General features: G+C 70.8%; 329 protein-coding genes, 5 tRNA genes and 1 riboswitch (1 of these 335 only partly in view). Of the genes, 227 read left to right on the plus strand and 107 right to left on the minus strand.

What is annotated here, in order from left to right:
* A protein-coding gene (gene ypfJ, locus ABIC29_RS11010; protein ID WP_354245319.1) for a KPN_02809 family neutral zinc metallopeptidase crosses the window boundary here: on the plus strand, window positions 1-828 show its 3' portion. 51 nt of this gene lie to the left of the window's left edge; the window shows 828 of its 879 coding nt (coding positions 52-879); its start codon lies beyond the left edge, outside the window; it ends in the stop codon at window positions 826-828.
* A 326-nt stretch (window positions 829-1,154) separates the two neighbouring features.
* Here ypfJ and ABIC29_RS11015 read toward each other — a convergent pair whose 3' ends face one another.
* Together ABIC29_RS11015 and ABIC29_RS11020 are read right to left on the minus strand one after the other, a co-directional pair.
* Window positions 1,155-1,850, minus strand: coding sequence for an alpha/beta fold hydrolase (locus ABIC29_RS11015; RefSeq protein ID WP_354245322.1), 696 nt, complete (start codon window positions 1,848-1,850; stop codon window positions 1,155-1,157).
* Window positions 1,751-2,788 carry an EamA family transporter gene (locus tag ABIC29_RS11020; RefSeq protein ID WP_116083977.1) on the minus strand — a complete coding sequence of 346 codons (1,038 nt, stop codon included), beginning with the start codon at window positions 2,786-2,788 and terminating at the stop codon, window positions 1,751-1,753. The genes ABIC29_RS11015 and ABIC29_RS11020 overlap by 100 nt, the downstream gene beginning before the upstream one ends.
* A gap of 295 nt (window positions 2,789-3,083) precedes the next feature.
* On the opposite strand from ABIC29_RS11020, the gene ABIC29_RS11025 reads away from it, so the two are divergent.
* Window positions 3,084-4,127 (plus strand): zinc-dependent alcohol dehydrogenase family protein, encoded by a 1,044-nt coding sequence (locus tag ABIC29_RS11025; RefSeq protein WP_354245325.1) that lies wholly within the window; start codon window positions 3,084-3,086, stop codon window positions 4,125-4,127.
* Window positions 4,128-4,159: 32 nt separating this feature from the next.
* Entirely contained in the window at window positions 4,160-5,173 is a 1,014-nt protein-coding gene (locus ABIC29_RS11030) for a PHP domain-containing protein (RefSeq protein ID WP_354245328.1), read from the plus strand.
* A gap of 27 nt (window positions 5,174-5,200) precedes the next feature.
* Here the strand turns inward: ABIC29_RS11030 and lhgD are convergent, their stop codons facing one another.
* The 4 genes from lhgD to ABIC29_RS11050 all read right to left on the minus strand — a co-directional run bounded on the left by lhgD (window position 5,201) and on the right by ABIC29_RS11050 (window position 8,136).
* Window positions 5,201-6,403, minus strand: a complete 1,203-nt coding sequence (gene lhgD / locus ABIC29_RS11035; RefSeq protein ID WP_354245330.1) for an L-2-hydroxyglutarate dehydrogenase — start codon at window positions 6,401-6,403, stop codon at window positions 5,201-5,203.
* Window positions 6,404-6,517: 114 nt separating this feature from the next.
* Entirely contained in the window at window positions 6,518-6,775 is a 258-nt protein-coding gene (locus ABIC29_RS11040) for a hypothetical protein (RefSeq protein WP_116083968.1), read from the minus strand.
* Window positions 6,776-6,865: 90 nt separating this feature from the next.
* Complete coding sequence (locus tag ABIC29_RS11045; protein WP_116083966.1) at window positions 6,866-7,699, minus strand: alpha/beta fold hydrolase; 834 nt, start codon at window positions 7,697-7,699, stop codon at window positions 6,866-6,868.
* A 101-nt stretch (window positions 7,700-7,800) separates the two neighbouring features.
* Window positions 7,801-8,136 (minus strand): DUF3467 domain-containing protein, encoded by a 336-nt coding sequence (locus ABIC29_RS11050; protein WP_354245333.1) that lies wholly within the window; start codon window positions 8,134-8,136, stop codon window positions 7,801-7,803.
* A 213-nt stretch (window positions 8,137-8,349) separates the two neighbouring features.
* On the opposite strand from ABIC29_RS11050, the gene ABIC29_RS11055 reads away from it, so the two are divergent.
* Window positions 8,350-9,201 (plus strand): CPBP family intramembrane glutamic endopeptidase, encoded by an 852-nt coding sequence (locus ABIC29_RS11055; protein ID WP_354245336.1) that lies wholly within the window; start codon window positions 8,350-8,352, stop codon window positions 9,199-9,201.
* Between the two features lie 5 nt (window positions 9,202-9,206).
* On the opposite strand, the gene ABIC29_RS11060 is transcribed toward ABIC29_RS11055, so the two are convergent.
* Together ABIC29_RS11060 and nhaA are read right to left on the minus strand one after the other, a co-directional pair.
* The gene (locus ABIC29_RS11060; protein ID WP_354245339.1) at window positions 9,207-9,674 is read right to left on the minus strand and encodes a hypothetical protein; all 468 of its coding nucleotides are present in this window, start codon (window positions 9,672-9,674) and stop codon (window positions 9,207-9,209) included.
* Between the two features lie 342 nt (window positions 9,675-10,016).
* Window positions 10,017-11,900 carry a Na+/H+ antiporter NhaA gene (nhaA, locus tag ABIC29_RS11065; RefSeq protein WP_354245342.1) on the minus strand — a complete coding sequence of 628 codons (1,884 nt, stop codon included), beginning with the start codon at window positions 11,898-11,900 and terminating at the stop codon, window positions 10,017-10,019.
* 104 nt (window positions 11,901-12,004) lie between these two features.
* Here nhaA and ABIC29_RS11070 point away from each other — a divergent pair, with 104 nt between their 5' ends.
* Together ABIC29_RS11070 and ABIC29_RS11075 are read left to right on the plus strand one after the other, a co-directional pair.
* The gene (locus ABIC29_RS11070) at window positions 12,005-12,451 is read left to right on the plus strand and encodes a MarR family winged helix-turn-helix transcriptional regulator (protein WP_354245344.1); all 447 of its coding nucleotides are present in this window, start codon (window positions 12,005-12,007) and stop codon (window positions 12,449-12,451) included.
* A 103-nt stretch (window positions 12,452-12,554) separates the two neighbouring features.
* A complete protein-coding gene (locus tag ABIC29_RS11075; RefSeq protein WP_354245347.1) occupies window positions 12,555-14,027 on the plus strand; it encodes an MATE family efflux transporter in 1,473 nt (490 codons plus the stop codon).
* Window positions 14,028-14,143: 116 nt separating this feature from the next.
* On the opposite strand, the gene ABIC29_RS11080 is transcribed toward ABIC29_RS11075, so the two are convergent.
* The 6 genes from ABIC29_RS11080 to ABIC29_RS11105 form a co-directional block, all read right to left on the minus strand.
* The gene (locus tag ABIC29_RS11080) at window positions 14,144-15,250 is read right to left on the minus strand and encodes an LLM class flavin-dependent oxidoreductase (protein ID WP_116083944.1); all 1,107 of its coding nucleotides are present in this window, start codon (window positions 15,248-15,250) and stop codon (window positions 14,144-14,146) included.
* The gene (locus ABIC29_RS11085; protein WP_116083941.1) at window positions 15,247-16,584 is read right to left on the minus strand and encodes an NtaA/DmoA family FMN-dependent monooxygenase; all 1,338 of its coding nucleotides are present in this window, start codon (window positions 16,582-16,584) and stop codon (window positions 15,247-15,249) included. Before ABIC29_RS11085 ends, ABIC29_RS11080 begins: the two co-directional genes overlap by 4 nt.
* A 14-nt stretch (window positions 16,585-16,598) precedes the next feature.
* Window positions 16,599-17,771, minus strand: coding sequence for an LLM class flavin-dependent oxidoreductase (locus ABIC29_RS11090; protein ID WP_354245351.1), 1,173 nt, complete (start codon window positions 17,769-17,771; stop codon window positions 16,599-16,601).
* Between the two features lie 260 nt (window positions 17,772-18,031).
* Window positions 18,032-18,107 (minus strand) — tRNA-Phe (locus ABIC29_RS11095).
* Window positions 18,108-18,179: 72 nt separating this feature from the next.
* Window positions 18,180-18,253 (minus strand) — tRNA-Asp (locus tag ABIC29_RS11100).
* 83 nt (window positions 18,254-18,336) lie between these two features.
* Window positions 18,337-18,409, minus strand: a tRNA-Glu gene (locus ABIC29_RS11105).
* A 230-nt stretch (window positions 18,410-18,639) separates the two neighbouring features.
* Between ABIC29_RS11105 and ABIC29_RS11110 the strand changes: the two genes are divergently transcribed.
* Both ABIC29_RS11110 and ABIC29_RS11115 read left to right on the plus strand, forming a co-directional pair.
* The gene (locus ABIC29_RS11110) at window positions 18,640-19,932 is read left to right on the plus strand and encodes a peptidoglycan DD-metalloendopeptidase family protein (protein WP_116083935.1); all 1,293 of its coding nucleotides are present in this window, start codon (window positions 18,640-18,642) and stop codon (window positions 19,930-19,932) included.
* Entirely contained in the window at window positions 19,925-21,238 is a 1,314-nt protein-coding gene (locus ABIC29_RS11115) for a C40 family peptidase (protein ID WP_354245354.1), read from the plus strand. The genes ABIC29_RS11110 and ABIC29_RS11115 overlap by 8 nt, the downstream gene beginning before the upstream one ends.
* A 92-nt stretch (window positions 21,239-21,330) precedes the next feature.
* On the opposite strand, the gene ppa is transcribed toward ABIC29_RS11115, so the two are convergent.
* A complete protein-coding gene (ppa, locus tag ABIC29_RS11120; RefSeq protein WP_116083930.1) occupies window positions 21,331-21,816 on the minus strand; it encodes an inorganic diphosphatase in 486 nt (161 codons plus the stop codon).
* Window positions 21,817-21,907: 91 nt separating this feature from the next.
* Between ppa and tilS the strand changes: the two genes are divergently transcribed.
* Window positions 21,908-22,957 carry a tRNA lysidine(34) synthetase TilS gene (gene tilS / locus ABIC29_RS11125; RefSeq protein WP_354245357.1) on the plus strand — a complete coding sequence of 350 codons (1,050 nt, stop codon included), beginning with the start codon at window positions 21,908-21,910 and terminating at the stop codon, window positions 22,955-22,957.
* A 61-nt stretch (window positions 22,958-23,018) separates the two neighbouring features.
* On the opposite strand, the gene ABIC29_RS11130 is transcribed toward tilS, so the two are convergent.
* Window positions 23,019-23,438 carry a hypothetical protein gene (locus ABIC29_RS11130; RefSeq protein ID WP_354245360.1) on the minus strand — a complete coding sequence of 140 codons (420 nt, stop codon included), beginning with the start codon at window positions 23,436-23,438 and terminating at the stop codon, window positions 23,019-23,021.
* 236 nt (window positions 23,439-23,674) lie between these two features.
* Here ABIC29_RS11130 and hpt point away from each other — a divergent pair, with 236 nt between their 5' ends.
* From hpt to ABIC29_RS11220, 18 genes are all read left to right on the plus strand, one after another.
* On the plus strand, window positions 23,675-24,226 hold the full coding sequence (gene hpt / locus ABIC29_RS11135) for a hypoxanthine phosphoribosyltransferase (protein WP_116083923.1): 552 nt from the start codon (window positions 23,675-23,677) through the stop codon (window positions 24,224-24,226).
* A gap of 41 nt (window positions 24,227-24,267) precedes the next feature.
* Window positions 24,268-25,941, plus strand: a complete 1,674-nt coding sequence (locus tag ABIC29_RS11140) for an MFS transporter (protein ID WP_354245363.1) — start codon at window positions 24,268-24,270, stop codon at window positions 25,939-25,941.
* A gap of 68 nt (window positions 25,942-26,009) precedes the next feature.
* Window positions 26,010-26,729 carry a DUF2652 domain-containing protein gene (locus ABIC29_RS11145; protein ID WP_354245366.1) on the plus strand — a complete coding sequence of 240 codons (720 nt, stop codon included), beginning with the start codon at window positions 26,010-26,012 and terminating at the stop codon, window positions 26,727-26,729.
* 60 nt (window positions 26,730-26,789) lie between these two features.
* Window positions 26,790-28,808 carry an ATP-dependent zinc metalloprotease FtsH gene (gene ftsH, locus ABIC29_RS11150; protein ID WP_116083915.1) on the plus strand — a complete coding sequence of 673 codons (2,019 nt, stop codon included), beginning with the start codon at window positions 26,790-26,792 and terminating at the stop codon, window positions 28,806-28,808.
* A gap of 40 nt (window positions 28,809-28,848) precedes the next feature.
* Window positions 28,849-29,442, plus strand: coding sequence for a GTP cyclohydrolase I (gene folE / locus ABIC29_RS11155; RefSeq protein WP_116083912.1), 594 nt, complete (start codon window positions 28,849-28,851; stop codon window positions 29,440-29,442).
* A 23-nt stretch (window positions 29,443-29,465) separates the two neighbouring features.
* A complete protein-coding gene (folP, locus tag ABIC29_RS11160) occupies window positions 29,466-30,257 on the plus strand; it encodes a dihydropteroate synthase (RefSeq protein WP_354245828.1) in 792 nt (263 codons plus the stop codon).
* Window positions 30,250-30,621 carry a dihydroneopterin aldolase gene (folB, locus tag ABIC29_RS11165; protein ID WP_354245370.1) on the plus strand — a complete coding sequence of 124 codons (372 nt, stop codon included), beginning with the start codon at window positions 30,250-30,252 and terminating at the stop codon, window positions 30,619-30,621. Before folP ends, folB begins: the two co-directional genes overlap by 8 nt.
* Window positions 30,618-31,103, plus strand: coding sequence for a 2-amino-4-hydroxy-6-hydroxymethyldihydropteridine diphosphokinase (folK, locus tag ABIC29_RS11170; protein WP_116083909.1), 486 nt, complete (start codon window positions 30,618-30,620; stop codon window positions 31,101-31,103). The genes folB and folK overlap by 4 nt, the downstream gene beginning before the upstream one ends.
* Window positions 31,100-31,573 carry a DUF3180 domain-containing protein gene (locus ABIC29_RS11175; protein ID WP_116083907.1) on the plus strand — a complete coding sequence of 158 codons (474 nt, stop codon included), beginning with the start codon at window positions 31,100-31,102 and terminating at the stop codon, window positions 31,571-31,573. Before folK ends, ABIC29_RS11175 begins: the two co-directional genes overlap by 4 nt.
* 220 nt (window positions 31,574-31,793) lie before the next feature.
* Entirely contained in the window at window positions 31,794-32,264 is a 471-nt protein-coding gene (locus ABIC29_RS11180; protein WP_502915487.1) for a PH domain-containing protein, read from the plus strand.
* On the plus strand, window positions 32,261-33,931 hold the full coding sequence (locus ABIC29_RS11185) for a PH domain-containing protein (RefSeq protein ID WP_354245378.1): 1,671 nt from the start codon (window positions 32,261-32,263) through the stop codon (window positions 33,929-33,931). Before ABIC29_RS11180 ends, ABIC29_RS11185 begins: the two co-directional genes overlap by 4 nt.
* Window positions 33,928-34,689 carry a Rossmann-like and DUF2520 domain-containing protein gene (locus ABIC29_RS11190; RefSeq protein WP_116083901.1) on the plus strand — a complete coding sequence of 254 codons (762 nt, stop codon included), beginning with the start codon at window positions 33,928-33,930 and terminating at the stop codon, window positions 34,687-34,689. Before ABIC29_RS11185 ends, ABIC29_RS11190 begins: the two co-directional genes overlap by 4 nt.
* Before the next feature lie 5 nt (window positions 34,690-34,694).
* Complete coding sequence (gene panC / locus ABIC29_RS11195; RefSeq protein ID WP_116084819.1) at window positions 34,695-35,567, plus strand: pantoate--beta-alanine ligase; 873 nt, start codon at window positions 34,695-34,697, stop codon at window positions 35,565-35,567.
* A 67-nt stretch (window positions 35,568-35,634) separates the two neighbouring features.
* Entirely contained in the window at window positions 35,635-37,161 is a 1,527-nt protein-coding gene (gene lysS / locus ABIC29_RS11200; RefSeq protein ID WP_354245381.1) for a lysine--tRNA ligase, read from the plus strand.
* A 34-nt stretch (window positions 37,162-37,195) separates the two neighbouring features.
* Window positions 37,196-37,345 carry a hypothetical protein gene (locus ABIC29_RS11205; RefSeq protein WP_157421737.1) on the plus strand — a complete coding sequence of 50 codons (150 nt, stop codon included), beginning with the start codon at window positions 37,196-37,198 and terminating at the stop codon, window positions 37,343-37,345.
* Between the two features lie 53 nt (window positions 37,346-37,398).
* Window positions 37,399-37,599 (plus strand): hypothetical protein, encoded by a 201-nt coding sequence (locus tag ABIC29_RS11210; RefSeq protein WP_116083896.1) that lies wholly within the window; start codon window positions 37,399-37,401, stop codon window positions 37,597-37,599.
* Window positions 37,600-37,603: 4 nt separating this feature from the next.
* Complete coding sequence (cls, locus tag ABIC29_RS11215; protein ID WP_116083893.1) at window positions 37,604-39,079, plus strand: cardiolipin synthase; 1,476 nt, start codon at window positions 37,604-37,606, stop codon at window positions 39,077-39,079.
* 383 nt (window positions 39,080-39,462) lie between these two features.
* Window positions 39,463-42,555, plus strand: coding sequence for a M14 family zinc carboxypeptidase (locus ABIC29_RS11220; protein ID WP_354245385.1), 3,093 nt, complete (start codon window positions 39,463-39,465; stop codon window positions 42,553-42,555).
* 101 nt (window positions 42,556-42,656) lie between these two features.
* On the opposite strand, the gene ABIC29_RS11225 is transcribed toward ABIC29_RS11220, so the two are convergent.
* Window positions 42,657-43,712: a pirin family protein gene (locus ABIC29_RS11225; RefSeq protein WP_116083888.1), complete on the minus strand. Its 1,056-nt coding sequence runs from the start codon at window positions 43,710-43,712 to the stop codon at window positions 42,657-42,659.
* Window positions 43,713-43,743: 31 nt separating this feature from the next.
* Here ABIC29_RS11225 and ABIC29_RS11230 point away from each other — a divergent pair, with 31 nt between their 5' ends.
* Window positions 43,744-44,214 carry a hypothetical protein gene (locus ABIC29_RS11230; protein WP_116083885.1) on the plus strand — a complete coding sequence of 157 codons (471 nt, stop codon included), beginning with the start codon at window positions 43,744-43,746 and terminating at the stop codon, window positions 44,212-44,214.
* Here the strand turns inward: ABIC29_RS11230 and ABIC29_RS11235 are convergent.
* Both ABIC29_RS11235 and ABIC29_RS11240 read right to left on the minus strand, forming a co-directional pair.
* The gene (locus tag ABIC29_RS11235) at window positions 44,207-44,449 is read right to left on the minus strand and encodes a helix-turn-helix domain-containing protein (RefSeq protein ID WP_116083883.1); all 243 of its coding nucleotides are present in this window, start codon (window positions 44,447-44,449) and stop codon (window positions 44,207-44,209) included. The two genes, ABIC29_RS11230 and ABIC29_RS11235, sit on opposite strands and share 8 nt — an antisense overlap.
* Entirely contained in the window at window positions 44,449-45,069 is a 621-nt protein-coding gene (locus ABIC29_RS11240) for a hypothetical protein (RefSeq protein WP_147309191.1), read from the minus strand. Before ABIC29_RS11240 ends, ABIC29_RS11235 begins: the two co-directional genes overlap by 1 nt.
* Window positions 45,070-45,313: 244 nt before the next feature.
* Between ABIC29_RS11240 and ABIC29_RS11245 the strand changes: the two genes are divergently transcribed.
* The 4 genes from ABIC29_RS11245 (at window position 45,314) to ABIC29_RS11260 (ending at window position 49,546) form a co-directional block, all read left to right on the plus strand.
* Window positions 45,314-47,839: an ATP-dependent Clp protease ATP-binding subunit gene (locus ABIC29_RS11245; RefSeq protein ID WP_116083877.1), complete on the plus strand. Its 2,526-nt coding sequence runs from the start codon at window positions 45,314-45,316 to the stop codon at window positions 47,837-47,839.
* 163 nt (window positions 47,840-48,002) lie between these two features.
* On the plus strand, window positions 48,003-48,212 hold the full coding sequence (locus ABIC29_RS11250; protein ID WP_116083875.1) for a three-helix bundle dimerization domain-containing protein: 210 nt from the start codon (window positions 48,003-48,005) through the stop codon (window positions 48,210-48,212).
* A gap of 119 nt (window positions 48,213-48,331) precedes the next feature.
* The gene (locus ABIC29_RS11255; RefSeq protein WP_116083873.1) at window positions 48,332-48,838 is read left to right on the plus strand and encodes an amino-acid N-acetyltransferase; all 507 of its coding nucleotides are present in this window, start codon (window positions 48,332-48,334) and stop codon (window positions 48,836-48,838) included.
* Window positions 48,839-48,913: 75 nt separating this feature from the next.
* A complete protein-coding gene (locus tag ABIC29_RS11260; RefSeq protein ID WP_116083870.1) occupies window positions 48,914-49,546 on the plus strand; it encodes a hypothetical protein in 633 nt (210 codons plus the stop codon).
* 9 nt (window positions 49,547-49,555) lie between these two features.
* On the opposite strand, the gene ABIC29_RS11265 is transcribed toward ABIC29_RS11260, so the two are convergent.
* The gene (locus tag ABIC29_RS11265) at window positions 49,556-50,692 is read right to left on the minus strand and encodes a fatty acid desaturase family protein (RefSeq protein WP_502915478.1); all 1,137 of its coding nucleotides are present in this window, start codon (window positions 50,690-50,692) and stop codon (window positions 49,556-49,558) included.
* A 49-nt stretch (window positions 50,693-50,741) separates the two neighbouring features.
* The gene (locus ABIC29_RS11270; protein ID WP_199471651.1) at window positions 50,742-50,903 is read right to left on the minus strand and encodes a hypothetical protein; all 162 of its coding nucleotides are present in this window, start codon (window positions 50,901-50,903) and stop codon (window positions 50,742-50,744) included.
* 157 nt (window positions 50,904-51,060) lie between these two features.
* Here ABIC29_RS11270 and ABIC29_RS11275 point away from each other — a divergent pair, with 157 nt between their 5' ends.
* Window positions 51,061-51,480 carry a dehydrogenase gene (locus ABIC29_RS11275; protein ID WP_354245392.1) on the plus strand — a complete coding sequence of 140 codons (420 nt, stop codon included), beginning with the start codon at window positions 51,061-51,063 and terminating at the stop codon, window positions 51,478-51,480.
* Window positions 51,481-51,614: 134 nt separating this feature from the next.
* On the opposite strand, the gene radA is transcribed toward ABIC29_RS11275, so the two are convergent.
* Window positions 51,615-52,976, minus strand: a complete 1,362-nt coding sequence (gene radA / locus ABIC29_RS11280) for a DNA repair protein RadA (protein ID WP_354245394.1) — start codon at window positions 52,974-52,976, stop codon at window positions 51,615-51,617.
* 162 nt (window positions 52,977-53,138) lie between these two features.
* Between radA and ABIC29_RS11285 the strand changes: the two genes are divergently transcribed.
* Window positions 53,139-53,228 (plus strand) — tRNA-Ser (locus tag ABIC29_RS11285).
* Between the two features lie 58 nt (window positions 53,229-53,286).
* Here ABIC29_RS11285 and ABIC29_RS11290 read toward each other — a convergent pair.
* Window positions 53,287-54,126, minus strand: coding sequence for an alpha/beta fold hydrolase (locus ABIC29_RS11290; RefSeq protein WP_116083860.1), 840 nt, complete (start codon window positions 54,124-54,126; stop codon window positions 53,287-53,289).
* Between the two features lie 128 nt (window positions 54,127-54,254).
* Complete coding sequence (locus tag ABIC29_RS11295) at window positions 54,255-55,685, minus strand: DUF2252 domain-containing protein (RefSeq protein ID WP_116083858.1); 1,431 nt, start codon at window positions 55,683-55,685, stop codon at window positions 54,255-54,257.
* Between the two features lie 187 nt (window positions 55,686-55,872).
* On the opposite strand from ABIC29_RS11295, the gene ABIC29_RS11300 reads away from it, so the two are divergent.
* Window positions 55,873-56,976 carry a DUF998 domain-containing protein gene (locus tag ABIC29_RS11300; RefSeq protein WP_354245398.1) on the plus strand — a complete coding sequence of 368 codons (1,104 nt, stop codon included), beginning with the start codon at window positions 55,873-55,875 and terminating at the stop codon, window positions 56,974-56,976.
* Window positions 56,977-57,019: 43 nt separating this feature from the next.
* On the opposite strand, the gene ABIC29_RS11305 is transcribed toward ABIC29_RS11300, so the two are convergent.
* Window positions 57,020-57,385, minus strand: coding sequence for a DUF2255 family protein (locus ABIC29_RS11305; protein WP_158551834.1), 366 nt, complete (start codon window positions 57,383-57,385; stop codon window positions 57,020-57,022).
* Window positions 57,386-57,508: 123 nt separating this feature from the next.
* Here ABIC29_RS11305 and ABIC29_RS11310 point away from each other — a divergent pair, with 123 nt between their 5' ends.
* The 3 genes from ABIC29_RS11310 to ABIC29_RS11320 are packed head-to-tail and all read left to right on the plus strand — an operon-like array spanning window position 57,509 to window position 60,040.
* Window positions 57,509-58,555, plus strand: coding sequence for a zinc-binding dehydrogenase (locus ABIC29_RS11310; protein ID WP_199471649.1), 1,047 nt, complete (start codon window positions 57,509-57,511; stop codon window positions 58,553-58,555).
* Between the two features lie 43 nt (window positions 58,556-58,598).
* Entirely contained in the window at window positions 58,599-59,585 is a 987-nt protein-coding gene (locus ABIC29_RS11315) for an aldo/keto reductase (RefSeq protein WP_116084816.1), read from the plus strand.
* A gap of 50 nt (window positions 59,586-59,635) precedes the next feature.
* The gene (locus ABIC29_RS11320; protein WP_116083847.1) at window positions 59,636-60,040 is read left to right on the plus strand and encodes a (R)-mandelonitrile lyase; all 405 of its coding nucleotides are present in this window, start codon (window positions 59,636-59,638) and stop codon (window positions 60,038-60,040) included.
* A 54-nt stretch (window positions 60,041-60,094) separates the two neighbouring features.
* On the opposite strand, the gene ABIC29_RS11325 is transcribed toward ABIC29_RS11320, so the two are convergent.
* Window positions 60,095-60,985: a helix-turn-helix transcriptional regulator gene (locus ABIC29_RS11325; RefSeq protein ID WP_116083845.1), complete on the minus strand. Its 891-nt coding sequence runs from the start codon at window positions 60,983-60,985 to the stop codon at window positions 60,095-60,097.
* 142 nt (window positions 60,986-61,127) lie between these two features.
* On the opposite strand from ABIC29_RS11325, the gene ABIC29_RS11330 reads away from it, so the two are divergent.
* From ABIC29_RS11330 to ABIC29_RS11420, 19 genes are all read left to right on the plus strand, one after another.
* Entirely contained in the window at window positions 61,128-61,667 is a 540-nt protein-coding gene (locus tag ABIC29_RS11330) for a GNAT family N-acetyltransferase (RefSeq protein WP_116083842.1), read from the plus strand.
* 209 nt (window positions 61,668-61,876) lie between these two features.
* Window positions 61,877-63,853: a glycoside hydrolase family 127 protein gene (locus ABIC29_RS11335; protein WP_354245404.1), complete on the plus strand. Its 1,977-nt coding sequence runs from the start codon at window positions 61,877-61,879 to the stop codon at window positions 63,851-63,853.
* A gap of 109 nt (window positions 63,854-63,962) precedes the next feature.
* Window positions 63,963-65,654 carry an ABC transporter substrate-binding protein gene (locus ABIC29_RS11340; RefSeq protein WP_116083837.1) on the plus strand — a complete coding sequence of 564 codons (1,692 nt, stop codon included), beginning with the start codon at window positions 63,963-63,965 and terminating at the stop codon, window positions 65,652-65,654.
* 5 nt (window positions 65,655-65,659) lie between these two features.
* The gene (locus ABIC29_RS11345; protein ID WP_116083834.1) at window positions 65,660-66,619 is read left to right on the plus strand and encodes an ABC transporter permease; all 960 of its coding nucleotides are present in this window, start codon (window positions 65,660-65,662) and stop codon (window positions 66,617-66,619) included.
* The gene (locus ABIC29_RS11350; protein ID WP_354245408.1) at window positions 66,616-67,611 is read left to right on the plus strand and encodes an ABC transporter permease; all 996 of its coding nucleotides are present in this window, start codon (window positions 66,616-66,618) and stop codon (window positions 67,609-67,611) included. The genes ABIC29_RS11345 and ABIC29_RS11350 overlap by 4 nt, the downstream gene beginning before the upstream one ends.
* Entirely contained in the window at window positions 67,608-68,468 is an 861-nt protein-coding gene (locus tag ABIC29_RS11355; protein WP_354245411.1) for an ABC transporter ATP-binding protein, read from the plus strand. The genes ABIC29_RS11350 and ABIC29_RS11355 overlap by 4 nt, the downstream gene beginning before the upstream one ends.
* Window positions 68,465-69,313: an ABC transporter ATP-binding protein gene (locus ABIC29_RS11360; RefSeq protein ID WP_116083827.1), complete on the plus strand. Its 849-nt coding sequence runs from the start codon at window positions 68,465-68,467 to the stop codon at window positions 69,311-69,313. The genes ABIC29_RS11355 and ABIC29_RS11360 overlap by 4 nt, the downstream gene beginning before the upstream one ends.
* Entirely contained in the window at window positions 69,310-70,626 is a 1,317-nt protein-coding gene (locus ABIC29_RS11365; protein ID WP_502915479.1) for an alpha/beta fold hydrolase, read from the plus strand. Before ABIC29_RS11360 ends, ABIC29_RS11365 begins: the two co-directional genes overlap by 4 nt.
* On the plus strand, window positions 70,623-72,119 hold the full coding sequence (locus tag ABIC29_RS11370) for an aminopeptidase P family protein (RefSeq protein WP_354245414.1): 1,497 nt from the start codon (window positions 70,623-70,625) through the stop codon (window positions 72,117-72,119). Before ABIC29_RS11365 ends, ABIC29_RS11370 begins: the two co-directional genes overlap by 4 nt.
* A gap of 40 nt (window positions 72,120-72,159) precedes the next feature.
* A complete protein-coding gene (locus ABIC29_RS11375) occupies window positions 72,160-72,831 on the plus strand; it encodes a GntR family transcriptional regulator (RefSeq protein ID WP_354245416.1) in 672 nt (223 codons plus the stop codon).
* 205 nt (window positions 72,832-73,036) lie between these two features.
* Entirely contained in the window at window positions 73,037-74,218 is a 1,182-nt protein-coding gene (locus ABIC29_RS11380; protein ID WP_116083820.1) for an NAD(P)/FAD-dependent oxidoreductase, read from the plus strand.
* Window positions 74,218-74,541 (plus strand): (2Fe-2S)-binding protein, encoded by a 324-nt coding sequence (locus ABIC29_RS11385; protein ID WP_116083817.1) that lies wholly within the window; start codon window positions 74,218-74,220, stop codon window positions 74,539-74,541. The genes ABIC29_RS11380 and ABIC29_RS11385 overlap by 1 nt, the downstream gene beginning before the upstream one ends.
* Window positions 74,538-76,094, plus strand: coding sequence for an FAD-dependent oxidoreductase (locus ABIC29_RS11390; RefSeq protein WP_116083809.1), 1,557 nt, complete (start codon window positions 74,538-74,540; stop codon window positions 76,092-76,094). The genes ABIC29_RS11385 and ABIC29_RS11390 overlap by 4 nt, the downstream gene beginning before the upstream one ends.
* Complete coding sequence (locus ABIC29_RS11395) at window positions 76,091-77,008, plus strand: dihydrodipicolinate synthase family protein (protein WP_354245421.1); 918 nt, start codon at window positions 76,091-76,093, stop codon at window positions 77,006-77,008. The genes ABIC29_RS11390 and ABIC29_RS11395 overlap by 4 nt, the downstream gene beginning before the upstream one ends.
* 41 nt (window positions 77,009-77,049) lie before the next feature.
* A complete protein-coding gene (locus ABIC29_RS11400) occupies window positions 77,050-78,051 on the plus strand; it encodes a proline racemase family protein (protein WP_116083804.1) in 1,002 nt (333 codons plus the stop codon).
* Between the two features lie 72 nt (window positions 78,052-78,123).
* Window positions 78,124-79,608 (plus strand): aldehyde dehydrogenase (NADP(+)), encoded by a 1,485-nt coding sequence (locus ABIC29_RS11405; protein ID WP_354245424.1) that lies wholly within the window; start codon window positions 78,124-78,126, stop codon window positions 79,606-79,608.
* 75 nt (window positions 79,609-79,683) lie between these two features.
* Window positions 79,684-79,953, plus strand: a complete 270-nt coding sequence (locus tag ABIC29_RS11410; protein ID WP_116083799.1) for a GlsB/YeaQ/YmgE family stress response membrane protein — start codon at window positions 79,684-79,686, stop codon at window positions 79,951-79,953.
* A gap of 173 nt (window positions 79,954-80,126) precedes the next feature.
* Window positions 80,127-80,417 (plus strand): DUF6412 domain-containing protein, encoded by a 291-nt coding sequence (locus tag ABIC29_RS11415; protein WP_147309190.1) that lies wholly within the window; start codon window positions 80,127-80,129, stop codon window positions 80,415-80,417.
* 100 nt (window positions 80,418-80,517) lie between these two features.
* Window positions 80,518-81,330 carry a YidC/Oxa1 family membrane protein insertase gene (locus ABIC29_RS11420; protein ID WP_354245429.1) on the plus strand — a complete coding sequence of 271 codons (813 nt, stop codon included), beginning with the start codon at window positions 80,518-80,520 and terminating at the stop codon, window positions 81,328-81,330.
* Here ABIC29_RS11420 and ABIC29_RS11425 read toward each other — a convergent pair.
* Both ABIC29_RS11425 and tatA read right to left on the minus strand, forming a co-directional pair.
* Window positions 81,285-81,689 carry a twin-arginine translocase TatA/TatE family subunit gene (locus ABIC29_RS11425; protein WP_354245432.1) on the minus strand — a complete coding sequence of 135 codons (405 nt, stop codon included), beginning with the start codon at window positions 81,687-81,689 and terminating at the stop codon, window positions 81,285-81,287. The genes ABIC29_RS11420 and ABIC29_RS11425 overlap by 46 nt on opposite strands.
* Window positions 81,686-81,970, minus strand: a complete 285-nt coding sequence (gene tatA, locus ABIC29_RS11430) for a Sec-independent protein translocase subunit TatA (protein WP_116083793.1) — start codon at window positions 81,968-81,970, stop codon at window positions 81,686-81,688. Before tatA ends, ABIC29_RS11425 begins: the two co-directional genes overlap by 4 nt.
* Window positions 81,971-82,438: 468 nt before the next feature.
* Between tatA and ABIC29_RS11435 the strand changes: the two genes are divergently transcribed.
* The 4 genes from ABIC29_RS11435 to ABIC29_RS11450 all read left to right on the plus strand — a co-directional run bounded on the left by ABIC29_RS11435 (window position 82,439) and on the right by ABIC29_RS11450 (window position 89,695).
* Window positions 82,439-85,912, plus strand: coding sequence for a PQQ-dependent sugar dehydrogenase (locus ABIC29_RS11435; protein WP_116083791.1), 3,474 nt, complete (start codon window positions 82,439-82,441; stop codon window positions 85,910-85,912).
* Window positions 85,913-85,997: 85 nt separating this feature from the next.
* Window positions 85,998-87,032, plus strand: a complete 1,035-nt coding sequence (locus tag ABIC29_RS11440) for a sugar phosphate isomerase/epimerase family protein (RefSeq protein ID WP_354245436.1) — start codon at window positions 85,998-86,000, stop codon at window positions 87,030-87,032.
* A gap of 30 nt (window positions 87,033-87,062) precedes the next feature.
* The gene (locus ABIC29_RS11445) at window positions 87,063-88,334 is read left to right on the plus strand and encodes a hypothetical protein (RefSeq protein ID WP_354245439.1); all 1,272 of its coding nucleotides are present in this window, start codon (window positions 87,063-87,065) and stop codon (window positions 88,332-88,334) included.
* A 74-nt stretch (window positions 88,335-88,408) separates the two neighbouring features.
* Window positions 88,409-89,695 carry a COG1361 family protein gene (locus tag ABIC29_RS11450; RefSeq protein WP_354245441.1) on the plus strand — a complete coding sequence of 429 codons (1,287 nt, stop codon included), beginning with the start codon at window positions 88,409-88,411 and terminating at the stop codon, window positions 89,693-89,695.
* Between the two features lie 412 nt (window positions 89,696-90,107).
* Here the strand turns inward: ABIC29_RS11450 and ABIC29_RS11455 are convergent, their stop codons facing one another.
* The 3 genes from ABIC29_RS11455 to ABIC29_RS11465 form a co-directional block, all read right to left on the minus strand.
* On the minus strand, window positions 90,108-91,289 hold the full coding sequence (locus ABIC29_RS11455) for an ROK family transcriptional regulator (RefSeq protein ID WP_116083787.1): 1,182 nt from the start codon (window positions 91,287-91,289) through the stop codon (window positions 90,108-90,110).
* A 99-nt stretch (window positions 91,290-91,388) separates the two neighbouring features.
* A complete protein-coding gene (locus tag ABIC29_RS11460; RefSeq protein ID WP_354245444.1) occupies window positions 91,389-92,450 on the minus strand; it encodes an ABC transporter permease in 1,062 nt (353 codons plus the stop codon).
* Window positions 92,447-93,922, minus strand: coding sequence for a sugar ABC transporter ATP-binding protein (locus ABIC29_RS11465; protein ID WP_354245447.1), 1,476 nt, complete (start codon window positions 93,920-93,922; stop codon window positions 92,447-92,449). Before ABIC29_RS11465 ends, ABIC29_RS11460 begins: the two co-directional genes overlap by 4 nt.
* A gap of 318 nt (window positions 93,923-94,240) precedes the next feature.
* Here ABIC29_RS11465 and ABIC29_RS11470 point away from each other — a divergent pair, with 318 nt between their 5' ends.
* From ABIC29_RS11470 to ABIC29_RS11480, 3 genes are all read left to right on the plus strand, one after another.
* Window positions 94,241-95,287, plus strand: coding sequence for a substrate-binding domain-containing protein (locus tag ABIC29_RS11470; RefSeq protein WP_116083779.1), 1,047 nt, complete (start codon window positions 94,241-94,243; stop codon window positions 95,285-95,287).
* A gap of 89 nt (window positions 95,288-95,376) precedes the next feature.
* Window positions 95,377-96,522 carry a Gfo/Idh/MocA family protein gene (locus ABIC29_RS11475; protein ID WP_116083777.1) on the plus strand — a complete coding sequence of 382 codons (1,146 nt, stop codon included), beginning with the start codon at window positions 95,377-95,379 and terminating at the stop codon, window positions 96,520-96,522.
* Between the two features lie 36 nt (window positions 96,523-96,558).
* Entirely contained in the window at window positions 96,559-97,563 is a 1,005-nt protein-coding gene (locus ABIC29_RS11480; protein ID WP_116083775.1) for a sugar phosphate isomerase/epimerase family protein, read from the plus strand.
* 128 nt (window positions 97,564-97,691) lie between these two features.
* Here the strand turns inward: ABIC29_RS11480 and ABIC29_RS11485 are convergent, their stop codons facing one another.
* Both ABIC29_RS11485 and ABIC29_RS11490 read right to left on the minus strand, forming a co-directional pair.
* On the minus strand, window positions 97,692-98,438 hold the full coding sequence (locus ABIC29_RS11485; RefSeq protein ID WP_116083772.1) for a glutamine amidotransferase: 747 nt from the start codon (window positions 98,436-98,438) through the stop codon (window positions 97,692-97,694).
* Complete coding sequence (locus tag ABIC29_RS11490; RefSeq protein ID WP_354245452.1) at window positions 98,435-99,181, minus strand: LysR family transcriptional regulator substrate-binding protein; 747 nt, start codon at window positions 99,179-99,181, stop codon at window positions 98,435-98,437. The genes ABIC29_RS11485 and ABIC29_RS11490 overlap by 4 nt, the downstream gene beginning before the upstream one ends.
* Before the next feature lie 143 nt (window positions 99,182-99,324).
* On the opposite strand from ABIC29_RS11490, the gene ABIC29_RS11495 reads away from it, so the two are divergent.
* Window positions 99,325-99,735 carry a DUF5997 family protein gene (locus tag ABIC29_RS11495; protein ID WP_116084808.1) on the plus strand — a complete coding sequence of 137 codons (411 nt, stop codon included), beginning with the start codon at window positions 99,325-99,327 and terminating at the stop codon, window positions 99,733-99,735.
* An 81-nt stretch (window positions 99,736-99,816) separates the two neighbouring features.
* Here ABIC29_RS11495 and ABIC29_RS11500 read toward each other — a convergent pair whose 3' ends face one another.
* Complete coding sequence (locus ABIC29_RS11500; protein ID WP_116083768.1) at window positions 99,817-100,479, minus strand: alpha/beta hydrolase; 663 nt, start codon at window positions 100,477-100,479, stop codon at window positions 99,817-99,819.
* 144 nt (window positions 100,480-100,623) lie between these two features.
* Here ABIC29_RS11500 and ABIC29_RS11505 point away from each other — a divergent pair, with 144 nt between their 5' ends.
* Window positions 100,624-101,211 carry an NUDIX hydrolase family protein gene (locus ABIC29_RS11505; RefSeq protein WP_116083766.1) on the plus strand — a complete coding sequence of 196 codons (588 nt, stop codon included), beginning with the start codon at window positions 100,624-100,626 and terminating at the stop codon, window positions 101,209-101,211.
* 19 nt (window positions 101,212-101,230) lie between these two features.
* Here ABIC29_RS11505 and ABIC29_RS11510 read toward each other — a convergent pair whose 3' ends face one another.
* From ABIC29_RS11510 to ABIC29_RS11535, 6 genes are all read right to left on the minus strand, one after another.
* Entirely contained in the window at window positions 101,231-101,716 is a 486-nt protein-coding gene (locus ABIC29_RS11510) for a nitroreductase/quinone reductase family protein (RefSeq protein ID WP_116083763.1), read from the minus strand.
* A 159-nt stretch (window positions 101,717-101,875) separates the two neighbouring features.
* Window positions 101,876-102,832 carry a nucleoside hydrolase gene (locus ABIC29_RS11515; protein ID WP_354245456.1) on the minus strand — a complete coding sequence of 319 codons (957 nt, stop codon included), beginning with the start codon at window positions 102,830-102,832 and terminating at the stop codon, window positions 101,876-101,878.
* Between the two features lie 136 nt (window positions 102,833-102,968).
* Window positions 102,969-103,475 carry a GNAT family N-acetyltransferase gene (locus tag ABIC29_RS11520; RefSeq protein WP_116083759.1) on the minus strand — a complete coding sequence of 169 codons (507 nt, stop codon included), beginning with the start codon at window positions 103,473-103,475 and terminating at the stop codon, window positions 102,969-102,971.
* Between the two features lie 191 nt (window positions 103,476-103,666).
* Window positions 103,667-105,235: a DEAD/DEAH box helicase gene (locus tag ABIC29_RS11525; protein ID WP_354245459.1), complete on the minus strand. Its 1,569-nt coding sequence runs from the start codon at window positions 105,233-105,235 to the stop codon at window positions 103,667-103,669.
* 330 nt (window positions 105,236-105,565) lie between these two features.
* The gene (locus ABIC29_RS11530) at window positions 105,566-106,195 is read right to left on the minus strand and encodes a DUF1684 domain-containing protein (protein WP_116083754.1); all 630 of its coding nucleotides are present in this window, start codon (window positions 106,193-106,195) and stop codon (window positions 105,566-105,568) included.
* On the minus strand, window positions 106,192-106,773 hold the full coding sequence (locus tag ABIC29_RS11535) for a hypothetical protein (RefSeq protein ID WP_354245462.1): 582 nt from the start codon (window positions 106,771-106,773) through the stop codon (window positions 106,192-106,194). Before ABIC29_RS11535 ends, ABIC29_RS11530 begins: the two co-directional genes overlap by 4 nt.
* A 120-nt stretch (window positions 106,774-106,893) precedes the next feature.
* Here ABIC29_RS11535 and ABIC29_RS11540 point away from each other — a divergent pair, with 120 nt between their 5' ends.
* A complete protein-coding gene (locus ABIC29_RS11540) occupies window positions 106,894-108,153 on the plus strand; it encodes a hypothetical protein (protein WP_354245465.1) in 1,260 nt (419 codons plus the stop codon).
* Window positions 108,154-108,309: 156 nt separating this feature from the next.
* The gene (locus tag ABIC29_RS11545) at window positions 108,310-108,984 is read left to right on the plus strand and encodes a 2-phosphosulfolactate phosphatase (RefSeq protein WP_116083749.1); all 675 of its coding nucleotides are present in this window, start codon (window positions 108,310-108,312) and stop codon (window positions 108,982-108,984) included.
* Between the two features lie 107 nt (window positions 108,985-109,091).
* Here the strand turns inward: ABIC29_RS11545 and ABIC29_RS11550 are convergent, their stop codons facing one another.
* From ABIC29_RS11550 to ABIC29_RS11560, 3 genes are all read right to left on the minus strand, one after another.
* Window positions 109,092-109,754 (minus strand): CGNR zinc finger domain-containing protein, encoded by a 663-nt coding sequence (locus ABIC29_RS11550; RefSeq protein WP_354245468.1) that lies wholly within the window; start codon window positions 109,752-109,754, stop codon window positions 109,092-109,094.
* A gap of 105 nt (window positions 109,755-109,859) precedes the next feature.
* Complete coding sequence (locus ABIC29_RS11555; protein ID WP_116083746.1) at window positions 109,860-110,357, minus strand: SprT-like domain-containing protein; 498 nt, start codon at window positions 110,355-110,357, stop codon at window positions 109,860-109,862.
* 74 nt (window positions 110,358-110,431) lie between these two features.
* The gene (locus ABIC29_RS11560; RefSeq protein WP_354245471.1) at window positions 110,432-111,670 is read right to left on the minus strand and encodes a PQQ-dependent sugar dehydrogenase; all 1,239 of its coding nucleotides are present in this window, start codon (window positions 111,668-111,670) and stop codon (window positions 110,432-110,434) included.
* 38 nt (window positions 111,671-111,708) lie between these two features.
* Here ABIC29_RS11560 and ABIC29_RS11565 point away from each other — a divergent pair, with 38 nt between their 5' ends.
* The 4 genes from ABIC29_RS11565 (at window position 111,709) to ABIC29_RS11580 (ending at window position 115,738) form a co-directional block, all read left to right on the plus strand.
* A complete protein-coding gene (locus ABIC29_RS11565; RefSeq protein WP_116083744.1) occupies window positions 111,709-112,470 on the plus strand; it encodes a LamB/YcsF family protein in 762 nt (253 codons plus the stop codon).
* A complete protein-coding gene (locus tag ABIC29_RS11570) occupies window positions 112,467-113,090 on the plus strand; it encodes a 5-oxoprolinase subunit B family protein (RefSeq protein WP_354245474.1) in 624 nt (207 codons plus the stop codon). Before ABIC29_RS11565 ends, ABIC29_RS11570 begins: the two co-directional genes overlap by 4 nt.
* Window positions 113,090-113,956, plus strand: coding sequence for a 5-oxoprolinase subunit C family protein (locus ABIC29_RS11575; RefSeq protein WP_354245477.1), 867 nt, complete (start codon window positions 113,090-113,092; stop codon window positions 113,954-113,956). Before ABIC29_RS11570 ends, ABIC29_RS11575 begins: the two co-directional genes overlap by 1 nt.
* 78 nt (window positions 113,957-114,034) lie before the next feature.
* Window positions 114,035-115,738, plus strand: coding sequence for a glycoside hydrolase family 10-like protein (locus tag ABIC29_RS11580; protein ID WP_354245480.1), 1,704 nt, complete (start codon window positions 114,035-114,037; stop codon window positions 115,736-115,738).
* A gap of 96 nt (window positions 115,739-115,834) precedes the next feature.
* Here the strand turns inward: ABIC29_RS11580 and ABIC29_RS11585 are convergent, their stop codons facing one another.
* The 3 genes from ABIC29_RS11585 to ABIC29_RS11595 form a co-directional block, all read right to left on the minus strand.
* A complete protein-coding gene (locus ABIC29_RS11585; RefSeq protein WP_116084797.1) occupies window positions 115,835-116,695 on the minus strand; it encodes a spermidine synthase in 861 nt (286 codons plus the stop codon).
* Window positions 116,696-116,982: 287 nt separating this feature from the next.
* Window positions 116,983-117,738 carry a spermidine synthase gene (locus ABIC29_RS11590; RefSeq protein ID WP_354245483.1) on the minus strand — a complete coding sequence of 252 codons (756 nt, stop codon included), beginning with the start codon at window positions 117,736-117,738 and terminating at the stop codon, window positions 116,983-116,985.
* A 94-nt stretch (window positions 117,739-117,832) separates the two neighbouring features.
* Entirely contained in the window at window positions 117,833-118,735 is a 903-nt protein-coding gene (locus ABIC29_RS11595) for a hypothetical protein (RefSeq protein WP_354245485.1), read from the minus strand.
* Between the two features lie 323 nt (window positions 118,736-119,058).
* Here ABIC29_RS11595 and rpoB point away from each other — a divergent pair, with 323 nt between their 5' ends.
* From rpoB to ABIC29_RS11740, 29 genes are all read left to right on the plus strand, one after another.
* A complete protein-coding gene (rpoB, locus tag ABIC29_RS11600; protein ID WP_116083734.1) occupies window positions 119,059-122,547 on the plus strand; it encodes a DNA-directed RNA polymerase subunit beta in 3,489 nt (1,162 codons plus the stop codon).
* A 43-nt stretch (window positions 122,548-122,590) separates the two neighbouring features.
* Window positions 122,591-126,487 carry a DNA-directed RNA polymerase subunit beta' gene (rpoC, locus tag ABIC29_RS11605; RefSeq protein WP_116083731.1) on the plus strand — a complete coding sequence of 1,299 codons (3,897 nt, stop codon included), beginning with the start codon at window positions 122,591-122,593 and terminating at the stop codon, window positions 126,485-126,487.
* A 289-nt stretch (window positions 126,488-126,776) separates the two neighbouring features.
* Window positions 126,777-128,447, plus strand: a complete 1,671-nt coding sequence (locus ABIC29_RS11610) for a GspE/PulE family protein (protein WP_116083729.1) — start codon at window positions 126,777-126,779, stop codon at window positions 128,445-128,447.
* 40 nt (window positions 128,448-128,487) lie between these two features.
* Window positions 128,488-129,933 carry a type IV pilus twitching motility protein PilT gene (locus ABIC29_RS11615; RefSeq protein WP_354245489.1) on the plus strand — a complete coding sequence of 482 codons (1,446 nt, stop codon included), beginning with the start codon at window positions 128,488-128,490 and terminating at the stop codon, window positions 129,931-129,933.
* Window positions 129,933-131,171 (plus strand): type II secretion system F family protein, encoded by a 1,239-nt coding sequence (locus ABIC29_RS11620; protein ID WP_354245492.1) that lies wholly within the window; start codon window positions 129,933-129,935, stop codon window positions 131,169-131,171. Before ABIC29_RS11615 ends, ABIC29_RS11620 begins: the two co-directional genes overlap by 1 nt.
* A gap of 213 nt (window positions 131,172-131,384) precedes the next feature.
* Entirely contained in the window at window positions 131,385-131,825 is a 441-nt protein-coding gene (locus ABIC29_RS11625; protein ID WP_354245495.1) for a prepilin-type N-terminal cleavage/methylation domain-containing protein, read from the plus strand.
* 95 nt (window positions 131,826-131,920) lie between these two features.
* A complete protein-coding gene (locus ABIC29_RS11630; RefSeq protein WP_354245498.1) occupies window positions 131,921-133,420 on the plus strand; it encodes a type IV pilus modification PilV family protein in 1,500 nt (499 codons plus the stop codon).
* On the plus strand, window positions 133,417-134,139 hold the full coding sequence (locus tag ABIC29_RS11635) for a PilW family protein (RefSeq protein ID WP_354245499.1): 723 nt from the start codon (window positions 133,417-133,419) through the stop codon (window positions 134,137-134,139). Before ABIC29_RS11630 ends, ABIC29_RS11635 begins: the two co-directional genes overlap by 4 nt.
* Window positions 134,136-136,040, plus strand: coding sequence for a hypothetical protein (locus tag ABIC29_RS11640; protein ID WP_354245501.1), 1,905 nt, complete (start codon window positions 134,136-134,138; stop codon window positions 136,038-136,040). The genes ABIC29_RS11635 and ABIC29_RS11640 overlap by 4 nt, the downstream gene beginning before the upstream one ends.
* A complete protein-coding gene (locus tag ABIC29_RS11645; RefSeq protein ID WP_354245504.1) occupies window positions 136,040-136,912 on the plus strand; it encodes a prepilin peptidase in 873 nt (290 codons plus the stop codon). Before ABIC29_RS11640 ends, ABIC29_RS11645 begins: the two co-directional genes overlap by 1 nt.
* Before the next feature lie 173 nt (window positions 136,913-137,085).
* Window positions 137,086-138,141 carry a type IV pilus assembly protein PilM gene (gene pilM / locus ABIC29_RS11650; protein WP_354245506.1) on the plus strand — a complete coding sequence of 352 codons (1,056 nt, stop codon included), beginning with the start codon at window positions 137,086-137,088 and terminating at the stop codon, window positions 138,139-138,141.
* Entirely contained in the window at window positions 138,138-138,845 is a 708-nt protein-coding gene (locus ABIC29_RS11655) for a PilN family protein (protein WP_116083708.1), read from the plus strand. Before pilM ends, ABIC29_RS11655 begins: the two co-directional genes overlap by 4 nt.
* A complete protein-coding gene (locus tag ABIC29_RS11660) occupies window positions 138,842-139,636 on the plus strand; it encodes a hypothetical protein (RefSeq protein ID WP_354245509.1) in 795 nt (264 codons plus the stop codon). Before ABIC29_RS11655 ends, ABIC29_RS11660 begins: the two co-directional genes overlap by 4 nt.
* Before the next feature lie 105 nt (window positions 139,637-139,741).
* A complete protein-coding gene (locus tag ABIC29_RS11665; RefSeq protein ID WP_354245512.1) occupies window positions 139,742-141,040 on the plus strand; it encodes a hypothetical protein in 1,299 nt (432 codons plus the stop codon).
* A 201-nt stretch (window positions 141,041-141,241) separates the two neighbouring features.
* Window positions 141,242-142,573, plus strand: coding sequence for an RDD family protein (locus tag ABIC29_RS11670; protein WP_354245515.1), 1,332 nt, complete (start codon window positions 141,242-141,244; stop codon window positions 142,571-142,573).
* Window positions 142,574-142,576: 3 nt separating this feature from the next.
* A complete protein-coding gene (locus ABIC29_RS11675) occupies window positions 142,577-147,088 on the plus strand; it encodes a type VII secretion EssC family protein (protein ID WP_354245517.1) in 4,512 nt (1,503 codons plus the stop codon).
* Between the two features lie 93 nt (window positions 147,089-147,181).
* A complete protein-coding gene (locus ABIC29_RS11680; RefSeq protein WP_055860250.1) occupies window positions 147,182-147,469 on the plus strand; it encodes a WXG100 family type VII secretion target in 288 nt (95 codons plus the stop codon).
* Window positions 147,470-147,575: 106 nt separating this feature from the next.
* Window positions 147,576-147,911, plus strand: coding sequence for a hypothetical protein (locus ABIC29_RS11685; RefSeq protein ID WP_116083697.1), 336 nt, complete (start codon window positions 147,576-147,578; stop codon window positions 147,909-147,911).
* 34 nt (window positions 147,912-147,945) lie between these two features.
* Window positions 147,946-149,337, plus strand: coding sequence for a hypothetical protein (locus tag ABIC29_RS11690; RefSeq protein WP_116083695.1), 1,392 nt, complete (start codon window positions 147,946-147,948; stop codon window positions 149,335-149,337).
* 34 nt (window positions 149,338-149,371) lie between these two features.
* The gene (locus ABIC29_RS11695; RefSeq protein ID WP_116083693.1) at window positions 149,372-149,980 is read left to right on the plus strand and encodes a hypothetical protein; all 609 of its coding nucleotides are present in this window, start codon (window positions 149,372-149,374) and stop codon (window positions 149,978-149,980) included.
* Window positions 149,962-150,576, plus strand: coding sequence for a hypothetical protein (locus ABIC29_RS11700; RefSeq protein ID WP_354245522.1), 615 nt, complete (start codon window positions 149,962-149,964; stop codon window positions 150,574-150,576). Before ABIC29_RS11695 ends, ABIC29_RS11700 begins: the two co-directional genes overlap by 19 nt.
* Complete coding sequence (locus ABIC29_RS11705) at window positions 150,573-151,460, plus strand: hypothetical protein (RefSeq protein WP_354245525.1); 888 nt, start codon at window positions 150,573-150,575, stop codon at window positions 151,458-151,460. Before ABIC29_RS11700 ends, ABIC29_RS11705 begins: the two co-directional genes overlap by 4 nt.
* A 123-nt stretch (window positions 151,461-151,583) precedes the next feature.
* Window positions 151,584-152,429, plus strand: a complete 846-nt coding sequence (locus ABIC29_RS11710; protein WP_354245528.1) for a hypothetical protein — start codon at window positions 151,584-151,586, stop codon at window positions 152,427-152,429.
* A gap of 161 nt (window positions 152,430-152,590) precedes the next feature.
* On the plus strand, window positions 152,591-152,875 hold the full coding sequence (locus ABIC29_RS11715) for a hypothetical protein (protein WP_116083683.1): 285 nt from the start codon (window positions 152,591-152,593) through the stop codon (window positions 152,873-152,875).
* The gene (locus tag ABIC29_RS11720) at window positions 152,875-154,686 is read left to right on the plus strand and encodes an alpha/beta hydrolase (protein ID WP_354245531.1); all 1,812 of its coding nucleotides are present in this window, start codon (window positions 152,875-152,877) and stop codon (window positions 154,684-154,686) included. The genes ABIC29_RS11715 and ABIC29_RS11720 overlap by 1 nt, the downstream gene beginning before the upstream one ends.
* Window positions 154,687-154,696: 10 nt before the next feature.
* Window positions 154,697-155,137 (plus strand): hypothetical protein, encoded by a 441-nt coding sequence (locus tag ABIC29_RS11725; protein ID WP_354245533.1) that lies wholly within the window; start codon window positions 154,697-154,699, stop codon window positions 155,135-155,137.
* A gap of 67 nt (window positions 155,138-155,204) precedes the next feature.
* Complete coding sequence (locus ABIC29_RS11730; RefSeq protein ID WP_116083675.1) at window positions 155,205-155,657, plus strand: hypothetical protein; 453 nt, start codon at window positions 155,205-155,207, stop codon at window positions 155,655-155,657.
* Complete coding sequence (locus tag ABIC29_RS11735; protein ID WP_354245536.1) at window positions 155,657-156,427, plus strand: hypothetical protein; 771 nt, start codon at window positions 155,657-155,659, stop codon at window positions 156,425-156,427. Before ABIC29_RS11730 ends, ABIC29_RS11735 begins: the two co-directional genes overlap by 1 nt.
* Window positions 156,428-156,512: 85 nt before the next feature.
* A complete protein-coding gene (locus tag ABIC29_RS11740; protein ID WP_116083671.1) occupies window positions 156,513-156,989 on the plus strand; it encodes a DUF6121 family protein in 477 nt (158 codons plus the stop codon).
* A gap of 11 nt (window positions 156,990-157,000) precedes the next feature.
* On the opposite strand, the gene ABIC29_RS11745 is transcribed toward ABIC29_RS11740, so the two are convergent.
* Entirely contained in the window at window positions 157,001-157,642 is a 642-nt protein-coding gene (locus ABIC29_RS11745) for a YigZ family protein (RefSeq protein ID WP_354245539.1), read from the minus strand.
* Between the two features lie 119 nt (window positions 157,643-157,761).
* Here ABIC29_RS11745 and ABIC29_RS11750 point away from each other — a divergent pair, with 119 nt between their 5' ends.
* The 6 genes from ABIC29_RS11750 to ABIC29_RS11775 all read left to right on the plus strand — a co-directional run bounded on the left by ABIC29_RS11750 (window position 157,762) and on the right by ABIC29_RS11775 (window position 164,404).
* Window positions 157,762-158,418, plus strand: a complete 657-nt coding sequence (locus tag ABIC29_RS11750) for a spermidine/putrescine ABC transporter substrate-binding protein (protein WP_354245542.1) — start codon at window positions 157,762-157,764, stop codon at window positions 158,416-158,418.
* 233 nt (window positions 158,419-158,651) lie between these two features.
* Complete coding sequence (rpsL, locus tag ABIC29_RS11755) at window positions 158,652-159,026, plus strand: 30S ribosomal protein S12 (protein ID WP_022889720.1); 375 nt, start codon at window positions 158,652-158,654, stop codon at window positions 159,024-159,026.
* Entirely contained in the window at window positions 159,026-159,496 is a 471-nt protein-coding gene (gene rpsG / locus ABIC29_RS11760) for a 30S ribosomal protein S7 (protein WP_055860217.1), read from the plus strand. The genes rpsL and rpsG overlap by 1 nt, the downstream gene beginning before the upstream one ends.
* An 83-nt stretch (window positions 159,497-159,579) precedes the next feature.
* Window positions 159,580-161,694, plus strand: coding sequence for an elongation factor G (gene fusA, locus ABIC29_RS11765; RefSeq protein WP_116083666.1), 2,115 nt, complete (start codon window positions 159,580-159,582; stop codon window positions 161,692-161,694).
* Between the two features lie 135 nt (window positions 161,695-161,829).
* Window positions 161,830-163,023 (plus strand): elongation factor Tu, encoded by a 1,194-nt coding sequence (gene tuf, locus ABIC29_RS11770; RefSeq protein ID WP_055860212.1) that lies wholly within the window; start codon window positions 161,830-161,832, stop codon window positions 163,021-163,023.
* 148 nt (window positions 163,024-163,171) lie between these two features.
* A complete protein-coding gene (locus ABIC29_RS11775) occupies window positions 163,172-164,404 on the plus strand; it encodes an acyltransferase family protein (protein ID WP_354245549.1) in 1,233 nt (410 codons plus the stop codon).
* 85 nt (window positions 164,405-164,489) lie between these two features.
* Here ABIC29_RS11775 and ABIC29_RS11780 read toward each other — a convergent pair whose 3' ends face one another.
* Window positions 164,490-164,954, minus strand: coding sequence for an OsmC family protein (locus ABIC29_RS11780; protein ID WP_354245552.1), 465 nt, complete (start codon window positions 164,952-164,954; stop codon window positions 164,490-164,492).
* A gap of 604 nt (window positions 164,955-165,558) precedes the next feature.
* On the opposite strand from ABIC29_RS11780, the gene rpsJ reads away from it, so the two are divergent.
* The 35 genes from rpsJ (at window position 165,559) to glmM (ending at window position 188,173) form a co-directional block, all read left to right on the plus strand.
* The gene (rpsJ, locus tag ABIC29_RS11785) at window positions 165,559-165,867 is read left to right on the plus strand and encodes a 30S ribosomal protein S10 (protein WP_017201594.1); all 309 of its coding nucleotides are present in this window, start codon (window positions 165,559-165,561) and stop codon (window positions 165,865-165,867) included.
* Window positions 165,868-165,875: 8 nt separating this feature from the next.
* Window positions 165,876-166,532, plus strand: a complete 657-nt coding sequence (rplC, locus tag ABIC29_RS11790) for a 50S ribosomal protein L3 (RefSeq protein WP_055860203.1) — start codon at window positions 165,876-165,878, stop codon at window positions 166,530-166,532.
* Between the two features lie 3 nt (window positions 166,533-166,535).
* Entirely contained in the window at window positions 166,536-167,198 is a 663-nt protein-coding gene (rplD, locus tag ABIC29_RS11795) for a 50S ribosomal protein L4 (protein WP_354245561.1), read from the plus strand.
* Window positions 167,195-167,497, plus strand: a complete 303-nt coding sequence (rplW, locus tag ABIC29_RS11800) for a 50S ribosomal protein L23 (RefSeq protein ID WP_022889726.1) — start codon at window positions 167,195-167,197, stop codon at window positions 167,495-167,497. The genes rplD and rplW overlap by 4 nt, the downstream gene beginning before the upstream one ends.
* A gap of 16 nt (window positions 167,498-167,513) precedes the next feature.
* A complete protein-coding gene (gene rplB, locus ABIC29_RS11805; RefSeq protein WP_116083656.1) occupies window positions 167,514-168,353 on the plus strand; it encodes a 50S ribosomal protein L2 in 840 nt (279 codons plus the stop codon).
* Window positions 168,354-168,365: 12 nt separating this feature from the next.
* The gene (gene rpsS, locus ABIC29_RS11810) at window positions 168,366-168,647 is read left to right on the plus strand and encodes a 30S ribosomal protein S19 (protein ID WP_022889728.1); all 282 of its coding nucleotides are present in this window, start codon (window positions 168,366-168,368) and stop codon (window positions 168,645-168,647) included.
* 25 nt (window positions 168,648-168,672) lie between these two features.
* Window positions 168,673-169,038 carry a 50S ribosomal protein L22 gene (gene rplV, locus ABIC29_RS11815; RefSeq protein ID WP_055860181.1) on the plus strand — a complete coding sequence of 122 codons (366 nt, stop codon included), beginning with the start codon at window positions 168,673-168,675 and terminating at the stop codon, window positions 169,036-169,038.
* Window positions 169,038-169,790, plus strand: a complete 753-nt coding sequence (gene rpsC, locus ABIC29_RS11820; RefSeq protein WP_055860178.1) for a 30S ribosomal protein S3 — start codon at window positions 169,038-169,040, stop codon at window positions 169,788-169,790. The genes rplV and rpsC overlap by 1 nt, the downstream gene beginning before the upstream one ends.
* A 2-nt stretch (window positions 169,791-169,792) precedes the next feature.
* Window positions 169,793-170,212, plus strand: a complete 420-nt coding sequence (gene rplP / locus ABIC29_RS11825) for a 50S ribosomal protein L16 (RefSeq protein WP_092967730.1) — start codon at window positions 169,793-169,795, stop codon at window positions 170,210-170,212.
* On the plus strand, window positions 170,212-170,535 hold the full coding sequence (rpmC, locus tag ABIC29_RS11830; protein WP_055860172.1) for a 50S ribosomal protein L29: 324 nt from the start codon (window positions 170,212-170,214) through the stop codon (window positions 170,533-170,535). Before rplP ends, rpmC begins: the two co-directional genes overlap by 1 nt.
* A gap of 2 nt (window positions 170,536-170,537) precedes the next feature.
* The gene (rpsQ, locus tag ABIC29_RS11835) at window positions 170,538-170,843 is read left to right on the plus strand and encodes a 30S ribosomal protein S17 (RefSeq protein ID WP_055860169.1); all 306 of its coding nucleotides are present in this window, start codon (window positions 170,538-170,540) and stop codon (window positions 170,841-170,843) included.
* Window positions 170,844-170,875: 32 nt separating this feature from the next.
* Window positions 170,876-171,244 carry a 50S ribosomal protein L14 gene (rplN, locus tag ABIC29_RS11840; protein ID WP_116083653.1) on the plus strand — a complete coding sequence of 123 codons (369 nt, stop codon included), beginning with the start codon at window positions 170,876-170,878 and terminating at the stop codon, window positions 171,242-171,244.
* A gap of 2 nt (window positions 171,245-171,246) precedes the next feature.
* Window positions 171,247-171,606, plus strand: a complete 360-nt coding sequence (gene rplX / locus ABIC29_RS11845; RefSeq protein ID WP_055860164.1) for a 50S ribosomal protein L24 — start codon at window positions 171,247-171,249, stop codon at window positions 171,604-171,606.
* The gene (gene rplE, locus ABIC29_RS11850; RefSeq protein WP_116083651.1) at window positions 171,606-172,193 is read left to right on the plus strand and encodes a 50S ribosomal protein L5; all 588 of its coding nucleotides are present in this window, start codon (window positions 171,606-171,608) and stop codon (window positions 172,191-172,193) included. The genes rplX and rplE overlap by 1 nt, the downstream gene beginning before the upstream one ends.
* Window positions 172,194-172,323: 130 nt before the next feature.
* Window positions 172,324-172,722, plus strand: coding sequence for a 30S ribosomal protein S8 (gene rpsH / locus ABIC29_RS11855; protein ID WP_116083649.1), 399 nt, complete (start codon window positions 172,324-172,326; stop codon window positions 172,720-172,722).
* Between the two features lie 4 nt (window positions 172,723-172,726).
* The gene (rplF, locus tag ABIC29_RS11860) at window positions 172,727-173,263 is read left to right on the plus strand and encodes a 50S ribosomal protein L6 (RefSeq protein WP_116083646.1); all 537 of its coding nucleotides are present in this window, start codon (window positions 172,727-172,729) and stop codon (window positions 173,261-173,263) included.
* A 2-nt stretch (window positions 173,264-173,265) separates the two neighbouring features.
* Entirely contained in the window at window positions 173,266-173,625 is a 360-nt protein-coding gene (gene rplR, locus ABIC29_RS11865; protein ID WP_055860153.1) for a 50S ribosomal protein L18, read from the plus strand.
* 26 nt (window positions 173,626-173,651) lie between these two features.
* Window positions 173,652-174,323: a 30S ribosomal protein S5 gene (gene rpsE / locus ABIC29_RS11870; RefSeq protein WP_255353513.1), complete on the plus strand. Its 672-nt coding sequence runs from the start codon at window positions 173,652-173,654 to the stop codon at window positions 174,321-174,323.
* A complete protein-coding gene (gene rpmD / locus ABIC29_RS11875) occupies window positions 174,323-174,508 on the plus strand; it encodes a 50S ribosomal protein L30 (protein WP_055860148.1) in 186 nt (61 codons plus the stop codon). Before rpsE ends, rpmD begins: the two co-directional genes overlap by 1 nt.
* Complete coding sequence (rplO, locus tag ABIC29_RS11880) at window positions 174,508-175,176, plus strand: 50S ribosomal protein L15 (protein ID WP_116083644.1); 669 nt, start codon at window positions 174,508-174,510, stop codon at window positions 175,174-175,176. The genes rpmD and rplO overlap by 1 nt, the downstream gene beginning before the upstream one ends.
* A 116-nt stretch (window positions 175,177-175,292) precedes the next feature.
* Window positions 175,293-176,612, plus strand: coding sequence for a preprotein translocase subunit SecY (gene secY / locus ABIC29_RS11885; protein ID WP_116083642.1), 1,320 nt, complete (start codon window positions 175,293-175,295; stop codon window positions 176,610-176,612).
* Window positions 176,609-177,241: an adenylate kinase gene (locus ABIC29_RS11890; protein WP_116083639.1), complete on the plus strand. Its 633-nt coding sequence runs from the start codon at window positions 176,609-176,611 to the stop codon at window positions 177,239-177,241. Before secY ends, ABIC29_RS11890 begins: the two co-directional genes overlap by 4 nt.
* Window positions 177,242-177,247: 6 nt before the next feature.
* On the plus strand, window positions 177,248-178,075 hold the full coding sequence (gene map / locus ABIC29_RS11895; protein ID WP_116083637.1) for a type I methionyl aminopeptidase: 828 nt from the start codon (window positions 177,248-177,250) through the stop codon (window positions 178,073-178,075).
* Window positions 178,076-178,181: 106 nt separating this feature from the next.
* Window positions 178,182-179,876 (plus strand): phosphoenolpyruvate--protein phosphotransferase, encoded by a 1,695-nt coding sequence (gene ptsP / locus ABIC29_RS11900; RefSeq protein WP_354245575.1) that lies wholly within the window; start codon window positions 178,182-178,184, stop codon window positions 179,874-179,876.
* Between the two features lie 126 nt (window positions 179,877-180,002).
* Window positions 180,003-180,224 carry a translation initiation factor IF-1 gene (gene infA / locus ABIC29_RS11905; protein ID WP_011186713.1) on the plus strand — a complete coding sequence of 74 codons (222 nt, stop codon included), beginning with the start codon at window positions 180,003-180,005 and terminating at the stop codon, window positions 180,222-180,224.
* A gap of 67 nt (window positions 180,225-180,291) precedes the next feature.
* Window positions 180,292-180,405: a 50S ribosomal protein L36 gene (rpmJ, locus tag ABIC29_RS11910; protein WP_047561540.1), complete on the plus strand. Its 114-nt coding sequence runs from the start codon at window positions 180,292-180,294 to the stop codon at window positions 180,403-180,405.
* Window positions 180,406-180,577: 172 nt separating this feature from the next.
* Window positions 180,578-180,958 (plus strand): 30S ribosomal protein S13, encoded by a 381-nt coding sequence (gene rpsM / locus ABIC29_RS11915; protein WP_055860129.1) that lies wholly within the window; start codon window positions 180,578-180,580, stop codon window positions 180,956-180,958.
* Window positions 180,959-180,990: 32 nt separating this feature from the next.
* Window positions 180,991-181,389: a 30S ribosomal protein S11 gene (gene rpsK, locus ABIC29_RS11920; RefSeq protein WP_067878870.1), complete on the plus strand. Its 399-nt coding sequence runs from the start codon at window positions 180,991-180,993 to the stop codon at window positions 181,387-181,389.
* Between the two features lie 175 nt (window positions 181,390-181,564).
* Window positions 181,565-182,551 carry a DNA-directed RNA polymerase subunit alpha gene (locus ABIC29_RS11925; RefSeq protein WP_116083631.1) on the plus strand — a complete coding sequence of 329 codons (987 nt, stop codon included), beginning with the start codon at window positions 181,565-181,567 and terminating at the stop codon, window positions 182,549-182,551.
* Window positions 182,552-182,600: 49 nt separating this feature from the next.
* A complete protein-coding gene (rplQ, locus tag ABIC29_RS11930) occupies window positions 182,601-183,122 on the plus strand; it encodes a 50S ribosomal protein L17 (protein WP_354245584.1) in 522 nt (173 codons plus the stop codon).
* A gap of 164 nt (window positions 183,123-183,286) precedes the next feature.
* Window positions 183,287-184,588 carry an acyltransferase family protein gene (locus ABIC29_RS11935; RefSeq protein WP_354245587.1) on the plus strand — a complete coding sequence of 434 codons (1,302 nt, stop codon included), beginning with the start codon at window positions 183,287-183,289 and terminating at the stop codon, window positions 184,586-184,588.
* 76 nt (window positions 184,589-184,664) lie between these two features.
* Complete coding sequence (gene truA, locus ABIC29_RS11940; protein ID WP_354245590.1) at window positions 184,665-185,675, plus strand: tRNA pseudouridine(38-40) synthase TruA; 1,011 nt, start codon at window positions 184,665-184,667, stop codon at window positions 185,673-185,675.
* Window positions 185,676-185,810: 135 nt separating this feature from the next.
* On the plus strand, window positions 185,811-186,257 hold the full coding sequence (gene rplM / locus ABIC29_RS11945) for a 50S ribosomal protein L13 (protein ID WP_055860108.1): 447 nt from the start codon (window positions 185,811-185,813) through the stop codon (window positions 186,255-186,257).
* A gap of 41 nt (window positions 186,258-186,298) precedes the next feature.
* On the plus strand, window positions 186,299-186,784 hold the full coding sequence (rpsI, locus tag ABIC29_RS11950) for a 30S ribosomal protein S9 (RefSeq protein WP_116083621.1): 486 nt from the start codon (window positions 186,299-186,301) through the stop codon (window positions 186,782-186,784).
* Window positions 186,785-186,805: 21 nt separating this feature from the next.
* The gene (gene glmM / locus ABIC29_RS11955) at window positions 186,806-188,173 is read left to right on the plus strand and encodes a phosphoglucosamine mutase (RefSeq protein WP_116083618.1); all 1,368 of its coding nucleotides are present in this window, start codon (window positions 186,806-186,808) and stop codon (window positions 188,171-188,173) included.
* A 96-nt stretch (window positions 188,174-188,269) separates the two neighbouring features.
* Here glmM and coaA read toward each other — a convergent pair whose 3' ends face one another.
* Window positions 188,270-189,175 carry a type I pantothenate kinase gene (gene coaA, locus ABIC29_RS11960; RefSeq protein WP_354245840.1) on the minus strand — a complete coding sequence of 302 codons (906 nt, stop codon included), beginning with the start codon at window positions 189,173-189,175 and terminating at the stop codon, window positions 188,270-188,272.
* A 179-nt stretch (window positions 189,176-189,354) separates the two neighbouring features.
* Here coaA and glmS point away from each other — a divergent pair, with 179 nt between their 5' ends.
* From glmS to ABIC29_RS12010, 10 genes are all read left to right on the plus strand, one after another.
* The gene (glmS, locus tag ABIC29_RS11965; RefSeq protein WP_354245594.1) at window positions 189,355-191,205 is read left to right on the plus strand and encodes a glutamine--fructose-6-phosphate transaminase (isomerizing); all 1,851 of its coding nucleotides are present in this window, start codon (window positions 189,355-189,357) and stop codon (window positions 191,203-191,205) included.
* Between the two features lie 19 nt (window positions 191,206-191,224).
* Window positions 191,225-191,590 carry a holo-ACP synthase gene (locus tag ABIC29_RS11970; protein WP_116083611.1) on the plus strand — a complete coding sequence of 122 codons (366 nt, stop codon included), beginning with the start codon at window positions 191,225-191,227 and terminating at the stop codon, window positions 191,588-191,590.
* Window positions 191,591-191,592: 2 nt separating this feature from the next.
* A complete protein-coding gene (gene alr, locus ABIC29_RS11975; protein WP_354245843.1) occupies window positions 191,593-192,819 on the plus strand; it encodes an alanine racemase in 1,227 nt (408 codons plus the stop codon).
* Window positions 192,816-193,328: a tRNA (adenosine(37)-N6)-threonylcarbamoyltransferase complex ATPase subunit type 1 TsaE gene (tsaE, locus tag ABIC29_RS11980; RefSeq protein WP_116083607.1), complete on the plus strand. Its 513-nt coding sequence runs from the start codon at window positions 192,816-192,818 to the stop codon at window positions 193,326-193,328. Before alr ends, tsaE begins: the two co-directional genes overlap by 4 nt.
* Before the next feature lie 9 nt (window positions 193,329-193,337).
* Window positions 193,338-193,958: a tRNA (adenosine(37)-N6)-threonylcarbamoyltransferase complex dimerization subunit type 1 TsaB gene (gene tsaB, locus ABIC29_RS11985; RefSeq protein ID WP_354245598.1), complete on the plus strand. Its 621-nt coding sequence runs from the start codon at window positions 193,338-193,340 to the stop codon at window positions 193,956-193,958.
* Window positions 193,955-194,506, plus strand: coding sequence for a ribosomal protein S18-alanine N-acetyltransferase (gene rimI / locus ABIC29_RS11990; RefSeq protein ID WP_116083602.1), 552 nt, complete (start codon window positions 193,955-193,957; stop codon window positions 194,504-194,506). The genes tsaB and rimI overlap by 4 nt, the downstream gene beginning before the upstream one ends.
* A complete protein-coding gene (tsaD, locus tag ABIC29_RS11995; protein ID WP_116083599.1) occupies window positions 194,503-195,558 on the plus strand; it encodes a tRNA (adenosine(37)-N6)-threonylcarbamoyltransferase complex transferase subunit TsaD in 1,056 nt (351 codons plus the stop codon). The genes rimI and tsaD overlap by 4 nt, the downstream gene beginning before the upstream one ends.
* A gap of 181 nt (window positions 195,559-195,739) precedes the next feature.
* Window positions 195,740-196,216 carry a DUF4190 domain-containing protein gene (locus ABIC29_RS12000; protein WP_354245602.1) on the plus strand — a complete coding sequence of 159 codons (477 nt, stop codon included), beginning with the start codon at window positions 195,740-195,742 and terminating at the stop codon, window positions 196,214-196,216.
* 28 nt (window positions 196,217-196,244) lie between these two features.
* Window positions 196,245-196,898: a DUF4190 domain-containing protein gene (locus ABIC29_RS12005; RefSeq protein WP_116083594.1), complete on the plus strand. Its 654-nt coding sequence runs from the start codon at window positions 196,245-196,247 to the stop codon at window positions 196,896-196,898.
* 4 nt (window positions 196,899-196,902) lie between these two features.
* On the plus strand, window positions 196,903-197,433 hold the full coding sequence (locus ABIC29_RS12010) for a DUF4190 domain-containing protein (protein ID WP_116083592.1): 531 nt from the start codon (window positions 196,903-196,905) through the stop codon (window positions 197,431-197,433).
* Here ABIC29_RS12010 and ABIC29_RS12015 read toward each other — a convergent pair.
* Window positions 197,424-198,632, minus strand: a complete 1,209-nt coding sequence (locus ABIC29_RS12015) for a class I SAM-dependent methyltransferase (protein ID WP_354245606.1) — start codon at window positions 198,630-198,632, stop codon at window positions 197,424-197,426. The two genes, ABIC29_RS12010 and ABIC29_RS12015, sit on opposite strands and share 10 nt — an antisense overlap.
* Window positions 198,633-198,779: 147 nt before the next feature.
* On the opposite strand from ABIC29_RS12015, the gene groES reads away from it, so the two are divergent.
* The 3 genes from groES (at window position 198,780) to ABIC29_RS12030 (ending at window position 201,813) form a co-directional block, all read left to right on the plus strand.
* The gene (gene groES, locus ABIC29_RS12020) at window positions 198,780-199,076 is read left to right on the plus strand and encodes a co-chaperone GroES (protein ID WP_022889766.1); all 297 of its coding nucleotides are present in this window, start codon (window positions 198,780-198,782) and stop codon (window positions 199,074-199,076) included.
* 233 nt (window positions 199,077-199,309) lie between these two features.
* A complete protein-coding gene (rarD, locus tag ABIC29_RS12025; RefSeq protein WP_354245847.1) occupies window positions 199,310-200,242 on the plus strand; it encodes an EamA family transporter RarD in 933 nt (310 codons plus the stop codon).
* Between the two features lie 284 nt (window positions 200,243-200,526).
* Window positions 200,527-201,813: an ABC transporter substrate-binding protein gene (locus ABIC29_RS12030; RefSeq protein ID WP_116083584.1), complete on the plus strand. Its 1,287-nt coding sequence runs from the start codon at window positions 200,527-200,529 to the stop codon at window positions 201,811-201,813.
* 698 nt (window positions 201,814-202,511) lie between these two features.
* On the opposite strand, the gene ABIC29_RS12035 is transcribed toward ABIC29_RS12030, so the two are convergent.
* From ABIC29_RS12035 to ABIC29_RS12050, 4 genes are all read right to left on the minus strand, one after another.
* Complete coding sequence (locus ABIC29_RS12035) at window positions 202,512-203,252, minus strand: ABC transporter ATP-binding protein (RefSeq protein ID WP_116083581.1); 741 nt, start codon at window positions 203,250-203,252, stop codon at window positions 202,512-202,514.
* Window positions 203,249-204,208, minus strand: a complete 960-nt coding sequence (locus ABIC29_RS12040; protein ID WP_354245850.1) for an ABC transporter ATP-binding protein — start codon at window positions 204,206-204,208, stop codon at window positions 203,249-203,251. Before ABIC29_RS12040 ends, ABIC29_RS12035 begins: the two co-directional genes overlap by 4 nt.
* A gap of 88 nt (window positions 204,209-204,296) precedes the next feature.
* Window positions 204,297-205,277: a branched-chain amino acid ABC transporter permease gene (locus tag ABIC29_RS12045; RefSeq protein WP_116083579.1), complete on the minus strand. Its 981-nt coding sequence runs from the start codon at window positions 205,275-205,277 to the stop codon at window positions 204,297-204,299.
* Window positions 205,278-205,286: 9 nt separating this feature from the next.
* Window positions 205,287-206,570 (minus strand): branched-chain amino acid ABC transporter permease, encoded by a 1,284-nt coding sequence (locus ABIC29_RS12050; RefSeq protein ID WP_116083577.1) that lies wholly within the window; start codon window positions 206,568-206,570, stop codon window positions 205,287-205,289.
* Window positions 206,571-206,898: 328 nt separating this feature from the next.
* Between ABIC29_RS12050 and guaB the strand changes: the two genes are divergently transcribed.
* Window positions 206,899-208,401 carry an IMP dehydrogenase gene (gene guaB / locus ABIC29_RS12055; RefSeq protein ID WP_354245612.1) on the plus strand — a complete coding sequence of 501 codons (1,503 nt, stop codon included), beginning with the start codon at window positions 206,899-206,901 and terminating at the stop codon, window positions 208,399-208,401.
* A 6-nt stretch (window positions 208,402-208,407) separates the two neighbouring features.
* Here guaB and ABIC29_RS12060 read toward each other — a convergent pair whose 3' ends face one another.
* On the minus strand, window positions 208,408-209,559 hold the full coding sequence (locus ABIC29_RS12060) for a MalY/PatB family protein (RefSeq protein WP_354245614.1): 1,152 nt from the start codon (window positions 209,557-209,559) through the stop codon (window positions 208,408-208,410).
* A gap of 201 nt (window positions 209,560-209,760) precedes the next feature.
* Between ABIC29_RS12060 and ABIC29_RS12065 the strand changes: the two genes are divergently transcribed.
* From ABIC29_RS12065 to ABIC29_RS12100, 8 genes are all read left to right on the plus strand, one after another.
* Complete coding sequence (locus ABIC29_RS12065) at window positions 209,761-211,500, plus strand: ABC-F family ATP-binding cassette domain-containing protein (RefSeq protein ID WP_354245617.1); 1,740 nt, start codon at window positions 209,761-209,763, stop codon at window positions 211,498-211,500.
* A 116-nt stretch (window positions 211,501-211,616) separates the two neighbouring features.
* Entirely contained in the window at window positions 211,617-212,744 is a 1,128-nt protein-coding gene (locus ABIC29_RS12070) for a GuaB3 family IMP dehydrogenase-related protein (protein WP_116083567.1), read from the plus strand.
* Between the two features lie 131 nt (window positions 212,745-212,875).
* A complete protein-coding gene (locus ABIC29_RS12075; protein ID WP_502915480.1) occupies window positions 212,876-214,687 on the plus strand; it encodes a glycerol-3-phosphate dehydrogenase/oxidase in 1,812 nt (603 codons plus the stop codon).
* Window positions 214,688-214,902: 215 nt separating this feature from the next.
* Window positions 214,903-216,219, plus strand: coding sequence for a hypothetical protein (locus tag ABIC29_RS12080; protein WP_354245621.1), 1,317 nt, complete (start codon window positions 214,903-214,905; stop codon window positions 216,217-216,219).
* A 258-nt stretch (window positions 216,220-216,477) separates the two neighbouring features.
* Window positions 216,478-217,272, plus strand: a complete 795-nt coding sequence (locus tag ABIC29_RS12085; RefSeq protein WP_354245624.1) for an SURF1 family protein — start codon at window positions 216,478-216,480, stop codon at window positions 217,270-217,272.
* Between the two features lie 9 nt (window positions 217,273-217,281).
* Window positions 217,282-217,776 (plus strand): DUF3817 domain-containing protein, encoded by a 495-nt coding sequence (locus ABIC29_RS12090; RefSeq protein ID WP_116083561.1) that lies wholly within the window; start codon window positions 217,282-217,284, stop codon window positions 217,774-217,776.
* Window positions 217,773-219,356, plus strand: coding sequence for a glutamine-hydrolyzing GMP synthase (gene guaA / locus ABIC29_RS12095; protein WP_116083559.1), 1,584 nt, complete (start codon window positions 217,773-217,775; stop codon window positions 219,354-219,356). Before ABIC29_RS12090 ends, guaA begins: the two co-directional genes overlap by 4 nt.
* A gap of 111 nt (window positions 219,357-219,467) precedes the next feature.
* Window positions 219,468-220,412: an L-lactate dehydrogenase gene (locus tag ABIC29_RS12100; RefSeq protein WP_116083556.1), complete on the plus strand. Its 945-nt coding sequence runs from the start codon at window positions 219,468-219,470 to the stop codon at window positions 220,410-220,412.
* A gap of 133 nt (window positions 220,413-220,545) precedes the next feature.
* Here the strand turns inward: ABIC29_RS12100 and ABIC29_RS12105 are convergent, their stop codons facing one another.
* Window positions 220,546-221,349: a Bax inhibitor-1/YccA family protein gene (locus ABIC29_RS12105; RefSeq protein WP_354245629.1), complete on the minus strand. Its 804-nt coding sequence runs from the start codon at window positions 221,347-221,349 to the stop codon at window positions 220,546-220,548.
* Window positions 221,350-221,506: 157 nt separating this feature from the next.
* Here ABIC29_RS12105 and ABIC29_RS12110 point away from each other — a divergent pair, with 157 nt between their 5' ends.
* Window positions 221,507-222,583, plus strand: coding sequence for a glycerophosphodiester phosphodiesterase family protein (locus ABIC29_RS12110; protein ID WP_116083551.1), 1,077 nt, complete (start codon window positions 221,507-221,509; stop codon window positions 222,581-222,583).
* Window positions 222,584-222,642: 59 nt separating this feature from the next.
* Here ABIC29_RS12110 and acs read toward each other — a convergent pair whose 3' ends face one another.
* Window positions 222,643-224,598 (minus strand): acetate--CoA ligase, encoded by a 1,956-nt coding sequence (acs, locus tag ABIC29_RS12115; RefSeq protein WP_116083549.1) that lies wholly within the window; start codon window positions 224,596-224,598, stop codon window positions 222,643-222,645.
* Window positions 224,599-225,062: 464 nt separating this feature from the next.
* On the opposite strand from acs, the gene ABIC29_RS12120 reads away from it, so the two are divergent.
* From ABIC29_RS12120 to ABIC29_RS12140, 5 genes are read left to right on the plus strand one after another with little or no spacing between them, the layout of a single operon-like run.
* Window positions 225,063-226,337: a TadA family conjugal transfer-associated ATPase gene (locus ABIC29_RS12120; RefSeq protein WP_354245632.1), complete on the plus strand. Its 1,275-nt coding sequence runs from the start codon at window positions 225,063-225,065 to the stop codon at window positions 226,335-226,337.
* Window positions 226,334-227,374 (plus strand): type II secretion system F family protein, encoded by a 1,041-nt coding sequence (locus ABIC29_RS12125; RefSeq protein ID WP_354245635.1) that lies wholly within the window; start codon window positions 226,334-226,336, stop codon window positions 227,372-227,374. Before ABIC29_RS12120 ends, ABIC29_RS12125 begins: the two co-directional genes overlap by 4 nt.
* Before the next feature lie 58 nt (window positions 227,375-227,432).
* Window positions 227,433-227,723: a DUF4244 domain-containing protein gene (locus tag ABIC29_RS19025; protein WP_116083547.1), complete on the plus strand. Its 291-nt coding sequence runs from the start codon at window positions 227,433-227,435 to the stop codon at window positions 227,721-227,723.
* 1 nt (window position 227,724) lies between these two features.
* The gene (locus tag ABIC29_RS12135; RefSeq protein WP_116083544.1) at window positions 227,725-228,048 is read left to right on the plus strand and encodes a TadE family type IV pilus minor pilin; all 324 of its coding nucleotides are present in this window, start codon (window positions 227,725-227,727) and stop codon (window positions 228,046-228,048) included.
* Complete coding sequence (locus ABIC29_RS12140; protein WP_116083542.1) at window positions 228,048-228,434, plus strand: Rv3654c family TadE-like protein; 387 nt, start codon at window positions 228,048-228,050, stop codon at window positions 228,432-228,434. Before ABIC29_RS12135 ends, ABIC29_RS12140 begins: the two co-directional genes overlap by 1 nt.
* A gap of 112 nt (window positions 228,435-228,546) precedes the next feature.
* On the opposite strand, the gene ABIC29_RS12145 is transcribed toward ABIC29_RS12140, so the two are convergent.
* Window positions 228,547-228,783: a hypothetical protein gene (locus ABIC29_RS12145; protein ID WP_116083539.1), complete on the minus strand. Its 237-nt coding sequence runs from the start codon at window positions 228,781-228,783 to the stop codon at window positions 228,547-228,549.
* Between the two features lie 206 nt (window positions 228,784-228,989).
* On the opposite strand from ABIC29_RS12145, the gene topA reads away from it, so the two are divergent.
* The 11 genes from topA to ABIC29_RS12200 all read left to right on the plus strand — a co-directional run bounded on the left by topA (window position 228,990) and on the right by ABIC29_RS12200 (window position 240,286).
* A complete protein-coding gene (gene topA / locus ABIC29_RS12150) occupies window positions 228,990-231,893 on the plus strand; it encodes a type I DNA topoisomerase (RefSeq protein ID WP_354245639.1) in 2,904 nt (967 codons plus the stop codon).
* On the plus strand, window positions 231,890-232,510 hold the full coding sequence (tmk, locus tag ABIC29_RS12155) for a dTMP kinase (RefSeq protein ID WP_116083533.1): 621 nt from the start codon (window positions 231,890-231,892) through the stop codon (window positions 232,508-232,510). The genes topA and tmk overlap by 4 nt, the downstream gene beginning before the upstream one ends.
* Before the next feature lie 117 nt (window positions 232,511-232,627).
* Complete coding sequence (locus ABIC29_RS12160; RefSeq protein WP_116083530.1) at window positions 232,628-233,797, plus strand: DNA polymerase III subunit delta'; 1,170 nt, start codon at window positions 232,628-232,630, stop codon at window positions 233,795-233,797.
* 2 nt (window positions 233,798-233,799) lie between these two features.
* A complete protein-coding gene (locus ABIC29_RS12165) occupies window positions 233,800-235,362 on the plus strand; it encodes an alpha/beta hydrolase (RefSeq protein ID WP_502915488.1) in 1,563 nt (520 codons plus the stop codon).
* Between the two features lie 77 nt (window positions 235,363-235,439).
* Window positions 235,440-235,515: transfer RNA gene (locus tag ABIC29_RS12170), tRNA-Thr, on the plus strand.
* A 53-nt stretch (window positions 235,516-235,568) separates the two neighbouring features.
* Entirely contained in the window at window positions 235,569-235,958 is a 390-nt protein-coding gene (locus ABIC29_RS12175) for a PPOX class F420-dependent oxidoreductase (protein ID WP_354245646.1), read from the plus strand.
* 81 nt (window positions 235,959-236,039) lie between these two features.
* The gene (locus tag ABIC29_RS12180) at window positions 236,040-236,462 is read left to right on the plus strand and encodes a DMT family transporter (RefSeq protein WP_354245649.1); all 423 of its coding nucleotides are present in this window, start codon (window positions 236,040-236,042) and stop codon (window positions 236,460-236,462) included.
* Window positions 236,459-236,791, plus strand: coding sequence for a DMT family transporter (locus ABIC29_RS12185; RefSeq protein ID WP_116083520.1), 333 nt, complete (start codon window positions 236,459-236,461; stop codon window positions 236,789-236,791). The genes ABIC29_RS12180 and ABIC29_RS12185 overlap by 4 nt, the downstream gene beginning before the upstream one ends.
* Window positions 236,792-236,884: 93 nt before the next feature.
* Window positions 236,885-237,868 (plus strand): Gfo/Idh/MocA family protein, encoded by a 984-nt coding sequence (locus ABIC29_RS12190; protein WP_354245652.1) that lies wholly within the window; start codon window positions 236,885-236,887, stop codon window positions 237,866-237,868.
* Between the two features lie 101 nt (window positions 237,869-237,969).
* Window positions 237,970-239,604, plus strand: coding sequence for a D-alanyl-D-alanine carboxypeptidase/D-alanyl-D-alanine-endopeptidase (locus ABIC29_RS12195; RefSeq protein WP_354245655.1), 1,635 nt, complete (start codon window positions 237,970-237,972; stop codon window positions 239,602-239,604).
* Between the two features lie 85 nt (window positions 239,605-239,689).
* On the plus strand, window positions 239,690-240,286 hold the full coding sequence (locus tag ABIC29_RS12200; RefSeq protein WP_116083515.1) for an isochorismatase family protein: 597 nt from the start codon (window positions 239,690-239,692) through the stop codon (window positions 240,284-240,286).
* A 121-nt stretch (window positions 240,287-240,407) separates the two neighbouring features.
* On the opposite strand, the gene hpaD is transcribed toward ABIC29_RS12200, so the two are convergent.
* The 7 genes from hpaD to ABIC29_RS12235 form a co-directional block, all read right to left on the minus strand.
* Entirely contained in the window at window positions 240,408-241,523 is a 1,116-nt protein-coding gene (gene hpaD / locus ABIC29_RS12205) for a 3,4-dihydroxyphenylacetate 2,3-dioxygenase (protein WP_354245658.1), read from the minus strand.
* A gap of 49 nt (window positions 241,524-241,572) precedes the next feature.
* The gene (gene hpaE, locus ABIC29_RS12210) at window positions 241,573-243,084 is read right to left on the minus strand and encodes a 5-carboxymethyl-2-hydroxymuconate semialdehyde dehydrogenase (protein WP_116083510.1); all 1,512 of its coding nucleotides are present in this window, start codon (window positions 243,082-243,084) and stop codon (window positions 241,573-241,575) included.
* A 98-nt stretch (window positions 243,085-243,182) separates the two neighbouring features.
* The gene (locus tag ABIC29_RS12215) at window positions 243,183-243,857 is read right to left on the minus strand and encodes a GntR family transcriptional regulator (RefSeq protein WP_116083507.1); all 675 of its coding nucleotides are present in this window, start codon (window positions 243,855-243,857) and stop codon (window positions 243,183-243,185) included.
* Window positions 243,854-245,368, minus strand: coding sequence for a fumarylacetoacetate hydrolase family protein (locus ABIC29_RS12220; protein ID WP_116083505.1), 1,515 nt, complete (start codon window positions 245,366-245,368; stop codon window positions 243,854-243,856). Before ABIC29_RS12220 ends, ABIC29_RS12215 begins: the two co-directional genes overlap by 4 nt.
* Window positions 245,369-245,441: 73 nt before the next feature.
* Window positions 245,442-246,263 (minus strand): aldolase/citrate lyase family protein, encoded by an 822-nt coding sequence (locus tag ABIC29_RS12225; protein ID WP_116083502.1) that lies wholly within the window; start codon window positions 246,261-246,263, stop codon window positions 245,442-245,444.
* Entirely contained in the window at window positions 246,248-247,033 is a 786-nt protein-coding gene (gene hpaH, locus ABIC29_RS12230) for a 2-oxo-hept-4-ene-1,7-dioate hydratase (protein ID WP_354245665.1), read from the minus strand. Before hpaH ends, ABIC29_RS12225 begins: the two co-directional genes overlap by 16 nt.
* A gap of 140 nt (window positions 247,034-247,173) precedes the next feature.
* Entirely contained in the window at window positions 247,174-248,844 is a 1,671-nt protein-coding gene (locus ABIC29_RS12235; protein WP_116083499.1) for a thiamine pyrophosphate-binding protein, read from the minus strand.
* A gap of 209 nt (window positions 248,845-249,053) precedes the next feature.
* Here ABIC29_RS12235 and ABIC29_RS12240 point away from each other — a divergent pair, with 209 nt between their 5' ends.
* From ABIC29_RS12240 to ABIC29_RS12250, 3 genes are all read left to right on the plus strand, one after another.
* Window positions 249,054-249,359, plus strand: a complete 306-nt coding sequence (locus tag ABIC29_RS12240) for a hypothetical protein (protein ID WP_116083497.1) — start codon at window positions 249,054-249,056, stop codon at window positions 249,357-249,359.
* Window positions 249,360-249,583: 224 nt separating this feature from the next.
* Window positions 249,584-251,167: a glyceraldehyde-3-phosphate dehydrogenase gene (locus ABIC29_RS12245; RefSeq protein WP_502915481.1), complete on the plus strand. Its 1,584-nt coding sequence runs from the start codon at window positions 249,584-249,586 to the stop codon at window positions 251,165-251,167.
* 350 nt (window positions 251,168-251,517) lie between these two features.
* The gene (locus ABIC29_RS12250) at window positions 251,518-252,012 is read left to right on the plus strand and encodes a P-loop nucleotide/nucleoside kinase family protein (protein ID WP_354245672.1); all 495 of its coding nucleotides are present in this window, start codon (window positions 251,518-251,520) and stop codon (window positions 252,010-252,012) included.
* Window positions 252,013-252,097: 85 nt separating this feature from the next.
* Here ABIC29_RS12250 and ABIC29_RS12255 read toward each other — a convergent pair whose 3' ends face one another.
* Both ABIC29_RS12255 and ABIC29_RS12260 read right to left on the minus strand, forming a co-directional pair.
* Window positions 252,098-253,078, minus strand: a complete 981-nt coding sequence (locus ABIC29_RS12255; RefSeq protein WP_354245674.1) for an aldo/keto reductase — start codon at window positions 253,076-253,078, stop codon at window positions 252,098-252,100.
* 27 nt (window positions 253,079-253,105) lie between these two features.
* The gene (locus tag ABIC29_RS12260) at window positions 253,106-253,942 is read right to left on the minus strand and encodes an SDR family oxidoreductase (RefSeq protein WP_354245677.1); all 837 of its coding nucleotides are present in this window, start codon (window positions 253,940-253,942) and stop codon (window positions 253,106-253,108) included.
* A 147-nt stretch (window positions 253,943-254,089) separates the two neighbouring features.
* Here ABIC29_RS12260 and ABIC29_RS12265 point away from each other — a divergent pair, with 147 nt between their 5' ends.
* The 3 genes from ABIC29_RS12265 (at window position 254,090) to ABIC29_RS12275 (ending at window position 256,378) form a co-directional block, all read left to right on the plus strand.
* The gene (locus ABIC29_RS12265; protein WP_354245680.1) at window positions 254,090-254,986 is read left to right on the plus strand and encodes a helix-turn-helix transcriptional regulator; all 897 of its coding nucleotides are present in this window, start codon (window positions 254,090-254,092) and stop codon (window positions 254,984-254,986) included.
* Window positions 254,987-255,157: 171 nt separating this feature from the next.
* On the plus strand, window positions 255,158-255,895 hold the full coding sequence (locus tag ABIC29_RS12270; protein WP_354245682.1) for an aspartate/glutamate racemase family protein: 738 nt from the start codon (window positions 255,158-255,160) through the stop codon (window positions 255,893-255,895).
* A gap of 210 nt (window positions 255,896-256,105) precedes the next feature.
* Window positions 256,106-256,378 carry a hypothetical protein gene (locus ABIC29_RS12275; RefSeq protein ID WP_354245684.1) on the plus strand — a complete coding sequence of 91 codons (273 nt, stop codon included), beginning with the start codon at window positions 256,106-256,108 and terminating at the stop codon, window positions 256,376-256,378.
* 93 nt (window positions 256,379-256,471) lie between these two features.
* Here the strand turns inward: ABIC29_RS12275 and ABIC29_RS12280 are convergent, their stop codons facing one another.
* Window positions 256,472-258,535: a zinc metalloprotease gene (locus ABIC29_RS12280; RefSeq protein ID WP_354245687.1), complete on the minus strand. Its 2,064-nt coding sequence runs from the start codon at window positions 258,533-258,535 to the stop codon at window positions 256,472-256,474.
* A 92-nt stretch (window positions 258,536-258,627) separates the two neighbouring features.
* Here ABIC29_RS12280 and ABIC29_RS12285 point away from each other — a divergent pair, with 92 nt between their 5' ends.
* Together ABIC29_RS12285 and ABIC29_RS12290 are read left to right on the plus strand one after the other, a co-directional pair.
* Window positions 258,628-259,803, plus strand: coding sequence for a thiolase family protein (locus ABIC29_RS12285; RefSeq protein WP_354245690.1), 1,176 nt, complete (start codon window positions 258,628-258,630; stop codon window positions 259,801-259,803).
* 60 nt (window positions 259,804-259,863) lie between these two features.
* Entirely contained in the window at window positions 259,864-260,655 is a 792-nt protein-coding gene (locus tag ABIC29_RS12290; protein WP_116083480.1) for an SDR family NAD(P)-dependent oxidoreductase, read from the plus strand.
* A 98-nt stretch (window positions 260,656-260,753) separates the two neighbouring features.
* On the opposite strand, the gene ABIC29_RS12295 is transcribed toward ABIC29_RS12290, so the two are convergent.
* The 3 genes from ABIC29_RS12295 to ABIC29_RS12305 all read right to left on the minus strand — a co-directional run bounded on the left by ABIC29_RS12295 (window position 260,754) and on the right by ABIC29_RS12305 (window position 263,713).
* Complete coding sequence (locus ABIC29_RS12295) at window positions 260,754-261,770, minus strand: permease prefix domain 1-containing protein (RefSeq protein WP_354245693.1); 1,017 nt, start codon at window positions 261,768-261,770, stop codon at window positions 260,754-260,756.
* Window positions 261,767-262,108 (minus strand): PadR family transcriptional regulator, encoded by a 342-nt coding sequence (locus ABIC29_RS12300; protein ID WP_116083475.1) that lies wholly within the window; start codon window positions 262,106-262,108, stop codon window positions 261,767-261,769. The genes ABIC29_RS12295 and ABIC29_RS12300 overlap by 4 nt, the downstream gene beginning before the upstream one ends.
* A gap of 162 nt (window positions 262,109-262,270) precedes the next feature.
* Entirely contained in the window at window positions 262,271-263,713 is a 1,443-nt protein-coding gene (locus tag ABIC29_RS12305; RefSeq protein ID WP_116083472.1) for a helix-turn-helix domain-containing protein, read from the minus strand.
* Window positions 263,714-263,850: 137 nt separating this feature from the next.
* Between ABIC29_RS12305 and ABIC29_RS12310 the strand changes: the two genes are divergently transcribed.
* Window positions 263,851-265,755, plus strand: a complete 1,905-nt coding sequence (locus tag ABIC29_RS12310) for a phosphoenolpyruvate carboxykinase (GTP) (RefSeq protein ID WP_354245697.1) — start codon at window positions 263,851-263,853, stop codon at window positions 265,753-265,755.
* A gap of 251 nt (window positions 265,756-266,006) precedes the next feature.
* Window positions 266,007-266,426, plus strand: coding sequence for a DUF1622 domain-containing protein (locus ABIC29_RS12315; RefSeq protein ID WP_354245700.1), 420 nt, complete (start codon window positions 266,007-266,009; stop codon window positions 266,424-266,426).
* Between the two features lie 138 nt (window positions 266,427-266,564).
* Here ABIC29_RS12315 and ABIC29_RS12320 read toward each other — a convergent pair whose 3' ends face one another.
* The 6 genes from ABIC29_RS12320 to ABIC29_RS12345 form a co-directional block, all read right to left on the minus strand.
* On the minus strand, window positions 266,565-267,494 hold the full coding sequence (locus ABIC29_RS12320) for a putative endonuclease domain-containing protein (RefSeq protein WP_354245703.1): 930 nt from the start codon (window positions 267,492-267,494) through the stop codon (window positions 266,565-266,567).
* A 409-nt stretch (window positions 267,495-267,903) separates the two neighbouring features.
* A complete protein-coding gene (locus ABIC29_RS12325) occupies window positions 267,904-268,737 on the minus strand; it encodes a hypothetical protein (RefSeq protein ID WP_354245706.1) in 834 nt (277 codons plus the stop codon).
* Window positions 268,738-268,920: 183 nt separating this feature from the next.
* Window positions 268,921-270,810, minus strand: a complete 1,890-nt coding sequence (locus tag ABIC29_RS12330; protein WP_116083460.1) for an ABC transporter ATP-binding protein — start codon at window positions 270,808-270,810, stop codon at window positions 268,921-268,923.
* Window positions 270,811-270,883: 73 nt separating this feature from the next.
* A complete protein-coding gene (locus ABIC29_RS12335) occupies window positions 270,884-271,111 on the minus strand; it encodes a hypothetical protein (RefSeq protein ID WP_116083458.1) in 228 nt (75 codons plus the stop codon).
* A gap of 37 nt (window positions 271,112-271,148) precedes the next feature.
* Window positions 271,149-272,117 (minus strand): PfkB family carbohydrate kinase, encoded by a 969-nt coding sequence (locus ABIC29_RS12340; protein ID WP_354245709.1) that lies wholly within the window; start codon window positions 272,115-272,117, stop codon window positions 271,149-271,151.
* Window positions 272,101-273,018, minus strand: coding sequence for a pseudouridine-5'-phosphate glycosidase (locus ABIC29_RS12345; protein WP_354245711.1), 918 nt, complete (start codon window positions 273,016-273,018; stop codon window positions 272,101-272,103). Before ABIC29_RS12345 ends, ABIC29_RS12340 begins: the two co-directional genes overlap by 17 nt.
* A gap of 137 nt (window positions 273,019-273,155) precedes the next feature.
* On the opposite strand from ABIC29_RS12345, the gene ABIC29_RS12350 reads away from it, so the two are divergent.
* Window positions 273,156-273,506 (plus strand): hypothetical protein, encoded by a 351-nt coding sequence (locus tag ABIC29_RS12350; RefSeq protein ID WP_116083451.1) that lies wholly within the window; start codon window positions 273,156-273,158, stop codon window positions 273,504-273,506.
* Window positions 273,507-273,590: 84 nt separating this feature from the next.
* Here the strand turns inward: ABIC29_RS12350 and ABIC29_RS12355 are convergent, their stop codons facing one another.
* From ABIC29_RS12355 to ABIC29_RS12390, 8 genes are all read right to left on the minus strand, one after another.
* Window positions 273,591-273,968, minus strand: a complete 378-nt coding sequence (locus tag ABIC29_RS12355) for a four-helix bundle copper-binding protein (protein WP_354245714.1) — start codon at window positions 273,966-273,968, stop codon at window positions 273,591-273,593.
* A gap of 311 nt (window positions 273,969-274,279) precedes the next feature.
* Window positions 274,280-275,650, minus strand: coding sequence for an MFS transporter (locus ABIC29_RS12360; protein WP_354245717.1), 1,371 nt, complete (start codon window positions 275,648-275,650; stop codon window positions 274,280-274,282).
* A 196-nt stretch (window positions 275,651-275,846) separates the two neighbouring features.
* A complete protein-coding gene (locus ABIC29_RS12365) occupies window positions 275,847-276,200 on the minus strand; it encodes a Fe-S protein (RefSeq protein ID WP_116083445.1) in 354 nt (117 codons plus the stop codon).
* 50 nt (window positions 276,201-276,250) lie between these two features.
* A complete protein-coding gene (gene ribH, locus ABIC29_RS12370) occupies window positions 276,251-276,721 on the minus strand; it encodes a 6,7-dimethyl-8-ribityllumazine synthase (RefSeq protein ID WP_354245720.1) in 471 nt (156 codons plus the stop codon).
* Window positions 276,718-278,019 (minus strand): GTP cyclohydrolase II, encoded by a 1,302-nt coding sequence (ribA, locus tag ABIC29_RS12375; RefSeq protein WP_116083440.1) that lies wholly within the window; start codon window positions 278,017-278,019, stop codon window positions 276,718-276,720. The genes ribH and ribA overlap by 4 nt, the downstream gene beginning before the upstream one ends.
* Window positions 278,016-278,705, minus strand: coding sequence for a riboflavin synthase (locus ABIC29_RS12380; protein ID WP_116083437.1), 690 nt, complete (start codon window positions 278,703-278,705; stop codon window positions 278,016-278,018). Before ABIC29_RS12380 ends, ribA begins: the two co-directional genes overlap by 4 nt.
* 1 nt (window position 278,706) lies before the next feature.
* On the minus strand, window positions 278,707-279,786 hold the full coding sequence (gene ribD, locus ABIC29_RS12385; RefSeq protein WP_502915482.1) for a bifunctional diaminohydroxyphosphoribosylaminopyrimidine deaminase/5-amino-6-(5-phosphoribosylamino)uracil reductase RibD: 1,080 nt from the start codon (window positions 279,784-279,786) through the stop codon (window positions 278,707-278,709).
* A 71-nt stretch (window positions 279,787-279,857) separates the two neighbouring features.
* Window positions 279,858-280,002, minus strand: a riboswitch (FMN riboswitch).
* 86 nt (window positions 280,003-280,088) lie between these two features.
* The gene (locus tag ABIC29_RS12390; protein ID WP_116083434.1) at window positions 280,089-281,081 is read right to left on the minus strand and encodes a sugar-binding transcriptional regulator; all 993 of its coding nucleotides are present in this window, start codon (window positions 281,079-281,081) and stop codon (window positions 280,089-280,091) included.
* A gap of 131 nt (window positions 281,082-281,212) precedes the next feature.
* Between ABIC29_RS12390 and ABIC29_RS12395 the strand changes: the two genes are divergently transcribed.
* The 3 genes from ABIC29_RS12395 (at window position 281,213) to glpK (ending at window position 285,489) form a co-directional block, all read left to right on the plus strand.
* The gene (locus tag ABIC29_RS12395) at window positions 281,213-282,988 is read left to right on the plus strand and encodes a glycerol-3-phosphate dehydrogenase/oxidase (RefSeq protein ID WP_116083432.1); all 1,776 of its coding nucleotides are present in this window, start codon (window positions 281,213-281,215) and stop codon (window positions 282,986-282,988) included.
* A 234-nt stretch (window positions 282,989-283,222) separates the two neighbouring features.
* Window positions 283,223-283,924: an MIP/aquaporin family protein gene (locus ABIC29_RS12400; RefSeq protein WP_502915489.1), complete on the plus strand. Its 702-nt coding sequence runs from the start codon at window positions 283,223-283,225 to the stop codon at window positions 283,922-283,924.
* Between the two features lie 50 nt (window positions 283,925-283,974).
* Window positions 283,975-285,489: a glycerol kinase GlpK gene (gene glpK, locus ABIC29_RS12405; RefSeq protein ID WP_116083427.1), complete on the plus strand. Its 1,515-nt coding sequence runs from the start codon at window positions 283,975-283,977 to the stop codon at window positions 285,487-285,489.
* Between the two features lie 85 nt (window positions 285,490-285,574).
* Here the strand turns inward: glpK and ABIC29_RS12410 are convergent, their stop codons facing one another.
* The 5 genes from ABIC29_RS12410 to ABIC29_RS12430 form a co-directional block, all read right to left on the minus strand.
* Window positions 285,575-286,354 (minus strand): HAD family hydrolase, encoded by a 780-nt coding sequence (locus ABIC29_RS12410; RefSeq protein ID WP_354245726.1) that lies wholly within the window; start codon window positions 286,352-286,354, stop codon window positions 285,575-285,577.
* Window positions 286,351-286,932: a GNAT family N-acetyltransferase gene (locus tag ABIC29_RS12415; protein WP_158551828.1), complete on the minus strand. Its 582-nt coding sequence runs from the start codon at window positions 286,930-286,932 to the stop codon at window positions 286,351-286,353. Before ABIC29_RS12415 ends, ABIC29_RS12410 begins: the two co-directional genes overlap by 4 nt.
* Before the next feature lie 11 nt (window positions 286,933-286,943).
* Entirely contained in the window at window positions 286,944-287,954 is a 1,011-nt protein-coding gene (gene trpS, locus ABIC29_RS12420) for a tryptophan--tRNA ligase (protein ID WP_116083424.1), read from the minus strand.
* A 78-nt stretch (window positions 287,955-288,032) separates the two neighbouring features.
* Complete coding sequence (locus ABIC29_RS12425; protein ID WP_116083422.1) at window positions 288,033-288,860, minus strand: exodeoxyribonuclease III; 828 nt, start codon at window positions 288,858-288,860, stop codon at window positions 288,033-288,035.
* 89 nt (window positions 288,861-288,949) lie between these two features.
* Window positions 288,950-290,266, minus strand: a complete 1,317-nt coding sequence (locus tag ABIC29_RS12430; protein ID WP_158551827.1) for a YihY/virulence factor BrkB family protein — start codon at window positions 290,264-290,266, stop codon at window positions 288,950-288,952.
* A gap of 403 nt (window positions 290,267-290,669) precedes the next feature.
* Here ABIC29_RS12430 and ABIC29_RS12435 point away from each other — a divergent pair, with 403 nt between their 5' ends.
* Complete coding sequence (locus ABIC29_RS12435; RefSeq protein WP_354245731.1) at window positions 290,670-300,164, plus strand: hypothetical protein; 9,495 nt, start codon at window positions 290,670-290,672, stop codon at window positions 300,162-300,164.
* 148 nt (window positions 300,165-300,312) lie between these two features.
* Here the strand turns inward: ABIC29_RS12435 and ABIC29_RS12440 are convergent, their stop codons facing one another.
* From ABIC29_RS12440 to sdhC, 4 genes are read right to left on the minus strand one after another with little or no spacing between them, the layout of a single operon-like run.
* Window positions 300,313-301,074, minus strand: coding sequence for a succinate dehydrogenase iron-sulfur subunit (locus ABIC29_RS12440; RefSeq protein ID WP_116083414.1), 762 nt, complete (start codon window positions 301,072-301,074; stop codon window positions 300,313-300,315).
* A 2-nt stretch (window positions 301,075-301,076) separates the two neighbouring features.
* Window positions 301,077-302,888 carry a succinate dehydrogenase flavoprotein subunit gene (sdhA, locus tag ABIC29_RS12445; protein ID WP_116083412.1) on the minus strand — a complete coding sequence of 604 codons (1,812 nt, stop codon included), beginning with the start codon at window positions 302,886-302,888 and terminating at the stop codon, window positions 301,077-301,079.
* A 7-nt stretch (window positions 302,889-302,895) separates the two neighbouring features.
* Window positions 302,896-303,342 (minus strand): succinate dehydrogenase hydrophobic membrane anchor subunit, encoded by a 447-nt coding sequence (locus ABIC29_RS12450; protein ID WP_116083409.1) that lies wholly within the window; start codon window positions 303,340-303,342, stop codon window positions 302,896-302,898.
* A gap of 11 nt (window positions 303,343-303,353) precedes the next feature.
* Complete coding sequence (gene sdhC, locus ABIC29_RS12455; protein ID WP_082462379.1) at window positions 303,354-303,776, minus strand: succinate dehydrogenase, cytochrome b556 subunit; 423 nt, start codon at window positions 303,774-303,776, stop codon at window positions 303,354-303,356.
* A 204-nt stretch (window positions 303,777-303,980) separates the two neighbouring features.
* Between sdhC and ABIC29_RS12460 the strand changes: the two genes are divergently transcribed.
* The 11 genes from ABIC29_RS12460 (at window position 303,981) to ABIC29_RS12510 (ending at window position 315,771) form a co-directional block, all read left to right on the plus strand.
* The gene (locus ABIC29_RS12460) at window positions 303,981-305,105 is read left to right on the plus strand and encodes a mannose-1-phosphate guanylyltransferase (protein WP_116083406.1); all 1,125 of its coding nucleotides are present in this window, start codon (window positions 303,981-303,983) and stop codon (window positions 305,103-305,105) included.
* A gap of 50 nt (window positions 305,106-305,155) precedes the next feature.
* Window positions 305,156-306,211, plus strand: coding sequence for a BMP family lipoprotein (locus ABIC29_RS12465; RefSeq protein ID WP_116083404.1), 1,056 nt, complete (start codon window positions 305,156-305,158; stop codon window positions 306,209-306,211).
* Between the two features lie 212 nt (window positions 306,212-306,423).
* Entirely contained in the window at window positions 306,424-307,518 is a 1,095-nt protein-coding gene (locus tag ABIC29_RS12470; protein ID WP_158551826.1) for a BMP family lipoprotein, read from the plus strand.
* Window positions 307,519-307,693: 175 nt separating this feature from the next.
* Window positions 307,694-309,211 (plus strand): ABC transporter ATP-binding protein, encoded by a 1,518-nt coding sequence (locus ABIC29_RS12475; protein ID WP_116083401.1) that lies wholly within the window; start codon window positions 307,694-307,696, stop codon window positions 309,209-309,211.
* Window positions 309,208-310,644, plus strand: coding sequence for an ABC transporter permease (locus ABIC29_RS12480; protein WP_354245738.1), 1,437 nt, complete (start codon window positions 309,208-309,210; stop codon window positions 310,642-310,644). Before ABIC29_RS12475 ends, ABIC29_RS12480 begins: the two co-directional genes overlap by 4 nt.
* Window positions 310,641-311,927, plus strand: coding sequence for an ABC transporter permease (locus ABIC29_RS12485; protein ID WP_116083399.1), 1,287 nt, complete (start codon window positions 310,641-310,643; stop codon window positions 311,925-311,927). Before ABIC29_RS12480 ends, ABIC29_RS12485 begins: the two co-directional genes overlap by 4 nt.
* 67 nt (window positions 311,928-311,994) lie before the next feature.
* The gene (locus tag ABIC29_RS12490; RefSeq protein ID WP_116083397.1) at window positions 311,995-312,414 is read left to right on the plus strand and encodes a cytidine deaminase; all 420 of its coding nucleotides are present in this window, start codon (window positions 311,995-311,997) and stop codon (window positions 312,412-312,414) included.
* Window positions 312,411-313,712 carry a thymidine phosphorylase gene (locus tag ABIC29_RS12495; RefSeq protein WP_354245743.1) on the plus strand — a complete coding sequence of 434 codons (1,302 nt, stop codon included), beginning with the start codon at window positions 312,411-312,413 and terminating at the stop codon, window positions 313,710-313,712. The genes ABIC29_RS12490 and ABIC29_RS12495 overlap by 4 nt, the downstream gene beginning before the upstream one ends.
* An 84-nt stretch (window positions 313,713-313,796) precedes the next feature.
* Entirely contained in the window at window positions 313,797-314,909 is a 1,113-nt protein-coding gene (locus tag ABIC29_RS12500) for an adenosine deaminase (RefSeq protein WP_116084756.1), read from the plus strand.
* A gap of 98 nt (window positions 314,910-315,007) precedes the next feature.
* On the plus strand, window positions 315,008-315,490 hold the full coding sequence (locus ABIC29_RS12505) for a PTS sugar transporter subunit IIA (RefSeq protein WP_354245749.1): 483 nt from the start codon (window positions 315,008-315,010) through the stop codon (window positions 315,488-315,490).
* Window positions 315,487-315,771, plus strand: a complete 285-nt coding sequence (locus ABIC29_RS12510) for a PTS sugar transporter subunit IIB (protein WP_116083391.1) — start codon at window positions 315,487-315,489, stop codon at window positions 315,769-315,771. Before ABIC29_RS12505 ends, ABIC29_RS12510 begins: the two co-directional genes overlap by 4 nt.
* Window positions 315,772-315,845: 74 nt before the next feature.
* Here ABIC29_RS12510 and ABIC29_RS12515 read toward each other — a convergent pair whose 3' ends face one another.
* Window positions 315,846-317,579, minus strand: coding sequence for a phospho-sugar mutase (locus tag ABIC29_RS12515; protein ID WP_116083388.1), 1,734 nt, complete (start codon window positions 317,577-317,579; stop codon window positions 315,846-315,848).
* Window positions 317,580-317,588: 9 nt separating this feature from the next.
* A complete protein-coding gene (locus ABIC29_RS12520) occupies window positions 317,589-318,416 on the minus strand; it encodes a purine-nucleoside phosphorylase (RefSeq protein ID WP_116083386.1) in 828 nt (275 codons plus the stop codon).
* Window positions 318,417-318,501: 85 nt separating this feature from the next.
* Between ABIC29_RS12520 and ABIC29_RS12525 the strand changes: the two genes are divergently transcribed.
* The 3 genes from ABIC29_RS12525 to ABIC29_RS12535 all read left to right on the plus strand — a co-directional run bounded on the left by ABIC29_RS12525 (window position 318,502) and on the right by ABIC29_RS12535 (window position 323,116).
* Window positions 318,502-319,932, plus strand: a complete 1,431-nt coding sequence (locus tag ABIC29_RS12525) for an NAD(P)H-quinone dehydrogenase (protein ID WP_354245754.1) — start codon at window positions 318,502-318,504, stop codon at window positions 319,930-319,932.
* 43 nt (window positions 319,933-319,975) lie between these two features.
* On the plus strand, window positions 319,976-321,493 hold the full coding sequence (locus ABIC29_RS12530) for an APC family permease (protein ID WP_116083381.1): 1,518 nt from the start codon (window positions 319,976-319,978) through the stop codon (window positions 321,491-321,493).
* A 198-nt stretch (window positions 321,494-321,691) separates the two neighbouring features.
* Window positions 321,692-323,116 (plus strand): flavin monoamine oxidase family protein, encoded by a 1,425-nt coding sequence (locus ABIC29_RS12535; protein WP_354245757.1) that lies wholly within the window; start codon window positions 321,692-321,694, stop codon window positions 323,114-323,116.
* 85 nt (window positions 323,117-323,201) lie between these two features.
* On the opposite strand, the gene ABIC29_RS12540 is transcribed toward ABIC29_RS12535, so the two are convergent.
* A complete protein-coding gene (locus ABIC29_RS12540; RefSeq protein WP_116083376.1) occupies window positions 323,202-324,980 on the minus strand; it encodes an acetyl/propionyl/methylcrotonyl-CoA carboxylase subunit alpha in 1,779 nt (592 codons plus the stop codon).
* Window positions 324,981-325,076: 96 nt separating this feature from the next.
* Window positions 325,077-325,718 (minus strand): Maf family protein, encoded by a 642-nt coding sequence (locus ABIC29_RS12545; protein WP_116083373.1) that lies wholly within the window; start codon window positions 325,716-325,718, stop codon window positions 325,077-325,079.
* 45 nt (window positions 325,719-325,763) lie between these two features.
* Here ABIC29_RS12545 and ABIC29_RS12550 point away from each other — a divergent pair, with 45 nt between their 5' ends.
* The 4 genes from ABIC29_RS12550 to ABIC29_RS12565 are packed head-to-tail and all read left to right on the plus strand — an operon-like array spanning window position 325,764 to window position 330,155.
* Window positions 325,764-327,203, plus strand: coding sequence for a class I SAM-dependent RNA methyltransferase (locus ABIC29_RS12550; protein ID WP_354245761.1), 1,440 nt, complete (start codon window positions 325,764-325,766; stop codon window positions 327,201-327,203).
* 24 nt (window positions 327,204-327,227) lie between these two features.
* The gene (locus ABIC29_RS12555; RefSeq protein WP_354245763.1) at window positions 327,228-327,920 is read left to right on the plus strand and encodes a response regulator transcription factor; all 693 of its coding nucleotides are present in this window, start codon (window positions 327,228-327,230) and stop codon (window positions 327,918-327,920) included.
* Window positions 327,921-327,942: 22 nt separating this feature from the next.
* Window positions 327,943-329,142, plus strand: coding sequence for a sensor histidine kinase (locus ABIC29_RS12560; RefSeq protein WP_147309183.1), 1,200 nt, complete (start codon window positions 327,943-327,945; stop codon window positions 329,140-329,142).
* Window positions 329,139-330,155: a DUF8320 family protein gene (locus tag ABIC29_RS12565; protein ID WP_116083363.1), complete on the plus strand. Its 1,017-nt coding sequence runs from the start codon at window positions 329,139-329,141 to the stop codon at window positions 330,153-330,155. The genes ABIC29_RS12560 and ABIC29_RS12565 overlap by 4 nt, the downstream gene beginning before the upstream one ends.
* A 400-nt stretch (window positions 330,156-330,555) precedes the next feature.
* On the opposite strand, the gene ABIC29_RS12570 is transcribed toward ABIC29_RS12565, so the two are convergent.
* Both ABIC29_RS12570 and ABIC29_RS12575 read right to left on the minus strand, forming a co-directional pair.
* Window positions 330,556-330,804, minus strand: coding sequence for an acyl-CoA carboxylase epsilon subunit (locus ABIC29_RS12570; RefSeq protein ID WP_116083360.1), 249 nt, complete (start codon window positions 330,802-330,804; stop codon window positions 330,556-330,558).
* An 11-nt stretch (window positions 330,805-330,815) separates the two neighbouring features.
* Window positions 330,816-332,414 carry an acyl-CoA carboxylase subunit beta gene (locus ABIC29_RS12575; RefSeq protein ID WP_354245765.1) on the minus strand — a complete coding sequence of 533 codons (1,599 nt, stop codon included), beginning with the start codon at window positions 332,412-332,414 and terminating at the stop codon, window positions 330,816-330,818.
* A gap of 108 nt (window positions 332,415-332,522) precedes the next feature.
* Here ABIC29_RS12575 and ABIC29_RS12580 point away from each other — a divergent pair, with 108 nt between their 5' ends.
* The 3 genes from ABIC29_RS12580 (at window position 332,523) to ABIC29_RS12590 (ending at window position 335,105) form a co-directional block, all read left to right on the plus strand.
* On the plus strand, window positions 332,523-333,374 hold the full coding sequence (locus ABIC29_RS12580; RefSeq protein ID WP_354245766.1) for a biotin--[acetyl-CoA-carboxylase] ligase: 852 nt from the start codon (window positions 332,523-332,525) through the stop codon (window positions 333,372-333,374).
* A 34-nt stretch (window positions 333,375-333,408) separates the two neighbouring features.
* Window positions 333,409-334,098 (plus strand): PH domain-containing protein, encoded by a 690-nt coding sequence (locus ABIC29_RS12585; RefSeq protein WP_354245769.1) that lies wholly within the window; start codon window positions 333,409-333,411, stop codon window positions 334,096-334,098.
* Window positions 334,099-334,286: 188 nt separating this feature from the next.
* Entirely contained in the window at window positions 334,287-335,105 is an 819-nt protein-coding gene (locus ABIC29_RS12590) for a DarT ssDNA thymidine ADP-ribosyltransferase family protein (protein WP_116083353.1), read from the plus strand.
* 25 nt (window positions 335,106-335,130) lie between these two features.
* Here ABIC29_RS12590 and ABIC29_RS12595 read toward each other — a convergent pair whose 3' ends face one another.
* Window positions 335,131-335,733, minus strand: coding sequence for a GtrA family protein (locus tag ABIC29_RS12595; RefSeq protein WP_354245772.1), 603 nt, complete (start codon window positions 335,731-335,733; stop codon window positions 335,131-335,133).
* A gap of 123 nt (window positions 335,734-335,856) precedes the next feature.
* Here ABIC29_RS12595 and ABIC29_RS12600 point away from each other — a divergent pair, with 123 nt between their 5' ends.
* From ABIC29_RS12600 to ABIC29_RS12610, 3 genes are all read left to right on the plus strand, one after another.
* Complete coding sequence (locus ABIC29_RS12600) at window positions 335,857-336,987, plus strand: 5-(carboxyamino)imidazole ribonucleotide synthase (protein ID WP_354245774.1); 1,131 nt, start codon at window positions 335,857-335,859, stop codon at window positions 336,985-336,987.
* Window positions 336,988-337,105: 118 nt separating this feature from the next.
* Complete coding sequence (gene purE / locus ABIC29_RS12605) at window positions 337,106-337,573, plus strand: 5-(carboxyamino)imidazole ribonucleotide mutase (RefSeq protein ID WP_116084751.1); 468 nt, start codon at window positions 337,106-337,108, stop codon at window positions 337,571-337,573.
* Entirely contained in the window at window positions 337,570-338,937 is a 1,368-nt protein-coding gene (locus ABIC29_RS12610) for an LCP family protein (RefSeq protein WP_116083348.1), read from the plus strand. The genes purE and ABIC29_RS12610 overlap by 4 nt, the downstream gene beginning before the upstream one ends.
* Window positions 338,938-339,093: 156 nt before the next feature.
* On the opposite strand, the gene ABIC29_RS12615 is transcribed toward ABIC29_RS12610, so the two are convergent.
* The 3 genes from ABIC29_RS12615 to ABIC29_RS12625 form a co-directional block, all read right to left on the minus strand.
* On the minus strand, window positions 339,094-340,236 hold the full coding sequence (locus ABIC29_RS12615; protein WP_354245777.1) for a glycosyltransferase: 1,143 nt from the start codon (window positions 340,234-340,236) through the stop codon (window positions 339,094-339,096).
* A gap of 53 nt (window positions 340,237-340,289) precedes the next feature.
* Window positions 340,290-341,288 (minus strand): dTDP-glucose 4,6-dehydratase, encoded by a 999-nt coding sequence (gene rfbB / locus ABIC29_RS12620; protein WP_116083341.1) that lies wholly within the window; start codon window positions 341,286-341,288, stop codon window positions 340,290-340,292.
* A 72-nt stretch (window positions 341,289-341,360) separates the two neighbouring features.
* Window positions 341,361-342,305, minus strand: a complete 945-nt coding sequence (locus ABIC29_RS12625) for a glycosyltransferase (RefSeq protein WP_116083338.1) — start codon at window positions 342,303-342,305, stop codon at window positions 341,361-341,363.
* Window positions 342,306-342,364: 59 nt separating this feature from the next.
* On the opposite strand from ABIC29_RS12625, the gene ABIC29_RS12630 reads away from it, so the two are divergent.
* The 6 genes from ABIC29_RS12630 (at window position 342,365) to ABIC29_RS12655 (ending at window position 348,380) form a co-directional block, all read left to right on the plus strand.
* A complete protein-coding gene (locus ABIC29_RS12630) occupies window positions 342,365-342,631 on the plus strand; it encodes a hypothetical protein (protein ID WP_116083335.1) in 267 nt (88 codons plus the stop codon).
* Window positions 342,632-342,717: 86 nt separating this feature from the next.
* Window positions 342,718-344,070 (plus strand): glycosyltransferase family 2 protein, encoded by a 1,353-nt coding sequence (locus ABIC29_RS12635; RefSeq protein ID WP_354245782.1) that lies wholly within the window; start codon window positions 342,718-342,720, stop codon window positions 344,068-344,070.
* A 33-nt stretch (window positions 344,071-344,103) separates the two neighbouring features.
* Entirely contained in the window at window positions 344,104-344,712 is a 609-nt protein-coding gene (locus tag ABIC29_RS12640; protein WP_116083328.1) for a dTDP-4-dehydrorhamnose 3,5-epimerase family protein, read from the plus strand.
* 2 nt (window positions 344,713-344,714) lie between these two features.
* Window positions 344,715-345,578: a glucose-1-phosphate thymidylyltransferase RfbA gene (gene rfbA / locus ABIC29_RS12645; RefSeq protein WP_116083325.1), complete on the plus strand. Its 864-nt coding sequence runs from the start codon at window positions 344,715-344,717 to the stop codon at window positions 345,576-345,578.
* Window positions 345,579-345,653: 75 nt separating this feature from the next.
* Complete coding sequence (locus tag ABIC29_RS12650) at window positions 345,654-347,345, plus strand: DUF2142 domain-containing protein (protein ID WP_354245785.1); 1,692 nt, start codon at window positions 345,654-345,656, stop codon at window positions 347,343-347,345.
* A gap of 39 nt (window positions 347,346-347,384) precedes the next feature.
* Window positions 347,385-348,380: a glycosyltransferase family 2 protein gene (locus ABIC29_RS12655; protein WP_116083318.1), complete on the plus strand. Its 996-nt coding sequence runs from the start codon at window positions 347,385-347,387 to the stop codon at window positions 348,378-348,380.
* Between the two features lie 332 nt (window positions 348,381-348,712).
* On the opposite strand, the gene ABIC29_RS12660 is transcribed toward ABIC29_RS12655, so the two are convergent.
* Together ABIC29_RS12660 and ABIC29_RS12665 are read right to left on the minus strand one after the other, a co-directional pair.
* Window positions 348,713-349,222, minus strand: a complete 510-nt coding sequence (locus ABIC29_RS12660) for a GtrA family protein (protein WP_199471615.1) — start codon at window positions 349,220-349,222, stop codon at window positions 348,713-348,715.
* A 45-nt stretch (window positions 349,223-349,267) separates the two neighbouring features.
* Complete coding sequence (locus tag ABIC29_RS12665) at window positions 349,268-350,140, minus strand: glycosyltransferase family 2 protein (RefSeq protein ID WP_116083314.1); 873 nt, start codon at window positions 350,138-350,140, stop codon at window positions 349,268-349,270.
* Window positions 350,141-350,243: 103 nt separating this feature from the next.
* Here ABIC29_RS12665 and ABIC29_RS12670 point away from each other — a divergent pair, with 103 nt between their 5' ends.
* Complete coding sequence (locus tag ABIC29_RS12670) at window positions 350,244-351,089, plus strand: NAD-dependent epimerase/dehydratase family protein (protein ID WP_116083311.1); 846 nt, start codon at window positions 350,244-350,246, stop codon at window positions 351,087-351,089.
* Between the two features lie 37 nt (window positions 351,090-351,126).
* Here the strand turns inward: ABIC29_RS12670 and ABIC29_RS12675 are convergent.
* Window positions 351,127-351,497, minus strand: a 371-nt coding sequence (locus ABIC29_RS12675; RefSeq protein ID WP_354245790.1) for a hypothetical protein, incomplete at its 5' end; no start/stop codon positions are given.

A 351,497-nucleotide genomic window follows, 5' to 3' on the forward strand; every position in this document is an offset into this window, starting at 1 on the left:
GGACGCAACACCGGCATCGCCGTCGGCGGCGGTCTCGGCGTGATCGCGCTCGTCATCGTCTCGCAGCTGCTGGGCGTGGACCTCACCGGTCTCCTCGGCGGAGGCGGCCAGGAGGCGGCTCCCGATTCGAGCATCGAGGAGTGCCAGACCGGCCAGCAGGCGAACGAGCGCGTCGACTGCCGCATGAAGGGCGCCTCGGCGTCGCTCGAGGCGTACTGGGAGCAGGCCGCGCCGCAGGAACTGGGGCTCGCGTACACCGCCCCGCAGGGCTTCGTGCTGTTCGACCAGGCGACGAGCACGGGCTGCGGCTCGGCGACGAGCGCGACAGGCCCGTTCTACTGCCCGCCCGACCAGACGATCTACGTCGACGTCACGTTCTTCGACGAGCTCGAGAACCGCTTCGGATCGAGCGGCGGCCCCCTGGCCCAGATGTACGTCGTAGCGCACGAATGGGGTCATCACGTGCAGAACCTGGCCGGCACCCTCGAGGCCGCGCAGGACGGCCAGACGGGGCCGACGTCGAACAGCGTGCGCACCGAACTGCAGGCCGACTGCTTCGCGGGCGCGTGGGTCGCGAACGCGGCGAACACGACCGACGACCAGGGCGTCTCGTTCCTGCTGCCGCCGACCGCGGCCGAGGTCGCCGACGCGCTGAGCGCGGCATCCGCCGTGGGCGACGACCGCATCCAGCAGGCCGCGCAGGGGCAGGTCACGCCGCACACGTTCACGCACGGCACGAGCGAGCAGCGCCAGCGCTGGTTCACGACCGGGTACGAGCAGGGCGCCGCCGCCTGCGACACGTTCGCCATCGACGGCGCGCGGCTCTGAGGCTTCGCGGCTCCGAGGTTCCCGGCTCCGAGGTTCTCGCCGCTGGACAGGGCGTCGCCGATATCGACGGCGGATTCCTCGCCGCATCCGCGTCATGATCGCGACGCTCGCGCGTCTCTCAGATGAGGGCACGCAGCGGGCGTGCCGTGAGCGACGGGACATCCTGATGCATCACCCGAGCACCCCTACCGTGCCGCACCGCGAACTCTTCCAGGCAGCAGGTCTCCAGGAGACCGTCGAACTGGCCTGCACCTGCACCCGGGGCGTGGACCACTGGTACTCGCGGCCGGGCGGCCCGATCACGCCGGGCGCACCGACCGGGAGGCTCAGTGGATCGCCGAGGCGATCGCCTGCCCCAACTGCACGGGCTTCGTGAACTGGGGCCAGTGGCCGGTGGGCACGTCGAGGTAGTCGACGTCGCGCACCCGCGCGAGCTCGCGCGTGAACGGCGCGTCGGCGGCGAGGTACTCGCGAAGGGCGGCGCTCGGGAACTCCGACGCGATGATCGTGACAGGCACGTCGAAGCGGCGCTCGTCGACGAGGGCGATCGGGTCGGAGGCCACGCCGGCGGGCTGCGGCACGGCGCGCGCGCGGAACATCGTGCGCAGGGCGTCGTCGAGGTCGACGAGGTCGGCGTCGTCGAATTCATCCCACGCGGGCAGCGGGATCTCGCCGTCGACCACGGGCAGGGCGTCGTTGATGGCCTGCCCGTCGGCGAGGGGGCCCGCGTCGACGTAGACCACCCTGGCGATGCGGTCTGGGCGCCGATCGGCGACGCCGTGCGCGATCGGCCCGCCGCCCGAGTGCCCGACGAGCACCACCGGCTCGTCGAAGGTGTCGACGAACCGCACGACGGCGTCGATGTGCTCGCGCAGGCCGATGCCCGAGCGATCGGCGTCGACCGAGTCGAGCCCCGGCAGGGTCACCGGGTGGGTTCGGTGCCCCTGCTCCTCGATGAGGGGGACGACGTCGTTCCACGATGAGGCGTCGAGCCAGAAGCCGGGGATGAGGATGATGTCCATGTGCTCGACGCTACGGCCCGCCTCCGACACCCGCCGGCGGCGAGCACGACGATGCCGAGCGCGAGGATCGCGAGTCCGAGCACCGATCCCGGCGCCAGCGTCTCACCGAGCACGACGACGCCGAGGATCCCCGCGGTCAGCGGCTCGGCGAGGGTCAGGGTCGAGACCACCGCGGGCGCGAGACCCGAGAGTCCGACCCCGAAGAGCACGTAGGCGAGCGTCGTCGCGACGAGCCCGAGCCACAGCGCCATCGCGAGCCCGGGGCCGGTGGCGAGCCACGCGGCATCCGTCATCAGGAGCACCGGCAGGCTGACGAACGCGGCGGTGCCGAAGAGCGCCCCCATGCTGCCGGTCGGCGTGAACCCCTGGTCGAGGAGCCATTTCGCGGCGAGCGTGTAGACCGCGTACGAGGCCCCCGCCGTGACCGAGGCGAGCAGTCCGAGCGGGTTCGCCGCAGCGTGCGAGGGGTCGGACGCCGCGGCGAGCACGGTGACGCCGACCGTCGCGATCGCGGTCGCCAGCAGCCAGCGCCGGCCGGGGAAGCGACGGCGCAGCGCCCAGTCGAGCGCGCCGGTGAGCACGGGCGCCGACCCCAGGGCGACGACGGTGCCGACGGCCACGCCGTTGGCCGCCGTGCCGGCGAAGAACGCCGGCTGGTAGGCGAGCACGCCGGCGGCACCGATGGCGACGACCAGGGCGACGGCGAGCGGATGCCGCGACGAGGGCGCGGTCGTCGAGGCCTGCGCCGCGGCATCCGCTCGCCGACGTCGCCGCCGCACGATGGCCGTCACGGACGCGACGAGGGCGAGCGCCCCGCCGCCGATGAGGATGCGCGCCGCGCCGATCGAGAGGGGGTCGGCGTCGGGCCCGAGCGCCTGCGCGGCGCCCGTGGTGCCGAAGCACACGGACGCGAGGAGCACGGCGACGACGAATGGCATGCGAAGATTGTTCCACAATCTCGCAGGCGCCGCAGTGCCGCATCCGAATCCGCCGGGAGGACGCGATCCGGCGGTCGCGATCGGGTCCCACCCTCGGAGCCCGTCCTCTCGGTGCGTGCGGCGCGAGCGGCGGAGCAGCCGCGGGGCCCGCGGAGCGACGCCGCGGGGCCGCTCGGGCCGGTAGGCTCGCATCCTGTCGCCGGTGATCCCGCGTGGCGGACGCGTGCCCCCAAACGCCCCGCCGACCCGACGCGCCCCTCGAGCCGCGACATCCGTCGACCCAACGGAGGACCCCGTGCGTGCCGTGCTCTTCACCGGATTCGGCGAGCGACCAGAGCTCACCGACGTGCCCGAACCCGACTGCCCCCCGCGCGGCGCGGTGATCCGGGTGCGGGCCACCGGCGTCTGCCGCAGCGACTGGCACGGCTGGATGGGCCACGACGAGACCATCGCGCTGCCGCACGTGCCGGGCCACGAGTTCGCCGGCGAGATCGCCGAGCTCGGCTCCGAGATCGATCCGTCCTCCGGCTGGGCCGTCGGCGACCGCGTCACGGCGCCCTTCATCTGCGCGTGCGGTCGCTGCGCCGAATGCCGCTCGGGCAACGAGCAGGTCTGCGACGCGCAATCCCAGCCCGGCTTCACCAGGTGGGGCTCGTTCGCCGAGTACGTCGTCGTCGACGAGGCCGAGCTCAACCTGATCCGCCTGCCCGACGGGCTCGGCTTCGTCGAGGCGGCCTCGCTCGGCTGCCGGTTCGCGACCGCCTACCGCGCGATCGTCTCGCGCAGCAGGCTCGCCCCCGGCGAGAAGATCGCGGTGCACGGATGCGGCGGGGTCGGCCTCTCGGCCATCATGATCGCCGTCGCCGCGGGCGTCACGGTCTACGGCGTCGACGTGTCGGATGCCGCACTCGAGGCCGCCGAGAAGCTCGGCGCCGTTCCCGTGCGCGGCGGCGAGGGGGCCGCAGAACGGATCCTCGCGGCATCCGGCGGCGGCGTCGACGTCTCGGTCGACGCGTTCGGCAGCAGCGAGACGGCGTTCGCCTCGGTGCAGAGCCTGAAGAAGCGCGGCCGCCATGTGCAGATCGGCCTCATGGTCGGCACCAGTGCGCTCGCCGCGATGCCCATGGACGCCGTGATCGCCGGCGAGCTCGAGATCCTCGGCAGCCACGGCATGGCCGCGCACGAGTACCCGTCGATGCTCGGCGCCGTCGCCGAGGAGTTCTTCCGCCCGATCGAGCTCGTCGGCCGGCGCATCGGCCTCGACGAGGTGCCCGACGCGCTCGCCGCGATGGGCACCGCCGGCGCCGCCGGCTCGGGCATGACGGTCGTCGAGCTCTAGCCCGACCGAGCCGCCCGCGCAAGAATGGGCGGATGGACCCGATCGCAGCCCTCGAGGAGATCGCGTTCCTGCTCGAGCGCGACCGAGCCTCGGCGTTCAAGTCGAAGGCGTTCCGCAAGGCCGCCGGCATCATCGCCGACTACCCTGCGGCCGAGCTCGCCGAGCGCGTGCGCGACGGCCGCCTGAAGCGCACCGCGGGCATCGGCGACACCACGTTCGCGGTCATCGCCGAGGCCGTCGGGGGCGAGGTGCCCGGCTACCTCGTCGCGTTGCGCGAGAAGAACGGGCCCGCCGCCGGTGCGGCGCCCACGGGGCTCAGGGCGAAGCTCCGCGGCGACCTGCACAGCCACACCGACTGGTCCGACGGCACGACGCCGATCTCGACGATGGCGCGCGCGGCCGAGCTCGTCGGCCTCGAGTACCTCGTCGTCAGCGACCACTCGCCGAACCTCACGATCGCGAACGGGCTCAGCGTCGAGCGCCTGCTCGACCAGCTCGACGTGCTCACCAGGCTCAACGCCGACGCCGGCATCCGCCTGCTGTCGGGCATCGAGGTCGACATCCTGGTCGACGGCAGGCTCGACCAGACGCCCGAGACGCTCGAACGCCTCGACGTGGTCGTCGCGAGCATCCACTCGAAGCTCCGCACCGAGTCGAAGGAGCTGACCGAGCGGATGCTGCGCGCGGTGCGCAACCCGCGCACGAACGTGCTCGGCCACTGCACCGGCCGACTCGTCGAGGGGTCGCGCGGCACGCGCCCGCAGTCCACGTTCGATGCGAAGGCCGTGTTCGACGCGTGCGCGGAGCACGACGTCGCCGTCGAGATCAACTCACGGCCGGAACGCCGGGACCCGCCCGACGACCTCATCCAGCTGGCACTCGAGGCCGGATGCCGCTTCTCGATCGACAGCGACGCGCACGCTCCAGGCCACTTCGCGTTCCTCGAGCTCGGAGCCGCCCGTGCCGAGGCCAACGGCGTGCCGGCCGAGCGGATCGTGAACACCTGGCCGGCGGAGCAGCTGCTCGACTGGGCTGCGGCGCGCTGAGGCATCCGCCCGCCGCACGGCGCCACCTCAACCGGTGGACTCGGCGAGGTGATGTTCGAGGAGGTACTCGGCGATGGCCATCGAGCTCGTCGCCGCGGGCGAGGGCGCGTTGCGCACGAGCGTGACGGGCCCGACCTGGTCGACCGCGAAGTCGTCGAGCAGTTCGCCGCCGCGGCCCCAGGCCTGCGCCCGCACCCCGGCCGGGCTCCTCCGCGCGAGGTCGGACATCCTCAGCTCGGGGATGAACCGGCGTGCCTTGCCGAAGTAGAGCGGCTTGACGAGCGATCCGCCGATCTCGCCGACGCCCATGCGCCAGTGCTGCTTCGCCAGCGAGCCCGCGCCAGGCCAGGTGAGCGACTGCCACGTGTCCTTGGGCGAGAACCTGAGCCAGCCGTAGCCCTCGCGTGCCAGCGCCGGGACCGCGTTCGGCCCGACGTGCACGGTGTCGCGGACGCTGCGCGTGAAGTGCACCCCGAGGAACGGGAACCGTGGGTCGGGCACGGGGTAGATCATGCCCCGCACGAGGTCGGTGCGCTCGGGCGCGAGCTCCCAGTACTCGCCGCGGAACGGCAGGATCCTCGGCGACGGGTCGGCGCCCACGAGCTTCGCGACCACGTCGGACTGCAGGCCGGCGCACACGATGAGCCGATCGAACACGTCGTCGGAGACGGGGGTCGTCACCCGCACGCGACCGCGTTCGAGCCTGATGCCGGTGACCTCGTGCCCGAGGCGGATGTCCCCGCCTGCGGCGCGGACGTCCTGGGCCATGGCCTCGGTGATGCCCGCGTAGTCGACCACGGCGGTGTGCGGGGAATGCACGGCGGCGATGCCCGCGGCGTGCGGTTCGATCTCGCGAAGGCGCTCGACATCGTCGATGCGCGCGAGATCGGGGACCCCGTTCTCGATCGAGCGTCGCTCGATGTCGGCGAGGGCGTCGAGCTCGGACTCGTCGACGGCGACGACGAGCTTGCCGACCTCGCGGTACGGCAGCCCCTTCTCGGCGCAGAAGTCGCGGATGAGCACCCGGCCGGCCGCGCAGAGCTCGGCCTTGAGGGACCCGGGGGTGTAGTAGAGGCCGGCATGCACGACACCCGAGTTGTGCCCGGTCTGGTGCGCCGCGAGCCCGGCCTCCTTCTCGAGCACGGTGACGCGGTGGCCGCGGTCGGACAGGGCGCGGGCGAGGGCGATGCCGACGATGCCGCCGCCGACGACGCCGATGTCCTCCGCCACCGTCGACTCCTCACTGCCGGTCCTGATGCGAGTGTAGGAGTCGAGCGCGACGGCCGCGCGCCGCCGACGCCGATCGGTCGACGACCTCCGGCATCGGCGGTACGGGGCGCGCGGCTACGGCGTGGACTGCACCGCCGAGAGCACGGCGTCGACGTCGTTCTGCGAGGCGGGCAGTGCCGCCTGCTCGAGGCGGTCGCGCACCATCTGCGGCAGGTCGTCGACGTGGCCGAGCAACGCGTCGGCGCGCACCTGCTCGACCACGCCCTCGAGGCGCTCGCCGTCTCCGGCGTCGGTGAGGCTGCCCTCCTGCACGGGCGCATCCTGCGTGTCGGCGGTCGGGGTTGGGCGGTCGTCGTTCTGGTTGTCGCTCATGCTTCGATGTTCGCAAGCCGGCGCACCGCGCCCAACCCCTTGACGAACCCGGTCTCCTCGCCTATCCGCGGCCGCCGTCCCGCGCGATCGTCACGCGTCGCCGAGGAACTCCAGCAGCGCCGCGTTGACCTCGTCGGCGTGGGTCCAGAGCAGGCCGTGCGGCGCGCCCTCGATCTCGACGACCGTCGCGCCCGGCAGCCGCTTGGCGAACTCGCGAGCCGTCGCGTCGATCGGCAGGATGCGGTCGGCCGTGCCGTGCAGGATCAGCGCGGGCACGTCGATGCGCTCGATGTCGCCGCGGAAGTCGGTCAGCCAGGTGTCCACGCAGGCGGATGCCGCGTACCACGACGCTCCTGCGGCGACCTGCCAGCTGCCGCGCACCGCGTCTTCGGAGATGCGCGAGCCGAGGTTCTCGTCGAGGTTGTAGAAGTTCTCGAAGAAGCCGGTGAACCAGGCGAACCGGTCGCCGGTCGCGGCGGCCTTCAGGTCGTCGAAGTCGGGCGCGGCACCGGCCGGGTTCTCGTCGGTCTTGCGCAGGTACGGTTCGAGGCTGCCGAGGAACGCCGCCTTCGCGACGCGTCCGCTGCCGTACGTGCCGAGGTAACGGCCGACCTCGCCCGTGCCCATCGAGAACCCGACGAGTGTCACGTCGTGCAGGTCGAGGGTCTCGAGCAGGGTGTTCAGGTCGCCGGCGAACGTGTCGTAGTCGTACCCGGTGGTCGGCTTGCTCGACGCCCCGAATCCGCGGCGGTCGTACGTGATCACGCGGTGGCCCGCGTCGAGCAGCGCGCGCGCCTGCTTCTCCCACGATGCGCCGTCGAGCGGATACCCGTGGATCAGCACGACCGGCGAGCCGGCTCCGTGGTCTTCGTAGTACAGCTCGATCGGTGCCGAGTTCTCGGTTCCGACGGATACGAACGGCATGAGGCCCCCTGGTTCTCGTGACGGATGCCGCGGCCGAGGTGCGGCGGCGACAGGCGCCAGTCCACCACCCTGCCGACCGGTGCACAAGTGGGCTGCGCCGGCTACTCCGCGGGGTGCGTGCCGCCGAAGAGCGGCCGCTCCGGCGGCTTGCGCCCGGTCTCCTGCTCCCACGCCTCGAGCTGCTGCGTGAGCGCCTTCGCGAGCTCGAACACCTGCTCGGGTGGGATCCGGATGCGGCTCACGACCTGCCCCGGCACGGCGACCGCGCGCGTGCCGTCGGCGTCCTCGACGGTCGACGGCGGCTGCGTGAGCGCGACGTAGTCGATCACGAACACGTTCGGCGTGTGCCAGACGCGCGCGAAGTCGGCGAACACGCCCTGCGCGCGGTCGGCCGGCAGGTCGATCTGGAATCGACGCGGAAGATGGTCGTCGCTCACGGGTGCTCCCTCGCTGGCGGCCCCGGGTTCGGGATGCCGGATCTCACCGGATGCCGTCTGGCGCCGGTCCTCTCGAAGCTACACGCGGGTCGCGGCCGCCTCACGGGCGTTCGCCCCCAGCGCACGGCGACGGCTACGCTCGGATCGAGGCGGCATCGTCGCGGCCGTGCAGTTCGAGAACACAGATGAGGGGTTGGAAACATGGGCTAAGTCGTGGCGAAGTCGGGATGGAAGCGGTTCTGGGATCGTGGCGGCTGGTGGAAGGCGCTGCTCTTCGTCGCCGTCTACTACGGCGTCTACCTCGCGCTCGGCAACTTCATCGTCGCGCCGCTGTTCAGCGACTTCTTCGGTGAGGAGGGCACCGCCTCGTACATCCTGCTCACGACCGCGCTGCCGATCGTCCTCGCCTGCGTCGTGCTCGTGGTCTTCGCCATCTCGATCGGATGGCTGAAGGAGCTCTTCGGCCGCCAGCCGATCCGCGGATCGTGGTGGATGTGGATCCCCGTCGCCGTGGTCCTGGTGTTCAACGTGATCCACCTGTTCACGATCGACTACGCCGAGGCCGGCATCGACGTCGTCGGCTCCTGGCTGCTGGCCGGGCTGTTCATCGGCTTCGCCGAGGAGGTCGTGACGCGGGGGTACGTCGTGAACCTCATGCGTCGTGCAGGCCACCGCGAGATCCTCGTGGCGCTGGCCTCGGCCGGCCTCTTCGCGGCGATGCACCTCGGCAACGTCTTCACGACGACGCAGGGGTTGCCGGCCACCCTCTTCCAGGTGGGCTACACGTTCTTCTTCGGCATCTGCATGTACCTGGCGCTGCGGGTCACGGGCACGCTGATCGCACCGATCCTGCTGCACGCCTCGACCGACCCGACGATCTTCCTCTCGACCGAGTACTCGACCGGCGGCGCGCTCGCGGCGTTCGGCGGGGTCGGCAACATCGTGGTGATCTTCACCGGCCTCGTGCTGCTCTTCTTCATCCGCGGCCGCGTCGCGAAGGACGCCTACGGACTGCCGGAGGGCACGTTCGCGGCGGCGGGCATTCCCGCGAGCACCGAGAAGTGACCCCCTCAGTCGGTCGGCTCGGATGGTGAGTCGGTGAGCCACGGCGAGTACCTCGGGTCCGTGGCGTCGCCGGGTTCGCAGCCCGAGCCGCCGGTGAGGATGCTCGCGTCGTCGGTCGTCGTGAAGACGATGCTCGACCGGCGCGGGTTCTCGGCGGCGACCTCGAAGCCGAAGGCGCCGGCATCGCCGGTGCGCAGGATCTCGTAGCCGTTCGCCTTCCAGAGGTCGGCGACTCGGGCGGCGGCGTCGGCGTCGTCGGTACCCGGCCCGGTGCGGTGCAGCTCGAACTGGACCCCGTCGACGCCCTCGCGCGTGGTGCAGCTCAGCGGCACGACCTGATCCTCGTTCGTCCAGTCGCCGTCGATGAGGTCCTGGGTCTCGTCGAAGAGCGCCGAGAGCTCATCGCGTGCGGTCAGCGGGTCCGTCGTCGATCCTTCTCCTGCCGTGCAGCCGCAGAGCGCGACGACGAGCATCGTCGCAGCCGTGGCGCACCCGGCCCTGGCGAGCCGGGAGTTCCGCGAATGAGGTGGTCGGGTCATAGAACGGGCCGTTCGTTCGGGGCGGACGTCGGTGCGCCGGGAGCGATGACGAGTCGGCTGCGTCTCGGATGCGACGCGCGAGCTGTTCGAGCATCGCGCGGTCGAGTTCGAGGTCGGGCATCGATCCATTCCGGGTGGGTCGGAGACGGCGGCCGCCGTCCGATGATCCTAACGATCTTCGAGTGCACGTCGGAGGTTTCGGACGCGGCGGCGTTCGCCATCCAGCGAGCATCGGGGCGTGCAGCGGGCCCGTGCGATCCCGCGTCGCGTGGACCGCTACGGTGCGGGCGCCTCGACCTGATCCGTGGCGGCGAGCGCGCGGATCAACGACTGGGCGTCGTACGGCCCGGTGTGCCGGCGCCCGTTGATGAAGAGCGTCGGCACCGAGCTGATGCCCATGGCCTCGGCGTCGAGCATGTCGTCGCGCACGCGGCCTGTGACCTTCGACGAGGTGAGGTCGCGCTCGAACTTCTCGACATCGAGTCCGAGCTCGCCGGCCAGCCGGATGATGTCCGTGGGCCGCTGATTGTCCTGGTCGGCGAAGAGCCCGCGCTCGAACTCGAAGAACTTGCCCTGCAGCGAGGCCGCCTCGGCCGCCTCGGCACCCGCCAGGGCGTTGGGGTGCACCTGCTCGAGCGGAGCATGCCGCCACACGTACCGGAGTCGGTCGCCGAGCTCCTCCTTGACCTCCTGGATCGATCCCGACGCCTTGAGGCAGAACGGGCACTGGAAGTCGCCGTACTCGACGATCGTGTAGGGCGCGTCGGCCGAACCGAAGACGTGGTCGCGCGCGGGGTCGATGGGGCGGGCGAGCGTCTGACCGCTGTCCTCGTCGGGCCGCGAGGCATCCGAGATCCTGAAGATGACGGTCGCCAGCACGAAGGCGATGACGGATGCCGCGAGCACGCCGACCCTGGCCTCGTTCTGCGCGGCCTCGTCGGTGATCGCGAGGTCGACGATGAAGAGCGAGATCGTGAAGCCGATGCCGCAGAGTGCTGCGCCGCCGAGGATGCGATCGAGGGTGAGGCCCGGGCCGAACTCGCCGAGCTTGAACACTCGGAGCAGCGCCGTCGACCCGAACACGCCGATGAGCTTGCCGAGCACGAGGCCGACGACGATGCCCCACGTGATCGAGGAGCCGAGGGCGTCCGTCAGGATCGCGGGGGAGAGCTGCACGCCCGCGTTGGCGAGCGCGAAGAGCGGCAGGATCACGTACGCGACGTACGGCGCATACGCGGACTGGAGTCGTTCGTTGATCGAGATCGACTCGCGCAGGCTGTTCGCGGCGGCACGCGCGTACTCGGTGTTCGGCGACTGCCGGAACGTGCGCGCCAGGTCGAGCGCGTGCTCGACGTCGCGACGGTTCGGGCGGTACACGGGTACGAGCAGGGCGATCGCGACGCCGGCGAGCGTCGGGTGCACGCCCGACGCGAGGAACGCCATCCAGACGATGATCGACAGCGTCGCATAGACGGGGCCACGCCCGCCGCGGAGATAGCGCGTGAAGTAGACCCCGGCGAGGCCGATCGCCGCGATGATGAGCGGCATCGGGTTGAAGTCCTCGGTGTACACGAGCGCGATGATGCTGAGGGCGCCGATGTCGTCGACCACCGCGAGCGCGAGGAGGAACACGCGCAGGCGGCCGGGCACGCGCGGCCCGATGAGTGCGAGCGCGCCGACGAGGAACGCCGTGTCGGTCGAGATCACGACACCCCACGCGTGCTCCTCGCCCGAGCCCCGGGCGATGAGGACGAACAGCACCGCGGGAACGACGAGTCCGGCGATGGCGGCGACGACGGGAACAACGGCGCGCGACCAGCTCGTGAGCTCGCCGATCGCGAACTCCCGGCGCACCTCGAGCCCGACCGTGAAGAAGAAGATCGCCATGAGCGCGTCGTTCACGAGCGCGTGCAGGGTGAAGTCGAGGGTCAGGTCACCGACGCCGACCGAGAGGTGCGTCTCCCAGAAGCTCTCGTACGAAGGGAACGACACGTTGGCCCAGACGATGGCCGCGACGGTGGCGAGCAGCAGGAGCAGCGCGCCGATGCGGTTCTGCCCGACGGCGTGCACCTTTTCGGCGATCGACCTCCGTGATCGCTGACCCCGGCCTCGCGTGGCGCGGGCGGGCTCGGTCGAGCGGCCGATCGTGACGTTGGTCATCGTCGAATTCTCGCGGACGTGCGCCGGGGCGACAAGCGATCATATGGCTCGCATTCGGAGTTCGAGACTTGACAGTTAGATATCTAACAATTAGTCTTCTGAGTATGGATGCTCAGGGACCTCGGCTCGTCAGTGCGCTCGAACTCGTCCGTTGGATCGGGTGGGCGCAGATGAAGGCGGGCGAAGACTGGACCCGCGAACGCGAGCTCAGCCACGCGCAGAGCTTCGTCCTCGGGTACCTGGTGCAGAACCCCGGCGCCATCCAGCGGGACATCGCACAGATCACCCGAACGAGTGCGGCGAGTGTCACGAGCCTCCTGCAGGGACTCGAGCGCCGGGGCCTCGTCGAGCGTCGCACCGATGCCGGCAACGAACGCAGCAAGCGCGTGTACGCGACGGATGCCGGGGCCGAGCTCATCTCGGGCTTCGAATCCGCCATGGCGGCCGCCGACGAGACGATCCTCGCCCCGTTGAACCCCACCGAGCGGGCAGAACTGCTCGCACTCCTCCAGAAGATCACCGCGGAACTCCCGCAGCCCACCCGGTCGTAGACCGGGACGCCGCCGAGCCCGACTCGGCCACGCACCCACCATTCCCCCTCGCCGTGCCGGCGCTCGTCGGCGCGCGCTCGAACCTGCCCGGAAGGGAGCAGTCATGAGCACCACGAACCTCGAAACGCCGGTCGAACCGGCTCCCACCACCGACGCGACGGAGGCCGGCGTCGCCGGCACCGACCGCTGGTACCTCGCATCCGCCCCGATCGTGCGCGCCCTCGTGCACCTCTGCGTGCCCATGGCCGCCGCGATGATCGTCGGCGCGATCTACAACGTCATCAATGCGGGCTTCATCGGCTCGCTGCACGACGCGACCCTGCTCGCGGCGATCACGTTCGCCGCGCCGCTGCTGGGTCTCGTCATGGGCGTCGGCGGCGTGTTCGGCGTCGGCGGCGGCGCGCTCATCTCCCGACTGCTCGGCGCCTCGGAGCACGACCCGGCCAAGGCCGACGAGATCAAGCACGTCTCCTCGTTCGCGCTCTGGGGCTCGGTGATCACGGGCGCCGTGCTCGGCGGCATCGGGCTGCTCCTGCTGCATCCGCTCGTCTCACTGCTCGGTGCGGATGCCGCCGCGGTGCCCGCGACCAGCTCGTTCGTCGGCGTCATGCTCGCGTTCGTTCCCGTGCTCGCCGCCGCGTTCTGCCTCGAGCAGCTCGTGCGGGCCGAGGGGGCCGCACGTCAGGTCATGATCGCGCTCATCGCCTCGACGATCGCGAACGTCGTGTTCGACATCCTGTTCATCCTCGTGCTGCCGTGGGGCGTCGCGGGCGCCGCCCTCGCGATGGGGCTGTCGAACCTCGGCGTCGTCGCCTACTTCGCCATCTGGCTGCACCGCCGCAGCGAGCACCTGAGCCTCGCTCCGCGGTGGTTCACGCTCTCGCCGGCCGTGCTGAAGCCGGTCTTCGGCGTGGGCGTCGGCGAACTGCTGCAGTCGGGCTTCCTCATCGTGACCGCGCTCGTACTGAACAACCTCGCAGTCGCCTACGGCGACACCGCACTCGCGGCCATGGGCGTCGCCGTGCGCATCGCGCAGGTGCCCGAGTTCCTCGTGATGGGGGTCACGCTCGGCGTGCTGCCGCTGCTCGCCTACGCGTACGGCAAGGGCGACCGCGCTCGCCTCAGGTCGGCGCTGCGGGTCTCGGCGATCACCGTCGGCGCCATCGTGCTCGTCTCGGCGACGACGTTGATCGTGTTCAGCGAGCAGGTGTTCTCGGTGTTCGTCGCCGACCGCTCGGTGCTCGCGATCGGCGCCACGATCCTCACGGCGCAGCTCGTGGCGATGATCGCGAACGGCTTCGCCGGCCTCATCACATCGTTCTTCCAGGCGACCGGGCGGGCGAGTGCGGCGATCGTCATGGGCCTGGCGCAGGGCGTGCTCTTCGTCCCCATCGTGATCCTCGGCAACCTCTGGTTCGGGCTGGCCGGCATCATCTGGTCGCTGACGATCTCCGAGGGCATCGTGCTCGTGGTCGGCATCGTCATGTGGCTCGGCTCGCGCCGGGCGATCGAGCGCGGACTCGCCGACGCGGTGGATGTCCGCAACGACACCGCGCTCGAGCCGGCCGTCGCCTGAACGAGCGGGGGTCCTCGTCGCCGGAGCGCCGAGGACCCCCGCTCCGCGTCACGCGTCGGCCAGGCCGGACCTCGCGACGCTCCGAACCGGTCGTCGAGGTTCCAGGTCGTCGACGCTCAGCTGCCCCACTCCTGCGCGATCGACTCGAAGCTCGCGATGCGGTCGTCCGGGTCATGGGTGATCGTCGTGAGCACCAGCTCGTCGGCGCCGGTGGCCCGTTGCAGCGTGTCCAGCCGGGCGGCGACCTCGGCCGGCGTGCCCACGAACTGGGTTCGCACGCGGTCGTCGACGAGCCGCCGGTCGTCGTCGGTCCACGCCAGTGCAGCCGCCTGCTCGGCCGTCGGGTAGGGGATGGCGCCGAGCCCGTTGCGGATGCTCCGCACCCACGCGGGATAGCCGGAGGCGAGGTCGCGGGCCCGCTCGGAGGTCGTCGCCGCGACGACGTCCGCCGACACGATCACGTGCGGCCGGTCGAGGCGGTCGGAGGGCACGAAGCTGCTCCGGTACTCCTCGATCGAGACGAGCACGCCCGACGGGGCGCTGTGGTAGTTCGCGGCGAACGGCAGCCCGAGTCGTCCGGCGAGCCTCGCCGTCACCGTGCCGCTGCCGAAGAGGCGCAGCTCAGGGCCGGAGATGCCCGGTGCGGTGCCCAGATCGACGCGCCCGTCGCCATCGCCGATGCCGTCGCTCAGCAGGGCGAGGATCGTCTCGACCTGGTCGGCGAACTCCGAGCCGCCCTCGCCTCGCACGAGCAGGGCGGCCAGGGTGCGGAACTTGGGTGCGTCGAACGTCCGCTCGAAGTGGAACGGCTCGGGAATGAGCAGCCCGTCGGGCGTCACGGTCTCGGGTGCATCGGCGGGACCGATGGGGCCGCCGCCGCCGAGCGCCGACCGGCCGATGCCCAGATCGATGCGTCCGGGGAACGCGGTGGCGAGCAGCGCGAACTCCTCGGCCACCACGGCCTCGGTATGCCGCGGACTCAGCTGCACTGCGGCCGATCCGAGCCGGATGCGTTCGGTCGCCGCTCCCGCGAGGGCGATGAGCACGGCGGGGGAGGAGCCGATCACCCCGGGGTTGAAGTGGTGCTCGGCGAACCAGTAGCGCCCGTATCCGGCGGCCTCCGCGCTGCGAACGATCCGCAGCGTCGCAGAGAGCGCTTCGGATGGCGTCGCTCCGCTCGGGACGGGCACGAGGTCCAGGATGCCGAGGGGTGCGCGGGTCACGACGCGACCCCCTCGAGCTCCACTCGGCGTTCGTTCGCCCGTGGGCGGTCGCCGAGGCCGAGGTTCTCGCGCAGCGTGGGGTGCTCGTACGACGTACGCAGCACGCCGCGTTCCTGCAGCAGCGGCACGACCCGGTCGACGAACTCGTCGATCCCGTGCGGCACGACGGAGCCCGACAGGATGTATCCGTCGGCGGCGCCGGTCTGCACGGCGTCGTCGAGTTGCTCGGCGATCTGCGACGGCGTGCCGATGAACTCGTGACGCGTCGTCTTAGCCACGACCAGTTCGCGGATGCTCCAGTCGTGCTCCACGGCTTCGGCGTGCCATGCACGTGCTGCGGCGGAGGGGTCGTCGACGCGGCGGGCCTGCCCCTGCGTGAACTCCTCGCGGGTGCTCGTCGGCGGAACGGGAACCGGACCCTCGGGGTCGTGCGCGGACAGGTCGGCGCCCCAGACCTGCTCGAGCAGGTGGATGGCCGTCTGCGGGGTGACCTGCTGGAACTGGATGTCGCGAGCCCGCTCCTGCGCCTCCGCCTCGGTGTCGCCGAGCACGACGCTGACGCCGGGGAGCACCAGGATGCTGTCGGGGTCGCGGCCGGCAGCGACCGCCCGCGCGCGGATGTCGGTGCGGAACGCGCGTCCGGCTTCGGGCTCGCCATGACGGCTGAAGACGACGTCCGCCGTCTCGACGGCGAAGTCGCGTCCGTCGCCGGAGTCGCCGGCCTGCACGAGCACGGGGTCGCCCTGCGGGCCGGGTGCCACGGGGAACCATCCCTCCGTGTCGAAGAACTCGCCGGCGTAGCGGTACTGCGCTGGGCCGTCGTCGCTCCAGCTGTCCCAGAGCGTGCGCGAGAGTTCGACGAACTCGGCGGCGCGCCGGTACCGATCCTCATAGGGGAGGAACCCCCCGCGGCGGAAGTTCTCACCGGTGAACGCGTCCGACGAGGTGACGATGTTCCAGCCGGCCCTCCCCCCGGAGAGGTGGTCGAGCGACGCGATCCGCCTGGCGAGGTCGTACGGCTCGTTGAAGGTCGCGCTGGCCGTTCCGACGAGCCCGATGTGCCGGGTCACGGCCGCGACCGCGGCGAGCACGGAGAAGTTGTCGGGCCGACCTGCGACGTCGAGCTCGTGCAGGCGACCCTTGTGCTCGCGCACCCGGAGCCCCTCGGCGAGGAAGAAATAGTCGAAGAAGCCGCGTTCGGCGGTGCGGGCGACGTGCTCGAAGGTCGAGAAGTCGATCTGGCTCCCGGCGCCGGGAGCGCCCCAGACGGTCCAGTGGTTGACGCCGGGCACGCCGGCGGCCAGGTGAAGGCGGCGCTTGGTGGGGTGTGACATCGGTCTTCCTGCTTTCAGGCGGCGTAGCGGTTGGCGGGGCGGTCGAGTCCGAGTCGACCGCGGAGGGTTCCGGCTGCGGGGGCGGTGCCGAGGGCGCGGCGTCGGTGCAGTTCCGGCACGAGCTGCTCCGCGATCGCGGGCAGGTCGAGATGAACGGATGCCGGGCGCAGGCGCACACCCTCGATGCCGGCCGCCTGGAGCGACTGGATGCGGTCCGCGAGCTCGTGCGCCGTGCCCGCGACGATGGCCGCGTCGCTCTGGTACACCTCGCCGTCAGCGGCATCCCATGCGTCGAGCCGATCGCGAGCGGTGCGTGCGGAGGGGCCGAGTGCCACGACGAGGTCGGCGATGATGCGCAGCGGCGTCGGCTCGAAGCGGTCCGCCTCCTCGATCGCGCGAACGGATCCGACGATGCGCGCGGCGTCGGCGTCGTCGTTCGGCGTGACGAACACGACGTCGGCCGTGCGGGCGGCGAGCCGGTACGGGATCTCCGAGTGCGCGAGTGCCGTGACCACCGGCTGCCCCTGCGGCGACCTCGGGGTGATCGACGGGCCGGCGATATGGAACGCGTCTCCCTCGAAGCGCACGTGGTGCAGCTTGTCGCGGTCGAGGAACCGCCCGGTCGTGACATCCCGGATCACCGCGTCGTCCTCCCAGCTGTCCCAGAGCTGCCGGACCACCGTGACGAACTCGGTCGCCTCGTCGAAGAGTCGCGCGACCTCCGCTCGACCCGCGGGAGTCGACAGGAATTCGGAGTCGAACGCGAGCGAGTCGCGGCGGCCGAAGTTGGCGCTCTCGCCCGGCCTGGTCGCCTGGACCTTCCAGCCCGCACGGCCCTCGCTGGTGAAATCGAGCGTGGCGAGCTGGGTCGACGCGTGGAACGGCTCGGTCTCGAGCACGCTCGTCGTCGGCACGAGTCCGATGCGGGACGTGCGTCGCGCGACGAAGTTCGCGATCTGAACCGCGTCGAGCCGGCCGTGCAGACGGCCCGCGCGCTCCGGCGCGGCGACGCTCAGGGCGTCCTCGAACGTGACGAAGTCGATGCCGGCCTCTTCGGCCAGGAGCACCTGGTCGACCCAGTACGACGACTGGAACACGGCCGATCGTGAAATATCCGCATCGCGCCATGCAGCCGGATGCCAGCCCGCGCCGTCGAGTGCGACCGCGAGGATGAGGTTCTCGCCCATGGTCTGTTCTCCTCTCCTGTCACGCCGCAGCGCGGCGCGAGGTGTGTGATGCGAGGCAGACTCGCAGACCGCATTCGCTCGGAGAAGGCCGGCCGTCATGAAGGCGTCAGATCGGCAACGCGGCGTAACGCGGCCGGCGTCGAGGAGAACGACAGCGTCGAGGAGAACGACGTCGAGGAGAACGACGTCGAGGAGAACGACGTCGAGGGGAGCCGAGGGGAACGAAAAAGCCCCGCGCGACCTGAGTCGGGCGGGGCTGGTGGTGGCTCCGACGGGCGTCGATCCCGTGACCTCACGATTTTCAGTCGTGCGCTCTACCAACTGAGCTACAGAGCCTCGAGAGGACGTATCACCTCGAGTAAGGAGAAAAGCCCCTTCTCTCGTAAGGGAAAGGGCTTGTCGCCTGAGCGACCCTGACGGGACTTGAACCCGCGACCTCCGCCGTGACAGGGCGGCACGCTAACCAACTGCGCTACAGGGCCTCGATGTGCTTTCGCACGTGAAGCTATTCAATTGTACGTGATGTTCTGAGTGCTTTTGACCTTCAGAACGTGACCTTCGCGAGTGACCCCAACGGGATTCGAACCCGTGCTGCCGCCGTGAAAGGGCGGTGTCCTAGGCCACTAAACGATGGGGCCGGAGGTCTTGCCTGGGGCATGACCGCCGAGAAGCAAGCATACGGGTCGATTCGCAGAATGGCAAAACGAGGTCGGCGGATGCCGCGGCGCCCCGTCAGTGCCGGTGGTCGAGGCATCCGCCACACGCGCTGCGAAATGCCCGAATCGCGCGTGAGGCGTGCCTAGGGTGAGGCTGCCACCCTGCACCGAGAGCGAGGAGCGACAGGCGCTGCGCGCCTGCACGACACCTGATGACACGTACCGCCTCACGCACGTCGACCGCCCGCACCCGCCGCTTCGTCGCGGGCCTCGCGGTCGCCGCCGCAGCGCTCGTGGGAGCGGTGCAGCCGATCTCGACGCCGCAGGCCGCCTGGGCGGCCGACTACCCCACCTGGGACGAACTCCAGGCGGCGAAGGCGAACACCCAGGCCGGCGCTGCGGCCGTCTCCGAGATCACGGGGCTCATCGCCCAGCTCGAGGACAACGTGGCCACGACGCGCGCCGAGGCCGAGCGGCGCACGGACGAGCTCATCGTCGCGCAGCAGGCCTACGACAACGCGGTGCTTCGGGCCGACCAGATCCAGGCGCAGGCGGATGCCGCGGCGCAGGAGGCGGCGAAGGCCGAGGCGAATGCGGGGCAGGTCGCCGCACAGCTCTACCGGGCGGGCACGACGGATGTCGGGGTCAGCCTGTTCCTCGATGCCGGCGACTCGGTCGCGACCGAGACCCTGCTCGGCAAGCTCGGCAGCATGGAGAAGATGGTCGAGCGCACCTCGGCCATCTACGACGGCGCGAACGAGGCGGCGAACACGGCGACCGCGCTCGCCGGCCAGGCCGACGTGGCGAGGGCCGAGCGCGAGAAGCTCCGCCTCGCGGCGGAGGCGGCCCTGGTCGCGGCGCAGGAGGCGCAGGCGGCGGCCGAGGCTGCGCTCGCAGAGTCCGAGGCGAAGAAGGTCGAGCTCGAGCAGCAGCTGAAGTTCCTGCAGGACACCGAGGCGAAGACGTCGGCCGCCTACGAGGAGGGCGAGCGCATCCGCAAGGAGGAGGAGCGCAAGCGCCGCGAGGAGGAGGAGCGACGTCGGCAGGAGGCCCTGTCGAGCGGCTCGCCCGGTGCGGTCGCGAGCTCCGGCTGGGCGCTGCCGGCGTGGGGCTCCATCACGGGCAGCTACGGGCCGCGTTCGTCGATCTGCACGTCGGGCGGCTGCTCGAACAGCTTCCACTACGCGACGGACCTCGGCACCGGATGCGACGCACCGATCTTCGCGGCGAACAGCGGCGTCGTCCGCTTCGCGGGCTGGTCGGGCACGTACGGCAACTACATCCAGATCGACCACGGCGGCGGCGTGTGGACCGGCTACGCGCACATCCGCCCCGGCGGCACCTTCGTGGGCGCCGGCCAATGGGTCGAGGCGGGGCAGAACATCGCGGCCAGCGGCACCACCGGCGCGTCGACCGGCTGCCACCTGCACTTCGAGGTCTACGTCAACGGCTCCCGCATCAATCCCGTTCCGTTCATGGCCGATCGAGGCATCGGCCTTGGTTGAGAACCGGACCCGCCCCGTGTCGCGGGTGAAGCCGGCGACGGTGTTCTCCACCGTCGCGATCGGCGCGGTCGCGGCGTCCGTCGCGGCGGCCGGAGGCCCGGCGATGGCCGACCCCGACTATCCGTCGTGGAGCGACATCGAGCAGGCGAAGGCGAACGAGCACACCAAGCAGGCCGAGATCGACCGGGTCGGCGAACTGCTCGCCGGGCTGCAGACGGCAGCGGATGCCGCGGCCCAGGCGTCGATGCGCGCCGACGAGGCATGGCGGGTCGCCGTCGGCGAACGCGATCGGGCCGCCGACCGCGAGCAGAAGCTCGCCACGCAGGCCGACGAGGCCGACGCCGTCGCCGAGATCTCGAAGATGCGCGCGGGCCTGCTCGCCGCGCACCTCGCGAAGTCCGCGGGCAGCGACCTGTCGGCTGAGCTGGTGCTGTCCGGCGACGACGCGAGCACGCTCCTGCGGCAGCTGGGCATGGCCTCGAAGATCGGCGAGCAGGCCAACGACCTCTACGAGCAGGCGACCGCCGACCGCAACACCGCCGATGCGCTCCGCGCACAGGCAGCGGATGCCGCGGCCGAACGCGAGCGCCTCGCGGCCCTCGCCGAGTCCCGGGCCGACGAGGCCGCGGCCGCCGCGGATGCCGCGAACGCGGCCGTCGCCGAGCAGCAGCAGCGATCGCAGGAGCTGTACGCGCAGCTCGCGAGCCTGCAGGGCACGACCGCCGAGCTCGAACGCGAGCGGGCCGAGGGCCAGGCGCGCGAGGCGGCTGAGGCCGCAGCTGCGGCGCGGGCCGCGGCCGAGGCGGCTGCTGCTGCGGCTGCCGCCGCGGCGGCCGAGGAGGCTGCGAACGGCGGCGGCGGTGGCGGGGGAGGCTCCGGCGGCGGCGACACGGGCGGCGGCGGCTCGGTCGACCCGGCGCCGGGCCCGCCGAATGCGAGCGCCGTCGAGACCGCGATCTGGTTCGCGAGCCAGCAGTTGGGCGAGCGTTACGTGCTCGGCGGCGCCGGACCCGACGTGTGGGACTGCTCGGGCCTCACCCGCGCGGCGTACGGCGCCGCGGGCATCGGCATCGGCACCCATTCGGCGACGAACCAGTACTTCACGCTCGCCGCCCGCGGTCGGGCCGTGCCGCTCTCGCAGATCCAGCGCGGCGACCTGCTGTTCTGGGGCGGAGGCGGCGACTACTACCACGTGGCCATCTACCTCGGCGGCGGTCGCATCCTCGAGGCGCCCCGCGAGGGCGTGCCCGTGCGCGAGTACTTCATCTGGGGCTCGCCCGCCGCGGCCGCCCGCCCTGCCGGCTGATCGGAGACCGTCGGCGGGGACACGGAAGGGCGAGCCGTGAGGCCCGCCCTTCGCATGACGGATGCCGCGGCATCCGCTCGTTCATGCCCTGATCAGTGACCGGGGAACGCCTCGATGCCGGCCTGGATGATCGCCTCGGCCTCTGCGGCGTCGCCCCAGCCCTCGGTCTTGACCCACTTGCCGGGCTCGAGGTCCTTGTAGTGCTCGAAGAAGTGCTCGATCTCCTTGCGCGTGAACTCCGGGATCGAGTCGACGTCCTGGATGTGGTTCCAGCGCGGGTCGCCCGCGGGCACCGCGATGACCTTGGCGTCGCTGCCGCCGTCGTCGGTCATGTTGAAGACGCCGACGGGGCGCACCTTGACGCCCACGCCGGGGAACAGCGGGTAGTCGAGCAGCACGAGCACGTCGACGGGGTCGCCGTCGAGGCCGAGCGTGTTCTCGAAGTAGCCGTAGTCGGTGGGGTACACGAAGGTCGTGTAGAGCACGCGGTCGAGGAACACCCGGCCGGTCTCGTGGTCGACCTCGAACTTGTTGCGGCTCCCCTTGGGGATCTCGATGACGGCGGCGTACTCGCCCATGTGGGTTCTCCTTGGTTGTGGAAGCACGGTCTGGAAGCGTGCGCCGTGGCCGGCCCGGGGCCGGTCGCCATCGGCGGAATAAGGTTACTTGATGCCTCCTGCCACCGAACCGGGCGAGTCGACGGATGCCGCGGCTCCCCGCCGTCCGCGCCTGACCCCGCCGATCGCCGACGTCCGACGGGCGGTTCGCGCCGTGCTTCCGCGCGAGGGCCTCGTGCTCGTGGCGCTGTCGGGCGGACCCGATTCGCTCGCGCTCGCCGCGGCCGCCGCGTTCGAGGCGCCGCGTGCCGGCCTCCGGGCGGGCGCCGTCGTCGTCGACCACGGGCTCCAGCCGGGTTCGGCCGAGATCGCCGAGCGCGCCGCGGCGCAGGCGCGCGCACTCGGTCTCGACCCGGTGCTCGTGCGGCGCGTCGAGGTCACGGGGGAGGGCGGGCCCGAGGCCTCCGCTCGCCATGCCCGCTACGTCGCACTCGACGAGGCCGCCGCATCGATGGATGCCGCGTGCGTGCTGCTCGGGCACACGCTCGACGACCAGGCCGAGACCGTGCTGCTCGGACTCGCCCGCGGATCGGGCGCCGCGAGCCTCGCGGGCATGCCGGCGCGTGCCGGGCGCTACGTGCGGCCGCTGCTCGGCATCCGTCGCGCGACGACCCACGAGGCCTGCCTCGACGCCGGACTCGAGCCGTGGAGCGACCCGCACAACGCGGACCCCTCCTATGCGCGCGTGCGCGTGCGCGAACGCGTGCTGCCCGTGCTCGAGGCGGAGCTGGGGCCCGGCATCGCCGAGGCGCTCGTGCGCACCGCAGAGCAGCTGCGCGAAGACGACGACGCGTTCGAGGCGCAGATCGAGGAGCTCATCGAGGAGATCTGCGAACCGGCCGAGGCCGGCATCGCCGTGTCGGTCGGCGTGCTCGCCGCGAACCCCGCGGCGCTCCGCCAGCGCATCATCCGCCACGTGATCGGCAGCGAGTTCGGCGTCTCGCTCTCGCGCGCGCAGACGCTCGAGGTCGCGAGGCTCGTCACCGACTGGCACGGCCAGGGCCCGCTCGACCTGCCGGGCGGCGTGCGCGCCACCCGCGCCGGCCGGTACGTCGTGTTCTCGACGACGGGCTCGACCGAGGTGCTGCCGCACGACCACTGAACGCGGACGCCGACCGGCGCGGTCGCGTCCCCCACCGATTCCGCGGGCGCCGCGCCGATGGTCAGAAGAAGGCCGACGTGCTCACGCCGACGCGGCCCGCGGTCTCGCGGAGCACGGTCTTCACGCCCTCGAGCTCCGTGCGGAGCGCCGTCAGCTCGTCGCGCAGCGCGGCGATGTCCGAGTGCAGGCCGGAGATCTCGGCCCCGGCCTCGCCGGTGATCGACACCGCACTGACCGAGCCATCGACGATGACCGCGCCGTCGACCACGACGGACCCGCGGGTGCGGATGGCGATGCCCCGGACGGCGGGATCGGTGGAGTTCCTCGCCGTGAGGGCGGCCACGTTGCGGGCGTCGCTCTGCAGCATCAGCGGCTCTCCGACGAGGGCGTCGGCGAGGTCGGGGAGTTGCGCGACGATGTCGGGATCGAGTGCGATCGGGGGCACATCGCGGAACTTGCCGAGGTCGATTTGGGTGGCCATCTCTATCTCTCCGTTCATCAGTGCGGCCGACCGCCGGCCGCACCAGCAGTCTGCGCGTGGGTGCCGCGCACGGACATCGGTGCCAGCACCGACCCTGGCTCCGGGGACACCCTCGGCGTCTCCGCCGGGGAACCCACTCAGCGTCCGCGGCGCGGGGGCGATTAGGCTCGTGGCATCCGTTCGCCGCGCACCCACGGCCGACGTGCCGACGACCGCCCCGCACAGGAGGAGCAGCAATGTACGCGAACGAGATCGAGGCCGACCTGACCGAGGTGCTCGTCACCGAGGCCGAGATCCACGCGAAGCTCGCCGAGCTCGCTCGCCGCATCGAGGTCGACTACGAGGGCAAGGACCTGCTGCTCGTCGGCGTGCTGAAGGGCGCGGTCATGGTGATGGCCGACCTCGCGCGCGAGCTGCGCACGCACCTCAGCATGGACTGGATGGCCGTCTCGAGCTACGGAGCGGGCACGAAGTCCTCCGGCGTCGTGAAGATCCAGAAGGACCTCGACACCGACCTCACCGGACGCCACGTGCTCATCGCCGAGGACATCATCGACTCGGGCCTGACCCTCTCGTGGCTGCTCGAGAACCTCGCGTCCCGCGGCGCTGCGTCGGTCGAGATCTGCGCACTGCTCCGCAAGCCCGATGCCGCCAAGGTCGAGGTCGACGTCAAGTACCTCGGCTTCGACATCCCGAACCAGTTCGTCGTCGGCTACGGCCTCGACTACGCCGAGCGCTACCGCAACCTGCGCGACGTGGCGATCCTCGCGCCGCACGTCTACTCCTGACCGACCTTCCCGCGCGCGGGGGCGCGCCCTAGAGTCGTCGCATGGGCGAAGGTCGGCGCCACGGCAGGCTGCACGACGCTGCGGCGGCGTTCACGAGCAACTGGCGCAACCCGAACCTCCGCCGCGCCCAGCTGAGCTTCCTCGGCGCCTGGACCGCCGAGTGGGCGTTCACCGTGGCCCTCGGCATCGTCGCGTACCGCGACGGCGGGGCGGCGGCCGTCGGTCTCGTGGGGCTGCTGCGCATGGTGCCGTCGGCGGTCCTCGCCCCGCTGCTCAGCCCGATCGCCGACCGCGGCCGCCGCGAGCGGGTCCTCATCCTGGTCTCGATCGTGCGCGGGGTCGCGACGGCGGGCGCGGCCCTGGTCGTCGCCGTGACCGGTCCGACGGCCGTCGTGTACGTGCTGGCCGTGCTCTCCACGATCGCGGCGACGCTCTACCGGCCCGCGCACTCCGCGCTGCTGCCGTCGCTCTGCAGCACGGGACACGAGCTCGCGAGCGCGAACATGGTGCGCGGGCTCCTCGATTCGGCGGCCACCCTCGTCGGGCCGTTGCTCGCGGCCGTGCTGCTCGGGTTCACCGGTGTCGACGTCGTGTTCGCGGTCGCCGCTGGCGCCTCGTTCCTGGCGGCGGGGCTCCTCGTCGGCATGCGCTACGACGCGCCCCCGCGCCCCGCGGCGGAGCGCAGCACGGGCCTCGTCGCCGAGGCCGTCGACGGCCTGCGCGCGGTCGTGCGGAACCGCGACCTGGTCCTGATCCTCGGGCTCGCGGCGGCGCAGGCGCTCACGCGCGGCGCGCTGACGGTGCTCTCGGTGGTGGTCGCGATCGAGCTGCTCGGCACGGGCGAACCCGGCGTCGGCGCCCTCATGACCGCGGTCGGGGTCGGCGCGGTGCTCGGATCCCTCGCAGCCTCGTTCCTCGTCGGCACGGGCCGGCTCGGCGCGTGGTTCGCCATCGGCGTCGGCCTGTGGGGGCTGCCGCTCACGCTCGTCGGGCTCGTGCCGCAGCAGTCTGCGGCGCTCGGCCTCCTCGCCTTCATCGGCGTCGGCAACGCCCTGATCGACCTCGCCGGGTTCACGCTCATCGCGAGGATGGCCCCCGACGAGGTGCTCGCACGTGTCTTCGGCGTGCTCGAGAGCCTCGTCGCGGTCTCCATCGGCATCGGCGCGGTCGTCGCCGCGGGGATGATCGCGTGGCTCGGCGTTCAGGGTGCGCTCGTGGCCATCGGGCTGGTGTGCCCGGTGCTCGCCGTGGTCTGCTGGCGGCGGCTGCGCCTGCTCGACCGCTCGGTGGACGCGCTCGATGCGGATGTCGGCCTGCTGCGGCAGGTGCCGATGTTCCGCGCCCTGCCGCTGCCGTCGATCGAGCAGCTGGCGCGCGGCCTCGAGCCCGTCGCCGTCGACGCGGGCGCGGTGGTGTTCAGTCAGGGCGATGCCGGAGACCGCTACTACGTGGTCGAATCGGGCGAGGCCGAGGTGCTCGGCGACGGGCGGGTCGTGGCGACGCTGGGGCCGGGCGAGGGATTCGGCGAGATCGCCCTGCTCCGCAGCACGCGGCGAACGGCCACCGTCACCGCGAAGACGGCGCTCGAGCTGCGGGCGCTGCGCCCCGACCGGTTCCTCGCCGTCGTGCTCGGGTACACCGCCAGCGCGCGCGAGGCCACTGAGGCCGTCGACGACCGGCTCGGCCGGTTCGCGCCCGAGGAGCCGACCGAGTGACGGCTCCGGCCCGAATGCACCCCCGAACTGAGTATTGAGGAGACCTCGACTTGGTGCCATGGTGAGGCATGACCTCCGGCCGAGCCGTCCTGCTGATCGCCGACATCGGTGGCTACACCGACTACATGAGCTCGCATCGCATGAGCCTCGCGCACGCCGAGGTCAACACGGCGAGCATGCTCGAGCGCATGATCGACGCCGCCCCCGGATTCGACCTCATCGAGATCGAGGGCGACGCCGCCTTCCTCTCCCGGGCTGCCGGGGCAGGTGACGCCGGGGACGCGGAGATGGCCGGCATCCTGCAGGCCGCGGCCGCGATGCACCGGGCCTTCCACCTCGAACGGGAGTACGTCGCGGCCAACCTGTGCCCGTGCAGCGGCTGCAAGGGGCCCGCCGGCCTGAAGCTCAAGTTCGTCGCGCACGTCGGCGACGTGGCGACCCAGCGGATCCGCGACCGCACGAAGCTCGTCGGCATCGACGTGATCCTCGTGCACCGCCTGCTCAAGAACCCGGTCGACATCCCCGAGTACGTGCTGCTCTCCGAGGACCTCTACCGGGCGGGGGAGCAGTCGGTGCCGGGCACCGTGCACGAGATCTCGCCCGAGCTCGAGGGGTTCGGACCCGTCCGCGCGTACTTCGTCGACGTCGGAGACCTCGACTACCCGTCGGAGCCCGGGCCGCAACCGACCTGGCGCGGTCGCCTCGGCCGGACCTTCTCGGCCGTGGGCCGCGGCCTGCCCTACATGGTCGGCGCGCGAAGGCCTCAGCACGTCGTCCCGGCGGCCTGATCCAGCCCACAGCGAACATTCGGCTGACGGTCGGCGACGCCGGGGTAGCCTTGCAAGACCATGAACATGAAGAAGATCCTGCGCGGGCCGGTCATCTACATCCTGCTGGCGATCGCGGCCGTCTGGATCGGGACGAGCCTCATCAGCGCCTCCGGTTTCAAAGAGGTGTCGACGCAGCAGGGGCTCGAGTTCCTGCAGAACGACAAGGTCGCGTCGGCGAAGATGGTCGACGGCGAGAATCGCGTCGACCTCACGCTCGCGAAGGCCGACGAGGAGTTCGGCAAGCAGGTGCAGTTCTACTACGTCACCCCCCGCGGCGCCGACGTGGTCGCGGCGATCGACGAGGCGAACCCGAAGGACGGCTTCAACGACGAGGTCCCGCAGCCGAACTGGTTCCTCTCGATGCTCGGCATCCTCCTGCCGCTCGTGCTCATCGGCCTCTTCTTCTGGATCATGCTCTCGGGCATGCAGGGCGGCGGCAACAAGGTCATGCAGTTCGGCAAGTCGAAGGCGAAGCTCGTCTCGAAGGAGAGCCCCAAGGTCACCTTCGACGACGTCGCCGGCAGCGACGAGGCCATCGAGGAGCTCGAGGAGATCAAGGACTTCCTGAAGGAGCCCGCGAAGTTCCAGGCCGTCGGCGCCCGCATCCCAAAGGGCGTGCTGCTGTACGGCCCTCCCGGCACCGGCAAGACGCTGCTCGCCCGCGCCGTCGCGGGTGAGGCGGGCGTGCCGTTCTACTCGATCTCGGGTTCGGACTTCGTCGAGATGTTCGTGGGCGTCGGCGCGAGCCGCGTGCGCGACCTGTTCGACCAGGCCAAGCAGAACGCGCCGGCCATCATCTTCGTCGACGAGATCGACGCCGTCGGACGCCACCGCGGCGCCGGCATGGGCGGCGGCCACGACGAGCGCGAGCAGACGCTGAACCAGCTGCTCGTCGAGATGGACGGCTTCGACCCCAAGACCAACGTCATCCTCATCGCGGCGACGAACCGCCCCGACATCCTCGACCCCGCGCTGCTGCGCCCCGGCCGCTTCGACCGCCAGATCGGCGTCGATGCACCCGACCTCAAGGGCCGCCAGCGCATCCTCGAGGTGCACTCCAAGGGCAAGCCGCTCGCCAAGGGCGTCGACCTCGAGGTGCTCGCCCGCAAGACGCCCGGCTTCACGGGCGCCGACCTGGCCAACGTGCTCAACGAGGCCGCGCTGCTCACCGCCCGGTCGAACGCGCAGCTCATCGACAACCGCGCGCTCGACGAGGCCGTCGACCGCGTCATCGCGGGTCCGCAGCGACGCAGCCGCGTCATGAAGGACAAGGAGAAGCTCATCACGGCCTACCACGAGGGCGGACACGCGCTCGCGGCGGCGGCGATGAACTACACCGACCCCGTGACCAAGATCACGATCCTCCCGCGCGGTCGCGCGCTCGGCTACACGATGGTGCTGCCGCTCGAGGACAAGTACTCGATCAGCCGCAACGAGCTGCTCGACCAGCTGACCTACGCGATGGGCGGCAGGGTGGCCGAGGAGATCGTGTTCCACGACCCCTCGACCGGCGCCTCGAACGACATCGAGAAGGCCACGTCGACGGCTCGCAAGATGGTCACCGAGTACGGCATGAGCTCGAACGTCGGCGCGGTCAAGCTCGGACAGGCGCAGGGCGAGGTCTTCCTCGGCCGCGACATGGGTCACCAGCGCGACTACTCCGAGGAGATCGCCATGCAGGTCGACGCCGAGGTGCGCACGCTCATCGAGCAGGCGCACGACGAGGCCTGGCAGGTGCTGAACGACAACCGCGACATCCTCGACCGCCTCGCCGCCGAGCTGCTCGAGCACGAGACGCTCGACCACAACCAGATCGCCGAGATCTTCAAGGACGTGCGTCGCCTGCCCGAGCGTCCGCTCTGGCTCTCGAGCGACAAGCGCCCCGTCTCCGACGTCCCGCCGATCGCGTTCCCGACCGACAAGGCGCCGATCGACCCGGGTGCGGTCGACGGCGGCATCGACTCGAGCGACGAGCCGTTCGAGGAGCCCGCTCCCAAGCGCTCGCCCCGACAGAACCCGCGCCCCGCGACGGCGTAACGCGCCGTCGGCGCCCACCGCCGACCTGAGAGGGCCCGCCATGGCCGGTGTCGACACCGAACGCATCGAACGCGCCGTGCACGAGATCCTGCTCGCGATCGGCGAGGATCCCGAGCGAGCCGGCCTCCGCCGCACGCCGCAGCGCGTGGCGGAGGCCTACGCCGACTTCTTCGGCGGCCTCGAGGTCGATCCGCTGAGCCACCTGGCCGACGCCGTGCCCGTCGGCACGTCCGAGTCCGGCGCGCCCGCGACATCCGACGCCGTCGTGCTTCGCGACCTCGCGTTCAGGTCGGTGTGCGAGCACCACCTGCTGCCGTTCGTCGGCACCGCGCACGTCGCCTACCTGCCGGGCGACACGGTGGTCGGCCTCGGTCGAATTCCCGCCGTCGTCGACACGCTCGCCGCACGCCCGCAGCTGCAGGAGCGGCTCGCCGAGGAGATCGCCGACACCCTCGAGGCCGGCCTCCGGCCGAAGGGCGTGCTCGTCGTGCTCGACGCGCAGCACCGCTGCGTGACCACGCGAGGCTCCCGGCAGGAACGCAGCTCGACCATCACGATCGTCGCTCGCGGCGAGCTCTCCGAGGCCGCGGCCCGCGCCGAGATCATCGCCCTCATCGGGGCCGGCACAGCGTGAACGGCGCCGTCGGCACGCTCGTCATGGGTGTCGTCAACGTGACCCCCGACTCGTTCAGCGACGGCGGAGACTGGTTCGACGCCGACAACGCGATCGCGCACGGCCTCGACCTCGTCGCCGACGGCGCCGACATCCTCGACGTCGGCGGCGAGTCGACCAGGCCGGGGGCGGCGCGGGTCGAGCCCGACGAGGAACTCCGGCGCGTGGTCCCGGTCGTGCGCGAGTTCGCGCGCCGCGGCATCCGGGTCAGCGTCGACACGATGCGCGCCGCCACCGCGCTCGCGGCGGTCGAGGCGGGCGCCGAGATCATCAACGACGTCTCCGCCGGGCTGGCCGACCCGGCGATGGTGCCGGCCGTTGCCGACACGGGCGCGCTCTACGTGGCGATGCACTGGCGTGGCCACTCCGACCGCATGGACGTGCTGAACACGTACGCCGACATCGCCGTCGAGGTTCGCGACGAGCTCGCGCGACGCGTCGACGTGCTGCACGCGGCCGGCGTCGCGGCCGACCGCATCATCCTCGACCCCGGGCTCGGGTTCTCCAAGACGGGCGCGCAGAACTGGCAGGTGCTCGGCCGCCTCGACGTGCTCGCCGGACTCGGCCTGCCCGTGCTCGTCGGCGCCTCGCGAAAGCGGTTCATCGGCTCGCTCCTGCCCGGCGATGCCACGATGGCCGAGCGCGACCTCCCGACCGCGGTCGTGAGCGCCCTCTCGGCCCAGGCGGGTGCCTGGGCGGTGCGCGTGCACGACGTGCGCGCCACGCGTCGCGCCCTCGACGTCGTCGCGGCGTGGCAGAGTGGAAGCCGTGGCTGACACACGCGATCGCATCACCCTGACCGGCCTGCGGGTCATGGCCCATCACGGGGTCTTCGACTTCGAGCGCGAGCAGGGCCAGGAGTTCGTCATCGACGTCTCGGTCGTGGTCGACCTGCGCGCCGCGGCATCCGGCGACGACCTCTCACGCACCGTGCACTACGGCGAACTCGCCGAGGCCGTCGTGGCCGCGGTCGAACGCGATCCGGTCGACCTCATCGAGACCCTCGCCGAGCGCGTCGCGGCCGTCGCGCTCTCGTACGCGGCGGTCGAGCAGGCCGAGGTCACCGTGCACAAGCCGCAGGCGCCCATCACGGTTCCGTTCGCGGATGTCTCGGTCTCGATCGTGCGGGCGCGCGCATGAGCCGCGCGGTCGTCGCGTTCGGCGCGAACCTCGGAGATCGCGAGACCACGATCGCAGCCGCCGTTCGCGAGTTGGCCGAGGTGCCCGGCGTCGAGCTCGTGGCGGTCTCGCCGGTGTACGAGACCCCGGCGATCACCGATGAGGGCGTCGACCTCCGCGCCCCCGGGTATCTCAACGGCGTGGTCATCGTCGAGACCGCGATCACGCCGCACGCCCTGCTCGCCGCGCTGCACGAGATCGAGGCCGCCCACGGCCGCCAGCGGCTGAAGCACTGGGGCGATCGCACCCTCGACCTCGACCTCATCGACGTCGACGGACTCGTGATCGACGACACCGGGCTGCGACTGCCGCACCCTCGGGCCTGGCAGCGCGCGTTCGTGCTGCAGCCGTGGCTCGACCTCGAACCCGACGCCGTCATCCCGGGGCGGGGCCGCGTCGCCGACCTGCGCGCCGACGCCGCCGACGAGGTGACCAGGCGATGAAGCGCACGCACCCGAGCGCGGTCGTCGCGGCCGTGGTCGCGGGTGTCGTCATCGGCTACCTCGTCGACCTCGCGATCGTGTCGGCCGGCGGCAAGGCGATCGTGCCGCCCATCTCGCTCGCGATCACCCTCGTGGGCATCGCCGCGATCGTCGTCGCGCTCGCCTGGCCGATCCGCAGGGCGGTCAAGGAGCGCAGCACCAAGCACCTCGACCCGTTCCGTGCGGTCCGCACGGCCGTGCTCGCGAAGGCCGCCGGCCTGAGCGGGGCGGTCCTGCTCGGCCTCGGCATGGGCGTCGGGCTGTTCCTGCTGACCCGCAGCGTCGTGCCGCCGGCGTCGACCGTGTGGCAGGCGTTCGCCACGGCCATCGGCGGGGCGGTGCTGCTCGTCGGCGGCCTCGTCGCCGAGCACTTCTGCACCCTGCCCCCCGACGACACCGACCCCGAGCACGAGGAGCGCGCGCATGCCTGATCGACCGGAGGCCGCGGAGGTTCCCGAGGCGGCGCCGGGTTCCGAGGTGCCCGCGACTCCCGAGACCGTCGCGGTGCCCGACGGCGGGCCCGCTCCCGACGACGTGCCCGCGCTCGAGACGCTTCCGGATGCCGGGCCGGCGCCGGCATCCGATGGTCTCGAGAGCTTCGACCCCGCGTCCTCGGCCAGCACGCCCTCGGCCAACGCACCCGAGCACCCCGTGCCGATCGACGAGGACTGGCGCCGCGTCTCTCCGAAGTACGTGGTCGTCGAGGTCGTCGGGTCCCTCATCGGCATGGTGGTCTTCGTGGCCGCGTTCCTCGTCGCGTACTTCTGGTTCGAGTGGTGGTGGGCGCTGTGGGCGGCCGTCGCGATCGGCGTCGTGTCCCTCGTCGGCATCGCCTTCGAACCGCGTCGCGTGCGCTCGATCGGGTACCGACTGCGCGCCGACGACCTGCTCTTCCGCCGCGGCATCATGTACCAGCGGCAGGTCGCCGTGCCGTACGGGCGCATGCAGCTCGTCGACGTGACGCGGGGGCCGGTCGCACGCGCGCTCGGCCTCGCAGACCTGAAGTTCGTCACGGCCGCCGCAGCGACCGCGGTCACCGTGCCGGGGCTGCCGCTCGACGACGCCGAGCGCCTGCGCGACGAGCTCGTCGCGCTCGCCGAGACCCGACGGGCGGGGCTGTGACCGCTCCGGTCGCTCCGGTCACGGCACTCGCCGACGGCGAGTGGCACCGGTTGCACCCCGCGAGCCCCCTGCTGCGCGGCGGGCTGGTGTTCATCGCCGTGCTCGGCTTCGTGCTCGCGAACATGCGCGAGCGGCTCCTCGACATGTTCATCATCGTGTTCGTGCCGGACACGGGCGACGAGTTCGGCGAACGATACGACGGATGGCAGAACGACTGGGCGAACGATCCGGTCGGCGCGATCGTGACGAACGGCCAGATCGGCTGGGCGCTGCTCGCGGTGGCGGTCGTCGTCGTCGGGGTCATCGTCGGCTTCTGGATGTCGTGGCGCATGCACACGTTCCGCATCACGCGCGAGTCGGTCGAGGTCCGCAGCGGCATCCTGTTCCGCTCCCACCGGTCGGCCAGGCTCGACCGCGTGCAGGGCGTCAACATCAACCGGCCCGTGTTCGCCCGCCTCTTCGGCACGGCCAAGCTCGACGTGTCCGTCGCCGGCGAGTCGGGCAACGTGCAGCTCGCCTACCTCGGCTCGGCCCTCGCCGACGGCCTGCGCGCCGACATCCTGCGCCTCGCGTCGGGTGCGCGCGCCGAGAAGTCCCGTGCGGCGGCACCGGCGGAGCGGGCGATGCCGGATGCCGCGGGCGCGCCGCTCGCCGAGCAGGCACCGGGTGTCGCGGTCGGCCCGACACCGGCATCCGCTCGCGTGACGGCCGTCGTCGGCCGCCGGGTCGACGAGTTCCTCGCGCCCGAGCTGGATCCGAGCCTCGCGGCGCCCGAGTCGGTCGTGCACCTGTCGGTGGCCCGCGTGGTGGGGTCGACGCTGCTGGGCGGCACGACGATCGCGATCGTCGTGTTCGTGGCGATCATCGTCGCCGGCGTCGCGGCGGGGCAGGAGTGGGTGATCATCTCGTTCATCCCCGCGGTGATCGGCCTCGTCGGCTACCTGTGGTCGCGCATCACGAAGTCGCTGCGCTACTCGATCGCGGGCACCCCAGACGGCGTGCGCATCGGCCACGGACTGCTCTCGACGGCGAACCAGACGATCCCGCCCGGCCGCGTGCACGCCGTCGAGGCGACGCAGTGGATCCTGTGGCGGCCGTTCGGCTGGTGGTCGGTGCGCGTGAACCTCGCGGGTCAGTCGGCGAGCGCCTCGAGCGACGCCGTGCAGCGCACGATCGTGCTGCCGGTGGGGCGCGTCGACGACGTGCGGCGCGTCCTGGCGCTGCTGCTGCCCGACGCGCAGTCCGTGCTCGACCCGGTGCTCGGCGCGGGCCTGACCGGGCGGGGCGCCGCGGGCGGGTTCTCGACGACACCCCGCCGGGCGGCGTGGCTGCGACCGTTCTCGTGGCGGCGCATCGGCTGGATCTCGAGCGGCGGCGTCGTGCTCTTCCGGCGCGGGGCGCTCACGCGGTCGCTCGCGGTCATGCCGCTCGCGCGCGTGCAGTCCGTCGCGCTCGCGCGAGGGCCGGTGCGGCGGATGCTCCGGCTCGCGTCCGTTCGCGTGCACACGCTCGCCGGGCCGGTCACGGTCGAGCTCCCGGTCGCCGATGCCGACGAGGCCGCCGGGCTGTACGAGCGTCTTGCCGCCGACGCGGTGGTGTGGGCGGGCGCCGACGAATCCCATCGCTGGGGCGCGGCGCGCGAGCAGCAGGCCGAGGTCGTCTCATGAGCGATCGCGCAGGGCGGCTCGGCGTCGGGACGATCGGCGCCGGACGGGTCGGGGCGGTGCTCGCGTCGGCGCTGGCGGGCGTCGGGCACGCGCTCACCGGCATCTCCGCGGTCTCCGAGTCGAGCCGCGAACGCGCCGCCGCGATGCTGCCGCAGGTGCCCGTGCTGACGGTGCCCGAGATCATCGAGCGCAGCGAGCTCGTGCTGCTCGCCGTTCCCGAGTCCGAGCTCGCACCGCTCGTGGCGGGTCTCGCGGAGGCGGGCGTGTGGCAGCCCGGACAGCTCGTGCTGCACACCAACGCGCGTCTCGGCACCGCGGTGCTCGACCCGGCCAGGCGCGCGGGCGCGATCCCGCTCGCGGTGCATCCGGCGATGACGTTCACCGGCACGAGCATCGACCTCGCCCGACTGCCCGGAACCTGGTTCGCCGTCACCGCACCCGCCCCGGTGCTTCCGATCGGGCAGGCGCTCGTCGTCGAGATGGGCGGTGAGCCGTTCATCGTCGCCGAGGCCGACCGCGCCGCGTACGGCGAGGCGATCGACACGGCCGTCTCGTTCTCGAGCGCGATCGTCGAGCAGGCCAGCGGCATCCTCGCCGGCATCGGACTGCCGAGGCCAGGGGCGGTGCTCGCGCCGCTCGTGCGCAGCGCCGTCGAGAACGCCCTCTCCCGCAACGACCCGGGGCCGCGACCCGATCACGACGGTGCGAGTACGATCGACGGGGCCGCAGACGAGCGGCCGCTTGGAGGTGCCACGTGACCGAGGTGGCGACGAGCACCCGCACGGCGAACACCATCGCCGAGGTGCGGGGCGTGCTCGACGAACGACGCCGCGCCGGGGCATCCGTCGCGCTCGTGCCCACGATGGGCGCCCTGCACGACGGCCATCTCGCGCTCGTGCGCCGGGCCCGCGAACTCGCCGACGTCGTCGTCGTGTCGATCTTCGTGAACCCGCTGCAGTTCGGGCCGACCGAGGACCTCGACCGCTACCCGCGCACCCTCGAGGCCGATCTCGCGGCCCTCGCCGGTCTCGGCGTCGACGTCGTGTTCGCGCCCGACGTGACCGAGATGTACCCGAACGGGTCGGCCGAGGGCACCACGGTGAGCGCCGGTCCCGTCGGCGCCCGATACGAGGGTGCCCACCGCCCCGGGCACTTCGACGGCATGCTCACGGTCGTCGCCAAGCTCTTCTCGATCGCCCAGCCCGACGTCGCCGTGTTCGGCCAGAAGGACGCCCAGCAGGTGTTCCTGGTGACCCGCATGGTCGCCGACCTCGACCTGCGCGTGCGCATCGAGGTCGTGCCGACGGTGCGCGAGTCCGACGGGCTCGCGCTCTCGAGTCGCAACCGGTTCCTCGAGGGGCACGACCGCACCGCGGCGCTCGTGCTCGCGGAATCGCTCGACGCGGCCCGCACCTCGGCAGCCGACGGGGCCTCCGAACTGCTCGCCGAGGGCGTGGCCGCGTTCGGCGACCACGACGGCGTCGACCTCGACTACTTCGTGGTCATCGACCCCGAGACGTTCCTGCCCGTCGACGAGGCGTTCCGCGGCCGTGCGCTCGTGCTCGTCGCCGCGCGCGTCGGCGCGACCCGGCTCATCGACAACGACTTCGTCGACGTCGGCGCCTCCGGGCGGTAGCGCGGAGCGTCCGCCCAGATCCGCTGAGTAGGCTTGACGGGCACGTGCCCTGCGATGAGAGAGAACGATGGCCGAGACCCAGACGGATTCCGCCCTGCCCGCCGATGAGCCCACCGCGGCCGAGATCTCCGAGCAGAAGGCGGTACGCCTCGCGAAGCGCGAGCGCCTGATCGCGGCATCCGACGACCTCGGTGGCGGCGCCTACCCGGTGCGACTGCCGATCACGACGTCGATCCCGCAGGTGCGCGCGCAGTTCACCGACCTCGAGGCCGATGTCGCGACGGGCGAGCAGGTCGGCCTCGCGGGCCGCGTCGTGTTCTCGCGCAACACGGGCAAGCTGTGCTTCGCGACCCTCCAGTCGGGCGACGGCAGCCGCATCCAGGCCATGGTCTCGCTCGCCGAGGTCGGCGAGGAGTCGCTCGCCGCCTGGAAGGAGCTCGTCGACCTGGGCGACCACGTGTTCGTGGCCGGCGAGGTCATCACGAGCCGCCGCGGCGAGCTCTCGATCATGGTGAGCTCGTGGCAGATCGCGGCGAAGGCGATCCTGCCGCTGCCGAACCTGCACAACGACCTCAACGAGGAGACCCGCGTCCGCAGCCGGTACCTCGACCTCATCGCGCGCGAGCAGGCGCGCAAGAACGTGCTCGACCGTGCGAAGACGAACGCGAGCCTTCGCCGCACCTTCGAGGGCCTCGGATTCGTCGAGGTCGAGACCCCGATGCTGCAGGTCATGCACGGCGGTGCATCCGCTCGTCCGTTCGTGACGCACTCGAACGCGTTCGACACCGAGCTGTACCTGCGCATCGCCCCCGAGCTCTACCTCAAGCGCGCCGTGGTCGGCGGCATCGAGCGCGTGTTCGAGATCAACCGCAACTTCCGCAACGAGGGCGCCGACTCGACGCACAGCCCCGAGTTCGCGATGCTCGAGGCCTACGAGGCCTATGGCGACTACACCACGATGGCCGACCTCACGCAGCGCCTGATCCAGGATGCCGCGCTCGCGACGAGCGGCTCGCACGTCGTGACCTGGGCCGACGGCACCGAGTTCGACCTCGGCGGCGAGTGGGACCGCATCTCGATGTACGCCACCCTCTCCGAGGCGGTCCGCGAGCAGATCACGGCCGAGACCCCGATCGAGCGGCTGAAGCAGCTCGCCGACGAGGCCGGCATCGTGATCGAGCACCCGCTGCCCGGCAAGTACGTCGAGGAGCTCTGGGAGCACCACATCAAGGGCGGACTCGTGCGGCCGACCTTCGTCATGGACTTCCCCCTCGACACCTCGCCCCTGGTGCGCGCGCACCGCAGCACGGCGGGCGTGGTCGAGAAGTGGGACCTCTACGTGCGCGGCTTCGAGCTGGCCACGGGCTACTCCGAGCTCGTCGACCCGGTCGTGCAGCGCGAGCGCTTCGTCGAGCAGGCGAAGCTCGCCGCCGGCGGCGACCCGGAGGCCATGCGCCTCGACGAGGAGTTCCTGCGCGCGCTCGAGTTCGGCATGCCCCCCTCGGGCGGCATGGGCATGGGCATCGACCGCCTCCTGATGGCGCTCACGGGGCTCGGCATCCGCGAGACCATCCTCTTCCCGCTCGTCAAGTGACGAGCCTCCTCCACCGATCGAGCGGATGCCGCAGATGAACGACTACCTCCCCAAGAGCGAACTCGAGCCCGACCCCGACCCGAAGCGCCCGTCGAACGCCCGTGTCGCGATCTGGATCATCGTGGGCGCGGTCGGCGCCTACCTGCTCGGCTCGGGCATCTGGGGCATCATCACCGCCGGCTGACGAACACGACGCCGAATCCGGATTCCCAGCGGAACCACGTATCCTGAGGCCCTATGGACGATTTCTGGGCCAATGCGATCTGGTCGCTCGCGCCGACCGTGCTGATCGGACTCATCTTCTGGTTCGTGATGCGCGCGATCCTGCGCGCCGACCGCACCGAGCGTGCGGCGTACGCCCAGATCGAGGCCGAGGAGCGCGCGAAGCTCGGCCTTCCGCGGCGCCCCGATCGCAGCGCCGAGCGTTCCGCCGACTGACTCGATGAACTCCGAGGAGACCGCGACGGTCGCGGCTATCGTGACCTTCACGCTGCTCGCGATCGACCTCGTCATCCGCGTGATCGCGATCATCGTGGTTCCGCGCAACCGCCGCCCGACCGCGGGCATGGCGTGGCTGCTCGCCATCTTCTTCATCCCGTACCTCGGCGTGCTGTTCTTCCTGCTCATCGGAAACCCGAAGCTGCCGAAGAAGCGGCGCGAGAAGCAGGCCGAGGTCGACGAGTTCATCCGCGAGTCGACGCACGGCGTCGAGCGGGTCAGCGACTCGAGCGGCTGGCCTGCGTGGTTCGAGGGCGTCGTGCGGCTGAACCGCAACCTCGGGTCGATGCCGCTCATCGGCTCGAACAGCGCGAGCCTCATCGGCGGATACCAGGACTCGCTCGACGCGATGACGGCCGCGGTGGCCGGCGCCGAGCGGTACGTGCACGTCGAGTTCTACATCCTCGCGCTCGACAAGACGACCGAGCCGTTCTTCGCCGCGCTCGGCGAGGCGGTCGAGCGCGGCGTGCAGGTACGGGTGCTGTTGGACCACATCGCCTCGCTGCGGTCGAAGGGCTATCGGCGCACGTTGCGGCGCCTCGACGCGATCGGCGCGAAATGGCAGCTCATGCTCCCGGTGCAGCCGCTCAAGGGCCGGTACCAGCGGCCCGACCTGCGTAACCACCGCAAGATCCTCGTCGTCGACGGCGAGCTCGCGTTCATGGGTTCGCAGAACCTCATCGACCGCAGCTACAACAAGCGCGGCAACATCCGTCGCGGGCTCAAGTGGAAGGAGCTCGTGACGCGCCTCGAAGGGCCGATCGTCTCGGGGCTCGACGCGATCTTCCGCACCGACTGGTACCTCGAGACGGGCGAGGAGCTCACGCGCGACATCCCCGACGCCTTCGACCAGCCGAGCGAGGCGCAGGACCTCGACTGCCAGGTCGTGCCGAGCGGTCCGGGGTTCCCGAACCAGAACAACCTCAAGCTCTTCCTCGCACTGCTCTACGCGGCACGCGAGAAGCTCATCATCACGAGCCCGTACTTCGTGCCCGACGAGGCGATGCTCTACGCGATCAGCGGGGCCACGCAGCGCGGTATCCACGTCGAGCTCTTCGTCTCCGAGATCGGCGACCAGGCGCTCGTCTACCACGCCCAGCGCTCGTACTACGAGGCGCTGCTCCGCGCCGGCGTGAAGATCTACATGTACAAGGCGCCGTACATCCTGCACGCCAAGCACTTCACGATCGACGACGACGTCGCGGTCATCGGCTCGAGCAACATGGACATCCGCTCGTTCGAGCTGAACATGGAGGTCTCACTCCTCGTGCGCGGCCGCTCGTTCGTCGACGAGATGCGGGCCGTCGAAGACGGATACCGCGCCGACAGCCGCGAGCTCACGCTCGAGGAGTGGATGCGCCAGCCGATCCGGTCGACCGTGCTCGACAACCTCGCGCGACTCACCTCGGCGCTGCAGTAGCGGGGTCTCGATACCCCCGCTGCGCTCGCACTCGACCGGCGGGGCGGATGCCGCGGGTGACGCCCCGACGTCGGGCAACCGTATTCCGCGTGTCATCGTCCCGAAACACGGCCTCCGTAGCGTGCTGAACGCGCGGTCGTCGAAAACGCTCCACCCGTCGACGATCCCATCGGCGTGCCCGCGTGCTACAAGGTGTGCAACAATTCGCATGAGAACGGCGCAGATTCACAGGATTTCTGCGCTTCATGAAGAATGTCGCGCTATTCCTGCGTGAAAGACTCGGTATCACGCACGATCGTTGCCACCCTGACGGCGTGCGGGTTCCACGGTGCGCCTGCGACCCAGCGCCGACCCTCTCGACCTCGCACTCGAACTGGAGCACCATGACGTTCAGACACGTCCTCTCCGGTGTCGGGGTGGCCGCCATCATCGGCGCGACCCTCGTCACCACAACCGCACCGGCCGTCGCCGCGACGCCGTCACCGGATGCCCTTCCGATCTCGTACCCCATCTCCTCGCTCGTGGCGGCGCCGTCGTCGTACCCGAGCCAGACGACCCTCGCGGTCCCCGCCGACAACTCCGACGACGCGTCGATCGCGCGAGGGGCCGTGCCCTACGACGAGATCGCCCCCCGATTGAACGCCCTCATGGAGCAGAGCGATCGCATCTCCGCCCAGGTCGTCGGCCAGTCGGTGCTCGGACGTGACATCCACCTCGTCACGATCACCGCGCCCGAGACGCCGGAGCAGACCGCACAGCAGGCGGCATGGCGCGACGAGATCAAGCACGACGCGGCCGGAGCCGCCGCCGACGCCGAGCTCATGGCGGGCTACAAGGTGCCGATCTGGTTCAACGCGAACATCCACGGCAACGAGTGGGAGGGCACCGACGGCGTCCTGCCGTACATCGAGCACCTCGCGACGGCGCCGGCCGAGGAGGTCGCCGACGTCCTCGACGGCTACCGCCTCTACTTCACCGTCACGAACAACCCCGACGGCCGCGCGCTCGGTCAGCGCGCGAACGGCGACGGCTTCGACGCCAACCGCGACATGATCACGGGCGTGACCCCCGAGGCCCGCATCATTCGCGATCTCTCCGGCGTCATCCAGCCCACGTTCTACGTCGACCTGCACGGGTACACGAACGTGCTCCAGATCGAACCGTGCGGTCCTCCCCACGGCGAGAACTACGAGTACGACCTGTTCCTGCCGCACGCCTACGAGGCCGCACTCGCGATCGAGGATGCCGTCGTCGAGGCGAACATCCCCGGCAACACGTACCTGGCCGAGAACGGCGGTGCGACCACCACGAACACCGGCAAGGTGAAGATCCCCTACCGCGACATCCGCTCGGGCTGGGACGACTGGCCCCCGATCTTCACGCCCCAGTTCATCGCCTACCAGGGCGCGATCACGAACACCGTCGAGCTCCCGCTCGGCCGCACGAACAACGCCGCGCAGAACCAGGCGAACACCCTGGTCAACGTCGAGGTCGCCGAGCTCGTGATCGAGACCTCGGTCGACTACGTCGTCGACAACGCCGAGGCGCTGCTCGAGAACCAGATCGAGATCTTCCGACGCGGTGACGCGGGCGAGGAACTGCGCACGATCGAGGTCGGCGCCGACCCCGCGACGGTCCCCGGCCCCGACCAGTGGGCCGAGATCTGGGACGAGACCGACGTCTACCGCGCCGAGTTCCCCCGCGGGTACGTGGTCCCCATGGGCGACGTCCAGCGCTCGACCACCGATGCGGCGCGACTCGTCGACCAGCTCATCGCGAACGGCGTCGAGGTGTCGCGTGCCACCGCCGCGTTCACGATCGACGGTGTCGAGTACCCGGCGGGCAGCTACGTCGTCGACATGCACCAGCCGTTGCGCGGCATGGCGAACGTGCTGCTCGACGAGGGAACCGACATCTCCGAGCGCGTGCCCGACATGTACGACATCTCGGCATGGAGCCTCGCACTGCTCTGGGGTGCCGACGTGATCGACTTCGGCACCACGACGGATGCCGACCTGCCGATGCCGGTCGAGGCCGTCGAGGAGTCGGCACCCACCGGTGCGGTCCCCGCCGAGGGCGACTTCCTCGAGCTCGCGACGCCCGGTGCCGCCGAGTACCAGGCGATCAACGCACTGCTCGACGCCGGGGTGCCGGTCTCGCAGTTCGAGGACGGCAGCGTCATCGTCGCCGGTTCGTCTCGGGATGCCGCACAGGTGGTCGCCGATGCCTACGGCGTGGTGTTCACGGCGTCCGACGGCCTCCGTCTGCGTCAGGAGCCGAGCGTCGGCCTGGACGACCTCACCGTCGCCTACTCGGGCACGCAGGACGACCGCGTCACGCTGCAGCGGCTGGGGTTCACCGACATCGTGCCGGTCACGGCGGCGACCATCACGTCCGGCGCCGTCGACCTGTCAACGACCGATGTGCTCTGGGTCGGCGGCAACCTCGCCTTCACGGGCGCGAACGCCGCCGGGGCCGCGAAGGTCCAGGAGTTCGTCGCAGCGGGCAAGGGCGTGGCCGGCAAGGGCACCGCGATCGCCGCGTTCGCGAACACCTTCGGGCTCACCAGCGTCACCGCGACGAGCGGCACGAGCGGCTCGAACGGCATCGTGCACGTGACCGACACCGAGTCCGGGCTGCTCTCGACGTACGCGCAGGACACGGCCTTCGTCTACCCGGCCGTCTGGTACGGCGGGCTCGGCGAGAACGCCGAGGTCGAGCAGACCTACGCCGCCACCGACACGTTCGTCTCCGGTCACTGGGCCGCCAGCGACGGTCGTTCGACGACGGATGCCGCGGGTCAGGCCTCGATCGTGACCGCGACGGCCGACAGCGGCTCGCGTCTGGCCATGCTCGGGACCTCGGTGAACTTCCGCACCCACCCCGTCGGGTCCTACCCGTCGATCGCCCGCAGCCTGTACTGGGTCGCGGATGCCGGAGAGGCGGTCGTCGGGCCCGTCATCGAGGAGGACCTCACCGACGAGACGCGCGGCGGGGTGTCGCTGCCCGATTCCGTCGAGGCCGGCACGACGGCGCGCGTCACGCTCGAGGGCGACCACGAGGGTGCTGCGTTCCGGACCGTGCTGTTCTCGACTCCGGTCCAGCTCGGGACGAAGACCGTCGAGGGCGGCGGCTTCGAGGTGACCATCCCGGCGGACACCGAGCCGGGTACGCACCGCCTTGCGCTCGTCACCGAGTCGGGTGCGCTCTTCGGCTGGGATGACTTCACGGTGACCGCGGTCGTCGAGCCCGAGGTGCCCGGCGGCACGGAGACGCCGGTGGACCCCGGCTCGGGCGCTCCGGGTGACGGCTCGGGCGGCGATTCCGGGACGGCGAGTGCCGGCTCCGTCGGCGACCTGGCCGACACCGGCATGTCGATCGCCCTGCCGATCGGCATCGGCGCAGGCGCGCTCCTGCTCGGCGCGGCAGTCCTGCTGATCGCGCGCCGTCGTCGAGGTGGTTCCGTCCCCGAGTAGCGGGTCGGGATCGACGGGCGCCGCGGGCGCGATGCGCGAGCATCGTCGCCCGCGGCGTTCGGCGTTCGTTCGAGCCGGCAGCGCGCGGCCGTCACGAGACGCTACGCGCGCGGCTTCAGCCGCACGGTCGGCAGCTCGGGCGCCGGCAGCGCGTCGCCGTCGTAGCCGTCGACGCGGCCGAAACGGCCGTCGGCGTCGCCGCGCGCGATGACGTCGGCCTGCCACTCGCGCCGGAACTCGGCGATCTCGTCGTGGGTGCGCCCGATGAAGTTCCACCACATGACGAGCTCCTCGCCGAACGGCACGCCGCCGATGAGGATCACGCGCGCGGGTTCGTGCTCGCCCGCGCGGAGGCGCACGCCCTCGTGGCCGAGCGCCACGTACCCGAGCTCGTTGGCCGCGAGGTGCGTGGTGTGGCCGGCGACCGCGAGGGGATCGACGTCGGCGGGCGCGGCGTCCGGCTCGCTCTCGAGCGCCGCGATCGTCGCGGTCACGGGACCCCGGTCGACGAGCAGGCCGTGCTCGAACGCGGGGTCGAGCTCGATCCAGGCCTCGCCGCCGGCCGGCAGCTCGATCTGCGCGCCGACGAGCGGCGTGAAGACCGTGACGGATGCCTCGGCGTCGATGCCGGGGAGCGACCCGGCGAACACGCGCACGACGGCGTCGTCGACCTCGACGGGCGTGGTCTCGGAATGCTCGAAGAAGGGCGCGACGTCGCGCGCGGCATCCGGAAGCGCGACCCAGAGCTGCACGCCGTGCAGGCGCGTCGTCTCGGCCGTCGAGACCTCGGAGTGGGCGATGCCGCGCCCAGCGGTCATCAGGTTCACGGCGCCGGGGCGCACGAGCTCGGCGCTGCCGGTGCTGTCACGGTGCTCGATCTCGCCCTCGAAGAGCCAGCTCACGGTCTGCAGGCCGGTGTGCGGGTGCGGGGGCACGACCATGCCGCCGGAGGATGCGACCTCGTCGGGACCGTAGTGGTCGGCGAAGCACCAGGCCCCGATGGTCGTGCGGCCGCGCTGGGGCAGCGTGCGGCGGACGTTCATCGCCCGTGGCCCGCCGAGCGGGACGTCGCGTGGCTGGAGCACCGTGATCTGCGCGGGGCCCGGCGCCTCAGGCGGGCACACGAGCTCGACGGGATCACGCTCGAGATTGCTCATGCCCGCATGCTAGACCCGATACCATTACGGCATGCACTCCTCCCTCACCCTTCGTCGTGCAGGCCTTGCGGCCGTGGCCGTGGCATCCGTGTTCCTGCTCTCCGCGTGCAACCCCAGCCCTCGTGCGATCGAGAGCTTCTCCGGCATGCCCGTGAGCGACCATGCAGGCGAAGAGGGCACCGGCGACGACGAGGTCGTCGCCGACGAGGAGTCGGCCACCGAGGGACTGTCGGCCGAGTGGGTCGGACAGGGCGGCCAGCTCGCCGTCACGATCTCGGGCAGCTCGACCTGCCCGCCCGTCGGCACGCGCATCAACGTCGTCGAGCCCGCCGGTGAGGGCAACACCGTCTCGGTCGACGTCGCCGAGATCCCGGCCGACCAGGTCTGCACGATGGACTTCGTGCCGCACACCACCGTCTTCTGGACCCCGGTGTTCGTGACCACGACCGAGCCCCTCGTGGTCGAGGTCGGCGACCAGTCGGTCACGGTCCCGGTCAAGTAGTCCGACGCGGGCGGCGCACCAGCAGGTCGCCGATCTCGCAGTCGAGTGCCTCGCAGATCGCCTGGAGCGTCGAGAAGCGGATGGCTCGCGCCCGGTCGTTCTTCAGCACGCTGAGGTTGACGACCGAGACGCCCACGAGCTCGCTGAGCCTCGCGAGCGTCAGCCCCCGCGCCTCGAGCAGCTCGTCGAGCCGGCAGTGCACATCGGACGCCTCGTCGGGTTCGGCGGGCGTCATCAGACGAGCCCCTCGGTGTCGCGGCGCATCCGGTCGCCGATCGAGAACACCACGGCGGCGAGGGCGGCGATGAACCCGAGCAGCATCAGCGGCGCCAGGTCGACGGACATGACGACGTTGTCGAACGTGTGCTCGCTGATGCGGGCGAAGGCGCCGTTGGCGGCCATGTTCGCGAAGAACGGCACGGCGGCGTAGCCGAGGAGCCCCGTGAAGCCAGCGATCGTCACGAGCGTCGTGTTGCGACGGCTGAAGACGCGGCCCCGCATGACCGACCAGCTGAGCATCACGAGGCAGGCGACGACCACGACGACCGTGGCGGCCGCGACGACCTGCTCGATGACGAGCGAGGCGAGCGAGAGCGCCGGCAGCGTCTCGGCGGTGATGGTCGCCCGGTCGAGCGCCACGGGCACGGACGCGCCGTCGGGGCCGATCGGAGCCTCGGCGACGGTTCCGGCGAACTCGGCGGGAACCTGCACGTCGTGGTTCGGCAGCACCTCGATGATGCGCAGCACGGATCCGGCGACGGCCCACAGGGCGATGATCGCCCCCGCGACGAGGAACATCCACATGCCCGCGAGGTCGCTGCGGCTGGGTCGGTACTGCTCGGTCCTGGCGGTCATCGCGTGCTCCATATCGATTATCGATAACAACGAATATCGATACGGTAGGCAGGGTCCGGTGCAGCTGTCAACCCGCGGCCGCGATTCCCACGGCATCGGCCACACGGCATCCGCCCGCTCGAGCTCGGCGACATCGGAGGTCGCGGCGATGCGCCCACGGCGAACACCGGCCCACGCGGCATCCGGAGTGTTTACGCTCGATGTATCGGCGCCCCCTGCCCTGAGGGGTCGAGAGGAGTAGAGCATGTTCGAGAGATTCACCGACCGAGCCCGTCGTGTCGTCGTCCTGGCCCAAGAAGAGGCCAAGATGCTCAACCACAACTACATCGGCACCGAGCACATCCTGCTCGGGCTCATCCACGAGGGTGAAGGCGTCGCCGCCAAGGCGCTCGAATCGCTCGGCATCTCGCTCGACGCGGTGCGCGAGCAGGTGCAGGACATCATTGGCCAGGGCCAGCAGCAGCCGACGGGGCACATCCCGTTCACGCCGCGCGCCAAGAAGGTGCTCGAGCTCTCGCTCCGCGAGGCGCTGCAGCTCGGCCACAACTACATCGGCACCGAGCACATCCTCCTCGGCCTGATCCGCGAGGGCGAGGGCGTCGCAGCCCAGGTGCTCGTCAAGCTCGGCGCCGACCTCAACCGCGTGCGCCAGCAGGTCATCCAGCTGCTCTCGGGTTACCAGGGCAAGGAGCAGGTGCAGGTCGGGGCGAACGACCAGCAGCAGCCCCAGGGCGGCTCGCAGATCCTCGACCAGTTCGGCCGCAACCTCACGCAGGCCGCTCGCGAGTCCAAGCTCGACCCCGTGATCGGCCGCGAGAAGGAGATCGAGCGGGTCATGCAGATCCTCTCGCGCCGCTCCAAGAACAACCCCGTGCTGATCGGCGAGCCCGGCGTCGGCAAGACCGCCGTCGTCGAGGGACTCGCGCAGGCCATCGTCAAGAACGAGGTCCCCGAGACGCTGAAGGACAAGCAGCTCTACTCGCTCGACCTCGGTTCGCTCATCGCCGGCAGCCGCTACCGCGGCGACTTCGAGGAGCGCCTGAAGAAGGTCACGAAGGAGATCCGCACGCGCGGCGACATCATCGTCTTCATCGACGAGATCCACACGCTCGTGGGTGCCGGTGCCGCCGAGGGCGCGATCGACGCCGCCTCGATCCTGAAGCCGCTCCTCGCGCGCGGCGAGCTGCAGACCATCGGCGCCACCACGCTCGACGAGTACCGCAAGCACTTCGAGAAGGATGCCGCGCTCGAGCGTCGCTTCCAGCCGATCCAGGTGCAGGAGCCGTCGCTGCCCCACGCGATCAACATCCTCAAGGGGCTGCGCGACCGCTACGAGGCGCACCACAAGGTGTCCATCACCGACGGCGCCATCGTGGCTGCGGCGAACCTCGCCGACCGCTACATCAGCGACCGCTTCCTGCCGGACAAGGCGATCGACCTGATCGACGAGGCCGGCGCCCGCCTGCGCCTGTCGATCCTCTCGTCGCCGCCCGAGCTGCGCGAGTTCGACGAGAAGATCGCCGTCGTGCGCGCCGCCAAGGAGACCGCGATCGAGGAGCAGGACTTCGAGAAGGCCGCCTCGCTCCGCGACGAGGAGAAGAACCTCCTCGGTGAGCGTCTGCGCCTCGAGAAGCAGTGGAAGGCCGGCGACGTCAAGACCACCGCGGTCGTCGACGAGGGCCTGATCGCCGAGGTGCTCGCGCAGGCCACCGGCATCCCCGTCTTCAAGCTCACCGAAGAGGAGTCCTCGCGCCTCGTCTTCATGGAGAAGGCGCTGCACGAGCGCGTCATCGGCCAGGAGGAGGCGATCTCCGCCCTGTCGAAGACGATCCGTCGCACCCGCGCCGGCCTGAAGGACCCGCATCGCCCCTCCGGCTCGTTCATCTTCGCCGGCCCCACGGGCGTCGGCAAGACCGAGCTCGCGAAGGCGCTCGCGGAGTTCCTCTTCGACGACGAGGCCGCCATGATCTCGCTCGACATGTCGGAGTACGGCGAGAAGCACACCGTGTCCCGCCTGTTCGGCGCCCCTCCCGGGTTCGTCGGCTTCGAAGAGGGCGGCCAGCTCACCGAGAAGGTGCGTCGCAAGCCGTTCTCGGTCGTGCTCTTCGACGAGATCGAGAAGGCCCACCCCGACATCTTCAACTCGCTCCTGCAGATCCTCGAAGAGGGTCGCCTGACCGACGGCCAGGGTCGCGTGGTCGACTTCAAGAACACCGTCATCATCATGACGACGAACCTCGGCACGAAGGACATCTCGAGCGGCCCCGTGGGCTTCGCGCTCGAGGGCGACACGCGCACGGGCTACGACCTCATGCGCGGCAAGGTGAAGGAGGAGCTGAAGAAGCACTTCAAGCCCGAGTTCCTGAACCGCGTCGACGAGATCATCGTGTTCCCGCAGCTCTCCAAGCCCGAACTGCTGCAGATCGTCGACCTGTTCGTCAAGCGCCTCAGCGACCGCATGCTCGACCGCGACATGACGGTCGAGCTGACGACGCCCGCCAAGGAGCGGCTCATCGAGCTCGGCTACGACCCGGCACTGGGCGCCCGCCCGCTGCGCCGCGCCGTCCAGCGCGAGGTCGAAGACGCACTGTCGGAGCGCATCCTGCACGGCGAGCTCAACGCGGGCGACCACGTGCACGTCGACTTCCTCGACGGCAAGTTCGTCTTCACGACGACGCAGCGCGCGCTGCCGGTCGGCATCGGCGTCAACACCGGAGCCGCCATCGGCACCGGGCCGGCGACGCCCGACCTCGCGGTCACGTCGGAGTAGTCGCACCGGCCGCGATGCGGCATCCGCTCCGCGCAGGGGTCGGACCTTCGGGTCCGGCCCCTGCGTCGTCTCCGGGATCATGCACGACAACGTTTTCCGGCTGTTCGGCAGCGAGGTTCGATTCACCCAGCCTCGTGACGCCTCGCCGTCGTATCATCCCCTCATGGAGAAGAAGCAGGTGTCCGAGGAGCACGCCGTCGCCGAGGTGGTCGATCGTCTCGCCGAGAAGTATCCATCGGTCGAGCGGGCCGAGATCGAGCGCATCGTCGCCGATGAGTACGGCCAGCTCGACGGCCGGCCGGTGCGCGACTTCGTGCCCGTGCTCATCGAGAAGAGCGCCAAGAAGCGGGTGAAGCGACTCGTCGTCGCCTGACGCGATCGACGAGGGACCCGGCCGCCTGCGCCATCCGTCCGTGGTGCCGACCGCCGTGCCGCCTCGGATGCCGGTGGCCTGCGGCGGGCCCGGCCCTGTCAGCGGAATACGATGAACGGATGACCCAGTTCAGGGTGCGCCCGGCGCGCACCAGCGACGTGCCGCACATCATCGCGCTCGTCGAGCCGCTCGTGGCCCGACGCATCCTGCTCGGCAAGGAGCGCGTCGACCTGTACGGCGCGATCCAGGAGTTCCGCGTGGCCGAACTCACCGAGACCGGCCAGGTCGTCGGGGCGGGCGCGCTGCACGCCATGTGGGAGGACCTCGGCGAGGTGCGCACCCTCGTGGTCGCCGACGCCTGGCTCGGACACGGAGTGGGCCACGCGATCGTCGACCGGCTCGTCGCCGATGCTCGCGAACTCGGGCTCAGCCGGCTGTTCTGCCTCACGTTCGAGGTCGACTTCTTCGCCCGCCACGGCTTCGTCGACATGGGAGCCGAGACCGTCGCACCCGAGGTCTACGCCGAGCTCGTGCGCTCCCACGACGACGGCGTCGCCGAGTTCCTCGACCTCGCGCGGGTGAAGCAGAACACCCTCGGCAACACGCGCATGCTGAAGACCCTCTGAACGGCGCGTGATCGGGCATTTCGGCACGCCGGGCGCGCGCCACCGGCATCCGTCGCCCGGTCGTACCCTGTGAGCATGTCGACGAACCAGACACCGGCACGACGGCAATCGCCGCAGGTGTACCGTCGGCGACGGCTGGTGGTGCTGCTCGGGCTCATCGCCGTGGTCGTCGCCGTCGTGCTCATCATCGTGCGCCCGGGCGGGGCCCAGGGCGAACCCGACACGTCGGGCGCACCCGAGAGTTCGACGCCGACGCCGCCGGCCACGACGATCCCGACCGAAGCCGTCGCGGCCGACGGAGACCCCTGCTCGCCCGAGCAGATCACCGTCGAACCGGTCACCGACAAGACGGTGTACGAGGCGGGGGAGCAGCCGCAGTTCACGGTCTCCATCACGAACACCGGTCGCAACGTCTGCGTGCTGAACGCCGGAACCGCCGCGCAGGTGTTCACCGTGACCAGCGGCGAGGAGCAGTACTGGATCTCGACCGACTGCCAGACCGACCCGGTCGACGCCGAGGTCTCGCTGACGCCCGGCACGCCGGTGAGCTCGGCGGCCCCGATCCTGTGGGACCGCACGCGCTCGACGCCAGACACGTGCGAGGGCGGGCGCGAGACGGTGCCGGCGGGCGGCGCGTCGTACCACCTCTCGGTCTCGGTCGACGGGTTCGAGAACGACGACCTGACGAAGCAGTTCCAGCTGTACTGACCTGAGCCGTCAGGCGATCCGACCGCCCGTCGCGGGCTGCTCGATGCCGGGGCTCTGCCGTTGGGCGAGGAGCGGGCACTCGAAGGGATCCCGCTCGCCGAGGCCGACCCGGTTGATGTACCGGAACACGATGGCGTACGACTGCCAGAGCGTGGTCTGCGTGTACGGCACCTCGCGCTCGCGCAGGTACTGCGCGATCATCGGCGCGGCGCGCCGCAGGTGCGGTCGGGGCATCGATGGGAAGAGGTGGTGTTCGATCTGGTAGTTGAGCCCGCCCATCGCGAAGTCGAGCACTCGATTGCCGCGGATGTTCCGGCTCATGAGCGCCTGACGACGGAGGAAGTCGAGCTTCATGCCGGCCGGCACGATCGGCATCCCCTTGTGGTTCGGCGCGAACGACACTCCCATGTAGAACCCGAACAGTCCGAGCTGGACGGTCAGGAAGACGGCGGCGACACCGGGGGAGAGCACGAGGAACACGAGCGCGAGGTACCCGACGATGCGGATCGCGAGGAAGGCGATCTCGACCGGCCGCCGCGCGACGTGCTCCCGCTGCAGCACCCGGTGCACGCTCGACGCGTGCAACGAGAGGCCCTCGAGCAGCAGGATCGGGTAGAAGAACGCGCCCTGGTGCGCGATGGTCCACCGCAGGACGGCCGGCCGGTGTCGCTGCGCCTGCGTGGGCGTGAACGCGATCACGGGCAGGTCGATGTCGGGGTCCGAGCCGATCCGGTTCGGGTTCGCATGGTGCCGGGTGTGCTTGTGCTGCCACCATCCGTAGCTCATGCCCACGAAGAGATCCCCGAGGATGAGGCTGATCCAGTCGTTCCACCGGCCGGAGCGGAAGATCTGCCGGTGCGCGGCGTCATGTCCGAGGAAGGCGACCTGCGTGAAGAGGAACGCGAAGGCGGCCGCCGTGAACAGCTGCCACCACGTGTCGCCGATCCAGATGAACACGGCGACGGCACCGCCGATCAGCAGCGGCACCGCGGAGAGCTTCGTCCAGTAGTAGCCGTAGCGTCGGCGCATCAGCCCCGCCGACCTCACGAGCTTCGCGAGATCGGTGAAATCGCTGTTCGCACCCGGATCCCGCCCTGCGGGCCGTCTGCCATGGGTCGTGATCACGCGTCCTGCGTCGAGGGACACGACGCACCTCCTCTGATGCCCGTCTCCGGGCACTCGTGGAGACCAGGACCTACACCGATCGTCGGACGCGTTGTCTCAGGATGCCGACGACGAGCGTGCCGATGAAGAGGACGATCCCGATCACTGCGAGCCAGAGGAGGCCTTCGAAGACGAATCCGACGATCGCCAGCACCGCCCATGCGACGAGGAGAATGACGATCACGGTCCACATGGTCTCAGGCTACGCCGTGAGTGAGCTATCCTCATGAACTGGCAGCAAGCTCACATGCGGCGCATGGGTGGTGGTGTGCTCCCTCCGACGGAGGCGGGCATGCCCTTCGGAGGCGGCCACGCGGCATCCGCTCGGCATCGCTGGGTACGCTGGGGGGATGGCGCAGCGCAAGAGGTCGGGCAAGTCGGGCACGGGCGCGGGACCGGTGGAGTTCCGCTCGGAAGCGCTCGCGACGGCGCTCGAGAAGCAGGACATCGCGGCCGTCGCGCTCGCGCTGCGGCACGGCAACACCGTGGTGCCGCTCATCAAGCCCGGGCCGCGCGACGCGCCGCTCGACGGCGGCGAGGTGTGGACCTACCGCGACCCGAACACGGGCGACCTCGCGCTGCTGCTCTTCAGCGACGCGGCGAACAAGCCCGAGAACCTGCCGCCGGCCGTTGGCCTGCAGAGCCCGGCATGGCTGCGCACGTTCCTGAAGCGCCACGGGTCGACCATCACGACCGTCTTCCTCGACATCGCCGGGCCGCACCCGATGCAGGCGCCGCCCGCCGAACTGCTGAAGGCGCTCGAGGCGTGACCGCGCGGCGCTGATCGGCGCCTGCGGAGGTGAACGCCTCGAGCGGAGGACGTTCGCGGCCGAAGGCCCTCGGGAGACAGCGATCTCCTCCCCCGGCGTTGCTCGTCGTCGCAGGGGCGGCGGGTGCGCGAGGGTCAGAACGCGGCGTCGAGCTCGCGTTCGCGCTCGGTGGTCGCGGCGGCCAGCGCCCGGCCGACGGCGGCCTGCACGCTGCCGGCCTCGACGTCGAGGATCGTCGTGTAGCCGAGTCGGCGCGCCTCGCTGCCGCGCTGCTTGGCCGAGCTCACGGGGCGCACCTCGCCGGCGAGGCTGATCTCGCCGAAGGCGGCGAGGTCGTGCGGCACGGCGCGGTCTCGCATGGCCGACGCGATGGCGATGGCGATGGCGAGGTCGGCCCCGGGCTCGATGAGGCGCACGCCGCCGACGGTGGAGACGTAGACGTCGTGCTCGCCGATCTGGCGGAGGCCGGCCCGGCGCTCGAGCACGGCGAGGATCATCGCGACCCGGGAGGGGTCGACCCCGTTGACCACGCGACGCGGCTGCGGGGCCTTGGTCGCCACGACGAGCGCCTGCACCTCGACCGGCAGCGCGCGGCGCCCCTCGAGCGCGACGGTGACGCAGGTGCCGCTGACGGCCGCGCCACGGCTGAGGAACAGCCCGCTCGGGTCGGGCACCTCGCTGATGCCGTCGCCGGTCATCTCGAAGCAGCCGACCTCGTCGGTCGGGCCGAACCGGTTCTTGAGTGCCCGCACGAAGCGCAGCGCCGTCTGCCGGTCGCCCTCGAACTGGCAGACGACGTCGACGAGATGCTCGAGCAGGCGCGGACCCGCGATCGTGCCGTCTTTCGTGACGTGCCCGACGAGCAGCACGGGCAGCTCTCGCTCCTTCGCGAGGCGAATGAGCGTGGAGGCCACCTCGCGCACCTGGCCGGGCTGGCCGGCGATGCCGTCGTTCAGCGAGCTCGTGACGGTCTGCACGGAGTCGACGATGAGCAGCTCGGGCTGCACCGCGTCGACCTGGCCGATGACGGTCGCGAGGTCGGTCTCGGCGGCGAGGAAGAGCTCGGGCTGCATCGCGCCCGTTCGGCCGGCCCGAAGGCGCACCTGGGCGACCGACTCTTCGGCGCTGACGTAGAGCACGCGTCGACCGGATGCCGCGACGCGTGCCGCGACATCCAGCAGCAGCGTGGACTTGCCGACGCCGGGCTCGCCGCTCAGCAGGATCGCCGCGCCGGGCACGATGCCGCCGCCGAGCACGCGGTCGAACTCGCCGACCCCGCTCGGCCAGTGGCCGCGCTCTTCTGTGATGACCTCGGTGATCGAGCGCGCGACCTGCGAGGCGCCGATCGCGACGGGCTTCAGCGTGCGCGTGATGCCCGTCTGCCCGCCCGCCTCGACGACGGTGCCCCACTGCTGGCACTCGGCGCAGCGGCCGACCCACTTGACGGTGCTCCACCCGCATTCGGTGCAACGGAACGCGGAGACGGGTTTGGCCATGGTGCGAGGGTACGTGGGGCCGCCGACATCGGGCGGCACGCCACCGCGCGACGCGAATCTCCGAGGGCCGTCGGGGTCGGGGGAGACACCGCGATCGAGGTCGATCGGCTCGCCCGACCGCTCGTTTTGGTCGATTCGAGAGTGTCGTCTAGCATTGACCTCGGTACCGTGTCCGAGCGGCCGAAGGTGCAACTCTCGAAAAGTTGTGTGCGTGAAAGCGCACCGTGGGTTCAAATCCCACCGGTACCGCCACAGAACGCCCCGCCTCCTCTCCGGGAGGCGGGGCGTTCGCCGTTGCAGCGCGACCCGGCTACTCCGCGGCGTCGAGGATGACGTCGGCGACCTCGCCCGGGTGGCTCATCATGACCACGTGCGAGCTGCGGATCTCGGTCGTCGTCGACCCGGCCCGCGCGGCCATCGCGCGCTCGGCCTCCGGCGGGATGGTGTTGTCCTGCGAAGCGACGACGTACCAGCTCGGGATCGTCTTCCAAGCGGGCTCGCCCGACGGCGTGAACAGGGCCTGCAGGGCAGCCGGCCGTTGCGATGCCGCCATCACGGCCGTGTCCTTCTTCGGCAGGTCGGCGGCGAAGAGCTCGCGGAAGAACGCGGGATCGATGTACCCGTCGGCGTCGCCCTCCGGCGCACCGGGGTACGGGCGGATCACGAGGTGGTCGCCGAGCGCGGAGTGACCGCCGCCGAGCTCGTTCGCGTCGATGAGGCGCTCGCCCGCATCCAAGGCGTACGCGGCCACGTAGACGAGCGAGACGACGTTCGGGTTGCCCGTCGCGGCGTTCGTGATGACCGCGCCGCCGTACGAGTGGCCGACGAGCACGATGGGCCCTTGGATGGTCGCGAGGATGGACTTCACGTACTCGGCGTCCGCGGCGAGCCCGCGCAGCGGGTTCGAGGCGGCGAGCACGGTGTAGCCGCGCTTCTGCAGGCGCTCGGTCACCTGGTTCCAGCCGGATGAATCGGCGAAGGCGCCGTGCACGAGCACGACGGTCGGCTTCGTGGCCGGCGCGGGGCGGTGCGCGCCCTCGACGGCCGAAGCCGGGAGCGCGACCGATACGGCGGTCAGGGCGGCGGCGCCGGCGAGCGCGAGCGCGATGCGCAGCGGGCGCCTGCGACCGCCGGCGGGTGTGGTGGGCATGGTGGTCTCCTCGCATCGGTGGGCGACGGCGATGGACGCCCGCGAACGGGCTCCGCCGTCACGCACATGCTCCCGCCGCCCGGCCCGGTCGCGAACCACGTACGTCGCGTAGTCGTGGCTGGGACCGCTCAGTCGATCTGCGCCGCCTCCAGGCGACCGGATGCCACGGCATCCGTGAAGGCGGCGTAGTCGCGATCGTTCTGGTCGGCGTACGCGACCGCGAACGAGGCGAGGGCGCGGTCGAAGCGGTCGGAGTCGCCGAGGTACGCGGCGATCGCGACGCGGTCGCCCGAACGGGCGTGCGCGCGCGCCAGGGTCTCGCCGCACACCGCGGCGTAGATCTCGGCGCCCTTGGGGATCATCTCCTCGACCGTGAAGTCGCCCTTCCAGTCGTGCAGCTGGCGCAGGTAGTAGTCGCGCACGACCCCGTCGTCGCCGTCGGCGCGCTGCCAGCCCAGGAACATGTCGCTCGCGGCCTGCATGAGCCGCTGCCCGCGGACGACGCGCTCGCCGTGGTGCGCGTACTCGCTCGGCGGCAGGAAGCGCTCGAGCACCGACGCCTCGGCCTGCTTGGCCTGGAGCAGCAGCGGGTCGTCGTCGTCGCGCCCGCGGAGCAGGAGCACCCACGCCCGAGTGCCGACGCTGCCGACCCCGACCACCTTGCGGGCCATGTGCACGTAGTCGTACTCGTCGATCGGATGCCGGTCGCCGACGAGCGTGGTCCGGTAGCCGCGCAGCAGCGCTCGGACGGTCTCCTCGCTCTCGGCCTCGGTGCGGTCGGCCGGGCGCACATCCTCGAGGGGCACGATGAGCGGGGGGAGGGCCTCGATGCGCATGCGGCCGTCGACCTTGGTGACGAGTTTTCTCGCCCCGCGCAGGCTGTCGTGCGTGCGGGCCTTCGCGAGCAGGCGGTCCATGCGCTTGGACACGTCCTTCTCGAGCTGTCGCGGCAGCTGCTGCGCCTTCACCCGCGCCGACAGGTCGTCGGCGTCGATGCGGCCGTACCACGTCTCGAGCACCCTCGACTCGGCGGCCACCGCCATCCGCTCGCGATAGCCCTGCACGACGGACCGGTTGATCCGGTCGCGTTCGCCGTCGCTGAACCCACGGTGCCGCCCGGCGATCTCGAAGCTCGCGACGAGGCGCTTGACGTCCCACTCCCACGGGCCGGGCAGGGTCTCGTCGAAGTCGTTGATGTCGAAGATCAGCCGGCGTTCCGGGGTGCCGAACACGCCGAAGTTCGAGAGGTGCGCGTCGCCGCAGAGCTGCGCGATCAACCCGGTGTTCGGCATGGTCGCGAGATCGGAGGCCATGAGCAGGGCGGCCCCGCGGTAGAAGCTCAGCGCCGAGGCCATCATGCGCGCGTGGCGGATCGGGACGAGCTCCGGCACGCGGGTCTCGGCCTGCAGCTCGAGCAGCGAGACCGGGTCGGTGCGATCTGCTGGCGGATCCCAGGTCGCATGCGCCGATCTCGGCAGGCGCTCCCTGGCTGCGCGGCCGTAGGCGGCGCGTGCCGCGAAATCGTTCTGCGACGGCTCGGCCGATGCGTCCTTGCCCATGGCTGCTCCCCCCGGGAGGTCCGGGCTGGCGCTCGGAACTGAGGCTCATGCTACTCAGCCCCGGATGCGCACGACAGGATGATCGCAGGGGAATTCCGTGTCGGCATGGGATCCGCGTCGGCTCAGCGGTACGCTCCGATCGTGGGCACGCGGTCGGGCCGTGTGCACGAGCTCAATGGAGGCTGCCATGGCGCAATCGACATCCCTCTCACGCATCATCCGCCGCCCGATCGGCGACCCGGAGGCGCGCGAGTCCACGGCGCTGCTCGTCGGCACGGCCGCGTTCGTGATCGGCACGGTGCCGGCGATCCTGCTCTTCTGGGGGCGCGACCTCCCGATCTCCGGACGCGGCTCCCTCGGCGACGCCGCAGCGGTCGGTGCGGCGATCGCCGCCCTCCTCGCCTTCGTCCTCGGCTGCCTGCTGCGCAGGGCGCAACGGCTCGGTCCAGACCGGACGCAGCAGTCCGAGCCGACCTGGCGCCGACTGCACTGGTACGACGTCGCGGCCCTGTGCCTCGCCCACGCCGTCATCGCGCTGCTCGGCTGGGTGGGCCTCGCCGCGGTGTTCGGCGCGGGGTTCCAGGGGGCGCTGGTCTACTCGGTCACGGCGGCGATCCTCGTCGGCGTGGTCATGGCGATCACCGCGTACGCCGCGTTCCTCTCAGCCGTGAACCTGACGCCGATGCTGCTCTCGATCGTGCTGGCCATGTTCCTCGTCGTCGGAACGCTCGCGAGCACGCTGAGCGCCAGCGACCCGCTCTGGTGGCAGAAGAACCTGAGCACGCTCGGCATCAGCGACGACATCTCCTCGTTGACGTTCAACCTCACGCTCATCATCGCCGGGGTGATGGTGACGACCATCTCGCACTACGCGACCGCGTGGCTGCCGGTCGCCACGCCGGCCGAGGCCAGGGGGCGAGCCCTGGTGCGGCTCGCGCTGATCGTCATCGGCATCCTGCTCGCGTGCGTCGGCCTCTTCCCGGTCGACGAGCACCTCGAGGTGCACAACCTGTCGGCGACCGGCATGGCGATCGTCTACGTCGTGCTCGTCATCGCCCTGCGCTCGCTCGTGCCGTCGATGCCGAGGGTGTTCATCATGCTCGGCTACCTGTTCGTCGGGGTGATCGTGGTGCTCGCGGCGTTCTTCATCTCGGGCTACTACAACCTGACCGCGGTCGAACTGGTCGCGTTCGCCCTGATCTTCGCGTGGCTCATCGTGTTCCTCCGCACGGCCGGGGCGATCGCGCCGGTCGCGGTGGCGGAGGAGCCGACGGCGGTCGCGCACTCCTGAGCCGCACGAGAGCGTCGGCTCCGGTGCGGCCGATCGGGCGGCCCTACTTCGGGTCGATGCGCAGCGTGGTCGCCTTCACGGCCGGGCTCATGAGCGACCGGGTCGCCGAGCCGTGCCCGTACTTCGCGAAGTACGCGTCGTCGAGCTCGCGCTCGTGCGCGTCGTCACGGGTGTAGGTCACGTCGCGGGTCTGCCCGTTCCAGCTGACGGTGCCCTCGGAGTTGCGGGTCACCCCGCGGTACCATCCGCCCTCCGGTCCGCGCACCGACCGCGCGTAGAGCGCGCCGTCGACGACGGCGTGCCAGATGATGACGGGCGTGCGCAGGGATCCGTCGTCGCGGCGGCCGGCGACGCGGATCTCGCCGGCGCGGTCGAGGGCGGCGAGGTCATCGGGGGTCCAGGTGCTCATGAGGGTCCTTTCGAGGCATCCGCTCTTCATGATGCGCCCCTCGAGTCGCCGGAGACAGGCCCTGGCAGTACCGGTCTCGACGGAGACTCCCGCGCGCTCGGCCGCGAGCGTTGGATGGATCGCATGAAAGCCACCCTCATGTACGGCGCGGGCGATGTTCGCGTCGAGACCGTTCCCGACCCCGTCATCCGCCACGACACCGATGCGATCGTGCGCGCCGTGCGCGCCTGCGTGTGCGGCAGCGACCTGCACCCGTACCACTCGATGCCCGGCAGCGAGCACGGCACGGCGATGGGCCACGAGCTCATCGCCATCGTGGAGCAGGTCGGCTCGGCCGTCACGACCGTGCGGCGCGGCGACTTCGTGATCGTGCCCTTCGCCTTCCAGGACGACACGTGCGTGTTCTGCCGCGAGGGGTTCCAGACCTCGTGCGTGCACGGCGGCTGGTACGGCGGGGAGAACGGCGGACTGCAGGCCGAGCTCGCCCGCATCCCCCAGGCCGACGGCAGCCTCGTCGTCGTGCCGGGCGTCGACCCCGCGACCGCGGACGAGCGCCTGCTCGCGTCGCTCCTCGCGCTGTCGGACGTCTACCTCACGGGCCACCACGCCGCCCACATGGGCCGGGTGGAACCGGGCAAGACGGTCACGGTGATCGGCGACGGCGCGGTCGGCCTCTCGGCCGTGCTCGCGTCGCGACAGCTGGGCGCCGAGCGCGTCATCCTCATGGGCCGCCACACCGCCCGTACCGACCTCGGCGTCGAGTGGGGCGCGACCGACGTCGTCGCCGAGCGCGGCGAGGAGGGCGTCGCGCGGGTCATGGAGCTCACGGGCGGCGAGGGCAGCCACGTCGTGCTCGAGGCCGTCGGCCACATGCCCGCCTACGAGCAGGCGTACGGCATCGTGCGGCCGGGCGGCGTGATCTCCCGGGTCGGCGTGCCGCAGTACGAGGCCGCGCCCATCGGGTTCGGCTCGCTGTTCGGGAAGAACGCGACCCTCACGGGCGGGCCCGCCCCCGTGCGCGCCTACCTCGAGCCCGCGATCGGGCAGGTGCTGCGCGGCGAGATCGACCCCGGCCGCGTGTTCGACCGCACCGTCGCCATCGACGACGTGCCGGCCGCCTATGCGGCGATGGACGCCCGCGAGGCGCTGAAGGTCATGGTCGCGTTCTGACCCGCACCGGGTCATGATCGAACACAGAACGAAGGAGCAGCAGATGCACACGCGAACACTCGGCCAGGGCCTCGAGGTCTCGGCCGTCGGGCTCGGCGCCATGGGCATGTCCATGAGCTACGGGCCGAATCCCGGCGATCGCGACGACATGATCGGCGTGCTGAGATACGCCGTCGAGCAGGGCGTCACCTTCATCGACACGGCCGAGGTCTACGGCCCGTGGGTCAACGAGGAACTCGTCGGCGAGGCGATCGCCCCGATCCGCGACCGGGTCGTGGTCGCGACGAAGTTCGGCTTCGACCTCGTCGACGGGCAGATGCGGGGCACCGACTCGCGCCCCGAGCACATCCGAGCGGTGGCGGATGCCTCGCTCCGCCGCCTCGGCGTCGACGTGCTCGATCTCTTCTACCAGCACCGGGTCGACCCCGACGTGCCGATCGAGGACGTCGCCGGCACCGTCGGCGAGCTCGTCGCCGAGGGCAAGGTGCGCCACTTCGGGCTCTCGGAGGCCGGAGCGGGCACCATCCGCCGAGCGCACGCCGTGCACCCCGTGACCGCCGTCCAGAGCGAGTACTCGCTCTGGACCCGCGACCCCGAGGCCGAGGTGCTGCCGACGGTCGCCGAACTCGGCATCGGCTTCGTGCCGTTCAGCCCGCTCGGCAAGGGGTTCCTGACCGGAGCCGTGTCGGCCGACGCGACCTTCGCCGAGGGCGAGATCCGCGCCAGGGTGCCGCGCTTCGAGCGCGAGAACCTCCTGGCCAACCAAGCCCTCGTCGACCACGTTCGCGCGCTCGCCGAGCGGCGCGGCGCCACGCCCGGCCAGGTCGCGCTCGCGTGGCTGCTGGCGCAGCATCCGTTCATCGTGCCGATCCCGGGCACTCGCCGCCGCGAGCGCATCGACGAGAACGCGGGCGCGACGACCGTCGCCCTCTCGGCCGACGACATCGCCGACCTCGACGCGCTCGTCGACCGCATCGGGGTGGCCGGCAACCGCTACGACGACGCGGGCATGGCCGCCGTCGGCCTGTGACGCACGACCGCGTCGCGAATGAGCACCCACCACGAAGGAGCACCACGAGGATGAGCACCCAGATGCAACCGAAGACCGCGACCGTGAAGGGCCCTGAAGCCCGGTTCACGGGCGATGTGTACTTCAACGCCTACTACGCCGGGGAGGAACCCTCGCGCACCCGCCTGAACCTCGTGCGGTTCACGCCCGGCGCGCACACGGCATGGCACCGGCACGCCGTCGGCCAGACGCTGCACGTGACCGAGGGGCTCGGCTACGTGCAGAGTCGGGATGAGGAACTCATCGTGCTGCACCCCGGCGACACGGTCTACACCCCGCCGGGCGAGTGGCACTGGCACGGCGCGACGGCCGAGAACTTCATGTGCCACCTCGCGCTCTGGGAGTCGCCAGGCACGGGCGAGCCCGAGACCGAGTGGGGCGACCTGCTCACCGACGACGAGTACCCCGCGAATTGAGCGTCACGGCGAGAGGATGTCGCGCCGTGGCATCCGCTCGTCGGTTCACGCTCGTCAGCCCGCGTTCGTCGCCGTCGACTCGTCGGCCGTGAGGGCCGCGGCGTTCGTCGCCGCCCACGAGGCCAGCACCTTCAGGGCATCGGCCGACGGGGAGCCCGCCGGCGCCGTGTAGACGTTCAGCACCAGGCCGGGTTCGCTCGGCAGGTCCATCGACTCGTAGTTCAGGTCGAGGTCGCCGACCACGGGGTGGTGCAGGCGCTTGAGTCCGCTGCGGTGGAACTTCACGTCGCGCGACGCCCACCGCTCGCGGAACAGCTCGCTCTGGGTGGACAGCTCGCCGACGAGCCGGATCAGGCCGGGATCGTGCGGGGTGCGACCGGCCTCGAGTCGCAGCATCGCGGCGGCGTCGTGGGTGATCTGGTCGTAGTCGCGCCAGAACTCGCGGGCGGCGGGGTTCAGGTACGCGAATCGCGTGGTGTTGACCGGGCGGCGCGGGTCGTCGAACACGGGGGAGTAGAGGGCGCGCGCGAGCAGGTTCGCCGCGAGGATGTCGTGCCGGCCGTTGCGCACCCAGGCCGGGGCATCGCCGATCGCGTCGAGCACCTGCCGCACCGCGGGCCGCACCGTGGTCTTCGTCCTCGGCGCCCGTTGGCGACCGGGGCCTGCGGCGCGGGCGAGGTCGAAGAGGTACTCGCGCTCGGCCTCGTCGAGCTGCAGAGTGCGAGCGAGGGCATCGAGGACGCTCTCGGACGCCCCGGCCAGGTCGCCGCGTTCGAGGCGCACGTAGTAGTCGACCGAGACGCCCGCGAGCATCGCGACCTCTTCACGGCGAAGGCCGGGCACCCGACGGTTGCCGCCGTACGCGGGGAGTCCCGCCTGGTCGGGCGTGATGCGGGCGCGCCTGGAGCTCAGGAACTCCCTGATGTCTGCTCGCACGTCTCCCATGTCCTCAACGGTACGTCGGCGGATGCTCCGGTGGGAGGCCCCGCGGGTACCTCGCTCGGAGCCCCTCGGCCCAGCGACGGCTGCTAGCGTGGTTCGCTGCCGCGCGGCATCCGCTGCGCCCTGGGCGACGGAAGGCGGGGGCATGCTCGAACCGGTCGAGCTCGACGGTGGCGTGATCGTGCGCTCGCTCGCCGCCGGCGACGGGCCCGCGCTCGCAGCGGCCTACGTGCGCAATCGTGCGCACTTGGCGCCATGGGAGCCCGAGCGCACCGAGTCGTTCTTCAAGGTCGCCACGCATGAGCGCGAGGTGGTCGCGCTGCTCGCGCGGGTCGACGCGGGCACGGCGATCCCGCTGGTGCTGGTCGACGGCGACGAGATCATCGGTCGCGTCAACCTCTCGGACATCGTGCGCGGGGCCTTCCAGAACGCGCACCTCGGCTACTGGATCGACCACCGCCTCACCGGCAGGGGCCTTGCGACGACGGCGACCGGCGTGGCCCTGCACGCGGCGCGCGCGGCCGGGCTGCACCGGGTGCAGGCCGGCACGCTCGTGCACAACGTCGCCTCGCAGTCGGTGCTCGAGCGCAACGGGTTCGAGCGCATCGGGGTCGCGCGTCGCTACCTGCGCATCGCCGGCCGCTGGCAGGACCACGTGCTCTTCGAGCGGCTCATCGAGGACTGAACCGGGTCCGGCGGCCGCGCCGAGCTGGTCGGTCCCGCGCGCGGCGAGCGACGTCGGCGATCGGGCCGGAGCACGTTTCCATCGCGTTAAGGCTGGTCCGAACGTCCGTCAGGGGGTTGACCTCCGCACCCTCCGCGTGAGTAATATGTCACCCACTACAAAGTGCCGTAGTGTGATGTGTCACACGGTACAGAAGGGTCTGAATCGTCATGACAGACAACGCCGTCGCCTCCGTCGCGAACACCGCACGCGTTCGCCGGCCGGCCGTCGCCCCCCTCGCCGGCCGTCGTGCGCCGCTCGGGTCCGACGCCGTGACGATCACCGGCGGCGTGCTCGCGACGTGGCAGCGACGCAACCGCGACGAGACGATCCCGCACACGCTCGGCGAGCTTCGCGCGGCCGGCAACCTCGAGAACCTCCGGCGCATCGCCCGGCCCGAGATGCTCGCCGACACCGCCTACCGCGGCCGCTATCCGTTCCTCGACACCGACGTCTTCAAGACGCTCGAGGGCCTCGCCTACGAACTCGCCCGGCCCGGCGACGCCCGGGCGGATGCCGCGACCGAGGCCTTCTACGACGAGGCCGTCGCGCTCATCGAGGCCGCGCAGCGCGCCGACGGCTACCTGAACTCCTACTACCAAGCGCCCGACGTGCCCAAGGAGCCGTGGGAGGACATGGCCTGGGGACACGAGCTGTACAACCTCGGCCACCTGATCCAAGCGGCCGTCGCGGCATCCCGACAGCTCGGCGACGACCGCCTCCTCACGGTCGCGCGCCGCTTCGCGGACCTCGCGGTCGAGCGCTTCGGCCCAATGGGCGAGGACGCCGTGTGCGGACACCCCGAGATCGAGATGGCCCTCGTCGAGCTCACGCGCGAGACCGGCGACCCCCGCTACCTCGAACTGTCGCGGCTGCTCATCGACCGCCGCGGCCGCGGCACCGTCGAGCTGCGCGTGTTCCCGGCCGAGTACTTCCAGGACAGCGCGCCGCTCCGCGAGCTCGACTCGGTGACCGGTCACGCCGTGCGCATGACCTACCTGACCGCGGGAGCGGCCGATGTGGCGCTCGAGCAGGGCGACGACTCGCTCGCCGTGGCCCTCCGGCGCCTCTGGGGCGACATGCTCGACTCGAAGCTCTACCTCACGGGCGGCCTCGGCTCCCGTCACTCCGACGAGGCCGTCGGCGACCGCTTCGAGCTGCCGTCGGAGCGTTCGTACAGCGAGACCTGCGCGGCGATCGCGACCATGCAGTGGGCGTGGCGCATGCACCTCGGCTCGGGCGACGCGGCCTACCTCGACACGTTCGAGACCGTGCTCTACAACGCCTACGCGGCCGGCCTCAGCGACGACGGCCGGGCATTCTTCTACGACAACCCGTTGCAGCGGCGCCCGGACCACCAGCAGCGCACGGGCGCGGAGCCCGACGGCGAGCTGCTGCGCCGCGGCTGGTTCGTCTGCCCGTGCTGCCCGCCGAACATCATCCGCTGGACCGCCGAGCTGCAGGACCACCTCGCCGTGCGCGACGGCGACACGCTGCACCTCGCCCAGTACGCGACCTCCGACCTCGAGGCCGACGGGCTCGCCCTCTCGGTCACGACCGACTACCCCTGGGACGAGCGCATCGTCATCGACGTGCGCGAGGCCGACGGGAGCACCCGCCTGGCCCTGCGGATCCCCGCCTGGTGCCGGGGCGCGAGCCTGACGATCGACGGCGAGCAGGTCGAAGCGGATGCCGCGGCCGGCTGGCTGCACGTCGACCGGCCGCCCGCGGCGGGCGACCGCCTCGAGCTCGTGCTCCCGATGCCGGTGCGCGCGCACGGAGCCGACCCCCGCGTCGACGGCCTGCGCGCCGCCGTCGCCGTCGCCCGCGGCCCGATCGTCTACTGCGCCGAGCAGGGCGACAACGACGCCGACCTCGACCTCGTGGTGCTCTCGCCGGCCGACGTGCGCGCCGCGCGCACCGAGGTCCGCCGCGTCACCCCGAACAGCGAGGCGGTGACCCGCGTCGTGACCGTCGACGCCGGCGTCGACCCCGTGCCGGCCGCCGGGCTCTACCCCGAGCTCACGGCCGACGACCGGGAGACGGATGCCGCGGCATCCGGAACCACCACCGTCACGCTCGTGCCCTACCACCTCTGGGGCAACCGAGGGGCGGCGGCCATGCGCGTGTGGCTGCGCCGGGCCTGAACCGAAGAAGCACCGGCACGACCGAAGCATCCGAACACCGAAGCATCCGAACACCGAGCTCTTTCCGAGCATCCCCTACAGAAGCACCCGAACGAAGAGAGAGAACAGAATGAAGAGACGCACAGCGTTCCTCGGGCTCGCCATCGCGACGTCCCTCGCCCTGGTGGGCTGCACCGCCTCGAACGCCGGGTCGGGGTCGACCGGGGGAGTCTCGGGCGAGCCGGTCGAGGGCGGCACCCTGCACGTGCTGCAGAACACGGACTTCTCGCACCTCGACCCCGCACAGGGCTTCGACGGCGGCGTGAACAACTTCTACCGCCTCATCTACCGCACGCTCACGACGCAGGGCGTCGGCGAGGGCGCGAAGGGCACCGAGATCGTGCCCGACCTCGCGACCGACACCGGCACCCCCAACGAGGACGCCACGGTCTGGACCTTCACGCTGAAGGACGACATCTTCTTCGAGGACGGCACGCCCATCACGAGCGCCGACGTGAAGTTCGGCGTCGAGCGCTCGCTCGACCCGTCGATCTCGATCGGCTCGCCCTACGCGAAGATCGTGCTCGACCTGCCCGAGGACTACCAGGGCTACTACATCTCGGGCCCGCTCGACACGATCGAGACGCCGGACGAGAAGACGATCGTCTTCCACCTCAACCAGCCCTACGCCGACTTCGCCGCGGTCGTCGGGCAGGCGCCCTTCACCCCGTTCCCGGCCGATGAGGGCGTGACGACGACCTCGATCGACCAGCAGCCGATCGCCTCGGGCCCCTACCGGGTCACCGAGTACCAGCGCGGCAGCACCCTCGTGCTCGAGCGCAACGAGTACTGGGATGCCGAGACCGACGACGTGCGCACGGCCGCGCCCGACTCGTTCGAGTGGACCTTCGGCCTCGACGCCGCCACGATCGACGAGCGCATGATCGCCGACCAGGGCGCCGACCAGGACGCGATCGCCGGATCCGTGCAGGCCGCCTCGATCTCGCGCATCCAGACGCCCGCGATCCAGGAGCGCACGATCCAGGGCCTGCAGGGCTGCACCACCTACATGCCGCTGAACACGACGAAGCCGGGCATGGACAACCCGCTCGTGCGCCAGGCGATCAACCTCGCGGTCGACAAGCAGGCCGTCAAGGACGGCACCGGCGGCAGCCAGCTCGCCGACATCGCCACCACGATGATGCCGCCGACCGTCGCGGGCTTCACCGAGTTCGACCTCTACCCGAGCGAGGACTCGAAGGGCGACCCCGAGGCCGCGAAGGCGCTGCTCGCCGAGGCGGGCTACCCCGACGGGTTCGAGTTCACCCTCGACATCCGGAACAACCCGAAGATGCAGGCGCAGGCCGAGGCGATCCAGCAGGCGCTCGCGAAGGCCGACATCACGGTCGACTTCAACCTCATCGACTCGGCGACCTTCTACGAGGTCATCGGCACGACGTCGCAGCAGCACGACGCGGCCATCACGGGCTGGTGCCCGGACTGGGCCTCGGGCGCGACCTTCCTGCCGCCCATCTTCGAGGGCACGCAGATCTTCGAGAAGGGCAACTCGAACGTCGCCCAGCTGAACGACCCCGCCGTCAACCAGCGCATGACCGAGATCCGCGCGATGACCGACGTCGACGAGGCCAACGCGGCATGGGGTGCGCTCGACGAGCAGATCATGGAGCTCGCCCCCGCGGTGCCGCTCCTCTTCGAGAAGGCCGTCATGGTCGTCGGCTCCAACATCGCGGGCGCCTACGCGCACGCGGGCTTCTCGGGCGGCATCGACTACGTGTCGGTCGGCCTGGCCAGCACCGACTGAGCCCGATGTCGACGGTTCCCAGCGAGCTGGCCGTCGAGACGGAGCCGAAGGGGGTGCTGCCCACGGGCAGCGCCCCCACCCCCGCTCGACGCGTGATCGCCACGCTCAGAAAGTCCCCCGCCGTCGTCGTCAGCGTCGGCATCATCGTGTTCATCGTGCTGCTCGCGGTGCTCGCGCCCGTGATCTCGGCGATCACCGGCTGGGGCCCGTACGAATACGACCCGTCCGCGATCGACTCCGATCTCGGCGGCATCCCCATCGGCCCGCTCGGCGGCATCAGCGCCGAGCACTGGCTCGGCGTCGAACCCGGCAACGGGCGCGACATCCTCGTGCGCGTCGCCTACGGCGCCCGCGTCTCGCTCATGATCGCCGTCTCGGCGACGCTCATCACGACCACCTTCGGCGTGGTCATGGGCATGATCTCCGGGTTCTTCGGCGGCCTGGCCGACCAGATCATCTCGCGCGTCATGGACTTCCTCATGGCGTTCCCCTCGCTCATCTTCATGATCGCGCTGCTCTCGGCGCTGCCCGCCGGCAACCGGCCCGTGCTGCTCGTGCTCGTGCTCAGCATCTTCGGGTGGCCGTACACGGCGCGCGTCATCCGGGGCCAGACGATGTCCCTGCGCAACTCGGAGTTCGTCGAGGCGGCCAGGGCGTCGGGTGCGAGGCCCCTGAGGATCGCCTTCCGCGAGGTGCTCCCGAACCTGAGAGGCACCATCATCGTGCTCGCGACGCTCGCCGTGCCGAGCTACATCGGCACCGAGGCCGGGCTCTCGTTCCTCGGCGTCGGCGTCATGCCGCCCACGCCGTCATGGGGCCAGATGATCTCGACCGCCGTCGGCTGGTACGCCGTCGACCCGATGTTCTTCCTCATCCCGGGCACGTTCCTGTTCCTCACGGTGTTCTCGTTCACCGTGCTCGGCGACAACCTGCGCCGCGTGCTCGATGCGGGGGATGCCGCATGACCCTCGTCATCCTCCGCCGCGTGCTCGCCGCGGCCGGCGTGCTGCTGCTCATCTCCCTGTTCACGTTCATGATCTTCTTCTGGCTGTCGCCGGATCCCGCCGTGCAGATCTGCGGCAAGACCTGCACGCCAGAGCGCATCGACCAGATCCGCGAGCAGCTCGGCGTCAACCTGCCGTTCTGGCAGCAGTACTGGCAGTTCCTCTCGGGCATCTTCACCGGCCGCACCTACGGCGAGGGCGCTGCCGCGATCGAGTGCGCGGCGCCGTGCCTCGGGTTCAGCTTCCAGACGAACGAGTCGGTCACCGACATGATCGTCGCGCGGATGCCGGTCTCGGTCACGCTCGCGATCGGCGCCGCGGTGCTCTGGCTCCTCGCCGGCATCGGCGGCGGCCTGCTCAGTGCGGTCAAGCAGGGGACCGGGTGGGACAAGGCGGTCATGATTTCCGCCCTCGCCGGCATCAGCCTGCCGAACTACTTCGTCGCGCTGCTGCTGCAGTACCTGCTCGTCGTGCAGCTGCGCTGGCTTCCGTTCCCGCAGTCGGTGACCTTCGCCGAGGACCCCCTTCTGTGGTTCCAGTCGTACCTGATGCCGTGGCTCGTCCTCGCCTTCGGGTACGCGGCGATGTACTCGCGCATCGTGCGCACGAACGTCATCGACACGCTCGGGCAGAACTTCATGCGGACGGCGAAGGCGAAGGGCCTCGATGCGCCGGTCGTGCTGCGCCGCCACGCGCTGCGGCCGTCGCTGACGCCCGTCGTCACGCTCTTCGGCATGGACTTCGCGGGCCTCCTCGGCGGCGCGCTCATCACCGAGACGGTCTTCGGCCTGAACGGCGTCGGCAAGCTCACCGCCGACTCGATCGCGAAGAACGACCAGCCCGTCATCATGGGCGTGACGCTGCTCGCCGCCGCGCTCGTGGTGGTCGCGAACATGGTCGTCGACGTCGCCTACACGTACCTCGACCCGAGAGTGAGGGTGAAGTCCGCATGAGCCTCGCATCACCGCGAACCATCTCGATCCCCGTCCCGGGGGCGACCCTCCTCGAGGTCGAGCACCTCACCGTGACGTTCCCGACCTCCGCGGGTCCTGTCGACGTCGTCAAGGACGCCTCGTTCCGCGTCGAGTCGGGCGATACGCTCGGCATCGTCGGCGAGTCGGGCTCCGGCAAGTCGATGACCTCGCTCGCCATCATGGGCCTGCTGCCGCGGGGCGGCACGGCGACCGGCAGCATCCGCCTCAACGGGCACGAGCTGCTCGGCCGCAGCGACCGCGAGATGCGGCGCGTGCGCGGCGACAAGGTCGCGATGGTCTTCCAGGACCCGCTCTCGTCGCTGAACCCGTACTACACGGTCGGCCTGCAGATCGAGGAGGCGTACCGGGCGCACAACGGCGGAAGCCGGAAGAACGCCCGCAACGTCACGATCGAGGCGCTCGAGCGCGTGCGCATCGCGGACGCCGCGCGGCGCGTCGACCACTACCCGCACCAGTTCTCGGGCGGCATGCGCCAGCGCATCATGATCGCGATGGCGCTCTGCCTCGAACCCGACCTGCTCATCGCCGACGAGCCGACGACCGCGCTGGACGTCACCGTGCAGGCGCAGATCCTCGAGCTCCTCGCCGACCTGCAGCGCGAGACCGGCACGGGCATGATCTTCATCACGCACGACCTCGCGGTCGTGAGCCAGGTCGCGCAGGACGTGCTCGTCATGAAGGACGGCGCGCACGTCGAGAGCGGCACGGCCGAGCAGATCTTCTCGAACCCCCGCGCGCCCTACACGCGCGCCCTGCTCGAGGCCCTGCCCCGCATCGTCGACCCGTTCGACGAGTTGAAGGGACTGAGCCGATGACCGAGGCCATCCTCACCGCGAGCCACCTCACCAAGCAGTTCGTCACGCGCGGCGACGGCGCGTTCATCGCCGGCACGACGACGTTCACCGCGGTCGACGACGTGAGCTTCGAGGTGCCGCGCGGCGGAACGCTCGGCATCGTCGGCGAGTCGGGCTCCGGCAAGTCGACGACGGCCCGCATCGTCGCCAAGCTCATCGACCCGACGAGCGGCACGCTCGAGTTCGACGGCGTCGACGTCACCAGGGCGGGCGCCAAGGCGCTCGCCGCGTTCCGCTCGAATGTGCAGGTCGTGTTCCAGGACCCGTTCTCGTCGCTGAACCCGCGGCACACGGTCGAGAAGATCATCACCGCACCGCTCGACTACCAGCGCATCGCGCCGAAGGGCGGAACGCGCGCCCTCGTGCGCGAGCTCCTCGAGCGCGTCGGGCTGAACCCCGATCATGCGCAGCGCTACCCCGCCCAGTTCTCGGGCGGTCAGGCCCAGCGCATCGGCATCGCGAGGGCGCTCGCCGTGAGCCCGAAGCTCGTGATCTGCGACGAGGCGGTCTCGGCGCTGGACGTCTCGGTGCAGGCGAAGGTCATCACCCTGTTGACCTCCCTGCAGGCCGAACTCGGCCTCAGCTACGTCTTCATCGCGCACGACCTCGCCGTCGTGCGCCAGATCGCGGACACCGTGGCGGTGATGAGTCGCGGGCGTATCGTCGAACAGGGCGACCGGGACGCGGTCTTCGAGCGCCCGCAGCACGAGTACACGAAGGCGCTGCTCGCCGCGGTGCCGAAGATCGACCCCGAATGGGAGCTCCGACGTGCTCGGATGCTCGCCGAGGAAGGAGCCGGCGCGTGATCACCGCCGAGTACACGATTCCGGGCATGCACGTGCGCGACCACGTCGTCGAGGTGCCGCTGGACTGGTTCGACGATGCCGACACCCGCACGATCACGGTCTTCGCCCGCGAGCTCGTCGACCCCGTCAGGCGGCGGGACGACCTGCCGGTGCTCGTCTACCTGCAGGGCGGCCCCGGCGGCAAGGGGCCTCGACCGACCGGCCCGGACGGGTGGGTCGGCGAAGCACTGAAGGAGCACCGGGTGGTGCTCCTCGACCAGCGCGGCACGGGACGAAGCTCGCGCGTCGACGGGCGCGCCATCGCAGGCATGGGGGATGCCGCGGCGCAGGCCGAGCACCTCGCGCACTTCCGGGCGGACTCGATCGTCGCCGACGCCGAGCACCTGCGCAGGACCGTCTTCGGCGGCCGTCGCTGGTCGACCCTCGGCCAGAGCTACGGCGGGTTCCTCACGCTCAGCTACCTCTCCCACGCCCCCGAGGGCCTCGCCGCGTGCTACGTCACGGGCGGCCTCGCGAGCGTCCACCCCGATGCCGCCGAGGTGTACCGCCGCACGTATCCGCGCGTGGCGGCGAAGAACCGCGAGTTCCACGCGAGGTACCCGCACCACGTCGACACGCTCGCCCGCATCGCCGATCGGCTCGCCGCCGGCGACGTCGTGCTGCCCGGCGGCGACCTGCTCACCGTGCGCCGGTTCCAGAGCCTCGGCATCGACTTCGGCATGAAGCCCGGGTACGAGCGCATGCACTTCCTGGTCGACGAGGCGTTCGACGCGGCATCCGACGAGCTCACCGGCACCTTCCTCGCGCAGGTCGAGGCCCGCACCTCGTACCGCGACAACCCACTGTTCGCGGTCATGCAGGAGTCGATCTACGCATCGGATGCCACGGGCGCGACCGGGTGGGCCGCGCAGGCCGAGCGCGACCGGCTGCCGCAGTTCGCCGAGGACGCGCGACCGCTGCTGATGACCGGCGAGATGATGTACCCCTGGATGTTCCGGGAGATCCGGGCCCTCCAGCCCTTCGAGGCGGCCGTCGAGCTGCTGGCCGCCCGCACGGAATGGAGCGCGCTCTACGACCTCGACCGGCTCGCCGCCAACGAGGTGCCGCTCGCCGCGGCCGTGTACTACGACGACATGTACGTCGACGCCGACCTGCAACTGGCCACCGCCGAGCACGTGGGCAACGCCCGCGCCTGGGTGACGAACGAATACGAGCACGACGGCATCGGAGCCGAGCGGGTGGTCCCCCGGCTGTTCCGGCTCGTCGACGAACTGGGCGGGCCCATCCGGGACCGCGAGGAGGGCGCAGCATGACCGACACCACGACCCACGAGGCCCATGGCGCGCACGCCGGCCACGACCACGCGAGCGCGGCGACCACGACCGCCGCCTCGATGCCGGCGCCCGCCACGCGCGACCCGCGCCTGCCACGGCTCCGCGAGGTGCCCGCGTTCCTCGAGTACATGGCCACCGGCTGGGATGCGCCCGACCGGACGCCGCCCGTCGAAGCCGGGGTGGCCGCGGCATCCGCAGCGCATCGCGCCCGCCTGAGCGCCGCGTTCCCGAACCGCACGATCGTGGTCGCCGCCGGCCGCGCACCCGTGCGGGCGAACGACACGAACTACGACTTCCGGCCGGACAGCGACTTCTTCTGGCTCAGCGGATGCTCCGCCGAGGACGCCGTCGTCGTTCTGACGCCTGCGGGCGCGGGCCACGACGCCACGCTGTTCGTGCCGGCACCGGCCTATCCGGGCAACCCCGACTTCTTCGCCAACGCCGCGCACGGCGAGCTCTGGGTCGGATCCGCGCCCGACGTGTCCGACTGGGCGGCCGCCCTCGAGATCGACGTGAAGCCGCTCGACCGGCTCGCCGAGGTCGTCGGGCGGGCGCGCGACGTGCTGCTGACCGGGACGCCGAACTCCGAGCACGCCGCCCTCGCCGGCATCCGCCGCTCGGCCGAGCTCGGACGGGTGCTCGCCGAGCTGCGCATGCTCAAGGACGAGTGGGAGGTCGCCGAGCTCCGCAGGGCGGTCGACTCGACGGTCGACGGGTTCCGCAGCGTCATCCGCGAGCTCCCGAACGCGATCGGGTTCGGTGGCGAGCGCTGGCTGCAGGGCACCTTCGACCGGCATGCGCGCACCTACGGCAACGGCCCCGGGTACTCGACCATCGTCGGCTCGGCCGAGCACGCGCCGACCCTGCACTGGGTGCGCTGCGACGGCCCGGTGAAGCCCGAGGAGCTGCTGCTGCTCGACATGGGCGTCGAGAACCGCACCTACTACACGGCGGATGTCACGCGCACGTTCCCGGCATCCGGCACGTTCAGCGCGGCGCAGCGCGAGGTGCACGACCTCGTCGAGCGCTCGCACCGCGCAGGGCTCGCGGCCGTGACGCCCGGCCGCGCCTTCACGGACTTCCACACCGCGGCCATGGAGGTCATCGCGAACGGCCTCTCGGACTGGGGCCTGCTGCCCGTCTCGGTCGACGAGGCGCTCTCGCCGGAGGGACAGCACCACCGTCGGTACCTCGTCTGCGGCATCGGCCACCACCTCGGCCTCGACGTGCACGACTGCGCGCAGTCGAGCTACGAGGCCTACCAGGGTTCCGTGATGACGCCCGGCATGGTGCTCACGGTCGAGCCCGGGCTCTACTTCCACGCGTTCGACACGACCGTGCCTCCGGAGCTGCGTGGTGTCGGAGTCCGCCTCGAAGACGATATTTTGGTCACGACCGGCGGCTCCGAGGTGCTGTCGGCGGCACTGCCGATCGACGCGGTCGGCATCGAGCAGTGGATGCGGGCGCAGTGATCGGCGACGCGTCGACACCTCCGATCGAGAGGACAACGCGATGGCCGTCACGGCGATCCGCCCCGTCGAGCAGCAGCTGAGCCTTCGCGCGCGCGTCGAGCAGGCGCTGTCGGCGGCGATCATCTCCGGGGAGCTCGCGCCGGGCGAGCTGCTCACCGTGCCGACGCTCGCGGCGCAGTTCGACGTGTCGGCGACGCCGGTGCGCGAGGCCATGCTCGACCTCGAGGGTCGCGGATTCGTCGAGCCCGTGCGCAACAAGGGCTTCCGGGTCACCACCGTGAGCCCCGAGGTGCTGCGCGAGATCGTCGAGGTGCGCCAGCTCCTCGAACCGCCGGCCATGGAGGAGCTCGCCCGTCGCTTCCCGGCCGATCGGCTGTCCGAGTTCCGCACGCTCGCCGAGCAGATCGTGCTCGGCGCGAGCACCGGCGACCTGCGCGCCTACCTCGAGGCCGACCTCGAGTTCCACCTCGCGCTCATGCGCCTGCTCGGCAATCGCCTGCTCGTCGAGACCGTGGCCGACCTGCGCTCGCGCACCCGACTCGTCGGCCTCTCGGACATGCTCGAGACGAAGGCGCTCGACGAGTCCGCCCGCGAGCACCTCGAGCTGCTGAAGTACCTGGCCGACGGCGATGCCACGGCGGCACGCGAGCTCATGCGTCGCCACATCCACCACGCCCTCGGTTGGTGGGCGGGCAACCCCGAGGGGGAGTAGCCGCGCGGTCTGGCGGCGACCGCGTCACCGCTGATCGGCGTGCAGTCCCGGTCCTTGCGGGCCGCGTGGATCGCCACGACACTGAACCCATCGACGGGCGTCCGAGGGGCTGGGCGGACCCGTTGTGCGCGCGACCGATATGTGACATATTACTGTTACGGCGGCGATCCGCCGACGCGAACGCGAACGAGCGAGAGGAGCGCCCATGATCACCGACGTCGTCATCGTGGGCGCCGGCATCGTCGGCGCGGCGTGCGCCCGGGCGCTCGCCGTCGCCGGCGTGCGCGTCACCGTACTCGAACGGGGCGCCGCGGCATCCGGCACGAGCGCGAAGGGCGAGGGCAACCTCCTCGTCTCCGACAAGGGTCCGGGCGCCGAGCTCGACCTCGCCGTCTCCGCGTCCTCGCTCTGGCCGGGCCTCGTCGCCGAGCTCGCCGACGAGCTCGGGCCGGCGTTCCCCTCCCTCGAGTACGAGCGCAAGGGCGGCCTCGTCGTGGCCACGACCGACGCCGGCGCCGACCCGCTCCTCGCGTTCGCCGAGAGCCAGCGCCGGGCGGGCATCGACGCAAGGGCCGTCACCATCGGCACGGCGCTCGAACTCGAGCCCTGGCTGAACCAGGGCATCACCGCTGCCGTGCACTACCCGGACGACGCGCAGGTGCAGCCGGTGATCGCGACCGAGGCCCTGCTCGCGTCGGCGCGCAACCACGGTGCCGTCGTGCGCACCGGCGTCGAGGTCACGGGCGCGAAGCGCGACGCATCCGGCCGCATCGTCGGCGTCACCACGACCGACGGCGACGTCGCCGCCGGCGCCGTGATCATCGCGGCAGGACCGTGGTCGGGCGAGGTGGCCGGCGCGTTCGGCGTGAGCCTGCCGGTGCGCCCCCGCCGGGGCATGGTGCTCGTCACCACGCGCATGCCCCACCGCGTCTTCCACAAGGTCTACGACGGCGACTACTTCGGCGCGACCCAGTCATCGGATGCCGCGCTGCAGACCTCGAGCGTCGTCGAGTCGACCGCCGCCGGCACCGTGCTGCTCGGGTCGAGCCGCGAGCAGGTCGGCTTCGACGAGCGACTCCGCGTCGACGTCATCCGCGAGGTCGCGACCAAGGCCCTGCGGCTCTTCCCCTTCCTCGCCGGCGCGTCGATCATGCGCACCTACGGCGGGTTCCGGCCGTTCATGCCCGACCACCTGCCGGTCATCGGCGAGGACCACCGGGCCCCCGGGCTCTGGCACGCGAGCGGCCACGAGGGCGCCGGCATCGGACTCTCGCTCGCCACGGCCGAGATGCTCGTCGCCGGCATGCTCGGCTCGGAGACGCCCATCGACGCCGCGCCGTTCGCCCTCGACCGGGCGAGCCTCGCCGCCCACCTGGAGGTCTCCTGATGGCCGCACGCATGGTGCCGGCGAAGCGCGATCCGATCCGCCCCGCGCCGGCGAACCCGATCGTCATCTCGATCGACGGCGATCCCGTCGCCGGGGTCGAGGGCCAGACCATCGCGGGCGTCGTGCTCGCCGGCGGCCGGCTCGCCTGGCGGCGGACCTCGGTCGACGGTCGCCCTCGCGGCCTGTTCTGCGGCATCGGCGTCTGCTTCGACTGCATCGTGACCGTCAACGGCGAGCGCGACGTGCGCGCCTGCCAGCGGCGCGCGGGTGACGGCGACGTCGTCAGCAGTCAGCACGACGAGCTCCCGGAGGCCGCGCGATGACCTCCCAGACGACGCCCCCCGGTTCGGCCCCCGTGTCCGCTCCCGCCACCGGCGCGCGGAGCGTGCTCGTCGTCGGAGCCGGCCCCGCCGGACTCGCCGCCGCCCGCGCCGCCCGTGAGCGCGGGGCATCCGTGGTCCTGCTCGACGCGGCGGACGCCACCGGAGGGCAGTACTGGCGGCATCTGCCGCCCGCCCGCCCGTCGGCGAAGGAGCGCGTGCTCCATCACGGCTGGTCGACCTACCGGTCGCTGCACGAGGAGCTCGAGCGCGACTCCGGCTGCGAGATCGTGCTCGGTGCCCAGGTCTGGGCGATCGAGCGAACGGATGCCGCGGACTCGACCGCGCCCGTCGCCGTGCACGTGCTCGTCGGCCCGCCCGACGGCACCGACCGGCGGGGTCGCACGTTCCGCCCCGACGCCCTCGTGCTCGCCACGGGAGCGCACGACCGCACCCTGCCGTTCCCCGGATGGGACCTGCCCGGCGTGTTCACGGCCGGTGCGGCGCAGGCGTTCGCGAAGGGCGAGCGCGTGGCGCTCGGCGAGCGGGTCGTCATCTCCGGTGCCGGACCGTTCCTGCTGCCCGTCGCGGCCTCCGTCGCCGCGACCGGCGCGAAGGTGCTCGGCGTCTACGAGGCGAGCCGCGTGCCCGCGCTCGTGAAGGGCTGGCTGCCGAGGCCATGGCAGCTCGTCGGCGCCGCGAAGAAGGGCGGCGAGCTCGCGGGCTACGTCGGCACGCACCTGCGCCACCGCATCCCGTACGTCACCGGGCGCGCCGTCGTCGCGGCCCACGGCACCGACCGCGTCGAGGCCGTCACGGTCGCCGAGGTCGATGCCGCGTGGTCGCCGATCGCGGGAACCGAGCGTCGCATCGAGGTCGACGCCGTGTGCGTCAGCCACGGCTTCACGCCGCGCCTCGAGCTGCCGATCGCCGCGGGCTGCGAGCTCACGCCCGAGCGGTTCGTGCGCGTCGACGACGGCCAGGCCACGAGCGTTCCCGGCGTCTACGCCGCCGGCGAGATCACGGGCATCGGCGGCGTCGACGCGGCGCTCGCCGAGGGCGAGATCGCCGGGCACGTCGCGGCGGGCGGCAGCCGCCGCGACGCGGACCTCGCCGCCGCCGTCGGCGCCCGCCGCACCTTCACGGGCTTCGCAACCCGCATCGAGGCCGCGCACGGCATCCGCCCAGGCTGGACCTCGTGGCTCGAGGACGAGACGATCGTCTGCCGCTGCGAGGAGGTGCCCTACGGACGCCTGCGCGAGACCCGCGAGGCCACCTGCGCCAGCGGCCTCCGCTCGATGAAGCTCACGACCCGCGCCGGCCTCGGCATCTGCCAGGGGCGCGTCTGCGGGCGGACGGTCGAGGAGCTCATCGGCGGCGGCGCGGCATCCGCTGGTCTCGAGACGGCCGCGGGCGGCCGACTCGACCGGCCGACGCCCGCGGCATCCGTCACCACCGACCGCCGACCCATCGCCTCGCCGCTCCGCATCGGCGAACTGGCCGGCCGAGACCCCGACACCACCACGCACCGAGCGTCCGAGAAAGGACACCCATGACCACCCAGAAGTTCGACCTCGGCGGCGTCGTCGTCGCGACGACCCTCGCCTTCAAGGAGGACGCCTCCGCACCCGCCGGCCTCGCGGTCGACTACGACCGGTTCGCCGAGCACTGCGACTTCCTCATCTCGAACGGATGCCGCGGCGTCGGCCCGAACGGCTCGCTCGGCGAGTACTCGTCGCTGACCGACGAGGAGCGCCGCAAGGTGATCCAGGTCGCCGTCGAAGCGGTCGACGGACGCGGACTCGTCGTCGCGGGCGTGCACGGGGTCGGCTGGCACCAGGCCGTGAAATGGGCCGAGTACGCCAAGGAGGACGGCGCCGACGGCGTGCTGCTGCTGCCGCCCACGATCTACCGCGCGAACCGCGCCGAGGTCGTCGAGCACTACACGCGCGTGAACGAGGTCGGCCTGCCGATCATGCTCTACAACAACCCCTTCGACACCAAGGTCGACCTCACGCCCGACCTCGTCGCCGAGCTCGCGCAGCTCTCGAACGTCGTCGCGATCAAGGAGTTCACGGCCGACATCCGTCGCGTGCTCGAGATCAGGGAACTCTGCGACATCGACGTCATCGCCGGCGCCGACGACCTGCTGTTCGAGTCGCTCGTCGTGGGCGCGACCGGGTGGTTCGCGGGCTACCCGAACGCGTTCCCGAAGGAGGCCGTCGAGATCTACGACCTCGTGAAGGCCGGCCGCATCGACGAGGCCCGCGCGCTCTACACGCAGCTCGTCGCGGTCTTCCGCTGGGACTCGAAGACCGAGTTCGTGCAGGCCATCAAGCTGTCGATCGACATCGCCGGGCAGAGTTACGGTGGACCGACGCGTCCGCCGCGCGGCCCGCTGTCGGCCGAGCACGAGGCGCAGGTGCGCCGCGACACCCAGAAGGCGCTCGACTACATCGCGAGCCGCTGAGCTCGCGCACCGAAGCGGACCGAAGGGCTGGAGGAGGACGAATGCGCTCGAACCGGGTGATCTCGGCGGTCGACTCGCACACCGAGGGCATGCCGACCCGTGTCGTGACCGGAGGCGTCGGGGTCATCCCCGGCGCGACCATGAACGAGAAGCGGCTCCACTTCATGGAGCATCTCGACGACCTGAGGCTGTTCCTCATGAACGAGCCGCGCGGGCACGCCGCGATGAGCGGCGCCATCCTCCAGCCCCCGACCCGCCCCGACTGCGACTGGGGCGTCGTCTACATCGAGGTCAGTGGATGCCTCCCGATGTGCGGCCACGGCACGATCGGCGTGGCCACGGTGCTCGTCGAGACGGGCATGGTCGAGGTCGTCGAGCCGGTCACCGAGATCCGGCTCGACACCCCGGCCGGGCTCGTGATCGCACGCGTCGCGGTGAGCGACGGCCACGCCGACTCGGTCACGATCGAGAACGTGCCGAGCTACGTCGACGTGCTCGACACGACCGTCGAGGTGCCGGGGTACGGCACCATCCCGTACTCGATGGCGTTCGGCGGCAACTTCTACGCCATGGTCGACCTCGACGCGGTCCACCTGCCCTACGACCGCTCGCGCCAACAGGACATCATCGCCGCCGGCCTCGCGATCATGGAGGCCATCAACGAGACCGCCCCGCCGCGGCATCCGTCGATCGAGGGCCTCGACCACTGCCACCACGTGGAGTTCATCGCCCCGGGGTCGGATGCCGCGCTGTCGCGCCACGCCATGGCCATCCACCCCGGCTGGTTCGACCGGTCGCCGTGCGGCACCGGCACGTCGGCGCGCATGGCGGAGCTCTGGGCGCGCGGCGAGCTGGCCCTCGACACCGACTTCGTCAACGAGTCGTTCATCGGCAGCCGGTTCGTCGGCCGCCTCATCGCCGAGACCGAGGTCGACGGCCGCCCCGCCGTGATCCCGACCATCACGGGTCGGGCGTGGGTCACGGGCACGGCGCAGTACCTGCTCGACCCGAGCGATCCGTTCCCCACCGGCTTCCAGTTCTGATCGCGGCATGCCGGCCCGACCGCGGGCCGCATCCGCACGCCGAGCATTCCGCCGCCGCACACAGGAGAGACCATGACCCCCGAACTCGAGACCATCGCGGCGACCGCGGCCGCGGCCGCCCAGCCGTTCGCCGACACGAACCCGCGCGACCGCGCCAGGGCGCTCGTGGCCGTCGCCGACGCGCTCGAGGCGAACGCCGACGAACTCGTCCCGGTCGGCATGGAGGAGACCGGGCTCGCCGAGGCCCGCCTCCGCGGCGAGCTGCGCCGCACGGCCGTGCAGCTGCGGCTCTTCGCCGAGACCATCGCCTCCGGCGCGTACCTCGACGTGCGCATCGACGCCGCCGACCCCGGATTCGCGCTCGGCCCCCGGCCCGACGTGCGTCGGTACCTCGTGCCGCTCGGACCGGTCGTGAACTTCGCGGCGTCGAACTTCCCGTTCGCGTTCTCGGTCGCGGGCGGCGACACCGCCTCGGCGCTCGCCGCCGGCTGCCCCGTGATCCTCAAGGGGCATCCGGGGCATCCCGAACTGACGGTCCGCACCGCCGCCGTCGTGACCGGGGCGCTGGCCGCCGCCGGCATGCCCGACGGCGTGTTCCAGGTCGTCATGGGTCAAGACGAGGGCGTCGAGATCCTGAAGGACCCGCGCGTGAAGGCGGGCTCGTTCACCGGATCGATCCCGGCCGGCCAGGTCCTCGCCGGCGTCGCCGCCTCACGCGACGTGCCCATCCCGTTCTTCGGCGAGCTCGGCAGCCTCAATCCCGTGTTCGTCACGCGGGCCGCGCTCGACGAGCGCGCCGACGAGATCGTCTCCGGGTTCGTCGCGAGCGTCAGCGGTTCGGCCGGCCAGCTCTGCACCAAGCCCGGGTTCGTCTTCGTGCCCGCCGGCCACGGGCTCGAGCAGGGCATCGCGGATGCCGCGGCATCCGTCGCCCCGCACCGGCTGCTGAACCCCCGCATCGCCGAGGGCTACGCCGGCCGCCGCGAGGCCGTGCTGGCCGCGGCGGGCGTGCGTGCGATCGCCGAGGGCCGCGTCGAGCTCGACGGAGCCGGGCAGGGCTGGGTCACGCCGACCGTCGTCGCCGTGTCGCTCGACGATCTGGTCGCCGGGCGCGAGCAGTTGCTCGAGGAGTCGTTCGGCCCGCTCTCGGTGCTCATCGAGGTCGAGCCCGACACCGACCTCGCGGCCCTGGTGCCGTCCCTGCTCGACGGCAACCTCACGGCCACCGTGCACGCGGCCGACGGCGAGGACGCCCCCGAACTCCGCGCCCTCGTGCGCGTGCTCACCGAGCACGCGGGCCGCGTGCTCTTCGGCGGCTGGCCGACGGGCGTCGCGGTGACGCCCGCGATGCAGCACGGCGGACCGTGGCCCGCGACCACGAACGACTCCTCGACCTCGGTCGGCACGGCCGCGATCACCCGGTTCCTGCGACCCGTCGCCTATCAGGGCGCGCCAGAGTCGCTGCTGCCCGAGCCGCTGCAGACCGCCAACCCGTGGGGCGTGCCGCAGGCGATCGCGGCCGCGGGGGAGTCGACCTCGTGGGGCGAGAACCTCTGACGCGCCGAACATGCCCTTGCGCGCGGTCGCGCCGAGTGGTTGGTTGAGGAACAACGCCAGAGTAAGGAGCACATCATGGGTTTCTTCGCATTTCTGATCCTCGGCCTCATCGCCGGGGCGATCGCCAAGCTGATCCTGCCGGGAAAGCAGGGAGGCGGCTGGTTCATCACGCTGCTGCTCGGCGTCGTCGGCGCATTCCTCGGAGGCTGGATCGGCAGCCTCCTCTTCGGGGTCGGCCTCAACGAGTTCTGGTCGTGGAGCACGTGGCTCCTCGCCATCCTCGGCTCGATCATCGTGCTGCTCATCTACGGCCTCCTCACGCGCAACAGCCGCAAGGCGGCCTGACCACCACCGCGCGGCCACGTCCGCGCACACGAACGAGCGGATGACGGTTCGACCGTCGTCCGCTCGTTCGCGTTCGGCGTCATGTCGGGTCGTCGTCGGGCGGCCCGGTGCTAGCGTGAGATCGCGATCGCATCGCACGCGCATCGCACGTCATCGCTCGGGAGGAGGCCGTCGTGGACCACGTCGTCGCCCTCCTGCGCCTGATCCAGGGCGTGCTCGAGCCGCAGCTCGCGGGCGATGCCCACCTCACGGCGATCGTCATCGGCGCGCTCTCCATCGCCGCCGTCGCCGTCATCGTGACCTCCTACCGCGCCGTTCCCGCACTCGTGGGCGCCGATCCGAGCAGCGCCTCGCTGCGGCACCGGCAGACGGTCGATCCCGGTCGCCTCATCGCGCAGAGCGACCCCGACGCGGCTGGGCGCCCGCGCCCCAGGGCGCCGGGGCGCGGCATCCAGGCCGCGTAGCGACATCCGCCCACCTCCCCGCACTCGCGGGTGCGTGAGCGAACCCTGCCCCGACGCGGCCAGACGGATCCCACCCCGCTCCGACCGCTAGGACGCATCCATGGACCTCTACGCCCTTCCACCCGTCGCCGCCGTGCTCGACGTCGCCTACTCGCTGCTCATGTCGCTCTCGAACCTGCTCGAACCGATCGCGGGGGCCTCGAGCGCGGCGCTCGCGATCGTGCTCGTGACCCTGCTCGTGCGCGCCGCCCTGATCCCCGTCGGCATCTCGCAGGCCAAGGCCGAGCGCACCCGCGCACGGCTCGCGCCTCGCCTCGCCGAACTGCAGCGCACGCACAAGGCGAATCCCGATCGCCTGCAGCGCGAGATGATGGCGCTCTACGCAGAGGAGGGCACGTCGCCGTTCGCCGGCTGCCTGCCGATGCTCGTGCAGATCCCCGTCGTCGGGGTGATCTACGCGCTCTTCATCCTGCCGGTCATCGCCGGGCACCCCAACGAGCTGCTCGCGCACACGCTCTTCGGCGTGCCGCTCGGATCGAGCCTCGCCGGATCCCTCGCGGCCGGCACGGCGTCACCGGCCACGATCGCCGTCTTCGCCGTCATCGTGCTGCTCATCGCGCTCGTCGGCGAGGTCACGCGGCGGGCGTTCCGGCCGGTCGCGGCGGCGGGCGCGGCATCCGCCCGGCGAGCTCCGGAGGCCGCGGCGGCGGGTGCGCAGGTGCCAGGGTTGGCCGGCATGCAGGGCGTGCTCGGCCTGCTGCAGTTCGTGACCGCGGTCGTGGCGATGTTCGTGCCGCTCGCCGCGGCGATCTACCTGCTGGTGACGGTCACGTGGACGCTCGGTCAGCGCGTCGTGCTGCGACGGCTCTACCCCGCCGTGCCGCCTTCGGTTCCGCCAGCACTGCCGGCCTGAGCTGTGGGCTCTGGCTCTGGCTCTGGCTCCGGCTCTGGCTCCGGCGCGGGTCGCGGTTCCAGCGCGGGTCGTGAGGCCGAGACGGCGGGCCTGCCCGGCTCGGCATCGTCGATCAAGGCCGCGCGCATGATGCTGCGCGGGTCGTAGAGCCGCGGGTCCAGCGCCCGCCAGTCCTCGTCGGTGAACTCCGGCCCGAGCTCCTCGCGCACCTGGGCCGTGGTCGTCGTCGCGAACGCGCGGACCTTGGCCACGAAGCGGGCGAGCGAGGCCGCGTACACGGGAAGACGGGTCGGGCCCACCAGCACGGCCGCGATGATGCCGATGAGGAGGAGCTTCTCGAAGGTGAGCCCGAAGGTCATCGACCGGGGGTCGGCTGCGGGGCGGGCGGCGGCGTCGCGTGCGCGGTCGTCGAGTCGACGGACGGTGCGGCGGCGGATGCGGCCGTGCTCGCGGTGCCGGCCGGCGCGGTGGCCGCGGCATCCGCCTCGTCGTCTTCGCGCATCGCCTTCATCTCGCCCTTGAAGGCACGCGCCGATTGGCCGAGGCTTCGGGCGAGGGCGGGCAGCTTCGTGCTGCCGAAGAGCAGCAGGATCACCACGACGACGATCACGAGGTGCCAACCGGTCAGTCCTTGGAGCATCGGGGGCCCTCCTCGGGGCTCTGATGCGGTGGCATCGCGCCCCCGCTTCGATGGATCGGATCGGACGCGCGCTTCGACGAAGACCACGACGTCCTGTTGCGGAGGATCCTATAGGTGCGCGCTCACTCTCGACAAGACTGCGGGCGCAGATGACTAACTTGGACTTTGTCCCGACATCTTTTGATTGACCCACGACGAAACTTCCGACAGGATGACGCCTGAGCGATGCCGGATGAGGGTGCGACCGGCAGCCGCGAGACGGGAGCCCAGGGGCACCGTGACGAGACGACGAAGTCCGGAACGAAACCGCGACTCGACGACGAGCGAAGGGGGAGCGAGCACGCACCCGTGGCTGTGAAACGGCCACCTGACCTGTGACCGGGCCACCACCTGAAACCGATCGAAGCGGCGGTGATGACCCGGCGAGACAACCCTGACTGGCAACGAACCGACAGGAGCTGTTCAACGATGAATCCTACCCGCAGGCGTTCGCGCACACGGAGACTTCTGGTCCCCGTCATCGCGCTCACCGCCGGAGCGCTCATCATCACCGGTACGCCGGCGATGGCGCATGATGGCGTCGACCATGAAGCAGAAGAGGCCGCCGCGGCGGCGCTCGACTGGACCAACTACGAGAAGATCCTCCTCACGAAGAACGTGGGCGAGCCGATCGACCTGGCGGTGCTGCCCGACAGCACCGTGCTGCACACCGCACGGAACGGCGACGTCCGCCTGACCGACCCCGCGGCCGGCACCACGACGGTGACGAACACCCTCCCCGTCTACGCCAATTCCGAGGACGGACTGCAGACGGTCGCGATCGACCCGGAGTTCGACGACAACGGCTGGGTGTACCTCGTGTACGCCCCGCGCGACGCGAACGGCGACGGCGTGGCCGACACCCCGACGGGATCGGCGCCCAACTCGCTGCCCGCCGGAGCCGACCAGAGCTACTGGAAGCAGTGGGAGGGCGTCAACCGCCTCTCGCGCTTCCAGTGGACCGGCGAAGGCCTCGACCTCGCGACCGAGCAGGTCATCCTCGACGTCCCCGTCCAGCGTGGGCAGTGCTGCCACGTCGGCGCGGACATCGACTTCGACGGCGACGGCAACCTCTACCTGAGCACCGGCGACAACACGCCCGCCAGCGCCCCGGGGGCCAACGGCTTCGCACCGAACAACGACGCGCCGGGCATGAACCCGGGCTTCGACTCCCGACGCGGCGCCGGCAACACGAACGACCTCCGCGGCAAGATCCTGCGCATCCACGTGGAGGACGACGGCACCTACACGATCCCCGAGGGCAACCTCTTCGCCCCGGGGACCGAGAAGACGAAGCCCGAGATCTTCATCATGGGCGTGCGCAACCCGTTCCGCATCGAGGTCGACCCCGAGACGAACTCGATCTCGTGGGGCGACTACGGGCCCGACGCCACGAAGGCCGTCGCCTCGACCGCCGGCCGCGGCCCGATGGGCCTCGTCGAGTGGAACGTCGCGAGCCTGGACGACCCGCACAACTCGGGATGGCCCTACGTGACGGGCGACAACTTCGCCTACAACGACTGGGACTTCGCGACCGCGACCGCCGGTGCGTTCTTCGACCCGCAGAACCTGGTCAACGACTCGCTCTGGAACACCGGTCTCACCGAACTGCCCGATGCGCGACCCGCGACGCTCTACTACGGCGACGCCGTCGGCGACCAGCCGTGGGATGAACTCGTGAACTTCGGCACCAGCAACGGCCAGGCTCCGATGGGCGGCCCGGTCTACCACTACGACGCCGACAACGCCTCGACGGCGAAGTTCCCCGAGTACTGGGACAGCAAGGCCTTCATGGGCGAGTTCTCGCAGGACTACATCGCGGCCCTCACGGTGGACTACGACGCCGACGAGGTGACGCACATCGAGGACTTCCTCCCGAACAGCGCGCTCACCGCGGCCGCGCAGCCGATCCACGACAACCCGATGGACATCGAGTTCGGCCCCGACGGGTCGATGTACGTGCTCGACTACGGTGACGGCTTCTTCCGGGCCAACCCCGACGCCGGCCTGTACCGGATCGACTACGCCGAGGGCAACAAGTCCCCGCAGGCGCGCTTCACCGCAACGCCGGGCTCGTCCTCGGCCGCGCCGGTGCAGGTCGCGCTCGACGCCTCGACCAGCAGCGACCCCGAGGGCGGAGCGCTCACGTACGCGTGGGACATCGACGGCGACGGCACGTTCGAGTACGAGGGCGCCACGGCGAGCCACACGTACACCGAGCTCGGCGCCTACACGGTGCGACTCCGGGCGACCGACGCGGGCGGCAAGTACAGCCTCACCAGCAAGGTCATCTCGGTCGGCAACCAGGCCCCCGCGGTCACGGTGCCGTACCCCGAGAACGGCGGCTTCTTCGACTGGGGCCAGGCGGTGCCCTACAAGGTCACCACGGCTGACGCCGAGGACGGCAACGAGACCGTGTCCAGCCGCGTGGCATGGACCTACGGCCTCGGCCACGACGAGCACGCCCACCCCGAGGTCTCCGGCACCGGTGCGACCGGCGCGTGGAAGACCGACCCCAACTCGCCCGAGCACGGCGCAGGCGCCAACCTCTACGGTGCCGTCGTCGTGACCTACGCCGACAACGGGGCGAACGGCCTCCCGGCCGCGACGGGCGAGGCCGCGCTGCGACTGAACCCGAAGACGCAGGAGGCCGAGTACGCCATCCAGCGTCGCGGTGTGGTCGTCTACGAGGACGAGACCGCCTCCGGCGGCAACGCGATCCGCGGGCTCGGCACCGACGGCGGCGTCGTCGACTTCCTCCGCTACGACCCCGTGAGCTTCTCGGGGATCACCGGAGCGGTCGTCCGCGCCAACGGCGCCGGCAAGGTCGACTTCCGCTGGAACGACGTCGCGGCGGCTCCGTTCGCCTCGGCGACGATCCCCGGCGGATCCGGCTGGAAGGACGTCTCGATCACCTTCAACGCGCCCAGCGGCACGGGTCAGCTGTACGTGACCTCCACCGCCGAGCTCGCGGTCGACTCGATCAAGATGGTCGGCGCCGGCGTGGCCGACGTGACCGCCCCGACGGTGGCGCACACGCTCACGCCGAGCACCCCGAAGGGCGTCGGCGGCGTGTTCAACGAGCCGGTGCGGTTCGCCGTGCAGCCCGCCGACAACGGCGCGCTCGCCAGCGTGCAGTACTCGCGTGACGGCGGAGCGACGTGGACGACCCTCGCCGCGAACCAGCAGTACGGCGTGACCTTCCAGGCGAAGGGCACGTACGACCTGCAGTACCGCGCGACCGACACGGGCGGCAACGTCTCGGCGGTCAAGACGGTCAAGTTCTCGGTCGACCTCGACGCGCCGAACGAGCCCACGGTGGACAGCCGCACGCTCGTGACGCTCGGCTCCCCGCGGGCCGCGTACGGCGACGAGACCCCGGTGGTCGTGCAGGTGACCGGCGAGGGCGGCGTGCCGTCCGGCGAGGTCGCACTCACCATCGGCGAGGCCGAGGTCGGTCGTGGCACCCTCGACGCGGAAGGCCGGGCGACCATCACCCTCCCGGCGGACCTCGCCGTCGGCACCCACACGATCCGGGCGAGCTACCTCGCCGACGAGGTCTTCAAGACCTCGGCCGGCACGGCGCGACTCACGGTCTCGCAGACGAAGTCGATCACCGACGTCTCCGTCTCGCCCGACCCGGTCAAGCCCGCGGTCGCCGCCAAGGCGGAGATCCAGGTCGACTCGACGACGGGCATCGTCCCCGTCGGCGGTGTCACGGTCACGGTGCGCAAGGGCACTGCGACGGTCGCGACCGCGACCGGAACGCTCGACGCGTCCGGTCACGTCGTGGTCACCCTGCCGAAGCTCGCAGTCGGCTCCTACCAGATCGTGGCGGCCTACGACGGATCCTCCGGCGTGGCCAAGAGCTCGGACACGGCCAGCCTGACCGTGCGCCAGTAGTCCTGTGGGGCCCGCGCAACCTGCGCGGGCCCCACACCCCCCGACCGACCCGGCACCCGGTTCGGTCTCACCTCGAAGGAGAGAGATGAGTCACCACACTCACGGCCACCCGACGGTGTCGGCCAAGCCGATGAGCCGCCGGAACCTGCTGCAGGCACTGGCCGCATCATCCGTCGCCGTCGGACTCGGGGCGTTCGCCGCCCCGACCGCGGCGTCCGCGCTCGCCGCACCCGCGGCGCTGCCCGGAGCGCTGTCCACCGCGAGCGGCGGCGCCCGCCTCGTGCCCGTCAACCGCATCGGCATCCAGCTGTTCACGATCCGCGACAAGGTCAGCTCGCTGGGCTTCCGCGCCGTGTTCGAGGAGCTCGCGCGCATCGGCTACTCGGAGGTCGAGTTCGCCGGCTACACGCAGGGCCAGGTCGGCGCCATCACGCCCGCCCAGATCCGCCAGCTGCTCGACGACAACGGACTGCGCGCCGTCGGCTCGCACGCCACGCTCAACCCGGGCAACATCGACGCCCAGATCGAGACGGCGAAGATCCTCGGCATGCCGTTCCTCGGTCAGGGCGGCGCGATCGCATCCGGCCGCATGGATTCGGCGTGGGTCACCGCGGCGCAGACCTGGAACGCGATGGGCGTGAAGGCCAAGGCCGCAGGCCTGAAGCTCTACACCCACACGCACGACGGCGAGTGGAACTGGACGACGAACGCCGACGGAAGCCCGACCACGCGTCGTCCGTACGACGTGATGTGGGACGAGTTCGACCCCGAGCTGGTGGCGTTCGAGATGGACATCTACTGGGCCTACGTCGGTCGGCACAAGTTCCCGGGCTTCGAACCGATCGACTACCTCAAGCGCGACCCCCGCCGGTTCCCGCTCGTGCACCTGAAGGACGGCAAGCTCAACCCGAACATCGCCAACGGCTACGACATCATCGAGTTCGGCGCCGGCGACATCCCGTATCAGCAGATCCTCGCGGAGCTGCAGCGCAACCGCGGCCAGCGCTTCGGCATGTACGAGCAGGACAACGCCTCGAGCACCGCGGCCGGCGGCAACCCGCTCAACTCGCTCGGCAACGCCGACCGCAGCTACGCGCAGATCGCCGCGCTGCGCGGCTGACCAACGAAACCCGAAAGGAGACATACCCAGATGAGAACCACATTCAAGGTCTCGGCCATCGCGTTGCTCGTGGCAGGCGGAAGCCTCGTCGCGGTCCCCGCGTACGCGGCCGACCTGTCCTGCGCCGGAGACATCGGCGACCAGGTCGTCGCCGGCAACCTCGTGGTCGGCGGCGGCGCCGACTGCGTGGTCGGGGGGGCGACCGTGCAGGGCGACATCATCGTCGAGGCCGGCGGCTGGCTCGACGCGACGTCGGTCGTCGTCGAGGGCGACGTGATCGCCACCGACGCGTACGGCGTGCTGCTCGACGGCACGAGCGTCGCCGGCGACATCAGTGCGTACTCGGCCGGAACCGAGCTCGGCTTCCTCTACGTGAACGACCTCGAGGTCGGCGGCTCCGTCGCCGCAGGCGGGATCGACGTCGAGGTGACCGACAGCACGATCGGCGGCTCGCTCACCACGCAGGACGGCAACTACGTCGACGTCGTGCGCACCTCGGTCGTCGGCGACGTCTCGATCGACGGCTCCCCGTGGGGCGTGTCGATCGCGGGCGCCATCGTGCAGGGCGGCGTGACCGTCAGCGGCAGCGCTCGCGACGTGCTCATCGGCGCGGATGTCGCCGGCGGGCCCGATGCGTTCGCCAACACGATCGGCGGCGACCTCGTGCTGAGCGACAACTCGGCCAACCTCCGCGTCGCGGCGACGACCGTGCACGGCGCGATCGAGCTGTCGGGCAACGACCCGCTGGCCGCGCTCGGCACGGGCGTGACGGCCGGCTCGGTCGACGGCGAGTACACCGGCACCGCGCCGGGCGCTCCGGTCGCCGGCGACCAGGCGATCGCCGTGACGGTGCCGAACCAGGCACCGGGCGAGCTGATCTGGGCGCTCGAGGGCTCCTCGGCGCTCGTCGACCTCGGCGTGGCGGACGAGCAGCTCGACCACTTCGCCGCGAGCGGCGAGATCGTCCCGATCCGCGTGCAGGACACGCGCGCCGGCAACCCCGAGTGGTCGCTCACCGCACAGGTGTCGAACTTCTCGGCCGGCGGCGACCCCGTGTCGAGCAAGTACCTCGGCTGGACCCCGGAGGTGACGGATGCCGCAGGCGGCGCCGTCGCCGGTGCTCCGGTGCAGTCCGGGTTCGACGGTGGGGACGGCCTGTCCGCCGCCCGCACCCTCGCCAGCGCCCCCGACGGCCACGCGCGAAGCGCATCCGTCGTCGGCGCCGACCTCGAGCTGAAGCTTCCGCTCGAGACTCCCCGCGGCACGTACACCGCGACGATCACGCTGACCGCGCTCAGCTGATCACCCCGTCCGGGCCCCGGTTCGCCGGGGCCCGGACACCACTCTCCGAACCGCACGAAAGCGAGCGCGCGCCCATGTCCCAGGCCGTCACCTCCCAGTCCAACGCCGCCGGCGCACGTCGCGCGCGGCACCTCGCAGCATCTCGTCGGCCGCAGCCGGGTCGCATCAGGCCGGACACGCTCCGCCTGCTGCTCGGCGCCGCCGTCGCACTCGTCCTCGCGCTCTCCGCCTGGCTGGGCTCCGTCGCCGGAGCCGGCGCCGCGAACGCCGCGGAGGGCGACCCGAGCGACACGACCGTGTCCTGGAGCGTCCGCCCCGCGGACACCATGCAGGGCAGCGGTCGCCCCAACTTCGCGTACGAGGCGCTTCCCGGGCAGTCGGTCTCCGACGCCCTCCTCGTGACCAACCGCAGCACCACGGGCATCGAGCTCGACGTATACGCCGCCGACGGGTTCCTCACGCCGGACGGTTCGCTCGACATCCTGCCGAAGGACCAGGAGTCGACCGAACTCGGCAGCTGGGTCGAGGTCGCATCGCCGCGCATCTCGGTCGCGAGCGGCGAGACCGTCGAGATCCCGTTCGAGGTGACCGTTCCCGAGAACGCGCCGCCCGGCGACTACGCGGCCGGAGTGGTCGCATCGATGAGCGTCGACGCCGACGGGGTCGTCACCGAGCGACGGCTCGGCTCCCGGGTGCACCTGCGCGTGACGGGCGACCTCGCGCCGGCCCTGACGGTGTCGGATGTCTCGGTCGCCTACACCGGCACCCCGGTCCCGTTCGCGCCGGGCGACGGCAGCGTGACCTTCACCCTCACGAACACGGGCAACGCGAGGCTCGCGCCCGACGCCGTCGTGCAGCTGTCCGGCCCGTTCGGGCTCGCTCCGGTGTCGGTGCGCGGTTCGGACCTTCCCGGACTGCTGCCCGGCAGCTCGATCGAGCACACCGTGCAGCTCGCCGGCGTCGCCCCGCTCGGCCTCGTGACGGCCGACGTCGTCGCGGACGCCGAGGTCGTGTCGCGGCCAGGGGACTCCGAGACGCCGCCGGAGGTGGCCGGAGCCTCGGCCTCCGCCTCGGGCTGGGCCGTGCCGTGGACCTCGCTCGCCCTCGTGCTCCTCGTCGCGGGCCTCGTGACCTGGTGGCTCGTCGCCCGCCGCCGGGCGAAGGCCGCCAAGGCGAAGGCCATCGACGACGCGGTGGCCGCGGCGCTCGCCGCGCGCGACGCCGCCGAGGCCGAGGCGCACGGCGCCGGTGCGGAGGCACCCTCGGAGGGCTCCGCGTCGGGAACCCCGTCGGACGACCCGTCCGACGACGCACCAGGCAGCGATGACGACCCCGCGCGCGAGCGCGTCGTCACCGGCTGACCGCAAGACCGCCGGCGGCGCGAGGAGGGACACCACGCGCCGTCGGCGTGCCACGTGCCGGGGAGCGGCCGCTTCGGAAGCGGCCGCTCCTGCATGCCATCACTCGTCAGCGCCGCGCCGGCCCGCGGCGCGCCGGCTCGCGTCACTCCCGCCCGCGCCGTCCGCGTCGGGGAGGGCTGCCGCTCGCGTGAGACGGCGACGTCGTGCGCGTCGTGCCCTGAGGCGTTCGCAGCGCCCGTCGTGGCATCCTGGCTCTCCCGCTGACGCCTGAGGCCTGAGGCCTGACGCCTGAGGCCTCAGGCCTGAAGCCCGAGGCAACGGACTGAGACACGTGCCCGGGCCCGGGAACGAGAACGCCCGGACCCGCACTGCGGGTCCGGGCGTCCGGCGTTCGGGGGGAGTTCGCCTCCGATCAGGCGCGGATGAATCCCGCGCTCAGCGACTCGGGCGAGAGCGCGTGCTCGACGGCCAGCATGCTCGCGCCGATGATCGCGGCCTTGTCGGCCGCCTGCGACTGCACGATCGAGAGGTTCTCGGTGGCCAGCGGCGTCGACCGGGTGTAGACGACCTCCCGGACGCCGGCGATGAGCTGCTCGCCGACGCGGGCCATGCCGCCGCCGATCGCGATGACCGACGGGTTCATCAGGCTGACGCACGCCGTCAGCACCTCGCCGATGTCGCGCCCGGCCTGGCGCACGGCCAGGATCGCGTCGATGTTGCCGCGCTTGACGAGGTCGACGACGTCGGAGCCCGTCTGCGCCTCGACGCCCTGCTCGCGGAGCGCTCGGGCGATCGCCGGGCCGGACGCGAGCGCCTCGATGCAGCCGCGGTTGCCGCACTGGCACGGCACGTTCGCGCCGCGCGCGATCTGCACGTGTCCGATGTCGCCCGCGATGCCCTGGGCTCCGCGCTGGAGCGCGCCGCCCGAGATGAGGCCCGCGCCGATGCCGGTCGCGATCTTCACGAACATCAGGTGCTGCACGTTCGGCCAGGCGACGGCGCGCTCGCCGAGCGCCATGATGTTCACGTCGTTGTCGACGAGCACCGGAACGGGCAGGTGCTGCTGCACCCACCCCGGGATGTCGAAGCGATCCCAGCCGGGCATGATCGGCGGGTTCACGGGCTGGCCCGTCGAGTGCTCGACCGGGCCGGGCACGCCGATGCCGACGGCGGCGACGTGCGATCGGTCGCGGTCGGTGCGCTCGAGGAGGAGCGCGGCGCTCTGCACGAGCCAGGTCAGCACGGGCTCAGGGCCGAGCGAGACGTCGACCGGCTCGCTGTGCTCGGCGAGCACGCTGCCGGTGAGGTCGGTGATCGCGACCGTCGCGTGGGAGGCGCCGATGTCGGCGGCCACGACGACCTTCGCAGCCGGATTGAGGGCGAACTGCGACGGAGGGCGGCCGCCGGTCGAGACGGCGTCGGCGACCGGCGTGATCAGGCCCATGCGCATGAGCTCGTCGACCCGCGCGGCGATGGTCGATCGCGCGAGACCGGTGGACTTCGCCAGCTCGGCACGGGTGCGGGGCACGCCGTCGCGGAGGAGCTGGAACAGCTGGCTCACGCCGGTCACGGACTGCGGGGAATCGGTCGTCATTGGTGTCACGCTCTCGGTATACCACTACTTTCGTCGAGTTCCGGGTGACTTCTGCGCCGCCGACCCCCGAAAACGGGGGTCGGCGGCGCAGATGTCGGGTCAGGAGCTCGACCGGCCGCCCTGCTTGGCGAAGCGCTGCTGCAGCAGCACCGCGACGATGATGATGACGCCCTTCGCGACGGCCTGCACCGACGACGAGAGGTTGTTCTGCACGAACACGTTCGTCAGCGTCGCGAAGATGAGCACGCCGAGCACGGTGCCGGTGATGGTGCCCCGGCCGCCGACGAGCAGGGTGCCGCCGACGACGACCGCGGCGATCGCGTCGAGCTCGTAGAGCTGGCCGTGCGTCGACGTGCCGGCCGTGGTGCGGCCGAGGATCATGACGGCGGCGATGCCGGCGGTCAGGCCGGCGAGGGCGTACAGCCACACGGTGTGTCGCTTGACGTTGATGCCGGCGAGCCTGGAGGCCTCGCTGTTGCCGCCGATGGCGACCGTGCGGCGGCCGAACGTGGTGCGGTTGAGGAGGACCCACCCGCCGACCGCGACGAGCGCGAAGATCCAGATCAGGATGTCGACGCCCAGGAAGTCCTCGTTGAAGAAGTTGATGAAGTCGCGCGAGCCGATCGTGAGGGTGCGGCGCTCGGCGAGGATCTCCGCGAGGCCGCGCGCGGCGACGAGCATCGCGAGGGTCGCCATGAACGCCACGACGTTGCCGTAGGCGATCACGATGCCGTTGATCAGGCCGGCGGCGAGGCCGGTGGCGAGCGCGAAGATCACCATGACGATCCAGTGGAAGTTCTCGGCCAGGTCCTGCGTCACGGCGAGCGTGGCGACGATCGAGGCGAGGCCCATCACGGATCCGACCGAGAGGTCGATGCCGCCCGCGATGATGACGAAGGTCATGCCGACGCTGATGACGCCGATGATCGAGGCCTGGCGAAGGATCGTGAGCGCGTTGCTCGTCGTGGTGAACGTGTCTGGCGCGGTGATGGCGCCGACCACGACGATGAGCACCAGCGCGAGCACGAGCCCGAGATTGCGGCCGGCCGAACCCGACAGAAGCCGGCGCACGGGGGACGCGGGCGGCTCGACGGTCGTCGCGGACGTGGTGGGGTTCGGCTCGGCGGCGGCTTCGCTGCCGGGCGTGATCTGCTCGCTCACGCGGCAGCTCCTTTCATGACGAGGTCGAGCACGCCGTGCTCGTCGATCTCTGATGCGGGAACGGTGGTCAGGATGCGGCCGTCGGCGACGACGAGGACGGTGTCGGCGAGGCCGAGCACCTCCTCGATCTCGCTCGACACGACGACGATCGCGTTGCCCTCGGCGGCGAGTCGCCGGATGAGGGCGTAGATCTCGGTGCGGGCGCCGACGTCGACGCCGCGGGTGGGCTCGTCGAGCAGGAGCACGCGGGTGCCGTGCACGAGCCAGCGGGCGAGCAGGATCTTCTGCTGGTTGCCGCCGGAGAGGGTGATGGCGGCGCGGTCGGGATCGGCTGGGCGAAGCTCGAGCGCCTCGATCTGCTCGCGGGCCACGGACCGCGCCGAGCGCTCGTCGAGGAACCCGCCCTTGGCGAACCGCGCCATCGACGCGAGCGTGACGTTGACGTAGATGGGCTCGTCGAGGACGAGGCCCTGGCTCTTGCGCTCCTCGGGCGAGAGGCCGACGCCGGCGGCGACCGCGGCCACGACCGAGCCGCGCCGGAGCGTCGTGCCGGCGACCGAGACGGTGCCCGCGGTCGCGCGGCGCGCGCCGTAGATCGTCTCGAGGATCTCGGATCGACCCGAGCCGACGAGCCCGGCGAGGCCGACGACCTCGCCCGCGCGCACCGAGAACGAGACTTCTTCGAACGCGCCGGTGAGTCCGAGGCCGGCGACGTCGAGCACGGTGGGCGCATCGGCGGCGATCGGCGTGGCCGGGGGAAAGACGTTCTCGACCGTGCGCCCGGTCATGAGTCGGATCAGGTCGGCGGTCGGCGTCTCGGCGACCGAGAGGCCGTTCGCCATGCTGCGGCCGTCCTTCAGCACCGTGATGCGGTCGCCGATCTGGCGGATCTCCTCGAGGCGGTGCGTGATGTACACCACTGCGATGCCTTCGGAGGTGAGCTCGTTGACGACGTGGAAGAGGTTCTTGACCTCTTCGGAGTCGAGCACGGCGCTCGGCTCGTCCATGATGATGAGCTTGATGTCGTGCGAGAGCGCGCGCGCCATGCTCACGATCTGCTTGTTGGCCGCGCTCAGCGACCCGACCTCGGTGTGCGGCGAGAGGCGCGCGTGGCCGAGGCGTGCGAGCAGTTCACGCGTGCGCTTGGCGGCCTCGCTCCGACGGCTGAATCCGCCGCGGGCGAGTTCGTGTCCGAGGAAGACGTTCTCGGCGACGGTGAGGCCGTCGACGACGTCGAGCTCCTGGTACATCGTGGCGATGCCGAGGTCGATCGCGGCCTGGGGGTCGTGGATCTCGACGGGCTCGCCGAGCCAGGCGATCTCGCCGTCGTCTGGACGGTGGACACCCGCGAGCATCTTGATGAGCGTCGACTTGCCGGCGCCGTTCTGGCCGAGGATGCAGTGCACCTCGCCGGGGAGGATGTCGAGGTCGACGCCTTTCAGGGCGCGGACGCCGGCGAACGACTTGGTCACCCCCCGGACGGTGAGTAATGACGATGAATGGTCAACTTTGATCACGGGGCGAACATAACACGGTGGTGCGATGGCACGCGACCCCCAAACGAGCGTGCGCTGCAAGCCCTCGAATGGGGTGCACAGCCCAGATCGCCCGTGTTCCTGCCCCGATTGGGGGCATTTCGATACTTTTGCCACGATAAAAACAAAAGTTGCCGATTTGTGTACTACTTCTGCTACGGTGATCGAAGTCGGCGTGGACCCCGCACGTGGTTGCACCACCTTGGGTCGAATTCGCGCCGTTTCGAGCTGCATCACATTCAAGGAGGAAACGAAATGCGCTCACTTCGGAAAGCGCGGATGCGCACCATCCTCACGGGGACTGCGCTCCTGGCTGCCGCGGGTCTGCTCGCGGGCTGCACCAGCAGTGGCGAGACCGAGGACGTGGTCGATCAGGGCACGTCCAGCGACGAGAACGCCGCCAGCGGCGACACCGTCGTCATCGGCTTCTCGGGCCCTGCCGCCGACCACGGCTGGCTCGGCGCCATCAACTCGGGCGCTCAGGCGGCCGCCTCGAGCTTCAACGACGTCGAACTGAAGGTCGCCGAGGGCACGAACGACGCCAATGCGCAGATCGCCGCCGTCGAGACCTTCATCAACGAGGGCGTCGACGCCATCGTGCTGCTCCCGACCGACGGTGCGGCACTGACCGAGGTCGCGATCAAGGCGATGGAGGCCGGAATCCCGGTCATCAACGTCGACCGCGAGTTCTCGAGCCCGTTCGCCGCACGCACCACGGTGCTCGGCGACAACTACGGCATGGGCGTCTCCGCCGGTGCCTACATCTGCGAGCAGCTCGACGGCAACGAAGACGCCGTCGTCGCCGAGATCGCCGGCATCGACTCGCTGCCGCTCACGCAGGACCGTTCGCAGGGCTTCGCCGACGCACTGGCCGACTGCGGCCTCGAGGTCTCGGCCCGTGTGGCCGCCGACTTCACGGTCGCCGGCGGCGAGGCGGCCGCATCGCAGCTGCTCTCGGCCAACCCCAAGATCGACGCACTGTGGAACCACGACGACGACCAGGGCGTCGGCGTGCTCGCCGCGATCAACTCGGCCGGCCGTGACGAGTTCTTCATGGTCGGCGGCGCCGGCTCGAAGAACGCGATGGAGGCCATCGAGGCCGACGACAGCGTGCTCAAGGCCACGGTCATCTACCCGTCGACGCAGGCCGCCGACGGTGTGGCGCTGGCTCGTCTCATCGCGCAGGGCAAGACCATGAGCGACCTGATCACGCCCAGCGTGCCCACCCGCATCGTGCTCGATGCCCCGGTGGTCACCAAGGACAACGTCGACCAGTTCATCGATCTCGCCTTCGAGTCCTGAGGGCTCTCGGGGCGCCCGGCCGAGCGGCCGGGCGCCCCGTCCCATCTCCTGAGAGGAGCATCCCGTTGACACAGGAACTTCGCGTCGCCATGATCGGCCACGGCTTCATGGGCGCCGCGCACTCCCAGGGCTGGCGGGTCGCCCCGCGGTTCTTCGACCTCCCGCTCGCACCCGCGATGCAGGTCGTCGTCGGACGAGATGCCGGATCGACCGCCGCGGCGGCCGAGCGGTGGGGTTGGGCCGAGTCCGCGACCGACTGGCGCGAGGTGATCGCCCGTGACGACATCGACCTGGTCGACATCGTCACTCCCGGTGACACGCACGCCGAGATCGCGATCGCGGCCCTCGAGGCGGGCAAGCACGTCCTGTGCGAGAAGCCGCTCGCCAACACGGTGGCCGAGGCGAAGGCGATGTCCGAGGTCGCGGCCCGCGCCGCCGAGCGCGGCGTCGCCTCGATGGTGGGCTTCACCTACCGACGGGTTCCGGCGGTCGTGCACGCGCGCCGCCTGATCGCCGACGGGCGGCTCGGCGACATCCGGCAGGTGCGCGCGGAGTACCTGCAGGACTGGCTCATGGATGCCGAGGCGCCGCTCACCTGGCGCATGAAGAAGGAGCTGGCCGGGTCGGGTGCACTGGGCGACATCGGCGCCCACGCGATCGACCTGACCGAGTTCATCACCGGGCAGCGGGTCGAGCGGGTGAGCGGCATCATCGAGACGATCGTGGCCGAGCGGCCGCTGCTCGAGCACGGCTCGGGGCTCAGCGGCAGCGCATCCTCCGAGCGCGGGGCGGTCACGGTCGACGACCTCGCGCTGTTCACCGGTCGCCTGTCGTCCGGGGCACTCGCGTCGTTCGAGGCCACCAGGTTCCGCACCGGACGCAAGAACGCCCTCCGCATCGAGGTCTCAGGGTCGAAGGGGGCCCTCGCATTCGACCTTGAGCGGCTGAACGAACTCGAGTACTACGACGCGACCCAGCCCGACACCGAGCAGGGGTTCCGTCGCATCCTCGTCACCGAGCCAGGCCACCCGTACGTGGGGTCGTGGTGGCCGACCGGTCATATGCTCGGGTACGAGCACGGCTTCTCCCACCAGGTGCGCGACCTCGTCGTCGCCATCGCCGCGGGAGACCGACCCGAACCGTCGTTCGACGACGGACTGCACGTGCAGCGCGTCCTCGACGCGGTCGAGCAGAGCTCGGCGGCCGAGGGCCTCTGGGTCACCGCCGCGGACTGATCCGCGGCCACGTTCACGACACGAAAGGGAATCGCGATGGCGCGACCGATCACGTTGTTCACCGGCCAGTGGGCCGACCTGCCGTTCGAGGAGGTGGCGAGGCTCGCCGGCGAATGGGGGTACGACGGCCTGGAGATCGCCTGCTGGGGGGATCACCTCGACGTGTCCAGATGGGATGACGCGGCCTACGTGCAGGGCAGGCTCGACATCCTCGAGCGCAACGGGCTCGGGGTCTGGACGATCTCGAACCACCTCGGCGGACAGGCGGTGTGCGACGATCCGATCGATCAGCGGCACCGCGACATCCTGAACGATCGCATCTGGGGGGACGGCGATCCCGAAGGCGTGCGGCAGCGTGCGGCCGAGGAACTGAAACTCACGGCGCGCATGGCGGCGAAGCTCGGCGTGAAGACCGTCACCGGGTTCACCGGCTCGTCGATCTGGAAGTACGTGGCGATGTTCCCGCCCGCGACGGCCGAGATGGTCGACGCGGGGTACGAGGACTTCGCGGCGCGCTGGAACCCGATCCTCGACGTCTTCGACGAGGTGGGCGTCCGGTTCGCGCACGAGGTGCACCCGTCGGAGATCGCGTACGACTACTGGACGACCGTGCGCACGCTCGAGGCGATCGGGCACCGTGAGGCGTTCGGCCTGAACTGGGATCCGAGCCACATGGTCTGGCAGGACATCGACCCCGTCGGGTTCCTGTGGGACTTCAAGGACCGCATCTACCACGTGCACTGCAAGGACACGAAGAAGCGCCTCGACAACGGCCGCAACGGTCGCCTGTCGTCGCACCTGCCGTGGGCCGACCCGCGGCGCGGCTGGGACTTCATCTCCACCGGTCACGGCGACGTGCCGTGGGAGAACGCGTTCCGCATGCTGAACGCGATCGGCTACGACGGGCCGACCTCGGTCGAGTGGGAGGACGCCGGCATGGACCGCCTCGTCGGCGCGCCCGAGGCGCTCGGCTTCGTGCGCCGACTCGCGTCGTACGTGCCGTCCGACGCGGCGTTCGACGCGGCGTTCAGTTCGCACTAGCCCGCACACGACGAGGCGCGACGGTCGCACGGCTCGCCGTGCGGCCGTCGTCGTCTGTCGGGGGCGGCAGCGACCGCGCGACGGCCCGGGCCCGCTCGGTGCGTCGCCCAGGGGTGTCAGCGCGTTCGTCAGTCGTCGACGCCCGAGAACTCCGCGAAGCGTCGCAGCAGCCGCTGCGGTTCGGTGACGGATGCCGCGCCGAGCCGCTCGGTCACGGCGCGCAGTTCGCTCGCCGGGAAGTAGCCGTGGTGGCGGTACACGTTGGCACGGGCGACGAAGTCGTGCGCGGTGACCTCGGGGTGGAACTGCGTCGCGTAGACGCGGGCGCCCGCGCGATAGACCTGCACGGGGCAGGCCGCGGACGAGGCGAGCAGCACGGCGCCGTCCGGCAGGCGGTCGGTGGCCTCCTTGTGGCCGACGAGGGCGTCGAAGCTGCGGGGGAGCACGCCCGTGAGCGGGTCGTCGACGCCGGCATCGGTCAGGGTGATCTCGACGGCGGCCGCGTCCTCGCCGTGCTGCGTGCCGACCTCGCCGCCGAGCAGGCGGGTGAGCACGCCGATGCCGTAGCAGGTGAAGAGCAGCGGATGCCCGCCGTCGAGCGCGGCCTCGGCCACGCGTGCGAGGTCGTCCTCGACGCGGCGCTGCACGGCGTGCTTGTGCTCGTCGGGGGTGGTCACGTTGTACGGGCTGCCGCCGACGACGATGCCCGCGTACGCCGTGAGGTCGGTCGCGGGCAGCGCCTCGACGTCGAGCCGGACGTGCTCGAGCCGGTCGGCGTCGAGCGCCATGGCACGCCGGATCGACTCGTACTCGGGTCCGACGGCCTCGACCTCGGGGCGCGCCGAGAGGAACAGGAACGGGCGGGGCTCGCTCATCGGCCCCTCCGGCGGCTGCGCTGCTTCGCGCCGGCGCCGGTGCGCGGTGCGGGGCGAGCGGCCTTGCCGCCCTTGCCGCCGGACTTCGCTCCCTTGCCGCCCTTGCCGCCCTTGCCGCCCTTGCCGGCCTTGGCCGCCTCGGCGGCGCGGCGCTCGGCCGCGGCCTTCTTGGCCGCCTTCGCCGGCGAGAGCGCGGGCTCGTCCTCGGCCTGTCCGCGCGAGCTCTGGGCGCGACGCCCGCGCACGACGCCCACGAACTCCTGGATGTTCTCGTCGTCGCGCTCGAGGGTCCAGACGAGCGCGATGCGCGTGGGCTCGGCATCGGTCACGGGGATCGCGACGACGTCCTTGCGGGCGTGCAGGCGCGCGATGCCGTGCGGCACGAGTGCGATGCCGGTGCCCGCGGCGACGAGTTCGACGGTCATCGCTGCGTCGTCCTGCACGGGCGCGAGCGGCTCGTCGGCCAGGTCGGCGAGGGTCAGGGACGCCTCGTCGGCGTACGCGTGGTCCTTCGCGATCACGACGACGGGCTGCTCCTCCCAGAGCGGGATGACATGCAGGCCGTCGGCCTCGATCGGCAGGCGCACGAACGCGAGGTCGGTCGCGCCGTCGCGGAGCCCGGCGAGCTGCGCCGATTCGTCGACGCGATGCGCCTCGAGCGGCAGGTCGGGCCGCCGCTCGTTCCAGGCCCGCAGCCACTTGGCCGGGCTCACCCCGGCGACGTAGCGCAGTTGCAGGGTCATCTCGCCCCCTCCTGTGCCACGGAAACGCCCATGACAGGCTATCGCGCCACGATGTGCGGCTGCTCGACGCCGGTCTCCAGATGACGTCGGATGCCGCACACAGGCGAACCGGCTAACGTGTGAGGGTGAACGCCTCCCAGTCGATGAAACCCGAGACCGCCGCCAAGAAGCTCGGGATCCTCCTCGACGCGACCCCCGAGGAGTTCCGCGAGGGCACCATCACGCGTGACGAGGTCACGAAGCTGCAGGCCGACCCGCCCGAGTGGCTCGAGACGCTGCGCCGCGAGGGCCCGCACCCGCGCACCGTCGTGGCATCCAAGCTCGGCATCTCGAACTCCGGCCTCGCCCGCGGCGGCGTGACCGAACCCCTGACGAGCGCCGAGATCAAGGCGCTGCTCGAGGCCCCGCCCCAGTGGCTCGTGCAGGAGCGTGCGACGCAGGCCGCCGTGCGCGCCGAGAAGATCCGGGTCGCCGAGCGCGACAAGGAGCGCTCCGCGCGCTGGGCGGCCGAGGGCCGCACCGCGGGCGGCGGCGGAGCCGGCTCGGGCGTCTGACCCCTCCCGTCGGACGCGTCGGGAGCTGAGCGACCCGATCGAGACCCGCCGTCCGCAGGCGCGAGGTCTCGACGCCCCGCGCTAGTCGACCGCCGCTGCGGGCGCGACCTGCGCACGCACGAACGCCGCGACATCCGCGAGCTCGCGCTCCGAGACGGAGTGCCCGACTCCCTCGTAGATGCGCTCGTCGAGCGTCGAACGCGATGGCAGCCATGCCCGCGTGCGCTCGATCGAGGCATCCGGAATCACGGCGTCGGCGGTGCCGCGGCCCCAGAACACGGGCGGCAGGGCCTCGGCCAGGCGCTCGTCGCCGTCGCCCTCGCGTTCGCCGGGCAGCACGAAGCCGGCGAGGTTGACCACGTAGGCGAAGCGCTCGGGCGCGCGCCGCAGCAGCTCGAGCGAGATCGCGCCGCCCTGCGAGAAGCCCAGCAGTCCGACCGAGGTCACGCCGGGCGCCGCACGGTCGAGCCATGCGAGCAGGGCGTCGACCGCGGCGTCGGCTCCGTCGACGGCCTCGTCGACCCCCTGGGCGAGCAACGGGAACCAGGCGAAGCCGAGGCCCGCGTGGATCGGCGCGCGCACCGACGCGATGACGGGCTCCAGCGGCAGGTACGGGGAGAGGCCGAACAGGTCGCCCTCGTTCGAGTTGAAGCCGTGCAGGAGCACGAGCAGCGGGCGCCCCTCGCGGTCGGCGGTGGACGCCGACCAGATCACCGCGTCGTCGTCGATGCGCACCTGGGACATGGCTCCTCCGCTCCGGGCGGCGGATGCCTCGGGTTGCCGGATGCCTCGATCCGGCGGATGTGCCGCACGCCCGGGTTCGAGCGTACCGGCCCCCGCCGCGGCCCGGTCGTGGGCGCCGGGCGGCGGGTGAGGCAGAATCGAGGCATGAGCGTGCGCACCCCTGACCCCGACTGGAACGGCGACGACGAGCCGACGGGCACGCCCGCCCCGAATGCGAACCCTGGTTGGCTCACCGATCTCGAGCTCGCCGAGATCCGCGGGCGGCTGCCGCTGCTCTACGTCGAGGCCGTGCCGGTGCGCGTCGACGGGCTCGGCCAGGTCACCGAGGTGGGGGTGCTGCTCCGTGCCAACGCGGTCGGCGAGATGACGCGCACGCTCGTCTCGGGTCGCGTCATGTACGGCGAGACGGTGCGCGACGCGCTGTTCCGCCACCTCGAGAAGGACCTCGGGCCGATGGCGTTCCCGCTGCTGCCGACGAGCCCCGTGCCGTTCACGGTCGCCGAGTACTTCCCGATGCCCGGCATCTCGCCCTTCACCGACGATCGCCAGCATGCCGTCTCGCTCGCGTTCGTCGTCCCGGTCACCGGCACGTGCGAGCCGCGCCAGGACGCGCTCGAGGTCACGTGGATGACGCCGGCCGAGGCGGCCTCCGATTCCATCTCCGATGAACTCGAGGGCGGCCGCGGGCTCCTCGTGCGCCAGGCGCTCGCCTCGGTGGGCGCCCTGCGCTGATCGCGCCCGGCAGACCGGCTCAGCGGGGTTCGAGAACGACCACCGCGGTCTCGCGGCTGCGCCGGGCCGACAGCGCATCGACATCGTCGCCGAAGGCCTGCCATGCGGCCCACAGGCGTGCGCGTTCGGCGCCCGCCGCAGCGTGGGCCCGCACCTCAAACCGTCCATCCGGCAGCACGACGGTCGCGTCGGGGGTCGCCAGCAGGTTGAGCCACCACGCCGGTTCGGGTTCGGCCCAGCCGTTCATCGCGAGCGTGACGAGGTTCGGTCCGTCCTCGAAGTACGCGACGATGACGGCGCGCTCGCGACCCGTCCGGCGCCCCGTCGTCGTGAGCTGCATGGTGCCCCAGCGCTCGGGGCGCGGCGGCCAGAGGCCCTTGCGCCCGCGGGTGACCCGGTAGAGGCCCCGGTGCACGACCCACGCGCTGCGCACGAACCAGCGGGGTGGGAGCCGGGGTGTCCGGCCCTTCGGAACGCTCCGGGTCCCGTCGGCTGCGTCGTCCACCGTGCACCGCCCTCCACGCCCGTGGTCCGCGGGCGCCTCCCACGGTTCCGCAGCGTCTCGACGGCGTCAATCGGCCGATCGGCCGATTCCCGTGGCGGTGCTCGGCCCGCCGGGCGACCGCGACCGCGCCGCCGGGGCGCATGAGCCCGGCCCGGACCTCTACGCCGTCGGCAGCCCGAGCGTCTCGAGGAACACGCGCGCGAGGCGCGGCGCATCGACCGTCAGCGCGACCTCGACCCGCTCCCACTCGATGCCGTCGCCGTGCACGCGGTCCTCGCCGGGGCGGGTGCGCAGGTCGACGAGCGTCTGGCCCCTCGCATATCCCGACAGCTCGACCCGCACGGGCAGCCGACGCGTGCCGAGGGCGCCGGGATCGACGAGGGAGCACACCGCACCCGCGTCGCCGATGAGGCCGCTGTACTCGAACGAGCCGTCGGCCGAGCCCGCGACGCGATGGCCGAGCAGCGCGCCGACGACGCGGCCGAGCGGGTCCTCACCCCTCTCGAGCCGCACGGCGAGCTCCTGCGGCACCGCGACCGCGTTGAAGACGTCGAGCCCGTACATGTAGGTCGGAACGCCGGAGTCGAGCACGATCGCGGCCGCCTCCGGGTCGTGCCAGACGTTGAACTCCGCGACGGCGGTCGCGTTGCCGACCGACGCCGAACCGCCCATGAACACGATGCGTTCCAGGTGCTGCACGACCTCGGGGTGCGTTCGCAGCAGCAACGCGAGGTTGGTCTGCGGCGCGAGCGCGACGAGCGTCACGGGTCGTGGCGAGGCGAGGATCGTGCGGCGCAGGAACTCGACGGCGTGCGCGGGTTCGACCGCGCGCGGGGACGCCGGGAGCTCGACGCCGCCGAGTCCGTCGGCGCCGTGCACCGTCGCGGCCCTGGCCGCCTCGATGAGCGGGCGGTGAGCGCCCGCGGCGACCGGGACGTCATCGCGACCCGCTGCGGCGAGCACTCGGAGCGTGTTCTCCACGACCTGCCCGAGCGCCACGTTGCCGGCGACGCAGCTCACGCCGAGCAGCTCGAGCCCCGGGTGGCGCGCGGCGAACACGAGGGCGAGGGCATCGTCGACACCCGTGTCGACGTCGAGGATGACGGGAATGGGCATCGGGCCAGACTAACGCCGGTTCGAACGCGCCGCCGAGGCTGCGCATGCGCGAGGATGCACCGTCGCGGGCTCCGAACACGAGAGGAGCGGATGCCGCGGCATCCGCTCCTCTCGGTCGAATCTCGAATGCGCCCGCTCAGCGCACCATGCGGATCTCGTGGATGACCTCGCCGAGGAACGGCTCGTCGTGCGAGGCGCCGTCGGCCGTGAAGCCGTTGCGCTCGTAGAAGCCGATCGCGTGCTCGTTGGCCGAGGGCACCCACAGGGTGACGGCCTCGTCGCCGACGGTGGCGTCGAAGAGCTTCTGCCCGATGCCGTGGCCGTGGTGCGAGTCGAGCAGGTGGATGAAGAACAGCTCGCGCTCGCGGGGCGCGTCGTCGTCGCGGGCCGGACCGGCGCCCGCGAAGCCGACGATCTCGCCGTCGACGAGTGCGGCGAAGTAGGTGTGCGCATCGCCCTGACCCAGGCGGTGGGCCCAGAGCTCGGCCATGCGGCGGGGGGAGAGGTTCGCCAGGGTGGCCTGGTCGACCAACTGGTCGTAGTCTTCGTGCCAGCACTGGGCGTGGACACGCCCGAGTGCTTCGGCGTCGGAATCGCGGACCGGACGGATCACAAGGGCTTCGGCAACGACTTCGGTGCTCATACCCAGAGGCTAAGCCAGGGTGCGGCGCACGACAAATCGAGGCGGCTCGCCCGCCGGATCGTTGTCCATCGGTGACAATCGAGCGGATGCCCCGTGCCGGCCGGCTTCGGCACGCCGACCCGCCGCCGAACGCCGACGGCCCCGACGAGCGGGTGCTCGTCGGGGCCGTCAGGTGCGTTGCTCGGGCGGGATCAGCCCTGGGCGCGACGGTTCGTGCGCTGGCTGCTCTGGCCGACGAGGCTGCCGACGCGGAGCGGCTGCTTCGCGGGCCGACCGGAGGCTCCGCGCTGCGCGCCGGTGGTCTGCGCACCGCGGCTGTGGCCGGAGCCCTGCTTGGGGGCGTTGGACTTCGCCTCGGCGGGACGGCCGGACCGGTCGCGACGGGGAGCGCCGGGCGCGACGTCCGACGATGCCGCGCCGCCGTTGCCGCGTCCGCCGCGACGGCGTCCGCCGCCCTCGGCACGGGCCTCGCGGATCACGGGCGCGCCGTCGCGTGCCGCGCGCTTGCGCTGCGCGTTCGCGCCCTGCGAGCGTCCGCCGCCGCCCTGCTGCTGCACGGCAGCACGGGGTGCGGGCTTCACGTACGGGGCGACGTCGCCGACGAGCTTCACGACCGACGGGGACGTCGCCGTCACGCGCTCGGGCACGACCTGGATCGCGGCCTTGCGGAGCAGGGTCTTGAGGTCCTGCTTCTGCGAGGGGAGGCAGAGGGTGACGACATCGCCCTCGCTGCCGGCGCGAGCCGTGCGGCCCGAGCGGTGCAGGTACGCCTTGTGCTCCATGGGCGGGTCGACGTGGATCACGAGCTCGACGTTGTCGACGTGCACGCCGCGGGCCGCGACATCCGTGGCCACGAGCACCTTGACCGAGCCGTCGCCGAACGCGGCGAGGTTGCGGTCGCGCTGCGGCTGCGACAGGTTGCCGTGCAGGTCGACGGCGGGGATGCCCTGCTCGGTGAGCTTCTTCGCGAGCTTCTTGGCGTGGTGCTTCGTGCGCATGAAGAGGATGCGACGGCCGGTGCCCGAGGCGAGGGCCGTGATGAGGTCGTTCTTCGCGTCGACGTCGTCGACCTCGAACACGTGGTGGGTCATCGCGGCGACGTGCGAGGTGGCCTCGTCGACCGAGTGCAGCACCTCGTTGTGGAGGAAGCGCTTGACGAGCTTGTCCACGCCGTTGTCGAGCGTCGCCGAGAAGAGCAGGCGCTGGCCGGACTGGGGGGTCTTGTCCATGATGCGCGTGACGACGGGCAGGAAGCCGAGGTCGGCCATGTGGTCGGCCTCGTCGAGCACGGTGATCTCGATCGCGTCGAGGGTCACGTGGCCCTGCTTCATGAGGTCCTCGAGGCGGCCGGGGCAGGCCACGATGATGTCGACGCCGGCGCGGAGGGCGTCGACCTGGCGCTTCTGGCTGATGCCGCCGAAGATGGTGGTCGTCGTCATGCCGTACGCCTTGGCGAGCGGGGCGAGCACGGCGTCGATCTGGGTCGCGAGCTCGCGCGTGGGGGCGAGCACGAGGCCGAGCGGGCGGCCGGGGCGGCGCTTGCCGCCCGAGAGCTCGCCGCCGAGGCGCGCGGCCATCGGGATCGAGAACGCGAGGGTCTTGCCCGAGCCGGTCTTGCCGCGGCCGAGGACGTCGCGTCCGGCGAGCGTGTCGGGCAGGGTGTCGACCTGGATCGGGAACGCGCTGGTCTTGCCGTCGGCCGCGAGGGTCGAGACGATCGGCGCGGGAACGCCGAGCATGCTGAAGGTGGTGTCGGTCATGGGTGCCTTTCGGGGCGCACCGCACGGTGATGCCGGCGCAGGCGCGGTTGCATGGTGCAGCGGCGCGGTGCGGCGGATCGGCCCGGCGATGGGAGTGGCGAAGGCGCCGGTCGGCGCATCCGTTCGCCGTATGAGAGTCAACGGGCGCCCTCGTGATGAGGCCCTGCCCGGAAAGCGTTTCTACGACGCAGGCGGCGCGGTCATCGCGCACACCACCGACGAGCATAGCGGATGTCCCGGGGCCGACGCTGTGAATCCCTCCCGGCGGTGCGCGACTCGGCCGGCCCAGCGGGCCCGGCGGGGCTCATCGGGTGCCTCCGCTCGTCGGGCTCATCGGGCGATCCGCTCGCCGACGGGCACCTCCTCGCGCAGCGTGTTGCCCGGCTGCGCGAGCGGGCACGACCACGACGGGTCGTACGCGCACGACGGGTTGTAGGCGAAGTTGAAGTCGACGATGAGCGTGTCGAGGCCCGCACCCTCGCCGAGGTCGGCACCCTTCGCGGTGTCGAGCAGGTAGCGTCCGCCGCCGTAGGTGCCGCCTGGCGCACCGGCGAGCTTGTCCTTCACGGGCAGGAAGAGTCCGCCCGCGTACTGCGTGAGTCGCCAGACGTCGAGCGTGCCGAGGTAGGGCACGCGCACGGTGCCGACGAGCGCGAAGCGGATCCTGCCGTCGGTCGCGCTCTCGACGACGAGCTTCTGCGGCTCCTCGGGCCGTCGCACCTCGAGTTCGAAGCGCCAGTCGGGGTCGTAGCGGGACACGTTCAGTCCCGTGAAGGAGGCCCGATCGTCGGGGAGCAGCGGTGACTGCGGGTGGCCGGCGAAGAGCTCGTCGCGCCCGGACTTCCAGAGCTCGTGGCCCGCGGCCGGGTCGTGCGCGCTGAGCTGGCGAACGCCCGCGTACAGCCCGAACACGCGCCGCCGCCAGTCGGCGAGCTGCAGGGACGGGTTCGAGGTGGTCATGCGGTGCCCCTTCCGGATCCGTCGGGCGCGTCGGGTGCGGTGTGCGTGCCGGGCGGTGACTCCCCGTCGGGGCGCGCGGCCGCGGCATCCGCCGTGCCGGGGGGATCGAACGCCCACGTCGGCGCGAGCTGGCGGAGCCGCCGGCCGCGCCACTGCCAGAACGCCCACGTCGGATACCAGGCGACGGCGTCGAGCGCGCCGGCGTGCGCCACGAGCCGGTCGCGGTAGAGCGTGCGCCCATCGGGCAGCGCCGAGACGGCCATGCGGTGATCCCACCGGTCGAACAGCGCGAACGGGCCGGTGAGCGCCCCGCCGCCGTCGCGCAGCATGCGCACGCCGGGCGGAAGACCGCCTGGGTGGCTGAGGTCGACGACCTCCTCGCCGATCGGCACGCGACCGAACGCGCGCGGCTGCAGGCGGTGGCGTCCCTCGGCCCACGAGGTGGGCAGCCCGCCGGGTTCGAGCGAGGTGAAGTCGAGCCACGGCGCGACGACCTCGCGCAGCACCGCGGGGCTGTGCAGCGCCCGCCACGCGGCATCCGGCCGGCAGTCGAGCTCGAGCTTCAACATGACCCGCATGAGCCGACCCTAGGACCGACGGATGCCGCAGCCAAGCACCTGCGGCGGATTCACGGGGGCGTGGCGGGCGGTCGGGTGCCGGCGGGTCTGCCCGCAGGCCGACCGCCTAGACTCCAGCGCATGGCCGACGGACTCTGGTGGGTGCCCTCGCTCGTGGTGGCCGGCGTCGCGATCGCGGCGTTCGCGGTCGCCGTGCTGGGGTTCCGCCGACTGGGGTCGCGGCGCGAGCAGTCCGCGCTCGCGGCGGCGCGCCCCGCCGAGGTGCAGGCCAAGTCGCTCATCGTGCACGCCGACACGGCGGTGCGCGAGGCGCTCGCCGAGGTCGCGTTCGCCGAGGCCCAGTTCGACGAGGCGACCGCGCGAAGCGCCCGCCTCGCGGTCGACGATGCGCAGCGGTGGTTGCGCGAGGCGTTCCTGCTGCAGCAGCGCCTCGACGACGCCGAGCCCGACACGGCCGCCGAGCGCCGAACGTGGAGCGCGCGCATCATCGAGCTCTGCGGACAGGCGCTGCGCACGCTCGACCGGTCCGACGCCGAGCTGACCGCCAGGCGTCGTGCCGAGCACGGTGCGTTCGCCGAGGAACCCGCTCTCCGCTCACGCGCCCGCGACGTGGCGATCCGGCGCAGGGAGGCGGCCGCGTCGCTCGAGCGCCTCGCCCGCAGGTTCGCCGCCTCCGCCCTCGGGGGAGCGCAGGAGTCGCTGGCCCGCGCCGACGTCGCCCTCGCCGCGGCCGACGAACGACTGGCGGATGCCGCGAGCGGCCTCGCACGCGCGCACCCCGTCGCCGAGGCGACCGTTGCCGCCGCCGAGTCGCTCGATCGTGCTGCGCGGGCGCTCGCCGAGGTCGAGGGCGTCGAGGCGGAACTCGCGGCGGCCGCGACCGACGAGGCCGAGCTGGCCGACCTGCTCGCCGCCGATGTGGCGGCCGCGCGAGTCGAGCGCGACGCGACCGACGACGCCGAGGCGGCGGCCGCCCTCGCCGCCGCGATCGCCGAGACGACCGAGGCGCTCGGCCGGCGTGGCGAGCGGGCATCCGACCCGTTCGCGGCGCGGGATCGCTTGCGCGTGGCGCGCGACCGGCTCGACGCGGCACGCGCTGCGACGCGGGCCGCGCAGTCCCGTCTCGACGGGGCGCGCGGCGCACTCGGGGGAGCGCTCGCGATCGCCGAGAGCCAACTGCGCGCCGCGAACGCCGCCATCGCGCACGGCGGACGCCGGGTCGGCGCCGACGCCCGCACGCGCCTCGCCGAGGCGGAGCGGCAACTGCTCATCGCCCGGCAGGAGCCGGACCCCGTCGCCGCCCTCGACGCGGCCCGACGGGCGACCTCGCGCGCGAGCGACGCCGAGGCGCTCGCCGCCTACGACGCGATGACGCGCTGATGCGCCGACCTGCCGACCGCCCCGGTCGCCGCACCGCCCCGGTCGCCGCACCGCTGCGGTCGTGGCCGCCGCCCGCAGCGCGCGGCGGCCGCCGCATCGCGTCATGAACGCGGCCCCGGTTCCGACGGCGGGGCGAGGCGGCGTTAGCCTGTCGCGGTGAGCGATTCGACGAACGCCCTCGGGCAGGCGAAGTACCAGGTCAGGTTCGACTGGGGGGTCGACGGTGCCCGGCGCATCCTGCCGGGGGCGCACGTGGTCGTGCTCGTCGACGCGGTGCTCGTCACGACGCAGGCCGTGCTCGCCGCCGAGCGGGGCGAGACGCTCGCGCTCGCCGAGGGTGCGGCACCGGATGTCGGGGCGACCGAGACCGCCGAGATCGCCCGGGCGCTGGCCGGCCGAGACGTCGTCGTGCTCGCCGCCTCGCTCCGCAACCGCGAGGCGGTCGCCCGGCGCATCCTCGCGCTCCAGGAGGCGCGCGGCGAACGCCTGTTCGTGGCCGTGGTCGCCGCGGGCGAGCGAGCCGCGGAGACGCCCGAGTCGACCGAGCAGGCGCCGGCCGGCGGCATCCGCTTCGCCATCGAGGACCAGCTCACGGGCGGCGCGGTCGTCGACGCGCTCGTGCGACTCGGCATCGACCACACGTCGCCGGAGGCGGCCGTGGCCTGCGCGGCCTTCGAGGGGCTGCAGCACGCGGCCGTGCATCTCATCGGGGCGGCGGGCAGCGGAGCCGGCCTCACGGCCGCGGGCCGCAAGGACGAGGTGCGCCTGGCGACCCGGCGCGACGTCACCGACCTGGTGCCGGTGCTGCGCGACGGGGTGTTCGGGGCGTAGCCGCCGGCGGGCGGTCGACGTCAGCGCCGACGCCGAGCACCGACGCCGAGCACCGGCGCCGAGCACCGGCGCCGAGCACCGGCGCCGAACGTCCCGAGCCCGAACCGTCAGGCGGCGGTCTGGTCGAGCGTGACGCGCCCGCTCGCGCTCGCCTTGCGGGCGCGATGCGCGCGCACCTTGGCGCGGTTGCCGCAGCGCTGCATCGAGCACCAGCGGCGGGTGGCCGCGCGCGACGTGTCGAGGTAGATCATGCTGCAGTCGGGGCCGTCGCATTCGCGCAGGCGACCGGCGTTCTCGGGCGAGAAGACGTCGACGGCGTCGCGCGCGATCGTGGCGAGCGCCTGCGGCACGGTGTGCACCGAGCGTCCGGCCTGCCGGGTGCCGCCGCCGAGCGACGGCGGGATGTCGGGGGTGGCCGCGTAGAGGTTCACCACGTCGACATCGCTGCCGCGCAGCGCCTCGCCGTGCGCGGCGGCGCGAGCCATGCGCACGATCGCGTCGCGCAGCGAGACCGCGTCGAACAGGTCGCGCGAGCGGGCCGAGCCGACGGGCACCGGGAACCGCTCGCGGAGCCACTCGGTGAGGTCGTCTGGGGCGTGCAGCCGCTCGGGCGCCGACGCGGCCGAGGTGGGATGCGGTGCCGCCGGCTCGCCGAGCGCCCCGGTGACGGCGAAGTCGAGGGCGAAGGAGCCGGAGTCGAACCACCAGCGCACTCCCTCGGTGGAGACGAGCCATTGTCCGACGGGGATCGACACGGTGGAGACGGGCACCCGGCAATGCTAGCGGGCCGACGAGCCCTCGAAGGTCGCGATCCGCTCACGATCCGGAGGGAGTCCCGGCCGGCGGCCCGACCGTATGCCGATCGGCGTATGCGGTCAGCCCGCGGTCGCGCTCGCGGCGCGTCGGCGCACGGCCGCGGTGATCTCGCGGCGGTGCCAGACGATGAGGTTCGCACGGTCGAAGCCCCGGTGGCAGACACCGCAGCTCAGCGGTCTCGTGGGCTCGCGGTAGCGGAAGTGCTCGTGCCCGGCCGGGCAGCGGCCCACCCACGGCGCGAGCTCGTGAGCGACCTCGCCGTCGTGCGTGCGGCGCCCCACGTAGCCGATCTCGGCGGCCGTGCGGCGCCACTTCGGCCCGTGCCCGGCGCGCGGCCCCGCCATGGCGTGGGCGACCTCGTGCAGCAGGATCTGGTGGATCTCGTCGTCGTCGTAGCGTGCGGCGAGGTACCGCGAGACCGAGATGCGCTTCGAGGTGTAGTTGCAGAGGCCCGCGCGCTTCTTCGCGTTGTCGTAGCCGAAGCTCCAGACCGTCTCGTCGAGGTGCAGCACGATGAGGGCCTCGGCCCAGCGCCGCACCCGCTCGAGATCCGCCATGAACTGAGAATAGTCCCGGATGTCGCGTGTGCGGGAGGCCCCGAACGCGGCGCGTCCGGCGAGGCGGGAGCGCCTCAGCCTGCGGGCGCGAGGCGCACGCGCAGCATCCGGTCGTCTCCCTCGGCGGGCGAGCCGCGCCCGTCGGTGTTGTTCGTGAGCACCCAGAGCTCGCCGTCGGGCCCTGGTGCGACGTCGCGGAGGCGGCCGAACGCCTCGGTGAACCACTCCGTCGGCGGGGCGACCCCGGTCGAGGCGGGGGCGGCCGCCAGCAGCCGCTCGCCGCCGAGGGCCGCGAGGAACAGCGTGTCGCCCACGACCGCGAGGCCGCTCGGGCTGGCCTCGGAGGTCGGCCACTGCAGCACGGGGTCGAGGTAGCCGCCGACCCCGCCGACGCCCTCGACCACGGGCCAGCCGTAGTTCGCCCCCGGCTCGATGCGGTTCAGCTCGTCCCACGTGTTCTGGCCGAACTCCGCGGCCCACATGGCGCCCGTGGCATCCCACGCGAGGCCCTGCGGATTCCGGTGGCCGATCGAGTAGACGAGCGAGCCGAACGGATTGCCGGGCGCGGGCTGCCCGTCGGGCGTCATCCGCAGGATCTTGCCCGCGAGCGATGCCGGGTCCTGCGCCGGGTCGCGCAGGCCGCCGTCGCCGACGGTGGCGTAGAGGAATCCGTCGGGTCCGAAGGCGAGGCGCCCGCCCTGGTGGTTCGATGCGCCGCGCGGGATGCCGCCGAGCACGGTCTCCGCGGCGCCGAGGGCGAGGGAGCCGGGGGCGCCCGTCAGCGGCATCCGCACGATGCGATTCTCGGATGCCGCGGTGAAGTACGCGTAGACGTAGGCGGGCGAACCCGCTTCGGCCGGCAGGTGCGCGAGGCCGAGGAGGCCGCCCTCTGCACCGGTCACGACGTCGGGCACGGTGGTCGCGACGCGGAGCGAGCCGTCGGCGTTCACCTCGACGATGCGTGCGGTGTCGCGTTCGCTCACGAGCGTGCCGCCGCCCGGCAGGCGGAGGATCGACCACGGCGCTCGCAGGCCCTGGGCGATCGTCTCGACGACGCCCGTCGGCACCATCACGACGGGCGGGGCGGACGGGGTCGGCGTGGGCGTCGCCGTCGCCGTCGCCGAGGCCGAGGCGTTCGGGGTTCCGGGCGGGGTCGACGGCGGCGCGGTGCGCTCGGCGGGTGCCGAGCACCCGGCGAGTCCGAGCCCCAGCCCGAGCGCGGCCGCGAGCGCGAGCGCGGCCGCGGGCCTGCTCGAGGTCATGCTCGAGGTCGCGGTCGCCGGGACCGCGGGGCGGGTCGACTCGATGCGCACACCCCCAGTCTGTGCCGCACCCCGGCAGAATGGAACGCATGCAGCCGACGATCGACCTGAACAGCGACCTCGGCGAGAGCTTCGGGGCGTGGCGAGTCGGCGACGACGACGCGATGTTCCGCGTCGTCTCGAGCGCGAACGTCGCGTGCGGATTCCATGCGGGCGACGCGCTCACGATGGCGCGCAGCGCCGCGTCGGCCGCCCGGGAGGGCGTCGTGCTCGGCGCGCATCCGGGGTATCGCGACCTCGCCGGCTTCGGCCGACGGGCGCTCGACACCAGTCCGGCCGAGATCGCGGCCGAGTTGCTCGTGCAGCTCGGTGCGCTCGACGGCGTCGCCAGGGCGTCGGGCGTCCGGGTGCGGTACGTGAAGGCGCACGGCGCGCTGTACCACCGGCTCGCCTCCGACGCGGCGGCGGCGCGGGCCTTCGTCGAGGCGATCGCGGCGTACGACCCGACCCTGCCCGTGCTCGGACCCCCGACGAGCGAGATCGAACGGGCGACGGATGCCGCGGGCCTGCGGTTCGCGCGCGAGGCCTTCGTCGATCGGGGCTACGCGGCCGACGGCTCGCTCGTGCCGCGCGGCGAACCCGGAGCCGTCGTCGACGACCCGGCGGCCGCCGCGGACCGGGCGCTCGAGCTCGCCGAGACGGGCGGCATCACGGCCGACGACGGCAGCAGGGTCGAGTTGCGGCCCGACTCTCTGTGCCTGCACGGCGACACCCCCGGCGCGGTCGCGATCGCGCGCGCAGTGCGCACCGCGCTCGAGGGCACCGGCGTCGGCATCGAGGCCTTCGCGTGACCCGGCGCATGCTGCCGAGCGGCGAGGCGGCCCTGCTCGTCGAATGCGATTCGCTCGACGAGGTGCTGGCCCTGCACGACGCACTCGAGGCCGGTCGGCCCGACGGCGTCGTCGAGCTCGTTCCGGCCGCGCGCACGCTGCTCGTCGCGGTCGACCCCGAGCGGATGCCGCTCGAATCCGCCGCGACCTGGGTGCGCCGCATCCCGGCCGAGGCGGGGTCGCGGCTCGCCGGGGCGCACGCGGATGCCGTGCACATCCCGGTCGCCTACGACGGCGACGACCTCGCGACGACCGCTGCGCTGCTGGGCGTCTCGGTCGAGGCGCTCGTCGCCCAGCACTCCGGCATCGAGTGGCGGGTCGCGTTCGGCGGCTTCGCGCCCGGCTTCGGCTACCTCGTGAGCGAGGCGTGGCCGTTCGAGGTCCCGAGGCTCGAGGCACCCCGTGCGAGGGTTCCGGCCGGTTCGGTCGCCGTCGCCGGCGCGTTCGGCGGCGTCTACCCGAGGCAGAGCCCCGGCGGCTGGCGGCTGCTCGGCCGCACCGCCGCGACCCTGTGGGATCCGGCCTCCGACGATCCGGCGGCGCTCGCCCCCGGGCGCCGCGTCAGGTTCGAGCGGGCCTGATGGGCGCGCGCACGCTCACCGTCGAGCAGCCAGGAGCGCTGGCCCTCGTCGAGGACCTCGGTCGTCCTGGACTCGCGCACCTCGGGGTCTCGTCGTCGGGCGCCCTCGATCGCGGCGCGCTCGCGCTGGCGAACCGGCTCGTCGGCAACCCGACGTCCGCCGCCGGCCTCGAGGTCGTCATGGGCGGCTTCCGTGCGCGCTTCGACGTCGAGACCTGGTTCGCCGTCGCCGGCGCATGGGGCGACCTCAGGCTCGACGGGCGACGCATCGCGCCCTACACGGCTGCCCGCGCCCGGCCCGGCTCGGTGCTCGAGCTCGGCATCGCCACCCGCGGCGTGCGCTACCTGGTCGCCGTCCGCGGGGGACTCGACGTGCCGCCCGTGCTCGGCTCCCGCTCGCGCGACACGCTCGCCGGGCTCGGGCCGGCACCCGTGCAGGCGGGCGACGTGCTGCCCGTCGGCCTCGAGCCCGCGGCATCCGTGCCCCTCCTCGACCACGAGGCCGCCTTCCCGCCACCTGAGGGCGTGGTCGCGCTCGCCCTGCTGCCGGGGCCGCGCACCGACTGGTTCACGGATGCCGGGCACGCCGCGCTCTTCGACGGCGGATGGCGTCTCTCGGAGCAGGCCGACCGCATCGGCGCGCGGCTCGTGGGCGCGCCGCTCGAACGCCTCGTGACCGGCGAGTTGCCGAGCGAGGCGACCGTGCCGGGATCGGTGCAGGTCGCGGGCAACGGCCTGCCGACGATCCTGCTCGCCGATCGCCCGGTCACCGGCGGCTATCCGGTGATCGCGGTCGTCGCGTCGGCCTCGCTCGACGCGCTCGCGCAGGTGCGACCGGGGCAGGCGGTTCGGTTCCGGCACGCGTGACGCATGCTGGAAATTACTCTTCACATCTGGTCGAGAAGCTGGAAGTATCTTCCACACGGACCAATGGAGGACCCAGCGATGCATCTCGAACCTGCCGATCCGACCGACTCCGCGGCAACCACGGACGCGGCCGCGATGACGGACACCACGCCCGCGGAGCGCTCGCCGCATGGCCTCGCCCGCCGAGGGTTCCTGACCCTCGCCGTCGCCGGCGCCGCGGCATCCGCCTTCACCGTGACCATCGGCACGCTGGCACCCTCGCCCGCGCACGCCGCGGCGACCGGCGGTTCGGCCGGCGAGCCGATCGCGCCGATCGCGCCCCGCAAGCGCGAGCTGCGCGCCATGTGGATCTCGTCGGTCGTGAACATCGACTGGCCGTCCGCGGCCGGGCTCGACGCCGACGCGCAGAAGGCGGAGTTCCTGCACTGGCTCGACGTGGCCGAGCAGTTCCGGCTGAACGCGGTCTTCGTGCAGGTGCGCCCGACGGCCGACGCGTTCTGGCCGAGCCCGCTCGAGCCGTGGTCGCAGTACCTGACCGGCGTGCAGGGGCGGGACCCCGGCTACGACCCGCTCGCGTTCATCGTCGAGGAGGCGCACCGCCGCAACCTCGAGCTGCACGCCTGGTACAACCCCTACCGCGTCTCGATGCAGGCCGATCCCGCGCAGCTCGTGGCGGAGCACCCGGCGCGCGTGCACCCCGACTGGGTCTGGCCCTACGGCGGCAAGCTCTACTTCGATCCCGGGCTGCCCGAGGTGCAGGAGCACATCCAGCAGGCGATCATGCACTCCGTCGAGCACTACGACCTCGACGGCGTGCACTTCGACGACTACTTCTACCCGTACCCGGTCGCCGGGGCCGTGGTTCCGGATGCCGCGGCCTTCGCCGCGCACGGTGCGGGCTTCGACGACGTCGCCGCCTGGCGGCGGCACAACGTCGACACGTTCGTGCAGTCGATCTCCGAGCGCATCAAGGCGGCCAAGCCGTGGGTGAAGTTCGGCATCAGCCCGTTCGGCATCTGGCGGAACGCGGCCACGGATCCGGCCGGCTCTGCGACGGGAGGATCGCAGTCGTACGATCTGCAGTTCGCCGACACCCGCAAGTGGGTGCTCGAGGGCTGGCTCGACTACATCAACCCGCAGATCTACTGGCAGTTCGGGCTCGCGGTCGCCGACTACGCCGCCCTCGTGCCCTGGTGGGCCGACGTGGCGGCGACCTCCGGAACCCACCTCCACATCGGCGAGGCCCTCTACAAGGTGACCTCCGGCGTGTTCACCGACCCCGCCGAGCTCTCGAACCACCTCGACTTCGACCGCGAGGTGGACGCCGGGGGTGCACCCGTGCACGGCAACGTCTACTTCTCGGCGAAGCACGTGCCCGCAGACCCGCAGGGATCCATGACCCTGCTTCGCGACCGTCACTACACCGCGCCCGCGATCGTGCCGGCGATGCCCTGGCTGCCCGCGACGCCCGTCGGCGCTCCGGTGCTCGCCCTCGCCCACCGGGCACACGACGGAGCGCGCCTCGTCTGGCTCGACGCGGCAAGGCCGAACCGGCGCGCCACCTCGTTCGCGATCTACCGGGTCGAGGGGCGGGTGCGGTCCATCGACGTCGAGGACGCCGCGAACCTCGTCGCGACCGTGCGCGCGCAGGACGGCGTCCGCCAGGAGTGGGCGGATGCCGCGGCCGACCCCGATCGCGCGTACACGTACGTCGTCACGGCCCTCGACCGGGTCTGGAACGAGTCCGCGCCGAGCCGGCCGGGCTGGGTGCGGGCGGGGTAGCGCCCGGGCGGCCCGTCGCTCGTGCGCTCTGCGGTTCGTGCGCTCTGCGGCTCGGGGCTCTGCGGCTCGGGGCCTGGAGCTCGATGCTCGTGCGGCTCAGCGCTTGAGGAAGATCGACCGCGCCGGCGGCGGTGAGGGCACCGCCGTGGCATCCGTCACCGCCGGCGCGCCGGCGATGAAGTTGCGCAGCTCAGCGCCGTCGATCATGCGGGCCGGCGCCGGGTCGCTCGCCAGTCGCCGGGGCAGGCCCGCGAAGGGCAGCTCGGCGTGCGAGGCGTACATGACCACGTTGCCGAAGCGGCGGCCCTTGAGCATCGAGGCGTCGGCGGCGATCGCGACATGCTCGAAGACCTGCGAGAGGGTGGCCGCCTGCGACCGGGCGAACGCGAGCCCCGCGCCGTCGGCGACGTTCGCGGTCGCGATGCCGCGCGGGGCGAGGCGGCGTTCGAGCAGCTCGTAGAACTCGACGCTCGTGACGTGCGCCGGCGTGCGCGCGCCGGAGAAGATGTCGACGACGGCGAGGTCGACGGCGCCGTCGAGTCCGGCGGGCAGCTTCGCGAGCACCTCGCGGGCGTCGCCGTGGCGCACGCGCACCTGCGCGCCGCGCGGCAACGGAAGGTGCTCGCGCACGAGGTCGACGAGGTCGGACTCGAGCTCGACGACCTGCTGCCGGGATCCGGGCCTCGTCGCGGCGACGTAGCGCGGCAGGGTGAGGGCGCCGCCGCCGAGGTGCACCGCCGTGATGGCCTCGCCCTCGGGGCGCACGAGATCGATGGCGTGGCCGATGCGCCGCACGTACTCGAACCCGAGCCAGTCGGGGCGGTCGAGCTCGACGTGCGACTGCGGCGTGCCGTCGACCGTGAGGGTCCACGAGCCCGGCACCTGGCGCGACTCCTCGAGCCGTGCGAGGTGCCCGCTCACCGAGAGGCGGCGTTCGAGCGAGGGGTCTTCTGGCACGGAGGCCACGCTACCGCGACTCCGCCCTCGGTCCCCGTTCCGCCCGGATCCCCGTTCCGCCCGGATCCCCGTTCCATCCTGGCCTGACGCCCGCCCACCCAGTCCCCTGCCCGGTGAGTCCCCGCCCGCTGAGTCCCCGCCCGCTCAGCCGGTCTCCCGCTCGACCTTTTCAGTACCACATCGGTCATGGCTGCAATATGCGGCCATGGCCGCTGTGGTCCTGAAAAGGTGAGGGGTTGGGAGAGATGGCGGAGATGGGGAGACGGCGGGGTGGGGGAGACGCGGCCTCAGCAGGCGCCCCAGAGCACGAAGTCGAGCGTCGCTCCGGCCAGCACCGTGACGGGGAACGGCCCGCCGGCCTCGAGCCGCAGCCCGATCGCCGCAGGCAGGGTTCCGGGGGTCGCGACGAGCACGGTGTTGCCCTCGTCGCCGCCGTCGATGACGTGGGTGTCGCCCACCGCGAGCAGCTCGGCGTCGGGGTCGGCCCTCGCGAACGCGCGCGCCGAGGTGCGCAGCCGCGCGAGCCCCGCGGCATCCGCGATGTTGACGACGACCACGCCGCCCTCGCGCAGCAGCCCGAGGCACGCGGCGAGGAAGTCGGGGTCGTCGACGAAGGCGGGGGCGTCGAGGTGGGTGTACACGTCGATCACGACGACGTCGAAGCGCTCGCCGAGTGCGGCCGACGCCCGAACGGCCTCAGCGGCGTCGACGATGCGCACCTCGATGCCGGATGCCGGCCACGGCGCCCTGGCCCGCACCACCTCGATGAGCTCGGCGTCGTGATCGACGACCATCTGGATCGACCCCGGCCGCGTCGCCGCGACGAACCGGGGGAGCGTCAGCGCGCCGCCGCCGAGGTGCAGCACCGCGATCGGCGCGCCGGGCATGGCGATCGCGTCGACGACGTGGCCGATCCGCCGCAGGTACTCGAAGAAGAGCCGGGTCGGGTCGTCGAGGTCGACATGCGACTGCGCCGACCCGTCGACGAGGAGGGTCAGCCCGCGCGGGCTGAAGACGTCGGCCTCGAACTCGATGCGGGTCATGCAGGCATCGTCGCACGGGGAGGGGCCGTCGGTCTCGGGATGCTCCGCCGTTCACGGGGCCGGGCGGGCCCGTTCGCGAGACGCGCCGTCGTCGCTACTCGATCGGCGACTCGGGTTCGGCGCCCGCGCGGTGCGCCTCGAAGTCGTCGAGGGCCGCCTCGAGCAGCGCCCTGCGATCCAGTCCGGTGCGCTCGGTCAGCCTGGCGATGCGCTGCTCGAGGGCGTCGGGGGCGGATGCCTCGGCCGGGCCGTCATCGAGGCGCGGCGCGTCCGAGCCCTCCGTCGCTCCCGTGGCGGGCGTCGCCGCGCTCGCCGCAGGCTCCTCTCGAACGAGCAGCGCGACCACGGGGAGCACGACGGTGCCGAGCGCATCCACGATCGCGATCACGCCGAACCACCGCCAGTACTCGCCGCCGTCGTCACCGGGGATCGCCCATTCGCTGATGAGCGGGAGGACGAGCATCACCGCGACGACGGCGATGGCCGCGAGCGTGATCGCGAGCGCGATGCGCACGGCGCGGCGCCGCCGGCCGGAGAGCTGCAGCAGCAGGTTCGCGTGCGCGAGGCTCGCCGCGACGATCGACGTGATGCCGAACCACCGCCAGAGATCGTCGGGCCAGCCTCCTCCGTTGTCGTACCACGGGGTCCAGATCAGCAGCAGGCCGATGACGAGGGCGACGGCGCTCGCGCCGAGGCCGACGAAGCCGACCACGCGAACGGGGCGCCCGACGACGCTGAGATGGCAGAGCGCGAGGATGCTCGCGCCCGCGATGAGAAGTGTCGTGCCGAGCACTCGGCCCTGCACCTCGCCGAAGTCGCCGCTCAGGAGCGTCACGATCCCGACCACGGCGGTGATCGACAGCGACGCCACGAGCGCGACGATGGCGAGGCGGCGGTAGCCCCGCAGCGCCTTCGCAGCGGGGGCGGGCACCGGCGTCGGTGCGCCGGCTGCCGGCTCGGCCTGCGCGTGTCGCTCTCGGGGTGCGTCCTCGGCCACACGGACCTCCTCGTCGTCACGGCCGGCGGAGTGCCGCGCAGTGTCGGAATCGTACGCGGATCGGCGGTTCTCGCGGCGCATCACGCGCCGACGCGACATCCGAAACTGGGTTATACCTGAGACCGGCGAACAAATCAAGAATCGGCTGGACATGGCGAGTCGCAAAGTATATGGTTAACCTTTGCGCTCCCAGACCCACTATGCCTTCATATTGCGGTCGGCTTCGCATGTCGGGTTCAAACCGGCATCGGCACGCGTCTCGGGGCAATTCTCTCCGCTACCGACAGTGAACCGGCCCGACGGGGCCGATGGAGGTTATTCACTTGGCTGCTGCGCGCAACGCGACCACGCCCACTCCCAAGAACGGACGCGGTGCAAGCCGTCTCTCGTTCGCCAAGGTCACCGACACCCTCACCGTACCCGACCTGCTCGCCCTGCAGACCGAGTCCTTCGACTGGCTCGTCGGCAACGACGCGTGGAAGGCACGCGTCGAGGCTGCGGTCGAGGCCGGCCGCAAGGACCTGCCAGAGGCCACCGGTCTTGAAGAGATCTTCGAGGAGATCTCCCCGATCGAGGACCTCGGCGAGACCATGCAGCTCTCGTTCACGAACCCCGAGCTCGAGCCGCCGAAGTACACGATCGACGAGTGCAAGGAGAAGGGCAAGACCTACTCCGCACCGCTCTACGTGAACGCCGAGTTCATGAACCACCTCACGGGTGAGATCAAGACGCAGACGGTCTTCATGGGCGACTTCCCGCTCATGACCCTCCGCGGCACCTTCGTCATCAACGGCACCGAGCGTGTCGTCGTGTCGCAGCTCGTGCGTTCGCCCGGTGTCTACTTCGAGCGCACGCCCGAGAAGACCTCCGACAAGGACATCTACTCGGCTCGCGTCATCCCGAGCCGTGGTGCATGGCTCGAGTTCGAGATCGACAAGCGCGACCAGGTCGGCGTGCGCATCGACCGCAAGCGCAAGCAGTCGGTCACCGTCTTCCTCAAGGCCCTCGGCCTCACGAGCGAAGAGATCCTCGAGCAGTTCGCCGGCTACGAGTCCATCGCCCTCACCCTCGAGAAGGACAACATCCTCACGAAGGAAGAGGCGCTCAAGGACATCTACCGCAAGCTGCGTCCGGGCGAGCAGGTCGCCGCCGAGGCCGCGCGTGCGCTCCTCGACAACTTCTACTTCAACCCGAAGCGCTACGACCTCGCCAAGGTCGGCCGCTACAAGATCAACACCAAGCTCGGCCTCGAGGCTCCCCTCACCGACTCGGTGCTGACCGTTGAAGACATCGTCGCGACGATCAAGTACCTCGTCGCCCTGCACGACGAGCGCACTACGCTGCCCGGCCGTCGCAACGGCAAGGACGTCGAGCTCCGCCTCGACGTCGACGACATCGACAACTTCGGCAACCGTCGCATCCGTGCGGTCGGCGAGCTGATCCAGAACCAGGTTCGCACCGGCCTGTCCCGCATGGAGCGCGTCGTCCGCGAGCGCATGACCACGCAGGACATCGAGGCGATCACCCCGCAGACCCTGATCAACGTGCGACCCGTCGTCGCCGCGATCAAGGAGTTCTTCGGCACGTCGCAGCTCTCGCAGTTCATGGACCAGAACAACCCGCTCGCGGGCCTGACCCACAAGCGTCGCCTCTCGGCGCTCGGCCCCGGCGGTCTCTCGCGAGACCGCGCCGGCGTCGAGGTCCGTGACGTCCACCCCTCGCACTACGGCCGCATGTGCCCGATCGAGACCCCTGAAGGCCCGAACATCGGCCTCATCGGCTCGCTCGCCTCGTTCGCGCGCATCAACTCGTTCGGTTTCATCGAGACGCCGTACCGCAAGGTCGTCGCGGGCAAGGTCACCGACGAGATCGAGTACCTGACCGCCATGGAGGAGACCGGCGAGATCATCGCCCAGGCGAACGCGCCGCTCAAGTCCGACGGGCACTTCCAGGAGGACCGCGTCCTCGCCCGCAAGACCGGCGGCGAGGTCGACCTGATCCCCGCCGACGAGATCGGCTACATGGATGTCTCGCCGCGCCAGATGGTGTCGGTCGGTACCTCCCTCATCCCGTTCCTCGAGCACGACGATGCGAACCGCGCCCTCATGGGTGCGAACATGCAGCGTCAGGCCGTTCCGCTGCTCCGCAGCGACTCGCCGTTCGTCGGCACCGGCATGGAGGGCTACGCGGCCATCGACGCCGGCGACGTCGTCACCGCCGAGAAGCCCGGTGTCGTCACCGAGGTCTCGGCCGACTCCGTCACCGTGCAGCTCGACGAGGGCGGCACGCAGACCTACTGGCTGCGCAAGTTCGACCGCTCCAACCAGGGCACGTCGTACAACAACCGCGTCATCGTGACCGCGGGTGAGCGCATCGAGGCCGGCGAGGTCATCGCCGACGGTCCCGCGACCGACAACGGCGAGCTCGCGCTCGGCAAGAACCTCCTCGTGGCGTTCATGCCGTGGGAGGGCCACAACTTCGAAGACGCGATCATCCTCAGCCAGAACCTGGTGAAGGACGACGTGCTCTCCTCGATCCACATCGAGGAGTACGAGGTCGACGCCCGCGACACGAAGCTCGGCAAGGAGGAGATCACCCGTGACCTCCCCAACGTCAGCCCCGACCTGCTCTCCGACCTCGACGAGCGCGGCATCATCCGCATCGGCGCCGAGGTCCGCCCCGGCGACATCCTCGTCGGCAAGGTCACGCCGAAGGGCGAGACCGAGCTGTCGGCCGAGGAGCGCCTGCTCCGTGCGATCTTCAACGAGAAGAGCCGCGAGGTCCGCGACACGTCGCTGAAGGTCCCCCACGGCGAGCAGGGCACGATCATCGCCGTCAAGGAGTTCTCGGCAGAGAACGACGACGAGCTCGGCTCGGGCGTCAACCAGCGCGTCATCGTCTACATCGCCCAGAAGCGCAAGATCACCGAGGGCGACAAGCTCGCCGGCCGCCACGGCAACAAGGGCGTCATCTCGAAGATCCTGCCGGTCGAGGACATGCCGTTCCTCGCCGACGGCACCCCCGTCGACGTCATCCTGAACCCGCTCGGCATCCCCGGTCGAATGAACTTCGGCCAGGTCCTCGAGACCCACCTCGGTTGGGTCGCGAAGCAGGGCTGGAAGGTCGAGGGCAACCCGTCGTGGGCCAAGAAGCTCCCGAAGGCGGCGCACGAGGCCGCTCCGGGAACCAAGGTCGCCACTCCGGTGTTCGACGGCGCCTTCGAGGAGGAGATCGCGGGTCTGCTCGACTCGACGCTCCCCAACCGCGACGGCGAGCGACTGATCGACTCGAGCGGCAAGACGCAGCTCTTCGACGGCCGCTCCGGCGAGCCCTTCCCGTACCCGGTCTCGGTCGGCTACATGTACATCCTGAAGCTGCACCACCTCGTCGACGACAAGATCCACGCTCGTTCGACGGGTCCGTACTCGATGATCACCCAGCAGCCGCTCGGTGGTAAGGCGCAGTTCGGTGGACAGCGATTCGGTGAGATGGAGGTGTGGGCCCTCGAGGCCTACGGCGCCGCATACGCGCTCCAGGAGCTCCTCACGATCAAGTCCGACGACATCCTCGGCCGCGTCAAGGTCTACGAGGCGATCGTCAAGGGCGAGAACATCCAGGAGCCCGGCATCCCCGAGTCCTTCAAGGTGCTCATGAAGGAGATGCAGTCGCTCTGCCTGAACGTCGAGGTCCTCTCGGCCGACGGCACCGCGGTCTCCCTCCGCGACACCGATGACGAGGCCTTCCGTGCTGCGGAAGAGCTCGGCATCAACATCTCCGCGCGCTTCGAGTCGTCGAACATCGACGAGATCTAAGCCTGGCCAGTAGACGACTACAGAGACTTTCCAAGGAGAGAAATTGCTCGACGCAACCACATTTGACGAGCTTCGCATTGGCCTGGCAACCGCCGACGACATCCGCAAGTGGTCTTACGGTGAGGTCAAGAAGCCCGAGACCATCAACTACCGCACCCTGAAGCCCGAGAAGGACGGTCTGTTCGGTGAGCAGATCTTCGGACCGAGCCGTGACTGGGAGTGCGCGTGCGGCAAGTACAAGCGCGTTCGCTTCAAGGGCATCGTGTGCGAGCGCTGCGGCGTGGAGGTCACCAAGTCCTCCGTCCGTCGTGAGCGCATGGGCCACATCGAGCTCGCCGCTCCCGTGACCCACATCTGGTACTTCAAGGGTGTTCCCTCGCGCCTCGGCTACCTGCTCGACATGGCGCCGAAGGACCTCGAGAAGGTCATCTACTTCGCGGCCTACATGGTCATCGACGTCGATGAAGAGGGCCGTCACGCCGACATGCCCGGCCTCGAGAACGAGATCCGTCTCGAGATCAAGACGATCGGCGACCAGCGCGATGCCCGCATCGCGACGCTGATGGTCCGCAAGGAGGAGGAGCTCGCGGCACTCGAGGCCGAGGGCGCCAAGTCCGACCAGAAGAAGCGCGCCGAGGCAGCCGCCGACAAGGAGATGACCGGCGTCCGCAAGTCGGCCGACGAGCAGATCGCGCACCTCGAGCGCGTGTGGGAGGACTTCCGCACCCTCAAGGTCGGCGACCTGAAGCCCGAAGACGCCGTCTTCCACGAGCTCCAGGACCGCTTCAGCATGTACTTCACCGCCTTCATGGGCGCTGAGGCCATCAAGAAGCGCCTGCTCGCGTTCGACCTGGCCGCCGAGGCAGAAGACCTGCGCCTGCAGATCGCCGAGGGCAAGGGTCAGAAGAAGATCCGCGCCATCAAGCGACTCCGCGTCGTGAGCTCCTTCCTCGCCACGGGCAACTCGCCCGCCGCGATGGTGCTCGACGTCGTTCCGGTGATCCCGCCGGAGCTTCGCCCGATGGTGCAGCTCGACGGTGGCCGCTTCGCGACCTCCGACCTCAACGACCTCTACCGTCGTGTGATCAACCGCAACAACCGCCTTCGTCGCCTGCTCGACCTCGGTGCCCCCGAGATCATCGTCAACAACGAGAAGCGGATGCTGCAGGAGGCCGTCGACGCGCTGTTCGACAACGGTCGTCGTGGTCGCCCGGTCACGGGTACCGGCAACCGCGCCCTCAAGTCCCTGAGCGACATGCTCAAGGGCAAGCAGGGTCGCTTCCGCCAGAACCTGCTCGGCAAGCGCGTCGACTACTCCGGCCGTTCGGTGATCGTCGTCGGCCCGCAGCTGAAGCTGCACCAGTGCGGTCTGCCCAAGCAGATGGCCCTGGAGCTCTTCAAGCCGTTCGTCATCAAGCGCCTGATCGACCTGAGCCACGCTCAGAACATCAAGGCCGCGAAGCGCATGGTCGAGCGCTCGAACCCGCACGTGTGGGACGTCCTCGAGGAGATCATCCGCGAGCGCCCCGTGCTGCTGAACCGTGCACCCACCCTGCACCGTCTCGGCATCCAGGCGTTCGAGCCGCAGCTCGTCGAGGGCAAGGCCATCCAGCTCCACCCGCTCGTGTGCGCCGCGTTCAACGCGGACTTCGACGGTGACCAGATGGCCGTGCACCTGCCGCTGTCGGTCGAGGCCCAGGCCGAGGCCCGCATCCTGATGCTCGCGTCGAACAACATCCTGAAGCCGTCCGACGGTCGTCCGGTGACCCTGCCCTCGCAGGACATGATCATCGGTCTGCACCACCTGACGACCGAGAAGCCCGGCGCAGCCGGCGAGGGCCGCGCGTTCTCGTCGATCTCCGAGGCGATCCTCGCGTTCGACCAGAACCGTCCGGGCGAGATCGCACTCGACCTCAACGCGAAGGTGCGCATCCGTCTCGACGGCGTGCACTTCGCCGAGGGCGAGGCCCCCGAGAAGTTCGTCGAGGGCAAGCCGTACCTCATGGAGACCACGCTCGGTCGTGCGCTCTTCAACGAGGCGCTTCCGGTGGACTACCCGTTCTTCAACGAGCAGGCCGGCAAGGGCCAGATCTCGGCGATCGTCAACGACCTCGCCGAGCGCTACCCGAAGACCGAGGTCGCCGCGACCCTCGACCGGATCAAGGACGCCGGCTTCCGCTGGGCGACCCGTTCGGGCGTCACCGTCGCGCTGTCCGACATCATCACGCCCCCCACCAAGGGCGAGATCGTCGGTCGCTACGAGAAGCTGGCCGCCAAGGTCACGTCGCAGTTCGAGAAGGGTCTCACGACCGACCTCGAGCGTCGTCAGGAGCTCATCCAGATCTGGACCAAGGCGACCGACGAGGTCGCCAAGGCCATGCAGGAGAACTTCCCGACCGACAACACCATCAACCGCATGGTCACGTCGGGCGCCCGTGGTAACTGGCTCCAGGTTCGCAACATCGCCGGTATGCGCGGTCTCGTGAACAACCCGAAGGGTGAGATCATCCCCCGCCCGATCATCTCCTCGTACCGCGAGGGTCTGTCGGTGGCGGAGTACTTCATCGCGACGCACGGTGCCCGCAAGGGTCTGGCCGACACGGCCCTCCGTACCGCCGACTCGGGCTACCTCACGCGTCGACTCGTCGACGTCTCGCAGGATGTCATCATCCGCGAAGAGGACTGCGGCACCGGCAAGGGCCTCGAGCTCCCCATCGCGACGACGGATGCCGCGGGTGAACTCGTCCGCGACCCCAACGTCGAGAACTCGGTGTTCGCCCGTTCGCTCGCGGCAGACGCCGTGAACGACAAGGGCGAGGTCGTCGCCGAGGCCGGCGAGGACGTGGGCGACGTGCTCATCGACAAGCTCATCACGGCAGGCGTCGGATCCATCAAGGTCCGCTCCGTCCTGACCTGCGAGTCGGCCGTCGGTGTCTGCGCGAAGTGCTACGGCCGTTCGCTCGCGACCGGCAAGCTCGTCGACATCGGCGAGGCCGTCGGCATCATCGCGGCCCAGTCGATCGGCGAGCCCGGCACGCAGCTCACGATGCGTACCTTCCACACCGGTGGTTCTGCTTCGGCCGATGACATCACGCAGGGTCTTCCCCGCGTGCAGGAGCTCTTCGAGGCCCGTACCCCCAAGGGTGCGTCGCCCATCGTCGAGGCCGCCGGTCGCATCACGATCGACGAGAGCGAGCGTCAGCGCAAGGTCATCCTCACGCCCGACAACGGCGACGAGCCGATCGCGTACAACGTGCTCAAGCGTTCGACCCTCCTGGTCGAAGACGGACAGCACGTCGAGCTCGGCCAGCAGCTGATCGTCGGCGCCGTCGACCCCAAGGAGGTCCTCCGGGTCAAGGGCGTGCGCGAGGTGCAGAAGCACCTCGTCGACGGTGTGCAGGGCGTCTACCGCTCGCAGGGCGTGCCGATCCACGACAAGCACATCGAGGTCATCGTGCGCCAGATGCTGCGCAAGGTCACCGTCGTCGACCACGGCGACACCGACCTGCTTCCGGGTGAGCTGGTCGACCGGTCGAAGTACCAGGAGATCAACCGCGCGACGATGACCGAGGGCAAGAAGACCGCCTCGGCTCGTCAGGAGGTCATGGGTATCACCAAGGCCTCGCTCGCGACCGAGTCGTGGCTGTCGGCCGCGTCCTTCCAGGAGACGACCCGCGTGCTCACGCAGGCCGCCATGGAGGGCAAGTCCGACCCGCTCGTCGGCCTCAAGGAGAACGTCATCATCGGAAAGCTGATCCCCGCGGGCACCGGTCTCAACCGGTACCGGAACGTGGCGGTCGAGGCGACCGAGGAGGCGAAGGCGGAGCGGTACCCGAACCGCATCTTCACCGACGACGCGGCGTTCACCGAGGGCGACCTGAGCTTCGTCGACTTCGACGCGTTCTCGAACGACGACTTCACGCCCGGCAACTACAGCTAGGCGCGATTCGCTCCACGAACGGCCCCCGATCCACTGCGGATCGGGGGCCGTTCGGCGTTTCACGGGTCGGGCGACGGGGTGACGGATGCCGCGGCATCCGCTCGTCTCAGTGCACCTCGTTCGGCGGCCCCCGCCCGGGAGACCCCCGCCCGGGCGGCCCCCGCTCTGGGGGCCGCGGCGGCGGGATCGCGAACCTAGGGTGTTCCCACACGCGGAACCCGATCCGCGTGCTTCACACCCGGTGCGGTGGTCGGCCCGACGACCGCTCCGACCGATCGTGCGGAGCGACATGGCTGTCCTCGGAGAGATCCTGATCCTGCAGGGCGACGTCCCGTACGAGCACCTGCACGAGGTCACGTCGGTCGATGAGACCGACGAGCGGGCGGTGCAGTCGCTGGTCACGCGGGGGCTCATCACCGAACGGCAGTTGCAGCGTGCCCGGGCTGCCCAGGCCGGCGTGCCGTTCATCGACGACCTGCTCGACTACCCGGTCGAGCAGGAGGCCGTCGACCTGGTGGGCCCCTCGACGTGCCGGCGGCATTCGGTGCTGCCGATCGCAGTGACGATCGACACGATCATCCTCGCGATGGCGACGCCGGGCGATGTCTTCGCGCTCGACGACGTGCGCGTCGAATCCGGGTTGACCGTGAGCCCGGTGGTGGCCGACCGGGAGCAGCTGCTCAGCATGATCGACCGGTACCACCGTGCCGATGAGGAGCTGCTCGACCTCGCGACGACGCTCGAGGGCGAGGCGGAGGCATCCCTCACCGAGACGTTCCAGGTGGCCGACGCCGACGACGACGCGCCCATCGTGCGCCTGGTGAACGTGCTCGTGTCGCAGGCGATCGCCGACGCGGCCTCCGACATCCACATCGAGCCGCAGGAGCACTCGCTGCGCGTGCGGTACCGCATCGACGGCGTGCTGCACGAGATGCAGAGTGCACCGAAGTCGATCCAGAGCGGCGTCATCTCGCGCCTGAAGATCATGGCCGACATCGACATCGCCGAGCGTCGCAAGCCGCAGGACGGCCGCATGTCGGCCGTCGTCGGCGGGCGCAAGGTCGACGTGCGCGTCGCGACGCTGCCGACGGTGTGGGGCGAGAAGGTCGTCATGCGAATCCTCGACAACTCGCATGCGAGCCTCGACCTGCGCGATCTCGGGTTGAGCCCCTCGAACCAGGCGGTGTTCGAGCGGTCGTACCGCAAGCCGCACGGCATGATCCTCGTCACGGGTCCGACGGGGTCGGGCAAGTCGACGACGCTGTACGCGACGCTGAACGCGGTGGCACGTTCGGAGGTCAACGTGATCACGGTCGAGGACCCGGTCGAGTACCGCATGAACGGCATCAACCAGGTACAGGTCAACGCGAAGGCGGGCCTGACGTTCGCGAGCGCGTTGCGCAGCATCCTGCGGTCCGACCCCGACATCGTGCTCGTGGGCGAGATCCGCGACCGTGAGACGGCGCAGATCGCGATCGAGGCGTCGCTCACCGGCCACCTCGTGCTCTCGACGCTGCACACGAACGACGCGGCGAGCGCCGTCGTGCGCCTCACCGAGATGGGCGTCGAGCCGTTCCTCGTGGGGTCGGCGGTCGACTGCGTGGTCGCGCAGCGGCTCGCGCGCCGGCTGTGCGACCGGTGCAAGGCGCCGCTCGAGGTCACGCGCGAGGAGCTCCAGGTGCTGCGCTTCGAGCTCGACCCGGGCGAGACGGTACCCGAGATCTTCGGGGCCGTCGGCTGCCAGGCGTGCGCGAAGACGGGCTACAAGGGCCGCATCGCCCTGCACGAGGTCATGGAGGTCGACGAGCAGCTCGAGCGGCTGGCCGTGGCGAGGGCCGCGGCGAGCGAGATCGGCGCGATGGCGCGTCGCAACGGCATGAGCTCGCTCCGCCAGGACGGCTGGGCGAAGGTGCGCGACGGCGTCACCTCGATCGAAGAGGTGCTGCGCGTCGCGATCTAGCGCGCGCAGGGCGAGGCACGAGAGTCACGAGAGGCATGCGATGAATGCAGGGGAGCAGCGCTGGGCGGCCGATGAGCCGCTCGACGCGGGGGTCGACACCTGGCCGACGGACGCCTCGGGCGGCCGGTTCGGCGACGATGCGCGCACGAGCGTGCTCGACGCGGTGCAGCCGGGGCAGGCCGGTGTCGAGCCGAAGCACGTGTGGCCCGAGGGCCTCGAGCCGGTGGCGGAGCCGGGCGTGCCGATCATCCCCGAGGGGCGTCGGGCCGTGCCGACGTGGGATTCGAGCGGGCAGACGGCCTCGGTCGTGCCGCTGACCCCGGCGGAGGAGCAGGCTCTCGCAGCGGCCGACCCGTCGCTCGTCGCGGCGCTCCGCCAGGTGCAGCTGCCGGCGGTGTCCGACCTGCACATCGCGGTGGGCGCGGCGCCGACGTTCCGCATCGACGGCGGGCTGCGGCAGGCGACGGGTCCGGCGTGGGATGCCGAGCGCGTGCACGCGGCCCTGCGGAGCCTGCTGACACCCGAGCAGGCGGCGGCGTTCGAGCGCGACCTCGAGCTGGACTTCTCGTTCGCGGTGTCGCCCGAGCAGCGGTTCCGCGTGAACTACTCGATGCACCGCGGGTCGATGGGGGCGGCGTTCCGCCTCATCCCCGCCGACATCAAGGACCTCGCGGCCCTCGGCGTGCCGAAGACGGTCGAGCAGTTCGCGACGCTCCCGCGCGGGCTCGTGCTCGTCACCGGCCCGACGGGCTCGGGCAAGTCGACGACGCTCGCGGCGCTCATCGACCTCATCAACCGCACGCGGGCCGACCACATCATCACGGTCGAGGACCCGATCGAGTTCCTGCACGAGCACAAGCGCTCGATCGTGCACCAGCGCGAGGTCGGGCCCGACACGCACAGCTTCGCGGCAGCGCTGAAGTTCGCGCTGCGGCAGGACCCCGACGTGATCCTCATCGGCGAGCTCCGCGACCTCGAGACGATCTCGGCGGCGCTCACCGCGGCTGAGACCGGCCACCTCGTGTTCGCGACCCTGCACACGCAGGACGCCCCGCAGACGATCGACCGCATCATCGACGTGTTCCCGCCATACCAGCAGGGGCAGGTTCGCCAGCAGCTCGCGGCGACGCTCCAGGGCATCGTCTGCCAGACCCTCGTACGGCGAGCGACCGGCGAGGGGCGCACGATCGCGACCGAGGTGCTCGTGATGACGCCGGCCATCGCGAACCTGATCCGCGAGGGCAAGACCTACCAGGTGGCATCCGCGATGCTCGGCGGTCGCGACCTCGGCATGCAGACGATGGACCAGTCGCTCGCCGGCCTGGTCGACTCGGCGGTCATCACCCGCCGGGTCGCGCTCGAGAAGGCGCACGACCCCGACGCGTTCGAGCAGCTCGTGCGCCGCAGCGGCGACGTGACCCGCTCGAACGCCCAGGGTCTCGGCGAGATCGACTTCGGCGACGAGTTCTCGAAGGGGGTCCGCTGATGGCGACCGCGCAGTACACCTACGTCGGCCGCGACACGGCCGGCAAGATCGTCAAGGGGCGGATGGATGCCTCGAGCGAGTCGTCCGTCGTCGGCCGCATGGCCGTCATGGGGCTCGCGCCCGTGTCGGTCGAGGAGGCGCCGCCCGGCACGGGCCTGCAGCGCGAGATCTCGTTCGGCGGATCCGGCGGCTCCGACTCGGTGCCGCTGAAGGACCTCGCGATCATGGCCCGCCAGATGGCGACGATGATCGGCGCGGGCCTGTCGATCCTGCGCACGCTCTCGGTGCTCGAGTCGCAGACCTCGTCGAAGAACCTGCAGCGCATGCTCACGAAGGTGCGCGACGAGGTCGAGCGCGGCGGGTCGGTCTCGGAGTCGTTCGCGGCGTTCGACCACACGTTCCCGCCCGTCATGATCAGCATGATGCGCGCGGGCGAGACGGGCGGGTTCCTCGACCGGGCCCTCGCCTCGGTCGCGGAGACCTTCGAGAAGGAGGTCAAGCTCCGCGCGGCGATCCGATCGGCGCTGACCTACCCCGTGATCGTGCTCATCATGGCCGTGCTCGCGGTGATCGGCATGCTCGTGTTCATCGTGCCGATCTTCAAGGACATGTTCGACGGGCTCGGCAGCGAGCTGCCGTGGCCGACGCAGGTGCTCGTGACCATCTCGGAGCAGATGGTGTGGATCCTGCCGGTGTTGCTCGTCATCGGCCTCGCGACGTGGATCTGGTGGGCCCGCAATCGGCACACCGCGAGGGTGCGCCGCGCCCTCGACCCGTGGAAGCTGCGCGCCCCCGTGTTCGGCAAGCTCGCCCGCAAGGTCGCCATCGCACGGTTCGCGCGCAACCTCTCGAACATGACCGGCGCCGGTGTGCCGATTCTGCAGTCGCTGAAGATCGTGGGCGAGACCTCGGGCAACTGGGTCATCGAGCAGGCGCTCGACCGCGTCGGCGACCAGGTGCGCAAGGGCAGCTCGCTCGCCGCGCCGCTCGCGGCCGAGCAGGTCTTTCCGCCCATGGTCACCCAGATGGTGTCGGTCGGCGAGGACTCGGGCTCGCTCGAGCCCATGCTCGACAAGGTCGCCGAATTCTACGAGCTCGAGGTCGAGACGGCCTCCGAGCAGCTCACCGCGACGATCGAGCCGCTCATGATCGCCCTCCTGGGCGTCGTGATCGGCGGCATGGTCATTGCGCTCTACCTGCCCATCTTCACGATCGCCACGGCGGTGCAGGGGGGTTGACCGGCCGCCCCTGCGGCGGTGAAGCAGCCTTCCGAACCCGGCGTCGCCGGGCACTTCGCCATGTGATCCATTCGAATGCATTGACCCTCGGAAAGGGGGTCTGATCTGGGATAAATGTCACCCGACAGGGGACTTACGGGCGGTGAAATCACCTTCTTAGACTCGCCTGACAGCCGGCCCCCGCCGGAAGCAACCCGACAGAATGGAACCACCGTGATCAAGCGGATCCTGGCGTCGCTCGAGGAGCGCCGTCGCAACCTCAAGGATGAGGACAAGGGCTTCACGCTCATCGAGCTCCTCGTCGTCGTCATCATCATCGGCATCCTCGTCGCGATCGCCATCCCGGTGTACATCGGGCTCCAGAACGGCGCGAAGGACTCAGCCGCCAAGTCGGACCTCGCGAACGACAAGATCGCGGTTGTGGCCTACTACACGGAATTGGGAACTGCTGCGGCTGCTCCGACATCGGCGACTCTTGCTGACTACGGCTACGCGCGGAGCACCGTGGCGGCACCGTCGATCAACGCGACGTCGGCCAGCACATTCTGTGTCTCAGTGAAGAGCGACGCAGGCGACTTCTACGCGGTGAGCGCGACGACAGCACCTGCGAAGGGTACGTGCACTGGTACGGCGTTCACGCCGCCGACTCCCTAGAACCGATCTGGCGTGGCGGGGTGTCGAGTCCCAACGGCGCCCCGCCACCGTCCGCTCCACCCACTGACGGCATACCCGAAGCCCGAAGGAATCACGTGCCCACACGCACCACCCTCATCGATGAGGCCCAACCCGCGGATGACGCGGGGATGGGCCTCGTCGAGGTGCTCGTCGCGATGCTCGTCTTCGCGATCGTCGCCGTGAGCGTCGCCTACTCGCTCACGTTCACGCTCACGACCACGAAGAACACCAAGGACCGCGAGATCGCCGTGAACCTCGCCGCCGAGGAGATCGACGAGGTGCGCTCGATCGGGAACCCGTTCGCCGTCCTGTCGGTGCCTCGTCCCCCGAGTGTGCCTGCGCGTGAGCAGGTCGTCGGCGGTGTGAGGTTCACGATCAACCGCGAGACCTCCTGGGTCAATGAGTCCGGCACCGATGCGAACTGCTCGGCGTCTGGCGGAACCCTCCGCTACAAGCGCATCAAGGTCACGGTGGACTGGCCTGGCAGTGGTGCCGGAGCAGCCCCCGCCGTCAGCGAGACCCTCCTCGCGCCGGCGAGCCGCATCAACGATGCGCTGAAGGGCACGATCTTCATCTCGGTGAAGGGCTCGAACGGAGCGGGCCTCGAGGGCGTGACGCCCACGGTGAGCGGTACAGCCGCCCCGGCCGCCGAGCCGACCGATGCCGAGGGGTGCAGTTTCGTGCTCGGCGTGACGCCGGGCAACTACGCCGTCACGATCGGCGGCGGATTCATCGACACCACGCAGGCGAGCCCTTCGAGGGTGCCGGTGACCGGCAATCTCGCCGTGCTGGCGGGCCAGTCCACCGCATTCCAGTTCGAGGTCGATCGTCCCGGCACGTTCCGCACCCAGTACGCCACCAATCGTTCGGTGCTCGCGAACGGCACCACCACGGCGATCATCTTCCCGCCGGCATTGAAGACCAACTTCACCAGCACGCTGGCGCCATTCACGAAGGCAGCGCAGCCCGTCGACACCACGGGCACCATCAAGACCGCCGAGCTCACGACGAGCCTCTTCCCGACCCCCGCGGGGTATCAGGCCTTCGCCGGTGACTACACCGCCAGCTTGCCCAGCCAGCCCGGATGCGAGGTCTCGGACCCCGCTGCGTGGGCCGCCGACGTCTCGACCGGAACCACGTACATCGCTCAGCGCGGAGCGGGCCAGTCCACGACCCCGAGCGGCACGGCCGCGCCGATCAGAGTGCCCATGGGAATCGTGCAGGTCACCCGGGCCGCGACAAGTACGGGCACCTCGACCCGCACCTACCTCCTCGCGATCCGCCAGTCGGGCCCGGTGCTCGCGGGGCAGCCGGGCTGCGTCGAGAGCAGCCCGCAGACCATCCAATTCGGACAGATCCTGCCGGGTACGGGAGCGGCGACTATTCGCATAGCGCTTCCGTTCGGCAGTTGGAAGCTCTGGGCGACGAACACGAACACGACGAGCACCTCGAGCAACGTCACCCAACTCACCAGCGCAGCGCAGGCGACGATCCTCAGCAACGTGATCCCCGGCCGCGCGAACGCCGACGCGAGCGGCATCCTCACGGTCGACCCGAGGGGGATCACCCCATGATCGTCACCCGCTCGAGACGACTCCGACGGGTCGACGGGCAGAGCGACGACGCAGGCCTGAGCCTCGTCGAGCTGCTGGTCGCAGTGATGCTCATGGGCATCGTGCTCACCATGGTCGCGAGCCTGTTCATCTCGACGACGAAGTCGACCGCCCAGAGCGGCGAGGTGCACGAATCCACGGGCAACGCCTCGAACATGGCGAACGCCCTCGGTGGAGTCATCCGCTTCGCGACGACCAACCCCAAGACCGGATCGACGGTGCCCGACCCTGCGCTCGTGGTCGCGCGTGCCGACCGGCTCGCACTCATCGCCGCGGTCGGGGTCTCCGCGACGGCGGAGCCGAGCGGCCGGCCCCCGAAGCCGACGCTCGTGGAGTTCTCGTCCGCATCGAACCGACTGACCGAGCGCCGGTGGACCCCGACGTCCTCGGGCGCGACCTGGGTGTTCGCGGGGGGTTCGGATCCGACGACGGCCGTCCCGGCCATGACCAGAGGACTGGGCGGGCGGCTGACGAACGCGGCCGTCTTCACCTACTTCGACGCGACGGGTGCTCCGCTCGACCCCGGCACCGGCGCGCTCACCGCCGCCCAGCGGGCGAACGTGGCCGAGATCGGGATCCGCCTCGTGGTCGTGCCGCCGAGCAATCCGACAGGAGCACAGTCGGTCGTGATCGAACGCCGGATCCCGCTCGCCAACCTCGGGCTCAGGGGGCCGACATGACCGCTCGAACCGCGCGCTCGCTCCGCAGCGCAGCATCCGACGATCGCGGTGCAGCGCTCCTCACGGTCGTCGGCATCTCGCTCGTGATGCTCCTCCTCATCGCGATCGGCGCGAGCTACTCGCTGTCGGGTATCCGCAAGGCGGACACGGACGGCGATGCGAGTGCGGCCCTCGCCGCCGCCTACGCGGGCGCCGACGAATTCACGAGCCGGCTCTCGAACGATGCCCGGTACTCGCGATTCGGAAACCCGGCGTCCCCATTCACGATCGCGAACGGCAGCACGGGTGGCGTCACCCTCCCGACCGGGGTCGACGCCAATCCCGCCTTCAATGTCACGGCCGGGGCAGCGTGGGCGTCGATTCCGGTGCCGCCCCCGAGTACGAGTCGTGCCTTCTTCCGGTACGAGGTCGACAACTCCCAGTACGACCGCACCGGCGTGATCCGCGTGCGTTCGACCGGCAAGGTCGATACCACCACCCGCAGCGTGATCGTGAACATCAAGCAGAAGGGGTTCATCAACTACCTCTACTTCACCGACCTCGAGTCGACCGACCCCGTCATCAACTCGAGCTGCAACACCGCGTACGACTACGTCACCAATCACAGCACCGGCTGCCACGTGCAGTTCGGAAGTTCGGACTGGCTCCACGGACCGATCCACTCGAACGACACCTTCAAGATCTGCTCAGCGAAGTTCGACGGCGCCATCACGACCGGCGACCAGCGTGCCACCAACTGGGACAACGCCGGTTGCTCGACGGCGCCGACGTTCGGCGGCGGCGCACCGGTCTCCGTCGCGCCGATGCCGATGCCGCCGACGAACACCGCGCTGGCGAACGAGGCTCGGGCCGACATGCCCGACACGGTCCCGCGCCCAGGGTGCATGTACACCGGACCGACGAAGATCACCTTCCTCAGCGCCGGCAGTGCCCGCATCGTCTCGCCGCTCACGAAGTACACGCAACCGGCCGCGACGGTCGGCGCGAGCCTGAATCCCGCGGGATGCGGAACGCCGGGCACCGGGCCGGGCCAACTCGGATATCCGGGCGGCTCGACCGCGGCCGACCCGCCCGGGGCGATCGTCTCGACGGTGGGGGTGCCGCTTGATCACAACCTCATCTGGGTGCAGACGGTGCCGACGAACACCGCAGATCCGAACTACCGATCCATGGCCTCCGGCCTGCCGGGCACGTTCCAGTGCCTCGCGGCCGCGGCGGCGCGGTCGGCGACCTCCTTCCCGAGCCGTCCGGCCACGAGCGCGCAGCCCGCCGGATGGGCCTTCGGCTCGGCGGCGAACCTCATCCGCTACCCGCTTGCGACCGAGATCACGCCGACCACGGAGAGCTCCGTCGCGCCGTCGTACAGCTGCTCGAACGGCGACGTGTACGTCGAGGGAACGCTCAAGGGCGCGATCACCGTCGCGGCGGCCAACTACGTCTATCTCACCGGAAACCTCCGGTACACGAGCGCGGATGACGACATCCTCGGCATCATCGGGCAGAACGCGGTGTGGGTGTGGGACCCGCGCACGTGCACCGCGGTCACCCGCACCGACGCACCGGCCGGGACCTTCCCGGGCACATCGGGTTGCGGCAAGTCGACGACATCGGAGGACCGCCGATTCGACGCGGCGATCCTCTCGGTCGCCCACACCTTCATGGTGCAGAGCTTCGACAGCGGGAGTCGGGGCGACCTCACCGTCTTCGGCTCGATCGCCCAGAAGTTCCGCGGCCCGGTCGGCAATACGAGTGGAGCCGGTTACGACAAGGACTACTGGTACGACGAACGGTTCCGCCAGATCGCCCCGCCGAAGTTCCTCGCTCCGACCTCGACCACCTACGGCGTGACCCAGTACGCCTCCACCGCGCCCGCCTTCACCTCGACGGGAGCACCGAACTGATGCCCGCCGCGCTCACCACCCTGCCGGCGTTCCTGGTCGCGGCCGTCGGCCTGCTCGGCCTCGCGATCGGCTCGTTCCTGAACGTCGTCGTGTACCGCGTGCCCGCGGGCAAGTCGGTCGTGGCGCCCCCGAGCGCGTGCCCGGAATGCGCCAGCGAGATCCGCCCGCGCGACAACGTGCCCGTGCTCTCGTGGCTCGTGCTGCGGGGGCGCTGCCGCGACTGCGGGGCGCCGATCTCGGCGCGGTATCCGCTCGTCGAGCTCTTCACGGGGGTCGCGTTCGCGGGCATCGCCGCGTGGGTCGCGTTCGGCGGGTCGAGCACGGGGGCGACGGATGCCGGTGCGCCGGCGACCGGGGCCACGCTGGTGCACTCCCTGCTCGACCTGGCGATCATGCTCGTGCTCGCGGGCGTCAGCATCGCGCTCGCGCTCATCGACCTCGACACGAAGCGGTTGCCGAACGTGATCGTGCTGTGGGCGGCGATCCTGCTCGGCGGGCTCGTGGTCGCGGCGTCCCTCGTCGCGGGCGACCCGATGGCGATCGGGCGCGCGCTGCTCGGCGGCGTCGGGCTGTTCAGCCTCTACCTGCTGCTCGCGATCGCCTCGCGCGGCGGGCTCGGCATGGGCGACGTGAAGCTGGCCGGCGTGCTCGGGCTCGTGCTCGCGTACTTCGGCTGGGCCGAGCTCGCCGTCGGCGCGTTCGCGGCGTTCCTGCTCGGCGGCCTCGCCGGGCTCGTGCTGCTCGTCACGCGTCGCGCCGGCCGGCGCACCGCGATCCCGTTCGGCCCGTGGATGCTGCTCGGCGCGTGGGTCGGCATCGTCTTCGGCGGGCAGATCGCCGCCTGGTACCTCGGCCTCGCCGGATTCGGGTGACCCGCCCGCACCCGACGTGAGCGCAGCACGCCGGCCCGCGGCATCCCTCCAGACCAGCACCTGCAGCACCGCACGACAGCATCACCACAGCAGCACGACGGCACCACCACGGCACCACCACAGCACGGCACCACCAGCAGCACCACAGCACGACCCGAACGAAGGAACCCGAGATGGCACGAACACTCGCCGGCATCGACATCGGCAACGGCTCGATCCGCGCGGCGGAGATCGCCGACGCGGGCGGCCGCAAGACCCCCGTGCTCACCCACTACGCCGAGATGACCCTGCCTGAGGGCGCGGTCGTCGGCGGCGAGGTGCGCGAGCCCAACACCGTGGCCGCGGCCGTGCGGTCCCTCTGGACGCGCGGCGGCTTCACGACCAAGCACGTCGTGCTCGGCATCGGCGGCGAACGGGTGCTCGCCCGCGACTTCACCGTGCGCCGGGCGCCCCTCGCGCAGATCCGCGAATCGCTGCAGTTCGAGGCGCGCGACGTGCTGCCCATGGCGATCTCCGACGCGGTGCTCGACTTCTACCCGAAGTCCGAGGGCATGAGCGAGCAGGGGCCGGTCGTCACGGGACTGCTCATCGCCGCCCCGAAGGACGTCGTGCTCGGCAACGTGCGCGCCGTGCAGGCGGCCGGGCTCACCGCCGCCGACGTCGACCTCATCCCGTTCGCACTGACCAGGGCGCTCGTGACGCGCGCCGGGGTCGCGGGCACGGTCGCCGTCGTCGACATCGGCGCCGAGACCACGACGACGCTCGTCGTGCGCGACGGCGTCGTGCAGTTCGTGCGCATCGTGCACACGGGCGGCAACGCGGTCACGGGCGAGATCCTGAAGGAACTCGACTCCGACCCTGCGACGGCCGAGTCGATCAAGCGCGAGCTGGGCCTGCGCCTCACCGACGCCGAGACCGCCGACGGACGCCAGGCGGTCGAGGTCATCGCGAACGTCGTGCGCGGCCAGCTCGCCGCGATCCGCAACACCATCGCGTACTACCAGAACTCGCACGCCGACGATCCGGTGACCCGGGTGCTGCTCACGGGCGGCGGCGCGCATCTCAAGGGGCTCGCGACCGCCCTCGGCGAGCTCACCCGGCTGCCCGTCGAGCATGTCGACGCCTTCTCGGCCGTGCGACTCGGGCATCGGCTCGAACGCGCGGGCCTCGGCGGCGACGCCAGGCACATGGCCGTCGCGGTCGGCCTCGCACTCGGGAGCGCGGCATGAGCGCCAAGGGCGCGGGCGACGCCATCATCGCCGCAGAACCCAGGGCCAGCCTGCTGCCCGAGGAGATCCGCACCGAGCGCGCGGTCAAGCGCACCCGTCGCGGCCTCGTGCTCGGCGTGCTCGCCACGTTCGTCGTCGCGGCCCTCGGGGTCGGCGCCGTGTTCGCGCTGCAGGTGCAGGCCTCAGTGCAGCTCGCGCTCTCGCAGGTGCACACGACCGACCTGCTCCAGCAGCAGACCGAGTACGGCGAGATCCGCGAGCTCCGGAGCAACGTCATGATCGTCTCCCAGGCGCAGGCGATCGGCGCCTCGACCGAGATCGACTGGCGCGACTACCTCGAGGAGGTGCAGGCCACGCTGCCGGCCGGCGTCGTCATCACGCAGGCCGACATCGACTCGGCCACGCCGATGACCCCGTACGCGCAGTCGACCGCGCCGCTGCAGGGCGAACGCGTCGCGACGATCGCGTTCACCGCCACGAGCCCCACGCTTCCCGACGTGCCGGTCTGGCTCGACGGACTCGCGACGCTCCCCGGCTACGCGGACGCCCTGCCCGGCGAGGTCTCGGCCGACGAGAACCGGGTGTGGACCGCGACCATCACGATGCACGTCGACCAATCGGTCTTCACCAAGCGCTTCGCCACGACGGATGCCGCATCCGAACCCGCCGGCACCGGCACCGAGACCGTAGAGGACGGTGAATGAGCATGACCTCACGCAATCGGCTCTGGGTGATCGGATCCGTCGCCGCCATGGCGGTGATCCTGCTGCTCGCCTGGTTCATCGGCATCCAGCCGCAGCTCGCGTCGCTGCAGGCGATCCAGGCGCAGCAGGCCTCCATCGACGCGCAGAACGCCCGCGAGCAGGCCGTGCTCGACCAGCTGCAGGCCGACGCCGACCACGCCGACGAGCTCGAGGCGGAGTGGAAGGCGGCGTCGGCGTCCGTGCCCGACGGCACGGGCGTGCCCGACTTCATCGACCAGCTCTACGCCCTCGAGACGAGCACGGGCGTCGTGATCGAGCGCATCACGGTCAGCGACGCGGCCCCGTTCGTGTCGGCGGCTCCCGCGGTGCCCGTCGATGCGCCCGCCGAGGGCGCCGACGCCACGTCGGGCGACACGACCGCGACGGCGACGGATGCCGCGGCCGCCGCCGCGACATCCGGAGCCCTGGACGCGACGAACTTCGCGACCCTGCAGGTCGGCATCGAGGTCTCGGGGGAGTATGCGAACATCCTCGAGTTCGTGCACGGTCTGCAGTCGGGCGCCCGGCTCGTGCTCGTCAACGAGGTCGAGGTGAGCACGGCTGCGGTCGACCCGAACGCGGCTGCCGGCCCCGTCTTCGACGAGTCGGGCGAGCCCGTCGCGGCGCCTCCCGCGGCGCCCGCCGTGAGCCACCAGGCTCGCATCGGCGGCTACATCTTCTCGCTCGTGAACGCCGACGAGGCCGCCCCCACCCAGTCGGATCTCGGCGCCGATCAGGCTGCGTCGCAGTAGCCGACGCTCCACGAAAGCACCGCGCGCGCTCCCGGGCGCGCGCGGTGCTCGTTGCTAGCATGAGCCAACCGACGCGGGTGCGTGGCGCCCGGAAGGAGCGCGATCATGAGCGACACGACGAGTGGCCCTGACAAGACCGGTGCGACTCCGTCCGATGGGGCAGACGCCACCCTGCCCGGTGACGAGTCCGCGACCGACGCTCCCGCCGAGGCCGAGGTTGCAGCCGAGCCCGGCGTCGAGCCCGGTTCCGAGCCCGGTGCCGACCCGGTGACGGATGCCGCGGGGGAGCCCCTGTCCGTGGACTCCGAGGCGGGGTTCGCCGAGCCCGACCCCGAGCCCGTCGCGGCGGCGGGGCCGGTGCCCGCGGCGGTTGCCGAGCCCTTCGCCGAGCCTGCGGCGGAACCCGCGGATGTCGAGCCAGAGCCCGTTGCCGAGCCCAAGCCTGTCGCCGAGCCCGAGCCCGAGCCCGAGCCGGTTGCCGCTGTTCCTGCGGCAGCCGCCGTCGCCCCGGAGCCGGTCGTTGAATCCGACGTCGATGCGGATGCCGCGCGCACGGCGAAGCTCGACGAGGCCGTGCAGCGTGCGAACGCCGGCGCCGTGACCTCACCCGGATCCGATGCCGACGCGGACGCGCTCGCGGCCCTCGCCGTCCCCGCCGTGACGCCGTCGGAGCCGACGGCCGAGCCGGCCTTCGAGCCACTGCCCGAGCCGGTCGCCGCCGAGAGCGTGCGCCGCGAGACGTACATCCCGCCGAGCGCGGCCGCGGCGACGGTCGGCGGCGCGGCCACCCTCGCCCCCGACCCGTTGATCACGCCGTCGACGCCGCCAGGGCCACCGCAGACGATCTACGTGCAGGCGCCCGTGCCGCCCAAGCTGAAGGGCAACCGCGGATTCGGCGTGCTCGTCGCCGCGATCGGCGCCGTGGCCTTCGCCCTGATCTACGCGGCCGTCACCTACCTGCTGCTGCTCAGCCGCGGCGACCAGGGCGCCGCGACCGACGAGTTCGTGAAGTTCCTCGCCGGCCCCTACTGGGCATTGTTCTGGGTGCCGACGATCGCGCTCTTCCTCGGCTTCTCGCTGCTCGCGGCGATCGTGAACCGCGGGCCGTGGTGGACCTACGCGGTCTTCGGCCTGCTGGTGGGCGTGCTCGTGTACTTCTCGTACATCGGCGCCTCGCTCCTCGCGGTGCAGGCGTGGACTCTCACGTTCGACGAGGCACAGACCTTCATCGGCGAACGCTGGCTCGATCCGTTCGCGATCGTGGCGGGCGTGATCGCGCGTGAGATCCCGATCTGGCTGGGCGGATGGATCGCCGCACGCGGGCGCACCGTGACCGAGCGCAACCGCGTGGCGCTCGAGGCGTACGACCGCGAGCTCGCCGCCGGACCGAAGCCGATCGCCTGACCGTGGGACGCCGACCGGGCCGGGGCACGTGCCCCGATCCGGGGCGCGGGCCGGCCCGCAGTCTCGATCGATGAACGCCGGGCCGGTGCCGCTCGTTTAGGGTTGTGCGGGGGACCGCCGCCCGCATGGTGACCGCTCCCCATCGACAGCGCCCGCCGGATCGAGTTTGCTGGCTCGTTGACCCTGCGCCCGAGGAGCCTTGTGAGCATCACGATGCACGTCGACGACGAGCCCACGCCCGGGCTCGGCCCCGACGGACGACCCGACCCCGCCTACGCCGCCGCCCTCGGGCTGGTGCCGGCGCCGACGGGGCGACGCGCCGCGGCGTTCAGCCTCGACGCCGCGGTCTGGCTCGTGCTCGCCTCGCCCACCATCTTCGGGGCCGTCGCCCTGTCGGGCGCCGTGCTCGCCGCAGACGGCGACGCGTCGGCGGTCGACCTCGCAGCACTCGCCGGCCCGCTCATCGCGATCGGCGTCGGGCAGGCGCTCACGGCCGTCTTCGGGCTCGTGCAGCTGGTCATGCACGGATTCCGCGGCGTCACCGTCGGCAAGGCCGCCCTCGGCATCCGCTCGGTGAGCGTGGTCGACTTCGGCAAGGCGGGCTTCTGGCGCGTCACCCTGCGAGCGCTCGTGCTCTGGGCGAGCTGGCTCGTGCTGCTCCTCATCGGCCCCGCGCTGATGTTCCTCTCGTCGAACTGGGACCCCGAGCAGCGGGGCCGCTCCTGGCTCGACCGCATCGGGCGCTGCTACGCGGTCGACGCGCGCGACGGGCTCGACCCGTTCGACGCGAAGGCGCTGCGGCACGCCCGCCGCCAGGTCGACGCGCCGCGCGAGGCCGGCACGGCGAAGCTGCCGTCGCTGGCGAGCGACCGTCCCGTCGGCGAGGAGTTCCTCATCCCGTCGCAGCGCTCGAGCTCGGGCGTCGTCTCGGCCGGCGGGTCCGTCGAGACCGGCCAGTGGACGCCGCCGCCGGTCGGGTCGACGGGTCCGCCGCCGGCCCCGGCCGTGCCCGCGCCACTGCCGCCGAGCCCCGCGGCAGCCGCGCCGGTCGCACCATCCGCGCCGGTCGCACCATCGGCACCGGCCGTGCCGCCGCCCGCCGCGCCGGCCGCGCCGCCCCCCTTCGTCCGGCCGCAGCAGACCACGCTGCCATTGCCCCCGTCCGCCGCGCCCGCGCCCACTCCGCAGAGCGCCGGCCGGGCCGTCGTGCTCGTCTTCGACGACGGCACGAGCCTCGTGCCCGGCGACTACGGCCTGCTCGGTCGCGCGCCCGTCGCGGCCCCGGGCGAGCAGGCGCAGCTGGTGCCGCTCAGCGACCCGTCCATGATGATCTCCAAGGTGCACGCCGAGTACGGCGCCGGGCCGTCGGGCTTCTGGATCGCCGACCGCGGCTCGACGAACGGCACCGAGGTGCGGCATCCCGACGGCCGGGTCGAACCGCTGAGGGCCGGCGTGCGCACGCCGCTCGCCGTCGGCAGCGTCGTCACCGTCGGCGGCCGCAGCTTCACGATCGCAAGCGACTCCGGAAGGTAACGCATGAAGCTCAAAGTCGGTCTCCGACGCCAGCAGGGAGCCCCGGTCGACCTCGTCATCACGACGGATGCCACGGCGACCGTCGGCGACGTCGCCTCGGCGATCGCCCACAACGACCCCGCGTCGCCCGGCCTCCGGGGGGCGACCGGGCTCAGCCTCGCGGTGGCACCGCCGACCTCGAGCGATCCGGTCGTCCTCGACCCGAACGTGCTCATCGGCGATGCCGCGATCGGGTCGGGCTTCAACGCAGCCGTCGTGGCCGGGCAGACCGCCGGCGGCCAGGCCGGCCAGTCGGCGGTCGCGGCGGTCATGCGCGTGCACAACGGCCCCGATGCTGGCCGCGAGTTCCCGCTCCCGCGCGGCGCGAGCATCATCGGCCGCGCCGCGGGCGCCGACATCGTGCTCGTCGACGCGCTCGCGTCGAAGCGGCACGCGAGGGTCGAGGTCGACCAGGCCTCGATCGAGCTCGTCGACCTGAACTCCGCCAACGGGCTCGTCGTCGACGGCGGCCTCGTGCAGCGCGTGCGCGTGATCCCCGGCCAGAAGATCACGATCGGCGACACCGACATCTCGTTCTCGCTCGTGGCGACCAGCGACGCGGCTCCCTCGAGCGATCCGGTGCTCGAGCGCGGCGGCTCGCTCATGTTCAACCGCTCGCCGCGCGTCGAGGAGCGATACCCGGGCATGGAGCACCGGCATCCGACCGTCCCGAACGAGGCCGAGCCGCGCCTGTTCCCGTGGCCGATGATCGTCGCGCCCGTCATGCTCGGCTTCGCGATGTTCGCCTTCACGGGGCGGGCGACCTCGCTGCTCATCGTCGCGATGTCGCCGCTCATGATGCTCGGCAACTTCATCGGCCAGCGCACCCAGCAGGGCAAGAAGCTTCGCCTCGAGATCGACACGTTCGAGACCCAGATCGAGGACCTCGAGGAGAAGCTCGCGAAGGAGACGGTCGTCGAGCGCGCCCGCCGCCACGAGGAGTCGCCCGCGGTCGCCGCGGTCTACGAGCAGGCCATGCGCCTCGGGCCGCTGCTCTGGACCCGCCGCCCCGAGCACTGGAACTTCCTCGCGCTGCGCCTCGGCGTCGGCCGCGCCCGCAGCCGCAACACGGTCGCGCAGTCCAGCGAGCTCAAGGGCATCGCGCGCTACGCGGGCCAGGTCGACGTGCTGCGCGATCGCCACGAGTTCATCGAGGACGTGCCGCTCGTCGAGATGCTGCCGAGCTCCGGCGCGATCGGCATCGCCGGTCCGCGCCACCTCGCCGCCGACGTCCTGCGCGGCCTCGGCGTGCAGCTGTTCGGCCTGCACGCGCCGAACGAGCTCGTCACGGCGGCGATCGTCGACCCCGCGTGGGCGCGCGAGATCGAGTGGATGAAGTGGCTCCCGCACACGACGAGCCCGAAGTCGCCGTTCGCCGAGCTCGCCCTGGCCGACAGCCAGTCCGCGGGCACGGCGCTCCTGAACGCCCTCGAGGAGACGATCCTCGAGCGCCTGTCGGGCACGGCGAGCCGTCGCGGACCGCTCAGCACCGAGGACTCGACGATGTCGCTCGGCGCACGGGTCGGCGGCTCGGGCGGCACGGCCGGCCAGCTCGACGGCGACCTGGCGCTCGTGCTCATCGCGACGAACGACGCGCCCGTCGACCGGCCGCGCCTCACGCAGGTCATCGAGCGGGGGGCGGATGCCGGGATCTTCACGATCTTCCTCGCGCCCACCGTCGAGTCGCTGCCCGCCGCCTGCCGCACCTTCATCGACGCCACGAACGGACTCGAGCACGCCAGGGTCGGTTACGTGCGGGCCGGCGAGGACTACCGCGAGGCCGTCGTCGAGGGCGTCTCGAACCAGTACGCCGAGGTGTTCGCGAAGCGCCTCGCGCCCGTCGTCGACTCGAGCTCGGTGACCGCGGACTCGACCGACCTGCCGCGCAGCGTCTCGCTGCTGCGCCTGCTCGGCACCGACCTGGCGGCGCAGCCGTCGACCGCGGTCGAGCGCTGGCGCCAGAACAACTCGGTGCTCGACCGCACCCGCGGCGCACGCCCGCGGCTGAAGCGCGCGGGCACGCTGAAGGCGTTCATCGGCCAGGGCAGCCCCGACGCGATGTCGCTCGACCTGCGCACGCAGGGCCCGCACGCCCTCGTCGGCGGCACGACCGGCTCGGGCAAGTCGGAGTTCCTGCAGGCGTGGGTGCTCGGCATGGCCGCCGAGTACAGCCCAGACCGCGTCACGTTCCTCTTCGTCGACTACAAGGGCGGATCGGCGTTCGCCGACTGCGTCGAGCTGCCGCACTGCGTCGGACTCGTCACCGACCTGAGCCCGCACCTCGTGCGTCGTGCGCTCACGAGCCTCCGCGCCGAGCTGCACCACCGCGAGCACCTGTTCAACCGCAAGAAGGCGAAGGACCTCCTGGAGCTCGAGAAGCGCCAGGACCCCGAGACCCCGCCCGCGCTCGTGCTCGTCATCGACGAGTTCGCCGCGCTCGCGGGCGAGGTGCCCGAGTTCGTCGACGGCGTCGTCGACATCGCCCAGCGCGGACGTTCGCTCGGCATCCACCTGATCATGGCCACGCAGCGCCCGGCCGGCGTCATCAAGGACAACCTGCGCGCCAACACGAACCTCAGGGTCGCGCTGCGCATGGCGGATGTCTCCGACTCGAACGACGTCGTCGGCGACCCGATCGCCGGCACCTTCGACCCGTCGATCCCGGGCCGCGGCATCGCCAAGACCGGCCCCGGACGCCTCGTGCCGTTCCAGTCCGGTTACGCCGGCGGCTGGACGAGCGACGTGCCCGACGTCGCACAGGCGAAGGTCGCCGAGCTCCGCTTCGGCGGCGCGATCGTCTGGGAGGGCGACGGCGAGGGCGAGTCCGACACCCACGACGAAGACCTGGGTCCGAACGACCAGAAGCGGCTCGTGAAGAACCTCATCGCCGCGGCGGCCGAGGCGCGCATCCCCGCTCCCCGCCGACCGTGGCTCGACGACCTCGCGACCACCGTCGACCTCCGCAGACTCCCGCAGGACGGCGACTCGCGCATCCCGCTCGGGCTCGCGGACATCCCCGAGCGTCAGCTCCAGGAGCCGATGTACTTCCTGCCGGACACCGACGGGCACATGCTCGTCTACGGCACGAGCGGCGCGGGCAAGTCGACCGCGCTCCGCTCGATCGCGATCGCCGCGGGCGCCAGGCCCGACCTCGCGCGAGCGGTCGTCTACGGCCTCGACTTCGGCACCGGATCCCTCCGCGCCATCGAGGAGCTGCCGCACGTGGGCTCGATCGTGCCCGGCGACGACGCGGAGCGCGTGCAGCGCCTGCTCCGCAACATCCGCTCGGTGCTCGACGAACGCGCCAAGCGGTTCTCGGCCGTGAACGCGGCGACCCTGTCGGAGTACCGCGCGATCACCGGCCGCTCCGACGAGTCGCGCATCCTGCTGCTCATCGACGGCTTCGGCACGTTCAAGCAGGAGTGGGAGACCACCTCGGCGCGGTCGCCGTTCTACGCGATCTTCATGCGCCTGCTCGGCGAGGGTCGACCGCTCGGCATCCACGCCATCGTGACGGCCGACCGCTACGGCGCCGTGCCGACCGCGGTCAGCGCGAACGTGAGCAAGCGCATCATCCTGCGGATGTCGGATGACGGCGCCTACGCGATCCTCGGCGCGCCGAAGGACGTGCTCAACGAGCGCAGCGCACCCGGTCGCGCCATCGTCGACGGATTCGAGACGCAGATCGCGGCGATCGGCGGCACCGCCAACGTCGCCGAGCAGACGAGCGCGATGCAGGAGTTCGCGGCGACCCTCCGCGAGCGTGGCGCGGTCGAGGCCTCCGAGATCGGCGCGCTGCCGACCGAGCTCGCCGCGACCGACCTGCCGGACCAGATCGACGGCCAGCCCGTCATCGGCGTCTCCGACGACGTGCTCGGCCCCAAGGGCTTCGAGCCGATCGGCACGTTCGTGATCGCCGGACCGCCGAAGAGCGGCAAGTCGAACGCACTGCGCGCCCTCATCACCTCGGTGCGCCGCTTCGAGCCCGCCGTGGAGCTGTTCCACTTCGGCGGGCGGCGGGCGGTGCTCCGCGAGTTCGCGCCATGGCGCCGGTCCGCGACCACCATCGACGATGCGCGGGCCCTCGCCAAGGAGCTCGCGGGCATCGTCGGAGACGAGTCGATCCCGGGCCGCATCATGATCGTCGTCGAGAACGTCACCGAGTTCGGCGACACCGACGCCGAGCGGCCGCTGAAGGAGCTCTTCCAGGCGATCAACCGCAGCGACCACTTCCTCGTCGGAGACGGCGACGTGTCGCAGCTGAGCTCGGGCTACGGCCTCGTCGGCGAGCTCAAGGCCGGCCGGCGCGGCATCGCGCTGCGGCCGGAGACCTACGACGGCGACTCGCTGTTCAAGGTGCCGTTCCCGAAGGTCGCCAGGCACGAGTACCCCGAGGGCCGAGGCATCTTCGTCGAGAACGGCGCGTTCGTGACCGTGCAGCTGCCGCTCGTGGGGGAGACGCCCATCGGTGGGTAGTCCTCCCCATTGGGCGTGTCGCACCGTTGCCCTTATCTTTGGTGGAGCAGGGCGCGCCGCGGCGGGCCGAGACACGACGAAAGGTGCAACACCATGGCGGACTTCAAGGCTTCTTACGGCGAGATGGAATCGATGGCCGGCAAGCTCGACAGCGGTCGCGAGGACATCGGCGACGTGCTTCGCCGCCTGAAGGACGACGTCGACCGCCTCCTCGGCGACGACTTCAAGACCCAGCACGCGTCGGGCAAGTTCGGCGAGGGCTACACCGAGCTCACCACGGGCCTCGAGAAGGCGATCGAGGGCATCAGCGACATGGGCGACTCGCTCCGCAAGATGATGCAGGCGATCAAGGACACCGACCAGGCGCTCGCCGGCAACTAGCTTCCGGCGTCGCCCGAGGGCGACGCGCGACAGGGGAGGGCCGGTCGGTCCTCCCCTCGGCGCTCTCCGGAGCGCGTGAGCTGATCCGAGTGGAAGGAACGAGCACATGGCCGGTCCCGATATCGACCTCGACTTCGACGACCTCTCGAAGATGACATCCGATCTCGGCACGTTCGTCAAGGAGTTCGAGGACATCCAGAACTCCACCGACGACGTGCAGGATGCCGTGGGCTCCCCGCAGGGACGCGGAGCGCTGCGCGGCAAGGTCGGCGACTTCGAGAGCAAGTGGGACGGCAACCGCGAGGTCATCCTCGAGGGGCTCACGAACATCCACGATCACCTCAAGGCGATCGTCGACGGCTTCACCGAGACCGACGTGAAGCTCGCGACCCCCTCCCCTTCGCCAGGCCCGTCGCCGACCCCGGCAGGGGGTCCGCGATGACGACCGACGACCACACCCGACGCGGAGGCATCCGATGAGCTACGGCGGAACGCTGCGTTCTCCCAACCGGCACTATCTGCTGTCCGAACTCGACGGCTCGCCCTCGAAGATCGAGGCTGCCGGCAACCACTACATCGAGATCGGCGCGCGCATGTCGGCCACCGCCGACGAGCTGAAGAAGCTCGGCGACGGCGAGAAGTACAAGGCGAAGAGCCTCGACAAGGTCCGCGAGTCCGCCCGCGAGATGCAGGGCGAGCTTCGCAAGGTCGGCGAACGCTACGAGAAGACCGGCCCGGTGCTCGTCACGTACGCCGCCGCGCTGCGCACGGCACGAAACACGACCGTCGACCCGTACGTCGAGCTCATCGCCACGGCGCATCAGGCGAGCCTCGACGCCGCTGCCGAGCGCCGCGAGGCGCAGGGCAAGGTCGACGACAACAACACGACCTGGCTCTGGGAGCAGGAAGCGACCGACCACCAGAAGGCGGTCGCGAATGCCGCACTGGCTGAGGCGAAGACCGCCGCGACCGGTGCCGCGGGCAAGCTCGAAGACCTCTGGGAGGAGTTCGAGAGCGGCTTCTTCGACTGGGACGAGGCGTACGACAACGCCGTCGGCGGCATCGAGAGCGCGCTGGAGGCCTCCGGGGTCGACGACAGCTGGTGGGAGGACCTCCTCGATGGCATCGCGAAGGTGGCGACGGTGGTCGCCACGATCGCCGTGATCGCCGCACTCGTGATCGGCGGCCCGATCTTCCTCGCGATCGCCGCGGTGGCGGGCATCGTCGCGCTCGTCGCGCACTGCATCATGATGGCCTGCGGCTCGAAGCGCGTGAGTTGGACCGATATCGCGTTCGACGCGATCGGCGTGCTGCCGTTCCTCGGTGCGTTCGGCAAGGGCCTCGCGGCCGGTCGCGGCGGCATGGGGGCCCTCCGCGCTGGTCTCGGCTTCGGCAACGCCTCGAGCGGATTCCTCGCGATCGGGCGCAACGCCGTCGTCCGCGACCTCCGTACCGTGGTCGGTGCCGGCCGCGGCGCCGGCAACCGTGCACTGCGCGAGGCCGCCGCCTCCGGCCTCGCAGACGACATCCTGCGATCGACGCGCGGCACCTGGTACGGCAATGCGTGGAACGCGCTCCGCAACGGCGGCTCGCGTTTCGACGGCGAGGCGTACACGGTGAGCCAGCGGCTCGCGTCGGCCTGGACGGGCGGCGGCGTCATGCCTTCCGGCGGTCGTGCCGCGACCTGGGCGGCGCAGTTCAGCTCGATGCCGTCGATCGGAGGCCAGGGGCTCAACCTCTGGAACACCGGGTACGGTGGGTACCAGAGCCTGCAGATCGCGGGCGTCCCGTTGCCCGAGATGCCCGACTTCGTCGGCGGCACGATCGACCTGATCGGCGACGGCGTCGACGCGATCCGCGGTCGCTGAACCGAACCCCGAACCGCTGAAAGACGAGGGCCGCTTGAGCTCGCTGCGTGATGAACTCATCGGCGTGCAGACGCCGAAGGTGTCGTACACCCTGCTCTGCCCGCCCGGGTGGACCAAGGTGCCGCCGTCAGCGCTGACCGAGGACGCGGCCACGTCGCGTGCGCTGCAGGCCATGAAGGGCGCGGGACGCGCCGACCTGGTGCTCGAGTTCCGCAGCATGCTCTCGCGTCTCAAGAGCTCACTGCGCGACCGGGGCGTTTTCGAGATCTACGTCGCACCCGAGCGCGAGGGAGCGCCGATGCCGGCGATCATCGCGGTTTCGCCGTTCGTCGTGCCGTCTGGCGTGACGTGGGACGCCGCGCTCGCGAGGCTCGCCAAGGGCGTCGCCGTCGAGGCGGCCCCGGCCGAGGTCGAGATGCACCTGATCCGCCGCAGCTCCGAGTATCGCGACGACTCGGCGGCGGTGCACACCGACGAGCTCACGTTCGTCGTGCCGGTGCCGGGCGGCGACCAGCGCCGGGCGCTGCTGTTCCAGGCCTCGGTGCTCTCCGTCGACGACGAGAATTCCGCCGAGCTGGCCAGGGGCCTGGTGTTCACGTGCGAGGCGATCATGTCGACGTTCAGATGGGTGCCCGCAGCGTGAAGCAGACCTTCCCGATCTCATTCGATTCCGACCGGTGGGTCCGCGTTCCCGTCGCGTTCGCCGACGAGCAGTGGGCCACGGGCGACGAGTGGGCGGAGTGGATCGCCGACGAGCTCACGCTGGGCCGCGAGTCGGCGGCGGAGTTCCGTGACCCGCTGCGCGATCAGGCCGCTGCGATCGCGGCGTTCCCGACCGAGCACGTGAGTGCGCGGTTCTGGTTCTTCCCGGTCGACGGCGACCCGGCCGGCTGGGTCGACGTGTACGTGCAGCAGCGCGACGACGACGGCGCGGATGCGGCGGCGTTGCTGCCCGATGCCGAGCGCACGCTGATCGAGCCGGCGGTGGATGCGCTCGCCGTGCCGTCGTTCGACGACGCGGTGCGGCGTCTGACGCTGGCGCCGATCGGCGCGGGCTCCGAGGCGCCCGGGATCCTCGCGAAAGGCGAGTGGGCCGCGGTGTCGGGCGACTGGGCGGTGTACCTCGTGTCGGTCGACGACGACCCTCGCCGGCTCACCCTTCGACTCGACGACATCGACGCCCTCTTCGCGGGCATCGACCCGCATGGCGTCGCCGCGGTACCTGGAGGCGCCCGATGACCGAACGAGACCTGTCGACCGATGCCGTGAACGTTCAACTGGCCGAGGCGGTCCGCCGTGTGCCGGCGACGCTCTCCGCCGAGGAGGCGCTCGCCGGCGTGCCCGTCATGGCGCTGCTCGCGAGCCACGCCGATGCCGCCAAGGCGTATCCGACCATCGTCTCCACCGTCGAGCGCGCCGAGCTGGACCGGGTCAAGCCGTTGCGCGACGTTGCGCCGAAGCGGACGTCGCGGGCGTATCGCTGGTGGAGCGTGATCGCGCTGGTGGTCGCGCTGATCGCGCCTGCGCTCATCATGACGGGGCGCACCGGCAGCGCCGCACTCGACCCCGTGTCGGGCGCGCTGCCCTCGGGCCTCGCGATGGCCGTCGCGCTGGGCCTGTTCGTGTGGCTCGAGCCCAAGCGCACGTCGAATCCGCTCTATCGCGCAGGCAACTTCGGAGCGCCGATGTTCGTGCTGATCACGGTGATCTGGGCGATCGGCGTGTCCATCGTGCTCCGAGAGGGTGAGGAGCTCCAGTTCCATCCCGAGGCGATCCTCGGGCTCGTCCTCCAGATCGTCGCGACCATCGGATGTCTCGTGCTCGCCGTGTTCGCGTTCCGGCACGACCGGGAGCGGCCGCAGTGGGCCGACGGGCGCAAGGTCCGCGAGTCCTCGGCGCTTCCGGCCGAACTCGCGGAGTCGCCCGAGTACCGTGCGAAGCTCGAGCGACGCGTCACCGAATGGCGTCGCCACGTCTACGGCGTGAGCACCGCCGACGAGCGCGCGGCCCTGCTCGCCGCCGAACTCGAGGCCGTGCGTCTGCTCGCCGATCGAGGCACGTTGACGCCGGCGCAGTTCGACGAGGCGCAGCAGCGGGTGCGTTCCCGCTCGGACTGGCGCTGACCAGAACGATGACGAGCCCGTGGGCGGACGCATCGACGACGCGTTCGAGCGCTCCGGTTGCGTGGTCGTGGTGAGCGCCACCGCCGAGCGGCTCGTCGACGGCATCCGAATCGAGGAGGCCCCATGACCGAGGCGACGATGGCAGCCGTCGAGCGTGCACGCTCGATGCCGCTCGGCCGTACCGCGCTCGTGCAGCTCGATCGCGAGATCGCCGACGGCGTGCGCGAGGTCGACGTGCGGTTCGACCGGGTGGTCCGCGACCTCCGCGCCGAGGCGGCTGCCGCATCGCGCCAGGCGGCTCCGGCCGAGCCGGTGCGACTCCGGCAGCGCTTCCTGCTCGATGCGCTCGGCGGCCTGCTCGCGGCCGGCGCGCTCGCGACGTCCGTCGACGCCGGTATCCAGTCCGACGGATGGTTGCAGCAGGCAGAGGTGCTGGCGCCGTTCGTCGCAGGCCTGCTCGTACTCGCCCTCGTGGCGCATGTCGGCACCGGGCTCCTGGCCCGCAGGCCGGGCAGCACGGCGGCGCAGGGGCGCATGATCCTGCTGTTCACCTCCGGGTTCTCGGTGATCAGCGCCGGCGCGCTGCTCGTGCGCGAGGCCGGTGGCGACGCCCTCGACCTCTTGGCGCCGTCGGTCGTGGTGGCGGTGCTGGTGGCGATCGCGACGCTCCTGCTCTGGGTCGGCCGGGCTGCCGACGCGCGCGAGTACCGCGATGCCGTCGCGGGCGGTGCGACCGACCTCCGACCGACCGGAGACCTCCGCGCCCGCCTGCGCGTCGAGCAGCGGGCGTCGGGCGCCGAGACGGGTGCGCACTTCGACGAGCTCGGACCCGACGCACGCGCCGCCTTCGATGCGGCCGTCGGCGAGGGCATCAGCACGGTCATCGCGCGAGGCGTGCTCTCCCTGCAGGTCGTGCAAGGGTTGCGCGGAGAAGACCCGGCCGCGGTGCGATACGACGTCAGCCTGTGAGCGCTGCATGGGCGGTTCACGCCATGGCCTCGCATGGGCGAGCCTGAGGCCATGGCGGATGGCCGACCACATCACGGGGAGCGCTCCCCATTCCGCCGGTGGTGTCCGGACTCATAGGGTCGACACTGTCCTGACGTCGACACCGTGAAAGGCGAGTCCGCATGGCAGACCTCGTGAGGCTCGACCTCGCCGCGATCGGCGGTGCCGCGAGCGATGCCCGCGCCATCAAGCGGGTCTTCGACGAGAGCGACGACTCCGCGCGTGCCGCGGCCGGTGCTGCCGGGCACCCCGATCTCGCCCACGCGATCGACCGGTTCGCCTCGACGTGGGACGACCGCCGGCAGGACTTCGCCGAGAACCTGGGCACGCTCGCGGGCGTGCTCACCGAGATCGATCGCGCGTTCACCGAGATCGATCGGTCGCTGGCCGCACGTGAGGAGAACTGATGCATCCGCTTCCCGGTGACCCGGTCGTGCTGCGCCGCACGGGCCAGCGCTACGCCGAGACCGCGTCCGCGATCCGCGATGCCGTCGCCACCCTCGACCGCATCGCCGAGCCGTCGGCGATGGTCAGCCTCGCGATCGATCGCGTGCGAACGGATGCCGCGAGGCTCGCCGGCGACATCGGCTCCGCCGAGCGACGCTACGGCGAGACCGGCGACGCGCTCGTCGAGTACGCGTCGGCGCTCGAGTCCGCCCAGGACGACGCCGACCGCGCCATTCGCGACGCGGACGACGCCGCCGGCCAGTCCGCGACGTTCGAGGCCCGTGACCGCACGCTGCGCTCGCGCCTGCGAGCGATGCCCGACGACGCCGCGGCCGCCGACATCCGCGCCCTCGAGCGCTCGATCACCGCCGTCGGCGCCGAACTCGATCGAAGCGACGGGGCCGCCGAATCCGCCCGGCAGCGTTGGCAGGAGGCGGTCGAGGCGCGGGATCGCGCCGCGAGGGCGGCGATCGAGCGCATCCGCGGCGTCGTCGACGGCAGCGACCTCAACGATTCGTTCTGGGATGACGTGGGCGGGGCGTTCGGCGCCGTGTTCGAGGCCATCGGCGATGCGCTCAAGGCCATCGCCGGGGTCGTCGTCGCGGCGGTGACGGCCATCGTCGAGGCGGTGATCGTGCTCATCGCGGCGGTGCTGGTGGTGGTCGCCGCGATCGTGCTGCTCGGTCTCGCGGTGGTTGCCGCGCTGATCGTCGCGGCAGTCGCGATCGCGGCCCTGCTCATCGTCGTCGTGGCCGCGGCGCTGCTCGCGTTCGTGGCGATCGCGCTCATCGCCGGGCTGCTGCTCGTCACCGCGGCGCTCGTGCTCATCGTCACGGCGGCCATCGCGGTCATCCTCGCCGTGGTCGTGAACCTCGCACTTCTGCTCCTCAGCAGCCCGCTGTTCTGGGCGCTCCTGCTCGGCGTGGTCAGCCTCATCGCGGTCGTGCTCGCCTGGCGCGTCGCGATCGAGATCTTCGCCCCGACGCCCACGGTGAGCGAGTTCGAGCCAGACCCCGACGACGACGAGTCCCTGCTCGCCTGGCAGGACGCGGATGCGGTCGACCACGTCGACAGCATGGACGACCTCGTCGCCCTCGAGGGCCTCTCCGACAAGATGGGCGGCTCGTCGCAGACGGTGGTGGACATCATGCGGGTCGAGGGAGACCCTCCGCGGTACATCGTCACGTTGCCGAGCACGCAGGACTGGCAGGTCGCAGGAGTGTTCTTCGGCGACGACATGAACGGTGACGGCGCGGTCAACGACCTCGACACCAACATCGTGCTCCGGCTCTTCCCCGAGGTTCGCACCCAGTACGAGCGGGCGGTGATGGAGGCGATGCGTCAGGCCGGCATCACGCCGACCGACCCCGTGCTGCTGGTCGGGTTCAGTCAGGGCGGCATCTTGGCGGGGCACCTCGCCGCGAATCGATCCGACGAGTTCAACTTCCAGGGGGTCCTCGCGTACGGTGCTCCGATCGACGACATGCCGATCCCGCCGAAGACCGAGGTCGTGTCGATGCAGCACCACGACGACGTCGTGCACACGCTCGATCTCACGGCGAGTCCTCCCGACACCGACACCTGGTCGACGTACTCCGAACCGGTTCCGATCGATCCGAAGACCGGGCAACCGTATCCTCAGGCGCACGACAACGAGGCGTACCGGCAGACCGCGTTGCGACTGCAGGCAGAGGACGGATCGGTCGACGACGGTTTCTCGCAGTTCTACGGCGATATCGTGTCGAATGAGCAGTACGCGTTCAGGGAATGAGGCTCGATACATGAAGAAGCGGTTCGGCACGGTGGTCGTGGGCTGCATCGCGGCCGGCATGCTCGTGGTGACGGCGGCGGGGTGCGCGGCCTCCTCCTCGCGGGGGCAGCTCGAGGTCGTGGAGGCGGCGGTCCGAGACGCGCCCGCGGGGCTCGACGAGGTTCGTGTCGACGAGGGAAAGGACGGCCTCTCGAGGTACGTGCTCCTCCACCTGATCGCATCCGGCGACGAGCTCCCCGCCGAGAGCGTCGCGGCGACGCTCCAAGAGGTGGGCGACGTGCTCCCCGAGTCGTACAACTACGTGCACGTGGCGGCGAGCACCGCGTCCGGCGACCGTCTCGACGTCGACACCGTGCTCGAATCGCTCGGGTTCAGTCAGACCTACCTGGTGAATCCGCGTATGGCGCACATCCCGGCGAGCGCGTTGAAGTCGTTCGCGGATGAGCGCTGAGCGCCTGACCGACGTGCGCCGCAGCGGTCCGGCGCACGGCGCGGCCCGGTCGAGTAGTGTTCCGCGCATGGTGAATCGTCTCGGCAAGGTCGCGTTCGGCGCCGTCCTCGCCACACTTGCGCTGGGCGGATGCGCCGGACTCCCGGGCGGGAGCGACGGCGTCAGGCACGACGAAGCCTTCGACGTGATCGCAGCTGCGGTGCGCGACGCGTCGCCGGAGTTCGCCGACGTGCGCATCGACGACCGCGTCGACGGGGCCGTGAGCCTCCTCCTCGTCGAGCTCGACATGACCGGTGATGAGATTCCCGGCGCGGCGCTCGATTCGGCGATGCTCGCGCTGCGCCAGTCGGTGCCCGATGCGTTCGACGAGGTCCGGGTCGTCGCCGTGTCGGCGGATGACGAGGAGCTCGAACTCGAGGGACCCCTGCGGCAGACCGGGGTCGACGGCGAGTCGATGATCGACCCGGTCACGGCGAGCATCCCGGTCGACGCCCTGCGCGACATGCGGATCCTCGGCTGATGGCGATCTCCCGAACCCTCGCGCCGCGTCTCGAGTTCGCGTTGCCGGGCGCCTGGTGGCGTGCACCGCTCGAGGCCGACGGCGAGGAGCGCGCCCACGCGATCTCGGAGTTCGTGCGTGCGAAGTACGGCCGCCGAGACGATCTCGCCCGCACCCGGGCGGAGCATCGCGCGAAGCTGGCCCATGCCCTCGACGAGGCGGTGCGCGCCGGAGCCGTGGCGATGCACGTCTCGGAGTCCAACGACGGCGGCATCGCATTCGCCTCGACGGTCACCGAGTACGCGCTCCCGGGCGTCTTCGGCACGAACCCCGCGCCCGAGGTGCTGGTCGACCGCGTGGTCGGCGGGCTGGCGCGTGCCGGCGGCGGCGAGGTCGCGGGGCCCGATGCGGGTGAGGCCTGGTCGGCGTTCCAGGCTGCGGGCGGCGTCGCGTTCGCGAAGGGGGAGTCCATCGTCGTGCGCCGCGTGGTGCGCCGCGGGGCCGATGCGACCGACGCCGCGGCCCACACGAGCCCGACCGCCGCGACCCCGGACCCCCGCGAGCCGAACGCATCCGGGTCCGCCGCGGCATCCGATGCCACGACCGCCGAGTCGATCACCGCCGACTACTGGATCACGGTTCCCGGCAGACCCGAGGTCGTGCTCGTGAGCATGACGAGCGTGCTCGGTCCGCTCGAGGCGCTCATGCTCGAGCTCTTCGACCGCATCGTCGCCGCGGCGACCTGGCGCAAAGCGCCGTCGTTGCGCGACGAGCTGGCCGCCGCGCGCTGACCGCGGCGGGCCGGCGGCCCCGCGCCGACCGCGCGGCGCCCCAGGTAGACCGCGCACCCGCCCGCCGGCGCGTACGCTCGAACGCATGGACCCGAGACGAACGGCCTGGGTCGTCGCCGGATTCGCGGCGGCGCTCGACCTCGCCCTCGTCGTGTGCGCCTACGGGTTCGTGAGCCTGCTGGCCGACATCGAGGTCGTCGCCGACCCGCAGGTCGGGGTGCTCGTCGTGCCCGTCGCGGTCGGGGCATCCGCCCTGGCCCTGCTCCTCACGCTCGGGCTGCGCCTGGCGCGACCGGAGCGCATCGCGGCGACCGTCGTGCTCACGGCCTTCGCCGCCTGGGCGACGCTCGTGGTCGTGGCGGTCATCGGGCACCTGTCGTCGACGACGGGCGACGTGCTCGAGAGCGTGGCGTTCGGCGTCCTGTTCGGGCTCGGCTGGTTCGGCCTGCTCGTGCCGGTCGCCGCGGCGCTGGTCTCCGTGTTCGCGGTGCTCGTCGCCCGCGGCCGCGACCACGGCATGCGGCGCCCCCGCTGGCCATGGGAGCACGACGACGAGGAGTGACGGATGCCGCGTCAGGCCGGATCGTCGACGTACCCCGTCGCGGCGATCGACACGCGCGCCGCACCCGCGGTGAGCTCGGCGATGCGGGCGGCGAAGACGTCGGTGTCCGCCGGCGGCACGCCGACGTCGATGCGCATGCGGGTGCCGTACTCGACGTGGAGCGGGACGTGGCCGATGCGGCGAAGCTCCGCCTCGAGCGAGGGCCCGCGCTCGTAGTCCGCGTGCACCTCGAGGGTCGTTCGCAGGCTCCGGCCGAGCCGGGTCGCGGCCCGCGTCGACGCCTGGACCGAGGCCGTGTAGGCACGCATGAGCCCGCCCGTGCCGAGCAGCACCCCGCCGAAGTACCGGCTCACCACGGCCACGACGTCGGAGAGGCCCTCGCCGCGCAGCGCCTCGAGCATCGGCTGCCCTGCCGTGCCCGACGGCTCTCCATCGTCGCTCGAGCGGGCGAGCTCGCCGCGCGCACCGATGACGAACGCGGTGCAGTGGTGGCGAGCCCTGGGCTCAGCGGCCCGCACGTCGCCGACGACCCGGCGCGCGGCCTCCTCGTCGTCGACGCGGTCGAGCACGCAGATGAAGCGGGAGCGCTCGATCTCGATCTCGGTGCGCACGCGCCCGGCGACGGTCGTGTAGCTTCCGGATGCCGCGCCCATGCCGCCATTCTCCCCGAGCCCGCAGGCGCCGATGAACGGGTGCCCGAACGGGCTGCGCGCGGCGGGCCGACGGGCCGGACGACCGCCGAGCGCCCCCGCCGGGCGTCCACGGCGCTATCGTGAACCTCGTGGAGGGTTCGGTCGAGGCGCGCGTGAGCCACGAGGTCGACCGCTGGCTGCAGTGGCTGCCGCGGTGGCGACCCGGCACGCACCGGTCCCGTGTCCGTCTGTGCCAGCGGTGCTTCGGGTCGCCGATCCTCGCCGCGGCTGGGCTCGACGTCGACGTGCCGCATCCGGTGCAGCACTCGTTCTCGATGCGCATGAAGGGCGTCATCGATCTCGCCGTCGACGACTACACGGCGCGCAACCTGCCGATGCTGCACCGCGAGATCCGGTTGGCCGAGGAGCGCAAGGCGCGCCGGCCGTACCGCGCCGGCGAGGGGCTCGACCCCGAGTTCGCCGGCCTCGACGTCGACCCCGAGCCGGTCGCCGACCAGCCGTTCCTGTTCACGCTCGGCGGCCTCGAGCAGGAGGCGGCCGCCGAGGCCGCCGAACCGGCGCCCCGGCCGTTCACCCCGGACGAGAAGGAGGCGCTCCGCGAGGAGGTCCGCCTCGCCGACGAGTTCGCGAAGCAGCTCGGCCGCCGCATCTGCGTCGAGCTCGCCCAGCACCGCTACCGCATCGGCAACGCGGTCGAGCGCCTCGTCGAACCGCAGGTCGCCGAGATGCTCGCCGACCTCGATCGCGAACTCGACGCCCCGGGCTGGCCCGGCTGAGCGGCAGCTGCGAGACCGCTGGGCAGCCGCCCGCGGCATCCGCCCGCATTTGACCGCAACGTTACGCGGCATTACCATAGATCGGGTGTGCGCGCTCCGGCGTGCGCACTCAGGGCGTCTCGCCCCCACGGCATACCCACCACCTCAAAGGCCACGCGATTCCGCGCGGTCGGTGGGTCGTGATGTGAAATCCATCAAACGCTGTCACCGTGCAGCACCAACAAGGAGAAGCAGTGCCAACCATTCAGCAGTTGGTCCGCAAGGGTCGCTCGCCGAAGGTCACCAAGACCAAGGCTCCCGCCCTGAAGGCCAACCCCCAGCAGCGCGGCGTGTGCACGCGTGTGTACACCACCACCCCGAAGAAGCCGAACTCCGCGCTCCGCAAGGTCGCTCGTGTGAAGCTCTCGAACGGCACCGAGGTCACCGCCTACATCCCCGGTGAGGGCCACAACCTGCAGGAGCACTCGATGGTGCTCGTGCGCGGCGGTCGTGTGAAGGACCTCCCGGGTGTCCGTTACAAGATCATCCGCGGCGCCCTCGACACGCAGGCCGTGAAGAACCGCAAGCAGGCTCGCAGCCGCTACGGCGCGAAGATGGAGAAGAAGTAATGCCTCGCAAGGGACCCGCTCCGAAGCGCCCCGTCGTCGCAGACCCCGTCTACGGCTCGCCGGTCGTCAGCCAGCTCGTCAACAAGATCCTCGTCGACGGCAAGAAGGACCTCGCTCAGCGCATCGTCTACGAAGCGCTCGAGAACGTGGCCACCAAGTCCGGCCAGGACGCCGTCACGGTGCTCAAGAAGGCGCTCGACAACGTGCGCCCGACCCTCGAGGTGCGTTCGCGCCGCGTCGGCGGTTCGACCTACCAGGTCCCCGTCGAGGTCAAGCCGCACCGCGCCAACACCCTCGCCCTCCGCTGGCTCACGAGCTACGCGAAGGCCCGTCGCGAGAAGACGATGACCGAGCGTCTCACCAACGAGATCCTCGACGCGTCGAACAGCCTCGGTGCAGCCGTCAAGCGTCGTGAAGACACGCACAAGATGGCCGAGTCGAACCGCGCATTCGCCCACTACCGCTGGTAGCAGGCCGAGCGGATGCCGCGGCCTCGGCTCGCGGCATCCGTTCCCCCTTCCCCTTCCGTTCCTGAACATCCGGAGGAACCCCCGTGGCACAAGACGTGCTCACCGACCTGAGCAAGGTCCGCAACATCGGCATCATGGCCCACATCGATGCCGGCAAGACCACCACCACTGAGCGCATCCTGTTCTACACGGGCGTCAACCACAAGATCGGTGAGACGCACGACGGTGCCTCGACGACCGACTGGATGGAGCAGGAGAAGGAGCGCGGCATCACGATCACGTCTGCCGCCGTGACCTGCTACTGGAACAAGAACCAGATCAACATCATCGACACCCCCGGCCACGTGGACTTCACGGTCGAGGTGGAGCGTTCGCTCCGCGTGCTCGACGGTGCGGTCGCCGTGTTCGACGGCAAGGAGGGCGTCGAGCCCCAGTCCGAGACGGTGTGGCGTCAGGCCGACAAGTACAACGTCCCGCGCATCTGCTTCGTCAACAAGATGGACAAGCTCGGCGCCGACTTCTACTACACGGTCGACACGATCGTCAGCCGCCTCGGCGCCAAGCCGCTCGTGCTGCAGCTCCCGATCGGCTCCGAGTCGCAGTTCGAGGGCGTCGTCGACCTCATCGAGATGCGCGCACTCACGTGGCGCGGCGACGCAAAGGGTGACGTCGAGATGGGCGCCAAGTACGCCATCGAGGAGATCCCCGCCGACCTCGTCGAGAAGGCCGCGGAGTACCGCACGGCCCTGCTCGAGGTCGTCGCCGAGACGAGCGACGAGCTGATGGAGAAGTACTTCGGCGGCGAGGAGCTCACCGTCGCCGAGATCAAGGCTGCGATCCGCAAGCTCACGGTCAACTCGGAGATCTACCCCGTCCTCTGCGGTTCCGCGTTCAAGAACCGCGGCGTGCAGCCGATGCTCGACGCCGTCATCGACTTCCTCCCGTCGCCGCTCGACGTGCCGGCCATCGAGGCCCACGACGCTCGCGACGAGGAGAAGGTCGTCATGCGTCACGCCGACGCGACCGAGCCGTTCACGGCGCTCGCGTTCAAGGTCGCGGTGCACCCGTTCTTCGGTCGCCTCACCTACGTCCGCGTCTACTCCGGCCGCCTCGACAGCGGTGCCCAGGTCATCAACTCGACCAAGGGCAAGAAGGAGCGCATCGGCAAGATCTTCCAGATGCACGCCAACAAGGAGATCCCGATCGATTCGGTGACCGCCGGCAACATCTACGCCGTCATCGGTCTGAAGGACACCACGACCGGCGACACGCTGTCCGACCCGAACAACCAGGTCGTGCTCGAGTCGATGACCTTCCCCGAGCCCGTCATCGAGGTCGCCATCGAGCCGAAGACCAAGGCCGACCAGGAGAAGCTGGGCACCGCGATCCAGAAGCTCGCCGAGGAGGACCCCACCTTCCGCACCGAGCAGAACCAGGAGACCGGTCAGACGGTCATCAAGGGCATGGGCGAGCTCCACCTCGACATCCTGGTCGACCGCATGAAGCGCGAGTTCAACGTCGAGGCCAACGTGGGCAAGCCCCAGGTCGCGTACCGCGAGACCATCAAGCGCGCGGTCGAGAAGCACGACTTCACCCACAAGAAGCAGACGGGTGGATCCGGCCAGTTCGCGAAGATCCAGTTCGCGATCGAGCCCCTCGAGGTCACGGCCGAGCAGACCTACCTGTTCGAGAACAAGACCTCCGGTGGACGCGTTCCCCGCGAGTACATCCCCTCGGTCGATGCCGGATTCCAGGACGCCATGCAGTATGGCATCCTGGCCGGATACCCGATGGTCGGCGTCAAGGCAAGCCTGCTTGACGGCGCCGCACACGACGTCGACTCCTCGGAGATGGCGTTCAAGATCGCCGGCTCGATGGGCTTCAAGGAAGCCGCTCGGAAGGCGAACCCGGTTCTGCTCGAGCCGCTGATGGCCGTCGAGGTGCGCACCCCTGAGGAATACATGGGTGATGTCATCGGCGACCTGAACTCGCGCCGCGGTCAGATCCAGTCCATGGAGGACGCGAGCGGCGTGAAGGTCATTCGCGCCAACGTGCCCCTGTCGGAGATGTTCGGCTACATCGGAGACCTGCGGTCCAAGACCTCGGGCCGCGCGGTGTACTCGATGACGTTCGACAGCTACGCGGAGGTCCCGAAGGCTGTCGCCGACGAGATCGTCCAGAAGAACAAGGGCGAATAAATCTCCCTGGCGGGGGCCTTGGCCCTCTCCGACCCACGAGCCAGCCGGTTCGCGTAACATATCTACAAACCCCGTAGCACGCCGGTCGCAATCCAGCGCCCGGAGGTTCTACACGAGTCCTGAGGAGGACCCACAGTGGCTAAGGCCAAGTTCGAGCGGACCAAGCCGCACGTCAACATCGGAACGATCGGTCACGTCGACCACGGCAAGACCACGCTCACCGCAGCGATCTCGAAGGTGCTTGCCGACAAGTACCCCTCGGCGACCAACGTTCAGCGCGACTTCGCGTCGATCGACTCGGCTCCCGAAGAGCGCCAGCGCGGCATCACGATCAACATCTCGCACGTCGAGTACGAGACGCCGAAGCGCCACTACGCGCACGTCGACGCTCCCGGTCACGCCGACTACATCAAGAACATGATCACCGGTGCGGCTCAGATGGACGGCGCGATCCTCGTGGTCGCCGCCACCGACGGCCCGATGGCTCAGACGCGTGAGCACGTGCTGCTCGCCAAGCAGGTCGGCGTGCCGTACCTGCTCGTCGCACTGAACAAGTCCGACATGGTCGACGACGAGGAGATCCTGGAGCTCGTCGAGCTCGAGGTTCGCGAGCTGCTCTCGAGCCAGGGCTTCGACGGCGACGACGCTCCGGTCGTCCGCGTCTCGGGCCTCAAGGCTCTCGAGGGCGACGAGAAGTGGGTGGACTCGGTTCTCGAGCTCATGGCCGCCGTCGACGACTCCGTGCCCGACCCGGTGCGCGACCGCGACAAGCCGTTCCTCATGCCGGTCGAAGACGTGTTCACGATCACCGGTCGTGGCACCGTCGTCACGGGCCGCGCCGAGCGTGGCACCCTGAAGATCAACTCCGAGGTCGAGATCGTCGGCATCCGCCCGACGCAGAAGACCACGGTCACGGGTATCGAGATGTTCCACAAGCAGCTCGACGAGGCCTGGGCCGGCGAGAACTGCGGTCTTCTCCTCCGTGGCACCAAGCGTGAAGACGTCGAGCGCGGCCAGGTCGTCGTGGCCCCCGGCTCGGTCACCCCGCACACGGACTTCGAGGGCACCGCGTACATCCTCTCCAAGGATGAGGGTGGGCGTCACAACCCGTTCTACGCGAACTACCGTCCGCAGTTCTACTTCCGCACCACCGACGTCACCGGCGTCATCACGCTGCCCGAGGGCACCGAGATGGTCATGCCCGGCGACACCACCGACATGACGGTCGCGCTGATCCAGCCGATCGCCATGGAGGAGGGCCTCGGCTTCGCCATCCGCGAGGGTGGCCGCACCGTCGGCGCCGGTACCGTCACGAAGGTCATCAAGTAAGTCCTTCGCGATTGCGACCTTGAACGGGGTCGGACCCTCGGGTCCGGCCCCGTTCTGTCGTTTCGAGGTGCGCGCACACCCGATGCACGGGTGCCCGTAACCCCGCTGACATGTGCCGTACCCCCCGAGCGGGTTACGCTTGATCCGTATGGAGATGTCCGCAGCGGTCCCGAGCACGACCACCGTGCGGCCCGAGATCCAAGCGCTCCGGGCCATCGCCGTCGCGGCCGTGGTGCTGCATCACGGATGGCCTGCGGTCGCACCCGCGGGGTACATCGGAGTCGACGTCTTCTTCGTCGTCTCGGGCTACCTCATCACCGCCCTGCTGCTTCGCGAGGTCGATCGCACCGGCCGGATCTCACTCGGCTCCTTCTACCGGCGGCGTGCGCGTCGCATCCTGCCGGCCGCGATGGTCGTGCTGCTCGCCGTCTCGGCCGCGACGTTGGCGTTCGCGCCCTACCGCGACTGGGCCGCCTACTTCCGCGAGATCGTCGCAAGCGCGTTCTACGTCGAGAACTGGCGCCTCGCCGTGGACTCGCAGCAGCCGGCGTTCGCAGATCTCGAGTCGACGCCCGTGCAGCACTTCTGGTCGCTCTCGGTCGAGGAGCAGTTCTACCTGCTCTGGCCGCTCCTCATCATCGCGGCGCTCTGGCTGGTGCACCGACGTGGCGCACCGCTGCGGCGGACGCTCGCGATCGTGCTCGGCGCCGTCACGGCCGTCTCGTTCGCCTGGTCTCTGCTGCTCACGGTCGACGACCACAACCTGGCGTACTTCTCGACGTTCGCCCGCGGCTGGGAGTTCGGCGTCGGCGGCCTGCTCGCACTGCTGGCAGCGGCGATCCCTCGCCTGACGGCCGATCGCTGGCACGCAGGCCGGAGCGTCGTCTCGTGGGCGGGGCTCGCCATGATCGTCGTGCCGATCGTGACCTTCGACGACACGGAGGCGTTCCCCGGCCTCTGGGTGCTGCTGCCGGTGGCGGGCACCCTCGCGATCATCTGGGCCGGTGCGCCGGGGACCCGGTGGTCCACCGCGCGCGCCGCCGGGCTCCGACCGGTGCAGTGGGTCGGCGACGTGTCGTACTCGCTCTACCTCTGGCACTGGCCGATCTTCATGTTCACGCCGATGATCACCGGGGTGCCGAGCCCGCCGGCGCTCATGGTCGTGCTCGTCGGCCTCTCGCTCGTCGTCGCGGCGCTCTCGAAGCGGTTCGTCGAGGACCCGTTCCGGCGACGCGGCGGTGCGGTCGGCTCGCACCCGCGCGTGCTGGCCGGTGCGCTCGCCGTGGCCCTCGCGGGCGTGCTCACGATGGGGTCGGTCGCGCCGGGCATCGCCGCGGACGAACTCGTCTGCCAGGGGCAGGGGCGGTCTCCGCGCGACTAGCCGAGCGGAGATCGCGCCCCGCGTCGGGAGGGCGGCCGAGGGATGTCGCGGGTGGCGTCGGGGAAGCCGATGACGCCGCGGCGGCTCACTCGCCGACGTCGACGATCTCGTGGCTGACGTCGATGTCCTGCTCCACGCTTCGCCCGACCGTGCAGCTCCGGGCGATGGAGGCCTCCACGAGGTGCGCGAGCTTCTCGCGTTCTGCCTCCGTGAGCGACGCGAGCGGGATGAGCAGCTCCTCGTCGATGCGGTCGTACCGGTTGTCGGGCTCCGACGTGCCGTGCGCCCAGACGGTGAACGCGACGTCGTCGCCGAGCCGGCGCGAGATCACGCGATCGGCGCTCATGCCCGAGCATGCCGCGAGGGCGAGCTTCAGCAGTTCGCCGGGGGAGAAGTGGCCCGGCGTGCCGGCCGGGCCGATGCTGACGGTGGCACCGGACTCGTTGCGCCCCTCGAAGGTGCGCTCGCCCGTGCGGGCCGCCGAGACGCTGCCCGAGGCGGCGCGTGCGCTCTCGCGGTGGTGGATGCCGGTCGCCGGAGTCTTCGTCATACCGACATCCTCGCCGCTTCGACCGGTCGAACGGGAGGACTCGACGGATGCCCGGAGGACTCACAGGAGGTCGTGGGAGAATCGAGGAACACCGACGATGCGACGGCTTCGGCCCAGTGCTTCGGCCCGCAGTTCGCAGCCCCGGCTTCGCCCGGAACGGCGCGCGACACGCCCGGGTTGCAGCAATGTGCCGGATATGGCAAACTTGGTGAGTTCAACATTTCGAGCGCGCGCCACGGCATGCGCTCGAATCACTGCCAGGCAGTGCATAACCACCCGTGCACGTGACGAGAGTCACGGTGCGCCAGGGGTCAGGTTAGGCCGCGGGCAGCAGAACACGACTGAACCGAATCCCACATACAACGTTCCATGGGTACTCCATGTCTTCCGCCAGGACGACACGCCCGGGCGCGGGGGTCGGGGATACGGCTTGCGGGTCGAGCGTGCCGAGGTCACCGAATGCGGATGAAGATCCGTGCGGTGGTTTCGACAGGCTCGATCACAGCCTTTGACAGAAGAACAGTGGTTGCTTCATCAGAAGTCGCTACGCGGCGCCCGATGCCCTCGGAAGGGGTATGGCGCCTTGACAGAGAGAGAGTTCGACATGGCGGGACAGAAGATCCGCATTCGACTGAAGTCGTATGACCACGAGGTCATCGACACCTCGGCGCGCAAGATCGTCGACACGGTGACCCGCGCGGGCGCCACGGTCGTCGGCCCCGTGCCGCTTCCGACCGAGAAGAACGTGGTGTGCGTCATCCGTTCGCCCCACAAGTACAAGGACAGCCGCGAGCACTTCGAGATGCGCACCCACAAGCGCCTCATCGACATCGTGGACCCGACGCCGAAGGCCGTCGACTCGCTCATGCGTCTCGACCTGCCCGCCGACGTCAACATCGAGATCAAGCTCTGAGGTAACAGATGTCTTCCGCTACCAAGAACGTGAAGGGTCTGCTCGGCACCAAGCTCGGCATGACCCAGGTGTGGGACGAGAACAACAAGCTCGTGCCCGTGACCGTCATCGAGATCGCCCCCAACGTGGTCACCCAGCTCCGCACCGTCGAGCGTGACGGCTACGAGGCTGTGCAGATCGCCGCCGGCGCCATCGACCCCCGCAAGGTCAACCAGCCCGCGACCGGCCACTTCGCCGCCGCAGGCGTGACCCCCCGCCGCCACGTGACCGAGGTCCGCACCGCGGACGCCGCGTCCTACGCGCTCGGCCAGGAGCTCCCCGTCGAGGGTGCCTTCGAGGCCGGCCAGCTCGTCGACGTCGTCGGCACGAGCAAGGGCAAGGGCTTCGCCGGTGTCATGAAGCGCCACAACTTCAAGGGCGTCTCCGCTTCGCACGGTTCGCACCGCAACCACCGCAAGCCGGGCTCCATCGGTGCCTCGTCGACGCCCAGCCGCGTCTTCAAGGGCATGCGCATGGCCGGCCGCATGGGTGGCGAGCGCGTCACCGTGCTCAACCTCCGCGTGCACGCCGTCGACGCAGAGAAGGGCCTGCTGCTCGTCAAGGGCGCCGTCCCCGGTGCTCGTGGCCGTCTCGTTTTCGTCCGCAACGCAGTGAAGGGGGCGTAGTCCATGGCTACCGCGACCAACACCATCGACACCCTCGACGTCACCGGCAAGAAGTCCGGCACCGTTGAGCTCCCCGCCGAGCTCTTCGACGTGCAGACCAACGTGCCGCTGATCCACCAGGTCGTCGTCGCCCAGCTCGCCGCAGCGCGTCAGGGCACCCACAAGACCAAGACCCGTGGTGAGGTCTCCGGCGCCGGCCGCAAGCCGTTCAAGCAGAAGGGCACCGGCCGCGCTCGTCAGGGCTCGATCCGTGCTCCTCAGATGACCGGTGGTGGCATCGTCCACGGCCCGCAGCCGCGTGACTACTCGCAGCGCACCCCCAAGAAGATGATCGCCGCTGCCCTGCTCGGCGCGCTCTCCGACCGCGCCCGCGGTGGCCGCATCCACGCGGTCGAGGGCTTCGTCGCCGGCGACGTCGCGAAGACGAAGGACGCCCTCGCGCTGCTGACGTCGATCGCGCCGGCCAAGCACTACCTCGTGGTGCTGGCTCGCGGCGAGGAGCTCGCCGAGCGCGCTGTCCGCAACATCCCGACCGTGCACTCGCTGTCGGTCGACCAGCTGAACGCCTACGACGTGCTCGTCTCGGACGACATCGTCTTCAGCACCGCTGCGCTCGAGGCGTTCATCGCCTCGAAGACGGCGAAGAAGGAAGAGGTCTCCGCATGAGTGCCGCACACAACAAGGACCCGCGCGACATCATCATCGCGCCGGTCGTCTCGGAGAAGAGCTACGGCCTGATCGACGAGGGCAAGTACACGTTCACCGTGGACCCCCGCTCGAACAAGACCGAGATCAAGCTCGCCATCGAGAAGATCTTCAACGTCCAGGTGGCGTCGATCAACACTCTGAACCGTCAGGGCAAGACCCGCCGTACCCGGTTCGGCATGGGCAAGCGCAAGGACACCAAGCGCGCGATCGTCACCCTCAAGTCCGGCTCGATCGACATCTTCACGGCTGTCGGCTAAGGAGCAGAGGAAGAACATGGCTATTCGTAAGTACAAGCCCACGACCCCTGGTCGTCGCGGTTCCTCGGTCGCCGACTTCGCGGAGATCACGCGTTCGACGCCCGAGAAGTCGCTGCTCAAGCCGCTCTCCAAGACCGGTGGCCGCAACAACCAGGGTCGCATCACGACCCGTCACATCGGTGGTGGCCACAAGCGCCAGTACCGCGTGATCGACTTCCGTCGCAACGACAAGGACGGCGTGCCGGCCAAGGTCGCTCACATCGAGTACGACCCCAACCGCACCGCCCGCATCGCGCTGCTCCACTTCGTGGACGGCACGAAGCGCTACATCCTCGCGCCGAACAAGCTGCAGCAGGGCGACCCGATCGAATCGGGCGCCGGTGCCGACATCAAGCCCGGCAACAACCTGCCGCTGAAGAACATCCCGACGGGTACCGTCATCCACGCGATCGAGCTCCGTCCCGGTGGCGGCGCCAAGCTGGCCCGCTCGGCCGGTACGTCGGTGCGTCTCGTCGCCAAGGACGGCCCCTACGCGCAGCTCCGCCTGCCGTCGGGCGAGATCCGCAACGTCGATGCGCGCTGCCGCGCGACCATCGGCGAGGTCGGCAACGCCGAGCAGTCGAACATCAACTGGGGCAAGGCCGGCCGCAAGCGCTGGAAGGGCGTCCGCCCGACCGTGCGTGGTGTCGCGATGAACCCGATCGACCACCCGCACGGTGGTGGTGAGGGCAAGACCTCCGGTGGTCGCCACCCGGTCAGCCCCTGGGGCAAGTCCGAGGGACGCACTCGTCGCCCCAACAAGGAAAGCGACAAGCTCATCGTCCGTCGTCGCACCGTCGGCAAGAAGCGCAAGTAGGAGTAAGAGAAGATGCCTCGCAGTCTTAAGAAGGGCCCCTTCGTCGACGAGCACCTGCTTCGCAAGGTCGTCGTCCAGAACGAAGCCGGTTCCAAGAACGTCATCAAGACGTGGTCCCGTCGCTCGATGATCATCCCGGCCATGCTCGGGCACACGATCGCCGTGCACGACGGCCGCAAGCACATCCCGGTGTTCGTCACCGAGACCATGGTGGGTCACAAGCTCGGAGAGTTCGCCCCCACCCGCACCTTCCGTGGACACGTGAAGGATGACAAGAAGGGTCGCCGCCGCTGACGCGGGGGCGAAAAGGAGGAGAGAAATGGTGGAGTCGATCGCACGCGTGCGTCACATCCGCGTGACCCCCATGAAGGCCCGTCGCGTCGTCAACCTGATCCGCGGCAAGCAGGCGCAGGAGGCACTCGCCATCCTGAAGTTCGCACCCCAGAGTGCGAGCGAGCCGGTGTACAAGCTCGTCGCCTCGGCCATCGCGAATGCTCGCGTCAAGGCCGATGCAACGAACACCTATCTGGACGAGCAGGACCTCTACATCAGCCGCGCATTCGTCGATGAGGGCACCACCCTCAAGCGTTTCCAGCCGCGTGCCCAGGGTCGTGCCTTCCGCATCAACAAGCGAACGAGCCACATCACCGTCGTGCTCGCCACGCCCGAGGAGGGTACGAAGTAATGGGTCAGAAGGTAAACCCGTACGGCTTCCGTCTCGGCATCACCACCGACCATGTGTCGCGGTGGTTCTCCGATTCGACCAAGCCCGGACAGCGCTACGCCGACTACCTCGCTGAGGACGTCAAGATCCGTCGCCTGCTCCAGACGTCGCTCGACCGCGCGGGAGTCTCGCGCATCGAGATCGAGCGCACCCGTGACCGCGTTCGTGTGGACATCCACACCGCGCGTCCCGGCATCGTGATCGGCCGCCGCGGCGCCGAGGCCGAGCGCATCCGCGCCGACCTCGAGAAGCTGAGCGGCAAGCAGATCCAGCTCAACATCCTCGAGGTCAAGAACCCCGAGGCCGACGCCCAGCTCGTCGCGCAGGGCATCGCCGAGCAGCTCTCCGCTCGTGTGGCATTCCGCCGCGCGATGCGCAAGGGCCTGCAGGGTGCTCAGCGCGCAGGCGCCAAGGGTGTCCGCATCCAGGTCTCCGGCCGCCTCGGCGGCGCCGAGATGAGCCGCTCGGAGTTCTACCGCGAAGGCCGTGTGCCCCTGCACACGCTCCGCGCGAACATCGACTACGGCTTCTACGAGGCGAAGACCACCTTCGGCCGCATCGGCGTGAAGGTCTGGATCTACAAGGGCGACATCACCAACAAGGAGCTCGCACGCGAGCAGGCTTCGCAGAAGCCGTCGCGTGGCGACCGCAATGACCGTCCCCGCCGTGCGCCCAAGGCGCAGGAGCCGGTGGCAGCAGGAGTTGAGGCATAACCATGTTGATTCCCCGTCGAGTCAAGTACCGCAAGCAGCACCACCCCGGCCGCTCCGGCCAGGCCACCGGTGGCACCAAGGTGTCGTTCGGTGAGTATGGCATCCAGGCGCTGACGCCCGCTTACGTGACCAACCGTCAGATCGAGTCCGCTCGTATCGCGATGACGCGTCACATCAAGCGTGGCGGCAAGGTGTGGATCAACATCTACCCCGACCGTCCGCTCACGAAGAAGCCCGCCGAGACCCGCATGGGTTCCGGCAAGGGCTCGCCCGAGTGGTGGGTCGCCAACGTCAAGCCGGGTCGAGTCCTCTTCGAGGTCTCTGGCGTCTCCGAGGAACTCGCTCGTGAGGCCCTGACCCGTGCCATCCACAAGCTGCCCCTCAAGGCACGCATCATCAAGCGCGAGGAGGGCGACGCATAATGTCCGTCGGAACGAAGGAGCTCGCCACTGTCGAGCTCGACACCTTTGAAGACGAGCGACTCGTCGACGAGCTGAAGAAGGCCAAGGAAGAGCTGTTCAACCTGCGCTTCCAGTCGGCCACCGGCCAGCTCGAGAGCCACGGCCGCCTGCGCGCGGTCAAGCGCGACATCGCCCGCATCTACACGGTCATCCGTGAGCGCGAGCTCGGCATCCGTGCCACTCCCGCACCGGTCGAGGCTCCGGCCAAGGCTGAGAAGAAGACGAAGAAGGCCAAGGCCGAGGCGGAAGCCCCTGCTGAGGCCGCAGAGACGAAGGAGGCCTGATCATGGCTGAGACCAAGAAGGCTGCTGCAGCCGAGGTCGCCGAGTCGGCCGAACTCGTTCGCGGCTACCGCAAGGTGCGTCGCGGGTACGTCGTCAGCGACAAGATGGACAAGACCATCGTCGTCGAGGTCGAAGACCGCGTGAAGCACCCCCTGTACGGCAAGGTCATCCGCCGCACCTCGAAGGTCAAGGCTCACGACGAGCAGAACTCCGCCGGCATCGGCGACCTCGTCGTGATCTCCGAGACCCGTCCGCTCTCCGCCACGAAGCGCTGGCGCCTCGTCGAGATCGCCGAGAAGGCCAAGTAAGCCTCTGGCTTACTTGAGAGAAGGAGACAACTGTGCTTCAGCAGGAATCACGAGTCAAGGTCGCCGACAACACCGGCGCCAAGGTACTGCTCACCATTCGCGTGCTCGGCGGGTCGAAGCGTCGCTACGCCGGCCTGGGTGACGTCATCGTCGCCACGGTCAAGGACGCGATCCCCGGTGGCAACGTCAAGAAGGGCGATGTCGTCAAGGCCGTCATCGTCCGCACCGTCAAGGAGACCCGTCGTCCCGACGGTTCCTACATCAAGTTCGATGAGAACGCCGCGGTGATCCTGAAGAACGACGGCGAGCCTCGCGGCACCCGTATCTTCGGACCGGTCGGTCGCGAGCTTCGCGACAAGAAGTTCATGAAGATCATCTCGCTGGCACCGGAGGTTATCTAGTCATGGCCAACATCAAGAAGGGTGACCTCGTTCAGGTCATCTCGGGCCGCAGCCAGGCTCGCGGCGGAGACCGCGGCAAGCAGGGCAAGGTCATCGAGGTGCTCGTCGCCGAGAACCGCGTCGTCGTGCAGGGTGTGAACTTCGTCACCAAGCACGTGCGCGTCGGCCAGACGCAGCGCGGCTCGAAGACCGGCGGCATCGAGACCCACGAGGCCCCGATCCACGTCTCGAACGTCGCGCTCGTCGACCCCGAGACGAAGAAGCCGACCCGCGTCGGCTTCCGCGAAGAGCAGATCACGAAGGACGGCGTCACCAAGACGGTCCGCGTTCGTTACGCAAAGAAGTCAGGCAAGGACATCTGATGACCGACACGGTTACGCAGGCTGGCAAAATCCAGCCGCGACTGAAGACCAAGTACCGTTCCGAGATCACCAAGGCCCTCACCGAGGAGCACGGGTACACCAACGTGCACCAGGTTCCGGGTCTCGTGAAGATCGTCGTGAACATGGGTGTCGGCGAGGCCGCTCGCGATGGCAAGGTCATCGACGGCGCGATCGCCGATCTCACCAAGATCACGGGCCAGAAGCCGCAGGTCACCAAGGCCCGCAAGTCCATCGCGCAGTTCAAGCTGCGCGAGGGCCAGGCGATCGGCACGCACGTCACGCTGCGCGGCGACCGCATGTGGGAGTTCCTGGACCGCCTGCTCTCGCTCGCGCTGCCCCGAATCCGCGACTTCCGCGGTCTCTCGGACGCGCAGTTCGACGGCAACGGCAACTACACCTTCGGTCTCACGGAGCAGTCCGTGTTCCACGAGATCGACCAGGACAAGATCGACCGCGTCCGCGGCATGGACATCACTGTGGTGACCACTGCCAAGAGCGACGCCGAGGGCCGCTCGCTGCTCAAGCAGCTGGGCTTCCCCTTCCGGTCGGCCGAGTCCTCCAACTGAACATCGGATGCCGCGGGGTTCGACCCCGCGGCATCCGTGTCCGGTTCGACACCCGTCGAATCGGTGACACCACAGGTCAACACTCGCGTAACGGGTGCTGAAACCTGGTGAACGTAAGGAAACATCTGTCATGACGATGACCGACCCGGTCGCTGACATGCTGACCCGCCTTCGCAATGCGAACTCGGCACACCACGACTCCGTGACGATGCCGAACTCCAAGCTGAAGTCGCACATCGCCGACATCCTCACCAAAGAGGGCTACATCTCGGGCTTCGAGGTCACCGACGCTCGCGTCGGCACCGAGCTCACGCTGACCCTCAAGTTCGGCCCGAATCGCGAGCGCTCCATCGTGGGCATCAAGCGCGTCTCGAAGCCCGGCCTCCGCGTCTACGCGAAGTCGACCGAGATCCCCAAGGTGCTCGGCGGCCTCGGCGTCGCGATCCTGTCCACTTCCAGCGGTCTTCTGACCGACCGCCAGGCCGAGAAGAAGGGCGTGGGTGGGGAAGTCCTCGCCTACGTGTGGTAATTCCATGTCACGAATCGGACGACTTCCCATCGACATCCCCGCGGGTGTCGAGGTCAAGGTCGACGGCTCCGCCGTCAACGTCAAGGGCCCCAAGGGCGAGCTCTCGCTCACCGTTGCCTCGCCCATCGAGGCCAAGGTCGAGGCGAACCAGGTGCTCGTCACCCGCCCCGACGACGAGCGCGCATCGCGTTCGCTGCACGGCCTGACCCGCACGCTCATCGCGAACCAGATCATCGGCGTCACCGAGGGCTACTCCAAGGGCCTCGAGATCGTCGGTACCGGTTACCGCGTCGCGCAGAAGGGCACTGCGATCGAGTTCGCGCTCGGTTTCTCGCACCCCGTCACCGTCGAGGCGCCTGCCGGCATCACGCTGACCGTCGAGGGCAACAACAAGCTCACGGTCGCTGGTATCGACAAGCAGGCCGTCGGCGAGACCGCCGCGAACATCCGCAAGATCAAGAAGCCCGAGCCCTACAAGGGCAAGGGCATCCGCTACGCCGGCGAGGTCGTGCGTCGCAAGGCCGGAAAGTCAGGTAAGTAATCATGGCTGTGAAGACCAAGACGGCTGCGCGTTCGCGCCGCCACACCCGCCTTCGCAAGAAGGTCGTCGGCACCGAGCTGCGCCCGCGCCTCGTCGTCACCCGCTCGGCCCGTCACGTGTTCGTGCAGGTCGTCGACGACAGCAAGGGCCTGACGGTCGCCAGCGCCTCGACCATGGAGGCAGACCTCCGTGCGTTCGACGGTGACAAGACCGCCAAGGCCAAGAAGGTCGGCGAGCTCGTCGCAGAGCGCGCGAAGCAGGCCGGCGTCGAGTCGGTCGTCTTCGACCGCGGCGGCAACAAGTACGCCGGTCGTGTCGCAGCGATCGCCGATGGAGCGCGAGAGGCAGGGCTCAACCTGTGAGTGAGAACACTGTTAAGGAGACCGAGGTGACTGCAGAGGCACCCGTCGAGACGGCTGCTGCTTCTGAGCCGGCTCGCAACGAGCGCGACAACCGTCGTGGCGGCGGTCGTGACCGCAACCAGGGTGGCCGCGACCGCGGTGGCCGTGACGCCGAGAAGAGCCAGTTCCTCGAGCGCGTCGTGACCATCAACCGCGTCTCGAAGGTCGTCAAGGGCGGTCGTCGCTTCAGCTTCACGGCGCTCGTCGTCGTTGGCGATGGCAACGGCCTCGTGGGCGTCGGCTACGGCAAGGCCCGCGAAGTCCCGACCGCGATCTCGAAGGGCGTCGAGGAGGCGAAGAAGAACTTCTTCCGCGTCCCGCGCATCGGCGCGACCATTCCCCACCCCGTCCAGGGTGAGGCCGCGGCCGGCGTCGTGCTCCTGCGTCCGGCATCGCCCGGTACCGGTGTCATCGCCGGTGGTCCCGTGCGCGCCGTGCTCGAGTGCGCCGGCATCCACGACGTGCTGAGCAAGTCGCTCGGCTCGTCGAACACGATCAACATCGTGCACGCAACGGTCGAGGCCCTGAAGCAGCTCGAAGAGCCGCGCGCAGTGGCCGCCCGCCGTGGTCTCGCCTACGACGAGGTCGCACCGGCCCGTCTGCTGCGTGCCGAGGCTCAGGCGGCCGAGGCCGCTGCAGCAGCGAAGGCAGGTGCCTGATGGCCAAGCAGCTCAAGGTGACCCAGATCAAGTCCAAGGTGAGCGAGAAGCAGTACCAGCGTGACACGCTGCGGAGCCTCGGACTCAAGCGAATCGGCCAGTCGGTCGTACGTGAGGACAACCCGCAGAACCGCGGGTACGTCAACACGGTCGCTCACCTCGTGAAGGTTGAGGAGATTGACTAATGGCTGACGAGAACATCGACGCCACCGCAGAAGCCCCCAAGAAGGCTCCCGCGAAGAAGGCTGCGGCCAAGCCCGCCGCCGAGAAGGCCGCAGCCCCCAAGGCTGCTGCCAAGAAGGCGCCGGCCAAGGCCGCCGCTGCGAAGGCCGACGACGCGGCTGCCGAGAAGGCTCCCGCGAAGAAGGCTCCCGCCAAGAAGGCCGCTCCCAAGGCCGACGTCGCCGAGAAGCGCGAGCAGGTCCTGAAGGTGCACCACCTTCGTCCGGCTCCCGGTGCCAAGAAGGACAAGACCCGCGTCGGACGCGGTGAGGGTTCGAAGGGCAAGACGGCCGGTCGCGGCACCAAGGGCTCGAAGGCCCGCAACAACATCCGCCCCGGTTTCGAGGGTGGACAGCTTCCGTACCACATGCGTGCGCCGAAGCTCCGCGGCTTCAAGAACCCGTTCCGCGTGGAGTACCAGGTCGTGAACCTGGACAAGCTGGCCGAGCTCTACCCGAAGGGCGGCGATGTCACCATCGCCGATCTCGTCGAGAAGGGCGCCGTCCGCAAGAACGAGCGCGTCAAGGTGCTCGGCAACGGTGACCTCCAGGTCAAGCTCAACGTCGCCGTCGACAAGGTCTCCGGCTCTGCTGAGCAGAAGATCGTCGCCGCCGGCGGCTCGGTCAAGTAAGACCAAAGCACCACATCGAGTTCGAGCCTGTCGGGACCTCGCGTATGATTCACGGGGGTCTCGACAGGCTCGAGCCATATTTGGACTGACTCCATGACGGAGCAACAGGAGGACGAGTGTTCAACGCCATCGGGCGGATCTTCCGCACGCCGGATCTTCGCCGCAAGCTCGGGTTCACGCTGGGCATCGTCGCCCTGTTCCGACTCGGCTCGTTCATCCCGGCGCCGTTCGTGGATTTCGGGAACGTGCAGGCCTGTCTCGCGGCGAGCCAGAGCACGACCGGGCTCTACGAGCTCGTCAACCTCTTCTCCGGCGGCGCGCTGCTCCAGCTCTCGATCTTCGCGCTGGGCATCATGCCGTACATCACGGCCTCGATCATCGTGCAGCTCCTGCGCGTGGTCATCCCCCACTTCGAGACCCTCTACAAGGAGGGCCAGTCGGGCCAGGGTCGTCTCACGCAGTACACCCGCTACCTGACGATCGCCCTCGGCGTCCTGCAGTCGACGACGCTGATCACGGTCGCCCGCTCCGGCGCCCTGTTCCCGTCGGGTGACCCCTCGTGCTCGCAGCTGATCACGAACGACGCCTGGTACGCGATCCTGCTCATGGTCATCACCATGACGGCCGGTACCGGCCTGATCATGTGGATGGGCGAGCTCATCACCGAGCGCGGCATCGGCAACGGCATGTCGCTCCTGATCTTCACGTCGATCGCCTCGACGTTCCCCGGCTCGCTGTGGTCGATCGCCCAGGCGCGCGGCCTCGACACCTTCTTCGTGGTGCTCGCGGTCGGACTCGTGATCGTCGTCGCCGTGGTGTTCGTCGAGCAGTCCCAGCGGCGCGTCCCGGTGCAGTACGCCAAGCGCATGGTGGGTCGCCGCACCTACGGCGGCAACAACACGTACATCCCGATCAAGGTCAACATGGCCGGCGTCGTGCCCGTGATCTTCGCCTCGTCGCTGCTGTACCTGCCCGCGCTCATCGCGCAGTTCAACCAGCCGGCAGCCGGCGAGGAGCCGCAGGCCTGGGTCGTGTGGATCACGAACTACCTCACCAAGGGCGACCACCCGCTTTACATGCTCCTGTACTTCCTGCTCATCGTCGGGTTCACGTACTTCTACGTGGCGATCACCTTCAACCCCGACGAGGTCGCCGAGAACATGAAGAAGTACGGCGGCTTCATCCCCGGCATCCGCGCCGGTCGCCCGACGGCCGAGTACCTCGACTACGTGCTGACCCGCGTCACGCTGCCCGGCTCGCTCTACCTCGGCCTGATCGCGCTCATCCCGCTGATCGCCCTGAGCCTCGTCGGCGCCAACGCGAACTTCCCGTTCGGCGGCGCTTCGATCCTCATCATCGTGGGCGTCGGGCTCGAGACCGTGAAGCAGATCGATGCGCAGCTCCAGCAGCGCCACTACGAAGGACTCCTCCGATGAGCGCGACGTCGAATGGTTCCGCACGCTTCCTGATCGTCGGTCCGCAGGGCTCGGGCAAGGGAACGCAGGGCGTGCTCGTCGCAGAGGCGTTCGGGGTTCCGCAGGTCGCGACGGGCGACATCTTCCGTGCGAACGTCTCGGGCGGCACCGAACTCGGCAAGCGCGTGCAGGCCATCATCGAGGCAGGGGACCTGGTTCCCGACGCCCTCACGAGCGAGCTCGTGCGCGACCGGCTCGCGCAGCCCGATGCGGCCGGCGGGTTCCTCCTCGACGGCTATCCGCGCAACCGCGGGCAGGTCGACGACCTCTCCGGCTTCCTCGCCGGTCGCGGTGAAGCACTCGACGCCGTGATCGAGCTCGAGGTGCCGCGCGATGAGAGCATCGCCCGCCTTCGAGAGCGCGCCGTCCAGCAGGGCCGCACCGACGACACCGAAGAGGTCATCGCGAACCGCCTGGCGATCTACGAGCGCGAGACGGCGCCCATTCTCGACGTCTACCGCGAGCAGGGCCTCGTGGTGCGCATCGACGGCGTCGGATCGCTCGACGAGGTCACGCAGCGCATCTTCGACGCACTCGCGGGCCGCGGCCTCGTGGCCGAGCGCTCGGGCGGCAACGGCGCGGCTGCCTGACCCGGCGTGTTCCGGCGTTCGATCTACAAGTCCGCGCACGACCTGCGCGCGATGCGCCCGGCCGGTGCCGCCACTGCGGCGGCGCTGGCCGAGGCGCGACGCCTGATCACGCCCGGCGCCACCGGTCTCGACCTCGACGTCGCGGCCGAGCGGATCATCACCGCACTCGGTGGTCGATCGAACTTCAAGCTCGAACCCGGCTACAGCCACACCCTGTGCGTCTCGGTCGACGATGACGTGGTGCACGGGATCCCGAACGATCGTCCCTTCCGTCCCGGCGCGATCGTCTCGGTCGACGGCGGCGCAGAGGTCGACGGATGGAACGGCGACTCCGCGTTCACGGTGGTCATCCCCGATCCCGAGCGGCCGGAACTCGTGGCCTCGCGAACCCGACTCAGCCAGGTGACGGAGGGTTCGCTCTGGCGGGGCATCGCCGCCCTGGCAACGGCCCGCAGGCTCAACGAGGTCGGCGATGCGATCGAGGAGTACATCGAGGACGCCGGCGAGTACGGCATCCTCACCGAGTACGTGGGTCACGGCATCGGTCGCTCGATGCACGAGGAGCCGCCGGTCTTCAACTACCGGGTCGATCGACGAGGGGCTGCGGTGCGACCTGGTCTCGTCGTCGCGATCGAGCCGATGGTCGTCGCGGGGTCGATCGAGACGTTCATCCGCGACGACGGCTGGACCGTGACCACCTCCGACGGCGCCGACTCCGCGCACTGGGAGCATTCCGTCGCCGTGCACGACGACGGCATCTGGGTGCTCACCGCCGAGGACGGCGGGGCGGCCGGCCTCGCCCCGTTCGGCATCGTGCCGGTCGCGATCCCCTGACCCGGGTTCATCGGCGCTACGCCGGGCCGACCATGGCTCGATAGGGTGAAGGCGGGGGAGCGTCTGTGCTCGCGCGACGCCGATCGAACGCAGGAGAGGGGCGACGATGCAACTCAGGGGGACCGGAGTCGGGGGCGGCATCGCGATCGGTCGAGTGCTGCGCATGGCGGATCCGCTGCCGGAGCCCGTCGACCGCCCGAGCGATCGAACGCCGGACGTCGAGGCCGAGCGTGCCGCCCACGCGCTCGTGGCGACCGCGACCGACCTTGCGGAGCGTGGGCGACACACCGGCGGCGCCGCGAAGGACGTGCTCGAGGCGCAGGCCCTCATGGCCGCCGATCCGACGCTCGCCACCGAGGTCGCGAATCGAGTGCGAGGCGGCGCCACGGCCGAGCGGGCGGTGTTCGACGCGTTCGCCGGCTATCGGGACACGCTCGCGGGAATGGGCGGGTACCTCGCCGAGCGGGCCGCCGATCTCGACGACATCTCGCAGCGCGTGCGTGCCCAACTCGCCGGGGTGGCCGCGCCGGGTGTGCCGTCGCCCGGACATCCGTTCGTGCTGGTCGCCCGCGACCTCTCACCGGCCGACACCGCGACCCTCGACCTCGATCAGGTACGCGCGCTCATCACCGCCGAGGGCGGCCCAACCTCGCACACCGCGATCCTGGCCCGCGAGAAGTCCGTCGTCGCGATCGTCGGCGTGCATGACGCGGCGACGCTCTCCGACGGCGACCTCGTCATCGTCGATGCGGGTTCCGACGCGGTCATCGCCGCACCGACGACCGAGCAGGTCGCCGACGCCGAGCGTCGCATCGCGGAGCGTGCGGCGATCGCCGCGGCGCCGCCCGAGCCGGGGCGGCTCGCCGACGGCACGCCCGTGCCGCTCCTGGCCAACCTCGGATCGGCGGCCGGTGCCGAGGAGGCGGTGCGGCTCGGCGCCGAGGGAGTCGGCCTGTTCCGCACCGAGTTCCTCTTCCTCGATGCCGACCGTGCGCCGACCGTCGACGAACAGCGCGCCGAGTACGTGCGCCTGCTCGAGGCGTTCCCGGGCCGGAAGGTCGTGGTCCGGGTGCTCGACGCGGGCGCGGACAAGCCCCTCTCGTTCGTCAACGACGACGTCGAGCCGAACCCGGCGCTCGGACTCCGCGGCATCCGTGCGCTTCGCGCAGCCGAACCGGTGCTGCGCGACCAGCTCACCGCCCTCGCCCTTGCGGATGCCTCGACCGACGCGGATCTCGAGGTGATGGCGCCGATGGTGGCGACCGTCGAGGAGGCGCGCTACTTCACGACGCTCGCGAAGGAGCTCGGCATCCGGGTCGCCGGCGTCATGGTCGAGACTCCCGCGGCCGCGCTCATCGCCGACCGGGTGCTCGCCGCGACGGACTTCGCCTCGATCGGCACGAACGACCTGGCGCAGTACACGATGGCGGCGGATCGCCTGCTCGGCTCGGTCGCGGCGCTGCAGGACCCCTGGCATCCGGCCGTGCTGCGGCTCATCGGGGAGGTGGGCGCCGCGGGTGCCGGAAGCGGTCGACCCGTCGGCGTCTGCGGCGAGGCGGCCGCGGATCCGCTGCTCGCGGTCGTGCTCGTCGGGCTCGGCGTGACGTCGCTGTCGATGTCGCCGTCGGCGATCGCCGACGTCCGCTCGTCGCTCCTCGGGTACACCCGGGAGGATGCCGGACGGTTCGCCCGCATCGCGCTCGCGGCGGACGGCGCGAGCGAGGCGAAGCTGGCCGTGCGCGAGGCGGCCTCGGCCCTGCGAGGCGAGAGCGGCACCGGTTCGCTTAATCGCGGGGGATGACGTAAAGTTGACCCTTGGTGCTCTGCACGTGCGCCTTGGCATGCCCGACATCCCGTCGCGCGGCCCTGGTCGACACTGAGCATCATCGCACGACCAGCATCCCAAACTCCAAGCGATAGTGAGGCTATGGCCAAGAAAGACGGCGTCATCGAGATCGAGGGCTCGGTCATCGAGGCTCTCCCGAACGCGATGTTCCGGGTTGAGCTCACGAACGGGCACAAGGTTCTCGCACACATCTCAGGCAAGATGCGTCAGCACTACATCCGCATCCTCCCCGAGGACCGCGTGATCGTGGAGCTGAGCCCCTACGACCTGACCCGCGGCCGGATCGTCTACCGCTACAAGTAAGCCTGCTGGAAAGTAACGGCCCGAGGCACCCCGCGGGCACGAAGACAGCGAATCCAAGGAAACACTCATGAAGGTCAACCCCTCCGTCAAGCCCATCTGCGACAAGTGCAAGGTCATCCGCCGCCACGGCAACGTCATGGTGATCTGCGAGAACCCGCGCCACAAGCAGCGCCAGGGCTAGTCAGAAGACTTTCGAACCGCCCCTCGGGCGCGGTTCGTCTCCATAACTGAACACTGCATATCGGCAACACCAGAACCACGGCATCTCCGGATGCCGCGGGGACACCTCGGGGCGGAGGCCCGAGCACCGGTGTTGCTCCACACCTCCACTTCGAAAACAGGAGAAGCCGAACATGGCACGTCTTGCAGGAGTCGACATCCCGCGCGAGAAGCGCGTGGAGATCGCACTCACCTACATCTACGGCGTCGGCCGCACGCGCGCGCTCGAGACGCTCGCGGAGACCGGTATCGACGGGAACATCCGCGTCAAGGACCTCAGCGACGACCAGCTCGTCGCGCTGCGCGACTACATCGAGGGCAACTACAAGGTTGAGGGTGACCTCCGCCGCGAGGTGGCCGCCGACATCCGCCGCAAGGTAGAGATCGGCTCGTACGAGGGCATCCGCCACCGTCGCGGCCTCCCGGTCCGCGGTCAGCGCACCAAGACCAACGCTCGTACCCGCAAGGGCCCGAAGCGCACCGTCGCCGGCAAGAAGAAGCCCGGCCGCAAGTAACCGCTCGTCGCCAGATCTAGGAGATTTCACACATGGCAGCATCCAAGGCGGCTACTCGCAAGCCGCGCAAGAAGGAAAAGAAGAACATCGCCGTGGGCCAGGCCCACATCAAGTCGACGTTCAACAACACGATCGTCTCGATCACCGACACCTCCGGTGCCGTGATCAGCTGGGCCTCCTCCGGTGGCGTCGGCTTCAAGGGTTCGCGCAAGTCGACCCCGTTCGCCGCGCAGCTCGCCGCCGAGTCGGCCGCCCGCCAGGCGCAGGAGCACGGCATGAAGAAGGTCGACGTCTTCGTCAAGGGCCCCGGCTCGGGCCGTGAGACCGCGATCCGCTCGCTCCAGGCCGCAGGCCTCGAGGTCGGCAGCATCAACGACGTGACGCCCCAGGCGCACAACGGCTGCCGCCCGCCCAAGCGTCGCCGCGTCTAAGCACTCCTCGTCGGTCGAGTAGGGCGCCTGCGCCCGCATCGGGACCCCGCGACATCCGCGGGTCCCGGTGCGGCCCCGAAGGGCCCACTCGACCGGCGACACGCACTCTCTACAACTCAAGATCCTCGAACTCGCAGGTGTCATATAGCGGACACCCTGCCGAAAGGAATCCACAGTGCTGATCGCACAGCGTCCGACGCTCACCGAAGAGAACATCTCGGAGTTCCGTTCGCGTTTCGTGATCGAGCCCCTCGAGCCGGGCTTCGGTTACACCCTGGGCAACTCGCTCCGGCGTACGCTCCTCTCGTCCATCCCCGGCGCGGCTGTCACCAGCATCCGCATCGACGGCGTGCTGCACGAGTTCTCGACCGTTCCCGGTGTGCGTGAAGACGTCACCGAGATCATCCTGAACATCAAGAACCTGGTCGTCTCGAGCGAGCACGACGAGCCCATCACGGCATACCTGCGCAAGCAGGGCGCAGGTGAGGTCACCGCTGCGGACATCTCCGCTCCGGCAGGCGTCGAGGTGCACAACCCCGACCTCGTCATCGCGACGCTCAACGAGTCGGCGAAGTTCGAGCTCGAGCTGACCATCGAGCGCGGCCGCGGTTACGTCTCGGCCAGCCAGAACCGCAACGAGTACTCCGAGGCCGGCCAGATCCCGGTCGACTCGATCTACTCGCCGGTGCTCAAGGTCACCTACCGCGTCGAGGCCACCCGTGCCGGCGAGCGCACCGACTTCGACCGCCTCGTGGTCGACGTCGAGTCCAAGCCCGCCATCAGCCCGCGCGACGCGATCGCGTCGGCTGGTCGGACGCTCACCGAGCTGTTCGGTCTGGCTCGCGAACTCAACGTCGCGGCCGAGGGCATCGAGATCGGCCCCGCGCCGGTCGACGCCGTGCTCTCGAGCGAGCTCTCGATCCCGATCGAGGACCTCGACCTCTCCGTGCGCAGCTACAACTGCCTCAAGCGCGAGGGCATCAACACCGTGTCCGAGCTCGTGGCCCTTTCGGAGTCGCAGCTCATGAACATCCGCAACTTCGGTCAGAAGTCGGTGGATGAGGTCAAGGACAAGCTCACCGAGATGGGTCTTTCGCTGAAGGACTCCGTCCCCGGATTCGACGGGGCCCACTTCTACACGGGCTTCGAAGAAGAGAACTAGTCCTTCGCGCCCCGCCGCACTGAACCCCCACTACTGGAGATAACGAACCATGCCGAAGCCCACCAAGGGCCCCCGCCTCGGAGGCGGACCTTCGCACGAGCGGCTCATGCTGGCGAACCTCGCCGCTGCGCTCTACACGCACAAGTCGATCACCACGACCGAGACCAAGGCGAAGCGCCTTCGTCCGCTCGCCGAGCGCCTCATCACGTTCGCCAAGCGCGGCGACCTGCACGCGCGTCGTCGCGTGCTCGCCGTGATCGGCGACAAGGCGGTCGTCCACGAGCTGTTCACGATCATCGCGCCGCAGGTCGCCGACCGTGAGGGCGGCTACACCCGCATCACGAAGATCGGCAACCGCAAGGGCGACAACGCGCCCATGGCGGTCATCGAGCTCGTCCTCGAGCCCGTGACCCCGAAGGTGCGCGCGGCCAAGCCGGCTGCCGCACCGGTCGCCGACGAGGCTCCCGCCGAGGAGCCCGTGGTCGAGGAGACCGTCGAGGTCGCCGAGGTCGAGGAGACCACCGACGCTGCCGACGAGGCTCCCGCCGAGGAGTCGGCCGACGCCAAGTAGTCGATCGCCGTACGAACGGGCCCCGGTGCTGTGCACCGGGGCCCGTTCGCGTCTGCGGTGCCATCCCTGAACGACCTGTCCACAGCGAGACGAGGTCGTTCTGCGTCTGTGCCAGAATCGGGCTCGGCCCGGACGGATCGGGCTCGAGGCGAAGGGCGAACGGCGTGCGGACTCAGGTCAGGATCCCCGAAGACCGCGATCTCTCGATCGACTTCGCCCGGGCGCTCTGCCTTCCGGTGGTCGTGCTGCTGCATGCGCTGCAGATGGGCATCGGGGGTGATCCGTTGCGGGCGGCCAACGCACTCGCGGGGTTCGAGCCGCTCGCATGGGCCACGTGGCCGCTCATGATCATGCCCGTGTTCTTCATCTGCGGCGGATTCGCCTCGATCACGCAGTGGCGCCGCCTTCGCGGCCACGGTGAGACGGTCGCGCACTACGTGCGCGTGCGGTCGGTGCGGCTCGCGCAACCGGTCGTCGCCGTCACCGCCGCGGTCGGCGCGGTGCTGGGACTCATGCTCGCGTGCGGCGTCGATGCGGGCTTCGTGCAGAGCTTCGCGTTCCGGCTCGCCGAACCCCTCTGGTTCATCCCGGTCTACCTCATCTGCACGGCGGCGGTCCCGGCGATGTCGTGGCTCCACCGGCACGCGCCGTGGCCGACCTACCTGGGCCTGGCGGGTGCCGCGGTCCTCGTCGACGTGCTGACGCGAGGGATCGGCCTGCCGTTGGGGGCGTTCAACTGGATCTTCGTCTGGCTGTTCGCGCAGCAACTCGGCTTCGGCCTGCGCGACGGCTGGTTCTCACGGCGATCTCCGTGGGTGCTCGTCGCGGTCGCCGCCTTCGCGTACGGGTTCATCGGCCTGCTGGTCGGCGTGTTCGGGTACTCCCACGACATGCTCGACAACCTGAATCCGCCGAGCGTCGCGATCGTCGCGCTGGCGCTCGGCCAGGTGTGCCTCTTCGCGCTCCTGCAGCCCGCGATCCGCCGACTCGTCCAGCGGCGTGCGGTACTGGGCGTCGTGGTCGTGTTCGGCGTGTACGGCATGGTCATCTACCTCTGGCACACCTTCGCCATGGCGGTGGTCACGGGGGGCCAGCTGCTGCTCGGGCTCCCGTTCCCGCCCGTGCTGTCGCCCGAGTGGTGGGCGACCCGCCCGCTCTGGATCCTGGCGATCGCGCTCGTCGTCGCGGGCTGCTGCCTGGTCGTGCCGAGGCCCGAGGCGCGGTGGCCGAAGCCCGTCGACCGCCGGACACCGCTCGCAGCGGTGGCGCTGTGGGCGATCTGCGCGGTGGCCGGGGTCGGCGTGTTCCTCACCCTCGGCTACGTTCCGTGGCAGCACTGGCTCATGGCCTGGTCGCTCGTGACGCTCGCCGTCGTCGCGCTCATCATCGGAGGTCCGGGGCCGCGGGCTCCGCGAGCGCGCGTCGACGAGATCGCCTCGGTCGCGGCCTCGGCGCGTGCGACGTGAGTGTGACGATCGGACGTCGGCAGGAGCGACCCTCGAGGGCCGGGTTGCCGCGGCGCGTCGTTCTAGGCTTGGCTCCATGAATCCGATCGACCAGCCGACGACCGTGACGGCCGGCGCCGGCGCCGGGGCATCCGTCGGTCATGGGGCCGAGGTCGGCCTCGGGGCATCCGTCGATTCCGCGGGAGGCGTCGCGCCCGCAGCGTCCACCGTGCGCATCAGGCTCGGCATCGCCTACGACGGCACCGAGTTCAGCGGGTGGAGCCGCCAGCCGACCCTGCGCACCGTGCAGGGCGTGCTCGAGGAGGCGCTCGAGACCCTGTTCCGACGCGCGGGCGTGCTGCCACGGCTGACCGTCGCGGGGCGCACCGATGCCGGCGTGCACGCGCGTGGACAGGTCGCCCACCTCGACGTTCCCGAGCGTGCACTCGCGACCGTCGCGCGGCCCCGCCGCGGTCGCGCGGAGGGCGACACCGGCTGGGCGGGTGTCCTCGCCCGCCGCGTCACCGGCATCCTCGGAGCCGACTCCGACGTCGTGATCACGAGCGCCGACCTCGCCCCTGCTGGGTTCGACGCGCGATTCTCCGCCCTCTGGCGACGCTACGAGTACCTCGTCGCGGATGCGTCGGCCGCACACGACCCGCTCACGCGGCGCAGCACCGTGGCGTATCCGAGGTCGCTCGACGTCGAGGCGATGGATGCCGCGGCCGGCTCGCTGCTCGGGCTCCACGACTTCGCGACCTTCTGCAAGCCGCGCGCCGAGGCGACGACGATCCGCACCCTGCAGCACTACGGTTGGCGTCGGCGCGCCGACGGCGTGCTCGTGGCCTCGCTGCAGGCCGACGCGTTCTGCCACTCGATGGTGCGGGCGCTCGTCGGCGCGTGCGTCGCCGTCGGGGAGGGGAGGCTCGACCCGTCAGACCCGCTCGCCCTGCTGCGCGCCACCGAGCGCACGAGCGCGTTCAAGGTGATGCCCGCGAAGGGGCTCGTGCTCACCGAGGTCGGATACCCCGACGACGACGAGCTCGAGGCCCGTGCGAAGCAGACGAGGGCACGACGCGAATTGCACGTCGATGGGGTCATCGGCTAGGCTGTCTCTTTGGTGCCGCCCTCTGCGCCGGCACCCGAAGTTGAGCCCTCCACCGGGCCGCTCGTCCGCATCGCGGCCGAACACCCACGGAGTGGGATTCACGAACCCCTCACTCGATCAGAAAGCAGCACGACAGTGACGCGCACCTACACCCCCAAGGCGAACGAGATCCAGCGCGACTGGGTCATCATCGACGCCACCGACATCGTTCTCGGCCGTCTCGCGAGCCACACCGCAGCCCTGCTGCGCGGCAAGCACAAGCCGACCTTCGCCAACCACATGGACACCGGTGACTTCGTCATCATCGTCAATGCCGAGAAGGTGGCCCTCACCGGCCAGAAGCTCCTCCAGAAGAAGGCCTACCGCCACTCCGGCTACCCGGGCGGCCTCAAGGCCGTCGGCTACGCCGAGCTCCTCGAGAAGAACCCCGTCCGCGCCGTCGAGAAGGCGATCCGCGGCATGCTCCCCAAGAACTCGCTCGGTCGTGCCCAGCTCAAGAAGCTGAAGGTCTACGCAGGCGCGGAGCACCCGCACGCGGCTCAGCAGCCGAAGCCGTACACCCTCACCCAGGTCGCCCAGTAATTCCGGCACCCTCGACGTTCTCGAAAAGGATTCACACCACCATGGCGAAGATCGCAGACCAGCTCGACGCGGCTCCGGAGAGCTACACCACCGAGAGTGCCCCCGCGGCGGCTCCCACCACCCCCCGTGCCGTGCTCAACGTGTCCGGCGCAGCCGTCGGCCGTCGCAAGCAGGCCATCGCGCGCGTGCGCGTCGTCCCGGGTGCCGGCAACATCACGGTCAACGGCCGTGCGTTCGCCGACTACTTCCCGAACAAGCTGCACCAGCAGCTCATCACCGACCCGTTCACCGTGCTCGAGCTCACCGGCTCGTACGACGTGATCGGCAAGATCACCGGCGGCGGCCCCTCGGGCCAGGCCGGTGCGCTCCGCCTCGCGATCGCTCGTGCGCTCAACGAGATCGACCGCGAGAACAACCGCGCCGCCCTGAAGAAGGCCGGCTTCCTCACTCGTGACGCCCGCGTCATCGAGCGCAAGAAGGCCGGTCTCAAGAAGGCCCGCAAGGCTCCCCAGTTCTCGAAGCGCTGATCCAGCGCTCCGGAACTCCGAATGCCTCGGCTCTTCGGAACTGACGGGGTCCGGGGCCTGGCCAACCGTGAACTCACGGCTGACCTGGCCCTGGGCCTCGCCCAGGCGGCTGCCGCCGTGCTCACGCAGGGCAGGCACGCCGATGAACTCCGCGCCGCGGGTCGACGACCCGTCGCGGTGGTCGCGCGCGACCCGCGCGTCTCCGGTGAGTTCCTCACCGCCGCCGTCTCGGCCGGCCTCGCGAGCTCCGGTGTCGACGTCCTCGACGCCGGGGTCATCCCGACGCCCGCCACGGCCTTCCTCATCGACTCGATCGGTGCCGACTTCGGCGTCATGATCTCGGCGTCGCACAATCCGGCGCCCGACAACGGCATCAAGTTCTTCTCGTTCGGCGGCACGAAGCTCCCCGACGAGGTCGAGGACCGCATCGAGTCCTACCTCGGCCGCCAGAAGCTCGCTCCGATCGGGGGCGGCGTCGGCCGCATCCGGCGTTTCGCCGACGCCGAGGACCGCTACGTGGTGCACCTGCTCGGCACGCTGCCGAACCGGCTCGACGGCATCCACGTCGTGCTCGACTGCGCACACGGCGCCGCCGCGGGCGTCTCGCCAGAGACCTTCCGCGACGCCGGCGCGACCGTCACGGTGATCGGTGCCGATCCCGACGGCATGAACATCAATGACGGCGTCGGCTCCACCCACCTCGACCACCTCGCCGCAGCGGTGCTCGAGCACGGCGCCGACCTGGGCATCGCCCACGACGGCGACGCCGATCGCTGCCTCGCCGTCGACGCCGACGGCAACATCGTCGACGGCGACATGATCATGGCGATCCTCGCGGTCGCCATGCACGAGCGCGGCGCGCTCACCGACGACACGCTCGTCGTGACCGTCATGTCGAACCTCGGCCTGCGCCGGGCCATGGCCGATCGGGGCATCCGCGTCGTCGAGACCAAGGTCGGCGACCGCTACGTGCTCGAGGCGCTGGCCGCCGAGAACCTCGCCCTGGGCGGCGAGCAGTCGGGTCACGTCATCATGAGCGAGTTCGCGACGACCGGCGACGGCGTGCTGACCGGGCTCCACCTCGTGGCCGAGATGGCCCGCACCGGCAAGACGCTCGCCGAACTCGCGTCGGTCATGACCGTCTACCCCCAGGTGCTCGTCAACGTCCGCGGCGTCGACCACCACGCGCTCGCGAGCGACGCGGAGATCGCGGCAGCGGTCGCCGCGGTCGAGGCCGAGCTCGGCGACACCGGGCGCGTCCTGCTGCGCCCCTCGGGCACCGAGCCGATGGTTCGCGTGATGGTCGAGGCGCAGAGCCAGGAGGACGCCGAGCGGCACGCGGCATCCCTCGCGGCGATCGTCGAGGCACGACTCGCGCTCGCGGTCTGACCGTCGGAGCCGGCGAACCCCGCCGGCTGCGGCATCCGTTCGTCGACGACGAGCGGATGCAGCCGGCTGCGGCACGGCAAGCGCCGCCGAGTCGGCTCAGAGCTTGCGCAGCAGCACCGTCGACACCGTGTGATCGGCGCTCTTGCGCAGCACGAGCGACGCCCGTGAACGCGTGGGCCGCACGTTCTGCAGCAGGTTCGGCTCGTTGATGGTCCGCCAGATCTCGCGGGCGCGGGCGCGGGCCTCGTCTTCGGTGAGGCTCGCGTACCGGTGGAAGTACGACCGAGGGTTCGTGAACGCGCCGCGCTGCAGCTTGAGGAACCGCTCCTCGTACCAGCGCGCGATGTCGCTCGTGCGGGCATCGACGTAGATCGAGAAGTCGAACAGGTCGCTGACGGCGAGCCGGTGCCCCGGCCCCGGCGGCTGCAGCACGTTCAGGCCCTCGACGATGAGCACGTCGGGCCGGCGAACGGTGATCTGCGCGTCGGGGACGATGTCGTAGGCCAGGTGCGAGTAGAACGGCGCCCGCACCTCGGGGGCGCCGGCCTTGACCTCGCTCACGAAGCGCAGCAGCGCGCGTCGGTCGTAGGACTCGGGGAACCCCTTGCGAGCCATCAGCCCCCGACGCTCGAGCTCGGCGTTCGGGAACAGGAACCCGTCGGTCGTGATGAGCTCGACCCTCGGCGTGTGCTCCCAGCGGGCGAGGAGCTCGCGCAGCACGCGCGCGATGGTCGACTTGCCGACCGCGACCGATCCGGCGACGCCGATGACGAACGGCGTGGTCTCGACGCGTTCGCGCAGGAACTCGCCCGTCGCGTTGCGCAGCGCCTTCGTGCCGCCGACGTAGAGGTTCAGCAGGCGACTGAGGGGCAGGTACACCTCGGCGATCTCGCTCATGTCGAGCGGTTCGCCCAGACCGCGCAGCTGCACGATCTCGGTCTCGCTGAGCGGTGCGGGCACCGACGGCGCGAGCTCCGACCAGTCGGCGCGGGGGAGCTCCATGAACGGCGAGATCTGCGCGATGGGAGACGACGAGGTCTGCGGGTCCGGCACCTCGACAGTCTAGTGTCGGCGCCCACGCGGCGCCGGGCTGCGGCATCCGTAGCCTGATCGCCCGGCCGCGGCATCCGTGGTCCTGCCGACGAGGCCGGTGCGGAGCGGGCCGACGTAGAATCGACCCCATGTGTGGAATTGTCGGTTACGTCGGGCCGCGCAGCAGCGTCGACGTGCTCATGGGAGGCCTGAAACGCCTCGAATACCGCGGTTACGACTCGGCGGGAGTGGCCATCGTCGATGACGACGGCGCGATCGAGACGGCCAAGCGGGCCGGCAAGCTGCAGGTGCTCGCCGACGAACTCTCGGCGCACCCGTTGCACGTCGGCCGCACGGGCATCGGTCACACGCGCTGGGCGACGCACGGCGGGCCGACCGACCGCAACGCGCACCCGCACCTCGGCGACGAGGGGCGGCTCGCGCTCATCCACAACGGCATCATCGAGAACTTCGCCGAGCTCAAGCACGAACTCGTCGAGGACGGCTTCACGTTCGAGTCCGAGACCGACACCGAGGTCGCCGCCGTGCTCCTCGGTCGCGAGGTGCGCCGCACCGGCGACCTCCGCCAGGCCTTCCAACAGGTCGTGAACCGCCTCGAGGGCGCGTTCACGCTGCTCGCGGTGCACCGCGACGCTCCCGGCCTCGTCGTCGGCGCGCGTCGCAACTCGCCGCTCGTGATCGGGCTCGGCGAGGGCGAGAACTTCTTCGGGTCGGATGTCGCGGCCTTCGTCGAGTACACGAAGCACGCCGTCGCGATCGGCCAGGACCAGATCGTCGCGATCACGGCCGACGAGGTCGTCGTCACCGACTTCGAGGGCGTGCCCGTCGAGGTGGAGCCGTTCGAGGTCGCGTGGGACGCCTCGGCCGCCGAGAAGGGCGGTTGGTCCTCGTTCATGCGCAAGGAGGTCGCCGAGCAGCCCGACGCCGTCGCGAACACGATCCGCGGCCGGATCGCCGACGGCGCGGTGCGCATCCCCGAGCTCGAGTCCTTCGGCGACGAGGAGCTGCGCGGCATCCGTCGCATCACGGTCGTGGCGTGCGGCACGGCGGCCTACGCCGGCCAGGTCGCGAAGTACGCGATCGAGCAGTGGGCTCGGGTGCCCGTCGAGGTCGAGCTCAGCCACGAGTTCCGCTACCGCGAGCCCGTGATCGACGACGGCACGCTGGTGGTCTCGATCAGCCAGTCTGGCGAGACCATGGACACGTTGATGGCCGTGAAGTACGCCCGTGAGCAGGGCGCGCGAACGATCTCGATCTGCAACACGCAGGGTGCGACGATTCCGCGCGAGTCCGACGCGGTCGTCTACACGCACGCGGGGCCCGAGGTCGCGGTCGCGTCGACGAAGGCCTTCGTGGCGCAGATCACGGCGCTGTACCTCTTCGGCCTGCATCTCGCACGGGTGCGCGGAACCCTGTCGACCGAGACACTGGGCGACGCGCTCGCCGAATTGCAGGCGATCCCCGCGAAGCTCGAGACGGCCCTCGGCCAGTCCGAGCGCGTCGCGGAATTGGCGCACTGGATGGCGGACACGCGTTCCGTGCTCTTCCTCGGTCGTCACGTGGGCTACCCGATCGCGATGGAGGGTGCGCTGAAGCTCAAGGAGCTCGCGTACATCCACGCCGAGGGCTTCGCGGCGGGCGAGCTGAAGCACGGGCCGATCGCGCTGATCGAACCCGGGCAGCCGGTGTTCGTGGTCGTGCCGAGCCCGCGCAGCTCGGCGAACCTGCATTCCAAGGTGGTCTCGAACATCCAGGAGATCCGTGCGCGGGGCGCGCGCGTCATCGCGATCGCCGAGGACGGCGACGCCGCGGTGCTGCCGTACGCCGACGAGGTCATCCGAATCCCGCTCGCCGCTCCGCTCTTCGAGCCGCTGCTCGCGGTCGTGCCGTTGCAGGTGTTCGCGATGGAGCTCGCGCAGGCCAAGGGCCTCGACGTCGACCAGCCGCGCAACCTCGCCAAGTCGGTGACGGTGGAGTGAGCCGGGCGGGGGCGTTCGCGTGATCGTCGGCATCGGCATCGACGTGGTCGACATCGCTCGGTTCGAGCGGTCGATCGCGCGCACGCCGGCGCTGGTCGAACGCTTGTTCGCCGAGAGCGAACGCGGGCGCCCCGCCCGCTCGCTGGCGGCCCGATTCGCCGCGAAGGAGTCGCTCATCAAGGCGCTCGGCGGCCACGCGGTCGTGCGCTGGCACGAGATGACGGTCGTGCAGGATGCCGACGGCAACCCCGACTTCGCGCTCAGCGGCGGCCTCGCCGAGCATGTCTCCTCGCTCGGCATCGATCGCGTGCACCTCTCGATGAGCCATGACGCGGGCATCGCGAGCGCCTTCGTGATCCTCGAGTCGAGCGGAGCCGCCGCATGAGCATGCACCTCGGCTCGGCCGCGCCGTTCCGCGAGGCGGTCGTCGACCTCGACGCCGTGCGGGCGAACATCGCCGTGCTCGCCGCGCAGGTCGCACCGGCCGCGGTCATGGCCGTCGTGAAGGCGAACGCCTACGGCCACGGCGCCGTGCCGGTCGCGCGCGCGGCGCTCGACGGCGGCGCCTCCTGGCTCGGCGTCGCCGACCTCGATGAGGCGTTCGAACTGCGCGACGCGGGCATCACCGCCCCCGTGCTGGCCTGGCTGCACGGTCCCGACGCGCCCTTCGCCGAGGCCATCGCACGCGACATCGACCTCGGCATCTCGTCGATCGACCAGTTGCGCCGGGTCGGGGATGCCGCGGCGCACGTCGCGTCGTCGCAGGCGGGGCAGGCGGGGCACACTGCCGAGCCCGGGCCTACTGCCGAGCCCGGGCCTACTGCCGAGCCCGGACCTACGGCCGCAGCGCCGGCCGCCGTGCACCTCAAGATCGACACCGGACTCAGCCGCAACGGCGTGCCGCCCGAGGAGTGGGCCGACGCCGTCGCGTTCGCGGCGATCCTCGAGGGTCAGGGCCGCATCCGCGTGCGCGGCGTGTTCAGCCACCTCGCGAACACCGATGCCGAGGCCGACCTGGCGCAGCTCGAGGCGTTCGAGTCGGCGCTCGCCGCGGCATCCGATGCAGGACTGCGCCCCGAACTGCGTCACCTCGCGTCGACGGCCGCAGCCGTTCGCCGGCCGGGCTCGCGGTTCGACCTCGTTCGCGTGGGCATCGGCACCTACGGCATCGCGCCCTACGGCGACGGCACGACGGCGGCGGATCTCGGGCTCCGGCCGGTCATGACGCTGCGCGCCTGCGTCGCCGCCGTGCGTCGCGTCGAGGCCGGTGTCGGCGTCTCGTACAGCCACACCTGGCGCGCCGAACGCCCGACCACCCTCGCGCTCGTGCCGCTCGGATATGCCGATGGCATCCCGCGCCACGCGTCGAGTCGTGCCGAGGTGCTGCTCGCCGGCCGCCGTCGACCGATCGTGGGCCGCATCGCCATGGACCAGTTCGTGGTCGACGTCGGCGATGACGAGGTCGCCGTCGGCGACGAGGTCGTGCTCTTCGGCGACCCCGCGACGGGTGCGCCGTCGGCCGACGACTGGGCCGAGGCGGCCGACACGATCGGCTACGAGATCGTCACGCGCATCGGCCACCGCGTTCCGCGCACGTTCGGGGGCGGAGCATGATCCGCGCGGAGGTGCCGGATGCCGGGGCCATGGAGGAGTTCGGACGCGACCTCGGTTCCCGGCTGACCGCGGGCGACCTGCTCGTCCTCTCCGGGCCGCTCGGCGCGGGCAAGACCACGCTGACCCGCGGCCTCGGCGCGGGGCTCGGCGTGCGCGGACCCGTGCAGTCGCCGACCTTCGTGCTCGCCCGCACGCATCCGAGCCTCGTCGGCGGTGCGCCGCTCGTGCACGTCGACGCCTACCGGCTCGGCAGCGCCGAGCTGCTCGAGGACCTCGACCTCGACTTCGCGCGCTCGGTCGTCGTGGTCGAATGGGGTGCGGGACTCCTCGACGATGTGAGCGAGTCATGGCTCGAGGTCGAGATCGAGCGTCCGCAGGGCGCGGATGCCTCGAACGCCGCCGTGCCCGACGCCGATGCCGAACTCCTCGGCGCCGACGAGCCGCGGGTCGTCACGCTGCGCGGGTTCGGTCCGCGCTGGGCGGGCACCGCATACGCCGACGCTCGGTAGGGTTGAGGCATGCTGCTCGCGATCGACACCTCGACGGGCACGAGCGTCGCCGTGGTCGACCACGACGCCGGCGTGATCGCCGAGGTCGGCACGGCCGACACCATGCGGCACGCCGAGGTGGTCGGCGAACTCATCCGCGAGGCGCTCGAGTCCGCTCACCTCCCGCCCGCCCGCCTGTCGGGCGTGGCCGCGGGCATGGGGCCCGGGCCGTTCACCGGCCTGCGGGTCGGCATCGCCGCGGCGCACGCGTTCGCCCTCGGCATCCGAAAGCCCTTCGTTCCCGTGGTCAGCCACGACGCCGTCGCCTACACCTGGTACCGCGACGGGGGGTCGGGTCCGATGCAGGTCGTGACCGACGCCCGCCGGCGCGAGTTCGCGGTCTCCGACTACGACGGCATCGACGCCGACGGACTGCCGATCCGCGTGCACGGGCCGGTGCTCGTGCCGCGCGACGAAATTCCAGCGCGAACCGGCACGCGCCTCGATGCCACGCTCGTCTCCGCGGGCGGCATCGGCATGATCGCCGAGCTCGCGTTCGCCGGCGGCCGGCTGCCGCTGACCGGTGAGGCGCCCCTCTACCTGCGCGCACCCGACGTGACGCCCTCCGCCGGCAAGCGGGTGCTGCGATGAGCGTGCTCATGCGCCGGGCGAGGATCACCGACGTCGAGGCCATCATGAGGCTCGAGCGCGAGACCTTCGTGACCGACGCGTGGTCGGAGCAGCTCATGCGCTCCGAGATCGAGGGCGAGCACGGGTACTACCTCGTCGCCGTCGACGAGGAGGCCGAGCCCGAGCAGCGGCTCATGGGGTACGCGGGCCTGTACGCGCCCGCCGGCACCGGCGACGCCGACGTGCAGACCATCGCGGTCGCCCCGTTCACGCGCGGCATCGGCCTCGGCCGCGGCCTCATGCACGCCCTCATCACGCATGCGCGTCGCATGCGCGTCTCGCGGGTGTTCCTCGAGGTGCGCGCCGACAACCCCATCGCCAAGGCGCTCTACGACTCGCTCGGCTTCGTCGAGATCGGCGTGCGCCGCGGCTACTACCAGCCGGACAACGTCGATGCGATCAGCATGCGGCTCGACGTGCCCGACGCGGTGGCGCAGCCCGCAGCCGGCGCGGCGACGCCCGTGCGACCCGGCCGCGGCACCGCGACGACCCCCCGAGGAGCGCGATGAACCGCGACGCCCCGCTCGTGCTCGGCATCGAGACCTCGTGCGATGAGACCGGTGTCGGCATCGTCCGCGGAACGACCCTCCTGGCGAACGTCATCGCCTCGTCGATGGACGAGCACGCGCGCTACGGCGGCGTCGTGCCCGAGGTCGCGGCCCGCGCCCACCTCGAGGCGCTCGGGCCGAGCATCGACGCCGCGCTCGCGGCATCCGGGGTCTCGCTCGACGAGCTCGACGCGGTCGCCGTCACGAGCGGGCCCGGACTCGCGGGCGCGCTCATGGTCGGCGTCGGCGCGGCGAAGGCGCTCGCGCTCTCGCTCGAGAAGCCGATCTACGCCGTGAACCACCTCGTCGGCCACGTGGGCGCCGACCTGCTCGACGCCGATGCGCCGCTCGAGACGCCCACCGTCGCCCTGCTCGTCTCGGGCGGGCACACGTCGCTGCTGCTCGTGCGCGACCTCGTCTCCGACGTCGAACTGCTCGGCGAGACGATCGACGACGCCGCAGGCGAGGCCTTCGACAAGGTCGCCCGCGTGCTCGGCCTGCCGTACCCCGGCGGGCCCGAGATCGACCGGGCGGCGATCGGTGGCGATCCGGCGGCGATCCGGTTCCCGCGCGGACTCACGCAGCCGAAGGACCAAGCGGCCCACCGCTACGACTTCAGCTTCTCGGGCCTGAAGACCGCGGTCGCCCGCTGGGTCGAGCAGCGCGAGGCGGCGGGGGAGCCCGTGCCGGTGGCGGATGTCGCGGCGAGCTTCCGCGAGGCCGTCGCCGACGTGCTCGTGACCAAGGCGATCGCCGCGTGCACCGAGCTCGACGTGCCCCGGCTGCTCCTCGGCGGCGGCGTCGTCGCCAACGCGCGACTGCGCGCGCTCGCACAGGAACGGGCGGATGCCGCGGGCGTGGCGCTGCGGGTGCCGCCGCTGTCGCTCTGCACCGACAACGGCGCGATGATCGCCGCGCTCGGCGCCCAGCTGATCATGGCCGGCCACGACCCTTCCGGACTGGCCTTCGGAGCCGATTCGACACTGCCGGCGACCGAGGTGCAGGTCCCCTGAGGGTCGTGGTCGCACGTGCGGCCGATGGCGGGTTCCACGCCGTGTTCACGGCCGCGTCACGGGATGCGCACGGCGGAGCCACCGCGCTAAAGTGGCGAACGGGGGCATTCGTCGCTCCCGCACGCATTCGATCCGGCGCGGTGAGTCCCAACGTGTTCGGTACAGCATCGAGGAGACGACCGTGACCGACCCCAACGTTCCCAACCCGTCCGGCGAGACGCCCGACACCCCCGAGACCCCTGCGGTGCCCGCGGCGCCGGCAGCGCCCGAGGCCGCTCCGGTCCCGCCGGTGGCCCCTCCCGCTCCGCCGGCCTACGGCGCTCCGGCTGCTCCCGCCGCGCCCGCCTATGGCGCCGGCACCTACGACGCGACCGCTCCCGCCTACGGCGCACCGGCGCCCGCGAAGACCAACGTGCTCGCGATCGTGTCGCTCGTCTCCTCGATCATCGGCTTCTTCACGGGCATCGGGTTCCTGGTCGGCATCGTCTGCGGCCACATCTCGCTCAGCCAGATCAAGAAGACGGCAGAGCAGGGCCGCGGCATGGCGATCGCCGGTCTCGTGATCGGCTACATCGGCATCGTGATCTCGATCATCGTCACGATCGTCTTCTTCGTGTTCCTCGCCACGCTCTCGGCGTCGTACAACTACAACTACTGATCCACTCCTCTCGACGGAAGGTCGAACCATGAGCGATCCGAAGATCCCCGCCGAGGGGTCCGACCCCACGGCGTCGACGCCCGACGTGCCGAGCGCGCCCGAGGTGCCTGAGGTGCCGAGCGCCCCGACACCGCCGGCGGCGCCCGAGCCCCCGGCCGCTCCCGAGCCGCCGGCGGCGCCCGAACCTCCGGCTCCGCCGGCACCGCCCGCGTACGGTGCCACGGATCCCGCCGCCGGCGCGCAGCCCTACGGGAGCACGCCGCCTGCTGCGCCGCCCGCGTACGGGGCGCCCGTGCCGCCGCCCGCCTACGGCACACCAGTGCCGCCGCCCGCGTATGGTGCGCCCGCAGCCGCGTACGGCTCGCCCGCCGCCGCGTACGGCGCACCCGCAACGCCGGCCAAGGCGACCCCGGTCTACAGCCTCATCTCGCTCATCGCGGGCATCGTGGGCCTCGTCGGGTTCTTCGTGGTGTTCATCCCGTTCGTCGGCGGCATCATGCAGATCTTCATCCCGGCCGGGGCGGTCGTGCTCGGCTTCATCGGCCGCAAGCGCGAGCCGGCGGCGAAGGGCATGTGGCTCACCGGCATCATCCTCGGGTTCGTCGGCGTCGCGATCGGCCTGATCTCGCTGCTGTTCTGGGCGCTGATCTTCGCGTCGGCGTCGAACTCGTACTACTACTGAGCGCATGACGCTGCCCCCCGAAGAACCGCTTCGGCCTCGTCCGGTCCCGGACGCCTCGCGTGAGGCGTCCGGGGTCGACGCGCCGCCGCGGCCGATCGACGAGTCCGCGCTCCGCGCCGCGGCGCCGTCGACCGAGGGGGCGCCCGTGCCGATGGCCGTGGCCCCGCGCGACTGGGACACGCCGCTCGACACGGGCGAACTGCGCACCGTGCCGACGGGCCAGTTGCTCATCGTGCACCGGCCGGAGGCGTATGCCGAGGCATCCGACGATGTCGAAGAGGAGGAGACCCAGCGCCGCGTCTACAGCTGGGTCGGCGCCGTCTTCGGCGTGATCGGCGCCGCTGCGTCGCTCTTCGTCGGCTGGATGCTGCCGCTGTCGATCGTCGCCATCATCTTCGGGGTGCTGGGGCTGCGCCGCGAGGAGACGGGGCGCACGCTCGCGTTCGTCGCGATCGGCACGGGCGTCGGCGGGCTCGTCTTCTCGGCCGTCTGGATCGGTTACTACGCGATCGTGTTCGGCACGCTTCAGATCTGAGCGGGATCGCGCGGCAGGCGTTCGACGAGCAGGGCGACGTGCCGTCCCGCCTCGCGGGTCATGATGAGCGTCGCGGATGCCGCGCCATGCAGCTTGAGCTTCGTGCGAAGTGCGGCGGGGTCGACGTCGATGCCGCGCTTCTTGATCTCGAGGGTTCCGATGTCGCGCGCGCGCAGCGCCTGGCGCAGTTGGCGTTCGTCGGCCGGCAGCCGTTCGATCACCCGGAAGCCCTGCGCGAACGGCGACTGGAACGCGGTGTCGCCCGTGAGGTACGCGATGCCCTCCGAGAGCATCCATGCCCCGTGCGCTCGTGCGAGGTCGCCGATGAGGCGCGCGCGGATCACGGCGCCGTCGGGCTCGTAGAGGTAGTCGCCGAGCGGGCCGACGGGCGCGTCCTCGCTGTCGGCCGCGGCCGTGAGCTCGTCGGCACCGTGCTCGCCGACGATGAGGGCGGCGCGACGGATGCCGGGGCGCGCGACGGCACCGAACCAGACGCCGAGCTCGACGACGTCGCCCCCGACCGAGACCCACTGCGCCTCGGCGCCGGCGGGGATCACGCCGCGATCGGTGCCTGGGCCGAGTTTCACGCCGACGGCCATGCGGTCGGCCAGGCCGAACGCGAAGTCGAGGCTCGGCGTGTAGTCCGCGGCATCCGCGAGCCGCCTGGTGCGCCCGCCGCTCGTGACGCGACGAGCGGGATCGAGCCAGGCGCCGCCGATGCCCCCGAGGTGCACCTCTTCGGCGGTGGTGTGCAGCACGCGCGCGCGCTCGAACGGCGTGAGGTTGTAGGCGGCGATCGCCGCGGTGACCTCGTCGGCCTCGGCGGCGGTGACCTCGAGGTCGACGGCCGCGAGGGCGAGCGAGTCGCCGCCGATGCCGCATCCGAGGTCTGCGACGTGACGGATGCCCGCCCGAGCGAAGCGGCCGGCGTGCAGCGCCGCGACCCGCAGGCGCGTCGCCTGCTCGAGGCCGGCCTCCGTGAAGAGCATGCGCGTCGAGAACTCGCCGAACTTGGCCCGGGCCTTGGCCCGGAGCTTCGACTGGGTCAGCACGGCGGCGACGAGCGAGGGGGAGTGGCCCTGTCGGCGCAGGTCGGACACGGCCGCGACGACGTCGGCCTTCGCATGCCATTCGGGCAGCGAGTCGAGCAGCCGCAGCCCCTCGGGAGAGAGCAGTTCGACGAGCTCGGAGCGGTCCACCCGGCCACGCTAGCACCCTGTTCCGCAGGGTTGGCACTCACGTTGCACGAGTGCCAAATCGCGCCTAGACTCGTTTTAGCACTCTCGCTCTGAGGCTGCTAACAAGTCTTCATCGAGACAGTTTTTCATCTACAGAAGGGGTGAACCGTGTCGGTTTCCATCAAGCCGCTCGAGGATCGCATCGTCATCAAGCAGGTCGAGGCCGAGCAGACCACCGCATCGGGTCTGGTCATCCCCGACACCGCCAAGGAGAAGCCCCAGGAGGGCGAGGTCGTGGCTGTGGGCCCCGGCCGCATCGATGACAACGGCAACCGTGTTCCGCTCGACGTGGCCGTCGGCGACAAGGTGATCTACTCGAAGTACGGCGGCACCGAGGTCAAGTTCGGCGGCGAGGACTTCCTCGTGCTGTCGGCTCGCGACGTGCTCGCGGTCGTCGTCCGCTGAGTCGACCCGCACCTTCCGAGGCCCGGATGCCGTACGGCATCCGGGCCTCGTCGCGTCTGCGGCGCCACCCGTCGCCGCCGGACGCGCGCCGTCGGGTTCGCGGCGGCCTGCGGCATCCGGCGAACCGGGGACCGACGGCGGCCGGATCTCGTCGAAGGACGGCAGTCGAGCGGCACCGACGTCCCATCGGGCGGGCGTACGGTTTACGGGTGACCTCCAGCACCGAACCCACGATTACCGGCACGGCATCGAAGGGCGGGGAGGTCAGCCGCCCCGGGTTCGCCTACGCGATCGGGTCCTACGTGCTCTGGGGCTTCCTGCCGATCTACTTCATCGCCCTCGCCCCGACGGGGCCGTTCGAGATCGTCGGATGGCGCGTGGTGCTCTCGCTCGTCTTCTGCGCGCTGCTGCTCACCGTGACGCGCGCGTGGCGTCCGTTCACCGCGCTGCTGCGCGATCGCCGCATCGTCCTCACGATGGGGCTGGCCGGCGTGCTCATCTACGTGAACTGGCAGACCTACGTGTACGCCGCCGTGTCCGGTCAGGTGGTCGAGGCCGCGCTCGGCTATTTCATCAACCCGATCGTCACGGTGTTCCTCGGCGTGCTCGTGCTGCGCGAGCGACTGAACACGACGCAGTGGGTCGCCGTGGGCATCTCGATCGTCGCCGTGATCGTGCTCGCCGTCGGCTACGGCCAGCCGCCGTGGATCGCCCTCCTGCTGGCGTTCTCGTTCGGCACGTACGGCCTCATCAAGAAGCGCGTCGGACCGAAGGTCGACGCCGTCTCCGGCCTCACGCTCGAGACCGCGTGGCTCACCCCGCTCGCGATCGTGATCCTCGCAGTGGTCGGGTCGACGTCCGGCCTCTCCCTCGGCACGGTCGGCCCGTGGCACACCGTGCTGCTCCTCTGCGCCGGCGCGGTGACCGCGGTGCCGCTCCTCATGTTCGCCGCGGCCTCGCGTCGCCTGCCGCTCATCTACATGGGCTTCATCCAGTACTTCGCCCCGTTCATCCAGTTCCTCGTGGGCGTCTTCGTGCTGCAGGAGCCGATGCCGCCCGAGCGCTGGATCGGCTTCGGCCTGGTCTGGGTCGCCCTCGTCGTGCTGACCTTCGACCTGCTCAGGGGCGCCCGTGCCGCGAGACGCCAGGTCGTCCAGCTCACCTGAGCGACGGATGCCGCGACGCGGCCGTGCGCGCGCCGTCACCGCGCGTCATCCTCACCCCTCCGCCACCCCCGAATCGGGGTGGTGAACGGGGGCGGGAACGGTGGAATCGTGCGTCAAACACCCCCGAGACGGTCGGAATGTGACGGAGAGGTAACACTTCAGACAGTGTTATCGGGTTGTGACCGGGATTCCTTTGCACTGAGCCGCTCGCCGAATACTGTGACAGAACGGCGAGCCTCAGCCCGCTGGTTTGAACCACATTTCCTTCAGTCCCAAGGAGCAACATGAGCGTATTCGGCACGTCCCGACCCGCTCGTTCGCGCGGCAAGGTCTGGGCAGGGGTCGCGGTCGCCGCGACGAGCGCCCTCCTCCTGTCCGCCTGCGCGAGCGGCGAGACCGATTCCGGATCGGACGACAGCTCGGGCCAGCGCGACGAGCTGGCCCTCACCATCGGCACGGCGCTGCCGCAGACCGGCAACCTGGCCTTCCTCGGCCCGCCCGAAGAGGCCGGCGTCGCCTACGCGACGTCGCAGATCAACGCCGCCACGGCCGACACCGGGCTGACCCTCGACGTCGTCTACGGCGACTCGGGCGACACCGACAACAAGGCCTACGAGACCGAGATCCCCCGCCTTCTCGGCGAAGACGTCTCCGCCATCATCGGTGCGGCGTCCTCGGGCACCTCGCTCCAGTTCATCGACCAGGTCGTCGGTGCAGGCGTCATCCAGTTCTCGCCGGCCAACACGTCCGACGCGTTCACGACGTACGACGACAACGGCCTGTACTTCCGTACGGCTCCGTCCGACGTGCTCCAGGGCGAGGTCCTCGGCAACCTGATCGCCGAAGACGGCAACCAGACGCTCGGCCTCATCGTGCTGAACGACTCGTACGGCACCGGCCTCGCGAAGTACATCACCGAGGCCTTCGAGGCCGCCGGTGGCGAGGTCGTCGCCGCACCCACGTACAACACGGGTGACACGACGTTCGACGCCCAGGTCAGCGAAGTGCTCGCGGCCGACCCCGACGCCATCGCACTGGTGACGTTCGACGAGGTCTCGACCATCCTGCCCAGCCTCTTCGGATCGTTCCCGGCCGACAAGCTCTACTTCGTCGACGGCAACCTGAAGAACTTCGCCGACGCGTTCCCCACCGGCTCCCTCACGGGCGCCAAGGGCACCCTGCCCGGTCTGACGATCGACTCGATCTCCGACTTCACGGGTGAGCTCGACGCGTTCCTCGAAGAAGAAGGCACCCCGGCGCTCGAGGACTACAGCTACGCGGCTGAGTCGTTCGACGCCACCGTGCTCCTCGCCCTCGCCTCGCTCGCGGCGAACTCGACCGACTCGGCGGCCATCGCCGAGAAGCTGATCGAGGTCTCCGGAGGCTCCGGCGACGGCGAGAAGTGCTCCACGTTCGCCGAGTGCGCCGAGATCATCATCGGTGGCGGCACGGCCGACTACGACGGCATCTCCGGCCCGATCACCTTCGACGAGGTCGGCGACCCGACCGAGGCGTCGATCGGCATCTACCAGTACGGCGACGACAACAACTACGCCGCCTACGAGGGTTGATCCCCGAGTAATCAGCGGAAGGGCCCCGGTCTTCGGACCGGGGCCCTTCTGCGTGCCAGGGCGGCTTCGCCGCAGACTCGCGGACATGCTGTCTGCTGTCTGCTGTCTGCTGTCTGCTGTCTGCTGTCTGCTGTCTGCTGTCTGCTGTCTGCTGTCTGCTGTGGTTGGAGCCGCCGCTGTTGCTGGAGCCGCCGCTGTTACTGCTTGCCGCGGGCCAGGCCGTCCTGCGTGCGTCGGGCGGTGCTGTGCGCGGGCGTGAGTACCGCAGGCCGCGCTGGGTCGGCCGCAAAAGGCCGTCAGGGGCAGCGAGCGTCGTGCTGTGCACCGCCACGGCCACGGGCCGCGCTGGGCGCCGCGGGTCTGGGATGGGCGCCGCGGGTCTGGGATGGGCGCCGAGGGGGCCGCGCTGGGCGCCGAGGGGCCCGCTGTGCGCCGTGCGACGCGCGCCGCGCCGGGACCCGCTCGTGCACCACGTCACGGCGCGAGCGGAACGGTCCGAAACGGCGGATATACGATCCGCCGCGCCGACGGATGCGCGGCTTCTCCGGCGATCCGGATCGGAGATCCGCCGTTTCGAACGAGTGCAGGGCGAGGTGCGGGCGGAGCACGGGTGGGCTGGCGAGCCGCGGGCGCAGAGGGGGAGACGACGAAGGGGCGGATGCCGCAGCATCCGCCCCTTCGTCGTCGAACCGCTCGGCTCAGGTGCCGAGCGTACCGAGGTAGAGCTCGGTGACCTTGGGATCGTTCAGCAGCTGGCGGCCGGTGCCCGTGTAGGCGTCGCGGCCCTGGTCGAGCACGTAGCCGCGGTCGCAGATCTGCAGGCAGCGCCTGGCGTTCTGCTCGACCATGATGCAGGTCACGCCCGCCTTGTTGATCTCCGAGACGCGGATGAACGCCTCGTCTTGACGCACGGGCGACAGGCCCGCGGAGGGCTCGTCGAGGAGCAGCACCTTCGGGTCCATCATGAGCGCACGGCTCATGGCGACCATCTGGCGCTCGCCACCCGAGAGCGATCCCGCTCGTTGCTTCAGACGCTTGCCGAGCTCCGAGAAGATGCCCGTGACGAACTCGAGGCGTTCCTTGTACTTGCCGGGGGCTTGGAAGAGTCCCATCTGCAGGTTCTCCTCGATGGTCAGGCTCGGGAACACGTTGTTCGTCTGGGGGATGAACCCGACGCCGCGCGCCACCAGCTTGTTCGCCTTGAGGCCCGTGATGTCTTCGCCCTCGAGCGAGACCGTGCCCTGCCGGATGTTGACCTGACCGAAGATCGCCTTGAGCAGGGTCGACTTGCCGGCCCCGTTCGGGCCGATGATGCCGATGAGCTCACCCTGTTCGGCGACGAGGGAGCATCCGTTCAGGATGTTGACCCCCGGCAGGTAGCCGGCGTGCACATCGTCGATGAAGACGACGGGCGTGCTGGTCGCAGTCGTGTTGCTCACAGGTCCTTCTCCTTGCTGTCGGCTCCGAACTCCGCTTCGGCCTCGGCGATGCCCGCGTTCGCGAGTTCCTCCGCGTCGACCGACACGGATGCCGAGGCATCCGTCGTCGGGTCCGCCTCCTCCGCGGTCACACGACCGGTCACGACGCCGAGGTCGAGCTCCTGGTGCGCGCCGAGGTAGGCGTCGATGACGGCGGGATCCTGCATGACGGTGTACGGGTCGCCTTCGGCGACCACGCGGCCCTCGGCCATGACGACCACCCAGTCCGCGATGTGGCGGACCATGTGCATGTCGTGCTCGACGAAGAGCACGGTCATGCCCTCGTCCTTCAGGTCGAGGATGTGGTCGAGGAGTGACTGCGTGAGCGCCGGGTTGACGCCGGCCATCGGCTCGTCGAGCATGACGAGCTTGGGCTCGCTCATGAGTGCCCGCGCCATCTCGAGCAGCTTGCGCTGACCGCCCGACAGACTGGCGGCGAAGTCGCCGGCCTTGGTGTCGAGCTTGAACTTGGCGAGCAGGCCCATCGCGCGCTTCTCGATCTGGGTGTCCTGTCCGCGCCAGGCGGCGGGGATCAGGCTCTGCCAGAAGCGTTCGCCGCGCTGGCCCTTGGCGCCGAGCTTCATGTTGTCGAGCACCGTGAGCAGGCCGAGCGCCTTCGTGAGCTGGAACGTGCGCACCTGGCCCATGCGGGCGACCTTGAAGGCCGGCACGCCCGAGAGCGAGCGGCCGTCGAAGGTCCACGTGCCCTCGTTGGGCTTGTCGAACCCGGTCAGCAGGTTGAACAGCGTGGTCTTGCCGGCGCCGTTCGGACCGATGAGGGCCGTGATGGCGCCGCGCGGGATCTCGAGGTGCTCGACGTCGACGGCGGTGAGGCCGCCGAACGTGCGACGTACGCCGTCGGCGATGATGATCGGGTCGACCTTGGCGACGCCCGGCTTGGCGTCGCCGACGTGCAGACCCGTCGTCTTGGGGCGGGGGACGGGGGCGGCACCGGTCGACGTGTCGACCGACGCATCCGTCGTGGGCTCGGTGGGAGCCGGGATCTCACTTGACAAAGGTCAGCTCCTTCTTGTTGCCGAGGAGACCCTGCGGCATGAAGATCACGAGCAGCATGAGCGCGACACCCACGAGGATGAAGCGCAGGGTGCCCGCCTGGATCTGCGTCATGAACGGCAGCACGCCGGCCGCCACGAGGGCGGGTAGGAAGTTGCTGAGGAAGGTCTGCAGCACCCAGAAGATGAGCGAGCCGAGCAGCGGTCCGAAGACCGTCGCCGCGCCGCCGAGCAGGAGGGCCGTCCAGACGAAGAACGTGAGCGAGGTCACGTACACGCCTGGGCTGACCGCGGAGGGCAGTGCGTAGACGATGCCGCCGGCCGCGGCGAGGACGCCGCCGAGCACGAGCGCCTGCAGCTTGTAGGCGAATGCGTTCTTGCCGAGGGCGCGCACCGCGTCCTCGTCTTCGCGGATGCCCTTGAGCACGCGGCCCCACGGGCTGCGCATGAGCATCCAGACGACGAGCACGGCGATCGCGAGCGTGGCCAGGCCGAGGATGCGGACCCACCAGTCGTTCGCGTTGTAGACCCACGGACCGAAGCCGTAGGTGCCTTCGGGGATCGGGTTGGAGTCGCGGAAGCTCTGGTGATACCCGCTGAGGCCGTCGGCCGAGCCGGTGACGTCGTCGAACGCCGTCGTCAGGAACAGCAGGCGTACGACCTCGGCGGCCGCGATGGTCACGATGGCGAGGTAGTCGCCCCGCAGTCGCAGCGTCGGCACACCGAGGATGAGGGCAAAGACCGCCGATGCCGCGAGGCCGATGATCGCGGCCAGCCACCAGGGCAGGTCGAACGTCAGAATCGAGATCGCGTAGCCGTAGGCGCCGATGGCCATGAAGCCGGCGATGCCCATGTTGAGCAGGCCCGCGTACCCGAAGTGCACCGCGAGGCCGAGGGCCGCGAGCGCGTAGCCGATCGTGGCGGGGCTGAGGATCGACGATGCCGTATTGGAGAAGATCTGAATCCAGTCCATGATGCGCGCCTAACCGATTCTCTCTCGTCGGCCCAGGATGCCCTGTGGCCGGAACAGCAGGATGACGATGAGGATGACGAGGGCACCCGCGTACTTGAGGTCGTCGGGGATCCAGAGGCCGGAAACCTCGACGATCACGCCCACGATGAGCGAGCCGATGAGCGCGCCGTACGCCGTGCCGAGACCGCCGAGGGTGACCGCGGCGAACATGAGCAGCAGCACCTGCGCGCCCATGTCCCACTTGATGCCCGGTCGGTAGTACGCGTACAGGATGCCGGCGAGGCCCGCGAGCGCGCCCGCGATGATCCAGACGACGCGCACGACGTGGTCCACGTCGATGCCGGATGCGGAGGCGAGCGACGGGTTGTCGCTGATGGCGCGCGTGGCCTTGCCGAGCCGGGAGCGCGTGAGCCAGATCGCGAAGCCGACGATCACGATGATCGAGATCGCGATCGACGCGATGTCGATGCCGCTGAGCTGGACCGGCCCGAACGACATCTTCGGAGCCGTCGCGTACGGCAGCTGCGTGGTGCCGCCGCCGATGAAGAACTGGAAGGTGTAGCGCATGGCGAGCGAGAGGCCGATGCTCACGATCATGAGCTGCACGACGCCGACGCGCTTGCGCCGCAGCGGTCGCCAGAGGATCACGTCGAGCAGGAGCCCCAGCCCCGCGCTCAGCACGACGGCGAGCGGAAGGCCGATCCAGAGCGGCAGTGCCATCGACCCGGCGCTGACCAGGAAGGATGCCGCGACGGCGCCGAACGTGACCATCTCGCCGTGCGCGAAGTTGGAGATGCCGGTCGTGCCGAACACGAGCGACAGGCCGACGGCCGCGAGCGCGAGCATCAGGCCGAAGTTCAGGCCCTGCACGAACCGCTGGATGAACTGATCCCAGATGCTGGTGACGTTGCGTTCGCCCTCGCCGATGAAGAAGTTCACGGTCACGCGCCCGCCGGCGCCGACCGTGACGTCCTTCTCGTTCGGGCTGTCGTCTTCGGGATCGACGACCGCGATGCCCTCGGGAAGGGTGTCCTCGTCGAGCGTGACGGTGTAGTCGTCCTTCTCGGGCACGCTCACGCGCCACTGGCCGTTCTCGTCGGTCTCGACCTCTTGTTCACCCCCCGGCCCGTCGATCACGAGCACGACGCCTTCGAGCGGTTCGCCGTCGAGTTGGACGTTGCCGCTGATGCGGTACGGATCGCCCTCGGCCGCCATGGCCGGGGATGCGGAGAGTGCGAAGACGCCGAGCATGGCGGCTGTCACGGCGAGGATGACGCCGAACAGCCTGATCATGCGACCGGGTGGGTACGCGACGGCAGGGGATGGGGATCTCACGAAACCTCCAGGTTGGGACACCACGGCGACAGGAGCCCCATCGACCGTGAAGGAGACGTTATGAGCGTAGTGTGTCGTCCGTGTTTCGCATCCCCCACGTTCGGGAACCGCTGCCGAATCGTGAGAAACGCAGCATTCGTGCCGTCGCGGTGAACTCTCGCGCACGGGACGCGCGCGGGGAATACTTCCCGTCCCGGGGCGCTTAGAATCGGTAGACACCGTGCAAGGCCCTTTCGCGCCGGCGGCGGTGCACTTCGAAGCCGACCACGCGATAAGGGGCGCCCCAATGGACCAGCACGACCCGTTCGGATTCATCGGACTCACGTACGACGACGTGCTGCTGCTCCCCGGGCCCACCGACGTGATCCCGAGCGAGGCCGACACGAGCTCCCGCCTGACCCGCCGCATCACCGTCGCGACGCCGCTGCTCTCCGCGGCGATGGACACCGTGACCGAGGCGCGCATGGCGATCGCCATGGCCAGGCAGGGCGGCATCGGCATCCTGCACCGGAATCTCTCGATCGCCGACCAGGCCGAGATGGTCGACCGCGTCAAGCGCAGCGAGTCGGGCATGGTCTCCAACCCGGTGACGACGACGCCCGACGCGACCGTGGCCGAGGTCGACGCCCTGTGCGCGACCTACCGGGTCAGCGGCCTGCCGGTGGTCGACGCGGACGGCATCCTCGTCGGCATCATCTCGAACCGCGACATGCGGTTCGTCTCCGAGTTCGAGAAGCCGACGACCAGGGTCGCCGATGTCATGACGAAGGCGCCGCTCATCACGGGCCGGGTCGGCATGAACCCCGACGAGGCCCTCGCGATCTTCGCGAAGCACAAGGTCGAGAAGCTGCCGCTCGTCGACGACGCCGGCCGGCTCACCGGCCTCATCACGGTCAAGGACTTCGACAAGTCCGAGCAGTACCCGAACGCCACGAAGGACTCAGAGGGCCGCCTGCGCGTCGGCGCCGCGATCGGCTTCTTCGGTGACGCCTGGGAGCGCGCGGAGGCCCTGCGCGATGCGGGGGTCGACGTGATCGTCGTCGACACCGCCAACGGCCATTCCGCGGGCGTCATCGAGATGGTCCGCCGCATCAAGTCCGACCCCACGTTCGAGCACATCGACGTCATCGGCGGCCAGGCGGCCACCCGCGAAGGCGCGCAGGCGCTCATCGACGCGGGCGTCGACGCGGTCAAGGTCGGCGTCGGCCCCGGCTCCATCTGCACGACCCGCATCGTCGCCGGTGTCGGCGTGCCGCAGATCACGGCGATCTACGAGTCGTACCTCGCGGCGCGCGAGGCGGGCGTGCCGATCATCGCCGACGGCGGCCTGCAGTACTCGGGCGACATCGCGAAGGCGCTGGTCGCCGGCGCCGACACCGTCATGATCGGTTCGCTGCTCGCGGGCACCGACGAGTCGCCCGGCGACGTCGTGTTCCAGGGCGGCAAGCAGTTCAAGCTGTACCGGGGCATGGGCTCGCTCGGCGCGATGCAGACCCGCGGCAAGAACACCTCGTACTCCAAGGACCGCTACTTCCAGGCAGATGTGCCGAGTGACGACAAGCTCATCCCCGAGGGCATCGAGGGCCAGGTCGCCTACCGCGGTTCGGTCGCTGCCGTGACGCACCAGCTCATCGGCGGGCTGCGTCAGTCGATGTTCTACGTCGGCGGCCGCACCATCGCCGAGCTCAAGGCCAAGGGCAAGTTCGTGCGCATCACGGCGGCCGGGCTCAAGGAATCGCACCCGCACGACGTGCAGATCGTCGTCGAGGCGCCGAACTACAAGCGGTAGACCCGGTCACCGTGCGTCGGCGAGGCGCGTGATCGCCTCGCCGAGCACCTCCGGCGAGCAGGCGAAGTTCAGGCGCGCATGTCCGCGTCCGACCTCGGCGCCGAACGTCGGCCCGCTCATCAGGGCGACCTTCGCGCGCTCGAGCGCCACGGCTGCGGGGTCGTCGCCCCAGCCGAGCGCCGACAGGTCGAGCCACGCGAGGTAGGTGGCATCCGGAACCCGATAGCCGACGCCGGGGAGCTCCTCGGCGAGCAGGTCGGCCAGCAGCCGGCGGTTGTCGTCGAGGCTGCCGAGCACGCCGTCGAGCCACGGACCGCCGTCGGTGAACGCGGCCACGGTGGCGATCGAGCCGAACTGGCTCATGCGCCACGCGACCTCGTAGGGCATCGCATCGCGCAGGCGATCGCCGCGCTCGCTCGCCGTGATGATGAGCGCGGCCTTCAGCCCCGCGATGTTGAACGCCTTGGTTGCGGCGGTCACGGCGACGCCGTGTTCGCGCGCGGCATCCGAGACCGTGAGGAACGGCGTGTAGGGCGTGGCCGGCTGCGCGAGGGGGCCGTGCACCTCGTCGCTCACGACCGTCGCGCCGAAGCCGGCGGCGAGGTCGGCGAGTTGCGCCAGCTCGTCGCGGGAGGGCACCCAGCCGACGGGGTTGTGCGGGTTGCAGAGCAGCATGGCGCGAACGCCCGACGCGAACGCGGCCTCGATGCCCGGCAGGTCGAACGACCACCCGTCGCGGATGCCGCCTTGCAGCGGGATCTCCTCGACCACGCCGCCGGCCTCGGTCACGAGGTCGAAGAAGGGCGGATAGATGGGCGAGGTCACGATGACGCGGTCGCCGGGGGAGATCGACTGGCGGAGCACCTCGACGAGGCCCATCGACACGTCGGCGGTGCAGGTCACCCTGCCCGGGTCGAGGTCCCAGCCGAAGCGGTCGGCCGCGAACCCCTGGAACGCGTGCGCGACGGCCTCGGGGCCCGCGTTGTAGCCGGTGTCGGAGCGGTCGATCGCCCGGTGCATGGCCGTCGCGATCGGCTCGGCGAGCGGGTAGTCCATCTCGGCGACGGGCAGCGGCAGCACGTCGGCGTCGTACTGGCGCCACTTCGCGCTCGTCCGGCTGCGCAGCAGGTCGATCGGGTCGGCTTCGATGCGGTGCATGCCTCCAGCATGCTCCATGAGGTTCGCGAGGGCACGTGCCGGCCGAGGGCACGTGCCGGCGGAGGGCATGCCGGCCGAGGGCATGCCGGCCGAGGGCGCGCACGGTCGCGGGCCGTCGGCCTGGCGTGTATCCTGATCGGCTGCCTCGGCGCCGCGACACCCGTTTCGATGACGGACGTCGCGAAGCGAAACGGATCACCAATGGGTTTCATCGACGTCAACGGCGTCTCCTTCTCCCTGCCCGACGGCAGGCCGCTGCTCGCCGACCTCGCGTTCCGCGTCGTCGACGGGCGCACGACGGCGCTCATCGGCGCGAACGGCGCGGGCAAGTCGACGCTGCTCCGCATCATCCGCGGCGACCTGCGGCCCGACGAGGGCAGCGTGCAGGTCGACGGCGGGCTCGGCGTCATGGACCAGTTCATCGGGCGCCAGCCGTCCGAGGGCGCTTCGATGACGGATGCCGCCGACGGCCCGGTTTCCGAGGATGCCGCGTCGACCGTCGCGGGCCTGCTCGTGTCGGTGGCCCCGACGCGCATCCGCGGCGCGGCACGCGAGCTCGAGGCATCCGAGAATGCGCTCATCGAGGCGGATGACACGACGAACCAGATGCGGTACGCGAGCGCGCTCGCCGAGTACGCCGAGGCCGGCGGGTACGAGCAGGAGGTCGTGTGGGACCACTGCACGATCGCCGCGCTCGGGATCCCGTTCGAGCGGGCGCGCTGGCGCGGGCTGTCGACGCTGTCGGGCGGGGAGCAGAAGCGGCTCGCGCTCGAGGCGCTGTTGCGCGGCCCGGAGCAGGTGCTGCTGCTCGACGAGCCCGACAACTCGCTCGACGTGCCGGGCAAGCGCTGGCTCGAGGGCGCGCTGCGGGCGACGCAGAAGACCGTGCTGCTCGTCTCGCACGACCGCGAGCTCCTCGCGCGTGCCGCCGACCGCATCGTGACGCTCGAGGCTGGTGCCGCGGGCAGCACGGCGTGGGTGCACGGCGGCAACTTCAGCGGGTATCACGCCGCGCGCGAGGAGCGCTTCGAGCGCCTCGACGAGCTGCGCCGTCGGTGGGACGAGCAGCACGTCGCCCTGAAGACGCTCGTGGCCAACCTCAAGGTCAAGGCGACGTACAACGACGGCATGGCCTCGCGCTACCAGGCCGCGCTGACGCGGCTCCGACGCTTCGAGGACGCCGGTCCGCCCGAGGAACGGCCGCCGGCCCAGGCGGTGTCGATGCGGCTCCGCGGGTCGCGCACGGGCAAGCGCTCGGTGGTGTGCGAGCAGCTCGAGCTGGCCGGCCTCATGAAGCCGTTCGACCTCGAGGTCTGGTACGGCGACCGGGTCGCGGTGCTCGGGTCGAACGGCTCGGGCAAGTCGCACTTCCTGCGCCTGCTCGCGGGCGGCGGCACCGAGCCGGATCGCACGCTCGGCCATGTCACGAGCGTCGGCGAGACGCTCGCGCGCGTGCCGCACGGTGGACGCGCAGTGCTCGGCGCGCGCGTCGTGCCGGGCTGGTTCGCGCAGAACCACGAGCACCCCGAGTACCGCGGACGCACGCTGCTCGACATCCTGCACCGCGGCGACGCGAACCGCGACGGCATGGCCCGCGAGGCCGCGAGCTCCGCGCTCGATCGCTACGGGCTCGCCGGCTCGGCGCTCCAGCGGTTCGACGACCTCTCGGGCGGGCAGCAGGCGCGCCTGCAGATCCTGCTGCTCGAGCTCTCCGGCGCGACCCTGCTGCTGCTCGACGAGCCCACCGACAACCTCGACCTCGTGTCGGCCGAGGCGCTCGAGGACGCCCTCTCGCGCTTCGACGGCACGGTACTCGCCGTCACGCACGACCGCTGGTTCACGAGGAGCTTCGACCGGTTCGTGGTGTTCCGCTCCGACGGGCGGGTCGAGGAGACCGATGCGCCCGTATGGGACGAGGCGCGCGTGGCGCGGGCGCGCTGACCGGACGAGGCGCGCGGGCGCGCGGACCGGCGCCGGACGGTGGGCCGGGGCGGGTGCGCCGCGCGGCGCCCGCCGACCGCCGCCGCTCGCCGCCGGCATCCGTTCGATAGGCTGTCATGGTGACTCAGGAGATCGAGATCGGCCGCTCCAAGCGCGGACGTCGTGTCTACGCATTCGACGACATCGCCATCGTGCCGAGCAGGCGCACCCGTGACCCCGAGGACGTCTCGACGACCTGGTCGATCGACGCGTACCAGTTCGACATCCCGTTCCTCGCCGCCCCCATGGACTCCGTGGTGTCGCCGAAGACGGCGATCATGATGGGCCAGCTCGGCGGCCTCGGCGTGCTCGACCTCGAGGGCCTCTGGACCAGGTACGAAGATCCCGAGCCCGTGCTCGCCGAGATCCGCAACCTCGCACCCGAGCAGGCCACGCAGCGCATGCAGCAGCTGTACGCCGAGCCGATCAGGCCCGAACTCGTCACCGAGCGGCTCGCCGAGATCCGCGCGTCCGGCGTCACGGTCGCCGGCGCGCTCTCGCCGCAGCGCACCCAGGAGCTGTACGGCACCGTGGTGGCCGCGGGCGTCGACCTCTTCGTCATCCGCGGCACGACCGTGTCGGCCGAGCACGTGTCGAAGAACCAGGAGCCGCTGAACCTCAAGCGCTTCATCTACGAACTCGACGTGCCCGTCATCGTCGGCGGCGCGTCCACCTACACGGCCGCGCTGCACCTCATGCGCACCGGCGCCGCGGGCGTGCTCGTCGGCTTCGGCGGCGGCGCCGCGTCGACCACGCGCGCGACCCTCGGCATCCACGCGCCCATGGCCACCGCGGTGGCGGATGTCGCGGGCGCGCGCCGCGACTACCTCGACGAGTCGGGCGGCCGCTACGTGCACGTCATCGCCGACGGCGGCCTCGGCACGTCGGGCGACATCGTGAAGGCGATCGCGTGCGGTGCCGACGCGGTCATGCTCGGTGCGGCGCTCGCACGTGCGACCGACGCGCCGGGCGGCGGGTACCACTGGGGCGCCGAGGCGCACCACTCCAAGCTCCCGCGCGGACGACGCGTCCAGGTCGGCCAGGTCGCCGCGCTCGAAGAGGTGCTCTACGGTCCGGCTCCGGCCGCCGACGGCAGCGCGAACCTCGTCGGTGCGCTCCGCCGGTCGATGGCCACGACCGGGTACTCCGACCTCAAGGAGTTCCAGCGCGTCGAGGTCGTCGTCGCGCCCTACCAGTCGGCCTGATCCGCCCGTCGGCGCGGATCGGGCGCCCGGGCGATCGGATCCCGCGGTTCTCTCCTGATCCGGCCCTCGCTCCGGTAGCGTGGAATCGGATCACGCGGTCGTCATCTGCGACCGCGGGGATGGGGACGACGATGGCGACAGAGAAGACGGCCTCGGCCGGTGGTGGACGTCCGGCTGCGGCGAAGGCCGCGCCGGAGGCGAGTGCGTCGAGTCAGGATGCCCCGGCATCCGTGGCCCGATCGACGAAGCTCGGTCCCGAGGAGCGGGCAGCGGCGATCGCACGGCTGAAGGAGAAGGAACTCGACATCCTCGTCGTCGGCGGCGGCATCGTCGGCACCGGCTCGGCGCTCGACGCCGTCACCCGAGGGCTGTCGACCGGCCTGCTCGAGGCGCGCGACTGGGCCTCTGGCACGTCGAGCCGTTCGTCCAAGCTCGTGCACGGCGGCATCCGCTACCTCGAACAGCTCGACTTCCGCCTCGTGCGCGAGGCGCTGATCGAACGCGGCCTGCTGCTGCAGCGCATCGCGCCGCACCTCGTGAAGCCCGTGCGCTTCCTCTACCCCCTGAAGAAGCGCTTCGTCGAGCGCGTCTACATCGGCGCGGGCATGCTGCTCTACGACGTCTTCAGCTACTCCGGCGGGCGTCCGCCCGGCGTGCCGCACCACCGTCACCTCTCGAAGCGCCAGGTGATGCGCGCGATCCCGTCGCTCTCGAACGACGCACTCATCGGCGGGCTCACGTACTACGACGCGCAGGTCGACGACGCGCGGTACGTGGCATCCGTCGCCCGCACCGCCTCGTCGTACGGCGCGCATGTCGCCTCGCGCGTCAAGGTCGAGGGCTTCATCAAGGTGGGCGAGCGGGTGGTCGGCGTCAAGGCGCACGACCTGCAGAACGACGAGCACTTCGAGATCCGCGCCAAGCAGGTCGTGAACGCGACCGGCGTCTGGACCGATGACACGCAGCGCATGGTCGGCGAGCGCGGCACGTTCAAGGTGCGGGCGTCCAAGGGCATCCACCTCCTGGTGCCGCGCGACCGCATCCAGTCGGCGATGGGCATGATCTTCCGCACCGAGAAGAGCGTGCTGTTCGTGATCCCGTGGGGTCGGCACTGGCTCATCGGCACGACCGACACCGACTGGAACCTCGACAAGGCGCACCCGGCGGCGACAGCGGCGGACATCGACTACCTGCTCGAGCACGTGAACGCCGTGCTCGCGATCCCGCTCACGCGCGAGGACGTCGAGGGCGTCTACGCGGGCCTGCGTCCGCTGCTCGCCGGCGAGAGCGATCAGACGTCGAAGCTGTCGCGCGAGCACATCGTCGCGCACACCGTGCCGGGCCTCGTCGTGGTCGCGGGCGGCAAGTGGACGACCTACCGCGTCATGGCGAAGGACGCGATCGACGCCGCGGCCGACGCGCTCGACGGGCGCGTGCCGGCCTCCACGACGCAGGACATCGCCCTGCTCGGCGCCGAGGGGTACCAGGCGGCGTGGAACAAGCGCAGCAAGATCGCGCGAGCGTTCGACGTGCACAAGGTGCGCATCGAGCACCTGCTCAACCGCTACGGCACCCTGACCGACGAACTGCTCGACCTGATCAGGGCGGATGCCTCGCTCGGCGAGCCCCTGCCCGGGGCCGACGACTACCTCGGCGCCGAGGTCGTGTACGCGGCATCCCACGAGGGTGCGCTGCACCTCGACGACGTGCTCGCGAGGCGCACGCGCATCTCGATCGAGGCGTGGGACCGCGGCGTGTCCGCCGCGCCGGTGGCCGCGAAGCTCATGGCCGGCGTGCTCGGCTGGGACGCCGAGCGAGAGCAGCTCGAGGTCGAGCGCTATCTCGAGCGCGTCGCCGCCGAGCGGGAGTCGCAGCTGCAGCCCGACGACGAGTCCGCCGACCGCGTGCGCCTCGGCGCGCCCGACATCGTCAAGGTGGACTGAGCAGAGGTCGCCAACGCGCATCTCCCGAGCTGATGTCGAAGGCGCGCGCGGTGCGCGTCGGTGATGCCCCCGATCCCCCTGATGCCCCAGTACGGGGGGTTTCAGGGGGTGAAGCGGAGAGATCCGTCAGTTTCCGCTCGCACGGACCGTAGGCTGACGTCGTCGTCGCCGACCTCGGCGACGTTCTCCATGTCTTCGAGGGAACATCAATGAGAATGACTCACATCACTCGTGGGTTCGCGGGCGTCACGCTCGGCGCACTCGCGTTGTCCGGCGCACTCGCCGCGGCCCCCGCGAACGCGGCGGACATCGAGTTCGTCACGGGAATCGCGCCCAACGAATCCAGCTACCTCGGCTGGCACGAGGGCTACGTCAACGCGGAGCCCGCCTTCGCCCTCCGCTGGGACGGGCTCGAGCTCGGCCTCGGCGGCGTGGACTCCCAGGTGCTGAACGGTCTCGTTGCGAGCGGCGCGCCCGGTCTGCCGATCACCGGCACGGACCTCGGCAGCCTCATCACGTCCTCCGAGACGGTCGTCCTTGAGGGTGAGACGTACCTCCAGGTGCCCGTCACCTGGAACGGCGGATGGTCGACCCTCCGCCCGGGGACCCCCTCGACCGAAGCCGATGGCGACTACGCGCTCACCGACGAGTGGGTCTCGAGCCGGCCGCTCGGCGCGATCGCCGCGAACACCCCCACGGCGCTGAGCGACATCCTCGCCGCGCTCGACGCGGCCGGCACGGTCGCGTACTCCGGCTTCGGCGTCCTCTCCACCGACCCGGCGACCGTCGAGAGCCTCACGTGGAACGGAACGACCAACGCGTTCTGGCGCTCCGTCGCCGACATCCCCGTGACCTCGACCGTGTACGTCACGGCCGGCGAGATCCGCCCCGACGAGTCCACCTACCCGGGCTGGCACGAGGGTTACGAGAACGCGACGCCCGCGTTCGCCGTGACCGGTGCGGGCCTCGAGCTCGGCATCGGCACGAAGTCTCAGATCATCAACGGTCTCGCCGAGCCGATCGTCGACGCCGACCTGGCATCGCTCATCGGCTCCGCCGGTGTGGTCGTCGCGAGCGGAAGCGTCTCGTACCAGGTCCCGATCTTCTTCGGAGCCGAGAACACCTTCACGACCCTGCGGCCGGCCACCCCCGACGCCGGCTTCGGCCTCGACGCCCTGTGGGTGTCGAGCAAGGCGATCTCGCCCGCCATCGCCGCGAACACCCCGGTGGTGCTGGGTGACCTCATCGAGGCCATCGAGGGCGTCGGCTCGGTCACCGTGCTCGCCTTCGGCGTTCAGGCCGAGCAGCCTGCAACCGTCGAGACCATCACGTTCAACGGCGTCGAGTACTCCTTCCTGCCCGCCCCGGTCGTGCCCTCCGAAGTGACGCCCGGCGGCGAAGCGGCACCCGCAGGCGCACTCGCCGCGACCGGCTTCGAGGGCGCGGGCTTCGCGGCCCTCGGCGGCCTCGTCGTCGCCGCAGGCGTGGCGCTCACGGTCCTCGCGCGTCGTCGCGCAGGACAGTCCGCGTAGCACGACGCGAACACGACACTGAGGGGGCGCCGCGAGGCGCCCCCTCTGCTGCGTCTGCAGCCCTCCCCGCCACCCGCGGGCTGGTTCTCGCCCGTCCGCCCCGCGCGTAGACTGGTATGTGCAGCCGAGTCGAGGAGTCCGTGAAATGGTCGAGGTCCGCCGAGCCGTCGCGGTCGGCCCGACCGAGGGCATCCAGACGGCGTTCCGCGCGGCCTGCGACGGAGTCCATGAGGGCGCCCACGCCTGATGCTGCAGATGATGTTGCGCCCCAGGTGGGTGCTCGCGCTCCTCTTCGCCCTCGCGGTCGCGGCCGGCTTCGCCCTGCTCGGGCAGTGGCAGATCGAACGTGCCGTGGAGCAGTCCACGACGACCGAGCGACCGACCGAGGAGGTGCTGCCCTTCGGCGACCTCGTGCAGCCGGACACGCCGACCGAGCAGGTCGCGACCGCCCAGCGCGTCGAGGTGCACGGCACGTTCGTCCCGGGCGACACCGTGCTCGTCGAGGGGCGCCTCAATGACGGCGTCGCCGGCTACTGGGTGGTCGCGCACCTCGAGGTGACGGATGCCGCGCCGGGCGGCCTGCCCGTCGCCATCGGCTGGGCGGCCGACCGCGACACCGCGCAGGGCGCCGCAGACGCGTTCGACGCCGCGGCCGACGGGTCCGTCGCGCAGATCGTCGGGCGATTCCTGCCGAGCGAGGCCCCCATCGCCCCCGACGAGGACGGCGACCCGTTCGCGATGACCACGGTCGCGGTCGCCCAGCTCATCAACGTGTGGGCCGACTACGATGACCGCCCGGTCTACTTCGGGTACGTCACGGCGACCGATGCCGCGCCCGGCCTCGCCCCGATCGCCTCGCCGCCTCCCGAGCACACGTTCGAGCTGAACTGGCTGAACGTCTTCTACGCCGTCGAGTGGGTCGTGTTCGCGGGCTTCGCGGTGTACCTCTGGTACCGGCTCGTGCGCGACGCCGTCGAGCGCGAGGCGCAGGAGGCCGAGGAGGCCGCCGCTGCGGCCGCCGGCGCGTCGGTTGTGCCGACCGAGTCCGCGTAGACTGGACGCATGCCCCTCGAGCCGAAATCCGCCGATCTGCCGCGCATTCGCGGGGCGCTGAAGCTCTACAAGGTCACCTCGGTCATCACCGGCGTGATGCTGCTGCTGCTCTGCGCCGAGATGCTCCTGAAGTACGTGTTCCACTACGAGCTCTTCGGGTTCGGTCCCGCCGGCTTCCTCACGCTCGCACCCGTCGTCGAGACGCCTGCAGGGCTCGTCTCCACGGGCGAGGGCGTGAACCTCTCCACCGGCATCCTGATCGCGCACGGCTGGTTCTACGTGCTCTACCTGTTCAGCGACTTCCGGCTCTGGAGCCTCATGCGGTGGCCGTTCTCGCGGTTCCTGCTCATCGCCCTCGGCGGCATCATCCCATTCCTCTCGTTCTTCCTCGAGGTGCGCATCGCCCGTCAGGTGACCGGCTACCTCGACCAGCGCGAGGCCCGTGAGGCCGCGGCGCCCACCATCCCCGCATCCGACGCCGACCCAGTGGAGGCCCAGCCGTGACCGACCAGCCCACCGAGCAGCGCCCAGTCCTCGTCGTCGACTTCGGCGCGCAGTACGCGCAGCTGATCGCCCGACGCGTGCGCGAGGCATCCGTCTACTCCGAGATCGTGCCGCACACGATCACGGCCGAGGAGGTGCGTGCCCGCAACCCGATCGGCATCGTGCTCTCCGGTGGGCCGTCGTCGGTGTACGAAGCAGGCGCCCCGTCGCTCGACGAGGGCATCCTGCAGCTCGGCGTGCCGACGCTCGGCATCTGCTACGGCTTCCAGGTCATGGCCCAGCAGCTCGGCGGCGAGGTCGCGCACACCGGCCACCGTGAGTACGGCGCCACCGAGACGACGCTGCGCACCGACGACGACAACTCGCTCCTCGGCGGGCAGCCGGAGCACCAGGTCGTCTGGATGAGCCACGGCGACTCGGTCGCGGTCGCACCCGACGGCTTCGAGGTGCTCGCGTCGACGGCCACCACCCCCGTCGCGGCGTTCGCGAACGACGAGCAGGGCTTCTACGGCGTGCAGTGGCACCCCGAGGTCAAGCACTCCGAGTTCGGCCAGAACGTCATCGAGAACTTCCTGCACCGCGCGGCCGGCATCCCCGCCGACTGGAACTCTGGCAACGTCATCGCCGAGCAGGTCGCTCGCATCCGCGAGCAGGTGGGTTCGGCGCGCGTCATCTCCGCGCTGTCTGGCGGCGTCGACTCCGCCGTCTCCACGGCCCTCGTGCAGGAGGCCGTCGGCGACCAGCTCACGGCCGTGTTCGTCGACCACGGGCTCCTGCGGCAGGGCGAGCGCGAGCAGGTGCAGCAGGACTACGTGGCCGCCACCGGCGTGCGCCTCGTCACGATCGACGCGGTCGACACCTTCCTCGATGCCCTCGCCGGGGTCACCGACCCCGAGCAGAAGCGCAAGATCATCGGGCGCGAGTTCATCCGCGCGTTCGAGCAGGCCGAGCGCGACCTCATCGCCGAGGCGGCGGCCGACGGCCAGCCCATCAAGTTCCTCGTGCAGGGCACGCTCTACCCCGACGTGGTCGAGTCCGGCGGCGGCACCGGCACCGCGAACATCAAGAGCCACCACAATGTGGGCGGCCTGCCCGAAGACCTGCAGTTCGAGCTCGTCGAGCCGCTGCGCACCCTCTTCAAGGACGAGGTGCGCGCCATCGGCCGCGAGCTCGGCCTGCCCGAGGAGATCGTCGGGCGCCAGCCGTTTCCGGGGCCAGGCCTCGGCATCCGCATCGTGGGCGAGGTCACCCGTGATCGTCTCGATCTGCTCCGCCAGGCCGATGCGATCGCGCGCGAAGAGCTGACGAACGCGGGCCTCGACCAGGAGATCTGGCAGTGCCCCGTCGTGCTCCTCGCCGACGTGCGCTCGGTGGGCGTGCAGGGCGACGGCCGCACGTACGGCCACCCGATCGTGCTGCGCCCCGTGAGCTCCGAAGACGCGATGACCGCCGACTGGACCCGCCTTCCGTACGACGTGCTCGCGCGCATCTCGAACCGCATCACCAACGAGGTGCCCGAGGTCAACCGGGTCGTGCTCGACGTCACGTCGAAGCCGCCGGGAACCATCGAGTGGGAGTGATCGCTCCCTGATCGCGAACGAACGGCCGCCCTCGGGCGGCCGTTCGTCGTTCATCCGGCATTCCGATGCTCGCTCCTGACATTCGTCGCCGTTGACGGCAGGATGGGAAGGGTGAATGTCGTCGAGAATGCCAAGGTCACCGTCGTCGGAGCCGGAAGTGTGGGCACCAGCCTCGCCTACGCCACGCTCATCAGGGGAGCCGCGAGCGAGGTCGCACTGTACGACATCGCCCGCGAGAAGGTCGAGGCCGAGGTGCTCGACCTCGCGCACGGTACCCAGTTCACCGGGGCGAGCGTGAGCGGCGGCGCCGACCTCGGCGTCGTCGAGGGCTCCCACGTCGTCGTCATCACGGCCGGCGCGAAGCAGCAGCCGGGCCAGACGCGACTCGACCTCGCGGGCACGAACGTGCGGATCCTCGAGAACCTGCTGCCGAACCTGCTCGAGCGCGCGCCCGACGCGATCTACGTGCTCGTGACCAACCCGGTCGACGTCATGACGGTCGCGGCGCAGCGCATCTCCGGGCTGCCCGCGAACCGCATCTTCGGCTCGGGCACGGTGCTCGACACGTCGCGCCTGCGCTGGCTGCTCGCGAAGCGCGCCGGCGTCTCGACGTCGAGCGTGCATGCCGCCATCGTCGGCGAGCACGGCGACACCGAGTTCCCGTTGTGGTCGCAGGCGGGCATCGGGCCCGTGCCGATCCTCGACTGGCGGGGCGGCGAGCCGTTCACCCTGCCGGAGCTCGACCAGATCGCCGACGAGGTGCGCAACGCCGCCTACACGGTCATCAAGGGCAAGGGGGCGACGAACTACGCCATCGGCCTCGCCGGAGCCCGCATCGTCGAGGCGATCGTCAACGACGAGCGCGCTGTCCTGCCGGTCAGCACGGTGCTGAGCGGCATCCGCGGCCTCGATGGCGTCGCGCTGTCGATCCCGAGCATCGTCGGCGGCGAGGGCGCGTTCCCGATCGCCGAGGCGCCGATGTCCGACGACGAGGCGAGGCTGCTCGATATCTCGGCCAAGGCGATCCGCGACTCGCTCGCCTCACTCGGGCTGTAGCGCCCGCGGTCCACGAGCACGACCGAGGGGCGGATGTCGCAGCACGCGGCATCCGCCCCGCTCCCGTCCTGCGCCGCAGAACGACGAACGGGGCCGCCCGAAGGCGACCCCGTTCGTTGAGGCGGGTCGAGTGCTAGTCGCGCGCGATGGCGATGAACCGGAGGATCTCGAGGTAGAGCCAGATGACGGTGACCATGATGCCGAAGGCGCCGGTCCAGCCGTACTTCTTGGGTGCGCGGTTGCGCACGCCCTGCTGGATCAGGTCGAAGTCGAGCACCAGGGAGTACGCGGCCATGATGATCACGAGCACGCCGATGACGAGGCCGAGCGGGATGCCGGCGATCTCAGCGCCGCGAAGGCCCCACGGGTCGTCGTTGACGCCGGTCCACATGAGGATCATGTTGATGACGGAGAACACGAGGTAGCCGACCATCGCGATGAGGAAGACCTTGGTGGCCTTCTTCGAAGCGCGGATCTTGCCGCTCGCGAAGAGCGCGAGCGTCACGCCGAACACGACGAGCGTGCCGATGACGGCCTGCGCGACGATGCCCGAGTACATGCCCTCGTAGATCTGCGAGATGCCGCCGATGAAGATGCCCTGCGCACCCGCGTACGCGAGGATGAGCGCCGGCGACGGCTCCTTCTTGAAGATGTTGACGAGCGCGAGCACGAAGCCGATGATCGACGCGATCCAGAAGAGCGCCGGCATGGTGGGCGTCAGGACCCAGCCGATCGCGGCGGCGACGACCAACACGGCGAAGGCGGCGACGGTCTTCGAGATGGTGTTCTCGACGGTCATGACCTCGCGGTCGGGCAGCGTCGCGGGCTGGTTGTACATCTCGTGCAGCTGCTGTGCCGAGACGTCTTGCGCGACAGCCTGGGCTCCCTGCGATGAGAAGGCGGAGTTCCGCGAGAAGGCGGGATTGTCGAGAGCCATGGTGTTCCTCTGCTTTCGGCTGTCGTCGGTGCGGGGGAATGGGTCGGATGCTGCATCCGGTGCAACATCCAATCTATCCGGTGAATTCCGTGACGATGCCGTGAATTCACGCGGATTTCCACCGTCGGCGCCGGTCACGGCGGTTACGCTGAGGCGCATGCCGGACGAACGCCAGCCGAATCCGCTCGTCATCGGTCACCGGGGCGCCTCCGGGTACCGTCCCGAGCACACCAGATCGGCGTACGAACTCGCGTTCGCCCTTGGCGCCGATGCGGTCGAGCCCGACCTCGTGGCCACGCGCGACGGCGTGCTCGTGCTGCGCCACGAGAACGAGATCTCGGGCACGACGGATGTCGCCGCCCGGCCGGAGTTCGCCGGACGCCGCACGACCCGGTCGATCGACGGCACCCCGCTCACCGGCTGGTTCACCGAGGACTTCACCTGGGCCGAGCTCGCGACCCTCCGGGCCAGGGAGCGCCTCGGCGCGCTGCGCCACACGAGCGCGAGCTTCGACGACCGCTACCCGGTGATCCGGTTACGCGACCTGTTCGAGATCATCGATCGGGCCGCCGACGAGCGGGGCCGTCTCCTGCGCATGGTCGCGGAGTTCAAGCACGCGAGCCACTTCGCCTCGATCGGCCTACCGCTCGACGAGCTCTTCGCGGCCGAGCTCGACGCCGCCGGATGGGGCATCGGCGACGAGCGCCTGGTCATGGAGGCGTTCGAACCGACCGTGCTCGACGAACTCGGGGCCCGAGGCATCCGTGGTTCCCGGGTGCTGCTCGTCGAGGGCTCCGGTGCGCCAGCGGATCTCGCGCGAATCGACGGCTCCGCTGCGCCCGCGTACGACTCGTTCGTGACCGATGGCGGGCTGCGGTCGCTCGCCGGCCGGTTCGATGGGGTCAGCGTCGGCGTCCCGCGCCTGCTCGGGAGGCCGAGCGCCCCCCGGTCCGACGGGCGGGTCCTCCGGCCGCTCGTGGGCGCCGACCTGGTGGCCGCCGCCCACGGGGCGGGCCTCGAGGTCTTCACCTGGACCCTCCGGCCCGAGAATCGCTTCCTCCCGTCGCCGTACCGGCGGGGCAAGGGCAAGGCCACGTGGGGCGACTGGCACGGCGCGTTCTCGGCCGTGCTCGCGACCGGCGTCGACGGGATCTTCGTCGACCACCCCGACCTCGGACTCGAGGCGCGCGCCCTCGCCGGCGCAGCAGCGCGAACCGACCGCGGCGAGCCGTGAACGACGGATGCCGCGTCGGGATCGCTCCCGCCGCGGCATCCGTCGTCCGTGGCTGACGCCTACTTCACCTGGTCGCTGATGACCTGCATGATCGACGTGTCGGCGAGGGTCGTGGTGTCGCCGACCTCTCGGCCCTCGGCGAGATCGCGCAGCAGGCGCCGCATGATCTTGCCCGAGCGGGTCTTCGGCAGTTCGTTCACGATGAAGACCTGACGAGGACGCGCGATCGCGCCGATCTGGCCAGCGACGTGCTTGCGCAGCTCTTCGCTCGCCGCGGCCACGTCGGTGACCTGCGCGGCCTGGCTGGCCTTGAGGATCACGAACGCGACGACGGCCTGGCCCGTGGTCTCGTCGGCCGCGCCGACGACGGCGGCCTCGGCGGTCCAGGGGTGCGCGACGAGGGAGGACTCGATCTCGGCGGTCGAGAGGCGGTGGCCCGACACGTTCATGACGTCGTCGACGCGGCCGAGCAGCCAGATGTCGCCGTCGGCATCGCGGCGCGCACCGTCGCCGGCGAAGTACTTGTCGCCGAACTTCTCCCAGTACGTCTCCTGGAAGCGCTCGGGGTCGCCCCAGATGCCGCGGAGCATCGACGGCCACGGCTCGGTGATGACGAGCAGGCCGCCGTCCTCACCCTCGACGGGGGTGCCGTCGTCGGCGAGGATGTCGATCGTGATTCCGGGCACGGCCACCTGCGCGCTGCCGGGCTTCAGGTCGGTCACGCCGGGCAGCGCCGAGATCATGATCGCGCCCGTCTCGGTCTGCCACCACGTGTCGACCACGGGGATCGAGCCGCCGCCGATGACGTGGCGGTACCAGATCCACGCCTCGGGGTTGATGGGCTCGCCGACCGACCCGAGCAGCCGCAGCGAACGCAGGTTGAACGCGTGGGGGATCTGCCGGCCGAGCTTCATGAACGAGCGGATGGCGGTGGGCGCCGTGTACAGGATCGACACCTTGTACTGCTCGACGATCTCCCACCAGCGGCCGGGGTGCGGCGTGTCGGGGGTGCCCTCGTAGAGCACCTGCGTCGCACCGTTCGCGAGGGGCCCGTAGACGACGTACGAGTGGCCGGTGATCCAGCCGACGTCGGCCGTGCACCAGTAGACGTCGGTCTCGGGGTGCAGGTCGAACACGTTCCGATGCGTGAACGCGGCCTGGGTGAGGTAGCCGCCGCTCGTGTGCAGGATGCCCTTCGGCTTTCCGGTCGTGCCCGAGGTGTAGAGGATGAACAGCGGGTGCTCGGCCTCGAACGACGCGGCCTCGTGCTCGGATGACGCGGTGGCCACCGTCTCGTGCCACCACAGGTCGCGCCCGTCGGCCCACTCGACCTCGTTCTCGCCGCGACGCACGACGAGCACGTTGCGCACGCTGCCGCCGACCGACTTCGTCAGGGCGTCGTCGACGACGGGCTTCAGCGGGAACACCTTGCCCTTGCGGTAGCCGCCGTCGGCGGTGATGACGAGGGATGCCTCGGCGTCGTCGATGCGCGAGGCGAGGCTGTCGGCGCTGAAGCCGCCGAACACGACCGAGTGGATCGCGCCGATGCGGGCGACCGCCAGCATCGAGACGACGGCCTCGGGGATCATCGGCAGGTAGATGGCGACGCGGTCGCCCGAACCGACGCCGAGGTCGGTGAGCACGTTCGCGGCGCGCTTGACCTCGGCGGTGAGTTCGGCGTAGGTGATGTCGCGGGTGTCGCCGGGCTCGCCGACCCAGTGCAGCGCGACGCGGTCGCCGTTGCCGGCTTCGACATGGCGGTCGAGGCAGTTGACGGCGACGTTCAGCTCGCCGTCCTCGAACCACTTCGCGAACGGCGGGTTGGTCCAGTCGAGGGTCTTGGTGAAGGGCTTGTCCCACTGCAGCAGGTCGCGCGACTGGTCGGCCCAGAACGCGACGCGATCTGCCTGTGCGGCTTCGTAGAGGCCGGCGTCGGCAACGGCATTGGCGGCGAACTCGGGGCTCGGGCGGAATCGCCTGATCTCCTCGAGCGCGTGATCGATCTGAACGGTCATGGTTCTTCAGTCGCTCCTTCGCGATATGGATCATCGGTGGGTCGCCTGCCCCAAGAGCACCCTACCTGCCCCATGCGGGGGCGACGACTCGTGCGTGACGGAGTGCGTCGAACCTCCTTTCATTGTGGAGAACCCGGCGTTACTGTGCCTTTGCGCAGAGAAATCTGTGTGTCCGCACAAATGAGGACAAAAAGTACTTGCGCATGCATTCGTAGGCCTTATGCTGAATACCGCCCGAACATCGTTTTCGTGGCCTGCAGCGCTCGTGATTCCCCCCAATCCTTGCGCTGCCGAGGCGGCACCTGTTCCCCCCAATGGGTGCCGCCCCCTTTCGTTAAGGGGTGCCGCTCTCGAGCGGCGCTGCAAGATCGAGTCCTCCTCCACAACGGCGTGGGGGAGGCTCTTTCTCTTTCACAAGGTGAACGGATGCCGCGGGCATGGCCCCGGTTCGTACCGTCGGTGTCATGCCCGCCGTCCCGTTCGTCGCCACCCCCTCGTGGGAGCCGCCGCGCCCGCCCGCCCCGACCGAGCGTCGGCCCGAACCGGGAGCGGACGATCCGGTCGGACTCGGCACGGGGGCCAGACTGCTTCGCCCACTGCCGCCGTTCGGGGCTCCGGGCGTCTCGGAGGCGGGTGCTCCAGTCCCGGGTGGCGAGTCGTTCGAGGCGACGCGGACCGAGGGCGGCCGGGTCGCGATCGGCGGCGTCCCGGCCGGCGAACCTGTTGCGCCGCCACTGGCCGGGCACGACTTCTCCGAGCTCGGGCCGCTCGCTCGGTACGCGGCCGAAGGTGAGGTGACCGACCTGTTCGTCAACGGAGCTGCAGGGCTCTGGATCGATCGGGGAGCGGGTCCCGAACACGCGTCGAGCTGGCGGGCCGACGAGGGCGAGGTGCGCGCACTGGCCGTGCGGCTCATCGCTCGCGGCGGTCGCCACATCGACGAGGCGACGCCCGCCGTCGATGTGCGGCTCGGACGAGGCATCCGAGTGCACGCCGTGCTACCGCCCGTGTCGGCCGCCGGCACACTGCTGTCCATTCGCATCCCGCGGGCGGGTGGACTGCGGCTCGCGGCGCTCGCTCGCTCCGGCATGCTCGATGCCGAACACGAGCAGGCGCTCCGTGCGGCGGTGCACGCGCGCGAGAACCTGCTCATCACGGGCGCCGGCGGCACCGGCAAGACCACGCTGCTCGCCGCGCTGCTCGCCGAAGCCCCCGCCGCGGAGCGCATCGTGGTCATCGAAGACGTCGCCGAACTGCAGATCGGCCATCCGCACGTGGTCGCGCTCGAGGCCCGGCAGCCGAACATCGAGGGCTCCGGCCGCATCGGACTCGACGCGCTGCTGCGCGAGGCCCTGCGCATGCGCCCAGACCGACTCGTGGTCGGCGAGTGCCGTGGGCCCGAACTGCGCGAGCTGCTCTCGGCGCTGAACACCGGACACGACGGCGGAGCCGGCACGCTGCACGCGAACTCCCTCGACGACGTCGCCGCGCGGCTCGAGGCACTCGGCGCGGCGGCCGGGCTCTCGCCCGAGGCCGTCGCCAGGCAGGCATCGAGCGCGTTCGACCTCGTCGTGCACCTCGAGCGCGTGGGGAGTCGACGGCGGGTCGCCGGCATCGGCCGGCTCACCCTCGTCGAGGGCGTGCTGTCGGTCGTGCCCGCGGTCCGGCCCCCGGGTGCGCCGGTGCCCGCACCCGTCGCGTCGGGGCCCGTGCCGAGCGATGCGGGCGACCTCCGGTGAGCGAATCCGTCGCACGGCCCGTCTCCGCTCCGGCACGCCTGCGTGCAGCCCTCCTCCGCGGCGTGGACATGGTGCGCTCGCGCGTGCCGATGCTTCGCACCGCACCGGATGCCGCGGCCGGCGTCGACCATGTCGCGAGCGTGGTCGAACGGCTCGCCGTGCTGCTCTCGGCGGGCGTTCCCGCGTCGGCGGCATGGCGGCATCTCTCCGAATCCGGCGAGGGCGACCCGGTGCTCGCTGCTGCGGCGGAGGCGGGCGGGACCGGCGAGCCGATCGCCGAGGCGATCGCCGCGGCGCGAGACGACGTGCCCGAGGCCGAGGGCTGGGCCGTGCTCGCCGCCGCGTGGCAGGTCGCAGGCGAGTCCGGGGCGCCGCTCACCACGAGCCTGCGCGAGCTCGCGAGCGCCATGCGCGACGAGGCGCAGGTGCGGCGCGAGGTGCGCACCTCGCTCGCCGGCCCCGCCGCCAGCGCTCGCATGGTGCTCGCCCTGCCGCTCGTCGCGCTCGCGTTCGGATCGGTGCTCGGCTTCGACACCTCCGGGGTGCTCCTCGGCAACCCGATCGGAGTGGCCTGCCTCCTCCTCGGCGGCGCCTTCCTCTGGGTCGCGTTCCGGTGGAGTCGCTCGCTCGCGACCCGCGCAGCGGCCTTCGACGAGGGCGCCGGACTCGACCTCGAGCTCCTCGCGATCGGCATGGCCGGCGGCGCGTCGGTCGAACGGGCGCGCGCACTGGTCGCGTCGGCGCTCGCGCGTCATGGGCTCGGGGGCGATGATGCCCGCCGGGCCGCGGCATCCGCAACCCTCGACGACATCGTGCGCCTGGCCGAACGGGCCGGAGCGCCGATCGTCGAACTCCTGCGAGCCGAGGCGCGCCGCGGGCGTCGCATCGCCCGCACCGACGCCGCGACGCGGGGAGCCGCGCTCGGCGTGCGGCTCATGCTGCCGCTCGGAGTCTGCGTGCTGCCCGCCTTCGTGCTGCTCGGGGTCGCACCCCTCCTCATCTCGGTCGTCACCGGCACCATCGGCGGTGCCGCGTGATCCCGCCAACTCGTGCCGCCAAGCGCCGGACCCCCGGCATCACCGGAAGGAACCACCCATGCCCGATCGCGTCTCCCGCGTCACCGTCACCGAATCCGCCACCGCCCTCGCCTGCGCCAGGCCCGCCGCCGCCCTCCCTCCGGGCGTCGGCGGCGCCCCGGCCCGACGCCGAACGCTCCGGCGCGCGATCACCGCGCTCGCGGGCGAACGCGGTGCGGCGACCGCCGAGTACGCCGTCGCCACGATGGCCGCCGTCGGCTTCGCCGGTCTCCTGGTCGTCATCCTCCGCGGCGACGAGGTGCGGGGCATCCTCACCGACCTCGTGCGGAATGCCCTCACCGTCGGCTGACGTGGATCGCGGCAGCGTGACGGCCGAGTTCGCCGTCGCGCTGCCCGCGATCATGCTCGTGCTCGCCATGTGCCTCGCCTCGGTGCACCTGGTGACCCTGCAGGTGCGGCTGACGGATGCCGCGGCCGCCGCCGCACGTGCGCTCGGCCGTGGCGAGACGGTCGACGTCGTGGCCGACATCGTCGGCCGCATCGCCGGGCCTGCGGACCTGTCGCACACCGACGACGGCACGTTCGCCTGCGTCGCCCTCGGCGCGTCGGGCGGCGGGCTCCTCGCGTCGATCCGGCTCACGAGCGAGGCCTGCGCGATGTCGGGCGGCCGCTGATGTCCGGGCCGCACCCGGGCTGCCCGGGCGGCGTCGGCCCTCACGGGAGGGACCGTGGTGCCGCCTCCGTCGTCGCGATCGGCCTGATCGCCGCGGTCGTGCTCCTCACGACCCTCGTGCTGGGCGTCACGACGACGTACGTCGATGCCCGGCGTGCCGCCGCCGTCGCCGATGCGGCGGCGCTCGCCGCGGCCGACGCGGTCACCGGCGTGATCGCAGGGCTGCCCTGCGAGGTCGCCGACCGGGTGGCCCGACGGAACGGCGCGACGCTGCGCTCGTGCGAGGTCGACGGAGCCGTGAGCCGGGTCGTGATCGCGGTGCCCGCCCGGATCCCCGGGCTCGATGCCGAGGCATCCGCCCGCGCCGGACCGCCGGGCAGCCCGTGATGCATCGGCGCGGACCGGAGCGCGCTGCACCGTCGGGACGGATCAGGTCGCGGCAGGCGTCATCGCCGCCGTGACCTGATCGCTCCCGCTCTCGCCGGGAGCGGAGCCTCGATCAGTCGAAGACGGTCTCGAGGAATCGGTACTCGACGGCCGAGGGGCGGTCGTCGTTCTCGGCGGAGAACTCCAGGCCGGCAGCGCGTCCGTAGACGTAGCGCTTGCCGTGCTCGGCGCTCAGCTCGAGTCGAGGACGGGGTTCGCCCGAATCGAGGAAGGCGGTCGCTACCGTCTTGCCCTCGAGCGGACCGTCGATCAGTTTCGCGGTGTACGAGCTCGTGGTAGAGGTTTCCATGGTTCGATTCTCCTCCGGTGCCGCCGGATCGCAAGGGTCTGCGCACGGCATGCCGGGGCGGATCGGGCGGGGGACAATTCGGTGCGCTCCCGGTCTGGGTGTGTATGGTGTGGCTTGTCGGGCGGCGATCGAAGCCGCCAGGCGGCACACCGCTCGGGGGCGCGGTCCGCGTGCGATCTCCAATCATGGAATACAAGAGGAGTCTGGTGTCAGGCGCGAAGAAACTGGTCATCGTCGAGTCGCCGACCAAGATGAAGTCGATCGCCCAGTACCTGGGCGACGGCTACGAGGTGCTCTCGTCGGTCGGCCACATCCGCGACCTCATCGAGCCGAAGAACCTTCCGCCCGAGCTCAAGAAGGGCGGCCTCGGCAAGTTCTCGGTCGACGTCGACAACGGCTTCGAGCCCTACTACGTGGTCTCGGACTCGAAGAAGAAGACGGTCGCCGAACTCAAGCGTGCGCTGAAGAACGCCGACGAACTCCTCCTCGCGACTGATGAGGACCGCGAGGGTGAGGCCATCGCGTGGCACCTGCTGCAGGAGCTCAAGCCCAAGATCCCCGTGCGGCGCATGGTCTTCCACGAGATCACCAAGGACGCCATCCAGAAGGCCAAGGACAACACCCGCGAGCTCGACACCGCACTCGTCGACGCGCAGGAGACCCGGCGCATCCTCGACCGCCTCTACGGCTACGAGGTGTCGCCCGTGCTGTGGCGCAAGGTCGGCCCGGGGCTCTCGGCCGGCCGCGTGCAGTCGGCGGCCACGAGGCTCGTCGTCGAGCGCGAGCGCGAGCGACTCGCGTTCGTGTCGGCCGAGTACTGGGACCTCCTCGGGCGCTTCGCGCCGCTCCCCTCGGGGACCGCGTTCGAGGCGAAGCTCGTTCGCCTCGGCGGCGAGCGCATCGCCGCGGGTCGCGACTTCGACGACCTCGGAAAGCTGAAGTCCAAGGCCGCCGTGCTCGACTCGGCGACCGCGCACGCCCTCGTCGAGGCGCTCCGGGCGCCCGACGTGCGTCGCGTCGTCTCCAAGGTCGAGCAGAAGCCGTGGACCCGCCGTCCCTCGGCCCCGTTCACGACCTCGACCCTGCAGCAGGAGGCCGGCCGCAAGCTGCGACTGTCCGCCAAGGACACCATGCGCGTGGCGCAGTCGCTGTACGAGAACGGGTACATCACCTATATGCGAACCGACTCGGTCTCGCTCTCGAAGCAGGCGATCGACGCTGCCCGCGCCCAGGCGACGGCCCTCTACGGCGCCGACTCGGTGCCCGCGGCTCCTCGAACCTACGCCGGCAAGTCGAAGAACGCCCAGGAGGCGCACGAGGCGATCCGCCCGTCGGGCGAGGTGTTCCGCACCCCGTCCGAGCTCGCGAACTCGCTGCGCGGCAGCGAGTTCAAGCTCTACGACCTGATCTGGAAGCGCACGGTCGCCTCGCAGATGGCCGACGCCAAGGGCCAGACGGCCACCGTGACCATCGAGGTCGGTCCGACGGCCGCCGATGCCGCAGCTCCCGAAGGCGCGACCGCCGCAGTCGGCGGCACGATCGCCGAGTTCACCGCGAGCGGAACGGTCATCACCTTCCCCGGCTTCCGCGCGGCCTATGAGGAGAGCCGCGACGAGGAGCGCAACGCCGATGACGCCTCGGGCGAGGCGAAGCTCCCGCCGCTCAAGGAGGGCCAGGAGGTCTCCCTCGACGAGCTCGAGGCCAAGGGCCACGAGACCTCGCCGCTGCCGCGCTACACCGAGGCGAGCCTCGTGAAGCGGCTCGAGGAGCTCGGCATCGGCCGCCCGTCGACGTTCGCCTCGATCATCTCGACCATCCTCGACCGCGGGTACGTCACCCAGCGCGGTCAGGCGCTCGTGCCGAGCTGGATCGCGTTCTCGGTCGTGCGCCTGCTCGAGGAGCACTTCGGCGACCTGGTGCAGTTCGACTTCACCGCCGAGATGGAGGACGACCTCGACCGCATTGCGTCGGGCGAGGCCGACCGCGTCGACTGGCTCAACGGCTTCTACTTCGGCAACGAGACCCACCGCGGTCTGCGGCAGGTGGTCGACAACCTCGGCGACATCGATGCGCGCGAGATCAACTCGATGCCGATCAGCGACGGCGTCACGCTCCGTATCGGCCGGTACGGCCCGTACCTCGAGACCGTCGACCCCGAGGCCGGGCCCGACGCGACGCCGCGTCGCGTGAACCTGCCCCAGGACCTCGCGCCCGACGAGCTCACGCCCGCGAAGGCGCGCGAGCTCATCGACGCACCCGTGCAGACCGATCGCGTGCTCGGCACGAACCCCGAGAACGGCAAGCAGGTCGTCGTCAAGGACGGCCGCTTCGGTCCGTACGTCACCGAGCTCGAGCCCGAGACGACCGACGCCGCGACGGTCGACACCGCCACCGGCGAGGTCGTCGAGGCGCCGAAGCCCAAGCGGGGAACCAAGAAGCCCGTCGCCGCGAAGCCGCGCACGGCCTCGCTGTTCAAGAGCATGCAGATCGAGGAGATCGACCTCGAGTCGGCCCTCAAGCTGCTCGACCTGCCCCGCATCGTCGGCCTCGACCCCGAGTCGGGCGATGAGATCACCGCGCAGAACGGCCGCTACGGCCCGTACCTCAAGAAGGGCGCCGAGACGCGCACGCTGCCGAGCGAGGACGCGATCTTCGACCTCGACCTCGCGGGCGCCCTCGAACTGCTCGCGCAGCCCAAGTACGGCGCTCGCCGTGCGTCGAGCGCGCTGAAGGAGTTCGCCGAGGACCCGGTGAGCGGCAAGCCGATCAAGGTCAAGGACGGCCGCTTCGGTCCGTACGTGACCGACGGCACGACGAACGCGACGATCCCGCGCGCCGAGACGGTCGAGGAGATCACGTTCGAGCGGGCGGTCGAGCTGCTCCAGATCAAGCGCGACAAGGGCCCCGCCGCCCCGCGGGCGAAGGCCCCTGCCACGAAGAAGCCCGCCGCCAAGAAGCCGGCCGCCAAGAAGCCGGCCCCGAAGACGAGCGCCGCGGCCAAGACCACGACGACCGCGGCGAAGACGACGGCGGCGAAGGCCACCGCGACGAAGACGGCGACGAAGAAGCCCGTGGCGCGCACGGCCACGACGAAGCCGAGCGAGGCGTGACGCGCGGCGTCTTCATCACCCTCGAGGGTGGCGACGGCACCGGAAAGACCACCCAGTCGGAGCTGCTGGCCGCCTGGCTCGGCGAGCGCGGCCGCGAGGTCGTGCGCACGCGCGAACCGGGCGGCACCGACGTCGGCGTCGAGGTGCGCGAGATCGTGCTGCACCACCGCGGAGACATCGCGCCGCGGGCCGAGGCGCTGCTGTACGCCGCCGATCGCGCCCACCACGTCGCGACGCTCGTGCGTCCGGCGCTCGAGCGCGGCGACGTCGTGATCCAGGACCGCTACATCGACTCGTCGGTCGCCTACCAGGGCGCCGGGCGCGTGCTCGACCCCGAGGCCGTCCGGGGGCTCTCCGAGTGGGCGACCGAGGGACTGCGGCCCGATCTCACGGTGCTCCTCGATCTCGACGCGGCCTCGGCGAGGGCACGTCTCGACGGCGCGCGCACGCGGTACGACCGGCTCGAGGCCGAGGCATCCGAGTTCCACGACCGGGTGAGGGCGGCGTACCTCGCCCTCGCCGAACGCGAGCCCGAGCGGTTCCTCGTGCTCGATGCGTCGGCATCCGTCGACGCGATCCAGGCGCAGATCCGTGCGCGCGTCGCCTCGCTGATCTGAAACCCGATCTGGGTGGATCGTCGGTGTGCGACGCGGCCGTCCGCACCCGCGGCCTCGTGCATCGGCGGTGGCGTCGCCGGTGCGGCGGATGTCGCCAGTGGAAGGTAGCGTGAATCCGTGAGCGTGTGGAGCGAGTTGACCGGCCAGGAGCAGGCGATCGCCGTCTTCAGGGCTGCGGCCGAGGCATCCGGTGCCCGCACCTCGCAGCAGATGACCCACTCCTGGCTCATCACCGGACCCCCGGGGTCCGGACGTTCCAACCTGGCCTACGCGTTCGCCGTGGCGCTCATCTCGGGCGACCCCGACGGCGACGAGCCCACGCGCATCCAGGTCGAGGCGCGCAGCCACCCCGACCTGCACGTGCTCGCGACCGAGGGCGTCATCATCAAGCGCGACGACGTGCGCGACATCGTGAAGCGCTCGCATTTCGCGCCGTCGATCGGCCGGCACCGCGTGATCATCGTCGAGGACGCCGATCGCATGACCGAGCAGACCTCGAACTTCCTGCTCAAGGAGCTCGAGGAGCCGCCCGAGCGCACCGTCTGGATTCTCTGCGCGCCGAGCGAGGCCGACCTGATCCCCACGATCCGCTCGCGCGTGCGGTCCGTGCGGCTGCTGATGCCGAGCATCGCGGATGTCGCAGCCCTGCTCGTGCGTCGCGACGGCGTCGATCCCACGCTCGCCGAACGATCGGCCCGCGAGGCGCAGAGCCACATCGGCATGGCGCACCGGCTCGCCACGAGCGACGATGCGCGCCGGCGCCGTGAGGAGACGTTGCAGCTCGCGCTGCAGGTGCGCTCCGCGGCGACCGCGGTCTCGACCGCGGCCAGGTTCCTCGCGATCGCGGGCGACGACGCGAAGGCGATCACCGCGCTCCGCGATGCCGAAGAGCGCGAGCACGCGCTGCACTCGCTCGGCATCGCGCCAGGCCAGGCGGTGCCCGCGGCGCTGCGCCCGCAGATGAAGGCGCTCGAAGACGACCAGAAGCGGCGGGCGACGCGCAGCCTCAGAGACGGCATCGACCGCATCCTCGTCGACCTGACGTCGCTCTATCGGGACATCCTGCTGCTGCAGCTCGGCGCCGACGTCGAGCTCGTCAATCGCGAGCTCGTCGACGAACTGCGCCGCGCCGCGGCATCCGTCGCTCCCATGCGCACGCTCGCGACGCTCGACGCGATCCAGGAGGCACGCGAGCGCATCGAGGGCAACGTCGCGCCGGCCCTCGCCCTCGAGGCCATGCTCGTCTCCGCCATCCGACGACCCGAATCCGACCGAGGGGCCGCATGACCATGACATCCGCACACCCGCACCCGCACCGTCGCGGAGGGCGCACCGCGGCCCGTGCCGCCGCCCTCGCGGGGGCGCTCGTGGCGTTGCTCGTGCTGAGCGGGTGCGTGCCGTCGTTCCTCGAGCCGCCGACCTCCGAATCGAAGCCCACCGGCGAGCGCGTCGCGGCGGACCTCGAACCGTACTACGGCCAGGTCCTGACCTGGGAGGGCTGCGACGGCGGGTTCGAATGCGCCACGGCGACGGCGCCGCTCGACTGGGAGGCGCCGGGCGACGGCGAGATCGAGCTCGCGCTCGTCCGGCACCGCGCCACGGGCGAGCGCATCGGATCCCTGCTCGTGAACCCCGGCGGCCCCGGAGGGTCCGGGTACGACTTCGTCAAGGACTCCCTCGACTACGCGGTCGGCCAGCCGCTGCAGCAGCGCTTCGACATCGTCGGCTTCGACCCGCGCGGGGTCGGCAGGTCCTCGGCGGTCACGTGCTACGAGCCGGCCGACATGGACCAGTTCCTCTTCGGCATCGTGCCAGGCGAACGTGGCAGCGACGAGTGGATCGCGAACGCCGGCCAGGTCAAGACCGACTTCGGCGCGGCCTGCGGCGAGAACACCGGCGCACTGCTCGGCGAGGTCGACACGAAGAGCGCGGCCCGAGACCTCGACATGCTTCGCGCGGCGCTGGGCGACGAGCAGCTCAACTACCTCGGCTACTCCTATGGCACGTTCCTCGGCGCGACGTACGCGGGGCTCTTCCCCGAGAAGGTCGGACGCCTCGTGCTCGACGGTGCGATCGACCCCGCCGCACAGGAGGAGGACGTCTCGCGCGAGCAGGCCATCGGCTTCGAATCCGCACTTCGCGCCTACCTCGCCGACTGCCTCGCGGGCACCGACTGCCCGTTCTCCGGCAGCGTCGACGCGGCGATGGACGACATCAGCCGACTGCTCGCATCCGTCGACGCGAGCCCGATGCGCGGCAGCGACGGGCGCGAGGTCGGCGCCGACACCCTCGTGACCGCGATCGTCTACCCGCTCTACAGCGCCGACTCGTGGCCGTACCTCAGCGAGATGCTCGACGCCGTCATGCTGGGCGATGCAGACGCAGCCCTGAGCTTCGCCGACGGGTACTACGGCCGAAACGCCGACGGCACGTACAACGACAACTCGACCGAGTCGTTCCTCGCGATCAACTGCCTCGACTACGCGTACCAGTCCGACGTCGCGGTCATGCGCGAGAAGGCCGCCGAGATCGCCGCGGCGGCGCCCGTGATCGGTCCGTACTTCGGCTACGGCGACCTCGGATGCGTGACCTGGCCGTACGCGTCGACGGCCGAGCGCACGGCGATCCACGCCGAGGGCGCAGCGCCGATCGTCGTCATCGGCACCACGAACGACCCCGCGACGCCGTACACCTGGGCGGTCTCGCTCGCCGACCAGCTCGACAGCGGCGTGCTCGTGACCTATGAGGGCGAGGGGCACACGGCCTACAACAAGTCGAACGACTGCGTCTCCGGGGCGGTCGAGTCGTACCTGATCGACGGAACCGTGCCGTCCGACGGCACGACGTGCTGAGAGTGGTCAACGGCGCTCCAGAGATCCGCTAACATAGACTCTCGTGCCGATCGCTGCGCAAGCACCGGTCTCAGCACGCCGCCTTAGCTCAGTCGGCAGAGCGTCTCACTCGTAATGAGAAGGTCGTGGGTTCGATTCCCACAGGCGGCTCCACTCGAAGGCCCGGACTCGTCCGGGCCTTCGGCATTTCCGCGAACGGAGCGACCATGACGACGTCCGAGGCCATCACGGCGGGCAAGTACGTGGCGCTCACGACCTTCCGCACGGACGGCACCCCGGTGTCGACGCCCGTGTGGTTCGCCCTCGACGGCGCGCGCGTCGTCGTGCAGACGCCCGCCCACACCGGCAAGCTCAAGCGCCTGCGCCGCGACACTCGCGTGCTCGTCGCCCCCTGCGACCTGCGCGGACGGGTGCGCGCGGGCGCGCCCGAGTCCGCCGGTACGGCCGAGATCGTGACGGAGCCCGTCGAGGCCGAACGCCTCCAGGGGCTGTTGCGTCGCCGCTACGGCTTCCTCTACACGCTCGCGCACGCGATCATCCGCCCCCGAGGCAAGGACGCGAAGGCCGACGTCATGCTGCGCGTCACGCTCGGCTGACCGTCCGATCCGCCGGGGAGGATCGCTCCACCGAACCGATCGCTCCGCCGCAACGAACTCGGCCGAAGAGAAGGAGGGCGGATGCCGCGCACCGGCGCCTGGGGCGTGCTCGCCCTCACGATCGTGCTCGAGGTCACGGCGACCCTCAGCCTCGACGCCGCCCAGCGGCATCCGTGGCTCTACGTCGTCGTGGTCGTGGGATACGCGGGATCGTTCCTGTTGCTCTCGCAGGTGCTGCGCATGGGCATGCCGCTCGGCGTCGCCTACGGCATCTGGGGTGCCACCGGGGTCGCGCTGACGGCCGTGCTCGCATGGGCGCTCTTCGGCGACCCCCTCACGCCCATCATGCTCGCGGGCATCGGGCTCATCGCGGTGGGCGTGCTGCTCATCGAACTCGGGCCCCAGCTGGCCGTACGGCGCGCGGAGGCATCCGCCGTCCCGATCGGCGACGGCGCCAGCGGCGCCACCGACGCCGACCGCGCCACGGGCGAGGCCGGCGCATGAGCTGGGTGCTCCTGGCGTTCGCGATCCTCAGCGAGGTCGGCGCCACCCTGTCGTTGCGCATGGCCACGCACGCCGTCCGTCGACGCCGCGTCTGGCTGGTCCCGGTGGTCGTCGGCTACCTGTCGTCGTTCGTGCTGCTCGCGGCGACGCTGGCGCAGGGCATGCAGGTCGGCGTGGCCTACGGGGTGTGGACGGCCGTCGGCGTCGTGCTCACCGCGCTCGCCGGCCGGCTGCTCTTCCGGGAGCCGTTCACGTGGGTGATGGGCGCCGGCGTCGCGCTCGTCGTCGGCGGCGTGCTGCTCGTCGAGCTCGGCACCCCCGTGCACTGAACGAGGCAGGTCGGGACGGCGGCCGCGAGCTGCCGACGCCCGCGCCGCGGCATCCGTTCTCCTGCCGGAGGTGCGCGTGGCTAGGCTTGGCGCATGACGGATCGACTGCGCTGGGGCATTCTCGCGACGGGTGGCATCGCCCACTCCTTCACCAACGACCTGAAGCTGAACGGCTTCACCGTGCAGGCGGTCGGGTCGCGCTCGCAGGCGGGTGCCGACGCGTTCGCCGCCGAGTTCGACATCCCGAACGCGCACGGCAGCTACGAGGCGCTCGTCAACGACCCCGAGGTCGACGTGATCTACGTGTCGACGCCGCATCCGGTGCACGCCGAGAACGCGCGGCTCGTGCTCGAGGCCGGCAAGCACGTGCTCGTCGAGAAGCCGTTCACGCTCAACGCCGGCGAGGCCCGTGAGATCGCCGCGCTCGCCGCAGGGAAGGGCCTGCTCGCCCTCGAGGCGATGTGGACCCGCTACCTGCCGCATATGGTGCGCATCCGCGAGATCATCGCCGCCGGCACGCTCGGCGAGGTGCGCTCGCTCATCGCCGACCACACGCAGAAGCTCTCCGACGACCCGGGGCACCGCATCAACGCCCTCGAGCTCGGCGGCGGCGCGCTGCTCGACCTCGGCATCTACCCGGTGTCGTTCTCGTGGGACCTCTTCGGCGAGCCGCGCACGATCCAGAGCACGGCGACGTTCAAGGACACGGGCGCCGACGCGCAGATCGCGGCCGTCTTCGGCTACGACGGCGGACGCATCGCGACGACGGTCTCGGCCAGCGACACCCGCGGCCCGAACGCGGCCACCGTGCTCGGCACCGAGGCCCGCATCGACATCGACGCGGTCTGGTACACCCCGACGACGTTCCGGGTCGTGTCGCACGACGGCACGGTGCTCGAGTCCTTCACCTCCGAGGTGGTCGGTCGCGGCATGCACTTCCAGGCCGAGGCCGTCGAACGACTCGTGGCCGCCGGCACGCTCGGGGGAGACCTGCTGACGATCGACGAGACGGTCGCCATCATGGGCACGCTCGACACCATCCGCGAGCAGATCGGGCTGCGCTACCCGGGCGAGTGAGCGCTCGCGGGCATCCGCGTCGACGGCCGATCGGTCGGTCGTTCAGGTGATTCTCGGGCTGTGATCAGGCTTCGGTCTGGTGCGCCGCGTAGGCTGCCCGAATGACCGACGAGACGGATGCCCCGGGCGAGCCCGATTCCGTCGGCGAATCCGAGGGCAGCGAGGGCGCCGAGACCGAGCTGCTCCAGACGGCGGATGCCGCGGGCGGGCCCGTGCCCGCCGACGAGCCGCAGCCGACGGATGGCGCCGAGGCGCCGGCATCCGCCATCGCCGCGTCGGGCGCGACGGCCGCTGCAGCATCGCCTGCCGGTCGTGGCACCTCGATCCGAGCCTTCGCACGCAAGCACCGGGTCGCCCTGTCGGTGACCGCGGGCGCCGTGGCGTTCGCGCTGCTCGGGGTCGGCGCGGTGTTCGCCGGCATCGCCGTGAACGCGCCGGAGGCCGCGCCGGTCGCCTTCGTGACCGCGACGCCGACCCCGACCGCCGACCCGGGCCGACCCGTGCCCGTGGCCGTCGCGGCGCCGAGCGCGATCGACACGAAGGTCCGCACGTGCTCCGTGGCCGACCGCGCGGCCGACCCGCGCCTCGCGAACCTGCAGGCGCAGGTGCGCAACGCGGCGACCGGTGAGGTGCTCTACGACCGGGGCGGCACCACGCCGTCGCGCACGGCGAGCGTCATGAAGGTGCTGACGTCCGCGGCCGCCCTCGAGGTGCTCGGCCCCGACTACCGGGCGACGACGACCGTGGTGAAGGGTGCCGAGCCGGGTTCGGCCGTGCTCGTCGGGGGCGGCGACGTGACGCTCTCGCGGACGCCGAGCGGCACCGACACCGTGTACCCGGGTGCGGCGCACCTCGACGACCTCGCCGCGCAGGTGCGGGCCGCGTGGGCCGCCGACCCCTCGAACCCGCCGCTGACGAAGCTCATCCTCGACGCGGGATACTTCGGCGGCGACGAGTACCAGGCGAGCTGGGACACCGTCGAGCGCGATGACGGCTACATGTCGAACATCACCGCGCTGCAGGTCGACGGCGACCGCGACGACCCGAGCGCCAACACCTCGTGGCGCAGCACCGACCCGATCGGGCGCGCAGGCCAGGCGTTCGCCGACCAGCTCGGCGGCATCTCGGTCGTCGAGCGCGGCACGGCCCCCGCCGGAGCGCAGCAGCTCGGCGCCGTGAGCTCCCCGACGGTCGCGCAACTCGTCGACAAGGCGCTCGTCGTCTCGGACAACACGGTCGCCGAGATGCTCGCGCGCCTCGTCGCGATCCAGACGGGGTCGGGCAACACGTTCGATGCGATCAACGCGGGCGTGCTGCAGGGCCTCCAGGTCTACGGCATCGACACTGCGGGCATCTCCATCGTCGACGGCTCGGGCCTGAGCGACGACAACGCCGTGCCGCCGGACTACCTCACGCAGCTGTTCATCAAGATCAACGCACGCGAGGGCGATCTCGGCGTGCTGATGGACGGCCTGCCGGTGTCGGGCCAGCGCGGATCGCTCTCGTACAGCGACCGGTTCGCGGGCGACAACGCCGTGGCCGACGGCGCGGTGTCGGCCAAGACGGGCTGGATCAACAGCGGCTACACGCTCTCCGGCGTGATCCGAGCCCAGGACGGCTCGACGCTGACCTTCGCGATCTACGCGCTCGGCGACGTGACCGACGAGGCCAAGCAGGCCATCGACACGCTCACGACGGGCTTCTTCCTCTGCGGCGACGACCTCTCGAACAGCTGACGCGCGTCGACCGGCCGACCTCGGCCTGCGGGCGAGCGGATGTCCGCGTCTGCGACGAGAATGGGTGCAGACGGAGGAGGCAGTCATGACCCGGGCCCTGTTCATCATCGACGTGCAGAACGACTTCACCGAGGGCGGTGCGCTCGGCGTCGAAGGGGGAGCCGCGGTCGCCGAGGGCATCACCCGCCACCTCGAGGCGCACCGCGACGACTACGCGCTCGTCGTGGCATCCCGCGACTGGCACTCGGGCGAGAACGACAACGGCGGCCACTTCGCCACCGAGGCCGAGCCCGACTTCGTCGACACCTGGCCGTCGCACTGCGTCGCGGGCACCGAGGGGGCCGAGTACCACCAGGCGCTCGCGGCCGACGCGGTCGACGTGCACATCCGCAAGGGCCAGGGCGTGCCCGCCTACTCGATCTTCGAGGGCACGGATGACGCGGGCGCGACCATCGGCGAGGTGCTCGCGTCGCACGGCATCACCGACGTCGACGTGGTCGGCATCGCGACCGACTACTGCGTGCGCGCGAGCGCCCTCGACGCCCTCGAGCACGGACAGCACGTGCGCGTGCTCACCGACCTCGTGGCCGGGGTCGCCGCCGAGTCGTCGGCCGCCGCACTCGCCGAGCTCGGGCACGCGGGCGCCGAGATCGTCGCGGCGGGCGAACCCGCGCAGGGCTGAGGCGGCCGCGCGCGGCATCCGCCCGTCTCGGGAGGCGCCGAGCGGAGGCCTGGATCGACGGAATCATCCTCCGCTCGCGACGATCTCCTCCTGCCAGGCGAGCGCGAGACCGCCGGCACCCTTACAGCGTGTGCCCGAGCTTGAAGCCCTGCTCCTGGTCGCCGGTGCGCGTGTACGAGAAGCCGTCGGCGCCGATCGTGACCTCCATCTCGGAGTCGTCGGTGCGCGAGACGAGCGGCTTCGGCTGCCCGTCGAGGTCGAGCACGAGCGACGCCTCGGTGTACCACGACGGCACGACGGGGTTGCCCCACCAGTCGCGGCGCTGGTTGTCGTGCACGTCCCAGGTGACGACGGGGTTGTCGGGGTCGCCGGTCCAGTAGTCCTGCGTGTAGATCTCGATGCGGTGGCCGTCGGGGTCGCGCAGGTAGAGGTAGAAGGCGTTCGAGACGCCGTGGCGGCCCGGCCCGCGCTCGATGCGGTCGCTGAGTCGCAGCGCGCCGAGCTTGTCGCAGATCGCGATGATGTTGTGCTTCTCGTGCGTCGCGAACGCGACATGGTGCATGCGGGGGCCGTCGCCACCGGTCATGGCGGTGTCGTGCACGGTGGGCTTGCGGCGCATCCACGCGGCGTACGTGGTGCCCTCGGCATCCTGGATGTCCTCGGTCACGCGGAAGCCGAGGTCCTCCATGTAGGCGACCGCGCGCGGCACGTCGGGAGTGACCTGGTTGAAGTGGTCGAGGCGCACGAGGCATCCGGGGGTCTGCAGGTCGTAGCGCCACGCGAGGCGCTCGACGTGCTCGACCTCGTGGAAGAACTCGTAGGGGAAGCCGAGCGGGTCCTCGACACGAACCGAGTCGCCGATGCCGCGGGTGTAGCCCTCGGGGTTGCGTTCGACGCGGCATCCGAGTTCCTCGTAGAAGGCGACCGCCCTGTCGAGGTCCTCCGGCGTGCGCACGCGGTAGCTGAAGGCGGCGACCGCGGCGACCGGGCCCTTGCGCAGCACGATATTGTGGTGGATGAACTCCTCGAACGAGCGCAGGTAGACGGCCTCGTCGTCCTCCTCGGTGACGACGAGGTCGAGCACGTCGACGTAGAACGCGCGGCTCGCGGCGAGGTCGGTGACGATGAGCTCCATGTAGGCGCAGCGCACGATGTCGGGCGCGGGCGAGGTCGGCGTCGGGATGCGGTTCGCGGGCGCGGGGATCGGGTTCAGGTCGGTGACGACGGGTTCGGTCATGGTGGTGCCTTCTCTTCGTTGAGCGGATGTCTCGGGGCGGCCGGATCGGTTACGCGGGCGGTGCGGCCGGTGCGACGCCGAAGCGCGGCGAGTGCGCCGTGGCGAGCGTGATGTGCACGGCCTGCTGGTCGGTGTAGAAGTCGATGGAGCGGTAGCCGCCCTCGTGGCCGAGGCCGGACGCCTTGACCCCGCCGAACGGCGTTCGCAGGTCGCGCACGTTGTTGGAGTTGAGCCACACCATGCCGGCCTCGACCGCCTGCGAGAATGTGTGGGCTCGCGTGAGGTCGTTCGTCCAGATGTAGGCGGCGAGGCCGTAGCGGGTGTCGTTCGCGAGGGCGAGCGCCTCGGCATCCGTGTCGAACGGGGTGATCGCGACGACCGGGCCGAAGATCTCCTCCTGGAAGATGCGGGCGTCGGGTGCGACATCCGCGAACACCGTGGGGGCGACGTAGTTGCCGGTCTCGAGGCCCTCGGGGCGGCCGCCGCCGGCGACGAGGCGGCCCTCGGACTTGCCGATCTCGACGTAGGACATGACCTTCTCGTAGTGCTCGGGGTGCACGAGCGCGCCGACCTCGGTCTTCGGGTCGTGGGGGTCGCCGACGACGATGTTCTTCGCACGTTCGGCGTAGCGGGCGACGAAGTCGTCGTAGATCGGCCGTTCGACGAGCACGCGGGATCCGGCGGTGCAGCGCTCGCCGTTCAGCGAGAAGACCCCGAACACGGTCGCGTCGAGCGCGGCCTCGAGGTCGGCGTCGGCGAAGACGACGGCGGGCGACTTGCCGCCGAGTTCCATGGAGAGGCCCTTCAGGAACGGGGCTGCGTTGGCGAAGATGATCTGGCCGGTGCGGCTCTCGCCGGTGAAGGAGATGAGCGGCACGTCGGGGTGCTTGACGAGCGCGTCGCCCGCCTCCTCGCCGAGGCCGTTCACGAGGTTGAAGACGCCGTCGGGCACCCCGGCCTCGCGGAAGATCTCGGCCCAGAGCGACGCCGAGAGGGGCGTGAACTCGGCGGGCTTCAGCACGACGGTATTGCCGGTGGCGAGGGCGGGGGCGAGCTTCCACGACTCGAGCATGAACGGGGTGTTCCAAGGTGTGATGAGCCCCGCGACGCCGATCGGCTTGCGGTTGACGTAGTTCACCTGGCGGCCGGGCACCTTGTAGGTGTCATCGGCCTGGGCCACGATCAGGTCGGCGAAGAACCGGAAGTTCTCGGCGGCGCGCTGCGCCTGCCCGAGCGCCTGCGTGATCGGCAGGCCGGTGTCGAAGGTCTCGAGTTCGGCCAGGCGCGCATCGCTCGCCTCGACGAGGTCGGCGACGCGGTGCAGCACGCGCGAGCGCTGGCGGGGCAGCAGTCTCGGCCACGGTCCCTCGGCGAACGCGCGCTTCGCCGCGGCGACGGCGAGGTCGATGTCGGCCTGCTGGCCGGCGGCGGCCTGCACGTAGGTCTCGTTCGACACGGGGTCGAGCACGTCGAACGTCTCGCCTCCGACCGAGTCGACGAACCGGCCGTCGATGAAGTGGCGGATGCGATCGGGCAGCCCCTCGGGGACGTGGTGGGTCATGGCGGTCTTCCGTTCTGAGCTGGGTGAGGCGTTCTGGGCTGGGTGCGGCGTTCTGGGCTGGGTGCGGCGTAGCCGGTGAGCTTCCGGATGCGCCCGCGTCAGGCGTTCGCGGCCTGCGGATGCTTGAGGCCGGACTGGTAGGCGAGCACCGCGTCGAGCGTGGCGGTGCGGTGGGCGCGGGCGGCGAGCTCGATGTCGAGCGGATCGGCGCCCGCCTCGATGAGCTCGAGGATCCGCTCGTGCTCGGCGACGGACTCGCGCGCCCGGCCGGGCACGAAGCTGAACGACGAGTCGCGCAGCACCCGCATGCGGTTCCAGCCCCGGTGCACGAGGTCGAGGATGTGCGGGTTCGGGCACTCCTCGAACAGCACCGCGTGGAACTCGAGGTTCAGCTCGGTGAAGCGGTGCGGTTCGAAGTCATCGAGGGTGCGACGCATGCGCTCGTTGATCTCGCGGGCGCGGCGCACGTGGTCGGGCATCAGCGTCGGGGCGGAGAGCGCGGTCGCTGCGCCCTCGACGAGCGCGAGGGTCTGCATGGTGTGCAGGTACTCGGTCTCCTCGATGAGGGCGACCTGGGCGCCGACGTTGCGCTCGAACGTCACGAGGCCCTCGGCCTCGAGCAGGCGGATCGCCTCGCGCACGGGCACGACGCTCATGTCGAGCTCGCCGGCGATCTGGCCGAGCACGAGGCGGAATCCCGGAACGTAGCGACCGTCGTCGATGCGGTCGCGCACGAAGCGGTAGGCGCGTTGGGACTTGCTCTCGGCGCTCATCGCTCGCCGCCTTCGTCGCGGTCGGCCTCGTAGCGCTTGCGCCATGCGGCGTTCATGGGGAACAGCCCGTCGACGGATGCCCCGCCGGCGACCTGCTCGGCGACCCACGCCTCCTCGGCCTCCTGCGCGACGGCCTCGGCGACGACCTCCTCGACGAGGTGCGGCGGGATGACGACGACGCCGTCCCCGTCGCCCACGATGACGTCGCCGGGCTGCACCGCCGCGCCGCCGCATGCGATCGTCACGTCGACCTCCCACGGCACGTGCCGCCGGCCGAGCACCGACGGGTGCGGCCCCTGCGAGAAGACGGGGATCTCGAATCCGGCGACCGCGTCGAAGTCGCGGACGCCGCCGTCGGTCACGATGCCGGCGGCGCCGCGCACCTGGGCGCGGAGGGCGAGCACGTCGCCGACCGTTCCGGTGCCGCGCTCGCCGCGGGCCTCGATCACGAGCACCTCGCCGGGCGCCACGGTGTCGAACGCGAGCTTCTGGGCGTTGAATCCGCCGCCGTGCGTCGCGAACAGGTCGGGCCGGAACGGCACGAAGCGCAGCGTCTTCGCCAGACCGACGATGCGGCGGCCCGGTCGGTTCGCATGAACACCCTCGATGAACACGTCGTGGTAGCCGCGCTTGCGCAGCACGACCGAGAGCGTCGCGACGGCGACTCCGTCGATCGCGGTGCGCAGCTCGTCGGTGAGCTCGAAGGGCTGGGCGGATGCCGCGGGCGCGCCGCCTGCGGCATCCGATGCGCCGGCCCGGCCCGCCGCGACCGCGGCGGCGAGCTCGGCCTCGGACCCCCACGCCTCGACGCGCTGGAGGTCGTCGACGGCGGGGCCCGTGCCGAAGTCGCCGAACGGCGCCTCGCCCTGCGTGACGGTCGTCGCCAGTCGTCCGGTGGTGGGCGCGCCCGGCGCCCGCGGTGCGTCGACCTCGACCTCGACGACGTCGCCGGGCAGCACGACCGACGACCCGGCGGGCGTGCCGGTGAGGATGACGTCGCCGGTCTCGAGGGTCATGAGCTGCGAGAGGTCGGCGACGAGCCGGCCGAACGAGAAGAGCAGGGTGTCGCTCGTGTCGGACTGGACGAGTTCGCCGTTGACCCAGGTGCGCACGCGCCAGTCGCGCTCGCCGATGCCGTCGACCGGGATCGCGACGGGGCCGAGCGGCGTGAAGCCGTCGCCGCCCTTGGAGCGCACGTTGGAGCCCTTGTCGGCGGCCCGCAGGTCGTAGAGCCCGAAGTCGTTCGCGGCGGTGACGGCGGCCACGTGCGACCAGCCGTCGGTGGGGGAGACCCGGCGCGCCGGCTCGCCGATGATGATCGCGATCTCGCCCTCGAACGCGAGCAGCTCGGTGCCGGCCGGCCGCTCGAGCGCGGCCCCGCTGGGGGCGAGCGAGGAGGCGGGCTTCAGGAAGTAGCTCGGCTGCGCCGGGGTGCGCCCGCGCTGGGCGGCGCGCGACGGGTAGTTGAGGTGCACGGCGATGATCTTGCCTGGCGTGGTGATGGCGGTCATGGACATCCTCGTCTGCTGATATCTGAAATGATATACGATCTCGAGGGATCGGCAACCCCGAGGTGGAGGCCGATCAGTAGGAGGCGCGGGGTTCGCCTGCGGCGTCCGTCGCCGGCTGCGGGATGAACCGGGCGGCGAGCGCCTCGGTTCCGCGGGCGAGCAGCGCGACATCCGCTCCGACGATCACGAGCGACGCGCCCGCGGCGAGGTACCGGTCGGCGGCCTCGTGGCCGAACGCGTTCACGGCGGCCGGCTTGCCCGCGAGGCCCGCGGCCGCGATGCCCGCGAGCACGGCCGCGACGACCTCGGGGTGCTCCTGCTGCCCGAGCAGGCCCATCGACGCGGCGAGGTCGGACGGGCCGAAGAAGACGCCGTCGACGCCGTCGACCGCGAGGATCTCGTCGACGTTCGCGGCGGCGGTCGCCGATTCGACCTGCACGAACAACGAGATGGTCGTGGTCGCGTCGGCGAGGTAGCCCTCGACGCGGTTCCATCGCGACGAGCGGGCGAGGGCGCTCCCGACCCCGCGGACGCCGAGCGGCGGGTACCGCACGGCGCGAACGATCTCGGCGGCCTGCTCGGCGGTGTCGACCATCGGCACGAGCAGGTTCTGCACGCCGAGGTCGAGGAAGCGCTTGATCGTGACGGTGTCGCCGAACGGCGGACGCACGAGCGGCGCGACCGGATACGCGGCCACCGCGTGCAGCTGGGCGAGCACCGACTCGAGGTCGGCGGGCGAGTGCTCGACGTCGATGAGCACGACGTCGAGGCCCGACCCGGCGACGATCTCGGCGTTGGTCGCGCTGCCGGCGCACGACCAGGCGCCGACGAGCGGGCGATCGGATGCCGCGATGCGGGCGCCGAGCGTGGGGGGCAGCGTCACTCGAATCGGCATGTCACGGCTCCCAGTTCGCGATAGTCGGCGTGCACGGTGTCGCCGCGTTCGACCCACATGGGCCGCGTGAACGACCCCGCGAGGATGATCTCGCCGGCCTCGAGCGACTGGTCGTGCTGGGCGAGCTTGTTCGCGAGCCAGGCGACGCCCATCGCCGGATGGCCGAGCACGGCCGCGGCGACGCCGGACTCCTCGATGACCTGGTTGCGGTACAGCAGCGCCGACACCCATCGAAGGTCGAGGTCGTCGACCTTCACCGGGCGGCCGCCGACGACCATCGCCCCCATCGCGGCGTTGTCGCTGATGGTGTCGACGATCGTGCGGCCCTGCATCTCGATGTGCGAATTCAGGATCTCGAGGGCCGGCACGACGTAGGCCGTGGCGTCGAGGACGTCGAAGATCGTGACATCCGGACCCTGCAGCGGCTTGGCGAGCACGAACGCGAGCTCGACCTCGATGCGCACGTTCGAGAACCGGTCGAACTCGACGGTGGCGCCGGACTCGATGACCATGTCGTCGAGGATCACGCCGTAGTCGGGCTCGGTGATGCCGGTCGCGACCTGCATGACCTTCGAGGTGAGCCCGATCTTGCGGCCGACGCGGCGGGCGCCGGCGGCCGTGCGGCGGTCGGCCCAGAGCTTCTGCACGGCGTAGGCGTCGTCGACGCCCATGCCGGGATGGCGTGCCGTGAGCAGCGGCACGACGGATCGCTCGCGATCGGCGACGAGCAGTTCGTCGGCGATCGCGGCGATGCGGGATGGTTCGAGCACGTCGACTCCACTTCGTCGGGGTTCGATTAGATCGTATACGATCCGCGGATGTCGCGCACTCGACGCGTCCGATGCCCGCGCGCGTGGCGGCCGCTCGCGAGCACGCGCCGCACGGCACGTCGGCCGCCCGCGGCATCCGCTCAGCTGTTCACGCGGATGATCTCCTCCTGGTACGGAGCGACGACCGTGCCCGAGATGCGGCAGTCGAGCAGCAGGAACGGGCGCTCGTCGGCCGGGCGCTCTCGCCAGCGGGCGAGCGCATCGAGGTCGGCGAGCCCGCGGACCACGACGCCCTCGGCACCGACCGCCGCCGCGAGCCCGGCGAAGTCGACCTCGGGGATGAGCATGGGCTCACGTGCGAGGCCCTTGAGCCCGTACAGGTTGACCTCCGCGCCGTACGCGGCGTCGTTCCAGACCACGGCGATGCCCCGGCCGGCCGCGGTGCGCACGGCCGACTCGAGGTCGGCGAGCGCCATGAGCCCGCCGCCGTCGCCCGTGGTGAGCACGATCGTCGACTCGGGCCTGGCCGCAGCCGCCCCCGGGACGCTCGCGAACCCGAGCCCGATCGACTGGAACGCCGTGCCGACCATGATCATGCGGTCGGGAGAGGCCACAGGCCAGTACATGTTCGCCCAGCCGATGAAGTGCCCGCCATCGGAGACGACGACGCGATCCTCCGGCAGCAGCTCGCCGATGCGCCGCGCGACCGCACGAGGGTCGAGGCGCCCGTCCTCGGCGAGGCCGTCGGCACGGTCGACCGCGGGCTGCTCGCGCAGCACGGCGAGGTCGACGCTCTCGCGCCACCCCGACGCCTCGACATCCAGGGCGTCGAGCTCGTCGACGATCGCACGGGCGACCACGCCCGCGTCGCCGCGCACGAACCCGCCGACGTGCGGATGCGTCGAGGCCGCCGCGATGTCGACCTGGAAGACCCTGGCGCCCGGCGCGAACAGGTCGCCGAAGCGCATCGTGAACTGGTTCAGCGAGGCGCCGAACACGACCGCCACGTCGGCGTCGCGCACGAGTTCCATCGCGCCCTCGGCGCCGAACCCGCCCGTGACGCCGAGGTCGTAGCGCTCGTCGGGGAAGACGCCGCGCCCGAGCGCGGTGGAGGCGGTGACCGCGCCCGTCGCCTCGGCGAGCTCGCCCAACGCGGCGCCGGCGTCGGCCAGCCACGCGCCGCGGCCCGCGAGCAGGAACGGCCGGCTCGCGCCGGCGAGCGCCGCCGCGATGTCGGCGACGACCCCGGTCGCGAACGGTCCCCGCGGCGCGAGCGGCGTCGGCAGGCGCAGCTCGGGTGCCGGCTGCACGGCACCCGCGTCGAGCACGGCCACGTCGTAGGGGATCGCGAGCACGACGGGCACCCGGTAGGAGAGCGCGTGCTCGATGGCGAGGATCGTCGTGGCCGCGGCATCCGTTCGACCGACCGTGTACGTGCGGGCACCCACCGCAGAGGCCAGCGCGATCTGGTCGACGTCCCACGGGCGCGGGCCAGACGTCGGCTCGTCGCCGACGACGAGCACGAGCGGCACGTGCGCCTGTGCGGCCTCGGCGAGGGCCGTGAGCGTGTTCGTGAACCCGGCGCCGTAGGTCGCCGTCGCCGCGGCGATGCGACCGGAGGCGCGGAAGTGGGCGTCGGCCGCGACGACGCCGCCGGCCTCGTGGCGCACCGCCGTGAAGCGGACCTCGGTCGCACGTTCGAGCGCATCGAGGAAGTACGCGTTGCCGTTGCCCATGACCCCGAAGACATGGTCGAGGTGGGTGGCGAGCGCGGCCGCGACGTGAGCGGAGACGGTGGTGGTCGTGGGCATGACGAAGTCCTTCGAGACGATGAACGGATGCGGATTCCGTATGTGTCTCGTCGACCCGGTGGGCCGGCTTCGTGCCCCTTTTGCGAGCACCGGCGCGCTCTTGCGCCTGGACAGGTCGAGTATACGACCCGGCGCGCAGTCGGCGCCCGTGACGTCTCGCGGGGTCATCGCCCATGCGTCGTGGCGGCGTCGTGGGGCAGGATGGTCGGGTGAAGACCATCCAGCTGCGCCGCTACACGCTCGTCGACGGAGAGTACGACGCCTTCGTCGCCTGGTGGGAGTCCACCATGCCGGTGGTCAGGCCCGCCGCGGGCTTCGCGATCGAGTTCGCCTACGGCATCCGCGAATCGAACGAGTTCGTCTGGGCCGTGAGCGCCGAGGGCGACCAGGAGGCGTTCCTCGCGCTCGAGGCGACGTACCTGGCCTCGCCCGGCCGCGCCGCCGCATTCGAGGGCGTGCCGCAGCGCGTCGCCGCCTATGACATCCGCTTCGCCGATTTCGTCGCGTCCGCCTGACCGGCCGCTGCCGCTGACGCTGACGCGTCGACGTTCACCGACGCGTCGGTTCCTGCACGCCGCGAGCGACACACCGTACAGCGCACGCGCAGCCGGAAATCCGTACGATCGAGGCATCCCCCGAAGTGAACCCGTGGCCGATGCTGCCCACCCGCTCGCGCGGCCGCGCCTGACCCTGGTCGATGACGACGCCCCGTGCGCTCTCGCGGCCGAGAAGGATGACCGTGAGCCACGATTTCGACGCCAGCCGTGCCAGATGGATCGCCCGTGAGGAGCTCGCCGAGCGGATGATCCCGCTCATCGGCGGCCTCTACCGCGAGCACGGGGTGGTGACCTCGATCCACGGCCGCCGCCTGATCAACCGGTCGCCGATCGAGCTGCTGAAGGCGCACCGCTTCGCGCGCCAGGCCGGCGACGAGGAGCTCGACCCGGCCGACACCATGCGCGTGCTCGAGGCGCTGCGCGAGATCGGCCCCGGTCCGGCATCCGTCGACGTCGCACGCCTCGTGGCGCGGTACGCGGCATCCGGCGCGCCGGGCGTCCTCGGCGACGCGAACGCAGGCGAGCGGATGCCGCTGGCCGACTTCCTGCGCGCCGAACTCGCTCCCGTGCTCGTGCCCGACACCGCCGACGGTGCCGCACGCCCGCCGCGCGAGGGCACCGATGTCGTGCTCTACGGCTTCGGGCGCATCGGACGCCTGCTCGCCCGCATCCTCGTCGCCCACGCCGGCGACGCCACGGGCCTGCGCCTGCGGGCGATCGTCGTGCGCAAGGGCTCGGCGAACGACCTCGTGAAGCGCGCGAGCCTGCTGCGCCGCGATTCGGTGCACGGTCCGTTCGCCGGCACCATCGAGGTCGACGAGGAGGCGAACACGATCCTCGCGAACGGCACGCTGATCCAGGTGATCCACGCGAACGACCCGGCGGCGATCGACTACACCGCCTACGGCATCCATGACGCGATCGTGGTGGACAACACCGGCCGGTGGCGCGACGAGGAGGGGCTCTCGCAGCACCTGCGGTCGACCGGGGTCGCACGCGTGCTGCTCACGGCGCCCGGCAAGGGGGCGATCAAGAACATCGTGCACGGCATCAACGACGGCGACATCGAGGCATCCGACCGCATCCTCTCGGCCGCGTCGTGCACGACGAACGCGATCACGCCCGTGCTGAAGGCCGTCGAAGACGCCTACGGCGTCGTGCGCGGACACGTCGAGACCGTGCACTCGTTCACGAACGACCAGAACCTGATCGACAACTTCCACGCGGGCGACCGCAGGGGCCGGTCCGCCGCCCTCAACATGGTCATCACCGAGACCGGCGCCGCGAAGGCCGTCGCCAAGGCGCTGCCGTCGTTCGCCGGCAAGCTCACGGGCAGCGCGATCCGCGTACCGACGCCCGACGTGTCGCTCGCGATCCTGAACCTGCAGCTCGAACGGCCGGCCTCCAAGGACGAGATCAACCGCTACCTGCGGCAGGTCTCGCTCACCTCGCCGATGCGCCAGCAGGTCGACTACATCGAGTCGGCCGAGGTCGTCTCGAGCGACTTCGTGGGTTCGAGCCGTGCGGGCATCGTCGACGGTCTCGCGACGATCGCCGACGGCACCGACGCCGTGCTCTACGTCTGGTACGACAACGAGTACGGCTACTCGTGCCAGGTCGTGCGCGTCATCGAGGCGATGGCGGGCACCCACCCCGTCGTGCTGCCCCCGCGCGAGCCCGTCGTGCTCGAGTCGTCGTCGTCCGCGGCGTCGTCCGCGTCCGACGACGTGATGGCGCTCGCCGAGGGTGAACTCGTCGCGGGCTGACGCACGCCGTGCAGCACGACGGATGCCGCGGGCCAGGGTTCGGCGCGCGGCATCCGTTCGGGTCACGCAGGGCGCCCTCGTCGCCGTGACCACGATGCCGGCCTCGGTGGCGAGGTCGACGAGTTGCACGCGATCGGCCATGACGAGTCGATGAGCATGCTGACCGTGCCGTTGCAGTCAGGCCCCGCGGGCGTTCGCACCGGGCCGGGTAAACGGGCACCTCATCATTCGCCGGGCCCGTCGAGTTCCGTTGACGATCGGCGTTCGACCCCTGCGCGACCGGTCACTGGACGCCGCCGGCCGATGCATTGCAGGTCTCAAGGTCGTTGGCGGAGCGTACCCTCGGCCCCGTGGCAGTGAACACGGCTCTCGGGCCCCGCGTCGTGATGATGTGCGGGCCAGGTGGTGCAGGAAAGACGACGTACGCAAAGCGCCTGGAACGGGAGGGCTGGACTCGTCTGTCGTTCGAGATGGAGTTCTGGGATCGCGGAATCACGACGATGCCCTCGGCCGAAGTGGCCGCCGAGGTGGCTGCAGACCTGAAGGCGCGCTTGCTGCGCCATGTCGCCGCGGGGAACGATGTCGTGCTCGACTTCGGATTCTGGTTCCGGCGACAACGCGATGAGTTCCGCGCACTGCTCGCACCCCAGGGCATCGTTCCGGAGACGATCTACATCGCGACGAGCCTTGAGACCATCCTGAGCCGAGTCGGTCATCGACACGGCAGGTGGGCGGATGATTGGCCGCTCACCGAGCAGACGGCGACTGAATACTTCGAGAGGTTCGAGCCGCCGACGGCCGAGGAGGGACCGCTCGTGGTGGTCAGCTCGTCCGCAGAGTCATGAGTGACGCCCGACGGGCGTGACGCCTCGCCAGATTCCGACATGGTGTTGAACTCGGGCGTGTCTCTCGGCCACGGGTCTGCGGCGGTCAGCGATCGATCGAGGCCATGTTCGCTTCGTCGTGCCGTTCGCCGGCTGCGGTCTCGAGGACGCTGAGGCGGTCGATCTGCGTGGGGCTCAGCTGCACGGCGTCGGCCGCGGTGTTCTCCTCCACTCGGGAGACCCGTCGGGTACCGGGGATGGGGGCGACGTCGTCGCCGCGGGTGAGGATCCAGGCGAGCGCGGTCTGCGCCGGGGTGGCGCCGATCTCGGCGCCGATGGCTCGAACTTCGTCCACGATCGCGAGGTTGCGGTCGAAGTTCTCGGCGATGAACCGCGGGTTGGTCTTTCGCCAGTCTCCCTCGGGGATGTCGGCCGCCGAACGCAGCTGCCCGGTGAGCAGCCCGTGGCCGAGCGGGGCATATGGGACGAACCCGATCCCGAGCTCGCGGAGCAGCGGCAGGATCTCGGCCTCGACGTCTCTCGTCCACAGCGAGTACTCGGTCTGCAGCGCCGAGACCGGGTGCACGGCGTGAGCGCGACGGATGGTCTCGGGCGATGCCTCGGAGAGACCGAAGTGCAGCACCTTCCCCTCGGCGATCAGCTCGGCCACGGCGCCTGCCGTCTCCTCGATGGGCGTGCCCTGATCGACCCGGTGCTGGTAGTAGAGGTCGATGTGGTCGGTGCCGAGTCTCCGCAGCGATCCCTCGACGGCCGCCTTCACGTTCGTGGCGGAGCTGTCGATGATCCGTCCTTCCGCCCCCGAATGCGAGACGAGCCCGAACTTCGTGGCTACCTTCACCTGGTCGCGGCGGCCCTTGATGGCTCGGCCGACGACCTCTTCGCTGTGGAAGGGGCCGTAGACCTCGGCGGTGTCGAGGTGGGTCACGCCGAGATCCAGGGCGCGGTGGATGGTGCGGATCGACTCGTCGTCGTCGAGGCCGCCGCCAGTTGTGTACGTACCGGCCATGGTCATGGCACCGAGCCCGATGCGGGAGACCTCGAGGCTTCCGAGACGCGCGTTCTTCATGTTGGTCCTTCTTCTCGGGTTGGGCGCTCAGGCGTCGAAGCCGAGCGATGCGGACAGCTCGCGGTGGGCGTCGATCTGGCCTTGGATGGTGGCGAGGTTCTCCTCTTCGCCCGCCATCACGTCGGCGCCGGCCAGGAACCGCAGTGGCAGACCACCGGAGTCGGAGAGGCTGACGAGCGCGCGGCCGAGCTTCTTCGGGTCGCCGCCTTGACGGCCGTTCATGCCCTTCCACGCCTCGATCGTCTGTGCGGTCAGTTCGGCATAGTCTTCGACGTCCAGCTCGGGCCAGATGGTCGATGAGCGCTCGACCAGCAGCTCGGTACGGAAGAAGCCAGGCTCGACAGCCATGGTCTTGATGCCGAAGCGCTCGACGTCGTAGCGAAGCGACTCCATCCACCCTTCGAGGGCGAACTTCGATGCGGCGTAGGCGGCGACGAACTCCTGGCCGATCAGGCCGGCGGCGCTCGTCACGGTGATGACCTGACCGGAGCGCTGCTTGCGCATGATCGGGAGGATGGCGCGGGTGACGTTGGTCGGGCCGAAGAAGTTCGTCTCCATCTGAGCCCGGAGCTGCTTCGGGCTGGTGTTCTCGAAGTAGCCGGCGTAGAAGTTGCCCGCGTTGTTCACGAGCACGTCGATGCGGCCGAACCGGTCTACGGCGGCCTGAGCTGCAGCGTCCGCGGCGTCCTGGTCGGTGATGTCGAGGGCGACGGTCAGGAGGTTCTCGTGTTCGCCGATCGCGTCGAGCACCTTCTTGGGGTCGCGGCCGGTCGCGACGACCTGGTGGCCGGCGGCGAGGGCGGACTGGGCGATGTCGATGCCGAGGCCGCGGCCGGCTCCGGTGATGAACCAAACGTTGCTCATGGGTGATGCCTCCGTGAAGATCGTTGCCGGCGGTTCGGCCGACTTGTGTTTCGAGTCAACCCGTCGACGCGTGAGTCAGCGTGGCTCCAGCTACGGGTGCACCAGCAGGGACCCTCTACCGGCGGCGGATCGGCGTACCGTCGAGGCATGGACATCCACGGCGACCTGAGCGAGTTCCTGACCTCGCGCCGGGCGAAGCTCAGCCTCGAACAGGCTGGCCTCCCGGACTACGGCGGCCGCCGCCGGGTGCCCGGGCTCCGCCGCGAAGAGGTCGCCCTGCTCGCCGGCATGAGCGCCGAGTACTACAAGCGCCTCGAGCGCGGCAACGCCACCGGTGTCTCCGAAGGGGTCATCGACGGCGTCAGCCGCGCCCTGCAGCTCAACGAGGCGGAGCACTCCCACCTCTCTGAGCTGATCCGCACCGCGAACGCCGGCGCACACCCCCGACGACGCCGGCAGAGTCGAAAGACTCAGTTGACCGCGGGCATGCAGCAGACCATCGACGCGATGTCCACGGTCCCGGTGTTCGTGCAGAACGGCCGCCTCGACGCCATCGCCACGAACAAGCTCGGGCTCGCGCTCTTCTCCGAGATGTTCGACGGCGCCCGCCCACCGGTGAACGCTGCACGATTCGTCTTCCTCGACCCGCGGGCCCAGACCTTCTACCAGGATTGGGAGAGCAACACCCGCCAGATCGTCGCCATCCTTCGCGCCGAAGCCGGCCGCTCACCCTACGACCGGCAGCTCAGCGACCTCGTCGGCGAACTCTCGACCCGCAGCGACCTCTTCCGCATGCTCTGGGGCGCCCACGACGTGCGTGAGCATCGCACCGGCCTGAAGAGCATCCACCACCCGATCGTCGGCGACCTCGATCTCACCTACCAGAGCATGGATCTGGCCTCCGATCGCGGCCTGCAGATGCTCGTCTTCTCGGCCGAGCCGGGCTCCGCCTCTGCCGACGGCCTTCAGCTCCTGGCCAACTGGGCCGAGTCGAACAGAACTCCCACGGAGGCTGCCGCCGACGCGGGACGCAATCTGAGCTGATTCGCGAAGGCAGATGCCGGCGGACAGCCGGCTACAGCACGTCCTCGATCGCAGCGCACGCCGGTCCGCTCCCGCGACAGCCGATGTCGCGTGGGCGGTTGGCGAACGGGCGCACGTACTACGGTGAGTCAGGCTTCATTCGTCAAGGTTCGACGCAAGGTGAGGAGCAGCATGGGCGCGATCATCCACCAGCCCGCCGCTGCGATGATGGCCGGGCACGCCGTGGGAATTCTGCTGCTGAACACCGGATATCCCATCATCCCCGGCAACGTCGCGAATGCGTCGACGTACAGCTACCCGGTCCGGTTCAAGGTCGTCGAGGGCGCCGACAGCCCCCGACTCATCGGTGGCGACCCGACTCTGCTCGAACCCATCCTCGCCGCCGCACGAGAGCTGGTCCGCGATGGCTGTCGCGCGATCGTGGGGGCGTGCGGATACTTCGCCCGCTTCCAACGCGAGCTCGCCGAGGCACTGCCGGTCCCGGTGTTCCTGTCCAGCCTGTGTCAGGTTCCGATGGTGCTCGGCGCGCTGGCGCCCCAGCAGCGGCTGGGCATCCTCTGCGCGAAGCAGAGCAGTCTCGATCAGCGGATGCTGGCGGCGGTGGGCATCCGCGGGGACGCGCCGATCGTCGTGGCCGGCATGGAGCACTGTCCCGGGTTCCGCGGCGCGATCCTCGAGGATCAGGGCTGGATGGACCTCGACCAAGTGCGCGACGAGGTGGTCGGCACTGCGGTGCGGCTGGTGACCGACCACCCTGAGATCGGCGCCCTGCTGCTCGAATGCAGTGACATGCCTCCATACGCCAAGCAGATTCAGGATGCCACCGGCCGGCCGGTGTGGGACTTCGTCACGCTGATCGACTGGATTCACTCGGGCGTCGTCAGGCGCTCATACGACGGCTTCATCTGATGGCCTGAACGACGTGGACCCCGAACGGCACTGGTGGATCCGCTGGCGGCAACCTGGCCGACCGACGTTTCCGAGAGCCCGCGATCGGGGTCGGACGTCCTAGACTTCATCCACACCTCCGTGGATGAAGCCGGCGATCTCAGGCGTCGCCCACGCATCATCGTCTCGATGATGATCGGTGCGGGACCGTGTGTACAAGGGGGAGTGAACATGAGCGGCGAGTGGCATCGGAAGCACCTCGGAGACGACGTCCCGCAGCAGGCTCCTGGTGAAGAGACGCTGTTGGGCGCCGCGGGCGACGAGGTTCCCCCCGGGGGAGTCGTCGCGGGTTCCTTCAGCCAGGAGTTCCCCGGGGCCGACCCGTATGCGGGCATTCCGGCCGACGAGGTCGGCCTCCCGCCGCTGAGCGAGGCCGAGCAGGAGGCGGTGGCGCGCCAGGCGGACCAGCTCGCAGACGACCCGGACGCACGCCGCAACCTCTGAGGTCCGGTCCGCGACGCTGCCGGTCCCGGTGAACCCACGACGGTGAGCGGATGCCGCGGGCCGACGTTCGCCGCGGCATCCGCTCGCCCGGGTTCAGCGGTCGAAGACCCGCAGGTTCGCGCGCTTCAGGCTGCCGACCGTCGAGATCGTCGTCGCGTCGAGGCGCGTTGCCGCCTGAACCTGCTCGGCGAGCCGAACCTGCTCGGTGAGCCGAACCTGCTCGGTGAGCCTGGCCTGCTCGGCGACCCGAAGACGCTCGGTGACCTCGAGGGTCTCGGCGGCCTTCAGCGACTCGGCCGCCTTCAGCTGCTCGGCGATCCGCAGTCCCTCGGCGACCTTCAGGGTCTCTGCCCGCTGGAGCTCCTCTGCCCGCTGGAGCTCCTCGGCGCGCTCGAGCACGACCGCGTCGCCGAACTCGATCTGCAGGCGCGTGATGTCGCGCGGGTCGAACTTCGGATCGGGGGTCGGCTTCTCGAACTCCCCGGGCTTCACGCGGATGTCCAGGTCCTTGATGCGGCGGGTCCAGCAGGCGATGACCTTCGGGAAGTCGTCGCCGTTGTACCCCTCGAACCAGCCCTCTGCCTCGAAGCGCGTCTGCCCGATGGCCGCACCGCCCTGGTCGGTGACGGTGCAGACCACGTCGGCGTCCAAGCGGATGCCACCCGGCGAGGTCAGCCCGAGCTCGAACGTGACCGGGTCGACCGTCGTGTCGACCGCGAACGTGGAGCCGTCGAACGGCACCTGCACGACGCCGTTCCCACTCGGCACCGGTACGCCGCCGACCGTCCAGGTCGCCGTCGGCGCGGTCGCGGCGGGCTGCCCGATCCCGCCGAAGCCGACCGTCGAGACCGTGAAGATCTCGAGCGTGGAGGTCGCATACGTGCCGCGGCGAACCGTGTCGCCGCACGGCGTCTGCTCGGTCGTCTCGGTGCCGACGACGCCGAGCGTGTCCTCGTTGCGCAGGCGCGACGCCACGGTCGCCGTGCGGTTCGCCGGCCCGTTCGAGACGCGCAGGTCGACCCACGTCCGGTCGGGATCCACGCCGACGATCGTGACGGTGAGGTTGCTCGAGTCGACCGCCACGTCGGCGTCGATCGAGTTGAGCGGCACGACGCCGCGGTACCAGATGCGCGGACCCGTGCCGGGGACATCCGTCAGCGAATGCACCACGATGCCCTCGCGACCGAGGTCGGGGCCGACGGGGTCGAGGCCCGCATCCCAGCCGACCGCGGTGCGGAACTCGACGTAGACGCGGCCGACGCCGTTCGCCGGCTCGCCCGCGGGGTGCAGCACGAGCAACGTCGGCTGGCGGCCCGAACCCTGGCGCGCGACATCCGCCGACGCGCTGCGCAGCCGCAGCGAGACCGAGCCGTTCGACGGGAAGGGCCGCTCGACGACCGAACCGGCCAGCGCGTCGGGCAACTCCAGGTGCAGGTGCGCTCGGGAGAGGTTCGGCCCGGCCGAGCCGAACGCGCCGGCGAACGGCCAGCCGGCGACCGCGGGGATGCTGCGCGTCGGCGTCGACCGCCAGCGCGGACCCGTGCCGAGCCACCGCCCGCCGAACGCGCCGGACGACATGAGGTCGAACGGCGAGCCGTACACGGGGTCGACGATCACGGTCGCGTCGTTCGCATCCCAGTCGGCGCCGTTGTTCAGCAGCCCGTAGCTATGGTCGAAGCCGAGCACGTGCCCCACCTCGTGGGTCATGAACGTGTGGTCGCCCGTGGCCGCCGAGATCACGGCCACCGGGAACCCGCGCACCGTCGTCGCGCCGGCGTCGAAGTCCTGGTTCACGGTCGCGGGTTCGCCCGGTTGTCCGGCCTTGGGGTTCGGCACCTGCCGTCGGCCGGGGTACATGAGCACGACGACGCCCTGGAACCCTGCGAGCGGGTCGTGGTCGGGGAACTTCGCGCGCAAGGCATCGATCGCGAGCTCGGCCTGCCTGGTGCGCGAGACGTCGTCGCCCAGTGTCACGACGACCCAGGGCATGAGCGCCGAGTCGACGAAGTCGAGGTGCCGGCGGGTGGTGTCCTCCCAGTAGCGGAGCACCGACGACGGGCCGACCATGAAGAGGTCGATGAAGGGGCGGTCGTCGACGGCGGGCGCGGCACTCTCGTGGCGGGCCCTGATCACGGCGAGTTTCGTGGGCTTGGTCATGGGCCGATCCTCAGGCCTGCGCCGGGCCGCTGAATCAGGAGCAGCCCTGAGTTCGGGATGCGCGCGGCACCCGCCGCCGTAGGCTTGGACGCATGAGCGCCGAAGCCGTCATCGTCGATGTGATCCGCACGCCGGTGGGCAGGGGCAAGCCGGGCGGCATGCTCTCGGGCGTGCACCCCGTCGACCTGCTGGCGGGCGTGCTCGACACGCTCGTCACCCGCAACGACCTCGACCCGGCGCTCATCGACGACGTCATCGGCGGATGCGTCAGCCAGGTCGCCGAGCAGTCGTACAACGTCACTCGCAACGCCGTGCTGGCCGCGGGGTTCCCCGAGCACGTGCCCGGCACGACGATCGACCGCCAGTGCGGATCGAGCCAGCAGGCGGCGACCTTCGCCGCGCAGGCGGTGCTCGCCGGGCAGGCCGACGTCGTCATCGCGTGCGGCGTCGAGTCGATGAGCCGCGTGCCGCTCGGCTCGAGCGCCGCGGGTGCAGACCCATTCGGCGCGCGCATCGCCGCGCGCTACCCCGACGGCCTCGTGAACCAGGGCGTCTCGGCCGAGCTCATCGCCGCTCGCTGGAACCTCGACCGCGACGCCCTCGACGCGTACGCGGCTCGCTCGCACGCGCTCGCCGCGGCTGCGGGGCAGTCCGGGGCGTTCGCGACGGAGGTCGCGCCGGTGCCCGGTGTCAGCGGCCTCGCCGACGAGACGGTGCGGCCCGGCACCACGGCCGATGGGCTCGCGGGTCTGCCGGCGGCGTTCCGCACCGACGCCCTCGCCGAGCGCTTCCCCGACCTCGAGTGGCGCATCACGCCGGGCAACTCCTCGCCGCTGACCGACGGAGCCTCGGCCGCGCTCATCATGAGCGCCGACGCCGCCGAGAAGCTCGGCCTCGAACCGCGGGCGCGCTTCCGCTCGTTCGCCGTCGTCGGCAGCGACCCGCTCTACATGCTCACCGGCGTGATCCCGGCGACCGAGCGCGTCCTCGCCCGCGCCGGCCTCGGCCACGACGACATCGACGCCTACGAGGTCAACGAGGCGTTCGCGTCGGTTCCGCTCGCCTGGCTCGCCGAGACCGGGGCGGATGCCGCGAAGCTGAACCCGCGCGGCGGCGCCATCGCCCTCGGCCATGCGCTCGGCTCGTCGGGCACGCGCCTGCTCACGACCCTCGTCAACCAGCTCGAGGCCACCGGCGGACGCTACGGCCTGCAGACCATGTGCGAGGGCGGCGGCATGGCCAACGCCACGATCATCGAACGCTTCTGACCACCACGGCCCAGCCGACCACCACGGCGCAGCCGACCCACCACGAAAGGACCCGAATCCATGCAGCTGACCGACGCAGGCGCGATCGTCACCGGAGGCGCCTCGGGGCTCGGGCGCGGCACGGCCGCCGTGCTCGCCGCCGCCGGCGCCGAGGTCGTCATCCTCGACCTCCCGGGCTCTCCGGGCGAGCAGACCGCGAGCGAGCTGGGTGCGAACGTGCGCTTCGCGCCGGCCGACGTCACCGACGCGGCCTCCGTGCAGGCCGCGATCGACCTCGTGCTGGAGCGCGCGCCGCTCCGGGTGGCCGTGAGCTGCGCCGGCATCGCGACCGCCGGTCGCACGGTCGGGCGCGACGGCCCGCTGGCGCTCGACGCGTTCGAGCGCACCATCCGCATCAACCTCATCGGCACGTTCAACGTCGCGCGGCTGGCGGCGGCCGCGATGGCGGCCAACGAGCCCGTCGCCGCGCAGTCGCTGCCCGGGGTGCCCGAGACCGCCGAGCGCGGCGTGATCGTGAACACCGCGTCGGTCGCCGCGTTCGACGGACAGATCGGCCAGGCCGCCTACTCGGCGTCGAAGGGCGGCGTCGCGGCGATGACCCTGCCGCTCGCCCGCGACCTCTCGAAGCTGCTCATCAGGGTCGTGACGATCGCGCCCGGCATCATGCAGACGCCGATGATGGCCGGCATGCCGCCCGAGGTGCAGGCCTCCCTCGAGGAGCAGATCCCGCATCCGTCGCGCATGGGCACGCCGGCCGAGTACGCGGCGCTCGTGCGGCACATCGTCGAGAACCCGCTGCTGAACGGCGAGACGATCCGCCTCGACGGCGCGATCCGCATGCAGCCGAAGTAGGGGGTCCGGCCTCGCCCGCCACGCACGACGGCGAGGACGACGAGGGGCGGATGCCGCGACATCCGCCCCTCGTCATGTGCCGGTTCGGAGGCAGGCGCTCAGCGCCCGGTGCTGCGCTGGGCCGGGCGCGGGCTCCGGTTGCCCGGGAAGTCGAGCGTGCCGCGGCCCCCGCCCCGTGCGGCCTTGATGATGCCGTCGATCGCATCCCACGCGCAGACCCCGATGACGCCCGCGACGAAGAGGACCGAGAGCACCCACTCCGCATCGGCGTCCAGGTGCGGCTCGACCATCGCGAGGAACTCGGGGCTGAACAGCCGCCCCTCGACGAAGAGCCAGACGACGGGGATCGCGAACGCGGCGTTCAGCGCGACGTTGACGAGGGCGTTGGCCCAGTTCCAGTCGCTGCGGTAGATCCACACCGCGAAGGCGGCCTCGAGCGCGATGAGCGCGAACAGGTACGGCAGCCAGAACGACCAGAGGTCTGGCGCAAGCAGCGGCACCGAGGTGCGCTCGCCATCGGCCCACACGATGCCGAACTGCTGCCATACGAGGAACCCGGCGGCGATCACGAGCCAGACCAGGCTCGCGATGAGGTCGGCGCGGCGGTGCGGGCGCCGCACCTCGGGCAGCTGTGGAAGGTGCTCGGGCGTCCAGCCGAGCTCGTCATCGGTGCCCGTGCCGTATCGCTCGATCAGGGCGAACACGACGGTCGTCCAGAACGCGAGCTGCACCGCGACGTTGATGCCGATGCCGATCGCAGCGCCGATGATCTCCCACCCACCGCCCGCGATCAGCAGGCCGAGCGCGGCCACCGCGGCGACCGTCGCGGGCACGAACGACTCGAGGAACAGCAGCAGCCGCTTCCAGATGAGGAAGTAGCGCGGCCCGATCAGCATGAGCGGGCGATCGCTGTAGGTCGCCGCGAGCGACGCGGGGTGGCCGAGCTCGACGAGCGCGTCGCGCTCGGCGGTCTCGGGCGTCGAGGCGCCCGATTCGACGCGGGCTTCGATCGTGTCGGCGACGCGCTCGGCGAGGTCGCGCGAGAGGTCATCGCGCTGCGAGGCGGGAAGGCTGCGCGTGGCCGCGAAGAGGTAGCGGTCGGTCAGCTCGGTCATGATGCGTCTCCTGTGGTGAGTCCGCCGAGGGCGTCGTCGATGCGTCGCCAGTCGGTCATGAGGGCGATCGCGAGGGCGTCGCCGGTGGGGCTCGTGCGGTAGAACTTGCGGGGCCGGGCCTCGTCGGTGTTCCACTCGCTCGTGAGCAGGCCCTGCTTCTCGAGTCGTCGGAGCAGGGGATACAGCGTGTTCGCGTCGACGAGAATGCCGAGGCCGTTCAGCGACTCGAGCAGCGCGTACCCGTAGTCGGGGGTGCGCAGGCGCACGAGGCACGCGAGCACGACGGTGCCGCGGCGCAGTTCCTGCAGATGCGCGACGGTCGTCTCATCGGGGTTCATGCGTCACACGATACTGTGCTTCACACACTATTGCAACGGTCACTTCATCGTGACGGATGCCGCGGCCACCGCTTGCACTCGGCGTCGGCGTCGGCGCACCACGAATCGGGCCGTGCGCACGACCCGACGACCCGACGACCCACCACGGCTCGTCGGCAACGTCTACTGCTCGGCGTGCGCCTCGAGGAACGCGTACACCTCGGCGTCGTCGACACCGGGGAACGTGCCGGAGGGCAGGGGCGAGAGCACATGCGCGTGCAGGCGTGCGCTCGGCCACGCGCGGCCCGACCAGCGCTCGGCGAGCTCCCCGGGCGCCCGGCGGCAGCAGGCCTCATCGGGGCACGTGGAGACCGCGCGCAACGTGGTCTCGCGGCCGCGGAACCACTTGGCCTGCGCGAACGGCACGCCCACCGAGATCGAGAACTCCGCGGCATCCGTGCGCCCGGTCTGCGTGGCGCACCAGAACGTTCCGGCCGGGGTGTCGGTGTACTGGTAGTTCTCGGTCGTGCGGTTCGTGTGCTCGAACGCGGTGCGCGCGCTCCACTTCTTGCACACCCACTGGCCCTCGATCGAGCCCGTGACGTCGGTGGGCAGGGGCAGTCCGTCGTTCTCGTAGCCCTTGAGCAGCGCGCCGTCGCCGGCGACGCGGAGGAAGTGCACGGTCATGTCGAGGTAGGTCGTGCCGAGGTTCGTGAACCGCAGCGCCGCGGCCTCGTGCGTGACGCCGAACGCATCGCGGAAGTCCTCGATGGCCAGCCGCTTCTCTTTCTTGGCCTGCTGCAGGAACGCGACCGAGGCGTCGCGGGGCATGAGGCAGGCCGCGGCGAAGTAGTTGATCTCGAGGCGCTGCCAGAGGAACTCGTCGTAGCTGGCCGGCGGCTGGTGGCCGAGCAGTCGGTGCGCCATGGCCTGCAGCGCCATCGAGCGCAGGCCGTGCCCGCCGGGGATCGACGCGGGCGGCAGGTAGATGCGGCCGTTCGAGAGGTCGGTGATCGACCGCGTCGAGTCGGGCAGGTCGTTGACGTAGATGAGCTGGAACCCGAGACGCTCGGCCATGACGCTCACCTCGCGGTGGGTGACCGCGCCCGTGCGGTGACCGGCGGCGCGCACCTGCTCCTCGGCGAGCTGCTCGATGTCGGGCAGGTGGTTGGCGCGTTCGCGCATGCGCTCGCGCAGGTCGGTGTTGGCCCGACGGGCCTCCTCCGGCGTCGCGATGGCCTGGCTCGCGCGGCGCTGCAGCTCGCGGTGGAGGCCGACGATGGCCTCGAGCGTCTCGTCGCCGATGCCCCTTCCGGCGCGGATCGGGGGGAGCCCGAGGCTCGCGTAGAGCGGGCTCGCCTGCGCGCGCCCGAGCTCGAGCTCGAGCGCAGCCCTGGGGCTCGGCGCCTCGCGGGCGAGCAGGTCCTCGAGCCCGACGCCGAACGCCGTCGCGAGCGCGTCGAGCGTGGAGAGCTTCGGCTCGCGCTTGCCGTTCTCGATGAGCGAGAGCTGCGACCCCGCGAGCCCGACGGCCTCGCCGGCCTGGTCGAGGGTCATGCCGCGCTCGCCGCGGAAGTGGCGGATGCGCTGACCCAGGGTCGCGAGATCGGTGGTTCCGGCCTTCATGCCTTAAGCCTATCGAAAGAACAGCGCTTCTTAACACCTGAATCAGCCGTGCGGATGTCGCAATCCGGCGCATTCTGGAAACACGAACCGATTCCGGACCGCCGCCGAGCGGCTCCGGCACCACAGAAGGGACGACGATGACCATCTCCGAGTTCACGCCCGGCACCGAGGCATCCGTCGAAGCATCCGCAACCGACCTCGCCCCGACCGCCGACCAGATCGCTCGTGCGACCGCGCACGGCACGACCGACGCCGACCTGCGCGCCTGGGTCGCCGAGGTCGCCGCGCTCACCAAGCCCGACGAGATCGTCTGGTGCGACGGGTCCAAGCACGAGGCCGACCTGCTCACCAGGCAGCTCGTGGCCGAGGGCAAGTTGATCAAGCTCAACCCCGAGTGGCGTCCCAACAGCTATCTCGCACGAACCGACCCGCGTGATGTCGCCCGGGTCGAGGACCGCACGTTCATCTGCTCCACGTACGAGGAGGACGCCGGCCCCACGAACAACTGGCGCGACCCGAAGGCGATGCGCGGCGAACTCGACGACGTCTTCGACGGCTCGATGAAGGGCCGCACCATGTACGTCGTGCCGTTCTCGATGGGCCCGCTCGGCGGACCGATCAGCCAGCTCGGCGTCGAGATCACGGACTCGCCCTACGTCGTGCTCTCGATGGGCATCATGACGCGCATGGGGGAGCAGGTGTACCGCCTCATCGAGGCGGGCGAGCCGTGGGTGCGCACCGTGCACTCCGTCGGGCATCCGCTCGTCGACGGCGTCGGCCACCGCGTGCCCGAGGTCGACTGGCCGTGCAACGAGACGAAGTACATCGTGCAGTTCCCCGATTCGCGGGAGATCTGGTCGTACGGTTCGGGCTACGGCGGCAACGCCCTGCTCGCGAAGAAGTGCTTCGCCCTGCGCATCGCGAGCGTCATGGCGCGTGACGAGGGCTGGCTCGCCGAGCACATGCTCCTCATCAAGATCACCTCGCCCGAGGGCCGCATCTACCACGTGGCGGCGGCGTTCCCGTCGGCGTGCGGCAAGACGAACCTCGCCATGCTGCAGCCGACGATCCCCGGATGGAGCGTCGAGACCATCGGCGACGACATCGCGTGGATGCGCCCCGGTGCCGACGGCCGCCTCTACGCGATCAACCCCGAGGCCGGGTTCTTCGGCGTCGCGCCCGGAACCGGCGCGTCCACGAACCCGACCGCGGTCGACACCCTCTGGGGCAACACGATCTTCACGAACGTGGCGCTCCGCCCCGACGGCGACGTCTGGTGGGAGGGGCTCACCGACACCCCGCCGGCCGAGCTCACCGACTGGGAGGGCAACCCCTGGACGCCCGCATCCGGTCGCCCCGCGGCGCACCCGAACTCGCGCTTCACGGTGGCCGCGGCCCAGTGCCCGCAGCTCGCCGACGACTGGGACGCGCACGACGGCGTGCCGATCGACGCGATCCTGTTCGGCGGGCGCCGGGCGACGAACGTGCCGCTCGTCGCCGAGGCCCGCAGCTGGAAGCACGGCGTCTTCATGGGTGCGACCATCTCGTCCGAGCAGACCGCGGCCGCCGAGGGCACCGTCGGCGAGCTGCGTCGCGACCCGTTCGCGATGCTCCCGTTCTGCGGCTACAACATGGCCGACTACTGGAGCCACTGGGTCAAGATGGGGCGCACGCTCGGCACGAACGCGCCGCGCATCTTCCAGGTGAACTGGTTCCGCAAGGCCGCCGACGGCTCGTTCCTCTGGCCCGGGTTCGGCGAGAACGCCCGCGTGCTCGAGTGGATCGTCGGTCGCATCGAGGGCACCGCCGACGTCGAGGAGACGCCGATCGGCCTGCTGCCGGCATCCGGTGCACTGAACCTCGACGGACTCGACATCACGGATGAGGCGCTCGAGCACCTGTTCGACGTCGACCGCGACTCGTGGCTGGCTGAATGCGCCATGACCGAGGAGTACTTCGAGCTGTTCGGCGACCGCGTGCCGGCCGCCCTGCGTGCCGAACTCGCGAGCCTGCGGTACCACCTCGAGCACCGGCAGGCGTGACCACGACGATGCGTCCCGCCGCGTGCGGGGCGCATCGTCGCGCGAAGGGCATCGCGCGGAGGGCGTCGCGCGAAGGGCGTCGCGCGAAGGGCGGATGCCGCGGGCCGGCGTGCACGGGAAGGTGCGCCGGCCCGCGGCATCCGCCCTTCGCGTTCGGCGGCCGTTGCCGTGCTGCAGGGTGTGCCCGGAACGCGGCACGTCGCACGTCTGGCGCGCTACCGCGCCGCTAGCGTGTGGCGCAAGGGGGCGACATGGAGTTCGGCGCGTTCATCGAGTCGGTCGGCGGAGTCATCGACGTGCTCGGCGTCGTCGCGATCGTGGTCGGCGTCCTCTACGCGAGTCTCGACGCCGCGCTGCGCGGGGTCCGACGCCGCAGCCCGATCTACACGCGGTTCCGTCGCGTGCTGGGGCGGGCGATCCTGCTCGGCCTCGAGCTGCTCGTCGCCGCGGACATCATCAAGACCGTCGCGGTCACGCCGACGCTCGAGTCGGTGGGCGTGCTCGCGATCATCGTGCTGATCCGGACGTTCCTCAGCTGGTCGCTCGAGCTGGAGATCTCGGGGCGCTGGCCGTGGCAGAAGGACGCGGGATCTGGCGACGCGGACGCCGGGGCCCCCGCTGCTGCTGCCCCCGCCGCTGCTGCTGCTGCCCCCGCGACCGACCTCACCTGAAGGCCGCCGCCGCTCCGCGCCGCCGTCGCCGCCGCTCCGCACCGCCGCCGCTGCCGCGCCGCGCCGCCGCAAGCCCGCGACTGGTCACGATCTGCTGGAATCGTGACGTGGGAAGCAGCACATCATGACCGCTCGCGGTCATGCGCCGGGCATGTCACGGCTCGCCCGTGCGGCCAGTGCATGCGCCACGACGGCGACGACCTCGTCTGGGCGGGCGAACTGGGCGGCGCCGATCCGGAAGCAGATCCATCCGAGCCCTTGAAGCCGGTTGAACCGGTCGAGGTCGTGCGCCCATTGGCCGCGGTCGGTTCGATGATGGTCGCCCTCGTACTCCAGCAGCACACGATGCTCGACGAATGCGAGGTCCGCGGTCGCCACCGCCCGACCATACGCGTCGCGCACGACGTGCGCGGCGACCGGCCGCGGCAGTCCCGCGCCGATGATGTGAAGTCGCAGCCGGGTCTCGCGCGATGAGTCCGCATCCTCGATCGCCTCGTCGAGGGCGATGCGCAATGAGCGGATGCCGCGAGCCCCGCGATGTCGGAGCAGCATCCGTTCGAGCTGGTGCACGGTCGCGAGCGGGTGCCGCGCCCACACGATCCGGTCCGCTGCGACCGTGAGATCCTCGATGCCGCATCCGACCGACGCGAGGTCGAGCCAGGTGCGCGCCGGTGACGTCACCTCGAGTCCGTCTCTCGTGACGAGTTCGTCATGGCTCAGGTCCAGGCGGTGTCCGCGCACCCCCTTGCCGCGCGGACGCGGCAGCTCTGCGTGAACGGCCAGGTCGATCCGCTCGCGTTCGATTCGGTTGCGAGGCTCGACCTGCAGGCCCCAGCACGCGGCTGCGGTGAAGTGGCTCAGGAACGCGCCCGGATGACGCGAGCCGAGCATGCCGGCGCGGGCCACCGCATCGGGCGCGAGCTCACGCGGGTGACGGATTCCGCTCGCCGGCGTCCGCAGGTCGGCTGCGCGTAGTCGCGTGAGACTCACGCCTGCGGCGCGTGCCTCGAGGACCGTGAATCCGCTCGAGGCGAGCGTCGCGGGAAGGGGTGCGGGTCGTCTCGGCATCCGGCGAGTGTGACGACGCGGGCGTCGCCGTCGGGCTCGTCCTCTGGCCCGCGGCCTGAACTCACTGGCGGACCCGCCTGTGCAGGACGGCTGGATCTCCTGCAGGCGCCCTGCCCAGCCCGCGCGCCGCGCCACCCGCGCGACGCGGACGCTGCGCCGTCGACCGGTCACAATGTGCGGGAATCACCGGGCGTGAAGCCGCAGATCGTGACCGGTCGGCGAATGACGGCGGCGTTTCGGGGCGGAGGGGGAGAAGCGGGTACGGAGGGGCAGGAGCGGGTGCGGAGGGGCAGAGCCGCGGATACGCGGAGCAGCGTGTCGGCGCCGGGCCGGGCCGGGGTGCACGGGAAGGTGCGCCGGCCCGCGGCATCCGCCCTTCGCGCCTGCAGGAGCCGGGGCGGCTGACGCGTCAGTCGAGGTGGCCGAGCACCCGAAGGAGTGCGGTGGGCGCGTAGCGGAACTCGACGGTGCCGGTGGCACCGGGCTCGACGGGCCCGATCCACGTGCTCGATCCCTCGTGCACGCGCACCCAGCCGTTCTCGAACAGCACCTCGGTGCCGACGACGAAGGCCATGGCGGGGGTCTCGCCCTGGCGCACCGCGATCGAGCCCTCGAAGACCTGCGACGCCGAGGCGTCCTGGTCGGCGCGGCAGGCGACGCCCACGAGCGGGCGGAGGATCGGGGTCTGGAACCCGGGGGCGTCGAACGGGCTGGCCTTCGCGGCATCCGCGACGAGGCCGAAGTTCACGCTCGTCGACACGAGGCTGAGGTCGGCCTGGCCGTCGAGCACGAGACGGCTCGAGACGCGGAAGCGGTAGAACAGGCGACCGGACTCGCGTGCGGGCGGCAGCACGGCGACGCTCGCCCAGTTGCGCGACCAGCTGAGGGGTCCATCGCCGCGCGTGGGCGGGTCGTAGAGCGACGCGGTCACGCGCACGGCGCCGTCGGGCGCCGACGCCGAGGACTTGAGCCCCGACGTGCCGCGATCGCCGGCGGGCGCGACATCGCGCACCGGGGTGAAGGCCGGCAGCCGCTGCGGCTGCCACGTGCGCAGCCAGGCCTGCAGGCTCGACTGCACCCGGTCGAAGGAGTCGCCGAGTCCGCGCCGGGGAGCGGTGTCGTCGGTGACGGCGTTCGGCAGGTCTTCGATGAGGTCGACGGGCAGGTGCTCGGCGCTCGACGCGGCGCGTGCGTCGCGCACGCCTCGTGCGTCTCGCAGGTCGGTCACGGGGGCGATGCTCATGATGGGGCTTCCTTCGGTGCGGGTGGCTGTCGGCATCCGGGAATCGGACGCAGAACCACACGCTACGAAGGGGCGACGCCCGCTCCATCCGAGCAGGCCCTGAGGAATGCCCGGGTCAACCCCGAGATTCCGGATGCCGCGGCGCGCCCTCGAGCACGGTGCGAGCGCCGCGGCACCGCTCGCTCAGACGAGCAGTTGGTGCTCCGCGAGCTCGCGGTAGAGCGGAACGGACGAGACGAGCTCGCCGTGCGTGCCCTCGCCGATGACGCGGCCGCCGTCGAGCACGACGATGCGGTCGGAGTCGATCACGGTCGACAGGCGGTGGGCGATGACGATGAGCGTGCGCCCGGCCGAGACCTGGTCGATGGCCTCGCGCATCATACGCTCGTTGACGCCGTCGAGCGAGGACGTCGACTCGTCGAGCAGCAGGATCGGCGGGGCCGCGAGCAGCGCCCGTGCGATGGCGAGGCGCTGGCGCTCGCCGCCCGAGAGCATGATGCCGTCGTCGCCCACAGCCGCGGAGAGGCCGCGCGGGTCGCGGTCGAGCACCGACCCGAGGTTCACGGCTCGCAGCACGTGCTCGCACTCGTCGTCGGTCGCGTCGGGGCTGCCGAGCAGGAGGTTGTCGCGCAGCGTGCCCGCGAGCACGGGGGCGTCCTGCTCGACGTAGCCGATCTGCGCGCGGAGGTCGGCGCGGTCGAGCGAGCGCAGGTCGAGCCCGCCCATGCGCACGGTGCCCACCGAGGGGTCGTAGAACCGCTCGATGAGCGCGAGGATCGTCGACTTGCCCGCGCCGGACGGGCCGACGAGCGCGATGCGCTGCCCGCGGGGCACCTCGAACGTGACGCCGTGCAGCACGGGCTGCCGCTCGGTCACGTTCGGCTCGGGCAGGTGCTCGTCGGCGGAGTCGTTCGCCGGGTCGGCGGGGTCGCTGCGGGTCGCGGCGTAGGCGAAGTGCACGTCGTCGAAGCTGATCGCCGCGGCATCCGGAAGCACGCCGGCGTTGGCCTCGCCGACCATGAGCGCGAGGGGTGCGAGTTCGCGGTCGTGCGCGTCTTCGCTCGGGAGATCGAGGATCTCCTGGATGCGCCCGAGCGCGCCGAGCGCCTGGTTGACCGACGTGATCGCGCCGAAGAACAGGCCGAGCGGCATGATCATCATGAACAGGAACAGGATGAACGCCACGAGGTTCGCGACCGTGATCGAGCCGGATGCCACGCGGAACCCGCCGACGCCCAGCACGACGAGGAACGACACCTGCATGGCGATGCCGGCGACGGGCACGATGAGCGCCGAGACCTTCGCGACGTTGACGCCCATCTGCCAGGCGCCCTCGGCCTCGCCCTCGATGGTGCGGATCTCGCGTTCGGTGGCGCCGGCGGCGCGGATGGTGCGCACGGCGCCGATGGCGCGTTCGACGGATGCCGCGACGTCGCCGACCTTGGCCTGGGCGGCGTGCGAGGCGTCGCGCACTCTGCGCGAGAGCAGGGTGACCGTGGTGATCGCGACGAGGACGACGAGCAGCGTCAGCCCGAGCAGCACCGGGTCGATGATGAGCATGGCGATGAGCGCGCCGATGAAGGTCACGGTGCCGCCGATGGCCTCGACGAGCCCCTGCGTGAGCACGGCGCGCAGCATCGTGGTGTCGCTGCCGACGCGCGAGACGAGGTCGCCGGTGCGTCGCGTGTCGAACTCCGAGACGGGCAGGTTCAGCAGCTTCGCGACGAGGCGCTTGCGGCTGGAGAGCACGATGCCCTCGCCGGTGCGCTGCAGCAGGTAGTGCTGGTAGCCCGAGATGACGCCGCTCACGATGACGAGCACGACGAGGGCCCAGACGATCCAGCCGAGCGGGTCGCCGGCCTCGACGATGGTGATCACCCGGCTGACGAGCAGCGGCTGGGCGAGGCTCGCGAGCGCGCCGACGATCGAGAGTGCGGCGACCCAGATGAGCACGGGGCGGTGCTCGAAGATGAACGGCAGCAGCTGCGCGAACGACGCGCGTGGTCCGTCGGTCTTCGTGGGGCGGGCGAAGGGGTTTCGTCTGGGGGCGGTGCGGTTCTGCGTCTGGCTCATCGTCTCTTCCCGGGCGGCGCGGCGGCCATGGTTCCGACCGGGTCCCGCGTGCGCCCCGAACAGCCTACGTCGCTCACCTGCGCCCGTACTTCTTGTGCACCGCCTGCTTGGAGACCTCGAGCGCGAGCGCGATGAGCTGCCAGCTCGACCCGGCGGCCCTGGCCTTGCGCACGGCGATGGCCTCGGCGCGGTCGAGCTCGCGGGTGATCTCGATGCGGGCGTGGTGCAGGTCGCGCAGCGCCCGGTAGGGGTCGTCGCCGTCGGCGGCGGCGATGGCGGTGCGGAGGGTCGTGTCGTCCATGCGTCAACGGTAGTTGACGACCTGTCCAAAGGTCAACTCATGTTGACGACGAGGTCGTCTCGGTCGCGTGCGCGCCGGGCTGCGTGAGCACGGATGCCGCGACGCGGTGCCCGGCGAGGGCGGCCGCCGAGGCATCCGCACCCCTGAGCGTCGCGGCCAGGAAGCCCGCCGCGAACGCGTCGCCCGCCCCGGTGAGGTCGCGGATGCCGGTGACCGGCTCGACGTCGACGCGGGCTGCGAGGCGTCCGTCGACGATCACGTCGGTGGGCAGCGCGCCGTGCTTGACGACGACGGTCCGGGCGACGGATGCCGCGACCGTGCCGCCGCCGGCCAGCCCGAGCAGTGCGGCCTCTTCCTCGTTCGCGAAGAGCACGTCGGGCCGGATCCCGCGTACGAGCTCGAGGGCGAACGCGACGCCGAGGCCGTCGAGGAGGCCCGTCGACGAGGCGTCGATCGAGACGCCCGCGCCCGCGCCGGTTCCCGTTCCCGCGCCCTGGCCGGCTCCCGTGACGCCGCCCGCCCTGGCCAGTCGCGCGAGCCGCGCGAGTTCGCCCCGCATCGGCTCGCGCTCGAAGCCGTACGCCGGGAGGTGCAGCCAGTCCACGCCGTCGAGCCACGCGGCATCCACCGATCCGAGATCGGCCGAGGCGGCGCGATCCGGGTACATCGTGCGCTCGCCATCGACGTCGACGAGCAGCACCACGGTCCCGGTGCGTCCGGCGCGCTGCACGCGCACGTCGACCCCGCCCGCGGCGAGGGCCGCCTCGAGCGCGACGCCGGCGGCATCCGCCCCCACCCGGCCGATGAACCGGGTCGGAACGAGTCCGGCCGCGAGGGCCGCGACGTTCGCCGCACTGCCGCCGCGGGCGCGATGCACGCGCGCCGCGGTGTCCGTCGCGTGGTGCACGGGCTCGCTCGCCCACACCACGATGTCCTCGACGAGGTCGCCCGCGACGGCGAGCACGCCCGCGTCGCCCGACGCGCCCGTCTCACCCCGCGACGGCACGCGCGATCTCCGCCCCGAGCGAGACGTTGCCCCGGTACACGTCGAGGTTGACCTTGAGGCTCGCGCCGCCGGTCGCGCGCTGCACGTAGTCGAGCAGGAACGGCGTCGTGTCGTGCCCCGTCACCCCCTGAGCGGATGCCGCGGCCAGCGCCTCGGCGAGCACCCGATCGTGGAAGGCGGGGTCCAGCTGCTTCACCGGGTCGACGGGGTTGGCCACGAGCACCGCCTGCGGCAGCCCGAGCTCGTCGCGCGCGAGCGCGAGCGCCGCAGCCTCCTCGGGCGTCTCGACGCGGTAGTCGAGCGCGAACCCGGAGTCGGTGACGTAAAAGGCGGGGTAGCGATCGGTGCGGTACCCGACCACGGGGATGTTCAGCGTCTCGAGGCGCTCGAGCGTCGCCCCGATGTCGAGGATCGACTTGACGCCCGCGCTCACGAGCGTGATCGGCGTCGTGGCGAGCGTGCCGAGGTCGGCGGACTCGTCGAACGTCTCGCTCGCGCCGCGGTGCACGCCGCCGAGCCCACCGGTCGACATCACGCGGATGCCGGCGCGATGCGCGAGCCACGCCGTCGCGGCCACGGTCGTACCGGCGTCGAGGCGCTTCGCGCGGGCGATCGGCAGGTCGCGCACGCTCGCCTTCACGACGTCGGGCGCCGTGCAGAGCCGCTCGATCTCGGCGGGGGAGAGGCCGACGACCGGGGTGCCGTCGACGACGCCGATCGTGGCGGGGGTCACGCCGAGGTCGCGCACCTGCTGCTCGGACGCGAGTCCGACCTCGAGGTTGCGCGGGCTCGGCAGGCCGTGCGTCAGGATCGTGGACTCGAGCGCGAGCACGGGACCGCCGGCCTCGAGCGCGTCACGGACCTCGTCGGCGATGCGGATGCCGGGGGCGGGTGTCTGCATGGGCGTCATCGTATGGCGGGGCCCCGCGCCCGATGCCCGCCGCCCCGCCGCGCGGCGTGTTTCCGCGTGTGACGTGCACAGGCGACATCCGGGGATCGCGAGCGTAACGTGGCCGCATCGAACCCCGAGGAGCCCTCATGTCGCACCGCGAGCCGCACGCCGTCACCACGCCCCGCACGGGCGAGGTCATGGGCATGCGCGGCTGCGAGCACGCGGCGGACTGCTCGAGCGACCGCCCCGGGCACGGGCTCAACGCCGTGCAGGAGCGCCTCGCCGCGGTGACCGCGAGCAAGTGGATCGACGCGTTCGTCACGTCGGTCGACGCCGACGGGTTCGCGACGCTCGCGACCCTCGACGGCGGCATCCGACGCGTCTGGCAGCATGACGCGTTCGCGGGCGCGCTCGTCGCCGGCGACCCGGTCGCCCTGCACGGCATCTACGGGGTGCTCGTCGCGGGCGCTCGTCGGTACAGCGTCGCCGCAGCCTGAGCGAAGGGCGATGGGCGCGACGATCGCGGCCGTCAGGCGGGCGTCACGCGAGTGGAGCCACCGAGGCGGGACGGGCAGCCGCCCTCATGCCATCGGCATGGCCTCGCTCATCATGCCCATCATCTTCTCCATGGCCATGACGACCTGATCGCAGGCCATCGCGCACATGCGGCAGTGCTCGCTCATCTCGGCGTGCATCATGCACTCGGCCGAGCAGGCGCGCGCCATCATCGCGGTCGACTGCATCATCGACATCATCACGCCCATGTCCCAGCCGTGCATGCGCAGCATCATCTTCATCATGGTGTCGCACATGTCGGCGCAGTTCGAGCACATCGAGGCGCAGCGTCCCATGCCCTCGGCGGCGTCGGCATCGGCGCACATGACGCACGCCTGCATGCAGGCCGAGAGGGCCTCGAGACACTCCTGCATCATCATCGGATCCATGCCCTGCATCGGCATCTCCGACGACGACATCGCGCCCTTCATCATGTCCATCGTCATGTTCATCGCTGCACGCTCGCTTCCGGGCCTCGAGTGCCGGCGGTGGCGGCGGATGCCTCGGCTGCCCTGTTACGCCATGTTACGACGGCCCGGTTCGCCCGTGAAGGGCCGTTCGTGACGTTCGCGTGAACGGTTCCTCACACCGGCCGCGAGGTGTGCTCTCTCCAAGCGCTCGCATCGGCGATCGCGATGAAGGGCGGGGCGGATGCCGCAGCATCCGCCCCGCCCTTCGTGACGACGGATGCCGCGGCATCCGCTCGACCGAATCCCTACGCGTTCATGTCGACGTCCTTCGTCTCCTTCGAGACGAGCAGTGCGATGAGCGTGAGCACGGCCATGACCGACAGGTAGACGCCGACCCAGAACGGGCTGCCGTCGCCGGCCTGCCAGAGCGCGACCGCGATGAACGGGGCCACGGCGGCGCCGAGGATCGACGAGACGTTGTACGAGATGCCCGACCCGGTGTAGCGCACGTTCGTCGGGAACAACTCGGGCAGCAGCGCGCCCATCGGCCCGAACGTGAGGCCCATGAGCGAGAAGCCGACGATGAGCCAGACCATGACGCCGGCGAAGCCCGCGTTCAGCAGCGGCACCCAGGCGAGGCCGAACACGATGATGCCGAGCGTGACCCAGATGAGCGTGCGCCGGCGGCCCCAGCGGTCGGCGAGCGGACCGGAGACGAGCGTGAACACGCCGAAGAACAGCACGCCGCCGATGAGCATGAGCACGAACGTGCTGTACGAGTAGCCGAGGCCGGGCAGGGCGCCGTCGGCCGCCTCGACCGGGGCGCGGCCGTAGCTCAGCGAGAACGTCGTCATGAGGTAGAAGAGCACGTAGGTCGCGAGCATGAAGAACGTGCCGAGGATCAGCTTGCGCCAGTGGTCCTTGAACACCGTGGCGAGCGGCAGGCGCTTGAGCTTGCCCTGCTCGGAGGCCTTCGAGAACGCGGTCGACTCGACGAGGCGCAGTCGCACCCAGAGGCCGACGATGACCATCACGACCGAGAACAGGAACGGGATGCGCCAGCCCCAGTCGAGGAACGCCTGCGACGGCATCGACGGGTCGTCGGACGGGAGCACCGCGGCGATGACGAGGAACAGGCCGTTCGCGATGATGAAGCCGATCGGCGCACCCAGCTGCGGGAACGTGCCGTACCAGGCGCGCTTGCCCGCGGGGGCGTTCTCGGTCGCCACGAGCGCGGCGCCCGACCACTCGCCGCCGAGCGCGAAGCCCTGCGCGATGCGGAGGATCACGAGGAGCAGCGGTGCGAGCCAGCCGACCATCGCGTACGTCGGCAGCAGGCCGATGAGGAAGGTCGCGATGCCCATGGTGAGCAGCGCGCCGACGAGCGTCGCCTTGCGGCCGTGCTTGTCGCCGAGGTGGCCGAAGACGACCGCGCCGAGCGGGCGCGCGACCATGGCCGCCCCGAAGACGGCGAACGACGACAGGAGCGCCGTGGTCGCGTCGCCCGTCGGGAAGAACAGGTGCGGGAAGACGAGGACCGCCGCGGTCGCGTAGACGTAGAAGTCGTAGAACTCGATCGTCGTGCCGATGAGGCTCGCGAGCACCACGCGACTGCGCGGATTGGCGGGGGTGGTCGGTGCGGGGGATGCGGCCGTGGCCGCGGGCGTTGCAGGCATCGCTGTCGAAGACTCCGGTGTGGTGATGGAACGCTGCACCACGAGTCGGTCGGTCTGGCGTGGAACGGGGCAGGCTGTTGGGAATCGTCGCTTGTGGCAACCGACCGAGACTACGCCCGGATGCCCGCGGCAGCCGAGCTCACGGGTGCGCCATGCGACGAACGGCGCGGATGCTGCGACGAACGGTCGCCCGGGCCTAGCGCCAGATGACCGCGATGGCCGCGTTCAGCAGGGTCAGGATGCCGATCGCCCAGAAGAGCCCGCGCGGCACGGGCTGGTTGCGGCGCTGGCGCGCCGACCCGATGCCGATGAGGGCTCCGATCGCGATCAGCACGACGAGCTTCGTGCCGATCTTGACGTAGTTGAGCTCGTAGGAGATGCCCCAGGGTGCCGCCAGGGCGAGGCCCGCCACGCCGGCGATCAGCAGGCCCCAGTTCATGAGGCGCGTCACGCCGTACCGTCGGTTCACCGCCTCGACCGCCCAGGCGCCGAAGAGCAGGGCGAACCCGACCAGGTGGACGAGCAGGACGATGTGCCGCAGGGTCTCCATGGACCGAGTTTAAGTTCTACCGGTCGTCGAAGTCGAGTCGACGCGCGGCGTCAGGCCCGCACCGCACGCAGCGCGCGGGCCGTCGCGATGGCGGCCTCGGCCGCCTCGCGCCCCTTGTCCTCCTTGGAGCCGGGCAGGCCGGCCCGGTCGAGGCCCTGCTGCTCGTCGTCGAGGGTGAGCACCCCGAAGCCGACGGGCTTGCCCGTGTCGAGGGCGACCCTGGTGAGGCCGTCGGTCGCCGCCGCCGAGACGTACTCGAAGTGGGGCGTGCCGCCGCGGATGATCACGCCGAGCGCGACCACCGCGTCGGCGCCGGCCTCGAGGGCCGCCTTCGACACCACGGGCAGCTCGAAGCTGCCGGGCACCCGCACGAGGGAGAAGGACGCGCCGGCCGCCTCGAGGGTGCGCGTCGCCCCGGCGATGAGCGCGTCGGTGATCTCGTCGTGCCAGCTGCCGGCGACGATGACGACGTCGAGGCCGGTGCCGTCGACGTCGAGGGTGGGGGAGCCTGCTCCGCTCATGATGCGTGTCCTTCCAGAAGGGCCTCAGCCGCGGCATCCGCGAGCTGGGCGTCGTCGATCGCGTGGCCCATGCGGCGACGCTTGGTGTCGAGGTACCCGGTGTTGACGCTGCCGACGCCGACGACGAGCGGCAGGCGCTCGGCCACCGCGATGCCGTGGGCCTCGAGCTGGCGCACCTTCTCGGGGTTGTTCGTCAGCAGTCGAACGCGCTCGATGCCGAGGTCGGCGAGGATCGCGCTCGCGGCGCGGTAGTCGCGTGCGTCGGCTGGGAGGCCGAGCGCGACGTTCGCGTCGAGCGTGTCGAGGCCGTCCTCCTGCAGGCGGTAGGCCCGCAGCTTGTTGATGAGGCCGATGCCGCGTCCCTCGTGTCCGCGCAGGTACACGACGACGCCGCCGCGATCCTGGATCTCGGCGAGGGCCGCGTCGAGCTGCGGCCCGCATTCGCACTTCAGCGAGCCGAAGGCCTCGCCCGTGAGGCACTCGGAGTGCACGCGCACGACGGCGCCCGCGGCATCCGCCTTCGGATCGCCCGCGATGATCGCGACGTGGTCGGCACCCGTCTCCTGGTCGCGGTAGGCGCGCACCGTGAAGTCGCCGTGCGTGGTGGGCAGCCTGGTCTCGACCTCGAAGGTCACGCGCGAGGACTCGGGAACCGCGGTGAGCACGGGGCCGGCGAGGTCCTGCCCGGCGTGCCAGGTCGAGAGCCAGTCGATGAGCGCCGCGACCGTCGTCACGGGCAGGTGCTCGCGCTCGCCGAACTCGATGAGCCCGGGCAGGCGCATCATGTCGCCGTCGTCGGTCACGATCTCGCCGATGACGCCGACGGGGGAGAGCCCGGCGAGGCGCATCAGGTCGACGGCCGCCTCGGTGTGACCGGCGCGCTCGCGCACGCCGCCCTCGACGGCGCGCAGCGGAATCACGTGGCCGGGCCGCACGAGCCGGTCGGGCGTGGACTCGGGGTCGGCCAGGACGCGGAGCGTGTGCGCCCGGTCGGACGCGCTGATGCCGGTCGACGTGCGATCGGAGGCGTCCACCGAGATCGTGTACGCCGTGCTGCGCGCGTCCTCGTTGCGCGCGACCATGAGCGGCAGCTCGAGGCGGTCGGCGAACTCGTTCGGCATCGGCGCGCAGAGGTAGCCGCTCGTGTGGCGCACCATCCAGGCGATCCACTCGCGCGTGGCGAACTCGGCGGCCATGATCGCGTCGCCCTCGTTCTCGCGGCCCTCGTCGTCGGCGACGATCACGGGCTTGCCGGCGCGCAGCGCCTCGAGCACCTCGGGGATGGTCGCGAGGCTCATCGGGTCGCTCCTGTCGTGGCGGTGGCGGGTTCGCCGACGGCCGGCGCCGCCGGCTCGGCGAGGGAGGACGGCAGCGATCGGCGGGTGTCGAGGCGCAGCATCCGCTCGACGTGCCTGGCGAGGATGTCGGTCTCGATGTTGACGCGGTCGCCGACCTCGAGTGCGCCGAGCGTCGTCGCGGTGAGCGTCTCGGGGATGAGCGAGACCTCGAACCACGACCCGTCGGCCTCGTCGCCGAGCCCGCTCACGGTGAGCGAGACCCCGTCGACCGCGATCGAGCCCTTGTCGACGACGAGCGGCGCGTGCGCGGCATCCAGCGAGAATCGGATGACGCGCCAGGCGTCGCCGGGGCGCACCTCGAGCACGCGCGCGGTGCCGTCGATGTGGCCCTGCACGATGTGCCCGCCGAGGCGGTCGCCGACGAGGGCGGCGCGCTCGAGGTTGACCCGGCGGCCAGCCTCGACCGAGTCGAGGGTCGACATCGCGAGGGTCTGCGCCATGACGTCGGCGGTGAACGACTCGTCGTCGAACGCGACGACCGTGAGGCACACGCCGGAGACCGAGATGGAGTCGCCGTGCTTCGCGCCGCTCACGGCGAGGGGGCCGCGCACCGTGAGGCGTGCGGCGTCCGCCGTGTGCTCGACGCCGGTGACGGTGCCCAGGTCTTCGATGATTCCGGTGAACATGTCAGTTCCCTTCGGTGGGGCTGGGGTGGGCGACGAGCAGGACGTCGGCGCCGAGCCGCTCGATGGCGGCGAAGTCGTAGCGGCGGGCCTCGCCGATGGTGGTCACGGCGAGGTCGCCGAGCGCGAGGCGACCGCCGCCGAGCAGGGCGGGGGCGAGGTAGACGAGCACCTCGTCGGCGAAGCCGGCCGCGACGAACGCGCTCGCCAGGGTCGGGCCGCCCTCGACGAAGAGCGAGCGGATGCCGCGGCGCGCGAGGTCGCGCAGGTCGGCCGCGAGGTCGGTGCCGTCGAGGCCGACGAGCTCATGGGCGAGCGGATGCCGCATGAGCGCCGCATCGTCGGGCACGGGGCGCCGACCGAACACGACCGGGATCGGCTGGTTGCCCAGCAGCTCCCCGTCGTGGCCGCGCGCGGTCAGCGATGGGTCATCGGCGAGCACGGTGCCCGTGCCGACCGCGATCGCGTCGGCGGCCGCTCGTCGCACGTGCACGTCGGCGCGGGCCTCGGGGCCCGTGATCCACTGGCTCGTGCCGTCGTCGGCCGCGGCGCGCCCGTCGAGGCTCGAGGCCCACTTGACGGTGACGCGCGGGCGGTGGGTGCGCGCCGCGAACAGCCAGTCGCCGAGGAACGCCTCGGCCGCCTCGACGAGCTCGGCGCCGGCGACCTCGACGTCGACGCCGGCGGCGCGCAGGCGCTCGGCCCCGCCCGAGGAGTGCTCGCCGGGGTCGGCCACGGCGTAGACGACGCGGGCGACGCCCGAGGCGATGAGCGCCTCGGCGCAGGGTCCCGTGCGGCCGGTGTGGTTGCAGGGCTCGAGCGTGACGACGGCAGTGGCGCCGGCGGCGGCGCCCGGCTCGAGCCGGCTCAGGGCGTCGACCTCGGCGTGGGCCGTGCCGGCGCCGCGGTGCCAGCCCTCGGCGAGCACCTCGCCGTCGGCGGTGAGCAGCACGCACCCGACACGGGGGTTCACGCCGCGGGCCGGGCCGCGCTCGGCGAGCTCGAGCGCGCGGCGCATCGCCGCTGCCTCGATCGCCGTGCGGTCGCCTGCCGTGCGGTCGTCGTGGTGCGCCGCCGTCGTCATCCGTGGTCCTGTCGTCAGGCTCCGGGGATGTTCGGCAACGCCGAGAACGCCGACAGTGCATGGCACTGCCGACACGTGCCGCCTCCCATCCGGACTTTCACCGTCGGTTCCGGAATTCCACCGGATCAACCAGGGGTGTGAGGTCGAGGACCTCGCACCCGCAGTTCGCGGACTGTCACCGCCGGCTCGGAATTACACCGACCCCGGAGCACGTTGTTCGTGTCGATTCTACTCAACGCCGCGTCGGCCGTCGTATTCCCCGTCGTACGGCGCAATGCACGCACGACGCACGACGGACGGCCTCAGTGCTCGATGAGCGCGCGCGCCGTGCCCTCGTCGACGATGAGGTCGGTGATGAGGTCGGCGGCGAGCGCACCGCGCAGGCTCGCGAGCTTCGCGCGGCCGGAGACGACGCAGATGCGACGCGGTGCGCGGCGGAGCACGGCGAAGTCGGGTCCGGTCGCACGATCGTTCAGCGCGATGCCGTCGGTGCTGCCGTCGGCGCGGTAGAACACGGTCGCCACGTCGCCGACGGCGCCCTCGCGGCTGAGCCCGTCGTAGTCGGCTGGATCGAGGTAGCCGCCCTGGTAGACGTGGCTCGGCACCTCGGCGAAGGGGGAGCCGACGCCGAAGAGCGCGACATCCATGCCGGCCTGCAGGTCGAGGAGTCGCTGCGTGCTGCGCTCGCGCCAGAACGCCCGGCGGGTCTCGGGGTCGTCGAAGAACGCGGGCACCGGGAACTGCTGCACGCGAGCGCCGAACGCGTCGCCGAAGCGGCGCAGCAGCTCGCTCGCGTAGACGATGCCGGTCGTGCGGCCGTTGCCGGCGCCGTTCAGCTGCACGATCTCGGAGTTGTGCGTCGACTTCGGCACGAGGTGCCGGCTCATCGCGCTCATCGTCGACCCCCAGGCGACCCCGATGGTCTGGTTCGAGTCGACGAAGCGACCGAGAATCCGTGCAGCCGAGAGCGCAACGCGGTCGAGCCGGTCGACGTCGCTCGCGTGGTCGGGCACCGGCACCACGTGCGCGACGATGCCGAACCGGGCGAGGATCTCCTGCTCGATGCGGCTCGGCAGGTCGTGCGGGGAGTGGATCGAGATCTCGACCAGGCCGCTCGCGCGGGCGTGGCTCAAGAGGCGTGAAACCGAGGATCGCGAGGTGTGCAACTCGTGCGCGATGGCGTCCATGGTCAGGTCCTGCATGTAGTACAGGTGCGCGGCGCGCAGCGCCTCACGCGTCTTCTCCGAGACCGTCTCGGCCCCGTCGGCCGGCCCCGGCCGGTGCTTCTCGTTCATTCCCCTACCCTTGCACGTCTGTGCACGCGGCTTGCAACTGCGTGCGGACGAGTCGACGATGTATTCATCCACACCGGGGCCGGTCGCGCAAGCCGCGACGGACGCCCCGCGCTCGAACCGAGAGGACAGCGATGTCATCGCACCCGATCACGCAGCCGAACACCACGCGTCAGGACGACGACGCCCTGGGCGAGGCCGTCCCCGCGACCCGCGCCGAGGTCGCCGCGCTCCGCGCCCGCCCCGAAGCCTCGGTCGTCATCATCGGCGCCGGCATCAACGGCATCGCCACCTTCCGCGACCTCGCCATGCAGGGCGTCGACGTCGTGCTCGTCGAGCGCGACGACTTCGTGTCCGGCGCCTCCGCCGCGTCGTCGCACATGATCCACGGCGGCATCCGCTACCTCGAGAACGGCGAGTTCCGGCTCGTGAAGGAGTCGGTGACCGAGCGCAACGCGCTGATCCGCATCGCGCCGCACTACGTCAAGCCGCTCGAGACCACCGTGCCGATCTACTCGACCTTCTCGGGCATCCTCTCGGCGCCCATGCGCTTCCTCACGCACAGGCAGGGGAAGCCGACCGAGCGCGGCGCCGCGCTCATCAAGACCGGCCTCACGATCTACGACGCCTTCTCGCGCGACGGCGGCTCCGTGCCCCGCCACCGCTTCCACGGTCGCAAGCGCTCGCTCGCCGAGCTGCCCGCCCTCGACCCGGCCGTCAAGTACACGGCCACCTACTACGACGCGAGCATGCACGACCCCGAGCGCCTCGCCCTCGACGTGCTCTTCGACGGCCTCGCCGCCGGCCCGCACGCCCGCGCGGTCAACCACCTCGGAGCTGTCGGCTTCGACGCCGACGGGGTGCGCGTCCGCGACGGGCTCACCGGCCGCGAGTTCTCGATCGCCGCCGACGTGGTCGTGAACACCACCGGCCCCTGGACCGACCTGACGAACGCCGAGCTCGGCCGAGGCACGCAGTTCATGGGCGGCACCAAGGGCTCGCACATCGTGCTCGACCACCCCGAGCTGCTCGCCGCGACCGGCGGACGCGAGATCTTCTTCGAGCACGAGGACGGTCGCATCGTGCTGATCTACCCGCTGAAGGGCCGGGTCATGGTGGGCACGACCGACCTCGAGCACGACATGCGCGAGCCCGCGGTCTGCACCGAGGCCGAGATCGACTACTTCTTCGAACTCATCGCGCACGTTTTCCCAGCCATCGCCGTCGACCGCTCGCAGATCGTCTACCGCTTCTCGGGCGTGCGCCCGCTGCCGAGGCACGACGACACGCAGCCGGGCTTCGTGAGCCGCGACTACCGCATCGAGCGATCGGATGTCGCGGCACGCCCCGGCACCGCGCTGCTGAGCCTCGTCGGCGGCAAGTGGACCACGTTCCGCGCCCTCGCCGAGCACCTCTCGGACGAGGTGCTCGAACTCCTCGGCCGCGACCGCATCCGGTCGACCGAAGGCGTCGCGATCGGCGGTGGAGCGGGCTACCCGACCACCGACGATGCACGACTGGTCTGGCTCGTGTCCCACGACGACGAGGTCGGACGCGCTCGCGCCGAGACGCTGCTCGAGCGCTACGGAACCCGCGCCGAGGCCTACCTCGGCGAGGTCGACGGCGAGACCGAGCGTCGCCTCGAGCACCATGCCGACTACACGCGGGGCGAGATCGCCTGGCTCGTGCGCACGGAGCGGGTCGTGCACCTGACCGACCTCGTGCTGCGCCGCACGAGCATCGCGTTCACCGGCACGCTCACGGCCCCGCTCCTCGTCGAGCTGGCCGACCTCGCGGGCGACGAGCTCGGGTGGGACGCCGCGCGTCGCGCCGCCGAGGTCGAGGCCGCACGGACCCTGCTCGCCGAGCGCCACGGCGTCGTGCTCGAGCAGCCGGCACTCACCGCATAGCGCCGGTCGGCAGGCGGAGCGCGCGCCGAGACCGACGCCCTCGGCGTCGCGGCGCGCGCTCCGCGCACTCGAGCCCCTGAAGCGCGAATCTGCACGGATGTGCACGCCGAAACGCCCGGCATCGGGCATTTCGGCGGTTACGTTTCATCGGGGCCGCTCGGCCCGCACCACACAAGGAAGGTCAACGTGGACAATCTCGGAATCGTGTTCCTCTCGGAACTCGTCGGCACGGCGATGCTCGTGCTCCTCGGCTGCGGCGTGGTCGCCAACGTCATCCTCGCCAAGACGAAGGGCTTCGGCGGCGGCACCCTCATGATCAACATCGGCTGGGGCCTCGCGGTCTTCGCCGGCGTCATCGTCTCCTACGCCTCGGGCGCGCACCTGAACCCCGCCGTCACCCTCGGCCTCGTCGCCAACGGCGCGACCGAGTTCGGCATGGGCGTCCCGGTGAACGGGCTCTCGGTGCTCGTGTACATCGCGGCCCAGATGATCGGCGCCTTCATCGGCGCGATCTTCTGCTGGCTCGCCTACAAGCAGCACTTCGACACCGAGCCGGATGCCGCGACGAAGCTCGGCGTGTTCTCGACCGGCCCCGCGATCCGCTCCTACGGCTGGAACCTCGTCACCGAGATCATCGGCACGTTCGTGCTCGTCTTCGTCATCATCGGCTTCACGAACGGCGGCACCCCCGCCGAGCTCGGCGCGATCCCCGTCGCCTTCCTCGTGATCGCCATCGGCGCCTCCCTCGGCGGCCCGACCGGCTACGCGATCAACCCCGCCCGCGACCTCGCGCCCCGCATCGCCCACGCCCTGCTGCCCATCAAGGGCAAGGGCGGCAGCGACTGGTCGTACTCGTGGGTGCCGGTCGTCGGCCCGATCATCGGCGGCGTGCTCGCCGGCTTCGCCGCGATCCCGCTGCTGCCGATCCTCGGCTGACCCGCGACATCCGCCCCCTTCCCCATCACTGACAGCAACGGAGTTCTCAGATGAGCGACTACATCCTCGCGATCGACCAGGGCACGACCTCGTCGCGCGCGATCATCTTCGACAAGGCCGGCTCGATCGTCTCGACCGGGCAGCTCGAGCACGAGCAGATCTTCCCCAAGGCGGGCTGGGTCGAGCACGACGCGACCGAGATCTGGCACAACACGGGTGAGGTGATCGGCCAGGCGCTCGGCAAGGCCAAGCTGACCCGGCACGACATCGCCGCGGTGGGCATCACCAACCAGCGCGAGACCGCCGTGGTCTGGGACCGCACGACCGGCGAGCCCGTGTACAACGCGATCGTCTGGCAGGACACGCGCACGCAGTCGATCGTCGACCGGCTCGCCGCCGACGGCGGTGTCGAGCGGTTCAAGGCGAAGGTCGGACTGCCGCTCGCGACGTACTTCTCGGGCACCAAGATCGTCTGGATCCTCGAGAACGTGCCCGGTGCCCGCGAGAAGGCCGAGGCGGGCGACCTCCTCTTCGGCACGACCGACACGTGGGTGCTCTGGAACCTCACCGGCGGTGTCGAGGGCGGCGTGCACGCGACCGATGTCACGAACGCCAGCCGCACCATGTTCATGGACCTCGAGACCCTGCAGTGGGACGACGAGATCCTCGCCGCGTTCGACGTGCCGCGCTCGATGCTGCCCGAGATCCGCTCCTCATCCGAGGTCTACGGCGTCGCGAACGAGCACTCGCTGCTCCGTGAGACGCCGATCGCGGGCATCCTGGGCGACCAGCAGGCCGCCACCTTCGGCCAGGCGGCGTTCGGTGCCGGCGAGGCGAAGAACACCTACGGCACCGGCAACTTCCTCATCTTCAACACGGGCGAGGAGATCGTCCACTCGAAGAACGGGCTGCTCACCACCGTCGGCTACAAGCTCGGCGACCAGCCCGTGCACTACGCGCTCGAGGGCTCGATCGCGGTCACCGGTTCGCTGATCCAATGGCTGCGCGACAACCTGGGCCTGATCTCGTCGGCCTCCGAGGTCGAGGCGCTCGCGAACAGCGTCGAGGACAACGGCGGCGCGTACTTCGTGCCGGCGTTCTCCGGCCTGTTCGCGCCGTACTGGCGTCCCGACGCCCGCGGTGCGCTCGTGGGGCTGACGCGGTACGTGAACAAGGGACACATCGCCCGCGCGGCCCTCGAGGCCATCGCCTTCCAGACCCGCGACGTGGTCGAGGCCGTCAACGCCGACGCCGGCATCGACCTCACCGAACTGCGCGTCGATGGCGGCGCCACGTCGAACGACACGCTGCTGCAGTTCCAGGCCGACATCCTCGGCGTGCCGGTCGTGCGACCGGTGGTCGCCGAGACCACCGCGCTCGGCGCCGCCTACGCCGCCGGACTCGCGGTCGGCTTCTGGGCGGATCTCGATGATCTCGCCAAGAATTGGCAGGAGGACAAGCGCTGGACCCCGTCGATGGACGAGGCCGAGCGCGAGCGCCTCGATCGCAGCTGGAAGAAGGCCGTCACGAAGACGCTCGACTGGGTCGACGGCGACGTGGCATAACCCGCTCTGCAGGCTACTGTGGAGCGACGGGTCGGTCGCATGGGGGTGCGACCGGCCCAATCTCGTCTCAGGACGACGACGCGCGTCAGGCCGATGGCGCGCGTGAGCGCGATGACGCGTCCCACCGGTCGGTGAGGCGTGCGGTGAGCTCGGCGAGGCCCGGGATCACGATGACGCCGGCCTCGAGCACGGCCGACGCGTCGTCGTCGGCGAGCACGGTGTCGTGGCGATCGAGCCACACGCCGTCGAGCCCGGCCGATGCGGCACCGAGCGCATCGGTGCGCAGGCGGTCGCCGACGTAGGTGGCCCGCTCGACCGGGGCGTCGGCGGCGAAGCGCTCGAGCGCCGCGTCGAAGATGCGCTGGTCGGGCTTCGTCACCCCGAGCGCGCCCGACGCGATCACGTGCGCGAACCGGTCGAGGATGCCGAGCCGCTCGAGCTTGGCGCGCTGGAAGTCGGGCTCGCCGTTCGTGATGATGCCGAGGCGCACGCCCGGCAGGGTCGCCTCGAGTTCGTCGAGGGCCGCGACGGCGTCGTCGTGCAGCCGCCAGGCATCGCGGTAGCGCTCGAAGTAGCGATCGAACCAGGCGCCGGCGCCGAGCGCGTCGAGGGTCTCGCCGTGCGCGAGCGCGAAGTCGCGCGCACGGGCACGACGCTGATCCTCGAACGACAGGTCGCCGGCGAGGTACGAGTGGTAGTGCCGTTCCTCGAGTTCGTGCCAGAGCAGCTGCGCCGCGCCGGGATCTCCGTCGTATGCACGCTCGCGCATGTGCAGCAGGATGCCGTCGGCGACCGCCTGGCGGTGGGCCATGAGCGTGTCGTCGAGGTCGAAGAGCACGACCGACGCCGTGTGCGGGAGCATCATGCCCGAGCCTCGAGGATGTCGTTCCAGCTCGCTTCGGCGCGCGGGTCGACGTCGACCTCGCGCACGCCGTACCAGGCGGGCAGCGTGCCGGCGCCGTCGCGGGTGGGCACCGTGGGGTTCTCGGGTTGGATGCGCCGGAATCCCGCGGATCTGGCGACCTTCGCCGAGGCCGTGTTGCCCTCGACGGCTCGCCAGAACACGGTCGTCGCCCCGTCGACGCCGCCCTCGAGCACCCAGGTGCACACGGCCGCGGCGGCCTCGCTCATGAGCCCGCCGCCCCGGTGCTCGGAGCCCATCCAGAAGCCGATCTCGTTCTGCGTCTCGCGCACGCTGATCACGCCGAGGAGCACCCCTCCGCGTTCGGTGCGGAGCGCCCAGGTGAGGTCGGTCCGGGAGGCCCATCCGCCCGGTACATACGTGGAGAGGAATGATTCGGCGTGGGCGCGCTCGTACGGCCACGGCGTGGTGAGGTACTGCTCGAACAGCGGGTCCTGGCAGTACCGGGTCACGACCTCGGCGTCGCCGGGCACCGGCAGGTCGAGCAGCAGGCGCGGGGTGCGGATCTCGACGGGGAGCACGCTGGAGCCGATCAGCGGCGTCGGACGAAGCCGACCCGGTCGTACACCGTGCGGAGCACGACCTCCGCGCGCTCCGCGGCCTTGTCGGCGCCGATGGCGAGCAGGCGGTCGAGTTCGGCGGGGTCGTCGAGCAGTTCGAGCGTGCGCGCGCGGATCGGCGCGAGGCGGTCGACGACGACCTCGGCGAGGTCCTTCTTGAAGTCGCCGTAGCCGCGCCCGTCGTACTCGGCCTCGATGTCGGCGACCGTCCGGCCCGCGAGCGCCGAGTAGATGTCGAGCAGGTTCGAGATGCCGGGCTTCTCCTCGCGGTCGTACCGCACCTCGCGACCCGTGTCGGTGACCGCGCTCTTGAACTTCTTCGCGGTGACGTTCGGCTCGTCGAGGAGCTTGACGAGGCCGGCCTCGGACGCGGCCGACTTCGACATCTTCGACGTCGGGTCCTGCAGGTCGTAGATGCGCGCCGACTCCTTGGGGATCAGCGCCTCCGGCACCACGAAGGTCTTGCCGTACCGGGCGTTGAAGCGACCCGCGAGATCGCGCGTGAGCTCGAGGTGCTGCCGCTGGTCGTCGCCGACCGGCACCGCGTTCGTGCCGTACAGCAGGATGTCGGCGGCCATGAGCACGGGGTAGGTGAAGAGCCCGACCGTCGTCGCGTCGGCGCCCTGCTTGGCCGACTTGTCCTTGAACTGCGTCATGCGACCGGCCTCGCCGAAGCCCGTGATGGTGCTGAGCACCCAGGCGAGCTCGGCGTGCGCCGGCACGTGCGACTGCACGAACAGCGTCGAGCGCTCGAGGTCGACGCCGGCGGCGAGGTACTGCGCTGCGGTGCGGCGCACGTTCTCGCGGAGTGACGCCGGGTCCTGCTGCACGGTGATCGCGTGCAGGTCGACGACGCAGTAGATGGGGTCGTACTCGTCTTGCAGGGCGACCCAGTTCACGAGCGCGCCGAGGTAGTTGCCGAGGTGCAGCGAGTCGGCCGAGGGCTGCATGCCCGAGAAGATGACGGGGCGGGCGGAGTTCATGATCGAGGTTCTTTCGTCGAGGTGTCGAGAGGTCGAGAGGTCGAGGTGTCGTGAGCGACGGCCGCGCGCGGCATCCGCTCAGATGGCGTAGTCGACGACCACGGGGGAGTGGTCTGAGAAGCGGGCGTCGTAGGTGGCCGCGCGGTCGACCGTGTAGTCGGTGACGAGGTCGGCGAGTGCCGGGGTCGCGAGCTGGTAGTCGATGCGCCAGCCGGTGTCGTTGTCGAACGCCTTGCCCCGGAACGACCACCAGGTGTACGGCCCGTCGACCTCGCCCGCGAAGCGGCGACCGATGTCGACCCACCCGAGACCGTGGTCGTCGGAGCCCTCGGCACCCACGAACCGGTCGAAGTACGCGCGCTCCTCGGGCAGGAAGCCGGCGCGCTTCACGTTGCCCTTCCAGTTGCGGATGTCGAGCGTGCGGTGCCCGACGTTGAGGTCGCCCACGACGAGCGCGAGCTCGGAATGCGCTTGGAGCTCGGGCAGGCGGGCTTGCATCGCGTCGAGGAACTTGAACTTCTCGACCTGCTTCGGGGTCTCGGCCTCGCCCGAGTGCACGTAGGCGCTCACGAGCGTGACGATGCGCCCGCCCACCTCGTAGTCGGCCTCGAGCCAGCGGCCGGCCGTGTCGAAGTCGTGGGCGCCGAGCTCGACCCGGTGGATGCTCGCCCGACGGCGGCTCGCGATGGCCACGCCGGCGCGGCCCTTCGCGGTCGCGGGGTCGTGCAGGATGCTCCACTCGTCGCCGAGCAGGGCCTGCAGGTCTTCGGTCGACGCGCGCACCTCCTGCAGCGCCAGCAGGTCGACGTCACGCGCCTGGAGCCACTCGCCCATGCCGCGTCGATAGGCGGCTCGTACTCCGTTCACGTTGACGCTGGCGACACGGAGACGGGAGGTCGAAGGCATGCCCTCGATCCTATTCGAGGGGCCCGACACCGGGTGTCGCCGGGCCCGGGGTCGGGTGCCGGGCCGACGCCGGCGCCGGCGACCCGCGCTCAGATGCGCGTGCTGCGCCGCGGCGGCGCCACGCGCTCCGCCGCGGCCACCGCCTCGTCGAGCGCGAGCTTCGCGTGAGCGACCGCTCGACGCGCCTTGAACCCTCCGAACCAGCCGGCGGACGCGGCATCCGCCTCCGCATCGCGGAGCCGCACCCTGGCGACCGTGACCGCGGCGCGGGCCTCGATCGCGCGGCGCTCGGCCTCGCGCTGCGCCGGCGTGAGCTCTCGGAGGCTCTCGTTCGCGTCGGAGGCCTCGACCGCGATCCAGCTCGCGGCGACGAGGATCACGATGCTCGTGATCCGGAACCAGAACAGCAGGGCGATGAAGACGGCGAAGGTCGCGAGCAGCGGGTTGCTGCTCGCGAACGTGATGAGGAAGCCGCCGAGCATCTGCGCGACCGAGAGGGCGGCCGACCCGAGCAGCGAGCCGATCACCAGGCGGCGCCACGGCATCGCGGCACCCGACAGGAAGCGGAACAGCACGGCGAGGGCGACGGTGTCGATCACGAAGACGACGACGAGGGCGCCGACCTGCACGGAGAACGACATCCAGCCGGAGTGGGGGTCGAGGCCGAGCACCCCGAGCAGCCACTGCATGAAGCCGGTGGTGGCCACCGACAGGGCCGCCGCGATGAGGAGCACGATGCCGAAGGCGAGTCCGGCGAGCAGGTCGCGCGCCTTCAGCAGGACGTAGGAGCGCTCGTCCTTCGGCAGCCCGAACATGCTCCGCACGCCGATGCGGGTGTAGGTGACCCATCCGATCGCGGTCCAGATCAAGCCGACGAGGGCCACGCCACCCGTCCAGCCGAGGGTGCCGGCGCTCGAGGTCGTGATCGCCACGAGCTCGTCGGTCGAGATGATGCCGTCATCGCCGATGAGTCCGGGCGCGTAGGTGTTCAGGAGGGCCGCGAACGCGTCCATCGTCTGCTCGTTGCTCGTGAGCCAGATGCCGAACACGGCGAACACGACGTAGATCGCCGCGAAGATGCCGAACAGTGCCTGGTAGCTCATGCCCGACGAGAGGATGAAGCCGTTCTGCGCCAGGAAGTAGCGCCAGACCCGCACGGGGAAGAGCTCCATCGTGCGGTGCGTGATGTTCGTGACGCGGCTGATCGGCGCCTCGAACCGATCGCGGATCGGGCTGCTGAGCTCGTCGAACCGCTCGCGGGCGGTGAGCGGTTCCGGCCCGTCGAGGGGGGCGTCATCGGGCGCGGCGTCGGATGCCGCGCCCGGCGTCCCGCTCGCGGCCTCGCCGGTCGGAGGCGCACCCGGTCGGCGCCGGTCGTGGCGGTCGGTCGGCGTGTGCGCATTCACGCTCCAACAGTACTGAGCGGGTCGCGCGGGGAGCGCGGCGTGCTCGGCCGGCGTGCCGAACCCCGTTTCCATGCGGATGCATCGGCCCGCCGTCGCGGCGGTCGCGGATACCGCATTCCGGACCTGCCCCCGTCTGGGGGGTGCCGCTTTGGAAGCCCCGGTTTTCCGGGGATCTCGGTCGAAGTGCCCCCCGTATTGGTTACGCGGCCACCCTGTCGGACCTTCCCTCGGCAGTGCTTGACTCGGCACACCTGCGTATTCCTCACATTTCAGCAGTCTGACCCGACGCGAAGGTTCAATGATGAAGAGCAACTGGTTCGGTACTCGGAACGACGACAGCGATCAGCGCCCGCGTCGGGCGCGACGTCGACGCGAAGCCGAACGAGCTCGATCCCTCCGCGGCGTGATCGCGTCGATCGCCGTCGGCGGCCTGCTCGTCGTGGGCCTGCCGACCATGGCCTTCGCCGAGGGCACGGACCCGGCGACCGATCCGGCGACGAGCGAGACCACCGAGGCAACGGATCCCGCGACGCCGACCGAGTCGACCGAGGCGCCGGCCGAGGAGACGCCGTCGGAGACGCCGAGCGAGGAGCCGTCCGAGACGCCGAGCGAGGAGCCCAGCGAGGCCCCGGCCGAAGAGGTCCCGAGCGAGGAGCCGGTCGAGGAGACGCAGGCGCCCCTGAAGTCCGCGAAGTCCGTCGCGCCGCTCGCCGCGCAGGACGTCGCGGCCGCGCTCGTCGACCCGACCACGAACACGGCGGTCGTGCGAGTGACGGTCGGCGACGACCGGTCGCTGGCGAACGCGGGCACGATCAACCCGCGTCCCGGTGTCACGCTCGCACTCTTCGCGACCGAGACCGGCGGCAGCCAGCTCGCCGACCCCTGGGCGACCTGTGTGTCCGACGCGACGGGCATCTGCGAGTTCGTCATCCCGAACACGGGCGATGCCCCGAACAACGCCAACCGCGACCGCGAACTCTGGGTGCGCCAGGTCGGCGTGCCGGCCCTGTACTTCTCGAACCCGCTGATCCGCACCGGCGATGCCGACGGCGGCAACAGCCAGCAGACTCCGTACAGCTTCCGCATCGGCCAACTGGTCGACCCCCCTGGTTCGGCACCGGCCGCATGGCAGCTGCGGGGCAACACCGTGTACAACAGCACCTCCCAGTTCATGACCAGCTCGGGGAACTCGAACCGCAAGGCATCGGGCGGCACCTGGCAGAACTCGCGCAACAACATCGCGCTTCCCCAGCAGTGCGGCCTCGACGTCGCGCTCGTCATGGACCTCTCCGGTTCGGTGACCCCCTCGATCGGGCAGGCCCGCGCCGCCGGCGTCAGCCTCGTGCAGGCCCTCGAGGGCACGCCGTCCCGCGTCGGGCTCTTCACGTTCGGCCCGACGGCGCCGCAGTCCGGCGCGAACAACATCAACCGGCCGATCACCGCGGTCTCGACGTCCGCCGGCGTCTCGACCGTCTCCGGTTGGATCAACGGCCTCACCTCGACCGGCTCGACCAACTGGGACCGCGGCATCTACCAGGTCGCCACGAGCGCCGCGAGCTATGACGTGGCCATCATCCTGACCGACGGCAACCCGACCGTGTACGGCACGGAGACCGACCCCGGCGACTTCACCCGAACCCGTGAGGTCGAGAACGCCATCTTCTCGGCGAACGCCGTGAAGAAGGAGGGCACGCGCGTCATCGCGCTCGGCGTCGGCAGCGGCGTCACCTCCGCGTCGACCGCGCTGAACCTCGCGGCCATCTCCGGTCCGACCAAGTACAACGGATCGAACTCGGCCGCGGCCGACTACTACCAGGAGGCGAGCTACACGGCCGCCGCCGCGGCCCTGCGGGCCCTCGCCCTCGGCAATTGCGCGGGTGGCGTGAGCGTCGTCAAGCAGGTCATCCCGCCGGGCGGCACGATCGCGAACGCGCAGCCGGCGGCCGGCTGGGCGGTCAGCGCGACCAACCCGAACCCCGGCACGATCACGGTCGGCACGCCGAACCCGGCGAACGGCCAGACCGACAACACCGGTGCCGTCAACTACCCGCTCGACTTCCCGGGCGGCGTGTCGGGCACGGTGACGATCCGCGAGACCCAGCAGGCCGGCTACACGATCGCGCAGCAGGGCGGGTTCAACGCCGTCTGTCGTGATCTCTCGACGAACCCGGCGACGAGCGTCGCGGTGACGAACGCCTCGGTCATCGCCGGGCAACCAGGTGTCGTCGTGCCGGTCTCGGCCACCTCGGCGATCAGCTGCACGTTCTACAACCAGGCGCCGAACCCCGCGGCGCAGGTCGTGGTGAACAAGCTCTGGGCCGTGAACGGCCAACCGCCTGTGCCGCACGGCTCGCAGGACCCGAGCCTCAACGGCATCTCGACCGTCAACGGCGCCCAGGTCGGCTTCGGCATCCAGACGGGCGGGTTCACCCAGGGGCAGGTCATCCCCATCGGCGAATCGCTCGGAACGCTGCCGACCCTCTGCGTCATCGACAGCCAGCGGCTGACGAAGTCGAACGGCACCACGGTCAACGTCGACGTGACCGGCGCGAACACCTACGCCGCGACGCTCGCGGGTGGCCTGAACACCTACGAGATCACGAACACGGTGACGTGTCCCACGAAGCTGACGCTCCTCAAGGAGGTGCAGGGCGGCCCGGCCGTGAAGGCGGACTGGACCCTGACCTCGCTTCCGCCCGTCGACGGCCCCGGCGGGCCGTACCTGCCCGGCCCCTCGGGTTCGGACACGGGCACCGGCGTGGTCGGCAACGTGACGCCGACCGCGTACTACCCGCTCGCTGAAGCAGGAGTGCCCGCGGCCAGCGCACGCACCTCGCTCTACAAGCAGGTCGACAACCGCAACTCCGACCTCTCCGTTCCCGGCTCGACCGGCAGCTGGAACTGCCTCACCCTCAACGCCGACGGCGGCACCGCCGGAGCCGGCAGCAACGCCGGCGGCCTGAACGGCGGCGTGCGTGTGCCCTTCGGCACCTGGGTCGGCTGCACCGCGGTGAACCAGACCTCGCAGGTCGAACTGCGCAAGGTCGTCGACCCGGCCAACGGCGGCAGTGCCGTTCCGGCGAACTGGGACCTCCGCACGACCCCGACCAGCACCGCGAACGGCGAGGTGACCTCGACCGTCAAGAGCGGCACGACCGTCTTCCTCCGCCCCGGCAGCACCTACGGCCTCTCGGAGCTCAACGGGCCCGCCGGGTACGACCAGAAGTCCCTGCAGTGCAACACCGGACCGAACGGCACGTACGTGGATGCCACGAGCGTGGCCCTGGCGGCGAGCGGTTCGGCCATCTGCGTGTTCACGAACATCGCCCGCCTGCCGAAGCTCTCCCTCGACAAGGTCGTCTCGCCCTCTGGCGTCGCCGACAAGACGTCGTGGACGCTGAGCGCGACGCGGGCCGACACCAGCGCGGTCGTCGCGACCGGCGCCGGCGGCACGTCCGGATTCGTGAACGTGCCCGCTGGCGTGGCGTTCAACCTCGCCGAGACCACGGGACTCCCGAACTCGGGTGAGTTCCAGGCCGGCACCTGGCAGTGCACGGTGAACGGCGGCGCGCCGATCGGCGGACCGCTGCTCCCGGCACTTGCTCCGGGTGACGAGGCCGCCTGTGTGGTCACGAACACGCTGAAGGCGATCGTGCCGACCATCACGAAGACGGCGGCGATCCCGACGGCCAACGCGAACGGCTCGTGGACCATCGACTACGACATCGTCGTGACGAACCCGAGCAACTTCCAGGACCTCACCTACGCGCTGACCGACCAACTGCAGTTCGGCAGCAACGTCACCGTGAACAGCGCCTCCTACCAGCGCACGCTGCCGGCACCGCCGGGCGCGAGCACCCCGTGGAGCGTGGCCTTCGGCGCGGCGCAGGCATTCGCCGATGAGCCGGTGCTGGTCAAGGGCACCTCGCACACCTGGCACGTGACGGTCAACGCGACCGTGGCTCCGGGGGCGGACTTCGGGGGCACCAGCCCGACCGCCTGCGACGCCGGCACCCCCGGCACCGTCGGCTTCCTGAACACGGCGACCATGACCGTGGCGGGCGTCCCCTACACGGCGCGCGACTGTGCGATCCCGGTGAAGCCGACGATCACCAAGGTCGGCGGCACGGCCGTCGACAACGGTGACGGCACGTGGACCCTTCCGTACACGATCACCGTGACGAACCCGTCGGCCTCGACCGGCGTCGTCTACGACCTTCGGGACAAGCTGGCCCTGCCCGCCTCGGCGACGCAGGTCGGCGCGCCGACCGTCGTCGCGAAGCCGGCCGGCGTCACGACCGAGCCCACCTGGACCGGTGTCGTGCCGAACGACCTGCTCGCCAACGACATCGCCCTCGCGGGCGGTGCCGCGGCCCACGTGTACCAGATCTCCGTCGTCGTGCAGCTCGACGCCGGCGACCCGACCTACACGTGTCCGAGTGACACCGGCCTGAACAACACGGCGACGCTCGTCTCGGGCAACCAGACGACCGACGCAACGGGCTGCGTCGTCATCAACTCGCCGAAGATCACGCACACCAAGGTGGTCGTGCCCGGCTCGGTCTCGCAGGGCAGCGACGGCAAGTGGACCATCGCCTACGACATCGCGGTGACCAACACGGGCCCGGTCGGCGGCGTGTACACGCTGGTCGACGCGCTGCACTTCGGCACGGGCGTCAGCCTCGGTGCGGCGACCTACGTCGTGACGAAGGACGGCGCGCCCTATGCGACGTCGTGGGCCGGCAGCGGCACCATCGCGGGCAACGCCTACCTGGCGGCGGGCACGGGGACGACGTACCGCATCACGGTCGCGGGCATCGCGCTCGCGGGGCCCGACCTGACTCCGGCGCAGTCCGCATGTCCGGGCGGCACCGGCAACGGGGCGTTCAACAACACCGCGACGTTGAAGGTCGCCGGCGTCGACATCGACAAGTCGGCCTGCGACTCCCCGAGCGCCCCGACCATCGTGAAGTCGGGTGCGACCTCGTCGCAGCGACTCGACGGCACGTGGGATGTCTCGTACACCCTCACGGTGTCGAACACCGGCCCCGGTGCCAAGCCCTCGTACTACACGCTCCAGGACGACCCCGCGTTCCCCGCGGGCGTCGCCTACCTGAGCTACGCGATCGACGGCGGAGCTGCGGTGAGCCCGTACGACGGTTCCGCCTTCACGGTCGCCGCCAGCACGGCGATCGCGGCGGGCGACACCGACGTGTACACGGTCCTGCTCAACGTCGATGCGCCGGTCGGCGCCATCGAGCCCGATGAGCTCGAGTGCGCGACCGAGGGCAACCCCGATGGCGTCGGCTTCCTCAACGACGCGATCGTCAGGTCGGGCGAGATCGTCCGCACCGACGACGACTGCACGAACATCAGCCGTGGTGGCGAGCCGACGGTCGTCAAGGACGACCCGACCGTGACCCAGGACGGCGACGGCCTCTGGACGATCGTGTACGACATCACGGTCACCGGAAACCCCGAGTTCGTGTCGAAGTACACGCTCGACGACACCCTCCGCTTCGGACCGGACGTCGACATCGAGTCGGCCTCGTGGGCCGGTGAAGGCGCCAACGGCACGTGGAGCGATCCCGAGGCCGACGCGACGACCACGATCGTGGCATCGCCGAAGGTCATCGGCATCGACGCCGTGCACACCTACACGGTGACGGTCACGGCGAATGTGGACGCCGCGGCGTTCGAGGACCCGGCGACCAGCACGTGCGCGCCGACCGAGGTCGAGCCGAACGTCGGCTTCCTCAACGAGGCCGCGCTCACCGCCAACGGCATCACGTCGACCGACACGGGGTGCGGCCTTCCCGCGCAGCCCGAGGTGCTGAAGACGAAGAGCGGCGAGGTCACGAAGGTCGGCGACCAGTGGGAGGCCACCTACACCATCACGGTGGAGAACCTCAGCGCCGATCAGGACCTGGTCTACGACCTGACCGACACCCCCGACTTCGCGGGCGACGTCACGATCACCGAGCGTGAGGTCTCCAGTGCGGATGTCACGGTGAACCCGGCATGGAACGGCGCATCGCCCACGACCGACGTCGTCGTCGAGGACGAGACGCTCCCGGGCGGCGCGACGCACACGTTCACCGTGGTCGTCTCGTTCACCGTCGCGGACGCAGACGGCAGCTCCGAGCTGCTCTGCGACGTCGAAGGCGGCAAGGGCCTCCTCAACGGCGTGGTCGTCGCCTCCGGTGACGACTACGAGAGCGACGCCTGCTTCGACGTCCCGGTGGTCGTCGAGATCCACAAGGACTGGGTGATCAACGACAGCGACCCGATCGCGTGGGACAGCGCTGACCTGCCCGAGGGCTTCGTCGCCCAGGGCACCCTCGACGGCCAGCCCGTCGCGTGGGACGCCGAGCAGGGCCCGTACGTGCTGGACGACGAGGTGGAGGTCGGCGAGACCGACGTCCGCCTGCCCGAGGGCTGCACGCTCGAGAGCACGACCGGTCTCGGCACCGAGGTGCTCGAGAACACGTACAACACCTTCACCGTCGAGAACGTGGTCGAGTGCGTCCAGGAGGTCACGCTCACCAAGATCGTCGACAACCAGCACGGCGGCGACGCCGTGGCGGCGGACTGGACGGTTTCCGCGAGCGGACTCGATGACGGCTTCGGAGGACTGGGCACCGTCTCCGGCCCCGTCGATGTCGGCGTCGGCTACACGCTCAACGAGGTCTCGACCATCTGGGAGAACGGCGTCGAGTACGAGGTCTCCGCGACGTGGACCTGCGAGTCCGAGAGCGGCGATGACGCGTTCACCCTGCTGAGCACGCCCGGCTCGACGAACGCCACCCTCACGGTGAACACCTACGGTGCGAGCGTCGACTGCGAGATCGAGAACACGGACATCGCGCCGAACCTCGAGCTCGAGAAGTTCGTCGCACCCGACGAGGTGGCTGCCGACTTCCCGCCGACGCTCTGGAACCTCAGCGCGAGCGACAACGGGACCGCGGTCCTCGAGGGCGCCGGCGGCGCGAGCGGTGAGGTCGAGTCGAACGTGGCCTACGACCTCGCGGAGAGCGCCGACTTCCCCGAGTCCGACGAGTTCACGCCGGGCGCCTGGGAGTGCCTCGTCACGAGTGAGGACCCGGCGGTGCCGGTCGTCCTCGACGACGACGCGGTGACGCTCGAGCCCGGTCAGGACGTCTACTGCGCGATCACGAACACGGCCGAGCCGGCCACGTACGAGGTCGAGAAGGACGTCACGTCCGCCGAGCAGCAGCCCGACGGAACCTGGCTCATCACCTACGAGATCACGGTCGAGAACACGAGCGGCGTCTCGCCCCTCACCTACGACCTGGTCGACGACCTCTCCGAGTTCGGCGAGGGCATCACGATCGACGAGGCGTCGTGGAGCGGCGACAACGGCGAGTCCGGCAGCTGGGAGGGCCTCGGCGAAGACCCGCCCGTGCTCGAGACGACGTTCGTGACCGATTACCCGCTGGGTGCCGGTGAGACCGACACCTACGAGGTCGAGGTCGTGGCCACGGTCACCGAGGAGGCATGGGTCGAGGAATCGACGGCGTGCACCACCGGCGACCTGTACGGCCAGGGCGGCTTCCGGAACGTGGCGGAGGTCACGATCGACGACCTGCCCACGGTTCGCACGGACTGCGACGAGCCCGGTCGCGCGACCGCCGAGAAGAGCCTTCTCGACGGGCAGCCGACGCTCAACGGCGACGGGACGTTCACGGTCGAGTACCAGATCGTCGTGACGAACCCGAGCGGAAAGGACCTGTACTACGACCTGAGCGACACCCCGGCGTTCCCCGCCGGCACGACGTTCACGGCGACGGCCACGGACCCCGAGGGCGCACCGGTCGCAGACTGGACCGGTGTCGACCCCGACACCGTGCTGGCCGACGACCGCCTGATCCCGGCCGCGACCGACGGCGGTCCGACGACGGAGACGTGGCTGATCACGGCCATCGCCGACGTCGACACGATCACCGACATCGACGACGTGCTCTGCGTCGCGACCACCGAGGGCAAGGGCTTCTTCAACGGCGGTGTGTTCACCTCCGGTCAGCTCGAGACCGAGCTCGAGGCCTGCGTCGACATCCCGGTCGCGAAGTTGACGCTCGTCAAGCACGTCGACAACTCGGCCCTCGGCGCCCTGCCGATCACGGGCGGGGTGGCGAGCGACTGGGATCTCTTCGCAGACGGCCCGAGCGACCTGATGGTGGCCGGCAGCGAAGACGGCGTGACGACCGTCGTGCCGGTCGGCGAGTACAGCCTCTCCGAGGCTGCGATCGCCGATCCCTCGAGCCCGCTGGTGCCCGACTACTACGAGGCCGACGAATGGCTCTGCGGTGAGGGCACCGCCGGCAGCCCGGTGACGCTCGAAGCCGGAGACGACGTGACGTGCGAGATCACGAACGTGCTCTTCCCGGTCGACGTCGGCATCGAGAAGACGGCCGACCTGCCCGAGGGCGTGACCGCGGTGGACGACACCGAGGACAACACGTTCGAGTGGGTGCTCACGGTCACGAACCACGGTCGACCGGTCGCGAACCTCGAGGTGACCGACCTGATCGATCCGCAGCTCGAGATCACGGGTCCGGCCACGTTCGAGCCGGCCGACGGCTGGAGTGAGTCCAAGGTGGGCAACCAGTTCACCGCGAATTACGACGGCATCTACGCGGCCGACCAGGTCACGACGATCCGGATCCCGGTCATGCTCCCGGCACCGCCGCCCATCGACCCGGGTGACGCCGTCGGGCCGGATGACCCGCCGCCGCCCCTGCCCGTGCTGAACACGGACCCGATCCCGAACGAGGCGTGCGTCGCCGTGCTCGGACGCGGGGACGCGGAGCGGGCCGTGCCGTCGCTGCGCGACCTCGACGACCTGAACCCCGACAACGACTGCGACGACGCCGAGGTGCCGGTCAAGCGGATCCAGCCCACCGCCTACGTGCGATGCGTCGCGGATGTCCCGTGGCTGTACTACAACGTGCAGACCACCGACAACGTGACCCCCGGCGACATCACCGTCACGTGGACGTCGGCCGACGGCACGCAGACCAAGGTGGAGACGATCCCGTGGGACGCCCGTGAGGGCCGGCTCCTGTGGCCGGGCGCTGCGGTCGATGCGGACGGCTTGCCGTATCAGTTCCCTGGCTGGCGTCCGATCACCGAGGAGGACCTCACGAACCCGCCGACTCCCGGCACCCGGTTCCTGGACCTCATCCTCGATGACTCGCTGCCCAGCTACGCCTGGCGCGACATGGAGAACCCGGCCTCGGTCGAGTTCTCGGTGAACCCGAGCCAGACCGTGCTGGCGGTCTACCCGCAGGCGCTCCCGACCTGTGCGGTCGACCGGCCGGGCGAGCTCGCCATCGACAAGACCGCGAGCGTCACCAGCACGAAGGCGGGCGGCGACTTCAGCTACTCGCTGCAGGTGACGTCGGTCGGCACCGGTGCGACGAACCCGACCGAGGTGTTCGACGAGATCCCCGCCAACCTCCGGGTCGACGAGATCACGACGGCTCCGGCTCCCGCGTTCCCGCGCTGGGAGGACTGCGAGGTCACGGGCAAGGACTCGAGCGGGTACGGTGGCACGCTCCACTGCGACCTGCTCGGCGAACTCGGCCCGAACTTCCTGACCGCCCCGGTGATCGACCTGGCCGTGCACGTGAAGGAAGGCACGACGGTCTCGACGATCGACAACACCGGTGAGGTCTGCTGGCAGACGGCGGATGATCCCGATCCGGCCACCGAGTGCGCGGATGACACCGTCACCGTGACGCTCCTCGGTGGAACGGCGATCACCGGGTTCGCGACCGGTCCGTGGATCTGGGGGGCCGCGGGCCTCGTGATCCTCGGCGGCCTGGCCGTGGTCTGGGTCATGGTCCGCCGGCGCCGGGAGGCAGCCGGAGACTGATCCGCGGAGGCCCGGCGGTGGGTGAACCCGCCGGGCCTCCGTGACAGGCACCCTGGCCGCGAGGGGGAACGCGACCGGGCACGAAGAAGGGCCGATGCGATTCGCATCGGCCCTTCTTTTCACGGCGACGGGGTCGCGTGGTCGTTCGTCAGGGCTTGCCCCGCATGATCGCCTGCTTGACCTCGGCGATCGCCTTGGTCACCTCGATGCCACGGGGGCACGCGTCGGTGCAGTTGAAGGTCGTGCGGCAGCGCCACACGCCCTCCTTGTCGTTCAGGATGTCGAGGCGAACGGATGCCGCATCGTCACGGTCGTCGAAGATGAACCGGTGCGCGTTCACGATCGCCGCGGGGCCGAAGTACTGGCCGTCGGTCCAGAACACGGGGCACGACGAGGTGCACGCGGCGCAGAGGATGCACTTGGTGGTGTCGTCGAAGATCTCGCGCTTGGCGATGGACTGCACGCGCTCCTTGCCAGACTCGGGCTTCGAGTTGGCGATGAGGAAGGGCTGCACCTCGCGGTAGCTCGCGAAGAACGGCTCCATGTCGACGATGAGGTCCTTCTCGAGCGGCAGGCCCTTGATGGCCTCCACGTAGATGGGCTTCGAGATGTCGAGGTCCTTGATGAGGGTCTTGCACGCGAGCCGGTTGCGGCCGTTGATGCGCATGGCGTCGGACCCGCAGATGCCGTGCGCGCACGAGCGGCGGAACGTGAGCGAGCCGTCCTGCTCCCACTTGATCTTGTGCAGGGCGTCGAGCACGCGGTCGGTCGCGTACATCTCGACGTCGAAGTCCTGCCAGCGCGGCTCGGTGTCGACGTCGGGGTCGAACCTGCGGATCAGGAACGTGACGGTGAACGACTGGATGGCGGCTTCTGCTGCCGGCGGCTGCTCGAGCGTGGTGGTGCTCACGATCAGTACTTCCTTTCCATCGGCTGGTAGCGGGTGATGGTCACGGGTTTCCAGTCGAGCCGGATGTGGTCGGCCGCATCGGCCGAATGCGCGTCGCCCGAGAGGTAGGCCATCGTGTGCTGCATGTAGTTCTCGTCGTCGCGCTTCGGGAAGTCGTCGCGCATGTGGCCACCGCGGCTCTCCTGGCGGTTGCGCGCCGAGTAGACGACGACCTCGGCCAGGTCGAGCAGGAAGCCGAGCTCGACGGCCTCGAGCAGGTCGGTGTTGAACCGCTTGCCCTTGTCCTGCACGGCGATGTTCTTGTAGCGCTCGCGGAGCCCGGCGATCACGTTCGTGACGTGGGCGAGGGACTCGTCGGTGCGGAACACCTGCGCGTTCTTGTCCATCTCGTCCTGCAGTTCCTTGCGGATCGCGGCGATGCGCTCGGTGCCGTTGGAGTCGCGGAGCAGCTGGAGCATGCCGCGGATGCCGGCGGCGGGGTCCTCGGGCAGGGGCGTGAAGTCGACGCCGGAGTTCACGTACTCGACCGCGTTGCGGCCGGCGCGCTTGCCGAAGACGTTGATGTCGAGCAGCGAGTTGGTGCCGAGGCGGTTGGAGCCGTGCACCGAGACGCACGCGCACTCGCCGGCGGCGTAGAGGCCGGGCACGACGGTGTCGTTGTCGCGCAGCACCTCTGCGGCGACGTTGGTCGGGATGCCGCCCATCGCGTAGTGCGCGGTCGGCATCACGGGAACCGGCTCGTAGACCGGGTCGACGCCGAGGTACGTGCGTGCGAACTCGGTGATGTCGGGGAGCTTGGTCTCGAGCACCTCGGCGCCGAGGTGGGTGCAGTCGAGGAGCACGTAGTCCTTGTGCGGTCCGGCGCCTCGGCCCTCGGCCACCTCCTGCACCATGCACCGCGCGACGATGTCGCGGGGTGCGAGGTCCTTGATGGTGGGGGCGTAGCGCTCCATGAACCGCTCGCCGGAGGCGTTGCGGAGGATCGCACCCTCGCCGCGGGCGCCCTCGGTGAGGAGGATGCCGAGACCGGCGAGGCCGGTCGGGTGGAACTGGAAGAACTCCATGTCCTCGAGCGGCAGGCCCTTGCGCCAGATGATGCCGACGCCGTCACCGGTGAGGGTGTGCGCGTTCGAGGTGGTCTTGTAGATCTTGCCGAAGCCGCCGGTGGCGAAGATGATCGCCTTGGCCTGGAAGACGTGCAGCTCACCGGTCGCGAGCTCGTAGGCGACGATGCCGGAGGGCTGCTCGACGCCGTCGACCTCGGTCATGATGAGGTCGAGCGCGTAGTACTCGTTGTAGAACTCGATGCCGAGCCTGACGCAGTTCTGGAACAGCGTCTGCAGGATCATGTGGCCCGTGCGGTCGGCCGCGTAGCAGGCACGGCGGACCGGCGCCTTGCCGTGGTCGCGGGTGTGGCCGCCGAAGCGGCGCTGGTCGATCTTGCCCTCCGGCGTGCGGTTGAACGGCAGGCCCATGTTCTCGAGGTCGATGACCGCGTCGATCGCCTCTTTCGCGAGGATCTCGGCCGCGTCCTGGTCGACGAGGTAGTCGCCGCCCTTGACCGTGTCGAAGGTGTGCCACTCCCAGCTGTCCTCCTCGACGTTCGCGAGGGCTGCGGCCATGCCGCCCTGGGCGGCACCCGTGTGGGAGCGCGTCGGGTAGAGCTTGGAGATGACCGCGGTCCGGGCTCCGGGCCCAGCCTCGATCGCCGCGCGCATGCCGGCGCCGCCGGCGCCGACGATGACGATGTCGTACTGGTGGTAGTGGACTCCGTCGACGACCTTCGTCTCGACGTGTGCGCTCTGGGACGTCACGGTTCTCCTAGGCAGCGGGGCAGAACGAGGGAAGCAGGTCGGCGGGGGAGCCTGCGGGGCACGGGTCGAACGTGAAGACCACGAGCGTGCCGAGCACGATGAGCACGGCCGCCGCGGCGAAGAGCGCGCCCTTCAGCACCTTCTGCGTCGTGCCGGGGTTCGTGTAGTCGTTCACGATCGTGCGCATGCCGTTGGCGCCGTGGATGAGCGCGAGCCAGAGCATCAGCACGTCCCACCACTGCCAGAACGGGTCGGCCCACTTGCCGCCGACGAACCCGAAGTCGATGGCCTTGACGCCCTCGCCGACCAGGAGGTTGACGAAGAGGTGGCCGAAGATGAGCACGAGCAGCACGACGCCGCTCGCGCGCATGTAGATCCAGCCCCACTTCTCGAGGTTCACGCCGCGCTTGCGTGCGGGGCGTGCCTGGCTGCGAGGCGCTTCGATGACGGACATGTCTGCGCTCCTTAGTGGCTGAAGACGTTCATGAGGTGGCGGGGCGCGAAGCCGAGCATCGTGACGACCCAGAGGGCGATGACGATGTAGAACAGCAGCTTCTGGTGGCGCGTGGCCCAGGCCCACAGGTCGACGAGGATGATGCGCACGCCGTTGAAGGCATGGAACACGATCGCGCCGACGAGGGCGACCTCGCCGAGGCCCATGATGGGCGTCTGGTAGGTGCCGATGACGGCGTTGTAGGCCTCAGGGCTCACCCGCACCAGTGCGGTGTCGAGGATGTGCACCAGGAGGAAGAAGAAGATGGCGACACCGGTGATCCGGTGCAGTACCCACGACCACATTCCCTCTCGGCCGCGATACAGCGTGCCGCCCGGCTTCTGTTTCGCCGGCTTCGCGGGTGCGGCCAGGGTTCCTGCCGAGTTCTCTGGCATGAACAACCCTCCCTGGCTGTGTGAAGAGCCCTGATTCGAAGGGCGCGAACGGGCAGACGGCCCGATGCGATTGTAGTCCCGAGGCTGTTGCGCCGCCGCTAAGGGCTGCCTAACTCTCTCGACGTCGAGATATCCGGGCGGTCGGCGGCGATGACGGATGCCGCATCCGGACGGATGCCGGCGGCGCCCGCTATCCTCGGACTCATGTCAACGCGCGCCGAACCCCTCGACGACTTCTACAGCGTGATCCCCGCGGGCGGGGTCGGGTCGAGGCTCTGGCCGCTGTCGCGCGCCGACGCCCCGAAGTTCCTGCACGACCTCACGGGCTCGGGCCAGACGCTGCTGAAGGACACGTGGGACCGCCTGGCGCCGCTCTCCGGCGATCAGCGCATCATGGTCGTCACGGGTCGCGCGCACCGCGCGGCGGTCGAGGCGCAGCTCCCCGACCTCGTCGACGAGAACGTCGTGCTCGAGAGCGAGCCTCGCGACTCGACGGCCGCCATCGGCCTGGCCGCCGCGATCCTCGAGCGTCGCGAGCCCGGCGTGATCGTCGGCTCGTTCGCCGCCGACCACGTCATCTCGGGCGCCGCGCTGTTCCGCTCCGCGGTGTCGGATGCCGTGGCCGCCGCCCGCGCGGGCTACATCGCGACGATCGGCATCACGCCGACCGAGCCCGCGGTGGGCTTCGGCTACATCGAGTGCGGCAGCGAGCTGCCGGTCGAGGGCGCCAAGCGGGTCGAGCAGGTGAAGAGCTTCGTCGAGAAGCCCGACCTCGACACCGCGCGCACCTACCTCGAGGGTGGCTCGCACCTCTGGAACGCCGGCATGTTCATCGCCAAGGCGTCGACGCTGCTCGAGGAGATCGCGCGCAACAAGCCCGAGCTGCACGCCGGGCTCGTCGAACTCGCCGAGGCGTGGGACGACGCGGGCACGCGCGGTCCGGCCGTCGACCGCATCTGGCCGAAGCTCGAGAAGATCGCGATCGACTACTCGGTCGCCGAGCCCGCAGCCGACGCGGGTCGCCTGGTCGTCGTGCGCGGCCACTTCCAGTGGGACGACGTCGGGGACTTCGCCTCGCTCGCCAAGCTCAACTCCAGCGGCCGCTCCGGCGAGCTCGCGATCCTCGGCGAGCACGCGCGCGTGCTCGCCGACGCCTCGAGCGGCATCGTCATCAGCCGCTCGAAGCGCGTCATCAGCCTCATCGGCGTGCAGGACATCGTCGTGGTCGACACGCCAGACGCCCTCCTGGTCACCACGAGCGAGCACGCCCAGCGCGTGAAGGCGGTCGTCGACGCGCTCCGCCTCGGCGGCTCCGGCGACGTGCTCTAGGCGCACCGGTCATCGCACCACCGCAGGGATCGACAGCGAAGGGGAATCGGATGTCGCGCAAGGGGTTCGGGTTCGGGATCGCGCTCGTCGCGGCATCCGTCGTGCTCATGGGGTGCCAGGCGGCGCCAGAGGGCGAGGAATCGACCGAGAGCGCGGGTTGCGTCCGCATGGTGACCAACTCCGGCGGCCTCGAGGACCGGTCGTTCAACCAGTCCAGCTGGGAGGGGCTCCAGCAGGCCGAGAGCGAGCTCGGCGTCGAGGCCGAGGCCATCGTCTCCACCGGCGAGACCGACCTCGCGCCGAACGTCGAGCAGGCCGTGGCCTCCGGATGCGGGCTCGTCGTCACGGTCGGCTGGGAGCTGGCCGACCCGACGCTCGACCAGGCGGGCAAGAACCCCGAGGTCGCGTTCGCGATCGTCGACGAGTCGGTCGAGGCCGAGAACGTCAAGCCCGTCGTCTTCGACACCGCGCAGGCGTCCTACCTCGCCGGCTACCTCGCGGCGGGTGTGACGAAGACGGGCGTCGTCGCGACCTTCGGCGGCGGCAACCAGCCGCCGGTGACCCTCTTCATGGACGGCTTCGTCGACGGCGTCGCGAAGTACAACGAGGTGCACGGCACGAGCGTGCGCGCACTCGGGTGGAGCAAGGCCGCGCAGGACGGTGCCTTCACCGGCGACTTCGAGGACGTCAACAAGGGCAAGACGCTGACCGACGGCTTCATCGACCAGGGCGCCGACGTGATCCTGCCGGTCGCCGGGCAGGTCGGCGAGGGCGCCGCATCCGCCGCCGTCGAGCGCGGCGGGGTCTCGGTCATCTGGGTCGACAGCGACGGCTACGAGACGCTCTCGGAGTCGTTCCGCCCCGTGATCCTGACGAGCGTGCTGAAGAACACGCAGGACGCCATGGTGCAGATCGTCGGCGACGTGCAGGACGGCGCGTTCACGAACGAACCCTACGTCGGCACCCTCGAGAACGGCGGGGTCGAGATCGCGCCCTACCACGACCTCGCACCGCTCGTCTCCGAGGCGCTCGACGGCGAGATCGAGGGCCTGCGGCAGGCGATCATCGCGGGGGAGATCGTCGTGGAGTCGCCGAGCAGGCCCTGAGGTCGGGCCCGCAGACGCCGGTGCGCGAGCGGGCGAGCGCACCTCCACCCCCGCGCGGGGGTGTGCCTCCGTGCTCATATGAGCAGAATGTCGCGTCTTCATAACCATTGGATGTCGCGTCCGCAAAGTGATGGGGCGGTGCGCGCAACATTCGGTAACGTGTGCGCACAGCCCCCGCGTTCTCGATCGGGGCGCACTATTTGGAGGACACAGTGAAGGTCACGACCAAGAAGGCCGGATTCGCCGGCCTCGCGATGTTCGGCGCAGCCGTGCTGCTCGCCGGTTGCGCTTCTGCTCCCGAGGAATCGGGCAGCGGCGACGGTGGCGAGGCCATCGACTTCCAGCCCTGCATGGTGTCCGACTCCGGCGGATTCGACGACAAGTCGTTCAACCAGCTCGGCTTCGAAGGCGCCACCAAGGCCGCCGACGAGCTGGGCGTCGAGCTCAAGAGCGTCCAGTCCGAGGCCGAGACCGACTACGCGCCCAACCTGACGAACCTCGTCGACCAGGGCTGCGACCTCATCGTCACCGTCGGCTTCGCCCTCTCGGCCGCCACGGTCGAGTCCGCGACCGCCAACCCCGACGTCGAGTACGTCATCATCGACGACGCGGCCGACAACGACTTCGACGGCACCGTCGACGCTCCGAACATCAAGCCGATCCTCTTCGACACGGCCCAGGCCGCGTTCCTCGCCGGCTACGCGGCCGCCGCGTACAGCCAGACCGGCGTCGTCGGCACCTTCGGCGGCATGAACTTCCCGACCGTCTCCATCTTCATGGACGGCTTCAAGCAGGGCGTCGACTACCACAACAGCGAGAAGAGCACCGCGGTCAAGGTCCTCGGCTGGGACGGCACCGACGGTCTCTTCACGGGTGGCTTCGAGGCCAACGACACCGCGCGCAACACCGCGCAGGGCCTCATCGACCAGAACGTCGACGTGCTGCTGCCCGTCGGCGGCCCGATCTACCAGTCGGCCGCTGCGGCGATCCGCGACTCCGGCAAGGACATCGCGATGATCGGCGTCGACGCCGACTTCACCGAGACCGACCCGTCGGTCGCGGACCTCATGCTCACCTCGATCCTCAAGGGCATCGACGTCGGCACGTACGACGCCGTCCTCGCGGCGGGCAACGACGACTTCGACCCGACCCCGTTCGTCGGCACGCTCGAGAACGAGGGCGTCGGCATCGCGCCGTTCCACGACTTCGAGTCGAAGGTTCCGGCCGAACTGCAGGGCGAGCTCGACGAGCTCAAGGCCGCGATCATCGCGGGCGACGTCGAGGTGAAGTCCTACCTCGCGGAGTAATCCACGACACGCGCAGCGGGGAGGTCGGCTTCGGCCGGCCTCCCCGATGTGTGTTCACCAGCTGCCAGACAGCTCGCACCCGGCCCTCGGCCAACACGTGAGCATGCGGCATCCGGTGGTTCCGACATCCGAGCGACATCTGCTGCAGATGCGCCATCTTCACTAGGATCAGGACATGAAGCTCGAACTTCGCGGCATCACGAAGCGCTTCGGCAGCTTGGTCGCCAACGACCACATCGACCTCACCGTCGAGGCAGGCGAGATCCACTGCCTGCTCGGTGAGAACGGCGCCGGAAAATCCACCCTCATGAACGTGCTCTACGGCCTCTACCAGGCCGACGAGGGCGAGGTGCTGCTCGACGACGAGGTCAAGCACTTCGCCGGACCGGGCGACGCGATGGCCGCCGGCATCGGTATGGTGCACCAGCACTTCATGCTGATCCCCGTGTTCACCGTGGCCGAGAACGTCATGCTCGGGCACGAGTCGACCAAGGCCGGAGGCATGCTCGACCTCGCGAGCGCCCGTGCGAAGGTGCGCGAGATCTCCGATCGCTTCGGGTTCGACGTCGACCCCGATGCGCTCGTCGACGACCTGCCCGTCGGCGTGCAGCAGCGCGTCGAGATCATCAAGGCCCTCTCGCGCGACGCCCGCGTGCTCGTCTTCGACGAGCCGACCGCGGTGCTCACCCCGCAGGAGACCGACGAGCTGATGGTCATCATGCGCCAGCTCAAGCAGACCGGCACGTCGATCGTGTTCATCACGCACAAGCTGCGCGAGGTGCGCGAGGTCGCCGACCGCATCACCGTGATCCGCCTCGGCAAGGTCGTCGGCGAGGCGGCGCCCACCGCGTCGAACGCCGAGCTCGCGTCGCTCATGGTCGGGCGCGCGGTCGAGCTCACCGTGCACAAGGACCAGCCGAACCTCGGCGAGGCCGCGCTCGTGGTCGAGGGGCTCACGGTCGTCGACCAGATCGGCCAGCTCGTCGTGAACGACGTCAGCTTCACCGTGCGACGCGGCGAGATCCTCGCCGTCGCCGGCGTGCAGGGCAACGGGCAGACCGAGCTCACCGAGGCGCTCCTCGGCCTCCAGCCGCGCGTCACCGGGTCCATCGCGATCGACGGCATCGAGCTGAGCTCCGCGAGCCCGCGGCGCATCCTCGACGCGGGCGTCGGCTTCGTTCCAGAGGACCGCAACGAAGACGGCCTCGTCGGCGAGTTCACGATCACCGAGAACCTGATGCTCGACCGCAGCAACGGCGCCCCGTTCGTGCGCGCCGGCAACATCCAGCGGGCCGCGCTCGAGCAGTTCGCGCGCGAGAAGGTCGCCGAGTTCGACGTCCGCACCCAGGGCATCGACTCGAAGGTGCGACAGCTCTCGGGCGGCAACCAGCAGAAGGTCGTGCTCGCACGCGAGCTCAGCCGCGACCTCCGACTGCTCGTCGCCGCACAGCCCACGCGCGGCGTCGACGTCGGCTCGATCGAGTTCATCCACAAGCGCATCGTCGAGACGCGCGACGCCGGCGTGCCCGTCGTCGTGGTCTCGACCGAACTCGACGAGGTTGCGGCCCTCGCCGACCGCATCATGGTCATGTACCGCGGCCGAATCGTCGGCATCGTGCCGGGAGACACCCCCCGCGAAGTGCTCGGCCTGATGATGGCCGGAGAGGTCCCCACCGAAGGAGCCGCCGCATGAGCGACCCCCGCGACCCCGCCGCGGGCGGGGCAGACGCCCAGGAGCCCGAGATCCACGAGCAGACCCCCTCCGAGCACGACGGCCCGTCCTCGACCGCCGACGCCGACGTCGCGATCGAGGCGTCCGGTGCCGTCGCGACCGGGCCGGCCGCGCCGACCCAGGCATCCGCATCCGCCTCCGCGACGCCGACGGCGACGACGCCCGCCGACGCCGAGGTCGAGCCGCCGTCGCGCTGGCACACGACGCTGCACCAGATCGCCACCGGCAACGCGATCATCTCGGTGCTCGCCGTGCTGCTCGCGCTCGTCGTCGGCGCGATCATGATCGCCTTCACCGACGAGAAGGTGCAGGAGGCGAGCGTCTACTTCTTCGCCCGCCCCGGCGACACGTTCATCGCGATCTGGGAGTCGGTCTCCGGTGCGTACACCGCCCTGTTCCAGGGCTCGATCTACAACTTCAACCGCGACACGTTCGCGGCCGGCATCCGGCCCCTCACCGAGACCCTCACGTTCGCGACGCCGCTCATCGCCGGCGGCCTCGGCGTCGGCCTGGCCTTCCGGGTCGGCATGTTCAACATCGGCGGTCGCGGGCAGATGCTGATCGCGGCCTCCGTCGCCGGATGGATCGGCTTCGGCGTCGACCTCCCGTGGGGCCTGCACATGCTCGTCGCCCTCGTCGGCGGCCTCCTCGGCGGCGCCCTCTGGGCCGGCATCGCGGGCCTCCTGAAGGCGCGCACCGGCGCGCACGAGGTGATCGTCACGATCATGCTCAACTACGTCGCGTTCTACCTCGTGTCGTGGATGCTGCGCACCCCCGGCCTGCTGCAAGCGCCCGGATCGAGCAACCCGAAGACGCCGCCGATGAAGGAGACCGCGATCTTCCCGTCGCTTCTGGGGCCGCAGTACAACCTGCACTTCGGCTTCATCCTCGTGGTCGGGGCGACCGTGCTCGTCTGGTGGATCCTCAGCCGGTCGAGCCTCGGATTCAAGTTCCGCGCCGTCGGCGAGAACCCGAACGCGGCGCGCGTGGCCGGCATCAACGTCAAGTCGATGTACGTCTACGCGATGCTCATCGCGGGCGCCCTGCTCGGCCTCGCAGGCGTCAGCCAGGTGCTCGGCACCGTCACGACCGGCTTCACCGCCGGCATCGACGCGGGCATCGGCTTCGACGCGATCACCGTCGCCCTGCTCGGGCGCTCGACGCCGTGGGGCATCTTCGTCGCGGGCATCCTGTTCGGCGCCTTCAAGGCCGGCGGATTCTCGATGCAGGCCGCCGAGGGCGTGCCGGTCGAGATCGTGCTCGTCGTGCAGTCGCTCATCGTGCTCTTCATCGCCGCACCGCCCCTGGTCCGCACCATCTTCCGCCTGCCCGACCCGGCAGCGACGACGCGCAGACCTCGACCGATCGTCACGAAGGAGGTGAAGGCGAAGTGAGCCAGACCGTGCAGCAGACGCCTGCAGCCGACGTCCCCGCCCTCGCGACGACCGTCGTCACGAGCTGGAAGGCGCCCATCGCCTTCGCCGCCTTCACGCTGATCGCGCTCGCGCTCGCGGTGTTCGCACCGCGCGAGGGCGACACCACGTTCCGCCTCGTCGACGCGAAGGACGTCATCCAGATCAACTCGATCACGACGCCGGCCATGCCGACGCTCTGGGTCGTCATCGTGCTGCTGGCCCTCGCGACCGGATACTCGGCGTACCTCGTCTCCACGAAGCGGCGTGTGCCGCTCTGGCTCATCGTCGTGTTCGCGGTGCTCTTCATGACGGGCTTCCTCACGTGGGCGGCCGCCGGTGCGACGATCCCCGTGATCGGCCTGCTCTTCGGTTCGCTGAGCCTCGCGGTGCCGCTCATCTTCGGCTCGCTCTCCGGTGTCATCTCCGAGCGCGTCGGCGTGGTCAACATCGCGATCGAGGGCCAGCTGCTCGCCGGTGCGTTCACGTCCGCGCTCGTGGCGAGCCTCACGGGCCTGCCCATCGCCGGGCTCGTCGCCGCGATGGTCGCTGGCATGCTCGTGTCGTTCGTGCTCGCGGCGTTCTCGATCAAGTACTTCGTCGACCAGGTCATCGTCGGCGTCGTCCTGAACGTGCTCGTCACGGGCCTCACGAGCTTCTTCTACTCGCAGGTGCTCGTGCCGAACGCGGCGCAGCTGAACACGCCCCCGCGCTTCGACCGCCTGCCGATCCCGGTGCTCAGCGACATCCCGATCATCGGGCCGGTGCTGTTCCGGCAGACCCTCGTCGTCTACCTGATGTACATCGCGGTCGCGCTCGTGTACGTCGGCCTCTTCCACACCAAGTGGGGCCTGCGCCTTCGCGCCGTCGGCGAGCACCCGCAGGCCGCCGACACCGTCGGCATCAAGGTCAACCGCACGCGATTCTGGAACGTCGCGCTCGCGGGTGCCATCGCGGGCCTCGGCGGCACGTTCTTCACGATCGGCTCCGGCATCGCGTTCAACAAGGAGATGACGGCCGGCGCCGGCTTCATCGCCCTCGCCGCGGTCATCTTCGGCCAGTGGGATCCGATCAAGGCCACGCTCGCCGCGCTGCTCTTCGGCTTCGCGTCGAACCTGCAGAACACGCTCTCGGTCATCGGCTCGCCCGTGCCGAGCGAGTTCATGCTCATGCTGCCCTACCTCGTGACGATCTTCGCCGTGGCGGGCCTCGTGGGCAAGGTGCGCGGCCCAGCCGCGGCCGGCAAGCCGTACATCAAGTCCTGACCTCGTGCGCGCCGACGCCGGCGCGCACGAGCACGGCAGAACACCCATCCATGAACGGGGGAGCACCATGACCGCAACGGATGCGATCGACTGGACCGATCTTCGCGAGCGCGCACGGGAGGCCATGGCGAAGGCGTACGTCCCGTACTCCGAGTTCCCGGTGGGAGCCGCGGCCGTCGTCGACGACGGCCGCATCGTGAGCGGATGCAACGTCGAGAACGCCTCATATGGCGTGACGCTCTGCGCGGAGTGCTCGCTGGTGTCCGCGCTCATCATGTCGGGCGGGGGCCGCCTCGTCGCGTTCTCGTGCGTCGACGGCCACGGCAACGTCCTCATGCCGTGCGGCCGCTGTCGCCAGCTGCTCTACGAGCACTCCGCCGACGGCATGCTGCTCGAGACCGTCTCCGGCATCAAGACCATCGACGAGGTGCTGCCCGACGCGTTCGGTCCGAGGCAGCTCGCGGAATTCAAGGGAGCTGGAGCATGAGCGGCATCGAGGCGTTCGACGCGGTCGACCTGATCAGGGCGAAGCGCGACGGCCACGAACTCGACACTCCCGAGATCGACTGGCTGGTCGACGCGTACACGCGCGGCTACGTGGCCGACGAGCAGATGTCGGCGATGACCATGGCGATCTTCCTGAACGGCATGAGCCGCCGGGAGATCCGCGACCTCACGATGGCGATGATCGCATCGGGCGAGCGCATGGACTTCGGCGGGCTCGGCAAGCCGACGTCCGACAAGCACTCCACCGGCGGCGTCGGCGACAAGATCACCCTCCCGCTGATGCCGTTGGTCGCGAGCTTCGGCGTGGCGGTCCCGCAGCTCTCCGGCCGCGGGCTCGGACACACGGGCGGCACGCTCGACAAGCTCGAGTCGATCCCTGGCTGGCGCGCCGACCTGACGAACGAGGAGATGTTCACGCAGCTCCGCGAGGTCGGCGGCGTCATCTGCGCCGCGGGCACGGGCCTGGCACCCGCCGACAAGAAGCTCTACGCCCTGCGCGACATCACGGGCACGGTCGAGGCGATCCCGCTGATCGCGAGCTCGATCATGTCGAAGAAGATCGCCGAGGGCACGGGTGCGCTCGTGCTCGACGTGAAGTTCGGGTCCGGCGCGTTCCTGCAGGACATCGACCGCTCGCGCGAGCTCGCCCGCACGATGGTCGCCCTCGGCGAGGACGCCGGCGTCGCGACATCCGCCCTGATCACGAACATGAACGTGCCCCTCGGGCTCACGATCGGCAACGCGAACGAGGTGCGCGAATCGGTCGAGGTGCTCGCCGGCGGCGGCCCCGCCGACGTGCGGGCGCTCACGATCGCGCTCGCGCAGGAGATGCTCGAGCTCGCGGGCGTGCGCGATGCCGATGTCGAGGCGGCACTCGACGACGGCCGGGCCATGGACAGCTGGCGGGCGTTCGTGGTGGCGCAGGGCGGCGACCCCGACGCGGCGCTCCCCGTCGCTCGCGAGACCCACACCGTGGTCGCCGAGCGCGACGGCGTGCTCGTCGAGCAGCGCGCGCTGCCCTTCGGCATCGCCGCCTGGCGCCTCGGCGCAGGGCGCGCCCGCAAGGAGGACCCGGTGCACCACGCCGCCGGCATCGACCTGCACGCGAAGCCCGGCGACGTCGTGCGCAAGGGCGAGCCGCTCTTCACGCTGTCGGCCGACGAGCCCGCGCGCTTCGCCCGGGCGCTCGACGCCGTCGAGGGCGCGTACCGCATCGGCGACGCCGGCGAGGACGTGCTCGACGGCGGCCCGCTGATCGCCGACCGCATCGGGCGCTGATCCGAGGCGGGGCTCCGCAGGCATAGCTTCGAGATTGCCGAGACTTCCCGGCGGCCTCGCCGCTATCGTGGACTCGTGAACACGATTCCGACGGAGTACCGGCTCGAGGGCGACGGAGCGAACATCCAGGCATTGCCGAAGGTGTCGCTGCACGACCATCTCGACGGCGGCCTGCGCCCGCAGACCATCATCGAGCTCGCCGACGCCGCTGGCGTCGACGTTCCCGTCCACGACGCCGATGGGCTCGGTGCGTGGTTCGCCGAGAAGTCCGACTCGGGATCGCTCGTCGAGTACCTGAAGACCTTCGACCTGACGACGGCGGTCATGCAGACCCGCGAGGGACTCACCAGGGTCGCTCGCGAGTTCGTTCAGGACCTCGCCGCCGACGGCGTCGTCTACGGAGAGATCCGGTGGGCGCCCGAACAGCACCTGGCTCGGGGCCTGAGCCTCGACGAGGTCGTCGAGGCCGTGCAGACCGGACTCGACGAGGGCATCGACGACGCGCGCAACCTCGGCCACGCCATCCGCACGGGCCAGCTCGTCTCGGCCATGCGGCACGCCGACCGCGGGCTCGAGATCGCCGAGCTGGCGGTGCGCCACCGTGATCGCGGTGTCGTCGGCTTCGACATCGCGGGTGCCGAGGCCGGGTTCCCGGCCGGTCGTCTCCGCACGGCGTTCGACTTCCTCGCGGGCCAGTACCTGCCGGTCACGGTGCACGCGGGCGAGGCCGACGGCCTCGAGTCCATCCGCAGCGCCCTGTTCGACGGCCGCGCGTTGCGCCTCGGCCACGGCGTCCGCCTCGCCGAAGACCTCACGATCGAGCGCCAGGACGACGAGAACACCTACGTCTCGCTCGGCCCCATCGCGCAGTGGGTGCGCGACCGCGAGATCGCCCTCGAGCTGAGCCCGTCGTCGAACCTGCAGACCGGGGCGATCGAGGCATGGGGCGACGAGCTCATCGACCACCCGTTCGACCTGCTGTACCAGCTGGGTTTCCGGGTCACGGTGAATACCGACAACCGCCTGATGTCGGCCACGAGCCTGACGCGCGAGCTCGCCCTGCTCGCCGACGCGTTCGGCTACGACCTCGACGACTTCGAGACGTTCCAGCTCAACGCCGCCGCCGCCGCCTTCCTGCCGCTCGACGACCGCGACGAGCTCGCGGAGGTCATCCGCGAGGGCTTCGACGAAGCCTGATCGGATGCCGCGGCGCACGCCGGAGCCTCAGACCCGAGATCGACCCGACCGCCACTCGAGCCCCCGCGCGAGTCCGTGCTGAAACGGAACCACCACTCATGACCACGACGCCCCTGCCAGACACGGCGGTCGTCCTCGGCGCCGACGTCGACGATTGGCGTGCCGCGGTCCGCGAGTCCGGCCGTGCGCTGACCCGCGCCAAGGTGACCCGACCCGAGTACACCGAGCGCATGATCGGCGTGATCGAGGAGTTCGGCGCCTACGTGGTCATCGCGCCCGGCCTCGCGCTGGCGCACGCCCGTCCGGGGCCCGACGTCCTGGGCGAGGGGCTCTCGGTCGTCACGCTCGCGACGCCCGTCGAGTTCGGGCACCCGCACAACGACCCCGTGCGGGTCGTCATCGGTCTTGCCGTCTCGAACCCCGAGGAGCACGTCGCGTCGGTCGCCAGGCTCGCGAACGTGTTCAACGACCTGGGCGTCATCGATCGCCTCGCCGGTGCGGCCGATGCAGCCGAGGTGCGCGCGCTGCTCGGCGTCGAGGCGCTCGACGAGGGCGACGCGGGCGAAGGCGCGGGCGAATGAAGATCATCGCAGTATGCGGCGAGGGCATCGGCACCTCGGCGATCCTCAAGGTCAACGCCGAGCGCGCCCTCGACCGCCTCGGGCTCACGGCCTCCGTCGACGCGAGCGACCTCGCCTCGGTGGCCGAAGCCGCCGCCGACGCGCAGGTCGTGCTGACCTCGACCGAGCTCGCGGACGCCGTGCGCGCGACACTCGGCCGCTCGTTCGCAGAGATCATCGAGATCGTGAACTACTTCGACGTCGAGGAGATCGGCTCGAAGCTCGAGCGCTCGCTCGCCTGAGGCCTCGCTCGCTCGCCTGAGGCCTCGGGCCCGATCGGGCCGACCCGTGTGGCGAGCCGGCGCGATCGCGACGCTCAGGCGGTGAGCTCCCGCATGCCCGCCTCGAGGCGCGCGAGGGTGTCGGATGCCGCGGCACGGCGCTCGGCGACGGTGCCCTCGTGCGCGACGACGTCGAGGTAGACCTTGAGCTTCGGCTCGGTGCCGCTCGGTCGCACCATGACGCGCGAGCCGCCCTCGAGGATGATGCGCAGCACGTCGCTCGGGGCGAGCGCGCCGAACCCGTGCGAGAGGTCCTCGATGCGCTCGACCCTGATGCCGCCGACGGCGGCCGGCGGCTCGGCGCGCAGGCGGGCCATGATGGCGCCGATGCGGCTGAGGTCGGTGACGCGCAGTGAGATCTGGCCCGAGTCGTGGCATCCGAACCGCTCGGCGAACTCGTCGAGGTGGTCGGCGACCGTGCGCCCGGAGGCGTGCAGGTCGGCTGCGAGCGACAGGAACGCGATGGCGGCCGAGATGCCGTCCTTGTCGCGCACGGTGCCGGGGTTCACGAGGTAGCCGAGCGCCTCCTCGAACCCGAAGATCAGGTTGGGCGCGCGCGAGATCCACTTGAAGCCGGTGAGGGTCGCCTCGAACCCGAGGTCGTAGGCGTCGGCGATGGCTTCGAGGCCGGGGGAGGAGACGATCGAGCAGGCGAGGGTGCCGTCCGAGGCGCCGTCGCCGGAGTCGTCGGCGGCTCGGCGGGCAGCGCGCCAGCCGAGCAGGAGCCCGACCTCGTTGCCCGTGAGGCGGCGGTACCCGTCGGCGGCGGAGGGGTCGGGGATCGCGATCGCGAGCCGGTCGGCATCGGGGTCGTTCGCGACGATGAGCTCGGCGCCGACCTCGCGGGCCCTGGCGAACGCGAGGTCCATCGCGCCCGGTTCCTCGGGGTTCGGGAACGACACCGTCGGGAACGCGCCGTCGGGCTCGATCTGCTCCTCGACGAGCGCCGGCGCGTCGAATCCGGCCTCGGCCAGCACGCGGGCGGTGGTCTCCCACCCGACACCGTGCATGGCGGTGTACACGACCTTCGGCTGCGAGGGCGGCGCGTATCCGGCCTCGTGGGCCGTGGCCTGCACGTAGGCGTCGACGAGCGACTCGTCGGCCGTCTCGAACGCGCCGCGCGGCAGGTCGGTCACGAGCGCCGTCGCAGCAACGCCGGCGATGTGCGCGGCGATCTCGGCGTCGGACGGCGAGACGATCTGCGACCCGTGGTCGGTGTCGCCGAGGTAGACCTTGTAGCCGTTGTCGTTGGGCGGGTTGTGCGAGGCCGTGACCATGATGCCGGCCGAGACGTCGAGGTGGCGCACCGCGAACGCGAGCACCGGCGTGGGCAGCAGCCTCGGCAGCAGGATCGCCCGGAGGCCGGCGCCCGCGAGGATCTCGGCGGAGTCGCGCGCGAACACCGCCGAGTTGCGACGCCCGTCGTAGCCGATCACGACCGAGGGCGTCGTACCCGGCGCCCGCTCGAGCAGGAACGCCGCGAGCCCGGCCGCGGCCTGGGCCACGAGCACCCGGTTCATGCGGTTCGGGCCGGCGGCGATCTCGCCGCGGAGGCCCGCCGTGCCGAACGCGAGCCGCTGGTCGAACCGGTCGGCGAGGTCGGCGGACGCCTCGGCGTCGCCGCCCTGCACGCGCGCGACGAGGTCGAGGAGTTCGACGCGCGTCTCGGGGTCGGGGTCCTGGGCCACCCACGCCTGGGCGAGGGCGATGCGGCGCGCGTCGTCGTCGGAGGGGACGGCTGGCGCCGCCGAGGCGTCTTGCTGCGACATCCGCTGCTCCTAGAGTTCCGCGACGATCTTCGCCAGCAGCGAGGAGATGACGGGCTCGGCGGCCTGGCCGGCCTCGATGACCTCCTGGTGGCTCAACGGGGTCTTCTGGATGCCGGCGGCGAGGTTCGTGATGAGCGACATGCCGAGCACCTCCATGCCGGCCTGACGGGCGGCGATGGCCTCGAGCGCGGTCGACATGCCCACGATGTGGCCGCCGATGGCCTTCGCCATCTGCACCTCGGCGGGCGTCTCGTAGTGCGGCCCGCGGAACTGGCAGTAGACCCCCTCGTCGAGCGTGGGATCGATCGTGTGCGCGAGGTCGCGCAGCCGCGTCGAGTAGAGGTCGGTGAGGTCGATGAACGTCGCTCCCTCGAGCGGCGAGTCGGCCGTGAGGTTGATGTGGTCGCTGATGAGCACGGGCGTGCCGGGCTTCCAGTGCTCCTTGATGCCGCCGGCGCCGTTGGTGAGGATCATCGTGGTCGCACCGGTGGCCGCCGCGGTGCGGACCGAGTGCACCACGCGCCGGACGCCGTGGTCCTCGTAGTAGTGGGTGCGGGCGCCGATCACGAGGGCGCGCTTGCCGCTCGGCAGCAGCACCGAGCGCAGGGTGCCGACGTGGCCCTCGAGTGCGGGCTTCGAGAAGCCGGGCACGTCGGTCGCCGCGAGGGTGTGCGTGGTCTCGCCGATGAGCTCGGCGGCGCGGCCCCAGCCGCTGCCGAGGGTGAGGGCGATGTCGTGGCGTTCGACCCCGGTGAGCTCCGCGATGCGGGCCGCGGCGTCGGCTGCGACGGCGAAGGGATCTGCGGCGGGGTCGTCGAGCACGTTTGCTTCGGTCATCCCACCACTCTATGCGGGGGGCGGATGCCGCGGCAGGGCGCTGCTCGTTTGTCGGTCGAGGCGTGCCGACTGGCAGAATATGAGCATGGTCTACGAGTTCGAGCGCACCCAACGGATCGCGGTACTCGGAGGTGGACCGGGCGGGTACGAGGCAGCGCTCGCCGGAGCCCAGCTCGGAGCCGAGGTCACCCTCATCGAACGCGCGGGCGTCGGCGGCTCGGCCGTGCTCACCGACGTCGTGCCGTCGAAGTCGCTCATCGCGACCGCCGAGGCCTCGAACGCGGTGAAGGAGGCCGCCGACCTCGGCGTGCAGTTCTACGCCAAGGGCGACGCCGAGAAGGCCGTCAAGCCGAACGTGGCGATCAACCTCGCCGCGGTGAACAAGCGCCTGCTCGGCCTCGCCGCGCAGCAGTCCGACGACATGCGCCGCAACCTGCTCGACGCCGGCGTGCACCTCGTGCACGGCGAGGGCCGGCTCGACGGGCCGAACGCCGTCATCGTGGCGACCGCCAAGGGCGGCACCGACTTCGACCGCATCGAAGCCGACACGATCGTGCTCTCGGTCGGCGCCTCACCGCGCGTGCTGCCGTCGGCCGTGCCCGACGGCCACCGCATCCTCACGTGGACGCAGCTCTACAACCTCCAGCAGGTGCCCGAGCACCTCATCGTCGTCGGCTCCGGTGTCACGGGCGCGGAGTTCGCGTCCGCGTACCGCGCGCTCGGCGCGAAGGTGACGCTCATCTCGAGCCGCGACCAGGTGCTGCCGGGCGAAGACGCCGACGCGGCATCCGTCATCGAGAAGGTCTTCAAGCGCAACGGCATGAAGGTGCTGAACACGTCCCGTGCCGAATCGGTCGTGCGCGACGGCGACGAGGTCGTCGCCACGCTCTCCGACGGGCGCGAGGTGCGCGGCAGCCACTGCCTGATGGCCGTGGGCTCGGTGCCGAACACGAGCGACCTCGGCCTCGCCGAGGCGGGCGTGCAGCTCACCGAGAGCGGCCACATCCGGGTGAACCGCGTCGCGCGCACGTCGATCCCGAACATCTACGCGGCCGGCGACTGCACGACGTTCCCGCCGCTCGCCTCGGTCGCCTCGATGCAGGGCCGCACGGCGATCTTCCACGCGATGGGCGACATCGTGAACCCGCCCGAAGAACGCAACATCACCTCGAACATCTTCACGCAGCCCGAGATCGCGACGGTCGGCTGGACCCAGCGCGAGATCGAGGACGGCGTCGTGCCCGGCACGGTCTACAAGCTGCCGCTCGCATCGAACCCGCGCGCGAAGATGATGGGCATCCGCGACGGGTTCGTGAAGCTGTTCGCCTCGGCCGGCTCGGGGTCGATCATCGGCGGCGTCATCGTCGCACCCAAGGCGTCCGAGCTGATCTTCCCGCTCGCGCTCGCGGTCGAGCACCGGCTCACGGTCGACCAGTTCGCCGAGGCGTTCCCGGTCTATCCGTCGCTGACCGGTTCGCTGACGGATGCCGCGCGGGCCATGCACGTCGTACGCTAGGCCCACGAGCGTCGCGGGGGCGGCGCAGCTCGGGGGGAACGACATGAACCTGCGTGTGAAGTCCGTCGAATCGTCGATCGCCGATTCCCACGACGAGGAGCGGAGCCTCAAGCGGTCGCTCGGCACCTGGGATCTCGCGCTCATGGGCATCGCCGTCGCGGTCGGCGCCGGCATCTTCTCGGTGGGGGCCCAGGCCGCGGCGAACTTCGCCGGCCCGAGCGTCATCATCTCGTTCATCCTCGCGGCCGTCACGTGCGGCCTCGCGATCATGTGCTACGCCGAGTTCGCCTCGACCGTGCCGGTCGCCGGCAGCGCGTACACGTTCACGTACGCGACCATGGGCGAGCTGCTCGCGTGGATCATCGGCTGGGACCTCATCCTCGAACTGTTCACGGCCGCGGCCGTGCTCGCCAAGTACTGGGGCGTCTACCTCGGCGAGGCGCTGCTCGCATTCGGGCTGCCGTTCCCGGCGACGTTCCAGCTCGGCGGCATCGAGGTGAGCTGGCCCGCGTTCCTCGTCGTGGCCGTGTTCACGGCGCTGCTCGTCGCGGGAACGAAGCTCACCGCGCGCATCGGGGCGGTGTTCACGATCATCAAGGTCGCGATCGTGCTCTTCGTCATCGTCGTGGGCTTCTTCTTCGTCAAGGCGGCGAACTTCTCGCCGTTCATCCCCGAGGCCGTGCCCACCGAGGGCGGTGCCACGGATGTCTGGACGCAGTCGCTCTTCTCGTGGGCCACGGGAGCCGCGCCGGCGCAGTACGGCGTCTTCGGCATGCTGTCGGCCGCGGCGCTCGTCTTCTTCGCGTTCATCGGGTTCGACGTCGTCGCGACGAGCGCCGAGGAGGTGCGCGAACCGCAGAAGCGGCTGCCGCGCGGCATCTTCCTCGGCCTCGGCATCGTGACCCTGCTCTACGTGCTCGTCTCGATCGTCATGACCGGCATGGTCTCGTACACCGAGCTCGCGGAAGAGGAGACGCCCTCGCTCGCGACCGCGTTCCGCCTCGTCGGCCAGGACTGGGCCTCGGCCGTGATCTCGCTCGGCGCCCTCGCGGGACTCACGACGGTGATCATGATCATCCTGCTCGGCCTCTCGCGCATCGTCTTCGCGCTCAGCCGCGACGGGCTGCTTCCGCGGTGGCTGTCGAAGACGACGGAGCGCACGAAGACGCCCGCGCGCATCCAGATCATCGCCGGCACGGTTGTGGCGCTCGTCGCCGCGTTCACCGACGTCGGGCTGCTCGAGGAGATGATCAACATCGGCACGCTCTCGGCGTTCGTGCTCGTGAGCATCGGCGTCGTGGTGCTCCGGCGCACCCGACCGGACCTGCCCAGGGGGTTCCGGGTGCCGTGGTCGCCGGTGCTGCCGATCCTCTCGGCGGTGCTCTGCGTCTGGCTCATGCTGAACCTGACCACCCTCACCTGGGTGCGGTTCCTCGTCTGGCTCGTGATCGGCGTCGTGATCTACCTGCTCTACGGCCGGCGTCGCTCACGGCTCGCCGGCGGCGTGAGCGAGGTCGAGCTGCCGAGCCCGCAGGGCGCGGAACCGCCGCAGAACCGCTGATCGTCGCAGTTCGCCCCGGGGCGGGCGGGGGCTGGCGCCCCGAACATCGTCGACCATTCTGCGCAACAACGTTGTCAACACTGTTGCGCTGGAGTCGATGCGCGCAGTACTGTCCGAGTGCAGCATCCGTTCGTCGGCAGTCCCGCGGTTCGCGACCTGCCGACGGCCACCCCAGACGACGACGTTCCAGGAGGCACGATGTACGATCACGACGACTCGACCCCCAACCACGCGCAGGGAGTCGCCCGGCGCACTGTCCTCGGCTTCGCTGCGGCGGGGGCCGCCGCGCTGCTCCTCACCGCCGGAGCGCGGCCCGGCGGGGGCCTCCCAGGCTCGTACAACCGGATGTGGGACACCATCGTGATCGGGGCGGGTGCCTCGGGACTCGGGGCGGCCCGAGTCCTCGCCGACGCCGGCAAGCGGGTGCTCGTCCTCGAAGCCCGGGACCGCATCGGCGGTCGGATGTGGACGGATCGCACGTCGATGTCCATCCCGATCGAGCGCGGCGCCGAGCTCGTGCACGGCACCACCGTCTCGACCTGGGATCTCATCGATCGGCTCGGTCTCTCGACGCGGCGGCAGACAACCGTGTTCGGGCGTCTCCGCCCTGACTCGCCCTGGGTCGACGGCTCCACCTTCGAATCGCTGCACTTCCCCCTCGGCGCACCGTCGCTCCCGAACGGGCTTCCCGATCCGCTCGAAGGGGAGACGGCCCTGTCCTGGCTGGAACGCGTGGGCATCGCCCCCGACAACTACCCGATCCTGCTCGCCGCGCTCGAGGTCGACACCGAGCAGTTCGACGTGCTTCCGGCGGATCACGTCGTCGGGACGGTCGCCGACGCGCTGGCGGTGCAGGATCTCTCGGGACCGTTCCCGCCCGAGGAGTACGGGGACTACCGGGTGATCGGGGGCTACGACCAGGTGCTGCAGCCGCTCGCCGCCGGACTCGCACTGGTGCGCGGAGCCCGCGTGCACACCGTGGAGCATCGTCGCGGCCGCGTCGACGTGCACTCGACCCTCGGCTCGTTCAAGGCGAAGTCGCTCGTGGTCGCGCTGCCCGGCGGCGTCCTGAAGAACGGTGACGTCGCCTTCGATCCGCCCCTTCCGGCCGACCGACGTGATGCCTTCCAGGCGATCGAGTACCTGCCGGTGTTCAAAGGCATCCTCGAGTTCGCCCAGCCGGTGCTTCCCGCCGGGCACCCGGTGCCGCGCTCCTGGGACGTCATGACGACGTTCTCGAAGAACCCGCCCAGCCTCTGGAACGGCTCCGTCGGAACCCCGGGCTACGCCGGCGAGGTCGTCGTCGCGTGGATGACGGGCGCACGGGCTCAGGCACTCCTCGACCTGCCCGAGGTCCAGCGATTCCAGGCCGCGCTCGACAACGTCCGCACCGCGGCCGGCGATCAGGGTCTGGAGTACGTGCACGCCTCGACCTACGACTGGTCCGAGGACGAGTTCGCCCGGGGTGCCTACCCGGGGCCGTTCTCACGACGCAGTGGCCTGAACGGGCCCATCGACGGCACGATCTTCTGGGCGGGCATGGTGACCAGCACCATCCACTCGTCGCGCAACTCGGGTGTCGCGGCCGCGAACGCCGTCCTCGCGGAACTCGCGCTGCGCTGACGTGGGACCGGGCACCGACCACCATGCGATGCCGAACCCGCAGGGGGTGCGTGGCGTGCTGGTCGGGCGACCGGCGTGCGCCGAATCAGGCGGCGGGCGCGTCGGCGATCGAGAGCAGGAGGTGCCCGCTCGAGACGGTCGCTCCGGGCTCGGCGTTGACGAGCCCGACGACGCCGTCCTTGTGGGCGACGATCGGCTGCTCCATCTTCATGGCCTCGAGCACGAGCACGAGGTCGCCCTTGACGACCTTGTCGCCCTCGGCGACGGCCACCTTGACGACGGTCGCCTGCATGGGAGCCTTCACGGCGTCGCCCGTCGCGGTGTCGGCCACGTGCGACGTGCTGCGGCGGCGGGGCGCGGCGCCTGCGGTGGGCGACGCGGAGGTGCCGCCGGCGAGCTTGGCCGGCAGGGTGACGCCGATGCGGCGGCCGCCGACCTCGACGACGAGGCTCGTGCGGGCGGTGGCCGCGGTGGGTGCCGCGAGCTCGCCCGACCACGGCTCGAGCTGGTTGTCGTACTCGGTCTCGATCCAGCGGGTGTACACCGAGAAGGGCTCGTCGCCCGCCGGTGCGAACGCCTCGTTGCGCACGATGTCGCGGTGGAACGGCAGCACCGTGGGCAGGCCGATGACCTCGAACTCGTCGAGGGCGCGGCGAGCGCGCTCGATCGCGTCCGTGCGGGTCGAGCCGGTCACGATGAGCTTGGCGAGCAGCGAGTCGAACGCGCCCGAGATCTCGTCGCCGCTCGTGACGCCCGAGTCGATGCGGATGCCGGGGCCGCCGGGGAAGCGCAATTGGTGCACGGGACCGGGGGCCGGGAGGAAGCCGCGCCCAGGGTCCTCGCCGTTGATGCGGAACTCGATGGAGTGGCCGACGGCGACCGGGTCGGCGTAGTCGAGCACGCCGCCCTCGGCGAGGCGGAACTGCTCGCGCACGAGGTCGATGCCCGTGACCTCCTCGGACACGGGGTGCTCGACCTGGAGGCGCGTGTTGACCTCGAGGAAGGAAACGGTGCCGTCCTGGCCGATGAGGAACTCGCAGGTGCCGGCACCGACGTAGCCGACCTCCTTCAGGATGGCCTTGGAGGACTCGTAGAGTGCGGTGGTCTGCGCCTCGGTGAGGAACGGCGCGGGGGCCTCCTCGACGAGCTTCTGGTGGCGGCGCTGCAGCGAGCAGTCGCGCGTCGAGATGACGACGACGTTGCCGTGCTCGTCGGCGAGGCACTGGGTCTCGACGTGGCGCGGCTTGTCGAGGTACTTCTCGACGAAGCACTCGCCGCGGCCGAAGGCCGCGACGGCCTCGCGCGTGGCCGACTCGAACAGCTCGGGCACCTCTTCGCGGGTGCGGGCGACCTTGAGGCCGCGACCGCCGCCGCCGAACGCGGCCTTGATGGCCACGGGCAGCCCGTGCACGTCGACGAACTCGAGCACCTCGGACGCATCGGCCACCGGGTTCAGGGTTCCGGGTGCGAGCGGGGCCCCGACCTTCTCGGCGACGTGGCGTGCGGAGACCTTGTCGCCGAGGCGCTCGATGGCCTCGGGCGACGGGCCGATCCAGGTGAGGCCCGCAGCGATGACGGCACGGGCGAAGTCGGGGTTCTCGGCGAGGAAGCCGTAGCCGGGGTGCACGGCGTCGGCGCCGGAGCGGCGCGCGATCGAGAGGATCTTGTCGATGACGAGGTAGGTCTCGGCGCTCGTGGTGCCCTCGAGGGCGTAGGCCTCGTCGGCGAGCTTCGCGTGCCTGGCGTCGCGGTCCTGGTCGGCGTAGATCGCGACAGACCCGAGTCCGGCGTCGCGGGCGGCGCGGATGATGCGGACGGCGATCTCGCCGCGGTTGGCGATGAGGACCTTCGTGATACGCGGCATGCCTTTCAGCCTATTCAACTGCGTTGCATTGCCTTTGGGTCGAGTCCACAAGAAAGGGGCTCGACCCTTTCGGGTGTCGACAAAGCCCGGGGGCGATCAGCCGCGATTCCAGAGCGCGGTCCAGTCGGCTCCGAGCTCGCGCACGAGGTCGCGGAGCGTCGAGAGCGAGAGCCCGACGACCGTCGACGGGTCCCCCTCGACCCGCCGGATGAACGGTCCGCCCAGGCTGTCGACCGTGAACGCCCCGGCGACGAGCAGCGGCTCGCCGGTCGCGATGTAGGCGTCGATCTCGGCCTCGTCGAGCGCGGCGAACCGCACCGTCGCGACATCCGCCCGCCCGACCGCGCCGTGGACGCGGCCGCCGCGGTGGTCGATGAGCCAGTGCCCGGACCACAGGTCGCCGTGCGCGCCGTTCTGCTCGAGCCAGCGCGCCTTCGCCACCTCCGGCAGGTGCGGCTTGCCATGGATGCGCCCCCCGACGAGGAACGCCGAGTCGCCGCCGAGGATGAGCCCGTCGATGGGCTCGCCGTCGACCCGGCGTCCGACGACGGCCTCGGCCTTGGCCTGCGCGAGCACCTGCACCATCTCGGGTGCGGCGAGGGCGTGCCCGGCCTCGGCCTCGAGGCTCGAGACCAGGGCCTCCTCGTCGACGCCCGGCGAGATCGCGATCGGCTCGATGCCGGCCGCGCGGAGCGTCTGCAGGCGGGCGGGCGACGTCGAGGCGAGGTAGAGGCGCATGCCACCATCCTGCCGCTCACAGGCGCGCTGTGGAATGCTCGATGCATGCCCCGACCGCAACGCCCCGACCGCTCGAACTCCGATCGCGCGAACTCCGATCGCCCCTCCTCCGCCCGCCGCGGAGGCCGCACGGCGAAGGCCCAGTCCCGCCGCAGCGAGTCCCGCCCCGAGCAGGCACCGACCGGGCGCGCGAACCGCGGCCGTCGGCCATCGACGCCGGTGGCCACCGACGGCCCGGTGCTCGAGCTCGACGTCGAGCGCATCGCCCACGGCGGTGTCGCGGTCGCCCATCACGAGGGTCGCGTCGTGTTCGTCGCCGACGCGATCCCGGGCGAGCGGGTCATGGCCAGGGTGACGGATGCCGCGCACACGCGCTTCTGGCGCGCCGACGCGCTCGAGGTGCTCGACGCGTCGGCCGACCGGCAGGCGCACGTGTGGGCCGAGGCGGGCGTCGATCGTGCGCCGGAGCGCCGTGCGGGCGGTGCGGAGTTCGGGCACATCGCGCCCGAGCGCCAGCGAGCGCTGAAGGCCGAGGTGCTCGCCGACGCGCTGCGCCGCATGGGCGGGGTCGAGCGCGAGGTCGAGGTGCTGGCCGTCGATCCGGCGCTGGCTCCCGGCGTGCGACCCGACGGCACGGGGTGGCGCGCGCGCGTTCGGCTGCAGGTCGCCGAGGACGGCACGGTCGGCCCGTACGCCGCCAGGAGCCACACGGTCGTGCCCGTGGCATCCCTGCCCCTCGCCGTCGACGAGCTGGCCGCGCTCGCACCGCTCGCGGAGCGGTTCGAGGGCGCGCGCACGATCGACCTCGTCGCCCCGAGCGGTGCCGACGCGCAGGTGATCGTGACCGACGAGCGCGAGCGGATGCCGCGGGGCCAGCGCCCGGTGACCACCGAGGTGGTCGGCGACCGCACGTTCTCCGTCGACCGCGACGGGTTCTGGCAGGTGCACCGCGGCGCCGCGGCGACGCTCTCGAAGGCAGTGCAGGACCTCGTGGACCCCGACCGCTTCGACCCGCGCGCCGCGAACCTCGACCTCTACGGCGGCGTGGGGCTGCTCGCCGCGGCCATCGGCGACCGGTTCGGCGAGACGGTGCGCATCACGAGCGTCGAGTCCGACGAGCGCGCGACGATGCACGCCGGCGACAACCTGGCGGAGTGGGTCGGAGCGCGCGCCGTGACGGCGAGGGTCGACCGGTACCTCGCCTCGCTCGAGGCCGATGCGGGCCAAGGCGAACGTGCCAGGCTGCGCGACGCGACCGTGGTGCTCGACCCGCCGCGGTCGGGCGCCGGTCGCGAGGTCGTCGATCGGCTCGCGGCGCTGCGTCCGCGCCAGCTCGTGTACGTGGCGTGCGACCCCGTCGCGCTGGCCCGGGACATCGGCCTGCTGCGGGCGCACGGCTACGAGCTCGAAGAACTGCGCGCGTTCGATCTCTTCCCGAACACGCATCACGTCGAGGCGGTGGCGCGGCTGGCCGCTATCGTGTGACTGACCGGTCAGAAGGGGGCTCCGTTGTCGGATGCAGCACAGGGAGGGCAGGCGACGGTCGCGATCGTCGACGACCACGAGGCGGTCCGCCTCGGACTGCGGGCGGCATGCCGCGACGCGGGGTACGACGTGGTCGCCGAGACCGCCGACGTGCCGACCCTGCTGGCGGCCCTCGCCGCGCGTGACGGCGGGCGGTGCGACGTCGTCGTCCTCGACCTCTCGCTCGGCGACGGGTCGAGCGTCACCGACAACGTGCGGAGCGTCCTCGCGACCGGCAGCGCGGTGCTCGTGCACAGCATCGCCGATCGGGTCGCCGCGGTTCGCCAGGCGCTCGCCGCGGGGGCGGCCGGCGTCATCCCGAAGGCCTCGCCCATGGCGTCCGTCATCGCGGCCATCGCGACCGTCGCTCGGGGCGAGGCGCTCACCAACGTCGAGTGGGCGAGCGCCATCGAGGCCGATCGCGACTTCGCGAAGGCGCAGCTCGGGCGGCGCGAGCACGACGTGCTGCACCTCTACGCCTCCGGCCTGCCGCTGAAGCTCGTGGCCACCCAGCTGGGCATCGCGCATTCGACGGCCCGCGAGTACCTCGACCGCATCCGCGCGAAGTACGTCGAGGTCGGACGACCAGCACCGACCAAGGTCGACCTGCTGCGACGCGCGGTGGAAGACGGCATCCTCCCGGGGCTCGATGGTGACGGCGGGGATGCCCGCCGCTGAGGAGCGCGCATCACGTGCGGTGGTGCGGCGCCGGACGGCGGTGACCCGCGAGCAGGTCGAGATCGTCGCGAGCCGTGCCCTCGGCATCTTCGGGGCCGTCTTCGGCCTGCAGGCGCTCGCGCTCGCGCTCGACCAGACCGCGGGCCTGCGCCCCGGCGCCGGGGCGGCGATGATCGCCTTCCTCTACGGCGCGATCCTCGCGATCGGCCTCGCGGCGCTCACGGGCACGGCCGTCCGCAGCGCGGCGCTCACCTTCGCCCTGCTCTACGCCGCCTCGATCGTCGTCTGGCCGTTCATCGTCGACGACGTCTCGATCGTCTCGTCGGCGCCGCCGTGGCTCTACTACCTCTGCACCGTGGCGACGACGGCCGCGGTCGTCGCCCTGCCGATGCCGTGGGCGGCGGTGTACACGGTGCTCGTCCCGGCCATGTACGGCGTCGTGCGCCTGCTGCCGACCGGCGGCTCGGCGTCGCCGCTCGTCGCCCTGCTCGACGCCATGTACGCCGTGATCCTCGGCGTGGTGGTGCTCATCATCGTGACCATGCTGCGCAACGCCGCCAAGGCCGTCGACGTCGCGCAGGAGGCCGCCCTGCAGCGCTACGAGCACGCGGTGCGCCTGCATGCCACCGAGATCGAGCGCGCGAAGGTCGACGCCCTCGTGCACGACAGCGTCCTCACGACGCTGCTCTCGGCCGCGGCCGCCGGCTCGCACGACGAGCAGGCGCTCGCGGCCCGCATGGCGCGCGACGCGATGCATCGGCTCGACGAGGCCGGAGCCGCGCAGCCCGCCGCCGACGACCGCATGCGGCTTCCGGTGCTCGTGCGGCGGCTCCGCGCCGCGCTCGCGTCGTTCGCGGCGCCGTTCACGGTGCGCGTGGTGAACACGGGCGGCGTCGAACTGCCCTCCGACGCGGGAGAGGCCCTGTACGCGGCGGCCGTCCAGGCGATGGTCAACAGCATGCAGCACGCCGACGAACCCGGCCGCACCGTTCGACGGGAGCTCAGGGTGCGCGGCATCCGCACGGGCGGGTGCGTGATCGAGGTCTCCGACAACGGCATCGGCTTCGACGTCTCGGACGTGCCCTCTGAGCGCCTCGGGGTTCGCGTCTCGGTGATCGAGCGCATGGCGAACGTCGGCGGCGCGGCTGCCATCGACTCCACCCCAGGACTCGGCACCACGGTGTCGCTCGTCTGGCCGGCCGGCATGGAGGCGCGGCCATGATCGCGATTCCCCGCTGGCTCCTGCTCGGGCTCGCCGCGCTCTTCTCGGCGTACCACGTGGCGCTCGCGCTCTCGACGCTGAACGTTCCCGCGTCGCCATGGCCGACGATCGTCGCGCTCGTGCTCTACGTCGCCGCCACGATCGCGAGCCTGTCGGTCGGGTCGAGGGTGCGGATGCCCGACTGGCTCGCCGCCTTCGACCTCGCGGTCTGCATCGTGCTGCCGCTGCTCGTGACCAGCCAGCTCGATCCCGAGAACGCGAACGGCTACGCCACCTGGTACGTCGCCGCCGTCGGCACGCTCATGACGATCGCGGCGGCACGTCGACAGCTGACCGCCGCCTGGCTCGGCGTCATCGCGCTCGCGGTGCAGACGGTCTTCTGGGCCGGTCCGCTGGCGCTCGGCACGCTGGGCGTGATCGGCAGCATCGCGTGGGTCGCGATCGCGCACATGCTCTCGGCGGCGCTCGGCACGGCGGCGCGCGAGGCTCGGCGCTACGCCCACGCCGAGCGCGAGGCGGCCGAGTGGCAGGCGGCGCAGGACGCGCACCTCTTCGTCGGCCAGGCGCGACTGGTGCAGACCAACCGCATCGCCGCGCCCATGCTGCGGCGCATCGCCGACCGAGGCGGGGTGCTCACCGAGCCGCAGCGCCGTGAGTGCCGCATGCTCGAGGCGGCGATCCGCGACGAGATCCGCGGGCGGATGCTGCTCACCGACGACGTGCGCCTGCAGGTGCAGCGGGCGCGGGAGCGCGGCGCCGTCGTGACCCTGCTCGACGAGGGCGGCATCGACGACCTCGACGCCGAGCAGCGCGAGCGCGTGCTCGCCCGGCTCGCGGAGGCGATCGCCGGGTCGAAGGCCGACCGGATCGTGGTGCGCACGGCCGCGGACACGTCGGCGGCGGCGGTGACCGTGGTCGGCCTCGTCGAGCCGGAGCCCGGGGTGCCCGCGGTCGACCCCGAGGACCTCGACGTCGAGGTGTGGCTCGAGATCCCGCGTCGGATCCTGACCTAGCACGCAGCGCGATCGGCGGCCGCCCGGGATCCCGGGGCCATCGACCGGCGCCGATCGACCCGCCCCGGACATGAAGGTGGGGGGCCGACCGATGGTCGACCCCCCAACAAGCCCGAGTCACGGCGACAACCCGAATATCGCCCTGACTCGCCCCCAACCACTCGCCGGTTACCCGACCGACGAGGGCGGCAGCTCCCTGAGGGAGCCTGCAGAACAATATTCACAAAACCGGCATCACCACGACAGTCGGCACTTCGGGGGACAGTCGATGAGGACCCGCTTCGAGGGGTCGGGCGATGGCCCGCGCCGCGGCCTCCGCTGCGCCCCCAGCGGGCCGTCAGCGCGCTGTCAGCGGGCCCGAAGCCCACGGTCAGGAGGACCCCAGAGGCAGGCCGCGGGATCAGCCGACGCTGCGGCTCCAGCGCGTGCCGCGTGGGTCGACGGACCGCAGCGAGCCCGAGCTGCGCACCCACGCGCTGCGTCCGGGGTCGGGGGCGTGCACGGACTCCGCCTCGGCGTCGATCGCGGCCAGCAGCACCGCGGTGACGGCGGCCGCCTCCTCGTCGGTGACGCCGCGCGTGGTGAACCGGATCGCCGAGGCGCGCGCCGCGGCATCCGCTTCGGTGGTGTCTTCGTCTCGCGTGCTCATGATCCGACCCCCTACAGCGGGATGTTGCCGTGCTTCTTGGGCGGCAGGCTCGCACGCTTCGTGCGGAGCGAGCGCAGGGCCTTGAGCACGGCGACGCGCGTGGCCGCCGGTTCGATGACGCCGTCGAGCTCGCCGCGCTCGGCCGCGAGGAACGGGGAGGCGACGTTGTACGTGTACTCGTTGGCGAGCTTGGTGCGCACGGCGGCGACGTCCTCGCCGGCCTCTTCAGCGCGCTTGATCTCGCCGCGGTAGAGGATGTTGACCGCGCCCTGGCCGCCCATGACGGCGATCTCGGCCGTGGGCCAGGCGAGGTTGATGTCGGCACCGAGCTGCTTGGAGCCCATGACGATGTAGGCGCCGCCGTAGGCCTTGCGGGTGATCACGGTCACGAGCGGCACGGTCGCCTCGGCGTACGCGTAGAGCAGCTTCGCGCCGCGGCGGATGACGCCGGTCCACTCCTGGTCGGTGCCCGGCAGGTAGCCGGGCACGTCGACGAGCGTGAGGATCGGGATCGAGAACGCGTCGCAGAAGCGCACGAAGCGGCTGGCCTTCTCGCCGGCCGCGATGTTCAGGGTGCCGGCCATCTGGCTGGGCTGGTTCGCGATGATGCCGACCGAGCGTCCTTCGATGCGCGCGAACCCGATGAGGATGTTCGGCGCGAACAGCGGCTGCACCTCGAGGAAGTCGCCGTGGTCGACGACGCCCTCGATGACCGCGTGCATGTCGTACGGCTGGTTCGGGGAGTCGGGGATCAGCGTGTTGAGGCGGAGGTCCTCGTCGGTGACCTCGAGCGCCGACTCGGTGTCGTAGACCGGGGCGTCGGTCATGTTGTTGTCGGGCAGGAACGAGATGAGCGTGCGCGCGTAGTCGAGCGCGTCGGACTCGTCGCTCGCGAGGTAGTGCGCGACGCCCGAGACGGAGTTGTGCGTGAGCGCGCCGCCGAGCTCCTCCATGCCGACGTCTTCACCGGTGACGGTCTTGATCACGTCGGGGCCGGTGACGAACATCTGGCTGGTCTTGTCGACCATGATGACGAAGTCGGTGAGCGCCGGGGAGTAGACCGCGCCGCCGGCTGCCGGACCGCAGACGATCGAGATCTGGGGGATGACGCCGGAGGCCGCGGTGTTGCGGCGGAAGATCTCGCCGTACTTGCCGAGGGCGACGACGCCCTCCTGGATGCGCGCTCCGCCGGAGTCGAGGATGCCGATGATGGGCACGCCGGTCTTCAGCGCGAGCTCCATGACCTTGATGATCTTCTCGCCGGCGACCTCGCCGAGCGAGCCGCCGAAGATCGTGAAGTCCTGGGAGTACACGGCGACCTGGCGGCCGTGGATCGTGCCGGTGCCCGTGACGACCGCGTCGCCGTAGGGGCGCTTGGCCTCCATGCCGAACGCGTGCGTGCGGTGGCGGACGAATTCGTCGAGCTCGACGAACGAACCAGGGTCGAGCAGTTCGGCGATGCGCTCGCGGGCCGTCATCTTGCCCTTGGCATGCTGCTTCTCGATCGCCGCCTCGCCGCTCGCCGTCACCGCCTCGTGGTAGCGGGCTCGGAGGTCGGCGAGCTTGCCCGCCGTGGTGAAGAGGTCGGGGCCGTCAGTCGCTTCGGTCACGCGATTCACTCTACCGTCGCCCATCCGACGGGCTTCGTTGACGGATTCCTACAAATCGAGCGCGTGCAATGGTGCGTTCCGCGCTGCCGCCTGCGGGAGACTGTCGGCATGGACCTTCCGAAGTCGCGCACCGTCGCACCACGTCTCGAGTTCCTGCCGACCGCCACGTCGACGAACGACGTGCTCCGCGAAGCCGCGGAGGGGGCGGATGCCTCGGCGTGGCCGCACGGTTCCGTGATCGTCACCGACGACCAGACGCAGGGGCGGGGCCGGCTCGGGCGGACGTGGCTGGCCCCGACCGGCAAGACGCTCGCGATCTCCGTCCTGCTGCGCCCGCAGGCCGTGGGCAGGGGCTCGCTTCCGGCCGATGCGTACGGCTGGATCCCCCTGATCGCGGGTGCGGCGATGACCGAGGCGGTCTCGCGTGCCGTCGAGGCGGCGGCCGCGGCAGCCGCAACCCCCGCCGACCCCGACGACCGGTCCGGCGGGGTCGAGGTCGCGCTCAAGTGGCCGAACGACGTGCTCGTGTCGGGCTACAAGGTGTGCGGCATCCTCTCGGAGCTGCTGCCCGCCTCTGGCGCGGTGATCGTCGGCGCCGGCCTCAACCTCACCCTCGACGAGCACGACCTGCCGACGCTCACGTCGACCTCGCTGCTGCTCGCGACCGGCGCGGCGCCCGACGCCGACGCCGTGCTCGCCGACTACCTCGGCGAGTTCGCGCGGCTGTTCGACGCGTTCGTCGCGGCGGGCGGGGATGCCGTCGCGAGCGGGGTCGCCGAACTCGTGGCCTCGCGTTGCGGAACGCTCGGCTCCGAGGTGCGCGTCGAGCTGCCCGGCGACGAGCAGCTCATCGGCACGGCCGAGCGGCTCGACGCCGATGGGCGACTCGTCGTGCGAGACCGCGAGAACGGCGAGGAGCAGGCTGTCGCCGCGGGGGATGTGACCCACCTGAGGTATTAATGGGCGTATGGCGAGGGGGAGCGGTTCGCGCGCGATGAAGAGGGCGGCACGCTCGGGCGCGCCCTCCGGCGACCGGTCCGCCGGGTCGTCCGCGGGTTCGCGCCCCGACTCCCGCACGGGCCAGCAGGCGCCGACGTCCGGCATGCCGGCCGCGCCCGGTGCCGCGTCCGCGGGCCTCGCGCCGAGCGGTACGGTGCCCCCGCTGCGCCCCGAGCGCGTCGTCGCGCGCGTGCGGTCGCACGCCAGGCGGCTGATCCCGTCGGCGCTGCTGCTCATCGTCGTCGCCGGGGCGACGGCCTACGCGCTCGGCGTCGTCGACGACCTGTGGACGCGGGTCGGCCTGCTCGCGGCGGCCGTGCTCGTCGTGCTCGTCGGCTGCCTGCTGCCGCTCCTCGCCTGGCTCACGCGCCGCACGACCATCACGACCAGGCGCGTGATCCTCCGCCACGGCGTGTTCTCCCGCGTGCGCCAGGAGTTGCTGAACAGCCGCGCCACGGATGTCGAGGTGTGGGCCGGCTGGTTCGCGTCGATGTTCGGCTCCGGCGACGTCCGGATCAACACCGCCCACGACCGCACGTTCGTGCTGCGCGACGTGCCGCGCCCCGAACTCGTGCAGGCCGCCCTGCAGGAACTCATGGATCCCGCGAGTCCCGCCGCGATCGAGCACCGGCGCGCGATGCTGTCGGGCGCCGACGGCGACACCGTGGCGTGGCACCGGGGCTGAGTTCCGCACCCTGCGTCGCCCGGAGTTCGGGCGCGTGCACCGCCCCGCGGTGCCGGTGACGAAGCGGCTCGCACGCGGCATCCGGTTTCAAGGCTTACTCTAGAAGGTCGGACTCGTGCGCCCCCGAGCGCGAGCCGCCCTATGGAGGTCTCCCCGTGGACGAATGCAGGCACGGATTCGAAGCAGGAATGTGCGCCACGTGCTTCCCGCCGCCCGAGCCGGTCGCGAAGCCGGCGACGGCGACCGTGCGCGCCCCGCGCATGACGACGTCGCTGCGCGGCACCCCGACCCGCACCTCGTCGCGTCCGCCGGCCCGTGTGCCCGGCACGCGCGCCGCGGCGACGTTCACGCCGGTCGACCCGAAGACCGTGCGCATCTACCACGTGACCCACGTCGAGAACCTCGCCTCGATCTTCGGCGCCGGCGCGATCCTCGCCGACACCACGGGAGCCGAGCCCGAGGTCGACGTCTCGGCGCCCGCCGCGCGCGAATTCCGCCGTTCGGCGCCCGTCGAGGGCACCGACAACGTGGTGGCCGACTACGTGCCGTTCCTCCTGTCGACCGATGCCCACATGTGGGAGGCGCTGCGCACCGGGTCGCCCGACCCGCGACTGGCGAGCAGTGCGGCCTCGCGTCCGGCATCCGACCACGTGCTCTTCGTGACCTCGATCGAGAAGGCCGTCGGCGCCCGCACCGAGCAGGTCGGCGCAGTCGCCATCACGGGTGCGGATGTCGCGGCCACCGGGTCGGTCGCCGACTCGTCGTGGCCCGACGTGCTGCGCGCGCTGCAGCGCATCCACAGCGACGACGACGGAGCCCAGCTGGCCTCGGGCGAGTTCCTCGTGCACGACGCCCTGCCGCTCGAGCGCGTGCTGCTCATCGCGGTCGGCAACGACCGGGTGCGCGACCGCGTGCGCGCCGTGCTCGACACGTTCGACCTGCGCACGCGCGTGGCGGTGCACCCGCCCTACTTCCAGCCGGGCGGCGGGGCCGTCAGCGAGGCCTGAGCCGTCAGCCGTCAGCCGTCAGCCGTCAGCCGGCGCTGAGCGCTGCGGGGTCCGGGCCGTCCGCGGCATCCGGACCCGTGCTCGCTGCGGCATCGACCGCGGGGCCCGGCTCCTCGAACAGCGTGCGCTGCGCCTCCTCGACCCGCTCGAGGTTCGAGAGTCCGTCGGCGCGATGGTGCCCGAACACCCAGTAGCGGTACAGGACGAAGCGGAACGCCGTGCCGAGCGCGAGGCCGACGACGTTCGTCGCGACGTTGTCGGCCACGAGGCTCGTGTAGCCGAGCCAGTGGTGGCTGATCCACAGGCACCCGAGCGCGATGGCCATGCCGCCGAGCGAGACGACGGCGTACTCGCCGAACTCGCGCAGGTAGTTGCGGCGGCGGTGCTTGCGAAACGTCCAGTAGCGGTTGCCGAGCCAGTTGAAGATGATCGCGACGCTCGTCGAGATCGTCTTCGCGCCGAGCGCCGACTGCGCCCAGTGCCCCTCGCCGAACACGCCGAGGCGCAGCAGGTTGAACAGCGCCACGTCGATGACGAGCCCGATGAGGCCGACCACGCCGAACTTCACCAGGTAGGCGAGCAGCCCGTCCCACGCGCGGGAGAGGGCACTGCGGGTTCGGCTGGACACCGGCACATCCTATGCCGGTGGGATGCCGCCTAGACTGAACGGGTGCCGCGCAGCCGGCTCCGGCGGGGCGTCCGCGACACGCGAACCCCGTGAGCAGACCCCTTGAACCAGAGGAGCGACCGCGTGCGAGTCGGAGTGATCGGCGGCGGACAGCTCGCCCGGATGATGATCCCCGCGGCGATCGAGCTCGGCGTCGACATCCGCGTGCTCGCCGAGGCCGACGGCATGTCCGCGGCGATCGCGGCCGACCGGGTCGGCGACTACACCGACCTCGAGACCGTGCTCGCGTTCGCCCGAGAGGTCGACGTGATCACGTTCGACCACGAGCACGTGCCCCAAGACGTGCTGCGGGCGCTCGTCGACGCCGGGGTCGCCGTGCGGCCCGGGCCCGACCCGCTGCGGTTCGCGCAAGACAAGCTGCTCATGCGCGAACGCCTCTCGGAGCTCGGCCTGCCCGTCCCCGACTGGGCACGCATCGAGACGCCGGCCGAGCTCGACGAGTTCATCGCGGCCCACGGCGGCGCGGCGGTCGTGAAGACCCCGCGCGGCGGATACGACGGCAAGGGCGTGCGCGTCGTGCGCACGGCGGCCGAGGTGGCCGAGTGGTTCTCCGCCGCAGCCGAAGACGGCACCGGAGGCGCGCTGCTCGTCGAGGAGCTGGTCGACTTCCGCCGCGAGCTCGCGCAACTCGTGGCCCGTCGCCCCTCGGGTGAGATCGTCGCCTGGCCGCTCGTCGAGACCGTGCAGGTCGGCGGCGTCTGCAGCGAGGTCATCGCGCCGGCCCCGCACTCCGCCGGCCGCATGTCCGACGTCGCCGCCGAGATCGCGTTCGCCGTCGCCGAGGGACTCGAGGTGACCGGCGTCATGGCGGTCGAGCTCTTCGAGACCACCGACGAGCGCATCCTCGTGAACGAGCTCGCCATGCGCCCGCACAACAGCGGCCACTGGTCGATGGACGGTTCGACGACGGGCCAGTTCGAGCAGCACCTGCGCGCCGTGCTCGACCTGCCGCTCGGCGGCACCGGCACGCACGCCGACTGGTCGGTCATGGTCAACGTGCTCGGCGGGCCCGTCGAGGGTTCGCTCGCCGACCGGTATCCCGAGGCGCTCGGCCTGCACCCGACGGTCAAGCTGCACAACTACGGCAAGGCGCCGCGACCCGGTCGCAAGGTCGGCCATGTCACGGCGATCGGCGACGACCTCGACGCGGTCGTCTACGAGGCGCGTGCGGCCGCGGCGGCGTTCCAGGACTGAGCGGATGCCGGTGGCCGGCCGGGTGTGCGGGCGCGTGCGCGCCCTGCGGCGATCTGCCAGCCGAGCATCCTAAGATCGTCGGGTGACTGCAGCAAACAGCCCGCTCGTGGGCGTCGTGATGGGTTCCGACTCCGACTGGAACGTGATGCGCGAGGCATCCGCCCTGCTCGACGAGTTCGGCATCCCCCACGAGGTCGAGGTGCTCTCGGCGCACCGCACGCCCGAGAAGATGATCGCCTACGGCAAGCAGGCGGCATCGCGCGGCCTCAAGGTCATCATCGCGGGCGCCGGCGGCGCGGCCCACCTCCCGGGCATGCTCGCCTCCGTCACCACGCTGCCCGTGGTCGGCGTCCCGGTGCCGCTCTCGCGCCTCGACGGCCTCGACTCGCTGCTCTCGATCGTGCAGATGCCGGCCGGCGTGCCCGTGGCCACCGTCTCCATCGGCGGCGCGAAGAATGCGGGCCTCATCGCCACGAAGATCCTCGCGACCGCGGACCCCGCGCTCACCGATGCGCTCGCCGCGTACGCCGACGCCCTCGCCGCGCTCGTCGAGGAGAAGAACGAACGGTTGAAGTCCGCCCGATGACACTCACCGCAAGCCCGATCCGGTATCCCGACGCCGCGTCTCGCACGGTCATGACGCGCCGTGCGTGGTGGCTCGTGTGCCTGAACCTGCTGATCCCGGGTTCCGTCCAGGCGCTCGCCGGCGACCGTCGACTCGGCCGGTTCGGCCTCGGGGCGACGCTCGTGCTCTGGACGCTGGTCGTGGTCGCGGTCGTGGTGTGGATGATCTGGCCGACGGTGATCTACTCGCTGTTCTCCACGAGCATCACGCTCTGGATCCTGGCGGCCGCGGCGCTGTTCTACGCCGTGCTCTGGATCGTGCTCACGCTCGACACGCTCCGCCTCGTGCGCCTCGTCAAGACCGCGCCGTCGGCCAGGGCCTGGGTCGCGCTGCTCTCGATCGCCGTGATGACGGTCGTCTCCGGCACCGCCGCGTACGGCGCCTACATCGCGACCACCGCGAGCGGATTCCTCTCCACGGTCTTCGTCGCCGGCCCGAGCGAGCCGCCCATCGACGGTCGCTACAACATCCTCCTGCTCGGCGGCGACGCCGGTCCCGATCGCGACGGGCTCCGGCCCGACAGCATCACCGTCGTGAGCATCGATGCCGAGACCGGCCAGGCCGTCACGATCGGCCTGCCGCGAAACCTCTCCGACGTGCCGTTCAACGAGGACTCGCCCCTGCACGACGTCTATCCCGAGGGTTACGGCTCGATCGACGGCTGCGAGGTCGACGTCTGCATGCTGAACTCGATCTACACCGAGGTCGAGCTCATGAGCCCCGACATGTACCCCGATGCCGTCTCCGAGGGCAGCGAGCCCGGCATCGAGGGCATGCGCGATGCCGCGGAGGGCATCACCGGACTCGAGATCCAGTACTACGCGCTCATCGACATGCAGGGCTTCCTGGAACTCATCGACGCGCTCGGCGGTGTGACCGTGAACGTGCCGGAGGACGTCCCGATCCACGCCGACGAGACGTTCACCACGGTCGCGGAGTGGATCCCCGCCGGCGAGCAGCACCTCGACGGCTACCACGCGCTCTGGTACGCGCGCTCGCGTCACGGCACGAGCGACTACGACCGCATGGCGAGGCAGCGTCAGATCCAGGAGGCCGTGCTCGCGCAGTTCAACCCCGCGAACGTGCTGACGAAGTTCCAGGAGATCGCCGCGGCCGGTTCCCAGGTCGTCAAGACCGATGTTCCGCAGTCCATGCTCGGGTACTTCGTGAACCTCGCAGGCAAGACCAAGGAACTGCCGATCACCGATGTCCCGTTGGTTCCCGACAACGGCGTGGATCCCGAAGACGATCCCGATTACGAGTACATCCGCCAGCTCGTCTCCGACGCGCTGACACCGCCGACGCCGGAGCCGACGACGGACTGAGGTCGCTTCCACTGCGGTCGCGCTGGAGGGTTGCGCTGGCGCGCCGCGCGATGGAGCGAGTCGCGATGGAGCGAGTCGCGATGGTGCGAGGTGCGTCGTTGCGAGGTGCGTCGACGGCGCCCGGTGACGGATGTCCGCCGGGCCGCACCATCGAGATCAGAGGTCGGCGTGCAGTTGCCAGACCCGCTCGCCGGAGTCGCGCCAGCTGAACGCACGGCCTCGGTCGCTGCCCGAGAGGGCGAGGCGGTCGGCGAGGGCCCGATCGGAGACGAGCGAGGTGATCGCGGCGGCGAGACGGTCGGCGTAGCCGTCGTCGGCCACGCCGACCGGCACCACGAGCCCGGCGCCGCCCGAGATCTCGACGTAGGCGGGCACGTCGGAGTGGATCACCGGCGTTCCGAGTGCGAACGCCTCGATGAGGGCCGAGCCGACCGCGTCGTCATGGGCGGGCGCGATGAAGGCGAGCGCACGGTGGAGGACCACCGCGAGATCGCGAGGGTCGTCGAGGTCGAGGCATCGGATGCGGTTCGGTGCGACTCCGGACTCCTCAGCGACCTCGGCCACGTGCTGATCGCCCCACGTGGACGGCCCGAGGACGACGACCGGCACATCGGGCACCCCGGGTCGGCCGAGCGCGGCGAGCGCGTCCACGAGTCCGTTCCTGGGCTCGAGACTGCCGGCCATCACGACGAACTCCTTCGGAAGGCCGAGCCGCACGGCGCGGAGATCCGCATCGGCGCCGAGCACGAGGCCGGATCGGGCCGCGGTGCCGATGACCCGCACGCGATCGCCGAAGTCGGCGATGGCCTGGAGGTCGGAAGCGAGGGCGTGGGTCGGCACGACGACGGCGTCCGCGTGCTTGCGCGCTCGCTTCATCATCGCCTTCTGCCAGGCGACGGATGCCGACGTGAGCGCTTCGGGATGCTTCCAGGCCAGCACGTCGTGCACCGTCACCACGACCTGCGTGTCGCCGGTGTCGCGATCGTGCCGGCGCAGAGGCGCGAACAGGCTGGTGCCGTGGATCATCCCGCCGCCGGGCGAGGTCGTGATGCCGAGCTGCCATGCCGCAGCCAACTCGCGTCGCGCCAGCGTCGTCTTGTACAGCCCCGCCAGCCCGGGGATCAGGCCCTGGATGCGCTCGTAGTCCTCGGGAGGCGACGACGAGACGATGCCCTCGACCTCGCAGCCCGCCGGAGCGGCGGCCACGATCGCGTTCGCGAGATCGAGCGTGTACCGACCCAGGGGGCCCGGAACGTGGGCGACGACCTGGTCGACGACGACGCGGAGGGTGGTGGACAACGCGGCCCCTTTCGAGCATCGAGAACGTGGCTGGTGCCGAACGGTGCTCGGGGCTACTGGCCCTGGATCTTGTACCTCGCCTCGGTGGCGTCCTTCTGGGGAGCCCACCACGCCTCGTTGTCGCGATACCACGCGACGGTGTCGGCGAGGCCCGCCTCGAAATCGGAGAACCGAGGAGTCCAGCCGAGCTCGGTGCGCAGGCGCGTGGAGTCGATCGCGTACCGGAGATCGTGGCCCGGACGGTCGATGACGTGGTCGTAGGCGTCGGCCGGCTGTCCGAGCGTCGTCAGGATCAGCTCGACGACGGCCTTGTTGTCCTTCTCGCCGTCGGCTCCGATGAGGTAGGTCTCGCCGATCACGCCCTTCTCGAGGATCGTGAGCACCGCGGAGGAGTGGTCGTTGGCGTGGATCCAGTCGCGCACGTTCTCGCCCTTGCCGTAGAGCTTGGGTCGTTCGCCGCGAAGGACGTTGGTGATCTGGCGCGGGATGAACTTCTCGACGTGCTGGTACGGCCCGTAGTTGTTCGAGCAGTTCGAGATCGTGGCCTTCACGCCGAACGAGCGGACCCAGGCGCGGACCAGGAGGTCGCTGCCGGCCTTCGTCGAGGAGTACGGGCTCGACGGGTTGTACGGCGTCTGCTCGGTGAACTTCGCCGGGTCGTCGAGCTCGAGGTCGCCGTAGACCTCATCGGTCGAGATGTGGTGGAAGCGGATGTCGTGCTTGCGCGCGGCCTCGAGCAGCGTGTACGTGCCGATGATGTTCGTGTCGAGGAACGGACGCGGGTTCTCGAGCGAGTTGTCGTTGTGGGACTCGGCGGCGTAGTGCACCACCGCATCGTGCTCGCCGAAGAGCTCGTCGACGAGTGCGGCGTCGGTGATGTCGCCCTGCACGAACCGGAATCGGTCGGCCGGGAGGCCGTCGAGCGAGGCGAGATTGCCGGCATAGGTCAGCTTGTCGAGCACGGTCACCGAGTGCTCGGTGTTCGCGATGACGTAGTGGACGAAATTCGAGCCGATGAAGCCGGCACCGCCGGTCACGAGGAGTCTTGACACCCGAACATCCTAGAGGAGGAGGCTCCATGTCGTCGGCGCGTGGCCTCGGCTGTGGATGAGTCGCTGCTCGGTTCAGTCGAGGAGGGTGCGCCGCAGCCGCGACGGCATCGGCCCCCGACGGCGGATCAGGCCGTGCCACCCGCCGACGGCGATGGCGAGGAACTGGCGCGATCGATCCGGGCCGGAGAGGAGCGTGAGGACGCCGGTGACGAGTTCGCGTCGCATGCTCAGCGCCGTCCACGTCGGTCGGCGCCTGGCGAACCGGAACCAGAGGTCGAGGTTGTTCCGCGTGATGAAGTAGCGACGGTACGGACCGTGGTACGGATACGTGAGGACCTCCCCGCGGCGCCGGACCGGGAGGCCGAGGACCCGGACGGGGGATCTCGTGCCGATCGCGTGCTCGATGCGGGAGCCGGGCGCGATCGCCACGGCGAACCCGCGCAGCGACATCCTGAGGCAGTACTCGGTGTCGACCGTGTCGATGACCAGGCGCTCGTCGAGGAGGCCGCACTCCCGCAGGCACTCGGCGGACAGGAGGGAACCGGACTGGATCGCCTCCACCACGAGCGGGATGCCCTCGTCGGTGATGGCGGCCGGTCGTGCGCGATCGCCGTTCACGAACTCGGTGGCGATCATGCCGACCCGGGTCGGCCCGGTCGCGGCCCGCTCGAACGCCTCGACGAGCGCATCGACGTAGCCGAGCGGGAGGAGGGTGTCCTGATCCAGTGTGAGGACGTACTCGGCGCCGCGCGAGATCGCGATGCGGATGCCGGCGTTCAGGGCGTGCGCGATGCCGCGGTTGGATCCGAGCCTGATCAGCTCGCGCCCGGGTGCCGGGACCTCCGCGAGCACGGCGTCGGAGACCGCCGACGACGGACTGCCGTCGTCGACGACGATGACGGCATCGACCTGGGATCCGAGCCTGGCGAGATGCTCGATGAGCCCCGCTGACGGGAGATAGCTCGGGACGACGGCGATGACATGCGACACGTTCCTGCCCCCGGTGGTGATGGTCATGGCGAGCCGCGCTGTCGAACGCGTCGGTAGACTAGCCTACCCAAGATGAGGAGGGTCGAATGGCAGACGGCACGAGCGAGCGTGCGGCCGAGCGACCCGAACCCGCGACGGATCCCGAGCTCCTCGAACGCGAGATGATGCTCGTCGATCAGGTCATCGGCCTCGAGGCGAGGATCGCCGAACTGTCGGCCGGCACGCGGTTGACGCCGAGCGAGCAGCTGGGCGTGGAGCATCAGATCGCCGAGATGCGCCGCTCCGTCGAATGGCGCGCAGGGCGCCTGATCACGCTGCCCGCCCGGGTGCTCCGTCGCGTGTGGCCCCGGTGACGCCCGCGGTGCCGGCGCAGGCTCCGAGCTCTGCGACGGTCCGCCTCGCCGTCGCGATCGACCGGGCGGATGCATCGACGGCAGACGTGGAGCGCTCCTCCGCGTCCATCGCCGCCGCCGGCGTGGAGCCCCGCCACGTCATCGCGCACCTGCCGTCGGGCGGGGTGCCGGCGGCGCTCGACGCGTCCGACCGCACGCATCTGCTCTGGATCCGCGCGGGCGCGGAGCTCGCGCCGACCGCGATCGCCGACATCGTCGCCGGACTGGAGCGGTTCCCCCGATCCGCGCTCGTCTACGCCGACGCGCCGGCGTTGCGTCGACCCGACTTCTCCCCGCTCCTGCTCAGGAGCCTCGACTACCTCGGAGCCGTCCGCGTCTTCGATCTCCAGTCGCTGCGCTCCGTCGACGCCCTCGCGGAGGGCGTCGGCGCGCTCGAGGTCTGGGAGGCGGGCCTGCGTCTGGCGAGAGCCGGAGCCGAGGTGCTCCACCTGTCCGAGCCGCTCACGTCCCGCGAGCCGCGCCCGGGCCCGACCGACGCGGCGAGCGTCGTGGCGATGCTCGCGGGCGAACTCTCGGCGTGCGGGCTCGACGCGATGATCGAACCCGGCCCCGGCGGCGCGGCCTCGATCGAGTACCACTCGTCGCGGCGGCCGAAGGTCTCGATCGTCATCCCCACCCGCGGAAGCTCGGCCGAGGTCTGGGGGCGGTCCCGCGTCCTGGTCGTCGAGGCGGTTCGCAGCGTGATCGAACGCTCGACCTACACCGAGATCGAGTTCGTCGTGGTCGCCGATGCGGACACGCCGCCCGGCGTCCTCGAGGACCTCGCCGTGCTGGCGGGCGAGCGACTGACGATCGTCCCATGGACCGCGCCGTTCAACTTCTCCGCCAAGATGAACCGCGGTGCGGTGCACGCCACCGGTGAGTACCTGCTCCTGCTCAACGACGACGTCGAGGTCATCGCCGCCGACTGGATCGAGCGGATGCTGGCGCTCGCCGTGCAGCGGGGCATCGGCCTCGTCGGAGCCCACCTGTACTTCGAGGACGGCACGTTGCAGCACGCCGGACACGTCTACCGACGCGGGGAGCCGACGCATGCGGCGATCGGGTGGTCCGACGACCGTTCCGATCCGATCGGCAGCATCCGCTTCGATCGCGAGGTCTCAGGAGCGACGGCGGCCTGCGCCATGCTCTCCGCCGAGACCTACCGCGCCGTCGGGGGGATGTCGACGCTGCTGCCCGGCAACTACAACGACGTGGATCTCTGCATGAAGGTACGTGCGCGAGGGCTCCGCACGGTGGTCACGCCCGGCGCGCGGCTCCATCATTTCGAGTCGAAGACCAGGGACGCGACCGTGACCGACGTCGAGCTCGACATCGTCCGCGGGCGCTGGGGAGCGTGGCTCGAACGCGAGGCGTTCTGGACCGGCGAGGGCGTGTGAAGCGCCCCTGAGGTCCCTTGCTAGACTTTGCGGGTGCAAATCCGCGAACTCAACATCCCCGACAGCTATGAGATCACACCCAAGCTCCTGGGCGACGATCGCGGTACCTTCCTCGAGTGGTATCGGTTCGATCGGCTCGAGGAGACGATCGGGCACTCGCTCGACCTCGCGCAGGGCAACACGTCGATCTCGAAGCGCGGCGTCGTCCGCGGCATCCACTTCGCCGACGTGCCGCCGAGCCAGGCGAAGTACGTCACCGCGACCCGCGGAGCGGTGCTCGACTTCGTCATCGACATCCGTGTGGGATCCCCGACGTTCGGTCAGTGGGACTCGGTGCTTCTCGACGACATCGACCGCCGCGCGATCTACATCTCCGAGGGCCTCGGCCACTGCTTCGTCGCGTTGAGCGATGATGCGACGGTCAGCTACCTCGTGACGTCGACCTTCAACGCCGAACGCGAGCACGGGATCAACCCCCTCGACGAGGAGATCGCCCTCGCGTATCCCGAGGCGGCCGGCGAACTGCTGCTCTCGCCGAAGGACACCCAGGCCCCCTCGCTCCGCGAGGCCGAGGCCGCCGGCCTGCTCCCCACCTGGGACGCGGCGCGGGCGTATTACGACTCGCTGCGGACGGGGGCGTGAGCATGCGCGGAATCATCCTCGCCGGAGGCTCCGGAACCCGTCTCTGGCCGATCACCAAGGGCATCTCGAAGCAGCTGATGCCCATCTACGACAAGCCGATGATCTACTACCCCCTGTCGACGCTGATGATGGCCGGCATCGATGAGATCCTCATCATCACCACGCCGGAGTACAACAGCCAGTTCCGGGCGCTCTTCGGCGACGGCTCGGCGTTCGGCGTCAAGATCGAGTACGCGGTGCAGCCCTCGCCCGACGGTCTCGCGCAGGCGTTCATCATCGGCGAGGAGTTCATCGGCGACGAGTCGGTCGCGCTCGTGCTCGGCGACAACATCTTCCACGGCACGGGGCTCGGATCCTCGCTGCGCCGCCACAACGATGTGGATGGAGCCGTGATCTTCGCCTATCAGGTGAGCGATCCCACCGCCTACGGCGTGGTCGAGTTCGACGAGAACTTCACCGCGCTGTCGGTCGAGGAGAAGCCGGCCAAGCCGAAGAGCAACTACGCCGTCCCCGGACTCTACTTCTACGACAACTCCGTGATCGAGATCGCGAAGACGATCGAACCGAGCGCGCGCGGCGAGCTCGAGATCTCCACCGTGAACGAGCGCTACCTCGAAGCGGGCAAGCTGCAGGTGCAGGTCCTCGACCGCGGCACCGCGTGGCTCGACACCGGCACCTTCGAATCGATGATGCAGGCGTCGGAGTACGTGCGCGTCATCGAGGACCGCCAGGGATTCAAGATCGGCTGCCTCGAGGAGATCGCCTGGCGCGCCGGGTGGATCGACGACGCGCAACTCGCCGATCTCGCCGCGCCGCTCGAGAAGAGCGGGTACGGCCGGTACCTGCGCCGCCTGCTCGAGCACTGAGCTCCGCCGCACACCTCACCCCATCCGAAGCACTCGAGACGTCTTCGCACCGAGTTTGAAGGAGTACACCGTCGAATGACGCCCCCCAGCTTCACCCCGACCCCGACCGCGGCGAAACGCAGGCCCCGCATCGCCTTCTGGGTGACGTTCCTCGCGCTGTTCCTCGCCATCGGCGGCTGGTCGATCGTCAATCCCGCGATGGCCTCGCCCGATGAGCCCGCCCACGCGGTGAAGGCTGCGGCGACGGTGCGCGGGGAGTTCACGGCCGACGAGTCGGAGTACAACGCCGGACGAGGCACGTTCGAGGTCCCGGAGCTCTTCGCCCAGGTCTGGAACCTCACGTGCTACGCGTTCCACCCCGAGACCACGCCGAACTGCAGCCCCGGCATCAGCGGAGACCTCTCGGCGCCTTCGGAGAGCGCCTCCCACGTCGCGCGGTACAACCCCGTGTACTACACGATCATCGGCCTGCCCTCGCTCCTGCCGATCGGGGCCGAGACCCTCACGCTCATGCGGCTCGCGAGCGCCCTGCTCAACGCGTTCCTCATCGCACTCCTGGTCCGCACGATCTTCGAGCTTCGACGCCCGTTCTGGCCGTTGATCGGCGTCGTCGCGGCGACCACCCCGATGGCGATCTACATCGCGAGCTCGATGACACCCCAGGGGCCCGAGATCTTCGGGGCGATGCTCACGCTCGTCGTGCTGCTCGCGATGACCAGGGAGCCCGATGAGGGCCTGATCTCCCGACGGATGTGGCGACTCGTGATCGGCGCGGCGTTCTTCGTGCTCGCACGCGGCCTGAGTCCCGCATACCTGGCCTTCATCGTCGTGATCGCCGTGCTCGTCAGCCCTCGATGGTCGACGGTGTGGGATGTCATCCGGAACCGTCGCATCTGGCCGCAGCTCGGGCTCTGCATCGCCGCGTCGGTCGGCGCAGTGGTCTACACGCTGGCATCCGGCAGCCTCGCCCTCGGCATCGTGCTGCCAGAGCCGGGGCTGACCGCGACCCAGGTCGTGACCAGGATGCTCCGCAACACCGACTACTACTTCGAGCAGCTCATCGGCGTCTTCGGCTGGGGCGACACGCACCTGCCGATCTGGACCCAGATGCTCATCGTCTGCCTCGTGGGCCTCGTCATCATCGTCGGCCTCGCGATGGGCACCTGGCGCGAGCGCGCGGCAGTGGCCGTCGTCGGTGTCGCGACGCTCATCGTGCCGATCGCCGTCCAGCTCCTGAGCTACAAGGAGTCGGGCCTGGTCTGGCAGGGCAAGTACGTGATGCCGATCGCGCTCGCGGCCCCGATCCTCGCGGGCTTCTTCGCGGAACGCGGACCGATGACGATGGGCGTGGCCAAGCGCGTGGCGCCGTTCGTCGTCGGCATCGCCGGAGCCGGGCAGGTGATCGCCTTCGCCGTCAACACGCACCGCTACGTCAACGGGGCGAACGGCCCGTGGACGGCCCTGATCGAGGGCGCATGGCTGCCCCCGATCAACATGTGGCTCGCGCTCACCGTCGAGATCCTCGTCTGGGTCGGGCTGACCGTCGCCGTGGCCCTCGCGACGCGGCTGCCGGATGGCGGGGAGTCCTTCGAGCCGGGAGTACCGGCGCTGGTCGATGCGCGCTACCCTGACGGGTCGGGCCTCCGAACCGGAGCCGACGAGGGCGAGCATGCGACGCCGGCAGACGAGGACGTCGCGCCCGCATCCGCGGAGCAGGGCGTCCACTCCGCCGACCCGCTTCCCGCGTCCTCCGATTCGGTTCGATGAACCGACGCACTGCACAGCACAAGAGAGAGAAAGCACACCGTGTCACGTCCTGAGCCGCGCATCGCCGCGATCATCCCCTGCTACAACGAGGAGGCCGCGATCCACACCGTGGTGACCGACCTGCGAGCGGCGGTGCCGGGCATGGACCTCATCGTCTACGACAACAACAGCACCGATGACACCGCACGCGTTGCGCGAGAGGCCGGCGCAGAGGTTCGCTTCGAGGGGCGAAAGGGCAAGGGCAACGTCGTCCGTCGCGCGTTCGCCGACATCGACGCCGACATCTATCTCCTCATCGACGGCGACGACACCTATGACGCCGGGGCGGCGAAGCAGATGATCGACACGCTCGTCGAGGGTCACTACGACCACATCCTCGGCGTGCGTCGTCAGCAGGAGGGGACCGCCAGTGCGTACCGTCCCGGGCACGAGACCGGAAACCGGCTGTTCAACCGACTCGTCGGCTGGCTGTTCGGCGACCCCGTCAGCGACATGCTGAGCGGGTACCGCGTCTTCTCGAAGCGGTTCGTGAAGTCGTTCCCGGCACTCTCGCGCGAGTTCGAGATCGAGACCGAGCTCACCGTGCACTCGATGAGCATGCGGGTGCCGCAGGCGGAGGTCCAGGTCGGCTTCAAGGACCGTCCCGAGGGCAGCGAGAGCAAGCTCCGCACCTACCACGACGGATTCCGGATCCTCTGGTTGATCGTGGAACTCCTGCGTCACGAGCGCCCGTTCCTGTTCTACTCGCTCTTCTCGGCGCTGTTCGTGCTGGTGGGCCTGCTGCTCGGCATCCCGGTCATCGTCGACTACGCTTCGACCGGCTTGGTCGAACGATTCCCCACCGCGCTGCTCGCAACCGCGTTCATCCTGCTCGGATTCCTGGCACTGGTCGTCGCGCTCGTGCTCGACGGACTGCTGAGGTCGCGCCGCGAAGCGATGCGGCTGGAGTACCTCCGCTGGCCTTCGGTCGACGTCCAGCTCGGCGGCGGCTCCGCGGTCCGTTCGGAGCCGGCGTCCGGCGAGACGGCGGACTGAGCCGAGCTCCGAACAGCGGTCGTGAACGGCTGCCGTCCTGCGGGACGGCAGCCGTTCGTCGTCCGTGCGCACCGATATCGCAGACGGCGACGGACCGGAGCGGACCGGAACCGAGCGGCCGGCTCGCCGCGCCCGACGGCCGGTCGTCGTCGACGCGAGCACGCGGCGGATCGGCGAGGAAGCGAGGGCACCATCGACCCCGGACGTGGCGTCGCCGAGCTCGTCCGCTCGCCTCAGGGTGCCGAAGGCGTGCTGCGCTGGTCTCAGGGATGCCGAGCGCGTGCGCTCGCTCGCCGCATGGCGCCGAGTGATGCCTCGAGACGGGGTGCGGCTCAGGCCAGGTCGCGCTGGATCGCGCCCTTGCGATTGTCGCCGTAGACCCAGTAGCGGTAGAGCAGGAAGCGGAACGCGGTGGCGAGCACGAAGCCGATCACGTTCGAGGAGATGTTGTCCGCGAGGAGGCTGTCGAAACCGAGCACGTAGTGCGAGACGTAGAGGCACAGCAACACGATGGCGAGGCCGGCGATGGCCACGACGAGGAACTCGATGAACTCGGCGAACACGTCGGTTCGGCGGTGCTCGCGGAACGTCCAGTACCGGTTGCCGATCCACGCCACGACGGTCGACGCCACGAATGCGATGACGCGAGCGAGCATGAGCCACTGCCACTCGACCTCGTCGGGCATCGCCAGCCGGATGAGGTTGAAGATGCCGACGTCGACCACGTACGCGATGATGCCGACGACGCCGAACTTCAGCGCGTAGTTCATGACGAGGTGCACCGCGCCGTCGATGAATCGCTTGATCGCAGAGGGCTGGGTCTCGGACGAGGGGCTTGGCACCGAGAAAGTCTACCTTGGGCGGGAGCGGTGCCCGTCCGGTGCCGGCTACGGTCGAGTGGCCCGGCGGCGGAGCAGACGGTATCGCGCATTCAGGCCGATGCGCAGTCCCCAGCGCACCGGCGCGAGGTACGGGGCGTCGTACTTCTTGCTGAGGTAGCGGTATGCGCTGTCATGGTGCGCCTGCAGCATCCGCTCGGATTCGCTCGTCGTGGAGTGGGCGCCGGTGTGCATCACGGTGGCCGTCGGGAGGTAGACGTTGGTCCAGCCCGCCTTGCCGAGCCGGTAGCCGAGGTCGACGTCTTCGAAGTACATGAAGAATCCGTCGTCGAATCCGCCGAGGCTTTCGAAGGCCGAGCGGCGCACGAGGAGGCAGGACCCGGAGAGCCATCCGGCCTCACGGCGGACGTCGGGGTCGGCGGTCGCGAGTCGATAGCGCCTGGACCACGGGTTGGCGGGCCAGACGCGGCTGAACAGCGCGTGTCCGACGCCGGTTCGAAGCGACGGCAGGGTTCGCGCAGACGGGTACGGCGTGCCGTCGGCGTTGAGCACCTTCGGGCCGACGGCTCCGATGCCCTCATCGGACTCGAGGGCCTCCACGAGTGCCGCAACCGCGCCGGAACGCAGTTCGACATCGGGATTGGAGATCAGGATGAAGCCGATCTGCGGGTCGAGCCCGGCGATCGCGACGTTGAGTGCGCCGCCGTACCCGAGATTCGAGTCGAGCTCGAGCAGTCGGGCGGATCGTTCGGAGGCGATCGTGCGAAGTCGCTCACGATCGACCGATCCGTTGTCGGCGATGACCACGGAGAGCCCGTGACGCTGGTCGTCGGCCGCCGATGCGAGGAAGGCGTCGACCTGGTCGTTCGAGTTGTAGGTCACGGTGGCGACCGCGACGTGCTCGAGCTTGTGTGTGGCCATCCGTCCGATTTTACGACATCGGGAACCCTCGTTCCGACGCCCGGTCGAACGCGGTCGCGAAGACGGCACCGTAGAATCGAACGTCGACGAGAGGAAGTGCAGCATGCCCGAAGGACGCGTTCTGGTGACCGGTGCCGGTGGATATGTCGGACGGCATGTCGTCACGGCATTGCTCGACCTGGGCTATCTCGTGACGGCGACGGTCCGCCCCGGTTCGCGTGCGGACGTCGACTCGCGTGCGGACGTCGTGGCGATCGACCTGCTCGACCCCGCGACGGACGTCACGACCATCGCCGAGCAGGCCCCTGATGCGGTCGTCCACCTCGCGTGGCAGGACGGGTTCAAGCACAACGCCCCGTCGCACATGCTCATGCTCTCCCGTCACGTCGAACTGCTCGAGGCGCTCACCGCATGGGGCGTTCCGCGGATCTCGGTGCTCGGCACGATGCACGAGATCGGGTACTGGGAGGGCGCGATCACGGCGGACACGCCGACCAACCCGACCTCGCTCTACGGCATCGCCAAGGACGCGCTGCGCCGTGCGTCGTTCGTCTCGCTCGCGGATCGCACGAGCCTCCGGTGGCTCCGGTGCTACTACATCCTCGGCGACGACCGGAACAACAACTCGATCTTCACCCGGATCCTCGAGGCCGTCGATGCGGGCAAGGAGACCTTCCCGTTCACCACGGGCAAGAACCGCTACGACTTCATCGACGTGAGCGATCTCGGGCGGCAGATCGCCGTCGCCGCCGTTCAGGACGAGGTCTCCGGCATCATCAACTGCGCCTCCGGCGAGCCCAAGAGCCTCGCGCAGGCCGTCGAATCCTTCATCGCCGATCGGAACCTGCCGATCACGCTCGAGTACGGCGCCTTCCCCGACCGCCCGTACGACTCGCCAGGGGTCTGGGGCGACGCGACCGAGATCCTCGGCCTCATGGACCGCGCCTGATTCCGCACGCACCCCTCCTGCGTGCGTGGGGGCACGCCTAGCCGGCGATGCCGGTGAGGGCGCCGTCGGCGGCGATCCAGGTCTTGTTCTCGACGCCGTAGGTTGCGGAGATGTTGTTGATCTCGGTCTGGTTGGCGACGGCTTGCTTCATGCCGCCGGAGATGAGGTAGACCTGTGTGCTCGAGCTCTCGCGGATGAAGTGGGGTGCCGGTTGGGTGCGGAGGACGGGGATGCCGCGCCAGGCGCCGTTGGGCAGGGTGGTGAAGAAGGTCGTTCCGCCGTAGGTGTTGGCGGCGACCTCGAGCCATCCGCCGTTCGTGAGGATGAAGGCGCGGGAGTCCGAGAACAGCCGCAACGGGAGGTCGGCGGTGCTGGGGAGTCGGTCGAACGAGGGTGGTTGCAGGGCGC

The organism is Agromyces sp. PvR057 (genome assembly GCF_040547485.1).
Classification (GTDB): Bacteria; Actinomycetota; Actinomycetes; order Actinomycetales; family Microbacteriaceae; genus Agromyces.

Coding starts and splice junctions, on each gene's coding strand:
- ABIC29_RS11015 (WP_354245322.1), bottom strand. CDS start 1,850: ATGGACATCATCCTCATCCCCGGCTTCTGGCTCGACGCCTCATCGTGG.
- ABIC29_RS11020 (WP_116083977.1), bottom strand. CDS start 2,788: ATGCCATTCGTCGTCGCCGTGCTCCTCGCGTCCGTGTGCTTCGGCACC.
- ABIC29_RS11030 (WP_354245328.1), top strand. CDS start 4,160: ATGGACCCGATCGCAGCCCTCGAGGAGATCGCGTTCCTGCTCGAGCGC.
- ABIC29_RS11040 (WP_116083968.1), bottom strand. CDS start 6,775: ATGAGCGACAACCAGAACGACGACCGCCCAACCCCGACCGCCGACACG.
- ABIC29_RS11045 (WP_116083966.1), bottom strand. CDS start 7,699: ATGCCGTTCGTATCCGTCGGAACCGAGAACTCGGCACCGATCGAGCTG.
- ABIC29_RS11060 (WP_354245339.1), bottom strand. CDS start 9,674: ATGCTCGTCGTCGCGCTCTGCGGCTGCACGGCAGGAGAAGGATCGACG.
- nhaA (WP_354245342.1), bottom strand. CDS start 11,900: ATGACCAACGTCACGATCGGCCGCTCGACCGAGCCCGCCCGCGCCACG.
- ABIC29_RS11070 (WP_354245344.1), top strand. CDS start 12,005: ATGGATGCTCAGGGACCTCGGCTCGTCAGTGCGCTCGAACTCGTCCGT.
- ABIC29_RS11075 (WP_354245347.1), top strand. CDS start 12,555: ATGAGCACCACGAACCTCGAAACGCCGGTCGAACCGGCTCCCACCACC.
- ABIC29_RS11085 (WP_116083941.1), bottom strand. CDS start 16,584: ATGTCACACCCCACCAAGCGCCGCCTTCACCTGGCCGCCGGCGTGCCC.
- ABIC29_RS11090 (WP_354245351.1), bottom strand. CDS start 17,771: ATGGGCGAGAACCTCATCCTCGCGGTCGCACTCGACGGCGCGGGCTGG.
- ABIC29_RS11110 (WP_116083935.1), top strand. CDS start 18,640: ATGACACGTACCGCCTCACGCACGTCGACCGCCCGCACCCGCCGCTTC.
- ppa (WP_116083930.1), bottom strand. CDS start 21,816: ATGGGCGAGTACGCCGCCGTCATCGAGATCCCCAAGGGGAGCCGCAAC.
- tilS (WP_354245357.1), top strand. CDS start 21,908: ATGCCTCCTGCCACCGAACCGGGCGAGTCGACGGATGCCGCGGCTCCC.
- ABIC29_RS11130 (WP_354245360.1), bottom strand. CDS start 23,438: ATGGCCACCCAAATCGACCTCGGCAAGTTCCGCGATGTGCCCCCGATC.
- hpt (WP_116083923.1), top strand. CDS start 23,675: ATGTACGCGAACGAGATCGAGGCCGACCTGACCGAGGTGCTCGTCACC.
- ABIC29_RS11140 (WP_354245363.1), top strand. CDS start 24,268: ATGGGCGAAGGTCGGCGCCACGGCAGGCTGCACGACGCTGCGGCGGCG.
- ABIC29_RS11145 (WP_354245366.1), top strand. CDS start 26,010: ATGACCTCCGGCCGAGCCGTCCTGCTGATCGCCGACATCGGTGGCTAC.
- ftsH (WP_116083915.1), top strand. CDS start 26,790: ATGAACATGAAGAAGATCCTGCGCGGGCCGGTCATCTACATCCTGCTG.
- folE (WP_116083912.1), top strand. CDS start 28,849: ATGGCCGGTGTCGACACCGAACGCATCGAACGCGCCGTGCACGAGATC.
- folP (WP_354245828.1), top strand. CDS start 29,466: ATGGGTGTCGTCAACGTGACCCCCGACTCGTTCAGCGACGGCGGAGAC.
- folK (WP_116083909.1), top strand. CDS start 30,618: ATGAGCCGCGCGGTCGTCGCGTTCGGCGCGAACCTCGGAGATCGCGAG.
- ABIC29_RS11175 (WP_116083907.1), top strand. CDS start 31,100: ATGAAGCGCACGCACCCGAGCGCGGTCGTCGCGGCCGTGGTCGCGGGT.
- ABIC29_RS11190 (WP_116083901.1), top strand. CDS start 33,928: ATGAGCGATCGCGCAGGGCGGCTCGGCGTCGGGACGATCGGCGCCGGA.
- lysS (WP_354245381.1), top strand. CDS start 35,635: ATGGCCGAGACCCAGACGGATTCCGCCCTGCCCGCCGATGAGCCCACC.
- ABIC29_RS11205 (WP_157421737.1), top strand. CDS start 37,196: ATGAACGACTACCTCCCCAAGAGCGAACTCGAGCCCGACCCCGACCCG.
- ABIC29_RS11210 (WP_116083896.1), top strand. CDS start 37,399: ATGGACGATTTCTGGGCCAATGCGATCTGGTCGCTCGCGCCGACCGTG.
- cls (WP_116083893.1), top strand. CDS start 37,604: ATGAACTCCGAGGAGACCGCGACGGTCGCGGCTATCGTGACCTTCACG.
- ABIC29_RS11220 (WP_354245385.1), top strand. CDS start 39,463: ATGACGTTCAGACACGTCCTCTCCGGTGTCGGGGTGGCCGCCATCATC.
- ABIC29_RS11225 (WP_116083888.1), bottom strand. CDS start 43,712: ATGAGCAATCTCGAGCGTGATCCCGTCGAGCTCGTGTGCCCGCCTGAG.
- ABIC29_RS11230 (WP_116083885.1), top strand. CDS start 43,744: ATGCACTCCTCCCTCACCCTTCGTCGTGCAGGCCTTGCGGCCGTGGCC.
- ABIC29_RS11235 (WP_116083883.1), bottom strand. CDS start 44,449: ATGACGCCCGCCGAACCCGACGAGGCGTCCGATGTGCACTGCCGGCTC.
- ABIC29_RS11240 (WP_147309191.1), bottom strand. CDS start 45,069: ATGACCGCCAGGACCGAGCAGTACCGACCCAGCCGCAGCGACCTCGCG.
- ABIC29_RS11245 (WP_116083877.1), top strand. CDS start 45,314: ATGTTCGAGAGATTCACCGACCGAGCCCGTCGTGTCGTCGTCCTGGCC.
- ABIC29_RS11250 (WP_116083875.1), top strand. CDS start 48,003: ATGGAGAAGAAGCAGGTGTCCGAGGAGCACGCCGTCGCCGAGGTGGTC.
- ABIC29_RS11255 (WP_116083873.1), top strand. CDS start 48,332: ATGACCCAGTTCAGGGTGCGCCCGGCGCGCACCAGCGACGTGCCGCAC.
- ABIC29_RS11260 (WP_116083870.1), top strand. CDS start 48,914: ATGTCGACGAACCAGACACCGGCACGACGGCAATCGCCGCAGGTGTAC.
- ABIC29_RS11270 (WP_199471651.1), bottom strand. CDS start 50,903: ATGTGGACCGTGATCGTCATTCTCCTCGTCGCATGGGCGGTGCTGGCG.
- ABIC29_RS11275 (WP_354245392.1), top strand. CDS start 51,061: ATGGCGCAGCGCAAGAGGTCGGGCAAGTCGGGCACGGGCGCGGGACCG.
- radA (WP_354245394.1), bottom strand. CDS start 52,976: ATGGCCAAACCCGTCTCCGCGTTCCGTTGCACCGAATGCGGGTGGAGC.
- ABIC29_RS11290 (WP_116083860.1), bottom strand. CDS start 54,126: ATGCCCACCACACCCGCCGGCGGTCGCAGGCGCCCGCTGCGCATCGCG.
- ABIC29_RS11295 (WP_116083858.1), bottom strand. CDS start 55,685: ATGGGCAAGGACGCATCGGCCGAGCCGTCGCAGAACGATTTCGCGGCA.
- ABIC29_RS11300 (WP_354245398.1), top strand. CDS start 55,873: ATGGCGCAATCGACATCCCTCTCACGCATCATCCGCCGCCCGATCGGC.
- ABIC29_RS11305 (WP_158551834.1), bottom strand. CDS start 57,385: ATGAGCACCTGGACCCCCGATGACCTCGCCGCCCTCGACCGCGCCGGC.
- ABIC29_RS11310 (WP_199471649.1), top strand. CDS start 57,509: ATGAAAGCCACCCTCATGTACGGCGCGGGCGATGTTCGCGTCGAGACC.
- ABIC29_RS11315 (WP_116084816.1), top strand. CDS start 58,599: ATGCACACGCGAACACTCGGCCAGGGCCTCGAGGTCTCGGCCGTCGGG.
- ABIC29_RS11320 (WP_116083847.1), top strand. CDS start 59,636: ATGAGCACCCAGATGCAACCGAAGACCGCGACCGTGAAGGGCCCTGAA.
- ABIC29_RS11325 (WP_116083845.1), bottom strand. CDS start 60,985: ATGGGAGACGTGCGAGCAGACATCAGGGAGTTCCTGAGCTCCAGGCGC.
- ABIC29_RS11330 (WP_116083842.1), top strand. CDS start 61,128: ATGCTCGAACCGGTCGAGCTCGACGGTGGCGTGATCGTGCGCTCGCTC.
- ABIC29_RS11335 (WP_354245404.1), top strand. CDS start 61,877: ATGACAGACAACGCCGTCGCCTCCGTCGCGAACACCGCACGCGTTCGC.
- ABIC29_RS11340 (WP_116083837.1), top strand. CDS start 63,963: ATGAAGAGACGCACAGCGTTCCTCGGGCTCGCCATCGCGACGTCCCTC.
- ABIC29_RS11345 (WP_116083834.1), top strand. CDS start 65,660: ATGTCGACGGTTCCCAGCGAGCTGGCCGTCGAGACGGAGCCGAAGGGG.
- ABIC29_RS11350 (WP_354245408.1), top strand. CDS start 66,616: ATGACCCTCGTCATCCTCCGCCGCGTGCTCGCCGCGGCCGGCGTGCTG.
- ABIC29_RS11355 (WP_354245411.1), top strand. CDS start 67,608: ATGAGCCTCGCATCACCGCGAACCATCTCGATCCCCGTCCCGGGGGCG.
- ABIC29_RS11360 (WP_116083827.1), top strand. CDS start 68,465: ATGACCGAGGCCATCCTCACCGCGAGCCACCTCACCAAGCAGTTCGTC.
- ABIC29_RS11370 (WP_354245414.1), top strand. CDS start 70,623: ATGACCGACACCACGACCCACGAGGCCCATGGCGCGCACGCCGGCCAC.
- ABIC29_RS11375 (WP_354245416.1), top strand. CDS start 72,160: ATGGCCGTCACGGCGATCCGCCCCGTCGAGCAGCAGCTGAGCCTTCGC.
- ABIC29_RS11380 (WP_116083820.1), top strand. CDS start 73,037: ATGATCACCGACGTCGTCATCGTGGGCGCCGGCATCGTCGGCGCGGCG.
- ABIC29_RS11385 (WP_116083817.1), top strand. CDS start 74,218: ATGGCCGCACGCATGGTGCCGGCGAAGCGCGATCCGATCCGCCCCGCG.
- ABIC29_RS11390 (WP_116083809.1), top strand. CDS start 74,538: ATGACCTCCCAGACGACGCCCCCCGGTTCGGCCCCCGTGTCCGCTCCC.
- ABIC29_RS11395 (WP_354245421.1), top strand. CDS start 76,091: ATGACCACCCAGAAGTTCGACCTCGGCGGCGTCGTCGTCGCGACGACC.
- ABIC29_RS11400 (WP_116083804.1), top strand. CDS start 77,050: ATGCGCTCGAACCGGGTGATCTCGGCGGTCGACTCGCACACCGAGGGC.
- ABIC29_RS11405 (WP_354245424.1), top strand. CDS start 78,124: ATGACCCCCGAACTCGAGACCATCGCGGCGACCGCGGCCGCGGCCGCC.
- ABIC29_RS11410 (WP_116083799.1), top strand. CDS start 79,684: ATGGGTTTCTTCGCATTTCTGATCCTCGGCCTCATCGCCGGGGCGATC.
- ABIC29_RS11420 (WP_354245429.1), top strand. CDS start 80,518: ATGGACCTCTACGCCCTTCCACCCGTCGCCGCCGTGCTCGACGTCGCC.
- ABIC29_RS11425 (WP_354245432.1), bottom strand. CDS start 81,689: ATGACCTTCGGGCTCACCTTCGAGAAGCTCCTCCTCATCGGCATCATC.
- tatA (WP_116083793.1), bottom strand. CDS start 81,970: ATGCTCCAAGGACTGACCGGTTGGCACCTCGTGATCGTCGTCGTGGTG.
- ABIC29_RS11435 (WP_116083791.1), top strand. CDS start 82,439: ATGAATCCTACCCGCAGGCGTTCGCGCACACGGAGACTTCTGGTCCCC.
- ABIC29_RS11440 (WP_354245436.1), top strand. CDS start 85,998: ATGAGTCACCACACTCACGGCCACCCGACGGTGTCGGCCAAGCCGATG.
- ABIC29_RS11445 (WP_354245439.1), top strand. CDS start 87,063: ATGAGAACCACATTCAAGGTCTCGGCCATCGCGTTGCTCGTGGCAGGC.
- ABIC29_RS11450 (WP_354245441.1), top strand. CDS start 88,409: ATGTCCCAGGCCGTCACCTCCCAGTCCAACGCCGCCGGCGCACGTCGC.
- ABIC29_RS11455 (WP_116083787.1), bottom strand. CDS start 91,289: ATGACGACCGATTCCCCGCAGTCCGTGACCGGCGTGAGCCAGCTGTTC.
- ABIC29_RS11470 (WP_116083779.1), top strand. CDS start 94,241: ATGCGCTCACTTCGGAAAGCGCGGATGCGCACCATCCTCACGGGGACT.
- ABIC29_RS11475 (WP_116083777.1), top strand. CDS start 95,377: ATGATCGGCCACGGCTTCATGGGCGCCGCGCACTCCCAGGGCTGGCGG.
- ABIC29_RS11480 (WP_116083775.1), top strand. CDS start 96,559: ATGGCGCGACCGATCACGTTGTTCACCGGCCAGTGGGCCGACCTGCCG.
- ABIC29_RS11485 (WP_116083772.1), bottom strand. CDS start 98,438: ATGAGCGAGCCCCGCCCGTTCCTGTTCCTCTCGGCGCGCCCCGAGGTC.
- ABIC29_RS11490 (WP_354245452.1), bottom strand. CDS start 99,181: ATGACCCTGCAACTGCGCTACGTCGCCGGGGTGAGCCCGGCCAAGTGG.
- ABIC29_RS11495 (WP_116084808.1), top strand. CDS start 99,325: ATGAAACCCGAGACCGCCGCCAAGAAGCTCGGGATCCTCCTCGACGCG.
- ABIC29_RS11500 (WP_116083768.1), bottom strand. CDS start 100,479: ATGTCCCAGGTGCGCATCGACGACGACGCGGTGATCTGGTCGGCGTCC.
- ABIC29_RS11505 (WP_116083766.1), top strand. CDS start 100,624: ATGAGCGTGCGCACCCCTGACCCCGACTGGAACGGCGACGACGAGCCG.
- ABIC29_RS11515 (WP_354245456.1), bottom strand. CDS start 102,832: ATGCCCATTCCCGTCATCCTCGACGTCGACACGGGTGTCGACGATGCC.
- ABIC29_RS11520 (WP_116083759.1), bottom strand. CDS start 103,475: ATGAGCACCGAAGTCGTTGCCGAAGCCCTTGTGATCCGTCCGGTCCGC.
- ABIC29_RS11525 (WP_354245459.1), bottom strand. CDS start 105,235: ATGACCGACACCACCTTCAGCATGCTCGGCGTTCCCGCGCCGATCGTC.
- ABIC29_RS11530 (WP_116083754.1), bottom strand. CDS start 106,195: ATGACCACCTCGAACCCGTCCCTGCAGCTCGCCGACTGGCGGCGGCGC.
- ABIC29_RS11535 (WP_354245462.1), bottom strand. CDS start 106,773: ATGCGGGTCATGTTGAAGCTCGAGCTCGACTGCCGGCCGGATGCCGCG.
- ABIC29_RS11540 (WP_354245465.1), top strand. CDS start 106,894: ATGGCCGACGGACTCTGGTGGGTGCCCTCGCTCGTGGTGGCCGGCGTC.
- ABIC29_RS11555 (WP_116083746.1), bottom strand. CDS start 110,357: ATGGCGGATCTCGAGCGGGTGCGGCGCTGGGCCGAGGCCCTCATCGTG.
- ABIC29_RS11565 (WP_116083744.1), top strand. CDS start 111,709: ATGCAGCCGACGATCGACCTGAACAGCGACCTCGGCGAGAGCTTCGGG.
- ABIC29_RS11575 (WP_354245477.1), top strand. CDS start 113,090: ATGGGCGCGCGCACGCTCACCGTCGAGCAGCCAGGAGCGCTGGCCCTC.
- ABIC29_RS11580 (WP_354245480.1), top strand. CDS start 114,035: ATGCATCTCGAACCTGCCGATCCGACCGACTCCGCGGCAACCACGGAC.
- ABIC29_RS11590 (WP_354245483.1), bottom strand. CDS start 117,738: ATGACCCGCATCGAGTTCGAGGCCGACGTCTTCAGCCCGCGCGGGCTG.
- ABIC29_RS11610 (WP_116083729.1), top strand. CDS start 126,777: ATGGCTGTCCTCGGAGAGATCCTGATCCTGCAGGGCGACGTCCCGTAC.
- ABIC29_RS11615 (WP_354245489.1), top strand. CDS start 128,488: ATGAATGCAGGGGAGCAGCGCTGGGCGGCCGATGAGCCGCTCGACGCG.
- ABIC29_RS11620 (WP_354245492.1), top strand. CDS start 129,933: ATGGCGACCGCGCAGTACACCTACGTCGGCCGCGACACGGCCGGCAAG.
- ABIC29_RS11635 (WP_354245499.1), top strand. CDS start 133,417: ATGATCGTCACCCGCTCGAGACGACTCCGACGGGTCGACGGGCAGAGC.
- ABIC29_RS11640 (WP_354245501.1), top strand. CDS start 134,136: ATGACCGCTCGAACCGCGCGCTCGCTCCGCAGCGCAGCATCCGACGAT.
- ABIC29_RS11645 (WP_354245504.1), top strand. CDS start 136,040: ATGCCCGCCGCGCTCACCACCCTGCCGGCGTTCCTGGTCGCGGCCGTC.
- pilM (WP_354245506.1), top strand. CDS start 137,086: ATGGCACGAACACTCGCCGGCATCGACATCGGCAACGGCTCGATCCGC.
- ABIC29_RS11655 (WP_116083708.1), top strand. CDS start 138,138: ATGAGCGCCAAGGGCGCGGGCGACGCCATCATCGCCGCAGAACCCAGG.
- ABIC29_RS11660 (WP_354245509.1), top strand. CDS start 138,842: ATGAGCATGACCTCACGCAATCGGCTCTGGGTGATCGGATCCGTCGCC.
- ABIC29_RS11665 (WP_354245512.1), top strand. CDS start 139,742: ATGAGCGACACGACGAGTGGCCCTGACAAGACCGGTGCGACTCCGTCC.
- ABIC29_RS11675 (WP_354245517.1), top strand. CDS start 142,577: ATGAAGCTCAAAGTCGGTCTCCGACGCCAGCAGGGAGCCCCGGTCGAC.
- ABIC29_RS11680 (WP_055860250.1), top strand. CDS start 147,182: ATGGCGGACTTCAAGGCTTCTTACGGCGAGATGGAATCGATGGCCGGC.
- ABIC29_RS11685 (WP_116083697.1), top strand. CDS start 147,576: ATGGCCGGTCCCGATATCGACCTCGACTTCGACGACCTCTCGAAGATG.
- ABIC29_RS11690 (WP_116083695.1), top strand. CDS start 147,946: ATGAGCTACGGCGGAACGCTGCGTTCTCCCAACCGGCACTATCTGCTG.
- ABIC29_RS11700 (WP_354245522.1), top strand. CDS start 149,962: ATGGGTGCCCGCAGCGTGAAGCAGACCTTCCCGATCTCATTCGATTCC.
- ABIC29_RS11705 (WP_354245525.1), top strand. CDS start 150,573: ATGACCGAACGAGACCTGTCGACCGATGCCGTGAACGTTCAACTGGCC.
- ABIC29_RS11710 (WP_354245528.1), top strand. CDS start 151,584: ATGACCGAGGCGACGATGGCAGCCGTCGAGCGTGCACGCTCGATGCCG.
- ABIC29_RS11715 (WP_116083683.1), top strand. CDS start 152,591: ATGGCAGACCTCGTGAGGCTCGACCTCGCCGCGATCGGCGGTGCCGCG.
- ABIC29_RS11720 (WP_354245531.1), top strand. CDS start 152,875: ATGCATCCGCTTCCCGGTGACCCGGTCGTGCTGCGCCGCACGGGCCAG.
- ABIC29_RS11725 (WP_354245533.1), top strand. CDS start 154,697: ATGAAGAAGCGGTTCGGCACGGTGGTCGTGGGCTGCATCGCGGCCGGC.
- ABIC29_RS11730 (WP_116083675.1), top strand. CDS start 155,205: ATGGTGAATCGTCTCGGCAAGGTCGCGTTCGGCGCCGTCCTCGCCACA.
- ABIC29_RS11735 (WP_354245536.1), top strand. CDS start 155,657: ATGGCGATCTCCCGAACCCTCGCGCCGCGTCTCGAGTTCGCGTTGCCG.
- ABIC29_RS11740 (WP_116083671.1), top strand. CDS start 156,513: ATGGACCCGAGACGAACGGCCTGGGTCGTCGCCGGATTCGCGGCGGCG.
- ABIC29_RS11745 (WP_354245539.1), bottom strand. CDS start 157,642: ATGGGCGCGGCATCCGGAAGCTACACGACCGTCGCCGGGCGCGTGCGC.
- rpsG (WP_055860217.1), top strand. CDS start 159,026: ATGCCTCGCAAGGGACCCGCTCCGAAGCGCCCCGTCGTCGCAGACCCC.
- ABIC29_RS11775 (WP_354245549.1), top strand. CDS start 163,172: ATGGAGATGTCCGCAGCGGTCCCGAGCACGACCACCGTGCGGCCCGAG.
- ABIC29_RS11780 (WP_354245552.1), bottom strand. CDS start 164,954: ATGACGAAGACTCCGGCGACCGGCATCCACCACCGCGAGAGCGCACGC.
- rpsJ (WP_017201594.1), top strand. CDS start 165,559: ATGGCGGGACAGAAGATCCGCATTCGACTGAAGTCGTATGACCACGAG.
- rplC (WP_055860203.1), top strand. CDS start 165,876: ATGTCTTCCGCTACCAAGAACGTGAAGGGTCTGCTCGGCACCAAGCTC.
- rplD (WP_354245561.1), top strand. CDS start 166,536: ATGGCTACCGCGACCAACACCATCGACACCCTCGACGTCACCGGCAAG.
- rplW (WP_022889726.1), top strand. CDS start 167,195: ATGAGTGCCGCACACAACAAGGACCCGCGCGACATCATCATCGCGCCG.
- rplB (WP_116083656.1), top strand. CDS start 167,514: ATGGCTATTCGTAAGTACAAGCCCACGACCCCTGGTCGTCGCGGTTCC.
- rpsS (WP_022889728.1), top strand. CDS start 168,366: ATGCCTCGCAGTCTTAAGAAGGGCCCCTTCGTCGACGAGCACCTGCTT.
- rplV (WP_055860181.1), top strand. CDS start 168,673: ATGGTGGAGTCGATCGCACGCGTGCGTCACATCCGCGTGACCCCCATG.
- rpsC (WP_055860178.1), top strand. CDS start 169,038: ATGGGTCAGAAGGTAAACCCGTACGGCTTCCGTCTCGGCATCACCACC.
- rplP (WP_092967730.1), top strand. CDS start 169,793: ATGTTGATTCCCCGTCGAGTCAAGTACCGCAAGCAGCACCACCCCGGC.
- rpmC (WP_055860172.1), top strand. CDS start 170,212: ATGTCCGTCGGAACGAAGGAGCTCGCCACTGTCGAGCTCGACACCTTT.
- rpsQ (WP_055860169.1), top strand. CDS start 170,538: ATGGCTGAGACCAAGAAGGCTGCTGCAGCCGAGGTCGCCGAGTCGGCC.
- rplX (WP_055860164.1), top strand. CDS start 171,247: ATGGCCAACATCAAGAAGGGTGACCTCGTTCAGGTCATCTCGGGCCGC.
- rplE (WP_116083651.1), top strand. CDS start 171,606: ATGACCGACACGGTTACGCAGGCTGGCAAAATCCAGCCGCGACTGAAG.
- rpsH (WP_116083649.1), top strand. CDS start 172,324: ATGACGATGACCGACCCGGTCGCTGACATGCTGACCCGCCTTCGCAAT.
- rplF (WP_116083646.1), top strand. CDS start 172,727: ATGTCACGAATCGGACGACTTCCCATCGACATCCCCGCGGGTGTCGAG.
- rplR (WP_055860153.1), top strand. CDS start 173,266: ATGGCTGTGAAGACCAAGACGGCTGCGCGTTCGCGCCGCCACACCCGC.
- rpmD (WP_055860148.1), top strand. CDS start 174,323: ATGGCCAAGCAGCTCAAGGTGACCCAGATCAAGTCCAAGGTGAGCGAG.
- rplO (WP_116083644.1), top strand. CDS start 174,508: ATGGCTGACGAGAACATCGACGCCACCGCAGAAGCCCCCAAGAAGGCT.
- ABIC29_RS11890 (WP_116083639.1), top strand. CDS start 176,609: ATGAGCGCGACGTCGAATGGTTCCGCACGCTTCCTGATCGTCGGTCCG.
- ptsP (WP_354245575.1), top strand. CDS start 178,182: ATGCAACTCAGGGGGACCGGAGTCGGGGGCGGCATCGCGATCGGTCGA.
- infA (WP_011186713.1), top strand. CDS start 180,003: ATGGCCAAGAAAGACGGCGTCATCGAGATCGAGGGCTCGGTCATCGAG.
- rpmJ (WP_047561540.1), top strand. CDS start 180,292: ATGAAGGTCAACCCCTCCGTCAAGCCCATCTGCGACAAGTGCAAGGTC.
- rpsM (WP_055860129.1), top strand. CDS start 180,578: ATGGCACGTCTTGCAGGAGTCGACATCCCGCGCGAGAAGCGCGTGGAG.
- rpsK (WP_067878870.1), top strand. CDS start 180,991: ATGGCAGCATCCAAGGCGGCTACTCGCAAGCCGCGCAAGAAGGAAAAG.
- rplQ (WP_354245584.1), top strand. CDS start 182,601: ATGCCGAAGCCCACCAAGGGCCCCCGCCTCGGAGGCGGACCTTCGCAC.
- truA (WP_354245590.1), top strand. CDS start 184,665: ATGAATCCGATCGACCAGCCGACGACCGTGACGGCCGGCGCCGGCGCC.
- rpsI (WP_116083621.1), top strand. CDS start 186,299: ATGGCGAAGATCGCAGACCAGCTCGACGCGGCTCCGGAGAGCTACACC.
- glmM (WP_116083618.1), top strand. CDS start 186,806: ATGCCTCGGCTCTTCGGAACTGACGGGGTCCGGGGCCTGGCCAACCGT.
- coaA (WP_354245840.1), bottom strand. CDS start 189,175: ATGGAGCTCCCCCGCGCCGACTGGTCGGAGCTCGCGCCGTCGGTGCCC.
- glmS (WP_354245594.1), top strand. CDS start 189,355: ATGTGTGGAATTGTCGGTTACGTCGGGCCGCGCAGCAGCGTCGACGTG.
- alr (WP_354245843.1), top strand. CDS start 191,593: ATGCACCTCGGCTCGGCCGCGCCGTTCCGCGAGGCGGTCGTCGACCTC.
- tsaE (WP_116083607.1), top strand. CDS start 192,816: ATGATCCGCGCGGAGGTGCCGGATGCCGGGGCCATGGAGGAGTTCGGA.
- tsaB (WP_354245598.1), top strand. CDS start 193,338: ATGCTGCTCGCGATCGACACCTCGACGGGCACGAGCGTCGCCGTGGTC.
- rimI (WP_116083602.1), top strand. CDS start 193,955: ATGAGCGTGCTCATGCGCCGGGCGAGGATCACCGACGTCGAGGCCATC.
- tsaD (WP_116083599.1), top strand. CDS start 194,503: ATGAACCGCGACGCCCCGCTCGTGCTCGGCATCGAGACCTCGTGCGAT.
- ABIC29_RS12005 (WP_116083594.1), top strand. CDS start 196,245: ATGAGCGATCCGAAGATCCCCGCCGAGGGGTCCGACCCCACGGCGTCG.
- ABIC29_RS12010 (WP_116083592.1), top strand. CDS start 196,903: ATGACGCTGCCCCCCGAAGAACCGCTTCGGCCTCGTCCGGTCCCGGAC.
- ABIC29_RS12030 (WP_116083584.1), top strand. CDS start 200,527: ATGAGCGTATTCGGCACGTCCCGACCCGCTCGTTCGCGCGGCAAGGTC.
- ABIC29_RS12045 (WP_116083579.1), bottom strand. CDS start 205,277: ATGGACTGGATTCAGATCTTCTCCAATACGGCATCGTCGATCCTCAGC.
- ABIC29_RS12050 (WP_116083577.1), bottom strand. CDS start 206,570: ATGATCAGGCTGTTCGGCGTCATCCTCGCCGTGACAGCCGCCATGCTC.
- guaB (WP_354245612.1), top strand. CDS start 206,899: ATGGACCAGCACGACCCGTTCGGATTCATCGGACTCACGTACGACGAC.
- ABIC29_RS12060 (WP_354245614.1), bottom strand. CDS start 209,559: ATGCACCGCATCGAAGCCGACCCGATCGACCTGCTGCGCAGCCGGACG.
- ABIC29_RS12065 (WP_354245617.1), top strand. CDS start 209,761: ATGGGTTTCATCGACGTCAACGGCGTCTCCTTCTCCCTGCCCGACGGC.
- ABIC29_RS12070 (WP_116083567.1), top strand. CDS start 211,617: ATGGTGACTCAGGAGATCGAGATCGGCCGCTCCAAGCGCGGACGTCGT.
- ABIC29_RS12075 (WP_502915480.1), top strand. CDS start 212,876: ATGGCGACAGAGAAGACGGCCTCGGCCGGTGGTGGACGTCCGGCTGCG.
- ABIC29_RS12080 (WP_354245621.1), top strand. CDS start 214,903: ATGACTCACATCACTCGTGGGTTCGCGGGCGTCACGCTCGGCGCACTC.
- ABIC29_RS12085 (WP_354245624.1), top strand. CDS start 216,478: ATGTTGCGCCCCAGGTGGGTGCTCGCGCTCCTCTTCGCCCTCGCGGTC.
- ABIC29_RS12090 (WP_116083561.1), top strand. CDS start 217,282: ATGCCCCTCGAGCCGAAATCCGCCGATCTGCCGCGCATTCGCGGGGCG.
- ABIC29_RS12105 (WP_354245629.1), bottom strand. CDS start 221,349: ATGGCTCTCGACAATCCCGCCTTCTCGCGGAACTCCGCCTTCTCATCG.
- ABIC29_RS12110 (WP_116083551.1), top strand. CDS start 221,507: ATGCCGGACGAACGCCAGCCGAATCCGCTCGTCATCGGTCACCGGGGC.
- acs (WP_116083549.1), bottom strand. CDS start 224,598: ATGACCGTTCAGATCGATCACGCGCTCGAGGAGATCAGGCGATTCCGC.
- ABIC29_RS12120 (WP_354245632.1), top strand. CDS start 225,063: ATGCCCGCCGTCCCGTTCGTCGCCACCCCCTCGTGGGAGCCGCCGCGC.
- ABIC29_RS19025 (WP_116083547.1), top strand. CDS start 227,433: ATGCCCGATCGCGTCTCCCGCGTCACCGTCACCGAATCCGCCACCGCC.
- ABIC29_RS12140 (WP_116083542.1), top strand. CDS start 228,048: ATGTCCGGGCCGCACCCGGGCTGCCCGGGCGGCGTCGGCCCTCACGGG.
- ABIC29_RS12145 (WP_116083539.1), bottom strand. CDS start 228,783: ATGGAAACCTCTACCACGAGCTCGTACACCGCGAAACTGATCGACGGT.
- ABIC29_RS12165 (WP_502915488.1), top strand. CDS start 233,800: ATGACATCCGCACACCCGCACCCGCACCGTCGCGGAGGGCGCACCGCG.
- ABIC29_RS12175 (WP_354245646.1), top strand. CDS start 235,569: ATGACGACGTCCGAGGCCATCACGGCGGGCAAGTACGTGGCGCTCACG.
- ABIC29_RS12180 (WP_354245649.1), top strand. CDS start 236,040: ATGCCGCGCACCGGCGCCTGGGGCGTGCTCGCCCTCACGATCGTGCTC.
- ABIC29_RS12185 (WP_116083520.1), top strand. CDS start 236,459: ATGAGCTGGGTGCTCCTGGCGTTCGCGATCCTCAGCGAGGTCGGCGCC.
- ABIC29_RS12190 (WP_354245652.1), top strand. CDS start 236,885: ATGACGGATCGACTGCGCTGGGGCATTCTCGCGACGGGTGGCATCGCC.
- ABIC29_RS12195 (WP_354245655.1), top strand. CDS start 237,970: ATGACCGACGAGACGGATGCCCCGGGCGAGCCCGATTCCGTCGGCGAA.
- ABIC29_RS12200 (WP_116083515.1), top strand. CDS start 239,690: ATGACCCGGGCCCTGTTCATCATCGACGTGCAGAACGACTTCACCGAG.
- hpaD (WP_354245658.1), bottom strand. CDS start 241,523: ATGACCGAACCCGTCGTCACCGACCTGAACCCGATCCCCGCGCCCGCG.
- hpaE (WP_116083510.1), bottom strand. CDS start 243,084: ATGACCCACCACGTCCCCGAGGGGCTGCCCGATCGCATCCGCCACTTC.
- ABIC29_RS12215 (WP_116083507.1), bottom strand. CDS start 243,857: ATGAGCGCCGAGAGCAAGTCCCAACGCGCCTACCGCTTCGTGCGCGAC.
- ABIC29_RS12220 (WP_116083505.1), bottom strand. CDS start 245,368: ATGACCGCCATCACCACGCCAGGCAAGATCATCGCCGTGCACCTCAAC.
- ABIC29_RS12225 (WP_116083502.1), bottom strand. CDS start 246,263: ATGCCGATTCGAGTGACGCTGCCCCCCACGCTCGGCGCCCGCATCGCG.
- ABIC29_RS12235 (WP_116083499.1), bottom strand. CDS start 248,844: ATGCCCACGACCACCACCGTCTCCGCTCACGTCGCGGCCGCGCTCGCC.
- ABIC29_RS12255 (WP_354245674.1), bottom strand. CDS start 253,078: ATGAAGAACGCGCGTCTCGGAAGCCTCGAGGTCTCCCGCATCGGGCTC.
- ABIC29_RS12260 (WP_354245677.1), bottom strand. CDS start 253,942: ATGAGCAACGTTTGGTTCATCACCGGAGCCGGCCGCGGCCTCGGCATC.
- ABIC29_RS12265 (WP_354245680.1), top strand. CDS start 254,090: ATGGACATCCACGGCGACCTGAGCGAGTTCCTGACCTCGCGCCGGGCG.
- ABIC29_RS12270 (WP_354245682.1), top strand. CDS start 255,158: ATGGGCGCGATCATCCACCAGCCCGCCGCTGCGATGATGGCCGGGCAC.
- ABIC29_RS12275 (WP_354245684.1), top strand. CDS start 256,106: ATGAGCGGCGAGTGGCATCGGAAGCACCTCGGAGACGACGTCCCGCAG.
- ABIC29_RS12280 (WP_354245687.1), bottom strand. CDS start 258,535: ATGACCAAGCCCACGAAACTCGCCGTGATCAGGGCCCGCCACGAGAGT.
- ABIC29_RS12285 (WP_354245690.1), top strand. CDS start 258,628: ATGAGCGCCGAAGCCGTCATCGTCGATGTGATCCGCACGCCGGTGGGC.
- ABIC29_RS12290 (WP_116083480.1), top strand. CDS start 259,864: ATGCAGCTGACCGACGCAGGCGCGATCGTCACCGGAGGCGCCTCGGGG.
- ABIC29_RS12295 (WP_354245693.1), bottom strand. CDS start 261,770: ATGACCGAGCTGACCGACCGCTACCTCTTCGCGGCCACGCGCAGCCTT.
- ABIC29_RS12300 (WP_116083475.1), bottom strand. CDS start 262,108: ATGAACCCCGATGAGACGACCGTCGCGCATCTGCAGGAACTGCGCCGC.
- ABIC29_RS12305 (WP_116083472.1), bottom strand. CDS start 263,713: ATGAAGGCCGGAACCACCGATCTCGCGACCCTGGGTCAGCGCATCCGC.
- ABIC29_RS12310 (WP_354245697.1), top strand. CDS start 263,851: ATGACCATCTCCGAGTTCACGCCCGGCACCGAGGCATCCGTCGAAGCA.
- ABIC29_RS12315 (WP_354245700.1), top strand. CDS start 266,007: ATGGAGTTCGGCGCGTTCATCGAGTCGGTCGGCGGAGTCATCGACGTG.
- ABIC29_RS12320 (WP_354245703.1), bottom strand. CDS start 267,494: ATGCCGAGACGACCCGCACCCCTTCCCGCGACGCTCGCCTCGAGCGGA.
- ABIC29_RS12325 (WP_354245706.1), bottom strand. CDS start 268,737: ATGAGCATCGCCCCCGTGACCGACCTGCGAGACGCACGAGGCGTGCGC.
- ABIC29_RS12330 (WP_116083460.1), bottom strand. CDS start 270,810: ATGAGCCAGACGCAGAACCGCACCGCCCCCAGACGAAACCCCTTCGCC.
- ABIC29_RS12335 (WP_116083458.1), bottom strand. CDS start 271,111: ATGGACGACACGACCCTCCGCACCGCCATCGCCGCCGCCGACGGCGAC.
- ABIC29_RS12345 (WP_354245711.1), bottom strand. CDS start 273,018: ATGCAGACACCCGCCCCCGGCATCCGCATCGCCGACGAGGTCCGTGAC.
- ABIC29_RS12350 (WP_116083451.1), top strand. CDS start 273,156: ATGTCGCACCGCGAGCCGCACGCCGTCACCACGCCCCGCACGGGCGAG.
- ABIC29_RS12355 (WP_354245714.1), bottom strand. CDS start 273,968: ATGCCGATGCAGGGCATGGATCCGATGATGATGCAGGAGTGTCTCGAG.
- ABIC29_RS12360 (WP_354245717.1), bottom strand. CDS start 275,650: ATGCCTGCAACGCCCGCGGCCACGGCCGCATCCCCCGCACCGACCACC.
- ABIC29_RS12365 (WP_116083445.1), bottom strand. CDS start 276,200: ATGGAGACCCTGCGGCACATCGTCCTGCTCGTCCACCTGGTCGGGTTC.
- ribH (WP_354245720.1), bottom strand. CDS start 276,721: ATGAGCGGAGCAGGCTCCCCCACCCTCGACGTCGACGGCACCGGCCTC.
- ribA (WP_116083440.1), bottom strand. CDS start 278,019: ATGAGCCTCGCGACCATCCCCGAGGTGCTCGAGGCGCTGCGCGCCGGC.
- ABIC29_RS12380 (WP_116083437.1), bottom strand. CDS start 278,705: ATGTTCACCGGAATCATCGAAGACCTGGGCACCGTCACCGGCGTCGAG.
- ribD (WP_502915482.1), bottom strand. CDS start 279,786: ATGACGACGGCGGCGCACCACGACGACCGCACGGCAGGCGACCGCACG.
- ABIC29_RS12390 (WP_116083434.1), bottom strand. CDS start 281,081: ATGAACGAGAAGCACCGGCCGGGGCCGGCCGACGGGGCCGAGACGGTC.
- ABIC29_RS12395 (WP_116083432.1), top strand. CDS start 281,213: ATGTCATCGCACCCGATCACGCAGCCGAACACCACGCGTCAGGACGAC.
- ABIC29_RS12400 (WP_502915489.1), top strand. CDS start 283,223: ATGCTCGTGCTCCTCGGCTGCGGCGTGGTCGCCAACGTCATCCTCGCC.
- glpK (WP_116083427.1), top strand. CDS start 283,975: ATGAGCGACTACATCCTCGCGATCGACCAGGGCACGACCTCGTCGCGC.
- ABIC29_RS12410 (WP_354245726.1), bottom strand. CDS start 286,354: ATGATGCTCCCGCACACGGCGTCGGTCGTGCTCTTCGACCTCGACGAC.
- trpS (WP_116083424.1), bottom strand. CDS start 287,954: ATGAACTCCGCCCGCCCCGTCATCTTCTCGGGCATGCAGCCCTCGGCC.
- ABIC29_RS12425 (WP_116083422.1), bottom strand. CDS start 288,860: ATGCCTTCGACCTCCCGTCTCCGTGTCGCCAGCGTCAACGTGAACGGA.
- ABIC29_RS12450 (WP_116083409.1), bottom strand. CDS start 303,342: ATGTCCGTCATCGAAGCGCCTCGCAGCCAGGCACGCCCCGCACGCAAG.
- sdhC (WP_082462379.1), bottom strand. CDS start 303,776: ATGCCAGAGAACTCGGCAGGAACCCTGGCCGCACCCGCGAAGCCGGCG.
- ABIC29_RS12460 (WP_116083406.1), top strand. CDS start 303,981: ATGTCAACGCGCGCCGAACCCCTCGACGACTTCTACAGCGTGATCCCC.
- ABIC29_RS12465 (WP_116083404.1), top strand. CDS start 305,156: ATGTCGCGCAAGGGGTTCGGGTTCGGGATCGCGCTCGTCGCGGCATCC.
- ABIC29_RS12475 (WP_116083401.1), top strand. CDS start 307,694: ATGAAGCTCGAACTTCGCGGCATCACGAAGCGCTTCGGCAGCTTGGTC.
- ABIC29_RS12480 (WP_354245738.1), top strand. CDS start 309,208: ATGAGCGACCCCCGCGACCCCGCCGCGGGCGGGGCAGACGCCCAGGAG.
- ABIC29_RS12490 (WP_116083397.1), top strand. CDS start 311,995: ATGACCGCAACGGATGCGATCGACTGGACCGATCTTCGCGAGCGCGCA.
- ABIC29_RS12495 (WP_354245743.1), top strand. CDS start 312,411: ATGAGCGGCATCGAGGCGTTCGACGCGGTCGACCTGATCAGGGCGAAG.
- ABIC29_RS12505 (WP_354245749.1), top strand. CDS start 315,008: ATGACCACGACGCCCCTGCCAGACACGGCGGTCGTCCTCGGCGCCGAC.
- ABIC29_RS12510 (WP_116083391.1), top strand. CDS start 315,487: ATGAAGATCATCGCAGTATGCGGCGAGGGCATCGGCACCTCGGCGATC.
- ABIC29_RS12515 (WP_116083388.1), bottom strand. CDS start 317,579: ATGTCGCAGCAAGACGCCTCGGCGGCGCCAGCCGTCCCCTCCGACGAC.
- ABIC29_RS12520 (WP_116083386.1), bottom strand. CDS start 318,416: ATGACCGAAGCAAACGTGCTCGACGACCCCGCCGCAGATCCCTTCGCC.
- ABIC29_RS12525 (WP_354245754.1), top strand. CDS start 318,502: ATGGTCTACGAGTTCGAGCGCACCCAACGGATCGCGGTACTCGGAGGT.
- ABIC29_RS12530 (WP_116083381.1), top strand. CDS start 319,976: ATGAACCTGCGTGTGAAGTCCGTCGAATCGTCGATCGCCGATTCCCAC.
- ABIC29_RS12535 (WP_354245757.1), top strand. CDS start 321,692: ATGTACGATCACGACGACTCGACCCCCAACCACGCGCAGGGAGTCGCC.
- ABIC29_RS12540 (WP_116083376.1), bottom strand. CDS start 324,980: ATGCCGCGTATCACGAAGGTCCTCATCGCCAACCGCGGCGAGATCGCC.
- ABIC29_RS12545 (WP_116083373.1), bottom strand. CDS start 325,718: ATGCGCCTCTACCTCGCCTCGACGTCGCCCGCCCGCCTGCAGACGCTC.
- ABIC29_RS12550 (WP_354245761.1), top strand. CDS start 325,764: ATGCCCCGACCGCAACGCCCCGACCGCTCGAACTCCGATCGCGCGAAC.
- ABIC29_RS12565 (WP_116083363.1), top strand. CDS start 329,139: ATGATCGCGATTCCCCGCTGGCTCCTGCTCGGGCTCGCCGCGCTCTTC.
- ABIC29_RS12570 (WP_116083360.1), bottom strand. CDS start 330,804: ATGAGCACGCGAGACGAAGACACCACCGAAGCGGATGCCGCGGCGCGC.
- ABIC29_RS12580 (WP_354245766.1), top strand. CDS start 332,523: ATGGACCTTCCGAAGTCGCGCACCGTCGCACCACGTCTCGAGTTCCTG.
- ABIC29_RS12585 (WP_354245769.1), top strand. CDS start 333,409: ATGAAGAGGGCGGCACGCTCGGGCGCGCCCTCCGGCGACCGGTCCGCC.
- ABIC29_RS12590 (WP_116083353.1), top strand. CDS start 334,287: ATGTGCGCCACGTGCTTCCCGCCGCCCGAGCCGGTCGCGAAGCCGGCG.
- purE (WP_116084751.1), top strand. CDS start 337,106: ATGGGTTCCGACTCCGACTGGAACGTGATGCGCGAGGCATCCGCCCTG.
- ABIC29_RS12610 (WP_116083348.1), top strand. CDS start 337,570: ATGACACTCACCGCAAGCCCGATCCGGTATCCCGACGCCGCGTCTCGC.
- ABIC29_RS12625 (WP_116083338.1), bottom strand. CDS start 342,305: ATGACCATCACCACCGGGGGCAGGAACGTGTCGCATGTCATCGCCGTC.
- ABIC29_RS12630 (WP_116083335.1), top strand. CDS start 342,365: ATGGCAGACGGCACGAGCGAGCGTGCGGCCGAGCGACCCGAACCCGCG.
- rfbA (WP_116083325.1), top strand. CDS start 344,715: ATGCGCGGAATCATCCTCGCCGGAGGCTCCGGAACCCGTCTCTGGCCG.
- ABIC29_RS12650 (WP_354245785.1), top strand. CDS start 345,654: ATGACGCCCCCCAGCTTCACCCCGACCCCGACCGCGGCGAAACGCAGG.
- ABIC29_RS12665 (WP_116083314.1), bottom strand. CDS start 350,140: ATGGCCACACACAAGCTCGAGCACGTCGCGGTCGCCACCGTGACCTAC.
- ABIC29_RS12670 (WP_116083311.1), top strand. CDS start 350,244: ATGCCCGAAGGACGCGTTCTGGTGACCGGTGCCGGTGGATATGTCGGA.